General features: G+C 70.9%; 385 protein-coding genes and 10 pseudogenes (2 of these 395 cut by a window edge). 199 read left to right on the top strand and 196 right to left on the bottom strand.

Annotated elements, in window-relative coordinates; all coding sequences use genetic code 11:
* From OG828_RS44380 to OG828_RS44330, 11 genes and pseudogenes are all read left to right on the top strand, one after another.
* Positions 1 to 1692 carry the 3' portion of a GH116 family glycosyl-hydrolase gene (locus OG828_RS44380; RefSeq protein WP_328370254.1) on the top strand. 1131 nt of this gene lie to the left of the window's left edge, so only the last 1692 of its 2823 coding nucleotides appear in the window; its start codon lies beyond the left edge, outside the window; it ends in the stop codon at positions 1690 to 1692.
* The gene (locus tag OG828_RS44375) at positions 1689 to 2768 is read left to right on the top strand and encodes a family 43 glycosylhydrolase (RefSeq protein ID WP_328370251.1); all 1080 of its coding nucleotides are present in this window, start codon (positions 1689 to 1691) and stop codon (positions 2766 to 2768) included. Before OG828_RS44380 ends, OG828_RS44375 begins: the two co-directional genes overlap by 4 nt.
* 361 nt (positions 2769 to 3129) lie before the next feature.
* Positions 3130 to 4035, top strand: a complete 906-nt coding sequence (locus OG828_RS44370; RefSeq protein ID WP_033531056.1) for a helix-turn-helix transcriptional regulator — start codon at positions 3130 to 3132, stop codon at positions 4033 to 4035.
* An 80-nt stretch (positions 4036 to 4115) separates the two neighbouring features.
* Positions 4116 to 5074, top strand: a pseudogene (locus OG828_RS44365) (aldo/keto reductase).
* Between the two features lie 87 nt (positions 5075 to 5161).
* Positions 5162 to 6148 carry an aldo/keto reductase gene (locus OG828_RS44360; protein WP_328370246.1) on the top strand — a complete coding sequence of 329 codons (987 nt, stop codon included), beginning with the start codon at positions 5162 to 5164 and terminating at the stop codon, positions 6146 to 6148.
* A 208-nt stretch (positions 6149 to 6356) separates the two neighbouring features.
* Positions 6357 to 6548, top strand: a complete 192-nt coding sequence (locus tag OG828_RS44355; protein WP_328504338.1) for a hypothetical protein — start codon at positions 6357 to 6359, stop codon at positions 6546 to 6548.
* A gap of 2 nt (positions 6549 to 6550) precedes the next feature.
* Complete coding sequence (locus OG828_RS44350) at positions 6551 to 7825, top strand: FAD-binding oxidoreductase (protein WP_328370243.1); 1275 nt, start codon at positions 6551 to 6553, stop codon at positions 7823 to 7825.
* Between the two features lie 67 nt (positions 7826 to 7892).
* Positions 7893 to 8591: a flavodoxin gene (locus tag OG828_RS44345; RefSeq protein WP_328370241.1), complete on the top strand. Its 699-nt coding sequence runs from the start codon at positions 7893 to 7895 to the stop codon at positions 8589 to 8591.
* A gap of 341 nt (positions 8592 to 8932) precedes the next feature.
* Positions 8933 to 10150: an aldo/keto reductase gene (locus OG828_RS44340; protein ID WP_328370239.1), complete on the top strand. Its 1218-nt coding sequence runs from the start codon at positions 8933 to 8935 to the stop codon at positions 10148 to 10150.
* Positions 10151 to 10431: 281 nt separating this feature from the next.
* Positions 10432 to 10686, top strand: a pseudogene (locus OG828_RS44335) (aldo/keto reductase); the annotation flags it as partial.
* 257 nt (positions 10687 to 10943) lie between these two features.
* A complete protein-coding gene (locus OG828_RS44330; RefSeq protein ID WP_328370236.1) occupies positions 10944 to 11327 on the top strand; it encodes a nuclear transport factor 2 family protein in 384 nt (127 codons plus the stop codon).
* A gap of 116 nt (positions 11328 to 11443) precedes the next feature.
* Here the strand turns inward: OG828_RS44330 and OG828_RS44325 are convergent, their stop codons facing one another.
* The 4 genes from OG828_RS44325 to OG828_RS44310 all read right to left on the bottom strand — a co-directional run bounded on the left by OG828_RS44325 (position 11444) and on the right by OG828_RS44310 (position 16587).
* Positions 11444 to 13528 (bottom strand): xanthine dehydrogenase family protein molybdopterin-binding subunit, encoded by a 2085-nt coding sequence (locus OG828_RS44325; protein ID WP_443060311.1) that lies wholly within the window; start codon positions 13526 to 13528, stop codon positions 11444 to 11446.
* 116 nt (positions 13529 to 13644) lie between these two features.
* Positions 13645 to 14625 (bottom strand): FAD binding domain-containing protein, encoded by a 981-nt coding sequence (locus tag OG828_RS44320; RefSeq protein WP_328370231.1) that lies wholly within the window; start codon positions 14623 to 14625, stop codon positions 13645 to 13647.
* Positions 14626 to 14638: 13 nt separating this feature from the next.
* Positions 14639 to 15283 carry a (2Fe-2S)-binding protein gene (locus OG828_RS44315; RefSeq protein ID WP_033531049.1) on the bottom strand — a complete coding sequence of 215 codons (645 nt, stop codon included), beginning with the start codon at positions 15281 to 15283 and terminating at the stop codon, positions 14639 to 14641.
* A 146-nt stretch (positions 15284 to 15429) separates the two neighbouring features.
* Positions 15430 to 16587 (bottom strand): low temperature requirement protein A, encoded by a 1158-nt coding sequence (locus tag OG828_RS44310; RefSeq protein ID WP_328370227.1) that lies wholly within the window; start codon positions 16585 to 16587, stop codon positions 15430 to 15432.
* Positions 16588 to 16851: 264 nt separating this feature from the next.
* Here OG828_RS44310 and OG828_RS44305 point away from each other — a divergent pair, with 264 nt between their 5' ends.
* Positions 16852 to 17769, top strand: coding sequence for an FAD:protein FMN transferase (locus OG828_RS44305; protein WP_328370225.1), 918 nt, complete (start codon positions 16852 to 16854; stop codon positions 17767 to 17769).
* Positions 17770 to 17798: 29 nt separating this feature from the next.
* Positions 17799 to 18248 (top strand): hypothetical protein, encoded by a 450-nt coding sequence (locus tag OG828_RS44300; protein ID WP_328370222.1) that lies wholly within the window; start codon positions 17799 to 17801, stop codon positions 18246 to 18248.
* 9 nt (positions 18249 to 18257) lie between these two features.
* On the opposite strand, the gene OG828_RS44295 is transcribed toward OG828_RS44300, so the two are convergent.
* The 5 genes from OG828_RS44295 to OG828_RS44275 all read right to left on the bottom strand — a co-directional run bounded on the left by OG828_RS44295 (position 18258) and on the right by OG828_RS44275 (position 23590).
* A complete protein-coding gene (locus tag OG828_RS44295) occupies positions 18258 to 19844 on the bottom strand; it encodes a Na+/H+ antiporter (RefSeq protein ID WP_328370219.1) in 1587 nt (528 codons plus the stop codon).
* Positions 19845 to 19872: 28 nt separating this feature from the next.
* On the bottom strand, positions 19873 to 20538 hold the full coding sequence (locus OG828_RS44290; RefSeq protein ID WP_328370217.1) for an SDR family NAD(P)-dependent oxidoreductase: 666 nt from the start codon (positions 20536 to 20538) through the stop codon (positions 19873 to 19875).
* Positions 20539 to 20626: 88 nt separating this feature from the next.
* Positions 20627 to 21673, bottom strand: coding sequence for an NAD(P)-dependent alcohol dehydrogenase (locus tag OG828_RS44285; RefSeq protein WP_443060244.1), 1047 nt, complete (start codon positions 21671 to 21673; stop codon positions 20627 to 20629).
* An 83-nt stretch (positions 21674 to 21756) separates the two neighbouring features.
* Positions 21757 to 22155, bottom strand: a complete 399-nt coding sequence (locus OG828_RS44280) for a DUF2255 family protein (RefSeq protein ID WP_328370214.1) — start codon at positions 22153 to 22155, stop codon at positions 21757 to 21759.
* Between the two features lie 34 nt (positions 22156 to 22189).
* Entirely contained in the window at positions 22190 to 23590 is a 1401-nt protein-coding gene (locus tag OG828_RS44275; protein ID WP_328370211.1) for an MFS transporter, read from the bottom strand.
* Positions 23591 to 23776: 186 nt separating this feature from the next.
* Between OG828_RS44275 and OG828_RS44270 the strand changes: the two genes are divergently transcribed.
* Complete coding sequence (locus OG828_RS44270) at positions 23777 to 24661, top strand: helix-turn-helix transcriptional regulator (protein ID WP_328370209.1); 885 nt, start codon at positions 23777 to 23779, stop codon at positions 24659 to 24661.
* A gap of 11 nt (positions 24662 to 24672) precedes the next feature.
* Here OG828_RS44270 and OG828_RS44265 read toward each other — a convergent pair whose 3' ends face one another.
* From OG828_RS44265 to OG828_RS44240, 6 genes are read right to left on the bottom strand one after another with little or no spacing between them, the layout of a single operon-like run.
* Positions 24673 to 25566: an aldo/keto reductase gene (locus OG828_RS44265; RefSeq protein WP_328370207.1), complete on the bottom strand. Its 894-nt coding sequence runs from the start codon at positions 25564 to 25566 to the stop codon at positions 24673 to 24675.
* Positions 25567 to 25591: 25 nt separating this feature from the next.
* Positions 25592 to 26626 (bottom strand): zinc-binding dehydrogenase, encoded by a 1035-nt coding sequence (locus tag OG828_RS44260; protein WP_328370204.1) that lies wholly within the window; start codon positions 26624 to 26626, stop codon positions 25592 to 25594.
* Between the two features lie 49 nt (positions 26627 to 26675).
* Positions 26676 to 27644 (bottom strand): aldo/keto reductase, encoded by a 969-nt coding sequence (locus OG828_RS44255; RefSeq protein WP_328370202.1) that lies wholly within the window; start codon positions 27642 to 27644, stop codon positions 26676 to 26678.
* 34 nt (positions 27645 to 27678) lie between these two features.
* Positions 27679 to 28092, bottom strand: coding sequence for a (R)-mandelonitrile lyase (locus OG828_RS44250; RefSeq protein WP_033531038.1), 414 nt, complete (start codon positions 28090 to 28092; stop codon positions 27679 to 27681).
* A 40-nt stretch (positions 28093 to 28132) separates the two neighbouring features.
* Positions 28133 to 28468, bottom strand: a complete 336-nt coding sequence (locus OG828_RS44245; RefSeq protein WP_328370197.1) for a carboxymuconolactone decarboxylase family protein — start codon at positions 28466 to 28468, stop codon at positions 28133 to 28135.
* A 42-nt stretch (positions 28469 to 28510) separates the two neighbouring features.
* A complete protein-coding gene (locus OG828_RS44240) occupies positions 28511 to 29494 on the bottom strand; it encodes an aldo/keto reductase (protein WP_033531136.1) in 984 nt (327 codons plus the stop codon).
* A gap of 203 nt (positions 29495 to 29697) precedes the next feature.
* On the opposite strand from OG828_RS44240, the gene OG828_RS44235 reads away from it, so the two are divergent.
* The 3 genes from OG828_RS44235 (at position 29698) to OG828_RS44225 (ending at position 32629) form a co-directional block, all read left to right on the top strand.
* Positions 29698 to 30630: a helix-turn-helix transcriptional regulator gene (locus tag OG828_RS44235; protein ID WP_328370194.1), complete on the top strand. Its 933-nt coding sequence runs from the start codon at positions 29698 to 29700 to the stop codon at positions 30628 to 30630.
* Between the two features lie 258 nt (positions 30631 to 30888).
* The gene (locus tag OG828_RS44230; RefSeq protein WP_328370191.1) at positions 30889 to 31728 is read left to right on the top strand and encodes an SDR family oxidoreductase; all 840 of its coding nucleotides are present in this window, start codon (positions 30889 to 30891) and stop codon (positions 31726 to 31728) included.
* A gap of 109 nt (positions 31729 to 31837) precedes the next feature.
* Positions 31838 to 32629, top strand: coding sequence for an SDR family oxidoreductase (locus OG828_RS44225; protein WP_328370188.1), 792 nt, complete (start codon positions 31838 to 31840; stop codon positions 32627 to 32629).
* 123 nt (positions 32630 to 32752) lie between these two features.
* Here the strand turns inward: OG828_RS44225 and OG828_RS44220 are convergent, their stop codons facing one another.
* The 8 genes from OG828_RS44220 to OG828_RS44185 all read right to left on the bottom strand — a co-directional run bounded on the left by OG828_RS44220 (position 32753) and on the right by OG828_RS44185 (position 43972).
* A complete protein-coding gene (locus OG828_RS44220; RefSeq protein ID WP_328372666.1) occupies positions 32753 to 33832 on the bottom strand; it encodes a PQQ-dependent sugar dehydrogenase in 1080 nt (359 codons plus the stop codon).
* A 236-nt stretch (positions 33833 to 34068) separates the two neighbouring features.
* Complete coding sequence (locus tag OG828_RS44215) at positions 34069 to 34914, bottom strand: SDR family oxidoreductase (RefSeq protein WP_328370185.1); 846 nt, start codon at positions 34912 to 34914, stop codon at positions 34069 to 34071.
* A gap of 129 nt (positions 34915 to 35043) precedes the next feature.
* A complete protein-coding gene (locus OG828_RS44210) occupies positions 35044 to 36183 on the bottom strand; it encodes an XdhC/CoxI family protein (protein WP_328370182.1) in 1140 nt (379 codons plus the stop codon).
* Between the two features lie 204 nt (positions 36184 to 36387).
* The gene (locus tag OG828_RS44205) at positions 36388 to 38568 is read right to left on the bottom strand and encodes a xanthine dehydrogenase family protein molybdopterin-binding subunit (protein ID WP_328370179.1); all 2181 of its coding nucleotides are present in this window, start codon (positions 38566 to 38568) and stop codon (positions 36388 to 36390) included.
* Between the two features lie 279 nt (positions 38569 to 38847).
* A complete protein-coding gene (locus tag OG828_RS44200; RefSeq protein WP_328370177.1) occupies positions 38848 to 41046 on the bottom strand; it encodes a xanthine dehydrogenase family protein molybdopterin-binding subunit in 2199 nt (732 codons plus the stop codon).
* Positions 41043 to 42026: an FAD binding domain-containing protein gene (locus OG828_RS44195; RefSeq protein ID WP_328370174.1), complete on the bottom strand. Its 984-nt coding sequence runs from the start codon at positions 42024 to 42026 to the stop codon at positions 41043 to 41045. The genes OG828_RS44200 and OG828_RS44195 overlap by 4 nt, the downstream gene beginning before the upstream one ends.
* Before the next feature lie 12 nt (positions 42027 to 42038).
* The gene (locus OG828_RS44190) at positions 42039 to 42677 is read right to left on the bottom strand and encodes a (2Fe-2S)-binding protein (protein WP_328370171.1); all 639 of its coding nucleotides are present in this window, start codon (positions 42675 to 42677) and stop codon (positions 42039 to 42041) included.
* A 395-nt stretch (positions 42678 to 43072) separates the two neighbouring features.
* Positions 43073 to 43972 carry a helix-turn-helix transcriptional regulator gene (locus OG828_RS44185; RefSeq protein WP_328370168.1) on the bottom strand — a complete coding sequence of 300 codons (900 nt, stop codon included), beginning with the start codon at positions 43970 to 43972 and terminating at the stop codon, positions 43073 to 43075.
* Positions 43973 to 44279: 307 nt separating this feature from the next.
* Here OG828_RS44185 and OG828_RS44180 point away from each other — a divergent pair, with 307 nt between their 5' ends.
* From OG828_RS44180 to OG828_RS44170, 3 genes are all read left to right on the top strand, one after another.
* Positions 44280 to 44657, top strand: coding sequence for a DUF2255 family protein (locus OG828_RS44180; RefSeq protein WP_328370165.1), 378 nt, complete (start codon positions 44280 to 44282; stop codon positions 44655 to 44657).
* A gap of 118 nt (positions 44658 to 44775) precedes the next feature.
* On the top strand, positions 44776 to 46359 hold the full coding sequence (locus OG828_RS44175; RefSeq protein WP_328370162.1) for a Na+/H+ antiporter: 1584 nt from the start codon (positions 44776 to 44778) through the stop codon (positions 46357 to 46359).
* Between the two features lie 76 nt (positions 46360 to 46435).
* Positions 46436 to 47461 (top strand): SMP-30/gluconolactonase/LRE family protein, encoded by a 1026-nt coding sequence (locus OG828_RS44170; protein WP_328370159.1) that lies wholly within the window; start codon positions 46436 to 46438, stop codon positions 47459 to 47461.
* 88 nt (positions 47462 to 47549) lie between these two features.
* Here the strand turns inward: OG828_RS44170 and OG828_RS49705 are convergent, their stop codons facing one another.
* Entirely contained in the window at positions 47550 to 47765 is a 216-nt protein-coding gene (locus OG828_RS49705) for an SDR family oxidoreductase (RefSeq protein ID WP_443060243.1), read from the bottom strand.
* Positions 47766 to 47908: 143 nt separating this feature from the next.
* Positions 47909 to 48502 (bottom strand): TetR family transcriptional regulator, encoded by a 594-nt coding sequence (locus OG828_RS44160; RefSeq protein ID WP_328370154.1) that lies wholly within the window; start codon positions 48500 to 48502, stop codon positions 47909 to 47911.
* A gap of 127 nt (positions 48503 to 48629) precedes the next feature.
* On the opposite strand from OG828_RS44160, the gene OG828_RS44155 reads away from it, so the two are divergent.
* The 4 genes from OG828_RS44155 (at position 48630) to OG828_RS44140 (ending at position 52384) form a co-directional block, all read left to right on the top strand.
* The gene (locus tag OG828_RS44155; RefSeq protein ID WP_328370152.1) at positions 48630 to 49400 is read left to right on the top strand and encodes an SDR family NAD(P)-dependent oxidoreductase; all 771 of its coding nucleotides are present in this window, start codon (positions 48630 to 48632) and stop codon (positions 49398 to 49400) included.
* Between the two features lie 85 nt (positions 49401 to 49485).
* On the top strand, positions 49486 to 50238 hold the full coding sequence (locus tag OG828_RS44150; RefSeq protein ID WP_328370149.1) for an NADPH-dependent F420 reductase: 753 nt from the start codon (positions 49486 to 49488) through the stop codon (positions 50236 to 50238).
* A 40-nt stretch (positions 50239 to 50278) separates the two neighbouring features.
* Complete coding sequence (locus tag OG828_RS44145; protein ID WP_328370147.1) at positions 50279 to 51172, top strand: LLM class F420-dependent oxidoreductase; 894 nt, start codon at positions 50279 to 50281, stop codon at positions 51170 to 51172.
* Between the two features lie 147 nt (positions 51173 to 51319).
* On the top strand, positions 51320 to 52384 hold the full coding sequence (locus tag OG828_RS44140) for an NAD(P)H-dependent amine dehydrogenase family protein (RefSeq protein ID WP_328370145.1): 1065 nt from the start codon (positions 51320 to 51322) through the stop codon (positions 52382 to 52384).
* A 111-nt stretch (positions 52385 to 52495) separates the two neighbouring features.
* Here the strand turns inward: OG828_RS44140 and OG828_RS44135 are convergent, their stop codons facing one another.
* From OG828_RS44135 to OG828_RS44115, 5 genes are all read right to left on the bottom strand, one after another.
* On the bottom strand, positions 52496 to 53872 hold the full coding sequence (locus OG828_RS44135) for a metallophosphoesterase (protein ID WP_328370143.1): 1377 nt from the start codon (positions 53870 to 53872) through the stop codon (positions 52496 to 52498).
* Positions 53873 to 53965: 93 nt separating this feature from the next.
* The gene (locus tag OG828_RS44130) at positions 53966 to 54421 is read right to left on the bottom strand and encodes a hypothetical protein (RefSeq protein WP_328370141.1); all 456 of its coding nucleotides are present in this window, start codon (positions 54419 to 54421) and stop codon (positions 53966 to 53968) included.
* A 58-nt stretch (positions 54422 to 54479) separates the two neighbouring features.
* Positions 54480 to 55457: an FAD:protein FMN transferase gene (locus OG828_RS44125; protein ID WP_328370139.1), complete on the bottom strand. Its 978-nt coding sequence runs from the start codon at positions 55455 to 55457 to the stop codon at positions 54480 to 54482.
* Positions 55458 to 55602: 145 nt separating this feature from the next.
* Positions 55603 to 56646 (bottom strand): aldo/keto reductase, encoded by a 1044-nt coding sequence (locus OG828_RS44120; RefSeq protein ID WP_328370137.1) that lies wholly within the window; start codon positions 56644 to 56646, stop codon positions 55603 to 55605.
* 127 nt (positions 56647 to 56773) lie between these two features.
* Entirely contained in the window at positions 56774 to 58264 is a 1491-nt protein-coding gene (locus OG828_RS44115; RefSeq protein ID WP_328370135.1) for an MFS transporter, read from the bottom strand.
* A 258-nt stretch (positions 58265 to 58522) separates the two neighbouring features.
* Between OG828_RS44115 and OG828_RS44110 the strand changes: the two genes are divergently transcribed.
* The 5 genes and pseudogenes from OG828_RS44110 to OG828_RS44090 all read left to right on the top strand — a co-directional run bounded on the left by OG828_RS44110 (position 58523) and on the right by OG828_RS44090 (position 61025).
* Complete coding sequence (locus tag OG828_RS44110; protein ID WP_328370133.1) at positions 58523 to 59440, top strand: helix-turn-helix transcriptional regulator; 918 nt, start codon at positions 58523 to 58525, stop codon at positions 59438 to 59440.
* Positions 59437 to 59601: a hypothetical protein gene (locus OG828_RS44105; RefSeq protein WP_328370131.1), complete on the top strand. Its 165-nt coding sequence runs from the start codon at positions 59437 to 59439 to the stop codon at positions 59599 to 59601. Before OG828_RS44110 ends, OG828_RS44105 begins: the two co-directional genes overlap by 4 nt.
* 32 nt (positions 59602 to 59633) lie before the next feature.
* Positions 59634 to 59903 (top strand): annotated as a pseudogene (locus OG828_RS44100) (hypothetical protein); the annotation flags it as partial.
* A 102-nt stretch (positions 59904 to 60005) separates the two neighbouring features.
* Entirely contained in the window at positions 60006 to 60563 is a 558-nt protein-coding gene (locus OG828_RS44095; RefSeq protein WP_328372663.1) for an MmyB family transcriptional regulator, read from the top strand.
* 78 nt (positions 60564 to 60641) lie between these two features.
* The gene (locus OG828_RS44090; RefSeq protein ID WP_328370130.1) at positions 60642 to 61025 is read left to right on the top strand and encodes a nuclear transport factor 2 family protein; all 384 of its coding nucleotides are present in this window, start codon (positions 60642 to 60644) and stop codon (positions 61023 to 61025) included.
* Here the strand turns inward: OG828_RS44090 and OG828_RS44085 are convergent.
* A complete protein-coding gene (locus tag OG828_RS44085) occupies positions 61005 to 61361 on the bottom strand; it encodes a hypothetical protein (RefSeq protein ID WP_328370128.1) in 357 nt (118 codons plus the stop codon). The genes OG828_RS44090 and OG828_RS44085 overlap by 21 nt on opposite strands.
* A 122-nt stretch (positions 61362 to 61483) precedes the next feature.
* Positions 61484 to 61966, bottom strand: a complete 483-nt coding sequence (rraA, locus tag OG828_RS44080) for a ribonuclease E activity regulator RraA (RefSeq protein ID WP_328370127.1) — start codon at positions 61964 to 61966, stop codon at positions 61484 to 61486.
* Positions 61967 to 62168: 202 nt separating this feature from the next.
* Here rraA and OG828_RS44075 point away from each other — a divergent pair, with 202 nt between their 5' ends.
* The 8 genes from OG828_RS44075 (at position 62169) to OG828_RS44040 (ending at position 71219) form a co-directional block, all read left to right on the top strand.
* The gene (locus OG828_RS44075) at positions 62169 to 63050 is read left to right on the top strand and encodes a GntR family transcriptional regulator (RefSeq protein ID WP_328370124.1); all 882 of its coding nucleotides are present in this window, start codon (positions 62169 to 62171) and stop codon (positions 63048 to 63050) included.
* 270 nt (positions 63051 to 63320) lie between these two features.
* Positions 63321 to 65963, top strand: coding sequence for an aconitate hydratase AcnA (gene acnA / locus OG828_RS44070; RefSeq protein WP_328370122.1), 2643 nt, complete (start codon positions 63321 to 63323; stop codon positions 65961 to 65963).
* Between the two features lie 182 nt (positions 65964 to 66145).
* Positions 66146 to 66706, top strand: coding sequence for a hypothetical protein (locus OG828_RS44065; protein WP_328504337.1), 561 nt, complete (start codon positions 66146 to 66148; stop codon positions 66704 to 66706).
* A complete protein-coding gene (locus OG828_RS44060; protein ID WP_328504336.1) occupies positions 66658 to 67317 on the top strand; it encodes an ABC transporter substrate-binding protein in 660 nt (219 codons plus the stop codon). The genes OG828_RS44065 and OG828_RS44060 overlap by 49 nt, the downstream gene beginning before the upstream one ends.
* Before the next feature lie 77 nt (positions 67318 to 67394).
* Entirely contained in the window at positions 67395 to 68078 is a 684-nt protein-coding gene (locus OG828_RS44055) for an ABC transporter permease (RefSeq protein WP_328370117.1), read from the top strand.
* 1098 nt (positions 68079 to 69176) lie between these two features.
* The gene (gene dhaK, locus OG828_RS44050; protein ID WP_328370114.1) at positions 69177 to 70169 is read left to right on the top strand and encodes a dihydroxyacetone kinase subunit DhaK; all 993 of its coding nucleotides are present in this window, start codon (positions 69177 to 69179) and stop codon (positions 70167 to 70169) included.
* Positions 70170 to 70216: 47 nt separating this feature from the next.
* Positions 70217 to 70816 carry a dihydroxyacetone kinase subunit DhaL gene (dhaL, locus tag OG828_RS44045; RefSeq protein ID WP_328370112.1) on the top strand — a complete coding sequence of 200 codons (600 nt, stop codon included), beginning with the start codon at positions 70217 to 70219 and terminating at the stop codon, positions 70814 to 70816.
* Positions 70809 to 71219: a PTS-dependent dihydroxyacetone kinase phosphotransferase subunit DhaM gene (locus OG828_RS44040; protein WP_328370109.1), complete on the top strand. Its 411-nt coding sequence runs from the start codon at positions 70809 to 70811 to the stop codon at positions 71217 to 71219. Before dhaL ends, OG828_RS44040 begins: the two co-directional genes overlap by 8 nt.
* A 33-nt stretch (positions 71220 to 71252) precedes the next feature.
* Here OG828_RS44040 and OG828_RS44035 read toward each other — a convergent pair whose 3' ends face one another.
* Positions 71253 to 71891 (bottom strand): TetR/AcrR family transcriptional regulator, encoded by a 639-nt coding sequence (locus OG828_RS44035; protein WP_328370106.1) that lies wholly within the window; start codon positions 71889 to 71891, stop codon positions 71253 to 71255.
* 165 nt (positions 71892 to 72056) lie between these two features.
* Between OG828_RS44035 and OG828_RS44030 the strand changes: the two genes are divergently transcribed.
* Complete coding sequence (locus tag OG828_RS44030; RefSeq protein WP_328370103.1) at positions 72057 to 72818, top strand: SDR family NAD(P)-dependent oxidoreductase; 762 nt, start codon at positions 72057 to 72059, stop codon at positions 72816 to 72818.
* Positions 72819 to 72919: 101 nt separating this feature from the next.
* Here OG828_RS44030 and OG828_RS44025 read toward each other — a convergent pair whose 3' ends face one another.
* The gene (locus tag OG828_RS44025) at positions 72920 to 73624 is read right to left on the bottom strand and encodes a glycoside hydrolase family 75 protein (RefSeq protein WP_328370100.1); all 705 of its coding nucleotides are present in this window, start codon (positions 73622 to 73624) and stop codon (positions 72920 to 72922) included.
* Between the two features lie 365 nt (positions 73625 to 73989).
* Between OG828_RS44025 and OG828_RS44020 the strand changes: the two genes are divergently transcribed.
* Positions 73990 to 74979, top strand: coding sequence for a fibronectin type III domain-containing protein (locus OG828_RS44020; RefSeq protein ID WP_328370097.1), 990 nt, complete (start codon positions 73990 to 73992; stop codon positions 74977 to 74979).
* Positions 74980 to 75210: 231 nt separating this feature from the next.
* On the top strand, positions 75211 to 75744 hold the full coding sequence (locus OG828_RS44015; RefSeq protein WP_328370094.1) for a hypothetical protein: 534 nt from the start codon (positions 75211 to 75213) through the stop codon (positions 75742 to 75744).
* 324 nt (positions 75745 to 76068) lie between these two features.
* Here OG828_RS44015 and OG828_RS44010 read toward each other — a convergent pair whose 3' ends face one another.
* The 3 genes from OG828_RS44010 to OG828_RS44000 form a co-directional block, all read right to left on the bottom strand.
* Positions 76069 to 77241 (bottom strand): IS4 family transposase, encoded by a 1173-nt coding sequence (locus OG828_RS44010; protein ID WP_328357115.1) that lies wholly within the window; start codon positions 77239 to 77241, stop codon positions 76069 to 76071.
* A 65-nt stretch (positions 77242 to 77306) separates the two neighbouring features.
* On the bottom strand, positions 77307 to 77675 hold the full coding sequence (locus OG828_RS44005) for a hypothetical protein (RefSeq protein WP_328372660.1): 369 nt from the start codon (positions 77673 to 77675) through the stop codon (positions 77307 to 77309).
* Positions 77676 to 77780: 105 nt separating this feature from the next.
* The gene (locus OG828_RS44000; protein WP_328370090.1) at positions 77781 to 78656 is read right to left on the bottom strand and encodes a hypothetical protein; all 876 of its coding nucleotides are present in this window, start codon (positions 78654 to 78656) and stop codon (positions 77781 to 77783) included.
* A 309-nt stretch (positions 78657 to 78965) separates the two neighbouring features.
* Here OG828_RS44000 and OG828_RS43995 point away from each other — a divergent pair, with 309 nt between their 5' ends.
* Together OG828_RS43995 and OG828_RS43990 are read left to right on the top strand one after the other, a co-directional pair.
* A complete protein-coding gene (locus OG828_RS43995; protein ID WP_328370088.1) occupies positions 78966 to 81032 on the top strand; it encodes a SpoIIE family protein phosphatase in 2067 nt (688 codons plus the stop codon).
* A 153-nt stretch (positions 81033 to 81185) separates the two neighbouring features.
* Positions 81186 to 81926, top strand: coding sequence for a hypothetical protein (locus OG828_RS43990; protein ID WP_328504335.1), 741 nt, complete (start codon positions 81186 to 81188; stop codon positions 81924 to 81926).
* 7 nt (positions 81927 to 81933) lie between these two features.
* Here OG828_RS43990 and OG828_RS43985 read toward each other — a convergent pair whose 3' ends face one another.
* Positions 81934 to 82719, bottom strand: coding sequence for a putative protein N(5)-glutamine methyltransferase (locus OG828_RS43985; RefSeq protein WP_328504334.1), 786 nt, complete (start codon positions 82717 to 82719; stop codon positions 81934 to 81936).
* 335 nt (positions 82720 to 83054) lie between these two features.
* Between OG828_RS43985 and OG828_RS43980 the strand changes: the two genes are divergently transcribed.
* From OG828_RS43980 to OG828_RS43950, 7 genes are all read left to right on the top strand, one after another.
* Positions 83055 to 83456 (top strand): MarR family winged helix-turn-helix transcriptional regulator, encoded by a 402-nt coding sequence (locus OG828_RS43980; protein ID WP_328505044.1) that lies wholly within the window; start codon positions 83055 to 83057, stop codon positions 83454 to 83456.
* Positions 83457 to 83561: 105 nt separating this feature from the next.
* On the top strand, positions 83562 to 84167 hold the full coding sequence (locus OG828_RS43975) for a sulfite oxidase-like oxidoreductase (protein WP_328370079.1): 606 nt from the start codon (positions 83562 to 83564) through the stop codon (positions 84165 to 84167).
* Positions 84160 to 84915 carry a ferredoxin reductase gene (locus OG828_RS43970; RefSeq protein ID WP_328504333.1) on the top strand — a complete coding sequence of 252 codons (756 nt, stop codon included), beginning with the start codon at positions 84160 to 84162 and terminating at the stop codon, positions 84913 to 84915. Before OG828_RS43975 ends, OG828_RS43970 begins: the two co-directional genes overlap by 8 nt.
* 90 nt (positions 84916 to 85005) lie before the next feature.
* Positions 85006 to 85590, top strand: coding sequence for an Rv1733c family protein (locus OG828_RS43965; RefSeq protein ID WP_328504332.1), 585 nt, complete (start codon positions 85006 to 85008; stop codon positions 85588 to 85590).
* A gap of 103 nt (positions 85591 to 85693) precedes the next feature.
* Positions 85694 to 86662 (top strand): acetylxylan esterase, encoded by a 969-nt coding sequence (locus tag OG828_RS43960; protein WP_328504331.1) that lies wholly within the window; start codon positions 85694 to 85696, stop codon positions 86660 to 86662.
* A gap of 92 nt (positions 86663 to 86754) precedes the next feature.
* Entirely contained in the window at positions 86755 to 87921 is a 1167-nt protein-coding gene (locus tag OG828_RS43955) for a serine hydrolase domain-containing protein (protein WP_328504330.1), read from the top strand.
* Between the two features lie 131 nt (positions 87922 to 88052).
* Positions 88053 to 88796: a GntR family transcriptional regulator gene (locus OG828_RS43950; RefSeq protein ID WP_328370066.1), complete on the top strand. Its 744-nt coding sequence runs from the start codon at positions 88053 to 88055 to the stop codon at positions 88794 to 88796.
* Here OG828_RS43950 and OG828_RS43945 read toward each other — a convergent pair.
* Both OG828_RS43945 and OG828_RS43940 read right to left on the bottom strand, forming a co-directional pair.
* On the bottom strand, positions 88766 to 89749 hold the full coding sequence (locus OG828_RS43945; RefSeq protein WP_328504329.1) for a sensor histidine kinase: 984 nt from the start codon (positions 89747 to 89749) through the stop codon (positions 88766 to 88768). The two genes, OG828_RS43950 and OG828_RS43945, sit on opposite strands and share 31 nt — an antisense overlap.
* A complete protein-coding gene (locus tag OG828_RS43940) occupies positions 89746 to 90639 on the bottom strand; it encodes an MEDS domain-containing protein (protein WP_328504328.1) in 894 nt (297 codons plus the stop codon). Before OG828_RS43940 ends, OG828_RS43945 begins: the two co-directional genes overlap by 4 nt.
* Before the next feature lie 105 nt (positions 90640 to 90744).
* Here OG828_RS43940 and OG828_RS43935 point away from each other — a divergent pair, with 105 nt between their 5' ends.
* Positions 90745 to 92820, top strand: a complete 2076-nt coding sequence (locus OG828_RS43935) for an ATP-binding protein (RefSeq protein ID WP_328504327.1) — start codon at positions 90745 to 90747, stop codon at positions 92818 to 92820.
* 49 nt (positions 92821 to 92869) lie between these two features.
* On the opposite strand, the gene OG828_RS43930 is transcribed toward OG828_RS43935, so the two are convergent.
* The 5 genes from OG828_RS43930 to OG828_RS43910 all read right to left on the bottom strand — a co-directional run bounded on the left by OG828_RS43930 (position 92870) and on the right by OG828_RS43910 (position 96897).
* Entirely contained in the window at positions 92870 to 93613 is a 744-nt protein-coding gene (locus tag OG828_RS43930) for a class I SAM-dependent methyltransferase (protein ID WP_328370055.1), read from the bottom strand.
* 90 nt (positions 93614 to 93703) lie between these two features.
* On the bottom strand, positions 93704 to 94285 hold the full coding sequence (locus OG828_RS43925; RefSeq protein WP_328504326.1) for an Rv1733c family protein: 582 nt from the start codon (positions 94283 to 94285) through the stop codon (positions 93704 to 93706).
* A gap of 289 nt (positions 94286 to 94574) precedes the next feature.
* Complete coding sequence (locus OG828_RS43920; RefSeq protein ID WP_328504325.1) at positions 94575 to 95819, bottom strand: RNA polymerase sigma factor; 1245 nt, start codon at positions 95817 to 95819, stop codon at positions 94575 to 94577.
* Positions 95816 to 96157 carry a YciI family protein gene (locus OG828_RS43915; RefSeq protein WP_328370045.1) on the bottom strand — a complete coding sequence of 114 codons (342 nt, stop codon included), beginning with the start codon at positions 96155 to 96157 and terminating at the stop codon, positions 95816 to 95818. Before OG828_RS43915 ends, OG828_RS43920 begins: the two co-directional genes overlap by 4 nt.
* Positions 96154 to 96897, bottom strand: a complete 744-nt coding sequence (locus OG828_RS43910) for a nuclear transport factor 2 family protein (RefSeq protein ID WP_328504324.1) — start codon at positions 96895 to 96897, stop codon at positions 96154 to 96156. The genes OG828_RS43915 and OG828_RS43910 overlap by 4 nt, the downstream gene beginning before the upstream one ends.
* Before the next feature lie 118 nt (positions 96898 to 97015).
* Here OG828_RS43910 and OG828_RS43905 point away from each other — a divergent pair, with 118 nt between their 5' ends.
* The 3 genes and pseudogenes from OG828_RS43905 to OG828_RS43895 all read left to right on the top strand — a co-directional run.
* A complete protein-coding gene (locus OG828_RS43905) occupies positions 97016 to 97843 on the top strand; it encodes a class I SAM-dependent methyltransferase (RefSeq protein WP_328504323.1) in 828 nt (275 codons plus the stop codon).
* A 296-nt stretch (positions 97844 to 98139) separates the two neighbouring features.
* Positions 98140 to 99282, top strand: coding sequence for a transcription termination factor Rho (gene rho / locus OG828_RS43900; protein WP_328504322.1), 1143 nt, complete (start codon positions 98140 to 98142; stop codon positions 99280 to 99282).
* Positions 99283 to 99370: 88 nt separating this feature from the next.
* A pseudogene (locus OG828_RS43895) lies at positions 99371 to 100207 on the top strand (D-alanyl-D-alanine carboxypeptidase family protein); the annotation flags it as partial.
* Positions 100208 to 100290: 83 nt separating this feature from the next.
* Here OG828_RS43895 and OG828_RS43890 read toward each other — a convergent pair.
* The 14 genes from OG828_RS43890 to OG828_RS43825 all read right to left on the bottom strand — a co-directional run bounded on the left by OG828_RS43890 (position 100291) and on the right by OG828_RS43825 (position 116069).
* On the bottom strand, positions 100291 to 101649 hold the full coding sequence (locus OG828_RS43890; protein WP_328504321.1) for a glycosyltransferase 87 family protein: 1359 nt from the start codon (positions 101647 to 101649) through the stop codon (positions 100291 to 100293).
* Positions 101646 to 103046 (bottom strand): polyprenol phosphomannose-dependent alpha 1,6 mannosyltransferase MptB, encoded by a 1401-nt coding sequence (gene mptB / locus OG828_RS43885; protein ID WP_328504320.1) that lies wholly within the window; start codon positions 103044 to 103046, stop codon positions 101646 to 101648. The genes OG828_RS43890 and mptB overlap by 4 nt, the downstream gene beginning before the upstream one ends.
* A 134-nt stretch (positions 103047 to 103180) precedes the next feature.
* Positions 103181 to 104101, bottom strand: a complete 921-nt coding sequence (locus OG828_RS43880; protein WP_328504319.1) for a glutaminase — start codon at positions 104099 to 104101, stop codon at positions 103181 to 103183.
* 45 nt (positions 104102 to 104146) lie between these two features.
* On the bottom strand, positions 104147 to 105556 hold the full coding sequence (gene aspA / locus OG828_RS43875) for an aspartate ammonia-lyase (protein ID WP_328504318.1): 1410 nt from the start codon (positions 105554 to 105556) through the stop codon (positions 104147 to 104149).
* Positions 105557 to 105671: 115 nt separating this feature from the next.
* On the bottom strand, positions 105672 to 106688 hold the full coding sequence (locus OG828_RS43870) for an asparaginase (protein WP_328505043.1): 1017 nt from the start codon (positions 106686 to 106688) through the stop codon (positions 105672 to 105674).
* A gap of 32 nt (positions 106689 to 106720) precedes the next feature.
* Positions 106721 to 108163, bottom strand: coding sequence for an amino acid permease (locus OG828_RS43865; protein WP_328370024.1), 1443 nt, complete (start codon positions 108161 to 108163; stop codon positions 106721 to 106723).
* The gene (locus OG828_RS43860) at positions 108160 to 108837 is read right to left on the bottom strand and encodes a FadR/GntR family transcriptional regulator (protein ID WP_328504317.1); all 678 of its coding nucleotides are present in this window, start codon (positions 108835 to 108837) and stop codon (positions 108160 to 108162) included. The genes OG828_RS43865 and OG828_RS43860 overlap by 4 nt, the downstream gene beginning before the upstream one ends.
* 151 nt (positions 108838 to 108988) lie before the next feature.
* On the bottom strand, positions 108989 to 109825 hold the full coding sequence (locus tag OG828_RS43855) for an undecaprenyl-diphosphate phosphatase (RefSeq protein ID WP_328370018.1): 837 nt from the start codon (positions 109823 to 109825) through the stop codon (positions 108989 to 108991).
* A gap of 72 nt (positions 109826 to 109897) precedes the next feature.
* Positions 109898 to 110257 (bottom strand): fluoride efflux transporter CrcB, encoded by a 360-nt coding sequence (gene crcB / locus OG828_RS43850; protein ID WP_328504316.1) that lies wholly within the window; start codon positions 110255 to 110257, stop codon positions 109898 to 109900.
* Complete coding sequence (gene crcB / locus OG828_RS43845; protein ID WP_328504315.1) at positions 110254 to 110745, bottom strand: fluoride efflux transporter CrcB; 492 nt, start codon at positions 110743 to 110745, stop codon at positions 110254 to 110256. The genes crcB (OG828_RS43850) and crcB (OG828_RS43845) overlap by 4 nt, the downstream gene beginning before the upstream one ends.
* A gap of 161 nt (positions 110746 to 110906) precedes the next feature.
* Positions 110907 to 111869: an SMP-30/gluconolactonase/LRE family protein gene (locus OG828_RS43840; RefSeq protein WP_328504314.1), complete on the bottom strand. Its 963-nt coding sequence runs from the start codon at positions 111867 to 111869 to the stop codon at positions 110907 to 110909.
* 36 nt (positions 111870 to 111905) lie between these two features.
* Positions 111906 to 112193, bottom strand: coding sequence for an ArsR/SmtB family transcription factor (locus OG828_RS43835; protein WP_210578516.1), 288 nt, complete (start codon positions 112191 to 112193; stop codon positions 111906 to 111908).
* A gap of 183 nt (positions 112194 to 112376) precedes the next feature.
* The gene (locus OG828_RS43830; RefSeq protein ID WP_328504313.1) at positions 112377 to 113936 is read right to left on the bottom strand and encodes a glycoside hydrolase family 53 protein; all 1560 of its coding nucleotides are present in this window, start codon (positions 113934 to 113936) and stop codon (positions 112377 to 112379) included.
* A gap of 111 nt (positions 113937 to 114047) precedes the next feature.
* The gene (locus tag OG828_RS43825) at positions 114048 to 116069 is read right to left on the bottom strand and encodes a beta-galactosidase (RefSeq protein WP_328504312.1); all 2022 of its coding nucleotides are present in this window, start codon (positions 116067 to 116069) and stop codon (positions 114048 to 114050) included.
* Positions 116070 to 116252: 183 nt separating this feature from the next.
* Here OG828_RS43825 and OG828_RS43820 point away from each other — a divergent pair, with 183 nt between their 5' ends.
* The 6 genes from OG828_RS43820 (at position 116253) to OG828_RS43795 (ending at position 121380) form a co-directional block, all read left to right on the top strand.
* Positions 116253 to 117584 carry an ABC transporter substrate-binding protein gene (locus OG828_RS43820; protein WP_328369998.1) on the top strand — a complete coding sequence of 444 codons (1332 nt, stop codon included), beginning with the start codon at positions 116253 to 116255 and terminating at the stop codon, positions 117582 to 117584.
* Entirely contained in the window at positions 117581 to 118504 is a 924-nt protein-coding gene (locus OG828_RS43815; protein ID WP_328369995.1) for a carbohydrate ABC transporter permease, read from the top strand. Before OG828_RS43820 ends, OG828_RS43815 begins: the two co-directional genes overlap by 4 nt.
* Positions 118501 to 119406, top strand: coding sequence for a carbohydrate ABC transporter permease (locus OG828_RS43810; RefSeq protein ID WP_328369992.1), 906 nt, complete (start codon positions 118501 to 118503; stop codon positions 119404 to 119406). The genes OG828_RS43815 and OG828_RS43810 overlap by 4 nt, the downstream gene beginning before the upstream one ends.
* Entirely contained in the window at positions 119403 to 120431 is a 1029-nt protein-coding gene (locus OG828_RS43805; protein ID WP_328504311.1) for a LacI family DNA-binding transcriptional regulator, read from the top strand. The genes OG828_RS43810 and OG828_RS43805 overlap by 4 nt, the downstream gene beginning before the upstream one ends.
* Before the next feature lie 158 nt (positions 120432 to 120589).
* Complete coding sequence (locus tag OG828_RS43800) at positions 120590 to 120937, top strand: VOC family protein (protein ID WP_328504310.1); 348 nt, start codon at positions 120590 to 120592, stop codon at positions 120935 to 120937.
* Between the two features lie 53 nt (positions 120938 to 120990).
* On the top strand, positions 120991 to 121380 hold the full coding sequence (locus tag OG828_RS43795; RefSeq protein WP_328504309.1) for a MarR family winged helix-turn-helix transcriptional regulator: 390 nt from the start codon (positions 120991 to 120993) through the stop codon (positions 121378 to 121380).
* A 151-nt stretch (positions 121381 to 121531) separates the two neighbouring features.
* On the opposite strand, the gene OG828_RS43790 is transcribed toward OG828_RS43795, so the two are convergent.
* The 3 genes from OG828_RS43790 to OG828_RS43780 form a co-directional block, all read right to left on the bottom strand.
* A complete protein-coding gene (locus tag OG828_RS43790) occupies positions 121532 to 121927 on the bottom strand; it encodes an SseB family protein (protein WP_328369981.1) in 396 nt (131 codons plus the stop codon).
* Between the two features lie 96 nt (positions 121928 to 122023).
* Positions 122024 to 123265 (bottom strand): acyl-CoA dehydrogenase family protein, encoded by a 1242-nt coding sequence (locus OG828_RS43785; protein WP_328369978.1) that lies wholly within the window; start codon positions 123263 to 123265, stop codon positions 122024 to 122026.
* Positions 123266 to 123384: 119 nt separating this feature from the next.
* Positions 123385 to 124119 (bottom strand): hypothetical protein, encoded by a 735-nt coding sequence (locus OG828_RS43780; RefSeq protein WP_328504308.1) that lies wholly within the window; start codon positions 124117 to 124119, stop codon positions 123385 to 123387.
* 299 nt (positions 124120 to 124418) lie between these two features.
* On the opposite strand from OG828_RS43780, the gene OG828_RS43775 reads away from it, so the two are divergent.
* The 4 genes from OG828_RS43775 to OG828_RS43760 all read left to right on the top strand — a co-directional run bounded on the left by OG828_RS43775 (position 124419) and on the right by OG828_RS43760 (position 129914).
* A complete protein-coding gene (locus OG828_RS43775; protein ID WP_328504307.1) occupies positions 124419 to 125021 on the top strand; it encodes a TetR/AcrR family transcriptional regulator in 603 nt (200 codons plus the stop codon).
* A 72-nt stretch (positions 125022 to 125093) separates the two neighbouring features.
* Entirely contained in the window at positions 125094 to 125780 is a 687-nt protein-coding gene (locus OG828_RS43770) for an SDR family NAD(P)-dependent oxidoreductase (RefSeq protein WP_328504306.1), read from the top strand.
* A 246-nt stretch (positions 125781 to 126026) separates the two neighbouring features.
* Positions 126027 to 128990, top strand: coding sequence for a family 16 glycoside hydrolase (locus tag OG828_RS43765; RefSeq protein ID WP_328505042.1), 2964 nt, complete (start codon positions 126027 to 126029; stop codon positions 128988 to 128990).
* 162 nt (positions 128991 to 129152) lie between these two features.
* Entirely contained in the window at positions 129153 to 129914 is a 762-nt protein-coding gene (locus OG828_RS43760; RefSeq protein WP_328504305.1) for a PIG-L deacetylase family protein, read from the top strand.
* Positions 129915 to 130004: 90 nt separating this feature from the next.
* Here OG828_RS43760 and OG828_RS43755 read toward each other — a convergent pair whose 3' ends face one another.
* The 3 genes from OG828_RS43755 to OG828_RS43745 form a co-directional block, all read right to left on the bottom strand.
* Positions 130005 to 130538: a GNAT family N-acetyltransferase gene (locus OG828_RS43755; protein ID WP_328504304.1), complete on the bottom strand. Its 534-nt coding sequence runs from the start codon at positions 130536 to 130538 to the stop codon at positions 130005 to 130007.
* Positions 130539 to 130631: 93 nt separating this feature from the next.
* Positions 130632 to 131291, bottom strand: a complete 660-nt coding sequence (locus tag OG828_RS43750) for a hypothetical protein (RefSeq protein ID WP_328504303.1) — start codon at positions 131289 to 131291, stop codon at positions 130632 to 130634.
* 202 nt (positions 131292 to 131493) lie between these two features.
* A complete protein-coding gene (locus OG828_RS43745) occupies positions 131494 to 132090 on the bottom strand; it encodes a TetR/AcrR family transcriptional regulator (protein ID WP_328369963.1) in 597 nt (198 codons plus the stop codon).
* Positions 132091 to 132151: 61 nt separating this feature from the next.
* On the opposite strand from OG828_RS43745, the gene OG828_RS43740 reads away from it, so the two are divergent.
* Positions 132152 to 132604 (top strand): DUF3995 domain-containing protein, encoded by a 453-nt coding sequence (locus tag OG828_RS43740; RefSeq protein WP_328441960.1) that lies wholly within the window; start codon positions 132152 to 132154, stop codon positions 132602 to 132604.
* 2 nt (positions 132605 to 132606) lie between these two features.
* Positions 132607 to 133005: a DUF6463 family protein gene (locus OG828_RS43735; protein WP_328504302.1), complete on the top strand. Its 399-nt coding sequence runs from the start codon at positions 132607 to 132609 to the stop codon at positions 133003 to 133005.
* A gap of 86 nt (positions 133006 to 133091) precedes the next feature.
* On the opposite strand, the gene OG828_RS43730 is transcribed toward OG828_RS43735, so the two are convergent.
* From OG828_RS43730 to OG828_RS43710, 5 genes are all read right to left on the bottom strand, one after another.
* On the bottom strand, positions 133092 to 133577 hold the full coding sequence (locus OG828_RS43730) for a hypothetical protein (RefSeq protein WP_328504301.1): 486 nt from the start codon (positions 133575 to 133577) through the stop codon (positions 133092 to 133094).
* Positions 133577 to 134350, bottom strand: coding sequence for a hypothetical protein (locus tag OG828_RS43725; protein WP_328504300.1), 774 nt, complete (start codon positions 134348 to 134350; stop codon positions 133577 to 133579). Before OG828_RS43725 ends, OG828_RS43730 begins: the two co-directional genes overlap by 1 nt.
* Positions 134351 to 134596: 246 nt before the next feature.
* A complete protein-coding gene (locus tag OG828_RS43720) occupies positions 134597 to 135145 on the bottom strand; it encodes a TetR/AcrR family transcriptional regulator (RefSeq protein WP_328369950.1) in 549 nt (182 codons plus the stop codon).
* 25 nt (positions 135146 to 135170) lie between these two features.
* Positions 135171 to 135644 (bottom strand): nuclear transport factor 2 family protein, encoded by a 474-nt coding sequence (locus OG828_RS43715; protein WP_328504299.1) that lies wholly within the window; start codon positions 135642 to 135644, stop codon positions 135171 to 135173.
* Positions 135645 to 135865: 221 nt separating this feature from the next.
* On the bottom strand, positions 135866 to 137104 hold the full coding sequence (locus OG828_RS43710) for an IS256 family transposase (RefSeq protein ID WP_328500641.1): 1239 nt from the start codon (positions 137102 to 137104) through the stop codon (positions 135866 to 135868).
* A 987-nt stretch (positions 137105 to 138091) separates the two neighbouring features.
* On the opposite strand from OG828_RS43710, the gene OG828_RS43705 reads away from it, so the two are divergent.
* From OG828_RS43705 to OG828_RS43650, 12 genes and pseudogenes are all read left to right on the top strand, one after another.
* A complete protein-coding gene (locus OG828_RS43705) occupies positions 138092 to 138409 on the top strand; it encodes a helix-turn-helix domain-containing protein (RefSeq protein ID WP_328504298.1) in 318 nt (105 codons plus the stop codon).
* A 524-nt stretch (positions 138410 to 138933) separates the two neighbouring features.
* Positions 138934 to 140115, top strand: coding sequence for an ROK family transcriptional regulator (locus tag OG828_RS43700; RefSeq protein WP_328369944.1), 1182 nt, complete (start codon positions 138934 to 138936; stop codon positions 140113 to 140115).
* Positions 140116 to 140513: 398 nt separating this feature from the next.
* Positions 140514 to 142037, top strand: a complete 1524-nt coding sequence (locus OG828_RS43695; RefSeq protein ID WP_328369941.1) for a sugar ABC transporter ATP-binding protein — start codon at positions 140514 to 140516, stop codon at positions 142035 to 142037.
* Entirely contained in the window at positions 142034 to 143065 is a 1032-nt protein-coding gene (locus OG828_RS43690) for an ABC transporter permease (protein ID WP_328369938.1), read from the top strand. Before OG828_RS43695 ends, OG828_RS43690 begins: the two co-directional genes overlap by 4 nt.
* Before the next feature lie 103 nt (positions 143066 to 143168).
* Positions 143169 to 144218, top strand: a complete 1050-nt coding sequence (locus tag OG828_RS43685; RefSeq protein WP_328369936.1) for a substrate-binding domain-containing protein — start codon at positions 143169 to 143171, stop codon at positions 144216 to 144218.
* Between the two features lie 89 nt (positions 144219 to 144307).
* A complete protein-coding gene (locus OG828_RS43680) occupies positions 144308 to 145522 on the top strand; it encodes a Gfo/Idh/MocA family protein (protein WP_328369933.1) in 1215 nt (404 codons plus the stop codon).
* A 31-nt stretch (positions 145523 to 145553) separates the two neighbouring features.
* On the top strand, positions 145554 to 146561 hold the full coding sequence (locus OG828_RS43675; RefSeq protein ID WP_328504297.1) for a sugar phosphate isomerase/epimerase family protein: 1008 nt from the start codon (positions 145554 to 145556) through the stop codon (positions 146559 to 146561).
* Between the two features lie 523 nt (positions 146562 to 147084).
* Positions 147085 to 147642: pseudogene (locus tag OG828_RS43670) on the top strand (metabolite traffic protein EboE); the annotation flags it as partial.
* A gap of 15 nt (positions 147643 to 147657) precedes the next feature.
* Positions 147658 to 148070, top strand: a pseudogene (locus tag OG828_RS43665) (alkaline phosphatase family protein); the annotation flags it as partial.
* 53 nt (positions 148071 to 148123) lie between these two features.
* Positions 148124 to 149284: a sugar phosphate isomerase/epimerase family protein gene (locus tag OG828_RS43660; RefSeq protein WP_328369927.1), complete on the top strand. Its 1161-nt coding sequence runs from the start codon at positions 148124 to 148126 to the stop codon at positions 149282 to 149284.
* A gap of 211 nt (positions 149285 to 149495) precedes the next feature.
* The gene (locus tag OG828_RS43655; protein ID WP_328369925.1) at positions 149496 to 151616 is read left to right on the top strand and encodes a PQQ-dependent sugar dehydrogenase; all 2121 of its coding nucleotides are present in this window, start codon (positions 149496 to 149498) and stop codon (positions 151614 to 151616) included.
* Positions 151617 to 152436: 820 nt separating this feature from the next.
* Complete coding sequence (locus OG828_RS43650; RefSeq protein ID WP_328369923.1) at positions 152437 to 153822, top strand: MFS transporter; 1386 nt, start codon at positions 152437 to 152439, stop codon at positions 153820 to 153822.
* 55 nt (positions 153823 to 153877) lie between these two features.
* On the opposite strand, the gene OG828_RS43645 is transcribed toward OG828_RS43650, so the two are convergent.
* From OG828_RS43645 to OG828_RS43625, 5 genes are all read right to left on the bottom strand, one after another.
* Positions 153878 to 155824, bottom strand: coding sequence for a helix-turn-helix domain-containing protein (locus OG828_RS43645; protein ID WP_328504296.1), 1947 nt, complete (start codon positions 155822 to 155824; stop codon positions 153878 to 153880).
* Positions 155825 to 155900: 76 nt separating this feature from the next.
* On the bottom strand, positions 155901 to 156701 hold the full coding sequence (locus tag OG828_RS43640; RefSeq protein ID WP_328504295.1) for a 3-hydroxybutyrate dehydrogenase: 801 nt from the start codon (positions 156699 to 156701) through the stop codon (positions 155901 to 155903).
* Positions 156702 to 156755: 54 nt separating this feature from the next.
* Positions 156756 to 157235 carry an NUDIX hydrolase gene (locus tag OG828_RS43635; protein WP_328504294.1) on the bottom strand — a complete coding sequence of 160 codons (480 nt, stop codon included), beginning with the start codon at positions 157233 to 157235 and terminating at the stop codon, positions 156756 to 156758.
* A 57-nt stretch (positions 157236 to 157292) separates the two neighbouring features.
* Positions 157293 to 158903 carry an apolipoprotein N-acyltransferase gene (gene lnt / locus OG828_RS43630; protein WP_328504293.1) on the bottom strand — a complete coding sequence of 537 codons (1611 nt, stop codon included), beginning with the start codon at positions 158901 to 158903 and terminating at the stop codon, positions 157293 to 157295.
* A gap of 147 nt (positions 158904 to 159050) precedes the next feature.
* Entirely contained in the window at positions 159051 to 159260 is a 210-nt protein-coding gene (locus tag OG828_RS43625) for an Arc family DNA-binding protein (protein WP_328369903.1), read from the bottom strand.
* A gap of 28 nt (positions 159261 to 159288) precedes the next feature.
* Here OG828_RS43625 and OG828_RS43620 point away from each other — a divergent pair, with 28 nt between their 5' ends.
* Both OG828_RS43620 and OG828_RS43615 read left to right on the top strand, forming a co-directional pair.
* The gene (locus OG828_RS43620; RefSeq protein WP_328504292.1) at positions 159289 to 160734 is read left to right on the top strand and encodes an RNA-guided endonuclease InsQ/TnpB family protein; all 1446 of its coding nucleotides are present in this window, start codon (positions 159289 to 159291) and stop codon (positions 160732 to 160734) included.
* The gene (locus OG828_RS43615; protein WP_328504291.1) at positions 160731 to 161798 is read left to right on the top strand and encodes an O-antigen ligase family protein; all 1068 of its coding nucleotides are present in this window, start codon (positions 160731 to 160733) and stop codon (positions 161796 to 161798) included. Before OG828_RS43620 ends, OG828_RS43615 begins: the two co-directional genes overlap by 4 nt.
* Before the next feature lie 29 nt (positions 161799 to 161827).
* Here OG828_RS43615 and OG828_RS43610 read toward each other — a convergent pair whose 3' ends face one another.
* Positions 161828 to 162376, bottom strand: coding sequence for a hypothetical protein (locus OG828_RS43610; RefSeq protein WP_328369897.1), 549 nt, complete (start codon positions 162374 to 162376; stop codon positions 161828 to 161830).
* A gap of 106 nt (positions 162377 to 162482) precedes the next feature.
* Positions 162483 to 163268, bottom strand: coding sequence for a glutamate racemase (locus tag OG828_RS43605; RefSeq protein WP_210578647.1), 786 nt, complete (start codon positions 163266 to 163268; stop codon positions 162483 to 162485).
* A 57-nt stretch (positions 163269 to 163325) separates the two neighbouring features.
* Here OG828_RS43605 and OG828_RS43600 point away from each other — a divergent pair, with 57 nt between their 5' ends.
* The gene (locus OG828_RS43600) at positions 163326 to 164501 is read left to right on the top strand and encodes a glycosyltransferase (RefSeq protein ID WP_328504290.1); all 1176 of its coding nucleotides are present in this window, start codon (positions 163326 to 163328) and stop codon (positions 164499 to 164501) included.
* 7 nt (positions 164502 to 164508) lie between these two features.
* Here OG828_RS43600 and OG828_RS43595 read toward each other — a convergent pair whose 3' ends face one another.
* Positions 164509 to 165753, bottom strand: a complete 1245-nt coding sequence (locus OG828_RS43595) for a TerD family protein (protein WP_328369890.1) — start codon at positions 165751 to 165753, stop codon at positions 164509 to 164511.
* 304 nt (positions 165754 to 166057) lie between these two features.
* On the opposite strand from OG828_RS43595, the gene OG828_RS43590 reads away from it, so the two are divergent.
* The 4 genes from OG828_RS43590 (at position 166058) to OG828_RS43575 (ending at position 170755) form a co-directional block, all read left to right on the top strand.
* The gene (locus tag OG828_RS43590; protein ID WP_210578656.1) at positions 166058 to 166495 is read left to right on the top strand and encodes a DUF6643 family protein; all 438 of its coding nucleotides are present in this window, start codon (positions 166058 to 166060) and stop codon (positions 166493 to 166495) included.
* Between the two features lie 42 nt (positions 166496 to 166537).
* Entirely contained in the window at positions 166538 to 167371 is an 834-nt protein-coding gene (locus OG828_RS43585; protein ID WP_328369885.1) for an MOSC domain-containing protein, read from the top strand.
* A gap of 178 nt (positions 167372 to 167549) precedes the next feature.
* Positions 167550 to 168155: an Rv1733c family protein gene (locus OG828_RS43580; protein ID WP_328369883.1), complete on the top strand. Its 606-nt coding sequence runs from the start codon at positions 167550 to 167552 to the stop codon at positions 168153 to 168155.
* 164 nt (positions 168156 to 168319) lie between these two features.
* The gene (locus OG828_RS43575) at positions 168320 to 170755 is read left to right on the top strand and encodes a right-handed parallel beta-helix repeat-containing protein (protein WP_328504289.1); all 2436 of its coding nucleotides are present in this window, start codon (positions 168320 to 168322) and stop codon (positions 170753 to 170755) included.
* Here OG828_RS43575 and OG828_RS43570 read toward each other — a convergent pair.
* Positions 170725 to 173070, bottom strand: a complete 2346-nt coding sequence (locus OG828_RS43570; protein WP_328504288.1) for a hypothetical protein — start codon at positions 173068 to 173070, stop codon at positions 170725 to 170727. The two genes, OG828_RS43575 and OG828_RS43570, sit on opposite strands and share 31 nt — an antisense overlap.
* Positions 173071 to 173362: 292 nt before the next feature.
* Here OG828_RS43570 and OG828_RS43565 point away from each other — a divergent pair, with 292 nt between their 5' ends.
* Positions 173363 to 174202, top strand: coding sequence for a DeoR/GlpR family DNA-binding transcription regulator (locus tag OG828_RS43565; RefSeq protein ID WP_328504287.1), 840 nt, complete (start codon positions 173363 to 173365; stop codon positions 174200 to 174202).
* A gap of 87 nt (positions 174203 to 174289) precedes the next feature.
* Complete coding sequence (locus tag OG828_RS43560) at positions 174290 to 174763, top strand: SRPBCC family protein (protein ID WP_328504286.1); 474 nt, start codon at positions 174290 to 174292, stop codon at positions 174761 to 174763.
* Positions 174764 to 175039: 276 nt separating this feature from the next.
* Here OG828_RS43560 and OG828_RS43555 read toward each other — a convergent pair whose 3' ends face one another.
* The gene (locus tag OG828_RS43555; protein ID WP_328504285.1) at positions 175040 to 176164 is read right to left on the bottom strand and encodes a PLP-dependent cysteine synthase family protein; all 1125 of its coding nucleotides are present in this window, start codon (positions 176162 to 176164) and stop codon (positions 175040 to 175042) included.
* A 398-nt stretch (positions 176165 to 176562) separates the two neighbouring features.
* On the opposite strand from OG828_RS43555, the gene OG828_RS43550 reads away from it, so the two are divergent.
* Together OG828_RS43550 and OG828_RS43545 are read left to right on the top strand one after the other, a co-directional pair.
* Complete coding sequence (locus OG828_RS43550; protein ID WP_210578675.1) at positions 176563 to 176886, top strand: hypothetical protein; 324 nt, start codon at positions 176563 to 176565, stop codon at positions 176884 to 176886.
* 182 nt (positions 176887 to 177068) lie between these two features.
* Positions 177069 to 177578: an ATP-binding protein gene (locus tag OG828_RS43545; RefSeq protein ID WP_328504284.1), complete on the top strand. Its 510-nt coding sequence runs from the start codon at positions 177069 to 177071 to the stop codon at positions 177576 to 177578.
* Between the two features lie 319 nt (positions 177579 to 177897).
* Here OG828_RS43545 and OG828_RS43540 read toward each other — a convergent pair whose 3' ends face one another.
* The 4 genes from OG828_RS43540 to OG828_RS43525 form a co-directional block, all read right to left on the bottom strand.
* Positions 177898 to 180459 carry an ABC transporter permease gene (locus OG828_RS43540; protein ID WP_328504283.1) on the bottom strand — a complete coding sequence of 854 codons (2562 nt, stop codon included), beginning with the start codon at positions 180457 to 180459 and terminating at the stop codon, positions 177898 to 177900.
* Complete coding sequence (locus OG828_RS43535) at positions 180456 to 181205, bottom strand: ABC transporter ATP-binding protein (RefSeq protein WP_328369856.1); 750 nt, start codon at positions 181203 to 181205, stop codon at positions 180456 to 180458. The genes OG828_RS43540 and OG828_RS43535 overlap by 4 nt, the downstream gene beginning before the upstream one ends.
* Complete coding sequence (locus OG828_RS43530) at positions 181202 to 181495, bottom strand: SHOCT domain-containing protein (protein ID WP_210578683.1); 294 nt, start codon at positions 181493 to 181495, stop codon at positions 181202 to 181204. Before OG828_RS43530 ends, OG828_RS43535 begins: the two co-directional genes overlap by 4 nt.
* A gap of 147 nt (positions 181496 to 181642) precedes the next feature.
* Entirely contained in the window at positions 181643 to 183112 is a 1470-nt protein-coding gene (locus OG828_RS43525; RefSeq protein WP_328504282.1) for a ketol-acid reductoisomerase, read from the bottom strand.
* A gap of 88 nt (positions 183113 to 183200) precedes the next feature.
* Here OG828_RS43525 and ilvY point away from each other — a divergent pair, with 88 nt between their 5' ends.
* The gene (gene ilvY / locus OG828_RS43520) at positions 183201 to 184049 is read left to right on the top strand and encodes an HTH-type transcriptional activator IlvY (RefSeq protein WP_328369839.1); all 849 of its coding nucleotides are present in this window, start codon (positions 183201 to 183203) and stop codon (positions 184047 to 184049) included.
* Positions 184050 to 184098: 49 nt separating this feature from the next.
* Here the strand turns inward: ilvY and OG828_RS43515 are convergent, their stop codons facing one another.
* Positions 184099 to 184806, bottom strand: a complete 708-nt coding sequence (locus OG828_RS43515; RefSeq protein ID WP_210578692.1) for an SDR family oxidoreductase — start codon at positions 184804 to 184806, stop codon at positions 184099 to 184101.
* A 101-nt stretch (positions 184807 to 184907) separates the two neighbouring features.
* On the opposite strand from OG828_RS43515, the gene OG828_RS43510 reads away from it, so the two are divergent.
* Positions 184908 to 185747, top strand: a complete 840-nt coding sequence (locus tag OG828_RS43510) for a helix-turn-helix transcriptional regulator (RefSeq protein WP_328504281.1) — start codon at positions 184908 to 184910, stop codon at positions 185745 to 185747.
* A gap of 98 nt (positions 185748 to 185845) precedes the next feature.
* On the opposite strand, the gene OG828_RS43505 is transcribed toward OG828_RS43510, so the two are convergent.
* Together OG828_RS43505 and OG828_RS43500 are read right to left on the bottom strand one after the other, a co-directional pair.
* Positions 185846 to 187093 carry an ROK family protein gene (locus OG828_RS43505; RefSeq protein ID WP_328504280.1) on the bottom strand — a complete coding sequence of 416 codons (1248 nt, stop codon included), beginning with the start codon at positions 187091 to 187093 and terminating at the stop codon, positions 185846 to 185848.
* A gap of 145 nt (positions 187094 to 187238) precedes the next feature.
* Positions 187239 to 187880, bottom strand: a complete 642-nt coding sequence (locus OG828_RS43500; protein ID WP_328504279.1) for an alpha-ketoglutarate-dependent dioxygenase AlkB family protein — start codon at positions 187878 to 187880, stop codon at positions 187239 to 187241.
* A 165-nt stretch (positions 187881 to 188045) separates the two neighbouring features.
* Here OG828_RS43500 and OG828_RS43495 point away from each other — a divergent pair, with 165 nt between their 5' ends.
* Both OG828_RS43495 and OG828_RS43490 read left to right on the top strand, forming a co-directional pair.
* The gene (locus OG828_RS43495) at positions 188046 to 189179 is read left to right on the top strand and encodes a methyltransferase (protein WP_328504278.1); all 1134 of its coding nucleotides are present in this window, start codon (positions 188046 to 188048) and stop codon (positions 189177 to 189179) included.
* Positions 189180 to 189190: 11 nt separating this feature from the next.
* On the top strand, positions 189191 to 189955 hold the full coding sequence (locus OG828_RS43490) for a class I SAM-dependent methyltransferase (protein WP_328372645.1): 765 nt from the start codon (positions 189191 to 189193) through the stop codon (positions 189953 to 189955).
* Here OG828_RS43490 and OG828_RS43485 read toward each other — a convergent pair.
* Together OG828_RS43485 and OG828_RS43480 are read right to left on the bottom strand one after the other, a co-directional pair.
* Positions 189930 to 190784: a class II fructose-bisphosphate aldolase gene (locus OG828_RS43485; protein WP_328504277.1), complete on the bottom strand. Its 855-nt coding sequence runs from the start codon at positions 190782 to 190784 to the stop codon at positions 189930 to 189932. The two genes, OG828_RS43490 and OG828_RS43485, sit on opposite strands and share 26 nt — an antisense overlap.
* A gap of 11 nt (positions 190785 to 190795) precedes the next feature.
* On the bottom strand, positions 190796 to 191677 hold the full coding sequence (locus OG828_RS43480) for an SIS domain-containing protein (RefSeq protein ID WP_328504276.1): 882 nt from the start codon (positions 191675 to 191677) through the stop codon (positions 190796 to 190798).
* 124 nt (positions 191678 to 191801) lie between these two features.
* Between OG828_RS43480 and OG828_RS43475 the strand changes: the two genes are divergently transcribed.
* The gene (locus OG828_RS43475; protein ID WP_328369816.1) at positions 191802 to 192581 is read left to right on the top strand and encodes a DeoR/GlpR family DNA-binding transcription regulator; all 780 of its coding nucleotides are present in this window, start codon (positions 191802 to 191804) and stop codon (positions 192579 to 192581) included.
* Positions 192582 to 192857: 276 nt separating this feature from the next.
* Entirely contained in the window at positions 192858 to 194693 is a 1836-nt protein-coding gene (locus OG828_RS43470; RefSeq protein ID WP_328369813.1) for a glycoside hydrolase family 15 protein, read from the top strand.
* A gap of 2 nt (positions 194694 to 194695) precedes the next feature.
* Here OG828_RS43470 and OG828_RS43465 read toward each other — a convergent pair whose 3' ends face one another.
* Together OG828_RS43465 and OG828_RS43460 are read right to left on the bottom strand one after the other, a co-directional pair.
* Positions 194696 to 194905, bottom strand: a complete 210-nt coding sequence (locus OG828_RS43465; RefSeq protein WP_210571459.1) for an MbtH family protein — start codon at positions 194903 to 194905, stop codon at positions 194696 to 194698.
* A complete protein-coding gene (locus tag OG828_RS43460) occupies positions 194902 to 216924 on the bottom strand; it encodes a non-ribosomal peptide synthase/polyketide synthase (protein WP_328504275.1) in 22023 nt (7340 codons plus the stop codon). Before OG828_RS43460 ends, OG828_RS43465 begins: the two co-directional genes overlap by 4 nt.
* A 186-nt stretch (positions 216925 to 217110) precedes the next feature.
* On the opposite strand from OG828_RS43460, the gene OG828_RS43455 reads away from it, so the two are divergent.
* Genes OG828_RS43455 through OG828_RS43445 form a run of 3 tightly spaced genes read left to right on the top strand, consistent with a single transcriptional unit; the run spans position 217111 to position 220107 of the window.
* A complete protein-coding gene (locus OG828_RS43455; protein WP_328505041.1) occupies positions 217111 to 218136 on the top strand; it encodes a FecCD family ABC transporter permease in 1026 nt (341 codons plus the stop codon).
* A gap of 2 nt (positions 218137 to 218138) precedes the next feature.
* Positions 218139 to 219221, top strand: coding sequence for a FecCD family ABC transporter permease (locus OG828_RS43450; protein ID WP_328504274.1), 1083 nt, complete (start codon positions 218139 to 218141; stop codon positions 219219 to 219221).
* 4 nt (positions 219222 to 219225) lie between these two features.
* Complete coding sequence (locus OG828_RS43445) at positions 219226 to 220107, top strand: ABC transporter ATP-binding protein (protein WP_328441955.1); 882 nt, start codon at positions 219226 to 219228, stop codon at positions 220105 to 220107.
* Between the two features lie 15 nt (positions 220108 to 220122).
* Here OG828_RS43445 and OG828_RS43440 read toward each other — a convergent pair whose 3' ends face one another.
* Positions 220123 to 221070, bottom strand: coding sequence for a methionyl-tRNA formyltransferase (locus OG828_RS43440; protein ID WP_328441954.1), 948 nt, complete (start codon positions 221068 to 221070; stop codon positions 220123 to 220125).
* A gap of 85 nt (positions 221071 to 221155) precedes the next feature.
* Here OG828_RS43440 and OG828_RS43435 point away from each other — a divergent pair, with 85 nt between their 5' ends.
* The 4 genes from OG828_RS43435 to OG828_RS43420 are packed head-to-tail and all read left to right on the top strand — an operon-like array spanning position 221156 to position 227139.
* Positions 221156 to 222523 (top strand): lysine N(6)-hydroxylase/L-ornithine N(5)-oxygenase family protein, encoded by a 1368-nt coding sequence (locus OG828_RS43435; protein WP_328504273.1) that lies wholly within the window; start codon positions 221156 to 221158, stop codon positions 222521 to 222523.
* A gap of 52 nt (positions 222524 to 222575) precedes the next feature.
* Positions 222576 to 224270 carry an ABC transporter ATP-binding protein gene (locus OG828_RS43430; RefSeq protein ID WP_328504272.1) on the top strand — a complete coding sequence of 565 codons (1695 nt, stop codon included), beginning with the start codon at positions 222576 to 222578 and terminating at the stop codon, positions 224268 to 224270.
* A complete protein-coding gene (locus tag OG828_RS43425) occupies positions 224267 to 226078 on the top strand; it encodes an ABC transporter ATP-binding protein (RefSeq protein ID WP_328504271.1) in 1812 nt (603 codons plus the stop codon). The genes OG828_RS43430 and OG828_RS43425 overlap by 4 nt, the downstream gene beginning before the upstream one ends.
* A complete protein-coding gene (locus OG828_RS43420; RefSeq protein ID WP_328504270.1) occupies positions 226078 to 227139 on the top strand; it encodes an iron-siderophore ABC transporter substrate-binding protein in 1062 nt (353 codons plus the stop codon). The genes OG828_RS43425 and OG828_RS43420 overlap by 1 nt, the downstream gene beginning before the upstream one ends.
* Positions 227140 to 227193: 54 nt before the next feature.
* Here the strand turns inward: OG828_RS43420 and OG828_RS43415 are convergent, their stop codons facing one another.
* Positions 227194 to 228126, bottom strand: coding sequence for a hypothetical protein (locus OG828_RS43415; RefSeq protein WP_328369786.1), 933 nt, complete (start codon positions 228124 to 228126; stop codon positions 227194 to 227196).
* A 152-nt stretch (positions 228127 to 228278) separates the two neighbouring features.
* On the opposite strand from OG828_RS43415, the gene OG828_RS43410 reads away from it, so the two are divergent.
* From OG828_RS43410 to OG828_RS43395, 4 genes are all read left to right on the top strand, one after another.
* Positions 228279 to 230510 carry a heavy metal translocating P-type ATPase gene (locus OG828_RS43410; protein ID WP_328504269.1) on the top strand — a complete coding sequence of 744 codons (2232 nt, stop codon included), beginning with the start codon at positions 228279 to 228281 and terminating at the stop codon, positions 230508 to 230510.
* Positions 230511 to 230614: 104 nt separating this feature from the next.
* Positions 230615 to 231682, top strand: coding sequence for a glycerophosphodiester phosphodiesterase family protein (locus OG828_RS43405; protein ID WP_328504268.1), 1068 nt, complete (start codon positions 230615 to 230617; stop codon positions 231680 to 231682).
* A 140-nt stretch (positions 231683 to 231822) separates the two neighbouring features.
* Entirely contained in the window at positions 231823 to 233277 is a 1455-nt protein-coding gene (locus OG828_RS43400; protein ID WP_328505040.1) for a glyceraldehyde-3-phosphate dehydrogenase, read from the top strand.
* Positions 233278 to 233373: 96 nt separating this feature from the next.
* Complete coding sequence (locus tag OG828_RS43395; RefSeq protein WP_328504267.1) at positions 233374 to 234042, top strand: DUF4328 domain-containing protein; 669 nt, start codon at positions 233374 to 233376, stop codon at positions 234040 to 234042.
* Between the two features lie 87 nt (positions 234043 to 234129).
* On the opposite strand, the gene OG828_RS43390 is transcribed toward OG828_RS43395, so the two are convergent.
* The 9 genes from OG828_RS43390 to OG828_RS43350 all read right to left on the bottom strand — a co-directional run bounded on the left by OG828_RS43390 (position 234130) and on the right by OG828_RS43350 (position 242833).
* On the bottom strand, positions 234130 to 234543 hold the full coding sequence (locus tag OG828_RS43390) for a VOC family protein (RefSeq protein ID WP_328504266.1): 414 nt from the start codon (positions 234541 to 234543) through the stop codon (positions 234130 to 234132).
* A gap of 113 nt (positions 234544 to 234656) precedes the next feature.
* Positions 234657 to 235346, bottom strand: a complete 690-nt coding sequence (locus tag OG828_RS43385) for a class F sortase (protein WP_328504265.1) — start codon at positions 235344 to 235346, stop codon at positions 234657 to 234659.
* A gap of 128 nt (positions 235347 to 235474) precedes the next feature.
* On the bottom strand, positions 235475 to 236131 hold the full coding sequence (locus OG828_RS43380) for a hypothetical protein (protein ID WP_328504264.1): 657 nt from the start codon (positions 236129 to 236131) through the stop codon (positions 235475 to 235477).
* Between the two features lie 181 nt (positions 236132 to 236312).
* Complete coding sequence (locus OG828_RS43375) at positions 236313 to 237113, bottom strand: ABC transporter ATP-binding protein (RefSeq protein ID WP_328505039.1); 801 nt, start codon at positions 237111 to 237113, stop codon at positions 236313 to 236315.
* A 5-nt stretch (positions 237114 to 237118) separates the two neighbouring features.
* Positions 237119 to 238141, bottom strand: a complete 1023-nt coding sequence (locus OG828_RS43370) for an ABC transporter ATP-binding protein (RefSeq protein WP_328504263.1) — start codon at positions 238139 to 238141, stop codon at positions 237119 to 237121.
* 6 nt (positions 238142 to 238147) lie between these two features.
* Positions 238148 to 238999, bottom strand: a complete 852-nt coding sequence (locus OG828_RS43365; RefSeq protein WP_328504262.1) for an ABC transporter permease — start codon at positions 238997 to 238999, stop codon at positions 238148 to 238150.
* Positions 238996 to 239949, bottom strand: a complete 954-nt coding sequence (locus OG828_RS43360; RefSeq protein WP_328504261.1) for an ABC transporter permease — start codon at positions 239947 to 239949, stop codon at positions 238996 to 238998. The genes OG828_RS43365 and OG828_RS43360 overlap by 4 nt, the downstream gene beginning before the upstream one ends.
* A gap of 6 nt (positions 239950 to 239955) precedes the next feature.
* The gene (locus tag OG828_RS43355; protein ID WP_328504260.1) at positions 239956 to 241599 is read right to left on the bottom strand and encodes an ABC transporter substrate-binding protein; all 1644 of its coding nucleotides are present in this window, start codon (positions 241597 to 241599) and stop codon (positions 239956 to 239958) included.
* A 76-nt stretch (positions 241600 to 241675) separates the two neighbouring features.
* Positions 241676 to 242833 (bottom strand): C45 family peptidase, encoded by a 1158-nt coding sequence (locus OG828_RS43350; RefSeq protein ID WP_328504259.1) that lies wholly within the window; start codon positions 242831 to 242833, stop codon positions 241676 to 241678.
* A gap of 111 nt (positions 242834 to 242944) precedes the next feature.
* On the opposite strand from OG828_RS43350, the gene OG828_RS43345 reads away from it, so the two are divergent.
* Together OG828_RS43345 and OG828_RS43340 are read left to right on the top strand one after the other, a co-directional pair.
* A complete protein-coding gene (locus tag OG828_RS43345) occupies positions 242945 to 243850 on the top strand; it encodes a MurR/RpiR family transcriptional regulator (RefSeq protein WP_210571438.1) in 906 nt (301 codons plus the stop codon).
* A 123-nt stretch (positions 243851 to 243973) separates the two neighbouring features.
* Entirely contained in the window at positions 243974 to 244693 is a 720-nt protein-coding gene (locus OG828_RS43340; RefSeq protein WP_328504258.1) for an FAD binding domain-containing protein, read from the top strand.
* Here OG828_RS43340 and OG828_RS43335 read toward each other — a convergent pair whose 3' ends face one another.
* The 3 genes from OG828_RS43335 to OG828_RS43325 all read right to left on the bottom strand — a co-directional run bounded on the left by OG828_RS43335 (position 244694) and on the right by OG828_RS43325 (position 250224).
* Positions 244694 to 247876: an amidohydrolase family protein gene (locus tag OG828_RS43335; RefSeq protein WP_328504257.1), complete on the bottom strand. Its 3183-nt coding sequence runs from the start codon at positions 247874 to 247876 to the stop codon at positions 244694 to 244696.
* A gap of 117 nt (positions 247877 to 247993) precedes the next feature.
* Positions 247994 to 248635, bottom strand: a complete 642-nt coding sequence (locus OG828_RS43330) for a Rid family hydrolase (protein WP_328441946.1) — start codon at positions 248633 to 248635, stop codon at positions 247994 to 247996.
* On the bottom strand, positions 248632 to 250224 hold the full coding sequence (locus OG828_RS43325; protein ID WP_328504256.1) for a flavin monoamine oxidase family protein: 1593 nt from the start codon (positions 250222 to 250224) through the stop codon (positions 248632 to 248634). Before OG828_RS43325 ends, OG828_RS43330 begins: the two co-directional genes overlap by 4 nt.
* A gap of 227 nt (positions 250225 to 250451) precedes the next feature.
* Here OG828_RS43325 and OG828_RS43320 point away from each other — a divergent pair, with 227 nt between their 5' ends.
* The 3 genes from OG828_RS43320 to OG828_RS43310 all read left to right on the top strand — a co-directional run bounded on the left by OG828_RS43320 (position 250452) and on the right by OG828_RS43310 (position 254684).
* Positions 250452 to 251969, top strand: coding sequence for a serine/threonine-protein kinase (locus OG828_RS43320; RefSeq protein WP_328504255.1), 1518 nt, complete (start codon positions 250452 to 250454; stop codon positions 251967 to 251969).
* A 182-nt stretch (positions 251970 to 252151) separates the two neighbouring features.
* Complete coding sequence (locus tag OG828_RS43315; protein WP_328505038.1) at positions 252152 to 254218, top strand: xanthine dehydrogenase family protein molybdopterin-binding subunit; 2067 nt, start codon at positions 252152 to 252154, stop codon at positions 254216 to 254218.
* A gap of 10 nt (positions 254219 to 254228) precedes the next feature.
* Entirely contained in the window at positions 254229 to 254684 is a 456-nt protein-coding gene (locus tag OG828_RS43310) for a (2Fe-2S)-binding protein (RefSeq protein WP_328504254.1), read from the top strand.
* 18 nt (positions 254685 to 254702) lie between these two features.
* Here the strand turns inward: OG828_RS43310 and OG828_RS43305 are convergent, their stop codons facing one another.
* The 3 genes from OG828_RS43305 to OG828_RS43295 all read right to left on the bottom strand — a co-directional run bounded on the left by OG828_RS43305 (position 254703) and on the right by OG828_RS43295 (position 256483).
* Positions 254703 to 255203 carry an AMIN-like domain-containing (lipo)protein gene (locus OG828_RS43305; RefSeq protein WP_328441942.1) on the bottom strand — a complete coding sequence of 167 codons (501 nt, stop codon included), beginning with the start codon at positions 255201 to 255203 and terminating at the stop codon, positions 254703 to 254705.
* Positions 255204 to 255286: 83 nt separating this feature from the next.
* Positions 255287 to 255994, bottom strand: a complete 708-nt coding sequence (locus OG828_RS43300) for a class E sortase (protein WP_328504253.1) — start codon at positions 255992 to 255994, stop codon at positions 255287 to 255289.
* A 48-nt stretch (positions 255995 to 256042) separates the two neighbouring features.
* Complete coding sequence (locus OG828_RS43295) at positions 256043 to 256483, bottom strand: ATP-binding protein (protein WP_210571430.1); 441 nt, start codon at positions 256481 to 256483, stop codon at positions 256043 to 256045.
* A 269-nt stretch (positions 256484 to 256752) separates the two neighbouring features.
* Between OG828_RS43295 and OG828_RS43290 the strand changes: the two genes are divergently transcribed.
* The 4 genes from OG828_RS43290 (at position 256753) to OG828_RS43275 (ending at position 259509) form a co-directional block, all read left to right on the top strand.
* Positions 256753 to 257628 (top strand): helix-turn-helix domain-containing protein, encoded by an 876-nt coding sequence (locus OG828_RS43290; protein ID WP_328504252.1) that lies wholly within the window; start codon positions 256753 to 256755, stop codon positions 257626 to 257628.
* On the top strand, positions 257625 to 257876 hold the full coding sequence (locus OG828_RS43285; RefSeq protein WP_328369728.1) for a DUF397 domain-containing protein: 252 nt from the start codon (positions 257625 to 257627) through the stop codon (positions 257874 to 257876). The genes OG828_RS43290 and OG828_RS43285 overlap by 4 nt, the downstream gene beginning before the upstream one ends.
* A gap of 83 nt (positions 257877 to 257959) precedes the next feature.
* Positions 257960 to 258766 (top strand): SAM-dependent methyltransferase, encoded by an 807-nt coding sequence (locus OG828_RS43280; protein WP_328504251.1) that lies wholly within the window; start codon positions 257960 to 257962, stop codon positions 258764 to 258766.
* Between the two features lie 41 nt (positions 258767 to 258807).
* On the top strand, positions 258808 to 259509 hold the full coding sequence (locus tag OG828_RS43275; RefSeq protein ID WP_328369722.1) for a CPBP family intramembrane glutamic endopeptidase: 702 nt from the start codon (positions 258808 to 258810) through the stop codon (positions 259507 to 259509).
* A gap of 63 nt (positions 259510 to 259572) precedes the next feature.
* On the opposite strand, the gene OG828_RS43270 is transcribed toward OG828_RS43275, so the two are convergent.
* The 10 genes and pseudogenes from OG828_RS43270 to OG828_RS43225 form a co-directional block, all read right to left on the bottom strand.
* The gene (locus tag OG828_RS43270) at positions 259573 to 260040 is read right to left on the bottom strand and encodes a DUF6069 family protein (RefSeq protein ID WP_328504250.1); all 468 of its coding nucleotides are present in this window, start codon (positions 260038 to 260040) and stop codon (positions 259573 to 259575) included.
* 72 nt (positions 260041 to 260112) lie between these two features.
* Positions 260113 to 262422 carry a family 43 glycosylhydrolase gene (locus tag OG828_RS43265; RefSeq protein WP_328504249.1) on the bottom strand — a complete coding sequence of 770 codons (2310 nt, stop codon included), beginning with the start codon at positions 262420 to 262422 and terminating at the stop codon, positions 260113 to 260115.
* Positions 262406 to 263899, bottom strand: a complete 1494-nt coding sequence (locus tag OG828_RS43260; protein WP_328504248.1) for a sulfatase-like hydrolase/transferase — start codon at positions 263897 to 263899, stop codon at positions 262406 to 262408. Before OG828_RS43260 ends, OG828_RS43265 begins: the two co-directional genes overlap by 17 nt.
* Positions 263896 to 264879, bottom strand: coding sequence for an aliphatic sulfonate ABC transporter substrate-binding protein (locus OG828_RS43255; RefSeq protein ID WP_328504247.1), 984 nt, complete (start codon positions 264877 to 264879; stop codon positions 263896 to 263898). Before OG828_RS43255 ends, OG828_RS43260 begins: the two co-directional genes overlap by 4 nt.
* Positions 264880 to 264920: 41 nt before the next feature.
* Positions 264921 to 265733, bottom strand: coding sequence for an ABC transporter ATP-binding protein (locus OG828_RS43250; protein ID WP_328504246.1), 813 nt, complete (start codon positions 265731 to 265733; stop codon positions 264921 to 264923).
* Positions 265730 to 266533: an ABC transporter permease gene (locus OG828_RS43245; RefSeq protein ID WP_328504245.1), complete on the bottom strand. Its 804-nt coding sequence runs from the start codon at positions 266531 to 266533 to the stop codon at positions 265730 to 265732. Before OG828_RS43245 ends, OG828_RS43250 begins: the two co-directional genes overlap by 4 nt.
* Positions 266534 to 266558: 25 nt before the next feature.
* Positions 266559 to 267245: pseudogene (locus tag OG828_RS43240) on the bottom strand (ROK family protein); the annotation flags it as partial.
* Positions 267246 to 267839: 594 nt separating this feature from the next.
* A pseudogene (locus OG828_RS43235) lies at positions 267840 to 268340 on the bottom strand (winged helix-turn-helix transcriptional regulator); the annotation flags it as partial.
* Between the two features lie 42 nt (positions 268341 to 268382).
* Positions 268383 to 268559 (bottom strand): hypothetical protein, encoded by a 177-nt coding sequence (locus OG828_RS43230; protein WP_210571423.1) that lies wholly within the window; start codon positions 268557 to 268559, stop codon positions 268383 to 268385.
* Between the two features lie 22 nt (positions 268560 to 268581).
* Positions 268582 to 269025 carry a helix-turn-helix domain-containing protein gene (locus OG828_RS43225; protein ID WP_328369701.1) on the bottom strand — a complete coding sequence of 148 codons (444 nt, stop codon included), beginning with the start codon at positions 269023 to 269025 and terminating at the stop codon, positions 268582 to 268584.
* A gap of 73 nt (positions 269026 to 269098) precedes the next feature.
* On the opposite strand from OG828_RS43225, the gene OG828_RS43220 reads away from it, so the two are divergent.
* The 3 genes from OG828_RS43220 to OG828_RS43210 all read left to right on the top strand — a co-directional run bounded on the left by OG828_RS43220 (position 269099) and on the right by OG828_RS43210 (position 271842).
* Entirely contained in the window at positions 269099 to 269938 is an 840-nt protein-coding gene (locus tag OG828_RS43220; RefSeq protein WP_328504244.1) for a class I SAM-dependent methyltransferase, read from the top strand.
* Between the two features lie 111 nt (positions 269939 to 270049).
* Positions 270050 to 270760, top strand: a complete 711-nt coding sequence (locus OG828_RS43215) for a ThuA domain-containing protein (protein ID WP_328504243.1) — start codon at positions 270050 to 270052, stop codon at positions 270758 to 270760.
* Positions 270730 to 271842, top strand: a complete 1113-nt coding sequence (locus OG828_RS43210; protein WP_328504242.1) for a Gfo/Idh/MocA family protein — start codon at positions 270730 to 270732, stop codon at positions 271840 to 271842. The genes OG828_RS43215 and OG828_RS43210 overlap by 31 nt, the downstream gene beginning before the upstream one ends.
* 5 nt (positions 271843 to 271847) lie before the next feature.
* On the opposite strand, the gene OG828_RS43205 is transcribed toward OG828_RS43210, so the two are convergent.
* Positions 271848 to 273326: a glutamate-cysteine ligase family protein gene (locus OG828_RS43205; RefSeq protein ID WP_328504241.1), complete on the bottom strand. Its 1479-nt coding sequence runs from the start codon at positions 273324 to 273326 to the stop codon at positions 271848 to 271850.
* Between the two features lie 202 nt (positions 273327 to 273528).
* Positions 273529 to 274314 (bottom strand): polysaccharide lyase family 7 protein, encoded by a 786-nt coding sequence (locus OG828_RS43200; RefSeq protein WP_328504240.1) that lies wholly within the window; start codon positions 274312 to 274314, stop codon positions 273529 to 273531.
* Between the two features lie 276 nt (positions 274315 to 274590).
* On the opposite strand from OG828_RS43200, the gene OG828_RS43195 reads away from it, so the two are divergent.
* Entirely contained in the window at positions 274591 to 276498 is a 1908-nt protein-coding gene (locus OG828_RS43195; RefSeq protein ID WP_328504239.1) for a serine/threonine-protein kinase, read from the top strand.
* A 15-nt stretch (positions 276499 to 276513) separates the two neighbouring features.
* On the opposite strand, the gene OG828_RS43190 is transcribed toward OG828_RS43195, so the two are convergent.
* The 4 genes from OG828_RS43190 to OG828_RS43175 form a co-directional block, all read right to left on the bottom strand.
* Positions 276514 to 277302 carry an FHA domain-containing protein gene (locus OG828_RS43190; RefSeq protein ID WP_328369680.1) on the bottom strand — a complete coding sequence of 263 codons (789 nt, stop codon included), beginning with the start codon at positions 277300 to 277302 and terminating at the stop codon, positions 276514 to 276516.
* A gap of 183 nt (positions 277303 to 277485) precedes the next feature.
* Positions 277486 to 279294, bottom strand: coding sequence for a serine/threonine-protein kinase (locus tag OG828_RS43185; protein WP_328504238.1), 1809 nt, complete (start codon positions 279292 to 279294; stop codon positions 277486 to 277488).
* A gap of 135 nt (positions 279295 to 279429) precedes the next feature.
* A complete protein-coding gene (locus tag OG828_RS43180) occupies positions 279430 to 280863 on the bottom strand; it encodes a tetratricopeptide repeat protein (RefSeq protein WP_328504237.1) in 1434 nt (477 codons plus the stop codon).
* Between the two features lie 59 nt (positions 280864 to 280922).
* Positions 280923 to 281399 carry a hypothetical protein gene (locus OG828_RS43175; protein ID WP_328504236.1) on the bottom strand — a complete coding sequence of 159 codons (477 nt, stop codon included), beginning with the start codon at positions 281397 to 281399 and terminating at the stop codon, positions 280923 to 280925.
* Positions 281400 to 281528: 129 nt separating this feature from the next.
* On the opposite strand from OG828_RS43175, the gene OG828_RS43170 reads away from it, so the two are divergent.
* Together OG828_RS43170 and OG828_RS43165 are read left to right on the top strand one after the other, a co-directional pair.
* Complete coding sequence (locus OG828_RS43170) at positions 281529 to 281957, top strand: hypothetical protein (protein ID WP_328369668.1); 429 nt, start codon at positions 281529 to 281531, stop codon at positions 281955 to 281957.
* A gap of 147 nt (positions 281958 to 282104) precedes the next feature.
* Entirely contained in the window at positions 282105 to 282920 is an 816-nt protein-coding gene (locus OG828_RS43165) for an SAM-dependent methyltransferase (protein ID WP_328369665.1), read from the top strand.
* Positions 282921 to 282945: 25 nt separating this feature from the next.
* On the opposite strand, the gene OG828_RS43160 is transcribed toward OG828_RS43165, so the two are convergent.
* Positions 282946 to 283851 carry a helix-turn-helix domain-containing protein gene (locus tag OG828_RS43160; protein ID WP_328369662.1) on the bottom strand — a complete coding sequence of 302 codons (906 nt, stop codon included), beginning with the start codon at positions 283849 to 283851 and terminating at the stop codon, positions 282946 to 282948.
* 264 nt (positions 283852 to 284115) lie between these two features.
* Here OG828_RS43160 and OG828_RS43155 point away from each other — a divergent pair, with 264 nt between their 5' ends.
* Both OG828_RS43155 and OG828_RS43150 read left to right on the top strand, forming a co-directional pair.
* Complete coding sequence (locus OG828_RS43155) at positions 284116 to 284319, top strand: cold-shock protein (protein ID WP_023544341.1); 204 nt, start codon at positions 284116 to 284118, stop codon at positions 284317 to 284319.
* 100 nt (positions 284320 to 284419) lie between these two features.
* Positions 284420 to 286036 carry a DEAD/DEAH box helicase gene (locus OG828_RS43150; RefSeq protein ID WP_328504235.1) on the top strand — a complete coding sequence of 539 codons (1617 nt, stop codon included), beginning with the start codon at positions 284420 to 284422 and terminating at the stop codon, positions 286034 to 286036.
* A gap of 213 nt (positions 286037 to 286249) precedes the next feature.
* Here the strand turns inward: OG828_RS43150 and OG828_RS43145 are convergent, their stop codons facing one another.
* Positions 286250 to 286504: a hypothetical protein gene (locus OG828_RS43145; protein WP_210571408.1), complete on the bottom strand. Its 255-nt coding sequence runs from the start codon at positions 286502 to 286504 to the stop codon at positions 286250 to 286252.
* A gap of 355 nt (positions 286505 to 286859) precedes the next feature.
* Between OG828_RS43145 and OG828_RS43140 the strand changes: the two genes are divergently transcribed.
* Positions 286860 to 287150, top strand: a complete 291-nt coding sequence (locus OG828_RS43140; protein ID WP_210571407.1) for a hypothetical protein — start codon at positions 286860 to 286862, stop codon at positions 287148 to 287150.
* Between the two features lie 78 nt (positions 287151 to 287228).
* Here OG828_RS43140 and OG828_RS43135 read toward each other — a convergent pair whose 3' ends face one another.
* The 4 genes from OG828_RS43135 to OG828_RS43120 form a co-directional block, all read right to left on the bottom strand.
* On the bottom strand, positions 287229 to 288431 hold the full coding sequence (locus tag OG828_RS43135; protein WP_328504234.1) for a cysteine desulfurase-like protein: 1203 nt from the start codon (positions 288429 to 288431) through the stop codon (positions 287229 to 287231).
* Between the two features lie 126 nt (positions 288432 to 288557).
* Positions 288558 to 289289: a ferritin-like domain-containing protein gene (locus OG828_RS43130; protein WP_328369642.1), complete on the bottom strand. Its 732-nt coding sequence runs from the start codon at positions 289287 to 289289 to the stop codon at positions 288558 to 288560.
* 144 nt (positions 289290 to 289433) lie between these two features.
* The gene (locus tag OG828_RS43125) at positions 289434 to 290918 is read right to left on the bottom strand and encodes an L-fucose/L-arabinose isomerase family protein (RefSeq protein ID WP_328504233.1); all 1485 of its coding nucleotides are present in this window, start codon (positions 290916 to 290918) and stop codon (positions 289434 to 289436) included.
* 49 nt (positions 290919 to 290967) lie between these two features.
* The gene (locus OG828_RS43120) at positions 290968 to 292248 is read right to left on the bottom strand and encodes an MFS transporter (RefSeq protein WP_328369636.1); all 1281 of its coding nucleotides are present in this window, start codon (positions 292246 to 292248) and stop codon (positions 290968 to 290970) included.
* Positions 292249 to 292455: 207 nt separating this feature from the next.
* On the opposite strand from OG828_RS43120, the gene OG828_RS43115 reads away from it, so the two are divergent.
* Entirely contained in the window at positions 292456 to 296376 is a 3921-nt protein-coding gene (locus tag OG828_RS43115) for a glycosyl hydrolase (protein WP_328504232.1), read from the top strand.
* Positions 296377 to 296604: 228 nt separating this feature from the next.
* Here the strand turns inward: OG828_RS43115 and OG828_RS43110 are convergent, their stop codons facing one another.
* Together OG828_RS43110 and OG828_RS43105 are read right to left on the bottom strand one after the other, a co-directional pair.
* Entirely contained in the window at positions 296605 to 297624 is a 1020-nt protein-coding gene (locus OG828_RS43110; RefSeq protein WP_328369630.1) for a LacI family DNA-binding transcriptional regulator, read from the bottom strand.
* Positions 297625 to 297767: 143 nt separating this feature from the next.
* On the bottom strand, positions 297768 to 300923 hold the full coding sequence (locus OG828_RS43105) for an RICIN domain-containing protein (RefSeq protein ID WP_328504231.1): 3156 nt from the start codon (positions 300921 to 300923) through the stop codon (positions 297768 to 297770).
* 176 nt (positions 300924 to 301099) lie between these two features.
* Here OG828_RS43105 and OG828_RS43100 point away from each other — a divergent pair, with 176 nt between their 5' ends.
* From OG828_RS43100 to OG828_RS43080, 5 genes are all read left to right on the top strand, one after another.
* Positions 301100 to 302641 (top strand): ABC transporter substrate-binding protein, encoded by a 1542-nt coding sequence (locus tag OG828_RS43100; RefSeq protein ID WP_328504230.1) that lies wholly within the window; start codon positions 301100 to 301102, stop codon positions 302639 to 302641.
* A gap of 10 nt (positions 302642 to 302651) precedes the next feature.
* Positions 302652 to 303578, top strand: coding sequence for an ABC transporter permease (locus OG828_RS43095; protein WP_328504229.1), 927 nt, complete (start codon positions 302652 to 302654; stop codon positions 303576 to 303578).
* A gap of 14 nt (positions 303579 to 303592) precedes the next feature.
* Complete coding sequence (locus OG828_RS43090) at positions 303593 to 305608, top strand: dipeptide/oligopeptide/nickel ABC transporter permease/ATP-binding protein (protein ID WP_328504228.1); 2016 nt, start codon at positions 303593 to 303595, stop codon at positions 305606 to 305608.
* On the top strand, positions 305601 to 306590 hold the full coding sequence (locus OG828_RS43085; RefSeq protein WP_328504227.1) for an ABC transporter ATP-binding protein: 990 nt from the start codon (positions 305601 to 305603) through the stop codon (positions 306588 to 306590). The genes OG828_RS43090 and OG828_RS43085 overlap by 8 nt, the downstream gene beginning before the upstream one ends.
* 84 nt (positions 306591 to 306674) lie before the next feature.
* A complete protein-coding gene (locus OG828_RS43080; RefSeq protein WP_328504226.1) occupies positions 306675 to 308891 on the top strand; it encodes a WD40/YVTN/BNR-like repeat-containing protein in 2217 nt (738 codons plus the stop codon).
* 81 nt (positions 308892 to 308972) lie between these two features.
* Here OG828_RS43080 and OG828_RS43075 read toward each other — a convergent pair.
* Positions 308973 to 309131: pseudogene (locus tag OG828_RS43075) on the bottom strand (cellulose-binding protein); the annotation flags it as partial.
* A 142-nt stretch (positions 309132 to 309273) separates the two neighbouring features.
* Here OG828_RS43075 and OG828_RS43070 point away from each other — a divergent pair.
* On the top strand, positions 309274 to 310464 hold the full coding sequence (locus OG828_RS43070; protein WP_328504225.1) for an MFS transporter: 1191 nt from the start codon (positions 309274 to 309276) through the stop codon (positions 310462 to 310464).
* 82 nt (positions 310465 to 310546) lie between these two features.
* Positions 310547 to 311707 (top strand): acyltransferase family protein, encoded by a 1161-nt coding sequence (locus tag OG828_RS43065; RefSeq protein WP_328504224.1) that lies wholly within the window; start codon positions 310547 to 310549, stop codon positions 311705 to 311707.
* Here the strand turns inward: OG828_RS43065 and OG828_RS43060 are convergent.
* A complete protein-coding gene (locus OG828_RS43060) occupies positions 311613 to 312089 on the bottom strand; it encodes a GNAT family N-acetyltransferase (protein ID WP_328372632.1) in 477 nt (158 codons plus the stop codon). The genes OG828_RS43065 and OG828_RS43060 overlap by 95 nt on opposite strands.
* An 83-nt stretch (positions 312090 to 312172) precedes the next feature.
* The gene (locus OG828_RS43055) at positions 312173 to 312838 is read right to left on the bottom strand and encodes a class I SAM-dependent methyltransferase (RefSeq protein ID WP_328369606.1); all 666 of its coding nucleotides are present in this window, start codon (positions 312836 to 312838) and stop codon (positions 312173 to 312175) included.
* 143 nt (positions 312839 to 312981) lie between these two features.
* Between OG828_RS43055 and OG828_RS43050 the strand changes: the two genes are divergently transcribed.
* Positions 312982 to 313731, top strand: a complete 750-nt coding sequence (locus OG828_RS43050) for a maleylpyruvate isomerase family mycothiol-dependent enzyme (protein WP_328369604.1) — start codon at positions 312982 to 312984, stop codon at positions 313729 to 313731.
* Positions 313732 to 313738: 7 nt separating this feature from the next.
* Here OG828_RS43050 and OG828_RS43045 read toward each other — a convergent pair whose 3' ends face one another.
* Complete coding sequence (locus tag OG828_RS43045) at positions 313739 to 314146, bottom strand: MarR family winged helix-turn-helix transcriptional regulator (protein ID WP_328504223.1); 408 nt, start codon at positions 314144 to 314146, stop codon at positions 313739 to 313741.
* 87 nt (positions 314147 to 314233) lie between these two features.
* Between OG828_RS43045 and OG828_RS43040 the strand changes: the two genes are divergently transcribed.
* Together OG828_RS43040 and OG828_RS43035 are read left to right on the top strand one after the other, a co-directional pair.
* Positions 314234 to 315712, top strand: coding sequence for an MFS transporter (locus tag OG828_RS43040; RefSeq protein ID WP_328504222.1), 1479 nt, complete (start codon positions 314234 to 314236; stop codon positions 315710 to 315712).
* A 238-nt stretch (positions 315713 to 315950) separates the two neighbouring features.
* Positions 315951 to 316055: a DUF6332 family protein gene (locus OG828_RS43035; protein ID WP_328505037.1), complete on the top strand. Its 105-nt coding sequence runs from the start codon at positions 315951 to 315953 to the stop codon at positions 316053 to 316055.
* Here the strand turns inward: OG828_RS43035 and OG828_RS43030 are convergent.
* Genes OG828_RS43030 through OG828_RS43020 form a run of 3 tightly spaced genes read right to left on the bottom strand, consistent with a single transcriptional unit; the run spans position 316016 to position 320114 of the window.
* Positions 316016 to 316681, bottom strand: a complete 666-nt coding sequence (locus OG828_RS43030) for a response regulator transcription factor (RefSeq protein WP_328504221.1) — start codon at positions 316679 to 316681, stop codon at positions 316016 to 316018. The two genes, OG828_RS43035 and OG828_RS43030, sit on opposite strands and share 40 nt — an antisense overlap.
* On the bottom strand, positions 316678 to 317907 hold the full coding sequence (locus OG828_RS43025; protein ID WP_328504220.1) for a sensor histidine kinase: 1230 nt from the start codon (positions 317905 to 317907) through the stop codon (positions 316678 to 316680). The genes OG828_RS43030 and OG828_RS43025 overlap by 4 nt, the downstream gene beginning before the upstream one ends.
* Before the next feature lie 53 nt (positions 317908 to 317960).
* On the bottom strand, positions 317961 to 320114 hold the full coding sequence (locus OG828_RS43020) for an MMPL family transporter (protein ID WP_328504219.1): 2154 nt from the start codon (positions 320112 to 320114) through the stop codon (positions 317961 to 317963).
* Positions 320115 to 320234: 120 nt separating this feature from the next.
* On the opposite strand from OG828_RS43020, the gene OG828_RS43015 reads away from it, so the two are divergent.
* Positions 320235 to 321056 carry an AfsR/SARP family transcriptional regulator gene (locus OG828_RS43015; protein WP_328369587.1) on the top strand — a complete coding sequence of 274 codons (822 nt, stop codon included), beginning with the start codon at positions 320235 to 320237 and terminating at the stop codon, positions 321054 to 321056.
* Positions 321057 to 321143: 87 nt separating this feature from the next.
* Here the strand turns inward: OG828_RS43015 and OG828_RS43010 are convergent, their stop codons facing one another.
* Positions 321144 to 321839, bottom strand: a complete 696-nt coding sequence (locus OG828_RS43010; protein WP_328504218.1) for a TetR/AcrR family transcriptional regulator — start codon at positions 321837 to 321839, stop codon at positions 321144 to 321146.
* A gap of 171 nt (positions 321840 to 322010) precedes the next feature.
* Between OG828_RS43010 and OG828_RS43005 the strand changes: the two genes are divergently transcribed.
* Positions 322011 to 322466: a nitroreductase family deazaflavin-dependent oxidoreductase gene (locus tag OG828_RS43005; RefSeq protein ID WP_328504217.1), complete on the top strand. Its 456-nt coding sequence runs from the start codon at positions 322011 to 322013 to the stop codon at positions 322464 to 322466.
* On the opposite strand, the gene OG828_RS43000 is transcribed toward OG828_RS43005, so the two are convergent.
* Positions 322456 to 323697, bottom strand: coding sequence for a geranylgeranyl reductase family protein (locus tag OG828_RS43000; RefSeq protein WP_328369579.1), 1242 nt, complete (start codon positions 323695 to 323697; stop codon positions 322456 to 322458). The two genes, OG828_RS43005 and OG828_RS43000, sit on opposite strands and share 11 nt — an antisense overlap.
* Positions 323698 to 323830: 133 nt before the next feature.
* Here OG828_RS43000 and OG828_RS42995 point away from each other — a divergent pair, with 133 nt between their 5' ends.
* Complete coding sequence (locus tag OG828_RS42995) at positions 323831 to 325186, top strand: dipeptidase (RefSeq protein ID WP_328504216.1); 1356 nt, start codon at positions 323831 to 323833, stop codon at positions 325184 to 325186.
* 74 nt (positions 325187 to 325260) lie between these two features.
* Here the strand turns inward: OG828_RS42995 and OG828_RS42990 are convergent, their stop codons facing one another.
* Complete coding sequence (locus OG828_RS42990; protein WP_328504215.1) at positions 325261 to 326301, bottom strand: NUDIX hydrolase; 1041 nt, start codon at positions 326299 to 326301, stop codon at positions 325261 to 325263.
* A gap of 144 nt (positions 326302 to 326445) precedes the next feature.
* A complete protein-coding gene (locus OG828_RS42985; RefSeq protein WP_443060323.1) occupies positions 326446 to 326784 on the bottom strand; it encodes a hypothetical protein in 339 nt (112 codons plus the stop codon).
* Positions 326785 to 326919: 135 nt separating this feature from the next.
* Between OG828_RS42985 and OG828_RS42980 the strand changes: the two genes are divergently transcribed.
* Together OG828_RS42980 and OG828_RS42975 are read left to right on the top strand one after the other, a co-directional pair.
* Complete coding sequence (locus OG828_RS42980; RefSeq protein ID WP_328504214.1) at positions 326920 to 327258, top strand: hypothetical protein; 339 nt, start codon at positions 326920 to 326922, stop codon at positions 327256 to 327258.
* A gap of 121 nt (positions 327259 to 327379) precedes the next feature.
* Positions 327380 to 329401 (top strand): NPCBM/NEW2 domain-containing protein, encoded by a 2022-nt coding sequence (locus OG828_RS42975; RefSeq protein WP_328504213.1) that lies wholly within the window; start codon positions 327380 to 327382, stop codon positions 329399 to 329401.
* A 213-nt stretch (positions 329402 to 329614) separates the two neighbouring features.
* Here OG828_RS42975 and OG828_RS42970 read toward each other — a convergent pair whose 3' ends face one another.
* Entirely contained in the window at positions 329615 to 330568 is a 954-nt protein-coding gene (locus tag OG828_RS42970; RefSeq protein ID WP_328504212.1) for an ROK family protein, read from the bottom strand.
* A 168-nt stretch (positions 330569 to 330736) separates the two neighbouring features.
* On the opposite strand from OG828_RS42970, the gene OG828_RS42965 reads away from it, so the two are divergent.
* Together OG828_RS42965 and OG828_RS42960 are read left to right on the top strand one after the other, a co-directional pair.
* Positions 330737 to 331843 (top strand): LacI family DNA-binding transcriptional regulator, encoded by a 1107-nt coding sequence (locus OG828_RS42965; protein ID WP_328441935.1) that lies wholly within the window; start codon positions 330737 to 330739, stop codon positions 331841 to 331843.
* 7 nt (positions 331844 to 331850) lie between these two features.
* Positions 331851 to 332645 carry a hypothetical protein gene (locus OG828_RS42960; protein WP_328504211.1) on the top strand — a complete coding sequence of 265 codons (795 nt, stop codon included), beginning with the start codon at positions 331851 to 331853 and terminating at the stop codon, positions 332643 to 332645.
* On the opposite strand, the gene OG828_RS42955 is transcribed toward OG828_RS42960, so the two are convergent.
* Together OG828_RS42955 and OG828_RS42950 are read right to left on the bottom strand one after the other, a co-directional pair.
* A complete protein-coding gene (locus tag OG828_RS42955) occupies positions 332591 to 334504 on the bottom strand; it encodes a serine/threonine-protein kinase (protein WP_328504210.1) in 1914 nt (637 codons plus the stop codon). The two genes, OG828_RS42960 and OG828_RS42955, sit on opposite strands and share 55 nt — an antisense overlap.
* Before the next feature lie 104 nt (positions 334505 to 334608).
* Complete coding sequence (locus OG828_RS42950) at positions 334609 to 335913, bottom strand: DUF6986 family protein (RefSeq protein WP_328504209.1); 1305 nt, start codon at positions 335911 to 335913, stop codon at positions 334609 to 334611.
* A gap of 194 nt (positions 335914 to 336107) precedes the next feature.
* Between OG828_RS42950 and OG828_RS42945 the strand changes: the two genes are divergently transcribed.
* Complete coding sequence (locus OG828_RS42945; RefSeq protein WP_328369549.1) at positions 336108 to 337019, top strand: endonuclease/exonuclease/phosphatase family protein; 912 nt, start codon at positions 336108 to 336110, stop codon at positions 337017 to 337019.
* Positions 337020 to 337086: 67 nt separating this feature from the next.
* Here OG828_RS42945 and OG828_RS42940 read toward each other — a convergent pair whose 3' ends face one another.
* From OG828_RS42940 to OG828_RS42925, 4 genes are all read right to left on the bottom strand, one after another.
* Complete coding sequence (locus OG828_RS42940; RefSeq protein ID WP_328504208.1) at positions 337087 to 338049, bottom strand: electron transfer flavoprotein subunit alpha/FixB family protein; 963 nt, start codon at positions 338047 to 338049, stop codon at positions 337087 to 337089.
* A gap of 54 nt (positions 338050 to 338103) precedes the next feature.
* A complete protein-coding gene (locus OG828_RS42935) occupies positions 338104 to 338889 on the bottom strand; it encodes an electron transfer flavoprotein subunit beta/FixA family protein (RefSeq protein WP_210571365.1) in 786 nt (261 codons plus the stop codon).
* Between the two features lie 219 nt (positions 338890 to 339108).
* Positions 339109 to 339618, bottom strand: coding sequence for a flavin reductase family protein (locus tag OG828_RS42930; RefSeq protein ID WP_328504207.1), 510 nt, complete (start codon positions 339616 to 339618; stop codon positions 339109 to 339111).
* Between the two features lie 204 nt (positions 339619 to 339822).
* On the bottom strand, positions 339823 to 340146 hold the full coding sequence (locus OG828_RS42925) for a TlpA family protein disulfide reductase (protein WP_328504206.1): 324 nt from the start codon (positions 340144 to 340146) through the stop codon (positions 339823 to 339825).
* 325 nt (positions 340147 to 340471) lie between these two features.
* On the opposite strand from OG828_RS42925, the gene OG828_RS42920 reads away from it, so the two are divergent.
* The gene (locus OG828_RS42920; RefSeq protein WP_328369530.1) at positions 340472 to 341200 is read left to right on the top strand and encodes a lysophospholipid acyltransferase family protein; all 729 of its coding nucleotides are present in this window, start codon (positions 340472 to 340474) and stop codon (positions 341198 to 341200) included.
* A gap of 35 nt (positions 341201 to 341235) precedes the next feature.
* On the opposite strand, the gene OG828_RS42915 is transcribed toward OG828_RS42920, so the two are convergent.
* Together OG828_RS42915 and OG828_RS42910 are read right to left on the bottom strand one after the other, a co-directional pair.
* Entirely contained in the window at positions 341236 to 341940 is a 705-nt protein-coding gene (locus OG828_RS42915) for a B3/B4 domain-containing protein (RefSeq protein ID WP_328504205.1), read from the bottom strand.
* Between the two features lie 13 nt (positions 341941 to 341953).
* On the bottom strand, positions 341954 to 342544 hold the full coding sequence (locus tag OG828_RS42910) for a transglutaminase family protein (RefSeq protein WP_328369525.1): 591 nt from the start codon (positions 342542 to 342544) through the stop codon (positions 341954 to 341956).
* Between the two features lie 267 nt (positions 342545 to 342811).
* Between OG828_RS42910 and OG828_RS42905 the strand changes: the two genes are divergently transcribed.
* Positions 342812 to 344116, top strand: a complete 1305-nt coding sequence (locus OG828_RS42905) for a hypothetical protein (protein WP_328504204.1) — start codon at positions 342812 to 342814, stop codon at positions 344114 to 344116.
* A gap of 15 nt (positions 344117 to 344131) precedes the next feature.
* On the opposite strand, the gene OG828_RS42900 is transcribed toward OG828_RS42905, so the two are convergent.
* From OG828_RS42900 to OG828_RS42890, 3 genes are read right to left on the bottom strand one after another with little or no spacing between them, the layout of a single operon-like run.
* Positions 344132 to 345202: a threonine aldolase family protein gene (locus OG828_RS42900; RefSeq protein WP_328504203.1), complete on the bottom strand. Its 1071-nt coding sequence runs from the start codon at positions 345200 to 345202 to the stop codon at positions 344132 to 344134.
* A complete protein-coding gene (locus OG828_RS42895) occupies positions 345199 to 345945 on the bottom strand; it encodes an SDR family oxidoreductase (protein WP_328441927.1) in 747 nt (248 codons plus the stop codon). The genes OG828_RS42900 and OG828_RS42895 overlap by 4 nt, the downstream gene beginning before the upstream one ends.
* 35 nt (positions 345946 to 345980) lie before the next feature.
* Entirely contained in the window at positions 345981 to 347378 is a 1398-nt protein-coding gene (locus tag OG828_RS42890) for a DUF6421 family protein (protein WP_328504202.1), read from the bottom strand.
* Between the two features lie 394 nt (positions 347379 to 347772).
* Between OG828_RS42890 and OG828_RS42885 the strand changes: the two genes are divergently transcribed.
* On the top strand, positions 347773 to 348456 hold the full coding sequence (locus OG828_RS42885) for a glycerophosphodiester phosphodiesterase (RefSeq protein ID WP_328369514.1): 684 nt from the start codon (positions 347773 to 347775) through the stop codon (positions 348454 to 348456).
* 3 nt (positions 348457 to 348459) lie between these two features.
* Here OG828_RS42885 and OG828_RS42880 read toward each other — a convergent pair whose 3' ends face one another.
* Entirely contained in the window at positions 348460 to 348999 is a 540-nt protein-coding gene (locus tag OG828_RS42880; protein WP_328369511.1) for a GNAT family N-acetyltransferase, read from the bottom strand.
* 71 nt (positions 349000 to 349070) lie between these two features.
* Here OG828_RS42880 and OG828_RS42875 point away from each other — a divergent pair, with 71 nt between their 5' ends.
* Positions 349071 to 349463 (top strand): VOC family protein, encoded by a 393-nt coding sequence (locus OG828_RS42875; protein ID WP_328504201.1) that lies wholly within the window; start codon positions 349071 to 349073, stop codon positions 349461 to 349463.
* 65 nt (positions 349464 to 349528) lie between these two features.
* Here the strand turns inward: OG828_RS42875 and OG828_RS42870 are convergent, their stop codons facing one another.
* Entirely contained in the window at positions 349529 to 350449 is a 921-nt protein-coding gene (locus tag OG828_RS42870; protein WP_328504200.1) for an N-acetyltransferase, read from the bottom strand.
* 176 nt (positions 350450 to 350625) lie between these two features.
* On the opposite strand from OG828_RS42870, the gene OG828_RS42865 reads away from it, so the two are divergent.
* The 6 genes from OG828_RS42865 (at position 350626) to OG828_RS42840 (ending at position 355559) form a co-directional block, all read left to right on the top strand.
* On the top strand, positions 350626 to 351390 hold the full coding sequence (locus tag OG828_RS42865) for a VOC family protein (RefSeq protein ID WP_328504199.1): 765 nt from the start codon (positions 350626 to 350628) through the stop codon (positions 351388 to 351390).
* Between the two features lie 153 nt (positions 351391 to 351543).
* On the top strand, positions 351544 to 352074 hold the full coding sequence (locus tag OG828_RS42860; protein WP_328369499.1) for a DUF5134 domain-containing protein: 531 nt from the start codon (positions 351544 to 351546) through the stop codon (positions 352072 to 352074).
* Positions 352075 to 352161: 87 nt separating this feature from the next.
* On the top strand, positions 352162 to 353097 hold the full coding sequence (locus OG828_RS42855; protein ID WP_328504198.1) for a M56 family metallopeptidase: 936 nt from the start codon (positions 352162 to 352164) through the stop codon (positions 353095 to 353097).
* 104 nt (positions 353098 to 353201) lie between these two features.
* Positions 353202 to 353873: a phosphatase PAP2 family protein gene (locus OG828_RS42850; RefSeq protein ID WP_328369493.1), complete on the top strand. Its 672-nt coding sequence runs from the start codon at positions 353202 to 353204 to the stop codon at positions 353871 to 353873.
* Positions 353874 to 354028: 155 nt separating this feature from the next.
* Positions 354029 to 354718 carry an HAD family hydrolase gene (locus tag OG828_RS42845; protein WP_328369490.1) on the top strand — a complete coding sequence of 230 codons (690 nt, stop codon included), beginning with the start codon at positions 354029 to 354031 and terminating at the stop codon, positions 354716 to 354718.
* A 145-nt stretch (positions 354719 to 354863) separates the two neighbouring features.
* On the top strand, positions 354864 to 355559 hold the full coding sequence (locus tag OG828_RS42840; protein ID WP_328504197.1) for a TetR/AcrR family transcriptional regulator: 696 nt from the start codon (positions 354864 to 354866) through the stop codon (positions 355557 to 355559).
* Here OG828_RS42840 and OG828_RS42835 read toward each other — a convergent pair.
* Positions 355547 to 357049 (bottom strand): LVIVD repeat-containing protein, encoded by a 1503-nt coding sequence (locus tag OG828_RS42835; RefSeq protein ID WP_328369484.1) that lies wholly within the window; start codon positions 357047 to 357049, stop codon positions 355547 to 355549. The two genes, OG828_RS42840 and OG828_RS42835, sit on opposite strands and share 13 nt — an antisense overlap.
* A gap of 96 nt (positions 357050 to 357145) precedes the next feature.
* Here OG828_RS42835 and OG828_RS42830 point away from each other — a divergent pair, with 96 nt between their 5' ends.
* Positions 357146 to 357787: a DUF305 domain-containing protein gene (locus tag OG828_RS42830; RefSeq protein ID WP_328369481.1), complete on the top strand. Its 642-nt coding sequence runs from the start codon at positions 357146 to 357148 to the stop codon at positions 357785 to 357787.
* Between the two features lie 18 nt (positions 357788 to 357805).
* Here the strand turns inward: OG828_RS42830 and OG828_RS42825 are convergent, their stop codons facing one another.
* Entirely contained in the window at positions 357806 to 358273 is a 468-nt protein-coding gene (locus OG828_RS42825) for a DUF6214 family protein (RefSeq protein ID WP_328372627.1), read from the bottom strand.
* Between the two features lie 201 nt (positions 358274 to 358474).
* On the opposite strand from OG828_RS42825, the gene OG828_RS42820 reads away from it, so the two are divergent.
* Positions 358475 to 359824 (top strand): FAD-dependent oxidoreductase, encoded by a 1350-nt coding sequence (locus OG828_RS42820; RefSeq protein WP_328504196.1) that lies wholly within the window; start codon positions 358475 to 358477, stop codon positions 359822 to 359824.
* Between the two features lie 168 nt (positions 359825 to 359992).
* On the opposite strand, the gene OG828_RS42815 is transcribed toward OG828_RS42820, so the two are convergent.
* Positions 359993 to 360343 carry an ArsR/SmtB family transcription factor gene (locus tag OG828_RS42815; RefSeq protein ID WP_328504195.1) on the bottom strand — a complete coding sequence of 117 codons (351 nt, stop codon included), beginning with the start codon at positions 360341 to 360343 and terminating at the stop codon, positions 359993 to 359995.
* A 124-nt stretch (positions 360344 to 360467) separates the two neighbouring features.
* Here OG828_RS42815 and OG828_RS42810 point away from each other — a divergent pair, with 124 nt between their 5' ends.
* On the top strand, positions 360468 to 361547 hold the full coding sequence (locus OG828_RS42810; protein ID WP_328504194.1) for an NADH:flavin oxidoreductase/NADH oxidase: 1080 nt from the start codon (positions 360468 to 360470) through the stop codon (positions 361545 to 361547).
* Positions 361548 to 361612: 65 nt separating this feature from the next.
* On the opposite strand, the pseudogene OG828_RS42805 reads toward OG828_RS42810, so the two are convergent.
* The 3 genes and pseudogenes from OG828_RS42805 to OG828_RS42795 form a co-directional block, all read right to left on the bottom strand.
* Positions 361613 to 362530 (bottom strand): annotated as a pseudogene (locus tag OG828_RS42805) (extracellular catalytic domain type 1 short-chain-length polyhydroxyalkanoate depolymerase); the annotation flags it as partial.
* Between the two features lie 341 nt (positions 362531 to 362871).
* Complete coding sequence (locus OG828_RS42800) at positions 362872 to 367140, bottom strand: cation-translocating P-type ATPase (RefSeq protein WP_328504193.1); 4269 nt, start codon at positions 367138 to 367140, stop codon at positions 362872 to 362874.
* 8 nt (positions 367141 to 367148) lie between these two features.
* Entirely contained in the window at positions 367149 to 367670 is a 522-nt protein-coding gene (locus OG828_RS42795; protein WP_328369467.1) for a hypothetical protein, read from the bottom strand.
* 341 nt (positions 367671 to 368011) lie between these two features.
* Between OG828_RS42795 and OG828_RS42790 the strand changes: the two genes are divergently transcribed.
* Both OG828_RS42790 and OG828_RS42785 read left to right on the top strand, forming a co-directional pair.
* Positions 368012 to 368992, top strand: a complete 981-nt coding sequence (locus OG828_RS42790; RefSeq protein WP_328504192.1) for a pectate lyase family protein — start codon at positions 368012 to 368014, stop codon at positions 368990 to 368992.
* A gap of 31 nt (positions 368993 to 369023) precedes the next feature.
* Positions 369024 to 369806 (top strand): pectate lyase, encoded by a 783-nt coding sequence (locus tag OG828_RS42785; protein ID WP_328441908.1) that lies wholly within the window; start codon positions 369024 to 369026, stop codon positions 369804 to 369806.
* A gap of 66 nt (positions 369807 to 369872) precedes the next feature.
* On the opposite strand, the gene OG828_RS42780 is transcribed toward OG828_RS42785, so the two are convergent.
* Positions 369873 to 370616 carry a PaaX family transcriptional regulator C-terminal domain-containing protein gene (locus OG828_RS42780; protein ID WP_328504191.1) on the bottom strand — a complete coding sequence of 248 codons (744 nt, stop codon included), beginning with the start codon at positions 370614 to 370616 and terminating at the stop codon, positions 369873 to 369875.
* 75 nt (positions 370617 to 370691) lie between these two features.
* On the opposite strand from OG828_RS42780, the gene OG828_RS42775 reads away from it, so the two are divergent.
* Together OG828_RS42775 and OG828_RS42770 are read left to right on the top strand one after the other, a co-directional pair.
* Positions 370692 to 372374, top strand: a complete 1683-nt coding sequence (locus tag OG828_RS42775) for a DNA alkylation response protein (protein ID WP_328504190.1) — start codon at positions 370692 to 370694, stop codon at positions 372372 to 372374.
* Positions 372375 to 372465: 91 nt separating this feature from the next.
* Complete coding sequence (locus tag OG828_RS42770) at positions 372466 to 374475, top strand: HEAT repeat domain-containing protein (RefSeq protein WP_328505036.1); 2010 nt, start codon at positions 372466 to 372468, stop codon at positions 374473 to 374475.
* Between the two features lie 33 nt (positions 374476 to 374508).
* Here OG828_RS42770 and OG828_RS42765 read toward each other — a convergent pair whose 3' ends face one another.
* On the bottom strand, positions 374509 to 375093 hold the full coding sequence (locus OG828_RS42765) for an Rv1733c family protein (RefSeq protein WP_328369454.1): 585 nt from the start codon (positions 375091 to 375093) through the stop codon (positions 374509 to 374511).
* Between the two features lie 305 nt (positions 375094 to 375398).
* Here OG828_RS42765 and OG828_RS42760 point away from each other — a divergent pair, with 305 nt between their 5' ends.
* The 4 genes from OG828_RS42760 (at position 375399) to OG828_RS42745 (ending at position 379522) form a co-directional block, all read left to right on the top strand.
* Positions 375399 to 376484 carry a WD40/YVTN/BNR-like repeat-containing protein gene (locus OG828_RS42760; RefSeq protein WP_328504189.1) on the top strand — a complete coding sequence of 362 codons (1086 nt, stop codon included), beginning with the start codon at positions 375399 to 375401 and terminating at the stop codon, positions 376482 to 376484.
* A gap of 250 nt (positions 376485 to 376734) precedes the next feature.
* Positions 376735 to 377412: a uracil-DNA glycosylase gene (locus OG828_RS42755; RefSeq protein WP_328369450.1), complete on the top strand. Its 678-nt coding sequence runs from the start codon at positions 376735 to 376737 to the stop codon at positions 377410 to 377412.
* Positions 377413 to 377459: 47 nt separating this feature from the next.
* Positions 377460 to 378467, top strand: coding sequence for an N-acetylglucosamine kinase (locus OG828_RS42750; protein WP_328504188.1), 1008 nt, complete (start codon positions 377460 to 377462; stop codon positions 378465 to 378467).
* A 131-nt stretch (positions 378468 to 378598) separates the two neighbouring features.
* On the top strand, positions 378599 to 379522 hold the full coding sequence (locus tag OG828_RS42745) for a sirohydrochlorin chelatase (RefSeq protein WP_328369444.1): 924 nt from the start codon (positions 378599 to 378601) through the stop codon (positions 379520 to 379522).
* A 100-nt stretch (positions 379523 to 379622) separates the two neighbouring features.
* Here OG828_RS42745 and OG828_RS42740 read toward each other — a convergent pair whose 3' ends face one another.
* Both OG828_RS42740 and OG828_RS42735 read right to left on the bottom strand, forming a co-directional pair.
* Positions 379623 to 380657, bottom strand: coding sequence for a lactonase family protein (locus OG828_RS42740; protein WP_328504187.1), 1035 nt, complete (start codon positions 380655 to 380657; stop codon positions 379623 to 379625).
* A 91-nt stretch (positions 380658 to 380748) separates the two neighbouring features.
* Positions 380749 to 382239, bottom strand: coding sequence for an FUSC family protein (locus tag OG828_RS42735; RefSeq protein ID WP_328504186.1), 1491 nt, complete (start codon positions 382237 to 382239; stop codon positions 380749 to 380751).
* Between the two features lie 194 nt (positions 382240 to 382433).
* Between OG828_RS42735 and OG828_RS42730 the strand changes: the two genes are divergently transcribed.
* On the top strand, positions 382434 to 382910 hold the full coding sequence (locus OG828_RS42730; protein WP_328441900.1) for an Lrp/AsnC family transcriptional regulator: 477 nt from the start codon (positions 382434 to 382436) through the stop codon (positions 382908 to 382910).
* Positions 382911 to 382929: 19 nt separating this feature from the next.
* Complete coding sequence (locus OG828_RS42725) at positions 382930 to 383610, top strand: HAD family hydrolase (RefSeq protein WP_328504185.1); 681 nt, start codon at positions 382930 to 382932, stop codon at positions 383608 to 383610.
* A gap of 96 nt (positions 383611 to 383706) precedes the next feature.
* On the opposite strand, the gene OG828_RS42720 is transcribed toward OG828_RS42725, so the two are convergent.
* Both OG828_RS42720 and OG828_RS42715 read right to left on the bottom strand, forming a co-directional pair.
* Positions 383707 to 385122 carry an FAD-binding oxidoreductase gene (locus tag OG828_RS42720; RefSeq protein WP_328504184.1) on the bottom strand — a complete coding sequence of 472 codons (1416 nt, stop codon included), beginning with the start codon at positions 385120 to 385122 and terminating at the stop codon, positions 383707 to 383709.
* A gap of 107 nt (positions 385123 to 385229) precedes the next feature.
* The gene (locus OG828_RS42715; protein WP_328504183.1) at positions 385230 to 387920 is read right to left on the bottom strand and encodes an ATP-binding protein; all 2691 of its coding nucleotides are present in this window, start codon (positions 387918 to 387920) and stop codon (positions 385230 to 385232) included.
* A 177-nt stretch (positions 387921 to 388097) separates the two neighbouring features.
* Between OG828_RS42715 and OG828_RS42710 the strand changes: the two genes are divergently transcribed.
* On the top strand, positions 388098 to 388427 hold the full coding sequence (locus OG828_RS42710; RefSeq protein WP_328369426.1) for a TfoX/Sxy family protein: 330 nt from the start codon (positions 388098 to 388100) through the stop codon (positions 388425 to 388427).
* A gap of 7 nt (positions 388428 to 388434) precedes the next feature.
* On the opposite strand, the gene OG828_RS42705 is transcribed toward OG828_RS42710, so the two are convergent.
* Positions 388435 to 389190: a LysR family substrate-binding domain-containing protein gene (locus OG828_RS42705; RefSeq protein WP_328504182.1), complete on the bottom strand. Its 756-nt coding sequence runs from the start codon at positions 389188 to 389190 to the stop codon at positions 388435 to 388437.
* Between the two features lie 58 nt (positions 389191 to 389248).
* Between OG828_RS42705 and OG828_RS42700 the strand changes: the two genes are divergently transcribed.
* Positions 389249 to 389641 carry a DUF5997 family protein gene (locus OG828_RS42700; protein ID WP_328369420.1) on the top strand — a complete coding sequence of 131 codons (393 nt, stop codon included), beginning with the start codon at positions 389249 to 389251 and terminating at the stop codon, positions 389639 to 389641.
* On the opposite strand, the gene OG828_RS42695 is transcribed toward OG828_RS42700, so the two are convergent.
* The 4 genes from OG828_RS42695 to OG828_RS42680 are packed head-to-tail and all read right to left on the bottom strand — an operon-like array spanning position 389601 to position 394351.
* The gene (locus OG828_RS42695; protein WP_328504181.1) at positions 389601 to 390680 is read right to left on the bottom strand and encodes an XdhC family protein; all 1080 of its coding nucleotides are present in this window, start codon (positions 390678 to 390680) and stop codon (positions 389601 to 389603) included. The two genes, OG828_RS42700 and OG828_RS42695, sit on opposite strands and share 41 nt — an antisense overlap.
* Positions 390673 to 392802 carry a xanthine dehydrogenase family protein molybdopterin-binding subunit gene (locus OG828_RS42690; RefSeq protein ID WP_328504180.1) on the bottom strand — a complete coding sequence of 710 codons (2130 nt, stop codon included), beginning with the start codon at positions 392800 to 392802 and terminating at the stop codon, positions 390673 to 390675. The genes OG828_RS42695 and OG828_RS42690 overlap by 8 nt, the downstream gene beginning before the upstream one ends.
* Complete coding sequence (locus OG828_RS42685; RefSeq protein WP_328441892.1) at positions 392799 to 393791, bottom strand: FAD binding domain-containing protein; 993 nt, start codon at positions 393789 to 393791, stop codon at positions 392799 to 392801. The genes OG828_RS42690 and OG828_RS42685 overlap by 4 nt, the downstream gene beginning before the upstream one ends.
* Positions 393788 to 394351, bottom strand: coding sequence for a (2Fe-2S)-binding protein (locus OG828_RS42680; RefSeq protein ID WP_328369409.1), 564 nt, complete (start codon positions 394349 to 394351; stop codon positions 393788 to 393790). Before OG828_RS42680 ends, OG828_RS42685 begins: the two co-directional genes overlap by 4 nt.
* A 237-nt stretch (positions 394352 to 394588) precedes the next feature.
* Here OG828_RS42680 and OG828_RS42675 point away from each other — a divergent pair, with 237 nt between their 5' ends.
* Entirely contained in the window at positions 394589 to 395176 is a 588-nt protein-coding gene (locus tag OG828_RS42675; RefSeq protein WP_328441890.1) for a TetR/AcrR family transcriptional regulator, read from the top strand.
* A 122-nt stretch (positions 395177 to 395298) separates the two neighbouring features.
* On the top strand, positions 395299 to 398145 hold the full coding sequence (locus OG828_RS42670; RefSeq protein ID WP_328504179.1) for a SpoIIE family protein phosphatase: 2847 nt from the start codon (positions 395299 to 395301) through the stop codon (positions 398143 to 398145).
* A 25-nt stretch (positions 398146 to 398170) separates the two neighbouring features.
* Here OG828_RS42670 and OG828_RS42665 read toward each other — a convergent pair whose 3' ends face one another.
* The 4 genes from OG828_RS42665 to OG828_RS42650 all read right to left on the bottom strand — a co-directional run bounded on the left by OG828_RS42665 (position 398171) and on the right by OG828_RS42650 (position 402723).
* Positions 398171 to 398395 carry a heavy-metal-associated domain-containing protein gene (locus OG828_RS42665; RefSeq protein WP_328369402.1) on the bottom strand — a complete coding sequence of 75 codons (225 nt, stop codon included), beginning with the start codon at positions 398393 to 398395 and terminating at the stop codon, positions 398171 to 398173.
* 107 nt (positions 398396 to 398502) lie between these two features.
* Positions 398503 to 399120: a 2'-5' RNA ligase family protein gene (locus OG828_RS42660; RefSeq protein ID WP_328504178.1), complete on the bottom strand. Its 618-nt coding sequence runs from the start codon at positions 399118 to 399120 to the stop codon at positions 398503 to 398505.
* Between the two features lie 469 nt (positions 399121 to 399589).
* Positions 399590 to 401968, bottom strand: a complete 2379-nt coding sequence (locus tag OG828_RS42655) for a glycoside hydrolase family 65 protein (RefSeq protein ID WP_328504177.1) — start codon at positions 401966 to 401968, stop codon at positions 399590 to 399592.
* Positions 401965 to 402723: an HAD family hydrolase gene (locus tag OG828_RS42650; protein ID WP_328504176.1), complete on the bottom strand. Its 759-nt coding sequence runs from the start codon at positions 402721 to 402723 to the stop codon at positions 401965 to 401967. Before OG828_RS42650 ends, OG828_RS42655 begins: the two co-directional genes overlap by 4 nt.
* A gap of 89 nt (positions 402724 to 402812) precedes the next feature.
* Between OG828_RS42650 and OG828_RS42645 the strand changes: the two genes are divergently transcribed.
* The gene (locus OG828_RS42645) at positions 402813 to 403268 is read left to right on the top strand and encodes an archease (protein WP_443060239.1); all 456 of its coding nucleotides are present in this window, start codon (positions 402813 to 402815) and stop codon (positions 403266 to 403268) included.
* A gap of 11 nt (positions 403269 to 403279) precedes the next feature.
* Here the strand turns inward: OG828_RS42645 and OG828_RS42640 are convergent, their stop codons facing one another.
* From OG828_RS42640 to OG828_RS42625, 4 genes are all read right to left on the bottom strand, one after another.
* Complete coding sequence (locus tag OG828_RS42640) at positions 403280 to 404692, bottom strand: RtcB family protein (protein ID WP_328504175.1); 1413 nt, start codon at positions 404690 to 404692, stop codon at positions 403280 to 403282.
* A gap of 460 nt (positions 404693 to 405152) precedes the next feature.
* Positions 405153 to 405533, bottom strand: coding sequence for a universal stress protein (locus tag OG828_RS42635; protein ID WP_328504174.1), 381 nt, complete (start codon positions 405531 to 405533; stop codon positions 405153 to 405155).
* Between the two features lie 14 nt (positions 405534 to 405547).
* Entirely contained in the window at positions 405548 to 406204 is a 657-nt protein-coding gene (locus OG828_RS42630) for a phosphoribosyltransferase (protein WP_328504173.1), read from the bottom strand.
* Positions 406205 to 406274: 70 nt separating this feature from the next.
* Positions 406275 to 406931 carry a dienelactone hydrolase family protein gene (locus tag OG828_RS42625; protein WP_328504172.1) on the bottom strand — a complete coding sequence of 219 codons (657 nt, stop codon included), beginning with the start codon at positions 406929 to 406931 and terminating at the stop codon, positions 406275 to 406277.
* A gap of 125 nt (positions 406932 to 407056) precedes the next feature.
* Here OG828_RS42625 and OG828_RS42620 point away from each other — a divergent pair, with 125 nt between their 5' ends.
* Positions 407057 to 407509 (top strand): YbhB/YbcL family Raf kinase inhibitor-like protein, encoded by a 453-nt coding sequence (locus OG828_RS42620; protein WP_328369377.1) that lies wholly within the window; start codon positions 407057 to 407059, stop codon positions 407507 to 407509.
* On the opposite strand, the gene OG828_RS42615 is transcribed toward OG828_RS42620, so the two are convergent.
* Positions 407487 to 409013: an alpha/beta hydrolase gene (locus OG828_RS42615; RefSeq protein WP_328504171.1), complete on the bottom strand. Its 1527-nt coding sequence runs from the start codon at positions 409011 to 409013 to the stop codon at positions 407487 to 407489. The genes OG828_RS42620 and OG828_RS42615 overlap by 23 nt on opposite strands.
* Positions 409014 to 409228: 215 nt before the next feature.
* Here OG828_RS42615 and OG828_RS42610 point away from each other — a divergent pair, with 215 nt between their 5' ends.
* Both OG828_RS42610 and OG828_RS42605 read left to right on the top strand, forming a co-directional pair.
* Positions 409229 to 410410, top strand: a complete 1182-nt coding sequence (locus OG828_RS42610) for a sensor histidine kinase (protein ID WP_328504170.1) — start codon at positions 409229 to 409231, stop codon at positions 410408 to 410410.
* On the top strand, positions 410411 to 411088 hold the full coding sequence (locus OG828_RS42605) for a response regulator transcription factor (RefSeq protein ID WP_328504169.1): 678 nt from the start codon (positions 410411 to 410413) through the stop codon (positions 411086 to 411088).
* A gap of 24 nt (positions 411089 to 411112) precedes the next feature.
* Here the strand turns inward: OG828_RS42605 and OG828_RS42600 are convergent, their stop codons facing one another.
* Positions 411113 to 411532, bottom strand: a complete 420-nt coding sequence (locus OG828_RS42600; protein ID WP_328369367.1) for a CBS domain-containing protein — start codon at positions 411530 to 411532, stop codon at positions 411113 to 411115.
* Between the two features lie 19 nt (positions 411533 to 411551).
* Complete coding sequence (locus tag OG828_RS42595) at positions 411552 to 411977, bottom strand: CBS domain-containing protein (protein ID WP_328504168.1); 426 nt, start codon at positions 411975 to 411977, stop codon at positions 411552 to 411554.
* A 306-nt stretch (positions 411978 to 412283) separates the two neighbouring features.
* On the opposite strand from OG828_RS42595, the gene OG828_RS42590 reads away from it, so the two are divergent.
* Together OG828_RS42590 and OG828_RS42585 are read left to right on the top strand one after the other, a co-directional pair.
* A complete protein-coding gene (locus OG828_RS42590; RefSeq protein WP_328504167.1) occupies positions 412284 to 413489 on the top strand; it encodes a hypothetical protein in 1206 nt (401 codons plus the stop codon).
* A 223-nt stretch (positions 413490 to 413712) separates the two neighbouring features.
* Positions 413713 to 415659, top strand: coding sequence for a protein-arginine deiminase domain-containing protein (locus OG828_RS42585; RefSeq protein ID WP_328504166.1), 1947 nt, complete (start codon positions 413713 to 413715; stop codon positions 415657 to 415659).
* A gap of 60 nt (positions 415660 to 415719) precedes the next feature.
* Here the strand turns inward: OG828_RS42585 and OG828_RS42580 are convergent, their stop codons facing one another.
* A complete protein-coding gene (locus OG828_RS42580; protein WP_328504165.1) occupies positions 415720 to 416721 on the bottom strand; it encodes a LacI family DNA-binding transcriptional regulator in 1002 nt (333 codons plus the stop codon).
* A gap of 192 nt (positions 416722 to 416913) precedes the next feature.
* Between OG828_RS42580 and OG828_RS42575 the strand changes: the two genes are divergently transcribed.
* Genes OG828_RS42575 through OG828_RS42560 form a run of 4 tightly spaced genes read left to right on the top strand, consistent with a single transcriptional unit; the run spans position 416914 to position 421193 of the window.
* Positions 416914 to 417864, top strand: a complete 951-nt coding sequence (locus OG828_RS42575; protein ID WP_328504164.1) for a TIM barrel protein — start codon at positions 416914 to 416916, stop codon at positions 417862 to 417864.
* An 11-nt stretch (positions 417865 to 417875) separates the two neighbouring features.
* Positions 417876 to 419300, top strand: a complete 1425-nt coding sequence (locus OG828_RS42570; RefSeq protein ID WP_328369352.1) for a sugar porter family MFS transporter — start codon at positions 417876 to 417878, stop codon at positions 419298 to 419300.
* Between the two features lie 13 nt (positions 419301 to 419313).
* Positions 419314 to 420330 carry a Gfo/Idh/MocA family oxidoreductase gene (locus OG828_RS42565; RefSeq protein WP_328504163.1) on the top strand — a complete coding sequence of 339 codons (1017 nt, stop codon included), beginning with the start codon at positions 419314 to 419316 and terminating at the stop codon, positions 420328 to 420330.
* Positions 420327 to 421193: a sugar phosphate isomerase/epimerase family protein gene (locus tag OG828_RS42560; RefSeq protein WP_328504162.1), complete on the top strand. Its 867-nt coding sequence runs from the start codon at positions 420327 to 420329 to the stop codon at positions 421191 to 421193. Before OG828_RS42565 ends, OG828_RS42560 begins: the two co-directional genes overlap by 4 nt.
* On the opposite strand, the gene OG828_RS42555 is transcribed toward OG828_RS42560, so the two are convergent.
* Positions 421183 to 421896: a response regulator gene (locus OG828_RS42555; RefSeq protein WP_328504161.1), complete on the bottom strand. Its 714-nt coding sequence runs from the start codon at positions 421894 to 421896 to the stop codon at positions 421183 to 421185. The two genes, OG828_RS42560 and OG828_RS42555, sit on opposite strands and share 11 nt — an antisense overlap.
* On the bottom strand, positions 421893 to 423518 hold the full coding sequence (locus OG828_RS42550) for a sensor histidine kinase (protein ID WP_328504160.1): 1626 nt from the start codon (positions 423516 to 423518) through the stop codon (positions 421893 to 421895). Before OG828_RS42550 ends, OG828_RS42555 begins: the two co-directional genes overlap by 4 nt.
* A gap of 217 nt (positions 423519 to 423735) precedes the next feature.
* Between OG828_RS42550 and OG828_RS42545 the strand changes: the two genes are divergently transcribed.
* The 4 genes from OG828_RS42545 to OG828_RS42530 all read left to right on the top strand — a co-directional run bounded on the left by OG828_RS42545 (position 423736) and on the right by OG828_RS42530 (position 427915).
* Positions 423736 to 424722 (top strand): Bug family tripartite tricarboxylate transporter substrate binding protein, encoded by a 987-nt coding sequence (locus tag OG828_RS42545; protein ID WP_328505035.1) that lies wholly within the window; start codon positions 423736 to 423738, stop codon positions 424720 to 424722.
* Positions 424719 to 425255: a tripartite tricarboxylate transporter TctB family protein gene (locus OG828_RS42540; RefSeq protein WP_328369338.1), complete on the top strand. Its 537-nt coding sequence runs from the start codon at positions 424719 to 424721 to the stop codon at positions 425253 to 425255. The genes OG828_RS42545 and OG828_RS42540 overlap by 4 nt, the downstream gene beginning before the upstream one ends.
* Before the next feature lies 1 nt (position 425256).
* Positions 425257 to 426750, top strand: a complete 1494-nt coding sequence (locus OG828_RS42535) for a tripartite tricarboxylate transporter permease (RefSeq protein WP_328369336.1) — start codon at positions 425257 to 425259, stop codon at positions 426748 to 426750.
* Positions 426751 to 426919: 169 nt separating this feature from the next.
* Positions 426920 to 427915, top strand: a complete 996-nt coding sequence (locus tag OG828_RS42530) for a trypsin-like serine peptidase (RefSeq protein ID WP_443062531.1) — start codon at positions 426920 to 426922, stop codon at positions 427913 to 427915.
* A 48-nt stretch (positions 427916 to 427963) separates the two neighbouring features.
* On the opposite strand, the gene OG828_RS42525 is transcribed toward OG828_RS42530, so the two are convergent.
* Both OG828_RS42525 and OG828_RS42520 read right to left on the bottom strand, forming a co-directional pair.
* Positions 427964 to 429604, bottom strand: a complete 1641-nt coding sequence (locus OG828_RS42525) for a thiamine pyrophosphate-binding protein (RefSeq protein ID WP_328369331.1) — start codon at positions 429602 to 429604, stop codon at positions 427964 to 427966.
* Entirely contained in the window at positions 429601 to 430386 is a 786-nt protein-coding gene (locus tag OG828_RS42520) for a cyclase family protein (RefSeq protein WP_328369329.1), read from the bottom strand. Before OG828_RS42520 ends, OG828_RS42525 begins: the two co-directional genes overlap by 4 nt.
* A gap of 66 nt (positions 430387 to 430452) precedes the next feature.
* On the opposite strand from OG828_RS42520, the gene OG828_RS42515 reads away from it, so the two are divergent.
* The gene (locus tag OG828_RS42515; protein WP_328369326.1) at positions 430453 to 431631 is read left to right on the top strand and encodes a cytochrome P450; all 1179 of its coding nucleotides are present in this window, start codon (positions 430453 to 430455) and stop codon (positions 431629 to 431631) included.
* A 6-nt stretch (positions 431632 to 431637) separates the two neighbouring features.
* Here OG828_RS42515 and OG828_RS42510 read toward each other — a convergent pair whose 3' ends face one another.
* Both OG828_RS42510 and OG828_RS42505 read right to left on the bottom strand, forming a co-directional pair.
* Positions 431638 to 433590 (bottom strand): serine protease, encoded by a 1953-nt coding sequence (locus tag OG828_RS42510; RefSeq protein ID WP_328504159.1) that lies wholly within the window; start codon positions 433588 to 433590, stop codon positions 431638 to 431640.
* A 162-nt stretch (positions 433591 to 433752) separates the two neighbouring features.
* Complete coding sequence (locus tag OG828_RS42505; RefSeq protein WP_328369320.1) at positions 433753 to 435444, bottom strand: peroxidase family protein; 1692 nt, start codon at positions 435442 to 435444, stop codon at positions 433753 to 433755.
* 318 nt (positions 435445 to 435762) lie between these two features.
* Between OG828_RS42505 and OG828_RS42500 the strand changes: the two genes are divergently transcribed.
* Complete coding sequence (locus OG828_RS42500) at positions 435763 to 438657, top strand: helix-turn-helix transcriptional regulator (protein ID WP_328504158.1); 2895 nt, start codon at positions 435763 to 435765, stop codon at positions 438655 to 438657.
* Positions 438658 to 438681: 24 nt separating this feature from the next.
* Here OG828_RS42500 and OG828_RS42495 read toward each other — a convergent pair whose 3' ends face one another.
* A complete protein-coding gene (locus OG828_RS42495; RefSeq protein WP_328441863.1) occupies positions 438682 to 439704 on the bottom strand; it encodes a LacI family DNA-binding transcriptional regulator in 1023 nt (340 codons plus the stop codon).
* Positions 439705 to 439833: 129 nt separating this feature from the next.
* Between OG828_RS42495 and OG828_RS42490 the strand changes: the two genes are divergently transcribed.
* From OG828_RS42490 to OG828_RS42480, 3 genes are all read left to right on the top strand, one after another.
* Positions 439834 to 441690 (top strand): glycoside hydrolase family 2 protein, encoded by a 1857-nt coding sequence (locus tag OG828_RS42490; RefSeq protein WP_328441862.1) that lies wholly within the window; start codon positions 439834 to 439836, stop codon positions 441688 to 441690.
* A 62-nt stretch (positions 441691 to 441752) separates the two neighbouring features.
* Positions 441753 to 443204 carry a glycoside hydrolase family 43 protein gene (locus OG828_RS42485; protein WP_328441861.1) on the top strand — a complete coding sequence of 484 codons (1452 nt, stop codon included), beginning with the start codon at positions 441753 to 441755 and terminating at the stop codon, positions 443202 to 443204.
* Between the two features lie 36 nt (positions 443205 to 443240).
* Entirely contained in the window at positions 443241 to 444599 is a 1359-nt protein-coding gene (locus tag OG828_RS42480; protein ID WP_328504157.1) for a family 43 glycosylhydrolase, read from the top strand.
* A 9-nt stretch (positions 444600 to 444608) separates the two neighbouring features.
* On the opposite strand, the gene OG828_RS42475 is transcribed toward OG828_RS42480, so the two are convergent.
* Complete coding sequence (locus OG828_RS42475) at positions 444609 to 445715, bottom strand: NAD(P)/FAD-dependent oxidoreductase (RefSeq protein WP_328369306.1); 1107 nt, start codon at positions 445713 to 445715, stop codon at positions 444609 to 444611.
* A 116-nt stretch (positions 445716 to 445831) separates the two neighbouring features.
* Here OG828_RS42475 and OG828_RS42470 point away from each other — a divergent pair, with 116 nt between their 5' ends.
* Both OG828_RS42470 and gap read left to right on the top strand, forming a co-directional pair.
* The gene (locus OG828_RS42470; RefSeq protein WP_328504156.1) at positions 445832 to 446788 is read left to right on the top strand and encodes a GlxA family transcriptional regulator; all 957 of its coding nucleotides are present in this window, start codon (positions 445832 to 445834) and stop codon (positions 446786 to 446788) included.
* A gap of 115 nt (positions 446789 to 446903) precedes the next feature.
* On the top strand, positions 446904 to 447902 hold the full coding sequence (gap, locus tag OG828_RS42465) for a type I glyceraldehyde-3-phosphate dehydrogenase (RefSeq protein ID WP_328504155.1): 999 nt from the start codon (positions 446904 to 446906) through the stop codon (positions 447900 to 447902).
* Positions 447903 to 447915: 13 nt separating this feature from the next.
* Here the strand turns inward: gap and OG828_RS42460 are convergent, their stop codons facing one another.
* Positions 447916 to 448629: an NAD(P)-dependent oxidoreductase gene (locus tag OG828_RS42460; RefSeq protein ID WP_328441857.1), complete on the bottom strand. Its 714-nt coding sequence runs from the start codon at positions 448627 to 448629 to the stop codon at positions 447916 to 447918.
* A 92-nt stretch (positions 448630 to 448721) separates the two neighbouring features.
* On the opposite strand from OG828_RS42460, the gene OG828_RS42455 reads away from it, so the two are divergent.
* The gene (locus tag OG828_RS42455) at positions 448722 to 449492 is read left to right on the top strand and encodes a TetR/AcrR family transcriptional regulator (protein ID WP_443060238.1); all 771 of its coding nucleotides are present in this window, start codon (positions 448722 to 448724) and stop codon (positions 449490 to 449492) included.
* Here OG828_RS42455 and OG828_RS42450 read toward each other — a convergent pair.
* Positions 449388 to 449945, bottom strand: a complete 558-nt coding sequence (locus OG828_RS42450; RefSeq protein ID WP_328504154.1) for a DUF1062 domain-containing protein — start codon at positions 449943 to 449945, stop codon at positions 449388 to 449390. The two genes, OG828_RS42455 and OG828_RS42450, sit on opposite strands and share 105 nt — an antisense overlap.
* Before the next feature lie 254 nt (positions 449946 to 450199).
* Here OG828_RS42450 and OG828_RS42445 point away from each other — a divergent pair, with 254 nt between their 5' ends.
* The 8 genes in view from OG828_RS42445 to OG828_RS42410 are tightly spaced (at most 5 nt apart) and all read left to right on the top strand, a layout consistent with a single transcriptional unit that may run on beyond the window.
* On the top strand, positions 450200 to 450403 hold the full coding sequence (locus OG828_RS42445) for a DUF2997 domain-containing protein (protein WP_301977900.1): 204 nt from the start codon (positions 450200 to 450202) through the stop codon (positions 450401 to 450403).
* Positions 450391 to 450990 carry a 4Fe-4S single cluster domain-containing protein gene (locus OG828_RS42440; protein ID WP_328504153.1) on the top strand — a complete coding sequence of 200 codons (600 nt, stop codon included), beginning with the start codon at positions 450391 to 450393 and terminating at the stop codon, positions 450988 to 450990. The genes OG828_RS42445 and OG828_RS42440 overlap by 13 nt, the downstream gene beginning before the upstream one ends.
* Positions 450991 to 452538, top strand: coding sequence for an AAA family ATPase (locus OG828_RS42435; protein ID WP_328369288.1), 1548 nt, complete (start codon positions 450991 to 450993; stop codon positions 452536 to 452538).
* 5 nt (positions 452539 to 452543) lie between these two features.
* Positions 452544 to 454406, top strand: a complete 1863-nt coding sequence (locus OG828_RS42430; protein WP_328504152.1) for a hypothetical protein — start codon at positions 452544 to 452546, stop codon at positions 454404 to 454406.
* Entirely contained in the window at positions 454403 to 456667 is a 2265-nt protein-coding gene (locus OG828_RS42425) for a hypothetical protein (protein WP_328504151.1), read from the top strand. Before OG828_RS42430 ends, OG828_RS42425 begins: the two co-directional genes overlap by 4 nt.
* A gap of 5 nt (positions 456668 to 456672) precedes the next feature.
* Positions 456673 to 459000 carry a hypothetical protein gene (locus OG828_RS42420; RefSeq protein ID WP_328504150.1) on the top strand — a complete coding sequence of 776 codons (2328 nt, stop codon included), beginning with the start codon at positions 456673 to 456675 and terminating at the stop codon, positions 458998 to 459000.
* 5 nt (positions 459001 to 459005) lie between these two features.
* The gene (locus tag OG828_RS42415) at positions 459006 to 459161 is read left to right on the top strand and encodes a hypothetical protein (protein ID WP_328369276.1); all 156 of its coding nucleotides are present in this window, start codon (positions 459006 to 459008) and stop codon (positions 459159 to 459161) included.
* A gap of 5 nt (positions 459162 to 459166) precedes the next feature.
* A protein-coding gene (locus OG828_RS42410) for a hypothetical protein (RefSeq protein ID WP_328504149.1) crosses the window boundary here: on the top strand, positions 459167 to 461373 show its 5' portion. It continues 67 nt past the right edge of the window; 2207 of the gene's 2274 nt are visible here — the first part of the coding sequence; its start codon is at positions 459167 to 459169; the stop codon falls past the right edge of the window.

Here is a 461373-nt window from a genome sequence, read left to right as displayed (position 1 = left end):
GCCCTGTCCTGGGACTTCCCCCAGGTGTACTACGACGCCGCACCCAGCGGCCGGGCCGTCTGGATGCGCCGCTACACCGAGTTCCTCGGCGCCACCTCGACGGCCACCAACGACTACGTCCCGAACTCGTATCCCTTCAAGCAGGCCTTCACCATCGCCAAGCGCGAGCTGTCACGGCACGACGACTCCCTCGCCGCTGTCGAGGCGTGGTGGAAGCCGATCGCCGAGAACCCGAAGTACCCGGTGTGGCTGCGGAAAGCAGCCCTGAACGAGCTGTTCGGCATGGTCTTCAACGCCTCGTTCTGGGAGGCGGGCCTGGTCAGCAACACCATCACTCCCGCCCCCGGCGGACCGCGCCTGGGCGCGGAGATCCCCGGCACTCACCTCTTCTACACGATCGACGGCGGAAGCGGCGGCGCACCGGCCAATGAGATGGACGTCGACAGCTTCGGGTACCTGCTGTACACGAAGCTGTTCCCCAACATCGAACTCGGGCGCCTGCGCGCCTGGTTGCAGCTGACCAAGCAGGACCGGTGGGGGCGGGTGCCCCAGCAGATCATGTTCGACACGGGTCCGTTCATCAACGCGACCGGAGCCAACCAAGGCGCCCCCTCGGCAACGTCCGAACCCGTCTTCGGCGCACCGCCTCCGGGCACCGACGATCTCGGCAAGCTCTTCGATCCCGCGGGCGGCGACGCGTTCCGGGACTGCTTCCACAAGCTCATCTACCGGGTGTACGCGCTGTACCAGGAGACCGGCGACAAGAGCCTGTTGACCTACGGGTATCCCCAGATGCTGCGGACGCTGAAGCACTCACAGTTCTTCCGCCCGCCCGGCTCCCACCTCCCGGCTGACCCGCCGTCGAACAATCCGCCGAGCACCTACGACCAGCTCCTGGTCAACGGGCACGGCATCTACAACTGCCAGCTGTACCTGCTCTCGCTCCAGATCCTGTCGACGCTCACCCCCGAGGCCAGAGCCCTGGGAGTCCCCGAGGCCACGCCCGCCATACAGAAAGAGCTCGACACCGAACTCGCGGCGGCGAAGGAGGAGTTCGAGGAGATCTTCTGGAACCCCAAGACCGGGCGCTACCGCTACTGCGACGGCACCGGCGGCATAGACGGGCGGACCGGCGACATCTTCGGCGCCAAGAAGCCGGTACTGCCGAAGGACGCGGCCTTCCTGGACGCGTTCTACGCCCAGTGCGTCGCCTCCCAGCTCGGCCTGCCGGATCTGATCGACCTGCGACGTGCCCGCCAGCACTGGCACAACACCCTGGACGCCTTCCTAGCGCCTAAGGACGCCAACGGCGTTCCCGTAGGCCCGCCGATCATTCTCGACGAGAACCTGAAGCCGTACCCGATGGACTACGCCCAGCCTGGCACCGGCCGTTTCGTCCCGGAGATCGCCGACGTGTGGCCCGGCACGACCTGGATGGCGACAGCGGCCGCCGTGCACATCGGCCGCAAGACCGGCGACGGGAAACTCATCGCCAAGGCCCTGCAGATGAGCGAAGCCGTGGCGAACCGGATCTACGACGGCGGCGCCACGACCAAGGGCCATGCCTTCGCCACACCGGAGTCCTGGTTCGTGGCCAACCCGAACATCTCCCGTTACGCGGCCTACGCCCGAGCCCGGTCCGTCTGGCAGCTCGTCGACGCACTCGACACCGTGCAGGGGAGTTCGAAGTGACGACCACACCGCCACCGCCCCAGTCGTCCATACGCCCGGGCCAGGTCTGGTACGACACGGCCGGCCACCGCATCCAGGCGCACGGCGGGTCGATCACGTACCTCGACGGAACGTTCTACTGGTACGGCGAGAACAAGGAACGGACGAAGCCCGGCAGCGGAATCTGGCACTGGGGGATCCGCTGCTACTCCTCCACCGACTTCTACAACTGGGAGGACCGCGGGCTGATCATCCCGCCCGAGCCGGGCGACCCGAACTCTCCTCTCCACCCGGCCCAGCAGGTCGACCGCCCGCACATCGTCTTCAACGCCGCCACCAAGCAGTACGTGTGCTGGATCAAGATCATGGGCGAGGGGAATACCCAGACCAGCACCGTCCTCGTCGCCGACGACTTCCTCGGCCCTTACCGCGTCGTCCGCACGGGGCTGCGCCCGCTCGGCATGAACGCCGGCGACTTCGACCTCGCCGTACATCCCGACGACGGCAAGGCGTACTACTACTTCGAGCGCGTGCACAGCGAGCTGATCTGCGCCGACCTGACCGACGACTACACGAACGTCAACGGCTACTACTCGACCCAGTTCCCCCACCCCCACCCGCCGTACGTCCGTGAGGCACCGGCCCACTTCACGCGGGGCGGACTGCACTACTTGATCACTTCGGGCACCACCGGCTACGCCCCCAACCCGTCGGAGGTGGCCGTCGCACGGACCTTCCACGGCCCGTGGACCGTGCTGGGGGACCCGCATCCCCAGGACACCTCCGGGACGTCGTACCGCTCCCAGATCAGCTCGGTGTTCAAGCATCCGCACAAGAAGGACCTCTACATCGCCCTGGCCGACAGGTGGCTGCCCCACCTGGCACCCGAGCTGGCCGAGCCGATCCAGGAAGAAATGCGCAGGCGCTTCTCCGGAGACGCGACGGAGGACGCCTCCGACACCCCTGCCGTCCTCCCCCCTGAACTGCTCGACCCCGACACTTCCATCGCGGACTACGTCTGGCTGCCCCTGCGCTTCGAAGGAGAGATGGCCTTCCTGGACTGGCACGACGAATGGCGGATCGAGGACTACGACTGACAGACGCGCCGAACAGGCGCCGCGTTGGCGGGAGATGAGGCCGGGCGGAGCACGCGAACCGCCTGCGAGCGGACGGCGCGCCACCTCGAAGTCGTGGGGCGCGCCGTCACTCGGTGGTCAGCGGTGTAGACGAGCACCTCCGGCGCGCCGAGGTCGTCCACTGCCCGGCCGAGCGCGGCCACGAGCTGGATTCGTCGTGATGCGCGGCTGCCGGGAACGGAGATGTTCTACGAACGTCAAGCCTGCACCTCCGGCTCGCCATGTGGCAGACCGCGTTGCAGCCCGGAGTGCTGTTCAGTGCCGTGACAGGGCACCCCATCCGCCTTCCACCCAAGTCGTGTCGTCCCCACACTCGGAAGACATGGATCGTGAGCAACACAGCGGCGGCACCGAGCTGGGGCGCTACCTACGCGCCCGACGGGCCCAGGTGACCCCCGAGGAGGTCGGCCTACCACCCGGTGCCGGCGCGCGTCGCACACCTGGACTGCGCCGTGAGGAACTGGCCACCCTGGCCGGGATCAGCATCGACTACTTCACCCGGCTGGAGCGCGGCAAGGAGACCCACCCCAGCCCGTCCGTCGTCGACTCCCTCGCCCGCGCCCTCCGGCTGGAGGAGCCGGAACACGACCACCTGCGCAGCCTGGCCGCGCATGCCGCGCGTACATCTCCAAAACCGCCCACCGCGCCCACCCGCTCCGTACGGCCCGGAGTAAAGCTCCTGCTGGAGGCCATGCGGCCCCAGCCCGCGCACGTGGTCAGCCGCACGGGCGACGTACTGGCCTGGAACCCGGGCGGACTGCGACTCCTCGCCGGGATGGAGGACTGGCCCGCGAGACAGCGCAACATCGCTCGCTACGTCTTCCTCCACCCCACCGCCCGCGACCTCTTCGACGACTGGGGCAACCAGGTCCGCGGCTGCGTAGCCCGCCTGCGGGCCCTGGCCGGTACCGACCCGGATGCCCCCGACCTCACCCAGCTCGCCGGTGAACTCCTGCTCAAAAGCCCGGAGTTCGCCCGCCTGTGGGAACGCTACGACGTACGCGGCCACTCCTATGGCCGCAAGACGTTCCACCACCCGGACGTCGGCGACCTCACCCTCGGCTACCAGTCCATGCAGCTGGAAGGCACCCCCGGCCACCGGCTGGTCGTGTACCACGCCGAGCCCGGCAGCACCGAGTACGACGCGATGGTCCTGCTCGATCTGGCGGCGTCCGACTCGGCGCACGCGTCACGGATCGGAGCATCGCGTACCGGGTTCGCGGACTGACACAGCACTCACCCCGGCCGGTGCGTCGCCCGCGCACCGAACCCCGGTCCGAACCACCGAAGACCGAAAGGACCAACAGCATGCGCACCACCACCCTCGGCCCCGACGGCCCCGAGGTCGGCGTCGTCGGCCTGGGCTGCATGGGCATGAGCTTCAGCTACGACCAGGCGACCCCGCGTGACGAGGCCGAGATGGTTTCGGTGATCCATCAGTCCCTCGACCTGGGGATGACCCTGCTGGACACCTCCGACGTGTACGGCCCCTACACGAACGAGCAGTTGGTCGGGCCGCCCTGGCGGACGGCCACCGCGAGCGCGCTGTACTGGCCACCAAGGTCGGTGTGCTGGGCAAGGACGGTGCGGTCACCGGCGTCGACGGCCGCCCGGAGCACATTCGTCGTTCGATCGACGACAGCCTCCGGCGTCTGGGCACGGACCACGTGGACCTGTACTACCTGCACCGCGTCGACCCGGATGTGCCCATCGAGGAGAGCGTGGGCGCCCTGGCGGAGGCCGTGTCGGCAGGCAAGGCACGCGCGATCGGCCTGTCCGAGGTGAGTGTCGAGCAGATCAGGCGGGCACAGTCCGTCCACCCGGTCACGGCGGTGCAGTCCGAGCTGTCGCTGTGGACGCGGGACTGGATGGCCGAGGTGCTGCCGTACTGCAAGGAACAGGACATCGCCTTCGTGCCGTACTCACCCCTCGGCAAAGGCTTCCTCACCGGCCGGTTCACCTCGTACGACGACCTGCCCAAGGACGACTTCCGGCGCGGCCTTGCCCGCTTCCAGGACGACGCCCTGGCGATCAACCGCGCCATCGCCGACAAGGTCCGCGAGATCGCCGAGCGCATCGGTGTCACACCGGCGCAGGTGGCGTTGGCGTGGGTGCTGGCCCAGGGCGAGTACGTCGTCCCGATCCCCGGCACCAAGACCCCCAAGTACCTGCTGGACAACGCCGGCGCGGCCGACGTGCGGCTCAGCGCCGACGATCTCGCCGAACTCGATGCCCTGCCCACCCCACAGGGCGGCCGCTACTACTGAGCCGGCGTCGGCCCAAGCACCACAACAGATCAGCGCAACAGATCTGCCCCACAAACAGCCCTACAGATCAGTCAGAGGAAGTTGGTCATGGAGCACACGCGTCTCGGAACCTCGGGCCTGAAAGTCAGCCGTATCGCGCTCGGTTGCATGAGCTTCGGCGACCCCGCGAAACGGATGCCATGGGTGCTCGACGACACGGCGGCCGAGCCGATCTTCCGGCAGACCGTCGAACTCGGCATCACGTTCTGGGACACCGCCAACATCTACGGTCTGGGCACCTCCGAGGAGATCGTCGGACGCGCGCTGCGGAAGTACACCCAGCGCGACGACATCGTCCTCGCCACGAAACTGTTCCAGCCCATGCACCAGGGGCCGGGCGGCGCGGGGCTCTCGCGCAAGGCAGTCATGGAGCAGATCGACGCCTCGCTGCGGCGCCTGGACACCGACTACGTCGACCTGTACCAGATCCACCGCTTCGACCCCGAGACACCGGTCGAAGAGACGATGGAAGCGCTGCACGACGTGGTCAAGGCAGGCAAGGCCCGCTACATCGGCGCCTCCTCGATGTGGGCGTGGCAGTTCGCGAAACTGCAGCACGCCGCGGAAGCGAACGGCTGGACGCGATTCGTGTCCATGCAGGACCACTACAGCGTGATCCACCGCGAGGAGGAACGTGAGATGTTCGGCCTGCTCGCAGACCAGGGCGTGGGCAGCATCCCGTGGAGCCCGCTCGCCGGGGGAAGGGTGACCCGCCCCTGGGGCGAGCAGGGCACGACGCGCAGGTCGGAGGAGGACCGCCAGGTCGACATGAACGGCCGGCCGCTCTTCCTCGACAGCGACAAGCCCATCGTCGACGCCGTGCAGAAGATCGCCGAGGAGCGCGGGGTCTCCATGGCGCAGATCGCGCTGGCCTGGGTGCTCAAGAACCCGGTGGTCTCGGCCCCGATCGTGGGCGCCACCAAGCCGCACCACTTGGCCGACGCCGTCGCGGCGCTCGACATCGAGCTGACCGACGACGAGGTCGACGCTCTTGAAGCACCCTATGTTCCGCGCCTGCCCATCTTTTTCTCCTGATCGGCCGGCAAGGGCCGACGTACCGACACGGGTCTGGGGTCGTCGCGCCCTGCCCGCGTGCGCGTTGCGCTCGCACTGAGACCGCCGGCACCGCACTCCCCCGCACTCGTCGCAACGGGTCTGCGGTCAGGCAATCCACACAAGGAAAACAGGAAGAGTACTCGATGAGTAAGACCTCCAAGTCGCCCTCGCCGAAAAGGGCTTGCACGTGAATCCGAAATACAAAGCGATTGCCCTGATCGCTGTTGCTGCCCTGACTATGGCAACACTCATTTACGTCAACCTGCAAAATGTGCGAGACACGGGCAGGCAAGGTTTTTCCCTTGTGGGTGATGTCGGAACGCCTGAGGTCGGACAACGGTCGAGCGAGCCGAACCGGACAGCTCAGGTGGAGTCCTGACGATGCTACGTAAGCTGCTGTTCTGGAGCTTCGCGGTGGTGTTTCCGCTCCCGCTGATTCTCACCTACGAGTTCGTGGCCACTGAACCCGACCTCCTGAAGTTCTATGTATTCCTCGGCCTGATTGCCTATACATGGTGGCTGTTGTCCATCGTGCTCAGCGTGAGACCGGCCTGGCTGCACCGTTTCGTGGGACTTCCGGCCATCTACGGCCTGCATGGAGCACTCGGCGTACTGGCAATCGCCGCAGTATATGTGCACAGTGACAACTCCTACTCCCCGAGCCACCTGGCTCGAATTCTGGGGGATTGGGGGTTCTATGGAGCGCTCGCAGTGCTGTGCTACTCGATGTTCTTTATGAGTGGGTGGTTCGTCGACAGGTCGAGACTGCTGCTTAAGGTCAAGGGACTTCTGGAGACCGTCCTCCGCCGCCAGCTCTCCGTGTGGATTCATCGACTCAACCTGGTGATCGTGGCGATGATCTGGCTGCACGCCCACCTGCTCGTGAGAGTGAATCAGTACTTCGCGTTCATGGTGCTTTTCGATCTGTACACAGTGACGGCGCTCGGCATCTATGTCTGGAAGAAATGGATCGCGCCCGACACGTATCTGATGGGGACCCTCACCAGCAACGAAACGCGCGGTGGGGCGACCCGCAGGGTGTCGGTGGGCCTCGACAGCAAAGCGGCGACCCTGCGGCCGGGCGACTTCTTCTTCCTCAGCTTCGAGGGGTTTTCTTCTGCGAGTAGGGAATGGCACCCCTTCTCGGTGACCGACGACAACCAGAAGACCCTGGCCTTCACGATTCGGCAGCACGGAGACTTCACCCGGCGTCTCGACAATGTCGAAGTGGGAACCCGCGTCCGCCTGGAGGGGCCGTTCGGCCGCTTCGAATCGATCATCCAGGGACGGGACCGCGAAGCTCCGCTCGTGCTCGTCGGGATGGGCGCGGGCGTGGCGCCGCTGCTCAGCCTGGCAGCAGCTCACCACACCACGCGGAGGATTCATCTGCTGTGGGCCGTACGTAGCGCAGAAGATGCCTATTACCGCGACGTGCTCGAGGAGTACCAGGCCGCGTCCGGTAGCCGTATGCAGGTCACCATCAGTGTCGGCCGGTTCCGCCGTGAAGATCTCGCCAGCACGCTGTCTGCAGAGGCAGTCGCGAAGGGCGCGTTCTTCATTGTGGGTCCGAACCCCGCCGTGTTGGCGAACCAACGCCTACTGCGGCGCATCGGCGTCTCAGGACGGCGAATACACCAGGAACGCCTCACCATGTAGTCGATGCGACCCCAGTTCCACGTGGCCCCAGGAAATCGCCCATGCCGACGAAACGGAGTTCACTGAGATGACAAGCACCACGCGCCGAAAATTTCTTGCACTGACCACCGTCGCACTGGCGGGAGCCGGAACCGCGGGCTGTTCAATAATAAGAGGGGCAGGCGAGGCACTCGGCGGTTCCGAAGCCTCGAAAACCGTCCCGCCATTGGATAATTCACGCACTTTGGTCGCCTACTTTTCGATGCCGGAAACCGATGACCCGAACAATATGACGGAGAACGAGCAGAACAGCACTCATGTCGTTGATAGAAAGGTTCTCGGGAACACCCAACACGTCGCTCAAATCATCGTGGAGAGCACGGGCGCCGAGGTATTCCGTATCGAGACAGCGGAAGAGTTGCCCCTCGATCACAAAACACTGTCAGATCTCGCACTAAAACAGCAAGAAGACGACGAAAGGCCGAAACTCAAAGCCCTGATACCGAACCTTGAAGAATATGGCACCGTATTCATCGGCTATCCGATCTGGTGGTACAGCCTGCCGATGCCGGTGCACACGTTCCTTGAACAGCACGATTTCAGCAAAAAGAACATCATTCTATTCACCACTCATGGCGGAAGCCGCCTGTCGGGAACTGTTGAAATCGTCACCGAAAAGCTTGCTGATTCCACTGTGATCAGTAATGCGTTCACGATCTCACGAGACGATATGGACAATGCCGAGGCGGAGGTGGGCGATTGGCTCGACAGTCTCGGGATTTCATGACGCCCGCCAGTTGCGGTCCCGCGGTCCGGGCCGAGCCCGGCCAAAAGGGATCTTTGCCCGGTTTTTGGGGGGCACTGGCACGGCGTGGAACAGCACGGCCTCCCACCCCGGCGGGCGCTCTGCTTGAGTTTTACTGACCGCCCGGCAACATCGGCACCACAGGACGCGCCCCTCACCGGACGAGCCGGGGCGTCGTCCGAATTCACGGACGTGGTGGGCCGATGCCGCCGGACGAAGTGCCCAGGTGCTCGTCTCCGGCGCGGTCCGCTTCTTCGCCGCCGACTGTGATGCGGTGACGCACCGAGGGTGCTCTCAACCGACGAACATGAGGGATGTAACGCATGCACGAACAGGACAGCACGCCGAACGGCAACTCGACCGACCGCGGCCGTCGCGGCTTCCTGATGGGTGCGGCCGGGCTGGCAGCCACCTCGGTGGTGGCCGCGCCGGCCACACTGGCACAGGCGCAAACCGCATCGTCCGAGACCGGCACCAAGGGCCCCGTCGGCCGTCGCAACCCGGTGACCGCGGCCATCACGCAGACTGGTCACCGTCGGCTCGGGTCCGGGCCTGGGTCCCTGAAGGTTTCCAGCATCGGCCTCGGCACCCAGACCATGCCGGGCAACCTCTACGGCCCCGTCACCAGCCGCAAGGACATGGTCGCCCTCGTCCGGACAGCCTTCGACCAGGGGGTGACGTTCTTCGACACGGCCGAGGCGTACGGGCCGTTCGAGTCGGAACGGATCCTCGGCGAAGCCCTCCGGACCGTCCGCGACGACGTGGTGATCGCGTCCAAGTTCGGCTGGAACATCGACCCGGACACCGGGGCGAACACCGGCCTGAACAGCCGTCCCGACCGCATCCGGCAGGTCGTCGACGGCATACTGAGGCGCCTGCGGACGGACCACATCGACCTGCTCTACCAGCACCGGGTGGATCCCACCGTCCCGATCGAGGACGTCGCGGACACGGTGAAGGAACTCGTCGCTCAGGGCAAGGTGCGGCACTGGGGCCTGTCCGAGCCGGGCCTCGGGACCATCCGCCGGGCCCACGCGGTCCTGCCGCTCACCGCGATCCAGAACGAGTACTCCATGCTGTGGCGCGGACCGGAGGAGCAGGTCCTGCCGCTCTGCGAGGAACTCGGCATCGGCTTCGTGTGCTGGGCGCCCCTGGGCATGGGCTTCACGACCGGCGCGATGAGTCCGTACTTCCCGTTCACAGAGGGAGACCGTCGGACCGCGATGCCCCGCAACAGCCGGGACAACCTGGCCGCCAACATGCCACTCGTCCAGCTCCTCCAGGAGTGGGCCGTACGCAAGGGCGCCACGCCCGCCCAGATCGACCTCGCCTGGCTGCAGGCCCAGAAGCCGTGGATCGTGCCGATACCCAGCATCACCAGGCTGTCCCACCTCTTGGAGAACATCGGCGCGGAAGAAGTCAGGTTCAGCCCCGACGAACTCCAGGAGCTCAACGCCGCCGTCGCGCAGATCACCATCCATGGTGACCGGCTTCCGGCAGCGTCCCTCGCGCTGACGGGCGTGGAAGCACCGCCCCGCTGACCGGCTGACCGGCCACACAAGCCGAACAACGCAGCACAACGTCCTCCCGTCCCCGGCCGGACTCCCGTACAACTACGGGATGTTCCGGCCGGAAGCGTATGGGTTCGGTCTGGGGGTGGCCCTGGGGGCCCTGTCACACCCCGGAACACCACTCCCCGGAACGGTGCGGTCTCCCACACGGCGAGCGACCGCAGCAGGCTGCCTTGTAGCTCGAAGATCAGGCGCTCCAGCACAGGGCATCCGCGGGTGTGCCCAGGAATCCGAGACACAGGGAGCGGACGATGAAGTACATCAAGCTGGGCGATCTGGAGGTCACCCGCATCGGTCTGAGCGCGATGTCGATGTCCCACGCCTATACCGGGGCGAGCACAGATGACGCGGAATCGATCCGTACGATCCACAGGGCGCTCGACCTGGGCGTCACCTTCATCGACACCGCCGAGGTCTACGGGCCCTTCACCAAAGAGGAGCTCGTCGGCCGGGCGCTGAAGGGGCGTCGCGACGGGGTCGGCGTCGTCCTAGCGCATCGTCAGGGAGCTGCTCGGCCCCGACGGGAAGCCGGTCGCCTACGAGCCCGGAAGCTGGGGTCGTGCCGAGGCCGACGGCCTGGTCACCGATGGCCGCTGGAGAACGCGGAGCCGGGCCGATGAAGCGATCCTGGGGATGGACAGGTCTGGCGGCGGGGGCGGCCCTGGCTGTGTCGGCGGTCTCCTGCACGCCGTCGTCGACACCCACATCAGCCCCCGCACTGTCCGCGTCCGCCGACAGGACCGCACCCACGTCAGGAGCCACCGTGCAGCCGTCAGCCGACCAGAGAGCCCGCGAGGATATCTTCGACGCTCACCGCGCCTATCTGGACGCCATGGACGAGGGAGACACCGCGGCGCTCGACGACCTGCTCGACGACGACTTCACCCTCACCCACATGACCGGCTATGTGCAGCCGAAAGCCGAATGGCTGGCCGAGATGCGGCAGGGCCGGTTCGTCTACCACACGATCGACGAGAAGAAGACGACACTCGACATCGAGGGCGACACGGCTCGCCTCGTCGCCCGGACCGTCACGGACGCGACCGTGTACGGCACCCGCGCCGACTGGCGGCTGCAACTCACCACCGACTACGCCCACAAGGGCGACACCTGGGCCACGGTCCGCACCGTGGCCACGACCTGGTGACCGGGACCTTCCGGAGGCGGATGTGACAGTGGACCGGCTCGGCATGGTCGTGCACGGCTGGCGCACGGAGGCCGTGGAGGCGGCCGGCGGTGCGTGGAGCCGCCGCCTGACGGTGGTCAGAGGAGGGACTCGGCGGTGATGGGCAGTTCGCGCACCCGTCGGCCCGTGGCGTGGAAGACGGCGTTGGCGATGGCGGGCGCCACGCCGACCAGGACGACCTCGCCGAGGCCCTTGACGCCGATGGGGTCGGCCTCGTCGTCGCGCCCGTCGACGTAGATCGCCTTCATGTCGGGGACGTCGGCGTTGACCGGGACCAGGTAGTCGGCGAGATTGGCGTTGACGATCCGGCCGTCGCGGTGGTCGGTGACCGTGTGCTCCAGCAGGGCCGTGCCGATGCCGCCGACCATGGCGCCCAGGGCCTGGCTGTCGGCGAGCTTGGGGCTGATGATGCGGCCCGCGTCGAAGACGCCGAGCATGCGCCGTACCCGCACCAGGCCCAGTCGGGCGTCCACGCCGACCTCGGCGAACACCGCCCCGTAGGCGTACATGGAGGACCGGGACTGCCCCGGGGTCCAGGACCCCATCGCCTCCAGGTGAGCACGGTCGTTGCGGGTGAGCAGCTGCCGGTACGTCTCCCCGCGGGCGGGGTTGTCCCGCACATGCATCCGACCGCCGCGCACCACCACGTCCTCCGCGTCGACGCCGTACAACGGTGATCGCGAGTCCTGGACGACGAGTTCGACCGCCTGCCGGCGCAGCTTGTCACAACCGTCCTGGACGATGGTTCCGACGCTGGCCATGGTCTGCGAGCCGCCGTGGATCGGGGCCTCGGGCATGGCGGTGTCGCCGAGCCGGAAGGTCACGTTGCGGACCGCGAGGCCGAGGGCGTCGGCGGCGACCTGGGTCATGGAGGTGTAGGTGCCGGGGCCCATGTCGCTGGTCGCGGACTCGATCAGGGCGGTGCCGTCGGCGTCCAGCCGCACCCGGGCCTGGCCCGAGCCCCGTAGGGTGTCGTAGAGGGCGGTCGCCATGCCGGTGCCGATCAGCCAGTCGCCGTCGCGGGTCGAGCGGGGCCTGGGGTCGCGACGGCTCCAGCCGAACTCGCGGGCGCCGATGGTGTAGCACTCGCGCAGCCGCCGGGTGGAGAACGGCCGCCCGTTGGACTGGTCGTTGTCGGGCTCGTTGCGCAGCCGCAGTTCGATGGGGTCGATGCCCAGCTCGTGGGCGAGCTCGTCCATGGCGCTCTCGACGGCGAAGGCGGCGGTGGTGTAGCCGGGGCCGCGCATCGGGGTCGGGGTGTTCACGTCCAGCGGCACCGTACGGTGTGTCTGGCTGACGTTGGGCGTGGTGTACAGCATCTGGCCCGGAGCGATGACGCCGCGCTCGGCGAACGTCTCGTACCTCGACGTCTCGGCGCGCAGGTCGTGGGTCATGGCGGTGAGCCGGCCTCGGCGGTCGCTGCCGAGGCGCACCGTGTACTCGTACGACGGCCGGTAGCCCACCCCGAAGTAGAGCTGCTTGCGGGTCAGCACGAGCTTGACCGGGTGTCCCGTCTCGCGGGCGGCGAGGGCCGCGATGGTGATGTGCGGCCAGGCCCGCGCGGCGTTGCCGAACGCGCCGCCGACGAAGGGGGAGATGACACGGATGTTCTCCGCCGGGATGCCGAAGTTCGCGGCGAGTTCGTCACGGGGGCTCCGCACCCACTGGGTCTTGTCCCACAGCGTGAGCCGGTCGCCGTCCCAGCGGGCGACGGTGGCGTGGAGCTCCATCGCGTTGTGGTGGTTGCGGGCCGGCCGGTACGTCATCTCCAGCCGTACGGGGGCGGATCGCAGGGCCGCCTCCGCGTCGCCGCGCGCGTAGGTCCTGGGCTCGCCTGCCGCCGGTGCTTCGGAGAGGTCGGTGGCGGGCCGCTCGCTGTCGTAGTCGATGCTCACCAGGCTCGCCGCGTGCTGGGCGGCTTCCAGGGTGGCGGCCACGACGACGGCGACCGGCTGGCCGTGGAAGCGGACCTGGTCGTCCTGAAAGACGCGCAGCCGCTCACCCGGAAGGTTCAGCGAGCCCGGGTTGGGCCTGTAGGGCAGCTTGGGGGCGTTACGGTGGTGGATCACTTTCAGTACGCCCGGCTGGGCCTCGGCGGCGCGGGTGTCGATGCCGGTGATCCGGCCCCGGCCCACGCTGCTGTCGACGACGACGGCGTGCACGACTCCCTCGGGCCCCTCGGGTTCCTGATCGGCGGCGTACTTCGCCTGGCCGGTCACCTTCAGCCGCCCATCCACGCGGGAGAGCGGCGCGCCGACTGCTGCCTGCGGCTGGGGGCTCATGCGATGTCTCCTACGATGCGCAGCTGGCGTTCGACGGTGCGTTTGAGCAGCTCGACCTTGAAGCGGTTGTGCTGGAGCGGGCGGGCGCCGTCCGCCGCGTGGCCGGCGGCCTCGGCCCAGAGCCGGCCCGAGGGCCGCTCACCGATGAGGGCTTGCTCGACGGCAGGCAGCTTCCAGGGCACGGTGCCCACGCCTCCGGCGGCGACCTTCGCCTCACGGATCACCCCGCGGCGGATGTGCAGTGCGACGGCCGCCGAGGTCAGCGCGAACTCGTAGGACTGCCGGTCCCGGACCTTCAGGTAGCCGGACGCGAGCGGCCGCGCGTGGGCCGGGATCTCCACCGCGGTGATCAACTCGCCCTGCCGCAGCGCTTGTTCGCGGTTCGGGGTGCTTCCCGGCTTGAGCAGGAAGTCGGCGAAAAGGACGGTGCGCTCGCCGTCCGGGCCGAGGAGGTGCACCCGCGCCTCCAGTGCCGCGAAGGCCACGGCGACGTCGGAGGGGTGGGTGGCCACGCAGGAGTCGGAGGTGCCGAGGATCGCGTGGGTGCGATTGAAGCCTTCGAGCGCCGCACACCCCGAGCCCGGCTCGCGCTTGTTGCAGTCGGCCGTCACGTCGCGGAAGTACGTGCACCGGGTGCGCTGCATGATGTTGCCGCCGATCGTCGCCATGTTCCGCAGCTGGGCGGAGGCGCTCAGCTCCAGCGCCTGGGAGACGACGGGGTAGGCGATGCGGACCTTGGGGTGCGTGGCGGCTTCGGCCATCGTCACCAGCGCGCCGATGCGCAGGCCGCCGCCCTCGGTGACTCTCACCTCGTGCAACGGCAGTCCGCCGATGTCGACCAGCGAGCCGGGACGCTCGACGGTCTCCCGCATGAGGTCGACCAGGGTGGTGCCGCCGGCGATGTAGCGTCCGCCGCGTTGCCCGGCGTCGAGTGCCTCGCGGGTGTCGGTGGCCTTCGTGTACGTAAAGGGATACATGGCGGGTGGCCCCTTACTTCCCGTCGGCGGCGGCCTGCTCGACCGCGCGCACGATTTTCACGTAACAGCCGCAGCGGCAGATGTTGCCGCTCATCCACTCCCGGATCTCGTCCTCAGATCCGGTGTGGCCCTCCTGGATGCAGCCGACGCCGGACATGATCTGGCCCGGGGTGCAGTAGCCGCACTGGAAAGCGTCCTGGTCGATGAACGCCTGCTGGAGCGGGTGCAGTTCGTCGCCGTCGGCCAGGCCCTCGATCGTGGTGACCACAGCGCCGTTCAGGCGAATCGCCAGCGTCAGACAGGAGTTGACCCGGCGTCCGTCGACCAGGACCGTGCAGGCCCCGCAGGCACCGGCGTTGCAGCCCTTCTTGGAGCCGGTCAGTCCCAGGTGCTCGCGTAACAGGTCGAGCAGCGACGTCCGGTTGTCCACCGTGACGGTGTGCCGACGGCCGTTGACGGTCAAGGTGACACGGCTGCCGGGTGGTGCCGAGGCGGCCGCGGCCGCCTCGGCACCGAGCAGCGACGTACCTGCGGCCAGACCGCCCGCCGCGAGGACACCGCCGGCCACGGAGGTCGTCGCGATGAAGGTCCGGCGAGTCGGTGCGGACGGGGGCTGGGTGGGGGGAAACACATCTGATGCGGAGGGCTCGGCAGTCATGCCCACTCTCTCGATGGGGGGAGATTGCGGTCTTGCTGCAGCATGCTGGGCCCGGTGGACATGTGACAGGCCGTGCCATGCCGGGGAGCGGTGAGCCGGGGTGTGACAGAGCCCCTCTCCCATCTGTCCCACGGGGCACGGCACTGTCAGACTGGGTCATTTGACCCCTGTTCCGGGCGCACGCTCCGGCGCAGTTCCGCGTACCACCAGGTCTCGCAGGCGGCCACTGCGGCCAGCAGCACCACGACGCCGGACAGCCCGGCCAGCGGCGGCAGCACGACCGCCGCCGGGAGCCAGGCGAGCAGCAGGCACACAGCGGCCAGGCGGAACGGGCCCCACACCCCGGCGGAGATACGGCCGAAGAGCAGCAGACCGGCGAGATACGTGGCGGCTCCGCCGCACAGTACGCCGGCGTAGAAGCCGCCCAGTCCCTTGCCGCTGTCGGCGTAGGCCACGACGCCCTCGACGCCGAGCGCGGTCAGCACGATGCCCGCCGCGATGGGGAAGTGGGCGTAGCCGTAGGCGTTGACCGCCAGGCTGAGGCGGGCCCGCCCCCGTGTCTCGGCCAGCCGGTGCTCCACCAGCAGGCTCACCACGTCGAAGTACAGCCACCACAGGCCCGCTGCCGCCGCCACGCCCAGAACGCCGGCTGCCAGCAGAGGCACGCCGATCGGACGGTCCGTGGCGCCGGCGGCCATGGCGATGAGTGACTCGCCGATCGCGATGATGACGAACAGCTGATGCCGCTCGGTGAAGTACGGCGCGCTGTGGATGCGCCAACTGCCCCGCCGCGACGTGAGGTAGACGCCGCCCCAGTCCACCGCGATCGCCGCCGCATACAGCGTCGTCTGCCATCGGCCGCCGATCGCTGCGCCGACGATGAGAAGGGCGGAGCCGGTCAGCACCGGCGGCCACGACACGGCGATCTGCCGCAGCAGCCCCCGGTCGCCGCGCGCCAGGTGCGCGTAGATGACGAGGTGCACGCTGCGCACGAGCAGGTAGGCACAGGGCAGCACCAGCGGCCCGTACAGCCCACCTGGGGAGTCGTCCCACGCCTCCGGGACGGTCAACGCGATCACGAAGACCCCGGCCATGGCGAGTGTCATCCCCAGCCGTACGACGCCCAGGTCGGCCCGGGCCTGGTTGCCCAGCCAGGCGTACGCCGACCACGAGAACCAGACCAGAGCCAGAAGCAGCACGCCGTGGAGCACACCGAGACCGCTGTGCTCCTGGGCCATGTACTGGGTGACGCGGGTGAGGGTGATGACGTACACAAGGTCGAAGAAGAGCTCGAACGTGGTCACCCGACTGCCGACCAGTACGGGGCGTGCCCCGGCCTGTGGAGCGTGCTCCGCACTGCCTGTGTTCCTCACTGGCCGTGCCCTTTCTCCCATGCCCGTCGCGAGCACAGTCTGATGGATAGCGCAGATGAGCGGCGTGAGGCAGGCCCTGTCACACCCTGGAACGGCGCTCCCCGGCACCACACGGTCTCCCTCGCATCGGTCGCGCACGGCACCGTGGACGCCAAAGGCCCGAGCCCGGCCTTCGACGGGTGAGAGGTACGGACAGTGGCTGTGCAACGCGTCGCCTTCGACGCCATCGGCACCCGGTGGAGCATCGAGACGGACGAGCCCCTCGCCGAGGGCGTGCGCGCGGACGTCCTGGAGCGGATACGCCGGTTCGACGCCACGTACTCCCGATTCCGGCCGGACTCACTGGTCTCCCGGATCGCCGCCGCACCGCACGGCGGCCGGTTCGAGTTCCCGGACGATGCCCTGGCCCTGTTCGACCTGTACGACCGTCTTGCCGCGGCCACTTCGGGCGCCGTCGATCCCCTCGTGGGCCGCGATCTGGAGCTGCTCGGATACGACCCCGCTTACTCGCTCACGCCCGCTCCGGCGGCGATCCGGGCCCAGGAGAGCGCCCGGGGCCGGGTGACCTGGGCTGCCGATGTCGTCCGGGACGGCGCGCTCGTCGTCACCCGGCGTCCGCTCGTGATCGACGTCGGCGCGGCCGGGAAGGGCTACCTCGTCGATCTGGTCGCGGACGTCCTGCGAGGCGCCGGCATTGAGCGGTTCGTCGTGGACGGCGGCGGCGATCTACGGCACGAGGGCGGGCCGACCATCCGGGTCGGTCTTGAGCACCCATTCGATCCGCGGCTCGTCATCGGAGTGGCGGATCTGAAGGGCCGGGCGCTGTGCGCGTCGGCGGTCAACCGGCGCGCCTGGGGCGAAGGGCTGCATCACGTGGTCGATGCCCGCACGGGTCGGCCGGTCAGGGGCGTCGTCGCCACGTGGGCCGTCGCCGACGAGGCCGCGGTCGCCGACGGACTGGCGACCGCGCTGTTCTTCACCGAAGGACCCACGCTCGCCCACGACTTCCCCTTCGCGTATGTGCGGATGCACGCCGACGGGCATGTCGAGGTGTCGCGGGACTTCCCCGGTGAAGTGTTCACGGGCCGTCGGGCGCAGCAGCAGACAGCATGACCAGCGCAATCAAAGGAGCACGACGACCCATGTCAGCCCTGCACAGGAAGATCGCGACCGCGACGCTGCTCGGAGCCTCCGTCTCCGCGGCCGTCGCCGGCTGCTCCGCCGCGGACGACGAGCAGGACGGGGCGGGCACGCGGCGGGCCACGGCCTCCTCGTCCCCGTCGGTGTCCGCCCGGAACTCCGGCTACGCCGACGGCACGTACCGTGCGACGGGGTGGTATGGGGGCCTGCCCTCCAGCATCGACGTGACGGTCACCCTCGACGACGGTGTCATCACCGATGCCGAGGTGACCCCGAACGCCACGATCCCCACCTCGCTCGACTACCAGGAACGTTTCGCCGAGGCCGTCCCGGACGTCGTCGTCGGCCGGAACATCGACGAGGTGCGCGTCTCCCGGCTGGCGGGCTCCAGCGGCACGCCGGACGGGTTCAACGACGCCCTCGACCAGATCAGGGCCCAGGCGGCACGGTGACCGGGAGGGTCACTCGGCCGACTGCTGCCGGGACAGGCGTACCTCCTCGATGTCGAGGCGCCGCTGGACCTGGCGCAGCACGGTGTCGTCGATCTCGTGCTCGTCGCGCAGCCGCAGGACGGTGGCGCGTTTGTGGGCGAGGAGTTCGAGGCGCAGCGCGGTGTAGTGCCGGTCGTGGCGCAGCGCCTCCTCGTCGTCGGCCTCTCCGCCGCTCGCTCGCAGAACCTGCAGGTGGGTCTCGTACTCGTGGCGCATGCGCTCCGTGACGGCCGCGTCGGTGCCGAGTTCCTCGGCCACCTGGGGAAGCGACTTGAGGGCCTCCTCCGTAGCGGAGGTCTCCGCGAGGTACAGCTCCTCGTCGACCGAGGTGTCGCGGGGCAGGCGGGCCCAGCGGACCACCACGGGAAGCAGCAGGCCCTGCACCACCAGCGTGGTAACGATGACGCCCGAGGTGACGAAGACGATCGTGTCGCGGTCCGGGAACGGCGCGCCCGAGTCCAGCGCGGTCGGCACAGACAGTGCCACCGCCAGGGACACGGCACCGCGGAAACCGGACAGGGAACTGACCACACGGGCGCGATAGTTCATCCGGCGCAGCCGCTGCTGCGGGCGGCGGTCGACCAGGCGGATCAGATGGACCGCCGTGAACAGGAAGGCGAACCGTGCTCCCACGAGCACGGCCGAGACGGCTCCGACCGCGATCAGCGCATGGGTTAGGTCGTTCCCGTGCAGACCGCGCACGGCTGACTGCGCCTCAAGACCGACCAGGACGAACAGGGCGCCGTTGAGGACGAAGGTCGACAGAGTCCAGAACTCCTCGCCCTGGCGACGCGTCGCAGCCCCGACCAGCCGGGGGGACGCCTGACTCATGATCAGCCCGGCCACGACGACGGCGAGGACCCCCGAGGCATGGATCAGCTCGGCCAGGAGGAACGCCGTGAACGGTGTGATGACGACCGCCACGTTGCCCATCAGCGGATCGTGGAAACGGCGGCGCACCTGGATGCCCAGCCAGGCCGTGAGCGCGCCGGCGGCGGCACCGCCGATGTAGGAGACCAGGAACAGCCACGTGACGTGGGGGAACGTCAGATGTTCCTCGCCGACCGTGATGCCCACCGCGAGGCCGTAGACCACGAGCGCGGTGCCGTCGTTGATCAGGCTCTCGGCACGCAGCAGGGTGACGTTGCGGCGAGGCAGGGACTTGGCGAGAACACCGACGGCGGTGGCGTCAGTAGGGGCGACCGCGGCGCCCAGCACCCAGGCCGGGCCCCAGTCCAACCCCAGCGCATTGGCTACGACAGCGACGGCACCCGCAGTGACGATCACCAGGGTGGTGCCCATCAGGACGATGCCGCGCAGGTCGCTGCGGATCTGGCGGAGCGAGGTCGTCAGGCTCTCCCAGTACAGCAGCGCCGGCAGGAACAGCAGCAGCACGGCCTCAGGCGGCATGTGGACCTCACGCAGCGCCGGGACGAAGCCCAGCAGCGCGCCGATGACGAGCAGCAGCACGGGCGGTGCGATGCGCAGTCGGTGGCCGATGCCTTCGCCGAGCAGGAGGGCAAGGCCCAGGACCACGATGAGTTCGAGGCCAAGCACGGTGTCTCTCCCGTCGGTTCAGGGATGTTCAGGAATCGAGGTCGTCGGCGTAGCGACGGAAGCCGTGGCGGTCGACGTGCAGGGACCACAACGTGTCGGCCAGCACGGCCGGGTCCTTCCGGTGGTGCCCGGGGATGATCGCACCGGGAATGATCAGCTGGCCGACGTGGATGCCCTCGGCGGCGAGCGTGTCGTGCAACAGATGGCCGTAGGCGCTCTCGGCGGCGAACGCGATGGACGTGCCCGCCCGGTCGGGGTGCGGGATCGCCGCTGTGCCGCCGTTGACGAGCAGGATCGTGCCGCGGCCGAGGGCGCGCATGTCGGGCAGCACCTGCTGTACGGCGGCGACCGGCCCGTAGACGGAGAACTCGACGGGCCCGGTGAGGTCCGCCGCTGTCGTCCGAAGCACCGGGCGCATGAAGTCGGCCCGGGGAACGGGGCTGTACTGCAGGATCTCGATCGGTCCGAGCGCGGTGTGCGCCGCGTCCAGCGCGGCCTGGAGGGACTTGGTGTCGTGCACGTCGGCGGAGAAACCGCGCGCCGTGACGCCTTCGTCGGCCATGTCGGCGGCGAGGGCGTCGAGCCGGGCCTGGTCGCGGGCGACGAGCGCGACCTCGTGGCCCTCGCGGCCGAAGCGGCGGGCGACGGCGGCGCCGAGGCCAGGTCCGGCTCCGACGATGGCGATGGTGGTCATGGAGTGTCCGTGTCCGGGAGTGGCCCCGTACGGGGGCGTCGGGGGGGAACAGCCCCCGTACGGGGCGTTTTCAGGCGCGGGCCGTGGTTCAGGCCAGCGTCGTGGTGTCGATGACGAAGCGGTAGCGGACGTCGGAGGCGAGGACGCGGTCGTACGCCTCGTTGATCTGCTCGGCGGGTATGACCTCGACCTCGGCGCCGATGCCGTGCTCGTCGGCGAAGTCGAGCATCTCCTGGGTCTCCGGCAGCCCGCCGATGAGGGAGCCAGCGAAGGTGCGGCCCTTCATCAGCAGGGAGAAGACGTTGACCGACAGCGGCTCGGCCGGTGCGCCGACGTTGACCAGAGCACCGTCGACGGCCAGCAGACCGAGGAAGGCGTCCAGGTCCAGTTTGGCGCTGACCGTGTTGATGATGAGGTCGAACGTGCCGGCCAGCTTCTCGAAGGTCTCCGGGTCGCTCGTGGCGTAGTAGTGGTCGGCGCCGAGCTTCTTGCCGTCATCCTGCTTCTTGAGCGACTGCGAGAGCACGGTGACCTCCGCGCCCAGGGCGTTGGCGAACTTGACGGCCATATGGCCGAGCCCGCCGAAGCCGATGACGGCGACCTTCTTGCCGGGACCGGCGCCGAAGCGCTTGAGCGGCGAGTAGGTGGTGATGCCGGCGCACAGCAGCGGGGCCGCGTTGGCCAGGTCCACGCTGTCGGGCAGCCTCAGGACGAAGTCCTGGTCCACCGTCATGCGCGTGGAGTAGCCGCCCTGCGTGAACTGACCGTACTTGTCGGTGTCGCCGAAGGTGAGGGTGCCGCCATCCTTGACGCAGAACTGCTCGCGCCCAGCCTGGCAGTAGTCACACTCGCGGCAGGAGTCGACCAGGCAGCCGACGCCGACCTTGTCTCCGACGGCGTACTTGGTGACTTCGGAGCCGATCTCGGCGACCACACCGGCGATCTCGTGGCCGGGCACGACCGGGTAGACCTGCTCGCCCCACTCACTGCGGGCGTGGTGGATGTCGGAGTGGCAGATGCCGCAGTACTTGATGTCGATAAGGACGTCATGCGGGCCGACCTCGCGCCGCTCGATCATCATCGGGGAGAGCGATTCGGTCGCGGACGTGGCGGCGTACGCGTTTGCGGTAAGCACAGTTCTCCTGTGGGGGTTGGGTTTTCTTGATGACCGGCGGCGCGGCCGGAGCCGGTCGCCGGAGTCTGCGGGAGGCCGTTGATTCAGCGGGGGTCGAGCCGCATGGTCGTGGAGCTCGCCGTGTCGCTGGTGATGGCCTGGATGATGGACGGGGCGTAGTGCCCGTACTTGCGGCGGTAGGCGGCGTCGACGGCTTCGTTGATCTCGTCTGCGTCGGTCTCGTCGGCGAGGTCGAGGAAGGCGACGTCCTTGGTGACACCCCCGGCCTCGATGCAACCCTCGTGGCGGCCGCGCGTGCCGCGGTACCAGTCGGAGCCGGGCCCGTAGACGGACCGGACGTAGATCTCGTCGCCGACGCGGACCACCCAGATGGTGCGCCAACTGCTCAGCGTGCCGCTGGAGCGCAGGGACGCGATGTCCAGTTCCTCGGCGTGCTCGATGCGGTCGAGTTCGTCGTCCGTCCAGGTCGTGGTGGTGGTCATGGGTGATGCTCCTTGCGTGATGTTCAGCGGGTGGTCACCGCTGCGGGGCGGGCCTGAGCAGCAGGCTGGCCGCGGTGGTGAGGAGGACCAGGCCGGCGGCGGTCAGCAGGCTGGTGCGCAGGCCGTGGGAGAAGGTCGCGTGCTGGGCCACCAGGGCGCCGAACACGGCCACGGCCAGGGCGCCGCCGATCTGGCGGGCGGTGTTCAGGACGCCGCTGGCGGTGCCGGCGCGCTCGGCCGGGACGCGGTCGAGGAGAAGTGAGGTCACGGCCGGTACGGCGAGGCCGCCGCCCGTGCCGACCGGGATCATCAGCAGCACCATCAGCCAGGTGGGCGCCGACGCCTGCGGGACACAGAGCAGTACGAGGCCCGCCGTCATGGCGAGCTGCCCGGTGATGATGGGCATGCGCGGGCCGAACTTCCGGGCGCACCAGGCGGCCGTGGGGCTGACGAAGGCGGTCAGCAGGGTCATCGGCAGGAAGGCCAGCCCAGTGGCCAGCGGCGACAGGCCGTGCTCCTGCTGGAGGTACAGGCTGAGCAGGAAGATCATGCCGTAGAAGCCGACGTTGAGGGCGAAGCCGATCGACGCTGAGATCGCCATCGTGCGCTCGCGGAGCAGTGGCAGCGGCACCATCGGGTTCCGGCCACGGGCCTGCGCCATGAGGAAGGCCGCACCCGCGACCACGGCGACCAGCGATGCCACCAGGACCCGGGGAGCGGTCAGCCCGACCGCGCCGGCCTCGATCGCGGCGTACGTCAGACCGCCCATGGCCGCCACCGCGGTGAGCTGGCCGGTCCAGTCGAACGGGGTGTCCGCGCGGCGCGGAGAGCGGAGAGTGTGGGCCAGCAGAAACAGGGCCAGCACGCCCACCGGCAGGTTGACGAAGAAGATCATCCGCCAGCTGATCTCACTGAGCACGCCGCCCAGTACCGGGCCCGCCGCGGCACCCACCGAGCCGCCCATCGCCCACACCGAGATCGCCCGCGCCCGCTGCGCGGAGTCGGGGAACGCCTCGCGGATCAGCGCCAGCGAGGCCGGCACGATCACCGCGGCGCCCGCACCCTGCACCAGCCGGGCCACGACCAGCACACCCAGGTTCGGTGCGAAGCCGCAGGCCGCCGAGGCGGCGGTGAACACCAGGAGCCCCGCCCCGAACGCCTGTCGCGCGCCGATCCGGTCGGTCACGGACCCCGCCGACAGGAGCAGTGCGGCGAACAACAGCGTGTAGCCGTCGACCACCCACTGCAGTCCGGTGATGCCGCTGTCGAAGTCGCGGCCGATCTCGGGCAGCGCGACGTTGACGATCAGGGCGTCGAGCGTCATCACGAAGAAGCCGAGCAGCGCGGCCGTCAGCGCCCAGCGGGCACCGGTACCGTCTGCGCGGCTGTTCTCGGTGCCGGCCGATGACCGGGTGGACGCGACGGAACTGGACACGGATGTCTCTCCTGTGAGCGAGGTGGACAGATGGTTTTCCCCGGCGGGGTCCAGCCTGCTCGGCCCGCGCGAGCGGCGGCAGGCCGTGTTGTGCCGGGGAGCGGTGTTCCGGGGTGTGACAGGGCCCCCCACGTTCTGCTCGTCCTGGGCACAGACTTGCAACAGGTGGCCTGCCACACTGGGCGCATGGCACGTGAGCAGCAGGGCGGCAGCGACGGCAGTGAACTGGGACGCTTCCTGCGCGCCCACCGCACCCGGGTGACCCCGGAGGAAGCGGGGGTGCCGATCGGGCCCGGCCTGCGCCGCACCCCCGGCCTGCGCCGCGAGGAGCTGGCCACCCTGGCGGGAGTCAGCATCGACTACTACTCGCGCCTGGAACGCGGCAAGGAGACCAACCCCAGCCCTTCCGTCGTCGACGCCCTCGCCCGTGCCCTGCGACTGGACAAGGCCGAGCACGAGCACCTGCGCGACCTCGTCGCCTGCGCCGCGCGCAGCACCGTGGCGGAGCCCCCGGGCGAGGCGGGCCGGTCCGTACGCTCCGGTGTGCACTTGCTCCTGGACAACCTGCGGCCCTGCCCGGCGTACGTGGTCAGCCGGACGATGGACATCATCGCCTGCAACCCGAGCGGGCTGCGGCTGTTCGCGGGCATGGGCGACTGGCCCGAGAGCCGGCGGAATGTGGTGCGCTACGTCTTCCTCCATCCGCAGGCGCAGACACTCTTCAGTGACTGGGACGAGCAGATCCGCGCCTGTGTGGGCCGCCTGCGCGCCCTGGCCGGCGTCGAGCCGGACGCGCCGGACCTGGCCGAGCTGGTCGGTGAACTGCACTCCAAGAGCGAGGAGTTCACCGATCTGTGGGAGCGCTACGACGTGCGCTGGCACACCCACGGCAGCAAGACCTTCCACCACCCCGAAGTCGGTGACATCACGCCCGGCTACCAGTCGATGCAGCTCGAGGGGACGCCCGGCCAGCGGTTCATCGCCTACTTCGCCGAACCGGGCACCCCTGACCACGACAGGCTGGTCCTGCTCGACATGGCCGTGGCCGAGAAGTCGCCGACGTCCTCGTAGCGGGCCCGTGTTCAGCGAGTGCGGCGGCCGAAGGTGTCGAGCCGGATGTTCTCCGGGTCGGGGCCGCTGCGCAGTCCGGTGTCGAGGGCGTCGATCGCGGTGACCTCTTCCGGGGTGAGGGAGAAGTCGAAGACGTCGAAGTTCTCCGCGATGCGGTGGGCCTTGACCGACTTCGGGATCGCGCACAGGCCGTGCTCGATGTGCCAGCGCAGCACCACCTGGGCCGCCGTCTTGCCGTACTTGGCGGCGAGATCGGTGACGACCGGCTCCTCCAGGGCGCTTCGGCCGCCGTTCGGGGCGTGTTGCCAGTAGCGGGTGATGCCGCCGATCGGCGACCACGCCTGGGTGGTGATGCCCAACTTCTCGTGCACCTCGCGCAGTTCGCGCTGGATGAAGTAGGGGTGCAGCTCGACCTGGTTGACGGCGGGCACCACCTCGGTGCTGTCCATGAGCGTGCGCAGCAGCCCGGGTGTGTGGTTGGAGACGCCGATCGCCCGCACCCGTCCGTCGGCCAGCAGCTTCTCAGCGGCCTTGTACGCGGCCACCCACGGCTCCGGCTCCAGCGGGACCGGCTGGTGCAGAAGGTACAGGTCCAGGTACTCCAGGCCGAGGTTGGCGAGGCTGGTGTCGAAGGCGCGCAGGGCGGAGTCGTAGCCGTAGTCGTCCAGCCACAGCTTGGTGGTGACGAAGACGTCGTCGCGGTCGACGCCGGAGCGGCGCATGCCCTCGCCGACCTCCTTCTCGTTGCCGTAGGCGGCGGCGGTGTCGATCAGACGGTAGCCGTCCTTTAGAGCGGCTTCGACGGCCGGGACGGTCTGCTCCGGCGGGCTCTGGTAGACGCCGAGGCCGAGGGCGGGCATCTCGACGCCGTTGTTGAGCTTCAGCAGGGGTGCGGGTGTGGTCATGATGTTCCTTCGGTGCGGGGGTGGTTCACGGCTGGACGAGGACCTTCAGCGCTGTGCGGTCGGCCATCGCGCGGTAGCCGTCGGGGATGCCGTCGATGCTGACGGTGTGGTTGAAGACCCGGCCCGGCTCGATCGAGCCGTCGAGGATGTCGGGCAGCAGTTCCTCGATGTAGGCGCGGGCGGGGGCGGCGCCGCCGGTGACGGTGATGTTGCCCATCATGGCGTCGAAGCCCAGCGGGATGGAGGTGTACTGGGCGACGCCGAGGCGGCTGACGACGCCGCCGTGGCGGACGATGCCGAGCGCGTTGGCCATGGTTTGTTCCGTGCCGACAGCCTCGACGACCGCGTGGGTGCCGTCGCCGCCGGTCAGCTCCCTCACGCGCTCGACGCCCTCTTCGCCGCGCTCGGGGACGACATCGGTGGCGCCGAAGTCCCGGCCGAGGTCGGTGCGGTCCTTGTGGCGGCCCATGAGGATGATCTGCTCGGCGCCGAGCCGCTTGGCGGCCAGCACCGCGCACAGCCCGACCGCGCCGTCACCGATCACGGTGACGGACTTGCCGGGGCCGACCCGGGAGGTGACCACGCCGTGGTGGCCGGTGCAGTACACGTCGGACAGGGTGAGCAGGGAGGGCAGGAGCGCGGAGTCCTCGCCGACGGGCAGCTTGACCAGCGTGCCGTCGGCCTGCGGGACGCGCATGGCTTCGCCCTGACCGCCGTCCACGCCATTCATGGCGTAGAAGCCGCCGTTGCGGCAGGAGGTCGGCAGGCCCTCGCGGCAGAAGTCGCAGGTGTTGTCCGACCAGACGAAGGGGGCGACCACCAGATCACCGCGCTTGAGGCCGGACACCTCCGAGCCGATGTCCTCGACCACGCCGAGGAACTCGTGACCCATCCGCGTGCCCTCCTCGGAGGGTTCCATCTGGGCGTACGGCCACAGGTCGCTGCCGCAGACGCAAGAGCGGACGACGCGGACCACGGCGTCGGTCGGGTTCTGGATCTTGGGGTCGGGGACGTTCTCCACGCGGACGTCACCGGCGCCGTACATCACTGCTGCTCGCATGATCTTTCCTCTTCAAATGGCGAGTTGACGGCGTATCAGGTGGATGGGGTCAGAAGTAGCGGCCGCCCGTCGGCACGGGCAGGGCGTCCAGCTCGGCGAGGTCGGCCGCGGTCAGCTCGACGTCCGCCGCGCCGGCGTTGTCGAGCAGGTACTTCGGGGTCTTGGTGCCGGGGATGGGGATGACGTACTCGCCCTGGGCGATCACCCAGGCCAGCGCGACCTGCGCCGGAGTCGCACCGAGGCGCCCGGCGATCTGCTTGACCGTGTCGGCGATGGCGAGGTTCTGATCGAGGGCGTCCTGCTGGAAGCGGGCCAGGTCACGGCGGAAGTCGTCCTTGGGCAGGTCGTCGTACGAGGTGAACCGGCCGGTGAGGAAGCCTTTGCCGAGGGGTGAGTACGGCACGAAGGCGATGTCCTGTTCCTTGCAGTACGGCAGCACCTCCTCCATCCAGTCCCGCGTCCACAGCGACAGCTCGGACTGCACCGCCGTGACCGGGTGGACGGACTGGGCCCGCCTGATCTGCTCGACACTCACCTCGGACAGGCCGATCGCGCGGGCCTTGCCCGCCTCCACCGCCTGCGCCAGCGCGCCGACGCTCTCCTCGATCGGCACCTCGGGGTCGACGCGGTGCAGGTAGTACAGGTCGACGTGGTCGGTGCCCAGGCGGCGCAGGCTGTCGTCGATGGAACGGCGGATGTGGTCGGGGTCGCCGTTCGGCGTCGAACGCGGGGAACCCGCCGTGCCCTGGTGGACCATGCCGACCTTGGTGGCCAGCACCGCCCGCTCACGACGGCCGCCGGCCAGGGCGCGGCCGACCAGCTCCTCGTTGGTGTACGGCCCGTACACGTCGGCCGTGTCGAGGAACGTCACCCCGAGATCGAGGGCCTGGTGGATCACCGCGACGGACGCGTCCTCGTCCCGTCCGCTGCTCATGTCGTAGCCGTACGACATGCCCATGCAGCCCAGGCCGACGACACCGACCTCGGGTCCCTTGCTGCCGAGCGTGGTGGTGCGCATGTGTCCTTTCCTCCTGGGGAGATCAGTGGGGAGTTCAGCGGGTGCTGCTGCGCGGCTGGGTGTATTCGGCGTCGCTGACCTTCTCCAGCCAGGTCGTCTCCGGTGTGCCGTCGCCGCGGCCCTCCCACAGCGCGAGGTGTTCCATGAAGGTGTCCGGTGCGGCGCCGTGCCAGTGCTCCTCGCCGGGCGGGGTGTAGACGGTGTCGCCGGGGCGGGCCTCGATGACGGTGCCGTCGCGGGCACCGATCAGGGCGATGCCGGAGACAATGTGCAGGGTCTGGCCGAGGGTGTGGGAGTGCCAGTCGGTACGGGCGCAGGGCGCGAACCGGACCAGGTTGAGCCGGGCCCGGGAGGGCTCCTGGCCGGCGTAGACGACGTCCCACCACACGTCGCCGGTGAACCAGTCGGCCGGGGCCTTGCTGGTGGGCTGTCGCTTGAGGATCTCCACGGTGCTGTTCCTTGCTGCCGTCCGTCAGTCGGTCATTCCGTCAGTCGGTGCCGGGGGTCCGCGTCTCGACGATCTCCTTGAGCTGGGTGATCGCGCTCATGGCGGTGGGCCAGCCGGCGTAGAAGGCGAGGTGGGTGATGGCCTCGACCAGTTCGTCCTTGGTCAGCCCGTTGTCGAGTGCGCGAAGCAGATGGGCGTCGAGCTGTTCCGTGCGGTAGAGCGCCGCGAGCGCGGCGACGGTGACCAGGCTGCGGTCGCGAGGGGAGAGGCCGGGGCGCTCCCAGACGTCCGCGAACAGGACGTCGTCGGTCAGTTCGACGAGCTTCGGCGCGAAGTCGCCGATCAGTTTCTGGGCGGGAGTCGGTTCCTCCGCCATGGGTGGTGCCCCTTTGATGACCGTGCTCTCGGCGGGCCCGGGTCAGTTGTGGTCGATCATGTCCATGTGGTCCTTGCCGAGGCGGTCACCGACGGCCGGGGTGAGCCGGTCGAGCCTGCTCAGCACGGCAGCGGGCAGCTCGATACCGTGGGCCGCGGTGTTCTCCTCGACGTGGGCCACACGCCGGGTGCCGGGGATCGGGACGATGTCGTCGCCCTGGGCGATCAGCCACGCCAGGCACAGCTGCCCCGGCGTGACGCCGACCTCGTCAGCGATCGCCTTGACCTCATCGGCGACGCGCAGGTTCTGCCGGAAGAGCTCGGGGTCGTTGAAGCGGGGCATCGTCGCGCGCAGGTCGATCTCGGGGTCGAACCAGTCGGTCGTACGGAAGCCGCCTGCGAGGAAGCCGTGGCCGAGCGGGGCCCACGGCACGAAGCCGATGCCCAGCTCGCGCGTGACGGGGAAGATCTCCTGCTCCGGCTCGCGGAACCACAGGGAGTACTCGGTCTGCACGGCGGCGAGGGGGTGGGTGGCGTGGGCGCGGCGGATGGTGCCGGGGCCGGCCTCGGACAGGCCGAGCGCACGGACCTTGCCCTCGGTGACCAGTTCGGCCATGGCACCGACGGTCTCCTCGATCGGCACGGTGGGGTCGACGCGGTGCTGGTAGAGCAGGTCGACGTAGTCGGTGCCCAGTCGCTTGAGGGAGCCCTCCACCGCGAGCTTCACGTTCTCCGGGCTGCTGTCGAGACCGGCGTCACGCCCCGTGTGCGAGACGAAACCGAACTTCGTCGCCAGAACGACCTGGTCACGGCGGTCCTTCAGAGCCTTGCCCACCAGCTCCTCGTTGAGGAACGGGCCGTACGCCTCGGCCGTGTCGATGAGGGTGACGCCCAGGTCGAGGGCTCGGTGGATGGCGCGGATGCCTTCCTCGTTGTCCGCGTTGGCGCCCGTGTAGAGGGCGTTGATCGGCATGGCTCCCATGCCGATCCGGGAGACGTCCAGGCTGCCCAGCTTGGTGTGCTTCATGGTGTGCTCCGTGTGGCGGGTGCCCGCCGGGTCGGTCTCGCCGGTACGGGAGATCACAGGAAATGGATCTTCAACTTCCTCCAGAGTGACGGTCACGGGCGCCCGGTGGCAGGCCGCGCTGTGCCGGGGAGTGGCGTTCCGGGGTGTGACAGGGCCCCCCACGCATATGCCATAGCGGCCATGGGGCCAGCAGACTGAACGGTATGAAGAGTGAGCAGCACAACGGCACCGAGCTGGGACGCTTCCTGCGTGCCCACCGGGCCCGGGTGACGCCCGAGGACGTCGGCCTGGCAGCGGGCTCCGGGGTGCGTCGTACGCCTGGGCTGCGCCGTGAGGAGCTGGCCACCCTGGCCGGTATCAGCATCGATTACTACAGCCGTCTGGAGCGCGGCAAGGAAACCCGGCCGAGCCCGTCCGTCGTGGACGCGCTGGCCCGTGCCCTGCAGCTGGGAGAGGAGGAGCACGAGCACCTGCGCAGTCTCGCGACCGTAGCCGCACTCCCCCACTCTCGGCTTCGCTCGAGCGAGGGGGCACCCCCAGCCGCGCCCAGCCGTACAGTGCGGCCCGGCTTGAAGCTCCTGCTGGAGAACCTGCGCCCCGGCCCGGCCTACGTGGTCAGCCGCAGCAACGACATCCTGGCAACCAACCCCGCGGGGCTTCGGCTGCTGGCGGGGATCGAGGAGTGGCCGGCGAAGCAACGCAACATCGCGCGCTACGTCTTCCTGCACCCCGCCGCGCGCGACCTGTTCGAGGACTGGCACCACCAGGTCCGCGGCTGCGTGGCGCGCCTGCGGGCACTGGCCGGCACCGACCCCGACGCCCCCGACCTGGCCCAGCTCGTGGGCGAACTCCTGCTCAAGAGCCCGGACTTCGCGCGCCTGTGGGAGCGCTACGACGTCAAGAGCCGCGCCCAGGGCCGCAAGACCTTCCACCACCCCGAGGTCGGCGACCTCACCCTCGGCTATCAGTCCCTCCTCCTGGAAGGCACACCCGGCCACCGTCTGATCGCCTATTACGCCGAACCCGCCACCCCGGAGCACGACGCCATGGCCCTGTTGGACCTGCTCGGCCAGGAGCCGGCCACCCGCACGGCACCACGCGACACCTCCTCGGACGCCGCCTCCCATGCGTCCTGAGAGAAACGCTGTGAGGGAGGGCGCCGGCGATCACTGTGGGGGGCCCTGTCGCTCCCCCGAACGGCGCTCCACGGCACAGCGCGGCCTGCCATCTTGGTCCGCCCTTCCGCAGGCTGGACTCAGGTGCCGCAGGAGCGGTTGGCACGGCTCAGAGGTCCTGTCACCACCTGCGTGGCCTGCGGCTTCACCCGGAACGGCGCCAGGCAAGGGTTCCGGCGCCGGTCAGCCGCCATGAAGGCTCAAGGGAAACGTGGAGTCATGAGCAGGAATACGCAAGAAGTAGTCGTCGTCATCGGCTCCGGCAGCATCGGCCTCGCGATCGCACGCCGTGTCGGTGCCGGACGGACCGTTCTGCTCGCCGACCACAGTGAGCAGGCGGCCACCGCCGCCGCCGAACGACTGAGCGGCGAGGGGTACAACGTGACGACCCGCGTCACCGATGTCTTCGAGCAGGGTGCGGTCGAGGCGCTCGCCGACGCGGCCGCCGCTCTCGGGCCGGTGACCCAGGTGGTGCACACCGCCGGTGTCTCACCCACCCAGGCCACCATCGAGCGGATCCTGCACGTCGACCTGCTGGGCACCGCGTTCGTCCTGGACGCGTTCGCCCGGGTCATCGCTCCCGGCGGCGCCGGCCTCATGATCGCCAGCATGGCCGGGCACCGGGAGAGCCCCTATGCGCCGGAGATCGAGCACGCACTGGCCACCACCGAGACCTCACAGCTGCTCGCGCTGCCTTTCCTCCAGCCCGACCAGGTGGGTACCACCGTCCACGCCTACGCGCTCTCCAAGCGGGCCAACTCGCTGCGGGTGCAGACCGCCGCCGTGGCCTGGGGCAAGCGCGGAGCTCGCGTCAACGCCGTCAGCCCCGGCGTCATCATCACGCCACTGGCGCTGGACGAACTGTCCGGACCCCGCGGCGAGTGGTTCGAACAGGTCCGCAAGGTGTCGGCGGCCGGACGCTTCGGCACCCCCGACGAGGTCGCCGACGCAGCCGCCTTCCTCCTCGGCCGCCAGGCTGGCTTCATCACCGGCGCGGACCTCCTCATGGACGGCGGCGTGACCGCCGCACTGCGCGCCGGGGAACTGACGATCCCCTGACCGGAGGACCAGGAGCCCGGAAAGGGCTCCTTCCTCTCACCCATCTCTCCGCGCAGGACGCGGAGGACCCCACACCACACACATCATCAGCTCAGCAGGCGGAGGAATCATGACGACCGCACCCATGACCGTACTGGTGGTCGGCGCGACGGGCAGCATCGGGCGGCTCGTCGTGGCCGAGTCGATCGCCCGCGGGTACACCACCCGCGCACTGGTACGTGACGCCGCCAAAGCCGGCCGGCAGCTCCCCGGCGAGGCACAGATCGCCGTCGCCGACGTCACCCGGCCCGAGACTCTGTCCAAGGCCGTCGCCGGGGTCGACGCCATCGTGCTGACCCTCGGATCCGACGGCACGGCCCACTCCTCGCCCGAGAGCGTCGACTACGCCGGAGTCCGCAACATCCTCGCGGCTCTGGACGGGCAGCGGCCCCGTATCGCGCTGATGACCTCCATCGGTCTCACCTCACGCAATCCCATCTACGGCCACCTGCTCGACTGGAAGCGCCGCTCCGAGCGCCTGGTCCGCGCCAGCGGCCTCCCGTACACGATCGTGCGGCCGGGCTGGTTCGACATGAACGGCCCCGACCAGCTCCGCCCCGTATTCCTCCAGGGGGATGCGCGGCGCTCCAGCAGTCCCGCCGACGGCGTCATCTCCCGCGCGCAGATCGCCCAGGTCCTGGTGGCGGCCCTCACCGCCCCCGAGGCGGAGCGCCGCACCTTCGAACTGGTCGCCGCACAGGGCCCGGCCCCCAGCGACATGGGCCCGCTGTTCGCCGCACTGGACCAGGACGCGCCCGGCGCTCTGGACGCCGCCCGGGACGAGGCCAACATGCCGCTGGAGAAGGAGCCGCAGCGAGTCCGCGATGACCTCGAAGCCATCAGGGCACTCGCCGGCGCCTGAGAGCCCGCTGCCGGGCACAGCGAGAACTTCAGCCCCTGGCACCGCTGGGATTCCTCGGTGAGAGAGGCTGTTCGGCGTGCCGGAACGGGGGGCTGACACCGATGTGCCCGCCCTGGTGGGCCGTCAGGACACCCGGAGCAGCAGGATCCGGTCGTCACTGTCCTCCGGCGAGCCCTTGCCGTCCGTGTTGCTGGTGACCAGCCACAGTCTGTCGCCGCCCGCCGCAACCACCGTGCGCAGCCTGCCGTACGAGCCCTCAAGTGCGGCTGACGGCTCGCCCGCGGCCTTGGAGCCGTCCAGCGGGATGCGCCACAGGCGTTCACCCCGCAGGCTTGCCATCCAGATCGCGTCCTCGGCGTAGGCGATCCCGCTGGGTGAGGCCTCGGCGGGAGTCCACTGCGCCACTGGATTGGTGAAGCCCGCCCGGTCGCTTCTGCCCTCGACCTCCGGCCAGCCGTAGTTGCGGCCGGGCCGGATCAGGTTCAGCTCGTCCCAGGTGTCCTGGCCGAACTCCGACGCCCACAGCTGCCCGTCGTCGTCGAAGGCCAGGCCCTGCGGGTTGCGGTGGCCGGAGGAGTACACGAGCGAGTCGGGCTCGGGGTTGCCGCGAGCGGGCCGGCCCTCGGGGGTCATGCACAGGATCTTGCCCCCGAGCGAGTCCCGGTCCTGGGCGATCGGCTGGTCCCACGTCTCGCCGGTGCTGGCGTAGAGCATGCCGTCCGGGCCGAAGGCGATCCGGCCGCCGTTGTGGTACGTCCCGGTGGGGATTCCCTCCAACACGGTCTCCGGACGGCCCAGTTGCTCGCCTTGTGGGCGCGAGGTGTCGTAGCGCATGCGGACGATGCGGTTGTCCGAGGCGGTCGTGAGGTAGGCGTACACCAGGCGGTCGGAGGCGAAGTCCGGGGAGACGGCGAGCCCGAGGAGGCCGCCCTCGCCCGGCAGGTCCTGCGCTCCCTGCACGGTGCCGGCCTCGGTCTTCCGGCCGTTGTCCGCGTCGACACGGGTGATCGTGCCGTCGTCTCGGGAGGAGACCAGCAGGTCGCCGTCCGGCAAGGGGGCCAGGCCCCATGGGGTGTTCAGTTGCTGCGTCACGGTCCGCAGGACTCGCACGCGCGAGGAGCCCGAGCCCGCGTTGTCCGTGCCGGCGGACGAAGCGGGCTCCTCCTCGCCGCCCGAACTCCCCGATGTGCAGCCCGCGAGCATCAATACGGCGGCGGCGCAGGCCGCGGCCCAGGGCGTTTTCGGAGTGGGACGGGGCACGGCGGGGTTCCTCTCGATGGCGCGGATGGGGGGCGGGGTTCAGGGGTGGTGGGACAGCGGGCTGCCTCCCGACTACGGTTCGGTAGCGCCCAAAGGGGCGCGGGGAACTGCGCGACCGGCCACGACGGCGCCGCAGACGATCGACAGGCCCTCACGCGTTTCCGGCGGAGCCCTTGGCGTCAGCTCTGCGCCCGGCCAACCGGCCACGCCTGCGCGGCCCGCAGCGCCGCGATCACACCGCCGTCGGCCAGGAGGTCGGACCCGGTGATGAAACCGGCCTGCTGCCCGAGCAGGAAGGCCGCCGCCTCGGCGACGTCGTCGGGGGTGCCGATGCGTCCGGCGGCCGACGTCTCGATCATCTGGCGGTATCCCTCGGCGCCGGGGCCGGACATCTCGTCCTGGGCCAGGGGGGTGGAGATGATGCCGGGGCTGATGCAGTTGATGCGGGCGCCGTGCTTGCCCCACTCGACGGCGGCGGCCTGCACACGCAATGCGTTGCCGCGCTTGGAGAGGGCATAGGCGGCGCCGGAGTCGCCCACCTCCTCGGGGGCCAGGAAGGGCAGGGCGAGCAGCTCGGAGACGGGGGTGCTCGCCAGCGCGTGCTCGGTGTCGTACGGGTAGGCGCCCGCCATGTGACCGGCCATGCTGGAGATGACGACACCGGCGCCGCCGGGCGCGATGACGCGGGCGAACTCGTCGAGGACCAGCGCGGTGCCGAGCAGGTCGACGTGCAGGACCTGCTCTGTGGTGCCCTGTACGGGCGAGACTCCGGCGCTGTGCACGACCTGAGTGACGGGGCCCAGCTCCGCGGCCGTGTCGGCGAGGGCAGCCACCGCGTCGGGCTGGGACACGTCGACGACGTGCGTGGACACGTCGTAGCCCGCGCCGCGCAGCTGCTCAGCGGCGACGCCCAGTGCCTTCTCGCTGTAGTCGGCGAGCAGCACCATGCGGCCGATGCCCACACGACGGGCGATCGCCAGACCGATGCCGCCCGCGCCGATGATGACCGCTACGTCCTTGTCCATCGTCTGTCTCCTGTGATCAAAAAAAGGGGGCAATAAGGGGGCTTTGTCGAGGAAGGGATCTCCTACGAGCATTCAGCCTGCTTCGCGGCGCCGCGATGTGGCAGACCGGGCTGTGCCCTGTAGCGGTGTTCAGTGACCTGCCAGGGCACCCTTCGCGGCAAGGGGCTGGTGGATGGGACCGGTGCCGTGGGAGAGGGGCAGACCGGTGCCGGTGTGGGCATGGGCGATGATCTCCGCGGTGATGGAGACGGCCGTCTCCTCGGGGGTGCGGGCACCGAGGTCCAGGCCGATCGGCGAGCGGAGACGGGCCAGGTGCGTCTCCGGTACGCCCGCCTCGCGCAGCAAGCCCAGGCGGTGGTCGTGGGTACGCCGTGAGCCCATCGCACCCACGTACCCCACGGGCAGGCTCAGGGCCAGGCGCAGGAGCGGGACGTCGAACTTGGCGTCATGGGTGAGCACGCTTACGGCGGTACGGGCGTCCACCTCGGTGCCGGCCAGGTAACGGTGCGGCCAGTCGACGACCACCTCGTCGGCGTACGGGAAGCGACCGGGGGTCGCGAAGACGGGGCGGGCGTCGCAGACAGTGACCCGGTAGCCGAGGAAGGCTCCGGCCTGGCTGAGGGCAGCGGCGAAATCGACGGCGCCGAAGATCAGCATGCGGGGGCGGGGCGCGCGGGTGTGGACGAGGACGGACAGCCGTTCGGGGCAGGTGTCGGCGTCCCCTCCCACCTCGACCAGTCCGGTGCGTCCCGCCCGGAGCAGGGCGCGGGCCTGCGCCACGACCGCCCTGTCCTCTCGCGCGCCGCCCAGGGTTCCGTCGTACGCGCTGCCGTCGCCGAGAACGCACAGGCTGCGGCCGAGGAGTTCGGCCGGCCCGTCCACCACCTGCGCCACGGCCGCGGGCCGACCCCGCCGTACCTCGTCGAGGGCGACGGCGAGGTGGTGCTGAGCGACCGGGTCCACCCGCTGCACCAGCACGTCGATCTCGCCACCGCAGGTCAGGCCGATGGCGAAGGCGTCGTCGTCGGAGTAGCCGAAACGGGCCCGTGCAGGGGCGCCGGAGTCGGCCAGGATCTCGCGGCACAGTTCGTAGACGGCTCCCTCCACGCAGCCTCCGGAGACGCTGCCGACCGCATTGCCGTCCGCGTCCACGGCGAGCGCGGTGCCGGGCGGCAGGGGTGCGCTGCCGCTGACCTGGACGACGGTGGCGAGGGCGAAGGGACGCGCCTCGCGGCACCAGTCGTACAGCGTGTCCGCGATGTTCAGCATGGGGGTCTCCGTGAGGGACGACGGATCGGGAGGGCCGCCGCCACGCGCCGTGGGGGGGGAACGATGGTCGTGGCGGCGGCCCTGGTGTCCGGCGGCTGTGCGTGGCAGCCACCGGACGGATCGGGGAGATCGGGGAGCACGACGGGGGCCCGGCTCAGCACTTGACAATTCCGGCCGCCCGGGGCTCGTGTCTGAGGTCGCGGCTCAGAGCAACGCCTCCGCTGTGATGGGCAGTTCGCGGATCCGTCGCCCGGTGGCGTGGAACACGGCGTTGGCCACGGCAGGCGCCACCCCGACCTGCACGATCTCACCGAGGCCCTTGACGCCGATGGGGTCGGCTTCGGGGTCCTCGCCGTCGAGGTAGATCGCGCGCAGGTCGGGGATGTCGGCGTTGACCGGGAGGAGGTAGTCGGCAAGGTTGGCGTTCACGATCCGGCCGTCGCGGTGGTCGGTCACCGTGTGCTCAAGCAGGGCAGCGCCAATGCCGCCGACCATCGCGCCGAGTGCCTGGCTGTCGGCGAGCTTCGGACTGATGATCCGGCCCGCGTCGTACACGCCGAGCATCCGCCGCACTCGCACGAGCCCCAGACGGGCGTCGACAGCGACCTCGGCGAACATCGCGCCGTAGGCGTACATGGAGAACCGTGCCGGTCCCGATGGCGGGGTGAAGGTCCCGAGCGTCTCCAGGTGGCCGCGGTCATTGCGGGTGAGGAGTTGCTGGTAGGTCTCCCCCTGCGCCGGGTTGTCCTTCATGTGCAGCCGGCCGCCTCGTACGACGACATCGGCGGCGTCGGCACCGTACAGCGGAGAGTCCTCGTCCTCGACGGCGATGCGGATCGCCTGCTGCCGCAGTCTGTCGCAGCCGTCCTGGACGGCGGAGCCGACGCTGGCCATGGTCCGCGAGCCGCCCTGTGCCGGGGCAGGCGGCATGACGGAGTCGCCGAGCCGGAAGGTCACGTTGCGCATCGTCAGGCCGAGGGCGTCCGCGGCGACCTGGGTCATGGAGGTGTACGTGCCGGGGCCCATGTCGCTGGCCGAGCTCTCGATCAGTGCAGTGCCGTTCGCGTCGAGCCGGACCGAAGCCTGGGCGGCGCTGCGTACGACGTCGTAGACGCCGGTGGCCACACCGGTGCCGATCAGCCAGTCGCCGTCGCGGGTGGAGCGGGGCTCGGGGTTGCGGCGGTTCCAGCCGAACTCGCGGACGCCGACGCGGTAGCAGTCGCGCAGGCGTCGGGTGGAGAACGGCAGCCCGCTGGACGGGTCCTCCTCCGGTTCGTTGCGCAGCCTCAACTCAATGGGATCGACGCCCAGTTCGTAGGCGAGTTCGTCCAGCGCCGACTCCATGGGGAAGGCGGCGGTGGCGTAGCCGGGGCCGCGCATCCAGGTGGCCGCGTTCACGTCGAGCGGCACAGAGCGGTGCGTCTGACGGACGTTGGGCGTCGTGTAGAGCATCTGCCCGACGCCCAGGACGGGCTCCATGTGCGTTTCGTAGCGGGAGGTCTCCGACCGCAGTTCGTGGATCACGGCGGTCAGGTGTCCGCGGCGATCACTGCCCAGACGTACCGAGTACTCGTACGCGGGCCGGTAACCCGTGCCGAAGTACTGCTGCCTGCGGGTCAGGACGAGTTTGACCGGGCGGTCCGTCATACGGGCGGCGAGAGCCGCGATGGTGACGTGCGGCCAGGTCCGCAACGCACTGCCGAACGCGCCGCCGACGAACGGCGAGATGACCCGCACCGACTCCCGCGAGATGCCGAAGGCGCCCGCGAGTTGGTTCTGGGTGCCGACCACGTATTGGGTCTTGTCCCACACCGTGAGCTTGTCGCCGTCCCAGCGGGCGACGGTGGCATGGGGCTCCATGGCGTTGTGGTGATTGCGGGCCAGCCGGTAGGTCATCTCCAGCCGTACGGCGGCGGACCGCAACGCCTCGTCCGCGTCGCCGCGCGCGTAGGTCTCGGGGTCGTCGGCCGGAGGAGCCTCGGTCAGGTCGGTGGAGGGCTGCTCGGCGTCGTAGGTGACCTCGACCAGGCTCGCGGCATGCTGCGCGGACTCCAGCGTGGTGGCCACCACGACGGCGACCGGCTGACCGTGGAAGAGGATCTGCTCGTCCTGGAAGGCGAGCAGCTGCTCGAACGGGGTGTCGAGGTTCGGCAACTCGGGTGCGTTGAGGTGGCTGATCACCGTCAGTACGCCGGGCTGGGCGAGGGCGGCACGGGTGTCGATGCCGGTGATCCGTCCGAGGGCAACAGTGCTGTCGACGACGACCGCGTGCGCGGTCCCGTCGGGGTCGTGGTCAGCGGCGTACTTCGCCTGCCCGGTCACCTTCAGTCGTCCGTCCACGCGGGAGAGCGGTGCGCCGACGGCTGCCTGCGGCTGAGGGCTCACTTGGTACCTCCTAGATGCGCAGCTGGGGTTCGACGGTCCGCTGGAGCAACTCGACCTTGGACCGGTTGTGTTGGAGGGGACGGGCCCCGTACTCGGCGGCAGGGGACGACAGATGGGACGGGCCGCCGCCGCGCGCCGTGGGGGAACGGTTGGTCGCGGCAGCGGCCCTGGTGTCCGCCAGCGGTGCGTGGCCGCCGCCCGGACGGTTGCGGAGAGCACCCCAGGCGGCCGTCTCGCCACGAAACCGGCTGCCCGGGGTGCTCGTATCGCGGCCTCGGCTCAGAGCATCGCCTCGGCCGTGATGGGCAGTTCGCGGATCCGGCACCCGGTGGCGTGGAACACCGCGTTGGCGACGGCCGGTGCCACGCCGACCTGCACGACCTCCCCGAGGCCCTTGACGCCCAGGGGGTCGGCCTCGGTGTCCTCCCCTTCGAGGTAGATCGCCCGCAGGTCGGGGACGTCGGCGTTGACGGGCACGAGGTAGTCGGCGAGGTTGGCGTTCACGATCCGGCCGTCGCGGTGGTCGGTGACCGTGTGCTCGAGGAGAGCCGTGCCGATACCGCCCACCATGGCCCCGAGCGCCTGACTGTCGGCCAGCTTGGGGCTGATGATGCGGCCCGCGTCGTACACGCCGAGCATCCGCCGCACTCGCACGAGCCCCAGCCGGGCGTCGACGGCGACCTCGGCGAACGTCGCCGCGTAGGCGTGGGTGGAGAACCGTTCCACTTCCTCGCCGGGCGTGTAGGACCCGTTCGCTTCGAGGCGCGTGCGGTTGTTGCGGGCCAGGAGCTGCCGGTACGTCTCGCCGCGCGCCGGGTTGTCCCTCACGTGCAGCCGACCACCCCGTACGACGACATCGGCGGCGTCGACGCCGTACAGCGGCGATCCCTCGTCCGCGACGGCCAGCCTGATCGCCTGCCGCCGCAGCTTGTCGCAACCGTCCTGAACGGCGGACCCGACACTGGCCATGGTCTTCGAACCGCCCTGCAGCGGCGCCGGCGGCATGAGGGAATCGCCGAGACGGAAGGTCACCTGGCGCATGGTCAGGCCGAGGGCGTCGGCGGCGACCTGGGTCATCGAGGTGTAGGTACCCGGCCCCATGTCACTGGCCGCGGACTGCACCAGCGCGGTGCCGTCGGCGTCCAGCCGGACCGAGGCCTCGGCCGGGTCCCGCCGGGTGTGGTAAGCGCCGGCAGCCATGCCGGTGCCGATCAGCCAGTCGCCGTCGCGGGTGGAGCGCGGCCGGGGGTTGCGGCGGTTCCAGCCGAACTCGCGGGCGCCGGTGGCGAGGCACTCGCGCAGCCGCCGGGTGGAGAACGGCAGCCCGTCGGACGGGTCGTCCTCCGGTTCGTTGCGCAGCCGCAGCTCGATCGGGTCGACGCCCAGCTCGTAGGCGAGTTCGTCCATCGCCGACTCGACGGCGTAGGAGGCGGTGGCGTAGCCGGGGCCGCGCATCCACGTCGGTGTGTTCACGTCCAACGGCACCGACCGGTGCGTCATGCGGACGTTGGGCGTGTCGTAGAGCATCTGCCCGAGCGACAGGATGGGCTCGCCGTGCGTCTCGTAGCGGGACGTCTCCGACCTCAGGTCGTGGATCACCCCGGTCACCCGTCCGCGCCGGTCACTGCCCACCCGTACCCGGTACTCGTACGTGGGCCGGTAGCCCACATGGAAGTAGAGCTGCTCGCGGGTCAGCGCGAGCTTCACCGGACGCTTCGTCTCGCGAGCGGCGACGGCCGCGATGGTGGTCTGCGGCCAGACCCGTGACGCGTTGCCGAACGCGCCGCCGACGAACGGCGAGATCACGCGCACCGAGTCCTGCGGGATGCCGAACACGGCGGCGAGTTCGTTCCGCGCGCCTTGCACCCACTGCGTCTTGTCCCAGACGGTGAGCCGGTCGCCGTCCCAGCGGGCGACGGTGGCGTGCGGCTCCATCGCGTTGTGGTGATTGCGAGCGAGCCCGTAGGTCATGTCCATGCGTACGGCCGCGGAGTCCAGCGCCGCCTCCGCGTCGCCCCGAGCGTAGCTCTGGGGCTGGCCGCCGGCCGGACTGCCGCTCATGCCAGTCGTGGGCTTCCGCGACTCGTACTCGACCTCCACCAGGCTCGCGGCGTGCTGCGCGACCTCCAGTGTCGTCGCTACGACCACGGCGACAGGCTGACCGTAAAAGAGGATCTGGTCGTCCTGGAAGGCGCGCAGCCGCCTGCCGGGCGGGTTGTACCCCCCGGGGTTGTCGCGGTACTCAAGCGTGGGTGCGTTGAGGTGGCTGATCACCGTCAGTACGCCGGGCTGGGCGAGGGCGGCGCGGGTGTCGATGCCGGTGATCCGTCCCAGGGCGACGGTGCTGTCGACGACGACTGCGTGCACGACGCCGTCGGGGTCGAAGTCGGCGGCGTACTGTGCCTTGCCGGTGACCTTGAGCCGCCCGTCCACCCGGGACAGCGGTGCGCCGACGGCTGCCTGCGGCTGCGGGCTCATTCACTCTCTCCTACGATGCGCAGCTGGCGCTCGACTGTTCGCCGGAGCAACTCGACCTTGAAGCGGTTGTGTTGAAGGGGCCGGGCCCCGTCTGACGCCTCCCCGGCTGCCTCGGCCCACAGCGTGTTGGAGGGGCGCTCGCCGATGAGGCGGCGCTCGACGGCGGGCAGCTTCCAGGGCACGGTGCCGACGCCACCGGCAGCCACCTTCGCCTCGCGGATCACGCCACCGCGGATGTGCAGGGCGACGGCGGCCGAGGTGAGGGCGAACTCGTACGACTGCCGGTCCCGGACCTTCAGGTAGCCGGACCTGAGCGGACGCGGAAGAGCTGGGATCTCGACGGCGGTGATCAACTCGCCCTGCCGGAGGGCCTGTTCGCGGTTCGGGGTACTGCCGGGCCGCAGGAGGAAGTCGGCGAAGGAGACGGTGCGCTCGCTTCCGTCCGGGCCCAGGAGGTGCACGCGCGCCTCCAGCGCGGCGAAGGCCACGGCAACGTCGGAGGGATGCGTGGCCACGCAGTCGTCGGAGGTGCCGAGGATTGCGTGGGTGCGGTTGAAGCCTTCGCGCGCGGCGCAACCAGAGCCAGGGTCGCGCTTGTTGCAGTCGGCGCTCACGTCCCGGAAGTACGTGCACCGGGTGCGCTGCATGATGTTGCCGCCGATGGTGGCCATGTTGCGCAGCTGTGCGGAGGCGCTCAGCTCCAGCGACTGCGAGATGACCGGGTAGGTGGTGCGCACCTTGGGGTGGGCGGCGGCGTCCGTCATCCGTACGAGAGCGCCGATGCGCAGGCCGCCGCGCTCGGTGACGGTAATGTCCCGCAGCGGCAGGTCACTGATGTCGACCAAGGTGTCGGGGCGCTCGACGGTCTCACGCATCAGGTCGACCAGGGTGGTGCCGCCTGCTATGTAACGCCCGCCGCGACGCCCGGCGTTGAGTGCCTCACGGGTGTCGGAGGCCTTGGTGAAGGAGAAGGGGTACATGGGGGCCGGGCCTCATTTCCCGTGGGCGGCCTGGTCGACCGCCTTGACGATCTTGACGTAACAGCCGCATCGGCAGATGTTGCCGCTCATCCACTCCCGGATCTCCTCAGCGGAGTCCGTGTGGCCTTCCTCGATACAGCCGACGCCGGACATGATCTGACCGGGTGTGCAGAACCCGCACTGGAAAGCGTCCTGTTCGACGAACGCCGCCTGCAGCGGGTGCAGCCGGTCACCGTTGGCGAGTCCCTCGATCGTGGTGACCTCGGCGCCCTCCAGACGCACCGCCAGCGTCAGACAGGAGTTGACCCGCTGTCCGTCGACCAGGACCGTGCAAGCCCCGCAGGCACCCGCGTTGCAGCCCTTCTTGGAACCGGTCAGCCCGAGGTGCTCACGCAGCAGGTCCAGCAGTGAGGTCCGGTTGTCGATCGTGACCGTGCGCCGCTCGCCGTTGACGGTCAACGAGAGTCGACCGCTGGGCGGGGCCTCGGCGGCCGGCGAGTCCTGGTCGGTCAGCGCCGATCCCGCGACCAGGCCACCCGCCGCGACCACACCACCGACGGCGGCTGTCGTCGCGATGAAGGTGCGCCGGGTGGGCACCGGCGCGGGTCCTTCGGTCAGTTCGATGGGTGAGTCCGGGAGTTCGGTGGTCATACGCACTCTCTCGCTTTGGGGGGATGCGGCGGATGCGGCGGAAGATCGGCCGTCTCGGGCTGGTACGCCACGACCGTCCGGCAACGCTGTGCGGTAGGCGCGCAGGCGCCCGTCCGTCGGTACCCGGCGGACGTGGGTCATCGCCGGAAGCCCTCCGCGAAAGCATGTTGTGGGGTGGCCCTCTACGTTCCGGCAGTGAGCCGAGATGCGGGACAGGGCCGCGGTTACGGCTGTGATCTCGGCGCAGGGTCCAGCCTGTGCCGAATGGCGGAGAGCCGCCAGGGAGTACTTTGCGTACGACTCCCGTGCCTACGTCCGGCAGTAGCAGTCAGTTCAAGCCAACGCCTGAGGCGATGGCTTGCTTGATGTTCTGGGTTCGGCGGTTCGCCGGTTCGCTATTGCGCGGGCGACGTCGACGGCTTTGAGGCCTTCTCCTGCGCGGCCTTGTCGAGGAGGACCATCGCGTCGTACTCGGGCGTGTCGGGTTCGGCGTAGAAGACGACCAGGTGCTGGCTGTTGGTGCCGTTCAGCGTCAAGCCCTGGTAGCCGAGGGCGAGTTCACCGACATCCGGATGGTGGTACGTATGGCGGCCGCTGGTGTTTCCCTTGACGTCGTAGCGGTCCCACATACGCGCGAACTCCGGGCTCTTGCTCAGGAGTTCGTCGACGATGAGCGCGAGGTCGGGGGCGTCCGGCTCAATGCCGGCCAGCCCGCGCAGCCATGCGACACAGCTGCGGACCGCGCCGTCCCAGTCGGCGAACAGGGTGCGGGCGGCGGGGTGAAGGAAGACGTAGCGCGCGAGGTTGCGCTGCTCCCCCTGCCAGTCCTCGATCCCGGCGAACAGGCGCAGTCCGCCAGGGTTGGCGGCGAGCAGTTCGAAGGTGCGGCCGACGACGTACGCGGGATTGGGCCGCAGGCTCTCCAGAATCAACTCGGTGCCCGGAGGTACGGACCGGCTCGGCACCGTCGTCGGCGCGGCCGCGTTCCCGTCGGCGCTCGCCGCGAGTTCTCGCAGGTGCTTGTGCTCGGCCTCCCCCAGGCGCAGCGCGCGGGCAAGGGCGTCGATCACGGACGGGCTGGGACGGGTCTCGGTCCCGCGCTCCAGGCGTGCGTAGTAGTCGATGCTGATGCCGGCGAGCGTGGCCAGTTCCTCACGGCGTAGCCCCGGGGTGCGGCGCAATCCGGAGGAGGCCGGCAGGCCGACGTCACCGGGCGTCACCCGGCTGCGGCGGGCTCGCAGGAAGCGTCCCAGTTCGGTGCCGCCGCTACCGCCACTGTGCTGCTCACGTGCCATGTCTTCCAGTGTGGCAGCCCCGTGACCCGTGTGCCGATGCACACGACGGCGAAGGGTGCCCTGTCACAGCACTGAACACGGCTGCCTGGCACAACCCGGCCTGCCATCCGGCGCGTGCGGGCGGCAAGCTGAGGGCACGCGGATGTTCCCAGGTCCGCGGCGTGCGGGCGTGGCCAGTGGCCAACGGGGTGACGATTCCCGAGGACCTGCGCGCCCGCTTGCCGATCGTGACGGCGCTGCTCATCGTGACCTCGGCAGCCGCCCACCTGCGGCGAGGACCACATCCGTACGTACGAAGGAGACCCCGATGGCGACGGCATGGACGAACGACGAACTCGACAGGGTCGGGTCGGCGGAGGAACTGGTGATCGCGTCCGTGCGCCGAAACGGTGTGCTGAGCAAGCCGCGGACCATCTGGGTCGTCCGCGTGGATGACGGGATCTACGTCCGTTCGGTGTACGGCCCCACCTCCGACTGGTTCCGCACCACGCGTTCGCGTCAGGAGGGTCACATCCGGGCAGGCGGCGTGGACAAGGACGTCTCGTTCCTCGACGCCGACCACGACATCAATGATCAGGTGGACGCCGCCTACCGCAGCAAGTACGGGCACTACGCCGCGGAGATCATCGAGGCCATCACGAGCCCCAAGGCGTCCACCACGACGATGCAGCTCGTGCCGCGCTAAGCCCGGCTTCCGAAAAGAGCCGCACCCGACACCCCGACCCGAGAACCGTCCCGCGCACCGCGCCGGGGCCTCCTGCGGCCTCCCGCCGCACTCGCACCACCTGTCCAGGAGATGAAACGTGCTCGGTCTCGAACTCGTCGTGGTCCTGTGCGCGACCGTGCTCGTGTGCCAGGTCGCAGGAGACCGGCTCCGTATCGCGCCGCCCGTCCTGCTGCTGGCCGCGGGGGCGCTGCTGGGATTCGTCCCGGCACTGCGCGAAGTGCACCTGCCGCCGGAGGCGATGCTGCTGCTGTTCCTCCCGGCCCTCCTGTACTGGGAGAGCCTGACCACCTCGCTGCGCGGAATCCGGCAGGACCTGCGCGGGATCATGCTGATGAGCACCGCGCTGGTCATCCTCACCGCCTGGGCCGTAGCGGCGGTCGCGCACGCCCTGGGGCTTCCCTGGGGGCCGGCCTGGGTACTCGGTGCGGCCGTCGCACCCACCGACGCGACGACGGTCGGCGTCTTCGCCCGCCTGCTGCCCCGCCGCAGCATCACCCTGCTGCGCGCCGAAAGCCTGATCAACGACGGCACGGCCCTGGTCGTCTACGGACTCGCCGTCGGCATCACCGTCGGCGAGGAGCACTTCAGCGTGCCGCACGTCGGATGGCTCTTCCTTCTCGCCTACGTCGGCGGAGCCGCAGCCGGAGCCGTGACCGCCTGGCTCGGCATCCAGCTGCGCCGCCGCCTGGACGATCCCCTGCTGGGGAACGTGGTCACGATTGGTACGCCCTTCACCGCGTTCCTCCTCGCGGAGGAGATCGAGGCCTCCGGCGTCCTGGCCGTCGTGGTGGCCGGGCTGATCATGAGCCAGGTCGGCCCGCGTCTGATCGGGGCGGCGGCGCGGCGGCAGGGGCAGGCGTTCTGGTCGCTGTCCACGTTCCTGCTCAACGCCTCCCTGTTCGTCCTCGTCGGCCTGGAGGCACAGTCCGCCGTCCGTGAACTGACCAGCGACGACCTCACCCACGCCCTGATCACCGTCGGGGTCGTGTCCGTGGTGCTCGTCACCGTGCGTTTCGCCTTCCAGTTCGCCGCCGTGTACCTGATCCGCCTGCTGGACCGCCGTCCGCAGCAGCGGCTGCGCCGGATGAGCCACCGGGCCCGGGTGGTCGGCGGAGTCACCGGGTTCCGGGGCGCGGTGTCACTGGCCGTGGCGCTGTCGGTACCGGAGACCCTCGACTCGGGCGCCCCCTTCCCCGATCGCGATGTGATCGTCTTCGTCACCTCCGGGGTCATCATGCTGACCCTGGTGGTGCAGGGCCTGCTCCTGCCGCGCGTCGTCCGCTGGGCCCGACTTCCCCGCGACACCTCGGCCGAGGAGGAGCGTTCCCTCGCCGATACGACCGCCGCCGAGGAAGCCCTCAAGGCGCTGCCGGAGGTGGCCGCCGGTCTCGGCACCGCCCCTGAGGTCGCCGACTGGACGCGCCACGAGTACGAGACCCACCTACGCGTCGTACGCGCCGACGACGATGCCGACGACGCCGTGGTCCTGCGCCACAAAGAGGACTACACCGCGCTGAGCCTCGCCCTCCTCGCCCACAAACGCGCCACCGTCGTCAGACTCCGCGACGAGAACCACATCGACGACACCGTGCTGCGCCAGGTACAGGCCTACCTCGACATCGAGGAAGTACGCCTGTCCGGGGCCGAGTTGAGCGACTGACGCGCCCCCAACCTTTCCTGCCACACCGCCACGCGCAACCACAGTTGCGTCCTTCGAGAAAAGTGCGATGCACCCCATGGAAACCTCCACAGCAGTCCCCACCGCCACCCGCCTGAACAAGCGGTTCAGACTCGCGGCGGCGATCGCCGCGACGGCGGCCGTTCTCGTCTCGACGCCGTCCGCGTCCGCATCCACGGCAACGGAGACATCCCCGAAGCCGGTCGTCACCGACGTGAAGACCCTCGCCACCTTCGACTTCGCGGCCGGCGACTCCCCGGAGAACGTCACCGTCAACCCGGACAACTCACTGACCGTCTCCATGCTGGGCAGCGTGGCGGGCAAGCGTCCGGCACTCGTGCGGATCGCCCCGTCCGGGCGCAGCCAGGTGATCGTCGCCGGGCAGCCGGGCGACACATTCACCGGCAACACGCGCGACCGCAACGGCACCATCTACTACAACGTGGCCTCCTCCAACTCCGCCCGGGCCGGCGTGTGGAAGCTGCCCCCCGGCGGCACCCCTCGCCGCATCGCCGCCCTGCCCACCGACGGACTCCCCAACGGCCTGGCCCTCGACCCGGCGGGGCGCACCCTGTACGCGGCCGACAGCAACAAGGCCACCGTATGGAGCGTCCCAGTCTCCGGTGGAACGGCGACCGCCTGGCTGACCGACCCCGCCCTCGCGGGAGACCCGTCCGTACCCCTCGGCGCGAACGGGCTCCGCTTGCACAAGGGCGCCGTCTGGGTCTCCAACCTCGCGAAGGGCACCCTGTTGCGGATCCCGGTCACCGCCACCGGCGCCCCCGGCCGGATCCGCACCGTGACCAGCAGCCTCACCGGCGTTGACGACTTCAACTTCCTCAACGACCGCTCCGACGTGGTGTTCGCCGCGCAGAACGGCCTCAACCAGGTCGCGCTCGTCCACCCCGACGGGACCACCGAGACCGTCCTGACGTCCAAGGACGGCCTCGCTTCCCCCACCTCCACCGCTGTGCGCGGAAACCGGCTCTACGTCACCAACGCCGGTCTCGCCGAGCCTCACGACGCGAAGGTGCAGCGCGGAACGATCGACCCCGCCGCGCTGAACTGCGACCGGACCTCCTGAACTGGCGAAGCCGGCACCCGCAGCATTATCTGCTGCGGGTGCCGGCAGCCAGATGCGAGCGGGGCAACGCAGGTCGCCCGGCGCCGATTCAGACGAGGCTTGCGCCTCCGTCGACACTCAGGAACGCGCCATGAACGAAGGCAGCGTCCTCGGAGGCGAGGTATGCGACGGCTTCGGCGATCTCGCACGGCAGGCCGAAACGGCGAGCGGGAAGATGGGCAGCGGCAGCAGCGGTCCGGGGATTACCGGCGGCCGCGACCTGAATCTCTCCGGACAGGACAGGGCCGGGGGCGACCGAGTTCACGCGATGGCGGCCCGGGCGATGTCACGGGTCTTCGCGTGCCCCGTTGCCACTTCCACCCGCGCCCCCATCCCGTACTCCGACCTTGGTCTCAGCATTGTCTTCGAGATGCCGACATGACGCCCGGTTTCACGAAGCGGGCGCTCCTACCGAAATGCGAATGCGGCGAAGGCCTCGTCGAGCAGGGCATCGAGGTCGAGGCGGCCGTCAGAGGCGGTCCAGTGTTCGACGGCGACGTTCAAGCAGTCCACCGCGGCGGCGGCGCGTACCGACGGAACCAGGAGCGAGGGCCAAGAGGGGTCGGCACGCTCGGCGAGGGCCTGGGCGATGGCGGGGCGCCAGCCGTTCTGCTTCTCCAGCGTGCGGGCGCCCAGCGCGGGCGTCCGCATGATCAGCTGGGACATCGCGAGTGCGCCGTCCGGGTCCCGGCGATGGACTTCGGTGACGGTGTCCATCGCGCGCCGCAGTGCCGTCCAGTCGCCCTCGTCGGCAGGCCGGGCGCGTAGCGCATCGGCGACCTGTTCGCCCTGGGCGTCGACGGCGCCGAGGACGGCGTCCTCCTTGCTGCCGAAATAGCGCAGGAAGGTACTGCGGGACACTCCCGCAGCCGCGGCCAGGTCATTGACGGTGACGTTGTCGAAGCCCTCACGGCGGAACAGGTCGAAGGCCACCTGGGCCAACTCGAACCGGATGGCGGCCCGCGCGATGTCTCTCGTGTTCGTACGTACTGCTCCACTCACTTCTCGATCCTACCTCTCCCTTGACCTCGGCTCGCAACGATGAGCTACAGTTCCCACTCTGACACCGAGTGTCAGAGTGTAGCGATTGACGCAAGTGTGGCGCTTCAGCTCAGCAAGGGAGAGAGTCATGAGGGGTCTGCAGGGCAAGAGGATCGTCATTGCCGGGGGCGCGACCGGCATCGGCGCGGCCACGGCCGAACGGCTCGCCGAGGACGGGGCCTCGGTCGTCGTCGGCGACATCAATCTCGCTGGAGCCGAAGCCACTGCCAAGGGCATCACCGAGGCGGGTGGCACCGCGATCGCCGTTGAGTTCGACCTCGGTGACGAGGCCACGATTCAAGCGCTGGTCTACCGGACCGTCGCCGAGTTCGGCGGGGTTGACGGGCTCTTCAACGTCGGCGCCGACCTCTCGCCGGCCACTCTGGGCCGTGACGTCGACCTGTTGGAGATGGACCCGGCCGTGTGGCGCCGCACCCACGACGTGAACCTGCTCGGCTACGCCCTGACCTGCCGGGCGGTCCTCCCGCACCTGCTGGGCCAGGGCGGCGGCGTCATCGTCAACACCTCCTCCGGCGCGGCCTGGGGCGGCGAGCCCACGCGGCCCGCGTACGCCGCCTCCAAGGCCGGGGTCAATGCGCTGACCCGCCACATCGCCTCCCGCTGGGGCAAGGAGGGCATCCGCTGCAATGTCGTCGCCCCTGGCCTGGTCATGGGCGAGACCCAGCAGGCGCAGGACGACCAGCAGTTGCAGGCCATGGCGTTGGAGTACGCCCGCAGCCCGCGCCTCGGTGAGCCCGCCGACCTGGCCGGCGCCGTCGCCTTCCTCTTCTCCGACGACGCGGCCTGGATCAGCGGCCAGGCCTGGTCGATCGACGGCGGCATGAGCCTGCGCGGCTGAGGACGGGCGCAACTCACAGCACCCGCTCCTCGATTCGAGACCCCTGCACCACCCCTATCTGTCCACTGAACTGGAGACGTGACCCATGACCAAGACCCTCGCACTCATCGGCAGCGGCAACATCGGCAGCGCACTGGCCCGTCTCGCCGTCGCCGCCGGCCTGAACGTCGTGCTGAGCAACTCCCGCGGCCCCGAGACCCTCGCCGACCTCGTCGCCGAACTCGGCGAGCAGGCGCGCGCGGCCACACCCGCCGAGGCAGCGCAGGCCGGTGACCTGGTAGTGGCGACGGTCCCCCTGAGCAAGTACGAGCAGCTTCCGGCCGCCGCCCTGGCGGGCAAGACCGTCATCGACACCATGAACTACTACCCCGAGCGCGACGACCGGATCGCCGAGCTGGACGCGGGCGAGCAGACCTCCAGCGCCCTGGTGCAGCGGCACCTGGCCGACTCCCGGGTGGTCAAGGCGTTCAACAGCATCGACTTCGTGCGCCTGTTCACCGCAGCCCGGCCCGCCGGCGCCGACGACCGCAGTGCCCTGCCCATCGCCGGCGACGACACGGCCGCCAAAGCGCAGGTCGCCGAACTGTTGGACGCGCTGGGCTACGACGCCGTGGACATCGGCCCCCTCGCCGACAGCTGGCGCAGCGAGCCGGGCACCCCGGTCTACGTCCAGCCCTATCTGCCGGCACAGCCCGAAGGACTGACCCAGGAGGAGATGGGGCGCTGGTTCTTCGAAGCCCCGAGCGTCCCGGTGCCTGCCGACAAGGTGAAGGAACTGACCGACACCGCCGTCCGGCGCTCCGCGGCCGACGCCCGCCAGACCCTCAGCCGGGACTGAACCAGGAAGCGCGGAGCAGGGACTGCGGCGGGAGGCCGACATGCGACTGGGCATCAACATCGTGGGATTCGACGACCCCGCAGGTGACTTGAAGAGGCACGGTGGGCTGGGGCCTGAGCTGGCTGCGGTCGGAGCCGCCGCCGAGGCGGCGGGGGTGGGCCGGCTGTCGGTGATGGACCACTACTTCCAGATGGACGTACTGGGCGGCGCCGAGAGCGCCATGCTGGAGTGCTACACCACGCTCGGCCACCTCGCGGCGCACACCTCCACCATGCAACTCGGGGCGCTGGTGACCGGGGTGACGTACCGTCATCCCGGCCTGCTGGCCAAGATCGTCACCACGCTCGACCACCTCTCCGGCGGCCGCGCCACCCTCGGCGTCGGGGCGGCCTGGTACGAGCGCGAACATCTCGGCCTGGGCGTGCCCTTCCCGCCGACGGCCGAGCGGTTCGAACGACTGGAGGAGACCCTGCGGATCTGCCTGCAGATGTGGGACCCGCGGGACAACGGGCCGTTCGAGGGCAGGCACTACCAGCTGGCCGAGACCATGTGCGTGCCACCGCCGGTGAGTGCTCCGCACCCGGAGATCATGATCGGCGGAGGCGGCGAGAAGAAGACCCTGAGGCTGGTGGCCCAGTACGCGGACGCCTGCAACCTCACCGCCTTCACCCACGCCGAGGTCGCGCACAAGCTGGAGGTGCTGCGCCGCCACTGCGACGATCTGGGCCGGGACTACGGGCGGATCCGCAAAACGGCCATGTACTCCGGGGACGCGCTCCGTGACGGCGACCTCGACGGCTTCACCAAGGCGATGACCGGCTACGCCGAGCTCGGCATCGAGACCGTGATCGCGTCCGTTCCGCTCGCCGGAGCCGCCCGCTGGATCGAGGAACGCGCCGCCCCGGCGGCACGACGGCTGGCCGAACTCGGCTGACGAGAGCCGTGTCCGACCGGTCGAGGCCCACCCATGGTCATGGCGAACCAAGCAGCCCGTGCCTCGGCCTCGGCCCCGGTGGACAGCGCGCCTGGAAGCCTGCCGGCTCGGTGCCTGCCCGCCGCACGACTCACAAGAGGGAGAGAAGTGTCTGATCACCAGCCCGGCAGGACACCGCCCGGACGCTACCGAGTCGCTCAATGGGCGACCGGTCACACCGGGGCACACGCCCTGCGATGCGTCATCGAGCACCCGCGGTACGACCTGGTCGGCGTGTACGTGTACGCCGACGCGAAGGTCGGCCGCGACGCCGGTGAACTGTGCGGCATGGAGCCGACCGGCGTCCGTGCCACCGGCAGCATCGACGACATTCTCGCCGCCAGTCCCGACTGTGTGTTGTACATGCCGGTGCTCGAGGCGGTCAGGACCGACGAGATCTGCCAACTCCTCGAGTCAGGCGCCAACGTCGTCACGAGCGTCACCGACTTCCACTACCCGGAGGGCCTCGACCCCGATGTACGGCAGCGGATCCAGGCCGCGTGCCAGCGCGGCTGTACATCGCTGCACGCCACGGGCTCGAGCCCGGGCTGGATCACCGAGGTCTTCCCGCTCGCGGTGACCGCCCTCCAGCGCCGGCTCGATCGCCTGACGATCGAGGAGTTCGCCGACATGACGACGCGCAACTCACCGGAGCTGCTCTCCCAGATGTTCGGCGGAGACCCCGCGGCGATGGACCTCACGCGGGTGGCCGCCAGCCTGGGCGAAGATTTCGGCACCTCGCTGCGCCAACTCGCCGACGGCCTTTCGGTACCTCTCGACGAGGTCACCGCGACAGGAACGGTGGGCACGGCGGCGAAACCGGTGAAGGTTGCCACCACGACCGTCGAGGCCGGCACGGTCGCCGCATGGCGGTTCGAGGTCACCGGCTGGCGAGACGGCAAGCCGTTCATGGTGGTCCGGCCCACCTGGTACCTCACCCAAGATCTCGAACAGGACTGGAAAGGGCAGGTGCGCGACACCGGCTGGCACGTCGTCGTCGAGGGTGACGCGCCCCTCGACATCGACATCCGTGTCACGTCCGAGAACTACGCTGCCGTCTCGCCCGGCTACAGCGCCCACATCGTCGTCAACGCCGTGCCTTTGGTCTGCGAGGCACCGCCCGGCATCAGGACCACCCTCGACCTGCCGCGGATGGTCGCGGACCTGGCCTGAACATCTTCGTGCCATCGGTCGGCAGAATCAGCCGCATGGGCAAGTGCGAGGAGTCCGCCGACGACACCGCATCGCCCCAGGCGAGGTCGGCGATGCGTCGACGCAACACAACTACGCCTGCATCGAGGCGAGTTCGACGACGGTGATGTCGGACGGAGCGCCCACACGCACCGGCGGGCCCCAGGCGCCGGCACCGCGGCTCACGTACAGCTGGGTGTCGCCGTAGCGCTCCAGTCCGGCGACCGTGGGGTTGGCCAGTTTGGCGAGGAGATTGCCCGGCCAGAGTTGACCGCCGTGGGTGTGGCCGGAGAGCTGGAGGTCGACACCGTGACGTACGGCCTCGTCGATGACGACGGGTTGGTGGGCGAGGAGGACGGCCGTGCGGGAACGGTCGCGGTCGCCAAGTGCTCTGCCGAAGTCGGGGCCTTGGCCCTCCTCTTCACCGCGGACGTCGTTGACGCCCGCCAGGTCGAAGCCGGGCAGCTCGGTGCGGGCGTTCTCCAGCGGGCGCAGTCCCAGCTCCCGTACCTTCTCGATCCACGGCTCGGCACCGGAGATGTACTCATGGTTGCCCGTGACGAAGTACGCGCCGTGCTGTGCCCGGAGCCCGGCGAGTGGTTCGACGGCCGGAGTGAGGTTCTCGACGCTGCCGTCCACCAGGTCGCCGACGACCGCGATCAGGTCTGGCTGGGTCGCGTTGATGGTGTCGACGACCCGCTGGGCGAAGCCACGGCCCAGGATGGGACCGACGTGGATGTCGCTGACGACGGCGATCCGGAACCCGTGCGCACTGCGCGGCAGTTTGGCCAGCGGAACCGTGAGGCGCTTCACCTTGGGCCCGCGGAGGACACCGTACGTGCCGTAGCCGACGGTGCCGACGGCGACGGCCGCGGCGGCCCCGCCCACGACGCGGGAGACGAAGAGACGGCGCGACGGGCCGGTGGGGGCGGTGCCGGCCGACAACGTCGGCTCCGATACGTGCGGAGGGTCCAGCACGGTGACGGGCGCGGTGCCTCGTGAGGCAGAGGCATCGGAATCGCCGCGATGCGCCGTCGCGGTCAGCGGCTCGTCGGCCGAAACGAGTTCCTCCGCGTCGGAGTCGGTCGCTTGCACTTCCGCCACTTCCGCGGACTGCGCCGTCGGGAGAATCCGCTGTCGCGCGTCTGCCCCGGCGCCACGATGCGCGAGCCACCGCCGCAGCACAGGCCGCATGGCCTCACCAACCAGCAACGCGAGCAGCAGGTACAGGAACAGCGCCAGCCACAGATACCCGGGCCAGGCCAGGATCCGCTGCAGAAGGAAAGGGACACCGTCGCCCTCCGCTGTCATGGCCGCCATCGACAGCAGGGGCCCGGCCACGAAGACGATGCTTCCGGCTCGTCGGAGGAACGCCCCCTTGGGTGTGGTGTCCCGTATGAGGCGGCGCCACACGTACCAGTGGAGTGCGCCGAACAACGCCAGGACGAAGACGGATACGACGATGACCACGACTCTGCGCAGCCCTTCCCTTGTGGTGTCCGGGGGGCGGATGCGTCCCCGGCTGTCTGTGACCGGACCTGTCACATGACCAACGGCCGCCGGTCAGCTGGATGCTTCGGCCTTGATCTGGGCCAGAGCGTCGTTGAAGCCCTTTGGGGTACCGCTGTTTCCGGCCACGCGGTCCAGGCGCACGCTGTCGATGTCCTTGCCAACGACGAGCCGTGGGACCGCGGCGGCAAAGCGCTTCTGCAGAGCGAGCGAGGTCTCGTCCGTTGCCCGGGGTGTGACCTTGACGGCGGTGATCCTGTCGTCTGCGAGGATTACGGTCACTCCGATACTCGAAGGCAGGTTCCCGTACCGGCCCTCGGCTTCGAACTCGCCGTCCTCGTAGGTCGAGGAACTCGGTTCAGCCGCGTCGTCCGAAGCGGACGGTGACCTCGCGTTGTTCGAAGCGGCCGGTGGGCTCGCGTTGTCCCCGTCCGTCGAGGCGCATCCCGTGATGGCCGCGGAGAGGGAGATCCCGATCGCGGCCGCCGTCTTCTTGCTCAGGGCTGTCATGTTCCTCCTTGTCGTGCTCTTCTCGTCGCGCTCTTCCGTACGAGGTCCGGTGCGCCGCTCAGGTGAACAGCCCGCCGTCGAAGTTCCGCGAGATCTCCGCGTGGCCGCTGGCGTACATGCGAACGTGGGCGAAGTCGAAGGTCTGCGCGAGCCGGCGCGCCTCGGTGAAGAACAGCGCCGTCGCCAGTCCGTCGGCGAGAGCGGCACTGTCGGCCACGACCCAGGCGGCGGCCACCTTCCTGGCCGGACGACCGGTGCGCGCGTCGAGCAGGTGGTGCAGCCCGTCGCCCCAGGCGCGTGTGCGGACCCCGGACGCGCACAGCGCCCGTCCCCGCAGGTGCGCCACACCGACGACGAGCTGCGGGTCGAACGGATGCTCCAGGCCGACTCGGATGGCGCGGTCCCCCGCATGGCGCAGATCACCGCTGGCGTCGATGACGAACCGTGTGATTCCGGCATCCCGGAGGATCGCCGAGACGATGTCCACCAGGTAGCCCTTTCCCACCGCTCCCACGTCGATCACAACCGGGCGCTGGGTGACGAGCGTCCTGCCGTCCCGCACGATGTCCGCCGCCCAGGTTGCCCGGCCGCGGGCGCGTTCCTGGGCCCGAACCGTCTGCGGAGCGGGTGTGAGGGAGTACGAGGCGTCGTATCCGAGGAGTTCGAGCTCACGGCCGACGAGTGGGTCGACGGCACCGCCGGTCGCGGTGGCGAGGCGGTCGTAGAGGTCGAACAGGGCCAGTGAGTCCTCCGGGAACTCGAACCGGCCCCCGGCCGGGGCGGCCGCGATCCGGGACACGAGCGAGTCGGGGCGGAAGCGCGAGTAGGTGGCGTCGAATCGCCGGATGCGGTCCAGGACCCGGCGGCGCAGACTGCCGCTCAGCGGCTCGTCGGTGTCGATCTGCCAGCCGGTGCCGATGGCGTCGAAGGCGAAACGGCTGCCTCTGGCGTCCGGTCTGCCGGCTTCGACTTCCGGTCCGACGGCGGTTGTCGGCCTGGAGCCCTCGCCCGGGTGTCGCGTGATGTGGTGGTGCACGGTTGCCGCTCCGTACGGTTCGGTGGGCGACTGCTGCCAGTGAGCAGGGCCTCGGCGGGCTGTCCGGGCGAAGTGAGCACCCGGACATTCCGCCGAGGCAGCAAGCTGCTGTGGGGGGGCCGCTTCGGCCTGCCCCGGGTGGGTGTCAACCCAGCTGGGCGCCGCCGTTGACGGTTCGGCTGCTCTGGGCGAGGCCGAACGGGCCGTAGGGGTACGGCGTCGGGCTCGGGTCAGTGGCCTTGTCGAGGAAGGCCGTGGCGTCCGCGTCGAGGTGCAGGTCGGCGGCGCCGAGGTTGTCGGTCAGCTGCTTCATGTCACGGGCGCCGATGATGACCGAGGTGACCCCTGTTCGGTCGGCGACCCAGCTGAGCGCCACCTGGGCGGGCGAGGCACCGGTCTCCTTGGCCACCTGGACGACCGCATCGACCGAGTCCCAGATCCGGTCGGCGTTGGCGTAGTTGGCCGAGGTGTACTGGTACAGCGGGTTGCTTCCGCCGGCCCGGGTGTCGGGCCCGGGCTGGACCCCGCGCGTGTACTTCCCTGTCAGGAAGCCGCTCGCCAGAGGTGACCAGGGCAGTACGCCGAGTCCGTTGTGCACCGCCGCCGGCAACACTTCCCACTCCACCTCGCGGACGGCGAGGTTGTACTGCTCCTGCAAGGTCACCGGGACCGGCCAGCCGCCCGCGCGGGCGGTGGAGACCGCGAGCTGGAGCTGCCAGCCGGTGAAGTTCGACAGGCCCGCGTAGCGGATCTTGCCTGCCCGGACGGCGGAGTCGAAGAACGCCAGAGTTTCCTCGATCGGGGTCAGCGGGTCCCAGGCATGCACCTGGTACAGGTCGACGCTGTCCACGCCCAGTCGGCGAAGCGAACCGTCCAGCGCCCGGGAGAGATGGCGCCGGGACAGGCCGATGTCGTTGACGTCGTCGGTGAACGGGAACCGGCCCTTGGTGGCGAGCACCACCCGGTCGGTGACGTCGCTCGGACGGCTCGCCAGCCACCGGCCGATGATCTCCTCGGTCACGCCGTGGTTGTAGAGGTCGGCGGTGTCCATGAGGTTTCCGCCCGCTTCCAGGAAGGCGTCCATCTGGACGAACGCCTCCTCCTGCGAGGTCTCGTCGCCGAAGGTCATCGTGCCGAGTGCAAGGTTCGACACGACCGTGCCGGTGTTGCCGAGTCGGCGGTATTCCATCGTGCGTTCTCCCTTGGGGGTCGGAGTGCGATTGAGCAAAGAGGAAAGTGACTCACTGGAGGGCTGGTTCAGGCCCCGGGCACGGGGCCGTCCCGGTGGGGCGGGACGACCCGTCGCGCCCGGGCCGTCAGTGCGCGACGACCGGGATCGCGACCTGCTGCGCGGACTCGCTGGCGGAGCCGGCCCCGCTGCGGCCACCGCCGTTGACGAGGACGAAGGCGATCAGCGCGGCCAGCGCCATGATGGCGGTGCCCCAGCCGAAGGCCACGGCGTAGCCGTGGACGGCGGCCTGCTGGGCGGCCGCCTCGGGGACGGAACCGGGAAACGCGCGTGCGGCGATCCAGCTGCTGGTGGCGCTGGCGGCGACCGTGTTCAGCAGCGCGGTACCGATGGAGCCGCCGACCTGCTGCGAGACGTTGACCATCGCGGAGGCGACACCCGCGTCCTGCGGCCGGACGCGGGAGGTGGCCAGACTCATGCCGGGCATCGAGGCCGTACCCATGCCCAGGCCGAGCAGGATCTCGGAGGGCAGGACGTGGGTGGCGAAGGAGCTGTCCACCTCGAGCTGTGTCAGGAGCGCCATGCCGATGGCGGCCAGCAGGAAGCCGGGCCCCATCAGGAAGCGGGCCGGGACACGGTTGACCAGACGGGTGCCGATCTGGGTGGACCCGATGACCAAGCAGACGACCAGCGGCAGGAAGGCGATCCCGCACAGGACCGGCGAGTAGCCCTTGTTCAGCTGCAGGAAGTAGGTCAGGAACAGGAACTGGCCGAACATGCCGATCATGGCCAGACCGATGGAGAGGTAGGCGCCGCCACGGTTGCGATCCGTGATCACGCGAAGCGGCAGGAGGGGTGCCTTGACCCGGGTCTCGACCAGGGCGAACGCGGCGAGCAGCACGACCGCGGCGACGAACATGCCGATGGTGAGGCCGGAGCCCCAACCGTCCTGCTCCGCCCGGGCGAAGCTGTAGACCAGGGCGACGAGTCCGACTGTGGCCAGCAGTGTGCCCACGACGTCGAGCCGGTCGCGGTTGCGCTGGTCCCCGCGATCGCTGATGTAGACGGTGGCACCGGCCGCGGCCACGACGGCGAAGACGATGTTGACGTACATGCACCAGCGCCAGTTGATGTACTCGGTGAGCACACCGCCCAGGAGCAGGCCGACCGCACCGCCTGCCGCGGCGATGGCGCCGAAGATGCCGAACGCCTTGGCGCGCTCCTTGGCCTCGGTGAACGCCACGGTGAGCAGGGACAGCGCGGCGGGGGCGAGCAGGGCACCGAAGACGCCCTGGAGGGCGCGGGAGGCGAGGAGCATGCCGAGGTTGACGGCGGCGCCGCCGAGAGCGGAGGCCAGGGCGAAGCCGACCAGGCCCACCACGAAGGCGCGCTTGCGGCCCCACAGGTCGCCGATCCGTCCGCCCAACAGGAGCAGACCGCCGAAGGCGAGGCTGTAGGCGGTGATCACCCACTGCCGGTTGCCGTCGGAGATGTCCAGGTCCGCCTGGGCGTGCGGCAGCGCGATGTTCACGACCGTCGCGTCCAGCACGACCATCAGCTGGGCGATCGCGATGACCGTCAGCGCCTTCCAGCGCCGGGGAGCGACTGCCCGGCGCACCGGCGGAAGTGTGACTTGCAGGCATGATGAATGGCTCGGTTTCTGTGACGGATGGAGCGAAGGGAAGCGCCGGACACCTCAGAGCGGGGACCACACTGTCGGCCGCGCGGGGCAAGGCCCACTTCCACACGCGTCCAGCGTGCGGGCCGGCGGCGAGATGTGGCAGGGCGGGCCGTGCCCTGGAGCCGCGTTCGGTGCTGTGGCAGGGCACCCCACGCGCCTTCCGCCCAGGTCGTGGTATCCCCACACTTTGAACACATGGATCGTGAGCAGCACAGCGGCGACACCCGAGGTACGGAGCTGGGGCGCTTCCTGCGTGCCTGCCGTGCCCGGCTGACGCCCGAAGAGGTCGGCCTGCCGGCCGGCGGCGGGCGTCGCCGTACTCCCGGACTGCGCCGGGAGGAGCTGGCCACGCTCGCCGGCATCAGCATCGACTACTACGCACGCCTTGAGCGCGGGACCGAGACCCGGCCCAGCCCGTCCGTGATCGACTCCCTCGCACGCGCGCTCAAGCTGGAAGAGGGCGAACGCGATCACCTGCGCGCTCTCGCGGCCCTCGCCGCCCGGTCGGCACCCGAGCCGCCATCGGCGCCCAACCGCACCGTGCGGCCCGGCGTCAAGCTTCTGCTGGAGAGCCTGCGCCCCTACCCCGCGCACGTGTTCAGCCGCACCGGCGACGTACTGGCGTACAACCCGGGCGGGCTGCGGTTGCTCCCCGGCATGGACGACTGGCCGGCCAAGCAGCGCAACATCGCCCGCTACGTCTTCCTGCACCCCGACGCCCGAGGCCTGTTCGACGACTGGCACAACCAGGTCCGCACCTGCGTCAACGGACTGCGCGCCCTGGCCGGCATGGAGCCGGACGCACCCGACCTCACGCAATTGGTCGGCGAACTCCTGCTCAAGAGTCCCGAGTTCGCCCGCATGTGGGAGCGCTACGACGTCAAGGGCCACACCTACGGGCGCAAGACCTTCCACCATCCCGAGGTCGGCGACCTGACCCTGGGCTACCAAACCATGCAACTGCAGGGCACTCCGGACCAGTGCATGGTCGTGTACTACGCCGAGGCCGGCACACCCGAACACGACGCGCTGACCCTGCTCGACCTGGCCGCCACCGAGTCCGAGCACGCCCCGAGACTCTCGCCGGACAGCCAAACCATCGAGAACGCGTGACGGAGGGAGCCGCCCACATGCACCCCTGGGGCCGGCCGCTGTTCTCCGACAGCGACGAAGCCGTCGTCGACGCTGCCACAGCCGTCGACATCGTCCTCATCGATGACGCGATCGGCTCCCTGGAAAAGCCGTACGTCACGCGCATGCCCACGAACTTCTGACAGCCCGGAACCCGGCCCCCACACGGACCCTCATGCCTTCTCACGTCACGCCCAGAAGCACGCAACCGCCGTCGCGTCCACCGGTAGGCAGCAGTTCGGAGCCCGGACTGGACCGGCGCGCCGAACTGCGGGAATTCCTCCGATCCCGGCGAGCCCGGCTCAGACCCGAGGACGTGGGGTTGCCGTCATCCGGGCGACGCCGGGTGCCGGGCCTGCGCCGCGAGGAGCTCGCGCAGCTGGCAGGGGTGTCCTTCGCGTACTACACCCGCCTGGAACAGGGCCACGGGGCCACCATGTCAGCCGAGGTCCTGGACGCCGTCGCTCGCGCCCTGCGCCTGAGTGGAGACGAGCACGCCCATCTGTTCCGCCTTGCCCGGCCGGAACTTCATGGGAATCACCACACCATGCCCCAGAGGCAGAGGCTGCGGCCAGGCATCCAGCTACTGCTGGACGCGTTCGACGGGGCCCCCGCGTACGTCTGCGGTCGGCGCCTGGACGTCCTGGGCTGGAACAGGCTCGCCGCCACCGTGTTCGGTGACTGGTCCCGGCTCCCGCCCCGGGACCGCAACCTGGCCCGGCTGGTCTTCCTCTCCCCTGCAGCACGCGACCGTTTCGCCGACCTGGAAGCCAAGATGCTGGACATCGTCAGCATCCTGCGCGTGGACGCGGGCACACACCCGGAGGACACGGAACTCGCCGCTCTGATCGGCGAGTTGACGGAGAAGAGCCACGACTTCCGACGACTGTGGGCCCGGCACGACGTGCGTCGCCGGGGCCACGGCGTCCAGCGGCTACGGCACCCGGTGGTAGGTGAACTCACCCTCGCCTTCGAAGCCATGGGGTTGCACGGCGAGGCAGATCAGACCCTCGTCGTCTATCACGCCGAACCCGGCTCGATGTCCCGGAAAGCCTTGTGGCTACTGACGGGTCTGTCGGCCCTACCCACCGAGTCGGCCTCCTGACAAGGGGAGACACGAAGCAACAAGATCCGGCCGACGTGCCGTGGATCCCGACCGACCAGCCGTACAACAGGAGTCACAGTGCAACCGTCCCCCGCCCAGAGCGCCCACGACGAAGTCACCACGGCCTTCCGCGCCTACCTGCAAGCAATGCTCGACGGCGACACCGACGCCCTGGACCGTCTGCTCGCCGAGGGCTGCACCCTCACCCACATCACCGGCTACGTGCAGCCCAAGGACGAATGGCTGTCGCAGATGCGTGCCGGCCAGTTCCTCTACCACCGGATCGAGGAGAAGAGCGTGACTGTCGAGGTCGAGGGCACAACAGCCCGCGTCTCCGGCCGCTTCGTCACCGATGCAACGGTATACGGCACCCGCGCGAACTGGCGGCTGCACATGACCATGGACTACGCCCACGAAAACGACACGTGGTCCGTGGTCCGCTCAGCCGCCACGACCTGGTGAGCCACGGAGGTCGAGGTACGTCTTGCCGACGGCCACGATGCCGATACGGTCCCCGGACGAGCGGGGGACGAAACGGTCGAGCTGGTTGAGCCGGGCGTACTCGAACGCCCTCGACAGGCGCTCGGAGAACATGCTCCGCTCCAGCCTCAGCAGGTTCCCGCCGACCAGCTTGGCGTCGGGGTGAAAGGTTCTCTCGGGCAGGTGACTGTACGTGGGCAGGACGCGCTCGGGGTGAACGGTCAGCCCTGGTTCCCCCGCCCGTAGTCCGCTCTGGAAGCGCGAGGTCGAATCGAGGCCGGCGAGCAGCTCGGCGACCGGACGGCGTCTTCTTCGCACCAGACCCCGAGGTCACTCGCACCCTTTTCCAGCCCTCGGCCACACCAAGTGATCCACGACCTGCCGAGAAAGCGACACGCGGTCCAGCACGGGACCTGATCCATGACGAACGTCACGGCAGCTCAGTCAGCCGGCAGCAGAACCACCCCGTCACCGTCGGCGTGCAGGATGTCACCGGGGGAGAAGGTCACGCCGCCGAACGACACGGGTACATCCACGGTCCCCTCACCCGCCTTCGCGCTCTTGCGCGGATTGGTGCCGAGCGCCTGAATCCCGAGTTCCATCCCGGCCAGGGCGGCCGTGTCACGGACAGCCCCGTACACCACAGCACCCGCCCAGCCGTTGTCCAGAGCGCGGATGGCCATGAGGTCACCGAACAGGGTGGTGTGCAGCGAGGCCCCGCCGTCGACGACCACCACGCAGCCCTCACCGGGGGTGCGCAGCAGTTGGTGCAGCAGGGCGTTGTCGTCGCGACAGGACACGGTCAGTACGGCACCCGCGAAGGAGCGTACGGCTCCGTACGAGGTGAACTGCACGTCGCACACGCGGAGTCGGTCGCCGTACCGGTCGGCGAGATCGGCGGTGGGGACAGGCGTCGTATACATCAGTACCTCTCACTGGCAATGCGTCACTCCAGGGCGGGCCGGACCGACCCGCACCGGACTGGGTCGGGCGGACATCGCGAGAGTCTGTATTAGATCGCAACGGGATACAATCCCGGTCGGCGGTCCATCGCAGGCCCAGTCAGGCCCGCCACCGCCTCATAGGATGAGGCGTCCCCCACTCCCGCCCGAAGAGCGCAGGTTGATGTCGCGGCCCAATCTGACCACCTCCATCGCCACCCGACTCGTAGACCTGCTGCGCCACAGCGGCCTCGCAGAGGGGGCGCACGTCACCGAGCAGTGGGCAGCTGACGAACTGGACGTCTCCCGCACTCCGGCCCGCAAAGCCATGCTCTTCCTCGTCGAGGTCGGCATCCTCCGGCGCGAGCCCAACCGGGGCTTCTTCCTCGCCCGCGGTGCGGCCACGCTGACGCGCACCGACCTTGGCGAAGGGGCGGACATCGAGGAGGATTCGTATTTCCGCATCGCCGACGACTACATCGGCGGCCGCTTCACGGGCCCGTTCACCACGGCGGACGTCAGCCGCACCTACGGACTGGCCCCCCGGCAGGCCGACCGAGTGCTGTCCCGCATGGAGTCCGAGGACCTGGTGCGGCGCCGGCCCGGCGGGCGCGGCTGGGAGTTCCAGCAGGTGCTCTCGACCGTGGAGGCGCACGACCAGAGCTACCGCTTCCGCATGATCATCGAGCCGAACGCCCTGCTGGAACCCGGTTTCACCATCGATCCCGAAGTGGCGGCCCAACACCGCAAACAGCAGGAGGCACTCCTGCACGGCGACATTCTGCTGCTTCCGCGCGCCGAGTTGTTCCACGTCAACGCCTCGTTCCACGAGATGCTCGTGAGCTTCTCGGGCAACCAGTTCCTCCTCGACGCCGCGCGCCGCCAGCACCGACTGCGCCGCCTCATCGAGTACCGGCACCAGGTCGACCGCTCCCGTCTGGCCGGCCAGGCGCGGGAGCATCTGCAGATGCTGGACATGATCGAGAGCGGCCGGCGCGAGGAGGCGGCGGCATTCCTGCGCCGCCACCTGGACAAGGTCAGGGAGATCAAGACCGGACTCCACTGACGGCTCGGCCATCAACACGCCCTCCCCTGAAGACCGTTCACCGGCGAGGGCGAAAGAGACTCCCACGAGGCCAGGCCCGGGGCGTCGGACGCTGTGTCCGACGCCCCGGGCCTGGCCTCGTTCGCATCCCGATCCCCCGCTCGAAAATTCCCGCGCTCCGACGGTTGTATCAATACGCGGCTTGAGACAATATTGGCGCCCGGCGACCACAGACCCCGTCCGGGTCACCCCGCCGCGGGCTCCGCCCCGCCCGGAACGACAGCAGGGATCATGAGCACAGACCGCACCGCCGTCCTCACCGTCGACGGCCACTCGTACCGCTACCGGCCCCTGGCCCGCCTCCTGCCGGGGGCGCGGCTCGACGAACTGCCGTACGCGGTACGGGTCCTCCTGGAGAACGTCGCCCGTCGCTCTCCCGCCGCGCTCGACGACGTCCTCGCCCGCGCCCTGAGCGGGAGCGGGGACTGCGAGGTGCCGGTGCACCCGAACCGGATCATGCTGCACGACACCACGTGCCTGCCGGCGCTCGCCGACTTCGCCGCACTGCGCGACAGCGTCGCCGAGCTGGGCGGGGGCCCTGAGCGGCTGCAGCCTGCCGTCCCGGTGGACCTGACCGTCGACCACTCGGTGATCGTCGAGGAGTACGGCCGCCCAGGCGCGGTCGAGCGCAACCTGCTGATCGACTTCCGCCGCAACAGCGAGCGTTACGCGTTCGTGAAGTGGGCTGAGCGCAGCCTGCGGAACTTTCGTGTCGTGCCGCCCGGCACCGGGATCATCCATCAGATCAACATGGAGACCCTCGCCCGCGTCGTCTGGCAGGACGACCCGCGAGACGGCGGCTTGCCGTGGCTGCACCCGGACCTGCTCGTCGCCACTGACAGCCACACCCCGATGATCAACGCCCTCGGCGTCGTCGGCTGGGGTGTGGGGGGTCTGGAGGGGCAGGCCGCGATGCTGGGCGAGCCGGTCACCATCCCGTACCCGCGGGTCATGGGCGTGCGCCTGACCGGGCGGCTCCGTCCCGGCGTCGGCGCCACCGACCTCGCCCTGACGCTGACCGAGCTGCTGCGTGCCAAAGGCGTGGTGGACCGGTTCGTGGAGTTCTGCGGTCCCGGCCTCGATGCGCTCGGCTGGGCGGAGCGGGCGGCGGTCTCCAACATGGCGCCCGAGTACGGCGCCACCTGCGTCTATTTCCCGTACGACGACGAGACCGCCGCCTATCTGCGGCTGACCGGGCGGGACGAGGAGCACGTGCGGCTCGTCGAGGCGTATCTCACCGCGCAGGGGCTCAAGCGCACCGACGACAGCCCCGAGCCACGCTACGACGACGTCATCGATCTCGACCTGGCCACGGTGGAGCCCAGCCTCGCCGGCCCCGACCTGCCGCACCAGCGCCTTCCGCTGTCCCGTGTTCCGGCATCCTTCCGCCCCACGGCAAAATCAACATCCCAACCAGCAGCCGCATTCGGCGAACCCCTGCCCGAGGGGCCGGTGGCCATCGCCGCCATCACCAGTTGCACCAACACCGCCAACCCGGCGCTGATCGTGCAGGCCGCACTGCTCGCCGAGCGGGCCCTGGCGGCCGGGCTGAACACGAAGCCGTGGGTGAAAACCTCCCTGTCCCCCGGGTCTCGGGTAGTCGAGGACTACCTGCGCGAGGGTGGGCTGCTGACCGCCCTGGAGCTGACCGGATTCCACATCGTCGGCTTCGGCTGCATGACCTGCATCGGCAACTCCGGCCCACTGCAGGAGGAGTTGGAGCGCATCGCGCAGGACGGCGGCATCGACCCGGTGGCCGTCCTTTCCGGCAACCGCAACTTCGCCGGGCGCGTCAACCCGCGGATCAGCCAGTCCTACCTCGCGTCCCCGCCCTGGGTCGTCGCCTACGCCCTGGCCGGGTCGATCCTGCACGACTTCGAACGTGACCCACTCGGCACCGATGCCGACGGCGCCCCCGTCTTCCTCAAGGACCTGTGGCCCACCGACGAAGAGGTCGCCGCGCGCGTCGCCGCGTCCGTACGTCCCGAGATGTTCCGTGAGAACGCCGCCCGCCTGCGCGAGGGCACCCCGGCGTGGCGTGACATCGAGGCCCCCGGCGGCGTCCGCTTCCCATGGGACCCGGACTCGACGTACATCCGCCGCCCCCCGCACCTCACGGATCTGCCCCCGCTCGCCCCGGAGCGGCTGCACATCGAGCGCGCCAAGGTGCTCCTGCTGCTCGGTGACGATGTCACCACCGACCACATCTCCCCGGCCGGTGCGATCCCGCTCCACAGCGCCGCCGGGCGCTGGCTCACCGAGCGCGGCGTCGCCCGGCGCGATCTCAACCAATACTCCACGCGCCGCAGCAACCACGAGGTCATGCTGCGCGGCGCCTTCACCAACGCCGCCGTCACGAACCGTCTGCCGGGCGGGTCCCACGGCGAACTCCGGGGCGGCCATGCCCATACCGCCGACCGCACCGCCGTCCTTCCCGTGCACGAGGCCGCGCCCACCTATCGCGCGGCGGGTTACGACCTGGTGGTCGTCGCGGGCCGCAACTACGGGGCGGGCTCCAGCCGCGACTGGGCCGCCAAGGCGCAGGCGCTGCTCGGTGTCCGGGCGGTCGTCGCCGAGTCGTACGAGCGCATCCACCGCAGCAATCTGATCGGAATGGGCGTGCTGCCGCTGGAGTTCACCGAGGGCGCCGACGCGTCGGCGTACGGCTTCACCGGAGAGGAGGAGCTGACCTTCAGCGGCCTGCACGACCTGCACGTCGGCGACAACAAGGTCGGGCTGCACCTGACCCGTCCCGACGGCTCCCACACTCGGGCCGCCCTGCGCCTGCGTCTCAACTCCCGTCAGGAACTCGCCTATCTCCGCCACGGCGGGCTCCTGCCGTATGTGGTGCGCCATGCGGTCGCGGCGTCCTGATGCCGGCCCCGGAGGGCCGGGCGCCTCCGCGGCCCTGATCCCCCGAGCCCCACCCCACCCCACGCGCACACGCACGCACCACCCTCACCCCCACGCCCCCCGGCGTCCGCACGTCCTCTTGCCCCCGCCGGTCTCTCGCATCAGCTGACAGCGCCGTCGCGCCCCATCCGAGAAGAGCCCCTATGCCTCCCACCCGACCCGGGACCGCCTCCCCACCCGACCCCGCATCCCGGCCGGCCCGCCGCACTGTGCTGCGCGGCGCCGCCGCCCTCGGGGCACTCGCTGCCGCCGGCAGCACGCTCACGGCGTGCAGCGACGCGGACGCCGACGCGGACGCGAAACCGGTCCCCGACTACTACCCGGCCGACTACGACAAGATCATCAACGGTTCGCGCAGCGAGCGGAAGCTCCTGATCTACTCGCAGACCTCGCAGACCAACTGGCAGCCGGTCTTCGACGCCTTCACCGCCCACTACCCGTGGCTCGCCGACATCCGCGCCACCAATCTCGGCAGCTCCGCGGTCTACGAGCGCTACTACAGCGAGAAGGCCACCGGCGGCTCCCCCGCGGACCTGCTGGTCTCCAACGGCGGCCCGCTGTGGGCGGATTACGCCACCCGCGACCTCGCCGCCGCATACCGCTCGCCGGAAAGGACCACCTGCCCGACTGGGCCGAGATCCTGCCCGGCGTCTGGGTGTTCACCACCGACGCCTCCGTCATCCTGTACAACCGCAAGACCCTGAAGGAGTCCCAGTACCCCGACGGGCTCGCCGGCCTGGCCGAGGTCGTCGAGGCCAAGCCGTCCCGGTTCCGCGGGAAGATCGGTGTGTACGACGCGACCAACGCCTTCGGCTACTCCGCCAACGAGGGCTACACCAGCGCCGTCGAGACCGGCTGGGACACCTTCGGCCGGCTGCTGCCCTTCGCCAAGGCCGACCACTCCACCGGCACCCTGGTGGAGAAGGTCGTCTCCGGCGAGTACGACGCCTCCTTCAACATGAGCGGCGGCGTCGCCATCCCGGCCGCCGAGGGCAGCAGCGGCCTGCTCGGCTGGTCGTACTACGCGGAGGGCACCCTGGTCATGCCCCGCTCCGCCTCCATCCTGAAGACCGCCCCGCACCCCAACGCCGCGCGCCTCTTCGTCGACTTCCTCCTCTCAGCCGAAGGCCAGGCCGCCGTGGCCAAGGGCGGAATGTCGCCGTACCGGGAGGGCGTGAAGCAGAACGACCACGACAGCCTCCAGGACATGCAGCGCAAGCTCGGCGCCGACCGCGTCCACGTCTATCGGTACACCGAGGTGACGGAGCAGACGCAGGAGAAGTACGTCGAGCGATGGGACAAGGCAGCGGGCTGACCGCACCCGCCCCCTCTCCGCCGTCCACCGCCCGCGTCACCCGCCTCCCTCCCGCACCCCGCACTTACGGAGCCGCCATGGCCGCCCAGAGCCAAGCTGAGATCCCGGCCGACCCTTCCCCAAGCTCTTCGAGCCGGGGAGGCCCCCCGCGCACCCCGCGCGCCGGCGAGCTGGGAGCACCCCAGTACCGTCGCCTGTTCGGCGCCGGACGCGAGGTCTCCATCCACTGGCTGACCTTCCTGCTGACCGCCGCGCTCGTTCTCGCGCCGGTCATCCCGATCCTCTTCCAGTCGCTCCGCAACCAGCCGCTGTACGCGGCGGGCGGCGCCTTCACCCTGTCGAACTACAGCAACCTCTTCACCGAGGCCGAGTTCGGCACGATCATCCTCAACACCCTCTACTTCGCCGCCCTGACCACCGTGTTCGCGCTCGCCATCGCCGTCCCCATGGCGATCCTCCTGGAGCGCACCCGGTTCCCGGCCGCCCGAGTCATCGGACAGGTCCTGCGCTGGCCCATCTACATCTCGCCGCTCGTGCTCGGCTTCGGCTGGATCGTGATCTACGGACCGGCCGGGTTCATGACCACGGTGGTGCGCGAGAGCTTCGGCTGGGTCCCGTGGAACCTGTACTCCATGCCCGGCATGGCCTTCGTGGAAGCCGTCGCCCAGGTGCCGATCGCCTATCTCTTCTGCGCCAATGCACGCGCCCCAGTGCACAAAGCGTGCACACTTGCGCGGGAACTCCCGGGAACTCGCAGGTAGAGGCGGGATGTGCCCAGACACGGGAAAGGGCCCCGCCCAGACCATAAGTCCAGGTCAGAGCCCTAATGGCAGACGAGTCGGGCTGTACGCCGGGTTATGAGCCCCGCTATCCCGCGACGAGCGTCCTGCGTGAGACCATCACGCTCTCGGAATCGGCCCCGGGCCCCTTCCAATTCACGTGCAGACACCTGTGCAGACCATCCCTCCTCTGCGCGATCGCAGCGTTCCTCAGCCACAGCCCCGGGACCGAGGGGGGCGTGTTCTGGGGCAGATCGGGAACCGCTCAGCGCTCAATCAGGGCAACGGTTTCCGCACCGCCCCTTCAAGCCGGATTACCGCCGCAGCGACGTCACAGCACTGTGACTGCACCGCTTGCCACGCGACGTGCCCCTTCCCGGCAGAGGTCACCGTCTGAGCACGGCCGGGTTCGATCAGACCGCCTATCCAGTACAGGCCGAACCTGGCGACAGGTCAGCACGGCAGACATACCCGTAGAGGACTGCGACCCTACCGGTCACTGCGCCGACCGGAACTCGCTCGCGCCGTCCAGCACGGCGCCCCTTGCCGTGCCGCAACGGATCTATGGGCTGCGCTTTGAAACTCACGTGCAGGACCGTGTTGGGGATGTCGTCATTCGTGAGCCAGCTGCAGGAAGATGGGGTGGGCCTCGCCGGTGAGGTCATTGAGGCCCCAGATGGTGGCAGCCGTGTCGGCGCGACCCTCCGGACCGACGTCCAACTCGGCTCGGATGGCGCGATGGAAACCTGCGGCAGCCGGCCTGCGGGGACAACCTGATCGCTTCGATGAATCACCGCATGGCCCAGCGGTGTGACCCGCACGCGCCCGTTGGCGTCCGCACACGTGACCCCGCGCCCGGTCAGCGTCGATACTTCCGAGAGCAGGCGTCTGGAACCGTCAACCCGTACGTCAACAGCATCTGACACCCCGTCATCAAAGTCAGCATTGAGTCAGCATCAGCCCCGCCAGAGCCCGCTTCCGACCGCCATGGACCGCCAAGATCGACAACTGACTTAACCCACTCTGACCTGCAAAGACACAGGCCAGAGACTCATCTGCTAATCTCCCCAGGAGGTACCCATGAAGATGTTGATCAACGTCCCGGAGACCGTGGTCACGGACGCCCTGCGGGGAATGGCAGCGGCCCATCCCGAACTGACCGTCGACGTGGAGAACCGGGTGATCGTACGGCGGGACGCGCCCGTCGCCGGGAAGGTCGCCCTGATCTCCGGCGGCGGCTCGGGGCACGAGCCGCTGCACGGCGGATTCGTGGGCCCGGGGATGCTCTCGGCGGCCTGTCCGGGCGAGGTGTTCACATCGCCCGTGCCGGACCAGATGGTGCGCGCGGCGGCGGCCGTGGACAGCGGGGCGGGCGTGCTGTTCATCGTGAAGAACTACACGGGTGACGTGCTCAACTTCGACATGGCGGCCGAACTCGCCGAGGACGAGGGCATCCAGGTCGCGAAGGTGCTCGTCAACGACGACGTGGCGGTCACCGACAGCCTCTACACGGCCGGGCGACGTGGCACCGGTGCCACGCTGTTCGTGGAGAAGATCGCGGGGGCGGCGGCCGAGGCGGGGATGCCGCTGGAGCGCGTCGAGGCACTCGCCCGGCAGGTCAATGAGAACTCCCGCAGCTTCGGTGTGGCGCTGAGCGCCTGCACCACCCCGGCCAAGGGCAGCCCCACCTTCGATCTGCCGCCCGGCGAGCTGGAGTTGGGCATCGGCATCCACGGCGAGCCCGGCCGGGAGCGGCGGGCGATGATGACGTCCGGTGAGATCGCGGACTTCGCCGTGAACGCGATCCTCGAGGACCTCAACCCCCGTGACCCCGTGCTGGTCCTGGTCAACGGCATGGGCGCGACGCCACTGCTCGAGCTCTACGGCTTCAACGCTGAGGTGCAGCGGGTGCTCACCGCGCGGGGTGTGGCCGTCGCCCGCACGCTCGTCGGCAACTACGTCACCTCGCTCGACATGGCCGGCGCCTCGGTCACCCTGTGCCAGATCGACGAGGAAACGCTCGCGCTGTGGGACGCGCCGGTGAAGACTCCGGGTCTGCGCTGGGGCATGTGAGTCCGGCGGGGGACACAGCCAACGCACCTACCACGCAAGGAGATCCAGTGCTCGACGCCGACTTCTTCCGCCGCTGGATGACGGCGACGGCCGCGTCCGTCGACCGCGAGGCGGAACGGCTCACCGCTCTCGACTCGCCCATCGGGGACGCCGACCACGGCAGCAATCTGCAGCGCGGGTTCACCGCGGTGACCGTCACGCTGGAGAAGGAGGCCCCGGACACGCCCGGCGGCGTCCTCACCCTGGCCGGACGGCAGTTGATCTCGACGGTGGGCGGCGCTTCGGGGCCGCTGTACGGGACGCTGCTGCGCCGCACCGGCAAGGCGCTCGGGGACGCGGCCGAGGTGAGCGAGGAGGAGTTCGCGGCCGCGCTGCGCACCGGCGTGGACGCGGTGATGACGCTGGGCGGAGCCGCGCCCGGCGACAAGACCATGATCGACGCGCTGGTGCCGGCCGTGGACGCCCTCGACGACTCCTTCGCCGCGGCACGGGCCGCCGCCGAGCAAGGGGCGCTCGCGACCACGCCGTTGCAGGCCCGCAAGGGCAGGGCGAGCTATCTCGGTGAGCGCAGCATCGGGCACCAGGATCCCGGCGCCACCTCGTCGGCGCTGCTGATCGCGGCCCTTGCGGAGGCGAACGGTGAGTGACGGCAAGCTCGTCGGGATCGTGCTGGTGTCGCACAGCGCGCAGGTCGCCGCGTCGGTGGCCGAGCTGGCGCAGGCGCTCGCGGGCGGCGGCACGGCGGTGCCCGTCGCTCCCGCGGGCGGCACCGAGAGTGGCGAACTCGGCACCAGCGCCGAACTGATCGCCGCCGCTGCCGCGTCCGTGGACCGGGGCGCCGGGGTGGCCGTCCTCACCGACCTCGGCAGCGCGGTGCTGACGGTGAAGGCCCTGCTGGCGGAGGGCGACGAACTCCCCGACGGCACACGGCTCGTGGACGCTCCCTTCGTCGAGGGCGCGGTCGCCGCGGTCGTGACGGCGTCGACGGGGGCCGACCTCGCGGCGGTGGAGGCGGCGGCCGGGGAGGCGTACACGTATCGGAAGGTGTGAGGACCCCGGGGTCCTGACTGGGCCTGACTGGGCCTACGTGAGCCCCTCTTCGACGACGGCGAGCGCCGAGCGCACGATCTCCAGCAGCTCGGCCTCCGCCGTCTCCGGGTCGATCCGCACTTCGGCGCTGCGCCAGGCGTAGCGCTCGACGGCCGCGCGCAGGGCCGCGTTGAACATCGCCGCCTGGATCGTCGGCCGCAGCTCGTCGACGGCCAGCCCGGCCCGCTCGGCGAGGGCACGGGCGAACACCGGCTCGGCCTCGTCGTAGGTCTGGAGCCAGACCGCGCGCAGTCCCGGTTCGGTGCGGGTCAGCCGGACGAGCGCGCCGAGAGTGGCCCGGTCAGGCCCGGCGACGAGGCGGTGGTCGGTCGCCAGTTCCGGTGAGAAGACCTGGGCGAGAGAGCGCCCGGGCCGCCACTCCCGCAGCCGGTCGGCGATCATGTCGATGCCCGCCGAGAACAGCGGCGACACACAGCTCTCCTTGCTCGGGAAGTAGCGCCACACCGTGCGCGCCGACACGCCGACCGCCTGACCGATCTGCTCGCCGGTGGTCGCGGCCACCCCCTGCTCCACGAACAGGTCCACCGCCGCCCGGGCGATCTCCAGCCGGATCTCGGCCTTGCGCTCCTCGGTGAGAGGTGGGCGTCCCGTGCGTGCGCTGGGGGCGGTCATGTGGTCCTCCGGCTCCGGTTGCTGCTGCGCCGAATTCTCCCTCACCACTTTATGTCACTCGAAGACATTAAGTCGTAGAGTGAGGCCGCTCGGGCGCGACGCCCCGGCACACAGCGCCCCCGCGCAAGGGGCGGCAGCCTTCTTACGCACAGACAGGAGCACCTCATGGCCGGCGGACTGGACGGGCGCAGCGTCATCGTCACCGGAGCGGGCTCGGGCATCGGGCGCGCGACCGCTCTGGCCTTCGCCGCCGAGGGTGCGCGAGTGGTGGTGGCGGACCTCAACGCCGAGGGCGCCGAAGCCGTCGTCAAGGAGATCGAGGAGGCGGGCGGCGCAGCGGTCGCCGTGGTGGGCGACCTGAGCGAGCAGGCCGTCGTCGACCGGGTGGCCGAGACCGCCGTGGAGCGCTTCGGCGGGGTGGACGTCCTGGTGAACAACGCCGGGATCATGGACCGGATGTCGGCGCTCGGCGAGGTGAGCGACGCGGAGTGGGAGCGGGTCATACGGGTCAACCTGACCGCTCCGTTCCTGCTGACGCGGGCGGTGCTGCCGCACATGCTGGCGGCGGGCAGGGGCGCCATCGTGAACACGGCCTCGGAGGCCGGACTGCGGGGCAGCGCGGCGGGCGCCGCGTACACCGCGTCGAAGCACGGCATCGTGGGGCTGACGAAGTCCCTCGCCGTGATGTACCGCAAGCAGGGCATCCGCGCGAACGCCATCGCCCCGGGCGGCACCCGGACCGCCATCGTGGTGGACGCCGATCAGAGCGCCCACGGCCCCGCCACGCTCGGCCCGCACTTCGTCAACCTCGGCAGGCTGGCCCAGCCGGAGGAGCAGGCCGCCGCCATCGTCTTCCTCGCCTCGGACGCGGCGAGCAACATCAACGGCGTGATCCTCCCGGTCGACGACGGATGGGCGGCGGTCTGACCCTGCGCTCGCCGTCCGGACACGAGCCGCGGCTTCCGGCTCACTGCCCCGCATGAAACGGGCCTGAGGGCAACGGGCCCGAAGGAAACGGGTCTTACACCTCACCGCCCCCGCACGAACTGCCGCGCCAGTCGCTCCCCGATGAGCACGGCTCCGGCATGGTCCTCGATGGGCTTCACCCGGCTGCCCTTGAAGACGATGTAGGTGACATCGGAGTCCGTGCCACCCCCGTGCGGGTCGGGGTCGATGCCCAGACCGCGGGCGGCGGCGTAGGACGCCTCGCCGATGAGGTCGCGCGGGCCGGTGTCGCCGACGACGGCGTACTGGACCCGGTCCCCGTGGATCACGGCGGCCACCGCGCCGCCGTCGACACCGTGGGCACTGTGGTCCCAGAGGGAACTGGGCACGGGCACGACGATGTACGGGAGGCTCTCGGCGTCCAATGGGCCGCCGTCGGACTGCGGGTAGGCGGTGGCGTCGGAGAAGTGCGGGTCGGTCCGGGCGTTGCAGTGCGGGCCGGGCCGGCCGTCGCAGTCGATGTCGAGGTCGGCCTTCCAGAAGACGGCTTCTTCGGTGCCGCACACCGGAATGGTCGCGGGTGCGCCGGCATCGCGGCGATAGCGACCCTCGGACACGGGGACGCAGTCCCGCACCCTGGCCAGCAGCTCGGCGGCGCCGACGTCACCCTCACGCCTCACCTCCGGCAGTCGTTCCGTGACGGCGGGTTCGGCGCGGGGAGCGGAGTACGCAGTCGGAGCGAGCACGGCACAACTGGCCGCGACCAGGGCTAGGGACGAGACACGCACGATGAGAGGGCCTCTCCTCGGGGACACTGACCGTCGCCCGGCCCAATCTGGTGCCGTTTCGATCTTGCGTCCAGCATTGAAGGGCCGGACGGCGCATGTCTCCGCGGATCCGACCGGGGCCGGGCGGCCGGGCCCGTATCGGCTCCGGCCACCCGGCCGCCCGCGCCGGCGCGGGATCAGCGACGACAGCGTTCCGCGCCACCGGCATGAACTCCCGACGCCGGACGGGAAGTTCAGCCGTGAGGAGCATCAGCATACGTAACCCCGCCGGGCGGCCACCAACGACCGACCTCTTGATGTGATCGCGTCATTGGCGTCATATTGGTCCGGACCATTGCGTCATGCCGCCCCTTGGAGGCAGAGCCGTGCGACACGTTCCCACTCCCCTCCTCCGGCTCGCGATCCTGGCGCTCTGCGCGCTGCCGCTGGTCACGTCCTGCGGATGGGGCGGGACGGGTGACGGTGAAGGGGAACGGCCGCCGGGGGCTCCGGTGGGCGTCACCGCCGAGGCGGGGAGCGCCACCAGTGTGCACGTCATGTGGAACGCGGTGCCGTCGGACCAGGGCATCAGCCGGTACGAGGTGTATCGCGGCACCACGAAGGTCAAGGAAGTGCCTGGTTCGGAGCACATGGTGGATGTCACCAGGCTCCGGCCGTCCACCGTGTACGTCTTCACCGTGCGGGCCCGGGACACCGAGGGGCGCCTCGGGCCGGGGAGCCGCGAGGTCCGGGCAACGACACCGCGGGCGGTGGCGGCGGACCGGATGGCCCCGACCGGCCCCGGGAGTCCGAGCGGCCGGGTCGTCGGCAGCCGGGCCGTCCAGTTGTCCTGGTCCGCGTCGACGGACGACCGGGACGTGGTGTCGTACGACATCTACCAGGGCACCACGAAGATCCACAGTGTGGGCGGGAACCAGACGGCGACCGTGGTGACGGGCCTGCGGCCGGACACGCCCTACGTGTTCACGGTCCGCGCCCGCGACGCGGCCGACAACCTCTCACCGGCCACCGCCACCATCCGCCTCACGACAACACCCGGCACCGACAACGGCCGCGGCACGGCCCCCACCGACTTCCACGCGACAACCCACCGCACCGACGGGGCGTACTACATCGACCTCTCCTGGACCCCACCCCTCACAGACGGCCTGGTCACGGAGTACCAGATCCAACTCGACGGACAACCGGCCACCTCCCTCGTATGGGGCGGAACCCCACCACGGGAAAAGGCGACGTACAGCTTCTACGCGGGACGCGAGGCCGGAGTAACCCACCGCGTCCGAATCCGGGCAAAGCTCCCGGACGGCACGTGGGGAGGCTTCTCGCCGGAGCACACGGTGAAAACCGACGGCTGAGCAGCGCCCCGAAGGGGCGCGGGGAACTGCGCGACCAGCCACAACGCACCCGCAGACAAGAGACGACCAATCGCGGCACTACCCGCGGAGCGCCCGTCACCTGACCGGGCGCGGTCCGGATGCGGGACGCCCCAGGGACACGTTGGCTGTCCCTGTGGCAGCACGGGCGTTTCCCCGACCTCGGCGGCGCAAGGGATGTACCGCCAACCGTGCCGCCGGAGGGCAGTCCACATGCGCAACAGATCGCTACTCCTCCGCTCCGGCCTGACCGTGGCAGCCGCCACCGCGCTTCCGCTTCCGCTGGCCGCGGGATCGGCCGCCGTCTCCGGGATCTCCGTGAGCACCAGCGGTTCCACGGTCTCCGTCACCACCAGCGCCTGCACCCAGATCAACGGCAGCTGGGGCACCGCCTCGCTCCTCAACAGCAGCCAGGCGAACTTCGCCCAGGGACGGCAGGCGGCGCTGTCCGGGACGAACACCCAGCAGAGCACCGCCTGGTCCAGCGTGAGTCCCGGCACCTACACCGTCATCGTCATGTGCTCGAACAACAACACCGCGGGCACCCAGTCCGTCATCGTCTCGGCTGCCACGACGCCCACGATCTCCGCCACGGCCTCGCCGTCCCGCGGCGTCATGGGCGGCATGGGCGGCGGCACCACGGACTACGGCACCCTCACCCTGGTGGCGGGCGGCGCACTGGTGAGCACCGGAATCGCCGCCACCGTCTGGTATCTGCGCCGCCGCTCGCGCCCCTCCCGGCTCTGACGGCGGACGCCGCGGGCCGCCTCACCGGCCGGTGCCGGGGAGGCGGCCCGTCGGCATGCGGGCGTACAACCGCCCGGAGCCGGGTCCGGACAGGCCCTAGCGGCAATGCCGTTGCGTTACGGGTTTGCGGGTTGGGGTCTTTGAATGCGGACTGCTCGGGTACCGGCCTGGGTGGGTTGGGGCCAGGTGCGGTGTCCGGCCCGTTTGAGCCGGTAGTTGGACATCTTGCGTTTGACGACGCGGGGCTGACTGCGCAGGCGTCTGGTCGGCAGGAGTCGTTCGAGTAGGTCGTGCTGGAGCATGACAAGGGCTCTGACCAGCAGTTCAGGGGGAAAAACTGCCCGGCGTGACGGTCACACTGCGCCGGGCGGAGCGCAGGGTTTCGGTGAACGAGATCCGGTCGGCATCCAGGCCCCGGGTGGCCGCGGTTCTCACCATCAGCTCACGCAGCGCGTGGTGGACGAGCAGGTGGGCCCAGATCTGCTGCAGGATTCCGTCGGGTGTCTTGCTGGTGAGCACGACGTGGGCGCCGCGTTGATGAGTCTTGAGCTCTGCGAAGACAGCCTCCGCTTCCCAGCGTTCCTGATAGAGCGCAGCCAGCTGGCGGGCGGGGTAGCGACGGGCATCGAGCAGTGTGGTCACCAGCCGGTAGTTCTCGCCTTCGCGGCTGGTGCCGTGCAGCTGATAGGCCACCACCCGCACTGTGACCGGATCACGGTGCGCGGGGTCGGTGTGGGCGTGGATGCGGGAGATCCAGGATCCGTCCCGTAACTGCCGCTCGACGGGCAGGATGCGGTTGGCGGGCACCCGCCACAACAGATCGGCACCGCTGTCGGTGAAGGCCCGCCAAAGCGGCACGCCGAGGAACTCCCGGTCTGCCAGGACCAGTTCGCCGGGCTGGCAGGAGCGTGGAAGGCGGCCCACCAGGGTGACTTCACCGGTGCGGCAGCCGGCCAGTTCCGCGTCCAGGACGAGGTGGGTGCCCACCTCGATCAGACAGGCCATCCGCACCTGAGGAAAGGAGGATTTGTCGTGGCCGCGGCTGTTTCCGGGACGGCCGAAGGCGGCCTCATTGGCCGGACTGTCGGCCACGTCCCAGCAGGTGCCGTCCACTGCCAGCAGCCGCAGCCCTCGCCAGAAGCAACCCGGCGTGGTCTCGGTGCCCATCGGCTTCGCGGTCGTGGCAAACAGCACCCGCAGCGGCTCCGATCCCAGCCGCTGGCGAGCCCGAAACAGCGACGACTTCGCAGGGATGCGCCACTCGCCCAGCAGGCCCTGGCTCCGCAGGCCCTCGACCAGATGCCGCATCACCTCCAGATACGGGGCCGGCGAGAACAGGGCAAGGGCGAGCACGAAATACACCACCAATCGAGCTGGCAGCAGGCGTCTGCGCTGCTCGCCACGACCGCAAGCGGCCACCACACGATCCACCAACCCAGGCCGATACACCCAGGTCAGCAACCCCAGCCCCGATAACTCGCCGACATCCGCAGACACCCGCACCACCCCCGGGAAGCACTACGCAGCAGCGTACGCCCGCGACTAAAACAACGGCATTGGCCCTAGCGGTTCTCCAGCCGCAGATGCAGTTCCCTCTCCTGGTCGCCGGACGCACCGGCGGCCTCATGCACGGAGAACAGGGAGCCGAGGGTGTCGCGGAACCGGTCGACCGCCCAGTAGCCGCCCTGCACATCGGCCTCGACGGACGACCGCAGCCGGGCCGGGCGGGCGCCCTCGCGGGCGTCGGCGACGTCGAAGGTGCCGAGCCATACCGTCGGGCGGGTGTCCGAGGCCTCCTCCGGTACGTCATCGGCGCACCGGTCGGACGAGAAGCACGCGCACAGTGTGTCGAACACGATGCGGGCGTCGTCCTTGGAGCATCCGCTGATCTCCACCGAGACGTGTTCCGGGTGCGATCGCTCGCCGATCATCATGACCGCTCCTCTCGTGGCCGCGCTGCGGTGGCGCGGGCCCCGAGTGTCCGCGCCCACCTTCAGCAAACCACCATCTCGCCGCAACGCACCACGGCCGGGGCGTCAGCTCCGCGTGAACCGGTACGTCTTGCTGTCCGTCAGCACGCAGAAGCCAGGCGAGATGACGATCACGCGCAGGGTGCCCGTACGGCGGTCGTAGTCGATGCCCTCCGTCTCGAACGTGCCCGAGCAGGAGCTGCGCAGGGGCAGCTGGCGCAGTGCCGTGACATGACCGGAGACGTCCGCCGACCCGCCCGGTGCGGCGGAGAGGTCGATCTGGAGCAGCGGCTTGGTGATGCCGAAGAGCGTGCCCGCCGGGTCGTCCGAGGAGCACAGCAGGGTCGTCGGGCCGGAGAAGTCGCAGCCCTGCACGTCGCGTACCGCGTGGTCGAGGTTGACGGTGGAGGCCTGCGGGAGGTTCGCCGACGGGGAGGTGCTGGAGTTGACGCCCGGGGTCGGGAAGACCAGCAGCCGGGTCATCGTGCCCCACTCGCCCGCCAGCATCCACTGGCCGTCGGGGGAGATCGCGACCCAGGAGTTGTTGAGCGCCTCTCCGGGGCTGAGGGCGTGGACGTACTCCGCCCGGCTCCCGTCCGGCTTCTGCACCCGGAACATCTTCGAACTGCCCGAGTCCCGCTGGTACGGCTCGATGTAGTGCCCGTCGTACGAGGCGTCCGGGTCGCCGACGTGGTTCCAGCCGCGGCCGGACACATCGGCGGGGATGGTGCCGATGCCGGTGTAGCGGTTGGGGCTGTTCGCCGGCACCTCGACCGAGGTCAGGCCCTGGCTCTCGGTGAGCGGATCGGCGCGGTCGGAGCCCACCTCGGTCCAGGTGTCCGCGGCGGCGGCGGGCGGGGCGGCGGACAGGACGACGGCGGTGGCGAGGGCGACGACACCGGTCAGGGCGGCGTGACAACGTTGCCGGGCGGGCAGGCGCATGGGAACGGCTCCTCGGTGGGGGGTGGGGGGCGGCGCTCGGCGGACAGTGTGGCGTGCGGTTGGTCGTCATGTACAGACCAATAGACGGAACAGGAGTTGTCCGTTCGACGACGGATCACCCGGTGCGGGCGGATCACTTCCCGACGACTCCGATCACTTCCTGTCGACTTCACCGGACGGCCACCGCTGTGTTGAGGGATGGTGGAGGAGGGCGACCGTGGCATCACAGAAGCGGTTGAACGCGGTAGAACAAGGGGAGTCGGCACGGGGGACGGCGTGCCGTGACACAGAACGAAGGCGGTGCGTGCGATGGGTGCAGCCGGGCCTCCGGTGGCCGAGGGCGGCGGGCCGGTGCGGCCGAGCGGGCTGCTCGACGTGCTGGGCGTGGCCTCCGTGCTGCTCGACGCCCAGGGGCGCATCGTGCTGTGGAGCCCGCAGGCCGAGGGGTTGTTCGGGTACTCCGCGCAGGAGGCCCTCGGGGAGTACGCGTCCCGCCTGATGGTGCACGAGCAGTACGCCGAGCTGGCCATCAAGCTGTTCGCCGACGTCATGGAGACCGGTGAGGGCTGGGCGGGCGCCTTTCCGGTACGGCACAAGGACGGCGGCACTCGGCTCGTGGAGTTCCGCAATCAGCGGCTCCTCGACGACCGGGGCGACTTCTTCGCGCTGGGGCTCGCGGCCGACCAGGAGACCGTGCGCGGGCTGGAGCGGGACGTGGCGCTGTCGACGCGGATCGTCGCGCAGTCACCCATCGGACTGGCCGTCCTGGACACGGACTTGAAGTACGTCTCGGTCAACCCGGCGCTGGAGCGGATCAACGGCATCCGCGCCGAGGAGCACCTCGGCCGTACGGTCCAGGAGATGCTGCCGCGGGTGGACGCCGCCGCCGTGGAGCGGGCCGCCCGCCAGGTCCTGGAGACCGGGATGCCGCTCGTCGACCAGCCCACCTTCGGCCGGACCCCGGCGGACCCCGAGGAGGACCACGCCTGGTCGGTCTCGATGTACCGGCTGGAGGACCCCCTGGGGAACGTGCTGGGAGTGGCCGCCTCGGTCGTGGACATCACCGAGCAGTACCGGGCGGGTGTCGAGGCCGAGACCGCGCGCCGGCGACTGGCGCTCATCGCCGACGCCTCCGCGCGGATCGGGACCACGCTGGACCTGGACCGCACCGCCCGCGAACTGGCCGACGTCGCCGTGCCGGAACTCGCCGACGTCGCCGCCGTAGATCTGCTCGAAGCCGTGATGGAAGGCAGACGCAGCAGCCTGGGCCCCGGCGAGGCGGCGGTGATCCGCGCCCTGGCCGTCCGGGCGGAGCACGACACCGAGGCGCTCGGCGCGGCCGACCCGCCCGGGCAGGTCGCGCGGTACGGACCGGACCGCCTGGTCACCGAGTGCGTACGCACCGGCCGGCCGGTCATGGTGGCGCAGGTCAAGGACGAGGACCTGCCGCGCATCGCCCGCTCACCCGAGGCCGCGGAGCTGCTGGCGCGGGCAGGAGTGCACTCCTATCTGGCCGTTCCGCTGATCGCACGCGGCGAAGTGCTCGGCGCCCTCGACCTCAAACGCAGCCGAAATCCGCAGCCGTTCAGCGAGGACGACCTGCTGCTCGCCCGTGAACTGGCGGCCCGCGCGGCCGTGCAGATCGACAACGCGCGCTGGTACCAGAGCGCCCGCGACACCGCCCTGACCCTGCAGCGCAGCCTGCTGCCCAGCCATCCGCGGGTCACCGGCGGCCTCGAGGTCGCCTCCCGCTATCAGCCCGCCGGGGCCACCAGCGAGGTCGGCGGCGACTGGTTCGACGTGATCCCGCTGGACGGCGGCAAGACGGCGCTCGTCGTCGGCGATGTGATGGGCAGCGGCATCACGGCCGCCGCGACGATGGGCCGGCTGCGCACCGCGACGAACACGCTGGCCGCCCTCGGCCTCGACCCGTCGGTGCTCCTCGATCACCTCGACCGGATCACCCAGGGCCTGGACCACTCCATCGCGACCTGCCAGTACGCCATCCACGACCCGCATCTGCGGCAGTGCCGGATCGCCAACGCCGGGCATCTGCCGCCGGTCCGCCTGTGCCCCGGCCGCGCACCGGAGCTGCTCGAACTCCCCACCGGGGCACCGCTCGGCGTGGGCGGTGTCGCCTTCTCCACCACGACCGTCGACCTCGAACCCGGAGACCGGCTGGTGTTCTACACCGACGGTCTGGTCGAGACCCGCCAACACCCGCTCGACGAACGCCTGGACGCGCTGCTCGATCTGCTCGACGGCCCCGACCGCCCGCTGGAGGAGCTGTGCGACCTGCTCCTGCGCACACTGCACCAGCCGGACAACTCCGACGACGTGGCCCTGCTCATCGCTCGTGCGCAGAAGCCGGTGTAGCCGCACGGACGGATGGGACTGACGGGTCGGATGGTCCGTATTCACAGGAACTGATTACCCGCGTCTTACCGGCCGCGTCCCACAATCACAGCAAGGCATGGCAGACGGACAGGGCATACGGATGCCGGGTGCTTTCTGTGAGGGGAGCGAGCCGTGACGCAGAATCCGGACCAGGAACCCACCGCCGGCGGTCCCGAGCAGCGCGGACCGGACTGGGAAGTGCTCATGGGGCCGGGCGGCCCCGAGCCGGAGCGGACACCACCGGGAGCGGCGCTGCGCGCGCGGTGGCAGCGCCGGTCCGGACGCGCCCGCGCCGTGACCGCGGCGGCGACGGTCGTCGTCCTGGCCCTCGGCGGCACGGTCGCCTACGCCGCCACCGCGTCGGGTTCCGGCGAAGGCGCCACGCCCGCCGCCGGCGGAACCGCCTCAGAGTCCTCCTCGCCCGACGACCGCCGCCCATGGCGCGGACCGGGCATGGGGTTCGGCCTCGGCGGCGAGGCCGCGCACGGCGAGGCGACCGTCAAGGACCGCGACACGGGCGACTGGGTCGTCCGCATCTGGCAGTGGGGCACCATCGAGAACGTGGACGGCGACCAGGTCACGGTCAAGAGCGAGGACGGGGCCGAGTGGACCTGGACGGTTGACGAGGACACCACGGTCTGGCACGACGGCTCGTCCGACTCGGGCGCCGATGAGCTGAAGGAAGGCGAGTCGGCGCACCTGGCCGGTACCCGTTCCGACGACGACACCCGCACCGCCGCCCGTGTCATCTCCGGCAGTCGGGACGACAAGGACGACGGCGAGGGCTGGGGGCCTGGCGACCGGCACTTCAAGTTCCCCGGTCACCGTGAGGGGAAGGACCCGGAGCCCTCGAAGAGCGGCGCCACGACCTGACCCCGCGTCAGAGAGTGCCGATCACGACATTCGCGTACCACTCCTCCGACACTGCCAGACGGGCCGTCAGACCGCCCTCGGCGAAGGCGTCGACGGCCGCAGGTGCCTGGGCCTCGCTCGTCTCGACCAGCAGACAGCCGCCCGGCGCGAGCCATCGGGGCGCATCGGCGGCGACACGACGCAGGACGTCCAGTCCGTCCGCGCCGCCGTCGAGCGCGACCAGCGGCTCGTGGTCGCGGGCCTCCGCGGGCAGCAGGGCGACCTCGCCGGTGGGGACGTACGGCACATTGGCCGCGAGGATGTCGACGCGGCCCCGCAGTTCCCCTGGGAGCGCCTCGAACAGGTCGCCCGCGTGCACGTGTCCGCCGAGGGGGGCGATGTTGCGGCGGGCGCAGCGCACGGCCGCCGGGTCGATGTCGGCGGCGTGCAGGTCGACTTGCCCGAGCGTGGCGGCGAGGGCTGCGCCGACCGCGCCGGAGCCGCAGCACAGGTCGACGACGACGGAGGCGTCCGGCGCCTGGGCCAGGGCCTGTTCGACGAGGAATTCGGTACGGCGGCGGGGCACGAAGACGCCGGGTTCGACCGTGATCCGCAGTCCGCGGAACTCCGCCCAGCCGAGGACGAGTTCAAGGGGCAGGCCGTCCGCGCGACGGCGCACCATGGCGGCCAGTTCGTCGGTGTCGCGGGCCGCGCCCAGGATCAACCGGGCCTCGTCCTCGGCGAAGACGCAGCCCGCGGCGCGCAGGGCGGGGACGACGGCGTCGTACGAGGACAGGGAAGAAAGAGGTGGCATGAAAGCCGAGAGCCTTTCGGGAGCCGAAGGGCGCTCTCGCGGTCACCTAGCGTCGGCGATCCGCGCCGGTTCGAGGGGCGAGCACCCGAGCTGACACAGTGGTAATGGGTCTCACCTCCTCAGGCGGTCAGGGCCGGGACACTCCGCGGCCGGACGGCAACATTACCCGGATCGGGCGAGCGGTTGTCACCCTGCTGCCGAAATGCAGCTAAGTTGTACTATGCAACCAGCAGGGCGAGGGAGGTTCCGTGAACGCAGCCGACGTGACCGATGAGCCGGTCGGCCGCGCCGGCGGGCCCGGTGCGGACACGGCCGTGGAGACCATCCAGCGCGAGATGACCGCTTTCGCCCGCCGCGCACGGGCCTCGGCGGGCCGAATGCACCCCGAGTTGTCGCTGGTGTCGTACACCCTGCTGGGGCACCTGGAGGAGAGCGGCGGCTGCCGCGCCACCGACCTGGCCGCGCACTACGCCCTCGACAAGTCCACCGTCAGCCGCCAGGTCGCCGCGCTCGAGCGGACCGAACTCATCGAGCGCCGCCTCGCCCCGGAGGACCACCGCGTGCAGGTACTGCACCTGACGGACGCCGGCCGGAACATCCTCACCCAGGTCACCGAGAGCCGCCGGACGGCATTGCGGGAACGGCTCGCGGACTGGCCGACGGATGATCTGGAGCGGTTCGCCGCGTATCTCGTGCGCTACAACGGGTGGACCGGGGTGGGTGCCGAGGACCGCTGACCGGGCAGGTCCGCAGGCCACGTACGGTGGACTGCGTAAGCACCCATCACGTCCGATCACGGGCCGCCGCGCACGTCCGCACGGCGGCCTGGAGGCAGCACCCGCATGAATGTCACCCGAGGCTTCACCGGACGCCCGCGCGTCGACGACCCGGGGCTCCCGCCCGGCCAGTACGACGCGGGCGACGACTGGCCCGTCCTGTCCGCGGAGGTCACTCCCGAACTGGCGCCCGCCGACTGGACCTTCCGTGTCGACGGCCTGGTGGAGGAGCCCCGCACCTGGAACTGGGAGCAGGCGCACGAGCTGCCGGCCTCGGCGTACGAGGGTGACATCCACTGTGTGACGAGCTGGTCGAAGTTCGGCGTGCGCTTCGGCGGCGTCTCGCTGGACGCCTTCCTCAATATGGTGCGCCCGCATGTGGCCGCCACACATGCCGTCGCCTACTCGCACACCGGATACACCACGAACCTGCCGCTCGCGGACCTGACCGGCGGACGGGCCTGGATCGCCTGGGAGTACGACGGTCAGCCCCTCGCGCCCGAGCACGGTGGTCCCGCACGCCTGCTGGTGCCGCATCTGTACTTCTGGAAGAGCGCCAAGTGGATCGCGGGCATCCGGCTCCTCGACCACGACGAGCCGGGCTTCTGGGAACAGAACGGCTACCACGCCCGCGGCAACCCCTGGGAGGAGCAGCGGTACTCCGGTGACTGAGACCTTCACTCCCCCGACGCGCTTCGCCGTGCCCGGGCGGATCGCCGTGAGCGACCAGGCCGCCACCGTGTGGCAGACCGCCACGATCACCGAGATCCGCCGCGAGACCCCGCACGCCGCCACCTTCCGGCTCGCCGTGCCCGACTGGCAGGGGCACCTGCCCGGCCAGCACCTGATGCTGCGGCTCACCGCCGGGGACGGCTACGCGGCCCAGCGCCACTACTCCCTCGCGTCCGCGCCCGACGACTCCGGGCATATCGAGCTGACCCTCGATCACGTCGAGGGCGGCGAGGTCTCGGGCTGGTTCCACACCGTGGCCCGGCCCGGTGACCGGCTCGAGGTGCGCGGGCCGCTCAGCGGCTTCTTCGCCTGGCCCGGCGACCGGCCCGCCCTGCTGATCGGCGCGGGGTCCGGCGTCGTACCGCTGATGTCGATGGTGCGGCACCACCGGGCGCGGGGCCTGTCCGTGCCGCTGCGACTGCTGGTGTCCGTGCGCAGTCCCGAGGAGCTGATCTACGGGCGGGAGTACGGCGCCGAGACGACGCCCGTGTTCACGCGGAGTGCGCCACACGGCGTGCCCGTGGGTCGTATGGCGGCCGCACATGTGGCCCCGCTCCTGGCCGACCAGCCTCCCGGTGGGTGGGAGGCCTATGTGTGCGGCTCCAACGCGTTCGCCGAGCACGCCTCACGGCTGCTCGTCTCAGCAGGCCAGCCGGTCGACCGCATCCGGATCGAGCGCTTCGGCTGACCGGCTTCGATCTCCCCGGCCGGCGGCCGGGTCGGCCCGCTTAGGTCACTCGATGTGGGCACTCGTAGGCGTGACGGCGAGGAGGTCGACATGCGAACGCGGGTGCGCGGCTGGCGCTGGCGGCCCAGCCCGCTGCGGCGCCGGTCGGACATCGTGGAGGCGTGGACGGTGGTGGTCGTCGCCGTCCTGCTGTTCGTGGGCGCACCGCTGGCCGGGGCCACCGCGGCATGGTGGGCTCACGGCGAGGCTCGGGACACGGCGGCGGCCCAGCGCGCCGAGCGCCGCCAGGTGCGGGCCGAGGTGGTCGGCGCCGTTTCCGGCTCATTGCCGACGGCGCAGGGCGGCCGGACGCACACGCGCCAGGTGACCGTGCGCTGGACGGAGCCGGGCCAGGGCGAGCGCACGGCCAGGGCGCTCGTGCCGCCGGGCAGCCGGCCGGGTCAGACGGTCCACGTGTGGTTCGACTCCCGGGGCCGCAGCGTCGCGCCGCCACCGGACGGCTTCGCGGTGTGGCAGCACACGCTCGCCATGGGCCTCTGCGCCACAGGCTGCGCGGCAGGCGTGGTGCTCCTCGCACATGGGGTCGTACGCCATGTGGCCATGCACCACCGGCTGGCCGAGTGGGAACGGGAGTGGGCCCGTACGGAACCGGAGTGGACACGTCGCTGGGCCTGATCGCTACGCCCGCCGCTCCGGCACATACGCGATCTGGTCAGTCGTCCGACCGCCCCCGTACGGTGTGATCACTCGCACGTCCTCTTCGCAAAGGTGGTTGTCCATGGCCCTGTTCGACCTCTCCCTGGAGGAGCTCCGTGCCTACCGCAGCTCCTCCGTGGAGCCCGAGGACTTCGACGCGTTCTGGTCGAAGACCCTGCAGGAGACGCGCGAGCACGATCTGGACGCCCGCTTCGAGCCGGTCGACACGGGGCTGACGACGGTGCGGGTGTACGACGTGACGTTCGCCGGATTCGGCGGTCACCCGGTGAAGGGCTGGCTGACGGTACCCGCGGGAGCCGACGCGCCGGTGCCGGTGGTCGTGGAGTTCGTGGGCTACGGCGGCGGACGCGGTCTGCCGCACGAGCATCTGCTGTGGGCGTCCACGGGCCGGGCGCACTTCGTGATGGACACCCGCGGGCAGGGCAGCGCGTGGGGCGCCGGCGGGGGCACCGCGGACCCGGTGGCGGGCGCGCCCGCCTACCCGGGGTTCATGACACGCGGCATCGACGCGCCCGAGAACTACTACTACCGCCGTGTGTTCACGGACGGCGTGCGTGCCGTGGAGGCGGCCCGTGCGCACCCGCTGACCGACCCGGCGCGCACGGTCGCGGTGGGCGCCAGCCAGGGCGGCGGCATCACGCTCGCCGTCGGCGGGCTGGTCCCGGACCTCGTCGCGGTGGCGCCGGACGTGCCGTTCCTGTGCGACTTCCCGCGCGCGACGACCCTCACGGACCGCAACCCGTACCGCGAGATCGGCAACTACCTCAAGACGCACCGTGGCCGCGGCGCCGACGTCCTGCGCACGCTCTCCTACTTCGACGCCGTGCACTTCGCGCCCCGCGGCAGCGCTCCCGCCCTCTTCTCGGCGGCCCTCGAGGACCAGACGTGCCCGCCGTCCACCGTCTTCGCGGCCTTCAACGCCTGGGCGCACGAGGACAAGGCGATCGAGGTGTACGACTTCAACGACCACGAGGGCGGCGGGCCCTACCAGCAGGCGGCGCAGCTGACCTGGCTGCGGTCCTACGCCTGACCTCTTCTCTCCGGTCCGACCAGTCGGTACGTTCGTCGGGCCCGGGTCGCAGCGTCGCGGCCCGGGCTCGACGTCCGAACCACGGAGGAGCCATGCCCGAGCACGAGCCACAGGTCCACGGTCACTGCGACGCCCGCTTCACGGCGGTGCGTACGGCATTCGAGGAGAACTTCCGGGACCGAGGCGAGCTGGGTGCCGCGGTCGCCGTCACGGTGCACGGAACGACGGTGGTGGACCTGTGGGGCGGCTGGGCCGACGCGGCCCGCACGCGCGCGTGGGAGCGCGACACGCTGGTCAACGTGTGGTCGACGACCAAGGGCCCGGTGGCGTTGTGCGCGCACATACTCGCCGACCGGGGGCTGCTCGACCTGGACGCACCGGTGGCCGCGTACTGGCCCGAGTTCGCGGCGGCCGGCAAGGACAAGGTCCTCGTACGGCATCTGCTGTCGCACCGCGCCGGTCTGTCCGGTCTGCGTGAGCCGCACTCGCTGGAGCAGTTGTACGACTGGGAGTTCACCGTCGGGCGGCTGGCGGCGACGGAGCCCTGGTGGGAGCCGGGGACCCGGTCCGGGTATCACGCGATGACGTACGGCTTCCTGGTGGGCGAGGTGGTGCGGCGCGTCTCGGGGCTGCTGCCCGGCGCGTTCCTGGAGCGGGAGGTGACCGGGCCGCTCGGCATCGACTTCACCGTCGGGCTGCCGGAGAAGGAGGCGGGCCGGGTGGCCGAGCTGGTGCATCCGCCGGCCGCGTCGAGCAGTGAACAGGCCGCGATCTTCAGCCAGTTGAGGCCGGAGGCGCTCGCCTCGCTGGCCAATCCCCTGGTCGGCGCGACCGAGGCCAACACGCCCGCGTGGCGGGCCGCGGAACTCCCCGCCGTGAACGGCCATGGCACCGCCCGCGCGGTCGCCGCCCTGTACGGGATCTTCGCGGGCCGGGGCGCGCACGACGGCCACCGCGTCCTGTCCCCCGAGGCGGCCGAGCGGGCGCGGGAGGGGCAGGGCAGGTGCCGGGATCTGGTGCTCGGCGCCGGGTTCGAGCAGGAGACCGAGATCGGGCTCGGTCTGTGGCTCAGTGGGCCGAACGGCTCGTACGGGCCGAACCCGCGGGCTTTCGGACATGACGGCTTCGGCGGCTCCTGCGGTCTCGCCGACCCGGAGGCGGGGGTGGCGCTGGGGTATGTGATGAACCGGATGGGGCCCCATATAGCCGACGACCCACGGAAGATGGCCCTGATCGACGCCCTGTACAGCGTGTTGTGAGACCGCGTCGCAGCGAGCGGGTTTCGGCCGAACCGGCGGGCACCCCTTCCCTGCTGGTTTAGACCAATGCTAGATGTGGTGGCGCAACGAGCCCGCACGGCTACGGTACGTCACCACACAGGAGGCGCGGCATGGCCCGCACCACCCACCATGACCATCCACTCACCGAAGGACAGCCCCTCTACTGGCGCATCGCGACGGAGTTGCTCGGCGAGCTGCGCGACGGCACCATCCCGCCCGGCGAACGGCTCCCCGGGGAGCGGCAGTTGGCCGGTCACTTCGGCGTCAGCAGGGAGACCGTACGGCAGGCGCTGGAGGTGCTCCGCCGGGGCGGCCTGGTCGCCACCGACCGCCGGGGCAGCCATGCGGCGCTGCCCGGCCCGCCGGTCGGGACCCCGCCCTCGCTCGCCTTCCCGGTCGGCGCCCGGACCACCGATCCGGCCGCCGTCGGCCGGGCCACCGTCACCTGGGAGGCTCCCCCGCCGGAACACGCCACGGCCCTGGGGCTCGCCCCGCACCGGCCGACGCTCGTCCACCGCTACGAGTCCGCCACCGCCGACGGCCACGGACGGCGTACGGCCGTGACGTCGTTCTCCGCCGTGGCCCTCACCGAGGTGGAGGAACTGGGCCGCTACCGCGACCGGGCCGACGGCGCCGCCGCGGCCCAGCTGAGGCGGGTCTACGACTGGATGCGCCAGGCGGGACTGACCCTGCACCACCGGGACTCCATCACCCGCCTCCCCGACACACCCTCGGTCCGGGTCACGCGGCAGGTGTGCGACCAGTACGCCCGGCCACTGGAGATCACCGACCTCGTCGTGGACGCCCACCAGGACGCCCTCGTCTACGAGTTCACGCTGCCCGCGGCGGGCTGAACAGCACCGGAACGCCGGAAGTAGAGCCGGAGCACGGAGCCCGCCGGGTCCAGGTCCTCGGCGACCAGGTCGCTCAACTGCCGTACCAGCCACAGACCGTGGCCCCCTGCGGCGCGCGCGTCGGGCGGCAGGTGGCCGGGGAACCCGGGGCGGGGCACCGACGCGTGGGCGCCGGCGTCGCGGATCTCACAGACGAGGTGCTCGGGGTCGCTGCGCAGCCGGACCACGCCCTGCCCACCGCCGTAGCGCACCGCGTTGACCACGGCCTCGTGCACCGCCGCCACCATGTCGTACGTCCGTTGCGCGGACATGCCGTGGCGGCGGGCGTACCCGGCGAGGGCACGGCGGACGGCCGCCGAACGGCCGCGGCAGAAGCGGATGTCGTCCGGTCCGGCGGGCAACGGGTCCGGGCGGCGCTCTGCGGTGACCTGCGCGGAGAAGTCCGCCGGGTCCGCGTAGTCGCCGCTGGGCTCGGACGAGCGGGCGCCCAGGGCGAGTTCGGGATGGGTCCGTCGTGCCGTGGCCAGGACGTTCGCCGTGAGGGTGCGGGTGTCGTACGGGCACAGGAGCCAGTGGTCGGAGGCGGCGAAGGCGACGTTCACGAGGGACTCGTAGCGCATCCATTCCTGCGTCTCGAACTCGGTGCGGCCCGTCCAGACGGGTTCGCCGACGACACGGACGCGGCGGCCCTTGTCCTGCCGGCGGCAGTAGGCGTGGTAGCGGCCCAGGGTGCGGGAGGGGTAGTCGTACCAGTCGCGGGAGTCGGCGAACTCGACGTCCCTGGCCTTGCTGCCGAGTTCCTCGGTCAGCAGGGCGATGTGATGCCCGCTCAGTACAGCCAGGACGACGTCTCCGGCGTCGAGGCCGTCGCGGAGGAAGTCGGCCGTACCCGTGAGGAATTCCTGGTCGGAGCCGTAGCACAGCGCCTGGTGCACGAAGCCCGTGCGGGTCATGGCGGCTCTCCTTGGGGTTCGATGCGCAGGCCGGGGACGCGGTCCCAGCCGGCCACCCGCATCACCCGGCGGATGTGCGGGGCGACGCCGGACAGTTCGAGGGTGCCGCCGGCCGCGGACAGGTCGAGGGCGCAGAACACCAGCAGGCGCAGGGCACCCACGTCGATGAAGTGCACGCCGCCGAGGTCGAGCCGGGCGCGGACGCCGTGCGCGGTGCGGGCCAGGGCGCGGGCCCGTTCGGCCTGCAGGGCTCGGGCGACGGCGGTGACGTTCGAGTCGTCGATCTCACCGGCGAGAGCGAGGCCAGGGGGGACGAAGGTGCGGGTGATGGACAGGAGGTCGTCGCGCCATACCTCGTCGGCGCCGACCCGGCCGTGGTGCAGTCCGGCGATCGGGGCGAGTTCGGCCTCGTCGAAGACCCGGCGGTCGTACTGGCAGATGCCGAGCACGGGCAGCGAGGCGAACACGGGGTCCAGCAGCAACTCGCTGTCGTGCAGCGTCTTGAGCCCCTGGCCGGCCTGGGCGCGCAGGATCTCGGTGCCCACACGCAGGGCGAGGAAGCCGTCGCCGACGGCGCGGCGTGCCTCGCGGCGGATCACCTCGTCGAGGTCCCACAGGCCCTCCGGCCCGGCGAGATGCCCGTCGACACAGAGCCGGCCGGCCGCGACCTCCTCGTCGACCCGGCAGCCGTGCATCTCCAGGAAGGACAGGGCGACGCCGGCCGGGATGTCCGCGGGCGGCAGCAGGAGCCCGCGGTGGCCGCTGGCCAGGCCGTCGAGCAGGAACGCGGCGAGAACGGTCTCTCGTTCCTCGTCCGTGTCGTAGCCGAGAAGCAGATGGTCGCCGTGGCGCATCTGTCCCACGGTTGTCAGAGCGGGCACGACGGTCATCCCGCACCTCCCCTGGGTGGGCCGGGACAGCTTCCACGCTACGCCGGAAGCGGCCGTCCCGTGAGGGGTTAAGGTGACCGCCATCGGTTCCGGTGAGGGAGGACGATGGCGGCCTCTGTGCAGGGCGGCAGGACCGGCAACCTGCCCGCCGAGCCGAACGCGTTCGTCGGCCGCGAGGCCGAACTCGCCGACATCGCGGGGCTGTTGGGGACCGAGCGGCTGGTGACGCTCACTGGGCCCGGAGGGGTCGGCAAGTCCCGGCTCGCCCTGCGTGCCGCGCATGCCGCGCGCGCCGGATTTGCGGGCGGGGCGTGGCTGGTGGAGCTGTCGGAACTCCGGGATCCGGATCTGCTGGTGAACGCCGTGGCGCAGGCGACCCGGTCGACCGAACAGACACTGCGGCCACTGCTGGAAACGGTCTGCGAGCATCTCGCGGGGGCACCGCTGCTGCTCGTTCTGGACACCTGCGAGCACGTACTGGACGAGTGCGCGCGTGTCGTACAGGAACTCCTCGCACGCGTAGCGCGATTGCGGGTGCTGGCCACCAGCCGGCAGCCGCTGGGCGTGCCGGGAGAGCGACTGCTCACGGTGGCTCCGCTGCCGCTGGGCGAACACGACGACGCGGTGGCGCTGTTCACGGCTCGCGCGGCGGCCGCCGTGTCCTCATTCGTGCTCACCGAGGCCAACCGGCCGCACGTGGCCGCGATCTGTGCCCGCCTGGACGGGATTCCGCTGGCCCTGGAGATCGCCGCCGTACGCCTGCGCGGATTCCCGCTCGACCGGCTCCTGGAGGGTCTCGACTCCCGCTTCGACCTGCTCGTCTCCCCCGCGCGGCCGCGCCTGGCCCGGCACCAGACACTGCGCACGGCCATCGGCTGGAGCCACGAGCTGTGCACGCCGCTGGAACGGCTGCTGTGGGCACGGCTGTCGGTGTTCGCGGGCGGCTGGGACGTCGAGGCCGCCGAATTCGTGTGCCACGGCGGCCCGCTGGACGCCGAGGAGATCCTCGCACTGCTGGCCTCGCTCACCGAGAAGTCCATCCTGACCCGGGAGGGCGACGGGGCGGCGGTGCGCTACCGCATGCTGGACACGGTCCGTTCGTTCGGCGCCGAGTGGCTCGCGGAACTCGGTGAGGAGGAGGCGCTTCGGCGGCGCCACCGGGACTACTACCGCTGGATCGCCCGCCAGGGCGAGGCGGAGTGGCTCGGCCCCGGTCAGCGGATGTGGGCGGAGCGGCTGAGCACCGAGCACGGGAACGTGCGGCTGGCGATGGAGGAGTGTCTGGCCGCACCCGAACCCGAGACGGCGCTCGAACTGGCAGGCACCCTCTGGTACTTCTGGTTCGCCTGCGGTTTCACCGAGGAGGGACGCGCCTACCTGGAGCGGGCGCTGAGCCGCACCCCCGGCGACGGCGGACCCGAGCACACCCTCGCGATCTGGGCGCACCGGCTGGTCACCGTCGTCCCGGACGATCTGGAGGCCGCAGAGTCGGTGAGCGCCGCCTATGTGTGGCTCGCGGAGGAACGCCGACTGCCCGTGCCCGCCCTGCCGTTGACCGGCGCGAGCCTGGCCGTGCGGGGCGAGTCGGCACGCTCCGCGGTGCTGTACGGGAGCGCCGGGCGGGCGCCCGCGGGTGACGGCGGCGCCGAGTTCTTCCAGCTGCTGACGCTGGCCCTGCAGGCGTATCTACTTGCCGGACAGGCCGCGTTCGAGCGGTGCGCGACAGTCGGCGAGCGGCTGCGCCAGGACTGCGCCAAGCGGGGCGAACTGTGGATGCGGGCCTGGGGCGACTTCTTCGTCTCGCTGGCCGGAATCGGTCTCGGCCATGCGGACGAGGCGGTGGGCTCCGCCCGCGAGGCACTGGCCGCCAAGTGGCGCGTGCACGACCGGCTCGGCGCGGCCGCGGTGGCCGACCTCCTGGTCGCCGCTCAGGCCGCCCGCGGCGAGGACGAACTCGCCGCCCGCCTTCTCGGCATCAGCAGACGCCTCTGGCACACCGCCGGTCTGCCGCAGCTGGGCAGCCCCGACACCACCGTCTTCCACCGCGAGTACGAGCGCCGCCTGCGCGCGACCCTCGGCGACGCCCGCTTCACCGACGCGGTGCGCGCGGGCCAGGAGCTGGAGCCGGGCGCCGCGCTGAGGCTGGCGCTGGGGGGCGCGAGCGAGGGGCCGGAGCGGTGACGCGCGGCGGGGGCGGGAGATCGTGGACGAGTTGGAAAACCCAACCGACTCAGATCGCCCGGCGGTGGGCCACGACCATCCGCACGCGCGGGCTGCCGTCCGACCGCTGCCCGAACTCGGGCAGCGCGTGCAGATCGACGTCGAATCCGGCATCCTCCAGCTCCCGCCGTACGTCCCCGAGCCGGAAGGCGCGGTAGTACATGACGAACGGCGGCCGCCATACGGCGTTGCGCACCCGCATAGCCGCGTCGAAACCCAGCAGCATCCAGTAGGCGGGGGACGTGGGACGCGGCGGCGCGACCACCGGGAAGACGAAGCGGCCGCCCGGCCGCAGCACGGAGTGGACCTGAGCGAACAGTCCGGGCACCTCACTGGGGAGGAAGTGCCCGAACGCCCCGAAGCTCACGACAAGATCGAAGGCGGGGGCGAAGGGCAGGGCGCGAGCGTCCGCCCGGACCCAGTCGACCCGCGGCCCCTCCGCCCGCGGCCCCTCCGCCCCCGTCCGCTCCCGCGCCACGGCGAGCATCCCGGCGCTGAAGTCGACCCCGGTGACGCTCTCCCGGCACACCCGCGCCAGCACGCCGACGCCCGCTCCGGTACCGCAGCACAGGTCGAGCCCGGCGTCGAACGGACCGATCCGGTCCAGCGCAACCGCGACCGCGTCAAGCACCGAATCCGGGGTCCGGAAGGGGGTGTGATCGAATTTCGGGGCGAGCAGGTCGTATCCGCGCTCGACGGACGACAGCGCCTGGACGGCGAGTTCGCGGAGACTGGGGCCTTCGGGGCTGAACATTCGCGTCAGCCTAGGGGAACGGGACGGCGGCCACCGGGCACACGAGTGCGCGACGCCCCCGACCACACGGTCGTGCCCAGCCGACCCGCCTCAGCCCGTCCTGCCGCCCCGCCGGGTGTCGACGCGCTCCCACTCTGCATCCCATTGCGCCATCCTCCGCCGGTCGAGCATCGCCCGAACTCCATAGGAACCGCCGATCACGACCGCGCCCGCGACCGCTCCGGCCAGGACGCCCGCCAGGACCGACTGGAGCCTGGCCTCACCGGGCGACACGGGTTCGGCCGCCAGGGCTCCGGCCTGGTCGGTCCAGACGGTGACCCGGGACCCGGCGGGGGTGTCGGGCCGTACCTTGGTCAGGCCCGTGCGGCTCTGACCGTCCGGCGCGGTCCAGCGGGCGTCGGCCCACACCAGATCACCGTCGGTCTCGGTCACGGTCGGCCTCTCCCCCGCGTCCGCGACGAGGACGGCCGTGACCTGCTGCCGCTCCACCCGCTGCCGGTCCAGGTCCTCCCGCACGGCGGACTGGGTCATCAGCCCCGCCGGCACCGCGCAGACGACCGCCAGGATCCACGCGCCGAGCACGAGCCAGGCCTCGACCACATCGATGCGCCGCCGGAGCGGATTGCGCCGCCACCGCCACATCCGCACCGTCGGACGCCGTGTCCTCACCATCGGTCGACACCCCCTTGCCAGCGCCGACATCCACTCACAGTGTCCCCCTGGACGGCCCTCCCGTCGCTGCGGGGATTCAGAGATGCTGAGCGCGGGGTCTCTCGGCCGGCAGACGACCGGCGTCAGCCTCCCAGGCGAAGTCCGGCGAGCCAGACGTCCGGGGTGCCCGGGGGCATGTCGTCGCGTGGGGTGACCGGCTGCCGCAGCTGTGTCAGAAGCTTGCGTACGAGGGCTTTCATCGGAACCTCCGGTGTCGGTGGGGGTCTGTCACCCCACCGACGAACCGCCCCTACGCGGATCGACACTCCGCGAGCCGCTTTTCGAGGAACCGCCGCTCGGCGTCGTTCACGACCAGTTCCAGCGCCTGTTCGTACGCCGCTGCCGCCTCGGCCGTACGACCGCTGCGGCGCAGCAGATCCGCACGGGTGGCCGGCAGCAGGTGGTACCCGGACAGCTCGCCCTCGGTCTCCAGCTCGGCCACCAGCGCCAGGCCGGCATCCGGGGCCTGCGCCATACCGACGGCGACCGCGCGGTTGAGCCGGACGACGGCGGAGGGCACGAACCGGGTCAGCTCGCCGTACAGCGCGGCGATGTCGGCCCAGTCGGTCTCCTCGGCCGTGGCCGCGGTGGTGTGACAGGCGGCGATGGCGGCCTGGATCTGGTAGGGCCCGGGGCTGCCCCGGCGCAGGGCGGTCTCCAGCAGGCCAGTGCCCTCGTCGATCTCGGCGCGGTCCCACTCTGTGCGGTCCTGGTCCTCCAGCGTCACCAGTTCGCCCACCGTGTTCACGCGGGTCGCCCGGCGGGCGTCATGCAGGAGCAGCAGCGCCAGCAGGCCGAGCACCTCGGGCTCGTCGGGCATGAGCCGGGCGAGCAGACGGGTGAGGCGGAGGGCCTCGGCGGTGAGGTTCGTGCGCATCAGGTCTGCGCCGGACGAGGCGGCGTACCCCTCGTTGAAGAGCAGGTAGAGCACGCCGAGCACGCCCGTGGTGCGTTCTGGGAGGAGGTGCTCGGGCGGTACGCGGTAGGGGATGCCGGCGTTGCGGATCTTCCGTTTGGCGCGCACCAGGCGCTGCGCCATCGTCACCTCGGGGACGAGGAAGGCGCGGGCGATCTCGGGCGTGGTCAGCCCGGCGAGGGTGCGCAGGGTCAGGGCGACCCGGGCCTCGATGGGGAGGGCGGGGTGGCAGCAGGTGAAGATCAGCCGGAGCCGGTCGTCCTCGACGCCGCTCTCGTCGTACTCGTCGTGTCCGTCGCGTGTCAGCACGGCCGCCTCCCGCAGCTTCGCCGCCCCCACCGCCTCCCGGCGCAGGACGTCCAGGGCCCGGTTGCGCGCGGTCGTCGTCAGCCAGGCGCCGGGGCGGCGCGGCACTCCGTCGCGCCGCCACCGGTCCAGGGCCTGGGCGAAGGCGTCCTGCGCGCACTCCTCGGCGAGGTCCCAGTCGCCGGTCACCCGGATGAGGGTGGCGACGACCTGACCCCATTCCTCGCGGAAGGCGGCGGCGACCGCCTCCTCGACGCCGTCCGTGGAGTTCACTCCCAGACCGGCCGTACCTCGACCGAGCCGCCGCCCAGTGCCGCGGGATGCCGGGAGGCGAGCGCGATGGCCTCGTCGAGATCGGCGACCTCGATGATGTCGAAGCCGGCGACGTACTCCTTGGACTCCACGAACGGCCCGTCGGTGAGCAGGACTTCGTCGCCCTGCACGCGGACGGTCGTCGCGTCGGAAGAGGGGCGCAGACGGGCGCCGCCCTTCACGACGTCGCGGCTGCGCACCAGGTCGATGTACTCGGTGAAGCGGGAGTCGTCGGCGATCTCCTCGGGGCTGAGTTCCTCGCCGCCGACAGGGGTGCAGATGAAGAGCACGTACTTCATGACCGGGCCTCCTCGATTCCGGCGTCGAACGGGGCCGACGTGTGCTGGTGGACGATGAGCCACCGGTCGGCCGGGAGCCGGTAGCCGGTGGTCACCCGCACGGTGCTGTCCAGCGGCTCCCCCGTGGTCAGGGTGGCCCGCATCCGCACGAGCGCGTGACTGAACGCGACGCTCTCGTCCACGCGGACCCGGAACTCCAGCACCTCGCGCTCCACGGGCCCGGTCACCGTCGACAGCCACCACTCCTGGGCCTTGCGGAAGGCGTCGATCCCCCGCTGCTCCAGACCGGCCATGGGGTGGAACGCCTCGACGTCCGGGGCGTAGCAGGCGAGCATCCGCGCGATGTCCCGTGCGCGGACCGCTTCGGTCAGTTCCGCGTCGAGCCGGCGGATCGACGTCTCCGCGTCCTCCGCATCCGACATCGGCCAGAAGGGACGAACCTCCATGGCGCCGATGGTGGCCACGGGGTGCCTGGACGCCGCCTCGATCGCCTCCTCCAGGCTGTCGCACTCGAGGATGTCGTATCCGGCGACGTACTCCTTCGTCTCCGCGAACGGCCCGTCGGTGCGCAGCACTTCGCCGCCACGCACCCGCACGGTGACGGCCTCGGCGGGCAGGGCGAGGCGGTGGCCGTGGAGGCGGGTGCCGCGGTCACCGAGGTCCTCCACCCAGGGTTCTACGGGGGCCATGCCGGAGGCGTCGGCGGTGTCGTCGCCGCAGACGAGCAACATGTATTTCATGGGTTCCTCCCGGTGCTCATGAGCTTCCTACACCCCACCGACGAACGGGCCACGGCCGAATCGACACACGTCTGTCGTTTTTCACGCGAAGAAGCCGGGGCACCGGTTGGATGGCCCCATGACCACCGACGAGTACACACGGCTGATGCGGGCCAACCAGGCCAACTGGGACGCCCGTACCCCCGTCCACCTCGCCAGCCGGTTCTACGGCCTCGACCAGGACCTCGATCCCGACCGCTGGTTCGCCGACTTCGAGTGGGAGGACCTCGGCGAGCTGTCGGGCCGCGACGTGCTCCACCTCCAGTGCCACCTCGGCACCGAGACACTCGCCTTCGCGCGGCGCGGCGCACGAGCCGTCGGCCTCGACTTCTCGGAGGCATCGGTGGCGGCGGCGACCGGCATCGCGGAGAAGGCGGGCGTCGACGTCACCTACGTCCAGGCGAACGTGTACGACGCCGTATCCTCCCTGGAGGGGCGGCAGTTCGACGTCGTCTACACCGGCAAGGGCGCCCTGTGCTACCTGCCGGATCTGGCTCGCTGGGCGGATGTCGTCGCCCAACTCCTGCGGCCCGGCGGCCTGTTGTACGTGGTCGAGTTCCACCCGCTGCTCAACTCCCTGGGGCCCAAGCCCGCTCCGGGCGAGGGTCCCGAGCTGCTGCTGCGCCATGACTATCTGGGCGGGGGCGGCCCCGTGCACCGGGACGCGACGCACACCTACACGGACGGTCCGGCCGTCGAAGGCGCCACGGACAGCTATGAGTGGATGCACGGAATGGACGAGGTCCTCAACGCGTTGACCGGTGCGGGACTGGCCGTCCGGAGGCTACGGGAGAGCGACGAGCTGCCCTGGCAGCGCTGGCCGCGGATGGTGCGTACGCCGTCCGGCTGGTGGCGGCTGCCCGAGCCGCGTATCCCGCTGCTGTACGGCCTGCTGGCCGCCCGCTGAGTCTCATCTCACAGACGCGGCAGCGCACCGGGTGGTAGGCTGCCGTCAGCACTCGTGTTCGCCGTGTGATCGGCGCCGGTGCCAGTTCTTCTCTCCAGTTCGCCGAACAGCCCACCCCTTCCCGGGTCGGAGCAACGGCTTCCTGACACCACCTCACAGCAGCGTTCGTCTGCCGTACCCGAGGTGATGTGTTCCCCGCCGCCCCGAGGCGCGTCGTACGCCCTCCGGCTCGCGGCATCTCTCCCCCTCCCTTCCGCATGTCTCATGCACCTTCCGTCCTTGAAAGGACCACCTCAATGACCACCACACTCGAACACCCTCCCCTTCAGCAGGAGTTCCCGGCCCGGGCCGCCACCGGCGTCCTCGACATCGACGCGGGCGGAAAGGGCCATCTGCGCGCCGCGAGCTGCCTGCCCTCCCCGTCCGACCTTCAGGTCCCCGCCGCGCTGATCCGCCGGCACGGCCTGCGCAAGGGCGACCTCGTGGACGGCGTACGCGGCACACAGCGTGCGCTGACCGAGGTCGTACGGATCAATGGCCGCCCCGCCGAGGAGCTGCGCGGCCGCCGTCACTTCCGTGACCTCACGCCGCTGCACCCGCGCGAGCGGCTCCGTCTCGAACACCGGGCGGCCGGACTCACCGGTCGCGTCGCCGACCTGATCGCACCCGTCGGCAAGGGCCAGCGCGGGCTCATCGTGGCCCCGCCCAAGACCGGCAAGACCGTCCTCCTCCAGCAGATCGCGGCCGCCGTCGCCGGCAACCACCCCGAGTGCCGGCTGATGGTCGTGCTGATCGACGAGCGGCCGGAGGAGGTCACCGACATGCGGCGCTCCGTGCACGGCGAGGTGTACGCCTCCACGTTCGACCAGGGGCCCAAGCAGCACATCGCGCTCGCCGAGCTGGTGATCGAGCGGGCCAAGCGGCTCGTCGAGGCCGGCGAGGACGTCGTCATCCTCTTCGACTCCCTCACCCGGCTGTGCCGGGCGCACAACAACGCGGCCGCCGCCGGTGGCCGCACCCTCAGCGGCGGCGTCGACGCGAGCGCGCTGACCGGGCCGAAGCGGTTCTTCGGGGCCGCCCGGATGGCCGAGGAGGGCGGTTCGCTCACGATCCTCGCCACGGCGCTGGTGGAAACCGGCTCGCGTGCCGACGACTTCTTCTTCGAGGAGCTGAAGAGCACCGGCAACATGGAGCTCCGGCTCAGCCGCGAGCTCGCCGCGCGCCGGATGTTCCCGGCCGTCGAGATCAACCCCTCCGGCACCCGCCGCGAGGAACTCCTGCTGCCCCCGGCCGAGTTGACGGCCGTCCGCGGGCTGCGGCGGGTCCTGCAGAACCGCGACGGACAGGCCGGCCTGGAGACGCTGCTAGAGCGGATGCGCGACACGCCGGACAACGCGACCTTCCTGCGCCGGATCCAGCCGACCCTGCCCGCCTCCTGATCCCCGCGTGTGCGGCATCCGGGTGCACACACGCGGCGCTCGGCCCGGGCAGCGCAGCTCAGAGCGGGGACGTTCCTAGGTTTCCGGTATGACTATCGGATTTAGGTCCCGTGCCGTCGTGTCGACCTGCGTGCTCTGTACGGCGGGCCTGCTGGCCCTCGCCCCCGCCGGCACCGCCGCCCACCCCGCCGGCATGGACCCGGACGCGCCCGGACCACGGCCGGCCACACCGCAGCCCGCCCTGCTGTACCGCTCCGGCACACAGGTCCGGCCGCACCCCCGCACCCCCGAACTCCCGGAGGTCTCCGCGCTGTCCTGGGTGGTCGCCGACGCACGCACCGGCGAGGTGCTCGCCGCGCACGACGCGCACCGGAAACTGCCGCCCGCCAGCACGCTCAAGACCCTGTTCGCGCTCACCGTGCTGCCCGTGCTGCCCGGCCGCGTCCGCCACCGGGTCGACGCGGAGGACCTGTCGTACCTCGGCCCCGGAAGCAGCCTGGTCGGGGTCGCCGAGGGCCGCACCTACCGGGTCGCCGACCTGTGGAACGGCGTCTTCCTGAACTCGGGCAACGACGCCGTGCACGTCCTGGCCCGGCTCAGCGGCGGCTGGCACGCCACCGCCCACCGGATGCAGGCCAAGGCCCGCGCCCTGGGCGCCCGGGACACACGCGTCCTGTCGCCGGACGGCTACGACGCCCCGGGCCAGGTGTCGTCGGCGTACGACCTGGCGGTGTTCGGCCGTGCGGGCCTGGGCCACCGGGACTTCGCCCGGTACTGCGCCACGGCCGTGGCCGCGTTCCCGGGCTCAGGCGGCTGGTCGTACGACATCCACAACACCAACCGGCTGCTGACCGGCGCCGACGGCGTGGACCCCTACCCCGGTCTGATCGGCATCAAGAACGGCTACACCAGCAACGCCGGCTACACGCTCGTCGCCGCCGCCCGCCGCGGCGACCGCACCCTCGTCGTCACGGTGATGAACCCTCAGGAGGGCGGCCGACACGCCGTCTACGAGGAAGCACGGTCGTTGCTGGACTGGGGGTTCGACGCCGCCGGGCGGGTCGATCCGGTCGGGTCGCTGGACGCGTTGCGGGCCAGACCGAGGCCGGCTCCGGAACCGGAAGCCGCGCCCGTGGTCGCCACCGCCGCCCCGGACACCGAGCCCGACTGGGCGGCGACGGGCGTGATCGCGGGTGCGGCCGTGCTGGGCGCCGCTGTGGTGGTGCTGGTGCTGCGGCGGATGGGCATCCGGCTCACGCGGGACTGACCGACCGGCAGCCACAGCAGCAGACCGAGCGTGATCCAGGCGTACGTGTTGCTGCCGAGGAATCCGTCGATGCCGGAGGCGTCGTCGAACCACAGCCACACCACGCTGGTGCACAGCACCGCGTACAGACCGGCCGCGAGCCGCAGCTGCCGGGCACGGACCAGTACGGCGAACGCGGGCAGCAGCCACACGAGATGGTGCACCCACGTGATCGGGCTGATCAGGCACGCGGTCAGCCCGGTGAGGGCGAACGCCGCCGCCCAGTCCCCGACGGCGACCGCGCGACGCGCCCGAACCGCCCATACGCTCAGGAGCACCACGACCACGGCGGCCCACACCGCGCGGTCCGTCTCACCGAGCCGGGCCAGGATCCCCTGCACCGACTGGTTCGACACATAGTCGAGGCGGCCGATCCGGGTCGTGTCCCACATCGCGTCGGTCCAGTAGAACCGTGAGGCCTCCGGCGCCACCAGCCCGGCGACCCCGGTCGCCGCGACGGCGACGACCGACGCGACGGCGGCAGCACGCCAGCGGCGGGCCAGCAGCAGAAGAAGGATGAACAGCGCCGGAGTCAGCTTGATCGCCGCCGCGAAGCCGATCCCCACCCCCGCCCACCGTCCCCGCCCCGTGGCCAGCAGCCAGGAGTCGAACAGGACCAGGGCCAGCAGCAGTATGTTCACCTGGCCGAAGCTGAAGGTGTCGCGCAGCGGCTCGAACAGCGCGAGGGCACAGGCACCGAGCGCGCAGCCGTACCAGCCGTACTTCCGCCACGACCGTCCGGCCAGGATGCGCACGACGACCGCGAGCGCCCCCAGGTTGAGCAACAGCGCCACGGCGATCGCGGCATGCAGCCCGAGCAGCGCCATCGGCAGCATGGCGACGGCCGCGAACGGCGGATACGTGAAGCCGTACGTCGTCCCGGGCACCCGGTAGTCGTAGATACGGCCACCGTGGTGGATCCACGTGTCGACGGCCCCGTAGTAGACGCGCAGGTCGAACCAGTCGCGCAGCAGCGGAACCGTCGCGGTGAAGACGATGACGACGACGGCGATGGCGGCCACGAGCAGCGCGCGCCCGCGGTCCGTGCGGGGCAGTCTCATACGGTGCTCTCCCGCAAGGGTGCCTGGGCCGCCTGATGGGCCTGCCAGAGGACGACGACGGCGAGCACGCCGCCGGAGACGGCCAGAATCAGCTCCTCGGCACCTGCCGGGAGTCCGTTCGGCATGGCGAGCAGCGCGACCACCCCGGTCACGGCCGCCAGCCGGTGCCGCACCGAGGCGCTGGGCGCCGCCGCGGCGAGGAGGAACAGCCCCCACAGGGCGTACCAGGGCCGGATCGCCGGGCCGAGGACCACGACCACGGCGAAGCTGAGGCCGAGTGCGTAGACCGGGCTGAAGCGTGGGCGGCGCAGCCATATGGCGGCGATGGCCACGGCGGTGGCCGCCAGGCCGAGCACGTGCCAGGCCGGCACGGCGAGGGGGGCCAGGTCGCCGAGGCCCAGCTCGGTGAGCACGGTGCCGGTGGCACGGCCGAGCAGGCTGGTGAGCGCCCAGTTCTGCGGGGACACCGGGGTTTTCAGGGCTCCTATCCAGCCGTATCCCGTTCCGGCCAGGGTGGTGGCCACGACCGTGGTCACGGCCGCCGCGGCGCCCGTGGTGAGCACCGACCGCACCGGACTGCGGCCCGCGCGGATCTGCAGGGCCACGACCGCGGCGAGCCCGAGCACGGCGGGCGCCTTGACCAGCGCGGCGAGCGTGACCAGGATCGCGCCCAGCACCGGCCACCGGCCGAGGGCCGCGACCAGTCCCACGCCGAGCAGGCCGAGCATGATGGCGTCGTTGTGCGCGCCTGCCACCAGGTGCAGCAGCACCAGCGGGTTGAGGGCGCCCAGCCAGAGCGCGGCCGCCGGGTCGGCGCCGCTGTGCCGGGCCAGCCGGGGCAGCGCCGCCGCCATCAACGCGACGCCGAGCAGCGCGACCAGCCGCATCCCGAACAGCCCCGCCGGAATCTCGCCCCGGGTGATGCCGGAGAGCGCGGAGGCGACAGCGAGGAACACCGGGCCGTACGGAGCGCCGGTCTGCTGCCACAGCGGCGACACCTCGTCCGCGAGCGGACCGCCGAGCCGGGCCGGGCCGTGCGCGTAGACGTCCATGTGGGCGTCGACCATCGCCCCCTGTGCGAGATAGCTGTAGACGTCCCGGCTGAACAGCGGCGGCGCGAGCAGCAGAGGCGCCGCCCAGACGGCCAGGACGAGCAACATGGCCCGCGGGGACGGCGGTTCGGCGCTGCGGATCAGCCGTCCGAGCAGGGCCCAGGCGGCTATCAGCAGAATGATGCCGAAGTACACGCCGACCAGGCCCAGGGCCGCATGCGCGGACGAGGGCGCGATCAGCTCACGGACCGGCAGGGCTCCCGCCGTCTCACCTCCCAGTGCGAGAAAAGCGGTACCCGCCAGACCGAGAGCCTGGCAGCGACGGAGATCGACGGGGAAAGCCATGGCCAACACTCGGAAAGCGTGTCAACGTCGGGTGGCCGGAAAGCGACGAGCCCCCCACCAAGTGGGGGCCGACGTGTTACCGGTGTGTGATTGTTGCAGGTCCCGGCGCTGCACAAACCCCACTTAGACCCCCCTTAGAACACTGACAGCCCCGTCAGTGTCGTGAAACGCTCCAACGCCGCTACGCCTGCCACCGAGTTGCCTCGCTCATCCAGTCCCGGGCTCCACACGCACAACACGCAACGGCCCGGCACTACGGCGATGATGCCGCCGCCCACACCGCTCTTCCCGGGAAGGCCCACTCGGTAGGCGAACTCGCCAGCCGCGTCGTAAGTGCCGCAGGTCAGCATCACCGCGTTGACCTGTTTGGCCTGGCTGCGGGTGAGGAGGCGGGTGCCGTCGGCGCGGATGCCGTGGCGGGCGAGGAAGGTGGTGGCCAGGGCGAGGTCGGCGCAGGAGGCGCTGATGGAGCACTGGCGGAAGTACTGGTCGACAAGGGCCGGTACGGGGGTGGTGATGTTGCCGTAGGACGCCATGAAATGGGCGAGGGCGGCGTTGCGGTCGCCGTGGGCGGCTTCGGAGGCGGCGACGTCCTTGTCGAAGGTCAGGTCCGGGTTGCCGCTCTCGGCGCGCAGGAACGTGAGCAGTTCGCCGGCCGCGTCGCCGGTACGGGTGTGGAGGCGGTCGGTGACGACCAGCGCGCCCGCGTTGATGAACGGGTTGCGCGGGATGCCGTTCTCGTACTCCAGCTGCACAAGGGAGTTGAAGGGGTTGCCGGAAGGCTCCCGGCCCACGTGCTCCCAGAGCGCGTCGCCCACGCGGGCGAGGACGAGGGCGAGGGTGAAGACCTTGGTGATGGACTGCGTGGAGAACGGCTGCCGCCACTCCCCCACGCCGTACACGGCGCCGTCGGGCTCCGCGACCGCCATGCCGAAGCTGCGCGGGTCGCAGGCCGCGAGCGCGGGGATGTAGTCGGCGGGCCGGCCGTGGCCGGGCAGCCGCCGGATCTCGTCGGCGATGCGTTCCAGGACCGGTGCGAAGGTCGGGGACGTCATGATCACTATTGTGCCTCCGGACCGGTCCTGGTGTGCGTGCGCAGGTCAGACGAGAGGTGAGCCGCTGCCCGCGACGACCTCCGGCCGCAGCAGGTCGGCCAGCCGCTCGGCGGGCAACAGGCCTTTCTCCAGGACGAGTTCGGCGACTCCGCGTCCGGTGGCGAGGGCTTCCTTGGCGATGTCGGTGGCGGCCGTGTACCCGATGTGCGGGTTGAGGGCGGTGACGAGGCCGATGGAGTTCTCGACGCTCGCGCGCAGCGCCTCGGTGTTGGCGGTGATACCGGACACGCACCGTTCGGCCAGGGTCAGGCAGGCGGCCCGCAGGTGCGTGATGCTCTCGGACAGCGAGTGCAGGATGATCGGCTCGAAGGCGTTGAGCTGGAGCTGTCCTGCTTCGGCGGCCATGGTGATCGTGACGTCGTTGCCGATCACCTCGAAGGCGACCTGGTTGACGACCTCGGGGATCACCGGGTTGACCTTGCCGGGCATGATGCTCGAACCGGCCTGCACGGGAGGCAGGTTGATCTCGCCCAGTCCCGCGCGCGGGCCCGACGACAGCAGCCTGAGGTCGTTGCAGCTCTTGGAGAGCTTCACGGCGACCCGCTTCAGCACACCGGACATCTGGACGAACGCGCCGCAGTCCTGGGTGGCTTCGACCAGGTTGGCCGCGGTGACGAGCGGCAGCCCGGTGATGTCCGCGAGGTGGCGCCGCGCCGACTCGGCGTATCCGGCGGGCGCGTTGAGGCCGGTGCCGATGGCCGTGGCACCCAGGTTGATCTCATGGATCAACTCGACAGCCTCGTCAAGACGGCTGCGGTCCTCGTCAATCATGACGGCATACGCGGAGAACTCCTGGCCCAGCGTCATGGGCACCGCGTCCTGCAACTGTGTACGGCCCATCTTGAGCACATCGCGGAACTCGACAGCCTTGCGGGCGAAGGCGTCCTGCAATACAGACATCGCCTGGAGCAATCCATGCACCGCGAACACCGTCGCGACCTTGACCGCGGTCGGGTAGACGTCATTGGTCGACTGCCCGAGGTTGACGTCCTCGTTGGGATGCAGGTACTCGTACTGCCCCTTCGCATACCCGAGCAGCTCCAACGCCCTGTTCGCCACGACCTCGTTGGCATTCATATTGGTCGACGTACCGGCACCGCCCTGCACCACATCGACCACGAACTGATCGTGCAACTTGCCGTCCCGGATCTCCCGACACGCCTCCACAATCGCAGCGGCCTTCTTCGGCTCCAGCAGCCCCAGCTCCTCATTCGCGAGAGCAGCGGCCTCCTTCACGGCAGCGAGCGCGTCAATCAGATGCGGATAGGCGGAAATCGCCGTACCGGTAATGGGAAAGTTCTCCGTGGCACGCAGGGTGTGGATACCCCAGTACGCATCGACGGGGACATCACGATCTCCGAGCAGATCATGCTCAAGGCGGGTGACGGCGGTCATGAGGGAAGGGTCTCCTTCTGAGGTACGGAGGTGACAGCGCCCTGAAGGGGCGCGGGGAACTGCGCGACCAGCCACAAACGGCCCGCAGTCGCCAACCAACAAGCCGCGCACATCCCTAGGCGCAAGCCGAAACAACAACAGGCTCCAGCGAGCGAACAGGCCGCACACACCCGACCGCCTGCCCACCCCCCAGCAGCGCCTCACCCTGAAACTCAGTAAGCAGCCCCGGATCAACCCCGGCCCACGCAAGCGCCGCCGCAGCAACCGGCACCCGCGCCCGGCTGGCCCCATCCGCGATCTTCACAGCAACGGCCCGCCCATCAGGAAGAGCCGCAACCTGCACCCCCTCGAACCCGTCCTTGGCCAGCAGCCCCGGCACGGCCCGCATCAACGCGGCCACATCCCGCCCTGATCCGGAAGCCATCTCCGCATGCTCACGCATCGCGTCGGCGACCCGCGCCTCGGGCGTACCCGGCGCCGCAGTCGTGATCCGCGCGGCGGCCCGAGCCAGCCCATGGAGCGACACGGAGAACAGCGGCGCTCCACACCCGTCGACGGTCACCTGAGCGATCCGCTGCCCGGTGAGATCCTCGACGATCTCCGCGATGGCCTGCTGAAGGGGGTGCGCAGGATCGAGGTAGCCGTCCAGGGGCCACCCATTGAGCCGGCAGGCATACAGCATCGCCGCGTGCTTGCCGGAGCAGTTCTGGGCGAACCGGGACGGCATGCGGCCTTCCCTGACCCAGGAGTCCCGGACGACCGGGTCGAACGGCAGGTCCGGGACATTGCGGAGGTCGTCCTCGGAGACGCCGGCCAGCTCCAGGATCCGCCGGGTCCCGGCGAGATGGCGTTCCTCTCCGGAGTGGCTGGCCGCGGTGAGCGACAGCAGCTCTCCGTCGAGCGGCAGCCCGACGCGCACCATGGCGGCGGCCTGGACGGGCTTGAGCGCCGAGCGCGGATAGAAGGCGGCCTCGATGTCACCGAGCTGGAACTGGACCTGGCCGCCGGTGCCGAGGACGACGACGGAGCCGTAGTGGATGCCCTCGATCACCCCGCCGCGTATGAGGTGGGCGACGGGGGCGTGGAGGGGTGCGCGGATCAGGGGTGCGTCCACGAGCGAACTGCTGTACATCACTGCCTGGTTCGGTTCGGCCGCTACGCGGTTCACGCGTCGGCTCCGGTCGGGGACTTGCGCGCCGTACGGCCGCGGATGGCGTACCAGCCCGCGACCAGCGCTGCGGCGATCAGCGGCAGGCACAGCACGGTGGTGCGTCCGGCGCCGCCGTCGGCGTACATGAGGACCAGGACGGAGGCGAGGAAGGCCAGCGTCACGAGTTCGGTCCAGGGGGAGCCCGGCAGTCGGTAGCCGGGGCGGGTGAGCTCGCCCTTCTGGGTCTTCTGCCAGAAGAGCAGGTGACAGATCATGATCATGCCCCAGGTCGCGAGGATCCCGATCGCCGCGAAGTTGAGGACGATCTCGAACGCGTCGGCGGGGACGACGAAGTTGAGGCCCACGCCAAGGACACAGATACCGCTGGTGAGCAGGATTCCGCCGTACGGGACCTGGCTGCGGCTCATCACGGAGGTGAACTTGGGCGCGGAGCCGTTCATGGCCATGGAACGCAGGATGCGGCCGGTGGAGTACAGGCCGGAGTTGAGCGAGGACATGGCCGCGGTGACGACGACGAGGTTCATCACGCCGCCCGCCGCCGGGACACCGATGTTGGACAGGACGGTCACGAAGGGGCTCTCGCCGCCGCTGTACTTGTTCCACGGCAGCAGCATCGACAGCAGGACGACCGAGCCGACGTAGAACAGGCCCACACGCCACATGATCGAGTTGATCGCCTTCGGCATGATCTTCTCGGGGTTCTCGGTCTCCCCCGCGGTGACGCCGACCAGTTCGACGGAGGCGTAGGCGAAGACGACACCCTGGATGATCAGCAGCATGGGCAGCATGCCGTTGGGGAAGACGCCGCCATGGTCGGTGATCAGGGACGGGCCGGGGGTGGCACCGTCGACGGGATGCTGGGTGACCAGCAGGAAGATCCCGATGCACATGAAGATCACCAGTGCGCTGACCTTGACGATCGCGAACCAGAACTCCAGCTCGCCGAAGATCTTGACCGAGATCAGATTGACGGTCAGCACGACCGCGAGGGCGATCAATGCGATCAACCATTGAGGGATGTCGGAGAACATGCCCCAGTAGTGCGCGTACGTGGCCACCGCGGTGATGTCGGCGATGCCGGTCGTGGCCCAGTTGAGGAAGTACATCCAGCCCGCCGTGTACGCCCCCTTCTCGCCCATGAATTCCCGGGCGTACGACACGAAGGCGCCGGACGACGGCCGGTACAGGACGAGTTCGCCGAGGGCCCTGACGACGAGGAACGCGAAGATTCCGCAGACCGCGTAGGCGATGAAGAGCGAGGGGCCGGCTTCGGCGAGGCGGCCGCCGGCGCCGAGAAAGAGGCCGGTGCCGATGGCGCCACCGATGGCGATCATGTTGACGTGCCGGGACTTCAGGGACTTGCTGTAGCCCTCGTCTCCGGCATCGACATGGACGGAACGTTTCTGCACGCCGTCGTGCAGGGACTGCTCGCTCACGCCTCGGGTCCGCCTTCCGTGGGGGTGTCCGTGCGCGCGGAGCGCACGATGTCGGTGAGGGTCGTCTCGACCCGGTCGAGGTGGTGGGTCATGGCGTCGACCGCGTCCTGTTCACTGCCGTCGACCAGCGCCTCGACGATCGCCCGGTGCTCGCGGTTGGACTGCTCGCGCCGGCCGCCCAGTTCGTTGAGGAACGCCGACTGACGGGCCAGTGCGTCGCGGATCTCCTCGATCACCCGGCGGAACACCGGGTTCTGGGCGGCCTCGGCGACGGCCAGGTGGAAGAGCGTGTCCATCGCGACCCACGCGGTGGTGTCCGTCTCCCGCTCCATGCGGTCGAGAAGGTGGGCCAGATGATCCAGGTTCTCCGGGGTGCGGCGAGACGCCGCGTACCCGGCGACCGGGATCTCGACATGGCGGCGCACCTCGAGGAGGTCACTGGCCGCGTAGTCGCCGAAGGTGGGGTCCTCGACCGTGTTGGCGACGACGAAGGTGCCCTTGCCGGTCTTGGAGACGGTCAGGCCCATCGTCTGCAACGCCCGCAGGGCCTCGCGCAGCACCGGTCGGCTGATCTCCAGGGTGCGGCAGAGCTCCGCCTCGGAGGGCAGCTTGTCCCCGATGGCGTACTCGCCGCGCTCGATGGCGCCGCGGAGGTGTGCCAGCACCGCTTCCATGGCACTGACACGCCGTGGAGGCTGACTGGCTGTCCGGCTGTCTGACAGGTTCACGGGAGTGATACTCCGGGCGGCGGAGGGGCGCTGTCAAGCCCGGGTGAAAGAAGAATTTCAGGGGTGTGAGAGCTGAAAGACCTCACACCCCGAAGTGTCAGCTGTTCAGCACGCCTGTCCCGAGCAGACCGAACAGCAGCAGGCCCACGACGATGCGGTAGATGACGAAGGCGTTGAACGAGTGCTTGGCGACGAACTTCAGCAGCCAGGCGATCGAGGCGTAGGCCACGACGAAGGAGACCAGGGTGCCCACGACCAGCGGGGCCGCACCGGCGCCCGTGCCGAGGGCGTCCTTCAGCTCGTAGATCCCGGCGCCGGTCAGGGCGGGGATGCCGAGGAAGAACGACAGGCGGGTGGCGGCCACCCGGTCGAGGTCGAGCAGCAGCGCGGTGGACATGGTGGCGCCGGAGCGCGAGAAACCGGGGAAGAGCAGGGCGAGGATCTGCGAGCTCCCGACGAGCATCGCGTCCTTGAAGGACGTGTCGTCCTCCCCTCGCTTGTGCCGCCCCATCTGATCCGCCGCCCACATCACGCCACTGCCGACGATCAGCGAGCCCGCGACCACCCAGAGGGAGGCCAGCGGTCCCTGGATGAGGGGCTTCGCGGCCAGGCCCACCACCACGATCGGGATCGTCGCGAGGATCACCCACCAGGCGAACTTGTAGTCGTGGTGGTAGCGCTCCTCGCGGTCGGCGAGGCCCCGGAACCAGGCGGTCATGATCCGCACGATGTCCTTGAAGAAGTACACGAGCACGGCCGCGATCGCGCCGACCTGGATGACGGCGGAGAAACCGACGACGGCGTCATCGTCCACGGGGATGCCCATCAGCCCCTCGGCGATCTTCAGATGGCCGGTCGAGGAGACGGGCAGAAACTCGGTCACCCCCTCGATGGCTCCGAGGACGACGGCCTGACCGACGTTGATGGCGCTCATGGGATCCACTTCTGGCGAGGTGACCGACAGTGCGGTGACCAGTCTTACCGCGCGCGAGTGTGGTCCCGCGTGTCACACCCATACCGTCTGGGCGATCCACACCCCGGCGAAAGCCGCACCCAGCCCGGCCACCACACTCCCGGCGACATTGGCGGCGGCGGAGAGCCCCGTCCCGGTCTCCGTCAACCGCAGCGTCTCGTACGAGAAGGTCGAGTACGTGGTGAGCGCCCCGCACAGACCGGTGCCGAGCAGCAGCTGAACGTGGGAACTCGCGGCTCCGGTCACCAGGCCGAGGATCAGACACCCGGCGATGTTCACCACGAAGGTGCCCCAGGGGAACACCGAGTCGTGCCGTGCCTGCACGGCGCGGTCCGTGAGGTAGCGGAGTGGGGCACCGACCATGGCACCCGCGACGACCAGCAGCCAGTTCACAACGCCTTCTTACCGTTCACGTCCGATTCGCCCCGTTTCTCGTTCCGCATCCCTCGCAGTACGCGCCGGGTCGCCGTCGCCGTGAGCCATACCGCCATGAGCGCCGCGAGCAGGGTCCCGGCGAGGTAGGCCAGCGCCGTGTTCAGGTGGCCGGCGTCGATCAGTTTCCGGATGTCGACGGCGTACGTCGAGAAGGTGGTGAAGCCGCCGAGCACTCCGGTGCCGAAGAAGGGCCGCACCAGGCGGTGGGCGGCCCACACGTCGGTGATCACCACCATGAACACGCCGATCACGGCGCAGCCGATCACATTGGTCCAGAAGGTCGCCCAGGGGAATCCGCCCGGCTGCGTCGGCCACCACAGGGAGGCGGCATACCGGGCGACCGCGCCGATGGCCCCGCCCAGTGCGACCACGGCGACAACGGATGCCTGACCGTGCCGGCCGGCCCGCCGTGACGTACGGAGAGGTGTGGTCTCGGGGGCTGCCACGTCGTACGTCTCCTACTCGCCGGAACCCGGGCATGCGGTCGTCGCAAGTAGGGACCGTTGGCGGCACCTGTGCCGCGGTTCGGGTACGGCGGGCCCCACCGCCGGTGCCGCGAAAAGTCAGCGCGGCCGGTGACCAGGGTAACCCCGGCCGTTCGCGCGGGTCACTTGGTGACCGGTGCCTCACACACGGCCACGCCCCGCTCCCACAGGCTGCCGAGGATCAGGTGGCCGTCGGTCTCGCAGACACTGGTGACCATGCGGAAGCGGGAGCGGCGGCGGGTGAGGTGGTGCAGGACGGTGCCCTCGTCGTCGAACGCCAGGACACCCGCCCACGCGGTCGGACGGTAGGGGGCGCGCACGGCGAGGCGTGCGGCGGCGCGGCGCACGGCGGGGGTGGCGCGGTGGAACAGGTCGAGCGGGGGGACACGCGGTCCGGCCAGGGACACCCACATCGGTCCGTCCGGTCCGGCGCGCCAGAGGTTGTCGGGCATGCCGGGGAGGTTCTCGGCGAAGGGTTCGGAGTCTCCCGCCTTCGGCCCGGTGAGCCAGTAGCGCGTGAGGCGGCAGGCGCCTGTTTCCGCGACGACCAGGAAGGACTCGTCGCCGCTCGCGGCCAGCCCGTTGGCGAACTGGAGGCCTTCCAGCAGTACCTCGGGCGTGTCCGAGCCCGGTGCCAGCCGCAGGAGACGGCCTGTTCCGGTGTGCTCGACGAGATCGCCGATCCAGTGCTCCAAGGGGTAGCGGCGGCTGGAGACGGTGAAGCAGACGCTGCCGTCGGAGAGCGCGATCACATTGCTGCAGAACCGCAGCCGCTCCCCCGCCACCGAGTCGACGAGGATACGGACGATCCCGTCGGCGAGACCGACGCGGAGCAGCCCGTGCACGGCGTCGCACACCAACAGGGCGTCGTCCGGGAGGAGTTCGAGGCCGAGTGGCCTGCCTCCGGTCTCGGCAATGACCTCGACGCGTGCGGCGAACGGCTCGGTCAGACGATCGATGCGCAGGATCCGGCCGTCCTCGACGCCGGTCAGTACCCGGCCGCGGGCATCGGCCACCACGTCCTCGGGGCCACGGCCGCCGATCGCGACATAGTGCCGGGGGACGAGAGCGGTGGGACGGTCCATGCGTTCGTGCCCTTCGCGGTCGGGGGGTGTACGCCGCTACCAGCCCTTCTCGAACATGCGCGCCACCTCGGCGATCCGCACCTCGTCGCGCCGGTAGTAGGTGCGCAGCCGGATCCTCTTGGTGCGGAGCAGGCCGATGGCGGTGAGCAGGCCGAGGTGGGTCTCCGCGACCGAGCGGGACACGCCGAGTTTCGCGGCGACGGCGGTCGCGGTGACGCCGTCCTCGACGGGGTCGCCGTGCCGCTGCGGCGGGAAGTGCGCGGCCGGGTCCTTGAGCCACTCCAGGATGTCCAGCCGCCGTTCACTGACGGGAGTCCTCAGCATCGCGCCCCCTCCGTCCTGGCCTCCTCGGACCGCGTGTGCCCACTCTTCCGCAGACCAGACCACCCCGTCCGGAACTTCGCCACGTTTGTCCGACATCGAACGCCCGTGCGCTCCCCACGGTGTCGCGCTGACACGGGCAAGGGCCCGGCCGCACACGGCGGCCGGGCCCCTTACGTCACTGGCTCAACGGTGGTTGAACCACGCCATCGCCGGGAGCGCCCTGTCGTCGTAGCCGAACAGGGCCTGGTTCTCCCAGCCGTTGCCGGAGGCCGCGTCGGTGGGGTCCCAGCCGTTGCCGTTCACCGCGGTCCAGGTCGCCTCCCAGTAGAAGACGCCGAGGCCACGGCCGTTCGGGACGGCTTCCACGATGCTGGTGATGTCCTTCATCCACCGGGTCTGCCCGGCGGTCGAGGCCGGGTAGCCGGAGACCAGCTCGCCGGCCAGGTCGATGATGTTCTCGTGCGAGTCCTCGCTGTCGAGGCGGAACGGGTAGGCCGTCTCCGCGACGAAGACCGGCTTGCCGTAGCGGGAGGCCGCGTCGTCCAGGGTCGTCTGGAAGTCGTAGAGCGAGCCGTGCCAGTAGCCGTAGTACGACAGGCCGATCACGTCGAACTTCACGCCGTTCGAGACCGCGCTGTCGAACCACCAGCGGGTGCCGGACAGGTCGCCACCCTTGGCGAGGTGCAGGGCCACCGGGGTGGACGAGTTGACCTTCTTGACGGCGTCGTAGCCGGAGTTGAGCAGACCGGCCAGCTGCGTCCAGTTGTCCGTGGAACCCTCGGACCACAGCATGCCGCCGTTGATCTCATTGCCCACCTGGACCATGTCGGCGGTGGTGCCCTGCGCCTTCAACGCGTTCAACACGTCGTACGTGTGGTTGTACACGTCGGTCCTGAGCTGGCTGTACGAGTGGCCCGCCCACGCGCTCGGCTTGGACTGGGCGCCCGGGTCGGCCCAGGTGTCCGAGTAGTGGAAGTCGACCAGCAGCTTCATGCCCTGGGCCTTGATGCGCTTGGCCGTCGCCAGCACGCGCGTCTTGTTGTTGTAGCCGTCGGCCGGGTTGACCCAGACCTTCAAGCGCGCGTAGTTCATGCCGGACGACTTGAGGATGGCGAGGGCGTCGCCGGTCGTGCCGGAGCTGTTCTTGTAGACACCGCCCTTGGCCTCGCTCTTGGCGAGCGAGGAGATGTCGGCACCATGGATCGACGTACTGGACGTACCCGATGTGAAGCTCAGGTCGTCAACATTGATCCAATTGCCCGCGTTCGCGTCACTGTTGATGCTGATCGTGCACTGGTTGTTCGTCACATTGATCGGCACGACGATCCGGATCCACCCACTGGCGGACACCGGGAGGTCGGTGCGCTGCTCCGAACTCCCGCAGTTCTTCAGGGCTATGTACGCGGAGTTCTGCCCGCCGCCCGAACGGACCCAGGCGGTCAGCTTGTGGTTGCCGTTGGTCAGCCCGGACAGGTACTGGTACGTCTCCACCTTGTAGGCGGCGGAGGAGTAGTGGCTCAGCCGGTAACTCCCGCTGTGGCCCCCGGACTCGACGTACGAGGCGCCGGTGGAGCCGTACTCCGACCAGCCGGCGGGCGTGGCGGCTCCCCCGCCGTCCGATTCGAACCCGGTGTTGGTGAGGGTGCTCGCCGCCTGGGCGGTCTGCGCGGGCAGGGCGGTGAGGGCGAGGCCCGCTGCGAGCGGCAGCAGCAGGACTCTCAGGGTGCGTCTGGGATGGAACATCGTCGTCCGTCGTCCCTTCGACATGAATGGGGATGAGATGCCCCTCACCGGGGAGGTGAGGGGTCCCCTCCGCCCGCGGCTCGTGGCACGCGCGGGCGGAGGGGAGTCGGCTCAGCCGTCGAGTCGTACGACCCGAACGGCTCCCGCGGGGACCGCGAGGCGGCCCGCGGCGCGTTCGCCCGTCAGCAGTTCGGTGCCGTGTGCCTCCAGCGGCACCTTGGCGTCGGACGGGCTGTGGTTGATGACGAACAGGAAGGTGCCCGACTCACCGGTGCGGCGCACCACTTCGACGTCGTGCGGCAGGTCGGCGCGCGGTGCGATCCGGGCGTCCTCGGTGGCCCAGCCGAGCAGGGCGTCCAGGCCGTGCGCGTCGAGGCGGGTCGACACGTACCAGGCGGTGCCCTCGCCGAGGCGGTGCCGGGTGACGGCCGGGTGGCCGGCGGTGAGGCCGTCGGCGTACGTCCACACCGTCTCGGCGGCGCCCGGCACCACGAACTCGGTCCATACGTCGCCGGTGAGTTCGGAGCCGTCCGGGCCGGTGATGCGGACGGTGTCGCCCTGCAGAAGCGGTGAGAACTCCTCGACGGTCAGGCCGAGGACGTCCCTCAGCGGGCCCGGATAGGCACCCTCGTGCACGGCGTCGTGCTCGTCGACGATGCCGGAGAAGTACGACACGACGAGGGTGCCGCCGTTCTCGACGTACGCGCGCACATTGTTCCCGGCGGCCTCCGTCATCAGGTACAGGGCGGGGACGACGACAAGGGGATACCTCGACAAGTCGGCTTCTGGATGGGCGAAGTCGACCGTGAGGTGGCGGTCGTACAGGGCCTCGTAGAAGGAGTCGGCGCGTTCGCGCGCGTCGTGGTCCTCGGTGGGGCGCCACTGGAGGTTCTGCGCCCACCAGGAGTGCCAGTCCCACAGGACGGCGACGTCGGCCTGGGTGCGGGTGCCGCGCAGCGGGCTCAACGAGTCGATGGAGGCGCCGAGTTCGACGACCTCGCGCCAGACGCGGGTCTCGGTGCCGCCGTGCGGGAGCATCGCGGAGTGGAACTTCTCGGCGCCGCGCCGGGACTGCCGCCACTGGAAGAACAGGGCGCCGTCGGAGCCGCGGGCGACGTGCGCGAGGGAGTTGCGGGCCATCTGGCCGGGGGCCTTCGCGGGGTTGCGGGCCTGCCAGTTGACACCCGACGTCGAGTGCTCGAGCAGCAGCCAGGGGGCGCCGGCGGCGACGGAGCGGGTGAGGTCGGCGGCCATCGCCAGGTTGACGTGGGTGCGGCGCCCGTCGGTGATCAGATAGTGGTCGTTGGTGACGATGTCGACCTCGCGGCCCCAGGCCCAGTAGTCGACGGAGTCGCACTGGCTGAGCGCGGTCATGAAGTTCGTCGTGACCGGGACGCCGGGTGACAGCCGGTGCAGGAGATCCCGCTCCATCACGAAGTTCTCGCGCATGGTGGCGTCGGCGAACCGCTTGTAGTCCAGTGCCTGGGCCGGGTTGCCGACCGTGGGCGCGAGCCGCGGCGGGTTGATCTGCTCGAAGTCCGCGTAGCGCTGGCCCCAAAAGGCCGTCCCCCAGGCCTCGTTGACCCCGTCGACCGTCTGGTACGTCGTCGCCAGCCAGCGGCGGAAGTGGGCGGCGCAGGAGTCGCAGTAGCAGGCCGAGACCGGGACGCCGTACTCGTTGTGCACGTGCCACATCGCCAGCGCGGGGTGGTCGCCGTAGCGCTCGGCGAGCTGTGTGGTGATGTCGGCGGCGGCGGCGCGGTAGTCGGCGTTGCTGTGACAGATGGCCGCGCGGGAGCCGAACTCGTAACGCAGGCCCTCGGCGGTGACCGGCAGGGCGTCGGGGTGGGCCCGGTAGAACCAGGCGGGCGGGGCCACGGTGGGTGTGCCCAGGTCGGCGCGGATGCCGTTCTCGTGCAGCAGGTCGAGCAGGCGGTCGAGCCAGCCGAAGTCGTACTCCCCGGGTGAGGGCTCCAGCAGGGCCCAGGAGAAGATCCCGACGCTCACCATGGTGACGCCGGCCTCCCGCATCAGCCGGACGTCCTCGTGCCAGACGCTTTCCGGCCACTGCTCGGGGTTGTAGTCCCCACCGAAGGCGAGCCTGGTGAGGCCCCTGGGGGTGGTCTCCGGCATGGATCTCTCCCGTTTTGGTCGAACATCTGGGAACGTGCACACACAGCGTCGGCGGTGCGAGCCCAACATAACCGCACAGCAACAACCATTGACAAGTGTCCGGGATGTTTCTCTACTGTGAACGCTCACAGAAGCATGGCAGGTCTTCGCGACGGGCGAGGACCCTGGTCAGGGGAGAGATCCATGCCCAACACGAAGCGCCGGCGGCTCTTTGTCAGAAGTGCAGCCACCACCGTGGCCGTCGCCCTCGGCGCGACCGCCCTCGCCGCCTGCGGCTCGTCCGACGACGACAGCCAGACCGAATCGGGGCCGGTCTCACTGACGTACTGGACCTGGACGCCCGGCATGGACAAGGTCGTCGACCTGTGGAACAAGGGCCAGGGCAAGAAGGACCAGATCACCGTCACGGTGAAGAAGCAGGCGTCCGGCGACACCTTGGTCACCAAGATCCTCACCGCACACAAGGCGGGCAAGGCGCCCGACCTGGTGCAGGCCGAGTACCAGGCGCTGCCGACACTGGTCAGCAATGACGCGCTCGCGGACATATCCGGTGAAGTCGGCGACGCGAAGGGCAAGTTCGCCGAAGGAGTCTGGCAGCAGACCACGCTGGGCACGGACGCGGTCTACGCGGTCCCGCAGGACATCGGGCCGATGATGTTCTACTACCGCGAGGACCTCTTCAAGAAGTACGGCCTGAAGGTCCCCACCACCTGGGACGAGTTCGCCGAGACGGCGCGCGCGCTGAAGAAGAAGTCCCCGGACACCGACCTCACCACCTTCTCCGCCAACGACTCCGGCCTCTTCGCGGGCCTCGCCCAGCAGGCGGGCGCCAAGTGGTGGACCACCGAAGGCGAGAAGTGGAAGGTCGGTATCGATGACGCGGCGACCCAGAAGGTCGCCACGTTCTGGGGTGACCTCGTCAAGGAGGGCGCCATCGACAACCAGCCGATGTACACCCCCGCCTGGAACAAGGCGCTGAACACCGGCAAGCAGATCGCCTGGGTCTCCGCGGTGTGGGCGCCGGGCACGCTGACCACGGCCGCACCCGACACCAAGGGCAAGTGGGCCATGGCCCCCCTCCCCCAGTGGTCCGCGAGCGAGAACGTCACCGGCAGCTGGGGCGGCTCCTCCACCGGCGTCACCACGGACTCCCAGCACAAGGAGGCCGCCGCGAAGTTCGCCGCCTGGCTCAACACCGACGGCGAAGCCCTCAACGCCCTGGCCAAGGAGGGCGGCATCTACCCCGCCTCCACGTCCGCCCAGCTCAGCGGCGCCTTCCAGACCCCGCCGGACTACTTCTCCAACCAGGCGGACTTCTACACCCAGGCCGCCAAGATCGCGGAGACCACCGCGCCGTCCGCGTGGGGCCCGAACGTCAACGTCGCCTACACGTCCTTCAAGGACGCGTTCGGCGCCGCCGCCAAGAACAAGTCGGACTTCACCGACGCCCTGAAGACGATGCAGGACGACACGGTCGCCGACATGAAGAAGCAGGGCTTCGGAGTCTCCGAGTGACCAGCGCACGCCGGACGTCGTACGGGGTCAAGGGGGCCCCGTACGCCTTCCTTCTCCCCGCAGTCATCCTGTTCCTCCTGTTCTTCGCGCTGCCCATCGGCTACGCGCTCTGGCTCAGCTTCCGCAAGGTGAAGGTCTCGGGCCTCGGCCTGGGCTCCGGCGCCCGTACGGAGGTCTGGGCCGGCCTGGAGAACTACACCGACGCGCTCACCGACAGCGAACTCGTGGACGGCGCGCTGCGCGTGCTGGCCTACGGCTGCATCGTCGTCCCGGTGATGCTGGGCCTCGCCCTGCTGTTCGCGCTGATGCTGGACTCCGACAAGGTGCGGCTCGCCCCGTTCACCCGGCTCGCGATCTTCCTGCCGTACGCCATTCCCGGCGTGGTGGCGGCGCTGCTGTGGGGCTTCCTCTATCTGCCGGACGTCAGCCCGTTCTACTTCGTGCTCGACAGGCTGGGTCTGCCGCAGCCGGATCTGCTGGATGGCGGGCCGCTGTATCTCGCCCTGTCGAACATCGCGGTGTGGGGCGGCACCGGCTTCAACATGATCGTCATCTACACCTCGCTGCAGGCCATCCCGGTCGAGGTGTACGAGGCGGCGAAGCTGGACGGCGCCACGCCGCTGCAGACCGCGCTGAGGATCAAGATCCCGATGGTGGCGCCCTCGCTGGTGCTCACTTTCTTCTTCTCGATCATCGCGACGCTCCAGGTGTTCAACGAGCCGACCACTCTCAAGCCGCTCACCAACTCCGTGTCCACGACCTGGAGTCCGCTGATGAAGGTGTACCAGGACGCCTTCGGCAAGGGCGACATCTACGCGGCCGCCGCCCAGGCGACCCTGATCGCGCTGGCCACGCTCGTCCTGTCCTTCGGCTTCCTGCGGGCCGCGAACCGTCGTACCAAGCAGGAGGCAGCACGATGAGTTCTCTTGCCGTCCGCAAGGCCTCGCCGGCCGCGGGCACCACACCCGGCACCGCCCAGGGGCCGCCGCTGCGCCGCCGTATCTCGCTCGTGCCGACGATCACGCTGCTGATCGGCGCGATCTACTGTCTGCTGCCCGTAGCGTGGGTGGTGATCGCGGCCACCAAGTCCGGCAGCGAGCTGTTCTCCACGTTCACGTTCCTGCCGGGCAGCGGCTTCGCCGACAACATCAAGGACCTCAACGCCTATCGCGACGGCGTCTACTGGACGTGGCTGGGCAACTCCGCGCTGTACGCGGGCCTCGGCGCCCTGCTGTCGACGGTCGTGTCGGCGTTCAGCGGCTACGCGCTGGCGATCTACCGCTTCCGCGGCCGGGAGACGGTCTTCAACGTACTGCTCGCGGGCGTGCTGATGCCACCGGTGATCCTCGCCATCCCGCAGTACCTGCTGCTGGCGAAGGCCGACCTCACGGACTCGTACCTGTCCGTGCTGCTGCCGCTGATCCTGTCGCCGTACGGCGTCTATCTGGCCCGGATCTACGCCACCGCCGCCGTGCCGACCGATGTGGTCGAGGCCGGGCGGATGGACGGGGCGGGCGAGTGGCGGATCTTCACCCGGGTCGCGCTGCCGATGATGGTGCCGGGACTGGTGACGGTGTTCCTGTTCCAGTTCGTGGCCGTGTGGAACAACTTCCTGCTGCCGTTCATCATGCTCAGCGACGACGAGAAGTTCCCGATCACGCTCGGTCTGTACACGCTCCTGGAGCAGGGCGCGAACACCCCGGCGCTGTACACCTTGGTGATCACCGGCGCACTCCTCGCGGTCATCCCGCTGGTCGCTCTCTTCCTGGTCATCCAGCGGTTCTGGAGCCTCGATCTCCTCTCCGGAGCCGTAAAGTCATGACCATGAGCAACGGGGGCCGGCGCAAACCGCCGACGATCCATGACGTGGCGCGCGAGGCAGGGGTCTCCCGGGGCACCGTCTCGCGAGTGCTCAACGGCGGGCACTACGTCAGCCCCACCGCCCAGGAGGCGGTCAACGCCGCGATCCGCAAGACGGGTTACGTCGTCAACCGGCACGCCCGTTCGCTGATCACCGGGCGTTCGGACTCGATCGGCTTTCTGCTGACGGAGCCGCAGGAGAAGCTCTTCGAGGACCCCAACTTCAATGTCCTGCTGCGGTGTTGCACGCAGGCGCTGGCCTCGCACGACATCCCGCTGCTGCTGATGCTGGCCGGCACGGAGGACGAGCGGCGCCGGATCACGCGGTACATCACGGCCGGTCACGTGGACGGCGTGCTGGTGGTGTCCAGCCACTCCGCCGACCCGGTCGCCGAGGAACTACGCCAGGCGGGGGTCCCCCTCGTCCAGTGCGGCAAGCCCATGGGGCGCGGCTCCAAGGTGAGTTACGTGGCCGCCGACGACCGGGACGGCGCCCGGGACATGGTGCGCCATCTGCTGTCGCTGGGCCGCCGCCGTATCGGTGTCGTGACGGGTCCGCTGGACAGCCCGGGCGGTGTCGACCGCCTGGCGGGGTACAAGGAGGTGCTCACCGAGGCGGGCGTCGAGATCGACGAGCGCCTCATCGTCTCCGGCGACTACAGCCGGGCCAGCGGCGAGGCCGGCGCCGAACGGCTGCTGGCGCGGGCCCCGGACATGGACGCCGTGTTCGTGGCCTCCGACCTGATGGCGCAGGGCGCCCTGACGGCGCTGCGCCGGGCGGGCCGCCGCGTTCCCGAGGACGTGTCCGTGGGCGGCTTCGACGACTCCACGGCCGCGACGGAGTCCACCCCCGCCCTCACCACGATCCGCCAGCCCTACGACCGCATCAGCAACGAGATGGTGCGGGTGCTGCTCGCCCAGATCGGGGGCGAGGACCCGGCGGCGGTGATCCTGCCGACGGAGCTGGTGAAGCGGGAGTCCACGTAGCGGCGGAGCGGAGCGACCGGTCAGGGTCCGGTCAGGAACCGGTCAGGATCCGAGAAGCCACCCGCCGCTCCCCCGTCCTAGCGTGACATCAGCGCCGAAAAGCCGTCGGCGCGAACCCGGCGCGAGTCGTCGGGTCACGCTTCACGGAGGAGTCCGCCATGACCGCCGGTGTCAACACGATCATCTACCCCGTCAAGGACATCGCCCGGGCGAAAGCCCTGTTCAGCGCGCTGCTGGAGGTGGAGCCGTACGCCGACGAGCCCTACTACGTCGGCTTCAAGGCCGCCGGCCAGGACGTCGGTCTCGACCCGAACGGGCACGCCAAGGGCATGACCGGACCGGTGCCCTACTGGACCGTGACCGACATCCGCTCCCGCCTCGCGGCCCTGCTGGACGCCGGTGCGGAGCTCCTCCAGGACGTCAACGACGTCGGCGGCGGCCGACTCATCGCCTTCGTGAAGGACGCGGACGGGAACCTGGTCGGGCTCCTTCAGGATCCCGCCTGAGCCGGGTTCGAGTGCCGTTCAAGTGTTGATGCATGTGCATTAACATCGGGTGTATGGCAGTCGACACGGCCGAGGCCCGGCTCGAGGAACGCTGGCGGGACATCCTGTCGGTGCACGCGCGCACAATGTGCGAGATCGACCGAGTGCTGCACCCGCACGGGCTGGGGGCGAGCGATTTCGAGGTCATCGACATGCTCGCCTCCGCCTCGCCCGAGGAGGGCGACCAGTGCCGGGTGCAGAACCTCGTCGGCCGGGTCCATCTCAGCCAGAGCGCACTGTCCCGGCTCATCGGCCGACTGGAGAAGGACGGCCTGGTGGAGCGCTCGGTCTGCATGGAGGACCGACGCGGCGTCTGGGTCGCCCTGACCGCCAAGGGCCGCGACCTGCACGCGGAGGTGCTGCCACTGCAGCGGGCGGTGCTGGCCCGGATGCTGGGCGGCTGAGGCGCGGGCCGGTGGGAGCGGCCGACCGTTCCTACCGCGACGGGCTGGAGGCACCTCAGCCGCCGAGGAACCGCACATGGACACAGCCCCGCGCCCCCTCAGGGGTTGAGGCTGCTCCCCCTCCGATACGCGGTGGCCGGGTTTGCCCCGCTCACGGACGGGCCAGCAGCGTGCGTACTCCCTCCGAGGTGAGCGTCAGCGGGTGCTGGGAGGCCCCGTCGATGGTGAGGGCCAGGTCGTCGGTGGGCCACTGTGCGGCGAGGGCACCCAGCGGTACCAGCCGGTAGCGGGAGACGAACGGCAGCAGCCCGGCCAGCTCCGGTTCCGAGGTGAACACGGGCACGGTCGGTTCACCTCCCGGGTGCTCGATGACCGGCAGCGCCACGGCGCCGGGATCGGTCGCGTCCTCGTCGCTGACGTCGTCGGGCACGGGCACGAGCACCTCGCTGCTCGCGAGCGCGTCCAGCGCCGCCGTGTCCTCGGTGTTCTCGGCCAGCACGTCCAGCGCGCGCTGGGCCGCGGTGGCGGGGGTGCGGGGTGTCTCCATGGCAGCTTCCCTGGTAGCGGCGGTCGTACGGGCCTGTTCGGAAGAGATCCGGGCTCTGCTCGCGTACCCCATCCGGAGCAGCGCATTCATCCGGGATCAGGGGATCAGCGGGATGTGGTCCGAGGGCAGGCCCAGGCGGTCGCAGCCGACGCGCCGGTACAGCGGCTCGGCCATGCTCGGGCCGACATGGGTCCAGTACGTGGCCGCGTCCCGGAAGTAGCGCTGCATCCGCTCGCCGTCGCGGGCGTGCCGGGAGCCGGCCGTGCGGAAGAGGGTGCCCTGGAGCACGTCCCAGACCATGCGCCCGGCGTTCAGGAACATCAGCGCGAGCCGGTTGTCCTCGGCGACGGTGAAGGGAGCCTCGCCGGTGGCGTTGCGGTGGCAGGTCTCCATCCAGTCCTCGGCGGTGCGGCGCAGCGCGGCCTCGGCCGTGTGGACGACGCCGAGCGCCTCGCCCAAGTGCCGCTGGTAGTCGTGGAGTTCGGAGCGCGTGCGGTCGGGTTCCAGGGCGAGGGGGCGGGCGGCGAGGATCCGGGCGTACTCGTCGGCGGCGGCGTACGCGGTGCCGACCATGATGGCGGCCAGCTCACCGTGGAAGAAGCTCGGCGCACGCCCGGCGTACATGGGGTTGCCGTGCAGCCGTGATCCGGTGCTGCCGCCCTCCACCGGCAGGTCGAGCAGGCTTGCCTCGATCGTGCAGTACGCGGGGATGCGGGCCTGTTCCATGTGGATGCTGTTGGATCCGCTGCCGCGCAGGCCGAGCACGCCGTACCAGTCGTCCAGGACCGTCCACACCGAGCGCGGGGCGACGAACAGCACCGGCGGTCCCGGCGGGTCGCCGGGCTTCTCGGGGGCGCGCAGGGTCTGGCCGACGTAGTGCGTGGAGTAGGGCGCGCCGGAGGAGTACGGCCAGGTGCCGTCGAGGACGATCCGGCCGTCGCCGTCGGGCTGTGCGACGCCGATGGGCATGACCGTGGACGCCGCCCGGAAGTCGCCGTCGGCGCCGAAGATCTCGTCCTGCGCCTGCTCCTCGAAGACCGAGGCGACCTGGAGAACGTGCGCGGCGGTGAGGGACAGGGCCCAGCCGGTGGAGGGGCAGCCGCGGGCGATCTCGGTGACCACGCGGTAGAACACGGGCAGGGCGAACTCGTAGCCGCCGTACCGCCGCGGCTGGAGGATCCGGTAGAAGCCCGCCCGCAGGAAGTCGTCGTGGGTGTCCTTGGGGTAGTGCGTCAACCGTTCGGTCTCCGGCTGGCGTTCGAGCAGCGCGGGCCGGAGCGCTGCGGCCCTTTCGATGATGTCGCGTTCGGTCAGTCCGGGTTCGGGAGCGGCGATCACGGTGCCTCCTGAGGTGTGGGGCCCTGTCCGTTCGTGACGCGATATGAGCGATTGAACACGGCAAGTGCTTCCGGGGTACCGACCGGAAACCGCCAACCAGGTGCCTCGTGCCGAATACTTCAGGGCCGCGCCTGCGTCCAGAGGTACAGGTGCCAGTCCTGGTCGTTGGCGAGAGGGTCGGCGGTGTGTGCGGCTCTGCCGTCGACGGTGGAGGGCATGACGAAGGCGCAGGTGGCGGAGCCGTCCTCGCGGTAGTTGGCCATGTTGGCGCGGAGGATCGCCTCAGCGAGCCGGTCGGTGTGGTCGGTGCGCAGATCGGCCGGCAGGCGCAGGAGGGTGACCGCGGTCAGGGCGCTCCAGTAGTGCGGGAAGACGTCCCCCCAGAGGCGGTCGGCGCCGAACCAGAAGCCGTCCCAGTGGCGGATCGCCACCCCGTGCAGCCGGGCGTGGGGCTGCGGTCCGCCGAAGGCCAGCAGCCAGGGCAGCCGTTCGGCGACGGCGTCGTGGAAGACGGGGTCACCGGTGACGGTGTGGGCGTCGGTGAGGAGGTCGACGAGGGGCGCCACGATGGACTGCTCGTAGTTGACCTCGTGGGCGGGCAGTTGCCTGCCCAGGCGTACGAACTGCCGGGCGCTGTCGACCAGTTGGTCCCGCAGGCTGTCCGCGCGGTCGGTCTGTCCCGTGGCGTCCAGGCTGTCGCACACGTCAAGGACCGCCGGGGAAAGGCCGATGGACAGGTGCAGGGCGCCGCCGAGGGCGTAGCCGCGTTCGAGGATGCGCGCGGCGCGGTCGAGGTCGTCGGTCCCGCCGCGGGCGCGGTGCCGGTCGTGGAAGAAGCGGGCCAGCCACGGCATGTCGTACAACCGGACACCGGTGTGGTGTAGTCGTCGACGACAGGCCCCAGCGGCAAGCGGCGCCGCAGGTCGGCGGCGCGTTCACGGTGCCCCATCAGCTCGATCTCGGCCTGCCGCAGCTCCTCCCGGGCGCTGACGTATTCGGCCGACTCACCGGCGAGATTGGTCTGACGCATCGCTGCCTCCGCCCAGGTGCTGTCCGACGGCCTCGATCGGCTCCACCCCACCACCGTATGCCTGCGGTACCCACACCCATTCCATTCTGGATTATCAAGTTCAGAATCTGGTAGCGTCGCCTCATGGGCAGGCCACGATCCTTTGACGAGACCGCGGTGCTCGACGCTGCGGCGGCGGAGTTCCGGGTGCACGGCTTCGCCGACACCTCGACCGAGCAGCTCTGCGAGGCGGCGGGGGTGCGGCGCAGCAGCCTGTACAACGCCTTCACGTCGAAGGACGAACTGTTCGTGCGCGCACTGGAGCGGTACGTGAAGGTGTTCCGTGAGCGCCGGGCACAGGTGCTCGCCGATGACCAGCTCAACGGGGCCGAGCGGCTTCGCGTGTTGATGGAGGACGTCGTCGAGGAGGAACGCTCAGCACGCGAGCAGGGACATGCGGCCGGATGCATGGTCGTGCAGAGCATGATGGCCCCGGACCTGCGCGAGCGGGACGAGCGAGTGGCCCGCATCCTCGATCGGGACCTGCGCGAACTCATGGACGATTTTGAAGGAGTGATCCGGGCCGGGCGTCTCGACGGCAGCATCCGTGCGGATGCCGACCCGCACGAAGGGGCCTTGCTGGTGGCGACGGTCATCTCCGGGCTGCGTGTGACCGCGCAGGCAGGTATCGAGTCCGAACTGCTGCGGCAGATCGCACTCAATGGTCTGCGCTCACTCCTGAGTTGAGAACCTACGCCCAAGTCGCCCGGCATCCGCTTGCCCACATTTTGGATTCTACGATACAGAAAGCTGGCACGCATGACCGTCACACTGATCACCGGCGCCAACAAGGGCATCGGTTTCGAGACAGCCAAACAACTTCTGGAGTTGGGCCACGTCGTCTACATCGGCGCGCGTGACGTCGAGCGAGGCGAAAAGGCTGCGGCAGCGCTCGGCGCGCGCTTCGTTCAGCTCGATGTGACCGACGACGCCTCGGTGAACAGCGCGCTGGCAACGATCGGTTCAGCCGAGGGCCGGCTCGACGTTCTGGTTCACAACGCGGGCATCCTGGGGCACGGAGTCACCGACGGTCCCACGGCCCTGCGAGTTTTCGACACCAACGCGGTGGGGGTCGTGCGCGTCACGGAGGCGGCACTCCCCCTGCTGCGCAAGTCCTCGAATCCGACCGTGGTCACCGTTTCGAGCAGCGCCGGGTCGTTCTGGGCCGTGAACAACCCCGACCGGCCGGAGTTCCACCTGCCGCTCGCGCTCTACTCCGCGTCCAAGTCGGCAGCGACCATGCTCACGATCCAGTACGCCAAAGCTCAACCGGGCATCAAGTTCAACGCGGTTGAGCCCGGCACCACCGCCACCGACATGACCGCGGCCTTCGGAATCGGAAGATCACCGGAAGAGAGCGCCAGAACCGTCGTACGTCTGGCGACTCTCGACGCGGACGGTCCGACAGGAACATTGCAGGACGAAACCGGGACATTGCCCTGGTAGGCGCGTGCGGGGCATGAGCCCGTTCGCTCGACCCACCCGAGGGCCGGCAGCAGTTTTTCCTTTCTGTGGACAAAGCGTGGACGCACAGGGGCCAAGTCCCTACGCTGAGCGTCGCTTTGCCACAGAAGTCTGCGTGAGTCGCCACCGAACAACGCAGGAGGAAGAGTGAAGCCACCCCCCGAGCGCCACGAGCCCCCCGGACACACAACCCGCCCCGTCCGTCACAGAGTTCGAAGAGCCACCGGGCTGCTGCTCACCGCCCTCCTCGGCGGCGCCCTCGTCAGCCCCGCCGCGGCCGATGACGATCCCCGGCCCTTCGCCGACCTCCCGCCGCAGGAACCGGGCGTCACCCTGCGGGTGTTCGACATCCAGTCCCCGCTCAGCAAGCTGTGCGATCTCAAGCCCGCACAGACGCCCAATGTCGACAAGCTGATTCCGACGGCGGACTGGACGTCCACCGACGGCTTCGGGTTCAGCGACAACTTCGTGTCGCAGATCATCGGCAATCTCAACGTGCCCGAGGCCGGCGCGTACGCCTTCCGGCTGATCAGTGACGACGGATCCCGGCTCTTCCTCGGCGACCAGCAGGTCATCGACCACGACGGGCTGCACGGCGCCGAGCCCAAGGACGGCGAGATCACGCTCAACGCGGGCTACACCTCGCTGCGCATCGACCACTTCGACGCGGGCGGCGGACAGCAGGTCACGCTGCAGTGGAAGCCGCCGGGGGCAACCGAGTTCACGGTCGTGCCGAACTCCGTGCTGAGCACGGACGCCGGGGTCGTCAGAGTCACGGCACCCGGACGCAAGGAGTGCGAGGGGACGTACGACACCCCGGGTGACGGGCTGCCCCTGACCGAGGTCAACCCCGGCTACACGCTGACGAATCTGCGGCCCGAGGGCTTCGAGCCGCAGGTGTCCGCGATGGACTGGCTGCCCGACGGCCGGCTCGCGATCTCCACCTGGGGCGGCAGTGAGGAGACCAAGGGCGAGGTGTACCTCCTGGACCACGTCACCGGCGACACCGGACCCGACAAGGTCACGTACAAGAAGATCGCCGACGGGCTCAAGGAACCCATGGGCATCAAGTACGTCGGCGGGAAGCTGTATGTGTCGGAGAAGCATCAGCTGACCGAGCTGAACGACACCAACGGTGACGAGGTGACGGACGAGAAGAAGAAGATCGCCGAGTGGCCGTACGGCGGGAACTTCCATGAGTTCGCCTTCGGACTGCTCTACGACAAGGGCGACTTCTATCTGAACCTGTCCGTCTCCATCAACTACGGCGGCGCCACCACCGACCCGCAGCCCGCCCCGAACCGCGGCACCACCATCAAGGTCAACAAGGCCACGGGCAAGGTCAGTTACCTGGCCGGCGGTCTGCGCACCCCGAACGGCATCGGCCGCGGCCCCGGCAACGAGCTGTTCGTCACCGACAACCAGGGCGGCTGGCTGCCCGCCTCCAAGCTGGTGCACGTCAAGCAGGGCCGGTTCTTCAACCACTACATGAACCCGGACGGCCCGTACGACGACAAGCCCGTCACCAAGCCGGTGCTCTGGCTGCCGCAGAACGAGATCGCCAACTCGCCCAGCACACCGATGCGGTTGAAGAAGGGCCCGTTCGCCGGGCAGATGGTGTTCGGTGACGTCACCTACGGCGGACTGCAGCGCGCCGACCTCGAGAAGGTCGACGGCGAGTACCAGGGCGCGGTGTTCCGGCACACGCAGGGCCTCGAGTCCGGCATCACCCGGATCAGCGAGGGGCCCGACGGTGCGATCTACACCGGCGGTCTGGGCGCCGACGGCAACTGGGGGCAGGCGGGCAAGCTCCGCTTCGGCCTGCAGAAGCTGACCCCGAACGGCAAGACCGCCTTCGACATCAAGACGATGCGCGCGACCCCGGACGGCTTCGAACTCACCTACACCAAGCCCCTGTCGAAGGAGACCGCGGCCAAACTCACCGAGGGCGCGTACTCCGTCGAGCAGTGGCGTTACGCGCCGACCCCGGCGTACGGCGGCCCCAAGATCGACGAGGAGTCGCTGCCGGTCACGTCGGCGAAGCTCTCCAAGGACCGCAAGAAGGTCCAGCTCACCATCCCCGGGCTCAAGACCGACCGCGTCGTGCATGTCCGCTCGCCGCGCCCGTTCTCGTCCACCGAGGGCGAGCAGCTGTGGTCCACCGAGGCCTGGTACACGCTCAACGCCAGGCCCGGCCCCGAGGAGCCCGTCACCACGTACGACGCCGAGTCCGGCCGCCTGTCCGGCAGCGCGGGCACCGACACCGAGCACGCCGGGTACACCGGCGGCGGCTTCGTCGACGGCTTCGGCGAGCAGGGCGCCCAGGTGAGCGTGGACGTCGAGGTCGCCAAGAAGGGCGTGTACGACGTGGGGCTGCGCTACGCCAACGGCCCGCACCCCGCCCCGGGCACGAAGACGGTCAGCGTCTCCGTCAACGGCGGCGCGGCGAAGCAGACGAGTCTGCCCTCGACAGGCGAGTGGAACCGCTGGTCGACCAAGACCGAACGCTTCGAGCTCCGCAAGGGCCGCAACACGATCACGTACTCCGTCGGCGCGGGCGACACCGGCCACGTCAACCTCGACGCGGTCGACATCCGCCGCCCGGGCGCACGGATCGACCTGTTCTCCGGCGGCAGCGTCTCCACGGCCTGGCAGCACACCGACGGCCGCAGCGCCGAATGGCCGCACACCGCCGAGAAGTCCATGGAGGTCTGCTGCGGCGACCTGCGCACGAAGCAGCACTTCGGCGACTTCAAGCTGCATGTCGAGTTCCGCGTCCCCAAGCTCCCGGACGACGTCACCGGCCAGGACCGCGGCAACAGCGGTGTCTACCTCCAGGATCGGTACGAGGTGCAGATCCTCGACTCGTACGGCGACACGGATCTCGCCAACAACGAGGCGGCGTCCATCTATCTGAAGGAGGCCGCCGACCTCAACGCCGCGAAGGCCCCGGAGACATGGCAGACGTACGACATCACCTTCCGTGCCGCGCGCTTCGACGGGGACGGCAAGAAGACGTCGGACGCGCGGGTCACGGTGATCTGGAACGGCAAGAAGGTCCACGACGACGTGGCCATCGACGGGCCGACGGGTGGAGGTGAACCCGAGTCGGCCGCGCTCGGTGCGATCCGCTTCCAGGACCACGGCAACAAGGTCCGGTTCCGCAACGTGTGGGTGGAGCCGCTGTCCTGACCGAGAAGCAGAACACCCCTCGACCCTGCCGGCGGCTCATCGGGCCGCCGGCAGGGTCTTGAGTGGCGCTGAGACTTACTCTCCACGTGCCGCATCAGACACTCGCTCATAGGCTTGGCAGGCCTACAGACGGCAGGCCCTGAACGCTCAAGGATGGTCGACATGACACTGCCCGCCCTCCCCGAGGAGTCCTTTCAGCGCGTGCTCTGCATCGTCGCGCACCCCGACGACATGGAGTACGGCACATCCGCGGCCGTCGCCCGCTGGACCGCGCGCGGGATCGAGGTCGGTTATCTCCTGCTCACCCGCGGCGAGGCCGGCATGCCGAACCCTCCCGAGGAGACGGCACGCCTGCGCGTCGCCGAGCAGCAGGCCGCCTGCGCCGTCGTCGGCGTCAAGCATCTGACGGTGCTCGAACATCCGGACGGCGTGCTCGTCTACGGCCTCGACCTGCGCCGGGACATCTGCCGGGAGATCCGCCGGTTCAAGCCGGACGTCGTACTCGGCACCGGTTACGACATCGAGACGCCCTACGGCTTCGACCAGGCCGACCACCGCGCGGCCGGGCTCGCGACGCTCGACGCGGTGCGCGACGCGGGCAACCGGTGGGTCTTCCCGGAGCAGGTCGACGACGAGGGCCTCGAACCGCACTCCGTACGCTGGCTCATCGTCCCCGGACTCCCCGGCTCCGGCGCGACCCACGGCGTCGACGTCACGGGTGACCCGCTGCGGCGCGGAGTCGCCTCACTCAAGGCACACGCCGCGTATCTGGCCGCGCTCCCGGACCACCCCGCCCCCGAGGACTTCATCCCGCAGTTCACCGCGATGAGCGGCAAGGCCATGGGCGTCGAGCACGCCATCCTGTTCCGCGCCCACGACCTGCAGGCACCACCGGAGTTCCCCACCGAAGCCGGGGAGGACTGACCTCGGGGTCACCCGGTGCCGTACCGGTAGATGTCCTCGTACTGCGTCACCTCGCCGACGAGTTCGGCGCCGTGGGCGCGATGGCGGAGTTCACGCCTGGTACTCGGTGAGGTCGATCGCGTGGACGCGCAGCGGATAGCCATACACCGGATGCGCCGTCTCTCGCTCGGGCACCATGCCGAGCTTGCGGATGATGTCCTCGGAGGCGTCGTCCCCCACCCGGCTGATGCTGATGATGCGGTCGAGGCCGCGGTCCTGGAGTGCGAACTCCAGTGTGGCGTGGGCGGCTTCGGACGCGTATCCCTGGCCCCAGAACGGAGAGCCGAGCCGCCAGCAGATGGCCACGTCGGGCTGTACCTCCGGCAGGAACTCGGGCACGGTCAGACCGGTGAAGCCCGCCAGTTCCCCCGAAGCCAGCAACTCGACGGCGAAGAGTCCGAAGCCCTCCTCGTCCCATTCCTCCTCCCACCGCTCGATGGCCTCCGCCGTGTAGTCCAGGTCGCGCACCGAGCCGTCGTCGATCCAGTGCATGACCCGGGGGTCCGCGTGGATGTCCGCCATGGGCGCGAGGTCGTCGTCGTGCCAGCGACGCAGGAGGAGGCGGGGTGTACGGATCTCGGTCATGGCGCCCATCCTGCCGAAGGCAAGGGCCTCATCGTTAATCCGGCACACGCCCGTGCCGCCGCTCGGGGACCGCAAGGCATCAAGCCGCCTGCCTCAGGTGCAGGCCGACGGCGAATCCTTTGGCCGGCCCCGGATGAGACGCGAGATCCGGCCCGTTTTCGGCACATCCGCGCGAGCCATTCCGACAGACGTGAACGTCACTGCCGCCGCCGTGGTGACAGCAGTGAGCGCGACAACCAGCCAGACACCCCCGACCGGGGCGTTCGTCTGGGGCGGGGCGAATCCGGCGGGCACCGCGTACACCACGAGCCGGTCTCCTGTCTCCGCGCCGGCAGGGCACGCCTTCCCCAGCGGGACGAAGTCCGACTCCCTGAGGTTCCGTTCGAGTTCCGTCCCGTCTAGCCGCTTCAGCGAGCACTCCCACCAGACTCGGGTGACCTTCCCCGTCGGCGCGTTCCTCTCATGCTGAACGACCTCCGTGACGACCGTGTCCACCGGCTTGCCCCACACGTCGAGCACGGCCTGGTCGAGAAACGTCAGCAACCCCACGGCCAACAGACACTCCGCGATCGCGGCCACCTCGAAGTGCTTGGGTTCAAGGTGGATGAAAGACAAGGGCACCAGTGCGAACCCCGCGGCGACGAGCAACATCCCCGCGACGGCGGCCACCGTCGGGTGAGGCCACCAGGCGGGAACGAGCACCACCGTGACCACGGCCAACCCGCACATCAGCACGGAAACGATGAACCCCACCAGCGCACCGACCACCCAAAGCCGCGGTCGCCTGCTCACCGACACCTCCCCCGTTGCCCAATCGTCCCGTGCGCTTTCCTTCCCTTCGTGCGAGCGGTCCCACCCACGTGCGGGCGACAATCCCAGTCGGGGCCCCTGTCAGAGCTGACCGGTTTCCGGGCTTGTGAGGGTTCGGCGGTGTGATCGGCGACGGTGGCGAGCTCTACTCCGGGTCCGCCTGGTGCACGACGGGTCGGACCAGCCCGGAGATGAGGTGCTCCAGCGCGACGGTGGCGATGGTGCCGGTGGCGGCGACCTCGGGCACGACGTCGCAGGCGGAGCGGCGTAGTTCGAGCCATCCGAGGAAAGCCGCGTACGCGGCGACCGCCTGGCGCCGGGCCGTGGCGGTGTCGAGGCCCAGGTCGGTGTAGAGATCGGTGAGGTAGGCGATCCGCCGCTCGGTGACCCGGCGCAGGACCGGGGCGACGGCGGGGTGATCGGCGTGGGCGACGATCGCCGGCTCCAGGCCGTTGATGTCCTCCTGCCCCAGCGCGACGGTGAACAGGGCCGTCAGCCGCTGCCGTGGGTCGGTGATATCGCCCAACGCTTGGATCAGCGCAGTGGTGTCGTCCCGCTCCCACACCTCCAGCGCGGCCGTCAGCAGCGCATCGCGATCCTTGAAGTGCCAGTAAAAGCTGCCTCGTGTCGCCTCCAGCTCACCCGCGAGCGCGTTGACCGACACCGCCCCGACTCCGCCGCGTGCCATCGCCCGCAGCGCCGCGGTCGACCAGTCCTGGGGGGTGAGGTTCCTCCTAGCCATGCCCGTACAGTACTGTATGGTCATTCCATACAAGGGTGTACGGTGCGACGGGGGGAGCAGTATGACGCTGACGAAACTCGCTGGTGGGACGGCCGCAGTCGGCCTGGGAGCGGTCGGGGCCCTGCATGGGATCTGGACCTTCTCTCCCTGGCCACTGGCCGACCGTGCCGCGTTCGCCCGTACGGTCGTCGGAGTCGCCGAAGCGGACCTGCCCACCCCGGAGTTGACGGCCGCAGTCGCGGCAGCGCTCGGAGCGGCGGCCTATGCGGTCGCGGCCCGGGCCGACCTGGTCCCGCAGCTGCCGCCACGGCGTTTGGTGCGCCAGGGCGTGTGGGGTGTCGCAGGCGTACTGCTGCTGCGAGGTTCGGCCGGCCTGGTGTCTTCCGCCCTGACCGGCCGACCGACCGATTTCACCCGCTGGGATCTGGCGCTGTACTCCCCACTGTGTCTGGCGCTCGGCGGGTTGACGGCATACGTCGCTGCCTCCACGCGCGCCCCTCACCAAGGAAGCTGACGATGACCCGGTTGATTCCCCGACTGGTGATCGGACTGACCGCAGTGCACTTCGCGGTCGCCCTGATCGCCTCCAGCACCTTCGATGACGTGGCCCGCGACGGATTCTGGAACGCCGTCCCCGGAAACCCGCAGCGCGAGTACGAGATGTGGTTCTTCCTCGCCGGCTTCGGCCTCCTCGCCCTGGGCACACTCAGCCAACGCATCGTCCGTGACACCGGCAGGCTTCCGGCCCAGCTGGGCTGGTATCTGCTGGCCATCGGCATACCGCTGCAGATCCTCTATCCCATCTCCGGCGCACCCGGCCTGATCGTGCTCGGGGTGCTGGCCCTGATCACAGCCAGGCGGGACAGCGCAGGAGAGAGCCGTCGGACACCTCTTGTCGACAACTACCAACCGTGAGCAGTGCGGTGCCGCCGGACGCGTCGCGGAGGCGAATTCTGTGTCTGTACAGATCAGAAGGGCGTGGATGGAGGAGGAGCCGCGGCTCAGAGCGGAGCGGCGTCGCCACGGCTGAGGCCCATCTTGTGGGGGCGTCCCTCCAGAAGGATCAGGGCGAGCGTGACGACCGGGTCGAGTCCCGGGTCGCTGTGCGTGTCGAGGGCACGGGCGCCATCGTTGCGTCTGAGCCGCTCGTGGACCCGTAGGACAGTGCGCTCACCTGCGGTCACCGTGAAGCGCAGTTTCGGCCAGAGCCATTGACGATGGATCCGGTACTCCTGTGACCACAGTCGCACGGTGTTCCCGAGACGCTCACCCACCTGCTGTCGGTCCGCGAACAGCAGGGGCAGTCCGTGGTTGAAGTCGACCAGCAGGCGCCCTTCGTCGATCTCCCACCGATCGGTGCCCAGCCGTATGCCCTGACGGTGATGACCGGCCTGTATCGAGACCACCGTCGCCGATGCACCGTCGATGCCGAGTGTGGTGACCAGCATGCGCATCTCGGCCCGGCCCGGCCGCAGTTCATCCGTCATCAGTGCCCTGCTTCCGCCGGGTCGTGTGGATCGGCCGGCAGAATCCGGTCGGGTACGTCGGCGGCCCGGGCCTCGGGGGTCGCGTACACCCGCAGGGTGTCACCGGTCAGGACGCCTTGGGGGTCGGCCCATGTCTCGTGGGCGCGCGGGACCAGCGTCCGGGTGGAGCCATGCACCGCGTCATGAATCAGTACGGAGACGATCCTGGTGACCAGCAGGCCCGGCCCGTACGTCTGCCGGGGATGGTCCTGGGGCCCCTCGGCCTGCACCACCAGGAACCTGCCTCCGAGCCAGTGCCCGTACGTGTCCAAGCGGGCCCCGACGCCGACCGGGACACCGTCCGCCCACACCCGTACGGCCGACGCCGCCATGTCGTGCCAGAACACCGCGCGATGCCGGTCGCCGTCACCGCCGAACCGCACATGGACCTCGAAGTCACCCCAGAAACCGTGGAATCCGCCGCAGGCCCCCGGGACCGGCCCCTCACGCTCGCCGCGCGGCACCTCCTCGGCAGCCGACGGCTCGGCAGAATCCAGACGGCAGACGAACGGCTCGCGACAGACACGGTCAAGGCGCCGCGTACACCCGAACCCCGCCGCCGCGCAGTCCCGCGGGGACGCGACGGACAGCAAAGCGGCCAGGTGCTCCCCGTACGCGTTCCGTCCGACCTGGCGAACCCGGTCCGGCGCCTCCTGCCACCAGAGGCGCAACGCCCTGCCCGGCGGCGACCGCCGCAGCCACTCTTCCCACGCCTCGTCCAGCACCACCGACACCGTCCTCCACCGCGACGACCGCAGGCGGAAGCCAGGGTTTCAGACAGACGTCGTACCCGCGAACCCGTTTACGCCGACGCACCGCCCCGATCACGGACCGCGACCTGGCCGGCGCCGGCCTGCACGATCACAGTGTCGGTGTCGACGTGGTGCAGCCGACCGCGCCGTTTCAGGATCCGGCTCGGCGGCACTACCGACACCGCACCGGTCGGGCCCATCGGCGCGGGCGTGTCTCCCGGTGTCAGGTCATCGAGCGCTGAGGACGTGCGCCCACGGCTCATCGATGTCGGACAGACCCAGCACGGCGACCACGTTGTCCAGCATTCCGGCGCCGAACCAGCGCCGCACGGCCTCGTCGTCGCCCAGCAACTGCCGAACGGTGTCAACCTGCTTGGCGTAGCACCGGCGCACGGCCTGCTCCACCAGCGGCTCGCCGACGGCGCAGTTCGCGTGCATGAGGAAACGCAGGATGTTCCGGTCCGCGACGAGCGCGGCGTAGGCGCCGCGCGCCGCATCCAACGCCGCCTGGGGCGCCAACCCTGCCCCACCCGACGCCGACGAGTGAGCAACCAGCGTGTCGGTCATGACGACGGACACATGGTCGACCACCGCCGCGAACAGCGCTTCCTTGTTCGGGTACAGGCGATAGAGATACGGCTGAGAGACGCCGACCCACTCTGCGATCTCGTGCGTCGTCGTACCGTAAAAACCCTTCTGCGCGAAGCAGTCGACCGCGGCGGCCACGATGGCCCGACGTCGTTCGTCGCTCTTCGTGCTGGTACCGGCGGCAGGCATGGGCGTCAGTCAAACACGGCTCCCCTCAGCCTCCAAAAGTCACGCTGCGGTCAGAGTCGGACGGCACGTCGTGGGGCGTGAGCGCCTCGATCGCCACCAGCGGGTTCCAGTAGTCCAGGTAGTGGGCGATGAGCGCGTCGCCATCGGTCCGGACGACGGAGATGCACGTCTGCTCGTACGGCTTGCCGGTCGGCAGTGCCGTGCCCTTCGAGCGGAATTCGGCGATCACCAGACTCGGATCGACCGTGTCGTGGAACACCAGATCGCCGAACTCGACGTCAAAGGTCTCGGGGAAGCCCCTCATGTATGCGAGCAGGGCGTCTCGTCCCGTGACCTGCTTCGGCACGCCGTCCGGGGCGTACGGGAACTCGAGCACCGCGTCCGGGGCGAACAGCTTCACCCATTCGTCGGTGCTTCCTGCGGCGGTGAGGCGCAGGTGCTCGGCCACGGCGTGCTGGGCAGCGGCGCGACGGTTGGCGTCGTCTTCCTTGGCTGTCATCTTCACTCCTACGTTAGTGGTCGACCTATAACCTACCGCACCGCCAGCCGTTACGGGCAGCCGTGAGGGAGCTGACACCAGGGGATCTCGGGCCGGTTCACGTGGAAGATGGCGTTCAGAAGAATCCGTGGGTCATGGTCAGGTGGCCAGCCCACCGGCCCGCGGCGGTCACGTCCGCCGAAGTGGTGTATTGACGGCCACTCGGTGATCTCGTTTTGAGGCTAGGCGGTGAGTTCGGTCGGGACGACGGTGTCGTCGGTTTGTGACTCGATCGGGTGGAGGCGGGCCTTGGCGAGGAGTTCGCGCCCCATGTAGCGGCGGGCTTCGGTCCATTCGTCGTTCTGCTCGGCCAGGACCGCGCCGACCAGGCGGATCAGCGCAGTGCGGTCGGGGAAGATGCCGACCACGTCGGTGCGACGCCGGATTTCCTTGTTCAGGCGTTCTTGCGGGTTGTTCGACCAGATCTGCCGCCAGATCTCGCGCGGGAACGCGGTGAACGCCAGGAGTTCGTGCTGGGCGGTGTCCAAGTGGGCTGCGGCCTTGGGGAACTTGGCCTCCAGAGCGTCCAGGACGTGCCGCATCTGGGCCTGGACTGCGTCGCTGTCGGGCTGTTCGAAGACGGTCCGCAGCAGCGTGGCCACCCACGGCTGGGCCGACTTAGGGACCTGGCTCAGCAGCGCGCGGGCGTAGTGCGTACGACATCGCTGCCAGCTCGCGCCGGGCAGGGTGGCGCCGATCGCGTTGACCAGGCCGGCATGGGCGTCGGAGACGACCAGTTGGACGCCGGACAGACCGCGCGCGACCAGGGATCGCAGGAAGGCCAGCCAGCCGGCACCGTCCTCGCTGGAGGCGACGTCGATGCCGAGGATCTCGCGGTGGCCGTCGGAGTTGACGCCGACCGCGATCAGCGCGTGGACGTTGATGATCCGGCCGCCCTCGCGGACCTTCTGGGTCAGCGCGTCGACCCAGACGAACGCGTAAGGCCCTTGGTCCAGGGGCCGGTTGCGGAACGCGGCAACCTGGTCGTCCAGGTGCTTGGCCATCGCGCTGACCTGGGACTTCGACAGTTGAGTGACGCCGAGGGACTCGGCGAGCTTCTCGACCCGGCGCGTGGAGACGCCGAGCAGGTAGGCGGTGGCGACCACGCTGATCAGAGCCTGCTCGGCCCGTCGGCGGCGTTCGAGGAGCCAGTGCGGGAAGTAACTGCCCTGACGCAGTTTGGGAATGGCGAGTTCGACGGTCCCGGCCCTGGTGTCCCACTCGCGCGGGCGGTAGCCGTTGCGGTGGTTGACGCGTTCGTCGCTGACCTGCCCGTATTCGGCGTTGCAGAGGGCATCGGCTTCGGCGGACATGAGTGCGTCGGCGAATGTCTTGACCATCGCGCGCAGCAGATCGGGACTCGCCGCGGCGAGGTTGTCTTCGGCGAGGGCGTGCAGGGGCAGACTGTCTGGTGCGGTCATCGTGCTGATCTCCTTCGAGGCTTCGACACTTCGAAGATCAGCCGGTGGCCGTTCATCTATGCGGGCACAATCCCGATGCCGGAGCAAACCCCCGGATCAGGTCGAACCCGTACACCATCTCCCTGGACGCAACCCCCGCGGCACCCTCAACTCCGCTTCGCGGACAGCATTCATTTCGCCCCTCTCCAAACCTTTCAGGCGCCCCTCCTCGAGCGGACATGGCGGCCCGACGCATAGCCACGCCCCGAACTATGTCGCCCCACCACATGTGCCCTTGAACTGCCTGTTCCTACGGTGTGCCAACACGTACCCGTCCCCACCGCACACGAGGAAGTGGCGCACATGGCCTCCGCAGTGTCCGCTCCACCACCCGCGAACCTTCGTCGCATCGTCGCCGCCAGCCTCATCGGCACCACCATCGAGTGGTACGACAACTCATTCGATCGGAGCTAGGACCTGCGGCTTTCCATGATTCCGGCCCTCGAAGTCAGCACGGAACCAGCACGGGATTGGTGGCGTGTCGACTCGGCGCCGGCCGCCCCGCTGCGCGGTTGCGCTTCACCTGACCCGATGGCATTGAGGCGTGGTTACACAGTGTCGCGAAGAGCGCTTGCGCGCCCCGGAAGGCAGGGACGCCCCTTTGGGCCGGCTTCCCTGGTACGAGCCGGGTCCGGGGGTGTGCTGACCTCACGTCAGCTCTCCCCCGAACCGCGAACCCGCACGCGGTCGTTCAGGTCGGGCTCCAAGCCGTGGGCGGCGGGGTCGGCCAGGCACTTCAGCAGGATCGCTGTCGGGTCGGCACCCAGGCCGTAGGACCGGACGGTGGCCCGCTTGGGGCGGAAGGCGTCCGGTCACGGGGTTGGCCGCGGGCGGGGCGTACGCGGGCAAGCGGTGGCTCCAGAGTCGTGGTGCCGAAGGCGGAGACCTAGGTAGAAGACTGCCGGACGGTGTTGACACCTGGGTCTCCGATCGCCGCGGAGATCTGGCATGCCCCCTTCAGTCAGAGTGCAGCAGGAACGCCAAGACCAGCGACGCCTGGCGGTCCTGCGCCACGCCGAGGAATCGAGAGGAAACATCTCACCGACCTGCCGGTACTGCGGGATCAGCCGGAACTGCTTTTACATGTGGCAGCGGCGCTACCAGGAAGAAGGCCTTGACTGGCTCCGCGACCGCTCCAGCCGGCCTCACCGTTGTCGCGGGTGCGTCGGTAGCTCCCCGGGCCGCTGGAAGGCCATCACCGGTGCGGGCCGGATATGGGTGCGATTGGCGTACACCTCCACCCGGAGCCCGAGGTCGAGGGCGTAGTCGATGTATGGCGGCAGGTACGGGGTGAGGGTCGGCCCGCTGCCGATGAACCGCGCGGCGGGGATGTCGAGTTCGGCGATGTGCGTGATGACCTGCCCCCAGTCCTGGCGGGTCGTCGCGCCGACGGAAGCCTTCGGGCCGGAGCTGGTACAGCAGTGCTCACACGTCAGCCGACGGCGGCCGGCTCTCCAGCTCGACCGAGCGGGTGCCAGCCAGCGCCGAGTTCGCGACCTGCGGGGATACCGCCGTCGTCAACAGCGGCTCCCAGTGGTGGGAGGACGCTGACCCGCCCCAGTCGCTCGAACCGACCGGCACCGTCGAAGCCGGCCCGCGGCACCACGAGACGATTCCGCCCAGACTTTGTCCTGCATGTGGAAAAAGTTGCACGCTTTCCCGCGTAAGTACTTCCCACTCTGGAAAATCATTGTTACGTTCCTCTCTGAGAGCCTGACGACGCAGACGGTGCAAGACAGGTGCAAGGGTCCCCAGACGTGGGTGAGGGGAGAGGAGCGATCGTGCGACGGATGACTGCTCGACCTGAGAACGCGCATCAGGCACGACTGCTTCGTCTGCTGCGTGACAACGGGTCCAACTCTCGCGCCCAGATGGGTGATCAGGTCGAACTGTCACGGTCCAAACTGGCCGTGGAGGTGGACCGGCTGCTGGAGACCGGGCTGGTTGTCGCGGACGGGCTGGCCCCCTCCCGTGGTGGTCGGCGGTCTCACAACATCCGGCTCGCGCCGACGCTGCGTTTCCTCGGTGTCGACATCGGCGCCACATCGATCGATGTCGCCGTGACGAACGCGGAGTTGGAGGTCCTGGGCCATCTCAACCAGCCCATGGACGTGCGGGAGGGCCCGGTCGCGGTCTTCGAGCAAGTCCTCGCCATGGCAGCCAAGTTGAGGGCCACGGGGCTGGCGGAGGGCTTCGACGGCGCCGGCATCGGCGTCCCGGGACCGGTCCGCTACCCCGAGGGCGTGCCGGTCGCGCCACCGATCATGCCGGGCTGGGACGGCTTCCCCGTACGGGAGGCCCTCAGCCAGGAACTCGGCTGCCCGGTCATGGTCGACAACGACGTGAACCTGATGGCGATGGGGGAGCAGCACGCGGGCGTCGCCCGTTCCGTGGGCGACTTCCTCTGCGTCAAGATCGGCACCGGCATCGGCTGCGGCATCGTCGTCGGCGGCACCGTCTACCGCGGCACGACCGGCAGTGCCGGTGACATCGGACATATCCAGGTGGAACCGGGAGGGCGCGCGTGTGTGTGCGGCAACCGGGGCTGCCTGGAGGCCCACTTCAGCGGTGCCGCCTTGGCCGCTGACGCGGAGCAGGCCGGACGCGAGGGCCGGTCGGTGGAGCTTGCTTCCCGGCTCGAGACAGCGGGACGCCTGACAGCCGCGGACGTCTCGGCTGCCGCGGCAGCAGGGGACGCGGTGGCTCTGGAGCTCATCCGTGAGGGCGGGAAACGTCTGGGGCAGGTCATCGCCGGGCTTGTCAGCTTCTTCAATCCGGGACTGGTGGTGATCGGCGGCGGCGTGACCGGCCTCGGGCACACCTTGCTGGCCAGTGTTCGGACCCAGGTGTACCGGCAGTCGTTGCCGCTGGCCACGGGCAACCTACCGATTGTGCTGGGTGAGTTGGGACCGGCAGCCGGAGCCATTGGCGCGGCCCGCCTCATCAGCGACCACGTCTTCTCACCGGCCTGACCGCTGCCCGACCCCGTCGGCAACGGACCACGACTCGCGCCACGACAACCCTGTGGCGTCACTCCGCAACCCCAGTGAGGTCACGCCAAAACCCCGTGGCGTCACTCCAACCAAGCATCACCGCAACCCCACTGGCGATACCGCACACCCATCGCGCCGCAGCACCCCATGGCGCCCTCGCAACACCTCCAGCAACATCTCCAGCGCCGCCGTAGCCAGCGCATGTCGCCGTCGGCCGACTGCCACCGCTCATGGTTGCCAGGCCATCAGGCCTCCGCCCCTGCCCTGCCACGCCCCGGCGCACACGACGCCACTGGGCTCACCAGAGCTGCCCACACACCCGAACCACCCTGTCCAGCCTGCCCGCTCACGGACCACACCCGCCGAGGGGATCCTTCATGGCACCACAACCACCCCTGCTCACCATGTCCGGCATCACCAAGTCGTTCCCCGGCGTCCGCGCCCTGGACGGTGTGGACCTGGAGGTCCAGGCCGGTGAAGTCCATTGCCTCCTCGGCCAGAACGGCGCCGGCAAGTCCACTTTGATCAAAGTGATCGCCGGAGCCCACCAGCCCGACGGCGGTGAGATCACCTGGCAGGGCGAGCCCGTGACCTTCGGGTCACCGATCGCCGCCATGCGTCTGGGCATCGCCACCATCTACCAGGAACTCGATCTGATCGAGGGGCTGTCCGTCGCCGAGAACGTCTTCCTGGGGCACGAACCCACCTCAGCAGGATTCGTCGTGCGCGGCTCCGCCGCCCGAACAGCGACCGCGCAGTTGCTGCAACGTCTGGGGCACTCGGAGATCGATCCGACGCGACTCGTCGGCGAGCTGTCCGCGGCGCAGCAGCAGATCGTCTCCATGGCCCGCGCGCTGTCCCACGACGTCCGGTTGATCGTGATGGACGAGCCGTCGGCGGCGCTCGACCCCGAAGAGGTGGACAACCTCTTCAGGATCGTGGGCGACCTGACGGCCGAGGGGGTCGCCGTCATCTACATCTCCCACCGTCTTGAGGAGATCCGCCGCATCGGCGACCGGGTCACGGTCCTCAAGGAGGGCCGTTCGGTCGCGGGCGGGCTGCCTGCCAAGTCGACGCCAACCCATGAAGTCGTGGCCCTGATGACCGGGCGGAATGTGGAGTACGTCTTCCCCGAGCGGCCCGAGGCAGGGTTCGCCGCGGAGAGAGAGCCGGTGCTGAAGGTCGAAGGGCTGAGCCGGCGAGGGGAGTTCGCGCCGGTCGATCTGGAGCTGCGGCCCGGAGAGATCGTCGGCCTCGCCGGGCTCGTCGGGTCCGGGCGCAGCGAGATCCTGGAGACGATCTACGGGGCTCGCAAGCCCGACGGCGGTCGTGTCCTCGTCGAAGGCACCCCCTTGCGCCCCGGAAGTGTCCGTGCCGCCGTCCGTGCCGGCATCGGCCTCGCGCCCGAGGAACGCAAGGCACAGGGCCTGCTGATGCTGGAGTCCGTCAGCAGCAACGTGTCGGTCTCCACCCTGTCCCGGTTCGCCCGCGCGGGCTGGATCGACCGGCGTGCCGAGCGAGCCGCGGCGCACCAGGCGGTTCGGGAACTGTCCCTTCGGCCGGACAATCCCGATGCCGCGATCAGGACCCTGTCCGGCGGCAACCAGCAGAAGGCGGTGCTCGCACGCTGGCTCTTGCGAGGCTGCAAGGTGCTGCTGCTGGACGAGCCGACCAGGGGTGTCGACATCGGCGCTCGGGCGGAGCTTTACGCAGTGATTCGCAGGCTGGCCGACGAAGGCCTGGCCGTACTTCTCGTGTCCAGTGAGGTGCCCGAAGTCCTGGGTCTCGCCGACCGGGTGCTGGTGCTCCGTGAAGGCAGCGTCGTGCACACCGCGGACGCCCGGGAGCTCGACGAGCACCGTGTACTCGATCTTGTGATGGAAGGGAGCCTGACGCCATGACGCAGCCGGCCACCGCGGCGCAGAAGGATGCGCCGACGTCTGCCGCCAAGTCCGCGGGAGAGCAGGAAAGTTCGCGCCGACTCGGACTGCGGTGGGACGTGCGCACGCTGTCCTTGCTCGGAGTCCTGGCCGTCCTCGTCGCGGTCGGTGGGATCACCGCACCGGACGAATTCCTGGCGACCAGCAATCTGCAGCTCGTCCTCACCCAGGCGTCCGTGATCGGTGTCGTCACCGTCGGAATGACGTTCGTCATCACCAGCGGTGGGATCGATCTGTCGGTCGGCGCGATGGTGGCGCTCGCCTCGGTGTGGGCGACGACCGTGGCCACGCAGGAGTTCGGCTTCGCGGGCATCCTCTTCACCGCCGTGATCGTCGGTGTGGGCTGCGGGCTGGTGAACGGTCTGCTGATCGCCTACGGCAGGATGGTGCCGTTCATCGCAACGCTGGCCATGCTCGCCTCGGCCCGAGGCCTGGCGTTGCAGATCACGGACGGCAGCACCCAGGTCGTGGCCGTCCCATCGGTGCTCGACCTCGGCACCAAGGCCTCCTACGTCCTCGGCATCCCGCCCCTCGTCCTGATCTTCGCCGCCGTCACCGTCATCGGCTGGCTGCTGCTCAACCGGACCACCTTCGGCCGTCGCACCGTCGCGGTCGGCGGCAACGCGGAAGCGGCACGCCTCGCCGGCATCGACGTCCGCCGACAGCGCCTGTACCTGTACCTGCTGTCCGGACTGTGCTGCGGAATCGCCGCGTTCATGCTGATCGTGCTCGCCGGCTCGGGTCAGAACACCAACGGCAACCTCTACGAGCTGGACGCCATCGCTGCGGCGATCATCGGCGGCACCCTGCTCAGCGGCGGCCGCGGCACCATCGTCGGCTCCGTCCTCGGTGTCCTGGTATTCACCACGATCACCAACATCTTCGCCCTGAACAACCTCGAGACCGCTGTCCAGCAGATCGCGAAGGGCGCCATCATCGTCGCCGCCGTCCTGGTCCAGCGCCGCTCGCTGCACGGCGGCGACGCCTGACGCCAAGCAGCGCACCGCCGGACGGCTGCCCCTGACACCGCCCGTCCGGCACCCCCACTTCGTCCATCTGACGCACACCGCCCAGTCGAAGGGTCGATCCGCCATGGCAAGAACCCCCGCCACCAGCCGCAGAGCACTGCTGTTCGGCACCGCAGCCGTTTCCGCCGGCGCGCTGCTGACGGCCTGCACCAGCAATGAACCCAAGAACCAGGAACAGGCCGCGGACAACGCCGCCCCGGTCGCGGACGACAAGCCCGGCAAGGCCGTCACCATCGGCTTCGCCGGCCCCCAAGCCGACCACGGCTGGCTCAACGCCATCAACGACAACGCCAAGTCGCGTGCGAAGAAGTACTCCGACGTCACGCTGGAGATCACCGAGGGTTCCAACGACACCGCCCAGCAGATCGGCCAGATCCAGACGCTGATCAACAAGAAGGTCGACGTCCTGGTGATCCTGCCAGCCGACGGCAAGGCCCTCACCCAGGTCGGTCTGCAGGCCATGAGGGCGGGCATCCCCGTCATCAACCTGGACCGCGTCTTCGCCTCCCCGCAGGCGTACCGCTGCTGGATCGGCGGCGACAACTACGGCATGGGCCTCAACGCCGGCCACTACATCGGCGAACAGCTCAAGGGCAAGAAGAACGCCAAGGTCGTCGAACTCGCCGGCCTCGACAACCTGGAACTGACGCAGCAGCGCACCAAGGGCTTCGACGACGCCCTGAAGAACTACCCCAACATCCGCAAGGTCGCGCGCCAGGCGGCCGACTTCACGGTCGAGTCCGGTCAGGCCAAGATGGCCCAACTCCTCCAGGCCCAGTCCCAGTTCGACGCGCTGTGGAACCACGACGACGACCAGGGCGTCGGCGCGTTGCGCGCCATCGACCAGGCCGGCCGCGACGACTTCCTGATGGTCGGCGGCGCGGGTGCCAAGTCCGCGATGGACGCCATCAAGGCCGACAACAGCGTGCTCAAGGCGACTGTCCTGTACCCGCCCACGATGGCCGCCTCCGCCATCGATCTCGCCCGGGCCCTCGGCCAGGGCAAGGGCGTCGGCGGCCTCGCCGAGTTCGAGATCCCGTCCTCGCTGACCCTCTACTCGGCCGTGGTCACCAAGGACAACGTCGACCAGTACCTGCCTACCGGCTTCATCTGACCGGTCCGGGCACCCAGGGCCTGGCGCAGGCCCTGGTGTCCCACGAGCACACCGATGAGTCAGTGACACTCCGACGAGGAGGAATCCGTATGGAACAGAGTGACAGTCGGACGGCACCGCCGGCACTCGGCGTGGGCATGGTCGGCTACGCGTTCATGGGCGCCGCGCACTCACAAGGGTGGCGCACCGTAGGGCACGTGTTCGACCTGCCGCTGCGGCCGGTCCTGGCCGCGATCGCCGGCCGCGACGCGCACGCCGTGCGGGCGGCGGCCGACAAGCACGGCTGGGCCGCGGCGGAGACCGACTGGCGTGCCCTCATCGCCCGCGACGACGTGCAACTCGTCGACATCTGCACACCGGGCGACAGCCACGCGGAGATCGCGATCGCGGCGCTGGAGGCGGGCAAGCACGTGCTGTGCGAGAAGCCGCTGGCCAATTCGGTCGCCGAGGCGGAGGCCATGGTCGCGGCCGCCGAAGCGGCCCGTTCGCGTGGGCAGTTGGCCATGGTGGGCTTCAACTACCGGCGTGTGCCGGCCCTCACCTTCGCCCGTCGACTCATCGGCGACGGCAGGCTCGGCACGCTGCGCCATGTGCGGGTCAGCTACCTCCAGGACTGGCTGGTCGACCCCAACTTCCCGCTGACGTGGCGGTTGCAGCGAGAGCACGCGGGGTCGGGGGCGCTCGGCGACCTCGGCGCGCACATCGTGGACCTCGCCCAATACCTGACGGGTGAGGCGCTGGTCGGCGTCTCCGCCCAGACGGAGACCTTCGTCAAGGAGCGCCCCCGCCTCGACGGTGCCTCCTCGGGCCTGACCGCTTCCGGCGGCACCCGGCGCGGGCCGGTGACCGTCGACGACGCTGCCGTCTTCACCGGCCGATTCTCCTCCGGGGCGCTCGCCGTGTTCGAGGCGACCCGGATGGCGTCGGGGCGCAAGAACGGCCTGCGGCTGGAGGTGAACGGCGAGTTCGGTTCGCTCGCCTTCGACCTCGAGCGGCTCAACGAGCTGTCCTTCCACGACCAACGGGAGCCCGCCACCACGGCCGGCTTCCGCAGGATCGTCGTCACCGAGCCCGAGCACCCGTACCTGGAGGGCTGGTGGCCGCCGGGCCACGCGCTCGGCTACGAGCACACCTTCGCCCACCAGGCCCGCGACCTGGTCGAGGCCATCGCGTCCGGCGCCGATCCGATGCCGTCGTTCGCCGACGGTCTGCAGGTGCAGCGGGTGCTCGCCGCGGTGGAGGAGAGCGCGCAGAAGAACTCCGTCTACACCCCCGTCCAGGCCGTCGAGGCCGAAGTCCGGTAGAGAGCCCGCAGGAACCACGCTCGGAGGCACCATGCCACGCCCGTTCACCCTGTTCACCGGCCAGTGGGCCGATCTGCCGTTGGAGGAGGTCTGCCGTCTGGCCCGCGACTTCGGCTATGACGGCCTCGAACTCGCCTGCTGGGGAGACCACTTCGAGGTCGACAAGGCCCTGACGGACGCGTCGTACCTGGCCGATCGGCATGCCCTGCTGGAGAAGTACGGTCTGAAGTGCTGGGCGATCTCCAACCATCTCGTCGGTCAGGCCGTCTGTGACCACCCCATCGACGAACGACATCAGGGCATCCTGCCCGCCCGCATCTGGGGCGATGGGGAACCGGAGGGCGTACGCCGACGGGCCGCGGCCGAGATCAAGGACACGGCGCGTGCCGCGGCCGCCTTCGGCGTCGACACGGTCGTCGGCTTCACCGGATCGTCCATCTGGCACCTGGTGGCGATGTTCCCGCCAGTACCGGAGAGGATGATCGAGCGCGGCTACGAGGACTTCGCGGAACGCTGGAGCCCGATCCTGGACGTGTTCGACACTGAGGGCGTCCGCTTCGCCCACGAGGTCCATCCGAGCGAGATCGCCTACGACTACTGGACCACCAAGCGGGCACTGCAGGCGGTGGACAACCGGCCGGCCTTCGGGCTCAACTTCGACCCCAGCCACTTCGTCTGGCAGGACCTGGACCCGGTCGGCTTTCTCTACGACTTCCGGGACCGGATCTACCACGTCGACTGCAAGGAGGCCCGCAAGCGTCTGGACGGGCGCAACGGGCGGCTCGGCTCCCATCTGCCCTGGGGCGACCCGCGGCGCGGCTGGGACTTCGTCTCCGCCGGTCACGGCGACGTCCCCTGGGAGGACGTGTTCCGGATGCTGCGCTCCATCGGTTACGACGGGCCGATCTCCGTGGAGTGGGAGGACGCCGGCATGGACCGCCTCACCGGCGCACCACAAGCGCTCGCCCATCTGAAGCGATTCGACTTCGACCCGCCTTCAGCGTCCTTCGACGCCGCCTTCGGAGGCGGCGACAACTAGGGCTTCGAGAAGGAGCGTTCGCTCGTCGCGAGCGGCCCGGTCAAGCAGAACAGGTCAAGGCCCGGTGCCGGAAAGGCCGCCGGGCCGTTCCGGGCTGCCCGAGCACTCCTTTGTCCAGAGTCTGGAAAAAGTTCGACTTCCTTCTGCATAAGGGCTTTTCGTTGCGGACGAACCGGGCTACGGTCCCGTTCCGTGCACAGGCGCCACACGGTGTTCGACAGTGACGGCGCACACCCCACCGGCTGCACAGCTCACCGCTCGTTCGACCGGACGACGGAGGACATCCGTGCACAGCCCACGGCCAAGCGCCGCCAAGAATCCCGCACTTCTCGCCGGCGGCCTTCTCGCCGCCGACTCGCCCGCCGTAACCGCGCCCACCACGGAGCCGCACTCCTAGGCCGCGGCGAAAAGCCCGCCCCTATGCCGACGGTGGGCGGAGAGGCCAGCCCCGCCTCCCCCCACCGTCCTCCACCCACATCGGCACCTCGACATGGCAGGGAGGCAGCCCGTGAACAACGACGGGAACGACCGTATCGGCGTATGCGTCGACACCTGCCATCTCGCCACGTCCTTCGAGGACCCGGCCACGGCGCTGACCGCGCTCGGGGCGGTCGGCGTCAGCATCACCAAGGCGCAGTTGTCGGCGGCCCTGCACGCCGAGGAACCCCGTCGACCGGAGGTCCGCGACGCTCTGGCCGCCTTCGCCGAACCGCGCTTCCTGCACCAGACCCGTGCCCTCACGTCCGGCGGACTACGCGGCACCGACGACCTCGGCGAGGCGCTGGCGGGCGATGGCCTGCCCGACGACGCACCCTGGCGCGTCCACTTCCACGTCCCTCTGCACGCCCCGCCCGCCGCACCGCTCACCTCCACCCTGAACGTGCTCCAGGACGCTCTGACCCTGCTGGTAGGAGGTATGGAGCCGCGCACCCGTTATCTCGAGGTCGAGACCTACACCTGGCAGGCCCTCCCGCCCGAGCTACGCCCCCGCACCAGGACCCAGCTCGTCGACGGCGTCGCCGCCGAACTGACCCTGGCCCGAGAGCTGTTGACGGCCGTCCGCCTGAAGGAGCTGCCATGAGCAACCGCCCGATTCGCCGACCACCAACTGGCGCATGCGTACGTCCGCCGGCCCGAGGACCTGGCAGCCACCCGCGAGGCATTGACGGACCTGCAGGGCATCAAGGAAATCCTCGACGACGGCAAGAACGCCAACGGGCTCGATCACCCGCGCTCCGGGGAACTGGTCACGGTCGCCGAACTGGACGCCTGGTCCACGTTCTACTACTGGCTCGACGACGCCCGCGCCCCCGACTTCGCCCGGCTCGTCGAGATCCACCGCAAACCCGGCTACGACCCCGTCGACCCATACGCGGCAGCCACGGCCGCCTCCCCACGAGCGACGAAGAAGGTCCGCTCGCCCTGCTCTCCACCCCCCGCGCAGTGTCCGGCCGCGTCGCGGCCACCGAAGTGCAGTCCCTGCTCCTGCGGCTCGCCGACCTCTCCTGAGGCGGCAGCCGTCAGGCACCCGCAGCACCGCGACAACGAAAGAGAGAACCACTGTGACCGCGTTCAACGACGAAGGCGTCACCGACGACGCCCTGCGCCGCACACTCGGCGTCAGCCGCCGCCGTTTCCTCAGCACCTGCACGGCCGCCACCGCCGCGGCGATCGCCGCCCCGGTCTTCGGCGCCGCACCCGCCCTTGCGCAGGGCAGATCCGAAGCCGCCGTGGACGACCGGGGGCGTTCCGCTCTGGTCCCGCCGCACAAGCGCGGCATCATCCTCTACACCGTCCGTGATGCGATCGGTCGCGACCCGCTGGCCTCCGACCTGCCCTCCGGGTTCCGCGAGGTGTTCCGGCAGCTGTCGCGCTTCGGCTACCGCCAGGTGGAGTTCGCCGGCTACGGCCAGCACGCCAACGCGCCCGGCGGCGCCGATCTGGGCACTGTCCAGGGCGCGAAGCTCATGCGCTCCTGGCTCGACGAGTACGGGCTGCGGGCGCAAGGCAGCCACGGCTTCATCCCACCATCCTGGCCGCTGACCCCGTCCGACCTGGACACCTTCAAGCGGTTCCTGGAGATCGCCAACATCCTCGGCATGGAGCACATGGGAACCGGCGCCGACCCCACCAACACCCGCTACCGGGCCGACTGGGACGTGGCCGCTGAGAAGTGGAACACCCTGGGCGCCATCGTCCGCCGTGAGGGCATCAAGCTCTACACCCACAATCACGACAGCGCCTACGACTTCCTGCTCGACGGCGGCCCGCTCGACGCCCAGGGCCGGCCGACCCGCAGCTCCGGTATCCGGAAGCTGGAGTACTTCCTGAAGGTGACGGACCGCAAGAGCGTGTATCTGGAGCTGGACGTCTTCTGGGCGCACGTGGCCCAGTACAAGTTCCACACGTACACCGCCCACGACGGCTCGCAGCGTGAGGACGTCTTCGACCCTGCCGCACTCGTGGTCCGCAACACGCCCCGCTTCCCGCTCTTCCACGCGAAGGACGGCGTGGTCAACCTCCAGAGCGGACTGGGCTACGACATGGTGCCGTTCGGCACAGGCGACATCGACTACCGGAAGTTCTTCACCCGGGTGGGTGCGAAGAACTACCACAACCCGATGGTCGAGCAGGACAACGCACCGAGCGCGAGCGTTCCCGGCCAGTCCCTGGAGTTCGCCAAGGTCGGCTACCACCACCTCGCGGCCCTGCGCGCCTGCTAACTGACGAAGCGTCACCAATAGTGCCCGCCCGATGCCTTGGCGGCGTCGGGCGGGACTCCGGGCATACCCGAAAAAACAGGAAACACCCTGACAAACTTTCACCGAAGAGACTGGGACTTTGTCCTTGACGAGCTGAAAGTCGGCCCCCTAGCGTCCAACTCACGCATTTCGCCTGCCTTTTCACCCGCTGGCCGGACCAAAGGAGTTCTGAGTGCGCAACAGACGGATCGTCACCCTCGTGAGGGCGGCTGCGTTGACCGGAGCCATCGGGCTCCTGCCTCTCCCCGCAGCCCAGGCCGCCAAATCAGACCCCGTACCGCCGTCTCCGTCGGCTTTTCAGAAGGTCACCCTCAACGACCGCCCGGGCGAGCCCATGGCCCTGGCCGTCCTGCCCGACCGGCGCGTGCTGCACACCGCGCGCACCGGAGAGGTCCGCATCCACGACCCCAAGAGCGGCGTGAACTTCCTTGCCGCCGACATGAAGAAGAGCCCCGCAGGGCTCTACCAGCACGACGAAGAGGGCGTGCAGGGCATCGCCGTCGACCCCGGCTTCGCCAAGAACCACTGGGTCTACCTCTACTACTCGCCCCGCCTCGACACCCCCGTGGACGACCCGGCCACCCCAGGCGTCAACGAAGGGGACGCACCGCAGTTCGGCACGCCCGCGGACTTCGCCAAGTACAAGGGCGTCACACGGCTGTCGCGGTTCAAGCTCGTGGGCAACAAGCTCGACTACGGCACCGAGCAGAAGATCCTCGACGTGCCGGCCGACCGCGGCATCTGCTGCCACGTCGGCGGCAAGATCGACTTCGACCACAAGGGCAACCTGTTCCTGTCGACCGGCGACGATTCCAACCCGTTCTCCTCCGACGGCTACGCCCCGGTCGACGACCGCGCTGACCGCAACCCGGCCTACGACGCGCGGCGCACCGCGGGCAACACCAACGACCTGCGCGGCAAGGTCCTGCGCATCAAGGTCAAGCGCGGCGGCGGCTACGTGATACCGGACGGCAACCTCTTCGCGCCGGGCACGACGAAGACCCGCCCCGAGATCTACGCCATGGGTCTGCGCAACCCGTTCCGCTTCGGAGTGGACGACAGGACCGGCGAGGTCTACGTCGGCGACTACTCACCCGACGCCCGCAACGCCAACCCGGGCCGCGGCCCCGCCGGCCAGGGCCGTTGGATGGTCATCGACCGCCCCGCCAACTACGGCTGGCCGTTCTGCGTGACCCAGGACCAGCCGTACCAGGACTACGACTTCGCCACCCAGACCTCCAGCGGCGCGTTCAACTGCGCGAAGCCAGTGAACGACTCGCGCCACAACACCGGCCGCAGCGAGCTGCCCCCGGTCGAGGACGCGGAGATCGTCTACGGCTACGAGGCCTCCGGGGAATTCCCCGAGCTCGGCACGGGCGGCATCGGCCCCATGGGCGGCCCGGCATACAGCTACGACAAGCGGAACAAGGCCGCGAACCGCTGGCCCCAGTACTTCGACGGCAAGCCGCTCTTCTACGAGTGGACCCGCGACCAGATGAAGGCCATCACCCTCGGAAAGAACAACGAGGTCCAGAAGATCGAGGACGCGATCCCCTCGATCAAGACGGACGGCCCGATCGACGCCGAGTTCGGCCCGGACGGCGCGCTGTACGTCCTGGAGTACGGCACGGGGTACTTCGCGGAGCTGCCCGAGGCCCAGCTCTCCCGCATCGACTTCACCCGCGGCAACCGCACCCCGGAGCCCAAGGTCGCCGCGGACGTGACCAACGGCACCAGCCCGCTGTCGGTCCAGTTCTCCAGCGCCGGCACGAAGGACGCCGACGGTGACGCGCTGCGCTACGCCTGGGACTTCGATGCCGACGGGGCCGTGGACTCCAGGGAAGCCAACCCCAAGCACACGTTCGACAAGAACGGCGTCTACGACGCCACGCTGAAGGTCACCGACAGCACCGGGCGCTCGGCCTCCGCGTCCGTTCCCGTCGTGGTCGGCAACAAGGCGCCGGTCGTCTCACTCACCACCGACCCGGCTCCGCACGGCGGCACGCCGTTCCACTGGGGTGACACGGTCACCTGGCAGGTCATCGTCACCGACGACCAGCCGGTGGACTGCTCGAAGGTCACCGTCTCGTTCATCCTCGGCCACGACACGCACGGCCACCCGCTGTCCTCGAGCAACGGCTGCTCCGGCTCGTTCAAGACATTCGTGGACGGCGGTCACACCGGTTCGGACAACCTCAAGGCGGTCTTCAACGCCACCTACAAGGACACGCCCCCGGACGGCCTGCCGTCCCTCTCGGGCAGCGCCGAGGTCGCCCTGACACCGGCCGACTGACCGGCGGCGCCCACAGTGGCGGGGCGCCGCCCCTGTGGGCGTGCCCCACCACGACCGCGCGTTGGGGGCCGGGCCGCTCGCTCGATCTCGAAGCGGCCCAGTACCAGATCGGTGCAGGGCGCGCGAGCGATGTCAAGGCACACCAGGCGATCTCCACTGAGCGCCACCGGTGCTGCCCCTGCACCAGAGTTCCGCGCCAGGGCATGCAGGTGCGCCGCCGAGGCTGGCGGAGTTCCCGCTCCCGGAGCGTGGCAGCGTCGAGGCGCCAGATGTGCTCCTGATGCAGCCGTTCGCCAGGAGGCCCAGGCCCGACAGCCGCGTCGAGGTCCACACAACAAGCTCCTGGACAGACGCCGACCGGGGAGACCAAACGGAGTCCTACCAGAGCTCAGGTGGGGTGAGCCGAGTCGTCGGCTCACCCCACCTGAGATCAACGTTCGGTGGCAGGAGCCCGAACGGTAGCCGAGTCCCCATCAGCGGCGTGTCGTCGAAGACCACGGCGACGAGTTCAACGGAGTGTAGTCGGCACAACGTCAGCACGGGATAGGTGTAGAAGGGTGATGACGTGCGCTTTTAGTCAGCATCGAACCAGCACGGGAGTCAGCACGCCAGCATCAAATTGCTCCAAATAACGCAAACAGGCACCGTCTGAGTCGGCCACCGATCAAGCCCTCGGAACGGAGGCGAAGCACTGACATAGGCGCAACACGCACACCCCGCCCCCGAACTATGTAGTCCCACCACATGTGCCCCTGACCTGCAGATTCCTACCGTGTGCGAACACGTACCCGTCCCCACCGCACACGAGGAAGTGGCGCACATGGCCTCCGGAACCACCGCTCCCCCACCCCCCGGCAACCTCAAGCGCATCGTCGCCGCCAGCCTCATCGGCACCACCATCGAGTGGTACGACTTCTTCCTCTACGGCTCCGCCGCCGCTCTGGTCTTCAACAAGCTGTTCTTCCCGGATTCCGACCCGCTCGTGGGCACGCTGCTGTCGTTCCTCACGTATGCGGTCGGATTCGCCGCGCGTCCGCTGGGTGCGCTCGTCTTCGGGCACTACGGCGACCGGCTGGGGCGCAAGAAGCTGCTGGTGCTGAGCTTGTTGTTGATGGGTGGGGCGACCTTCGCGATCGGGCTGCTGCCCACGCACGCGACCATCGGCACCGCCGCTCCGGTGCTGTTGACCGTGCTGCGTCTGGTCCAGGGCTTCGCGCTGGGCGGCGAGTGGGGCGGCGCCGTGCTGCTGGTGTCCGAGCACGGTGACGCACGGCGTCGCGGTTTCTGGGCCTCGTGGCCGCAGACGGGGGCGCCCGCGGGGCAGCTCCTGGCCACCGGCGTGCTGTCCTTCCTGACGGCGGTGCTGTCGGACAGCGCGTTCGGCAGCTGGGGGTGGCGGATCCCGTTCCTGCTCTCCGGTGTGCTGGTGATCGTCGGTTTGTGGATTCGTCTGTCTGTCGATGAATCGCCGGTCTTCAAGCAGGCGCTGGCGCAGGCGGAGGCCCGCAAGGCGACCCCGGACGCGGCGGCCGAGAAGCTGCCGCTCGTCTCCGTACTGCGGCACCACTGGCGCGATGTGCTGGTGGCGATGGGCGCACGCATGGCGGAGAACATCAGCTACTACGTCATCACCGCGTTCATCCTCGTCTACGCCACCACCTCGGCCGGCGTCTCCAAGCAGACCGCGCTGAACGCTGTGCTCATCGCCTCCGCCGTGCACTTCGCCGTGATTCCGCTGTGGGGCGCGCTCTCGGACCGGATCGGCCGGCGGCCCGTGTACCTGCTGGGCGCGGCCGGAGTCGGGCTGTGGATGTTCCCGTTCTTCTCGCTCATCGACACCGGCGGCTTCGGCAACCTGATCCTCGCCGTGACGGTCGGCCTGGTGCTTCACGGGGCGATGTACGCGCCCCAGGCCGCCTTCTTCTCCGAGATGTTCGCGACCCGGATGCGCTACTCGGGCGCCTCCATCGGCGCCCAGTTCGCCTCGGTCGCGGCGGGCGCGCCGGCACCGCTGATCGCCACCGCGCTGCTGTCCGACTACGGCAACTCCACACCGATCTCCCTGTACGTCATCGGCGCGGCCGTCGTGACGATCGTCGCCGTCGGCGTGGCCAAGGAGACCCGCCATCGGGACCTGTCGGATGTGGAGCCGTCCGATGACGCGGAGCCCGCGGCGGCATCTCCGGCTGACGCCCGTACCGCCTGATCGGCTGCCGGTGCGGTGAGACGGACGACCCCGTGCGCCCGTGCGTGCGGGGCCGTCACTTCGGTGCCGGTGCCGACAACCGGTGCAGCCGCAGGGCGAGTTGGATCTCCAGGGCACGGGCCGGGCTCTGCCAGTCGTCGCCGAGGAGGCGCCCGACGCGCTCCAGGCGCTGGGCCACCGTGTTCACATGGACGTGGAGATGGTCCTTGGTGCGGGCCGGGCTCATGCCGCAGGCGAAGTAGGCGTCGAGGGTGCGCACAAGGTCGGTGCCGCGGCGTTCGTCGTAGGCGACGACCTGGCCGATGGTGCGGTCGACGAAGCCGGCGACGTCCCGGTCCCCGGCGAGGAGGAGTCCGAGGAATCCGAAGTCCTCCGCGGCGGAGCCGTCGCCGTGGCGGCCGAGCAGCCGCAGCGTGTCGAGGCAGCGGCGGCCTTCCTCGTAGCCGGCGGCCACCGCGTCCGGCCGGGCGGCGAGATTCGCCACGGGGGCGGAGGCGCCAACGGTGACCGCCTCGTGGACGGCCGTGCCGAGGTGTACGGCAGTGCGGCGGGCGAGTTCGGTGGCGGTGTCCCCCTGGTCGAGGGGCAGCAGCAGGACCGTGCCGCCGTCGCGGGCTGCGGCCAGTCCGTGCCGGGTGGCGGCCAGGTGGGAGGCGGCGGCCCACAGGCGTCGGCGGGCGGCTGCTTCCTGGTCGGCGTCGGCGGAGACGCCGTCGAGGCGGGCGGCGAGGATCACATGGGTGGCGTCGAGGTCGGCATGCAGTCTCGCCGCGCGCTCGCGCAGCAGGCGGGGGTCGCGGTCGCGGGCGTCCAGGAGGTCGTCGAGGAGTTCGCCGCGGACGCGCTGCTCGGCCTCGGCGGCGGAGCGCCGGGCGAGCAGCAGCAGGGAGGTCACCGTCGCGGCGCGCTCCAGAGTGCGCTGGTCGACGGGGTCGAGCCCGGGATGGCCGCGCAGCACGAGCGCCCCGAGCAGTTCGCCCCCGGCGGCCACGGCGGCGATCCAGTCGTCGGCGTGCCGCACGGCGTGTCCTTCGGACCGGGATGCCTCCAGGGCCTCGGCGGGTGCGGCGGACGCCTCGGTGAACTGGACGGTGCCGTCGAGGACTTCGGAGACGGCGGCGGCCACGTCGTGGACCCCACCGCCGCGCAGTACGACTTCGGCGAGCCGGTCGTGGACGTCGGAGGCGCGCTCGATGACGCCGCTGCGGTCCTGGATGATCTCGTTGGCCTTCTCCAGGCCTGCCAGGGCCGAGCGGGTCTCGGCGAGCAGGTTGGCGGCGTCGATGGCGGCCGCGGCGAGCGCGGCGAAGGAGCCGAGCAGCGCGATCTGCTCCCGCTCGAAGACCCTTGCACGCCGGTCGGCCGCGAACAGGACACCGATCACATGGTGCCCCAGCATGAGCGGCACGCCGAGGATGGCGACCAGGCCCTCGTCCCGCACACCCGCGTCGATGGTGACGGTGTGCTGGAAGCGGTCGTCCTTGAAGTAGTCCTCGGTGACATACGGCCGGGCCGTCTGGGCGACGAGGCCGCCGAGCCCCTCCCCCATCCCGAGCCGCAGCTGCTGGAAGCGGGCGGCGACCGAGCCCTCGGTCACCCGCATGTAGGTGTCGCCCTTCTCCGGGTCGTTCAGGCTCAGGTAGGCGACGTCCGTGCCGAGCAGGGAGCGGGCGCGCTGCACGATCGCCTGGAGGACGGCGTCCAGGTCGCGCAGGCCCGCCAGGTCGTGGGCCGTCTCGAACAGCGCGGACAGCTCCGCCTCGCGCCGGCGCCGTCCCTCCAGCTCCGCGCGTACCCGCAGCGCGGTCAGCTTGGCCCGCTCGAGCGCGGCGACCCACTCGGCGGGGCGGCCCTCGGCGCGGGCGAGGAGCACCGGCTGCTCGTAGGCCTCGGCCGAGGCACCGCGGGCCAGCAGCTCGAGGAAGGGTGCCTCGGCGCTGCCGACGGTCGCTCCGGCACCGGTGGCGGAGCGTTCGGCGGACTGCACGTGATCGCGGGACATGGTCACAGGATTCCCCATCGCACCGTCGCCCCGTCAGCCCTGTGGACAACCCGGCAGGCCCGCGGCACCGGCTCGCTCAGTGGGCGGTCCATCCGCCGTCGAGGACGAGGGAGGTACCCGTGACGAAGGAGGCCTGCGGGCCGCACAGATACGCCACGGCCTCGGCGACCTCCTCCGGTTCGATCAGCCGTTTCACCGCGCTGTCCTGCAGCAGCACCTCGGACAGCACGCGCTCCTCGGGAATGCCGTGCGCCCGGGACTGATCGGCGAGTTGCTGCTCGACCAGTGGGGTGCGCACATATGCGGGGCACACACAGTTCGAGGTGACGCCATGTGCCGCACCTTCGAGGGCCGCGGTCTTGGACAGGCCTTCCAGTCCATGTTTGGCGGACACATAGGCCGACTTGAAAGCCGAGGCGCGCAGCCCATGGACGGAGGACACATTCACGATGCGGCCCCAGCCCTGTCCGTACATATGGGGCAGGGCACCGCGGATGAGCCGGAACGGTGCCTCCAGCATCACGGTGAGTACCGTGTGGAAGACGTCCGGCGGGAACTCCTCGATGGGGCGGACCAGTTGCAGCCCGGCGTTGTTCACCAGGACGTCCGTGCCCGCCGCGGCGAGTTCAGCGGCGTCCAGGTCGGTGAGGTCGAGGACATGCGGCTCGACCGTGCCCGCCAGGCCCCGGGCCCCTTCGGCGAGCGCCTCAAGCCCCTCGGCGTCCCGGTCGACCGCTCTCACCTTGGCCCCGGCCTGCGCCAGCCGCAGCGCGCAGGCGCGGCCGATGCCGCCGGCGGCGCCGGTGACGAGGGCGGTGCGGCCGCCGAGGTCGAGCGAGGGAGCGTGGGGTCCCGTTAGGGCGCTGCTAGCCGTCATGCCACGACCCTAGGCAGCACCGACACCTCGCCACATGTGCTCAGCACCCATACTTCAGCTGGAGCTCATAGGGTCGAACCATGTGGGTGCGTCCGACAGCGCCTGCTTGATCCGCAGCAGTCCGAACTCGTTCAGCTCGGGCAGGGCGTCCACGTCGAACCAGCCCACTTCCAGCGACTCGTCATCGTTGACCCGCGCGTCACCGCCGACGGCCCGGCAGCGGAAGGTGATGTCCATGTACTGGCAGATGTCGCCGTTGCCATAGGTGACGGGATCCAGCGCCTGAACGAGAACGACCCGCTCGGCGACGCACCGAACAGCGGTCTCCTCGTGGACCTCCCGCACCGCGCAGGCCGCGGGCTGCTCACCCGGATCCGGAATCCCGCCGATCACCGACCACCTGCCGGTGTCGGTACGCCGGCCCAGCAGCACCCTGCCCTCGTCGTCGAAGACGATGGCGGTGACTCCGGGGAGCCACAGCAGTTGTTGGCCGGCCGAGGCCCGGATCGCGCTGATGAAGTCAGGAGTAGCCATGCGAACGACCCTAACGGGCCCGGTCGCTCACCCCGGGGGCGTTACGACGGCGTACGACTACACGTCACGAGCGCGTCGCCCGCGCACACCGGCCCCGATGGCCCAGCCGAGCCCGCCCGCGGCGAGCACGATCAGGGCGATCTCCGGGAGGATGCCCAGCTTCGTGGCGGGCGTCTCGGAGGAGCGCAGCGGCACCTTCTGGACCAGCGAGTCGGCGACGAACATGCCCGTCTTCTGAGTGATCTCCCCGTCCGGCATGATGATCGCGCTCACCCCGCTGGTCACCGGCACGGTGACGGTCCGGCTGTGCTCGACGGCCCGGACGCGGGACATCGCGAGTTGCTGGTAGGTCATCTCGCTGCGGTCGAAGGTCGCGTTGTTGCTCGGTACGGAGATCATCTGCGCGCCGTCGATGACCTCGGAGCGCACGGCCCAGTCGAAGGCGGCCTCGTAGCAGGTGACCAGGCCGACCTTGGCGCCGTCCATGGTGAACACACCGGGCTCGCTGCCCCGGCTGAAGTCCTGGCGGACCATGCTCGTCCAGTCGCTGTTGATGGCCCCAATGAGTGAGCGCAGCGGCAGGTACTCGCCGAACGGCTGGATCTGCCGCTTGTCGTAGGTGTCGATGGGTCCCTTGACCGGGTCCCACAGGATCTGCTCATTGAGGAGCTTGCCGTCCCGTTCGACGACGCCGCCCACCGAGATGGGCACGCCGATCGCCTTGGCCGCCCGGTCGATGACGGCTCGGGCATCGGCATTCGCGAACGGGTCGATGTCCGAGGAGTTCTCGGGCCACAGCACGAAGTCGGGCTGAGCGATCTTGCCCGCCTTGACCTCGGCGGCCAGCCGCTCCGTCTCGCGCGCGTGGTAGTCGAGCACCGCCCGCCGCTGGGCGTTGAACTCCAGCCCGGCCCGTGGCACGTTGCCCTGGATGACGGCGACGGTCGCGGTGCCGACCTCGGCCTTGTCGGTGACCAGCGGCCGGGCGGCCACGGCCCCGAGCACCGGGGCGGCGACGCTCAGCACCGCGAGGGCCGCGGCGCCACGCCGGACAGCGCGGGTGCGTCGAGTCTCCAGAGACAGGCGTACGACCTCGTACAGACCGAAGCCGCTCAGCACGACCGCGAAGCCGAGCACCGGGGTGCCGCCGACCGCGGCGAGCGGCAGGAAGACGCCGTCGGCCTGGCCGAACGCGATCTTGCCCCAGGGGAAGCCCTCGAACGGCGCACGCGCGCGTGCCGCCTCCGAGGCGATCCACACGGCGGCCGCCCACACCGGCCAGGCGGGCAGCCTGGACACCGCGGCGATACCCGCGCCGGCCAGAGCCACGAACAGTGCTTCGATCACGACCAGCGCGAGCCAGGGCCCGGGGCCGACCTCCACGCCGGTCCACACCAGCAGCGGCAGCAGGAAGCCGAGGCCGAACAGATAGCCGAGGCCCAGGCCCGCCTTCCAGCCGCGGCCGCGCAGCACCCAGCCGAAGACCGCGAAGGCCGGCAGGGCGAGCCACCACAGGGTGCGCGGCGGAAAACTGACGTACAGCAGCACTCCTGAGAGCGCCGCGACGGCGGCCGGAACGAGGCGCGCGAGGCGGGCTCGGCGTGAGGCGGGCGCGTTCTGCGGCTGCAGTCGGTCCGACTCGTCCACGGAGGTTGCGGTGACGGTCACTCCGGGAGTGTACGGCGGGTGACCTTGCCGCCGACAGCGCGGTCCACGGGACGGTACGGGCGTTCTCCCAGCTCGGGCCCAGCATCGTTCCCGCACAAGTCGACGCAACTCATCCACCTCGCTTTCCGGGCAGGGTGCGCGGTCCCTTCAGGGCCGGGGTGAATGCCCGCTCCCGCGTAGCGGGGCAGAGATGGAGGTGGTCGAATCGCCGCCAGGGTGATTCGGCGTCCCACCCGACTCGACAGCTCGTCGCACGAGGTGCAGCAACTCCGAGTTCACGGAGCGCTCTTCGGATGCGGCGAGTTCCTTGAGCTTGTCGTACAGGTCATCGGGGATACGGAAGTTGAAGACTGCCATGGGGTCACCGTAGCCCTAGGATGGGGTCATGGCGAGATTCCGGATGTACCCAACGAGCGAGCAGGAAAAGCAGATGCACATGCACTGCGCGCACGCCCGGTACGTGTGGAACCTCGCCGTTGAGCAGCACTCGCACTGGCGCAGGTGGCGCACGTCGGCACCTGGCTTCGCGCAGCAGTGCCGTCAGCTCACCGAGGCCCGGCGGGAGAACGAGTGGCTGGGTGCCGGGAACGCGGACGTGCAGCAGCAGGCGCTCAAGGACTTCGCCAAGGCCAAGAACGCCAAGTTCACGTCTGGGTTCGGTGAGCCGACCTGGCGCAAGAGGTTCCGTCACGAAGGCTTTCGTGTCATCGGCACCGACCGTGTACCCGAGTACAACGAAGACGGCTCGCCCAAGCTCAATACGAAGACGGGTAAGCAGGTCATGGGCCGGTCCGTGGTGGTGCAGAAGCTGAACCGCCGCTGGGCGCAAGTCAGGGTGCCCGGCTGTGGCTGGGTCAGGTTCCGCCTCAGCGTCAAGGGAAACGGCGCGAAGCTGCCCGACGCGAAGACGTTCCGGGTCACCTTCCGCAACGGGCAGTGGCACATCGCCTTCGCAGTCATCCCTGAGCCGGTCCCGGCGCCGGGCACGGGTGAGGTCATCGGCATCGACCGGGGCGTGAAGATCACCGCCGCGCTGTCGGACGGCCGGAAGCTGAACTGCCCGCAGCTCACCCTCAAGGAGCGGGCGCAGATCCGCAAGCACGAGCGACGCGCAGCACGGGCGAAGAAGAACAGCCCGCAGAAGGCAGCCGAGTACGCGAAGGTCGCCAAGCTCAAGGCGCGGGAGGCGAACCGACGTAAGGACTGGTGCGAGAAGACCAGCACCACGCTCGCCCGCTCGTACGACCTGATCCGGTTCGAGAAGCTGAACATCAAGAACATGACCCGCTCCGCGAAGGGAACCATCGAGCAGCCCGGCAAGAACGTGGCGCAGAAGTCCGGCCTGAACCGTTCAATCCTCGCCGAAGGCTGGGGCCTGCTCCGGCAGCGCACCGAAGACAAAGCCCCCGGCCGGGTCGAAGACGTACCAGCCCCCTACACCAGTCTGCGGTGCAGCGCCTGCGGATGGATCGACAAGAACTCGCGCAAGAGCCAAGCCGAGTTCGTCTGTTCCTCCTGCGGCTTCACCTGCAACGCGGACACCAACGCAGCAACCAACGTCGCGGCAGGACAGGGCGGGATCCCCCGCCCCCGGCGAGCAGCCGGTGCCGGAGGGGTGACAGCGGCCACCAGCCGATCGAGCGCCCGTGAACCTCAACCCGCATGGGTTGGAATCCCCCTCTTTTACGAGGAGGAGGATGTCAAAAATCGTTCATCAGCCGTTACGGTGTGCCGGAGCCCCTGTCGTGCGACCGCTCAGGTCGGGACGGCTGGGGTACGTCACAGGTCGGGGGACCGGGTTCGGGGGGCGGGGTGGGTTCCACGGGCATGACGTCTGCGGCCGGTCCGGAGGAGGGCGGCGACAGACGAAACGTTTCGGACGCGGCGGGTGTCGCGGCGCTCGGGGCCTGCGCGGTCTGGTCGTTGATCACAGCGACGGTGCATGGCGGCCGTCCCGAGGGTGTGCTGCTTGCCATCCTGGCGGTGGCGGCCGGCTATGCCGCGGGGCGGATCTGCGGGGCGCTCCTGCCGGTCGCCGCGCCGAGTGCCGCGGCACTGGCCGGACTGGCCTTGACGGTGGCCGTTCCACATCTGGCGCCGGGGCCCGAGATCGTCGCGCCGCTCGGCCACGCCGGCGCCACCGCCGCGGTGCTGATCCTGTCCGCCGGCTCCGCGTGCTGCGCGGCGTGGGCCGCGTCGGCTCCGCCGCTGCGGCTCGCCCTGCGCGGGCTGGCCGCCGGGATCGCGGTGACCGCGGCCGTCCTCGGCTCGACCACCGGTTTCGTCCTCTGTGTGGCGGTGCTGCTGTGTTCGCTCGCCGCGGGCCGCATGCAGCGCCGCGGCTTGGGCATCGCAGGGCTGGGCCTGGTGACGGTCCTGGTGACGGGGCTTCCCTGGGCGGTGGCCGGAAACGCGGTCCCGAACGGGTTCGCCGTATACCTGGAGGGTCAGCTGACCCGGCACCGGATCGAGCTGTGGCACGACGCCCTGCACATGGTCCGCGAGGACGCGGCCGTGGGCGTCGGCCCGGGGCGTTTCGGTGAGCTCAGCACGACGGCCACCCAGACGCTGCTGTCCGACGGCAAACCCCACTCCGCCCCGCTGCAGCAGGCCGCCGAACAGGGCGTCGTCGGCGTGGTCCTGCTGGCGGTGGTCTTCGGCTGGGTGCTGTACGCCCTGTGGCGCACTCCCCGCTCCAGTCCGGTCGCGCTCACCGCGGGCGCCGCACTGACCGCGCTGGCGGCGATCGCCGCGGTCGGCAACGCGTTGAGCTTCACCACCGTGTCCGTGGGCGCCGGCCTGCTGGCGGGCCTGGCCACGGCACGCCCGCTCACCGACGAGCCACCTCAGCGGACCTGGGACACCCGCCCGCGCGGCGACCGCCTGACGCCATGACGCCGAGGAACAGTCCGCGCGCGTGAGGTTCAGTGCACCGGTCCGGGCGCGTTCGGCCGCAGCCGGGCGCGAATGGCTCGTACGGCGGCCTCCGCGTCGTCGACTGTGATGGTGAACGTGTGGCCGTCCCACAGCCGCAGCACCACGCCCTCGCCGCGCCGTACGACGACCGCGGTGCCCTTCTCGGGCCGCCAGCGGTATCCCCAGCCGCCCCAGTGCCGCGGGGTGATCTGCGGGTCGAAGTCGGCGCCGGCGACATGGGCGAGTGGAATGCGGCGACGGGGCACGCCCATGTGCCCGCAGCGGACCTCGACGCACTCTTTGTCGAGCTTCAGATCGACGTGGACGAAGGCCAGGGTGCCGAAGAGAACCAGCAGTCCCGCGGCGATACAGCCGACGACGGCCATGACGAGCGGAGCGATACCCGATGTCCATGCCGAGTCGACGGCGAGCTCGATACCGAGCGCCATGCAGCCCGCCCCGACGAGCGCCAGCAGCCACTGGAACCGGTTCGTGGCACGTCCGGTCCAGACGTCGGGGTGGTGCGGGGCGTGCGCATCACGGGGGTGGTCCCTCATGGCTATGAGGTTACCTAGGTTTCGCTCCGCGGGTACCGCGTTGCACAGGGTGACTGCGCCAGGCGGACGTCCGCTGGAGTATTGGCGTCTGTTTTGTGCCGGTCGGTCACCGGGCGGGGCTGATCGCCTGGAGCTGCCGGCCCTCCTCGTAGGCCAGGGCGGGCGTGGGCAGCGCGCCCTCGCGTCCGCTCAGCAGCACCGTCAGGGTGCCGTTCGCGGCGGCATCCGGGGCGGGCAGCTCGCCGATCCGGCGCAGCGCCTGGGCGGCGACCGCTCCGGCGGAACCGTGCAGGACGAGCGGCGGGCGGCCGGGGCGTTGCACGGCGGTGCGGATGCGTTCGGCGACCAGTTCGTAATGGGTGCAGCCCAGGACGACGGTCGTTACATCGTCGGGGGTCAGCGCGGCGGCCGCGGCGACGGCGGCGGTGATGGCGGCCTCGTCCGCGTGTTCCACGGCCTCGGCCAGGCCGGGGCAGGGCACCTCGGTGACCGTCACACCGTCGGCGAAGTCCCGGATCAGACCGCGCTGGTAGGGGCTGCCGGTGGTGGCCGGCGTCGCCCAGATCGCGAAGGGGCCGCCACCGGCCGCGGCCGGTTTGATCGCCGGGACGGTGCCGATGACCGGAATGCCGGGTTCGAGGAGGGCGCGCAGGGTGGTCAGCGCGTGGACGGTCGCGGTGTTGCAGCCGACGATCAGGGCGTCGGGCCGGTGGGCGGCGGCCGCCTCGGCGACGGCGACGGCGCGCTCCGTGAGGTCCTCGGTGGTCCTGGGGCCCCAGGGCATGCCGTCCGGGTCGAGGGAGAGGACGAGATCTGCGTCGGGTCGCAGACGCCGTACCGCGGCGGTGGCCGCCAGCAGACCGATTCCGGAGTCCATGAGCGCGATCTTCACCCGGCCACGATAGACGATGAGCCGTATGGCACCGGAGCGGTGGGGCAGACTGCGCGGGTGAGTGCCATCGCGTGGACCGCCGCCCTATCACTGGTTGCCTGGCTGTGGCTGCTGCTGGGCCAGGGCTTCTTCTGGCGTACGGACGTACGTCTGCCGTCGCGTCGCGAACCGGGCGCCTGGCCCGCTGTCTGTGTCGTCGTCCCGGCCCGGGACGAGGCGGCCGTACTGCCCGAGAGTCTGCCGTCGCTGCTCGCCCAGGACTATCCGGGGCGGGCGGAGGTGTTCCTGATCGACGACGGCAGCACGGACGGCACCGGGGAGTTGGCCCGGGCGCTGTCCCGACGGCACGGCGGGCTGCCGCTGACCGTCTCCTCGCCGGGTGAGCCGCCCGCGGGCTGGACCGGCAAGCTGTGGGCGGTGCGCCACGGCATCGGCCTGGCACGCGCGCGTGACCCCGAGTATCTGCTGCTCACGGACGCCGACATCGCCCATGCCCCGGACAGCCTGCGGGAGTTGGTCGCGGCAGCGCACGCCGGAGGTTTCGACGTGGTCTCCCAGATGGCCCGGCTGCGGGTGGCGAGTGCGTGGGAGCGGCTCGTCGTGCCCGCCTTCGTGTACTTCTTCGCCCAGTTGTATCCCTTCCGCCGGATCGGCAAGAAGGGGTCGCGGACGGCGGCCGCGGCGGGCGGCTGTGTGCTGCTGCGGGCCGAGGTGGCCGAGCGGGCCCGGATCCCGGACGCCATCCGGCACGCCGTCATCGACGATGTGGCACTCGCGCGTGCCGTCAAGGACGGCGGAGGTCATATCTGGCTGGGGCTGGCGGAGCGGGTGGACAGCGTGCGCCCGTATCCGCGGCTGCACGATCTGTGGCGGATGGTCTCGCGCAGTGCGTATGCGCAGTTGAGGCACAATCCGCTGCTGCTCGCCGGTACGGTCGCGGGGCTCGCGCTGGTCTATCTGGTGCCGCCTGCGGCCCTGGTCTGGGGCCTGGCCGCAGGCGATGCGGGCGCCGCGGGTGCCGGTGCCCTCGCGTGGCTGCTGATGACGGGGACGTACATCCCGATACTCCGTTACTACCGGCAGCCCCTGTGGCTCGCGCCGCTGCTGCCGCTCACCGCGTTCCTGTATCTGCTCATGACGGTCGATTCCGCGGTCCAGCATTACCGGGGGCGCGGCGCGGCCTGGAAGGGGCGCACCTACGCACGTCCGGGCGCCGTCCCCGACGAGGGCTGAAGCCCGGTCACTTCCTTCCGGGCGTCCAGTTCATGCCCCATCCGTAGGCGTAGTCGACCGTCCGCTGCGGGCTGACCCCGCGCTCCGGCACCAGGTAGCGAGCCTCGCGCTGGACGACCAGGTCGCTGCCGGTGTTCGTGATGAGGACGAGGGCGCACACCGTCGAGGGGACGGTGCACTCGTCGAGCGAGAAGTCGATCGGGGCGCCGTGCTGCGGAGTGAGGGTGACCGTGGCGTGCAGGTCGGCGAAGGAGCGCGCGCCCTCGTAGACGGTCACGAAGATGAGGATGCGCCGAAAGGCCTCTTTGTGGTCGAGGTTGACGGTGAGGTTCTCGCCACTGGCCATGGCGCCGGTGCGGTCGTCGGCGTCGAGGTGGATGAAGGGGGGCTGGTGCAGCGCGCCGAAGGCGTTTCCCAGGGCCTGGACGACTCCCTTGCTGCCATCGGTGAGTTCGTACAGCGCGCACAGGTCGAGGTCGAGGTCGGAGTGCATGGCGACGGCACGGCCCAGCTTGCTGGCCCAGCCGGAGAACTGCTTGCGCACCTCCCAGTTGAGGTTCACACGCATCGCGCCCGAGGTGCCGCCCTGCTTGGTCAGCGACACCGAGGGCGACGCCTTGGTCAGCGTCACTTTGCTGAGGCTGACCGGTGCCGCGGGGGGCGCCGCAGGAGGGGGTGGCGGCGTGGTCACCGGAGCCGCGACGGGCGCCGGCGGAGTGGAGGCGGCCTGCTGCGGCTCGTCGACCGTGATGCCGAAGTCCGTGGCGAGGCCCTCGAGCCCGCTGCCGTACCCCTGGCCGACGGCGCGGAACTTCCAGGCGCCCTGGCGGCGGTAGAACTCACCGAGCACGTAAGCGGTTTCTACCGTCGCGCCCGTGCTGTCGAAGCGGGCGACCACGGTGTTCTGGGCGGCATCGCGGACCTCGATGTAGAGGTCCGGCACCTGTCCGAACGTACCGCCGTCGACGGATGCGGCCAGGACCACCGTCTCGATCGCGGGCTCCACGCGCGCGAGGTCGACCAGGAGACTGTCGATCACCAGGCCGTCGGCGTCCCGCTTGCCTTCGTGGCGCACCGCGCCCGAGGAGTGCGCCGGCTGGTTGTAGAAGACGAAATCGGCGTCGGACCGGACCTTTCCGCCGACCAGCAGCAGTGCCGACGCGTCCGCGTCGGGCACTCCCGGGCCGGAACGCCGGCCCAATTCGACCCGCAGTGCTGTCGTCGGCACCGGAGCATTCGATCCTTTAGGCATTGACATGTCCGCCCCCATCACGAGTGACCGTGCCAGGTCGTCATGCCCCGGCAGCCCATTGGGTTCTGTCCTACTCGACCAACCTATTCTCCAGCACGGCGAACACCCATGAGGAGCCCAGGAAGATCGCTGTCCAACCGCCGGTAACCTGCGCGGAACTCGGCCTTTACGGGATCCGAGCCCTCACCACCGCCCCTTTTTGCCAAGTTCGCTCGCATTGGGGATCCCGCGTCACGGCCGACACGGAAAACAACCCTCTTATCGGTCTCCCCAACCAGCACATCGTGGGCTTAACTTATGTGCCATGACCTCCCCCCGCTCCACTTATGGCGGCGGCTACTACTCCGCCTCCTTCCCGGACACTCCGATCTACGACAAGCTCGTCGCCGAGCGGGGTACCCCGCAGATCGCACCGATCCGGGTCCCCGCGGCGTACGACATGCCGGGCAACCACCTGCCCGCGCTGCCGTCGGCGCTGCCGGCTCTCCCGGCCGCCCCGTCCCAGCCCTCCTACGGCTACCCGCAGGCGCAGCAGCCGGCTCCGCTGCAACAGGCACCCGCGGCCTACATCCCGCAGCAGGCCGGTGCGCCCCGCGGCTATCCCGGTCCGCAACAGCAGCAGCCGCGCCCGATGGCGCCCGGCACGGGCTACGAGGCGATGCGCCCTGCGGCTCCCCGGCCCAACCCTGCTCCGTACCAGGACCCGTACAACAACCAGCAGTACCGCGGCGGCGGCTACTGATCCTCCACCGGAGCTGTGGGGTCCGGCTGGCACGATGGCTCCATGGGGAACGCGCAGCTGCAGTCGATTCATGTTCATCCGGTCAAGTCGGTCCGGGGCCAGGCGCCCCGGGAGGCCGTCGTGGAGCCCTGGGGCCTGGCCGGAGACCGACGCTGGGCGCTGATCGACGACGGGGGAAAGGTCGTCACGCAACGCCGGCAGCCGCGCCTGTCGATGGCCGCCGCCGAGCTGGTGCCCGGCGGCGGCGTTCGGCTGTCCGCACCCGGTATGGATCCGTTGACGGTTCCCGTCCCGGAGCCCATCGGCGCGGTGACGATGGAGATCTTCCGCGACAAGGTCGACGCGTTCCCGGCCGCCGACGCGTCGGCGCACGCCTGGTGCAGTGACTATCTCGGCGCCGAAGTGCGCCTCGTGCACATGGACGCCCCGGCCACGCGCCGGCCCGTCGACCCCGAGTACGCGCTGCCGGGCGAGACCGTCACCTTCGCCGACGGCTATCCGCTGCTGCTCACCTCGGCCGCCTCGCTCGACGCCCTCAACTCCCTGATCGCCCAGGGCGATCACCAGGAGGAGGGCCCTCTGCCCATGAACCGCTTCCGGCCGAACGTGGTGGTGTCGGGCACCGCCGCCTGGGCCGAGGACGACTGGTCGCGCCTGGCCATCGGCGAGGTCGTCTTCCGGGTCGCCAAGAAGTGCGGGCGCTGCGTCGTGACCACCACCGACCAGGCCACCGCCGGACGCGGCAGCGAGCCCCTCCACACCCTCGGCCGGCACCGCCGCCTCGGCGGCAAGCTGGTTTTCGGTCAGAACCTGGTGCCCCAGTCCCGGGGCACGATCCGGGTCGGCGACCCGGTCAGGATCCTGGACCGACAGTGATCCGCTGTCGCCCGGCGGGCGGGAACTCGGCTCGGGGGGCGGCACGTTGGGATGGTGGGATTTCGTGAGAAGTTCATGAGAGGCCCGATCGGGGGTGATTTCGCTCTCTCTTTGACCGGGCCCCCGCGTGAACGGCTCAGCCGGGGGTTATCACGGAGCGGGAAGGGGGTGCGGGACCGTGCGAACCATCAGCGGACTCTGGCGCTGGCGGCACAACCCGCTGCGCCGCACGACCGATCTGGCCGAGGCCTGGGCCGCCCTGGTGGCCCTGCTGCTCATCCTGGTCGCCGCACCCGTGGCGGGTTGCGTGATCGGCGGTGTCGCTCAGGACGCGCTCCAGCAGTCGGTCCGGGACCAGCGCGAGTCGCGTCATCCGGTGACGGCGACCGTGGTGCGCGAGCTGAACGGCTCCGCGCTGGATACCGACCCCGAGACCTCGCCCGCGCGGGACACACGTAGTCGCGTCCTCGCCGACTGGACCGCCCCGGACGGCACCGCGCAGCACGGGCCGGTCACGGCCCAGCTCGAAGACCCGCAAGCGGGCGACCGTTTCATGCTCTGGACGGACGCCCACGGCCGCGTCATGGCCCGCCCCCTGGACTCCGCCACGGCGACGACGCACGCGGTCCTCGCCGGATTCGGCGCCACCCTGCTCACCGCGGGCCTGGTCGACGGCTCCAGGCGGCTGATCGTCTGGCGCATGGTCCGCCGCCGGTACGCCCGTTGGGACCAGGCCTGGGACCGGGCGGGCCCCGACTGGGGCCGGACCGGCACCGGCAGTTGACGGCCTTCCGGCTCTGGTCAACCCACTGCCTGCGCGCACGCTACGGTGGACCGGCCGAACTCTCTTCGGCGTCAACCCGCGCGCGAGCGAGCCGCAGGGGCGGCTGAAGCGCCCCGAAGGCGAACGAGCCATCAGTACGACCGAGGTGGGGGCACAGCAACGCCATGGCACAGGGCACGGTCCAGGTGACGCACACCGGCACATCGCGGTGGCGCCGCCGCACGGGTGAGTACGCATCGCTCGCCGCCGCCCTGGAGGCCGCGACCGACGGCGATGTCCTCACTGTCGCTCCAGGCACCTACCGGGAGAACCTCGTGGTGCAGCGGGCGGTGACCCTGCGTGGCCCTGAGGGCTCCCCCGGCTCCGTCCGCATCGCGCCCCTGGACGGTGTGCCGTTGACCGTGCGTGCCTCCGCGGTCGTCCAGGACCTGCATGTGGAGGGCCAGGACGCGGCCGCGCCCGCGCTGCTCGTCGAGGAAGGCGCACCCGAGCTGTCGGACGTGCGGATCGTCACACGGTCCGCGGCCGGCATCGAAGTACGCGGCGGCGCCCGGCCGACGGTGCGGCGCTGCACCGTCGACAACCCGGCCGGCATCGGCATCGCCGTACTCGACGGCGGGGGCGGGGTGTTCGAGGAGTGCGAGGTCGTCTCGGCCGGCCAGTCCGGGGTCGCGGTGCGCGGGGGCGCCCATCCGCGTCTGGAGCGCTGCCGCGTCCACCACACGTCGGGCGCGGGCCTGACGGCGACCGGGGAGAACTCGGCGCTGGAGGCCGTGGGCTGCGAGGTGTACGAGGTCCGCGGCAGCGGCGTGCAGATCACCGGCCGGGCCACGGCACATCTCACCGACTGCGATGTGCACCGCACCACCGCCGACGGGGTCACCCTCGACACGGACGCCGTGCTCACCCTGGCCGACTGCCGCATCCATGACATCCCGGAGAACGCGGTCGACCTGCGCTCGCGCTCCGTACTGACGCTGACCCGCACGACGGTGCGTCAGTTCGGCCGCAACGGCCTGTCGGTGTGGGACCCGGGCACCCGCGTGGACGCCAACCAGTGCGAGATCTTCGACAGCACCGGCGACTATCCCGCGGTGTGGGTCAGCGACGGCGCCACCGCGGTCCTCGACTCCTGCCGGGTGCACGACGTACCGGACGCGCTGTTCGTCCTGGACCGCGGCTCCCGCGCGGACGTCGTCGACAGCGACATCTCCCAGGTGCGCAACACGGCCGTGTCGGTGAGTGACGGCGCGACCGCGCAACTCGACGACTGCCGTATCCGGGACGCGGCGACGGGCGCCTGGTTCCGTGACCACGGCAGCGGCGGCACCCTCAACGGCTGCACGCTGGACGGCATGCAGACCGGCGTGATCGTCACCAAGGGCGCCGACCCCACCATCGAGCGGTGCACGGTCGACTCCCCCGCGGAAGCCGGTTTCTATGTGTCGGCGGGCGGTCGTGGCAGCTTCCTGAACTGCCGGGTGACGGGCAGCGGCGGCTACGGCTTCCATGTGATCGACGGCTGCCGTACGACGCTGAAGAAGTGCCGTACGGAGCGGTGTGCGCGCGGCGGGTACGAGTTCGCCGACGGCGGCCCGGACGCGGCCGCTACCGGTCCGGTCGTGGAGGACTGCAGCAGCGACGAGAGCGGGGGCTTCAAGCCGCCTGCGGCGCGCGAGACGGTGGTGCAGACGGTCAGTCAGTCGCCGGGTCTGCTGGGCGCGATCCCGGGGCAGCGCACCACCGAGCAGGAGCCGCTGGTCGCCGCCACCCAGCCCGAGAAGCCGACGCGGACCTCGAAGGCCGTCCTCGGTGAACTCGACGCGCTGGTCGGCCTGGACAGCGTCAAGCGCGAAGTGCGGGCGCTGACCGACATGATCGAGGTGGGCCGGCGCCGCCAGCAGGCGGGCCTCAAGGCCGCGTCCGTCAAGCGCCACTTGGTCTTCACCGGCTCCCCCGGCACCGGCAAGACGACGGTGGCCCGTCTGTACGGCGAGATCCTGGCCTCGCTCGGCGTGCTGGAGAAGGGTCATCTCGTCGAGGTGTCCCGCGTCGATCTGGTCGGCGAGCACATCGGCTCCACGGCGATCCGCACCCAGGAGGCCTTCGACAAGGCGCGCGGCGGCGTGTTGTTCATCGACGAGGCGTACGCGCTGTCGCCTCAGGACTCGGGCCGGGACTTCGGCAAGGAGGCCATCGACACGCTGGTGAAGCTGATGGAGGACCACCGGGACGCGGTCGTGGTGATCGTCGCGGGCTATACGGCCGAGATGGAACGCTTCCTGTCCGTCAACCCGGGCGTGGCCTCCCGCTTCTCGCGGACCATCACCTTCAGCGACTACAACCCCGAAGAACTCCTGCGCATCGTGGAGCAGCAGGCCGAGGAGCACGAGTACCGGCTGGCAGCGGGCGCCTCGGAAGCCCTGCTGAAGTACTTCACCGCGATCCCCAAGGGGCCCGCGTTCGGCAACGGCCGTACCGCCCGCCAGACCTTCGAGGCGATGGTGGAGCGGCACGCGAGCCGGGTCGCGCAGTTCGAGGAGCCGAGCACGGACGATCTGACGCTGCTCTACGCCGAGGATCTGCCCGACTCACCCTGACCCTCCTCGCCCTCCCGGCGCGGTCCGGGCAGCTCCGGCCGCAGCCGGGCCAGCAGCCGCTCGCGTTCCTCCGCGAACGCCGGGTCGGCCTGGTAGTCGGAGTGGCCGAGGATGGGGGCGGGCAGCGGATGTGTGTCCGTGCGGCCGTAGGCGAGGGGGTCCTCCAGGGCGTCGCGGTCCACCTCGGGGCCGCAGTCGCCGGCGAGGCCCACCGGGCCGCCGATCGGGTCGGTGAGGCGGTAGAGGTTGCGCCAGCAGTCGACGTCGTGGTGCAGGGAGCTGAGGGCGGCCGGGCCGAAGTGGGCCGGGAACCAGCGGCCGTAGAGGCGCTCGAGCGGGGAGCCGTACGTCAGCAGGGCGACTCGCTTGCGTGCGGACGGGGTGAGCTGCCAGGCCGCCGCGGCGGCGAGCACGCTGCCCTGGGAGTGGCCGGAGATGACCAGTCGTCCGCCGGTGGCACGGGTCCAGGTCGCGATGCGCCAGGTCAGGTCGGGCACGGCCCGCTCGGCGTAGCAGGGCGGGGCGAAGGGGTGGGCGGCGCGCGGCCAGAAGGTGCCGACGTCCCACAGGATGCCGATGGTGCGCCGGGCGGAGGCGTCCTTGTAGGCGCGTCGGCCCCAGGTGACGAACAGTATGAAGCCGAGGCTGATCAGCCAGGAGCCCAGTGCCTGGGCCGTTTCGGCGGCGCCGTGGAGGAAGGGGTGCGTCGAGCCGGTGGCCTTGCTCGGCACCTTGTCGGACACCATGGCGCCCACGAGTGCCCCGGCGCCCAGGAGCAGCGTCGTGGTGGAGATGACGGCCACGAGGAGCGGGGCGCGGTCGGTGAGTGTGGCCATGGCGCGGGTGTTCGCGATACGGCGGGTGCGGGTGGGGTCCTGCGGGTCGCCCGGCTGGTCGGTGCGCACGGCACCCAGTTCGGCGCGGCACAGCCGCCAGGTCCGCCATGCCAGCGCGCCGCAGAACACCAGCAGGACGACGAGCAGCGGCGGGATCACGGACGACTGCCAGGTCAGCAGGACCGGCGGACCGGGGATGGACGCGCGCGTGCCGTCCAGCCAGTCCGCCACCCGCTGCGCGAGGCCGCCGGACATCACCCCGCCCAGTGCGCAGGCCAGCATCGCGACGGCGGGTCCACCGAAGCCGTACATCGCGGCGCGGGGGTCGGGGTGGGTGCGGTACAGCAGGTGGGCGACCACGGCCAGGACGATGACGAGCAGGCCCTGGAGCAGGGCGATGCCGCCGAAGGTCGCGTCGCCCGGCAGCCGGCCGTCCGACTCCCAGCCCTGGCGTTCCCACCCGGCGTACACCATGGCGAGCACGAGCAGGACGAGCGAGGCGAGCGGCAGCCGTCGTACGAGGTGCTCGTCGAGCTCCTGATCGAGGCGGTTCTCGCTGCGGCCCCGGCGGCAGATCACCCACACGACGGCGAGTGCGCCCGCGACGAGCACCCCGACCAGGAGCCACCCCAGCGTGTCGAGCAGTGCGGGGCCGCCGGGCCCGCGATCGAAACGGGCCGCCGACGTGCCGACCGCCGCGGCGACCGTCAGCAGGCCAGCCGCGGTGTGCGCGGCCCGCAGCCGGGCCACCAGGCGCCGCCCGTACCAGAAGCCGGGCCGACCCAGGGCGGTGCGACTGGTGTCCTCGTCGGGCTCGACGGTGCGGACCATCGGCTGCTGGGACTCGTACGCGCTCCAGGTACGGCGCGAGAGGTACCACAGCAGGCCGGTCAGCGCGGCGGGCACCACGGCGGCGAGCGCGAGCCGACGGCCCGGCAGGCTCCACCAGCCGCCGGCCTCCGGTGACAGGAAGCCCAGCCAGGAGTGCCGTTCGGCGCACGCGGACCTGCCCGCGCACTGCCATGCCGTCAGGTCGAGGGCGACCTCGCACGCGGCCGCGACGAGCAGCACCGTCAGCGTCAGTCCGGTGAGCCGCACCAGCAGCCCGTACAGCCGTACCGTGCGGTCGCGGCCCCGGGCCCTGGGCCGCATCCAGTGGGCAAGGTTGACCACCATGAACGGCAGTAACAGCAGCCACAGGGCGCGGGCGCTGTTGCCGGAGGTGAGGTTGCACCAGACGTAGGCCTCGGGCACCGGTTCGTCGCGGTGGTCGCGGGGACCGGTCTCCGCGTCGGCGTCGTCGGCGCGGCGGAAGACGGCCGCCGTGTCGTCGCCGGTGATCCGCACCGTCCGCGGATCGTCCAGCATCTTCTCGGGCGTGGCGCCACCGACGCCGTGGACCAGCAGTTCCAGGGCGATGCCTGGTTCTCCGGGCTTCTGGGCGGGTCCGTCCGCCCCCTCGGACAAGACACGTTCCACTGTTCTCGCACTTCCCCCGTGACGCGCCGTCGGCTTCTGTCCGTGCGGGCGTAAGGATCTCCGCTCCGCGGGGACCGCACACCTGTTGTCACCGAATCTCCCCGATCCGGGTGACAGAAGGACAACGGATGGGACACGAGTGACATGCGCGCGACGGCACAGCCGGTGACACGCCGACGCCGAGCCGTGAAAGGATGGGTCGTCCACGCAGTGGGCCGGGGAGAATGTGCTTGTCGGAGTGGGTCTGCGGGGCGTGTCGGACGGCCCTTGGACGAAAGGAACCGAAGCGTACGTGAGTGAGAATCAGAACCTCCTCGCGGAGCAGCGGCGCGCCCTGATCCTGGACGAGGTGCGGCGTCGCGGCGGCGTCCGGGTGAACGAGCTGACCCGCAAGCTCGGCGTGTCGGACATGACCGTGCGCCGTGATCTGGACGCGCTCGCACGGCAGGGCGTGCTGGAGAAGGTGCACGGCGGCGCGGTCCCGGTGGTCGAGGCGAGCACGCACGAGCCGGGCTTCGAAGCCAAGTCGGGCCTGGAGCTGACGGCCAAGGAGGACATCGCGCGGACCGCGGCACAGCTGGTGGCCCCGGGCAGCGCGATCGCCCTGTCGGGCGGTACGACGACGTACGCGCTGGCGCACCATCTGCTCGACGTGCCGGACCTGACGGTGGTCACCAACTCGGTGCGGGTGGCCGATGTCTTCCACGCCGCGCACCGCACCTCGGGCCCGCGGCAGGGCGCGGCGACGGTCGTGCTGACCGGAGGGGTGCGCACGCCGTCGGATTCGCTCGTGGGCCCGGTGGCCGACCAGGCGATCGCCGCGCTCCACTTCGACGTGCTGTTCCTCGGGGTGCACGGGATATCGGTGGAGGCCGGCCTGTCGACGCCGAACCTGGCGGAGGCCGAGACCAACCGGCGGCTCGTGCAGTCGGCGCGGCGGGTCGTGGTGGTCGCGGACCACACCAAGTGGGGGACGGTGGGCCTGAGTTCGTTCGCCGCGCTGGAGCAGGTCGACACGCTGGTGACGGACGCCGGACTGCCCGCGGAGGCGCGCGACGAGGTGGCGGAGCACCTGCGCCGGCTGGTGGTGGCGGGTGAGCCCGAGGAGGGCGTGGAGGGCATGGAGGACTGACGGGCGGCGAGGCAGACACCTGACGGCACGTCAGCTATGGTGAGGCTGCCCGGTCAACGCCCGCCTCGCTGCTGGAGGTTGTCGTCCATGGCTCGCCGTCTGCGCCCGGTGGGACTCGACTTCGTCGGCTCCGCGCCGGTACGCCTGGTCTTCGTGCGGGAGATCTCCGCGCCGCCCGAGGCGGTCTTCGCCGCGCTCGCCGAGGATGTGCCGGGCTGGGTGGACTGGTTCTCGGCGGTGACGCTGGCCCGGCCCACGGGGGACGGCGCCGGGCGCGAGATCCGGCTCAGGGGCGGCACACGGTTCCAGGAGACGATCCTCGCCGCGAAGAGGCCGGAGGTGTACGCCTATCGCGTCGACGAGACCAACGCGCCGGGGGCACGTGCGCTGGTCGAGGAGTGGCAGTTGACGCCGGCCGGGACGGGTACGCGCGTGCAGTGGACCTTCGCCGCCGACGGGACCGCCCCGTTCCGCATGGTGCTGAAGCTCGCCCGCACAGGCCTGAGCCGTGCGTTCCGGGACGCGGTCACGGCGCTGGACCGGCGGCTGGCGGTGCGCTGACGCGAGGCGGCACTGGACCGGCGTCCGACAGCGCGCCTGTACACAGGCGGCACCGGACCGGCGTCCGGAAGCACGCCGACGCAAGGCGGCACTGGACCGGCGGCTGCGGGTGCGCTGACGCGAGGCGGCACTGGACCGGCGTCCGACAGCGCGCCTGTACACAGGCGGCACCGGACCGGCGTCCGGAGGCACGCCGACGCGAGGCGGCGCTGGGCCGGCGGCTGGGGGTGCGCTGACTCAGGCCGGCGCCGGATTATCCGGCTGGGTGGCGCCGGCTCAGGACGGCCAGATCCCCGTCTCCAGCAGTGACTCGATCGCCGCCGTGTACGGCGTGATGTCCAGGCCCTGCCCGGCCAGCCATACGTCCGAGTAGTACTTGTCGAGATAGCGGTCGCCCGGGTCGCACAGCAGCGTGACCACGCTCCCCCGCCGCCCGTCGGCCACCATCTCGGCGACGATCTTCAGCGCGCTCCACAGCCCGGTGCCGGTCGAGCCGCCCGCCTTGCGGCCGATGGTCTGCTCCAGGGCGCGGACGGCCGCCACGCTCGCCGCGTCGGGCACCTTCATCATCCGGTCGATGGCGCCGGGCACGAAGCTCGGTTCGACGCGCGGCCTGCCGATGCCCTCGATACGGGAGCCCCGGTCACAGGTGACGTCCGGATCGCCGGTGGTCCAGCCCTCGAAGAAACAGGAGTTCTCCGGGTCGGCGACACAGATACGGGTGTCGTACTGCATGTAGTGCACATAGCGCGCGAGAGTCGCGGAGGTGCCGCCGGTGCCGGCCGTGGCGACGATCCACGCGGGCTCCGGGAACCGCTCCAGCTGGAGCTGGCGGAAGATCGATTCGGCGATGTTGTTGTTGCCGCGCCAGTCCGTGGCCCGTTCGGCGTAGGTGAACTGGTCCATGTAGTGGCCGCCGGTCTCCACCGCGAGGCGCGCGGACTCCTCGTACATCTTGCGCGAGTCGTCCACGAAGTGGCACTGCCCGCCGTGGAACTCGATGAGGCGGCACTTCTCGGCGCTGGTCGTGCGCGGCATGACGGCGATGAAGGGCACGCCGATGAGTCCCGCGAAGTACGCCTCGGAGACGGCCGTGGAACCGCTGGACGCCTCGATCACCGGACGGCCCGGCCGGATCCAGCCGTTGCACAGGCCGTAGAGGAACAGCGAGCGGGCGAGCCGGTGCTTGAGACTGCCGGTCGGATGGGTGGACTCGTCCTTGAGATACAGGTCGATGCCCCACTTCTCCGGCAGCGGGAAGCGGAGCAGGTGCGTGTCGGCCGAGCGGTTGGCGTCGGCCTGGACCTTGCGGACGGCCTCTTTCAGCCAGCCGCGGTAGGTGGCGTCGCTGTGGTCGACGTCGAGGGTCACGCCGGTCGGGGTGTGTGCGGAGGTCTTCACGGCGCTGCTCCTCAGGGCTGTCGTCCACGGCGGTTCGCGCGGCCGTCGCACCGATCATAAGCAGGTTCCGCACGCTTCTCACCTGCATAAACGCGGCTTTGGGCACCTCAAAGGCCACGCTGGGGGTGGCATGGGGGGCGCATTCGCGCAAGTGCTGCGGGCGCCTGCTCCGACCGGGACGTGCGCACTGGTGCTCTGCGTCGGGTGGGGGCAGACTGCACCGGACGGGAGGCGGGCCCGGGCAGGACGCCGGTCCGGAACGGGACTCGGGCCCCGTCCGAGGACGCACACGGGATCGACGCACACTGGATAGACGCACACTGGATCACGAAAACGAGCCGGCCACGGCCCACGCGGGATCGCGGCCGGCACCGACGCGCACGAGGGGGCGGGACAGCATGGCGGAGCCGGAGTTCACGGCCACGGGCGTGCGGATCGGGAAGCGGCTGCGCTCGCTCACCCGGGCCGGACAGGTCCGGATCAGCGGCGGCAGGCTGGAGCTGCTCACCAGTTACGGCAGCGAGATCGACAGCGCGCCGGTCCAGGCGGTGCGCGCGTCCCGGCCCTGGTTCGCGCCGGAGGACCGGGCGCTGGCGGACCTCAACGGCAAGCGGTACCTGCTGACCCTTGGCGACCACGACCCCGCGCCGGGCGAGCCGGGGCCGCCCGCGGCACGCCGGTTCATCGAAGCGGTGCGCAGGGCTGCGGGGCGTAATCGCTGAACTACCAAGAGTTGCGGTACGGCGCTCCTTGCGTCACGCTGGTCTCACGTCACTCTGGGTTTACCGGCGATAACGCTGCGAACCAGCCCGCCGGCCATGACAGCAGGCGGCAGTCCCACGCACGCATCCTGCTGGATCCGTACGTTCGTGTTCTTCCCACCTCACGTCGGGGAGTCGCAGCCGTGATCAGTCACCCAAGCAGACACTGCACGGTGGAGCTCCAAGCCCTGCCGTCGCGGATCGGACAGGTCCGCAGAATCGTATCGGCACAGTTGCGCTACTGGCATCTGGACACCCTGATCGACCGGGCCGCGCTCGGTGTGACCGAGTTGCTGACCAACGTCCACCAGCATGCGCAGCCCGACAAGATGTGCACCGTGGAGATCGAGCTGCTGCTCGACCGGCTCATGGTCTCGGTGCACGACCACGACCCACGGCTTCCCGAGGTCGGCGACGCCGACACGCTCGCGACGTGCGGGCGCGGCCTGGCGATGGTGGCTGCCGTCAGCGAGAGCTGGGGGGTCAGGCCGGACGGGGAGTCGGGCAAGGTCGTGTGGTTCACGCTGCCGACGCCGGTGGGGGTGCGGGCGGAGGTGGGGGTGGGGGCGGCTTGTCCGCCTCGGCGGGTGGTGCGGGAGGCGAGTCGGGGTGTCCTTGCGGAGGTTGAGCGTACGGTTGATGCGGGCGTTTGAGGGGGCTGAGGGGCTTGCTTGGGACTTGTGGGGGGCTCTGTGCCAGCCGGCACACCTGAACGCCGGTGGGCCCTCGCCACCGACTGACGGCAAGGGCCCACCAACATGCACTGGTCCAACGCGCCGGCCGCGAGGGAGCCGCAGGGGGCGCGCCGGTGTCGAGAGACCGAGCGCGCGGAGGCGCGCAGCGCCGAGCACGGTCGGTCTCTCGACACCGGCATAAAGCGCCCCCGAAGGCGACCGAGCCATCCAGCACAGCGCGCGACGGTGACAGCCAGATCGCCGTTGCTGCAACGGCACAGAGCCAATGCCCTTGCCGTTACTCGGTGGCTATTGCCCTCAGTACGTCCAGGCGGGCTGCTCGGCGTGCCGGGCGTAGGCCCGCGAGGGCTCCCGCCGCGAGACCTACCAAGGCCACCACCGCAAGTTGGAAAGGCGGCAATGCGAAGGCGAAGGCGCTGTCGCTTGCGCCGTCGGAGGCCTTGACCAGGGTCCAGCCGAGGAAGGCGCCGAGGGTGAGGCCGCCGACTGTGCCGAAGGCGGCTACGAGGATGGACTCCCAGCGGACCATGGCGCGCAGTTGGGGACGGGTCTGGCCGACAGCACGGAGGAGGCCCAGTTCGCGGGTGCGTTCGTGGATCGCCAGGGTGAGGGTGTTGGCTATGCCGAGAAGCGCGATGAGGACGGCTAGAGCGAGCAGGGCATAGACGAGGGTGAGCATCATGTCGATGCCGCCTGCCGCGGACTGCGCGTACTCGTCGCGGGTCTGGACTTCCGGGTTGCCGTAGTGGTCGGCCACTTTCTGCACCGCGGCCTTGCCCGCGTCCATGCTCACGCCGTCCTTGAAGGAGACGGCGAGCAGGGTGTCGGCGTCCTGGGTGCGGTGCGGGGACCAGGCGGCGCGGGTGATGACGTAGTCGCCTGCGATCTCGGACTGGCCGTAGACCGCGCGGACGGTGAAGGTCTCCTTCTTGCCGTCGGTGAAGGTGAGTTGCGTCTTGTCGCCGGTCGTGAGGTTCTGCTTGTCGGCCTCGCTGCGGGTGAGGGCGATGCCGTCGGTGCCGAGGTCGCGCAGGGAGCCGTCGACCTTGCCGAGGTCGAAGGTGCGGTCGAGGGCGATCGGGTCGGTGACGGTCAAGGCCCGTCCCTTGCCGTCGACTTCGGCGACTCCGCGGCCGAGGCCTACGGCCGTGTCGACCTCGGGGATGTTCTGGACGGCGCCGGCGAGGCGGGGGCTCAGTCCGCTGCCGCCCGCGCCGAAGGACGGGGTGCTCACGGCGATGTCGCCGGCGAAGGACCGTGACACGGTCTGGTCCATGGTCGCCTTCAGGGAGGCGCCGAACACCGTGAACAGCGAGACCACGGCCACGCCGATCATCAGGGCACTAGCGGTCGCGGCCGTCCGCTTGGGGCTGCGCAGGGCGTTGCGCCGGGCGAGGCCACCAGTGACGCCGCGGAGGCGGTCGAGCGGTCCGCCGAGGATGCGGACGGCCGTGGAGGAGGCGACCGGGCCGAGGACCACGAAGGAGACCAGGGCCAGGACGGCGCCGGTGGCGGCCAGCCAGATGGACGGGGTCGCCAGGACGCCGGTGAGTGTCACGGCGACGGCCACGGCGGCCAGGCCCGAGCCGAGGACGGCGCGGAGGCGGGAGGCGCCCGAGTGGTCTACGGAGGTCTCGTGCAGCGCGGCCAGCGGTGCCGTGTGGCCGGCGCGTGCGGCAGGCAGCAGGGCGGAGCCGAGGCAGACCACGATGCCGACCGCGAGCGGTAGCAGCATGGACAGCGCGCTGATGACCAAGTCGCCCTCGGGGAAGGGGAATCCGATCGCCGGGAACAGTGCCTGCAGTGCGGCCGCGATGCAGATTCCGCCCGCCAGGCCTGCCAGCGAGGCCGTCACGGCCACCACGCTCGCCTCGACCAGGGTCGAGGCGGTCACCTGGCGGCGGGAGGCGCCGAGTGCGCGCAACAAGGCGTTTTCGCGGGTTCGTTGGGCGACGACGATCGCGAAGGTGTTGTGGATGGAGAAGGTCGCGACGAGCAGGGCGATGCCGGAGAACACCAGGAGGAGGGTGGTGAAGATGGACAGGAACTGGCTGGAGATCATCTCCGTGTTCTCCTCGGCCGACTCCTGGCCGGTGATGGCCTCGACTCCGCCCGGCAGTACGGGAGTCAGGCGGTCCACCAGTTCTCGCTCGCTCACGCCGGGGCCGGCCCGGACCAGGATGCTCGACGCCTCGCCGGGCCTGGCTGTCAGGTACTTCTCTGCGTCTGCGCGTGTCATGCCGGTGTAGGTCACCTGCGCCATGCCGTCCTCGCCGCCGAAGGTCGCGAGGCCGACGATCGTCACCTGTACGGGGTCGGGCGTGCGCAGGACCGTCGTGTCGCCGATCTTCAGGTCGCCGCGCTCGGCGGCGCCGCGGTTGACGACGACCTCGCCGGACTTCTCCGGGGCGCGGCCTTCGGCGAGTTCGTACGAGTTGAGGTCGGGGTCGGTGATCCAGTTCCCGGCGAGGGTGGGCGGGCCCGCGCCTCCGACGGGGTCGCCGTCCTTGCCGACGAGCTGGCCGGCGCCCTGGATGTCGGGCACGGCCGCCGCCACGCCCGGGACCTGCTCGACGCTGTCCACCAGGTCGGCGGCGACCGGCTCCCGCACGCCTTCGCTCTCGCCGGGTGTGGTGATCGCGTCGGCGCTGCGGACCACGGCATCGGTGCCACTCGTCGCGTTGCCGAACATCGTGTCGAAGCTGGCGCGCAGCGTGTCGCCCATGACGAGCGTCCCGGCCAGGAAGGCCACGCCGAGGAACACCGCGAGGAACGTACCCGCGAAGCGGCGCTTGTGGGCGCGCAAGGAGGACACGCTCAGGCGTACTGAGGCGTTCATGAGGGCACCTCGAAGGCTTTCAATCGGTCCAGGATCTTGTCGGCGGTCGGCGATTCCATGCGGTCGACCAGGCGTCCGTCGGCGAGGAAGACGACCTCGTCGGCGTGGGCGGCGGCGGCCGGATCGTGGGTGACCATGACGACCGTGCGAGCCGTCTGCCGTACGGCACGGCCGAGCAGGCCCAGGACCTCCTCGCCGGAACGGGAGTCGAGGTTGCCGGTCGGTTCGTCGGCGAAGACGACGTCGGGTCGTCCGGCGAACGCCCGGGCCACGGCGACACGTTGCTGCTGCCCGCCGGAGAGCTCGGAGGGCCGGTGGTGCAGCCGGTCGCGCAGGCCGACGACGTCGATCAGCGCGTCGGTCCACTCCGGGTCGCCCTTGGTGCCCGCCAGGTCCAGCGGCAGCGTGATGTTCTCGGCCACGGTGAGCGTCGGCACCAGGTTGAACGCCTGGAACACGAAGCCCACGCGGTCGCGGCGCAGAAGGGTGAGGCGGCGGTCGTCGAGGGAGCCCAGCTCGGTGTCGCCGATGAAGGCGGCTCCCGAGGTGAGGGTGTCGAGGCCGGCCGCGCAGTGCATCAAGGTCGACTTGCCGGAGCCCGAGGGGCCCATGATCGCGGTGAAGCGGCCGGCCGGGAAGCCGACGCTCACGCCGTCCAGGGCGCGCACGGCGGTGTCGCCACCGCCGTACACCTTCACCGCGTCGACGACGCGTGCGGCCGTACGCACTTCGGTCGTGACCGTCATGCCGCACCGCCCTTGCCCGCGTGGCGGCCGAACTGCTCGTCCAGGACGGAGAGCCGGCGCCAGTACTCGTCCTCGTCGATCTCGCCGGAGGCGAAGCGCCGGCCGAGCATGGCGATCGGCGAGTCGCCGGACGGGCGGTGGTCGTCCATCGGGCGCCACGGTCCGCGTCGGCCGCGCCAGACGGTGCGGCGCAGGAGCGTGACGGCGCCGACGACGACAGCCGCCCAGATCAGCGGGAAGAAGAGAATCCACGGGCCGGGTCCGCCGTCCCAGTTCGCCAGGGTCTGCATCTCGGTTCATCTCCCTAAAGGGGTCTTCCGGTGATGTCTCGAGACTGGCTCCGGGGAGGGGTCCGGGTCGTCGTACGGCCAGCGGCAGTGCATGTACCTCCACGGGAGTACGAGGGCTGTCTCGCGCTGCTCCCGCCACGTACCGGACTAGGCCACGGCGATGTCCACCGACGGCCGGAGCTTCGCCGCCGCGGTCAGGGCCTCGTGGGCGGGGTGGGTGTCGAAGGCCGTCAACAGGGCCGTGTCCGCAGGGCGTTGGGCGGTGGGGTAGGCGATCTGCTCGTAGGCGGCCTGGAAGCGTGGGCCCCAGCGGCGGGCGCCCAGGCGGGCCGTGCGGGAGCAGTTGTCGACCATGTGGGCGACGTCCCGGGCGTGCATGTACGGGAGCAGCGAGTCGACGGCCTCGATGACCGACTCGTTGACGATCTCCGACCAGGGATGGCCGCGCTCGGCGAACTCGTCGATCTGCGCGGTCATGGTCGCCACGAAGACACCGGCGGTGAACGGGTCCACGGGCAGGTCGCGCTCGGCTCGCCGGGACCGCACCCGCTCACCCGCCGCCCACATCGGCGAGCCGCCGATCTCGCTCATCGGGCGGGCGCCGAGGCGCCGCTCGGCCAGGATCACGCTGCGCAGCTCGGTGCCGTCGGCGACCTCGTCGTAGATCTCCGTGATGATCTCGCGGGCCGGTCGGTACGTCGCCGTGTACGCGCGGTCGAAGACGTCCCGTCCGGCCGTGTCCAGGCCCTCGCGCACCGCGCGCAATCCGGCGCGGGAAATCGCGCGGGCGATGGGGCCGGTGATGTTCTCGCAGGAGCGTTCGTACGCCGTCACCTCGTCGTCTCCGGCGAGGCGGCAGCGGGTGTACAGGCTCTCGACGATGCCGTGGACGCCGCCGAGGAGGATGGCGCGTTCGCCGACGATGTCGGAGAGGTACTCGCTGTCCAGGGTGGTGCGGAAGGTGTACGGCGAGCCGAGCGCCACGGACCAGCCGAGCGCGAGGTCCGTGGCCCGGCCGTCGGGGTCGGCGTGCACGGCGAAACTGCTGTTGATCCCGGCGCCGTTGATCTCCGCGCCCTGCTGGTACAGGCGGCGCACGGAGTCGCCCATGCCCTTGGGGCACACGGCGATCACCGGGTGTCCGGGCGGGAAGTCGCCGCCGGTCTCGCGGAGGTGGCCGAGCAGGAAGCCGTGCGAGAGGCCGATCGCGGCGCCCGGCTGCAACGCGCTGAAGATCTCCGGGTGATGGGCGGCGAGCGCGGCGTCCGCGATCAGCAGGATCACCAGATCGCTGTCGGCGGTCACCGCCAGCCAGTCGCCGAGCGTGCCGGTCTCCTCGGTGAAGCCGTGAGCGCGGGCGTCGGCGGCCGAGCGGGAGCCGGGGCGCAGTCCGACGGCGACCCGGATGTCCGTACCGGCCAGCGAGTCCCTCAGGTTGAGGGCCTGGGCGCGGCCCTGCGGGCCCCAGCCGATGACGCCGATGCGGCGCACTCCGGCGAAGGCCTGCGGCAGCAGCGGAAAGAGATGCCGGCCGCCGCGCAGGATGGTCTCCGTGCCGCCGGGGACGTCCATGGTTTCGAGCGGGAAGACGCGGGAGGTGTACGTGGTCGAGGTCATGGTGGAGTTGTAGGCTCACGGCGAACGTTGCAGCAAGCGCAACTTGTGCAGCGCGGTGTTGCGAGAAGCGAAAGGACCAGGTGGCGGGGTGCGGGACGACCATCGGGCGCTGCGGCTCTTCCTGCATCTGGCGCAGACGCTGAACTTCGGCCGGACGAGCCTCGACTGCCATGTCAGTCCGGCGACGCTGACGCGGACCGTGCAGCGGCTGGAGGCCGATCTCGGGCACCGGCTGTTCGACCGGGGGCCGCGCGGGGTGGCGCTGACGGCGGAGGGGCATCGGTTCCGTGAATACGCCGTCCAGGCGCTGGAGTTGTGGCGCTCCTACCGGGAGGAGCATCCCGATCCGGCCGAACTGACCGGCCGCCTGGCCCTGTTCGCCACGGTGACCGCCTGCCAGGCGCTGCTGCCCGACCTGTTGGCGCCGTTCCGTGCCGCCCACCCCCAGGTGCGGCTCGATCTGCGGACCGGCGACGCGGCTGCCGCGCTGGCCCGGCTCGACGAGGGCGAGGTGGACGTGGCCGTCGCGGGGATTCCGGCCAGGCTGCCGGAGCCGCTGGTGAGCCGGACGGTCGCGGTGACCGAGCTGGTCCTGGTCTCCGCGCGGGAGCGACCGGACGCGGGGCTCGACGGGCCGTTCGTCCTGCCCCACAGGGGGCTGGTCCGCGAGTCCGCCGACCGCTGGTTCCGCGCCCGCGGGACGACACCCGACGTGGCCTGTGAACCGGACGGGCATGAGGGGCTGCTGACGCTGGTCGCCCTGGGCTGCGGCACGGGCGTGGTCCCGCGTCTCGTACTGGAGCACAGTGCGGTGCGCGAGCGGCTGTCGGTGCTGCCCGCGGATCCGCCGCCGGAGCCGTTCCCGATCGGGTTGTGCGTGCGGCGGGCGGATCTGCGGCGGCCGTTGGTGGCGGCCTTGTGGAGCCTGACGGATTGAGCGGCCGGCCGATGTGGCGCACCCCGTTGTTCAACGCCGCCGGCTTGCCCTACCAGGGAATCGGACCGTCCACGTCGAAGTAGCCGCCGGTCGGACCGTCCGGGCCCACCTGTGCCATGCGGACGATGATCTCGGCGCCCTGCTCGGCGGTCTGGGTGCCGGTACGGCCGTTGAGGTCCGTCGAGGTGAAGCCGGGTTCGACGGCGTTGATCCGCATGGTCGGGAACGCCTTCGCGTACTGCACGGTGATCATGTTGACGGCCGTCTTCGAGGTCGGGTAGGCGATGGCCTGGTAGAAGTGGGCCGGTGCGTCCGGGTCGGAGAGCCGGGACAGTGAGGCCAGGCCGCTGCTGAGGTTCACCACGACGGGGGCCGCGGACCGCTGGAGCAGCGGCAGGAAGGCGTGGATGACACGGACGACGCCGAAGACGTTCGTCTCGAACACCGTTCGCATCTCGTCGGCGGTGGTGTCCGCGGCGGCGGGGATGCTGTTGTTCTCGCCCCGCACTTCGATGCCGGCGTTGTTGACCAGTACGTCGAGCCCGCCCTCTGCCTCGATGGTCTTCGCGGCGGCCTGGACGGAGGCGTCGTCGGTGACGTCGATCTGGACGAACCGGGCGCCGAGCTGTTCGGCGGCGCGGCGGCCCCGCTCGGCGTCCCGGGCGCCGACGTAGACGGTGTGACCTGCTTCGACGAGCCTGCGGGCAGTCTCGAAGCCCAGTCCCTTGTTCGCTCCGGTGATGAGTGTTGTGGTCATGGCTCCACCATCCCGCTGGACAGGGTGGACAGCCAGCGGATCCTTCTTCCTGGGACTCCCAGTACCAGGCACCGTCGCGTCCGACGCGGTTGACTGGGGGGATGACGACGACGGAACTGGGGCGGGCCCTGCGGCGCTGGCGGGACCGGGTCGCCCCGGAGACCGCCGGGCTGCCGGCCGGTGGTCAGCGGCGCGCGGCCGGGCTGCGTCGCGAGGAACTGGCCCTGCTGGCCGGGATCTCGGTCGATTACGTCACCCGCCTCGAACAGGGGCGGGCGGTCAACCCGTCCGGACAGATCGTCGAAGCCCTGGCCCGGGCGCTGCGGCTGACGGGGGACGAGCGGATGTATCTGTTCCGGCTGGCCGGGCTGGTGCCTCCGGGTCCCGACACCGTGCCCGCGTACATCACGCCGAGCGTCCAGCGGCTGCTGGACCGGCTGGTGGACACCCCTGTCGGCGTCTCCGACGCGGCCATGACGCTGCTGATGGCCAACCCGATGTACGCGGCGCTGATGGGCGATCCCTCCGGCCGGCGTGGCTTCGAACGCAACGGAGTGTGGCGCAATTTCCTCGGCGCTCCCACCCGGGTCCGGCACACTCCGGACGAGCGGCGCGCGTTCGAGATCGGCATGGTCGCCGAACTGCGGGCAACGGCCGGCCGGTATCCCGGCGACCGGCAACTGCGGCGCCTGATCGCGGAGTTGCGTGCGGGCAGCGAGCGGTTCGCCGAGCTGTGGGACGCGGGTGTCGTCGGCCGGCTCGAGGCCTCGCGCAAGACGATCGAGCATCCTCAGGTGGGCCCGCTGACTCTGGACTGCGATCTGCTCCGGGTCGAGGGCAACGATTTGCACATCCTTGTGTACTCGGCCGAACCGGGCACCGAGGCCGCGGAGAAGCTGGAGTTGCTCTCCGTTCTGGGCACTCAGTCACTCGCGGGCTGAGCGCTCCGTCGATCGTCTGCGGGCTCGTCGTGGCTGGTCGCGCCCCGCGGCGGAGCCGCATATGTCACAGCCCCGCGCCCCTTCGGGGCGCTGCCGGCTCAACCGGAGCCGCCCAGGGCCCCCAGCGGATCGTCCAGCACCGGCTGCCACGCCAGTTCCGCCGCGCCGACCAGGCTGTTGTGGTCGAGCGTGCATGCCAGGATCGGCACGCTGCCGCTCTGGCCCCACAGACTGCGGTCGGCGACGACGGCACGCAGCCGCTCCGGGTCGGCTTCGAGCAACGTGCGGTGCAGTCCGCCGAGGATGATGCGGTCCGGGTTGAGGATGTTCACCAGGCCCGCGAGGCCGAGGCCGAGCCGGTCGATCAGCTCCTCGGTGGCCGTACGGACGGACAGGTCGTCGTACCGGTTGCGGATCAGGTCGTCGGCCTGCCGCACCAGCGACATCTCGGGGCCGGGTTCGCGTCCCGCCGCGGTGAGGAAGGCCAGCGGGTCGGCCTCGACGTCGAGACAGCCGCGGCTGCCGCAGTGGCAGGGGCGGCCCTCCGGGTTCACGGTGAGGTGGCCGACCTCCAGGGCCAGGCCCGAACTGCCGGTGTGCAGGCGCCCGTCGAGGACGAGCGCGCCGCCGACGCCCCGGTGCCCGGTGGCCACGCACAGCAGGTGCCGGGCGCCGCGGCCCGCGCCGTGCCGGTGTTCGGCGAGCGCGACGAGGTTGACGTCGTTGCCCGCGAACGCCGGTCCGGTGATCCCGGCGGCGCGTACGCACTCCGCGAAGATCCGGCGGACGGGCGCGCCCACGGGCCAGGCCAGGTGCAGCGGGTTCAGGGCCAGGCCGTCCGGTTCGGCGACCGCTGACGGCACAGCGAGCCCGGCGCCCACGCAGCGCCGCCCCGTCGTGTGCAGCAGGTCGGCGCCCGCCTCCACCACGGATCCGAGGACCTTCGCAGGGTCGGCGTCGACTGTCTCGCAGCCCGGCGCGGTGGCGACGATCCGGCCGCCGAGCCCGACCAGTGCCGCCCGGAATCCGTCGGCGTGCACCTGTGCGGCGAGGACGACGGGCCCGTCCTCAGCGACGGACAGCCTGTGCGAGGGCCGCCCCTGCGAACCGGCCGCGGCGCCGGGCCGGGCGTCCACCCGGATCAGCCCCAGCGCCTCCAGCTCGGCGGCCACCGCGCCCGCCGTCGCCCGGGTCACCCCCAGCTCGGCGGTGAGCACGGCCCGGGTCGGCGCCCGCCCGGTGTGCACGAGCTCCAGCGCGGGCCCGAGCGCACCGCGCCCCCGGTCCAACCGCGTCCTCGAGGTGGTCCCTTCCCCCGCCGGCCGGGGGTCCGCCTTCCCGCTCATGACGGCGAGTCTCCCATGATCCGCAGGTCGAGGGGGCTGGGGCCGGTCCGGCGGATCAGGCCGGCTGCAAGGAACGGCACCTCGTCAGTGCGGGTGAGCGGGGGCGAGGGGCCTCGCGACGCCGGCATGATCCGCCGGACGGGCCCTACAGGCCGCTGACTCTGAGCGTGACGTTCAGCCGCCCGGTCAGGCCCAACTCGGGCGGTGCCGTGTCCGGGTACACCCGCGGCACCCCGTGGTAGGCGAGCCGGGACGGCCCCCCGAACACGAACAGGTCCCCGCTGCGCAGTTCGACGTCCGTGTACGGCCGGGTCCTCGTCTCGGTGTTGCCGAAGCGGAACACGCAGGTGTCCCCGAGGCTGAGTGAGACCACCGGCGCGTCGGATTTCTCGTCGCTGTCGCGGTGCATGCCCATGCGGGCGTCGGCGTCGTAGAAGTTGATCAGTGCGATGTCGTACGCCACAGCCGGTCCGCTCAGGGCGTCGCGCACCGCCCGGCGCCCCCATTCGCCCAGCCACTCGGGGAACGGCTTCACGGGCGCGCCGTCCCCGTCGACGACCGTGCGGGCATAGCCGTACGGATACCAGTGCCGGCCCAGGCAGACCTGTCGGGCGGTCATCGTGCCGCCGCCGGGTGTGCGGACCGTGCGGAGGCCTGCGGGCGGACGGGCCCACTCGCGGCAGGCCTCCAGCAGCTCGCGTTGGCGCTCCGCGTCCAGCCAGTCCGGTACGTGCACCGCGCCGGGCGCGATCTCCGTACGGGCTCTGGGGAACAGCTCGGGGTCCATTCCTCCATCCTGCGGCTCGCTCCGCGGGAAGCGCGGTGATGGGTCGTCTTTCGTCTGCGGGCTCGTTGTGGCTTGTCGCGCAGTTCCCCGCGCCCCTTCGGGGCGCCGACCAACCGCAGCTGACTTCACCAGGGCGCTTAGTCTTGTCGCACGATGGACGACCGTATGACTACCCCCTGGGGCGAGCTCGCGCTGGCCCGTTTCCCTGAGGACCCGCGCGAGAGGCTGCGCGCTTGGGATGCCTCCGACGACTATCTGCTGAGGTATCTCGCGGACCAGGAGGTTCCGCTGTCCGGGGCGGTCGTGGTTCTCGGCGACCGCTGGGGCGCTCTGGGCACGGCGCTCGCGGCGCATCGGCCGGTGCAGATCACGGACTCGTATCTGGGTCAGGAGGCGACCCGCGCGAACCTCGCGCGCAACGGCGTCGAGACCGGCGCCGTCACTCTCCTCACCACGCAGGATCCGCCGCCCGCCCGGGTCGATGTCCTCCTCGTCCGGGTGCCGAAGAGTCTGGCGCTGCTGGAGGACCAGTTGCTGCGGCTGGCGCCCGCGGTGCACGAGGGCACGGTCGTCGTCGGTACCGGCATGGTGAAGGAGATCCACACCTCCACGCTGCGGCTGTTCGAGCGGATCCTCGGCCCGACCCGCACCTCGCTCGCCGAGAAGAAGGCCCGGCTCATCTTCTGCACGCCCGAGGCCGCCCAGGCGCCGTCCGCCAACCCCTGGCCGCACACCTACACGCTCCCCGACGACATCGGCCCGGCCTCCGGTGCCACCGTCGTCAACCACGCCGGCGTGTTCTGCGCCGAACGGCTCGACATCGGCACGCGCTTCTTCCTGAAGCATCTGCCGTACGGCACCGGCGGCGCACGCGTCGTCGATCTGGGCTGCGGCAACGGTGTCGTCGGTACGGCGATCGCGCTGGCCGATCCCGAGGCCGAGGTGCTCTTCACGGACGAGTCGTTCCAGGCCGTGGCCTCGGCGGAGGCTACGTACAAGGCGAACGGGGTGTCGGGGCATGCTGAGTTCCGGGTCGGGGACGGGCTGGTGGGGGTGCCCGCGGGCAGCGTCGATCTCGTGCTCAACAATCCGCCGTTCCACTCCCACCAGGCGACGACCGATGCGACGGCATGGCGGATGTTCAGCGGGGCGCGGCGTGCGCTGCGGCCCGGGGGTGAGCTGTGTGTGATCGGCAATCGGCACCTGGGCTACCACCTGAAGCTGCGGCGGTTGTTCGGCAACAGTGAACTGGTGGCAAGCGACTCGAAATTCGTGGTGCTCCGAGCCGTCAAGGAGTAGGTGCCGTGGGTGTGTCCGACGATTCGGTGCGGGACTTCTACGACGAGCTGGCCCCCGACTACCACCTGATCTTCCCGGACTGGGACGCGAGCATGGCGCGACAGGCGGCGGTGCTGGACGAGCTGATCCGGCCGCGCCCGGGAGCCGGACCGCGCAGGGTCCTGGACTGCTCCTGCGGCATCGGTACCCAGGCGATCGGGCTGGCGCGGCTGGGGCATCAGGTCGTCGGCAGCGACCTGAGTCCCGTGGCGGCCGCACGCGCGGTCGCCGAAGCCGCCGCCCGTGGCGTACGCCTTCCGGTGGCCGTCGCGGACATGCGGCGGCTGCCGTTCACGCCGTCCGTGTTCGACGTCGTCGTCTGCGCCGACAACGCGTTGCCGCATCTGCTGTCGGCGCAGGACGTCGAGGCGGCGCTGACGGGAATCCGCCGGGTGCTGCGCGAGGACGGGTTGCTGGTGCTGACCGTCCGAGACTACGACGAGGCCCGACGAGCCAAGCCCACGGCGGCCCCTCCTCAGGTCTCGCGCACCGGGGACGGTGAGGTGATCACCTTTCAGCTGTGGCACTGGCACGAGGACGGCGAGCGCTACGACCTGGACCACTTCCAGCTCGTCCCGGCGGGCGACGGCTGGAGTGTGCGCGTGCGTCGCACCACCTACTGGGCGCTGACCCGCGGGCAGTTGACCGACCTGGTGAGCGCGTCCGGTTTCACGGACGTCACTTGGCACACTTCGTTCTACCAGCCGTTGCTCACCGCCCGCCCAGCACCCGGATGATCTCCGCGACCGTCCGCACCATCGCCTCCCGTCCGACACTCAGGTACTTCCGCGAGTCGACGGCCTCGGGGTGGGCGGCCAGGTACTCCCGTATCGCGCCGGTCATGGCGAGGTTGAGGGCGGTGCCGATGTTCACCTTGGCGATGCCGCCCGCGACGGCCGCGGTGAGTTCGGAGTCGGGTACGCCGCTGGAGCCGTGCAGGACCAGCGGGACGTCCAGGGCGGCGGCGAGGCGTTTGAGGAGGGCGTGGTCGAGGGTGGCCGTGCGGGTGGTCATGGCGTGGGAGCTGCCGATGGCCACCGCGAGGGCGTCGACCCCCGAGTCGGTGACGAAGGCACGGGCCTGAGCGGGGTCGGTGCGGGCGCCGGGGGCGTGGGCGTCGAGCGGCGGGGCTCCGTCCTTGCCGCCCACCTGTCCCAACTCGGCCTCGATCCACAGCCCTTGGGCGTGCGCCCAGTCGACGGCGGCCCTGGTCGCCGCGAGATTCTCCTCGTACGGCAGCCGCGACGCGTCGTACATCACGGAGCTGAACCCGGCGCCCGGCGCCTGCCGCAGCAGGTCGTCGCTCTGGACGTGATCGAGGTGCAACGCGACGGGTACGGCGGCCCGTTCGGCGGCGGCGACGGCGGCGCGGGCGAGCGGAAGCAGGCGTCCGTAGCGGAACTTGACCGCGTTCTCGCTGATCTGGAGGACGACGGGCGCGTCCACGGATTCCGCGCCGGCGATGACGGCCTCTACGTGTTCCAGCGTGATGATGTTGAAGGCGGCGACGGCGGAGTGGGCCGCTGCGGCCCGGGTGACGAGTTCGCCGGTGGTGGTGAGGGGCACGGTGAGTCCCTTCAGTCGGCGAGGATGACCGAGCGGGTGAGGTGTCGGGGCCGGTCCGGGTCGAGGCCGCGCGCCGCGGCGACGGCGACCGCGAGCCGCTGGACGCGGACCAGTTCGGCGAGCGGGTCGAGAGCGCCGGCCACCCACAACCCGCCGGTGGCCCGCACCTGTTCGGCCAGGCCCTCGGGCGGCTCCCCCAGCACCCAGGTGGCCGTACCCTGGGTGGTGATGCTGATGGGGCCGTGCCGGTACTCCATCGCCGGATAGGCCTCGGTCCACGACAGCGAGGCCTCGCGCATCTTCAGTCCCGCCTCGTTGGCCAGCCCCACGGTCCAGCCGCGGCCCAGGAAGGTGAACTGCGCGCAGTCGACGAGCCCTTCGGGCAGCGGGCCGGCGAGCGCGGTGCGGGCGTCGGCCACGACGGAGTCGGTGTGCAGGCCCAGGTGGGCGCGGAACAGGGTCAGTGCGGTGGTCGCGAACCGGGTCTGCACGACGGACCGTTCGTCCGCGAAGTCGAGGACCACGACGTCGTCGGCGACCGTCATGACGGGTGTGCCGGGGTCGGCGGTGACGGCGGTCGTGCGCGTGCGGCCCCTCAACTGCCCGAGCAGTTCCAGAACTTCGGTGGTGGTGCCGGAGCGGGTCAGGGCGAGGACACGGTCGTACGAGCGGCCGTACGGGAACTCAGAGGCGGCGAACGCGTCCGTCTCGCCCTGCCCGGCGCCCTCCCGCAGCGCCGCTGCCGCCTGCGCCATGAAGTACGACGTGCCGCACCCGACGATCGCGACCCGCTCCCCCGGCGCCGGAAGCGCTCCGCCGTGCCGGCCGGCCTCCACCGCGGCCCGCGTCCAGCACTCGGGCTGGCTGGTCAGCTCGTCCTCGACATGGGTCATGCCGTTCCCCTCCCGTGCTTTGATTGTTCTTGCAAGATATAGCTGACTTTCGAGCATAATCAAGCATGGGCGCAAGAAGGGCGTGCGCTAAGGTCACCGGAAGATCGAAGGACGGAGGGCGCGGATGTCGCGGGACGCCCGCTGGAAGGCGCTGCTGGAGCTGCTCGTCGAGCGCGGCCGGCTGGATGTCGAGGAGGCGGCGGCCGAGCTGGCGGTGTCGGCGGCGACGATCCGGCGCGACTTCGACCAGCTGGCCGAGCAGCAGATGCTCGTACGCACCCGGGGTGGCGCGGTCGTGCACGGGGTGTCGTACGAACTGCCGTTGCGCTACAAGACCGCCCGGCACGCCTCCGAGAAGCAGCGGATCGCCAAGGCGGTCGCCGATCTCGTCGCGCCCGGCGAGGCGGTGGGGCTGACCGGCGGAACGACCACGACCGAGGTGGCCCGCGCGCTGGCCGTGCGCAGTGATCTCACGTCCGGCTCCCCCGCGCTGACCGTTGTCACCAACGCCCTCAACATCGCCAACGAGCTGGCCGTACGCCCCCAGTTCAAGATCGTGGTGACCGGCGGGGTCGCCCGGGCGCAGTCGTACGAGCTCATCGGGCCGCTCGCGGACGGTGTCCTCGCCCAGATCACGATCGATGTGGCCGTGCTCGGCGTCGTCTCCTTCGACGTCGCCCACGGCGCCGCCGCGCACGACGAGGCGGAGGCCGCGATCAACCGGCTGCTGTGCGAGCGGGCCGAGCGCGTGGTCGTCGCCGCCGACTCCAGCAAGCTGGAGCGACGGGCGTTCGCCCGGATCTGCGCGGCCGACGCGGTGGACACGCTGGTCACGGACACGGCGGCCGGCCCGGAGACGGTGCGGCGGTTCGAGGAGGCCGGGATCCAGGTGATCGCCGTCTGACGCGTGGCCGATTGTCCGGACAGCGCGTACCGGACGGACCCGAGCGGCTTTGACCAAGTCCGGTGCGGCATCGCGCCCCGTAAGGGGCCCGCGGGGCTGCGTCGATATACGGCTCCGCCGCGTGGGCGCGACCGGCCCCCACCGGCCTGCGCCCGCGGCGGAGCCGCGTATCGATACAGCCCCACCGCGCCTCCAGCGGAGCGCCTAGGCTGACTGTGACGCCGTGCGAGCCGGGCCAGGGAGGCTGCGGTACGGGGCCGGGCCAGGGAGGCTGTGATGGACGGGACAGCGAGCGATCAGGGCGTACCGGGGGCTTCGCGGTATCTGCCGATCGCCGAGCACGGGCTGATCGGCGATCTGCGCAGCGTCGCCCTGGTGGGGACCGACGGGACCATCGACTGGTACTGCTGCCCGTCCTTCGACGCGCCCAGCATCTTCGCGGCGATCCTGGACACGGAGCGGGGCGGCGCCTTCGAGCTCGCCGCCTCGGTGCCGGCCCGGACCAAGCAGTTCTACTTCCCGGACACGAACGTCCTGATCACCAGGTTCTTCACCGAGGAAGGCGTCGGTGAGGTGCAGGACTTCATGCCGATCGGCCACGAGGCCGAGGAGGTCGCCCGGCACCGGCTGATCCGGCGGGTGCTGTGCGTCCGCGGCTCCATTCCGTTCCGCGCGCGGGTGGCGCCCCGCTTCGACTACGGCCGCGTCCCGCACACCGTGCGCATGGAGGGCGACGTGGCGGTGTTCGCCTCCGACGGCCTGTCGCTGGGGCTGACCGCGACCGTGCCGCTGGAAGCCGAAGGCCTGGACGCGCGCGCCGACTTCAAGCTCGCGGAGGGTGAGTCGGCGGTGTTCGCGCTGGACCAAGTGGGCGGCCCGGTGGAGCCGCGCGGCTGTGCGCGCACTGAGGCCGAGAGCCAGTTCGACGTCACGGTGGCGTACTGGCGGCGCTGGCTGTCCCAGTCCCAGTACCGGGGCCGCTGGCGGGAGATGGTGCACCGCTCCGCGCTCACCCTGAAGCTGCTCACCTACGCGCCGACCGGGGCGATCGTGGCCGCGCCGACGACGAGCCTGCCCGAGCAGATCGGCGGCGAACGCAACTGGGACTACCGGTATGTGTGGGTGCGCGACGCCGCCTTCTGCGTGTACGCCCTGCTGCGGCTGGGCTTCACCGGCGAGGCCGAGGCGTTCATGAAGTTCGTGACCCGGCACGTCAGTCCGGGCGACGGCAAACCCTCGGGCCCACTGCAGATCATGTACGGCGTCGACGGGCGCACCGACCTCGCCGAGCAGGAACTCGACCACCTCGAAGGGCACTTGGGGTCCGCGCCGGTGCGGATCGGCAACGGCGCGGCCGAGCAGCTCCAGCTCGACATCTACGGCGCGCTCATCGACTCGATCTACCTCTACGACAAGTGGGCGAAGCCCATCTCCAGCGACCAGTGGGACGACGTGTGCGCCCTGGTGGACTGGGTCTGCGAGAACTGGGACCAGCCCGACGAAGGCATCTGGGAGACCCGCGGCGGCCGTAAGAACTTCTTGTACTCACGCCTGATGTGCTGGGTCGCGATCGAGCGGGCCATCCGCATGGCCAACCGGCGCGGTCTGCCCGCCGACCTGGTCCGCTGGCGCGGGCACCGGGACACGATCTACCGGCGGATCATGAAGCGCGGCTGGTCCGAGACACGGCAGGCGTTCGTGCAGTACGAGGACAGCGACGTACTGGACGCGGCCGTCCTGATGATGCCGCTGACGAAGTTCATCGCCCCGACCGACCCGAAGTGGCTGTCCACGCTCGACGCCCTCACCCACGACCTGGTCTCGGACTCCCTCGTCTACCGCTACGATCCGCAGGCCAGCCCGGACGGACTGCGCGGCGACGAGGGCACGTTCTCGATCTGCTCGTTCTGGTACGTCGAGGCGATGGTCCACGCCGGCCGGATCGACGAGGCCCGCCTGGCCTTCGAGAAGATGCTCACGTACGCCAACCATCTCGGCCTGTACGCCGAGGAGATCAGCCACACCGGCGAGCAACAGGGCAACTTCCCGCAGGCGTTCACCCATCTCGCGTTGATCAGCGCGGCCTTCAATCTCGACCGCGCTCTCGGCTGACGTCAGCCGTCCATGCGCCGCACCAGGCTCTTGGGGCGCATGTCGGTCCAGTTGGCCTCGATGTGGTCCAGGCACTCCTGCCGAGGTGCCGGACCGTGGACGACGCTCCAGCCGGCCGGTACGTCGACGAAGTCGGGCCACAGGCTGTGCTGGCCCTCGTCGTTGACGAGCACGGAGTAGACGCCGTCGGGGTTCTCGAAGGGGTTGGTCATGCCGGTTCCTTTCGTTGGGGGTGCGTTGCCTTCGGCTCTTCGGCAGCCCGGTCCACCAGCGCGCCCAGGGCCCGGAACCAGCCCTCGGCCAGGTCCCGTACGGCCTCCTCGGGCAGTACTCCGGGTGCGTAGGTCCAGTGGGCGGTCAGTTCGGGGCCGTCCGGCAGGTCCTCGGTGAGGGCGTTGACGGTCAGGGCGTGGGACAGCGGCATGCCGGGGTCGGCCTCCAGGTCCGCCGCGTCGGCCTCGGGGGCGTACGACCAGTCCGTGGCCTCAGGGACGCCGAAGCGCCCCATGTAGTTGAACTCGATCTGCGGACGCGCGAGTTCGGCCAGCACCGGTCCGGTCTCGGGGTTGAGGTGCCGGAGCAGGCCGTGGCCGATGCCGCCCGTCGGCGCGGCGGCCAGGTGCTCGCGGACACGCGCCAGGGCCGTGTCGAGAGCGGGTCCCCCGGCGAGCGCGTCGGCGAGGTCCAGCGTGCCGGTGTCAAGGCGGACCGGCACGACGGTGGTGAACCAGCCCACGGTGCGCGAGAGATCGGCCTCGCCCGCCAGCTCCTCCTCCCGTCCGTGCCCTTCGAGGTCCACGAGGACCGCACCGCCGGACGCCGCCCCCCGCCAGTGGGCGACGGCGAGGGCGAGGGCGGTCAGCAGGACGTCGTTGACGCTCGCCCCGAAGGCGGCGGGCACGCGGCTGAGCAGGGGTGCCGTACGGTCCGCCGGCAGGGTGAGGGACAGGTGCCGGGAGGCGGCGGTGACATCGCGTTCCGGGTCGAGGGGCCGCAGCAGCGGGAGGGGTTCCTCGTCGGTCAACACCCTTGCCCACAGCGGTAGTTCGTCCTCGCGGGCGGGGTCGACGGCACGTGCGGCGAGCAGTTCGGACCAGCGCCGGAACGACAGGTCGACCGGTGCGAGCGCGGGCGTCCTGCCCTCGCTGACGTCGCGCCAGGCGGCGGCGAGGTCGGGCAGCAGCACGCGCCAGGACACGCCGTCCACGACCAGGTGGTGGATCAGCAGCAGTAGCCGTCCGGGCGTGTGAGGACCCGCGTCGAACCAGACGCCCTGGATCATCCGCCCGGCATCCGGGTCCAGGCGGCTCTGCGCGGCACGGGCGTGTTCGGCGACCGTTTCCCGGAGCATCGCCTCGTCCGCGCCCCGGACCTCGGCGCGGACCATCCAGGACGTTGCGGGCATGCTGCCCGGCGGCGGCACGTGCAGCGACCACCGTCCGGTCCGCTCCAGCCGGGCCCGCAGCAGGTCGTGCCGGTCGGTGACGGCCTGGAGCACGGCGTGCAGTCCGGCCTCGTCCAGGGCGGCGGGGGTCTGCACGAACGCGGCCTGGTGGTATCCGGCGATCGGACCGCCCAGCTCCCGCAGCGCGTGCATGATCGGCGTCAGCGGCACGGTGCCGGAGCCGTCGTCGTGGGCGGGCCGCGTGAGCTGCGCGGCGTCCAGTTCCACGGCCACGGCGGCCAGCGCGCCGACCGTGCGGTGCTGGAAGACCTGCCGTGGAGTGATCCGCAGGCCGGCCGCGCGGACCCGGCTGACCAGCTGCATGGCGACGATGCTGTCCCCGCCGAGGGCGAAGAAGTCGTCGTCAGCTCCAACCCCTGGCAGGCCCAGCACCTCGGCGAAGCGGGCGCAGAGGGCGCGCTCGACGTCGTTCGCGGGCTCCCGGCCGCCGGTCGCGAGCGTGAACTCGGGGGCCGGGAGCGCCCTGCGGTCGAGCTTGCCGTTGGACAGCAGCGGCAGTTCGTCGAGGACCACGACGGCGGCCGGGACCATGTAGTCGGGCAGCGTCGCAGCGGCGTGGTCCCGCAGTTCGGCGGGGTCGGGGCTCGGCACACCGCCGGCCGGGACGACGTACGCGACCAGCTGCTTCGTCCGCGGCCGGTCCTCGCGGGCGACGACCACGACCTGGCCGACCGCGTCGTGCCGGTCCAACACGGCCTCGATCTCCGCGAGTTCGATGCGGAAGCCGCGGATCTTGACTTGGTCGTCGGCGCGGCCCAGGTATTCGAGCGTGCCCTCGGCCGTCCAGCGGGCCAGGTCGCCCGTGCGGTACATACGGGAGCCGGGTGCGCCGAACGGGTCCGCCGTGAACCGCTCGGCGGTCAGCCCGGGACGCCCGAGATAGCCGCGCGCCAGGCCCGCCCCCGCGAGGTACAGCTCGCCGGTGACGCCCGGCGGCACGGGCCGCAGCCGGCCGTCGAGCACATACGCCCGCGTGTTGCCGACCGGGCGCCCCACCACCGGCCGCTCGCTCTCCCCGATCCGGGCGGCGAGCGCGTCTACGGTCGCCTCCGTCGGCCCGTAGAGGTTGAAGGCCTCCGTGCCGGGCAGCGCGGCCAGTTCGCTCCACAGCGCGTCCGGCACGGCCTCCCCGCCCACGCCCACCACCGCGAGCGGGCACTCACCGTCCTTGATCAGCCCGTACTCCGCCATCTGGGCCAGGAACGACGGCGTCACCTCGATGAAGTCGATGCCCTGGGCGCGGATGGCCGCGGCGGTCAGTTCGGGGTCGCGCCGCGTCTCGTCGTCGAGGATGTGCAGCGCGTGCCCGTCCAGCAGCCACAGCTGCGGCTGCCAGGAGGCGTCGAAGGAGAACGACCAGAAGTGCCCGACGCGCAGATGCCGCCGCCCGGTGCCCGCCTTGGCGAGGTCGTGCAGGGTGCGGCGGTGGCTGTGGAAGAGGTTGACCACGCTGCGGTGGCAGACCACGACGCCCTTGGGGCGGCCGGTGGAGCCCGAGGTGTAGATGACGTAGGCCGGGTGGCCCGGGTCGGGGCCGACCGGGTTGCTGCAGCCGGAGTGCGCGGCCAGTCGTACGACGGTCTCCTCCGCGTCGAGCGCCAGCCGGGCCACCCCGTCGCTGTCCGGCAGCCCCGCGGCGAGTGCCTTGGTGGTGAGGACGAGCCGGGCCCCGGCGTCGTCCAGCATGGCGAGGACGCGCTCGGCGGGCAGGTCCGCGTCGATCGGCAGATAGGCCGCACCCGACTTGAGCACGGCGAGCATCGCGACGATGAAGTCCGCGGTGCGGGGAAGCGCCAGGGCGACGATCTGCTCGGGTCCGGCGCCGTACTCGGCCAGCAGCCGGGCCAACCGGTTCGCGTGGTCGTTGAGTTCGGCGAAGGTCAGCGTCACGGGGCCCGCGACCACGGCGACGGCGTCCGGGGTGGCCGCGGCCTGGGCCTCGAAGAGCCCGGGCACGGTGGTCGGGGCGACGACCGGGAGGGCGGTGTCGTTCCAGGTCTCCAGGAGGGTGTGCCGCTCCTCGGGGGTGAGGATGTCGACGCGGCCCACCGCCTGATCGGCATCGGCGGTCATCGCGTCGAGCAGCCGGACCATCGCCGCGGAGAGCCGTTCGGCGGTCGCGGTGTCGAACAGGTCGGTGCGGTACTCGGCGGTCAGTCGCAGCCGCTGTGCGGGCTCGACGGCCCAGGCGAAGGGATAGTGCGTCGAGTCCCGGTGGTCGCGGACCTCGGTCCGCAGCCCCTCCTCGGCTCCGAGTCGGGCTCCGCCCCCGTCGGGGTACGACTCGAAGACCACGAGCGTGTCGAACAACTCCCCCAGCCCGGCGCCCCGTTGGATGTCGGCGAGCCCGAGGTGCTGATGGGCGATGAGCCTCGACTGCTCGTCCTGGAGCCGGTCCAGGAACGCCGCCAGCGTCTCGCGCTCGTCGATCCGGACCCGTACGGGAACGGTGTTGATGAACAGCCCGATCATCGACTCCACACCGCTCAGCTCCGGTGGCCGCCCGGAGACGGTCGCTCCGAAGACCACGTCGTCGCGCCCGGTGAGCCGGGACAGGACGATGCTCCAGGCGCCCTGGACCAGCGTGTTGACGGTCAGGCCGCGCGAACGGGCGAACGCGGTCAGCGCGTCGGTCGCCTCCGGCGTCAGCAGCGTGGTGAGCGTCTCGGGCACGGCCGGGACCCGACCCGGGTCGGCGGGCACCAGATGCGTCGGCTCCGCCAGCCCGTCGAGCGCCTCCGCCCAGGCCGCCGAGGAGGTACCGGCATCCTGGCGGCCGAGCCAGGCCAGATAGTCCTTGTACGGCACCGGGGCCGGGAGTTCGACTCCCGCGTACAGCTGGGACAGCTCGCCCGACAGCCGTGGCACCGACCACCCGTCGAGCAGCAGGTGCTGGTGCGACAGCACGAGCCGGTACCGCTCGGGTCCGACCTCGACCAGCATCAGCCGCAACAGCGGCGGCTCCGCGGGCTCGAACCGGCGCCGCTCCTGCGCCAGCAAGGAGGTCCACCGCTCCTCACGGGCCGCGGCGTCCAGCTCGCTCAGATCCACGCACCGCCACGGCAGTACGGCCGTATGCGGTACGACCGAGACCGGGCGCCCCGAGGACAGGTACCGGAAGCCGGCCCGGAGGTTGCCGTGCCGGTCCAGCAGCGCCTGCCCGGCCCTCCGCAGCCGTACGGCGTCCAGCGGACCGTCGATGTCGTACGCCACCTGCACGGTGTAGACGTCCGGCCCCGCGTCCCCGGAGTCGAACGCGGCGTGGAACAGCAGCCCCGCCTGGAGCGGCGACAGGGGCAGCACCTCCGCCGCATCGAACCCGGCGACCTCGGCCCGCTCCTCGTCGCTGAGCTCGAGCAGCGAGGCGTCCGACGACGCTGCCTCGCCGTCACCGTCGAGCTCACGGGCCGCGGCGGCCAGCCCGGCGGCGGTCTTGTGGCGGAAGACGTCCCGCGGGCTGACCACCAGCCCGGCCGCCCGCGCGCGTGCGACCAGCTGCATGGCGACGATGCTGTCTCCGCCCAGCGTGAAGAAGTCGTCGTCCACTCCGACGCGGCGGAGATTCAGCACGTCAGCGAAGAGACCGCACAGGAGTTCCTCGCGCGGCGTGCGAGGAAGGGTGTCGGTGGTCTCGGCCTCGAAGTCGGGGGCGGGCAGGGCCCTGCGGTCGAGCTTGCCGTTCGGGGTGAGCGGCAGCGCGTCCAGGGTGACGAAGGCCGCGGGGACCATGTGATCGGGCAGCGCGGCGGCGACGTGCGCCCGCAGCGCGGCCGAATCCGGCGTACGGCCCGGGGCCGGGACGACGTACGCGACCAGTTGTTGCTCGCGGGCGACCACACTGACGTGGGCGACGGTGTCGTGGCGGGCGAGGGCGGACTCGATCTCGCCGAGTTCGATGCGGAAGCCGCGGATCTTGACCTGGTCGTCAGTGCGGCCGAGGTATTCGAGCGTGCCGTCGGGGGTCCAGCGGGCCAGGTCGCCCGTGCGGTACATGCGCGAGCCGGGTTCGCCGTACGGGTCGGCGACAAAACGGTCCGCGGTCAGGCCAGGCCGGTCCAGATACCCGCGCGCCAACTGGACGCCCGCCAGATACAGTTCGCCCGCCACGCCGGGCGGAACGGGACGCAGGGCCGCATCGAGGACGTACACGCGAGTGTTCCACACCGGGCGGCCGATGGAGACGCGATCGGTCACTTCGATGGCGGTGACGTCGACGGACGCCTCCGTCGGGCCGTACAGGTTGTGGAGCTCGGTGGGCGGCAGGGTGGTGTGGAAGCGGGCGGCGAGGTCGGGGGCGAGCGCCTCGCCGCTGCACAGGACGCGGTGGAGGGTGGTGCAGTCGGCGGTGGTGGGCTCGTCCAGGAAGGCGCGGAGCATCGAGGGCACGAAGTGGGCGGTGGTGATGCCCTGTTCCTGAATCACCTCGGCCAGGTAGGCCGGGTCCTTGTGCCCGTCGGGCTTGGCGACCACCAGCGTGGCACCGGTGATCAGAGGCCAGAAGAACTCCCACACCGAGACGTCGAAGCTGGACGGGGTCTTCTGCAACACCCGGTCGTCACCGGTCAGCCCGTACTCGCCCTGCATCCACAACAGACGATTCACGATCCCCGCATGCGGGACGACGACACCCTTGGGACGGCCGGTCGAACCCGAGGTGTAGATGACGTACGCGGGACTCAACGGATCGTAGGCAGAGGGCAGTTCACCGCCAGGACCCTCCGGCAACCCGTCCCGGACCACACACACCGGACGGGCATCCGCCAGCATGAACTCCAGCCGCTCCTGCGGATATTCGACGTCCAGCGGAAGATAGGCCGCTCCGGCGCGATGCGTCGCCAGCAGGGCGACGACCAGCTCGACCGAACGGGGCAGGGCCACGGCAACGGTCCGTTCGGGACCGGCGCCCATCCCGGCCAGCACACGAGCGGTGCGCTCGACCCGCGCGTCCAACTCCGCATACGTCAGCCGCTGGTCGCCGAAGACAAGAGCCACCGCATCCGGCGTGCGGGCCACCTGAGCCCGGAACAGCTCGGGCAGGCTGGTCGCGTGGATCTCCTGCTCGGTGTCGTTCCACACCTCCACGACCGACCGCCGCTCCGACTCCCCCAACACCTCCAGATCCCGCACCGGCACATCCGGATCGGCCGCCACCTGCTCCAGCAACCGCACCAGACGCCCCGCCAGCAGCTCGACGGTTCCGTGGTCAAAGAGGTCGGAGCTGTACTCGATCCAGCCCTGGATACCGGACCCGTCCGGCTGCTCGATGAAGTCGAAGCTCAGGTCGAACTTGGCGCTCTCCTGCCGGAGCGGTTCGCGGTGTGCGGACAGGCCCGGGAAGTCGGGAGTGCTGCCGGGGTCGCCGAGGTAGACGACCATGACTTGGAAGAGCGGGTGCCTGGCGAGTGAGCGGGCCGGGTTGATGGCCTCCACGAGCCGCTCGAACGGCAGGTCCTGGTGTTCATAGGCGGCCAGGTCGGTGTCGCGTACCCGGTCGAGCAGGTCGGCGAAGGTGGGGGTGCCGGAGAGGTCGGTGCGCAGGACCAGCGAGTTGACGAAGAAGCCGACCAGGTCTTCCAGGCGTTCGTCGGCGCGGCCCGAGATGGGTGCGCCGAGGGGGATGTCGTCGCCCGCGCCGAGACGGTGCAGCAGAGCGGCGGTGGCCGCCTGGAAGAGCATGAACATGCTGACGCCACGCCGGTGCGCGAGGCCGCGCAGGGCCCGCGCCAGCTCACCGTCGAGGCTCAGTCCGACGGCTCCGCCCTCGTGGCTGCCCTCTTGTGGGCGCGGCCGGTCGGTCGGGAGCGCCAGCTCGTCGGGAAGCCCGGCCAACGCGTCCTTCCAGTAGGCGATTTGGCCTGCCTGGAGGCTGCCGGGGTCGGTGTCGTCGCCGAGCAGCCGGTGGTGCCACAGGGTGTAGTCGGCGTACTGCACCGGCAGCGGCGCCCACTCCGGCTCGCGGCCCTCGCTGCGGGCTCGGTAGGCGGTGGCGAGGTCCCGCCACAGCGGGCCGTCCGACCACTCGTCGCCGGCGATGTGGTGCAGGACCAGGAGCAGGACGTACTCCTGCCGCATCAGCTCGAAAACGTGGACGCGCAACGGGAGTTCGCGGTCGATCTCGAAGCCGCGCCCGGCCGCCTCGGCCAGTCGGTCGGGAAGGTCTGCCTCGGACACCTGCTCGTGGTGCACCGGCACCGCGACCTCGGGACCGTCCAGGACGAGTTGGTGGGCGACTCCCTCGTGTTCCGGGAAGACCGTGCGCAGGCTCTCGTGGCGGACGGCGAGATCCTGGACGGCGGCGGCGAGGGCATCGCGGTCCAGATCGCCGGTCAGCCGCCAGGCCGCCGGGATGTTGTACGTGGCGCCGGGGCCCTCGATCCGGTGCAGCAGCCAGAGCCGTTGCTGGGCGAAGGACAGGGGCAGCGGCTCCGGCCGGTCGAGCTGAGCGAGTGCCGGTCGTGCCATGCCTCGCCCCGCGGAACCCGCCACGCGCTCGCCGAGCAGGGCCGGTGTGGGTGCCTCGAAGACCGTGCGGACCGTCAGTTCGACGCCCAGCGCCGTGCGGACCCGGCTGACCAGCCTCATGGCGAGGAGTGAGTGGCCACCGAGCATGAAGAAGTCGTCGTCGATACCGACCCGTTCGAGGCCCAGCACGTCCGCGAACAGCCCGCAGAGGATCTCCTCGTGCGGGGTGCGCGGCCGGGCGTCGCTCGTTCCGGTCGTGAAGTCGGGGGCGGGCAGGGCCCTGCGGTCGAGCTTGCCGTTCGGGGTGAGCGGCAGCGCGTCCAGGGTGACGAAGGCCGCGGGGACCATGTGATCGGGCAGCGCGGCGGCCGTGTGCCGACGCAGTTCACCGCTGTCGGGGGTGTGTCCGGCGGCGGGTACGACGTACGCCACGAGCCGTTGGTCGTGCGCGACGACGGCGGCGTGGGCGAGGCTGTCGTGCCGCATCAACACGTCGGCGATCTCACCGAGTTCGATACGGAAGCCGCGGATCTTGACCTGGTCGTCGGTGCGGCCGAGGTATTCGAGCGTGCCGTCGGAAGTCCAGCGGGCCAGGTCCCCTGTGCGGTACATGCGGGAGCCCGGTACACCGAACGGATCCGCCGTGAACCGCTCGGCGGTCAGCCCCGGCCGGTCCAGATAGCCGCGCGCCAACTGGACGCCTGCCAGGTACAGTTCACCCGCCACACCGGGCGGAACGGGACGCAGGGCCGAGTCGAGGACGTAGACCCGGGTGTTCCACACCGGACGGCCGATCGACACACGGTCCGTCACCTCGGCGGCGGTGACATCGACGGACGCCTCCGTCGGCCCGTACAGATTGTGCAGCTCAGCCGGCAGCAGAGCACGGAAACGCTCCACGACCGCCGCCGGCAGCGCCTCCCCGCTGCACAGCACCCGGCGCAGCCCGGTGCACGCCACGGCAGTGGGTTCCTCCAGGAACATCTGGAGCATCGAGGGCACGAAGTGCACGGTCGTGATGCCCTGTTCCTGAATCACCTCGGCCAGGTAGGCCGGGTCCTTGTGCCCGTCGGGCTTGGCGACCACCAGCGTGGCACCGGTGATCAGAGGCCAGAAGAACTCCCACACCGACACGTCGAAGCTGGACGGGGTCTTCTGCAACACCCGGTCGTCGCCGGTCAGCCCGTACTCGCCCTGCATCCACAGCAGACGGTTCACGATGCCCGCATGCGGGACCACAACGCCCTTGGGACGACCGGTCGAACCCGACGTGTAGATCACATACGCCGGACTCAACGGATCGTAGGCAGAGGGCAGTTCACCCCCCGGCCCTTCCTCCGGCAACTCCTCCCGCACCACACACACCGGACGGGCATCCGCCAGCATGAACTCCAGCCGCTCCTCCGGATAATCCGCATCCAGCGGCAGATAGGCGGCCCCCGCACGCTGCACAGCCAGCAACGCGACGACCAGCTCGACCGAGCGCGGCAACGCGACCGCCACCGTGCGCTCCGGCCCCGCCCCCATCCCCGCCAGCACACGAGCAGTGCGCTCGACCCGCGCATCCAACTCCGCATACGTCAGCCGCTGCTCACCGAAGACGAGCGCCACCGCATCCGGCGTACGAGCCACCTGAGCCCGGAACAACTCCGGAAGGCTGCTCACCTCCACCTCGTGCGCCGTGTCGTTCCACACCTCGACGACCGACCGCCGCTCCGACTCCCCCAGCACCTCCACATCCCGCACCGGCACATCCGGATCGGCCGCCACCTGCTCCAGCAACCGCACCAGACGCCCCGCCAGCAGCTCGGCTGTCCCCTCGTCGCACAGGTCGGCCGCGTACTCCAGCAGCAGCGTCAGGCGGTCCGACTCGTCGACGAAGGTGAAGTGGAGGTCGAACTTGGCCATGCCGGTGTCCATGTCGAACCAGTCGGTCGGCATGCCGAGCACGTCGGGGTCGCCGTCGGGGCGGTAGTGGTAGCCGAGCATGACCTGGAAGAGCGGGTTGCGCCCGGCCGTCCGGGGCGGGTTCACGGCCTCCACGACCTGGTCGAAGGGGAGATCCTGGTACTCGAACGCCTCCAGTGCCGACTCCCGTACGCGACTGATGAGTTGACGGAAGGTCGGCTCGCCGGACAGGTCCGTGCGCAGCACGAGCGTGTTGACGAAGAACCCGACGAGGTCGTTCAGCGCATCGTCCGTGCGGCCCGCGATCGGCGCTCCGAGGGGGATGTCGTCGCCCGCGCCGAGACGGTGCAGTAGGGCGGCGGTGACGGCCTGGAAGAGCATGAACATGCTGGTGCCGGTCGTGGCGCACAGTTCGCGCAGCGCCAGGTCCATGTCGGCGGGCAGCTCCAGCCGGACCTTGCCGCCGCGCCCGGTGGGCTCGTCCGGGCGGGGGCGGTCGAGCGGCAGATGCAGTTCTTCGGGCAGGCCACGCAGGGTGTCGGTCCAGTGGGCGAGTTGGGTCTCACCGATCCGGCCCAGCAGGTCCCGCTGCCACAGGGTGTAGTCGGCGTACTGGACCGGCAGCGGCTCCCATGACGGTGCCTGGCCCCGCCTCCGTGCCTGGTACGCGGTGGTGAGGTCGGCGAGGAACGGGCGGTCGGACCACTCGTCGGTGGTGATGTGGTGGAGGACGACGGCCACCACGTGGTCGGCTGGGCCGAGCCTCAACACCTCGCAGCGCAGGGGCAGTTCCCGGCCGAGGTCGAAGGGGCGGCGCTGGGCCGTCTCGATCAGGGCGGGCAGTTCCGCCTCGGTGCAGTCGGCCACGGAGAACGCCGGTTCGGCGTCGGCCGCCGGGACGATCAGCTGGTACGGCTCGCCCGCGTGCTCGGGGAGCACTGTGCGCAGGGCCTCGTGGCGGCCCGCCACGTCCCGTACGGCGGCTCGGAGAGCGTCGAGGTCGAGGTCGCCGTGGAGCCGGAAGACCAAGGGGAAGTTGTAGGCGACGCCGCTGCCGGTGATCCGCTCGACGAGCCACAGCCTGCGCTGGGCGGCGGACAGCGGGATGCGCTCGGGGCGGGCCGCCGGGGCGACGGCCGGGCGGGCGGGGCGTCCGCCGTCCGCGCGGAGCGCGAGCAGTTCGGCGGTGGGTGCCTCAAAGAGGTCGCGGATGGCCAGTTCGGCGCCCAGCTCGGTGCGGGCCCGGCTGATCAGCCGGGTGGCCAGCAGGGAGTGGCCGCCCAGGTCGAAGAAGCCGTCCTCGGCGCCGACTTCGGGCAGGCCGAGCACCTCGGCGAAGAGCCGGCAGAGCACCTCCTCCTGCGGGGTGCGCGGTCCGCGGCCGGTGCCGAGCGCCACGGCCGGTTCGGCGTCCGGCAGGGCACGTACGTCCAGCTTGCCGTTGTCGTTCATGGGCAGCCGGTCGAGGGTGACGAACGCGGCCGGGACCATGTAGTCGGGCAGTTGCTGCTTGAGGTCGTCGCGCAGCCGACGGATCAGGCTGTTGGCGCCGCGCGCGGCGGTCGGCTCGTTGGCGTACGGGGCGGTCCCGCCGCCCGGCCGGTACAGCCCGGCGGTGATGCCAGGTGCCCCTTCGGCGTGGGGCAGGAACACGGCGTCGTAGGTGCCGGGTTCGCGGGACCAGGTGGTCAGGACGCATGCGCCGAGGTCGTGCAGCGTCTCCGGGTCCACTCCCCCCGCTGCTCCCACGCGGGCGTCGGGGATGCCGGTGAGGCGCAGGGGTTCGGTCGTGCGGGCCAGGTCGGCCAGGTCGAGGACGGCGCTGTACTCGACCGACGGGATGTCGTGCAGCCGCAGGTCCGGGTCACCGGCGTACAGGACGGCGTCGTAGCGGTGGCGGGTGAGTTCGTTGTGGTGGTGGGCGCGCTTGGTGCGCAGGTCGACGCCGTGGCCGAGAGTGCTGAAGTAGTCGGGGTCGACGAGGAGTTCCTTCTCCAGGCGCAGGCCGCGCTCGACGGCCCGTTCCAGGCCGTCCTCGGGGACCCCCTTGGCCCGCTGGATCTCCGTCTGGAAGGTGCGGGCGAGCCGCAGGTTGCGGACGTCACCGACGAACAGGGCGCCGCCGGGGGCCAGGAGGCGCATGGCGCCCTGGATCACCGAGGTCAGGTAGTCGACGCTCGGGAAGTACTGGATGACGGAGTTGATGACGATGGTGTCGAAGTAGCCGTCGTCGGGCAGGCCGCTGAAGTCGTCGGCGGGCTGGGCGCGGAGGGTGACCTTGGCGGCCAGTTCCGGGTCCTGGCGCAGCTCTTCGCCGATCTTGCGGATGACGGGGGCGGCGAAGTCGGTGGCCCAGTAGGCCGCCGCCTCGGGGGCCAGCCTGGACAGGAGCAGGCCGGAGCCGACGCCGATCTCCAGGATCCGGCGGGGCCGCAGGGAGCGGATCCGCGCGACGGTGGCCTCACGCCACTCGTGCATCTCCTCGAAGGGGATGGGCCGGCCGTCGTACGAGGAGTCCCAGCCTGCGTAGTCCTCGGTGAAGACGGCGGTGCTGATCTCCTCGTACTCGTCGGAGTAGATCTCCTGCCACTCACCGACCTGGTCGCGCTCGGCGGCGTCCCGGTCGTCGCCGGTGAGCCGGGCGGGGACGACATAACCGACGAGCCGGTCGTCGCGGACGAGCACGGCGGCGTGGGCGACATGCGGGTGCCGGGCCAGCGCGGTCTCGATCTCGCCGAGCTCGACGCGGTAGCCGCGGATCTTGACCTGGTCGTCGGTGCGGCCGAGGAAGTCGAGGTTGCCGTCAGGGCGGCGACGAACCAGGTCTCCGGTGCGGTACATGCGCTCGCCGGGTGCGCCGAACGGGTCGGCGACGAACCGCTCCGCGGTCAGCGCGGGCCGGTCGAGATAGCCGCGGGCCAGGCCGATACCGGCGATGTACAGCTCGCCGGGCACTCCTTCGGGCACCGGGCGCAGCCAGGCGTCCAGGATGTGGGCGCGGGTGCCGCGGATCGGTCGGCCGACGGTGGGGGTGGCGCTGTCGAGGGTGCCGCCGCCGAGCGTGTTGATGGTGTACTCGGTGGGCCCGTAGAGGTTGTAGCCGTACGTTCCCTCCGTGTCGCGGAGCCGGTTCCACACGGTCTCCGAGACGGCCTCGCCGCCGAGCAGCACGAGCGGCGGGCGGTGTCCCTCCAACAGGCCCTGCTCGATGAGGAGATGGGCGTAGGTCGGGGTGACGTTCACGACGTCGACCCGATGCGTCTCGCAGTACGCGACCAGGGCCTCGGCGTCGCGCCGCAGCTCCTCGTCGCAGATGTGCACCTCATGTCCCTCGACCAGCCAGAGCAGTTCCTCCCACGACATGTCGAAGGCGAACGACACGGTGTGGGCGATACGCAGCCGCCGTCCGCCCGCCGAGGCGATGGCCGGTTCGAAGATCTCCCGCTGGTGGTTGAGCTGCATGTTGGTCAGCCCGCGGTAGGGCGTGACGACGCCCTTGGGGCGGCCGGTCGAGCCGGAGGTGTAGATGACGTACGCCGGGTGTTCCAGGCTGAAGGTCCGGCGGGCCAAGTCGCCCGGGCAGGCGGCCAGTTCGGCGGCGATCGCCGGGTCGTCCAGCAGGACCCGCGGAGTGTCGGAGGGGGTCAGGCGGGCGGACACCTCGGCGTTCGACAGCAGCATGGCCGGGCGGGCGTCGTCGAGCATCGCGGTGAGCCGGTCGTCCGGGTAGTCCAGCTCCAGCGGCAGGTACGCGGCGCCCGTGCGCAGGACCGCGAACAGCGCGACGACCATCTCCAGAGAGCGGGGCAGGCCGAGGGCGACGACCCGCTCGGGTCCGGCGCCGCGGGCGAGCAGCAGATGGGCCATGCGGTTGATGCGGGCGTCGAGTTCGGCATACGTCAGCATCTGGTCGCCGAAGACGACGGCCGTGGCGTCGGGGGTGGCCGCGGCCTGGTCCGCCAGCAGGTCGGCGATGGTGTCCTCGGGGTCGGGCACCCGGCCTTCGGCTCGCTCGCGCTCCAACTCCCGGTGTTCCGCGGGCAGTAGGGGGTCGAGCCCGCCGACCGGGGCATCGAGGTCCTGGGTGAGCCGGTCCAGGAGCAGGGTGAAGCGGTCGAGCAGGGTCTGGGCCTGGGGGCGGGCCACGACATCGGCCCGGTGGGTCAGGGTGACCTGGATGGAGCAGCCCGGGGTGACCACGAGGTTGACGGGATAGTGGGTGGCGTCGACATTGGCGACGGCCGTGGCGCCGTGCCGGTCGCTCAGCTCGGCGAGCCGCTCCTCGGTGTCGCTGTTGCGCAGTACGAAGAGCGTGTCGAACAGCCGCCGGTGCCCGGTCTCGGCCTGCAGCACGCCCAGGCCGAGGTACTCGTACGGCATCACGTCCAGCCGCTCGTCCTGGATGCGGCGCAGCAGCCCGAGCACCGGTTCGGAAGGGTCGTAGGCGATCCGGGCGGGGACGGTGTTGAGGAACATGCCGATGACGTTCTCGATCTCCGGCACCTCGCTGGGCCGGCCCGCGACGGTGGTGCCGAAGACCACGTCGGTACGTCCGGTGGCGCTCGCGAGGGTCAGGCCCCAGGCGGCGTTGAGGACGGTGTTGAGGGTCAGCCCGTGCCGCCGGCCGATCTCGCGCAGCCGCTCGCCCACCGCATCGGGGAGCGAGGCGTCCAGGCTCTCCGGGATGTCGGGTGCGAGGCCCTGGTCGGTGGCGGCGAGCAGGGTGGGTTCGTCGAGTCCGGCGAGGGCGGTCCGCCAGGCGTCGGTGGCGACGGCGGTGTCCTGGGCCTCCAGCCAGGTCAGGTAGTCGCGGTAGGAACCGGGGGCCGGCAGGGCACTCGCGTCGCCTGCGGACTCGTACACGGCGAAGAGCTGGTCGAGGAAGAGCCACGCGGACCAGCCGTCCCACAGCAGGAGGTGCCGGCCGACGATCAGCCGGTCGCCGCGCTCGGTGCCGAGCCGGACGAGCAGCATCCGGAACAGCAGGGGCCGGGTCAGGTCGAAGCGGCGGGTGCGCTCCGCGTCCGTCAACTCCCGTAGCCGTACGTCCTGTTCGGCGGCGGTCAGCTCGGACAGGTCGATCTCTTCGAGCGGGATCTCGGGATCGCGCACGATGAACTGCACCGGCTGGCGCAGCCCTTCGCTGGTGAATCCGGCGCGCAGGCTGGGGTTGCGCTCCAGAAGCACGCGTACGGCGGTGCGCAGCCGGTCGGTGTCCAGGGGCGTGGCCAGGTCGAAGGACTCGTGCACGGTGTAGACGTCGAGGACGCTGTCGTCGTACGTGGAGTGGAAGAACAGGCCTTCCTGGAGCGGGGCCAGCGGCCAGATGTCCTCGACGGGGTAGGGGCTGAGCCGGTGGACGCGCTCGGTCTCCTCGGTGGTGAGGGCGAAGGACGAACGCAGCTCCCGCGCGGCGGTGACCGGTGTGGCCGCCGCGGCGAGGGCGGCGGGCGTGCGGTGTTCGAAGACGTCCCGCGGTCCCAGGTCCAGGCCCGCCCGGCGGGCGCGGCTGGAGACGCCGATGGAGGTGATGCTGTCGCCGCCGAGCATGAAGAAGTCGTCGTCGATGCCGACCTCGTCGAGCTTCAGCACGGCGGCGAAGATCTCGGTGAGCACACGTTCGTTCGCGTTGCGCGGGCCGCGTGCCTCCGCCCGTACGGCCTGTGGTGCGGGCAGCGCGGCTCGGTCGAGTTTGCCGTTGGGGGTGAGCGGGAGGGCGTCGAGGAGGACGTAGGCGCCGGGCATCATGGGGGCGGGCAGTTCGGCGGAGAGGGCGGCCTGGAGGTCGCCGGGCAGCGGCTGGGCATCCCGGGGCGGGACGACGTAGGCGACGAGCGCGCCGGCGGTGACGGTGACCGCGGACTGGGCGACGGCGGGGTGGCGGGCCAACGCGGCCTCGATCTCGCCGAGTTCGATGCGGTTGCCGCGGATCTTGACCTGCCGGTCGGTGCGGCCCAGGTACTCGATCACGCCGTCGGCGCGGCGGCGCACGAGGTCGCCGGTGCGGTACATGCGGGTACCTGGCTCGCCGTACGGATCGGCCACGAACCGCTCGGCGGTCAGGCCGGGCCTGGCGTGGTAGCCGCGGGCGAGTTGGACGCCCGTCAGGTACAGCTCGCCCGGTACTCCGTCGGTGACCGGGTGCAGGCAGGAGTCGAGGACCCGCAGGCCCGTGTTCCACACCGGGTGGCCGATGGGCACGGTGGTGTCCGCGGCGCCGTCGTACGCGTGGTACGTCACGTCGACCGCGGCCTCGGTGGGGCCGTACAGGTTGTGCAGCGGCACGCCGGTCAGTTCCCGCCAGCGGGCGGCGGCGGCGCCGGGCAGGGCCTCGCCGCTGCTGAAGACGCGCCGCAGGGACGCGGCCCAGACCGGGTCCGCGGTGATCTCCTCGGACTGGAGGAAGGCCTCCAGCATCGACGGCACGAAGTGCAGCGTGGTGATGCCCTGTTCCCGGATCAGCCCGGCGAGATAGGCCGGGTCGCGGTGTCCGTCCGGGCGAGCGAGGACCACGGTGGCGCCCTCGCACAGCGCCCAGAAGAACTCCCAGACGCTGACGTCGAAGCTGGCCGGGGTCTTCTGGAGCACCCGGTCGTCGGCGGTCAGCTCGTACTCTCCCTGCATCCACGCGAGCCGGTTGACGATGGCCCGGTGAGTGACGACGACACCCTTGGGGCGGCCGGTGGAGCCGGAGGTGTAGATCAGGTAGGCCGGGTCGTCGGGGTGCGCCGGGGTCGGGCGGACGTCGGGAACGTCCCCGGATGGGGCGTCGAGCAGCAGGGTTTCGACGCCCGGGGATTCTGGTTGCGCCGGGGCCGGACGAGCGGCGGGTACATCCGCCGCCGGGCCGTCCAGCAGCCCCTCGAAGCCGGGAACTTCCGATCGCGCCGGAGCCGGGCCGGCACCGGGCACATCCCCCGCCGGGCCGTCGAGCGGCAGCGCTTCGAGGCCGGGGACGTCCGGGAGCCGGGTGCCGGTTACGGTGACGACCGTCGTGGCGCCGGAGTCGGTCAGCATGTGGGCCACGCGGTCGGCGGGGTAGTCCACGTCGACCGGCAGATAGGCGGCGCCGGACTTCAGGACGCCGAGCAGCGCGACCATCAGCTCGGCCGATCGTGGAATGGCGACGGCGACGACCGTGCCCGGACCGGCGCCCCGCGCGGCGAGCCGACACGCCAACTCTCCTGCGCGAGCGTCCAGTTCGCGGTAGCTGAGGGTCTCGTCCTCGTAGGCGACCGCGAAAGCCTGCGGGGTGCGGGCCGCCTGCGCTTCGAAAGCCGCCGCGAGTGTCGTGTCGGGGACCTGACGCCGCTCGCCCGTCAGGTCGGCGTCGGAGAGCTCCTCGGCCGACAGGAGTTCCAGGTCGGCGGCGGTCTGTCGCGGGTCCGTGGCCACGGCGTGCAGGATGCGGGAGAGCCGGTCCGCGATCCGGCGTACGGCCTCGGAGTCGAGTCGGCCCGCGTGGTATTTGAGGCGCAGGTCGAGTCGGCGGCCGGGCTTGACGATCAGGGCGAGCGGATAGTGGACGGCGTCGTGGAACTCGTGGCCGGTGAGCCGCAGGGTGCCGCTCGGGTCGGCGAGGCCGTTCGCATGCGGGTAGTTCTCGAAGACGACGAGGGTGTCGAAGAGGTCGCCCGCGCCCGAGAGGCCGGCGAGGCGCTGGAGTTCGGCGAGTCCGAGATGCTGGTGGTCCAGCAGCCGGGCCTGCTCGTCCTGCAAGCGGGCGAGCAGGTCGGCCAGGGTGTCGGCGGGGTCCCAACGGAAGCGGGTCGGCAGGGTGTTGATGAACAGGCCGACCATGGACTCGATGCCCTCGACCTCGGCGTCGCGGCCGGAGACCGTGGTACCGAACACCACGTCCTCCCGGGCGGTCAGCCGCCCTACGAGCAGGCCCCAGGCACCCTGGACGACGGTGCCGAGCGTCAACCCGTGCTCCCGGGCTCGAGCCGCCAGTCGCGCGGTCACCTGCTCGGAGAGCTCGACGCGGATCTGCGCGGGCTCGACGGGCGCCCCGTCGGCGGGCGTCTCGACCAGCCGGGTGGGCTCCTCGACTCCGGCGAGCGCGGTACGCCAGGCCGCACGCGCGGCATCCCGGTCGGCGGCGGCCAGGCGGCGCAGATAGGCCTGGTACGGCGCCGGTTGCGGCAGCTCGGCTGGAGTGTCCCCGTAGCAGGCCATCAGCTCGCGGTGCAGCACCGGCAACGACCAGCCGTCGGCCACGATGTGATGGAACGTCAGCAGGAGCCGGCTGCGGTCCCCGTCGAGCCGGACGAGTGCGCAGCGCATCAGGGGCGGGCGGGCGAGGTCGAAGCGGCGGGCGCGCTCGTCGGCGGCCACCGCCTCGGCGAGCTGTTCGCGGACGTCGGCGGCCTGAGCGGAGAGGTCCACGTCGCGCCAGGGCAGCTCCAGCCCTCCGGCGACGATCTGCACGGGCTGCCCGTCGCCGCGCCGACGGAAGCAGGCGCGCAGCGGGGCATGCCGGTCCAGGACGCGCTGGGCGGCCCGGCGCAACTGCTCGCCGTCCACCGGTCCCGTCAGTTCGAGGGCCTGCTGGACGACGTACGCGTCCCGGTCGGCGCCGTCGAGGACCGAGTGGAAGTAGAAGCCCTGCTGGAGCGGGCCCAGCGGCAGCAGTTCCTCGACGGTGACCGGGAACTCTCCCTGGAATTCGGCGAGTTCGTCGGCGGACAGGTGGACGAGCGGGGCGTGGTCGTCGGTGTTCTGCTGTACGACCTCTCCCGCCGCCTCGGCGAGTGCGGCGGCCGTGCGGTGCCGGAAGACGTCGCGGGAGCTGAGCCGCAGCCCGGCCCGGCGGGCGTGGACGAGGAGCTGGATGGCGGTGATGCTGTCGCCGCCGAGGGCGAAGAAGTCGTCGTCGATGGTGGCCGAGCGCAGGCCGAGCACGTCGGCGTAGGCCGCGCACAGGAGTTCCTCGCGGGCGTCCCGTGGCGGACGGCCCGCGCTGGCGGCGCCGTAGTCGGGGATCGGGAGCGCGGAGGCGTCGAGCTTGCCGCTGGGGGTGACGGGGAGCCGGTCGAGGGGGACGACGGCCGCGGGGACCATGTACTCGGGCAGTTTCTCCGCGACGTACGACCGCAGTGCCCGCATCAGGGAGTTGACCTCGCGGAAGGGCGCGGGGCGGTTGGCGTGCGGGGCGGTGCCGGACGGCCGGTACAGGGTGCCGCCCGGTAGGTCGCCGGGGGCGAACACGATGTCCAGGCTGCCGTCGTCGGCCGCGCCGTTCCAGGTGATGGCGGTCCGGTAGCCGTACCGGGCGCCGAGCGCGTGGAAGACCTCGGGGTCCGGGGCATCGGCGGTACGGCTGCTGTCGTCGAGGGCGGACAGCGCGGCCAGGTCCTCGGCGAGGCGGGCGTTGGGGACGGCGGTGACCCTGAGCGGGGTGGCGCCGCCTTCGGCCAGCCGGGCTTCGAGTGCCACCTGCCCGCTCCACGGGATCTCGTCGAGGTCGGCCCGCACCGGGGCCTGGGCCCGTCGGCGCAGCACCACGTCGTACCGGTACCGCGTCAGCTCGTTGTGGTGGGCGCCCCGCTTGACCTGGATCTCGGCGTCGAAGCCGTCGAGGGCGGCGAAGTAGTCGGGGTCCAGGAGGAGTTCGCCCTCCCAGCTGATCGACCGCTCCACGGCCGCCCGCAGGGCCTGCTTGTCCTCGGGGTCGTCCGCGCGCCGGGTCTCGACGGCCGTGCGCAGGCAGCGCAGCAGGCGGGCGTTGCGCACGTCGCCGACGAACAGGGTGCCGCCGGGTGCGAGCAGCGTGTCGACGGCGCGGATGACATCCGTGAGGTAGTCGGCGCTCGGGAAGTACTGGGCGACGGAGTTGAGGACGACGGTGTCGAAATGGCCCTCGGGCAGTCCGCTGACGTCATGGGCGGGCCGCGCGCTCAGGCGGACCCGGTCGGCGAGCTCCGGTACGGCCTCGACCTGGGTCCGCAGGGCACGTACGGCCTCTTCGGAGAGGTCGGTGCCCCAGTACTCCGCACAGCCCGGCGCGATACGGCTGAGGATCAGGCCACTGCCGACGCCGATCTCGAGGACCCGGCGGGGCGCCGAGCGCGCCGCTGGATCTGCCGTGATGGGCCGTCGTCCGACCGCGGCGCCATTGTGGCTGGTCGCGCAGTTCCCCGCGCCCCTTTGGGGCGCTGTCGAACCGTAGCCGACTTCGCCACCTAGCTCCTCGATGCGGGCGACGGTCGCCGCGCGCCACTCGCGCATCTCCTCGACGGGGATGGGCAGTCCGTCGTACATGCTGTTCCAGCCCGCGAAGTTCTCGCGGATTCCATGCTCGCGGTCGCCCTCGGATCCGGCCGCCGCGTACAGGAGTTCGTGGAGGTCCTTCCACTCCCGTACCTGCTCGGTCGTGTCGGGGGCCGTGGCGCCGTCCAGTGCTGGGACGACGTACGCGGCGAGCCGCCGGTCGCCGGGGCGGTCCTCGCGGACCACGACTGCGGCCTGGTCCACAGTCGGATGGGCGCGCAGGACGGACTCGATCTCGCCGGGTTCGATGCGGAAGCCGCGGATCTTCACCTGGGAGTCGGCGCGGCCGAGGAACTCCAGGCGTCCGTCGGCCTTCCAGCGCACCAGGTCGCCGGTGCGGTAGAGGCGTTCGCCGGGCGCCCCGAACGGGTCGGCGACGAAGCGTTCCGCCGTCAGGTCGGGCCGGCCGAGGTAGCCGCGGGCGAGCCCGGCGCCGCCCAGGTACAGCTCGCCGGGGACGCCGGGCGGGGCGGGCTTCAGGCGGGCGTCGAGGACGTAGGCCCGGGTGCCCGGGTCGGGGATGCCGATGGGCACGATGGAGCCGGCCGGGATGTCGGGGTCGCACAGGCCGAGGGTGGAGTTGGTGGTCGCCTCGGTGGGGCCGTACGCGTTGAACATCATCCGGCCGCGGGCATAGCGGCCCACCAGCTCCGGCGAGACCCGTTCGGTACCCGCGAGCAGGGTGGCGGGCGGCAGTTCGACGTCCTCGGGCATGGCGGCGAGCAGCGCCGGCGGGAGGATCATGAAGGTGATGCCGTGTGCGTGGGCGTAGTCGGCGAGCGGCGTGCCTGGCACCCGCAGCTCGCTCGGTACGACGACGAGCCGGCCGCCGGACAGCAGGCCGAGGCACAGGTCCCAGAACGCCACGTCGAAGCTGGGCGAGGCGAACTGCAGCACCCGGCTGTGCGGACCGATCCCGAACCGCTCGGTCTGCGTCGCGACCAGCTTGGCGACGCCCGCATGGGTGAGCACCACGCCCTTGGGGCGGCCGGTGGAGCCGGAGGTGTAGATCACGTAGGCGGAGTTGGTGACGGACAGTGTGCTGAGGTCCGGTCCCTGCGCCGAGTGCTCGGCCAACTCCCGAACGGTTTCCGGGGCGTCGAGGACCACGACGTCCATGCCGTCGCAGGGCGGGATGTCCGCCGCGACCTCGGCCGTGGTGACCAGGCAGACCGGGGTGGCGTCGGTCAGCATGTAGGCGATGCGGTCGGCCGGGTAGTCGGTGTCCACGGGCAGATAGGCGGCACCGGACTTCAGGACGGCGACTTCGGCGACGACGAGTTCGGCGGAACGCGGCACAGCGAGGGCCACCACGCGCTCGGGTCCGGCGCCGCGAGCGATCAGGGCGTGGGCCAACCGGGCCGCGCGCTCGTCGAGTTCGGCGTAGGTGAGGGCGGTGTCCTCGAAGACCAGCGCGATGTCGTCCGGGCGGACGCGGACCTGCTCGGCGAACATCTGAGGCCAGGTGCGCAGCGGGACGTCGTGGTCGGTGTCGTTCCACTCCCGCAGGACGCGGTGGGTCTCCTCGGCGCCGAGCAGCGCCAGTTCGCCGACGGGGACGTGCGGCCGGGCGAGGCCGTCGGAGAGCAGGGTGGCGTAGTGATCCGCCATGCGCCGGGCGGTCGCTGCCTCGAAGAGATCCGGCCGGTACGTCACCAGGACGTCGCCCGCTCGGACGTCGAGCGCCACGTCGAGGCAGCCGTCGCGCATGCCGCCGTACGCCGTGTTGAAGAACAGTCCGCCGCCCCGGGTGGGCTCCGGTCGCAACCCGTCGATCAGCGTGGTGAGTTCGATCCGGTGGGTCCGGGCCTGCTCGGTCGCCTCGCTCACGCGGCGTACGAGCTCCGCGAAGGGCGTGCCACCGTCCAGGGCGATCCGGAGGGGCAGGCCCTCATGGCCGAGGGTGATGTCGTGCCCGCCTCCGTAGCGGTGCAGCAGGGCGACATAGGCGGCCAGGAGTGTCGGGGCGTCGGCCGTGACGTCCAGCGGGCGGCTCAGGGTTCGGCGTTCGGCGTCGGGCCGGGCGGGGTAAGGAAAATCGGCGGGGAGGGGGGTCTCCAGCGGGAGGGGATCGAGTTGCCGCTGCCAGAATGCGGCGGCTGTCTCGTCGTCGGTACCGGACACACGTTCTTCGAAACCGGACACTGGTGACCGCGCCTCCAGAGTGTGGAACCGGCTCAGCCGGAGGACCACGGTGATACTAAGGTAAGCATTACCTAACCAAAAGACCCCTGTCTGGGCCGACCTGTTATCGACCACTAGGATTAAGGTCTGCCTAACCTAAGGGAGTTGCCCGTTGGAGACCGCACGGTGACGCGGGGCAGAAGGGTTCGCCCTGTTCTCCTCGTCGCATCGCTGGGCGTGGTGCTGCTCGCGCTCTGTCTGCTGTCGCTCGCCCTCGGCGCCGCCAGCATTCCGCCGGACCAGGTCGTGCGCGCGCTGTTCGGTGACGCACCGAGCCGGTTCGTGGACAACGTCATCTGGTCGGCACGGGTGCCCCGCACCGCGCTCGGACTCACCGCGGGGGCGGCGCTCGGGCTGGCCGGGGCGCTGATGCAGGCCCTGACCCGCAATCCGCTGGCCGACCCCGGAATCCTGGGAGTCACCGCGGGTGCGTCCTTCGCCATCGTGCTGGCCGTCGGCGTGCTGGGCCTCGGCTCGTTCTACGGGTACGTCTGGTTCGCCTTCGCCGGTGCGCTCGTGGCGAGCGTCCTGGTCTTCCTGCTCGGCAGGCTCGGCCGCTCGGGTCTCACCCCGGTCAAGCTGGCACTCGCCGGCGTCGCGGTGACCGCGCTGCTCAACTCCCTCACCAGCGCCATCGCGTTGACCGACCCGGACGCGCTCGACCGCTACCGCTTCTTCACCGCCGGCTCGATGGCCGACCAGGACGGGGCGACCGTACTGCGGATCCTGCCCTTCCTGGCCGTCGGCGCCGTACTCGCCCTCGCCGCCGCGCCCGCCCTCAACAGCCTGGCCCTCGGCGAGGACGTGGCGGCATCTCTGGGACGGCGGGTCGGCCTCATCCGGCTCGGCGGCGTCACCGCGATCACCCTGCTGACCGGAGCGGCGGTGGCGGCCATCGGCCCGGTCGTCTTCATCGGCCTGGTGGTCCCCCATGTCGCCCGTGCGCTGGCCCAGTCGGCGGGTATCGGCCCGGACCACCGCTGGCTGCTGCCGCTGTCCGCGGTGCTCGCGCCGAGCCTGCTCCTCGCCGCGGACATCATCGGCCGGGTGATCGCCCGGCCCACCGAGGTGCAGGCCGGGATCGTCGTCGCCTTCATCGGCGGACCGTTCTTCATCGCCCTGGTCAGACGGCGCAAGCTCGCGGAGGCATGAGGATGACGACGACCTTCAAGTCCCTTGCGGCGAAGTCCCGTTCCGCGCCGGTGAGGACCTACCGCCTGACCGTGCCGCCGCTGTCCGGCATCATCCGCCCCCGTCTGGTGGCGCTGTGCGCGGTCCTCGGTGTCGGCACTTTCTTCCTCTTCTGCTGGAGCCTGACGATCGGCGACTACCCGATCGCCTTCACCGACGTCGTGCGGGCCCTGGTCGGCTCCGGGGACCCCGGCACCGTGCTCGTCGTCCAGGAACTGCGGCTGCCCCGCTCCCTGGTCGGACTGCTGGTCGGCATCGCGTTCGGTGTCTCCGGCGGGCTGTTCCAGACGATGACCCGCAATCCGCTGGCCAGCCCCGACATGATCGGCCTCACCCAGGGCGCGGGCACCTTCGTGGTAGCGGGCATCGTGCTGGGCTGGGACGGAGGCCTCGGCACGCAGGCGCTCGGCCTGCTCGGTGCGCTGACCACGGCCCTGCTGGTGTACGCCCTCGCCTGGCGCCGCGGCACCACCGGCTACCGGATCATCCTCATCGGCATCGGCGTGGCCTGGATCTGCACGAGCGCCACCGACTATCTGGTGGCCAAGGGCGGCCGGTTCCAGGCCCAGGCCGCGCTCGGCTGGCTGGTGGGCAACCTCAACGGCCGTACGTGGTCCCAGGTCGGCCCCCTCGCCTTCGCGCTGGCGGTCCTGCTGCCGACGGCGCTGCTGCTCGGCCGGCTGCTGCGCACCCTCCAGCTGGGCGACGACGTGGCCACCGGCCTGGGCACGCGGGTACAACCGGTGCGCCTGGCCATCCTCCTCAGCGGAGTCGGCCTGATCGCCTTCGCCACCGCCGCCGCGGGCCCGATCGCGTTCGTGGCGCTGGCCGCGCCGCAGATCGCCCAGCGACTGGCGGGCACCGCCTGGCCGCCCACCGTGGCCTCGGGACTGACCGGGGCACTGGTGGTCCTCGGCGGCGACCTGATCGCCCGTACGCTGTTCTCCGGCACGGAGTTGCCGGTCGGAATCGTCACGGGCGTGCTCGGCGCGCCCGTACTGCTCTGGTTGCTCGTCCGCGCCAACCGCGCGGGTTCAGGAGGCTGATCCCATGTCGACCGACCGTATGAAGACCGATGCCGGGCCGGCCGACTCGCTGCCCCCCGCCGACCCGGACCTGCGGGCGAGCGGTCTGCGTCTGGCGTACGACAACCGCCTGGTCGTGGACGGCATCGACCTGGCCGTGCCGCCCGGCCGGATCACCGCCGTCGTCGGCGCCAACGCCTGCGGCAAGTCGACGCTGCTGCGCGCCCTGGCCCGGCTGCTGGCGCCCCGTGAAGGCGCGGTCCATCTGGACGGCAGGGCGCTGCACTCCATACCGACAAGAGAGTTGGCGCAGCGTCTGGGCATCCTGCCGCAGAGCCCGGTGGCGCCGGAGGGGCTGACGGTCATCGACCTGGTGAACCGGGGCCGTTCACCGCACCAGACCTGGTGGCGGCAGTGGTCGAAGGCGGACGAGCAGGCCGTGCAGCAGGCGCTGACGGCGACCGGTATGACGGACCTGGCGGACCGTCCCGTCGACGAGTTGTCCGGCGGACAGCGCCAACGGGCCTGGATCGCGATGGCCGTGGCGCAGGGCACCCCCGTCCTCCTCCTCGACGAGCCCACGACCTATCTGGACCTGGCCCACCAGATCGATGTCCTGGACCTGATCACGGACCTCAACCGGCGTGAGAACCGCACCGTCGTGATGGTCCTGCACGACCTCAACCAGGCCTGCCGCTACGCCGATCACGTGGTCGCCATGAAGAACGGCCGGATCGCCGCCGAGGGCACTCCGGCCGAGGTCATCACGGCTCGGACGGTGGCGGACGTGTTCGACCTGGACTGCCGCATCACCCTGGACCCGGTCAGCGGCACGCCGATGGTGATCCCGATGGGACGTCATCACCAGGGCGCGCCGCTGCAGCCGATGGCACAGGCGGCGGACTGAGAACGCGGACGCCCGTCAGGGCCGAGCGGTCAGATACCCGCCCATCGTGCGGAAGTACTCCGACGCCGCGAACTCCGTCCCGTCCTCCGTCCGCACCCGCTTGACCAGGAGTCCGTGCAGCCGCCCGGTCCGCGCCTCCGCACCCGCCACCACGACGACGCCGTCTCCCTCGCGGATGAAGATGCGCCCGGGCGTGCCGCCGTAGCAGCCCTGGGAGACCTCCGCCTCGATGATGCGGATGCGTTCGCCGCGGTGGTGGGTGAAGGCGTTGGGGTACGGGTCGGACTGGGCGCGCACCAGCCGGTCCAGGGCCTCCGCGGGCCAGGTCCAGTCGATGCGGCTGTCTTCCATCGAGCGCTTGTGGAAGAAGGTGGCCCTGCCGCGGTCCTGTGGAATCCAGCGGGCCCGGCCGGAGGCGATCAGGTCCAGCGACTCGTGGACCACGGGGGTGATCAGGTCGACGGTGCGGTGGAAGAGGTCGGTGACCGTGTCGCGCGGGCCCACCGGGATCGCCCGCTGCAACAGGACGTCGCCCGCGTCGAGTTCGGCGTTCATGCGGTGTGCGGTGACGCCGACCTCGCGTTCGCCGTTGATGAGCGCCCAGATCAGCGGGGAGAAGCCCGCGTAGGCCGGCAGCAGCGAGTCGTGGACGTTGAGCGTGCCGTGCGTGGGGAGGTCGAAGATCTCCGGCGGGAGCACCGTGCGCCAGTTGTTGGCGACGATCAGATCGGGCTCCATGTCCCGCAGGGCGGCGCGGAGTTCGAGGTCGTCGGGGCGGTTGCGCAGCAGTACCGGGATGTCGTTCTTCTCGGCGAGTTCGGCCACCGAATCGTCCCAGATCTTCTCGTACACGTGGTCGCTCTTGGGGTGGGTGACGGCCATGACCACCTCGTGATCGGACTCCAGCAGAGCCTGGAGCGTGCGGTGCCCCCAGGTCTGATAGCCGAACATGACGACCCGCATAGTCGATCCTCTCGTAGGACACACCATTGCAAGGTAAGGCTAACCTTATTTAACATCGGTGGCGCCTAGGGGAAGGGAAGTTGCGGTGAACGCACTGCACGACGAACCTGCCGCCGTCCACGACGTGCTCGGAATAGGTTTCGGGCCGTCAAATCTCGCACTGGCCATAGCAATCGAGGAACACAACGTCCGAGCCGCTCCACAGGACCGGATCCGCGCCGGATTCCTGGAACGCCAGACGGGCTTCGGCTGGCACCGCGGAATGCTCATCGACGACGCGACCATGCAGGTGTCCTTCCTGAAGGACCTGGTCACCATGCGCAATCCCACGAGCGACTTCAGCTTCCTGTGCTTCCTGCGCGAGCGCGGCAGACTGGTCGACTTCCTCAACGCGAAGACTCTGTTCCCGCTGCGGATCGAGTTCCACGAGTACTTCGAGTGGGCGGCCGCCCGGGTCGCGGACCAGGTCACGTACGACGCCGAAGTCCTCTCCGTGGAACCGGTCACCGCCGAGGGCGGCGAGGTCCGCTTCTTCGACGTGGTCAGCCGCGTACCCGGCGATCCACAGCGCACAGTGGTCCGCCGCACCCGCAACATCTCGGTGGCCGTGGGCCTGGAACCCCATGTGCCGCCCGACATAGCCCTCTCGGACCGCATCTGGCACAACAGCGAACTGATCCCGCGCACCCGCGAGTTGACCGGCCGGAGCGAATCGGTGCACCGCATTCTGGTCCTCGGCGCGGGACAGAGCGGCGCCGAAGCGGTCGACTACCTGCACCGCTCCTTCCCCGACTCGGAGATCTGCGCGGTCTTCGCCAAGTACGGCTACACACCCGCCGACGACAGCCCGTTCGCGAACCGCATCTTCGACCCGGAGGCCGTGGACGTGTACTTCCAGGCGCGGCCCGAGGTGAAGCAGTCCCTGTACGACTACCACCGCAGCACCAACTACTCAGTGGTCGACATGGACTTGATCGAGTCCCTTTACGCCACCATGTACCGCGAGAAGGTCCAGGGCCGCGAGCGCCTCCAGCTGCGGAACGTGTCCCGCATCCGGGACGTGCGGCAGTTGCCCGACCGCCTGGAGGTCACCGTCGAGTACCTCCCCACCGGCGAACGGGAGGTCATCGCCTGCGACATCCTGGTCCATGCGACCGGGTACCGCCCGCGGGAGCTGGACCCCCTGCTGGGCCGGACCGCGAAGCTCTGCCTGCGGGACGACAACGACGCCGTACGTGTCGGACGCGACCACCGCGTGGAGGCCGCACCCGAGGTCACCGCCGGTATCTACCTCCAAGGTGCGACGGAGCACACCCACGGCCTCACCTCAACGCTGCTGTCCACGACCGCTGTTCGCTCCGGCGAGATCCTCGACTCCCTGCTCACTCACCGGCGCGGCGACGCCGACGACCCAGTTGGGCAAGATTCGTCAAGTCAGAGTAGCCTCACCTAAGTTTTCAGCCTGTCGAGCGATTCAACGGTCGTCCGATCCCGGAGGGGTGCGGGTGGGTCCTTCAAATCCGTCGGGACGTGACGTCCTGAGACGGTCGATCAAGGGGCAGCGGCGTGATGTCGCGCTCGGCTCGCTCCTCGGCTCGGGACACCAGGCGGGCGAGGTGCTGGTGCCGGTCCTCATCGGCGTCGTCATCGACCGCGCCGTCACGGATTCCGACACCGGCGCCCTGCTGCGGTGGCTCGCCGTCCTCGCCGTGGTCTACACGGGACTAGCGCTCAGCTACCGCTACGGCGCCTGGTCCGGCGACCGGGCCGCCGCGCAGGCCGAACACGACCTGCGCATCACCCTCGTACGACGCGTTCTTCATCCACGCGGCGGGGTGGAGGAGGGCCGGCTGCCCGGCGCGCTCGCCAATGTCGCCACCGAGGACGCCAAGCGGGTCGGCGCCGTCAACATGGCGCTGATGGCGGGGATTTCGGCCCTGGCCGGCATCCTCGCCTGCGCCGTCGTCCTGCTGCGGGCGTCGGTGACGCTCGGCCTGGTCGTCCTGCTCGGCACGCCGGTGCTGCTGTGGCTCGGCCACCTGCTCAGCAAGCCGCTGGAGTCCCGCAGCGAGGCCGAGCAGGAACGGGCCGCGCACGCCTCGGCCGTCGCCGCCGATCTGGTGGCCGGTCTGAGGATCCTCAAGGGCATCGGGGGCGAGTCGACCGCGATATCCCGCTACCGCACCACCAGCCGCGACTCCCTCCAGGCCACCTTGAAAGCGGCCCGCGCGCAGGCCTTCCAGAGCGGCATGGTGCTGACCCTGACGGGCTGTCTGATCGCCGCCGTCGCCCTGGTCGGCGGCCGGCTCGCGGCCAACGGATCCATCAGTCTGGGCCAGTTGGTGTCGGCGGTCGGGCTCGCGCTGTTCCTGCTCGGCCCGTTGGAGGTGCTCGCGTGGGTCAACGCCGAGCTCGCGCAGGGCCGCGCCTCCGCCTCCCGGATCGCCGAGGTGCTCGCCGCCCCGCACACCGTCGACGCCGGCGAGGGAACCCTCCCCCAGCCGGTGCGCGGTGCGCTCCGGCTCAGCGGCGTCAGCCTCGGCGGGCTGCGCGACGTCGACCTGGAGGTCGCGCCCGGCGAGTTGCTCGGCGTGGTCACGACCGACCCCGCCCAGGCCACGGACCTGATGCGCGCCCTGGCCCGGCAGACCGACCCGGACTCGGGCACGGTCGAGCTGGACGGCGTATCCCTGCGGGACCTGGACCCGGCTCAGTTGCGTACGGCGATGCTGGTCGCCGAGCACGACGCCGACCTCTTCGAGGGCACCGTCCACGACAACGTCACGGCGTCCGCCCCGGACGGCGCCGATCCGGAGCCGGCGATGGCGGCGGCCGGGGTCGCGCAGGTCGCCCAGTCCCTGCCGGACGGCGCGGATACCGCGGTCAGCGAACGCGGCCGGTCACTGTCCGGCGGGCAGCGCCAACGGGTCGCCCTGGCCCGCGCCTTGGCCGCCGACCGGCCCGTCCTGGTCCTCCACGATCCGACCACCGCGGTGGACGCGGTCACCGAGGCGGGCATCGCCACCGGAATCCGGGAGATCCGCAAGGGCCGTACGACGATCCTGGTGACCACCAGCCCCGGGCTCCTGTCCGTCACCGACCGGGTCGTGCTGCTGGAGAACGGCCGGGTCTCCGACACGGCTCCGCACGCCGACCTGATACGCCGTCATGAGTCGTACCGAGCGGCGGTGCTGGCATGAGCGACCCGTCCCTCACCCGCGAACTGCTGCCCACGGCAACGCCGGTCCGCACGCGCGCCGCGGTCCGTGAACTCGTCCGGCCGCACCGCCGCCTGACGCTCACCGCTTTCGCCGTGATGATCGCGGCGACCGGGGTCGGGCTGATCGTCCAGCCGCTGCTGGGCCGCATCGTGGACGTGGTCGCCGAGCACCGCCCGGCCGACGACCTCACCCTCCCCGTCGTCCTGCTGGTGCTGGTCGCCGTCGTGCAGGGCGGGGCCACCGCGCTCGGTCTGTCGCTGGTCTCCCGGCTCGGCGAGACGGTACTGGCGCAGTTGCGCGAGCGCTTCGTCGAGCGGGCCCTGCGACTGCCCCTGGAACAGGTGGAGAAGGCAGGCTCCGGGGACCTCAACGCCCGGGTCACCCGGGACGTCTCGGTGGTCGGCGAGGCGGTGCGCAACGCGCTGCCCGAACTGGCCCGCTCCCTGCTGGCCATCGTGCTGACCCTGGCCGCGATGGCGGCACTGGACTGGCGGTTCCTGCTGGCGGCCCTGCTCGCCGTGCCCATCCAGGCCGGGACCGCACGCTGGTACGTACGGCATGCCGTCCCCCTCTACGCCGAGCAGCGCATCGCCATGGGGTCCCAGCAACAGCAGCTCCTGGACACCATCGCGGGCGCCGGAACCGTACGGGCCTTCCGGATGGAGGAGCAGCACACCGCGCACGTGACCAAGCGCTCCTCGGCCGCGGTGGCGCTGACCATGCGCGGGGTGCGGCTGGTGCTCGACTTCTACAACCGGCTGCACATCGCCGAGTACACCGGCCTCGCCGCCGTCCTCGTCACCGGCTTCCTGCTGGTGCGCGCCGACTCCGTCTCCATCGGCACCGCCACGGCCGCCGCGCTCTACTTCCACAGCCTGTTCACCCCGATCAACTCGGCCCTCGTCCTGCTGGACGACGCCCAGTCGGCGACGGCGGCGCTCGCCCGGCTGGTCGGAGTCGCGGACGGGCCGGCGGCCGAGGCATCCGTCGGAACACCGAGTCCGTACGACCGTCCCGAGTCCGGCGCGGTGACGGTGACGGGTGTCCATCACGCGTACGAGCCCGGCCGTCCCGTCCTGCACGACATACACCTCACCCTCGCGGCCGGCGAACGCGTCGCCCTCGTCGGCGCGAGCGGCGCGGGCAAGACGACGCTGGCCAAGCTGATCGCGGGCGTGCACCAACCGACCGCCGGTTCCGTACAGCTGAACGCTCCAACCGACGGCCTGCCCGTGGCCCTGGTGACCCAGGAGACGCATGTCTTCGCCGGGCCGCTCGCCGACGATCTGCGTCTGGCGCGCGCCGACGCCACGGACCAGGACCTGCGCGCGGCACTCGCGGAGGTGGACGCGCTGGACTGGGCCGAGGCACTGCCGGAGGGTCTGGGCACAGTCGTCGGCGAGGGGGGACACCGCCTCACCGCCGCCCAGGTGCAGCAACTGGCCCTGGCCCGGCTGGTCCTGGCCGATCCGCCGGTGGCCGTGCTCGACGAGGCCACGGCCGAGGCGGGCAGCACCGGCGCCCGCCTGCTGGAGAAGGCGGCGGACCGGGCGATCGAGCACCGCACCGCGCTCGTCGTCGCCCACCGCCTCACCCAGGCCGCCGACGCGGACCGGATCGTCGTCATGGACGGCGGCCGGATCGTGCAGAGCGGAACCCACGACGAACTGTGCGCCACCGCCGGCCCGTACGCCTCCCTGTGGCAGGCGTGGTCCGGCACCCGCACACCCGTCGACGAGCCCCCCACGCCCCGTCCCAGCACCGACACAACCAAGAAGGACCACTGATGCTCGGCTCTCTCAGAGGCACCCGGCTCGCCGCGGCACTCGCCTCCGCGCTGCTCCTCTTCGCCACCGCCACGGCCTGCGGATCCGACGACGGCTCCGACACGGCGGGCTCGGAAGCCACCGAGTCCTCGAGCACCGCTTTCCCGGTGACCCTCCCGCACAAGTACGGCAGTACGACCATCAAGTCCGAGCCGAAGCGGATCGTCACGGTCGGCCTCACCGACCAGGACGCGGTGCTCGCGCTGGGCAAGGTGCCCGTGGGCACGACCGAATGGCTCGGCGGCTACAAGGGCGCGATCGGCCCCTGGGCCACGGACAAGCTGGGCAGCGCGGCGGCCCCGACGGTCCTCAAGGACACCGGCACCGGCCCGCAGACGGAGAAGATCGCCGCGCTCAGGCCGGACCTGATCCTCGCCGTCTACGGCGGGCTGACCAAGGAGCAGTACGACACCCTGTCGAAGTTCGCCCCGGTGGTCGCCCAGCCCAAGGAGTACAACGACTTCGGCGTGCCGTGGCAGAACCAGACGGAGATCATCGGCAAGGCGCTCGGCCAGGAGGCCAAGGCAAAGGAACTGGTCACGGGCGTCGAGGCCGACTTCAAGAAGGCGACCGACGACAACCCTCAGTTCACGAAGTCCAGCGCCGTGATGGCGACGCCGTACGAGGGCACCTTCGTCTTCGGCAGCCAGGACCCGCGCTCGCGTCTGCTCACGGACCTCGGCTTCACCCTGCCCAAGGACCTGGACAAGGTCATCGGTGACGAGTTCGGTGCCAACATCAGCAAGGAGCGCACCGACCTGCTGGACACCGACGCGGTCGTCTGGATCGTCTCCGACACCGCCAAGGACAAGGCCGCGCTGCGCAAGAACTCCCTGTACGCCGATCTGACGGTGGCGAAGGAGGACCGCGAGGTCTTCGTCAAGGAGAGCAGCGACTACGGCAACTCGGTCTCCTTCGTGTCGGTGCTGAGCCTGCCCTACACGCTCGAGCGTCTGGTGCCGCAGCTGGCCGCGGCGGTCGACGGCGAGACCTCGACGAAGGTGACCGAGCCGACGTCCTGACGCTCGGCCCGGATGTGCGCGGAGGCCGGTCGCAGCAGCCGACCGGCCTCCGTCTCAGTGCCCGTGCCCTTCTGCTTCTTCGTGCGCGGGCTCTTCCGCCGTCGCCTGTCCGGCGTGGACCGTGAAGGCCGCGGTGTGGACGGTGCCCGCGTGCTTGAAGTCGAGGAACAGCCGGTAGGTGCCGCTGCTCGGTGCCGTGGCCGCAAAGGAGATGTCGGGGCCCGGCTTCGTCGCGGTGGTGGGGTGCACATGGAGGTAGGCGAGGTCGCCGGAGCGCAGGGCGACCAGATGGCCGTAGGCACCCAGGTAGGGCTGGAGGTCGGTGACCGGCCTGCCGTTGCGGGACACCGTCAGCTTCAGCTCGCTCTCGGCGCCCGGGCGCAGGCCGCCGGACAACTTGACCTCGTAGCCGTGGATCCTCGCGACGTTGCTGGGCGCGGGCAGTTGCTTCGGCTCATAGGGGCCCGCTGCCGCCAGGTCCGCGCCGAGGGTGAGGTTCTTCGCGCCCTTCTTCGCCGGGGTGAAGTCGGCGAAGACGCGGTAGCCGCCCGCGCGGGGCAGTTCGACGGGGATGCTCCAGGTGCCGTCGGCGGCGCGGGTGGGGTGCAGATGGCGGTAGGTGATCAGGTCGCGTGAGGCGACGATGAGGTGCAGTTCCTTGTCGTGTTCGCGCCGGTAGGCGGTGACGGCGTCGCCGCCGACGTCCCGGATCGTGAAGCGCAGCTCGCTCCGCTCCCCCGCGGTGACGCGCGGAGTCCTCAGGTCGAGGGTGTAGCCGCCCTCGGAGATCTGCAGTCCGCCGGCCGGTGTCGCTTCATGCCCACCATGGTCGTCCCCTCCCTCCGTCGCCGCTTCGGTGTGCGTGTCGTGCCGGGCGGGCGGGCGGTCTTCCACGACCGGGGCAACGCCCTGGCCCACGCCGTAGGCGGTGCCGAAGGTGGCGGCCAGGGCGGCGGCGAACGCGGTGAGCTTCAGTGCGGTGCGCATGGTGTTCTCCGATCTCCGGATTTCTCTGCGACCGACCATACCCCCAGGGGGTATGAAGTCAAGCCTTCGACCCGCTTGCTCTCGATACCCCTGAGGGGTATACATGACGACGAAAGAAGGATACCCCGTCCCCGTATGAGTCCCAGGAGCGGATGATGGCCAGTAACCAGGTCGAACTCGTCATCGGCGGCATGACCTGCGCCTCGTGCGCGGCACGCGTCGAGAAGAAGCTCAACGGCATGGACGGGGTCACGGCCACTGTCAACTACGCCACCGAGAAGGCCAGGGTCAACTACACCGGTGAGGTCTCGGTCCCGGATCTGATAGCCACGGTCGAGGCGACGGGGTACTCCGCGCAGGAGCCCGCGCGGGCCGACCCCGAGCCCGAGCAGGTCGACCATGAGCTCCGATCCCTCCGGCAGAGGCTGCTCACCTCGGTCGCCCTCGCCCTGCCCGTGATCGCGATGGCCATGATCCCCGCCCTGCAGTTCGAGAACTGGCAGTGGCTTTCCCTGACGCTGGCGGCGCCCGTCGTGACGTACGCCGGATGGCCCTTCCATCAGGCGGCGCTGACCAATGCCCGCCATGGTGCGGCCACCATGGACACGCTGATCTCGGTCGGTACGTCGGCGGCGTTCCTGTGGTCGCTGTGGGCGCTGTTCTTCGGGACCGCGGGCACGCCGGGGATGACGCATCCCTTCGAGCTGACGATCGCCCGCGGCGACGGCGCCGGGAACATCTACCTGGAGGCCGCGGCCGGCGTCACCATGTTCATCCTGGCCGGGCGCTACTTCGAAGCCCGCTCCAAGCGCAAGGCGGGAGCCGCGCTCAAGGCGCTGCTGGAGCTGGGCGCCAAGGACGTCACCGTGCTGCGTCCGGACAGCCGCGAACAGACCGTCCCCGTCGCCGAGTTGAAGGTCGGTGACCGCTTCCTGGTGCGCCCCGGAGAGAAGATCGCCACTGACGGGACGGTCGTCGAGGGCTCCTCCGCCGTCGACACCTCCATGCTCACCGGCGAGTCCGTGCCGGTGGAGGTGTCCGCGGGTGATCCGGTCACCGGTGCCACGGTCAACGCGGGCGGTCGGCTTGTCGTCGAGGCCGTGCGGGTCGGCGCGGACACTCAACTCGCCCGGATGGCCAAGCTGGTGGAGGACGCGCAGAACGGGAAGGCCGCCGCGCAGCGGCTCGCGGACCGGATCTCCGCCGTGTTCGTGCCGATCGTGATCGCGCTCGCCCTCGGCACCCTCGGCTTCTGGCTCGGCAACGGCGCCGGACTGACGGCCGCGTTCACCGCCGCCGTCGCGGTCCTGATCATCGCCTGCCCGTGCGCCCTGGGCCTCGCCACCCCGACCGCGCTGCTGGTCGGTACGGGGCGGGGCGCCCAGCTCGGCATCCTGATCAAGGGTCCTGAGGTGCTCGAGTCCACGCGCAAGGTCGACACCGTCGTCCTCGACAAGACGGGCACGGTCACCACGGGCCGGATGACGCTGCTCGCCGTGCACACGGCCGAGGGAGCCGACGAGTCCGAAGTCCTCCGGCTGGCGGGGGCGTTGGAGCACGCCTCCGAGCACCCGATCGCCCGAGCCGTCGCCGACGGGGCGCTGGAGAAGCTGGGCACGCTGGCCACGCCCGAGGACTTCGCGAACGTACCCGGCCTGGGTGTGCAGGGTGTCGTCGACGGTCACGCCGTCCTCGTCGGACGTGAACGGCTGCTCGCTGACTGGGCGTTGGAGCTGCCCGAGGGGCTGAAGCGGGCCAAGTCCGAGGCCGAGGCGGCCGGGCGCACCGCGATCGCCGTCGCCTGGGACGGGGAGGCACGGGCGGTCCTCGAAGTCGCCGACGCGGTCAAGGAGACCAGCCCGGAGGCGATCGAGCGGCTGCGCGCCCTCGGCCTGACCCCGATCCTGCTGACCGGCGACAACCGGACCGTGGCCGAGTCGGTCGCACGCCAGGTCGGCATCGCTCCCGAGCACGTCTACGCCGAGGTACTGCCGCAGGACAAGGCCGCCGTCGTCAAGCGCCTTCAGGGCGAGGGCCGTTCGGTCGCCATGGTCGGTGACGGCGTCAACGACGCGGCCGCGCTCGCGCAGGCCAACCTGGGGCTGGCCATGGGCACCGGAACCGACGCGGCGATCGAGGCGAGCGACCTGACGCTCGTACGAGGCGATCTGCGAGCCGCGGCCGACGCCGTCCGGCTGGCCCGACGGACCCTCGGCACCATCCGGTCCAACCTGTTCTGGGCCTTCGCCTACAACCTGGCCGCCCTGCCGCTCGCCGCGGCCGGACTGCTCAACCCGATGATCGCCGGCGGGACGATGGCGTTGTCCTCGGTGTTCGTCGTCGCCAACTCCCTGCGCCTGCGGGCCTTCCGGTCCCTCGGATGACGCCCAGCGTTCACAGCCCCCTCACACTCAGGTCGTCGTAGGCTCCCCAGGGCCGCACTAGCGTCTTCGGGTCGCCCCCCGAACCGAACAAGAGTGAGGTTTCGATGTCCTCAAGGCATGTCCTCGCCGGCCTGGCGCTGGTGCCGGCGCTCGCTTTCCCGGCGGCCGCTCACGCGACGACGGCGCACACCTCCGGGGGGCCGCACCACAAGCCCTCCTTCGACCTCCAGGCCCACCGCGGCGGCATCGGTATGACGACCGAGTCGTCCCTGGAGGGCTTCGGCAAGGCCCTGCGCCTGGGGGTGTCCACGCTGGAGCTGGACACCCAGATCACCAAGGACAAGAAGGTCGTCGTCACCCACGACCGGCAGGTCAGCGCCCAGAAGTGCAAGGACACCGCGCCGCTCACGCCGGGCGACCCGATGTACCCGTACGTCGGCAAGTACATCAAGGACCTGACGCTGGCCCAGATCAAGACCATGGACTGCGGCTACCAGCAGCTGCCCGGCTTCCCCGAGCAGGAGCAGATCAAGGGCCTCAAGATGGTCGAGCTCCGGGACGTCCTGAACCTGGTCAAGCGCTACAAGGCCCGGCAGGTCACCCTGAACGTCGAGACGAAGGTCGAGGCGGGCGCCCCCGAACAGACCGCGCCGCGCGAGCTGTTCGTGCGCCGGGTCCACGAGGAGATCCACCGCTCCGGCATCGAGCGCCAGGTCACCATCCAGTCCTTCGACTGGGGCGCCCTGAAGGCGATGCACAAGCTCGCGCCGAGGTGGCCGCTGGTGGCCCTGACCAACTACGACTTCCTCCAGGTCGGCAAACCCGGAGCCTCCCCCTGGCTCGGCGGGATCGACGCCGACGACTACGACGGCGACTTCGTGAAGGCCGCCGACAGCATCGCCGGAGTCACCACCCTCTCCCCCAACTACGGCTTCCCGCAGAGCGGCAAGGTCGGCGACCCGGGCTTCCGCTTCTACGCCGACCAGGCCATGGTCGACGCGGCGCACGCCCGGGGCCTCAAGGTCGTCCCGTGGACCTGCGACGACCCGGCGACCGTGGAAGCGCTGATGGACTTCGGGATCGACGGCATCATCACCAACTACCCCGACAAGGTGCGGGAGATCATGGCCGAGCGCGGCATGCGGCTGCCCAAGGCGTACGGGGCCCGCTGACCGTCACGGTGCCGATCCCGGCCGCGAACTCCGACACCGAAGGAACTGCACATACCGGACACCCGTCGACCCACCTCCGTCGATCGAACGAGCGTGCCGTTACCATCTGAGCGCTACCTAGCTCGAAAGAGATGGATCCTGTGACTGTCACCGAGGACTCGTTCACCAACTGGAAGAACCGCGAGGAGATCGCGGAGTCGATGATCCCGATCATCGGGAAGCTGCACCGCGAGCGGGACGTGACCGTCCTGCTGCACAGCCGCTCTCTGGTGAACAAGTCGGTGGTGAGCATCCTCAAGACACACCGCTTCGCCCGGCAGATCGCCGGCGAGGAACTGTCGGTCACGGACACCCTGCCGTTCCTGCGGGCCATCACCGCGCTCGATCTCGGCCCCTCGCAGATCGACCTCGGCATGCTGGCGGAGACGTACCGGGCCGACGACCGGGGTCTGTCGGTGGCCGAGTTCACCGCCGAGGCCGTAGCCGGCGCCACGGGAGCCAACAAGATCGAGCGCCGTGAGCCGCGTGACGTCGTCCTCTACGGCTTCGGCCGCATCGGCCGCCTCGTCGCCCGGCTGCTGATCGAGAAGGCCGGCTCCGGCAACGGTCTGCGGCTGCGCGCCGTGGTCGTGCGCCAGGGCGGCGAGCGGGCCGTCGAGGATCTCGTCAAGCGCGCCTCGCTGCTGCGCCGCGACTCCATCCACGGCCAGTTCCAGGGCACCATCACCGTCGACGAGGCGAACAGCACGATCATCGCCAACGGCAACGAGATCAAGATGATCTACGCGAGCGACCCGTCCGAGGTCGACTACACGGCGTACGGCATCAAGGACGCCATCCTCATCGACAACACCGGCAAGTGGCGCGACCGCGAGGGCCTGTCCCAGCATCTGCGCCCCGGCATCGACAAGGTCGTGCTGACCGCGCCGGGCAAGGGCGACGTCCCCAACATCGTGCACGGCGTCAACCACGACACGATCAAACCGGACGAGCAGATCCTGTCCTGTGCCTCCTGCACCACCAACGCGATCGTCCCGCCGCTGAAGGCGATGGCCGACGAGTACGGCGTGCTGCGCGGCCACGTGGAGACCGTCCACTCGTTCACCAACGACCAGAACCTGCTGGACAATTACCACAAGGCCGACCGGCGTGGCCGCTCCGCGCCGCTCAACATGGTGATCACCGAGACGGGCGCCGCCTCCGCCGTCGCCAAGGCTCTGCCCGACCTCAAGGCCCCGATCACCGGCAGCTCGATCCGGGTCCCGGTCCCGGACGTCTCGATCGCCATCCTCAGCCTGCGGCTCGGCCGCGAGACCACCCGCGAAGAGGTTCTGGACCACCTCCGCGACGTCTCGCTCACCTCGCCCCTGCGACGCCAGATCGACTTCACCAGCGCCCCCGACGCCGTCTCCAGCGACTTCATCGGCTCCCGCCACGCCTCGATCGTCGACGCCGGCGCCACGAAGGTCGACGGCGACAACGCCATCCTCTACCTCTGGTACGACAACGAGTTCGGCTACTCCTGCCAGGTCATCCGTGTCGTCCAGCACGTCTCCGGGGTGGAGTACCCGACCTATCCGGCCATGGCGGTCTGACCACCCGTCTTCGTGACGGTGCCGTGTCCGGTTGCGCACGGCACTGTCACCCTGGGTATCTGGCGCGGGCGGTTGCCCGCACGGCAGGATGTCCGGGTGAAAGATCAAATAGCCCCGTCGGCCCTACGCCCGGTCCGCGGAACCGCCCTGTGCGCCGTCGCCGCCCTCGTCCTCGTCGGTGCGGCCTGGGCGGCCCGAGCCGTCTGGCAGATCCGGCTCGCGGCAGCGGGACAGCCGGCTTCCGGACCACCGGACCAGGGCGACGGCGTACACCGCCCGCTGACCGGCCTCGAGGACGCCTACCACATCGTCAGTTCCCTGGGAGACGCGGCCACGGTGGTCTGCGCCATCGCCTTCATCACCTGGCTGTGGCGCGTCCGGGACAACGCCTACGTCCTTTCGGGACAGCGGCCCCGATACGCCTGGCCGTGGATCTACCTCGGCTGGATCATCCCCATCGCGAACCTGTGGATCCCCCGCGGCCTCGTCGCCGACATTCACCGCACCGGCGTCCCCGATCGGCCGCTGCCGCGCGTCGTGAACTGGTGGTGGGCACTGTGGCTGGTCGGGTTGGTCAGCGGAGTGGGGCTGATGTACACCGACTCCAAGGACGAGGTCATCGCGCGTGCCTACTCCGATGTCGGGGTGCTGCTGGCGGCCGACGCGGCCATGGTGGGTGCGGCCGTGGCGGGCGCACTGATGGTCCGTGCCCTCACCTCGGCGCAGGAAGACCGCCGGGCTGCCCAAGGCGCCGCGCTCCAGTGAGCCGAGGCTCGAGTCGGCACGGGAGTCGCGCCACAGGTACGCCCGCCGACGGCCCCGAACAGAGGGGCCGTCGGCGGGCGGCTGCAGTCAGCTGCTCTGCTGGACGATGTCGACCATCCACGGGATGCCGAAGCGGTCCGTGCACATCCCGAAGATGTCGCCCCACATCTGCTTCTCGAACGGCACGGACACGGTGCCGCCGTCGGACAACTTCTCCCAGTACCCGCGCAGCTCGGCGTCGTCGTCGCCGCTCAGACTCACGGAGAAGTTGTTGCCCGGGTTGTTCGGCATTCCGGGCGGGGCGTCGGCGCCCATCAGGGTGTAGCCGCTCGGGGTCTCCAGCATGCCGTGCATGATCTTGTCGGCGTTGGGCGCGTCCGACTGCCCGAACTCGCCGTAGGTGTTGACCTTCAGCGTGCCGCCGAAGACCTCTTGGTAGAACTCCAACGCCTGCCTGGCGTCGCCGTCGAAGCTGAGGTATGGGTTGAGGCGCGAGGCCATGGATCCTCCCGGAAATGTGGCTGAAAGCCGATGCCAAGGACGCTAGCGCGCGGCACTGACAACGGCCCGTCCTGCAGGCCCACATGGAGCACACACGGGCACACGGGCCGACCTCAGACGAGGTGGGCGAAGACGACGAGGTTCTCCGTGTAGTCCTTGGCGCTGCGGTCGTAGTCCCCGGCGCAGGTGATGAGCCGGACCTGGGCCTGCGGGGTGTCGGCGTACACCCGCTCGTCGGGGAAGCTGTCCTTCTCGAAGGTCTCCACGCTGTCGACCACGAACGTCGCGATGCGCCGGTCGGCTCGCTTCACCCGGAACCGGTCGCCCTTCTCCAGCTCGCCGAGTTCCGCGAACACGGCCGGAGACGTCGCCGTGTCCACGTGCCCGGCGATGATCGACGTACCCGCCTCCCCCGGGGACACGCCCTTGGCGTACCAGCCCACGAGATTGACCTCGTCCGCCGGTGGGGCCTCAAGCTGTCCCGAGCGGCCGATGGCGAGAGGGGTGAAGGGCGCGTCGACCGAGATCTTCGGGATACGCAGACGGATCGGTGTGGACCGCGGCATGTGCTTTCCGGCTCGGGGCGTCGCGGAAGAGGACGAGGCCGGGGACGCCGACGACGTGGCGGCCGGTGCGGCATGGTGCGCGTGTCCGGTTCCGGACGGCTCGTCCTCACCGCCGAACACGCTCACTGCCACGACGACCAGGGCGACCCCACTCCAGAAGATCGTCGCGAGTCTGCGGGATCCCAGCGACGTGGGCGCCGTTTCGGCGTCGGTAGGGGAAGGAGGGCTGGCTGCCATCGGACACCACCTCACTCGGGCACGGCAGCGGACTCATCTCGCGATCTCGCCGGAAGGGCGAGCCGGGCCGCCACGACGCCAGGGGGACGTGCGGCGGCCTCGGCGGTCATGTCGTCGGCATCGGGCAGTCAGGCCGCGCCCTCGGGGGCCTGCTTGCGCCGCAGCGCGTACATGCCGGTCCCGGCCACGCCCAGCATGGCCAGCCCGGCGGCCGTCACGCCCGGTGAGGCGAGCGCGCCGCCGCCGGTGTGCACGCCGCCGCGCGGCTTGTGGTGGTCGGGCTTCCCGGACTGGTCGTGGTGCTCGCCGCGCCCCTCGTCGTGGTTGTGCTCGCCGCGCCCCGAGTCGTGGTCGTGCTCGCCCCGCCCCGGGTCGTGCTCGCCGCGTCCCGCGTCGCCGCCGTGCTCATGGTCGTGTTCACCGCGCCCCGAGTCCTTGCCGTGCTCACCGTCGTGCCGGTGGCCCCAGGAGTCCTCGTCGCTTCGGCCGTGGTCGTCCCGGTAGGTGTTCGGGTCGTGCTTGGGGTCCCTGGCCGAGCCCCAGTCGTCCTGGTTCACCAGGGCCAGCGCTCCGCCACCCGTGTGCATCCCGCCGCGCGGCATGTCGTGCCTGCTGTCCTTGTCGTGCTTCTTGCCGTAGGAAGAGTCTTCGTCGTGGTCCTTCTCCTTGCCGTAGGAGGAGTCGTCGCGGTCCCACTCACCTGTCGAGTCGGCGTAGGCGGGTGCGGCGATCGCGAGCGCGGCCGTGGCCGCGGCTGTCGCGGCCAGCATGCGTGCAGAGCGCATCTGTGAATCCTTCCGTCACACCCGGGCAGCTGGCGTTTCGCCAGCTGGGTGACCCGGCCTTGACGTGATCCACCGTCAGCCGAACCGGACGGTCCCACCATTCGGGGCGATCACACGGGTTACCCCGGCACCCCGGACGGCGGTATCCCGGACGCGCCCTCCCCCACCGGCCGCCGGGCCCCTACAGCCGGGCTTCGGCCGGGTCCCAGCCCTGGCGGGGCACCGAGGCGAGGAGCCGCCGGGTGTACGCGTGCTCGGGGGCGCTGAGCACGCTCGGGGTCGGGCCCTGCTCGACCACGACACCCCGGCGCATCACCACCGTCTCGTCGGTGATGTGGTGCACGACGGCCAGGTCATGGCTGACGAAGACGAGCGCCACGCCCGTGGCGCGTCGGATGTCGCCGAGGAGCTGGAGGATCTGGGCCTGGATCGACACGTCGAGCGCGGCGACCGCTTCGTCGAGGACCAGGATCCGTGGTTCGACGGCGAGTGCCCGGGCGATGGCGAGGCGCTGCCGCTGGCCGCCGGAGAGTTCGTGCGGCTTGGCGTCCGCCTCGCGGGTGCCCAGGCCGACCTGGTCGAGCAGGGCGGCGACATGGGTGTCCGTCGAGGGGTGGCCGTGCAGCCCGAGCGCGATGCGCAGGCACTGGCGGGCCGTGAGCCGCGGGTCGAGTGAGACGTAGGGGTCCTGGAAGACCATCTGGATCTCACGTGCCCGGGCCAGCCGGTCGCGGCGGGTGCGTCGTCCGCGGCCGGGTGTGCGGTCCTTTCCGTTCACCGTGATCGTGCCGGAGTCGGGCCGGGTCAGGCCGACGAGCATCCGGGCGACGGTGCTCTTGCCCGACCCGGACTCCCCCACGATGCCGACGGAGCCGCCGCGGGGAACGGTGAAGGAGACCTGGTCGGCGGCGGTGAGCCGGTCGCCGTCCGGCAGCCGGTAGGTCTTGCGCACGGCGTCGACGACGAGCAGGGGCGTGGCGATTTCCTTCACCGTGTACTCCCGGTGGCCTGCGCGGCCGGATCGAGCTGGTCGGACGGGGCAGGGACGTCGACGTCCGGCAGGTCGGGCAGACGGCGGCACGCTGCCACGCCGCCGCCCGGGACCGGGAGCGGCTCCGGCTGCCAGGTGTCGCAGGCCGGTTCGGCGTGTGCGCACCGGGGGGCGAAGGGGCAGCCGGGGAACGTGTCCGCGAGCGAGGGCGGGCGGCCGGGGATCGGGGCCAGGGGCCGGGTCGTCTCGCCCAGTTCGGGTGAGCACGCCAGCAGCCCGCGGGTGTAGGGGTGGCGGGCGTCGGAGAAGAGGCGGTGCGCGTCCTGCTCCTCGGCGACGCGGCCCGCGTACATGACGTACACCCTGTCGCAGTAGGCGGCGGCCAGGTGCAGGTCGTGGGTGATGAACAGCAGCCCCAGGTCGCGCTGCTCGCGCAGGGTGCGCAGCAGGGCGAGGATGTCGGCCTGCGTGGTGACGTCCAGCGCGCTGGTGGCCTCGTCGGCGAGCAGCAGCGCGGGCTCGGTGGCGAGGGCGCCGGCGATGACGACGCGCTGCAGCATGCCGCCGGACAGTTCGTGGGGATGCTGCCGGACGTGTCGTTCGGGGTCCGGCAGGCCTACGGCGTCGAGGAGTTCGACGGCGCGGCCGCGGGCGGCGCGCTTGTCCGTGGTGCCGGTGCGGGCCAGCCGTTCGGTCAGGAAGTCCCCGATCCGGCGTACCGGGTTCAGCGCGGAGCGCGGGTCCTGGTGGACCATGGCGACCGTGCGGGAGCGATGCTCGCGCAGCCGTGCGCCGGTCAGGGACAGGGCGTCGGTGCCGTCGACCAGGACGCGGCCCTCGGCCCGCGCGTCGTCGGGGAGGATGTTCAGCACGGCCTTGGCGGTGGTGGACTTGCCGGAGCCGGATTCGCCGACGAGGCCGACGACCTCTCCGCTGCGGACCCGCAGGGACACGTCCGCGAGCAGGGGCCGGGCGGCGCCGGGCAGCAGCACGGTCAGGTTCTCGATGTCGAGCAGCATGGCGGGCTACCTCCTGGCGCCGAGCCGGTCGGCGGCCCAGACGCCGACCACGTTGAAGGCCACCACGACGGCGGCGATGGCGGTACCCGGCACGAGTGCGGGGAGCAGGGCACCCTGGACGATCGCGGCCTGTCCCTCCTGCACCATGAGCCCCCAGTCGGAGCTGGGCGGCTGGGCGCCGAAGCCGAGGTAGCTGAGGGTGGCGAGGCTCATCAGGGACTCGCCGAACAGGACCACCAGATAGCCGGCGATCGAGCGGGCGAGGTTGGGCACGAGGTGGGCCACGCAGATCCGGGCGCCGCTCATGCCCTGGACGCGGTAGGCGTCGATGTAGGACTTGGACCGTTCGGCCAGGGCGACGCTGCGGGTGTACTTCGCGATCGTCGGGGCGAAGGCCAGCCCGAGCGCGATCACGGACGTGGTCATCCCGGTGCCGAACACGGCGATGATCAGCACGACGAACAGCAGGCCCGGGAACGCGTACATGACGTCGGTGATCCGGGAGACCAGCGTGTCCACCCAGCCGCCCCGCCACGCCGCGACCGTGCCGAGGGTGACGCCGAGGACGGCGGCCAGCAGGAGCAGCAGCAGCGGAGCGATCAGGCTCGTGCGGGCTCCGTAGAGGACGCGGGAGAGCAGGTCCTGGCCGGAGGCGTCGGTGCCGAGGGGGTGGGCGCCGGTGGTGCCGGCCAGGGACGACGACAGGTCTACGGCGTCCGGTGCGTACGGCGCGAGCAGTGGGGCGAGTACGGCGGCGAGCACCACCAGCCCGAGGAAGGCGCCGGAGACGAGCACGCCCAGGGGGCGGCGGGGGCGCATTCGCAGAGGGAGAAGGACGCCGGCGGGGACGGCGGTCATGCGGGGCTCCTCATGCTCTTGAGGCGCGGGTCGAGCAGGGGGTGCGCGAGGTCCACGACGGTGGTGACGACGATGTACGAGGTGACCATGAGCAGCAGGACCGCCTGGGCGACCGGGAAGTCATGGCTGTTGATGGCGCCGACCAGCAGGGAGCCGATGCCGCTGATCCCGAAGACGGTCTCGATGGCGACGGTGCCGGCGAGCATGCCCGCGGTGACCAGACCGCACATGGTGACGATCGGGCCCAGCGCGTTGCGCAGGACATGCCGGCGGATGATCTCCCGTTCGGGCAGTCCGGCGGCCCGGGCCACCGCCACATGCTCGGCGGTGCCCGCGTCCACCATGGCCTGGCGGGTGACCCGGCTGATGACGGCGAGCGCGCCGAGGGCCATGGCCACGGCGGGCAGGGTCAGGTGGTGGAGGGTTCCGGCGAAGCCCTCGCCGCCGCCCGTCACCGGGAACCAGCCGAGTTCGACGCCGAACAGGGCGACCAGGGCGATGCCGCCGACGAAGGACGGCACGGACGCGGTGAGGGTGGTGCCGCCGACCACGGCCGAGTCGACCCAGGTGCCGCGCCGGACGGCGGCGAGGATGCCGGCGCCGACGCCCAGGACGACGAACAGGACGGTGGCGTAGCCGACGAGGGCGAGCGTGGTGGGAAAGCGCGCCCCGAGCAGGTCGGTGACCTGGTCGCTGTACTGGAAGGAGCGGCCGAGGTCGAGGTGTACGCAGTCCCAGAGCCAGCGGCCGTACTGGACGACCAGGGGCTCGTCGAGGTGGTACTGCTCCCGGACCGTGGCGAGCCGCTCCGGGGTGAGCTTGTCGCGTCCGCCGGCCAGGAAGACGGCGGGGTCGCCGGGGGCCGCGTACACGGCGGCGAAGATCACGAAGGATGCCGCCAGCAAGGTGGCCACCAGTCCCGCGATCCGCCGTCCAAGGGCGCCGATCATGGTTGTTCAGCCCTTCTTCGCGCCGAGCCGCGCGGCCCACGGTGAGTAGAGGTACGCCATGGAGGCCGGCGGGCCCGTCAGCTCGTCGCTCAGGACGAGGACGGTCGGCATCTGGGCGACGGGGACCCACACGGCGGACTCACTGAAGAGCCGCTGGGCGTCGATGACGAGGGCTGCGCGCTTGCGGTCGTCGATCGTGCGCAACGCTTCTTCGATCTTGCTGTCGAAGGCGGCGCTGCTGAATCCGACCCAGTTGTTGGAGCTGTCGGAGACGCCGTTGTCGTAGAAGCCGGCCGGATCGCTCTTGGAGATGTACCAGTCGGCCACCAGGACGTCGATGTCCGCACGGGCCTCCTGGTCGCCGTAGAACTCTCCGTACGTGGCGGAGGGAACCGTCTTGATCTGTGCCTTGAGGCCGATCTGGGTCAGGGCGGCGCGTACGGCGTTGGCGATGACGAGGCGGCCCTGGGTGCTGTCGGTGCCGATCACGATGGGGGTGTCGGGCGCGGACTTGGCGTTCTTGACGAGGTCCTTCGCCGCGGCCAGATCCTCCGCGTCGGGCTTGGTGGGGGCGCCGGTGAGCTGCTTCTGGGCGGCTTCGAACGCGGCCTTCTCGTAGCCCCAGGCCCCGGAGCCGACGGCGGTGGCCCACGGCTGAACGAGTCCGCCGTAGCCGGACTTGGCGATGCCCTCGCGGTCGAGGGCCAGGGACAGGGCCTTGCGGACGTCGGGGTCGGCGAGTCCGCCGCGTTCGGTGGGGATGAGGGCGAGGGCGGCGGTGCTCGGTCCGTAGTGCTGGTCGAGGCCGGACTTCCCGCGCAGGGCGGCGGCCGAGGAGACGGTGTCGAGGTAGGCGCCGTCGGCGGCGCCGGTGCTCAGCGCGTTGACCATCGCGCTGTCCGCGGCCCAGCGGAAGACGACCCGCTTGGTCAGCGGCTGCTCGCCCCAGTAGTCGTCGGAGCGGGTGAGGGTGATCGAGTCGCCGGACTTCCAGCCGGTCAGCTCGTACGGTCCCGAGCAGGCGTCGCCCTGGCCGGGCGTGCCGAAGTCGTCGCCCGCCTTCTCGACCTGCTCGCGGTTGTAGACGAGCCCGGCGTCGCCCGCGAGCGCCTTGGTGAACAGGGCGTCGGGCTGCTTGAACGCGACGGTGATCTCGCGGTCGCCGGTCTTGGTCATCCGGCTCACGTTCGCGAACTCGTCGGACTGCTCCATCTCCGGCTCGGCGTGACGCCGCAGGCTGGAGAGGACGTCGTCGGCGGTCATCGCGGAGCCGTCGTGGAAGGTGACGTCGTCGCGCAGGGTCAGGACGAGGGTCCTGGCGTCCGGCCTGGTCTCCCTCGCCACGAGGGAGGGGCTCACGGACATGTCCGGCTGGAGCTGGTAGAGGCGTTCGCAGACGTTGCTCAGGACGGTGCGGCCGGCGCTGCCGCCCTGGGTGTCGAGGTCGAGGGACTCGGGTTCGTCCTCGAGCAGCCAGTTCACCGAGTCGACGGCGCCTTTGGCCGCGGCGGTGGTCGGGGTGAGCTTCAGCTTCGAGACGTCGACGTTCGCGGTGCCCTCGGCGGAACCGGTGTCGGCGCCGCTGCACGCGGCGGTCAGGGTCATCGCGCCGGCGAGGCCGACGGCGGCGAGACAGGTCGAGAGTTTCATGGCGGGGCTCCTGGGCGGAGTGGGGCTGGGAGGAGGGCGGGGAGCTTCGGCATGTGCGGGGTGCCGGGAGACCGGATCAGTTCGGGGCGTGGGGGCCGTCGTAGAGGTTCCAGGGCAGGTGCTGGTACTCGCGGTCGCAGGGGGTGCCGGCCGTGACGTGGTAGTCGCCCGCGGTGAGGTCCACACAGGAGGACACGAGCGTGGTCCAGTGCTTGATCTCGGGCGTGCGGGGATCGGCGTGGGTGCAGAGGGACTCGGGGAAGCCGAGGTGGTCCGACATCGCCTGCTTGATCAGCTTGCGGGACTCGTCCGGGCCGGTGGCCTCGCGCAGCAGACGCAGACCGTCCTCGGCGCGGGGGACGCGGACGAGCGAGTCGGGGGAGATCGGCCGGTAGTCCGCGGCGAGGGCGGCGGGGACGCCGGCCTGGTAGTGGTTGCCGTGCACGAGCAGTCCGTCGGCCGGGTACATCCAGCCGTGCCCTGCCGGGGTGGTCTCGATGTCGACGGCGAAGCCTTCACGGCAGGTCAGCAGGGCGTTGCTGGCGATGTGCGCACGGGTCCGGCAGAGCACCTCCAGTGCGTCCGTGATGCTCGACTGGTCCAGGACGCTGCGCCGGATCACGGTCTGCGGCAGGCCCACGGCGTCGTCGAAGCGTCCGCCGAGGCCGTTGGCGTTGAGGGCGATGCCCGCGGAGTTGGCGCCCTGGCGGCCGATCTGCCCGGCCTCCACCTGCATGATCACGGTGGGCTTCGGCGGCTGGACGATCCGGAGCATGACGACGGTGTCGCCGACTCCGGCCCGCCAGTCCCAGTTCTGGCCCGCCCACACATGGCCGTCGCCGCTCGCCGGGCCGTACGCGGCGAACGAGGTGCAGCCCTCGGCGGGCTCCTCCGCGGGTACGGTCGTACGCCCTTCCCGCATCCGCGCGAAGGAGTCGTCGTAGATGACCTCGCCGCGTGCGTTCAGCGCGAGCACGTCGAGCAGGTCGACGCCGGCGCCGTCGGCGATGCCCTGCATCTCCTCCAGCAGGTGGGGCGCGTAGTCACGGACGGGCTCCAGCCAGCGGGCGGCACGCGCGGTGACCTGCGGCCAGGTCAGGCCCGAGGACACCCCGAAGGCCTCCGCGTAGTAACCGAGGGCGGCGCCCAGCTGGGGGGCCACGGCCTCTCCGTACTGCCGACCCCTCTGGGACGGGGTCCCGGAGATGTCAACGACCGGAAGGCTGCGTTTCATTGAGAGGCTCCTAGAAGGACCGACGTGCCGTAACATTCGTTCCAGGTGTTCATGTTCCTGGAACGAGTTGTTCAGAGCGTAACGACGATGCCACGGGAGTCAAGAGTCGTAATGGAAATTTCACAGGCAGGCAGTGCGGCCCCGGGAGGCCTGACCCGGCTGCGGGCCACCGTCCGGGAGCTGTGGGACGAGCTGTCCGCCTCCGAGCGGACGGTCGCGCAGTATCTGGTGAGCGCCCCGGTGGAACAGGTGATGTTCGCCAGCACCCAGGAGCTGGGCACCGCGAGCGGCACCAGCAACGCCACCGTCGTACGCGCCCTCCAACGCCTGGGATACGCCGGACTGCCCGCGCTCAAGCGGGAGTTGGCCGCCGACTTCACCGCCGCCCAGGCCCCCGACGTCCGGCTCGCCCAGCGCATCGCCCATGTCGGCAAGGACCTCGACAAGATCTGGAACGACGTCTTCGACGAGACGCAGGAACGCGTCGACCAGTGCCGCCGACTCGCCGACACCAAGGCCCTGGAGCGAGCGGTCACGGTCCTGGCCGAGGCCCGCGAGGTGCTCTGCTACGGAGTGGCCGCCTGCGAACTGGCGGCACGCCACCTGTCCCGCTCCCTCGGCCGCATCGGCCGCCGGGCCCGCTTCGTCGGAGACACCGGCTTCGCCCTCGCCGACGCGCTGCTCGCTCTCGGCCAGGGCGACGCCGTCGTGATCTTCCAGCCGGGACGGCCGCTGTCGGAACTCACCGTGCTCGTCGAACGGGCCCGCGCCGTCGGCGCCCGGGTCGTCTTCGTCACCGACGAACTGAGCGAGGCTTTCGGGGACCGCGTCGACTCGGTCCTCCTCGCCCCCTACACCCCGACCGGAAGCACCAATGAAGCGCTGACCGGCCTCGTCGTCGCGGACGTCCTCCTGCTCGCCCTCACCACGCTCGACGAGACGTCAGCCGTCGAGCACGCCCACCAGCTCGACGCCCTGCGTGGCCAGTTGCTCAACCCTGGGGGGCGCACGCGCTGACGCCTTGAGCCCTGTATGCGCCCCGCGTATGTGGGTAAGAATGCGCCATAGAAGTGATCATGTGGCTGAGGTGTCCTGGCGCCTCCACCGCCGCCAACTTTCCGGGAAAGCAGGTCGGTTGCCGTGCAGTTGCGTCTGCCCACGTCCATACCCGAAGTGCAGGAGTGCCTGGCCGACGGGGCGGTGCCGATCGGCGGGGCGACTCTGGTGTGGGCCGCCTGGCAGCGGGACGGCTTCCCCGAACTGGCCGTGTCGCTGCGCGACCTGCCGGAGGCCAACACGATCGGGGCCGAGGAGCTGGGTGCGGCCGTCGTGCTGCATCAGATCGACGACCGGGTGCCGGAGGTGCTGCACCGGGCGGCGGCCGGTGTCGGAACGGGAGCGGTGCGCCGGGCGGCCACGGTCGGCGGCAACCTGGTCGGCAGCACGCTGCGCTGTCTGCTGCCCGCGGCCGTCGTGCTGGACGCCCGCGCGGTGGTGCTGGAACCGGAGGGGCTCTTCGAGACCGACCTCTCGGACGTGCTGGCCAAACACCAACTGCTGGTCGGCCTGCGCTGGAGTGCACCGGTCATCAGCGGCTACCGCAAACTGGAGGCCGAAGCGGGCGGACCGCCGCCCTTCGTCGTCGCCTCCGCCCTGCACGCCGACGACGACGGCACCCGACTGCGCGTCGCCGTCCGCGACGGCTACGAGGTCCTCAGCGGCAGCGTCCCGTGTGCCGAAGACAGCGCGGACGTGCTCGACGCCCTGCACCGCACCGACCTCGGCACACTCGACCCCACCGCGTGGGAGACGGTCCGCCGGCACGTCACCGAACTGCTGACCCGCTCCGTCAGCGGGTGATCAGGCCCCGCTCTCAGGGTCGCAGCACCCTTCGCGCCGCATCTGACGGCTGACCTCCAGCCAGTCCTGGGCAGTGGACGCCCGGTAGGGCTGCGCGGAGCCGAAGGCGTCGACCAGGTCCGCCTGTTCGAAGAGGATGCCGCCGCGCAGGACCGCGACCGTGCGGATCAGGGTGGCGAAGTCGGTGAACGGGTCGCCGTCGACGAGCGTGAGGTCGGCGAGCTTGCCCTCCTCCACCGTGCCCAGATCGTCGTCGGCGCCGAAGACCCGTGCGGGCAGCAGGGTTGCGGTACGCAGCGCGTCGGCCGGTGACAGGCCGGAGCGGTGCAGTGCGCGCAGGGCCAGGTGCAGATGCAGCCCCACCGGGACGAGCGGCTGGTCCGTACCCAGCGCGATCAGTCCACCACCCGCCAGGATGCGCCGGTAGACGTCCATCTCCCTGGACAGCGTTGCCAGTTGGGCGTCGGTGGGCGGGAGCCCCGCCTGCTGCCGTACCAGCGCGGTGTCCCACGGCGGCATCATCGCGGTGACGCGCGGGTCGTCCGCGAGCGCGGGGTCGGCGCCGAGCAGGGGCGCGGCCGTGAACGGCGTGGCCACGAGGTGGAAGCCTGCGCGGGTGTAGATCTCCACGACGTCCTGGTACGCACGCCCCGAGGCGGATGTCGCATGCCCGAACTCCAGCCGCTGCGTGGCCTGCAGATGGGTCGTCAGGTCCTGGCCCAACTGCACACCGGGGGTGCACAGATGGCTGCCGCTGCGCACCCCGAGCCGGTCGTGCCCGAAGTCGGCGGCCTCCTTCATCACCCACCCCGGGGCTCGTACGTACGTCTTCACGAAGTCCCAGTCCAGCGCGGCCCCGCGTGCCAGTGAACGGCGCAGGCCCTCGGGAGTGCGGTGGGCCCGGCCCATGCTGTAGGCGACGCGCGGCCCGTCCAGGAGTTCACCGGTGGCCAGCAGCCGGGGTCCGGCGAGGGCACCGGCGGCGACCGCCTCCCGGACGCGGGCCTGCTCGTAGGCGAAACCGCCCAGCGAGACGGCCGTCGTGACGCCGTAGGCGACTTGGAGGGCGGTCTGGCGGCCCCCGTACGTCGACTGCCAGGGGTGGGTGTGCGCGTCCCACAGACCTGGGATCACCGTGCGGTCGCTCGCGTCGATGCGGCGTACGGCGGGGCGGCCGCCGCGGTGGGGTGAGACCTCCGCGATACGGCCGTCGCGGATCACGACGTCGATGTCCTCGCGCACGTCGGACCCGGTCCCGTCCCAGAGGCGGCCCGCGTGCACGACCGTGTCGGCAGGGCGCGGTCTGCGGTAGTCCAGCGGGACGCGCACGGTACGGGACTTGCCGGTGCCGATGTCGATCAGGCGCAGGGTGCCCGCGGACAGGTACAGGAGGGTGCGCGCGTCGGCGGACCAGGAAGGGTGGTCGGCGGGCTCGGTGGTGAGTTGGCGCGGCTCGCCGTCCGGGGTGCCGTCGGGCCGGACCGGCAGCAGCCACAGCGCCGACTCGGCGACCACGGCCATCCAGCGGCCGTCCGGGGACCAAACGGGCCCGGAGTCGTAGCGGTCCGCGAGCGAGGTGTGCGGCGCGAGGGCGTGCAGGACGGCGGTCCCGGTGGTCGTGTCGACGACCCGGATGAGGTTGTAGCCCTCACGGAAGCGCTGGTTCAGCCGGTTGCGGTCGCACAGCGCCACGTATCGGCCGTCGGGCGACCAGCTGGGGCGGCCGGGCAGTCCCCCAGCTCCGAGGGGCGCGGCGAGGACCCGTTCGGCGCCGTCGGGCAGGTCGCGCACCACCAGGTTGCCGGACATGTCCAGGCAGGCGAGCCGCGTCCCGTCCGGCGAGAGCGCCGGGAAGACCCGGCCGCCCTCGGCGAGCACGGTCTCCTCGCCGGAGCCGAGGTCGTGGCGCCGTACGGCGAGCAGGCCGTCCCGGTCGTCGGAGTACACCAGCGCCCTGCCGTCGGGCGTCCAGGTCGGCGCCAGCACATAGCGGGTGGCGGGGACTTGGAGGACCTTGCGCGGTGCGCGGCCGCCCTTGGTTTCGACGGTCCACAGCGCGTTCAGCGCGGCGAAGGCGACGGAGCGGCCGTCCGGGGACAGGGCGGGCAGGTGCAGGGCGCGGACAGGACGGGTGCCGGCGCCCTCGAAGTCGTACGACTTTCCGCGGTAGCGGGGCCGGTCCACGGGCAGCGTGGCCGTGAACGGGATCTCCTCGCCGTCGCCCGGGGTTTCAGGGTCGACCAGGCGGAAGTGGCCGTCGATGTTCAGCAGCAGGCGCTCGCCGTCCGTCCAGCGGGGCGGCGCCGGAAGGACGTCGCCCGCGAGGGCGACCGGTTCGCCGTCGACGACCAGGGTGCAGGAGGCCGCGGGTGCTGCCGTGGTGCGCAGGTGGACCAAGCGCCCGGTGGGCGAGACGGCGGGGGTCATCAGCTGGGCGCCGGAGTCGTCGGTGTGCTCGGTGGTGACCGGGCCCGAGCCGTCGGCGGCCACCGACACGACGGTGTCCGCGCGGAGGGTGCCCGTCTCGGTGACGGCCGCGCGGACGAACAGCACCCGCTCGCCGTCCGGCGACCAGGTCGGGTCGAAGTCCTCCCAGCGGGCGCCCTGTCCGGGGCCCTCCTGGCCGGGGCGGCCGGTGAGCCGGGTCAGCGCGCCCGTGCGCACGTCCACGACCCAGATGCGGTACGGGGCACCGCTCACGGTGTCGCCGCCGCGCTCGGAGGCGAACGCGATCCGGGTGCCGTCCGGCGACCAGGCCGGGCCCCGGTCGTCCCACGGCCCGTCGGTGAGCTGCCGCAGCCCGGTGCCGTCGGGGCGCAGCGTCCAGAGGTGGAAGCCGCCGCCTCGGTAGGCGCACACGACGAGACGGCTGCCGTCGGGCGAGTACTGCGGGCGCGTGGGTTCGAGGCCGGGCGGGGTGAGGGCGACGGCGGGGCCTCCGGCGCGGGGGACGGACCAGAGAACGTTCTGGACCTCGGCGATCAGCCGGTCCCCGGAGGGGGCGAGGGTCGCGGAACCGCCTGTCGCCGCGGTGAAGGAGAGGGCCGTCGTACCGCCGGATGTCGCGGTCGCGGCGGGCGCGGTGACGGTGGCGAGCGCGGTGGCCGTGGCGGTGGCTTGAAGGAATCTACGGCGGGACAGCGGGCCGGAACGGGGGGCGTCCGAGGTGTCTTCGGTGTCCAAGAGAGCTCCCAGTGCACGGAGTTGGTGTGCCGGACAGGAGAGACCACTGAGGGCAACGTACGGGGCGGTGCCCGCTGACGGACCCCGCCCCGACGTATCTCAGCCGATCTTCACTCCTCAGCGCTTCTTGTACGCCGCGGTGACCTCGACCTCCACCAGCCAGCCCTTGACGGCGAGGGAGGCCACCTCCATCGTGGCGCGCGCCGGGCGGGCCTTGTTGGCGAGGAGCGGCGGCTTCGGGGCGGAGGTGCCCATGGGCACCGGCACCACCTGATGTGTTGTCAGGTCGATGTTGGCGAAATACTGCCGGTAAGCGCGGTTCCAGCCCGCGTAATCGGCGGTCTCGGTGCCGGGCGGCTTCATCAGATAGGCCTTCATCGTGATGACGTCGGCCGGGGTGAGCCCCGCGGTCGCCAAGTTGGTCTTGATGTTGCGCAGCACGACGAGCGCCTGCGCCTCGGTGACCGTGACCCCTTCGGCGCCCTCGGTGAGGGACGGGTCGGTGTAGTACTCCGGGGTGCCTGGCGGCGCCGAGGGGTTGAGCGCGGAGGGCCCGAGACCGCTGCTCTGGTACACGGCCACCTCCCCGCCCATCGCCACGCCGTTCGCGATGGCCGGGTTGGACTGGCCCTCGGGCAGCATGACGCGCACCTCCTTCGCGCCGGGCCACCAGCCCCGGGCCTCGGCGAGCGCGGTGCCGCCCGTGAGGAGCGACGCGGTCAGAGCCGTACCGATGACTGCCTTCGTACGCCGCTTCATACGGCCATCACCCTCTCGTGGATGTCGGTCACGACCTTGCGGGCCGAGGTGAACGCGCCGTGCTGCCAGGCGATGACGTGGCTGAGCCAGTCGCCGGCGAAGTACACGTGTCCTGCGGGCTGGTTGAGCAGCCGGTACTCGGGTCCGTTCTGCGAGGGCCAGCCCACCCAGCCGGCCTCGATGTGCGGGGTGCGGTGCCAGGCCACGCTGAACGAACGGTCGAGTTCGGTGCGGTACTTCTCGCCGTGGATCTTCACACCCCGGCTCACCGCCCGCGCGACGCGCTCCTTGTGCGGCAGGGCGCTGTACGCAAGGGCGTTCGCGCCGAAGTTGTAGTAGCCGATGAGGGTGCCGCGGCGGCCGAAGTGGCCGTGGGACGGGTACCAGATGGTGGCCAGGTCCGTGTCGGTGGGCGTGATCCCGCCGTAGATGTGCTCGTCGGTCTCCCACCAGCGGCTGCGGTACTCCAGGCCCACCTTGCCGACCGGTGTCGGGACCGGGTACTTCAGCGCGGCCGTGACATCCGCGCCGAGGTTGTGCTTGATGCGGGCCATGACCATGGGCGGTACGGCGGCCACCACGAAGTCGGCGTGGCGGGTGCGGGTACGGCCCTGCGCGTCCTTGTAGGTGACGTCCGCGCCGTCCGCCAGGTTCTTCACCTCCTGCACCTCGGCGCCGTACGTGATCCGGTCCCGTCCGATCGCCTCGGCGAGGGCGTGCGGGATGGCGTCCATGCCGCCCACGGGCTGGAACATGAGCATGGCCTGGTCATAGCCGAACTCGAAGGAGAAGCGCTGCCCGACACCGCTCGCGATGACGTCGGACAGTGAGGGCACCGCCCCCAGGACGGTGCCCTCCTCGAACGCGGCCCCCGGCTCGACGGAGTAGCCGCGCCGGTCGCTGCCGGTGTAGGCGTAGCCGTCCGCCTTCCCCTTGATGGCGCCGAAGTTCTGCAGGAAGGCGATCAGCCGCTCCTTGTCGGCGGCGGTGAGCTGCGCGTCCAGGGCGCCCTGGTCGGTGGCCTTGGCGAGGAGTTCGGAGACGTAGCCGAAGACGTCGGCCTTCGCGGTGCGCCAGCGCATCGGCTGTCCGGCGAGGGCGGCGCTGTTCTCGTGGTAGATGTACGCGTTGGCGTTCTGGTTGGTGAACACCTCGACGGGGACGCCGAGTTCACGGCAGTAGTCCAGCGTGACGTGCGACTGGGGCAGCCGGGCGGGCCCCGCGTTCATGTACTGGCCCTTGGAGAACGACGCGGTCTGCTTGCGCCCGTCCAGATCGGTCAGCGAAGTACCCCCGCGGACTGTCCAGTTGCGGCCGCCCGGCCGGTCCTTGGCCTCCAGGATCCGGCAGTCGTAGCCGGCCTTGCCGAGTTCGTAGGCGGTGGCCAGGCCGGCGATGCCGCCGCCGAGTATCAGGACCTTCTTCGCGCTCCGCCCGCTGAGCGCGAAGTCGCTCCTGCCCGGCGCCCGGTAGTCCGCGGCCCGTACGTCCGGCACCGGCGCGAGGCCCAGTGCTCCCATCGCCGAGTAGAGCACTCCGGCGCCGCCCGCCATCCCGACGGAACGCAGCAAGTCCCGCCGCGATGCCATGGATCTCTCCGCAGCAGCCATCCACTCCTCCTCACCCGCGCCCGTGTGCCCGGGCGCGACATCCGATCAACCCGGCCCGTGGGGGGTGAGCTACTGATGAGACCGGAGGTGCGAGATGAGCGTCCGTCAGGAGTGTTACGGGGCAATACCAATGACGTATCCGTGGCATGAGCATGCGAGTGGGGCGGGCGCGATCCGGAGCCGACCGCTGCCTTAACCTTTGGCGGGTGAACGCACCAGGGGACATGGTCGACGGACGTTTCGAACTGCTCGGGCGGCTCGGCAGCGGCGGGATGGGCACGGTATGGCGGGCCCGGGACACCGTGCTGCATCGCGAGGTCGCCCTCAAGGCCGTACGCCCGGACGCCGAGGACTCCCCCGTCGTGCGCGAGCGGGTCATGCGCGAGGCAAGGGCACTGGCGCGGCTCAACAGCCCGCATGTGGTGACGGTCCATCAGATCATCGAGGCGGACCCACACCCGTGGATCGTGATGGAGTTGATTCCGGGAATCTCGCTCCAACAGCGGCTGGCCGAGGGTCCGTTGGGCCCTGTGGAGGCGGCGCGTATCGGCCGTCAGGTGCTCTCCGGACTGCGCACCGCACACGCGGCCGGCATCCGGCACCGGGACGTCAAACCCGCGAACATCCTGCTCTCCCCCGACGGCACCGCCGTGCTCACCGACTTCGGCATCGCCGCCCTCCAGGGGGCGACCGCGCTGACGGTCACGGGCGAATTCGTCGGCTCACCCGAGTACATCGCTCCCGAATGCCTCCGCGGGCGCGACAACGACCCGGCGTCCGATCTGTGGTCCCTCGGGCTGGTCCTGTATGTGTGCGTGGAGGGCGTGAGTCCACTGCGCCGCACGAGCACGCTCGGCACGCTGGCCGCGGTGCTCGAGGACCCGGTGCCTCCGCCCGTGCGCTCCGGGCCGCTCGCGCCCGTGCTCCAGTCCCTCCTGGTACGCGACCCGGCGGCACGGCCCCGCGCCGAGCACCTGGACGCGATGCTGGCGCAGGTCGAGTCCGGCACCGCACCGCACTGGGCGCCGCCGACGCTCATCGCCCCACCGACTCCGACGCCTGCCTCGACTCCGCCTCCGTCGCCCGCTCCTGTGGTGACACCCGCACAGCAGAACACCACGCGCCCCGTGCCGTCGGGCCGCCGTCGCACACCGGTCCTCGTCGCGGTGGCCGCCGTCGTGGCCGTCGGTGCGGCGGTGGCTGTCGCCCTCTTCCTGCCCGGCTCCGGCTCCGGCGACGAGGAGAAGAAGGCGGGCGCGGAGCGCGGCCCCACCGCGAGCACGCCCTCCGCTCCGGAAGCCCGCACCACTCCGAGCCCTTCTCCGACGCCCGAAGGGACACCCTCAGCCGCGCCGCCCGGGTCCGCGTCGCCCGACACACCGGCCGGCAGCGGCAGCTGGGTCGCCCAGCTCCACTCCGAACCGCTCTCCTCGGGCACCGGGGCCCGCGATCAACGCCTCGCCGTGATCCGCGAGTCGGTGCCCGAGGCCGTCTACGTGCGCAGTGACGACTTCGCCTCGCTGCGACCGGGCTACTGGGTGTTCTACGCCCCGGGCCCGTTCGCCGACGGCCAGGCGGCATTGTCCTTCTGCGCCGAGCGCGGGCGGACGACGCCGAGCACCTGCATGGGCCGCTACCTGAGCACCAGCCCGGCCGACTTCGCCCTCCAGTGCCGCCCACCTGCGACAAGCCCTACGGGCCGCTGCGCACGCACCTCCGGCTGACGGACGGGCCGCGATATCGACTCCCCCGGCATGCAACCTCCCAGCGATCCGGACCCTCATACCAGGGCAGAGGGCGAGCGCATGGAGAGGAGTGTCCGTTGGACGGTATCGAGACGTCCGCCATGGGCGCCGACGTGTCCGAGGACGGGCCGGATCGGCAGGGGGTGTCGCGCCGGGGGTTCATGGTCTATTCGCTCGCCGCGTCCACACTGACCATCGCGGCTCCCCTCGGCTGCGACGCGCCGCGGGCCGAAGGCGCGGAGCAAAAGGCCCAGGGCGCGCGCGGGGCTTCCGACGTCGTCGTGCGGGGCACCGACGAGGAGATGCTCGTCCTGGAGGTCACCGAGGCGAACAAGGTGGTCGTACGGCTGCCGCGGGTAGAGGTCGGCCAGGGCATCACGACCGCGGTCGCCATGATGATCGCCGAGGAACTGGACGCCCGGCTGATCGATGTGCGCATCCCGCTCGCCGACGCCCGCAGCCGGGGCAATCAGTACACGGGCGGTTCGAACTCGGTCAGTTCGCTGTACGGCCCCGCGCGCAACCTGGCCGCCACCGCACGGGCCCGGCTGGTGACCGCGGCCGCCCGCCGCTGGGGCCTTCCGGCCCGCACCCTGCGTACGTGGAACACCATGGTCATCGCACCGGACGGACGTACGGCCACGTACGGCTCCCTGACCGCGAGCGCGGCCGGAATCCGTCGGCCGGCGGTCTCCAGCAAGCCGAAACCGGCGTCCCGACACCGGGTGATCGGGCGTCCGGCGACCCGGATCGACGCGCGGGACATCGTCACGGGCAAGGCGAAGTACACCGGGGATCTGTCGGTCGCCGGAGCGAAGCCGACCGTGGTGGCCCGCCCGCCGACGCTCGGCGGCAAGGTCGTCTCGGTGGACTCGCGGGCGGCGCGGGCGATGCCGGGGGTCCTGAAAGTCGTCAAGGTCGACACCGGCGTCGCCGTCGTGGCGGACTCCTTCCATCACGCCTTCAAGGCCAGAGACGCCCTGCGCATCACCTGGGCTCCCGGTCCGCTGGCCCGGCTGTCCGACGCCGCGATCCGCGCCCGGCTGCGGGCCGCCGTCCCCGCGCTCGGGGCGCCGCCGCAGGGATCGACGCAGGTGACGGGCGAGTTCGAGTTCGCCTTCGTCGGCCATGCGCCGATGGAGGTACTGACCACGGTGGCCGATGTGCGGGCCGATCGCGCCGAGCTCTGGTTCTCCTCCCAGACCCCCATGGACGCACGGGACAGCATCGCCTCCGCTGTCGGCCTGCCGGCGTCGAAGGTCAAGGTCCATGTCGTGCGGGGCGGCGGCTCGTTCGGGCGGCGGCTGAACTACGACTTCGCGATCGAGGCGGCCCTGATCTCGAAGGCCGCCCGCCGGCCGGTGAAGCTGATGTGGAGCCGCGCCGACGACCTCCGGCACGGCAGGATGCGCCCGGCCTCCCACCACCGGATCCGCGCCAGCCACGCGCGCGGCCGGGTGGTGGCCTTCACCCATGCGACGGCCTCGGTGAGCGAGTCGTACGACGGACTGTCCGCGCAGGGCGCCGCGGCCCCGCTCCCCAGCGACAGCGGCCTCTACAACTTCGGGCGCATTTCAGGGGATTCGGGCTCGGTGGAGCTGGCGATGCCGCTGGGCGCCTGGCGCTCGGTGGACTCCGGGACGACTCGGACCGCGGAGGAGATCGTCGTCGACGAGATCGCCCGGAGCCTGGGCAAGGATCCGGTCGCCTTCCGTCGTACGACACTCAGGAGCAAGTCCGTCAAAGCCGTACTGGACAAGGTCGCCGCCGCCGGGAACTGGGGCCGGTCCCTGCCGGACGGCCGGGCGCAGGGGGTGGCCGTGCACGAGGAGTACGGCTCCTGCGCGGCCTGTCTGGTCGAGATCGACGCCACCGATCCGAAGCGGCCCCGGGTGACCAAGGTCGTCATGGCGGCCGACGTCGGCACGGCCGTCAACCCGCGCGGACTCGAGGCCCAGCTCATGGGCACCGCGATCGACGGCATCTCCACCGTGCTGCGGGCCGGACTGCACATCGACCGGGGCGCCGTCCGCGAGGGCAGCTTCGCCGACTTCCGTTACGCACGCCAGCGGGACGCCCCGCTCCACTTCGAGGCGCACATCCTGCCCTCCCGCCGGGAGCCCGGCGGAGCCGGCGAGCTCGGTGTCCCGGCCGCGGCCGGCGCCGTCGCCAACGCCTACGCCCGCGCGACCGGGACCCGGCCCCGCCGCTTCCCGATCAACTTCTGAGAAGGTGCCGATGCCGTCCTACTCCTTCGTCCTCAACGGCAAGCCGGTCACCGTCGAGGCACCGGCCGACATGCCGCTGCTGTGGGTGCTGCGCGATCTGCTGGACGTGACCGGCCCCAAGTACGGCTGCGGGGTGGGTGTCTGCCGTGCCTGCACCAGCCATCTCGACGGCGCGGAGATCCAGCCCTGCGTCGTCCCCGTGGCCGACTGCGCGCAGCGCGAGGTCACCACCATCGAGGGCCTGGCGGACGGCGACCGGCTGCACCCCGTCCAGCAGGCCTGGCTCGACATGGACGTGGCGCAGTGCGGGTTCTGCCAGCCGGGCCAGATCATGACCGCGGCCGCCCTGCTGAAGCGGACGACCGATCCGAGCGACGCGGACATCGACCGGATCGAGAACGTCTGCCGCTGCGGCACCTACTCCCGGATCCGTGATGCGATCAAGAAGGCTGCCACCGAGGGCTGACCGCGGCCGGTGCCGTGCTCAGGCGCACCGGTTGGCGTGCTTGATGTCGAGCACGAAGCGCTCCGGGGAGTGCAGCTTGGACGTCTTGTAGACGGGCTTGGAGTTGAAGGCGGCTCCGAAGCTGACCACCGCTTCGAAGTCACCGGTCAGGGCGAGCCCCTTGAGCTTGGGCAGATAGATCTTCAGCAGCTTGGGTCCGCGGTAGACCGACTGACCCGCCTCGTTGTGGGCTGCTGCGGGAGAGAGCTTGATCTCGAGGAAGTACTTCCCGGCGAGCGGGACCTTCTTCCCGGAGCCGTCGTAGCGGAGTTCCTTGACCGGCTTGACGGTGACCGGCGGCATGGTGCCCCGGACGTCGATGACCACCCGGTCGTAGGTGCAGTGCCCGCCCCATCGTGCGTTGACGACGAGTGCGATGGGTGGTGCCTGGGCCGCCGAGGCCGAGGCGGGAATCGTGGTGCCGGCGGCGGTGAGCAGGACGCCCACGGCTATGGCGGTACCTCTTGGACGGTTGAACATGACGCCCCCCGATCTTTCTCTTAAGGGGACAAAAGAGGATTCTCATCAGTGGTGACACCCGAGTGGGGCCGAGGGTTGTGCCGTCACTGCACTGGCTGTGCGGACGTCAGTACGCCGATCTTGTCGACGCGGTGTTCGGGGTTGCCCCTGTCGTCGCGCCAGTAGTTCCCGGCAGCGTTGTCCTCGGGCGTCAGGCAGGTCGAGACGGTGATCATGGCCTGGGTCGGGCGCTCTCCGGGACGGCCCGGCACGGCTGCCCGCTGCTCTGCGAGGGAGCGCGCGGAACGGAAGGAGGTCTCCCGCGTGTCGGTTATCTCGTACTCGTAACGCGTTCCGGCCGATACGACGGAGACCCGCTCCCCTTCGTCGAGGGTCGGGAGCAGGCGCAGTGGGCCGCCCGCGGAGAGGCGGTGGGCCGTGACGAGGTAGTTGCCGATCTCGCCGGGGCCGACCCCGCCCCGCTTGCCGTACGGGCTGGCGGCGAAGCCACGGTTCTGGATCCGTGTGCCCGGCCAGTCGTCCGTCGTGCCCTCGTACGGGACGACACGCAGGTTCTTGACGCCGATCGCCTCGATGGTCAGCCACGCGTGCTGACGCCGGTCACCGGTCGTGGGGGCGGCGGACCTGTCCGAAGGGGACGGCGACGAGGGCTGCGCCGACTTCGTCGCAGGCGTCGTCGTCTCCCTGACTCGCGTGGACTCGCCGGTCGTGCCCCCGCCGCCGGAACAGCCGAGGATCACGGCGATGCCGACGCCGGCCAGGAAGGCGGGACGAACTCGGGAACGGGCCATGGCACCCGGGAAACGAACGAGGGCCGGCCAGTCGTTCCCGCCGCGCGCTCAGACCCGCAACGTCGCCCACACCGCGTTGCCGCCGGTGAGTGCGGACCGATCGACTCCCCAGGTCTCGGCCAGCTGATCCACCAGGAACAGTCCGCGGCCTCCCTCGTCGTCGGGGCCGGGCGTGCACGGGGGCAGACCCTGGCGGGCGTGGTTGCGGTCGTGCACCTCGACACGGAGGCACCCGTCCTCAATGAGCCCGACGCCGCACAGGAAGCGGGTGCTGAGGGTGTGCCGTACGGCATTGGTGGCCAGCTCGGACAGGAGCAGGACGGCGTCCGCGCACAGCTCGCCCGGCAACTGCCACGCGGTCAGCCGCTCACTCATCGAGCGTCGGGCCACTGAGACGCTGGAACGGTGCGCCGGGAGTTCGAGCCAGTGGGTCCGGTCCGGGCCGACGGCGTCCAGGGACTGGGGGGAGGAGGTCGTGTGGGGGGACACGGGTTCGCCTTCCGTGGGGGGCGGGCGCCGCGGGGAGCGGAGGAAGGTCGCCGTGGGTACCGGCGTGTACCAACTCCCGTGGGGAACATGGGAGATCGGTGATGAAGCGCCTCACGGGTGGCGAGACGATTCACACAAGTAACTATGCTCGCACCCTAGTTCAAGCTGCAACCGGCTCCCTGATAATTTCAGTCAGCCGGTATCGGTCTGGCCGCATCATCAAGCCACTGTCAGACTCGGACTGGTGACAGTCCCTCAGGAGGTAGGGCGTGAGCGAAGGTCGTTCGGGCGCGAGCACCACGGGTGCCCCCACCGTTCTCCGCATGATCCTCGGCCGACGGCTGCAAGAGCGCCGGCTGGGGGCCGGCGCGTCGCTGGAGGACGCCGCGAAGGCCCTGCGCGTGACGCCGCTGACCATCAGAAGGCTGGAAAAGGCCGAGGTCGCTCTCAAGCCGCTCTACGTGGAGAAGCTGCTCGAGACCTACGGGGCCGACCGGCAGGAGATCGACGAGTTCGTCGTCCTCGCCGAGCGCGCCAACGAGCCCGGCTGGTGGCATGCGTACCGCGATGTGCTGCCCAACTGGTTCAGCGCCTACGTGAGTCTGGAGACCGGCGCCAAGACCCTGCGCACCTATGAGCCGCACTACGTCACAGGGCTGCTGCAGACCAGCCGCTACGCGCGCGAAGTGCTGAGCGGGGGTTTCCCGGGCGCCGGCGACGAGGACCTGCAGCGCAGAGTGGACCTGCGGTTACGTCGCCAGGGCCTGCTGGAGAGACCCGACGCACCCACGCTGTGGGTGGTCATGGAGGAAGCCGTACTGCACCGGGTGGTCGGCGGCCCCGAGGTCATGCGGGAGCAGATCGAACGGCTCCTGGAGGTCTCGGAACTGGAGCACGTCAGCGTCGATGTCGTGCCCTTCACCGCCGGTGCCCATGTCGGGGTGTGCGCCCCGTACACGTATTTCAGGTTCGAGGAGCCGGAACTGCCCGACATCGTCTACACGGAGATCCTGTCCGGTGCCATGTACCTGGACCAACGCTCCGATGTCGCGGCGCATCTCGAGGCGCACAACCGCATGTCCCTGCTCACGTCCGACACGGACAGCAGGGCACTCCTGAACCGCATGCGCAAGGAGTATTCATGACGACCGTCGATGGTCGCGTCTACAACGGAATGCCCGCGTCGGACCTCGGCGAGCAGGGCTGGGAGTCTCCGTGGAGCGGCCCCAACGGGGGCCAGTGCGTGCAGACGAAGCAGCTCGCCGACGGCCGCGTGGCCCTGCGGCAGTCGACCGATCCCGCCGGTCCCGCCCTGATCTACACCCCGGCCGAGATCGCCGCGTTCGTCGCGGGAGTCAAGCGCGGCCTCGCCGACCATCTGGCCACCGGCTGAACCCTCTCACCAGCGGGAAGGACCCGAGCCGCCCCGGCCACGACCTGCCCGGCACCCCCACGCACCACACCGAAAGGGACAGGATGACCAACCCCCACGCCGCCCGGGACATCGACACCAGCAGGCCCCACTCTGCCCGGATGTACGACTACTACCTCGGCGGCAAGGACCACTTCGAGGTGGACAAGAAGGCGGCCGAGACCGTCGCGGCGGCCTACCCCGGCATCTTCGTCTGCGCCCGCGAGAACCGCGCCTTCATGCACCGCGCCACCCGCGTCCTCGCCCAGGAGCACGGCATCCGCCAATGGCTGGACATCGGCACCGGCATCCCCACCGAGCCGAACCTGCACCAGGTGGCCCAGGCCGCGGTCCCCGAGGCCCGGGTGGTGTACGCCGACAACGATCCCCTCGTCCTCAAGTACGCCGAGCGCCTGATGCGCAGCACGCCCCAGGGCCGCACCACGTACATCGAGGCCGACGTCAACAACCCGGACGCGCTGCTGAGCGCCCCCGAGCTGGCCGAAGTCCTCGATCTGGACCGGCCCGTGGCCCTGTCGCTCAACGCCCTGATGCACTTCGTCACGGACGCCCAGGACCCGTACGGCATCGTGAACCGTCTGCTGGCCGCTCTCCCCTCGGGCAGCGCGCTGGCCCTGAGTCACTGCACCCCCGACTTCGATCCGGACACCTGGCAGAAGGTCACCGACATCTACACGAACGCCGGCACGCCGGTGCGGTTCCGTACCCAGAAGGACGTCGCCCGCTTCTTCGACGGCCTCGACCTGCTGGAACCCGGCATCACGGTCGGCCACCGCTGGCGCCCGGACGACGAGCCGAGCGCCTCGGACGCCGAGGTCAGCCTGTGGACCGGGGTGGGCATCAAGCCGTGACCGTGCGGCGAGCGGCACCTCTGTGGTGGATTCTGTAGCCGATGCCGATCGTGTGTGCCGTCGCCGTCCTGGCCGTCGCGAACCTGCTCAACAACTGGCTCGCGCGGAACCCCGTCATGTACGTGATCACCTGCGTGACCGCTACGGCCGTCCTGCTGATGATCGCCCGCTGGGACGGTCTCACCCCGGCCGAGCTGGGACTGGACAAGGCGGGGATCCGCCGGGGACTGCGATGGGCCCCTGTCGTCGCCTCAGTCGTGCTCCTCGTCCTGCTGGTCGTCCTGGCCGTTCCGGCGGGCCGGGAGGCGTTCCGGGACGCCCGGGCGGCCGACCTGTCCGTGGGACGGCTGCTGTGGGGCGTGCTGGTACGGGTGCCGTTCGGCACCGTGCTGCTGGAGGAGGCCGCGTTCCGTGGCGTGCTGTGGGCCATGATCCGGCGCCGCCACGGCACCGTGTGGGCCACGACCGTGTCATCGCTGCTGTTCGGGCTCTGGCACGTGATGCCCTCCCGCGGCCTCAACCGTTCCAATGCCGCTGTCGGCGCGGCCTTCGGAGAGGGCTCGGCAGCCGTGGCGGCGACCGTCGCCGCGGCCGTCGTCGTCACCGCCGTCGCGGGGGTCGTCCTGTGCGAGCTGCGCCGCCGCTCGGGCAGCCTGCTGGTGCCCGTGGCCCTGCACTGGTCGGTCAACGGCTTCGGCTACGCGCTCGCCTGGGCGGCGGCACGGTGGTGGCTCGACAGCTGACAGCCCTGCCCTCGGTGGATTCCTGAGGGCAGGGCTGGTCGGGCGGCGTCGGCCTCGGACGGGTCACCGGGTCCGGCGGGCAAGGCGCCGCGCGAGCAGGGGAATGATCACGGCCGCGGCCACGACGTGCGACACGGCCAGGACGATCTGGGTGGAGGTGGACGTGTGCGGGGCGGCTGCGGGGCCGACCAGGGACAGCGCGGTGAGCACCACCGTGATCACGACGAACGTACGGGCGGGCCGCTCGGCCCAGCGGGCGAGGGCCACGGCCAGGACGATCCCGGCGATCGCCCAGAACAGCACGCCCCCGGCGAAACCGCCCACCGGGATCGCCGCGGCCTCCTTCTCGCCGGGACTGGCCGCCTCCATCGGGACGCCCGCCGCCCGGCAGACGAGGCCGAACACCTCGGTCACGACGGCGCCCGCGAGGGTCGCCAGGACACCCACCAGCCACACGGGGCGTGTGCCGGCGGAGCGGGTCGTGGACGGGGACTGGGCGAGGGTCTGGGTCTGGTGCGCGGTCACGCTCATGGGAATGTCTCCTGTTCGGGCTCGGTGTGCCTTTCATGGAGTTAGACCGCGCCACGCCACAGAACTAAGCGGTCACCGGGGCACGTTCTGCGAAGTGCGTACGTACTCGAAGCGCGCGGTGGCTCCGGCCGTGTTCAGGGAGACCAGGCCGATCTTGAGCGGCTGCTCGTCGGGCAGCGTCCACACGCCGGTCCAGGTCCAGTTCCGCCCGTCCGTGCTCGTGGCGGCCCGCACCTCGTGCTCTTCGCGGGCGGAGTCGGCGTGGTACGACAGGCGCATCCACAAGGTGTCCGCGGCAGGACCGCCGAACATCGGGCCGTACGCCACCGGGGTCGGCGGCATGGTGGTGGGGCGGGCGCCCTCCTTGCCGAACTCGGTGACGTGGGTGACCCTGCCGCCGGTGTGGCTCAACGGCAGCACGGAGTGCACGAGTTTGATGTACCGGTCGTCGCTTCCGTACAGCACGAGACCTGCCTGCTGGTTGGCCGGTCCGGAGGTGAGCCGGAGCTTGGTCTCCACGGTGAAGTCGCCGGGCGGTGCGGGGCGGGTGAGCACGGAAGCGGTGTTGGTGCCGAGGTGGAGCTCGGCGTTCTGAGTCGGCCAGGACAGCACCCCGTCGCCCGTCGCGGCGCCGGCGGCCGGGCCGCGGACCCAGGTCCAGGCGGGTGAGAGGGAGGAACCGTCGAACTCGTCGCTGTAGGCGGGCAGTTGGCGTCCCGGGCGCGGGTCGGGTACGCGCGCGGTGACGGGTGTGTGGAGGCGGGCGGCGCCCACGTTGTCGGCCTGCGCACCCGTGCCGCGGGTGGCGATGCCGACCTTGCCGGCACGTGCCGCCGCCGCGGGCAGCGTGCGCGTCTGTGTGGCCACGGCGTCGCGCAGCCGGTCCGCGCTGACCTCGACGGTGAGCCGGGTGCCGCGGATCTCGGCGGCGACGTTGCGCCAGGCGTTCCACTGGTAACCGGACGGGAGGGCCGTCACCTGCTCGCCGGCGCTGACGCCCTTGATCCGTACGTCGGTGACCAGCGCGTTCCGGTCCTTGTCCAGCCAGGCGACGACGTGGTTGTCCGGGTCCACGTAGTGGATGAGGAGCCCGGCGGCACCGGACGCGGACGTCACACGCAGGTCGGCCTCCGCGCGCAGGGCCGCGGGGGCGGTGCGGTCCGACACCAGGCGGGCGGGGCTGCCGTCGGTGGGGGTGCCTGCGGTGGGGGTGACGAATCCGCCCGCGTCCGGTTCGGTCCTGGTCACCCAGCCGCCCTCGCCGTGCCAGCCCGACAGGGAGCCGTCGTTGAAGGTGCTGCCGACGTCCCAGGTGGTGACTGGCGCCCGCTCGGCGCCCTCCGACGGACCGGCGCCGGCCCGCACCACCGGCCAGCCGTCGATCCAGTCGAGCCGGTCGATGAGCAGGGGCCGCTTGCTGAGCGTGCGGTCGATGCCGGGCACGGGCTTCAGGTCCGGATCGTCCGCCGGGATGGCGTGGTAGACGAGCCAGTCCTGGCCCGACAGGTCGGTCTGCAGGGCGTTGTGCCCGGGCCCGATCCACCGGTTGCCGCTCGCGCCGAGCACCACTCCCCCCTTGCTGGTGGGTGCCATCAGGTCGACGCCCCGGTCGTCGGTGAAGGGGCCGGTGGGGCTGGTGGCGCGGCCGACCTTGACCTGGTAGCCGCTGTAGGCACCGTCGCAGCACCCGGCGTCCGAGTAGAAGAGGTAGTAGTAGCCGCCCCGCCGGACGACGAACCCGCCCTCCATACGGCGCCCTTGGGCGACCTGGGTGACCGGGCCCTCGATCCGCGTGCGGTCGCCGTTCATGCGGGCCACGCAGATCGTGTCGTAGCTGCCCCAGTAGAGATACGGCTGTCCGCCCACGTCCGTGAACTGGGCCTGGTCGATGTCGCCGGTGGCGCAGCCGCTCGCGGCGGGCAGGACGGCGCCCCGGTCGGTCCACGGTCCGGTGGGCGTGGGTGCGGTGGCCACGCCGACGGTGTCCTGGCCCGGCACCGAGTAGTAGAGGGTGTAGCGGCCGTCGGTGTAGCGGATGTCGGGTGCCCACAGCCGGGAGCCCTCGTGCCAGGCGGGCTGCGTCTCGGGCGTGAACACCTCACCGGCGTACTCCCAGTGCGTCATGTCCGCCGACCGCAGGATCGGCAGCATGCGTTCACCGGTCTCGCCCTTGCTCTGGAAGACCGGGTTCTGGGTGCCGTAGGCGTACCAGTAGCCGTCCTTGCCGCGGATCATCACGGGGTCGGGGAAGGTGTCGACGACGCCGGCGGACACGGGGTTCTGGAAGGTGGGCGGCTGGGGTGTCGCGTTGCCGGTGGGCGACAGGAGCGCGGCGAGGAGCACGCCGGACAGCGTGGCGAGGGATTTACGTCTGCGGCTCATGCGGGAGTGACCTCTCTGCTCGGAGCTGTTCGAAGGAGCTCAGGGTCGGGTCGTGGTCGAAGGCGCCGATGTCGAACATCGATGTCATCCAGTGGTGGAAGTTGTCGCCGCGTTCGCGGAGCAGGTCGTAGAGGCGGCGCATCAAGCGGTGGCGTACGTCGGTCAGTTCGGGACGGTCGTACCGGTTGACGAGTTCGTGCGGGTCGGCGTGCAGGTCGTACAGCTCGTTGACCGACTCCGGGTTGACGACGAGCTTGTAGCGGTCGTCGCGGAGCATGCGCTGCGGGTAGGGGAAGTGGTGGCCGTGGAATTCGGCGAGCAACTCGGCGGGCCACCGCGGGTGTTCGCCGCGCACCAGGGGCAGCAGGCTGCGGCTGTCGGTGGCGGGTGAGGGGTCGCAGCCCGCGAGGTCGAGGATGGTCGCGGTGCAGTCGGTGAGGGTGACGAACTCCTGCCGCACCTGGGGTGGTTGGCCGGGGACCCGGATGATCCCTGGGATGCGGTAGATGTCCTCGTACATCGCCGGGCCCTTGTCGTGCAGCCGGTGGGCGCCGGTGAACTCGCCGTGGTCCGCGGTGAAGAAGACGGATGTGTCGTCGGTGAGGCCGAGTTCGTCGAGGCGGGTGAGGATGCGGCCGATCTGTTCGTCGATGAGGGTGACGTAGCCCCAGTAGACGGCGATGAGTTTGCGGGTGGCCTCCAGCGGCATGGTGTCGAAGGCCCAGTGGGCGCTGTAGTTGCGCTGCACCGGCGGTTTGCCCTCGAAGGTCTCGGCGATCGAGGGCGGGAGTTCGACGAGTTCGGGGTCGTAGAGGTCGTAGTAGGCGTCGGGCAGCAGATAGGGCAGGTGCGGGCCGAAGAAGTGGGTGGCCAGGAAGAACGGGCGCCCGTCCGCCGCGTACTTCTCCAGCTGTTCGATGGCGCGGGTGGCGAGGTAGTGCTCGAAGGTGGCTTCGACGGGCTGTTGGAGGGGGGCCGCCAGCAGGTTGCCGGGATTGCCGTTGGGGGTGGTGCCGCGTACCGGCTCGGTGATGCGGTACGGCGGCAGGGACCGCTCCTCCAGGTAGGCGAGGTAGTCGGGGTGGTCGACGGGGTTGTGCCAGCCGGGCAGGTCGGGGCCCTCGAAGCCGTACGAGGCGGCGTTGCGGTGGGTGCCGACGTGCCACTTGCCGATGAGGCCCAGTTGGTGGCCGCGTTCGGCGAGGGCGGCGGGGAAGGTGAAGGCGTCCTCGCTCAGGTCCTCCATGTAGCCCACGTTGCGCTCGTGGTTGGCGAGCAGCCGGTGCCGGTACGGGGCCTGGCCGGTGAGCAGGCTGGCGCGGGCCGGGGCGCAGATGGCGGTGGGCGTGTAGAAGCGGTCGAAACGGGTGCCGGTGGCCGCGAGCCGGTCGAGGTGGGGGGTGTCGATGTGCGGGTTGCCGTAACAGCCCAGCGTGTCGACGCGGTGCTGGTCGGTCATCAGGAACAGGACGTTCACCGGGCGGCCGCCTTCGTGTAGACGTCGGCCGAGTAGAAGGTGTCGGCGGCGGGCGCCTGCTCGAGCTGGCCGGTGCGGGCGAAGAAGTCGCTCATGCCGTCGAGCCACGTGCCGACGGTGCCGTCCTTCGTCTTGGCGACGAGGTCGGCGGTCGTCATCGTCTCCACGTTGGCGGCATCGGCCTTGACCTTGTCCTCGGGGACCTTCAGCAGTTTCGCGGCGAGGGCGACCGACTCCTCGTGGTGCGCGGCCCGCCAGTCGTTGGCCTCCTGCAACACCTTGACGACCTTCTCGTTGGTCGCGGGCTGGACCTCGTTCCCGGCGACGAAGGCGGTGGGGAAGCTGCCGCCGATCTCACGCGTGCTCGCCACCTCGACCAGGCCGGGCACCTTCTCCTTGATGGTCGCGATCAGCGGATACCAGATCCCGGCGCCGTCGATCTGCCCGGACGCGAACGCGGAGACGACGGTCGGCGCGTCCATCACCACCTTGTCGATGTCGTCCATCGTCATCCCGGCCCGCCGCAGCGCCAGGTTGAGCACCATCTCGCCGGACGTCCCCTCGGGCACGCCGACCTTCTTGCCCTTCAGGCCGGTGAGGGAGGTGATGCCGGGCTTGACGATGACCCGGTCCGCGTACGTCAGCGTGTTGATCGCGACGATCTTCGACTTGCCGGACGCGGGCAGCCACATGGCACCCGGGCCGATATAGCCGTAGTCGAGGTTGCCGGTGCCGAGCGCCTGGATCTGGATCGGCCCGTTGACGAAGGTCTTGTACGAGGCCGAGATGCCGTGCTTCTTCCACAGCCCCTGCTCGTCGGCGACGGCCAGCAGGCTCGCGCCGTTGTAGTCGGCGATATAGCCGAACCGGATGTCCGTACCGCCGCCGGAACCGGAGCCGGAGGAGCCGCACGAGGACACGGAAAGCGACAGCGATGCGACGGAGAGTGCGGACATGAAGCCACGTCGAGTCATGCTCATGACATGAGATTCCTTTGAACGTCCTTGAGGAGTACGGGAGTTCAGGCAGCCGGTGCCTGGTGGTAGACGGAGTGCCAGACCTCGTTGCGGATCCGCGCGAACTCCGGAGACAGCCGCAGGTCCTCGGTCCGCGGATACGGCAGATCCACGTCGACGATGCGGTGGATCCGGCCCGGCCGGGCGGCCATGACGACGACGCGGCGCGCCAGATAGACGGCTTCGTCGACGTCGTGCGTGACGAACATGACCGTGCGTTTCTGCCGGGTCCAGGTCTCGAGGAGCTGGTCCTGAAGCTGCACCCGGGTCAGTGCGTCCAGCGCTCCGAACGGCTCGTCCATGAGCAGCACTTCGGGGTCGACGGCGTACGCGCGGGCGATCGCGCATCGCTGCTTCATCCCGCCGGAGAGCGTCTTGGGCAGTGCGTCGGCGAAGTCGGAGAGCCCGACCAGGTCGATCGCCTGCTCGGTACGCCGCCTGCGCTCGGCGGCCGTGAGGGAGGTGAGTCTCAGTCCGAACTCGACATTGCCGCGGACCGTGAGCCAGGGAAAGAGCGCGTACTGCTGGAAGATCACGCCGCGTTCGGGGCCGGGACCGGTGACGGGGGCGCCGTCCACGAGGACCTGACCCGCCGTCGGTTCGTCCAGTCCCCCGGCCAGGTTGAGCAGCGTCGACTTGCCGCAGCCGGACGGCCCGACGACCGTGACGAACTCCCGGTCCCCCACGTCCAGCGAGACCCGGTCGAGCGCGGTGAAGTCGCCGCCTTTCATGGGGAACGTCCGCACGACGTCCCGGAAGGAGATCTTGGCCTGTGCGATGGCGTCCTGTGGGGTGGCCTTGTGCAGGTCCGTGCTCATCGGCGCTCCTGCCATCCGGTCAGACGCCGTTCGGCGAGCAGCAGCCGGTCCATGAGGAGCCCGATCACGCCGATGGTGATCAGGCCGACGAAGATCGTGGGGATGTCGTAGTAGGTCTGGGCGTGCATCATCTCGTAGCCCAATCCCTTGTCGGCGGCGATGAGTTCGGCGGCCACGACGGTGGCCCAGGCGGCACCGAGCCCGATCCGCATGCCGACGAGCAGGAACGGGGTGGCCGCCGGGATCACCACCTTGAGGAAGATGACACGGTCCCGGGCGCCGAGCACACGGGCGGCGTTGATCAAGGTGCGGTCCACGCCGATCACGCCCTGGAAAGCGGCGACCACGCTGGAGAGGAACGCCGCCAGGAAGATGACGAAGATCTTCGATGTCTCGCCGATGCCCATCAGCACGATGGCCAGCGGGATGATCGCGAGCGGTGGGACGGTACGGAAGAACTGGACGTACGGTTCGAGCAGGCCGCGGGCCACCGGGTACCAGCCCATCAGGAACCCGACCGGGACGGCGAGCAGGGTGCCGAGCGCGAATCCGAGGAACACCCGGCGCAGACTGGCCAGCGCGTCCTCGACGAGGGTGCCGTCCTTCAGCAGGTCGACGGCCCTGGAGCCCACGGACAGCGGGCCGGGGACGTCCACGAGGCCGGTCGAGGCAGCCACGGCCCAGACGGCGACGCCGACGACGAGGGCGATCAGGTTGAGCAGGAGTGCGGGGACGGTGCGCCTGCCGCGGCGGGGCGTGGACGTCGTGGGGGTCTTGTCGGGCGCGGTGATCACGGCCATGGCGGCCTCGCCCGGTCGAGGGGTGTCATGTGTCCTCCAGGGGATCCGGGGGTGCGGGGTAGCGGGCGAGCAGGGGCGACTCGTGCAGGACCAGGGCGATGGCGCCGAGCGCGCCGCCGGACTCGCCGAGCGTGGCGGGGCGCAGGTCGACGCGGTGCCGTGAGATCGGCATGAGGTCGGCGGTCAGCGCCCGCTCGACGGACTCGAACAGGACGTCGCCGGCCGCGGCCAGCTCACCGCCGAGCACGATGACGCCGGGTCCGATCGCGTTGCACACGGCGGCCAGTACGGTGCCGATGTGGGAGCCGGCCGCGTCCAGCACGCGGTGCGCGGCGGGGTCGGCGGGGAGGGCCGCGAGCAGCGCGGGCAGGTCGTCCGCCCCGCCGTGCGCGTCGAGTACGGCGCCGACGGAGGCCACCGTCTCCAGACACCCTCGCCCGCCGCACGAACATCGGCGCCCATCCGGCTCGACGGTGATGTGCCCGAACTCCCCGGACAGCCCATGCGCACCCCGATGCAGCGAGCCACCCACAACGAGCCCACCCCCGACGCCGTGCGACAGCCGCAGATACAGCACGTCCTGATCGCCGGCCGCCGCACCCCAGGTCGCCTCGGCCAGCGCGGCGAGGCGGGTGTTGTTGTCGACGAGGACGGGGACGCCGAAGCGTTTACGGAGGAGGAGGGCGAGGTCGGTGCGGGGGGCTTGGGGGCCGGGGGCGAGGTCGGCGCGCGGGGCTTGGGCGCCAGGGGCGAGGTCGGCGCGCAGGGCTTGAGGGCCGGAGGCAAGGTCGGCGCGCAGGGCTTGAGGGCCGGAGGCAAGGTCGGCGCGCGGAGCTTGAGCGCCAGGGACGAAGTCGGCGCGCAGGGCTTGAGTGCCGGAGGCAAGGTCGGCGCGCGGAGCTTGAGCGCCAGGGACGAAGTCGGCGCGCGGAGCTTGAGTGCCGGAGGCAAGGTCGGCGCGCGGAGCTTGAGCGCCGGGGACAAGGTCGGCGCGCGGGGCTTGAGGGCCGGGGGCGGGCGTGGTGTCGGAATGGCGGGCCTCGGGCTCACCCGGCGCGACGGCGGTCGGCGGTCGTCGGACCGAAGCCTCCGCGGCCTCCACCGCCGCACCCGCGGGCTCCGCCGCCGCACCCGACGCCACGGCCACCGCACCCGCGGGCTCCGCCGCCGCACCCGACGCCACGGCCACCGCACCCGCGGGCTCCGCCGCCGCACCCGACGCCACGGCCACCGCACCCGCGGGCTCCGCCCCCGCGCCCGACGCCTCGGCCACCGAACCCGCTGCCTTGGCCACCGCACCCGCCGCCCCGGCCGCCCCGTCCTCGACAGGCCCGACCACGCCCACGCCGATCGCGCTCAGCGCGCCGAGTCGCAGTGTGCCGCCGGCCAGCGAACGCACCAGCCGCTCGGCGAGGTCCACCCGCTCCTCCCAGGGAAGGCCGGGCGCGTGCGGCTCGCTCGCCGAACCGATCACCTCGTGGGCGACGTTGACCGCGGCGACGTGCACCGCACGCCGGGCGAAGTCGATGCCGATCGCCTGCCCCGCCTCGGGGCGGAGCGTCAGGGTCTCGACCGGCCGTCCCCGCCTGCGCTCGGCGGGAGCGGGAGCCGACGCCACGACGGCTCCGCTGTCGACGAGCGCGGCGATGATGTCGTACAGCGTCGTCCGGGACAGCCCGCTGTGCCTGCCCAGCTCGGCCCGGCTGAGCGGACCGTGCCTGCGCAGCAGATCGAGTACGAGTTCCTCATGCCCCCGGCGCAGCCGTGCCAGCGGGCCGTCGTGATGCTGTGGCATGGACCACAGCATGCGGACGGCCCGCGTTTTTCGTCAACAGCCCGGAAAAAAGAATCAGAGGGCGTAACGGACGAGCCACTCGTCCTCGTTGTACGCGTCCCGCGCCGGATCCGGCGCCGTGGCCGGGTGCTCCTCGACCGTGTCCTCCAACCGAACCCGCTCCGGCAGCGCGCCGAACCGTGCACGGCGCGCCGTCTCGGCAGCGTCCACGTTCGTCTCTTCCTGGATCATCCGGTCCTCCCCGTTTCGAGCCTCACCCGTCCAACTCCTGGCGATACGGCGATGTTCCCCAGGAGCGAGCCCGCTTCCTCGACACGGCGGCCTTGAGGAGGCGACGGAAGGTGGGGCATTCCATGTGGCTCGGCGCGGGGCAGGCGGCGGCGTGCCGCAGGGAGTCACGCAGGACGGCCAGTTCACGGATCTTCCGGTCCAGCTCGTCCGCCTTGGCGGCGAGCATCTCGCGGTCGATGCGCGGCCGCCCGTCCGGGGCGAGCATGTTCGCGATCTCGTCGAGCGAGAACCCCGCGGTGCGCCCCATCGCGATCAGCGCCAGGCGCTCCAGTACGCCGGGATCGTACTGGCGGCGCAGACCCCGTCTGCCGACCGAGGCGATCAACCCCTTCTCCTCGTAGAAGCGCAGCGTCGAGGCGGGGACCCCGGCGCGCTGCGCCACCTCGGCGATGTCCAGGTCTGTCACCCCTTGACTTCAAGTGGACTTGAAGTAGAACGCTGTCATCCCGGCCCGACGAAGGCAAGCAGAGGAGACGATCATGGACGTCACGCGCAGGACCGACGAACAGGCGGCCCGTTGGAGCGGTTCCTCCGGCCACGCCTGGGTCGAGGCACAGGCGGTGCTGGACGAGTTGCTCAGGCCCTATGAGGACCTGCTCGTCGACGCGGTGTCCGCCGAGCGCGGCGGCCGTGTGCTCGATGTCGGCTGCGGCACCGGCAGCACCACGCTGGCCGTCGCACGACGCCTCGGGCCGGAAGGCCACTGCGTCGGCATCGACATCTCGGAACCGATGATCACCGCCGCTCGGGCACGCGTCGAGCGCGAGGGCACACGGGCCTCCTTCATCCTCGCCGACGCACAGGAGCACCCGTTCGAACCGGCCATCTTCGACACCGTTGTCTCGCGCTTCGGCGTCATGTTCTTCAGCGACTCCGTCCGCGCCTTCGCGAATCTCCGGCGTGCCGTCCGAGACGGGGGCGAGCTCCGGTGTATCGCATGGCGAGGCCCCGCGGCGAACCCGTTCATGACGACCGCCGAACGCGCCGCGGCACCGTTCCTGCCGAACCTCCCCGCCCGTCTGCCGGACCAGCCGGGGCAGTTCGCCTTCGCGGACCGTGACCGGGTCCACCGCATCCTGGAGGAGAGCGGGTGGACCGGCATCGACATCCGGCCGATCGACGTGGAATGCGTCCTGCCGGAGAGCGAACTGGTCCCCTACTTCACCCGCTTCGGTCCCGTCGGCCAGGTTCTGCCCGAGGTGGACGAGCAGACCCGCGCCCAGGTCGTCGAAACGGCACGCGCCGCCTTCGACCCCTTTGTGCACGGCACGGAAGTCCACTTCACCGGGGCCTGTTGGTTCGTCGGCGCCCAAGCCTGAGGTCGGGGCCGGTCACCGCGAAAAGTTTCGTGTATCCACCAACCCTTTTCGGGACCCGGGCGGTTGACGCATAGTGATGGCGCTGTTCTACGGGCCCGACGAAGGAACCAGATGACGCGGAAGAACGCCCTGATCGTCCGAGGCGGATGGGAGGGGCACCAGCCGGTCAAGGCCACAGAGCTGTTCCTGCCCTTCCTGGAAGGCAGTGGATACGACGTCCGGATCGAGGAATCGACCGACGTGTACGCCGACACCGCCGCGATGGCCGGCACCGATCTCGTCGTGCAGTGCATCACGATGTCGGAGATCACCGCCGAGCAGCTGGCGGGACTGCGCGCGGCGGTCGAGGCCGGCACCGGATTCACCGGCTGGCACGGCGGCATCGCCGACTCGTTCCGTGCCTCCTCCGACTATCTCCACCTGGTGGGAGGGCAGTTCGCGACGCACCCGGGCAAAGAGCCCTGCGAACGCAAGGGAGTTCAGGAGGACAACTACCTTCCCCACACCATCACCCTCACGGAACTCGGCCGCGAACACCCCGTCACGGCCGGCATCGAGGACTTCGACCTCTGCACCGAGCAGTACTGGGTGCTCCACGACGACCTCATCGACGTACTGGCCACCACCACCCATCCCACCCGGCCGTGGGAGCCCTGGGACCGCCCGGTCACCTCGCCTGCGGTCTGGACCCGCCGCTGGGGCGCCGGGCGGATCGTGGTGACGACACCGGGGCACAGCCTCGACGTGCTGGAGAACCCGAACGTCCGCATCGTCATCGAGAGGGGCATGCTGTGGGCGACGCGCACCGCATCGGCGTCATAGGACTCGGCGTCATCTCCCGCGCGTACCTGGACACACTCGCCGGGCATCCCGCCGTGCGCCTCACCGCGGTCGCCGACCTCGACGCCTCCCGGTCGGCCGCGGTCGCCGCCGAACGGCCCGGCGTCGAGGCGCTGACCGTCGAGGAGTTGCTGAGCAGCCCGGATGTGGACACGGTGCTGAACCTCACCGTTCCCGCCGCGCACGCCGAGATAGCCCTCGGCGCCATCGGACGCGGGAAGAACGTCTACGGGGAGAAGCCCCTGGCCGCCGAGTTCGCCGACGCGCACGCCGTGCTGGAGGCCGCCGCGAAGGCCGGTGTCGGAGTGGGGTGCGCCCCGGACACCGTCCTGGGCACCGGCATCCAGACGGCGCGGGCGGCTGTCGAGGCGGGGCGCATCGGACGCCCCCTGTCCGCCTCGGCGGTCATGGTCACCCCGGGGCACGAACGCTGGCATCCGCACCCCGACTTCTACTACACCGCCGGAGGTGGCCCGCTGCTGGACATGGGCCCGTACTACCTGGCGTCCCTGGTCCACCTGCTGGGCCCCGTGCGTGCCGTGATCGGTGCGGCAGGCCGGCTGCGCGCCGAGCGCGTCATCGGTTCCGGTCCGCGCGCGGGCGAGCGGATCCCGGTCGAGGTGGACACCCATGTCTCTGGTGTCCTGGAGCACGCGAGCGGGGCCCTGACGACGCTCACGACGAGCTTCGACGGCGTGGCCACCACCGCCGCGCCGATCGAGGTCCACGGCGAGAGCGGGACCCTCACGGTCCCGGATCCGAACCACTTCGACGGCGAGGTGCGGCTCCACGAACTCGGCGGCACCCAGTGGCACCCGCTCCCGCCGTCCGCGGGCTACGCCGCCGGCGCACGCGGCATCGGTCTGCTCGACTTCATCGCCGCCGACGGGCAGCGGGCGCCCCGCGCGAACGGCGATCTCGCCCTGCACGTGCTGGAGACGATGAGTGCGCTGCTCCGCTCGTCCGCCGAGGGGCGGCGCATCGCGCTGACGACATCCGTGGAGCCACCCGTCCTGGTTCCGCTGACGGCCGCCGACGAGTGGAGGAGAGCCCCGGCCGGGTAAGACCGTCAGTCCACAGGCCACGTGTGCGCGGGCGCGTTCAGGTGCATGTAGTCCATGTACGTCGTCGTCATCTGCCGCAGCGCCTCCCCCCGGTCCGAGGCGAGGCCCTTCTGCAGGTGGTGCACCGTCTCCGCCTGCCACAGGGCGCCGTTGCGGGCGGTGACGCAGCGCTGCTCGATGATGCCCAGCATGGGTTCGCGCCAGGTCGCGTCCATGCCGGCCAGCTCCAGGCCGCGATGGGCGAGAGGCAGCAAGCGCCGCAACACCAGTTCGGTGACCGGCACTTCGCCCATGCCGGGCCAGTACAGACGGGCGTCGATGCCGTCACGGGCCGCGGTGTGGAGGTTCTCCTCGGCGACCGTGAACGACATCCGCGTCCAGACCGGCCGGTCCTCGTCGACCAGGGCGCGCGTCATGCCGTAGTAGAAGGCGCCGTTGGCGATGACGTCGGCCACGGTCGGGCCGGCGGGCAGGACCCGGTTCTCGATGCGCAGATGCGGGCCGCTGTCGGTGACGGCGTAGACGGGGCGGTTCCAGCGGTAGATCGTGCCGTTGTGCAGCGTCAGTTCGCCCAGTTGCGGCACGTCGCCCGCGTCGAGCGCCTCCTGCGGGTCCTCCTCGTCGCACAGCGGCAGCAGCGCCGGGTAGTAGCGCACGTTCTCCTCGAAGAGGTCGAAGACGCTGGTGATCCATCGTTCTCCGAACCACACCCGCGGTCGTACTCCCTGGGCCTTGATCTCCTGTGGGCGGGTGTCGGTGGCCTGCTCGAACAGGGGGATACGGGACTCGCGCCACAGTTCCCGGCCGAAGAGGAAGGGCGAGTTCGCCGCCAGGGCGATCTGCACGCCCGCGATGGCCTGGGCCGCGTTCCAGTAGTCCGCGAACTCCTTCGGGTCGACCTGGAGGTGGAACTGGGTGCTGGTGCAGGCCGCTTCGGGGGTGATGACGTCGGCGTACATCGACAGGCGCTCCACGCCGTCCACCCTGATCCGCAGATCCTCGCCCCGCGCCGCGAAGATCTGCTCGTTGAGCAGCCGGTACCGGGGATCTCCGGAGAGGGCGGCCTCGCCCACGTCCGCCTCCCCCAGCGTCGGCAGAATGCCGATCATGATCAGGTGCGCACCCACGGCCGAGGCGCGTTCCTCGGCGTGGTTGAGCGCGTCGCGGATCGCCTGTTCCCAGGCGCCGGGGCCGCCGGCCGTGAGTCGCCGGGGCGGGATGTTGATCTCCAGATTGAAGCGGCCCAGCTCGCTCGCCCAGGCGGGGTCGGCGATCGCTTGGAGGACATCCGTGTTGCGCATCGCCGGCCGCCCGTCGCCGTCCACCAGGTTGAGCTCTATCTCCAGCCCGACCTGGGGGCGCTCGCTCTCGAAGGCCGACTCGCGCAGCATCTGTGCCAGCACATCGAGGCAGGTGTGCATCTTCTCCCGGTACCGACGCCGGTCCTCCCGCGTGAACACAAGGGCCGGCACATCACGTCCCATCGTGTCCTCCCGAGTCCCCTCGGCGGATACCTGTGCTCCCAGCGTCGCACCTCCGGCGGAACCGGGACAGTCGGCGCACAGCCACAGGCTGTACTTCGCCTCATCGGTCACAGAGCGTGCTAACCCGCTTTGCACACGGTGAGCTTGCCCGAACCCCGGCGCCGTCGACCGGCGCCGGGGTTCGTTTCCGCACCACGTGAGGTCAGGAGTGGGTGACCTTGATGTCGGAGATGCGGACCTCGCCGTAGTTCTTGCTGGAGCACGGAGCGGAGTTGCCGCAGTTGGCCTGCGTGTAGGCGCCGGCCTTGAAGTAGTTGGTGTCGCCGTCGTGGGAGATCGTGGTCTCCAGCTCGCCGTTGTAGTACACGTCGATCTCCCCGTTCTGCGCCACGAACTTGGCCTCGAACTCGGTGCCCAGTTCGTAGTCGTCGGTGACGAGGTGGTGGCGGCTGTCGTCGCCGTCGGTGATGTAGAGCCTGCTGCCGTCGAGACGGAAGACCGTGACGTCGTCGTCCCCGCCGTGCACCTGCGCGCCGACCACCTGGGGCTTCTCCTTGGGCAGCGCCATGAACGCCTCGTCGACCACGAGCGTGTGGGTGCCCTCCGTCGTGGACCACTCGGCCTCGTCCTCGCCGCCGTCGGTCATCTCCCGCAGCTCGGCGCGCGGATAGCTGGAGCCCCCGGTCGTCACGCCGTTGACAGCGGCCCGGAACCGCACAGCCTCGCAGTTGCCGCTGACCCTGAACCACGGGGACGCGGAGAAGCCCTTCAGCTGGGGCTGGGTGATCTCGGTGGGGTCCTCGTCCTCGCCGGTGGGCAGGGTCAACTTCCAGTCGCTCAGGTCGAGGACGTCGGACGGGGCCGCGCACTTGGCGGGCGCCCGCTCCTGCGCGGCCGCCGGAGCGGCGGGCTGCGCGGACAGCGTGAGCGCGGCGGTCGACACGGCCGTGATGACGCCCGCCAGCACGCTGGTCGGAGTGCTTGGCATGGAGGGTTTCCTCCCTCTCTCGGATGCTCGGTTCTGGCCGTCCCGTACCGTATGTGTCGTCGTCGGGACGGGTCCCGAAGCGCTTCCGTTTCACTGTCGACCATGGCTGAAAGCCCCAGCCATCCCATCCCCCTCGCCCTCATCGCCTCTACGCTTGCGTGCGACCGATGAAGGCTCTGGGTAGACACTGCGTACGGCCCGCCCGACGCAGTAGGTTCGATCTATGCGCACGGCCGCGGTCGTATGCGTTCTGGACTCGAACGAGGGGGAAGATCCGTGCGTTCCGGGGACGAGTTTGCCGGTCGCTATGTGCTGAGGGAGGTCATCGGCGCGGGGCGGAGCGGCGACGTGTGGCTGGCCCATGACTCGGTGGTGGGTCAGGACGTCGCGCTGAAACCGGAGCGGGCCGACGAGGACCGTGAGACCGCGGTCCGACACCTGCTGGGCGAGCCGCGCGCCATGGCCAAGTTCCGCGACCATCCGCACGTCGTGACCCTGTTCGACGTCGTGACCGTGCCGCCGGACGGCGAGGGGACGGTCACCTACTGGTTCGTCATGGAGTACGTTCCCGGCGGCGGCCTGGACCGACTGCCCCCGGTCTCTCCGGTGCGGGCGGCCCGCATGGGTGCCCAACTCGCCGACGCGCTCGCCGCGTTACACGAAGAAGGCATCGTCCACTGCGATGTCAAGCCGGCCAACATCGGCCTCAGCCGCCGCGGTGCGGCGAAACTGCTGGACTTCGGTGCCGCGTACCGGGTCGGCGGCACCGACACCATCACGGCCAACGGGCCCTTCAGCTTCACTCCGGACTTCGCCGCGCCCGAGCTGGCGCGGGGGAATGTGCCTCGGCCCGCCTCGGATGTGTTCTGCCTGGCCACCACCCTCCACGCACTGGTCACCGGTTCGCCTCCGCGCGGCGGCGAGACCGAACAGGACGGTGAGCGCTGGGCTGGCGCGGACTCGGAGGACACCGACCGCCTGCGGTACTGGAAGGCCGAGCAGGGCGTCGTCGAGATGGACGCCGACGCCGTGGGACCGCTGTACCCCGTGCTCACCGCCATGCTGCAGCGCGACCCCCGGCAGCGGCCCGACGCCCTCGAGGTCAAGCGGCTCCTGGAGGCCGTCGCCGGACCGGAGTCGGACAGCACGCAGGACACCGCCCGCCGCCCGCACCGGCGGCGCCGGCTGCTCGCCGCGGCTCTCGGCCTCACTGCCGCGCTGGTCGTGGGGCTCGTCGCCCTTCCCGACGACGGCGGCGACCGGGCCGCCGCCGACGGGGCGGACCCGAGCCAGGAGGCGCAGGGCGCCGCGCACGCCGAAGCGGCGGCCCTGATCGGCGATCCGCACACCGCCGACGTGTGCGCCCTGGCCGACCCCGCCGCTCTCGATCAGTTCGGCACCGCCCAGATCGACGTAGACTACGGGAACTTCGACCGCTGCGACATGCTCGTGACGGTCGATCCCAAGACCCGGATCGATGTGTCGATCCAACTGCGCCGGGGTTCGCCGCCCGAGACATCGAAGCCTTCCAGCACCATCGGGAAGATCGGCATCCGGGAGGAGGAGGCGGAGAGCGACGAGTGCAAGCTGCTGCTGACGTCCGACGGCGACACCGAGGACACCCTCGTCGGGATCCGCGTCAACATGGGCGACGGGTCCGTGACCGGTGGCAACGCGACGCTGTGCACGGTCGCCGACAAGACCGCTCAGAGCGCCGCGGACATCCTCGACAAGGGCCCGGTCCCCCGTCGTGACCCCGGCTACAAGCGCACGTCGCTGGCGTGGATGAACGCCTGCGAACTGCTCGACGCCAAGGCGCTGTCCGTCGTTCCCGGCCTCAAGGTCGACGTACCGGTCGTCGGGGTCGCGGACTGGAGCTGCGAGTGGTCGAGCGATGTCGACGACCTCGACGCGGAGATCGCCTTCTTCCGTGACCAGCCGAGGTCCGCGGCGGACGGCGGCGACGAGGTCACGCTCAGCGGATACCGCACGGTCATTGAGCCTGGCGACGACGGCGACAGCTGTTCCGCCTTCGTCGAGTACCGCCAGTACAGCGGCCAGAACGCCGAGACGGCGGCCGAGATGGTGCGCCTGGACGTCGGCGGCGAGCGCTCCACGGACCAGCTCTGCCAGATGGCCACCCGGCTCGCCGGCTCCGCCGCCGGCGCTCTCCCCGCGCGATGACACGGAGGGCGGGGCTCAGTGCGCGGAGTCCGGCCAGGTCGCCTCGTCCTCCATCAGGTCCAGGTCCGGCGGGACGAGGGTGGTGGACTCGACCAGCCCCTTGAGCAGGTTGTGCAGCAGCCCGTTGTCCGCGGGGCGGCCCTGCGCCTTGTCGTGCATCAGCGGGTACTTGAAGCCGGTGCGGTCCAGCCGGCGGCGTACGGCCTCGACGCGGTACTCGATCTTGCGGTCGTTCCAGCGCGCGTCCGGGCGGAGATACGCGAGCTGTTTGGCCGCCATCGCGTAGGTCAGGGGGCGCGGATCCTCCTCGTAGAGCAGATACCGCTGGCCTAGCACGACCAGAAGCAGCCGTTCGTCGTCGTCGAGCGCCCAGGTCTCCGGCCGCGCGGTCTCGGCGCGGCGCCGCGACACCGGCCCCTGGTCGTCGTGGCTCGCCACATACAGCTCGACCAGGTGCTCGCGGTAGCCGGAGCCCTTCACGAACAGGGGGGTGTAGCCGGTGGCGAGCGGGATCGGCTCGGTGGTGAGGTGCATCATCCGGCCGCGGGGCAGCCGGACGAGCTGCTGTCCGATGTTGCGCAGCCACCAGTAACCCTGACGGTACGTCAGCTCGCCGTGCCGGCGGCTCACCCGCAGGTCGTCCACGCCGACGCCCAGGTCCACGTCCGGCTTCTCGCCGCGGCCGAAGGAGATCGTCAGGCCCGGCCGGGGCGGGGCGCTGAGGTCGCCGGTGACCGAGCGCACATGCAGCGTGCCGGGCTGGGTGGGCGCGACTCCGCGCGCGAGGCTGGCGGAGAGGGTCATCGCGGTGCTCCTTGGATCGGGGGTGTTCTCGACACGCGTACGGGCGCTGTTACAGGATCCGGCATCACCTCCGGGACCCCTCCCCAAACTGCCCCCGTATAAAGGGAGCGTGCAAGGACGACGGTTCCGGGGAGGGAGCGGAACCGTCGTCCACCAGCGCGCAGACGGGGGCGACGGCACGGGTCAGTACGCCGGTTTCACCGCTCCGCCGGGGAGTTTCTTGCCGTCCTCCCGCGCGACAGTGCACAGCACATGGCGGAACCCGGCCTCCCACTCCTCGTCCGTCGAGTACCAGCCCCACATCTCGTGTCCCTCCCCGCGGGCCCAGTTGACGCCGTACTTCTCCTGGCACAGGTCTCCCTTGTCGACGCTGTCCGCCGAGCCGTCGCCCGAGGCCCACGTCCAGCCGACGATCTGCTCATGGTGCGGCTCGTCGCAGTTCACCAGGGTGTCGGTGACCGAACCGTCGTCGTCCTCCTTGGAGTTGATGCAGTCCCCCGGGCCCAGCTGGGTGACGTACACCTGGTCGCCGAACTTGCGGAAGTGGCCGAGCGGGCCGCCGATCGTGGCGTTCTTCAGGAAGAGCAGACAAGCCGCGGCAGGCGGCTCGCTCTGCCCGCTCTCGGGCGTGAGGACGTACAGCACCGGATCGGCCATGGTGCCGCGCAGCTCCGCGGTGCGCCGGGTGCACTCGGCCCGCACATCCTCGGTGCCCTCCGCCGCGACCGTGGTGATGACCTGTCCCTCGGGGTCGCCGTCGTAGCAGTCGACGAGCTTGAGGCCCGGCCGTCCCCGGTAGTCCTCGCCCTTCTTCCAGTCGGCGTCCACGCACCGGCCCGGCGTGAGCTCCTCCCGCAGCCGCACCTGCTTGCCGTACGGGTATGCGCCGCGGGTGACCGACGGGGAGGGAGTCGCGGCGACCTTCGCGTCGACGTCGGGCTTCTTCACGGGGTCGCCGGTGTCGTGGAACGCGGTGGCGCCCAGCGCGAACCCTCCGCCGCCGACCAGCACGGCCGCGAGCGCCAGCACCACGGTGGTACGCCCGGCCGGCTTGCGGGAGGCGGGGGTACGGGGCTCCTGAGTCTCGCTCGCGGACGGCTCCGACAACGGCACGCTCCCCGTCCCCGTCCCCGTCGCTGCCGCTTCCGCTTCCGCTTCTGCTTCGGCGAGCAGTTCGGCCGCCTCCGCGACCGGCATACGGTCCGCCGGGTCCTTCGCCAGCAGGCCCATGATCACGCGGCTGAGCGGATCGCTCGCGCGCTGCGGCACGGAGGGTTCCGAGTTCAGCGCGGCGAGAAGGGTGGCGTCGAGCGTGTCCCGCTCGAACGGGGCGGTGCCCTCGACGGCGGCGTAGAGCGTGACGCCGAGCGAGAACAGGTCGGACGCGGCGGTCGCCTCACCGCCGGACAGCCGCTCCGGAGCCACATAGCCCGGCGTGCCCACGACCATGCCGCTCTGGGTGATCCGGGTCTCGCGCAGCCGCAGCGAGATGCCGTAGTCCGTGAGCAGGACCCGTCGGTCGGCGACGCCCGAATGGTCCGGCGCCAACAGGATGTTGGAGGGCTTCACATCACGGTGGATGATGCCGAGCCGATGTCCGGCGCAGAGCGCGTCGAGCGCGGCGGCTCCGATCCGGGCCACCTCGTCGCTCGGCAGCGGGGCGCGCTCCTTCAGTACGGCGCTCAGGTCGCGCGTCCCCGGCAGGTACTCCATCACGATCCACGGCCGGTCGTCGGCCTCCACGACGTCGTACACCGTGATCACGTTCGGATGCTCGCGCAACTGCGCCGCCTTCAGGGCCTCCTTGCGGCCCCGGTCGGCGGGGTCGCCGAGGGCGGCCTCCGAGGTCTGCGGTACGTCGATCTCCTTGACCGCGACCTGCACCCGCAGTTCCTGGTCCTCGGCCAGCCACACGCTTCCGCCACCGCCGGAACCCAGCCGCTGCCCCAGCCGGTACCGCCCGGCGATGACCTGCTCCCGCTCCCCTGCCACCAGCGTCTCTCCCCTCGGCCGTGCGCGCGCCACCTCACAGAGCGCCCCGCCATGCTCACCCCGTCCGCCCGGGAGCCCTCCCGAAATACGGCACGAACCACGGTCGATGACGGAGCGTCAGATTCTGTGCGCCCCTCACCTGTTGATCAAGGAGCGGAACGCGGCCCGCACATCGGACGTCGACTCGCTGACATACCTGGCCGACGACGGGCCCGGGTCGATATCGCCGCTGGTGTAGTACGTGATGACCGCGGGGCAACTGCTGCCGCTGATCTGGATCTTGCGGTTGGCGACGAGCTTGCCGGTGCGCAGCTCGTAGACCTTCACCGGAAGCGCGATCTTGTAGAAGGTCACATAGGTGGTTTTCCCGGAGGACCGGGCCTGGTACGGGCAGGTCTCGACGGAGCCGCCGAAGGTCTCCTCGCCCATGCAGACCACCAGAACGGCGTCGGTGGGGTCCTTGGCTTTCCAGGAGCCGGGAAGTTTCGCCGCGTAGTCCTCGCTGTACTCGTCGTGGCCGTAGTAGAGGGCGCGGTTGGCGCCCTTGCTCAGGGGCTTGGCGCCGCTGTACTTCGCCGGGTGGGAGCAGTACTCGGGCTGTGAGTCGTCGCCTCCCGCGAGGAGACTGCGGACGTTGTCCAGCTCGATGCTCAGCGTGGCCTTCCTGGCTCCCTTCCGGGCCCTGCTCGCGAGCCCGTCGTCCGGGTACTCGTCCAGCAGCCGCTCGTACTGCGCGCGGGCCTGCCTCCAGTCGTCGGTACCCATCAGATCGTCGCCGCATTCGACGAGCGCGGCGGGCGCGGTCCGCCGGGCCGTCTCGGCGGACCGGTCGAGTACGTCGTTGCTGCTCTCGCGGTCGCGGAGCCAGTAGGTGAGGGTGACGGTGTCGCAGGGGTCCTCTGCGGGCAGGGCGCGCAGGAAGCCGTTGAGGGTCGCTTCGACCGTCTTCTCGTTGCCGGGTTCGGCGAGGACGGAGGCGAGCGTCTTGAAGCCCCGCTCCAGTGCGCCGGTGTCACCGGTCAGCGAGGAGGCCAGCTGCGCCCTGGCCGTGTCCAGCCGACGGCAGTCCTGGACGACCTCGTCACCGCGGGCGGACAGCGGGGCGTCGGCAATCCGGTGCCCGAACCACACCCTGTCCTGGGCGGCCGACACCTCTGCGCAGTCACCGCTCTCGCGAGCCTCGGTGACACTGTCGCCGATCCTCGACGCGTCGTACCGCAGCAGTCCCGCCGCCAGCAGCACCGGCAGTGTCACCGCGAGCGCGACCAGCCGCTGACCGCGCACCGAACCGCCCTGGCCGGCACTTCGGCGGGCCAGAAACCAGCCGTGGACGGTGACGGCCACCCACCACACCAGCGCCACGATCTCGTACGACGTCCGGGCGGTCGACGCGACCAACGAGACGACCACGACGGTGCCGGCGACGGAGAACGCGGCGAAGCGCCACCGCCGCAGCATCAGATAGCCGACGCCGAGCAACGAGGCGTTGCCGATCGCGACGGCCAGCGGATCGCGCGCCCTGGCCCCGTACGGCTCGGGTTCCCGCACGAGGTAGGTCGGTTCATCCATGCTGATCTCCTCCCGTTCCGTGAGGTGGCCTGGAGCGGCCCCATCCCTGCGCCGACGCGTCAGGAAGCGATGTACTCCCACTTCTTGGTGGCCGCGCAGTCCTCGAACCCGAAGCGCTTCGCAGGCGACGCGATCTCCTTCGCCGCCGCCTTGTTGATGGACATCTGCATCGCGATCAGCAAGTCCTGTCCGGGCCGGTAGTTCTCCAACTGGCCACTCAGGTCCTCGAGGTCGCCGATGTAGAGACCGAGCTTGCCCAGCCAGGCGTCCAGGTCCTTCTGGCCGGTCTCCGGCTTCGGCATCTTGCGGACCTGTGCGCGCAGGTCCTTCAGCAGGGCGACCCGTTCACGCAACTTCGGTACGTCGCCCACACCGACGCCCTCGCCGTACGCCAGGTCGCCGGTGAACCGCTCGGTGATCTCACGGCAGGTCTCGTCGGCGCTCCGGATCAACTCCTGTTTCGGTGAGCCCGGTCCGGAGGAGCACCCGGCGACGACCGGCACGACCAGCCCCATGACGGCGGCTGCGACACGCATGACCTTAGGCATGCCATCACGATGCGGTGCCTCGTCCGGGAGGGGTCCCGGACCCCTGGCCGGACGATCCCGGGCACGGACCGGCGCCGCCGGCTCCGGCCGCAGGACCAGAGATGCGAGGAGGGCACGATGACTGGCTCAGCGGACGAGAACCACCCGCCGGAGCGGCTTCCGGCCGAGCGGCCCGGACACGTCAACGGGGCCGCCGCTCTACTGATCCTTTCCGCACTGTTCAGTGCCTCCATCGCCCTCAACGACCCGGCGATGACGCAGTTCGTGTATCTCCTGCTCTTCATCACGATCGGTGCGGCCATCCGCTTCTGCCGCGGCGGGCGCTCGGCCCGTGTCGTCGCGACGGTGACGGCGGTGCTCTTCCTGTTCTTTCTTGGCCCGCATGTGATGTGGGGGCTGTCGGACCCGAGCGACCCGTTCAGTGAGGAGTACGCGATCCGGGCCATCATCGCCATCGTCTTGGAGGGCGTCGGCGTAGGCCTCCTCTACTCACCGCCGAGCCGCGCGTACTTCCGGTCGGCCCGGCCCCGTACCGTCCGCCGGTGAGGGGACGAAAACCAGCCAACAGGCGGTAGAACACGGGCAGGTTGGGGGCGCCGGTGCGCAGGAGGTGAGGCCTGAGGAATAGCGTGGGCAGCCACGACTGATGTTCGACGGTTTCGTGGTTGTCCCTACGTGCGCACAGGAGCGTCCATGACTGATGAGGCAGCGAACTCCGAGCAGGAGGCGCTCTCCAAGATCGACACTTCCGTGCCGCAGTCGGCCCGGATCTGGAACTACTGGCTGGGCGGGAAGGACAACTACGAAGTCGACCGGGTGGCCGGTGACGCCTTCCGCGAGATCTTCCCCGGCATCGAGACCGGCGCCCGCGCCGCCCGGTACTTCCTCGCCCGCGCCGTGCGCCACCTCGCCGCCGAGGAGGGCATCCGGCAGTTCCTGGACATAGGCACCGGGCTGCCCAACGTGGACAACACCCACGAGATCGCCCAGCGGGTGGCCCCCGAGTGCAAGATCGTCTACGTCGACAACGACCCGTTGGTGCTGGCACACGCCCGCGCCCTGCTCACCAGCACCCCGGAAGGGGTCACCAACTATGTCGACGCCGACCTGCGCGAGCCGAGCACCATCGTGCGGGAAGCCGGGAAGACGCTGGACTTCGACCAGCCCATCGCTCTGATGCTGATGGGCATCCTGGGCCACATCGAGGACTTCGACGAGGCACGCTCGATCGTGCGGCAGCTGGTGGACGCGCTGCCCGCCGGCAGCTACCTCGTGCACTACGACAGCACCAGCACCAGTGAGTCGTATGTCCAGGCCATCCAGCAGTACAACGAGGGTGGCTCGATCCCCTACATCCTCCGCAGCCCCGAGCAGATCGAGCGTTACTTCGACGGTCTGGAACTGCTCGAACCGGGCGTCGCGTCATGCTCGCGCTGGCGCCCCGACGCCGCGGCCTTGGGCCTGCCCGCGGAGGTGCACCAGTACGGCGGAGTCGCCCTCAAGCGCTGACACCTGCCGGCTGCCGGACCGTGGATCAGGTTTCCTGGAGGATGCGATGGAGGGTCGTCGGAGTCTCCTCCGGTGATTCGGCCTCGACCACCAGGCGGTTCATGACATCCCAGTAGCACTCGATCTCGGCGGGCCTGTCGGGGTAGAGCGCGGTGGTGAGCTGCTCGAGGCAGACCACGTCGGGCAGCCGGCCGCCGGGCAGCCGCAGGATGGTGACCGGACCGCCTTCCGCGGCGTAGCCGCCGGCGTGGAACGGCATGATCTGGACCGTGACCTGCGGGAGTCCGCAGATCTCGATGAGATGCCTGAGCTGGGCGCGCATGGTGCCGATGCCGCCCACCGGGCGACGCAGCGCCGCCTCGTCGATCACGGCCCAGAACTGAGCCCCGGGACGGCGGTGCAGGATCCGCTGGCGGGTCATCCGCAGTCCGACTCGCCGGTCGATCTCCTCCGCACCGGCGCCCGGGTGGGCGAGCCGGACGGCGGCACGCGCATAGTCGGGGGTCTGCAGCAGGGCGGGAACGCGCTGGACCTCGAAGCAGCGGATGAGGCTCGCCGACTGTTCGGCCCCGAGGTAGGTCTGCATCCAGGAGGGCACCACGTCGTTGTAGTACTGCCACCAGGCGGGGGTGTTGGACTCTTCGGCCAGCGCCAGCAAGGTGGCGCGTTCGGCCTCGTCGGTGACGCCGTAGAGGGTGAGCAGATCGGCCACGTCCCGCAGCTTGAACCCGTGGCGGCCGCCCTCCAGCCGGCTGATCTTGGACCGGGAGGCGCGGATGACATGTCCCGCGGCCTCACGCGAGATGTGCCGCCCCTCCCGCAGCCCGCGCAGCCGTGCGCCCAGCACCAGCCGCGGCACCAGGGGGCCCGCCGACCCGCCGTCCCCCACCGCACTGTCGGACGAGGTACGTGCGGCGTCTTTCCTACCCATCGGCATTCTCCCTGCGGTGAACGCAACTGTGCACGCGTACGAGCGCGGCAGCCAGCCATCCTAGGGGCTGTCGGGTACATGATCTCCAGATCGCGCCAACTGGCTTGCCCTGAGGGGCGCCGCCGGGTTGTGCTACGGTTTCCGCGTTGCAGTTGTGGTACCCATGAACCTATGTGCGCCTGACGGGAATGTTTCTCCTTCAGGCGCATTAGTTGTTTTCCCGGCGTCTCCGGATGGGGCCTCTGCCTACAGAAGGAGAAAGTCATGGCACAGGGAACTGTGAAGTGGTTCAACGCCGAAAAGGGTTTCGGCTTCATTCAGCAGGACGGTGGCGGCCCGGACGTGTTCGCCCACTACTCGAACATCGCGACCCAGGGCTTCCGTGAGCTGCAGGAGGGCCAGCGGGTCTCCTTCGACGTCACGCAGGGCCAGAAGGGCCCGCAGGCGGAGAACATCGTCCCCGCCTGATCGCCGCACGCGTATCCGCTCACCGGGGTCCGCACCGTCACGGTGCGGACCCCGGTGAGTGCTGTTTCCAGTGTGTTTTCCAGGAAGGCAGGCAACCGCAATGTCCCGCAGGCCCAATAAGCCGAACCGGCGCTCGTCGACACCCCCACAGCCCGCGGCGTCGCCCAGGGAATTCCGGCTGCCGGAAAACACCACCCCCGCACTTCCCGCCGTCGAGGACTTCGCCGGTCTGGACATGCCCGCGGGGCTGCTGAAGACCCTTACCGCGCAAGGGGTGACGACCCCCTTCCCCATTCAGGCCGCCACCCTGCCCAACTCGCTCGCCGGCCGTGATCTGCTGGGCCGTGGACGCACCGGCTCCGGCAAGACCCTGGCGTTCGGGCTCGCGCTCCTGGCCCGCACGGCCGGGCAGCGCGCGGAGCCCAAGGCACCTCTCGCCCTCGTGCTGGTGCCGACCCGCGAACTCGCCCAGCAGGTGACGGAGGCGCTGACTCCGTACGCGACCGCGGTGAATCTCCGGCTGGCCACCGTGGTCGGCGGACTGTCGATCACCAAGCAGGCCGGTACGCTCCGGCGCGGCGCCGAGGTCCTCGTGGCGACCCCCGGCCGACTCAACGACCTGGTGGAGCGCGGGGACTGCGTGCTCGGCAGCGTCGGCATCACAGTGCTCGACGAAGCCGACCAGATGACCGACATGGGCTTCCTGCCGCAGATCACCAAGCTGATCCAGCAGGTACGGCCCGACGGGCAGCGCCTGCTCTTCTCGGCCACCCTGGATCGCAACATCGACCGCCTGGTGCAGCGGTTCCTGACCGATCCCGTGGTGCACTCCGTGGACCCGTCCGCGGGAGCTGTGACCACGATGGAGCACCATGTGCTCCACCTCCTGGACGAGACCGACAAGAAGGCGGTCACCACGCGCATCGCCGCCCGTGACGGCCGGGTCCTCCTCTTCCTCGACACCAAGCGGTCCGCCGACCGGCTCGCCAAGCGGCTCCTGGCCGTCGGTGTCCGCGCGGCGGCCCTGCACGGCGGCCGGTCCCAGCCGCAACGCAACCGCACCCTGGATCAGTTCAAGAACGGCCAGGTCACCGCACTGGTCGCGACGAACGTCGCGGCCCGAGGCATCCACATCGACGACCTCGACCTCGTCGTGAACGTCGATCCCCCCACCGACCACAAGGACTACCTCCACCGCGGCGGCCGCACGGCCCGCGCCGGCGGCTCCGGCAGCGTGGTCACCCTGGTCCTGCCCGACCAGAAGCGCGACGTCACCCGCCTCTTGTCGGACGCGGGCATCCGCGCCCGTACCGCCCGCATAACGTCTAGTGACCCCCACCTGTCCACCATCACCGGCGCCCGTGAGCCGTCCGGCATCGCGGTCACCCTCCCGGTCCCCGAGCCGGAGACGCCGACGGCCTCCCGCCCGAACCGCAAGCCCGGCACCGAGCCCGGCAAGCGCTCCAACCGCCGCCGCGGAAACGGCAACGGCGCGGCCGGAGCGGCGACGGGCGCCGCCTCCGGGACGGCCGGCCGGACCCCGGATCGCCGAGCCACGGACACCGCCTCGACCGGTGCCGCCTCCGCCAAGACCCCCCGCCGATCGGGCCGCCGGTCGACGCCGACCGGTACCACCACCGGCACCACCGCGACCGGAGCCGCCGGCGCCCGCCGCGTCCCCGCACCCCGCAGCAGCCGGCAACGCTCACCCCGCTGACCACCTGGCGCCGGCGTTCGCCGGCGTTGTGCGACCGTCGCCGAGCACCATCGAGCGAGCGGGCCCCGAGCACAGCTGCAGCCCGGGCGCGCGCCCTGGTGGGGCTGCTGTTGCGCGTCCGGGCTGCGATGGCCGTCGAGGCCGAGCTGACGGGGGTGTTGCGACTTACGGGGCCGCTATGCGGCGGAGTACGAAGCCACCCGCCCCGCCTGTCTAGCGGGCGATGTAGGGAAGGGCGAACTGGTCGATGGCCTGCTCCGGCGTGTCGTGCCCACCCTTGTCGCCGTGCTTGCCACCGTTCGGCGCGTCCCACGAAGCGACGGCGTTGGACTGCGAGACGGCCACCGCGGTGATGTCCGTGGCGTCCTTCTCCTTCTCGTGGCCGCCCGCGAAGCTGACGCCGGCACCGAGGGTGGACAGCCCCGCGATCGCTACCGCCACGACCGCAACTCGCTGAATCTTGCGCATAGTTTGACCCTTTCTTACGTGGGCAGTTGCCCTCGCTTGGTTACGTAATGTGATCATAAGCACACAAAACGGACCGATTTTGGATCTCCGACGTATCCGCGTGCCGTGTCGGATCAGACGCGAGCCCCAAGTGCCGCTCGTGGGCCGGACATCGACGCCGGGCGCGAACTGACAACCCGTCAGGAGAGCGCAGCCGGGGGGCGCTCATGCGTTACGGCGTCAGAGTGCTTTCGCCGCGAGATCGCGAAGCCCGGCGTGCCACACCGGCTCGCCAATCACTTTTCCTTCTAATCTTCGGTCACAGTACGAAGTCGATCTTCCACGGATCGTACTCACCTCACTCACCGGAGATGACATGCACAAGCTTCACAAGGCTGCCGTCCTGGTCGCCGCTCTCAGCAGCGTCGGGCTCCTGGGCGCCGGCACCGCCAGCGCCAACGGCGGCGACGGTCACGGCAAGGGCGGCGGGAACTACAGCGTCCTGCAGAGCACCGAATGCAAGTCGCACGACCTGAACCTCGACATCCTCGGCCAGGTCGGGATCCTCAACGGCCTGCTGGGCCAGGGTCTCAACGGCGAGGGCACCTCGGGCAGCCAGGGCACCCACCTGGGCTCGGAGATGGGCTGCAGCAACAGCGCCTTCTAAACACCGTACGGTCGCGCAGGCGGCCGAGAGCAGAGAACGGATCCCGGCACCGGGCCTCAGGCCCGGTGCCGGGATCTTTCATGTCAGGAAGTCCGACAGGCCCTCCAGGAGCCGGTCGACGTCCTCGGTGTTGTTGTACGGCGCCAGGCCGACGCGGAGGCCGCCGGTGTCTGAGAGGCCGAGTCGGCGGGACGCTTCGAGGGCATAGAAGGAACCGGCGGGCGCCTGGACACCGCGTTGCGCCAGGAAGTCGTACGCGTCGGCGGTGCTGTGGCCCTCGAAGGTGAGCAGCAGGGTGGGGGTGCGGTCGGCGGCGCGGGAGTGCACCGTGACCTGCTCCAGGGCGGACAGTCCCTTGTCGATCCGCGCGCGCAGGACCCTCTCGTGCTCTTCCAGCGCCGCGAACGCGGAGGCCAGCCGCTCGCGGCGCGTACCGGTGGCGCCGGTGTCGAGGCCGGCGAGGAAGTCGACCGCGGCGCGGGTGCCCGCGAGGAACTCGTAGGGCAGTGTGCCGAGTTCGAAACGTTCCGGGACGGCGTCCGTCGAGGGCAGCAGCTTGTCCGGGTGCAGGCTCTCCAGCAGCTCGGGCCGGGCGGCGAGGACGCCGTGGTGCGGGCCGAGGAACTTGTACGGGGAGCAGACGTAGAAGTCGGCGCCGAGCTGCTCGACGTCGACCAGGGCGTGGGCGGTGTGGTGCACGCCGTCGACGTAGAGGAGCGCCCCGGTCTCGTGCACCGCGCGGGATATCGCGGCGATCGCGGGCCGTGTGCCGATCAGGTTGGAGGCGGCGGTGACCGCGACGAGCCGGGTCCGCTCGGAGAGCACGGCACGGATGTCCTCGACGCCCAGCTCGCCGGTGGCGGGATTGAAGTCGGCCCACCGGACGGTGGCGCCGGCCTGCTCGGCGGCCTGGATCCAGGGGCGGATGTTGGAGTCGTGGTCGAGCCGGGTGACGATCACCTCGTCGCCGGGCGACCAGGTCTTGGCGAGGGTGCGGGAGACGTCGTAGGTGAGCTGGGTGGCGCTGCGGCCGAAGACGATCCCGGCCGGTTCCGCGCCCAGCAGGTCCGCCAGGGCCCGGCGGCTCTCGGTGACGATGGTCTCGGCATTGCGCTCCCCGGGGGTGATCCGGCCCCGGTTCGACAGCGGCTGCGCCAGCGCGTCGGCGATGGCCTCGATGACCGGCCGGGGTGTCTGTGTGCCGCCGGGACCGTCGAAGTGCGCGATCCCGGCGCTGAGGGCGGGGAACTGCGCACGGAGAGCGGCTACGTCGTACGTCACGGAAGCTCCTGTCGCTGCTCGGGCACGGCGGGGGTTCGGCCGACCGGGACCTCGTCGAGGCGATGACGACGGTAGTTCACGACACCGCCGACGCGAACCGCCGCTCCCCGAGGAGCAGCCTGGGTGTCAGCGCGCGCTCGACCACGCGTCCGGGCGGGGTGCCAGCACCGCGGAGACCACGGCGTCGGCCGATGCCATGACGTCGGCCACGAAACGAAGGCGGCCGATGCCGAGTCGGCGCAGTGCCGGGCCGTGGTCGACGGCGACGACGAGGCAGACCGCGAGGAGGAGCACGCGCCAGAGGGCCATCACCGGGCGGCGTATCGGGCGGGGCAGTTCGGCCAGGGAGGTGTGCAGTCGCTCGCAGTGGAACGGGACATGGCGCTCCTCGTCGGCGAGGATCCGTCCCGCCACCTCCGACGTGAGCGGGTCGTCGGTGCCATCGCGCAGGGCACGGTAATAGCGCAGCGCCACCACTTCCGCGATCATCAGCACCAGCAGTTCCAGGCGCAGGCCCATGAGTCGCCGCAAGCGTACGAAGACGGTGTCGCTCCAGTGGCCGGTCAGCGTCGGTACGCCACCCGCGGCCAGCAGCCGGGCGAGCAGACGGGCGTGGTTCTGTTCCTCGGCGACGAAGAGCCGGACCGCCCGCGCGTAGTCGGCGTCACCGGCCTGGTCCGCTTTGGCGACGAGGTTGGCGCCGTCACCGTCCTCGCCGACCTGGAAGCGCTGAACGCTCGCCGAAAGCGCCGGATGCAACGTCGCCCCTTGCCCCCAGTCCGGGTCCCCTTCAGCGTTCCGGCGCTCCCGCTCGTCCTCGAACCGCTGCGTCCACTTGGCGAATCCATCCGTATGCACCCGGTCACTCCTCTTCCGGACACGGCCACCGTGCCCTGAAGAGGGACGACGCCTGACGGGCACCGAACCGTTCCCTGGAAGGCCGCACGGCGGTGGACACGTACGATCCGGGCCGGTCCCGCGGACGTACGCACCCGCCCCCGATCACACCCCCCGGTGATCGATCCCCAGCAGACTCGCCGCGGCCCTGAAGTCCGCCGCGTGGTGTCCGACCGACAGGGACCAGTGATGGCCGACGCCCGTGGCGCTCCATGCGTCGACCCACTCGCCGGGGTCCCGGCCGAAGTCGACCCGGCTGGTGGTGTTGCCGATCTCCAGGAGCGGTCCGGGGACGACGGTGCCCTCGGAGGTGACGAAGGACAGGCCGCCGTCGGCGTCCTGGCCGAGGCCGAGGAGGGTGACAGGGCCGGGCTGGACGTCGAACTCCACGCTCACACCCCAGCCGCGCTTGCCGTGGTAGACGCCCAGCCCGCGCAGCAGCGGGTCGCGGGCGCTGACGGCGAGGTGGCCGGGGCCGTCGTGGCCCATCTCCACCACGCCGTCCTCGAAGTTCAGGGCCTGGATCTCGGTGAACGAGCCGCCGGAGCCCACGCTCTGGGAGGCGAACTGGGCGACGCTGGTGCGCAGTTCGTACTCGCCGGCCGCGGGCACGCCCCGCGCGGTCAGCAAGGAGGCGCCGAGGATCATGCCGGCGCCGAGCCGCTCGTGGAGTTCCCCGCCGAGGCCGCGATGGTAGTAGGCGAGGGTGTCGAGGCCGAAGTCGTCCACGAGCCGGTCGAGGGCGACCGACACGGTCGCTCCCCAGGCGAAGTCCTCGTCCACCACACTGTCGTCGAGGGTGAAGACCTGCCGCGCGAGCGCCATGCGTTCGCGGGTCTCCGCCTCCGTCACCTGCTCCACCCGGTGCCGCAGGTCGTCGAACTCCAGCACCTCCGTGTGCGAGCCGAACGTCGTGGACAGCAGCGTGGGGTCGGTCGACACATCGAGCATCCCCGGATACAGGTGCCCCATGAGGCCATGCCGGGCGTGCCGCAGGGCCGAGCGGACGTGCGCGGCCCGGATCCACTGCTCGATGCGCCGCCAGGCGCTCTCCTGGCGCAGCCAGCCCGAGACCGACCGGAACGGGATGCCGGCCCGGCGGAAGACGTTGCCGACCTCGGGCACCGGGCACTGGCCGCAGTAGGCCAGCCAGGCGCCGGTGTCGAAGGACGCGTGGTCCATACGCTCGGTCGGCTGGAGGTCGATGACCAGGACGGGGGCGTGCGAGCGCTGGGCGATCGGCAGCACCATCGACGAGGTCAGATACGTCGTCAGGAACAGCACGATCAGGTCGCAGTCCGCTTGGCGGAGCTTCTCGGCCGCCGCCGCGCCTTCCCCGGCGTCGGAGATGAACCCGACGTCGGTCACCTCCGCGTCCATCTGCCGGAAGCGGTCGGCGACGTAACTCGCCGACTCCTTCAGTTGCGGGAGGAGTCCGGGGAACTGCGGCCAGTAGGTGCCGAGTCCGCCGGCCACGAGTCCGATCCGGGTGCGGCGCCGGGCCACCGGGGGAAGCAACTCACGCAGCCGGGCGGCCCGTTCGGCGGTGCGGCCCGTGGTCGTTGCCGTCGTGGGGGCGGTCGTAGCCATTGGCTGGTGCTCCTTTGCTCCTTTGTACGCCGACGGGGTGGGCCCCGGCTCAGGCGCTGGCGATCCGCAGGTCCTTCCGGGTGCGGTCGGCGCTGGGTGAACGCGGGACGAGGACACGGACGATGTAGGCGCCGGCGAAAGCGGCCAGCACCATGCAGGCAGTGATGGACCAGAGCAGGACGGCCGGGCTGTAGTCGACCAGGGCAGGGGTGAAGAACGCCGCGACCGCGAACACCCCGCGCGACAGGGCGTAGGTGAGGCCCTGGGTGGTGCCGCGGGTGTCGGCGGGCAGGGTGAGCTGCGACCAGACCTTGTAATTCGCCTCGCCGGCGAAGGGGTTGGAGAGCTGGTAGAGGACGAAGAAGACGAGCATGCCGACCAGGGCACCGGCGGTCAGGGACGCGATCACGAAGGCGAGGATCTGCACGGTGGCGGCCACGTAGAACAGCCGGTCGCGCCAGGGGCTGTCGGCGACGCGGACGAAGGCGATGGTCAGCAGTACCCCGATCGGGATGAAGGCCAGGTTGATCCCGGTGGCCAGGCTCTGTGAGGCGTCGCTGACGGTGACCAGCAGATAGGTGCCGAACTGGCCGAAGGTGTTGGCCCCGAGCCCCCAGGTGACGTAGAAGACGAAGGTCGCGGCCATCGGCAGCAGGGCGGCCCGCGTCCACACGTTCTTCAACGCGATGCCGTGCGGGCCGGGCGCGTCCTCCGTCTGCTGTGCGGCGGCCCGGTCCTCCTCCGCGACCTGCTCCGGCGACAGCTTCAGCCGGGAGCGGAGCAGCCAGGTGACCAGTGCGGCGAGGGCCAGTTGGCCGGTGATGATGCGGGCTCCGGTCATGCCCGTGGTGGACAGGACGAAGCCGAGGAAGATGGCCACGGTGATGCCCAGCATCCACATGACCTGGGTGAAGGCCACGAGACGTCCGCGGGCCCGGGCGGGGGCGGCGTCCGAGACCACGGCCAGGGACGTCGGCAGGTCGGCGCCCGCCGCGAGTCCCGCGATGAGCACGCCGATCAGGAGGACGATGTCGTCGGGCGCCAGCGTGATGACGAGCGCCCCCACCGCGAAGCAGAAGATGTCCCAGTTGTAGACACGGCGACGCCCGAACAGATCGGCGAGCCATCCGCCGACCAGGGATCCGACGGCGATGCAGATGGTGACGATCGCGCTGATCGCGCCGGCCATCCACACACCCATGTCGTAACTGTCGCGGTAGATGGCCAGGTTCACGGAGATGCTGACGATCAGTCCGGCGTCGAGGTAGGAGGCCATGCCCGACAGGGCCGCGGCCTTCCACAGGTGCTTGGGGACGGGTTCTTCGGCCATGATGCGACTCCGTCGTCTCGTGACATCGCGGTTCCGGGCCGGATCGCAGAGAATATAGGGCGCGAAAAACGTTCCAACAAGATGCCGCGCAGATATCCGTGGCATGTCCGCCAGGTGGGTCCGGCGCATCCACGGCCATGGCGCGAACCCTCCATGTCCCCTACCGTATTGGCCATCTAAAAACGTTTTAGGGGAAGGACCGCACCCGTGCTCTCCCCAGAACTTCAGCAGCTGTTCGAGCATCCGCCCCGCGACTTCGGCCCCACCCCCTTGTGGTGGTGGTCGGGCGCCGAGGTCACCCGTGACCGCCTGGAATGGCAGATGCGGGCGTTCGCGGACGGCGGCGTCCACAACCTCGTGGTGATCAACCTGGCGCCGACGGGACCGAGTTTCGGAGCCCGCGCCGACGAACCGGCGTGGTTCGGCGAGGAGTGGTGGGCCCGCTTCACCGACGCCTGCGAGATCGCCGCCCGACTCGGCACGCGCCTGTGGTTCTACGACCAGATCGGGTTCTCCGGCGCCAACGTCCAAGGCGGCGTCACCCGACGGCACCCCGAGGCCGCGGGCCTGGCCCTGCGCACCCGCACGGCGACCGTGCACGGGGGGACGGTCGCTCTCCGGGACGGCGAGACCCTGGTGGGCGCCTACGACGCCGGCGGCCGACGCCTGCCTGATCCGGTCGGGGTCGCGGACGGCACCCAGGTGCAGCTGGTCACCGCGGTGCCCACGGCGTTCGACTACCTGGACCCGCACGCGGTGGGCGCGTTGATGGACGCCGTCCATCACGAGTACGACCGCCGTGTGCCGGAATACCTGGGCACCGTCATCGCGGGCAGCTTCCAGGACGAACTGCCGGGCACCAACTCCTGGAGCCGCCGCTTCTCAGAGGAGTTCCGCGCCCGGCGCGGCTACGACCTGCTCGACCACCTGCCGGCCCTGTTCGGCACCCGCACCACGGACGACGCGGCGAAGATCCGCGCCGACTACTACGCGGTCCGCGCGGAACTCACCGAAGAGGCCCTGTTCCGCCCGCTCGCCGACTGGCACCGCGAGCGTGGCCTGCTCCTGGGCTGCGACCAGAGCAACCCGGCCCGCGCGGGCTACCCGGCCCAGTCGACCCAGCTCTACACGGACTACTTCCGTACCCACCGCTGGTACAGCGCCGCGGGCAGCGACCACCACGGCGACGCCAAGGTCCACTCCTCGATGGCGCACCTCTACGGCCACGAGCGCGTCTGGATCGAGGCGTTCCACTCCTCCGGCTGGGGCGGCACCCTGGAGGACACCTACGACTGGCTGCTGCCGTTCCTGCGCAGCGGCGCCAACCTCTACAACCCGCACGCCAGTTACTTCGGCACCGCGGGCGGCTGGTTCGAGTGGGCACCGCCCGCCACCGACTGGCGACAGCCGTACTGGAAGCAGTACCCGGCCTTCTCCCGGGCCGTGGCCCGGATCTGCTCGATCATGTCCTGGGGAAGCTACGAGGCCGACGTGGCGGTCCTGCACCCCACCGCCACCATGCAGTCCCTCCTCCCCCTGGACGCACCCGTCCACCACTTCGGCGACGGCCGGCTCGGCGCCCCGCACACCGACGCCGACGAGACACAGCGGCACTACCTGGACCTGTGCGGCACCAACGACTGGCGGCGCCCCCGCGCAGGCGCGCTGGATCTGCGCCGCGTCTCGTTCGACGTCATCGACGACGACTCCCTCCAGCGCGCCAAGGCCGCCGACGGCGCCCTGCGGATCAGGGACCTCGCGTACAGCGCGGTGCTGCTGCCTTCGGCGAGCGTCCTGGAGGAGAAGACGGCACGCCGGCTGACCGAACTGCTCGATGCCGGCGGACGGGTCGTGGTCGTGGGGCGGCCTCCGGTGACGGCCGCCGGTGTGGTCGGTGACGACTCGGTCGTAGCGGCGCTGGTGTCCCATCCACGGCTGGAGCGGGCGCGCGACGCCGCAGCCGGCGCGGCGGCGGTGGCCGACTCGGCCGGACATGCCACCGGCGATGTGCCGCTGCTGGTCAGGAGGAAGGGGAACGCGGCGGTCGCCCTGGTGACGGGGGCTTTCCCCGACGCCTGCGTACGTGAACGGGGCGCCCGGAACCACACCACCGACCCCTCGCGCTACGCCCGCACCTCGTCCGTCAGTGTGCGCGCCCCGGTCGCCGAGGCCGAGGTCTGGAACCCGGCGACGGGTACCCGGAGCCCGGCACGCGTCACCGTCTCCGAGGGCGGCGTGTCGACCATCGAGGTGTGCCTGGACGGCGCCCCCGCCGTGCTCGTCGTATGGCGCGAAGGCGCACCGACGAGCCGCGCGGCCGTGCCTCCGGGGTCGGACGAGGCGGTCATCGATGTCTCGACCGGCTGGCAGGGCCGCCTGATCCCCACCCTGGACAACCGGTGGGGCGATCTGGCTCTGCCCCCGGGGTCGTCCGTGGCCGAGCCGCAGATCTGGGACATGGAGTGGACCGAGTCCGAGGCGCCGGACGCGGTGTGGCGGCGGACGCGGGCCACCTACGGCAACCGGGTCCGTCTCCTGTCGCCGGTTCCCGCCGCCGACGCCCCCGAGCCGCTCGACGCCGAATCCGTCGAGCGGGTTCTGGACGGCGAGTTGCCCCTCGCGCCCGGGTGGGACGTGGCGGTGTACTCGTCGAGCCGTGGGATCCCGGAGCCGGGCGGGCTGCTCGGCACCAAGGGCCTGGTGAACGAGGAGTTCGTACGCGTCCCCGTGCCCGGCGGCGGAACAGTCGCCCGGGTCCGGGCGATCGTGGAGACCGGTCACCGGGGACCTGCCGACCTGCACGTCGCCACGGAGGCGGTCAAGCGCGTGTGGTGGGACGGCGAGTTGCTGGACACGGGCCGCGGGTATCTGGCCTCCGCGCCGGTGACGGTGGCCCGCGCTCGCCATGTGCTCGAGTACGAACTGTCCGGCGCCCAGAGCCGACCGTCGACGATCTCGGCCGCCGCCGATGCACCGCTGGGCAGTTACTTCTGCCTGTCCGAGCCGGACGGATTCGCGCCGAGGCCGCGGTTCATGCGTCTGCCCGACGGAGTGGAGCCGGACGGCCCGGTGACGTACCGCGCGCGGTTGCGCCTGCCCCGCGAGGGAGTGCGGGCGGTGCTCGTCGTGGGTGCCGCGGCGGCGGTCACCGTGCTGCTCGACGGCGCTGTCGTGGCGCGGCAGGAGAAGGTGGAGTACTACGAGGCGGACTGGGGCGCGGTGCCGATGTTCTTCCGCCACGAGGTGGCTCTCGGGGCGGGCGAGCACGTGCTCGACGTGGTGACCGACGGCGACCGGGAGGCGGTCTTCGTCGATCTGGTGGCGCAGTCGACGGCACTGGTCAGTGGCGCCGGTTGGGAGGCGGAGTCGGGCGCCTGGCACGGACGTACCGTCGAAGACACCGTCAGACGCGGCGAGTTGCAGCACTGCCACGCTGCCGTGCGGTCGCACCCCTTGCCGGACACCGAGTGGCTCGGCGGCCCGCCGGTGCTCGGCAGCCGCGTGCTCCCCCTACGGACCACCGACGACGTGCACGCCTCAGCGCAACGCTTCCGGTTCACCGTGCCCGCGGGCACGGTCTCGATCGATCTGCCGCTGGAGATTCCCGCGCGGGTGCGGGTCGGCAACGGCGCGGAACGCCCTCTCGACGGCCAAGTGCTCACGCTGGAGCGGCCGTTGGGGGAACCCACGGAGCTGGAGGTCGTCACCGCGCCCACGGCCCTCCTGCGCGCGGGCTCCGCGTGGCGCGGGCCCGCGCGGGTGCGTACGGTGCCGGCGCCGCTGGCTCTCGGGGACTGGAGCGCGCGGGGACTGGGCAGTTGGAGCGGGGGCGTGTCCTATGCGCGGGTGCTCGATGTGCCGCCTGGGCCGGACCCGGTGCTGGATCTGGGGCGGGTGCGGGGCAGCGTCGAGGTCGCGCTGGACGGGGAGGTGGTCGGCGAGGCGTTCTGCGCGCCGTACCGCTTCGCGCTGCCCGGCGCCGCCGGCCGCACCGTGCGGATCGAGGTGACCGTCTACAACACCCTGGCGCCGTATCTCGCCGAGGCGACGCCGACCGCCTGGGCCTTCCCGTCCCAGCTTCCGTCGGGAGTGCTCGGGCCGGTGACGCTGCGGACCGCGGGCCCGTGATCAGCAGCCGGCCGGTCGGCCAGGCGTTCTGCGCGCCGTACCGCTTGCCTCTGGCCGGCGCCGCCGGGCGCGCCTCGTGCGGGACCGGTGACGCTGCGGACCGCGGGCCCGTGATCAGCAGCCGGCCGGTCGGCCAGGCGTTCTGCGCGCCGTACCCCGTGCCTCTGCCCGGCGCCGCCGGGCTCGCCCCGTGCGGGACCGGTGACGCTGCCGACCGCGCACTCGTGATCAGAGGTCGGCAGGCGGCAGCGTCGAGTCCCGTACGACGAGGCCGGGCGCGAACACCCGGGTTTCGTGGACGTGTTCGGCGCGGGCCTCGATCTCGTCGAGCAGCATCTCGACGGCCGCCCGGCCGAGCTCCTCGACCGGCTGCCGGACCGTCGTGAGAGTCGTCGCCCCGAAGCTCGCGATGTCGAGGTCGCCGTAGCCGACCACCTGGACGTCCTCGGGAATGCGCACACCACGGTCGCTCAGTCCGCGGCACAGTCCCGCGGCGAGGAAGTCGTTGGTGCAGAAGACCCCGTCGGGCAGCTCGGCGAGCTGGTCCGCGATCTTCATGCCGTACGCCACCGTCATCTCCTGGGCGACGACCTGGTCACAGCGCGCCTCCCGTCGGCTGCGCACCGCCTGCCGGGCGCCCTGGTAGCGGTCGGCGCACTGGCGGATCCCGCGCTCTCCGTTGACGACGAGGATGTCCCGCGCCCCGCGGTCCAGCAGGTGCTGCACGGCGATGCGCCCGCCGGCGATGTCGTCGACGGAGGCGGAGCAGCCTTCCCGCTCCGGCATCGCGCGGTCGGCCAGGACCAGCGGGATGCCGCGATCGCGCAGCCGGGTCAGCCGTCCCGGGTCGGCGCTGAGCGGAACGACCACGACGCCGACGGCTCGCTGTTCGACGAGCATGGTGAAGTAGCCCTGTTCGCGCTCCGGCGCGTCCCCGCTGTGGCAGAGCACGAGCGCATAGCCGTGGTCGTACGCCGCGTCGGCGGCACCCCGTGCGATGCGCGCGTAGAAGGAGTTGGCCACGTCGGGCAGGACCAGCCCGATCGAGGACGAGTGCCCGGTGCGCAGGCCGGAGGCGCCGGGGTGGGGGACGTAGTCGAGCGCCGCGATCGCGCTGCGGACGCGTTCGGCGGTCTGGGCGTTGACCCGCTCGGGCCGGTTGAGCACGTTCGACACGGTGGACACGGAGACGCCTGCCGCGGCGGCGACTTCCTGAATGCGGGCGGGGCGTGCCGAAATGGCGTCCACCCCCTCGCTATGAGAGCCGTGCGACCAGGCACGACAGCGGTCCTCATGGGCGACGCAAGTATAGCGCGGCTGCGCATAAAACGATTTTCCGCACGGGTTCGTTCCCGGTGGAGGGGGCCGGTGTGCCCGGCCCCCTGCCTGGGTCAGCCGCGGGTCAGCGTGACCTTGTACTCCCGAGTCTGTGAGCCGTCTTCGCTGGTCAGGGTGGCGACGTACGCCGTCCTCGCCTCCTTGCGGACCGTCACCGTCGCATACGGGTCGCGTGCGGTGGCCGTGAGCTGGGCCCGGTCCGGGCGGTCCGTCGTCACTCGGTAGTCGGTTCTGTCGGGGTCGAAGCCGGTGACGGGAACTCCGGCCACCTCGATCGACGCTGCCCCGGCGTCCGAGGAGGCACCGGGCGCCTTGGCGTACACCTCGATCTCGCCGAGGGTGATGTAACCGCCCGGGGGTGCCGTCATGACCACGCGCACCGCGTTCACCGGTCCGCCGGCCTTCACCGGGACGTCGACGACGGGTGTGCCCTCGGTGCCGACCTCGACGGAGTCGCTCGCGTCGGCCCAGGTGCCGTCGGCCTGCCGCGCCTGCACCTTCAGGGATTGCGCGAAGCTGACGTTGCCGCCGTCCCGGTGGAAGTGGGTGACGACGCGGGTCACGTCGCGGGCCTGAGGCAACGTGAAGGTGACGGTGTCGGACGGGTTCTTCACGCCCGGCTTCCAGTTCGACCAGGCCTTCTCGGTGAGGTCCCCGTTGCGCAGCCGGTCGGCGGAGTAGCCGCTCTCGGTGAACGTGGCGCCGACGGTCACGTTCTCGTCGCGCGCGGCGTTCGTCTGGCGGGGTTCCGTGACCTGGACACGTGCGGTCGCCGGGACGGTGGTGCCGTCGGGGATGCGGGCGGTGCCGCGCAGGGTCGTCACTCCGGCGCCGTCGAAGGCGCCCTCGGGTGCCGGGTCCCAGGTGACGGGGAGGTCGGGGGCGCCGCCGTGCCTGCCGACGCCGACGACCGTGGCGGGCAGGTCGGGCCGTCCGCCGGTGTAGGTCTTGGCGCGGGCGGGAAGGGTGGCGGCGATCGTGTCGACGGTGACGACCGCTTCGGCAGGGATGGTGCGCCCGCGTACGTCGGTCGCCTTGCCCTTCACGCGGACCGTGCCGGGCGTGCGCCACCGCGAGTCGGACGGGACCTGCCACTGGACGGGGAGGGCACCACGGGCGCCGTCCCGGTAGACGGGCGTGACGGTTTCGGGGAGTTCGGGTGCGCGGCCGGGGACGGTGAACGCTTTCGCGGGCTCGGTGCGGAGCGCGGTCTCGTCGATCACGGTCCACCGCTGGTTGGCGTTGGACGTGGGCAGGTACGCCGACACGCGGGCGCCGTCCGCGGTGGACTGCCCGGCGACGTCGATCAGGCGGCCGGTGGCGGCGTTGACGAAGGTCCAGGTGCCGTCGCCGGTCGTCGACATGATCCACTGCGCTGGTGGCGCTGAGCCGCCGGCGTCCTCCAGGACGGCCTCGTTGTCGCGCACAGCGAGGCGCTTGCCTGTCGCCGCGTTGACCAGGGCGTAGCGCTCACGGTTGCCGTCACCGCGGGTCAGTTTGCGCACCGACCACAGCTGGGACTCGGCGTTCGAGTCGCTCGTGCGGATGACGACGCCGTTTCCGTCGTCGGACGGGGCCAGGGATTTGCCGCTCTGCGCGCCCTGGAGCCGGTAGGTGTGGCCGGGCTGAACGAGCGCGGCGTCCTTGTCGGTGCCGGAGACACCGTCGACGAGGAACGACGTCACCGACTTCGCCGGCACGGTGAGCGTGGCCGAGTCGTCGGTCACCTTCACCGCGGTACCCCGGACGAGCGCCCCGTCGGCGCTGGTGACCACGGGCGTCACCTTGGCGCCGGGCGCGATGTGCCGGAAGCGGGAGAGGTCCAGGGTCACGGCGCGCTCGGTCGTGCCGTTGTTGACGTGCACCACTGTGGCGCCGCGTCCGGACCCGCGGACCGCGGCGACGCTCGACCGGTCGTCGACCTTGACGAAGTGGTCGCCGGGCCGGATGTGGTGGGTGAAGTTGCGGATCGTGTGGAACTTGGTGTTGGTGCGGATCGGGCAGGTCTGTGGCGTGTCCGTGGACTTGCAGTTGAACGGGATGTGGATGCTGCCCCAGTTCTTTCCCGCCTGCGCCTGCGGGATCGAGTCCTCGACGGGCTGCCACAACACCCAGGCGGAAGGCTCCAGTTCCCGCATGTCGTCGACGATCCGGGTGGCGATGCCGAGGCCCGGCTCCATGCCGGTGAAGTCGGTGCCGGTACCCCAGGTGCCCTCGACCTCGCTCATCCAGAACTTCTTGTCCGCGGCCTTGGCACTGTCCCGGGCGCTGGTGCGCATGCCGGTGCCGTAGGTGTGCACGTTGAGCTGGTCGACGGCGGCGCGCGAGGCGCTGTCGTAGGCGTTCCAGTTCTGGACGAAGATGCCCGGGTTCGTCTCGTCCATCGCGGAGACGGTCGCGCGGGTCTTGGCGTCGGCCAGGGCCCGGCTCAGGGCCTGGACGACCTTCTGCTGGAGCTCGGGCCCGGCGTGCGCGCCTTCCTGACGGCCGCCGACGGGCCGGCCGTCGGGACCCAACTGGGTGCCCCAGTAGTTGGTGTTGGGCTCGTTGAGCGGGGCGATGGTGTCGAACCTGATGCGGTGCTTCTTCTCCAGTTGGTCCGTCACCCGGGTCAGGTAGGTGGCGAACTCGTCGACGCGGTCCGCGCGGATCTGGTCCGTGCTCGCGTCGAAGCCGCCCGAGACGTATCCGCTGACCGTCTGGAACCACGGCGGCGAGTTGCTGAACGCCTCCCAGCGGGTCACCTTGTCCTTGATCTGGTCCACCCACCAGCGCTGGTTCGTGTCGGCCGCCCAGTTCCAGTGGTCGGGGTCGCCGGGGTTCCACCAGTCCATGTCTTCCCTGGTGGTGCCCGCGGGAGCCTTCCAGAAGCCCTCCATCGTCGCGCCGGCCTTCATGTAGTCCGTGCGGACGTCGGGGGCGTTGCCGCCGCCGATGTTGTAGCGCGCGATGTTGAGGCGGAGACCGTCCTCGCCGAACAGCATGTCGACGAGCTGCTCGCGGATGGGGTCCGGGTAGCCGCCGGTGGCGTTGGCGAACCACACCAGGCTCGTGCCCCACCCTTCGAACTCCTGCTGCTGGTACGAAGGGTCGATGCGTACCGTGACCGCGTCGGCGGCGGCAGCCGGGGGCCCGGCCATGAGTCCCGCGCCGAGGGCCAGGGGAACGGTGACCGCGAGTGCCCGGACGAGGCGATGTCTGCTGGACATGGATTCCCTTCGGGAGCGAACAGAACCGCACAGAACCAATCGAGCTTCCCGAATGTTTTAGGACGGCATCCAACACGTCAACAGATACGGCAGCTTCACACCTCTTGACGCGTGCAACATCAATGAGCGTCCATATATCTAAACTACGTTTGCTGTTATGGACAGACGGAGGCTCAGTGGCCCGTCCAGGCTCAGCCCGCACCCGTCCGATCGTCACGTCCCTGGCCGTTCTGCTCACCGTCTCCGGATGCTCGGTGGCCGGCGCCGACCCCATCGGAGGCGGTCCCGGCACCCTGCGCATCGTCCTTCCCGAGGAACCCCCGACCCTCGAACCCTGCGACGCCTCACTCACCGCGACGGGCCGGGTGACGCGGTCCAACATCACGGAGGCGCTCACCGAGCGCGAGGCGGCCACCGGTCGGCTTCAGCCGGCGCTGGCCACCAAGTGGAGCCGCACGTCGGCCACTTCGTGGACCTTCACGCTCCGGCCGGGGGTCAGATTCCACGACGGTTCGCCGCTCACCGCCGACGCGGCCGCCTTCTCGGTCAAGCGCGCCACGGACTCCCGCATCGACTGCAACGTCGACGGCTACATCTTCGCGGACAGCGAGCTGACCGCCGTACCGGTCGACGACACCACGCTCAAGGTCACCACAGCGGAGCCGGACCCGATCCTGCCGCTGCGCCTGTCCTTCGTGGAGATCGTGCCGACGAGCACGGCGCCGAACTCCCGGGTGCGCGAGCCGGTCGGCACGGGGCCGTACCGGATCGACGAGTGGAGCGAGGGGCGCTTCCTGCGCCTGAAGCGCTTCTCCGAGTACTGGGGCAGGGCACCGGAGTTCAACGCGGCCACCTATGTGTGGCGGGCGGAGGGCAGCGTGCGCGCCGCCATGGTGGCCAATGACGAGGCGGATGTCGCGATCGGTCTCGCGCCCGAGGACGGGGCGGGCGACCGGGCGGTGGAGTTCGCCACCAACGAGGTGTCGTACCTGCGGATGGACGCCACCAAGCCACCCCTGGACGACATCCGGGTCCGACGAGCCATCAACTACGCCGTGGACCGCGTGGGGTTGACCACGGCGGTCTTCGCCGGCCGGCCGACCGGCCAGCTCGTCGCCAAGGGCGTCACCGGGCACAACCCCCGCGTCCGGCCGTGGCCTTACGACCCGGACCGCGCGAAGCAACTCGTGGCCGAGGCCCGCGCCGATGGCGTCCCGACCGGCAGGACCATCACCATCATCGGCCGCACCGGCATCTACCCCAAGGCCGCCGAGGCGATGGAGGTGGTGCAGGACGGCCTGCTGAAGGCGGGGTTGAAGGCAGAGATCAAGATGCTCGACGTCAACGCCTGGCTGGAGTACCTGCTGCGCCCCTTCCCGGCGGGCGACACCGGCCCCACCCTGCTCCAGGCGCAACACGGCAACCAGGCCGGGGACGCCGCGTTCACGATGGAGCAGATCTACGGCAGCAAGGGCGCCCAGAGCAGCTACGGCACCGCCGCGTTCGACGTAATGATCGAGCGGGCGGAGCTCGCCTCGGGCTCGGCGCGGCAGACGGCGTTCGCGGATGCGTTCACGTACCAGAATGACGAGGTCGTACGGGATGCCGTCATGGCCAACATGACCGGGATCCTGGCGCTCTCCCCGAAGGTCCGCTACCGGCCGGACCCGTCCACCAATGACGAGATGCGGCTCGCCGACATGCGCCGCGCGGACTGAGGGGGCGGATGTGCTGATCCTGCTGCGCCGCCGTGCGGTTTCCAGCGTCATACCGCTGCTGGTCGTCGTCCTCGGCGTGTTCTTCCTCGCCCGCCTCACCGGAGACCCCGCCAACCTGTACCTGCCGCTCAGCGCGACACCCGAGATGCGGGCGGAGTTCGCCGCCCGCAACGGCTTCGACGAGCCGCTGATCACCCAGTTCGGCGACTACCTCGCCCAGGTCGCGCGGCTCGACTTCGGCGAGTCGCTGCGCACCGCCCAGCCGGCGAGCGAGGCGGCGCTGCGGGCCTTCCCCGCGACGCTCCAGCTGGCGGGCTGGACGATGTCGCTCTCCATCGTGGGCGCCGTGGCGATCGGCAGCCTGGCGGCCTACCGGCCCAACTCGGCCATGGACCGGGTGGCGAGCCTTCTCTCCTCGACCGCCGCGAGCGTGCCCGACTTCTGGTTCGCCATCATGGGGGTACTGGTCTTCGCGGTGTCGCTCGGCTGGCTGCCCACGTCCGGTACGAGCGGTGCGGCGGCCTGGGTGCTGCCCGTGGCCACGCTGTTCATCCGCCCGTTCGGGGTGCTGGTCCAGGTGGTGCGGGGCGCCATGATCACCGCGCTCTCCGCGCCGTACGTGAAGGTGGCGCGCAGCAAGGGCGCCTCCGAGGCCCGGGTGGTGTTCGGGCACGCCCTGCGCAACGCGGCGGCTCCCGCGCTCACCGTCGCGGGCGACCTCGCTGTGGGGCTGGTCAACGGGGCCGTCGTCGTCGAGACCGTCTTCGGCTGGCCCGGCATCGGCAAACTCATGATCGACTCGGTGCTGCAGCGGGACTTCGCGGTGCTGCAGGCCGCGGTGCTGCTCACGGCACTGGTGATCTTCGCGCTCAACATCCTGGTGGACCTCTGCCACGCGCTGCTCGATCCACGGGTACGGCAGCCGGCGGCGGCATGAGTCGAGGACGGGACATGCTTCGAAAAGCAGATGGGACAGCGGCACGGCGGAACTGGCTCGCACCGCTGCTGCGGGACCGGTTCGCGTTCGCGGCGGCGCTGGTGCTGGTGATGGTCGCGCTGTGCGCCGTACTGGGTCCGCTCCTCGCCGACGACCTGGCGACCCGGCAGAACCTGCGCGCGCCCGGGCGGGCGCCGTTCAGCCTCGACCACGGCTGGGCGTTCGTCCTCGGCAGCGACTCCCTGGGCCGGCCCGTCGCCGCCCGGCTGCTCGCGGCGGCCGGGACGACACTGTCCGTGGCCGTGCCCGCCGTGCTGTGCTCCCTGATCATCGGGTCGGTGTGGGGCATGTGGGCGGGCTATCACGGAGGATGGCGCGAGAACGTGTCGCTGCGGATCGCCGACGTGATCCTCAGCTTCCCGTCACTGCTGCTGGCCGTGGTCGTGCTGTACGTGTTCTCGCCGAGCGCCGCGAACATCGTGCTGGTCCTGGCCGTCGCCCGGATCCCGGTCTATCTGCGCACCGCGCGCGCCGAGTCCGCCGAGCTGCGCAGCCGGCTCTTCATCGACGCGGCCCGCACCTTCGGCACCAGCGGCTGGGCGACCATCCGGCGCCATGTAGCCCCCTCGGTGCTGCCCACGCTGCTCACCGTGGCCGCGCTCGACTTCTGCTTCGTCATGCTGGCCGAGTCCTCGCTGAGCTTCCTGGGCATCGGCATCCAGCCACCCGATGTGAGCTGGGGGCTGATGGTGGCGCAGGGGCGGCAGGAGTTGCAGAGCGCGTGGTGGATCGCGCTCTTCCCGGGGCTCGCCATCGTCCTCACGACCGTGTCGGCGACGGTGCTCGCCTCGTGGGCCCGGCTGACGACGGATCCGGGGCAGCGGTGGCGGCAGGGGCTGCGGCGCGGTCGCCGTACGGCGGAGAAGGGTGCGGGCGCCCGCACCACCGCGGGCACCGACGGAACCCGGGGCCACGGCCCGGCCGTTGAGCAGTCGGCGCCGGACGCTCACGTCGAACAACCGGCGCCGGACGCTCACGTTGAACAGCCGGCGTCGGCCGCCACCCTCTCCGTCACAGACCTGTCGGTCGACATCCACACCCCCACCGGCCCCGTCCCCGTCGTCCGCGGCGTCGGTTTCTCTGTCCGCTCCGGCGAGACACTGGCGCTGCTGGGCGAGTCGGGGTGCGGCAAGAGCATGACCGCGCATGCCGTCGCGGGGCTGCTCGATCCGGTCGCCGAGGTGGTGGGCGGGCAGGTGCGGCTGAGCGGCGAGGATCTGCTGACGCTGGACGCGCGGGCCAGGCGGCGGCTGGCCGGGCCCGGTCTGGCCATGGTGTTCCAGGACGCGCTCAGTTCACTCAACCCCGTCATGACGGTCGGCACGCAGCTCGCGGAGCCGTTCCGGATCCACCAGGACATGTCCCGGCGGGCGGCGCGGGCCAGGGCGGTGGAGCTGATGGAGCGCGTCGGCATCCCGGAGGCACGCGCACGCGCCGACGCGTATCCGCACCAGTTCTCCGGCGGCATGCGCCAGCGCCTGCTGATCGCGACAGCGGTCGCGCTGCGCCCGCGGGTCCTGCTCGCCGACGAGCCGACGACGGCCCTGGATGTCACCGTGCAGGCCCAGATCATGGACCTGCTACGGGAGTTGCGCAGCGAGCAGCACATGGCGCTCGTCCTCATCACGCACGACCTCGGACTCGCCGCCGAGCACGCGGACCGCGTCGCCGTGATGTATGCGGGCACGGTCGTGGAGACCGGGCCGGTGGCCGAGGTGTTCGCTCAGCCCCACCACCCCTACACGCGCGGCCTGTTGGAGTCGGTACCGGCCGAACAGCACCGGGGCTCCCGGCTCAGCTCCATTCCCGGCAGCCCGCCGGACCCGCGGTCCGTGCCCACCGGCTGCGCCTTCCGCACCCGCTGTCCCATGGCCCGCGACCGCTGCGCCACCCACCGGCCACAGCTGACCGCCACGGCGACGGGCCGGAGTGCCGCCTGCCACTTCGGGAAGGAGCTCGCTGATGCGTGAGCACGGCACCCTGCTGGAGGCCACCGGCCTGGTGAAGAGCTTCCCGGTGAGGCGCGGCACCAGGCTGCGCGCACTCGACGGCGTGGACCTGACCCTCGGTCGCGGGCAGACCCTTGGCCTGGTCGGCGAGTCCGGCTGCGGCAAGACCACGCTGGCCAGGATCCTGCTGCTCCTGGAGCGTCCCGACGTGGGCACCGTACGGTACGACGGCGTCGACCCGTTCGCGCTGTCGGGTGCGGAGCTGCTTGCCTGGCGCCGCAAGGTGCAGATGGTCTTCCAGGACCCGTTCGGCTCGCTCAACCCCCGGATGTCCGCGGCGGATCTGATCAGCGAGCCCTGGCGCACCCACCACGGCCTCGTGCCCGCCGGGCAGCGTTCGGCCCGCGTGGGCGAGCTGCTGGAGCTGGTGGGGCTGCGTGCGTCCGACGCGCACCGCTATCCGCAGGAGTTCTCCGGCGGGCAGCGGCAGCGGATCGGGATCGCCCGCGCCCTGGCCCTGGAACCCGACGTCATCGTGTGCGACGAACCGGTCTCCGCGCTGGACCTGTCGGTGCAGGCGCAGGTGCTCAACCTGCTGTGTGATCTGCGGGACGAGCTGGGACTGTCGTATGTGTTCATCTCGCACGACCTGTCCGTGGTGCGCCATCTCGCCGACCGGGTCGCCGTGATGTATCTCGGCCGGATCGTCGAGTCGGGTCCGGTCGAGGAGGTCTTCGACGGGCCGCGCCATCCCTACACGGCGGCGCTCCTGTCGGCGGCGCCCTCGCCGGTGGCCGGCGGTGGGCGCGGGCGGCAGCGCATCCTGCTCACCGGTGAGATCCCCTCACCGGCGAACCCGCCGTCCGGGTGCCGGTTCCGGACCCGGTGCTGGCGCGCGCAGGACGTCTGCGCCGAGGCCGCGCCCGCCGCACTGCCGGGAGCCCCACTGCACAGCGCGGCCTGCCACTTCCCGCTGGAGGAGGCGCCCGCGGCGGTGGGCTGAGTGGCCGACGCGCTCTTCTGCTCAACTCGCCCTTCTCGTAACGTCGTTCGCGTTTGACGTGGCCGATGTGACGGAAGGGTTTTCATGGGCAGAGGTCTGCCTGCGCTGGTACTCACCGCGGTCACCGGCGCCTCGCTACTCACCGCACCCGCGAGCGCGGCCCCGCCCGGCCCCTCCGACGTGTACCGGCCGGTGCGCGGGCCGTCCGCCCCCGCCGAGTACCGCTACGCCCAGAAGACCGTGTACGGCGAGTCGATCCCCCGCCACGCACACGACCTGGCCGCGGCGCAGGCCCGGAAGCTGCCGGTCGTCGGCGGCCGCTGGAAGAACGCCGGCCCCACGAACATCGGCGGCCGGGTCGTGTCCCTCGCACTGGACCCCAAGCGCGCCGACACCCTCTACGCGGCGGCCGCGAGCGGCGGTCTGTGGCGCAGCACGGACGCCGGGGCCACGTTCCACTCGGTGTGGCCCGACAGCTGGACGCAGGCCATGGGCGCGGTCACGGCCGCCCCGGACGGCACCCTGTACGTGGGCACCGGCGAGCCCAACCCGGGCGGCGGCAGCATCACGTACGAGGGGACGGGCCTGTACCGGAGCCGGGACGGCGGCCGGAGCTGGACGCCGCTCGGCCTGCGCGACTCCGGGGCGATCAGCGCCATCACCGTCGACCCGGCCAACCCGCGCCGCATCTACGTGGCCGCGGCCGGCTCGCTCTACAACGGCGGCGGCGACCGGGGCGTGTACCGCTCTGAGGACGGCGGCGCGACCTGGGAGCGGATCCTCACCGGTGCCAACGAGTTCACCGGCGCCACCGAGATCGTGGCGGACGGCGACCGCCTGTACGCCGTGCTGTGGGACAAGCGCCGCCGCCCCGATCTGCGCACGTACGGCGGTGTCGGCTCCGGCGTCTTCCGCAGCACGGACGGCGGCGAGACGTGGGAGCGGCTGGGCGGCGGACTGCCCGCCGTGGGCCCCGACGTCGGACGCATCGGCCTGGGCGTCGCGGGCGACCGGCTCTACGCGATCGTCAACAAGGCGGGCGGCTCCTTCGAGGGCTTCTACGCCTCCGCCGACGGCGGTGACAACTGGACCCGCACACCCGCCGACGACGACCTCACCAACTCGCAGTCCAGCTTCGGCTGGTGGTTCGGGAAGGTGTGGATCGACCCCCGGGACGCCGAGCACGTGCACGTGGCCGGGGTCGCCCTGCTGACCACCAAGGACGGCGGCGCCACCTGGAGCGCCGACGACACCAGCATGCACGTCGACCACCACGCCATGGTGTGGGACCCGCGCCGCCCCGGCCGGGTCTACCTCGGCAATGACGGCGGTGTCTATCGCTCCGACGCGCGCGGCGACGGCGGCTGGGTCAAGTCCCGCCACCAGCCGTACACCCAGCTCTACAGCGCGGCGATCACCCCGCAGGACGTCACCCGGATCTCGGGCGGAACCCAGGACAACGGCTCGCTGCGCTCCTGGGGCGGGGAGAAGTTCAACGAGTACCTCGGCGGGGACGGCGAGGAGAACCTGATCAACCCGGCCGACGTGAACAACGTCTTCGCCTGCTACCAGTACGGCAACTGCTTCCGCTCCACCGACGGCGGCGACACCCTTACGTACTTCGCCGACCGGACGACGTTCCAGCGCCGCAACTGGTTCACGCCGATGGCTTTCGATCCGCGTGATCCGAAGGTCCTCTACTACGGCTCCGAAGTCCTCAACCGCTCCACGGACGGCGGCGAGACCTGGCAGACCGTCAGCCCCGACCTGAGCGGCGGCCCGGGCTCCGACCCGCTCTACCCCAACTACGGCACCATCACCTCCATCGCCCCCGCGTCCGACGGCCGCACGGTCTACGTGGGCACGGACGACGGCCGCGTCTGGGTGACCAGGGACCTGGGCGCCACCTGGACGAAGCTGGCCGAGGGGCGCCCCTGGGTCACCCGGGTGGTCGTCGATCCGAAGAACCCCGACCGGGTGTGGACCACCCACTCCGGCTACCGCTCCGGCGACCCGCTCCCCCACGTGTACGGCAGCGCCGACGGCGGCCGGCACTGGCGCGACCTGTCGGGCAACCTCCCGGCGGCCCCCGTCAACGACTTGGTCGTGGCCCGTGGCGGTGTCCTCCATATCGCCACCGATCAGGGCGTGTTCACGTCCGTGACGGGCGGCGGGCGCTGGCTGCGCCTGGGCCGCGGCATGCCGCAGGTGCCGGTGGACGACATCGAGTACGACGCGGGGCACCACCGGCTGGTGGCGGCGACGTTCGGGAGGGGGTTCTACGAACTGACCACGCTCTGAGGGCCCGCCCGCCTCACGTAGCCGTCACGGGTCCCGGACCGGAGGATGGTCCGGGACCCGTGAGGCACGATTCAGGTGACGTCCGTAGTTCCGGGACGCCGGGTCGACGACCGAGCCGTGGGCAACGGCGGTTCCGCTCCAGGGGATCAGACAGAGCAGCACCGCGGCGAGCACGCTCAGGGCGAGTGCGGGACGGGGCCGGACTCTGCGGGTGGGAGCGCTGCCATTCCATCCAACCAGCTCCTCGCAAAGCGAGCGCAACGTCCGTTTGCGCCACCCTTCCCACCCCGGCCGACCGGCGATCGACACCCTTGCCTCACCCCTACGCACGCCCTAGCCTGACTTTGTGCCGCTAATAAACAAAGCCCGAACGCACAACGCCGTGCCGGGCAACCGCAGCGACCTCACCCGACTCCGTATCGCCCTCACGGTCTTCTTCGCCCTCGACGGCTTCGTCTTCGCCGGCTGGGTCGTGCGCATCCCGGCCATCAAGGAGCAGACCAACGCCTCCAGCAGCGCACTCGGCCTCGCCCTCCTCGGCGTCTCCGCCGGCGCGGTCGTGACGATGATGGTCACCGGCCGCCTGTGCCGTCGCTTCGGCAGCCATCCGATGACCGTGATCTGCGGCATCCTGCTCTCCCTCAGCGTCGCCCTGCCCCCGCTCACCCACTCCGTGCCGGCACTCGGGGCCGTCCTGCTGGTCTTCGGGGCCGCGTACGGCGGGATCAACGTGGCCTTCAACAGCGCCGCGGTCGACTTGGTGCGAGCCCTGCGACGCCCCGTGATGCCCAGCTTCCACGCGGCGTTCAGCCTCGGCGGCATGATCGGCGCCGGGCTCGGTGCGCTCGTCGCCGGTGCGCTGACTCCGACGCGGCACCTGCTCGGGCTCACGCTGATCGGGCTGCTCGTCACCGCGCTCGCGGGCCGCACGCTGTTGCGCATCCAGCCTCCGAAACCGCCTGTCCAGCCCCCGAAACCGCCCGAGAGGGCACCGCGAGGGGAGTCCGCGCCGCGCCGGCCGGGGTCCCGTACCCGCCCCCTCGTGATCACCTTCGGCCTCATCGCGCTGTGCACGGCCTATGGTGAGGGCGCCCTGGCCGACTGGAGCGCGCTGCACCTGGAGCAGGATCTGGATGCCACGGCGGGTGTCGCGGCGGTCGGCTATTCCTGCTTCGCGCTCGCCATGACCATCGGGCGGCTCACCGGCACGCAGCTGCTCGAACGCCTCGGCCAGACGCGCACGTTGGTGTACGGCGGCACGACCGCCGCCGTCGGCATGCTGCTCGGCGCCCTCGCTCCCGCCCTCTGGGCGGCCCTCCTCGGTTTCGTGATCGCCGGACTCGGTCTGGCCAATCTCTTCCCCGTCGCCATCGAACGCGCGGGCGCCCTGGCCGGCCCCGACGGAGTCGCCATCGCGTCCACGCTCGGCTACGGCGGCATGCTCCTGGGCCCGCCCGCCATCGGGTTCATGGCGGACTGGTTCTCCCTTCCCACCGCCCTCACCAGCGTGGCGGCACTGGCGGCGGCCGCCGCGCTCATCGCCGTCGTGACACGGCGTGCGGCGGCCGGCTGAGTCGCGGGTGCTCGGCGAGGGAGTCGGCACTGCTCCTCGTATCGAGAGGTTTGCGTCGCGACGAATCGGTGAGGCGCACGAGATGTCGCGCCGCTTCGTCACAGCAGTCACTCCCGTAAGACCAAGAGCCACGGACACCACACGCCACAGCGGCGAGGCTCCGGCGCGCGAAGGGACGAAACAACGCGACGCGTTCTTCGACAACGCCAAGTATCTGGCCATCGTGCTGGTCGCGATGGGACACGCCTGGGAGCCGCTGCGTGACGGAAGCCGGACCGTCATGGCGCTCTACACGCTCGTGTACGCCTTCCACATGCCGGCGTTCATCGTCATCTCCGGCTATTTCTCGCGTGGTTTCGACGCGCGCCCGGAGCAGCTCAAACGGCTGGTGACCGGTCTGATCGTCCCGTACGTCGTGTTCGAGACGGCGTACACCCTCTTCACCAGGTGGACCGACCAGGTGCCGGACCGTCCGGTGACCTTGCTGGATCCCCTGTATCTGACGTGGTTCCTGGTGGCGTTGGTCATCTGGCGGCTGACCACGCCGCTGTGGCGATCGGTACGCCGGCCCCTGCCGGTCGCGCTCGCCGTCGCGATGCTGGCGACCCTGGCGCCGAGCATCGGCAACGACCTCGATCTGCAGCGCACCCTGCAGTTCCTGCCGTACTTCGTGCTGGGCCTGGCTCTGAAGCCCGAGCACTTCCGGCTGGTCCGGCGGCGCGAGGTGCGGATCGCGGCCGTGCCGGTGTTCCTGTGCGCGTTCGTCGCTGCGTACTGGGCGGTGCCCCGGATGACCAGTGCCTGGTTCTACCACCGTGACAGCGCCCCGGAACTCGGCGCACCGGCCTGGTACGGGCCCGTGATGACGCTGGTCACCTTCGGCTGCTCGATGCTCCTGGCCGCCTGTTTCCTCGCCTGGGTGCCGGGGCGGCGCATGTGGTTCACCATGCTGGGCGCGGGCACGCTGTACGGCTATCTGCTGCACGGGTTCGTGGCTCAGGGCTCCAAGTTCTGGGGCTGGTACGACCCCGCCTGGGTCCATGGGCCGCTGGGCGCCATCGCCGTCACCGTGGTGGCGGCCGGTGTCGTCACCGTGCTGTGCACCCCGCCCGTACGGCAGGTCTTCCGCTTCGCCGTGGAACCGAGGATCAGCTGGGCGTTCCGGGAGAACACGTTCCGAGGGAGCCCGCAGGCGGCTGCCGCACCATCCAGACATCGATCGGGTCCTGAGCCTCTACGGTGAACCCGTGGCGCTCGTACAGCCGTCGGGCGGCGCTGCCCCGCAGGACGTTCAGGCGGACGGGCATGTGATCGGCGTCGATCCGCCGCAGCAGTGTGCGCAGGACGGCCGACCCGAGCCCCCTGCCCTGGAGACGCGGAGCGAGATAGAAGTGCTCCAGCCACCGCCCGTCCTCGGCCGGGCGCACGGTGACGCAGCCCGCGAAGGCGCCCTCGGCCACGATGACCGACGTGTGCTGCGGGGAGAAGGAGTCCCGCAGCCGCTGCCGGACCCGATGCTCGTCGAACCGTCCCAGCCGCTCCAGATCCGGGCGCATCACCGTCGCCCGCAGCTCCGCGATCGCCTCGACGTCCGCCGGCTCAGCGGAACGCAGGGCCCATTCCATGGGACGGCCCGCCGTCCCACCTTGCGGTACCGCGTCCACCTGCGCACTTGTGTCCATGGCCGGAGTATCTCAAGCACAAACCCTCACCCCGCCAGTCGCTGCGTCACCCGCCACAGCCGGCGCGGCAGTTCGCCCTCCTCGAAGGCGTACACGTCGACGCCTTCCCAGCCCTCCGCCAGTTCCTCCACCAGCGTGCGGTCGAAGAAGTGCACCGCGAAGCCGCCGTGCTCGAAGATGTCGTCGCCGTGGGAGACGCCGGCGCCGTAGTGGGCGTCGCCGATGTGGCGGACGGAGTAGACGAAGGCGCCGCCGGGGCGCAGCACGCGGCGTACCTCGGTGACGAGTGCGTGGATCTCCTCGGTGGACAGGGCCATGCACAGCAGCATGTGGGCGAACACCCCGTCCTCGGAGGCGTCGGGCAGCGGCAGCGTCTCGCGTACGTCGTGGACCGTCGTCGTCACGGACAGGCCGGATCCGGCCGCCCGGGCGCTCAGTTGCTCCAGGCCCTCGGCGCTGAAATCCGTGGCGTGCACGGCGAAGCCCTCGCGGGCGAAGTACAGGGCGTCCCGTCCGTGCCCCGCGCCGAGCTCCAGCACCTCGTGTGCGCCGGTCCGCCGGAAGAGCTCGGCGGCGTACACCGCGGGGGCGGACGGCTCGTCGCCGTACAGGTCCGGATGGCCTGCGTACGTGCGCTGCCAGTGCCGCCGCTGCTCCCGAGCCAGTGCCTCGTCCTGCTCGCGCTCGCCCATCGGTACTCCTCCGTTTCGCGAAGCCCCGACGGGGCCGAGGGCAGCCTAAGGTCCACGCGCCGGGTCACCGGGGAACCCGGCGGCCCGATCTCCAGCCTCCGCGCTCTTCCCTTCGACCGCACTCCATACGGCACACTCGGCGCATGGAGACAGCCGAGTTCGTACGGATCCTGGACCGGGAGGGCCAGCTGCTGGCCTCGGCCGCCGCGGAGGCCGGCACCGACGTGAAGGTGACGACGTGCCCGGACTGGCAGGTACGGGACCTGCTGCGGCACACGGGGATGGTGCACCGCTGGGCGGCGGGGTTCGTCAACGAGGGGTACCCCTCCTATCACCCCGACGGCGGCCTGCCCGACCTCGACGGCGCCGAGCTCGTGACCTGGTTCCGGGACGGGCACCGGCATCTCGTCAGCACCCTCTCCCACGCGGCTCCCGACGTGAAGTGCTGGCATTTCCTGCCCGCGCCGTCGCCGCTCGCGTTCTGGGCGCGCAGGCAGGCGCACGAGACCACGGTGCACCGTTTCGACGCCGAGGCGGCCCGCGGTGGTACGCCGTCGGAAATCGCGCCCGGCTTCGCGGTCGACGGCATCGACGAGCTGTTGCTCGCCTTCCACGCCCGCCCCAAGAGCAGGGTGCGCACCGATGAGCCCCGGGTGCTGCGGGTGCGGGCGACGGACACGGACGACGCGGTGTGGACCGTACGACTGTCTCCGGAGCCGCCTGCGGCCACCCGCGGCGATGCCGTGGAGGCGAGCGCCGCCGACTGTGAGATCAGTGGTCCGGCGGCCCGGATCTATCTGTCGCTCTGGAACCGGCTGCCGTTCCCCGCCGTCACCGGCGACGCCTCGCTCGCCGCGCTGTGGCGGGAGAAGTCCGCCGTCACGTGGAGCTGAGCCACCGTCAGGTGGCGCTGTTCCCGGCGAGCATGCGCGTCAGCACCTCGCGCTGCACCGGCAGCACCTCGCCGTGCAGTGAGCGCCCCTTCGGGGTGAGGGCCACCTTGACGCCCCGCCGGTCCTCCGGGCACATGCCGCGCTCGACGAGGCCGTCCTTCTCGAGCCGGGCGACCAGCCGGGAGAGTGCGCTCTGGGTGAGATGGACCCGCTCGGAGATCTCCTGGACGCGGTAGGAACAGGTGCCGCCGTCCACCGCGCGTGCCTCGGCCAGGACGTCGAGTACCTCGAAGTCGCTTGCGCACAGGCCGTGTTGGTGCAGAGCGCGGTCGAGTTCGCACTGTGTGCGCGCATGGAGTGCGAGCATGTCGCGCCACTGTTCCACGAGCGCCTGTTCGGGCTTCTTCGCCGCCATAGCGCGGCACCGTAGCAGAGAAGCGGCTTTGTTGCATCGGAATTAAATGCGCTTGCATTCGATGCATGCGCATGTAGTGTCTTCCGCATGACCTCTCCGCTCACCACACCCACGTCCGACGGACGCTGGACGCCCCGGCTTTGGGGCACCCTGCTGGTGCTCTGCGCCGCGATGTTCCTGGACGCGCTGGACGTGTCGATGGTCGGCGTCGCCCTGCCGTCCATAGGCGCCGATCTCGGTCTGTCCACCTCGACGCTGCAGTGGATCGTCAGCGGCTACATCCTGGGATACGGCGGCCTGCTGCTGCTCGGCGGACGCACCGCCGACCTGCTGGGCCGGCGCCAGGTCTTCCTGATCGCCCTGGGTGTCTTCGCGCTCGCCTCGCTGCTCGGCGGGCTCGTCGACTCGGGCCCGCTGCTGATCGCCAGCCGCTTCATCAAGGGCCTGAGCGCGGCGTTCACCGCGCCCGCCGGCCTGTCGATCATCACCACGACCTTCCCCGAGGGCCCGCTGCGCAACCGGGCCCTGTCCATCTACACCACGTGCGCGGCCACCGGCTTCTCCATGGGCCTCGTGCTGTCCGGTCTGCTCACCGAGGCCAGCTGGCGCCTGACCATGCTGCTGCCCGCGCCCATCGCTCTGATCGCCCTGATCGCGGGCCTGAAGCTGCTGCCGCGCAGCGCCCGCGAGAAGGACCACAACGGCTACGACATCCCCGGCGCCATCCTCGGCACCGCGTCCATGCTGCTGCTCGTCTTCACCGTCGTCCAGGCACCGGAGGTCGGCTGGACGTCGGCCCGTACGCTGCTGTCCTTCCTCGCCGTCGCCGTGCTCCTCACCGTGTTCGTCCTCGTCGAGCGGCGCTCGCCGGGCCCGCTCGTCCGGCTCGGCGTGCTGCGCTCCGGCATCCAGATCCGCGCCCAGCTCGGCGCGATGCTCTTCTTCGGGTCGTACGTCAGCTTCCAGTTCCTGGTCACCCTGTACATGCAGTCGCTGCTCGGCTGGTCGGCGCTGCACACCGCGCTCGCCTTCCTGCCCGCGGGCGCGCTGGTGGCGCTGTCCGCGACGAAGATGGGCTCGATCGTCGACCGGTTCGGCACCCAGCGGCTCCTCCCGGTGGGCTTCGGGCTGATGGTCGTCGGGTACGCCCTGTTCCTCCAGGTCGACCTCGACCCCGTGTACGCCGCCGTGATCCTGCCGTCGATGCTGCTCATCGGCGCGGCCTGCGCGCTGGTCTTCCCGTCGCTCAACATCCAGGCCACGAACGGTGTCGACGACCACGAGCAGGGCATGGTCTCCGGTCTGCTCAACACCTCGGTCCAGGTGGGCGGCGCGATCTTCCTGGCCGTCGTCACGGCGGTGGTCACCGCGGGCGCCCCCGAGAACGCCACCCCGCAGGCCGTCCTCGACAGCTACCGGCCCGGCCTGGTCGTCGTGACGGGCATCGCGGTTGCCGGGTTGCTGATCACGCTCACCGGGGTGCGGCCCGCGCGTCGTGCGCGGCAGTCCGTGGTGGTTGCCAAGTCCACCGCGCGGGAGGTGGAGCGCGTGTCCGTACGCGACTAGGCGCTGCGCTGGCTGTGCCGCGATGGGCCGTGGGTCGTCTGCGGCTCCGTTGTGGCTGGTCGCGCAGTTCCCCGCGCCCCTTCGGGGCGCTGCCGAACCGCTGCCGACTTGGCCCGACCGCTTAGGGGAACGCCTGCCCTGCGTGCGCTCGGCGGAGCTGCTTGCTCCGTCGGGCGCACGGCTGTGACTCTTCGAACTGCCCGGCGCCTTGGGGACGTTGCTGCTGCGCACCGGGCTCGTGGTCACGCCCGTACTCTTCGCCGCCCGCGTCGTCAGTGTGCTGCTCCGCTTGCGGCAGCCGCCTCAGCCCAGCCAGCCCGGCCGTACCAGCCCCGACTCGTAGGCGAGCACGACGAGTTGGGCGCGGTCCCGGGCGCCCAGCTTCACCATCGTGCGGCTGACGTGGGTCTTCGCGGTGAGCGGACTGACGACCAGGCGGCGGGCGATCTCGTCGTTGGACAGGCCGATGCCGACCAGCGCCATCACCTCCCGTTCCCGCTCGGTGAGTTCGCCGAGGGCGTCGGCGGCCGCGGGCTCCTTGGAGCGGGCGGCGAACTCGGCGATCAGGCGGCGTGTCACGCCCGGCGAGAGCAGCGCGTCGCCCCCGACCACCGCCCGTACGGCGCGCAGCAGTTCCTCCGGCTCGGTGTCCTTGACCAGAAAGCCGGAGGCGCCGGAACGGATCGCCTCGAAGACGTACTCGTCGAGCTCGAAGGTGGTGAGCATGACGACCTTGACGTCCGTCAGCTCGGCTTCGTCGGTGATCCGGCGGGTCGCGGCCAGTCCGTCGAGCTTGGGCATGCGGATGTCCATGAGGACGACGTCGGGGCGCAGTTCGCGCACCATGCGCAGCGCCTGCTCACCGTCGGCGGCCTCGCCGGCGACCTCGATGTCCGGCTGGGCGTCGAGCAGCGCCTTGAAGCCTGCGCGGACCAGGGACTGGTCGTCGGCGAGCAGTACGCGGATCACCGGTCGTCCTCCTTGGCATTGAGCGGCAGTACCGCCAGCACACGGAATCCGCCGTCGTCGCGCGGTCCCGCCTCGATCGTGCCACCGAGGGCCGCGGCCCTCTCCCGCATTCCGGCCAGTCCGTTGCCGCTGCCGCCCGCGTCGGCGCCGGTCGCGGGCCCGTCGTCGTCGATCCGCAGCCGTAGCGCCCCGGTCTCGTGATCGAGGTGCACGCGCGCGTGCCGCGAGCCCGAGTGCCGTACGACATTGGTGAGGGCCTCCTGAACGATACGGAACGCGGCGAGGTCCGCGCCGGGCGGCAGCGGCGGGGACTCGCCCTCGACCTCGACGGAGAGGCCCGCGCTCGCCGCCTGCTCCACCAGTTCGGGCAGCCGGTCGAGGCCGGGTGCCGGGGCGCGCGGCGCGTCACCCGGCGTGCGGAGCGTGTCGAGGACCTGGCGGACCTCGCCGAGCGCCTCCTTGCTGGCGGCCTTGATGGTGCTGAGCGCCGTGCGCGCCTGCTCGGGGTCGGAGTCGAGGAGCGCGAGGCCGACGCCCGCCTGAACGTTGATGACCGAGATGCTGTGCGCGAGGACGTCGTGCAGCTCACGCGCGATCCGCAGCCGCTCCTCGTCGGCACGCCGTTTCGCCGCCTGGGCGCGCTCGGCCCGCTCCCGGGCCCACTGCTCCCGCCGGACCTTGACCAGCTCGGCCAGCGCCACGATGGCGACCACCCAGGCGGCGACGACGCCTTCCGTACCCCACGGCTGGGGCCCGTCCCCGGACGGCGGCAGCCAGCGGTACAGCCAGTGCGCGATCAGCACATGCCCGATCCAGAGCATCCCCACGGCCGCCCAGGCCGCCCGCCGATGCCCCGTGACGATGGCGCTGAAGCAGGCCAGGGCCACGGCCAGGAAGATCGGCCCGTACGGGTACCCGGCGCCGAAGTAGACCATCGCGGCCGTCGCCGTCCCGAAGACCACGGCGACCGGGTACCGCTTCCGCCACAGCAGCACGGCACAGGCCACGATCAGCAGCACCCGCGCGAAGGGGTCAAGCGCCGCGCGTTCGTCCACCTGCGCCTCAGCCGCGAAGCCCGAGCCGACCAGCACGAAAACGGTGAGCGCCACGGTGGATCGCCAGGGCCACCGGGCGCCCCGCTCCTCGTCGTCCCAGCGGTGCGCCCACGGCGGCCCGTACCGCCACCACGGCAGCGTGCCCCCACCGCGTACCCGAAGCCTGTCCATGTCCGCAACGCTAGACGCCACGCACCACCTGCGACGTCAGCCGGACGGGGTGATCACACGTACTCCCCCCGAAGTACGTCCTCCTCCGCCTTTTCCTCCCGCACCCGCAGCCGGCGCAGCCGCCTCGGCGCCCACCAGTTCGCCCGCCCCGCCAGCCGCATCGTCACCGGCAGCAGCACGACCCGGATCAGGGTGGCGTCGACGAGGATCGTCAGGGCCGTCCCGATGCCGAGTTCCTTGAGGAAGACGACGCCTCCGGTGGCGTACGACAGGAACGACAGCGCCAGGATCCCGGCCGCGGCGGTGATCAGCGGCGCGCTGCGCCGGATGCCCTCGCCGACGGCCTGCTCGGTGTCGCCGGTGCGCTCGTGTTCCTCCTTGATCCGTGCGAGCAGGAACACCTCGTAGTCCATGGACAGCCCGTACGCCACGCAGAACATCAGCACTGGGATGCTCGGCTCGATCGAGCCCGTCGGGGTGAAGCCGAGAAGCCCGGACAGATGCCCGTCCTGGAAGACCCACACCAGACAGCCGAACATCACCGACAGACTGAGCAGATTCAGCACGGTCGCCTTCGCGGGCAGCAGCACGCTCCCGGTCATCAGGAAGAGGATCACGTACGTCGCCACCAGCACGATCCCGATCGCGAGCGGGAGCCGGTCGAGCAACGTGGAGCGGAAGTCGGTCATCTCGCCCGGGTAGCCGCCGACCAGGGCAGGAGCGGGGGCCGGGGTGTCCCTGACGCGTTCGACGAAGGCGGGGACGTCGCCGTACATGGCCTGCTGGGTGGGTACGACGGCCAGGCGCACGCTTCCGTCGGGTGCCCTGAGCCGGTCCTGGCCGGGGGGTGCGGTGCGCGCCCCTTCGCGGTAGGTCCCCTCGGGTGCGTCTACCTGGAACACGCCCGGGAGACGGGAGAGTTCGGCGGCGTACGCGCGCGTGTCGGCCGGTTCGCCGAGGACGACCTGGACGGTGTCCGTGGGTTCGGCGGCGAACTCGCGGTGCACGATCTCGGAGGTGGTGCGCGAGGACGTGCCCTCCGGGAGCGTGTGCTCGTCGGGGAGACCGAAGCGCAGGCCGAGCAGGGGTGAGGCGGCGACGAGCAGGATCGTGAGCACGCCGGCGCCGGCGAGGAGCGGGCGGCGCATGGCGGCGAGGGCCGTGCGGTGCCAGAACCCGGAGGCGGGTGCGGCGGGACGCTCCACACGGTGGCCCCAGCGGCCGAGCGCGGCAGGGAGGAGGAGCACGGCTCCGGCCACCGCGATGAGCACGACGAGGACACCGGCGTACGCGAACGACCGCAGGAAGAAGAACGGGAACACCAGCAGCGCACACAGCGACACCGCGACCGTGACACCGCTGAACACGACGGTCCGCCCGGCCACGACGGTCGCCCTGACCACCGCCGCCTGCTGATCCCGGCCCGCCGCGCGTTCCTCACGGTAGCGGTTGATCACGAACAGGCTGTAGTCGACGCCGAGTCCGAGGCCGAGTACGAGTGCCAGGTTCGCGCCGAACGTCGACACCTCGGTGAAGCGCGCGAGCAGGCGCAGTCCGGCGAGGGTGCCGAGGACGGCGAACAGGCCGACTCCGACGGTCAGCAGGGCGGCCGTGGTGCGCCGGTAGACGAGGATCAGCAAAAGGAGTACGGCGGGCAGCGCGAAGGCCTCCGCGCGCAGGAAGTCGGTGCGGGCCTGCTCACCGACCTGCCGGGAGATCTCCTCCTGGCCGCCTGCGCGGACGTCCAGTTCGGGTGTGGTGCGGGTCAACCGGGGTGACGGTGTGCCGAGTTCCTCTCGGATCTCGGTGGGGGCGCCTTCGAGGTGGGCCAGGATCAGGGCGCGGCGTCCGTCCTCGCCGCGCAGGGCGGGGCTCCCGGAGTCCCAGTACGCGGTGACGTCCGTGACGAGCGGCAACTGTTCTACCTCGGCAGTGAGTTCACGGGCCGCCCGTTCGGTGCGCGGGCTGTCCACGTCGCCGTCGCGGGCCGTGACGAGCAGGGCGAGGTTGGGGTTGCCGGTGCCGAAGTCGTCGCGCAGCCGGTCACCCGCGTGCACGGACTCGGTGCCGGGGGCGCTCCAGTCCGAGAGGTCGAGGTCGTCCTGGGCGCCCGCGCCGTACGCGCCCAGGCCGAGGAGGACGAGAACCGCGCCGATCAGCACGGCGCGGCTGTACCGCACGGCGAGTCGGCCGAGCCGAGTGAGCATGAAGGCGCCTTTCTGCGGAGGCTGGTGTGCTCCCACACCGTCGGCCGGGTCGCTGGAAGGCCCGCTGGAAGATCCGCTGGAAGATCCGCTGGAAGACGGGGTGCGCGTTAGGCTCGACGCATGGGGACAACGGGGACTGCGCGCGGCCCGCACACGGCGACGACGGCGGCTTCACCCGCCCTGCGCTGCGAACTGCTCGGCCCACTGCGCGCGTTGCGCGACGGAGTGGAGATCCCCCTCGGCCCACCGAAACAACGCGCGGTGCTCGCTGTCCTGTTGCTCCAGGAGGGGCGCCCCCTGTCGTACGACGGCCTGGTCGAGGCCGTGTGGGGCGGAACGCCGCCGGTGCATGTGCGCAACCTCGTGCAGAAGTACGTCTCCGGGCTGCGCCGCGCGCTCGGGGAGGGGCCGGAGCTGTCGTGGACCGGCACCGGATACCTGCTCACCGGGGCCGAGGCCGACGACCTGCGCGAACGGCGCCGCCTGGTCGACCAGGCCCTGGCGGCACGGGACGCGGGCGAGCTGCGGCAGGCCGGTGAGCTGGCCCGGTGTGCCGAGGAGTTGTGGCGCGGCGACTTCGCCGAGGGCCTGCAGGCGCCCTACCTCGCGGCGGAGCGACTGCGCTGGGCCGAGAAACGGCTCACCGTCCTCGAAGCCCGGCTCGCCGGAGCGATCGAACTCGGCCAGTCCTTCGAGTACGTCCACGAACTCGTCCGGCTCGTGGCCGCGCACCCGTTGCGCGAGCGCCTCGTCGAGCTGCTGATGCTCGCGCTGTGCCGCACCGGCCGGCCGACCGACGCGCTCACCGCATACGAGGCCGCACGGCAACGCCTCGCCGAGGCGATGGGCGCGGATCCGGGACCCGCACTGCGATCACTGCACGAGCGGATCCTGCGGCAGGACCCGGCCCTACTGCCGCTACCGGCGGTTGCGCTGCAGTAGGGCTTGCAGCCGACGGTTCGGCAGCGCCCCGAAGGGGCGCGGGGAACTGCGCGACCAGCCCCCACCAGCCCGCAGTGAACGAACCGCCTATCGAGCGGAGCGCAAGCCCACCCCATGGGCGAGTTGAGCCACCGCATGCCGGAAGAACGTCTCGCGGTTCTCCACGACCCGGTTGAACTGGCCGAACAGCTCGAACCCGACCAGCCCGTACAGCTGGGCCCAGGCCGCGACGAGTGCGTTGACCGTCTCGGGGGGCAGGTCGGGCGCGAGGTCGGCCGTCATCCGTTCGGCCTCGGGGCGCAGCTCGGCGGGCAGCGGCGGCTTGGCGAGGCCGAGGCCCTGGTAGGCGTCGCGGAGGATGCCGATGAAGAGGTGACCGACCCGGGAGGCGGCGGGGACGGTGTCGTCGGGCGCGGTGTAGCCGGGGACCGGCGAACCGTAGATCAGCGCGTACTCGTGCGGATGCCCCAGCGCCCACGCGCGTACCGCCTCGCACACCGTGACCCAGCGCTGTGCGGGCCCGGCGTCCGCGACCTTCTCGTGGGCCGCCTCCGCGCTCTGGCCCATGGAGTTGTAGGCGTCGATGATGAGGGCAGTGAGCAGGTCGTCGCGGCTCGGGAAGTAGCGGTAGAGCGCGGAGGAGGCCATGCCGAGTTCGCGGGCCACGGCGCGCAGCGAGAGCTTGGCGGCGCCTTCGGCCGCGAGCTGTCTGCGCGCCTCGTCCTTGATGGCGGCGGTGACCTCGATCCTGGCTCGGGCGCGGGCTCCTTGTGCGGTGCTCATGCGAAGGAGTGTTCCATGTTTTCGGAGCAGTGCACACAAAAGAGAGCACTGCTCTTGCTTTGGATCACCGATCTCGGGCAGACTTCGAGAGAAGCGAGAGCAGTGCTCACAAACACGAGCGGCGCTCACCCAAGCGAGCGCCGCTCTCCCACCAAGTCCCTGGGGGCCCAGATGTCCACGTCCACCCACGTTCAGAAGCCCGGCTGGTTCACCATCAACGTCTTCAACCGCTCCGTGGCCTGGATGACGCGCCGCGGGCTCAGCGTCTGGGGCTCCCGGGTCCTCGCCGTCCGCGGCCGCAAGAGCGGCGAGTGGCGCACGACACCGGTCAACCTGCTCACGGTGGACGGCACGCAGTACCTCGTCGCACCCCGCGGCCACGTCCAGTGGACGCACAACATGCGGGCCGCGGGCGGCGGTGAGCTGCGGCTCGGGAAGAACGTGGAGACGTTCACCGCGACCGAGGTCGCCGACGACGACAAGCCCCCGCTGCTGCGCGCCTACCTCAAGCGCTGGAAGGCCGAGGTCGGTGTGTTCTTCAAGGGCGTCGGCCCGGACTCGTCCGACGAGGAGCTGCGGCGCATCGCCCCCGACCACCCCGTGTTCCGGATCACGGTCAAGAGCTGACCTCGCCGGCCTCGCCGCCGACGGGCCGGCGGTCCAGCGCGGTCAAGGCGCGCTGGGCCATCGGATGCGAGCGGACCATCTCGCCCAGCGACGTCGCCCCGCGCGTGATGTCCGTGAACGCCTTCCAGGCAGGCCGGAAGCCGGTCAGCGCCGCGTGGAAGAGACCGGGGCGCCGCTCGAACACGGTCAGCAGCCGCTTGCCGACCGCCATCTCGACACCCAGCCCCGCCTTGATGGCGAAGGCGTAGTTCAGGGCCTGGCGCCGGGTGTCCACCGCGTCGTTCGCCTCGGCGATCCGCACCGCCCACTCCCCCGCGAGCCGCCCCGACCGCAGCGCGAACGAGATGCCCTCGCGTGTCCACGGCTCCAGCAGCCCCGCCGCGTCCCCGCACACCAGCACCCGCCCGCGTGACAGCGGCGAGTCGTCGGCGCGGCAGCGCGTCAAGTGGCCGGAGGAGATGCTGGGTTCGAACCCGGCGAGCCCGAGCCGCCCGACGAAGTCCTCCAGGTACCGCTTCGTCGCCGCGCCTTCACCCCGCGCGGAGATGACCCCGACGGTCAGCGTGTCCCCCTTGGGGAACACCCACCCGTAACTGCCGGGCAGGGGCCCCCAGTCGATGAGCACCCGCCCCTTCCAGTCCTCGGCGACGGTCTCCGGCACCGGGATCTCCGCCTCCAGGCCCAGATCCACCTGGCCGAGCTTCACGCCGACGTGCGCCCCTATGCGGCTGGCGCTGCCGTCGGCCCCCACGACCGAACGCGCGAGCAGCGTCTCGCCGCCCTGCAGGACGACGGCGACCGTGCGCCGGTCCGGCACCGCCGACCCGTGCTGCTCGACCCGCGCCACGGTGACGCCCGTACGCAGCTCGGCCCCCGCCTTTTGCGCGTGCTCGACGAGCTGCTGGTCGAACTCGGAGCGGTTGATCAGGCCGAACAACATCTGCTTGGAGCGGCGTGTACGCGTGAAGCGTCCGTTGCTGGAGAACGTGACCGCGTGCACCCGGTCCCGCAGCGGCAGCTCGAAGCCGGGCGGCAGGGAGTCGCGCGAGGGGCCGATGATGCCACCGCCGCATGTCTTGTAGCGCGGCAGTTCGGCCTTCTCCAGCAGCAGGACGCGGCGCCCCGCGACCGCCGCCGCATACGCGGCCGAGGCCCCCGCGGGTCCCGCGCCCACCACGACGACGTCCCACACCTGCCGTACGTCGTCCGCCGAAGAGTTCTCGCTGCTCACGATGGTCTACTGCTCCCGATCAAGCCGCTGCCGCACCTGTCTCCCGCATCCTACGGCGGCCGTCGCCCGAGGCCGCTGTGGGAGGATCACAGCACTTACCTGTCACAACGTCGCACCCACAAGGAGCGTGCCCATGTCGTCGAATCCGGTCGCCGAGACCGTCGCCTCGCTGATGCCCAGGGCGCGGGCGGAGCTCACCGAACTGGTGGCGTTCAAGTCGGTGGCGGACTTCGACCAGTTCCCGAAGAGCGAGAGCGAGGGCGCCGCGAACTGGGTCGCCGACGCGCTGCGCGCCGAGGGCTTCCAGGACGTGGCCCTGCTCGACACCCCCGACGGCACGCAGTCCGTGTACGGTTACCTGCCCGGCCCCGAGGGCGCGAAGACGGTTCTCCTCTACGCCCACTACGACGTGCAGCCGCCGCTCGACGAGGCCGCGTGGGCCACGCCGCCCTTCGAACTGACCGAACGTGACGGGCGCTGGTACGGGCGCGGTGCCGCCGACTGCAAGGGCGGCGTGATCATGCACCTGCTCGCGCTGCGCGCGCTCAAGGCGAACGGCGGCATACCGGTCCACGTCAAGGTGATCGCCGAGGGTTCGGAGGAGATGGGTACGGGCGGCCTGGAGCGGTACGCCGAGGAGCACCCGGAGCTCCTGGCGGCCGACACCGTCGTCATCGGCGACGCGGGCAACTTCCGCGTCGGCCTGCCGACGGTCACCTCCACCCTGCGCGGCATGACCCTGGTCCGCGTCCGCATCGACACGCTCGAAGGCAACCTGCACTCCGGCCAGTTCGGCGGCGCCGCGCCCGACGCGCTGGGCGCGCTGATCCGCGTACTGGACTCGCTGCGCGCGGAGGACGGTTCGACGACGGTCGACGGGCTCACCGACGAGTCGTCGTGGGACGGGCTGAGTTACGACGAGGAGCAGTTCCGCACGGACGCCAAGGTGCTGGACGGCGTAGAGCTGATCGGCTCCGGCACGGTCGCCGACCGCCTCTGGGCACGCCCGGCCGTCACCGTCCTCGGCATCGACTGCCCGCCGGTCGTCGGCGCCACCCCGTCCGTGCAGGCGAGCGCCCGCGCGCTGGTCAGCCTGCGGGTGCCGCCGGGCGTGGACGCGGCCGAGGCCACCAAGCTGCTCCAGGCTCATCTCGAGACCCACACGCCGTGGGGCGCCCGGGTGCACTCCGAGCAGGTCGGCCAGGGCCAGGCTTTCCGCGCCGACACGAACAGCCCGGCGTACCAGGCGATGGCGGACGCGATGGCGGTGGCCTACCCGGGCCAGGACATGCAGTACGCCGGCCAGGGCGGCTCCATCCCCCTCTGCAACACCCTCGCCGCCCTCTACCCGAACGCCGAGATCCTCCTCATCGGCCTCAGCGAACCGGAGGCCCAGATCCACGCGGTGAACGAGAGCGTATCCCCGCAGGAACTGGAGCGGCTGTCGGTGGCGGAGGCACTGTTCCTCCGCAATTACGCGGGCAGCTGAGCCACTCCACGATGTCTCCCACCTCACGCCTGGCCGCCAACGGCGAGGCACGACCTCCCTCGTGACGACGCGAGTCACGGCGTCGGAATTCCGGCCTCCAGGTAGAGCGCCGCTCCGCGTTCCCGCGCGCGCAGCGCCCATCGGAGGCGCTCGTAGCGGACGGGTGGGAGCAGGTCGGCGGCCTCCGCTTCGGTGACGAAGCGCCAGTCGCGCAGTTCGGGGCCGGGCAGGAGGAGGCGGTGGGCCTCGGTGGAGTCGAGGCGGCCGCCGTCGTAGAGGAGGCGGAGGCCGCCGTAGCCGGGCGGGGCGGGGGGTTCCCAGTCCACGACGAGGAGGCGGGGTACGTCGTCGAGCCGGATGCCGGTCTCCTCGGTGACCTCGCGCATGCCCGCGCGCGCGGGCGCCTCACCGGGTTCGACGACACCGCCGGGGAACTCCCAGCCTGCCTTGTAGGTGGGGTCGACGAGCAGGACCCGGTCGTGTTCGTCGAAGAGGAGGACACCGGCGGCGATCGTCTCGGCGGTGGGTTCCGGGGTTTGGACGATGTCACAGACCGGGACGCTCCCCCTGCTGACCGCGTCTGCGATACGGACCGCGGTCTCGTACGGAGTGAGGGCGCCGGTGTCGACGAGGTGGGCGTCCGCGGTGAGCCAGGACGCGAGGGCGGCTCGGTACGGCTCTATGTGGTCGTACGACCACTGCCGTATGCGCATCTCGCCGTCGGGCAGGTCGGGCGGGACCTCCCGCCCGGCTATTCGTTCGCGCAGGATCGTTTCCGCCGGGGCGAGGAGCACATGCCGGACGCTGATCCGGCGTGCGGCGAGTCCGCCGAAGATCTCGTCGCGGTAGTCCTGGCGCAGCAGGGTCATCGGGACCACCAGCGTGCCGCCGAGTTCGGCGAGCATCGCGGCCGCCGTGTCGATCACCAGCCGCCGCCAGATCGGCAGATCCTGGTAGTCACCGACCTCGGCGAGGTGTTTGGGCGGGAGCAGATGAGTGAGTGCTCCGCCGATGACCTCGGGGTCGAAGAGCGTGCTGTTCGGGATCAGGTCGATCAGTTCCCGTGCGGTGGTGGTCTTCCCCGCACCGAACGCACCGTTGATCCAGACGATCACGGTTCCCCCTCTTCTGTTGGCCCCCTGTGGCTTGCCCGCTCCACCCTGCCACCAAAACCAGCTCCCGTTGAGGGCGCACCGACGCAGGACGCCGGTGGCCCCGACTGCGGGGACACCGGCGTCGCGCTCCGGCCGTCGGCCTCGTCAGCCGATCTTGCCCTTGCCCTTCTGCCCGTGCGGGGTGTCGTCCAGCGCCATACGGAACTCCCGGGCGAGGAACGGGTCGACGGTGCCCATGGTCTCGTCGACGTCGACAACGGCCGGACTGTGGACCACGGCCGGGGTGCCGCCGAGAACAGCCGGACCGTGCAGTACGGCCGGACCGTGGAGAACGGCCGAGTCGCCGGGGGCAGCCGGACGGTCGGGAGCAGCCGGACCGCTGGGCGCGGCGGGATCGTCGCCGTGGGCATGGGACGGCGACACAGCCGCGACGACGAAACCGGTGGCAAGGGAGGCGATGGCGAGCATGCTGCGCTTCTTCATGCCCCGCTCAACTGCGCGGACCGGGCCGGGGTCACGCACCCCTTCCCGAGGGAACCGGAACGGAGGGCATCCATGCCCGACTGGCATGCTCTGCCGTGACGGCCACGCCAAGAGCGGCCACGACAAGGAGGGCGGATGGACGAGCAGGACCGGCACATCCACGTCGAGGCGAAGGTACTGCGCAACAGCGCCGCCACGCGCAACATCCTGGCGTCCACGTTCGCCCTCGCCGGCGATCTCCCGAGCACCGTCACCGCCGGATGCGGCCTGCGTGTGCCGTACGCGATGACCTCCGCCCGCCCGGAGAGCGTCACCTGCCTGCCCTGCCGTGAACACGCCGCCCGTGAACACCTGCGCCTCGCCGAGGACATGGAGCGGCTGGGCGGCATGGCGGGCTCCACGATGCCGCGGGATCAGGTGGCCGACGCGGCGGCCTCGCTGCGCGACCTCGCACGCCGCTTCTCGAGTGGCTGAACACAGACCCACACCGCCGAACGCGCATCTTCCAACAGAGTCCGACACGTTCTACCGTGAACGCACTGATGACGCGTGCATGCCGTCATCCCACCTTTCGCTGGTTCGGAGGAACGTAACGATGCGTCACCTTCACACCCGCACAACCCGCAGAAGAGTGGTCGGAGCACTCACGGCAGGACTCCTGTGCACGGCGGGTCTCGCCGTACCCGTCCACGCCGCCGAGGACACCCACAGCGCGGCCCCCGCCCTGGCCGACGGCCTCGCCCTCACTCCGCCGATGGGCTTCAACAACTGGAACTCCACGCACTGCCGCGCCGAGTTCAACGAAGCCATGGTCAAAGGGATCGCGGACATCTTCGTCGAGAAGGGACTCAAGGACGCCGGGTACCAGTACGTCAACCTCGACGACTGCTGGGCCCTGCCGGAGCGCGACGCGAACGGCAAGCTCGTCCCCGACCCGGTCCGCTTCCCGAACGGCATCAAGGCCGTCGCGGACTATGTGCACTCCAAGGGGCTCAAGTTCGGCATCTACACGAGCGCGGGCACCAAGACCTGCAGCAACATCGGCTTCCCCGGCGCGCTGGGCCACGAGTACAGCGACGCCCAGCAGTTCGCGGACTGGGGCGTCGACTACCTGAAGTACGACAACTGCAACAACCAGGGCGTGGACGCGAAACTGCGCTACACGACCATGCGCGACGCCCTCAAGGCCACCGGGCGGCCCATCGTCTACAGCATCTGCGAATGGGGCCAGAACAAGCCTTGGGAGTGGGCGTCGGACGTCGGACATCTGTGGCGTACGACCGGCGACATCAGCGACACCTGGGGGTCGATGCTGTCGATCCTGAAGCAGAACCTGCCGCTCGCGCAGTACGCCGGTCCAGGGAACTGGAACGACCCCGACATGCTGGAGGTCGGCAACGGCGGCATGACGGACACCGAGTACCGCTCGCACTTCTCGCTCTGGTCGATCATGGCCGCGCCCCTGCTGATCGGCTCCGACCTGCGCGAGGCCTCCGACGCGACCTTCGAGATCCTCGGCAACAAGGAGGTCATCGCGGTCGACCAGGACACGCTGGGCAAGCAGGGCGCGGTCGTGTCGTCGGAGGGCGGACGCTGGGTCGTCGCCAAGGAGATGCGGGACGGCAGCCGCGCCGTGGCGCTCTTCAACGAGACCGGCCGCGCCCAGCGCATCTCGACGACCGCGGCGGCCGTCGGCCTTCCCGGCGCGGACGCCTACACCCTGCGCGACCTGTGGCAGCACAAGAGCTACAACACCGCGGGCACCATCTCGGCCACCGTCCCGGCGCACGGCACGGTCCTCGTCCGGGTCGCGCCCGACCCGCGCTGGGCCAAGTACCCGCCCGCCGTCGAACTCGGCCTGGACGGCAGCTCGTTGGTCGAGGCGGGCGAGCCGGCCGCACTGACGTCCACCGTCACCGACCTGGGACGCACGTCGGCCAAGCGCGTCTCCGTCGCGCTGACGGGTCCCGAGGGCTGGACCGTCAGGGCCACGTCACCGACGACCACCGCCTCCCTGCCGCCCGGCCGTGCGCTGCGCACCAAGTGGTCCGTCACCGCCCCCTCAGGGACGCCCTCCGGGTCGTACGACCTGACGCTCAAGGCGAGTTACCGCTCCGCGGCCGGTGTCCGCGTCGACAGCGCGGTGCCGATCGCCGTGTCCGTGGTGGTGCCGCCGCCCTCGGGGACATCCGGACTGGGTGACCTTCCGTGGTTGTCGGCCGCCAACGGATGGGGGCCGGTCGAGCGCGACACCAGCAACGGGGAGAGCGACGCGGGCGACGGCAACCCGATCACCATCGGCGGGGTCGCGTACGCGAAAGGGCTCGGTGTGCACGCCGAGAGCGCCGTCGAGTACTACGCCGGCGGTGCGTGCGAGACGGTGACCGCGGACGTCGGTGTCGACGACGAGAAGGGGGCGAACGGGACGGTCGCCTTCGAGATCTGGGCGGACGGTACCAAGGCCGCCTCGACCGGCGTCCTCACCAACGCGATGCCCGCCCAGCCGCTCACCGCCGATGTGACGGGCGCCCAGCTGATCCGCCTCGTCGTCACCGACGGCGGCGACGGCATCGACTCCGACCACGCGGACTGGGCGGACGCACAGCTGAGCTGCTGAGCCCGGCGGCGGGTCGCACCCATGCCGCCCGCCTGCGAGACACCTCGGCGGCCGAGCCCTCCCCCCGGGCCGGCCGCCGAGTGGACGTTCCTGCGAGGCCCCGCCTCACTCAGCTGAGCTGCTGACCCTGCCACCCGCCCGTACGACGACTCGGCGGCCGTGCCCCTCCTGGGCGCCCGGCCGCCGAGTGAACGTTCCTGCCGAGGTGCCGCCTCACACCCCCGCAGCGGCCGCGTCCGGCCGCTTGGCGAGCGCGGCGGCGGCAGCGCCCACCAGTCCGGCGTCGGTCCCCATCTGCGCCGGCACCACGGTCAGGCGCTGTACGAAGGAGAGCGTCGCGTAGTCGCTCAACGCCTTGCGCAGCGGCGTGAAGAGCACATCGCCCGCCTTGCCGACGCCCCCGCCGACGACGGCGATGTCGATCTCGACGAGGGTCGCGGTGGCCGCGATGCCGGCGGCCAGTGCCTGGGCGGCGCGTTCGAAGGAGGCTACGGCCACGGGGTCGCCCTCGCGGGCGGCGGCCGCCACCGCGGCGGCGGAGGTGTCACCGTCGGGGCCCGGACTCCAGCCGCCTTCGAGGGCGCGCCGCGCGATGTTGGGGCCGCTCGCGATGCGCTCCACGCAGCCGCGCGAACCGCACGGGCAGCCGTCGCCGTCGAGATCCACGCTGATGTGCCCGATGTGGCCCGCGTTGCCGGTCGGCCCGGGATGCAGCTGGCCGCCGAGGACCAGGCCGCCGCCGACCCCCGTGGAGACGACCATGCACAGCGCGTTGTCGTGCCCGCGGGCGGCGCCCTGCCAGTGCTCGGCCGCGGTGATCGCCACTCCGTCACCGATCAGCTCGACGGGCAGCCCTCCGGCGGCGGCGCGCACCCGCCGGACGAGCGGGTAGTCGCGCCAGCCGGGCACGTTCACCGGGCTCACCGTGCCCGCGGAGGCGTCCACCGGACCCGCGCTGCCGATACCGAGCGCGGTGGCCCGCCCCCACAGCTCGGACGCGGTCAGTTCGCCGAGCACCTCCTCGACGGCCGCCATCACGGTGTCGCCGTCCTCCTGTGCCGGAGTCGCGCGCTGGGCACGCACCAGGATGCTGCCGTGGCCGTCCACCAGCGCTCCGGCGATCTTGGTGCCGCCGATGTCGAGCGCAGCCACGAAGTCGGTGTGCATCTGTGTCTGATCTCCCGGTCAAGGATCGGTTCTCCCCGTCAACCACGGGAAAAGGGCGGGCCGGTCTCACGGTGGGGACGTAGGCCGGAGATTGCGGTGGACAGTCTCTCCCGCATCTGACAACGTTGTCCAGGCTCTATGCTCGACGCCACATCCTCATACATACCCATGGCCCGACGCATCCCCGTGGACGACAGGACAGGACACCGCACCGTGCCCGAGACCAGCCGCCGTGCAGATCGCCTCGCAGACCGCATCCCCGGGAACCGCTACGGCAATCGTCCGACCATGAAGGACGTCGCGGCGCGTGCGGGAGTCGGACTCAAGACCGTCTCGCGCGTGGTCAACGCGGAGCCGGGGGTCACCCCGGAGACGGAGCGCCGCGTCCAGGAGGCCATCGACGCGCTGGGCTTCCGCCGCAACGACAGCGCGCGGGTGCTGCGCAAGGGCCGCACGGCGAGCATCGGCCTGGTCCTGGAGGACCTCGCTGACCCGTTCTACGGCCCGCTCAGCCGCGCGGTCGAGGAGGTGGCCCGCGCGCACGGTGCCCTGCTCATCAACGGCTCCAGCGCGGAGGACCCCGACCGTGAGCAGGAGCTGGTGCTGGCGCTGTGCGCACGGCGGGTGGACGGGCTGCTGGTCATCCCGGCCGGTGACGACCACCGCTACCTGGAGCCCGAGCTGCGGGCGGGCGTGGCCACCGTGTTCGTGGACCGTCCGGCCGGGAAGATCGACGCCGATGTGGTGCTGTCGGACAGCTACGGCGGCGCCCGCGACGGTGTGGCCCACCTCATCGGCCACGGGCACCGCCGGATCGGCTTCATCGGCGACATGCCCCGCATCCACACGGCCGCCGAGCGGCTGCGCGGCTACCGGGCGGCCATGGAGGACGCGGGGATATCGGTCGAGGAGTCGTGGATGTCGCTGGGGGTGACCGACCCCGAGCGGGTGCGCCGCGCGGCCGAGCAGATGCTCTCCGGCCCCTCTCCCGTCACGGCGATCTTCGCGGGCAACAACCGGGTGACGGTCACCGTGGTCCGGGTGCTCGCCGAGCAGTCCCGCCGCGTCGCCCTGGTCGGGTTCGACGACATCGAGCTCGCCGATCTGCTGCAGCCGGGCGTCACGGTCGTCGCGCAGGACGCCGCCACCCTCGGCCGTACCGCGGCCGAGCGTCTCTTCCGCCAGCTGGACGGCTCGCTGGTCGTCCCGGAGCGCATCGAGCTCCCGACCCGGCTGATCACCCGCGGCTCTGGCGAACTGCCGCCGACGGACTGAGGCGCCCGTGGACGACCGCACCCTGGAATCGCTGGGCCTGGCCGAGGCTCCGCGCGATCATCCGCTGGACTACCCCGGTGTGTGGCCGGGCGAGTCCGGCCTCCTGGACGGTGACCGGCTGCTGCCGCTCGACCGTCTGGTGTACCAGGACCGCGTCCCCGTCCTCGCGGTCGGCTCCAACGCGTGCCCTGCCCAGCTGCGGTACAAGATGGCCGAGTCCGGGATCGGCGCCCCCGTGCCGATGGTGAAGGCCCGCGTCACGGGCGTCGAGATCGGCGTCTCCGCGCATGTGAGCCGCATGGGGTACGTGTCCGCGTCGCCGTTCGAAGCGCCGGGGCGGGTGCGGGAGTTGTTCGTCACCTGGCTGGACGTCGAGCAGCTCGCCGTGGTCGACGCGAGCGAGGGCGTGCCGCTGCCGGACGGCAACTACGGCCGCGCCTGGCTGCCCGCGCCGCAGGTGCTGGTGGAGTTGGCCGACGGCACCGCGCTGCCCGGCGCCTACATCTACGTCAATCGCCGCGGCGTCCTGCACAACGGCACCGGCGCGCCGCGCACCCACCCTGGGCAGCGGGCCCTGCTCACCGAACTCCTCACGGGTTCACCGCGGTTGAGGGAGCTGTTCGGCGTCACCCCCGAGGACTTCTGCATGCGCGCGCGTGCCGACGGACGGGTGTGCGCGGCGGGGACGCGGCTGCTGGGCGAGGAGAAGCTGGTGACTTCCTCGGGGCTGGAGCGGTATCTGCCGGTTCAGCAGACCGGGAGTCCGGGGACCGGCTCGTCGTTGTTGCCGCCCCTGATGTAGACGTCACTGACGTAGACGTTCGTGTTGCCGCTGTCGTCGTCCGTCTTGGCCCACCAGACGTTGGTCCACTCGCCGTAGGTCTCCCGTCGCCCCAGGTTGGACTGGCAGTAGAAGTAGTTGGTGCCCTTGTTGAGGACTCCCACCTCGGTGCCGTCGACGTATGAGGTGGCGGTGCGCCAGACCTCGCAGTTGTACTTGCCGCCGCCTATGGACACACAGGCGGCCGTCGGCGCCGGGGTGGTCGCGCCGTTCCCGCCGTTCGCACCGCCGCCGCCGGCGCCGCCCTCCGTGGTGCCGCCGCCGGCGGACTTGCTCGGCGTGGGCGTGGAAGCCTGGCCGCCGGACGCGCCCTCGCCCTTCTCGGGCGGCGTCGTCGGGGTGCGCTTCTTCTCGTCGCCCTGCTCCGTGGGGTGGGCGGAGGCTGAGCGGTCGGCGCCGGGACTGCCGGACGCCGAGGACGTGGCACCGGCGGATGTGGTGGCGGAGGACGTGGGCCCGGCACCGGCTTCCGCGTCGTCGGTGTTGTTCAGCAGGGTGACCGTGACCGCGGTGGCCGCGAGGACGACGGTCACGGCCGCGGCGGCCAGCAGGACGCGGCCCTTGCGACGGGAAGGGGGCGACGCGGGGATGGGGCCGGTGGCGGCCGAGGCCCGGGCGGCGGACGCGGCGGAGCCGGAGCCGGGCACGCGTGAGCCGGAGCCGGGCACCCCTGAGCTGTCCCCCACCGGCGATCCGAAGCCGGGCGTCGGCGAATCCGCGTGCTCCGGCGATCCGAAGCCGGGGGGTCTGCCCTGACCCGCCTGCACCGGCGACCCGAAGACGGGCGTCTCCGAACCGGCCTGTCCCTCCTGCCCGGACCGTCCCGGCCCGTCCGCCCCCTGTGCCGCCGACCCACCGGACTCCGGCGGCCCGAACCCCGGCGGTACCGCCGGAACGCTGCGCTGTGTCTCCTCCCGGGGCGCCTCGCTCCCCCGCAGCATCGTCGTCGGTACGTCCGCCCCGGAGCCGTCCGCCACTCGCTGCAGCAGCTCCCGCGCCGCGTCGGCCTCCGGACGGCCCTCGGGGCGCTTGTCCAGCAGGAGTTGGAGGACGGGACCCAGGGGCCCGGCCCGGCGTGGCTCCGGCAGCGGTTCGGAGACGATCGCGGTGAGGGTGGAGTAGGTCGACGTACGGCGGAAGGGCGAGACGCCCTCGACGGCCGCGTAGAGCGTGGCGCCCAGGGCCCAGACGTCGGAGGCCGGGCCGGGGTCGGCGCCCTGGGCCCGCTCGGGCGCCAAGTAGTCGAGGGAGCCGACGAGTTCGCCGCTGCGAGTGAGGTGGGTCGCGGAGCCGTCGCCCGGGTCCTCCATGGTGGCGATGCCGAAGTCGGTGAGGACGACCCGGCCGGTGCGCTCCAGCAGGATGTTGCCGGGCTTCACGTCGCGGTGCAGGACACCGGCGCGATGGGCGGCGGCCAGCGCGTCCATCACCTTGGCGCCGATCCTGGCCGCCTCGCGCGGGTCGATGGTGCCGTGTTCCCGCAGCACGTCGTCCAGGGACGGGCCGTCCACCAGCTCCATGACGATCAGCGGGCGGCCGTCGACCTCGGCGACGTCGTGCACGGCCACGACTCCGGGATGGCGCATCCGGGCCGCGGCGCGGGCCTCGCGCTGCATCCGCACCCGGAGATCGGCGAGTTCGGGTCCATCGGCGTCGGTGTACGTGCGCAGTTCCTTGACGGCGACCTCGCGGCCGAGCACCTCGTCGACGGCTCTCCAGACCACGCCCATGCCGCCGCGCCCGAGTTGCGCCACGGCACGATAGCGCCCGGCCAGCAGCCGACCGGTCCCGTCCGCCTGTCCGTACTCCCCCGAAGACACCGCCGCCCCGTTCCTGTGACACGTCTGATGAGTGGTGACCAGACTAAGGGGCGCCAGTGACAACGCGGCCGGGCGGCCTCGGCTGTGACAGCTCCGCTACTTCGTCACTTGGCCAAGACCGTGAGATCGGCCCGCCTGGGCGCCGCGAAGCCCTCCAGGTCGGCACGGGTCAGCCCGGTCGCGCGGGCTACCTCGGCGATGTCCAGCGCGCCGCAGTCCAGGCCGCGCAGCAGATAGCCGCTGAGGGCCTTGGCGGTGGCGGGCTCGTCCATGACGTCGCCACCCGCCCGGTTGGCGTACCGGGTCAGCCGGGCCGCGGCCTGCTCGAAGCCCTCGCGGTAGAAGGCGAAGACGGCCGCATACCGGGTCGGGATGTGCCCGGGGTGCATGTCCCAGCCCTGGTAGTAGGCGCGGGCCAGGGCGCGCCGGGTGAGGCCGTAGTGCAGTCGCCAGGCGTCGTGGACCTTCTCGGTCGTGCCGACCGGGAGGACGTTGGTGGAGCCGTCCGACACGCGTACGCCCGTGCCAGCTGCCGCGACCTGCATGATCGCCTTGGCGTGGTCGGCGGCGGGGTGGTCGCTGGCCTGGTGGGCGGCGGAGACGCCGAGGCAGGCGCTGTAGTCGAAGGTGCCGTAGTGCAGTCCGGTGGCGCGGCCCTCGGCGGCCTGGATCATGCGGGCGACGGTCGCGGTGCCGTCGGCGGCGAGGATGGACTGGCTGGTCTCGATCTGGATCTCGAAGCCGATCCGGCCGGGCTCGATGCCGCGCGCCTTCTCGAAGGCCTCCAGGAGCCGCACCATGGCGGTGACCTGCTCGGCGTAGGTCACCTTGGGCAGCGTCAGGACCAGCCCGCCGGGCAGCCCGCCCGCCTCCATGAGGCCGGTGAGGAAGATGTCCAGGGTGCGGATGCCCCGGTCGCGGACCGGCGCCTCCATGCACTTCATGCGGATGCCCATGTACGGCGCCGCCGTGCCGTTCTCGTAGGCCTGAGCGATCAGCCGTGCCGCGCGGGCCGCCGCCTCGTCCTCCTCGGCTTCCGGGCGCGGGCCGTAGCCGTCCTCGAAGTCGACGCGCAGGTCTTCGATGGGCTCGTGCTCCAGCTTGGCGCGCACGCGCGCGTACACGGGCTCGGCGAGGTCGTCCGCGAGGCCGAGGACGGCGGCGAAGGAGGCGGCGTCCGGGGCGTGTTCGTCGAGGGCGGTGAGGGCCTGGTCGCCCCAGGAGCGGACGGTGCCGGCGGCGAAGACGTCTCCGGGGACGTAGACGGTGTGGACGGGCTGGCGGGTGCCGGGGTCGCCGGGATAGCGGCGCTCCAGTTCGGCGTCGACCGGCGCGAGAGAGGCGCTGATCTCCTCGCTGACGGCGCCCGCGAGGCTCGTCGCCACCTGCTCCTGCTGGCCCTGACCCATCCCACAGCCTCCTGTTTTCCGCTCTACGGAATCAACAATCCGTAGAACGAAGTTATCCGGGGATCTTCCCGCCGGTCAACACCACTTCCGTATCGGTCCACTCCGGGCTATCGGCATGTTCACGCCCATCTCACGTGACGGTAGAACACTTCCGTATGCACGACTCGTCCGGCAGCCCTACCGAAGGAGCCCCCGTGCCGCAGCACAGCCGAGTCACGCGCCGTCTGGGTATGAAGGCCGCGTTAGCGGCGGCGGTCGCCGTTCCGATCTCCAGTACAGCACTGTCCGGACCGTCCGCCTCGGCGGGCGAACCCCGATCCACGGGCCGTCGTCTGAAGGTCATGTCCTTCAACCTGCGCTTCGCCAGCACCACCGAGCCCAACAGCTGGGCCGTCCGCAGACCGGTGATGCGCGAACTGCTGCACCGCGAGGCCCCGCACGTCATCGGCACCCAGGAGGGCATCTTCCACCAGCTGCTCGACATCGGGAACGATCTCGGCAGCCACTACGACTGGATCGGCACCGGCCGCCTGCACGGCAGCCGGGACGAGTCCATGGCGGTCTTCTACGACAGGCGACGCCTCACGCCCACCGAGTACGACCACTTCTGGCTTTCCGACACCCCGGACGTGATCGGCTCGAACACCTGGGGCGCGGGCTTCGCCCGGATGGTCACCTGGGTCCGCTTCCGCGACCGGCACGACGGCGGACGGGAGTTCTACGTCCTCAACACGCACTTCGACCACGCCAGCCAGTACGCGCGCGAGCGCTCCGCCCAACTCATCACCCAGCGGCTCACCGCCCTCGACCGCTCCCTGCCCTTGATAGCGACCGGCGACTTCAACGTGGCCGCCCACAAGAACATCGTCTACGACACCCTGCTGGACGCCGGTCTCGTCGACACCTGGGACACGGCCGCCGAGCGCGGCCCGCTGTACGCGACCTTCCACGGATACCGGCCGCTGACGCCGAACGGCGACCGGATCGACTGGATCCTGACCACGCCGGGGGTCACGGCGCACAAGGCGTCGATCAACACCTTCGCCGTGGACGGGCAGTTCCCGAGCGACCATCTGCCGGTGCAGGCGTCGCTGACCCTGGGATGAGCCGAGGCCCCCGCGACCGTGGGCACGGTCGCGGGGGCCTCGTTCAGCGCGGCCAGTTATCGGGGGCTCAGCCCTTGCGGGTCTTGATCTCCTCGGTGAGCTGCGGGACGACGTCGAAGAGGTCGCCGACGACGCCGTAGTCGACGAGGTCGAAGATCGGGGCCTCGGCGTCCTTGTTGATCGCCACGATCGTCTTCGAGGTCTGCATACCGGCGCGGTGCTGGATGGCGCCGGAGATGCCGGAGGCGATGTACAGCTGCGGCGAGACGGACTTGCCGGTCTGGCCGACCTGGTTGGTGTGCGGGTACCAGCCGGCGTCGACGGCGGCACGCGAGGCACCGACGGCCGCGCCGAGGGAGTCGGCGAGTCCCTCGATGATCGCGAAGTTCTCCGCGCCGTTCACGCCACGGCCGCCGGAGACCACGATCGCGGCCTCGGTCAGCTCCGGGCGGCCGGTCGACTCACGCGGCGTACGGGCGGTGACCTTGGCGCCGGTGGCCTTCTCGGAGAAGGTCACGGCGAGCGCCTCGACGCTGCCCGCGGCCGGAGCGGCCTCCACGGCGGCGCTGTTGGGCTTGACCGTGATGACCGGGGTGCCCTTGGCGACACGGGACTTGGTGGTGAAGGAGGCGGCGAACACCGACTGCGTGGCCACCGGGCCCTCGTCGCCGGCCTCCAGGTCGATGGCGTCGGTGATGATGCCGGAGCCGATGCGCAGCGCGAGGCGGGCGGCGATCTCCTTGCCCTCGGCGGAGGACGGCACCAGCACGGCGGCCGGGGAGACGGCCTCGACCGCTGCCTGCAGGGCGTCCACCTTCGGGACGACCAAGTAGTCGGCGTACTCGGCGGCCTCGTGGGTGAGGACCTTCACGGCGCCGTGCTCGGCGAGCGTGGCGGCGGTGTCGGCGGCACCGTTGCCCAGGGCGACGGCGACGGGCTCACCGACGCGGCGGGCCAGCGTCAGCAGCTCCAGGGTGGGCTTGCGGACGGCACCGTCCACGTGGTCGACGTAGACGAGAACTTCAGCCATGGGACTTCTTCTCTCCTGCTTGCGAAGTGTGAGGGGGCGGTAGCGAATCGGGGCTCAGATGAACTTCTGGCCCGCGAGGAACTCAGCGAGCTGCTTGCCGCCCTCGCCCTCGTCCTTGACGATCGTGCCCGCCGTACGGGCCGGGCGCTCGGCCGCGGAGTCGACGACCGTGTAGGAACCCTCCAGGCCGACCTCCTCCGCCTCCAGGTCCAGGTCGGACAGGTCCCAGGACTCCACCGGCTTCTTCTTGGCCGCCATGATGCCCTTGAAGGACGGGTAACGCGCCTCGCCCGACTGGTCGGTGACCGACACGACGGCCGGGAGGGAAGCCTCCAGCGTCTCGGACGCGGCGTCGCCGTCCCGGCGCCCCTTCACGGTGCCGTCCTCGACGGAGACCTCGGAGAGCAGCGTGACCTGCGGGACGCCCAGACGCTCGGCGAGCAGTGCCGGTACGACGCCCATGGTGCCGTCGGTGGAGGCCATGCCGGAGATGACCAGGTCGTAGCCGGCCTTCTCGATCGCCTTGGCCAGCACCAGCGAGGTGCCGATGGCGTCGGTGCCGTGCAGGTCGTCGTCCTCGACGTGGATCGCCTTGTCGGCGCCCATCGAAAGGGCCTTGCGGAGCGCGTCCTTGGCGTCCTCGGGGCCCACGGTCAGGACGGTGATCTCGGCGTCGTCCGCGTCCTCGGCGATCTGCAGCGCCTGCTCGACCGCGTACTCGTCGAGCTCGGAGAGCAGACCGTCCACGTCGTCCCGGTCGACGGTCAGGTCATCGGCGAAGTGCCGGTCGCCAGTGGCGTCGGGCACGTACTTCACAGTGACAACGATCCTCAAGCTCACGCCGGCTCTCCTACTGCATCGACATTTCTCTGCTGCCTACTTGCAGGCAGCATAGGCGCCCCAAGCGGCCGATCCCGGTCGGGGCGGCCTGCGCTCCGACCGGAATATTACTCGTCAGTACACCCAGTTCCTGCCCGCTAAGCAAGCGCTTTGAACTGTGACCTTTGCAACGCAGCGTAACCGGAACTGGACGCTCCCGCAGAACAGTCCGGAGCCCGGTCAGTCACGCAGTGCGGTGAACCGCCCCTGGTGGTACACGAGCGGACGCCCGGGTCCCGAGGGGTCCCCGTGCACGACCTCGGCGAGCACCACGCGGTGATCCCCGGCGGGCACGCGCGCGTGCACCCGGCACACGAGCCAGGCGACGACGTCGTCGAGGACGGGAACGCCTTCCGGCCCCTCCCGCCAGGCGGTGGACGGGCCGAACCGGTCGGCACCGCTGCGCGCGAAGGTCGCGGCCAGCTCGCGCTGGTGCTCACCGAGTATGTGCACCCCGACATGGTCGGCCCCGGCTATCGCGGGCCAGCTGGAGGCGCCGGTGCCGATGCCGAAGGAGACGAGCGGGGGTTCGGCGGAGACCGAGGTGAGGGAGGTGGCGGTGAAGCCGGCCGGGCCCCGGTCACCGTAGGCGGTGATCACGGCGACGCCCGCCGCGTGCCGCCGGAAGACGGAGCGGAACAGGTCGGTCGTGGCGAGTTGAGGGGTGACCAGATCGGGCGTGGCCGTCATGGAGTGGTCCTTCTGGGGAGAGTCGGCAGCGGTCCTGTCGGTGTGCTGGGTGTTCAACGACCCGGACAGCGCGCGCTCGCGGTACGGACGAGGTCGATGTGCGCCCGTCCGAAGAGAAGGAGTTCCGAAGGCATAGAGTCAGGCTGACGATAGGTGGTGCACACAGTCAAGTACGTCTCGCCACCTGGGAGCTGGCTCACGCACTCAGACCGCCTCGCCCAGCGCCGCGATCACATCCGCCTTGCGCGGTTGACCGGTTGCCCGCCGCACCTCGTGACCGTCGGCGTCGAGGACCAGCACGGTCGGGGTCTTGAGGATGCCGAGTCGGCGTACGAGCTCCAGCCGGGCCTCGGCGTCGATCTCGACATGGGCCACACCCGGCACCATGTCCGCCACCTCACCGAGGACCCGTCGGGTCGCGCGGCAGGGTGCGCAGAAGGCGCTGGAGAACTGCACGAGGGTAGCGCGCTCGCCGAGATCCCGCCCCAACTCGGTGGCACCGAGCCGCTGTCCGTCATCTCTCATCATCTCGTCAGCATGCACACGACTCCAAAGATTCCTTCGCCCTGCCGCGCACGTCGCCGCGTTACTCAATGCTGCATTCGGGTACTAGTCGGCGGCGAGATGTACCTGGTCGTACGGAGAATTGCCGTACATGCGAAGTAAAGGCGACGTAAAAGCCCGAGGTGGATCATGGTGTCGACGTGACGAGGATCTCGCAGTTCCCAGGAACCAACACTGGCTGTCCGTGCGTTCTTGGGGCACGATCTGCGAGATGCCGTAAACCTACGGCTGCGTAACTTTCCCGCCGGGAGCCCTTTCCCTGGCAGAGAAGGAAGGGTTCACCCCGTCCATGGCAGAGCTTGTCTACCGTCCCGTTGTCGGTCTCGCCCTCACTTTGTTCAAGGCGTGGGACCTGAAGATCGACTGCAAGGGATCGGAGAACATTCCGCGCTCGGGCGGCGCCGTGCTGGTGAGCAACCACATCAGCTACCTGGACTTCATCTTCGACGGCCTGGCGGCGCTCCCGCAGAAGCGGCTCGTCCGCTTCATGGCCAAGGAGTCCGTGTTCCGGCACAAGATCTCCGGGCCGCTGATGCGCGGGATGAAGCACATCCCCGTGGACCGCAAGCAGGGTGAGGCGGCGTACCAGCACGCGCTCGACTCGCTGCGCTCCGGCGAAATCGTCGGGGTCTTCCCGGAGGCCACGATCTCGGAGTCGTTCACGCTGAAGTCCTTCAAGTCGGGCGCCGCGCGAATGGCCCAGGAGGCGGGCGTACCGCTGATCCCGATGGCCGTGTGGGGCACGCAGCGGCTGTGGACCAAGGGCCACCCGAAGAACTTCAAGCGGAGCCACACCCCGATCACCATCCGGGTCGGCGAGGCGATCGAGGCGTCCCGCGACAAGTACGCCGGCGCCATCACGCGCCAGCTGCGCGAGGCCGTACAGGAGCTCCTCGAAGCGGCGCAGCGCGCCTACCCCGTGCGACCCAAGGACGCCCAGGACACCTGGTGGATGCCGGCGCACCTCGGTGGCACGGCGCCGACACCGGAAGAGGTCCGCGCGGCCGAGGCTCGCTGACACCGCGTCACACCGACCGTCGGAGTCTCGGCGGGTCAGTCCCGCGCCGGTTCGGCGGGACGGATCCCGATGTGCGCGCCGGGGCTGAACTTGGCCAGCAGTTCGGCGAGTTCGGCAGCCGCCGTCTCGACGTCGGGGACCGGCATCGGCGCCATGCTCTCCAACAGGAAGATCGCCGAGACGGTCTCCTCGGTGAGCCGGGTGCGCGGTCCCTGGCGCCAGTTCCAGCGGCGGCAGGTCACCCCGGCCTCGTCGCACCACACGACCTCGCCGGCATCGGGGTGCTCGACGACCTCCTCGCCCGCGGCGACAGTCACGAAGTCCTCGTCGCCGGTGGCCCGGACGAGACGCATGCCGCCCTGGATGTGGTCGAGGTCCTCGCCGCCCACGGGGATCAGGTGGGCGACGCTGATGGCGTTGTAGAGGTCGACGAGCACATTGATCCGGGGCAGCCCGGCCTCCGACAATGCCCGCTTGGCCAGCGCCTCCGCCGAGTTACGGGTGCGTGAGGGCTTCGACCCGAAGGCCGTGTAGGCCTCCCGCCAGGCCGCCATGTGCGGGTCCTCGTGCGGCGGGCGCCCGTCCAGGCGTACGGCGAGCCGCCGGGCCGCGTCGTCGAGGAGCGCCGAACTGGCGTCGGTACTGGGCCCGTTGACGAGGCCGTGCGCCTCGATGGCGACGTGCGTGAACCCGGGCACGAGGGCGCGCACCTCGTCGGACACGGTCAGCGTGAGAGTCATGGTCGGCCTTGCCTCAGAGTGCGGTGGGGAGCGTCTGCCACAGGTGCGGCCGGTCGCGCGCCGCCTTGAGCGCGTTCAGCACGACCGGGTGAGGTTCAGCGTACAACACCGGATAGTCCACCTCATTGGACTTGGGCTCGGCCACGAACGCCAGCCGCTCACCGTCCAGCGAGAACTGGGCGTCCACGCCGGGTTTGTTGCCCCTGGGGTCCTGCCGATGCCAGGCGCCGTTGAACCGGACGGCGACCAGACCGTGCACGACATGCCCGTCGCCGTCGTCCGCCAGCCGCTGATAGCAGAACGCCGTCGGAATGTCCTCGGCCCGCAGCAGCGCCGCAAGGGCGTGCGCCTTGGCGTAGCAGATGCCGGTGCCCTGTTCCAGGACATCGGAAGCGCGCCAGGTGACCCGCGGATCGCCGGAGTCCTGCGAGTGCGGGATGGTGTCGCGCACGAACTCGAACGCCAGCCGCGCATAGGCATACGAGTCCTGCGCCTTCCCGGCCAGGCGGGCAGCCGCCGTCCGTACGCGCGGATGGTCGTGGTCGATGACGTCGTCGGCAGCCAAATAGGCGGACAGGTCAGGGGTTTCCTGAGTGAGCTCCATGTCCGCAGAGCATAGGAATGCGACCACCTGGCCGTCAATGAACTTTCCCTTGACTGCATATTTATGCGGCAGCAGGGTCTGCCGGTGAAAAACGGCCGAAGACCGCCGCAACCCGCCGCTCAAGCACAACCCATCTCCCGCGCCGCCGGTCTCGGTCACCGGCAGACCGTCGACGAGGGGGAACAGATGAAGCGGACGCAGACCAGACCGACACGACGTGTGAGGCTCCGCCTTCTCGCGGGGGCGCTCGCCGGCTGCGCTCTGGCAGTGGCCGAGACCGGGGCCGCGCAGGCCGTTTCCGACCAGCTGTGGATCAGCGTGCCGTCCGAGACGGTGTTGCCGGGGCCGGACGCGGACGGCGGCGCACCTGAGCGCCGGCTCACTGTGGACATCACCCACGACAACCTCGACAACGGCGTTCCGGCCGGGCAGCTGACCGTGGACGCGAGCGAGATCGCCTCCTTCGCGCAGGTGTCGTGGCCGGACAACTGCGTGCCCGAGTCGGCCGTCCAGGCGAGCTGCGCCTTCCCGGAGATGCCGACCGGGACGGCGAGCGTGACCGCCGCGCGGCTCGGGCTGCGCGCGCTGCCGGACGCGGACCTCAGCACATCGGGGTCCGTGCGCTACACGGCCACCGCCGGGGAGCTGACGTCGCACACCTCGGAGACCCTGGTCACCCTCGGCGACGGACCGGATCTCGGGCTCAGCCAGGCCGAGTACCAGCGGGGACTCAGGCCGGGCACGGACACCAGCGTGCGGGCGACGGTCGCCAACAGTGGCAACCGCGCCGTGGACCGGACGCTGCTGTGGCTCAACGCCTCCTACGGCCTGCGGTTCGAGGAGCGGCACTCCAACTGCGAGTACCGGCAGCACGAGACCGGCACATCGGCGGTGTGCGTGCTGGACGAACCGGTGGCGCCGGGGCAGGAGTACGCGCTGGTGACCGAGCTGGGCGTCGGGCGGAAGGCGCTGTACGAGCGGTTCGACCACTCCGTCGAGCCGTATGCGGACGAGAGGCTGGAAGACCTCCGCGGCGACTGGACGTGGACCCGGGGCACCGGCACCGAGCTGGACCTTCTTCCGGTGACCGCGGCCGGGGACGACGACCTCGACCTGTCGGACAACGCACGCAGCGTGATCCTCGAGGCCCGGAACACCGCGGACCTGAAACTCATCGGCAGCCGGGTGACCGGGGCCGTCGGTGACACCGTGACCGCGGGGGTGACCGTGCACAACCGCGGCCCGGCGTGGGTGGCGTCGCTGGGTGCGGGCGCGCCCGTGAGCACGGTGCGGTTCCAGGCGCCGGAGGGGACGACGGTCGTCGGACTGCCGGAGGACTGCTATGCGCTGCCGCCGTCCGAGGAGGGTCCGGCCGCCACGACGTACTTCTGCTGGACGCCGATCTACCTGCACGACAAGGCGTCCTACACCATCGGGGTCCAGTTGCGGATCGACCGGGTGGTGCGCGGGGCACGCACCACCGTCGCCACCGTCATCGACGACGCGGAGCTCGACATCCGCCGGTTCGATCCGAATCTGCGCAACAACACGACGGCCATCGTCGTCAACTGACGCACGGCGCGGCCCTCAGCGGGCCATCTCCTCCTTGAGCGCCGCCACGAACGCGTCCACGTCCTCCTCGGTCGTGTCGAAGGCGCACATCCAGCGGACGTCGCCCGCGGCCTCGTCCCAGAAGTAGAAGCGGAACCGCTTCTGCAGGCGCTCGCTCACGTCGTGCGGGAGGTGCGCGAACACGGCGTTGGACTGCACCGGGTAGAGCAGTTCGACGCCGTGCACCGCGCGCACGCCCTCCGCGAGCCGCTGGGCCATCTCGTTGGAGTGGCGGGCGTTGCGCAGCCACAGGTCCTTGGCGAACAGCGCCTCCAACTGGACCGACACGAAGCGCATCTTGGAGGCGAGCTGCATGGACAGCTTGCGCAGGTGCTTCATATGGCTGACGGCGTCCTGGTTGATGACGACGACCGCCTCGCCGAACAGCGCGCCGTTCTTGGTCCCGCCCAGCGAGAGGAGGTCGACGCCGACCGCGTCGGCGAAGGTCCGCATGGGCATGTTGAGCGAGGCCGCCGCGTTGGCGAGGCGGGAGCCGTCGAGGTGGACCTTCATGCCGTGCGCGTGGGCGTGCTCGCAGATGGCGCGGATCTCGTCCGGCGTGTAGACGGTGCCGAGTTCGGTGCTCTGGGCGATCGAGACGACCTGCGGCATGGCCCGGTGCTCGTCGTCCCAGCCATACGCCTGCCGGTCGATCAGCTCGGGGGTGAGCTTGCCGTCGGGTGTGGGCACGGTGAGCAGCTTCAGGCCGCCCATGCGCTCGGGGGCGCCGCCCTCGTCGACGTTGATGTGTGCGCTCTCGGCACAGATCACCGCGCCCCAGCGGTCGGTGACCGCCTGGAGCGCGACGACGTTGGCGCCGGTGCCGTTGAAGACGGGGAAGGCCTCCGCGGTGGCGCCGAAGTGGCTGCGGATGATCCGCTGGAGGTTCTCGGTGTAGACGTCCTCGCCGTACGCGACCTGGTGCCCGCCGTTGGCCAGGGCCAGGGCGGCGAGCACCTCGGGGTGGGCCCCGGCGTAGTTGTCGCTGGCGAAACCGCGGAGCTCCGGGTCGTGATGGCGGCGGGCGTCGGTCTTCGGAGGGTTCACGGCTTCTCGGTCAGCCACAGACGGTGTCCGTTCACTTCGGCGGCGGGCTTCTCCCAGACTCCGACGACGGCGTCGGCCAGGTCCTTGACGTCCGTGAAGCCCGCGAACTTCGCGTTGGGTCGCTCGGCGCGCATCGCGTCGTGCACCAGCGCCTTCACCACCAGGATCGCAGCCGCCGCGTTCGGGCCCTGCTCGCCCCCGGCCTTGCGGAAGTAGTCGGCCGTGGCCAGCGTCCACGCCTCGGCGGCGGCCTTGGCGGCGGCGTAGGCGGCGTTGCCCGCGGTGGGCTTGCTGGCGCCGGCCGCGCTGATCAGGACGTACCGGCCGCGGTCACTGCGCTGCAGCGCCTCGTGGAAGGCGAGGGAGGTGTGCTGCACGGTGCGGATCAGCAGCAGCTCGAGGAAGTCCCAGTCGTCGAGGCTGGTCCGGGTGAAGGTCTCGCTGCCGCGCCAGCCGCCGACGAGGTGGACCAGGCCGTCGACCCGGCCGAAGTCCTTCTCGATACGCGTGGCCCAGTCCTGGGTGGACTGGAGGTCGAGCAGATCGACGGTGTCACCGACGACGGTGGCTCCGCCGTGGGCGAAGCTGGCCGCGTCCACCGCCTCGGCCAGCCGCTCCGGGTCGTTGTCCGAGCCGACGACGGTCGCACCCGCCTCGGCCAGCCTGAGCAGCGCCGCCCGCCCGGCGGGTCCGCCCGCACCGGCCACCGCGATCACCGCACCGCTGAGAGCCCCGTTCCCCATGATCTTCGCCTCCTGAGCGTTATTGGTGCGGTCGCTCACGCGGCGACCCGCTCGGCGGTGTCCGCCGTGATGCCCCGAGTCGAGGCAATCACGTTCTTCAGCTTCTTGGACAGCGCCTCATAGAACATGCTCAGGGGAAACTCGTCCGGAAGCACGTCATCGACGAGTTTGCGCGGCGGCAGGGTCAGGTCCAGGGCGTCGGGACCCTTGGCCCACTTGGAGCCGGGGTGCGGAGCGAGGTAGGTGGAGACCAGCTCGTACCCCTTGAACCAGTGGACGAGCTTGGGGCGGTCGATGCCGTCCCGGTACAGCTGCTCGATGTCGGCGCACAGCTGGTTGGTGACCTGGGGTGCGCGCTCCCAGTCGATGGAGAGCTTGTTGTCGGTCCAGCGGACGACATCGTGCTTGTGCAGGTAGGCGAAGAGGAGCTGGCCGCCGAGGCCGTCGTAGTTGCGGACGCGCTCGCCGGTGACCGGGAAGCGGAACATGCGGTCGAAGAGCACCGCGTACTGCACGTCACGGGCCTGCGGCACCCCGTCCGCGGCCAGCTTCACGGCCTCCTTGAAGGCGGTGAGGTCGCAGCGCAGCTCTTCCAGGCCGTACATCCAGAACGGCTGGCGCTGCTTGATCATGAACGGGTCGAAGGGCAGGTCGCCATGGCTGTGGGTGCGGTCGTGGACCATGTCCCACAGGACGAAGGCCTCCTCGCAGCGCTTCTGGTCGTGGACCATGGCGGCGATGTCCTCGGGCAGCTCGAGGCCGAGGACGTCCACGGCGGCCGCGGTCACGCGGCGGAAGCGGGCGGCCTCACGGTCACAGAAGATGCCGCCCCAGGAGAAGCGTTCGGGCGCCTCGCGCACGGCGATCGTCTCGGGGAAGAGGACGGCGGAGTTGGTGTCGTAACCGGCCGTGAAGTCCTCGAACTTGATGCCGCAGAACAGCGGGTTGTCATAGCGGGTGCGCTCCAGCTCGGCCAGCCAGTCCGGCCAGACCATGCGCAGGACGACCGCTTCGAGGTTGCGGTCGGGGTTGCCGTTCTGCGTGTACATCGGGAAGACGACCAGATGCTGGAGGCCGTCCGCGCGGTGCGCGGCGGGCTGGAACGCCAGCAGCGAGTCGAGGAAGTCCGGCACGCCGAACCCGCCGCCGGCCCAGCGGCGCAGGTCCTCGACGAGGGCCTCGTGGTAGGCGCGGTCGTGCGGGAGCAGCGGGGAGAGCTCCGCGACGGCGTCGATGATCCGGCGCACGACGCGTTCGGCGTTCGCGCGCTCGGGGGCGCCCTCGGCCTCGAAGTCGATCGATCCGTCCTTGGACTGCCACGGCCGGATCCGCTCCACGGCATCCTTGAGCACGGGCCATGCCGGATGCTCCACCACCCTGACCACCGGCGGAACCCGGTCCGCCGAACCCACCTGCACAAGAATTTCCGTCATGCCCCATCCTCCACGGGAGAACCTCGCGTAAGGACACCGTATGCATACGGGGTTTCTTCCAGCAAGGGCAGCCTCGGGAAATTATCCTGCGCACACCCCACTGTCACCGAACTTTTTCCCGCCTGATGCCGTGACGGCGATTACTTCGGCCGCACGCGGGCACACATGGCACGAGCGTCGGCGCCACCCGCGGTCAATCCGCACAGGACTCGCCCACGCCCGGGTGACCGCGCCCGGCGACGACGGGCAGATCCGCCTTACGCGCCACGCCAATCCCCGGTGAACGCGCGGGTACATCACAGGGAAGGGCCATTAGGCTGCGGCCCTGCCGCGCGAAACGTCCGTGTCGTTTCCCGTGTGCCCGAGCCGCCGTCGACGGAAGCGAGTTGGAACCTTGAACTTCCTTACCATCGGTCACCGCGGAGTCATGGGTATCGAACCCGAGAACACCCTCCGTTCCTTCGTCGCCGCCGAGCACGCCGGCCTCGACGTCATCGAACTCGATCTGCACCTGAGCAAGGACGGCGCCCTCGTCGTCATGCACGACGCGGACGTGGACCGCACGACCGACGGAACCGGCCCGATCGCCGAGAAGACCCTTTCCGAGCTGCGCGCCCTGGACGCGGGCCGCGGGGAGCGCGTACCGGTCTTCGAGGAGGTCCTGGACGCGGTGAAGTGCCCGCTCCAGGCCGAGATCAAGGACGAGGCGGCGGCGCGGGCACTGTCCGAGGTCATGCACAGGCGGGATCTGCTCGCCCGGGTCGAGGTGTCCTCGTTCCACGACGAGGCGATCGCCGAGATCGCCCGCCTGGTGCCCGGCGTCCGCACCGCGCTCATCGCCAGCCGCTACGGCACCGACATCGTGGACCGCGCCGTCGAGGCCGGTGCGCGGACGGTCTGCCTCAACATCCGCCGGCTCACCCTGGAGATCGTGGAGCACGCCCGGAAGGCGGACCTCAGGATCATCGGCTGGGTGGTGAACACCCAGGACCACCTGCGGCTCGTACGGGCTCTGGAGCTGGACGGCGCCACCACCGACTACCCGGAGATCAAACGCACCGGCCGCTTCACCGCGTGACGCTCAGCCCAGCTCCTTGACCAGCAGCTCGAACTGCAGGTCGTCGCGGAGCGGAATGCCGAACCGCTCGTCGCCGTACGGGAACGGAGTCATCCGTCCCGTACGGCGGTAGCCGCGCCGCTCGTACCAGGCGATCAGGTCATCGCGTACGGAGATCACGGTCATGTGCATCTCCGTGGCCCCCCACTCCTCACGGACCGTGCGCTCCGCCTCGGCCATGATCACCTTGCCGAGGCCCTCACCCTGGAGATCAGGGCTGACCGCGAACATCCCGAAGTAGGCGTGGTCACCGCGGTGTTCGAGCTGGCAGCACGCGACGACCCGCCCGTCCCGCTCGACCGTCAGCAGCCGGCTGTCCGGCGACTTGATCACGGCCCACACACCCTCCGGATCGGTCCGCTGCCCCTGGAGGATGTCCGCCTCCGTGGTCCATCCGGTCCTGCTGGAGTCACCGCGGTACGCCGACTCGATCAGTGCGACCAGCGCGTCCACATCGCTGTCGACAGCGTCTCGGAACGTCAGTCCGTTGGCTGCGGTCTCCATGGAGTACGACTCCGATCTGCGGCGCGGCTCAGGCACCGACGAGAGTAACGCAGCCACTAGGCTCCGGGTGCATGGTGCACGTACTGAGCAGCCGGACCCTCCTGCGCCCCACCGATCCCGAGCGGTCCCGGCGTTTCTACGGCGAGCAACTGGGCCTGGCCGTCTACCGCGAGTTCGGCACGGGCCCGGAACGCGGCACGGTCTACTTCCTCGGCGGCGGCTTCCTGGAACTCTCCGGCCGCTCGGACACTCCACCGTCCCCGGCCGTGCGCCTATGGCTCCAGGTCGAGAACGCGACCGCAGCGCACGAGGAGCTACGAACGAAGGGCGTCCACATCGCCCGGGAGCCGCTGAAGGAACCGTGGGGCCTGATCGAGATGTGGGTGACGGATCCGGACGGAACGCGAATCGTGCTGGTGGAGGTACCGCCGGACCACCCGATCCGCTATAGGCCGGGTACTTGAGCGCCCCGAAAGGGGCGCGGGGAACTGCGCGACCAGCCACAACCAACCCGCAGACGCTCAACGACCTAGCGCGGCACCCCGGAAAGCGCCCACCCCCGATCGGTCCGGGCCAGCTCCCGAAACCCCGCCGAGGTCAGATGCCCGATCATCGTTCCGTCCGTAGCCCCCTCGTAGGCAAGCAGCCGATCCGCCCCACACAACCGCAGCCAATCCGCGGCCCGGGCAAGCAGCCGCCGCTCAACGCCCCGTCCGTACTGAACCGGCTCAACGTGCAGGTTGCCGATGTCGGCGAAGCCACCCGCGCGGGCGTGGCGTTCAGGGCGGGCCAACGCCGTGTCGACCTCGATGAAGCCCAGAGGAGCGCCATCGGCGTACGCCGTGAGCCGCGTACCGCACTCCCCCAGCGTGCGCTCGACCGTGACGCCCGCCCACGGCTCAGATACCGGCAGGTCTGCCACCCGCGCGATCAGGATGACCTCCGTGTCCCCCGTGTGCCGAAAGCCGGCCCGCTCGTAGACGGCACGGATGTGCGGCCAGTTCCGCGGCAGGCCGTACACGACCGGGGCAGGCAGCTCGCCGCTCGCGTAGCAGGCGCGGACACCCCAGCGGGCCAGTTGCGCGAGGCACGCGCTCATCAGCAGGTCGGCCGCCTCGTCGGGGTCCGGCCAGAACGAGGCCGGCGGGTGGCAGACGAGCCAGTCGATCTCACCGATGTCCCGGTAGCACTCCCCCACTTCGGCGTCGGCGCGGTACCGCAGTAGATGCGCGGCGGCCACGACGTAGTCGCGCTGCTCGGCGACGAGCGTCACCCGCTCGGCCACCCAAGGGTCGGTGATGAACTCGTCCGGCTGTCGCTCCAGGCTGCTGAGGACGGTGTTCACCGAGACGGAGACACCGGGGACGACGGCGGCGACATGCGCGTTGATCAGGTCGGTGAGCAGGTCGCGGTCGGCGCGGTGGAAGGGGCGCACGGTGGGCGCGGGCATGCGGGACCTCCGGGAGAACGGGTCGGGCTGGAGGCCGCCATGCGATGCGGTACGGGGCCGAGCGTACGTCGGCGGCGGCGCCGGGCACCAGTGGATTCGCGTCGGATGGCCGGGCGCCCGAGCGGGGCATAGCGTGCTGGAGGGGATCGCCGTGTCCGCCCTACGGAAGGATCGCCATGAAGCTCGACAAGCCGGTGCCCGGCGGACCCTGCTGGACCGAGCTGGGAACCGATGACCTGACGTCGGCCAAGCGGTTCTACGAGGAGCTGTTCGGCTGGCGCACCGTGACGGATCCGCGCGAGGACGCGGGCGGCTACACGATGGCCCACCTCGGCGACGCCCCGGTCGCCGCGCTGACCCCGCTGTACCAGGAAGGGCAGCCCGTCGCGTGGAACGTGTCGTTCGCGGTGGCCGACGCCGACGAGGCGGCGCAGCGGGTGGCGGAGGCCGGCGGGACGGTGCTGGTCGGTCCGACGGACGTGTTCGACGTGGGCCGCTTCGCGGTGGCTCTCGATCCGACCGGTGCCGCCTTCCAGCTGTGGCAGGCGCGGGCGTTCCCGGGCGCCGGGCTGTTCAACGCGCCCGGCGCGCTGGGCTGGGTGGAGTTGCTGACCCGGGCGCCGGAGCGCGCCGAGCCCTTCTACACGACGGTCTTCGGCTGGAGCGTCAACTCCTCCGCGCACTACACGCAGTGGGGCATCGACGGCGCCGACTTCGGCGGCATGACGACGATGGACGACAAGTTCCCGCCTGACGTGCCGACCCACTGGCTGCCCTACTTCGCGGTGGCCGACGTGGACATCAGCGCGGCCACCGCGGCGGGAGCGGGCGGCACGGTCCTCATGGAGCCGACGTCCGTACCGCACGGGCCGCGGATCGCGGTGCTGCGGGATCCGCAGGGGGCGGTGTTCGGGGTCTACCTCGCGGGGGACGAGGGCTGAGGCGCGCTCAAGTTCGTCGGTTCGCTGTCACCCACCCTCGCCTTCACGTGCTCCACCAAAGCCCCCCGCGTACACCCTTGCGCTCGTATGCGCGCCGTCTGCCCCGGGCATCCCCTGACCGAGTGGACGTGACCGCCGACCGCGGAGGTGCGTGTGCACGGACCGGGTTCGTCCGGCTGGCTGCTGGTCGTGCTGTGCGCGGCGACCGGGGCCTACTGTCTGCTGCGGATGCGCAGCAGCGTCGAGGAGCAGCGCCGTGCCGCGGGCGGTGAGGCGCTGATGGGTTTCGGCATGGCCGCGATGGCCGTACCGGCCGCGGTGTTCACGCCGCCTTCCTGGACCTGGCCCGTGTACGCGGCCGTGTTCGGCGTGGCCGCGCTGCACGCGTTGTGGGCGGCTCGGACGCACGCCCACCATCTGCACCACCTGATCGGTGCCGCGGCCATGGTCTACATGGCCCTGGCGATGGCCGCCTCGCCGGGACGGCACGGCGATTCCGGCGTCCCGCTCGTCACGGCGGCGCTGCTGGCGTACTTCATGGCGTACGTGCTGCTGTCCGGCGCGCGGCTGGTGCCCGTCGGTGCCGGTGGCGGGAGCGTGGGGTGGGGCGACCGGCCGGAGCTAGCGCGGGCCTGCCGGCTGTCGATGGGGATCGGGATGGTCGCGATGCTGCTGGCGCTGTAAGTACGGGCCCGCATACGGCCGTGGTCTGCGTCACTTCGGCGTAACAAGCCGTACCCCTGAGTGTTCCGCCGCTCATAGGGTGCACCCATGATGGTCCCCGCGGCACTGTTGCTGCTCGGCGCCCTGACCGCCGTGGTCGCCCCTCGGCTGATCGCCCGGGCCGACTGGCCGGACCGTGAACCCGTGGTCGCCCTGTGGGTGTGGCAGTGCGTGGTGGCGGCCGTGCTCCTGTGCTGTGCGCTGGCGATGACGCTCAGCGCGGCGGCGGCCTGGCAGGCGGTCCGGGGCCATGTGTTCGCGCCCGCGCCGCACGCCGTCGTGGAGGCCTACGCCTTCGGCCCCACCGGCCCCTGGGCCGCCACGACCGCGGTGGCGCTCGCGCTGGGCGGGGCGTGGAGCGCGGCGATGCTGGTCCGCGAGATCGCACGGGCACACACCCGGCGACGTCGGCGGGAGGCCGAACTCCTCGTCCGCGCCCCGCGGTTGCCCGGCGAGGAGCCCGAACGTCACCGGCTGGTCGTCCTCGAGGGCGAGAAGCCCGACGCCTGGTGGCTGCCGGGCGCGCGGCCCCAACTGGTCGTCAGCACCGCCGCGTTGCGCCGGCTGAAGGGCCGGCAGCTGGACGCCGTACTGGCCCATGAGGAGGGGCACGCGCAGGCGCGGCACGACTGGCTGCTGCACTGCTCGGCCGCGCTGGCGGGCGGGTTTCCGCAGGTGCCGGTGTTCGCCGCGTTCCGTGACGAGATGCACCGGCTGGTCGAACTCGCCGCCGACGACACGGCCTCCCGGCGCTTCGGCCGCCTGACCACCGCCCTGGCGCTGGTGGAACTCAACGAGGACCGGGGCGTGTTCGGCCACGGGGCCACCCCGCACACCCATGTGCCGCAGCGGGTGAACCGGCTGCTCACTCCCCCGGACCGGCTCTCGCCGGCCCGGCGGCTGCGGCTCACCGCGGCGGCCTCGCTGGCGCCCGTGGTGCCGGTGCTGGTGGCGTTCGTACCGGCGCTGCGGACGCTGGGCTAAGGCCGCCGGTACGAAGGATCAGGCGGCCGGAATCAACCGCGACACCGGCCCCCTCGGAGCCCCTGAATTCGACTCGCGCCCCGTCGTTCGGCGAGGATCACAGCATGCACACCCCGTCCGTCGAGTCTCCGCCCCGACCCCCCGCCCATCGCGGCGCCCTGCGCTCCGCCGCCGCCCTGGCGGCGTCCTCCCTGCTGCTCCTCATCCTGGTCGCGGCGGAGTGGGGCCCCCTGATCGCACTCGACGGCGACATCTCCCGGACCACCCACCGCTGGGCGGTCGACGACCCCGACGTCACCCAGGCGTGCCGGATCCTCACGGACTGGGTGTGGGACCCGTGGACGATGCGCATCCTGAGCACGGCCGTCGTGGTGTGGCTGATGTGGAGACACCGGGCCTGGCGGACGGCTCTCTGGCTGGCGGCCACCGTGGCCCTGGGCACCCTGGTGCAGCAGTCCCTCAAAGCGGCGGTCGGCCGGGCCCGCCCGGTCTGGCCCGACCCCGTCGACTCGGCCCACTACGCGGCATTCCCGTCCGGCCACGCCATGACCGCCGCCGTCGTCTGCGGCGTCCTGCTGTGGCTCCTCCACCACCACGGCGCCGGCCGCGTCCTATGGCGTACGGCGGTGGCGGTGGCGGCGATCTCCGTGGCCGGCGTCGGCCTGACCCGCGTATGGCTCGGCGTGCACTGGACGACGGACGTCGTCGGCGGTTGGCTCCTGGGCGCGACACTGGTGGCGCTGGCGGCGCTGGCGCACCGGCGGTGGATCGTCTGAGCGGGCTCGGCGAAGTCAGGTGCGGTGCGGCAGCGCCCCGAAGGGGCGCGGGGCTGTGTCGATATGCGGCTCCGCCGCGCGGGCGCGACCAGCCACGACGGACCCGCAGACGCTCAACGGCCAATCGCGCCCCCACATCCTCATAGGATCACCTCATGACTGCCGTGCTGTTCGATTTCTCCGGGACCCTCTTCCGTGTCGAGTCCACCGAGTCCTGGCTGCGGGGTGCGCTCACCGAGGCCGGGATCGAGCTGCCGGAGCCGGAGTTGACCGAGACGGCGCAGGCACTGCAGATGGCGGGGGCGCTGCCCGGCGGAGGCGATCCGGAGCGGCTGCCTTCGGAGGTCGCCGAGGTGTGGGACGTCCGGGACCAGAGTGCGGAGCTGCACCGGGCGGCGTACACCGGGCTCTCCCGGCAGGTGCCGCTGCCCGACCCGGGATTGCACGACGCGCTGTACGAGCGCCACATGCTGCCTGCCGCCTGGTCGCCGTACCCCGATGCCGCGGAGGTCCTGCACACCCTGAGTGAGCGCGGAATCCCGGTCGGCGTGGTGAGCAACATCGGCTGGGATCTGCGCCCGGTGTTCCGCGAGCACGGCCTCGACCCGTACATCGACGTATACGTTCTGTCGTACGAGCACGGCATCAGGAAGCCGGACCCGCGGCTGTTCGCGAAGGCTTGCGCCAAGCTCGGTGTCGAGCCGCGGGACGCGCTCATGGTCGGTGACGACCGCCGTGCGGACGGCGGTGCGGCCACGCTGGGCTGCGGGGTGCACTTCGTGGACCATCTGCCGGTGGCACTGCGGCCCGACGGCCTGCGGCCGGTGCTGGACCTGGTGGGCTGAGCCGGCCCGGACCTGGGCCGCCTCCTCGGACGATCCCCCGCGTCGCCCGAGGAGGACGGCAGCACCGGACCAGCCCGCGGAAAGGGGCAGGTCCGGACGCGCTGAGTATAGTTGGCTGCCAGCCAGTCAACGCAGGAGTTACAGCATGTCCCCGCGCAGCGCCTCGGTCAATGAAGAGTTGCGGCGGCGTTCCCGGGAGCGGCTTCTGCAGGCGGCGGTCGAACTGGTCGGTGAGCACGGGTTCGAGGCGACGACGCTGGGCGACATCGCGGACAGAGCGGGCTCGGCGCGCGGCCTGGTGTCGTACTACTTCCCCGGCAAACGCCAGCTCGTGCAGTCCGCGGTGCACCGGCTGATGAACCGCACGCTGGAGGAGGCGCTGGAGCGCGAGCCGCGTACCGAGGACGGTCGGGAGCGGATGGCGCGGGCGATCGACGCGATCCTGAGTCTGGCCCGGGACCGGCCCGTGCTCATGCGCCAGCACATGGCCGGGCTGCTGCAGGGCGAGGGATTCATGCCGTGTCCGGAGCAGCGGCGGCTGGCCGAGCTGCTGCGGGACACCGTCGCCCGCAACGGCTCACAGGACGTCGACGCCGACTACCCGATGCTGCGTGCCCTGCTGATGGGTGCGGTCTACGCGGCGCTGGTGCCGGGGGCTCCGATGTCCCTGCCGGTGCTGCGGGCCGAGTTGTTCAAGCGCTATCGGCTGGACTGGGCGCTGGGCGTCCCGCCGGACACCGAGGTGGCGTCCGGCGGGACGGGTGACACGGATCTGTCACGGTTCTTCGCGACCGGCGAGCGGCCGGCGGATCAGTCGGAGCCGACCGGTCAGTCGAAGTAGTCCGGCTGTGTCTGCACGTTGAGCTCGCTCATCCGCACCCACTTCGCCGGGTCGGTGCGCCGGTCGTTGATCTTGAGGACATCGAGTCCCTTGGCGATGTCGTTCGAGTAGATGTAGCCGTTGTAGTAGTACGCCGACCAGGAACCGGCCGTCGTGACCCGATCCGTGGTCAGCGGGCCGCGCTCGAAGTAGGCGATCTCCTTCGGCTTGGCGGAGTTGGTGAAGTCCCAGACGGAGACGCCGCCCTGGTACCAGGCCTGGACCATGATGTCCCTGCCCTTGACCGGGATCAGCGAGCCGTTGTGGGCCACGCAGACCTCGGTGTCCGCCTGGTGGCGGTCGATCTTGAAGTAGCTGCGGAAGACCAGCTTGCGCTTGTCGCCCTTGCCCACGAGGTCGTAGATGCCGTCGGCACCGCGGTTCGGGCCGATCTCCTCGTTGCAGGTGGCCGCTCCGCCGCCGCCCAGCTCGTCGGTGAAGATGACCTTGTTGGCCCGCTGGTTGAAGGTCGCCGAGTGCCAGAACGCGAAGTTGACGTTGTCCTGGACCCGGTCGATGACCTTCGGGTGCTCCGGGTCCGCGATGGAGAACAGGATGCCGTCGCCCATGCAGGCGCCCGCGGCCAGGTCCTTCGAGGGCAGCACGGTGATGTCGTGGCAGCCGGTGGTCTTCGAGACGCCGGGGTTGGTGGGCGCGCCCGGGTTGCCGCCGCCGTCGGGTCCCTCACCGGGGAAGAGGACCGGGAAGCCCACCATGGCGGCCTTCTCGGGGGCCTTGCGCGGGACCTTGATGACCGAGATGCCGTCGTGCGGTGGCTGGCAGTCGGGGTAGGTGGCGCTCGGTGAGTAGGAGGAGACGTAGACGTAGATGTTCCGGCGGTCGGGCACCAGCGTGTGGGTGTGCGAGCCGCAGGCGGTCTCCACGGCGGCGACGTACCTCGGGTTGGCCTTGTCGCTGATGTCGAAGACCTTCATGCCCTCCCACGAGGACTTCTCGGTCGCGGGCTGCGTGGTGCTGCTGCAACTGCTGTCGCTGCGCGAGGAGTCGGTGGACAGGAAGAGCAGGTCGCCGGAGACCGAGATGTCGTTCTGCGAGCCGGGACACAGCACCTGGGAGACCGTCTTCGGGGCCTTCGGGTTGCTGATGTCGAAGATCCGGAAGCCGTCGTAGTTGCCGGCGAAGGCGTACCTGCCCTGGAAGGCGAGGTCCGAATTGGTGCCGGGCAGCACGTCCTTGGGGATGTTCGTCACGTGCTGGATGTTGGCGGAGTGGACGATCTCGTCCTGGCCGGGTATCTCGCCGCTCTCGAGGGACCGTCTCACCTCGGCCTGGGTGCTCTCGGAGACCTCCTTCTGCTTCGCCGGGCCGTCCCCCGGGTCGGGGGTCGCGGCCGCCGGACCGCCCGTGAGCAGCGCGGCCAGCAGCCCGACGGCGACAGCGCCGACTCCCAGGCGTCTGTGCCGCGTTCGGGGATCGTTCAACAGGATCACTGTTTCCTCCCTTGTTCCGTTCGCGTGAGAACGGTTCATGCACGTCGAAGTATTGTCTTGTGCATGCTCATACCAACAGAGGGACACAGACATGTAATGAAGCTTTTCACTCGATCGTTTACGGCTGTCCTGGCCGCCATCGCCGTTCTGGCGCTGGGAAGTTGCGACTCCGGATCCGACGCCGACTCCGCCCCTGAGAGCGGTCCCTCGGTGATCGTGCCGGGCAAGCCCGGCGAGGCGAACCAGACGATGTCCGCCGAGGACGCCGCAGAGCAGCGCGCCGACGACGACTCCCCCAACGCCGCGGACGTGTCGTTCGCCCGCATGATGATCGAGCACCACACCCAGGCCCTGGAGATGACCGAACTCGCCCCGGACCGCGCCGAGTCGACGAAGATCAAGAAGCTGGCCGAGCGGATCGCGGCCGCGCAGAAGCCCGAGATCGAGGGCATGAAGGGCTGGCTGAAGACGCACGGCCAGAAGGAGACGGGCGGCGGACACGACCACGCCACGATGCCAGGGATGGCGACCGAGGGTCAGCTCAGCAACTTGCGCAAGGCCAAAGGGAAGGCGTTCGACCAGCTCTTCATCACCCTCATGATCACCCATCACGAAGGGGCGGTCACCATGGCCACGGAGGTGAAGGCGCAGGGCAACAACATCCAGATCGAGGAGATGGCGGACGACACGGTCGCCCAGCAGACGAGCGAGATCAACCGGATGCGGGACCTGCCATGAGCCGGAGCCGGACGCGCCTCAGCGGCGTGCGTGACGCGCCGTCAGGAATCCGGCGTCGCGGGCCTGGGCGATCAGGCTGAGCGACCTGCGCCGACTGTGGCCGGTCGCGCCCATCACCGCGAGGACGGGGTCGACGCCCTTCTCCTGTGCCGCGCGGTACTCCCGGGCCACCAGCCACTGCCCCGCGATGCCGCGCGGCCAGGCGGGCCGGGCATGCCGCGAGGCCCCCGGCCGACCGGCGGGCTCCCCGCACATCTCGGAGAGCGGGCCCTCGACCCACTCGGCGAGCACCGCCAGGTCGTCGAGGGACAGCGCCGGCTGGGCCCGCACGTCCTCGATACAGACCCCGGCGTCGGACACCACGGCGAGCAGGTCGACCTGCGCACCGTCCGGGAACGCCAGCCGAACGCCCCACCAGGACGTCACGCCGGCGTCGTCCCCAGCGGCTCCGTCTTCCCGCACTTCCCACGCGGGCCAGACGGACACCGCACCGTCCATCGGACAACGATCAGAAAGATCAAGAAAGGATGCTTCGAGCACACACGCAACGAAACCGCATGATCACATTCCATACGAAAGGACACGCACGCCCGTCCTCCGGTCAGCACCCTGTCAGCGGAGCATCCGCGGTGCGATGCTGGAAGCGTCAGCGATCTCCGACGGTCCTTCGGGGTAAGGAGTTCCGCCGTGCTTCGTGTCGCCGTCGTCGGCTCCGGGCCGAGCGGGGTCTACACCGCCCAGAGCCTCGTCCAGCTCCACTCCGACGTGTTCGTGGACGTCCTGGACCGGCTGCCGTGCCCGTACGGCCTGGTCCGCTACGGGGTGGCACCGGACCACGAGAAGATCAAGTCGCTGCAGAACAACCTCCGGGCGGTCCTGGAACACGAGCGGGTGCGCTTCCTCGGCGGCGTCGAGGTGGGCCCCGGCGGGGTGCCGGCCGCGAGGCTGCGCGAGCTGTACCACGCGGTCGTGTACTGCGTGGGCGCCGCGACCGACCGGCATCTGGGGATCCCCGGTGAGGATCTGCCCGGCAGCTGGTCGGCGACCGAGTTCGTGTCCTGGTACAGCGCCCACCCGGACGCCACCGCCGACGGCTTCGTGCTCGGCGCACGCTCCGCGGTGGTCATCGGCGTCGGCAACGTGGCCGTGGACGTCACCCGCATGCTGGCCCGCGGCCAGGCCGAGCTGAGCCCCACCGACATGCCGCAGGCGGCGCTCACCGCACTGGCGGCGAGCCGGGTGACCGAGGTCAGCATGGTCGGCCGCCGCGGCCCTTCCCAGGCCCGCTTCACCACCAAGGAACTCCGCGAACTCGGCGCCCTCCCGGACACCGAAGTACGGGTCGAGCCCGCCGAGTTGGCACTGGACCCGGCCTACGCCGACCCCTCCGGCCTGCCCGCGGCGAACCGCCGCAACGTGGAGGTGCTGCGCGGCTGGGCCGAGACCCCGGTGAAGGACGCCGACCACCACATCCGGCTGCGCTTCTTCCTGCGCCCCGTCGAACTCCTCGCCGAGCCCGACTCCGGCCGCGTGGGCGCGGTGCGCTTCGAGCGGACGCAGCCCGACACCCACGGCGGCGTGACCGGCACCGGCCACTACGAGGACATCGAGGCCCAGCTGGTCCTCCGCTCGGTCGGCTACCGCGGCGTCCCTCTGGAAGGCCTCCCCTTCGACACGACGACCGGCACGGTCCCCCATCTCGCCGGCCGCGTACTCCGCGAGAACCTCGTCGCGCCGGGCGAGTACGTGGCGGGCTGGATCAAGCGGGGCCCCACAGGCGTCATCGGCACGAACCGTCCGGACGCCAAGGAAACGGTGACATCACTGATCGAGGACGCCGACGTACTCGTACAGAAGGATCTTCCTGATGACCCGCTGACGGCACTGCGAGCCCAGGGGACCGAGCCGGTGGAATGGACGGGCTGGCAGGCGATCGAGCGGGCAGAGGCGGAGCTGGGTGCATCACTTGGCAGGGGCGTGGTAAAGCTCCCCGACTGGCAGTCACTCATGAACGCCGCACACGGCAACGCCGGTTAAGGGGCGCGGGGAACTGCGCGACCAGCCACAACGAACCCGCACCAATCCACGACGCAGCAACACACCCGAAATCAACAAACGGCACGTCCTCGCGATGTACGCCGCGCGGGATGCCTCACCGCGATCGTGCTGAACCTGCTCTTCAACCACCTTCCCGCACAGGCCGGTTCAGTCGCCGAGGCGGACGGCCTGCCGGGCGGCGGCGTCGAGGAGGGTGTCGAGAAGACCCGGGAAGAGGCCGTCCAGGTCGTCCCGGCGCAGGCCGTTCATCTTGGCGGTGCCCCGGTAGATCTGCCGGATCACGCCGCTCTCCCGCAGCACCCGGAAGTGGTGCGTGGTCGTGGACTTGGTGACCGGCAGGTCGAAGCGTGAACAGGAGAGCTCGCCGCCGTCGGTGGCGAGCTCTCGCACGATCTGCAACCGCATCGGGTCGGCGAGTGCGTGCAGGATGCCCTCCAGCCGGATCTCGTCGCGCGCCGGGTGCGGAAGATCGCGGCTGGTGGTGGCGGCGGTGGTCACGGCGGCTCCAGTTCGTCAGGCGGAACTCCATTGTACGAAGGGTCTCGTAGTTTGACACTTCCCGTACTACGATGCCTATCGTACGAGTCGTCCATCGACCCCGTGACGATTGGAGCAGCTCGCCATGAGCGCCCTCTTCCAGCCTTTCCGCCTGCGCGATGTGACCGTCCCGAACCGGGTCTGGATGGCGCCGATGTGCCAGTACTCGGCCGCACCGGAGGGCCCGGACACCGGGGCCCCCAACGACTGGCACTTCGCCCACTACGCGGCGCGCGCGGCGGGCGGTACGGGCCTGATCCTGGTCGAGGCGACTGCCGTCAGCGCGGAGGGCCGGATCTCCCCGTACGACCTGGGCATCTGGAACGACACGCAGGTCGAGGCGTTCCGCCGGATCACTCGTTTCCTGGTCTCGCAGGGCACGGTGCCCGGGATCCAGCTCGCGCACGGCGGCCGCAAGGCGTCGACCGACCAGCCCTGGAAGGGCGGGGCGCCGGTGGGGCCGGAGACGTACGGCTGGCAGCCGGTGGCGCCGAGCCCGGTCGCGTTCGACGAGCGGCACCCGGTGCCGGACGAGTTGACGGTGGCTCAGATCGGCGAGGTCGTCGGCCAGTTCGCGGACGCCGCCCGCCGTGCTCTCGCCGCCGGTTTCGAGGTCGCCGAGATCCATGGCGCCCACGGCTACCTGATCAACGAGTTCCTCTCGCCGCACTCCAACCACCGCACGGACGCGTACGGCGGCTCGTACGAGAACCGCACCCGTTTCGCCCTCGAGGTCGTCGACGCCGTACGCGAGGTGTGGCCGGACGACAAGCCGCTGTTCTTCCGTATCTCGGCGACCGACTGGCTGGAGGACGGCGGCTGGACCGCTGACGACACCGTCCGTTTCGCCGCCGACATCCAGGCCCACGGCATCGACCTGCTCGACGTCTCCACCGGGGGCAACGCCTCCGGCGTCCGCATCCCGACCGGCCCCGGCTACCAGGTGCCGTTCGCCGCCCGCGTCAAGGCGGCCACCAGCCTGTCCGTCGCCGCCGTCGGCCTGATCACCGACGCCGAACAGGCCGAGAAGATCCTCGCCAACGACGAGGCGGACGCGGTGCTGCTCGGCCGTGAGCTGCTGCGGAACCCGTCCTGGGCGCGGCATGCGGCGCGCGAGCTGGGCGGGGACGTCCATGTGCCGGACCAGTACCACCGCTCGGTCTGACCGGCTGCCGTAAAAGCCGTACGACCGCACTGGTGAGCGCGGTCGTACGGGCTGGGGTGCGGTCAGCTGCTTGCGAGGCCGAAGAAGGTCAGCACGCGAGCGGCCATACCGGGGGCGTACAGATCGGGGTGGCCGACGCCCTGGAGGCTGATGCCTTCGACGGCAGCCTGGTCACCGGTGCCGCCGTAGCGGGTGCGGGTCCAGGTGGACTGGGGCGAGTCCGTGGCAGCCGGCTCCTGACCGACACCGTGCACGTTCGTCCACTGCTCGATCTGCTCCTTGAAGTTGGGGTAGCACAGCACGTCGTCCTCGGTGCCGTGCCACACCTGCATCCGCGGCCGGGGCCCGCTGTACCCGGGATACGCGGCGCGCACCAGGTCACCCCACTCCTGCGGGGTGCGGTCGATGTCGCCGTTCGCGCACGCATGGTTCCACCCGGTGCCGTTGGCGTCGGCGAAGCAGCCGAACGGCACACCGGCGAAGGAGGCGCCCGCCTTGAACACATCGGGGTAGACGGCCAGCAGGACGTTCGTCATCATCCCGCCCGAGGAGATGCCGGTGGCGAAGATCCGGCTCGTATCGGCGTCATACGTCTCGGTCACATAGTCGACCATGGACTTGATGCCGACCGGGTCGCTGCCGCCGCCGCGGCGCAGGGCCTCGGGTGAGGCGACGTCGAAGCACTTGGTGTCACGGGTGACCGACGGGTACACGACGATGTACCCGTACTGGTCGGCGAGCGAGGCGTACTCGGTGGTGGAGTGCATCGCCGGGCCGGAGCCCCCGCACCAGTGCGGGGCCACGACGACGGCCGGGTTGTCGGCCACGTCGTCCGGTACGTAGAGGTACATCTGCAGGTTGCTGGGGTTCTCGCCGAAGCCGGTGACCTCGGTGAGCGCCGCGGTGGGTTCGTCGACGCGGGCGTCGGCCGGGGGTGCGGCGATGAGCGCTGCCGCGAGCATTCCGCTGAGCGCGGTGAGCATGGTGCGAAGTGGTCTGCGCTTGATAGTGGCAGGCAAAGTCGTTCATCCCTTCGTGATGGCGGCTCGTGGGGCTGTCGGCAGCGGGATCGGCAGAGAAGCGAGCGCTCCCGTGCGGCGACTGCGACAGTTCCCCGCTGGGCAGGGATGTCCGAATGAGTTGTGCGCAAAGCGTGGAGCAAAAGCGCCGATCTCCTGGGTGCTGTTCAGCGAGCTGACCGTCAGGCCCCTGAGCCGGGCGGAAGTCAGCAGCATGCCCAGCTCGGCGTTCCGCATCCCGCACTTAATTCACATACATGACCAGCCGCAGCCACCCGAAGGGACGCGTCCGTACGCGTACGGGCTTACCGGCTCAGCCGTACCACCGCCCGCTCCAGCTCCGGCATCACCCGCTGTCCGGTCACCGCCAGTGCGATGGCCGCCACGACGCCGGTCCAGGCGACCGGGCCCAGCGGTGTGCAGCCGAGGGCATGGCTCACGCCCGGGGTCTGCACCAGCAGGACGAGGGCGGCGGCGGAGCCGAAGGAGGTGACGCGGACCAGCGGGGAGCCGCTGCGGTCGGCCAGGGTCTGGGCGAGCTGGGTGCCGACGACCGCGCACAGGGCCATCGTCGTGGTCCTGCGGGCCGTCCCCGGCGTGAACCGGCCGATGAGCCAGGCCGCGACCGCGCCCAGACAGGTCGTCAGCGCCCGGTGGCGGATCTGCCGCATCAGCGGTGTGCCGAGCAGGGTCTTGCCCAGCGGCGCGCTGACGTCGGTCTCCCCCTCCTTCTGCGGTGTCACCGCCACCGCCATCGCCGGGAACAGGTCCGTGAACAGGTTCACCAGCAGCATCTGACGGGTGGACAGCGGCGCGGCGCCGGCGAGCAGCGTGCCGAGGATCCCGAAGCCCACCTCACCCGCGTTGCCGCCGATCAGGATGGCGATCGCGTCGGCGACGCTGTGCCACAGGGCGCGGCCCTCGACGACGGCCTCGACGAGCACCGTGAGGTCGTCGTGGGTGAGCACCAGGTCGGCGGCGTTGCGGGCGGCGGCCGAGCCGCGGGCGCTGATGCCGACGCCGATGTCGGCGGCGCGGATGGCGGCCGCGTCGTTGGCGCCGTCGCCGACCATGCCGACCACCCGGCCCGCGTCCATCAGGGCCTCGACGACCTGGAGCTTCTGCTCGGGCGCGACGCGCGCCACGACGTCCACGTCCTGCAGCATCCGGGCGCGCTCGGAGCGGTCCGCGGCGGCCAGTTCGTCGCCGGTGACGACGGCCGTGTCATCGGGCCAGCCCAGCTCGATGGCGATCGCCCGCGCCGTCTGCGGATGGTCGCCGGTCAGCATGACGGGTCGTACGCCCGCCTCACGCAGCCCGTGGACCAGGGCGGTCGATGTCTCGCGCGCCGCGTCGGCGAGCGCGAGCAGACCGGTGAACTCCAGGTCGGACAGGGGCTCTTCGCAGACGTCCGCGTCCTTCTCGTCGTCGCCCAGGCGCCGTCGCGCGACCGCGAGGACCCGCAGTCCGTCGCGGGCCAGCGACTGCGCCGTACGCGAGGCGTCTTCCGGCAGGTCGCGGCAGGCGGGCAGGACGATCTCCGGGGCGCCCTTGACCACGAACTCCCGTATCCCGTCGGCCGCGTGGCCCACGGCTCCGGCGTATCCGCGCCCGGCCTCGAACGGCCTGCCCTCGGTCTGCTGCCACTCCGGGTCGCGCCCGGCCGCGTCCAGGACCGCCTCGTCGGTGGAGTGGACCGGCTGGTCGGGGCCCTCCTCGGGCTCGGGGCAGGCGCGCACCGCCACGCGCAGGGTGGCCGAGTCGACGGCCTCGTCCGGCTTGCGGGCGGTGCCGTCCGGGTCGGTGACGCGGACGAGGCGCAGCTTGTTCTGGGTGAGGGTGCCCGTCTTGTCGAAGCAGATGGTGTCCATCCGGCCGAGGGCTTCCAGGGTGCGCGGGGCGCGGACCAGCACGCCCTGCTTGCTGAGCCGGCGGGCGGCGGCCAGTTGCGCGACCGTGGCCACCAGCGGCAGCCCTTCGGGGACGGCGGCCACCGCGACCGCGACCCCGCCGCTCACCGCCCGGCGGATCGGTGTGCCGCGCAGCAGCGCGAGGCCGGTCACGGCGGCGCCGCCCGCCATGGTCAACGGCATTGCCTTGCGGGTGAGTTCCTGCAGGCGGGCCTGCACCCCGGCGGCCGGCGGCTTGCGTGCGGCGAGGTGGACCGCGCGGGCGGCCTCGGTGTGGTCGCCGGTCTCCACCACGACGGCACGGGCCTGTCCGGCCACCACGGTCGTGCCCTCGTACACCATGCAGCTGCGGTCGGCGACGGGCGCGCGCGGGGTCGGGGCGGTCTGTTTGTCCGCGGGCAGGGATTCGCCGGTCAGCGCGGACTCGTCGACCTCCAGGCCGTCCTCCCACAGCAGGCGGGCGTCAGCCGGTACGACGTCGTCGGCCTGCAGCTCGATCACGTCGCCGGGCCTGAGGCGTGCGGCGTCGACGGTGTGCCGATCGTCCGAGTTCCCGTTGGGTGCGACGCGTGCCTTCTGCTTCTGTTCCGCGAGCAGCCCGGACAGAGCCCGTTCGGCCCGCAGCCTTTGTATGCCGCCGACCAGGGCGTTCAGGTCGAGGGCGCCGACGACGAGCAGGGCGTCCACGACCGAGCCGAGGATCGCCGACGCGGCCGAGCCGACGGCCAGCACCGGGGTGAGCGGGTCGTCCAGCTCGCCCCGTACGGCCCGGCCCAGCTGCAGCGCCCCCTTGGCCGGCGCGAACACCGGGTTGCGGCCGACGCTTTTGACTGCCTGCCGCACCTTGGCGGTCGCCTCGGCCGCCGGAGTCGGCGGCTCTTCCAGCCGGTGCTCCAGCCGCTGTCGTACGTCCTTCGCCTTCAGCTCGTGCCAGGCCACCCGCGCCCGGGGGCGTGGCGCGCGGGTGGCCGCGACGCCTACGGCATCTCGCGCCCCGGACACCAGGGCCAGCGCCGCGCTCAAGTCGACGGGCGCGTGCCGCAGGCCGGGCAGCGGCGAGCCGGTGCCGCGCCCGGACTCGCCCACGGCCACCATCAGTCCGGACAGCGCGGCGCCGGACCGGGCCAGCGTCTGCGAACACCGCCCGACCTTCCGCGCCACCGGTACGGCCGCGAGCAGCCGCCATACGTCGGCCAGACCGCCCGGCGCCACCACGTCCGCGCCCCAGGCCACGGCCGCGTCACCGTCGGCGAGCGCGACGGCCACATCGCCGGCGAGCAGCCCGGACAGGGTGTCCGTGTCATCGGCCGAGCCCGGCCGGGCCACGGTCAGGACACCGCCGCGACCGCGCAGTTCGTTCACCGTCCGGCTGAAGGACCGTTCGGCGGACACCACGTGGTCGGCGAGGGCGGTGAAGTCGCCGAGCGAGGGATCGTCCGTCACGACGACCCGGAGTCCGGCCCGCCGTGCCGCGTCCAGGACGGCCTCGGCCCAGGGGTCCGCGGCGCCGTCGGGGGTGTGCAGCGCGCTCGGGTGCAGGAACACGCTGGTGACCGTCCCCAGCTGCCGCATGCGTTCCATGTGGCGGACCAGCACGCCGGTGCGGGCCAACGCGCAGCCCAGTGCGGCGTGGAAGGCGGCGGGTCCGTAGCGTGCCGCTTTCGGGGAGCCCGCGAGGACCGCTTCGGCCGCCTCGGTGCCGTCGCGCTTCACCAGCAGTGTCACGGCCGCGCCGACCACGCTGCCCGTCTCGGCGTGGACCGCGTACTCGTGCGCCGGGGTGGTGCGTAGCGGTGGGCGCGGGAACCGCTCCGGGGACACGTCCTCCCGCTCGGGTCCGCAGACCCGGTCGTGGACCGCGTCGAACGCGGCCGCGCGTGCGAGCGCCTCCGCGAGCTGTACCGAGCGCAGGCCCGCGTCGAGCACGAGGGACGTCGGGGTGCGGCCCGCGCCATGGACCGCGGCGTTCGACACCGCCAGGATCAGGTCCATGCGGGAGAACCCGAACCGTTCGCGCAGCCAGGCCCGGAAGCGGGGGTTCTCGCGCAGCAGGGTCACCACCGCCGTGACGGCCCGGGGCGAGGGCGGCAGTCGCAGGGCGGAGCCGGCCACCGCGACCACGACGCCCGCCGCGTCGGCCGCGAGTGCCGCCGCGCTGGTCCGTACGAGGACCGGGTCGCCGGGATGCGTGAATTCCTCCGTCGGTTCGTCCACCGGCTCAAGACCGAGTTCGGCGGCAAGCGCATGCGCTTTCTGCTCCACCCGTTCGGACACGGCCGCCTCACTCACGGCCACGACCAGCCGGGTGAGGCCGCCGTCCCAGTAGGCGTAGGCCACGTCCGGCCGTTCCGCCAGCGCCGTGGCCACCTTGCGCGCCGCCTTCGCCATCCCGCCCGCCCGCCGCACCCGCTCCGGCTCGGCCGGCCGGAGCGGCAGATGGGTCCGGTGACCGGACCGCCAGGTGTGGTCACCGCCCGGCAGCGCCCTGCGGGCCACCCGCGTCATCCTGACGACCTGGTCCGCCCCTCGCACACCGGCCCGCGCCGTCCCGGCCACCGCTCCGGCGGCCACACCCACACCGGGCGCGGCCCCGTGAACCAGCAACCGCGGCCCCGCCAGCACCGCACCGGACAGGGCCGTGGCAGCCCCCGTCAGCACTCCCATGACTCACCTCAGCTCTTCGTGCTCGCGCGCTTCGACGCTGTGCTCCGGCTCTTCGGCGCGCTCTTGCCGCCGCCGGCGGACGTCGACCGGGTGCTCGACGCCTTACGGGTGCCGCCGGACGTCTTGCGGGTGCCCGTGGACGACTTTCCGCCGCGGCTGGATGTCGTACGACGGCCCGTGGCCGACGTAGTGCTGCTGCCGGCCGACCTACGACTGCTGCTGCCTGCCGTCGCCTTCCGGTCGTCTGTCTCCTCGCTCCCGCCGGGCTTCGGCTGGGTCAGCCAGACCACCGCCGCCCCCGTGAGGGCGATGGGCCATTCGACGATGCCCGCGACCCCGAGGAGCCCGGCCCCGGTGTACGCGACCATGCGCCGGCCGCGCGGGGACACGGCGCCGACCGCGTCCAGCGCGCCGTCGGCCGCCTTGGTCACCACACCGGCGCCGGGGACCCTGCGCAGCGCCGATGCGGTGTTCTGCAACGGTTCACGCAGGGGTTCCGGAAGATCGAGCGACGGCTTCTGCCGTGTCATGACTCTCGATGCCTCCCTCACAGATCGGCTCTCTCTGCACAGCCGGGTTCCCGAGAAACGGAACGTCACCCGTGCGGACGGCGGCGGGCGCCGAAGCCGCCGACCTTGGAAGCGCTCCCACGCCCTCGCGCCGTCCGGTGTGGCGCTGACCTGGGGTGTCCGAATGTGTTCCGCGCAAAGCGTTGACTAGAAAGCGCTTGCCCTCTACGTTCCGTTCAGCAGGCTGACCGGCTGACGCCCCCTCAGGCCGGAATCAGCGGCATGCCCCAGCGCAGCGTTCAACATGGCGTACGTCATTCACAGATACGACCAGTCAAGGCAACGCGAAGGGACGCACCCGCATGCGTACAGGCCCCCTCCGTACACACGCGCAAAGAACCACGCTGGTGACGGCCGCCGCTGTCGCTCTCGCGACGGCGGCCGCCCTCACCCTCCCCCAGGCGGCGGGCGCCGCCGAGACCTCGCCGGTCGGATTCGGCGCCGGCGCGACCGGCGGCGGCAACGCCTCCGCGGTCACCGTCTCGACGCTGAGCGCCTTCAAGACGGCCGTCACCGGCAGCGCGGCCAAGGTCGTCCGGGTGAACGGCCTGATCTCGCTGAGCGGTCAGGTCGACATCGGCTCCAACACCACGGTCCTGGGCATCGGTTCGTCCTCCGGGTTCACCGGCGGCGGGCTGCGGCTGAAGGAGGTGACGAACGTCGTCATCCGCAATCTCAACATCAGCAAGCCGGTCGCGCCCGCCGACGGCATCACCGTCCAGGAGTCGACGAAGGTCTGGATCGACCACAACTCCTTCTCGGCGGACCGCACGCACGACAAGGACCACTACGACGGTCTGCTCGACATCAATCACGGCGCCGACCACGTGACCGTCTCCTGGAACACCTTCAAGGACCACTTCAAGGGCTCGCTCGTCGGACACAGCGACAACAACGCGAGCGAGGACACCGGTCACCTGAAGGTGACGTACCACCACAACCACTTCGGCAACGTCTACTCGCGCATCCCCAGCCTGCGCTTCGGCACCGGCCACTTCTACAACAACTACGTGGACGGCGCCGACACCGCCTGCCACTCCCGGATGGGCGCCCAGATGCTCGTCGAGAACAACGTCTTCCGTGCGACGAAGATCGCGGTGACCACCAACCGCAGCAGCGACGTCGACGGATACGCCAACCTGCGGGGCAACGACCTCGGTGGAGCCGCCACCGAGATCTCGCGGGTCGGCAGCTTCACCGCCCCGCCGTACGGCTACACCGCGGAGTCCGCCTCGACGGTCGTCTCCTCGGTCACGTCCGGCGCGGGCACCGGAAAGATCTGATCACCCCCCAACTGGAAGAAGGCATCGGGACATGACTTCACCAGCACTTCCACGCGCCCGTCGGCGCGCACTGACCGGCACGGTGGCCGCAGTCGGCTTCTCGTCTGTCATGATCATGACACTCGGGGCGCCGCCGGCCAGTGCCGCCAGCTGGCCGACGCCCAACGGCAGCCAGGGGACCTCCTCCACCATCTCCGTGTCCGGCACCAAGGACTACGGGATGAGGCAGTTCTACGGCACCGGTGACCTGGCCGGTGACGGCCAGGAGGAGGGCCAGGACCCGATCTTCGAGCTCGAGCCCGGCGCGACGCTGAAGAACGTCATCATCGGCGCACCCGGCGCCGACGGCATCCACTGCAAGGGCAACTGCACGCTGCAGAACGTGTGGTGGGCGGATGTCGGCGAGGACGCCGCGACCTTCCGCGGCGGCTCCACGTACAACGTCATCGGCGGTGGCGCCAAGAAGGCCGCTGACAAGGTCTTCCAGCACAACGGGCCCGGCACGCTGAACATCTCCAACTTCGCCGTGCAGGAGTTCAAGACCCTGTACCGCTCCTGCGGAGACTGCTCCACGCAGTACACCCGCAAGGTCAACCTCAGCAACATCGAGGTGACCGGCACGGGCTCCACCGCACGCCTCGTCGGCATCAACGTCAACCGGGGCGACGTGGCGACACTGCGCGGCATCACGATCCTCAACGACGCGAGCCGCAAGGTCGTCCCCTGCCAGAAGTACAACAACAACACCGCGGTCGGTACGGGCCCGGACAGCACCAACTGCCTGTACTCCACCTCGGACATCACTTACCGCTGACCCCATCCCCGCGGTGAAGGCGGCCGTACGGAGCGTCCCTGCACGGCGCTTCGTACGGCCGCCCTGTCATGCCCGCCGCTCCCGCACGACCTGCGTGAACTCCCGCTGGTAGTCGGCGTACGCGGCGCGCAGGGCCGGTCCGGGCCAGTCGGCGGGGAGGAGTTCCGCGGGCAGGACGGGGTCGAGGAGCAGATGACGTACGACGGCCGCGAAGGCGGTGAGCCGGTCGGCGGGGCGCTCCACGCGCGCGATGTGGCCGAGCAGGGCGTGGGCTGTGCGGGCCCAGGTGTCCAGCGGCCAGAGGGTTGACGCCAGGTCGCGTGCGGGTTGTTCGGGGCGGGCCGTGAAGGGCCGGAGCACCGTTTCGAGTTCCCGCGGGAGCGAGCGGCGGAGATTGGCGGGGCGCAGCCAGACGCCTTCGCGCAGTTCGGCGAGGCGGAGGGTGGTCAACCGGGTCCGCAGTTCGGCGCGTTCGGCGGGGCCCCGGCCCGTCGCGGTGATCACGGCCATCTCCCAATCGCCGTCCCACGCGCGCGTGCTGGGCTCCACGGCGTCGTCCTGACGACGCTGGCGCTCCAGCAGCCGCTCCCCGATGCGGTACCCGGCGTCCGTGCGCCGCAGGTCGCCGGCGGCCGTCATCCGGCTGAGCGCGGCCCGCAGGGTGGAGCCGCCGACGCCGAAGGGCTCCACCACGCGCGCGAGGTCCTTCACCGGCAGCTCGGGCGGATGGATGCCGAGGAGCAGGCTCAGGACGACCGAGCGCGCCGAGAGCGGGCGCAGGTGCAGCTCGTCTGCCTGGACCGTTCGCATGGGGACGTACTGTACGGGCCGGATCGGATCGTTGCATGATTGATACGACCGCAGAAATAGTGCAACACTCACGGTATGGCCTCGACACTCGCGCACGAAGAAGGCCCTCAGGGCCGCGCCACACACGACGTGACCAACCAGCCCCCCGCGCTGGCCCCGTACGACGCGTCCGACGACATGGCTCTGCTCGAAGGGCTGCGCCGTGAGGGTGCCGGGTGGGCCGAGGAGGGGCTCCGGCGGCTCGGGCTGCGGGCCGGGAGCGCCGAGGCGCAGGAGTGGGGCGAGCTGGCCAACCGGTGCGAGCCCGAGCTGCGCACGCACGACCGGTACGGCAACCGGATCGACGAGGTCGACTTCCATCCGAGCTGGCACCACCTGATGCGCGTCGCGGTCACCGAGGGACTCGCCGCGACACCCTGGGCCGAGGACCGTCCCGGTGCCCATGTCGCCCGGACCGCGGGCGGGTTGGTGTGGGGGCACACGGAGGCCGGGCACGGCTGTCCGACGTCCATGACGTACGCGGCCGTTCCCGCGCTGCGCCGGCAGCCGGAGCTGGCGAAGGTCTACGAACCCCTGCTGACCAGCCGGGAGTACGACCCCGGGCTGCGGGTGCCGACGGAGAAGCGGGGCCTGCTGGCGGGCATGGGGATGACCGAGAAGCAGGGCGGCTCCGACGTCCGCACGAACACGACGACGGCGACGCCCAGCGCCGAGCCCGGCGTGTACACGCTGCGCGGGCACAAGTGGTTCACCTCGGCGCCGATGTGCGACGTGTTCCTGGTCCTCGCGCAGGCATCCCCTCTCAGGGACAAAGGGGGCCTGTCGTGTTTCCTGGTGCCGCGCGTCCTGCCCGACGGCACCCGCAACACCTTCCGCATCCAGCGGCTCAAGGACAAGCTGGGCAACCGCTCCAACGCCTCCTCCGAGCCGGAGTTCGACGGCACCGTGGCCTGGCTGGTCGGGCCCGAGGGCCAGGGTGTGAAGACGATCATCGAGATGGTCAACTGCACCCGGCTGGACTGCGTGATGATGTCGGCCACGCTGATGCGCCAGACACTCGTCCAGGCCGGCCATCACGCGCGGCACCGCAGCGCGTTCGGCGCCCGGCTGGTCGACCAGCCGCTGATGCGCAACGTCCTGGCCGATCTGGCGCTGGAGTCGGAAGCCGCCACGACCCTCACGCTACGGCTGGCGGGCGCGGCCGACCGGGCCGTGCGCGGGGACGCCGGGGAGGCGGCTTTCCGCCGGATCGCCACCGCCGTGGGCAAGTACTGGGTCACCAAGCGGGGCCCTGCCTTCACCGCGGAGGCCCTGGAGTGCCTCGGCGGCAACGGCTATGTGGAGGAGTCGGGCATGCCCCGTCACTACCGGGAGGCTCCCCTGCTGTCGATCTGGGAGGGCTCGGGGAACGTCAACGCCCTCGATGTCCTGCGGGCGTTGCGCCGCGAGCCCGGCACCGTGGACGCGCTCTTCGCCGAACTCGCCCTGGCGCAGGGGGCGGACGCCCGACTGGACGCGGCCGTGAACCGGCTTCAGGACGCGCTGTCCGAGGGGTCCGAGGCGGGCGCCCGCCGTCTGGTGGAGCGGATGGCCCTGACCCTCCAGGCCTCCCTGCTGGTCCGGCACGCCCCCTCGGCGGTCGCCGACGCCTTCTGCGCCAGCCGGCTCGGCGGCGACTGGGGACACGCCTTCGGCACCCTCCCCGACGCCGCTGACCTGGACGCGATCCTGCGGCGGGCCCTCGAGTCGGCGAACTGACCGGATCGCACACAGTCACGACCCGATTCCGCTTCGTTGTCAGTGCCGTGGTGCACACTCACGACCAGTGGCACTCGCTGGGGAGGACAACGTGTTCACGGGGATCGACGAGGTCGACTGGGCCGCGCTGCGGCACGCGTACGGAAGTGCCGAGGACGTGCCCGGCATGCTGCGGGGGCTCGCCTCCGCGGACCCGGCCGAGCGGGAGATCGCACTCGACGGCATGTACGGCGCGGTGCACCACCAGGGCGACGTGTACGACTCGACACTCGCCTGCGTCCCGTTCCTGTTCGCCCTCGCGGGGCGGGAGGAGGTGCCCGACCGGGGCGGGATCGTGGAGCTGCTGGTCAGCATCGGCGGGGACGACGGCGCGGAACTCCTCGGCGACGGCTACGCGATGGCCCATACCGCGGTCCGTGCGAGCGCCGGGGTGTTCGCCCGTCTGGCCGGGGACCCGGACGCGGGGGTGCGGCGAGCGGCAGCGGGAGCGGTCGTGCGGTTCCTGGACGAACCGGCAAGGGTGCTGGGGCTGTTGCGGGAGCGGATCACGGTCGAGCGCGACGACGGCGTGCTGCTCGCCCTGACCGAGAGCCTCGGGCACTTCGCCCGACGGCACCCCGGTCAGGCCGCGGGCGCGCTGGACCTCCTGACGACGCAGAGCGCGCCGCCGTACGGTCCCGCGCTGCGGATCGCCGCGCTGGGCCAGCTGGCGGCCTGCGCCCCCGACCGGCTCCCGGCCGACCTGGTGGACACCGTCGTACGCCTGCTCAGGGACCGGTCCGAACAGCGGCCTGTCACTCCGGACGCGCCGGATCGGCCGGACACGAACACGCTCGTCGGCCGGCTGCGGCGGCTCCGCCCCTCGGACGAGGAGGGCTCCCAGCTGCTGCGCACCCTGCACACCGCACTCGGCAGCCGGGTGGAGGACCGGATCGGCCTGTTGTGCGGTCAGTTGACCAGCCCCGATCCGGTCGACCGGTGCAACGCCGTGTGGATGTCGACGAAACTGTTCAGCGAGTGGCGTGCCGACTACAGCGAACCCGTGGCGTTGATCGGTGCCCAACTGGGCACGGACGACGACCGGTTGCGCGAGGCCGCGGTGTCCACCCTCACCGGCCTCCTCGACATCGCCAGGCCTGCCGCCGACGACCTCCACGCGCTCGTTGCCTCCCGTCCCGACCTGTGGGTGCAGCAGTGGGCTCACGGCCTGCCGTCTCTGGGCGGCCCGCTCAAAGTCCTGGCCCAGACCGGCGATCCCAGAGCGGTACCGGTGCTGGCGGAGGTCCTGGCGGGGCCGGTCGTGCCGCACGACGTGGGCCAGGTGATCTCCTGTCTGGACCGGGCCGCGGCGCCGTTGGCTCCCGCGTTCCGGCGCGGGCTCGAGGAGGTCCCGCTCGAATCCCCCGAGTCGCATTCATTCGCGTTGACGCTGCTGCTGGCGCTGCGGGAGCTGCGTGACAGGAAGTGTGTGCCCGGGGTGCTGCGGCTGCTGCTCGGCCTGCCGGAGGAGGCGCGGCTGCGGGACGTGCTCGTGAAGCACGCGGCAGGGGTCCTGGGGGTGCTCGGAGGAGCGGCGCGGGAGGCGATACCGGCGCTGCGCGGGCTGCTGGACGGCGAATCCGCCGTACCGGCCGCGGACGCGCTGTGGTCCGTGGAGGCCGACGTGAAGGTCGTACTGCCCGTCCTGCTGCGGGAGTTGACGATCGGTGACGCGTATCGGCGCAGGGCGGCGGCCGACGTACTGGCGCGGCTCGGCCCTGCCGCACGCCCCGCCCTGGCGGGAGTGCGGCCGATGACCGAGTCCGACAGCGTCTGGGAACGGACGTCGGCCGCGTGTGCGATCTGGCGGATCACCGGAGTGCCGGACCCCGTGCTCGCGGTGCTGCGCTCCGTCTGGGCGGAGCATCCGTACACACGCCTCACCGTCGCCGAGTGCGTCGCCGCCATGGGACCGACGGGTGCACCCCTGCACGACCTGCTCCGGGCGGAACTCGCGTCGGTCCGGCGGCACCAGGTCCATTCCGACACATACGGCGGCCAGGATTTGGTCGACGACGAACGGCTGCTGCGGGTGTGCCGTGGGGTGTTGGGAGGCGGGTAAGGGCCACCGGCCGTAGCCTCCGGGCCCCGCCGCTCAGCCCGTGGTCCGCCCCCACAGCGGGCCGAGCAGCGCCCACTCCGCGTCCCACATCTCCATGCGCCTGCGCTCCAGCCGACCGCGCAGGACCCGGCCCCCGACGAAGGGAAGCGCCGCCGCTGCCACCCCCATCAGCGCGCCGGTCATCGCGGCCTGCATGCGGGCCTGGGACACGGTGGCGGGCCTGGTCACCAGGCGGCCCTGCGGGTCCGTCCACACGGTGACCGGGGAGCCGACGGCACTGCCTGTCCGGACCCGGGCCTGGCCGGTGTGCACGGAGCCGTCCGGCGCGGTCCAGCGCACCTTGCCCCACACCCGCTCCCCGCTGACCGTGCGCGCGTTCGTGTCGGCGGGGCCGGGCGCCCGCTCGGTGAGCCGGGCCACCGCGGGACGCCACTCGACGCGCTCCCGGGCCAGCCTGTGCTCCACGGACCGGTCCACCGCCAGACCCGCGGACACCGCCACCAGGACGGTGAACACCCAGGCACCGAGCACCACCCAGGCCTCCACCACGTCGGCCTGGCGCTTGAGCGGGTTGCGCCGCCAGCGCCACAGCCACACCTTCGGACCACGGAACGCCATCGAAGGCTTCCTCTCATGAGCGCGCGAACATCCCCGACCGTCCTTCCATACGTCGGACGGCTCGCGGATGCTCAGGGATGGTCCCCCGGGCCGACGGTCCCACGGGGCCGACGCGCTCACCGGCGTCTGACCGAACATGACCGGATCGGTCCGGGATCGGCACCGTGCACAGGGCCGTGCGCAACACCCAGCACGGGCCGCCGCACCGCCCTGACCTGCGAGACAGTCCTTTCCAGAGGTGACTGTCAGTGGTGGGGTGCAGACTGGCCGGAGTCCTGGACAAAGATGTCGCGGAGGTGTTGGGCATGACCGAGGTACTGCTCGCCGTGGGCACGCGCAAAGGCCTGTTCATCGGGCGCCGGCGCGGTGGCGCATGGGAGTTCGACGAGAGTCCCTACTTCAACGCACAGGCCGTCTACTCGGTCGCCCTCGACACCCGCGGCGACCGCCCGCGGCTGCTGGCAGGCGGCGACAGCGCGCACTGGGGTCCGTCCGTGTTCCACTCCGACGACCTGGGCCGGACCTGGACCGAACCGTCCCAGCCGGCCGTCAAGTTCCCCAAGGACACCGGCGCTTCACTGGAGCGGGTGTGGCAGCTGCACCCGGCCGCCGCCGAACCGGATGTGGTGTACGCGGGCACGGAACCGGCCGCGCTGTACCGCTCCGAGGACCGCGGCGAGAGCTTCGAGCTGGTCCGTCCGCTGTGGGAGCACCCCACCCGCTCGCAGTGGGTGCCGGGCGGCGGCGGTGAGGGCCTGCACACCGTGGTGACCGACAAGCGGGACCCGCAGGCCGTGACGGTCGCCGTATCGACCGCGGGCGTGTTCCGTACCACCGACGGCGGCGCCAGCTGGTCACCGTCCAACTCCGGTGTCTCCGCGGTGTTCCTGCCGGATCCCGACCCGGAGTTCGGACAGTGCGTGCACAAGATCGCGCAGGACTCGGCGACCCCGGACCGGCTGTATCTGCAGAACCACTGGGGCGTCTACCGCAGCGACGACGCGGGCGCGCACTGGACGGACATCGGCGAGGGTCTGCCCTCCACGTTCGGTTTCGCGGCAGCCGCACACCCCCACCGCGGCGACACGGCCTATGTGTTCCCGATCACCGCGGACGCGGACCGGGTGCCCGCCGACCGCCGGTGCCGGGTCTTCCGCACGACGGACGCGGGCAAGACCTGGGAGCCGCTGTCGGCAGGGCTGCCGCAGGAGGACCACTACGGCACGGTGCTGCGCGACGCGCTGTGCACCGACGACGGGGATCCGGCGGGCGTCTATTTCGGCAACCGCAACGGCGAGGTCTTCGCCTCGGCCGACGACGGCGACAGCTGGCAGCAACTCGCCTCGCATCTGCCGGATGTGCTGTGCGTCCGTGCGGCGGTGGTCGGTTGAGCACTCTTAAGGAGGTCGGGCGAAGTCCACTGCGGTACGGCAGCGCCCTGAAGTGGCGCGGGACTGTATCCATATGCGGCTCCGCCGCGATGGGGGACCCCCCGCTCGAGCGAAGTCGAGAGTGGGGGAGCGACCAGCCACGACGGCGCCGCAGACGGCCGACCGCCCGTCACGGTACTTCCAGCGGAGCGCTCAGCGGCCTTGGCCATCGGTTGATCGCCGTTGCCCGTACGGCAGTAGGGTGACGCCCGTGGCATCACGACCCTTGCATGAAATCGTCGAACCGGGCTGGGCGAAGGCCCTGGAACCCGTCGCCGGACGGATCGCCTCGATGGGCGACTTCCTGCGCGCGGAGATCGCGGCGGGGCGCACGTATCTTCCGGCCGGACCGAATGTTCTGCGGGCCTTCCAGCAGCCCTTCGATGACGTCCGTGTCCTCATCGTGGGGCAGGACCCCTATCCGACGCCGGGGCACGCGGTGGGGCTGTCGTTCTCGGTCGCGCCCGATGTGCGTCCGCTGCCCGGCAGCCTCATCAACATCTTCCGGGAATTGAACACGGATCTGGGGCTGTCCCAGCCGTCGAACGGTGATCTGACGCCGTGGACCCAGCAGGGCGTGCTGCTGCTGAACAGAGCGCTCACCACCGCGCCGCGCAGTCCGGGCGCTCACCGTGGCAAGGGCTGGGAGGAGGTCACCGAGCAGGCCATCAGGGCGCTGGCGGGGCGCGGCAAGCCGCTGGTGTCCATCCTGTGGGGCCGCGACGCCCGCAACCTCCGCCCCCTGCTCGGCACCCTCCCCTCGGTGGAGTCCGCCCACCCCTCCCCCATGTCGGCCGACCGCGGCTTCTTCGGCTCCCGCCCCTTCAGCCGCGCCAACGACCTGCTGATCCAGCAGGGGGGTCAGCCGGTGGACTGGCGCCTGCCGTGACCGGTGTGGGGGCCGGGGCGGATGCGGCTCCACCTGATCCCGCGCGGATGACGCCCCCGTCCGGCCGCGCCCGACTCGCGGATACGCCCGCCGGTTTCCTCGCCGTCGACTCCGGCGGCTCCGGCCTGCGCGTGGTCGTGGCGACCGCGCAGGGGGACGTGAAGGCCCAGCGGGAGTCACGAGTGCCGGTGCGGACCGGTGCGCGTGGTATCGATCCGGGGCATCTGATGGAGCAACTGGTGCCCATGGTGCGGGTGTTGGTGACCGAGACCGGCGTGCACCGGCTGGACACCGCCGTCGTCGGGGCCGCCGGGCTCTCCACGCTCGGCGCCGCCCTGCGCGCCGAACTCCCGGGTGCGCTGCGCCGGGAGTTCGGTGTCCGGACGCTCGCGCTTGTCGCCGACGGCGTCGCCGCGTATGTCGGTGCCGTCGGGCCGCGGCCCGGTGCCGTGGTCGCCGCCGGTACCGGACTGATCGCCATCGGTACGGACCTGACGAACTGGCGTCGCGCCGACGGCTGGGGGCATCTGCTGGGCGACTGCGGCGGCGGTGCCTGGATCGGCCGGGCCGGACTGGAGGCGGCACTGCGGGCCTACGACGGGCGGCCCGGCGGGTCCGCCGCCCTGCTGACGCGCGCCGAGGAGGAGTTCGGTCCGATGCCGGGGCTGCCCGGCAAGCTGTACCCCCGGCCGGACCGGCCCGCCGTCCTCGCGTCCTTCGTGCCGCATGTGGCCGCGTGCGCGGACGGCGACCCCGTCGCCGCGGGCATCCTGCGCACGGCCGCCCGGCACATGGCCGAGTCCGCGGCAGCCGTCTGCCCGCCGGACGCGGACGCACGGGTCGCCGTCACCGGCGGGCTGCTCAAGATCGGCGCCCCTCTCGTCGTACCGCTGGAGGAGGAGCTGTCCCGACAACTGCCGCGCGCTCGCCGGGTCCCGTCCGCCGGTGATCCGCTGGACGGCTCCGTGCGCATCGCGACGGACCTAGCGGCGGGCGCGTTCACCCTGCCGAGTGACGAGGCGATGCTGACCGTGGTCACCGTCAAGGGGGACTGACCCACAGACCGGCCGGAAGCCGCTGAGCACTTCTGATCCGACCGTAACTCATCAGACAAAACCGGACGGATACCGCTCACCTGCACCCTCCCCGAACAAGGGAGCCCAGGAAGCCAGTAACATGCGTCGCCATGAGCTCCCCCACTGGGCCCGCGTCCGGCCTGCCAGTACGAATGCCGCGACCTCGCCAGCCCGGGCGGCACCGCCGACCCGAGCCCCTGGCGGCTCCCGACGGCGCGCCCGCGTTCGTCCTCGCGGTGCCGGGCACGCCCAGCGCCGCCACGCGCAGCCTCTCCGAGGAGGTCGTGAGCATCGCCCGCTCCGAGCTCCCCGGCCTGGACGCGCGGATCGGCTACCTGGACGGGGACGACGCGGAGTTCCCCACGCTCACGTCCGTGCTCGCGCACGCCGCCCAGGAGCGCACGGCCCGTTACGAGCAGGCGCGCGCCGCGGGTGTGGACGCCAAGCAGCCGGACGGCCCCGTCGCCGTCGTCGTGCCGCTGCTCGCCGGGCCGGACGGCGCACTGCTGCGCCGGGTCCGCCAGGCGGTCATGGACAGCCGTGTCGCGGCCGATCTGACCGATGTGCTCGGCCCGCACCCGCTGCTCGCCGAGGCGCTGCACGTGCGCCTGTCGGAGGCCGGTCTGGCCCGCGCCGACCGCGCCCGGCTGTTCACCGTGGCGACCGCCGCGGACGGCATCGTCCTGGCCTCGGTCGGTGGTGAGGAGGCCGTGCAGGCGGCCGGGATCACCGGCATGCTGCTCGCCGCGCGCCTCGCGGTGCCGGTGATGGCGGCGGCGCTCGACCAGGACGGCTCGATCTCGTCCGTCGCCGAGCAGCTGCGTTCCTCGGGCTCGCAGCAGCTGGCGTTGGCGCCCTATCTGATCGGCCCCGAGATCGACCCGGGCCTGGTCGACGCGGCGGCCAAGGAGGCGGGCTGCTCCGCCGCCGAGCCGCTCGGCCCCTACCCCGCGATCGGCAAGCTCGCGCTGGCCAAGTACACGACGGCGCTGGGTATTGCTCCGCAGCAGGCGCAGGGCTCGCCCGTGCGGTGACGCTCCGCTGGGTAGTGCCGGGATCCGTCTGTCGTCGTTCGTCTGCGGCGGCGTCGTGGCTGGTCGCGCAGTTCCCCGCGCCCCTTCGGGGCGCCTGGGTTCAGCCGATGACCACACAGGACGCGGCGGTGACCTCGATCAGGCCGGTGGGTCGTGGCAGGCCGGTGGCCGGGTCGATGGTGAACCAGGTGATGTCGCCGGAGCGCTCGTTCGCGGCGTAGAGGAAGCCGTTCGCCGCGGTGAGGGCCCGGGGCCAGTGGCCGCCGCAGGTGACCGTGCCCACCAGATGCAGTTCCTCGCCCTCGACGGCGAACGTGGACACCACGTCCTCGCCGCGGGTGGCGGTCCACACGAAGCGGCCGTCGGGCGACGCGACGATGCCCGACGGGTAGCCGTCACCGGCCGGCTGCCCGGCCAGCACCGGGGTCTCGGCCAGCGGTTTCAGCGAGCCGTCCGCTGCGTCCCAGCGGCAGACGGTGACGGTCGGGGTCAGTTCGTTCAGCACGTACGCGTATGAGCCGCGCGGGTGGAACGCCAGGTGACGGGGGCCGGACCCGGGGCGGAGGGCGATCTCCCGGTGCACGTCGAGGCTCCCGTCGGTCAGCGTGCACACGCGTACGGAGTCCGTGCCGAGATCCACGCTGACGGCCCACCGGCCGCTCGGGTCGGGCTGCACCTGGTGGGCGTGCGGGCCCTGCTGGCGCGGTGTGTGCGGGCCGGAGCCGGTGTGCCGGAGCACGCCGGACGCGGCCGGGGCGAGGGTGCCGTCGGCGCGCAGGGGCACGGTGGTGACGCTGCCGGAGCCGTAGTTGGCGGTCAGGACGTGGCCGGCGAACAGGCTCAGGTGCGTGGGGCCGCTGCCGTCGACCGGCACCGCGGAGCCGGCCGGCTCGGGCTTGTCGCCGGTCACGCGGTACGCGGCCACAGCGCCGTCGGCGGTCTCGCTGACCGCGTAGAGCGTGTCCCCGTCGGGCGACAGGGCGAGATACGAGGGGTCGGGCACGGTCTCCACGCTGCCCAGGACGGTGAGCGCGCCGGTGTCCGGGTCCACGGCCGCCGTCACGATCCCGGCGCCTCCGGCCGCCGTGAACGACCCGATGAAGGCCCGCCGCTGTCGCCTGCCGCCGTCTGCCACCGCTGTCCCCTCTCGGTGCCCTGTGTTGTCGGGGGTGACGCTAGCAGTCGATCACAATCGGTCTAGACCAAATCGGGCGTCGTCAGGGGATTCACGTTCCGACGAGGGGCGAGCGCGACGGAGCCCGCAGCGGCTTCGCGAGGTCCGCGAGGGCCCGCTCCACGCCGTGCAGGTGGGCCAGTGCCGGCTCCGTCGCGGTGGCCTCGATGGCGGACGCGGGGACGTCGCCACCGCCGGTGAGCGCCTCGACGGCGGCCTCGACGCGCCAGCAGGCAGCGGCGAGGCGTGCGTCGTGCGAGGCCTCGGGGTCGGCGGCGACGGCGGCCAGGCCGCGGATCTCGCGGGCGCAGTCGTCGAGGAGGGCGAGCACGCGGCGGGCGCGGCGCTTGCGGCCGAGCATCGGGTTGAGCGGGTGGACCAGCGGGGCGACCGAGAGTCGTACACGGCCGAGCAGCTGCTCCAGTTCGGCCACCCGGGCGGTCGGGTCGGCGCCTTCGTCTCCGGCGAGTCGCGCGGCGGCCTCGGCGGTGCAGGCGTGGACGCAGCGCAGGGCCCGCCGGATCCAGGCGTCCGTGACGGTGTGGGTGGTGACGGGCAGCACGAAGAGCACGGCCAGGACGGCGCCGAGCGCTCCTACGCCGGTCTCGGCGAACCGCAGCGCGAGCAGCGCGGGGTCGAGGACGCCCAGCAGGCCGTAGAGCAGCTCGGCGAGCACCGTCACGCAGAGCATCATCCAGGTGTAGGACACGGCGGCCGTGTAGAAGATGCCGAAGACGCAGGCGGCGAGGAGGACGGCCGTGGGGACGGCGGCCCCGTGCAGGGGGACGGCGACGAGCAGGCCGAGGCCGATGCCGATCACGGTGCCGAGGACGCGACGGAAGCCCCGTACCAGGGTCTCGCCGCGCGAGGTGGTGTTGACGAAGACCCACCAGGTGGCGCCGACGGCCCAGTACCAGCGCTCTCCGGACAGCAACTGGCCCACGACGAGGGCGAAGCCCGCGCCGGTGGTCGCCTGGATCGCCTGGCGGGTGGTCACGCGGGCCAGGCCAGTGCCGGCCGGCGGGGTGGGCGCGGGGCCCGGGGGCAGCCGGTGCTCGTAGCACCACAGCCCGAAGCGGACCGCCGAGGCGGTGAGGACGGAGAGGAGGACGGCGGCGTACAGCTCGGGCAGCTGTCCGGGGGTCGCGTGCAGGAACTGCGCCACGAAGTAGGTCATGAACGCGAATACGCCGAGGCTGTGTCCGCGCGGGCCCCAGCGGCGTACGTACACGCCCGCGCCGACCACGGCGAGGAAGGTGAGGTCCCGGGCCACGGGCTGGTCGTGCAGCTCGGCCGCGGCGGCGAGGACGGGCAGGCCGACGGCGGGCAGCAGCACGGTGGTGACCGCCTGCCCGCGGACGGTGGCGTCGGTGACGGTGAACAGGGCGAGCAGCGCGGCGAGTCCGCCGGTGACGGCACCGGCGAGGGAGTGGCCGGCGAGGCCGCAGACGACGACCGCGAGGCCGACGCCGAGGACGGCCCGGGCGGCGAAGCGCAGCCGCAGCCGCCCCGGGTCCGGAGCCATGAACACCCTCTTCAGCACTGCTTCCCGCCCCCTTGGACAACGGCATGAAAAAGGCGCCGCGGGATCCGCAGCGCCATCGACGGGTTCATTGCAGCATCAAGGCGCACCCTGGCTCAAGTGGTGCTTGGAATGATGGACCATTGGCACAGGCATATCGGATCCGGCTCGTCCATCGACGAGCCAACGGACCAGGGACGAGGAGGCCGAGCGCCATGGCCGTGGACGAGCTCGACACCCGCATCCTGCGGCTGCTGCTGGAGCAGCCCCGGACGAGCGTGCGGGAGTACGCCCGCATCCTCGGCGTCGCCCGCGGGACCTTGCAGGCCCGTCTTGACCGGCTGGAGCGGGACGGCGTGATCACCGGGACGGGCCCGACGCTCTCCGCCGCCGCGCTCGGCCATCCGGTGCTGGCGTTCGTGCACATCGAGGTCACGCAGGGCCATCTCGACGATGTGGGCGACGCGCTGGCCGCCGTACCGGAGATCGTGGAGGCCTTCTCGATCACGGGCGGCGGGGATCTGCTGACCCGGGTGGTGGCGCGGGACAACGCGCACCTGGAGGACGTGATCCAGAAGCTGATCAGCCTGCCGGGCGTCGTCCGCACCCGGAGCGAGGTGGCCCTGCGCGAACGCGTTCCGCACCGGCTGCTGCCGCTGGTCGAGTCGATCGGCCGCGCGGCTCGGAAATGACGGTTGGCATCCTGGACCCATGAACAATCTCGGCCCGACCGCGGTCATCTTCGATCTCGACGGAACGCTCGTGGACAGCGAGCCCAACTACTTCGAAGCGGGCCGTCAGGTCCTCGCCGAGCACGGCGTCCCGGACTTCACCTGGGCGGACCACGAGCGGTACGTCGGGATCAGCACGCAGGAGACGGTGGCACTGTGGAGGGAGCGATACGGCTTGCGCGCCTCGGTCGCCGAGCTGCTCGCCGCGAAGAACCGTGCCTATCTGGGGCTGGCCCGCACCGCCACGCGCGTGTACCCCGAGATGCGCACGTTCGTGGAGTTGCTGGCCGGTGAGAGCGTGCCCATGGCCGTGGCCTCGGGTTCGTCGCCCGAGGCCATCAAGGCGATCCTGACCGGCACCGGCCTGGACGCCCACTTGCGCACCGTCGTGTCGGCCGACGAGGTCGAGCGCGGCAAGCCCGCCCCCGACGTCTTCCTGGAGGCGGCCCGCCGGCTCGGCGCGGCCCCGGCCGACTGCGTGGTCCTGGAGGACGCGGCGCCCGGTGCCGCCGCCGCGCACGCGGCCGGGATGCGCTGCATCGCCATCCCCTATGTCGCCGCGCAGGCCGACGCGCCGGAGTTCGCGACGGTTGGGCTGCTCCTGCGCGGCGGTCAGACGGAGTTCACGGCACGGGCCGCGTACGAGTGGCTCGTACGCTGAGCGCTCCGCTGGAGGTCCGGTGCGGTAGCGCCCCGTAAGGGGCGCGGGGAACTGCGCGACCAGCCCCCACCGGCCCGCAGGTTCACTTCCAACCGCTCAGGGCCGCGCCTCGTACCGCGGCTTCGGGGCAGGCTGGATGTTCTGGTTGAGGCGGAAGACGTTGTCCGGGTCACGGTCGGCCTTGATGCGGGCCAGGCGGTCGTAGTTGTCGCGGTAGCTCGCGCGGACCCGCTCCTGGCCCTCGTCCATCATCATGTTGACGTAGGCACCGCCCGCCGAGTGCGGGTGCAGGGCCTCGAAGTAGTCGACGGTCCACCGCTTGACGAGGTCGGCGTTGGCCGGGTCGGGGTCGACGCCCGCATAGACGGAGGCCCAGCGTGCCTCGCGGTAGGCCCAGGGGGTGTCCGTGGGTCCGACGTCGTGGGCGGCGCCGTCGATCGGGTAGAGGTGCATCGTCGACTGCATGGTGGGCACCTCGGCGCCGAACTTGGCGTGGAGTTCGACGGCTTCGTCGGGGATCTCGTTGACGAAGTCGGCACGCCAGTACCACTGGTGGCCCGGCGGGTACAGGCCGTCGAACATGGACTGCAGGTCGGGGTGGGGCATCGGGCCGGTCGCGTGCAGCAGGGGTGTCGGCAGGGCGTCGAGCAGCGGGGCCATCTCGCGGGCGGCGGCCTCGGTGTCGTCGCCCGTGTAGCACCACACGACGCCGGCGATCTTGCGCAGGTGGAGTTCCTCGGGGAACGGCGGGGCCGGCGGGACCGTGCCGTGCAGGAAGAAGCCGTTGAGTTCGCGGGGTGCGTTCGGCAGGAAGTCCCGGTAGGCGGTGAGGACTTCGGCGCTGTTCTCGACGGGCCAGAAGGTCGGTCCTGCGACGACCGTGCTCACCTCGTGCAGCCGGAAGAGGAACGACGTCACGACGCCGAAGTTGCCGCCGCCTCCGCGGATCGCCCAGAACAGGTCGCTGTTCTCGTCGGCGGCGGCCCGCACCTGCCGGCCGTCGGCCAGCACCAGGTCGGCCTCCAGCAGGTTGTCGATGGTCAGCCCGCATTTGCGGGTCAGGTGGCCGAGCCCGCCGCCGGTGGTGAGGCCGCCGACGCCGGTCGTGGAGATGATGCCGCTGGGCGTGGCGAGTCCGTGCGCGTTGGTGGCGCGGTCGACCTCACCCCACACGCAGCCGCCGCCGACCCGGACCGTCCGGGCCCCGGGGTCCACGTGGACGTCCTTGAGCGGCGACAGGTCGGCGACGACACCGCCGTCGACGGTGCCGAGCCCGGCTCCGTGGTGGCCGCCGCCGCGGACCGCGAGGGGCAGGTCGTGGGAGCGGGCGAAGCCGATCACTCGGGCCACGGCGTCGGCGTCGGCGCAGCGCGCGACGAGTGCGGGACGTTTGTCGATCATGCCGTTGTAGACGGCGCGGGCGTCCTGGTAGCCGGAGTCGTCGGGTCCGGTCAGATCACCGGTGAAGCCTGTCAGTTCGCGGCGTGCTGCCTGGGCGGGTGTGCTGGACATGCGGTTCCCCGTTCCTGTGTCCGAATAGAGCCGGATTCGCATGTTTCTAGTGCCATACGGCCTTCCGGGCATCCGTGCGGGTCACCCAGCTCGGCGCGAAGACATACCTACGTTTCGGGTCCCGCCAGCAGTCCCAGCTCGGCGGCACGCGCGGTGGCCTGGCGCCGGGTGTGCGCGTCGAGCTTCTCCAGGACGGCGCGTACGTGGTTGTCGACCGTGCGCACCGAGACGACCAGCCGGTCGGCGATCTCCGGGTTGGTCAGGCCCTCCGCCAGCAGCCGCATGACCTGGAACTGGCGTTCGGTCAGGCCGGCCGGGTTGCCCCGGGTGACCGCGAGCGGGCCGCGGGGGATATGGCGGACGCCGAGCCGGCGCAGTTCGGCGCGGATCAGCCGGGCCAGCGGCTCGGCGCCCAGCGTGTCGAGGGCGGCGAGCGCGGTGAGTTTGTCGGCCGGGTCGGGGCTTTCCGCGAGGGCCGCGGCATGCTCGTACGGGCAGCCCGCCGCCCGCCACAGCGCCGCCGCCCGGTGCCAGTCTCCGGCGGCCTGCACGGCGTACGGATGGTCCGAGCCGTCGGCCGGGACGCGGTGTCCGGCCTTGGCGAGCCAGTAGCCGAGTTCGGCCTGGTAGGGGCCGACCGCGAGGCGGCGGGCCTCGGCGTGGACCGGCCCTGCGACCTCGGCCACGCCCGCCCGGTCGCCGCGCAGCCACGCCGCCTCCGCCAGGGCCGCCGCCACCGGAACCGCGCGCTGCAGTTCGCCCGTGGTCACGGCGATCTTCCAGGCCTCTTCGAGGAGTTCGCCGGCGCCGGGCCTGCCGCGCCGGGTGCGGACGCGGGCGAGCACGGTGAGCGCCGGGCAGCGGGCCGGGACGAAGTCGTGCATACCGAACTCGGCCTGTTTCTCGGCGTCGTCCCAGTCCCCGGCCGCGAGCCGGCGGATGGCCAGCTCGACGTGGAGATAGTTGAGGAAGCCGACGTGTTCGGCGCGTTCGGCCAGTTCCATCGCCGGGGGCAGGAACGTCTCGGCCTCGGCGTACTGGGCGTTCTCCAGCAGGGTCCAGATGATGTTGGCGTAGGACCGGCAGGCGTGCTCGACCTCGCCCGCGGCGAGCGCGACGTCGAGGCTCTCCTCCACCTGCGCGCGCCCGCCCGGGTCACCGCCCTTCCAGCGGGCGCTGCCCACGTTGTTGAGGGCGTGCGCGAGGATCGCCTGGTCACCTGCCTTGCGGGCCAGCTCGATCGCCTGCTCGCCGTACACGATCGCCTCGGCGTAACGGTCGGACAGCATCCGCAGCTGGGAGGTGTTGCTCAGCGCGAGCGCCAGCAACCGGTCGTCACCGGCGTGTTCGAGGACGGCGATGGCCTCCCGCGCGGCCGTCTGCGCTTCCTCGGCGTCGCCGGCCCACCAGTGGATCCGGGACAGCCAGCGCAGATCGGCGCCGAGGGCGAGGGTGTCGCCGAGGGAGCGGCGCAAGGCTACGGCGTCACGCTGGGCGGTGACGGCGGAGGCGGAGTCGGCGATGGTGTAGCTTTCCACGGCGTAGCGTTCGAGCAGGTCGGCGAGGTCGGCCGGGGCATAGCGGTGCCGTTCGCGCAGGACGAGCCGGAGGTGGGCGGCGGCCTCGCGGTGGGCGCCGGCGCCGGCGGCGTCCCGGGCCGCGTCGGGTCCGTAGCGGGCGACGGCGTCACGGTCACCGGCCTGGGCGGCGTGGTGGACGATGCGGGCGGGGTCGGTGCCGGGGCGGGCGACGAGCGCGGCCAGGACGTTGCGGTCCAGCTCGATCCGGCGTGCGGCGGGCAGGGAGTCGGCGACGGCCCGGCGGATCAGCTCGTGCCGGAAGGCGACGCGCTCCGGGGTCACGGTCAGCAGGCCGCGCTGCTCGGCCGCGGCGAAGCGCTCCGCTGGATATGCGGGCCGTTCACTGCGGGCCGGCGGGGGCTGGTCGCGCCCACGCGGCGGCAGCCGCATGTCAGACACAGCCGGCGCTGCGGCGCCGTCCGCGAAGAGCGCTTCCACGAGGGTGCGTTCGACGGCCGAGGGGACGACCGCGAGCTGCTCCAGGGCGTCCATGGTGAGGGCGTCCAGTCCGCGCAGCCGGGCCAGTACCGCGTCCACGACCGTGGGCGGCACTCCCCCGACCCCGCCCGCCGCGACGACCTCGGCGACGAAGAAGGGGTTGCCCGACGTCACGTCGTACACCTGCGCCGGATCGAGGTGGCTGGCGGCGCTGAGCGTGCGGACCGCGTCCCGGGACAGCCGGGCCAGCGGCAGACGGTGCACCCGGTCGGCGCGGGACACCTGGCCCAGCAGGTGCCGCAGGGGGTGCTCGCGGCTCAACTCGTCGTCGCGGTAGGTGAGTACGAGGAGTGCGGGCAACCGCTCCATTCGGCGTACCAGAAACCGCAGGGCGTCCAGTGACGCCTCGTCGGCCCAGTGGACGTCCTCGACGACGAGCACGGCCGGATGCGGTACCCCGGCCAACTCCCCCTGCAGTGCCTCGTACACCCGATGCCGGTCGACGCCCTCCATCACGGCCTGCGCCAGTTCGGCGCCGATGCTGCCGATGAGGTCGCGGAACGGGCCGAGGGGCCGTCGGGTGGCGAGGTCGTCGCACTGGCCCACCAGGACGCGTGCGCCGCCGGGCAGCCGGTCCGGCATCGCCTTGACCAGGCTCGACTTGCCGATCCCGGCCTCCCCGAAGACGAGCGCCACGGATCCGGCCCCGTCCGCCGCCTCTTGTGCGGCCGTGGCCAGTCGCGCCAGTTCGGGCTCGCGCTCGAGGATCCCCCAGTCCACGGGGCAGATTCTGCCACTCGGGGGCGCCATCGGCGCGGCCAAATGTTCCCCCGGTGCTGGGCGTGGGCCGGAACAGAACGCTCCCGCCCCGCCGGCGCTCACCCGCCCTGCGCGCGTCGGCCGCCCCGCGCGGGGATCCTGGAGTCGGCACCGCGGACTCCAGGAACGAGGACCGTCATGGCGTACGACGAAGGACTGGCCGAGCGGATCAGGGCGCACCTGGGCCCGGACCCGGAGGTCACCGAGAAGAAGATGTTCGGCGGCCTCGCGTTTCTGCACCGCGGCAACATGGCCGTCGGGGTGAGCGGCGACGACCTCATGGTCCGGGTCGGCCCGGACGCCACCGAGGCGGCGCTGGCCCGGCCCGGCACCCGGGTCTTCGACATGACGGGACGGCCGATGCGCGGCTGGATCCTCGTCGACGGCTCCGCGCTGGCGGAGGACGCCGACCTCGGGGCATGGGTCGATCAGGGACACGCGTTCGCAGCGAGCCTGCCGCCGAAGTGAGACTTGGCTAGGAGCGGCGGCGGGGCTTGCCGCGTTTCGCGCCCTTGGCGCCACCGCCGCGGGTGGGCTTTCCCGCCGCGGGCTTGCGCCGGGCGCCGGACGTCTCGGCCCCCTTGGCCTTCGGCTGTGACTGAGGCTGAGCAGCGGGCTGCGTGCGTCCCCTCGTGCTGTTGACCGTCCGCCCGCGGACGATCCCGATGAAGTCCTCGACCAGCTCGGTGGTCGCCTCCTCGGGCCACGACAGGACGACGCTCGACTGAGGGGCGTCCGCGACGGGCCGGTAGGTCACGTCCCGGCGGTGGTGCAGACGGGCCAGCGACTGGGGTACGACGAGCAGGCCCACGCCCGCCGCCACCAGCTCGACGGCGTCCTCCGTGGTGGCGGGGCGCTCGAAGGCGGGCTGCCCGGGCGGGCGCTCCCAGTCGAAGACGTCGTCCAGGGGGTGGAACACCACCTCGTCGGCGAGATCCTCGACGGACACCTCGTCGGCGGCGGTCAGCAGGTGGTCCTTGGGGACCAAGACGACCGTCGTCTCGGTGTAGAGGGGGATCGCGCTGAAGAACGTACGGTCCACGGGGAGCCGTACGAAACCCGCGTCCGCGCCGCCTTCGCGCAAGACGTCGGATGCTTCCGCGGCCGGTACGGCGACCAGATCGAGCGGGACGTCGGGCAGGCGCTCGTTCCAGATCCGCACCCACTTGGCGGGCGTCACCCCGGGGACGTACGCGAGCCGGAACGAGGGGGTACTTTCCGAGCCTGTCACCCCGCCAGGTTACCCGGCGTGGTCGGAGGTCTCCCGCCCGGTCGTTAGTCTTGACAGCATGAAGTCGCACCAGACCACCCAGACCATGAAGCCCGCGACCGCGGCGAAGAAGCTGGGTGTGTACCTCGAGGCCACCCCCGCCGAGTTCCAGGAGGGTGTCGTCTCGCGTGCCGAGCTGAACGCGCTCCAGGCCGATCCGCCGCAGTGGCTGCGGGACCTGCGCGCCGACGGCCCGCACCCGCGTCCGGTCGTCGCGGCGAAGCTCGGCGTGTCCATCGCGGGGCTGGGGCGCGGCGGGATCACCGAGCCCCTCACCACCGAGCAGATCGAAGCCCTGAAGAAGGACATGCCCGAGTGGCTGGAGAAGGAGCGTGCCACCCAGGCCGAGGTCCGCAAGGAAGCGGCCCGCATCAAGAAGAAGAACTCCGAGCGCGCCGCCGGGACCGACTAGTCGCTACGGCGCGGTGAATCGGCGTCCCTGAATCAGTGAGCGGTACGCCCGTCCCGCCGTGCCGGGCCGCGACGATCTCCGCGGCGATGGACAGCGCGGTCTCCTCCGGTGAGCGGGCGCCGAGGTCGAGGCCGATGGGTGAGCGCAGCCCGGCCAACTCGCTTTCCGTGAGCCCGACTTCACGTAGTCGCCGGTTCCTGTCCTCATGCGTACGGCGTGAGCCCATCGCGCCGACGTACGCGGCCGGCAGCCGCAGTGCGGTCTCCAGCAGGGGTACGTCGAACTTGGCGTCGTGGGTCAGGACGCACAGCACCGTGCGCTCGTCGGTCTCCGTGCGCCGGAGGTAGCTGTCCGGCCACTCGACCACGATCTCGTCCGCCTCGGGGAAGCGGGCGCGGGTGGCGAAGACGGGGCGGGCGTCGCACACGGTGACGTGGTAGCCGAGGAATTTGCCGGTGCGGGTGAGGGCGGCGGCGAAGTCGATCGCGCCGAAGATGATCATGCGGGGTGGTGGGGTGTGGGTTTCTATGAAGAGGGTGCGGTCGTCTAGTTCGACCGTGCGGGTCCGTTGTGGCTGGTCGCGCAGTTCCCCGCGCCCCTGAGGGGGTACCAGCACAGGCTTGCCTACTAGTTCCGTCGGGCCGCTTATCACGCGGGCCAGTTCCGTTGGTTTCTCTTGCGCAGCGCGCGACAGCGCCGCCTCGTACACCTCCCGGTCAGGGGTGTCCCCTGTGATCGGCGTGACCAAGACCTCGATCACGCCGCCGCACGTCAGTCCCACCGCGAACGCGTCCTCGTCGCTGTAGCCGAAGCGTTCGACCACCGTCTTGCCGTTCTCGAGGGCCTCGACGCACAGGTCGTACACCGCGCCCTCCACGCAGCCGCCGGACACCGAGCCGATGACCGTGCCGGTGGTGTCGACGGCTAGGGCGGCGCCGGGTGGGCGGGGGGCGCTGCCGCTGACGGAGATGACGGTGGCGACGGCGAAGTCGCGGCCCTCCTTGGTCCACTTCGTCAACTCGGTTGCGAGGTCAAGCATGTCGGCCTGCCTGGAGGACGCGGTCGGGGCGGATCGGGAGGCTGCGGTGGCGTACGCCGGTCGCGTGCCAGACCGCGTTGGCGACGGCAGCGGCGGCGCCCACGATGCCGATCTCGCCGATGCCCTTGATGCCGATGGGGTCGTCGGCGTTCGGTTCCTCCTGCAGCCAGTCGGCTTCGATGAGCGGGACGTCGGCGTTTGCGGCGAAGTGGTAGCCCGCGAGGTCGGCGCCGACGTGGGCGCCCGAGGCCGGGTCCCGGATCGCCTCTTCGTGCAGGGCCATGGAGATGCCCCAGGTCATGCCGCCGACGAACTGGTTGCGGGCGGTGAGCGGGTTGACGATGCGGCCCGCCGCGAAGATGCCGAGCATACGGCGGACGCGTACCTCGCCGGTGGTGACGTCGACGGCGGCCTCGGCGAAGTGGGCGCCGTAGGAGTGCCGTTCCTTCTGTGACCGGGCGGCGATGGCCGCCGAGGTGTCCGAGCGGACGGTGATGCCGTCGGGAGGGATGGTGGCGCCCGGGACGAGTCGCTCGCGCAGTTCGTCCGCCGCCGCGGTGATCGCCCAGGCCCACGAGCTGGTGCCCATCGAGCCGCCCGCGATCATCGCCGGTCCGAAGTCGCTGTCGCCGATCAGGACGCGGACGCGGTCCGGAGTCACGTGGAGCGCGTCCGCCGCGATCAGGGTGAGGGCGGTCCGTGCGCCGGTGCCGATGTCGGCCGCGGAGATCCGGACGGTGAAGGTGCCGTCCGCCTCCGCCGTCATCGCCGCCGTGGAGGGGAAGGCGCCCGCGTGGAAGGTGGCCGCGGCCGTGCCGGTGCCGAGCAGCCACCGGCCGTCGCGGCGCAGGCCGGGCCGGGGGTCGCGGTCCGCCCAGCCGAACCTGCGGGCACCTTCCCGGAAGCAGTCGAGCAGGAGCCTGCGGCCGGCGAAGGGCAGCCCGGACACGGGACCCGTCTCGGGTTCGTTGCGGGCGCGCAGGTCGATCGGGTCGACGCCGCACTTCTCGGCCAGTTCGTCGAGCGCCGACTCCAGCGCGAACGACCCCGGTGCCTCGCCCGGCGCGCGCATCCAGGTCGGGGTCGGTACGTCGAGCCGTACGATCCGGTGGGCCGTGTGGTGGGCGTCGGCGTCGTACAGCACCCGGCCCGGCAGGGCGCAGGGTTCCAGGAACTCGTGCACCGTCGAGGAGAGGTTGAGAGCTTGGTGCTCCAGGGCGCGCAGGCGTCCGTCGGGGTCGGCGCCGAGCCTGACGCGCTGAGCGGTCGGGCTGCGGTAGCCGACCAGCGAGAACATCTGACGGCGGGTCAGGACGACGCGGACCGGGCGATGGAGGACGGTCGCGGCCATGACGGCGGCCACCTGGTGGGCGCGGACGCCCTTGGATCCGAAGCCGCCGCCGATGTGTTCGGAGCGCACGCGCACGGAGGCCGGGTCGAGGGAGAACAGGTTCGCGAGTTCGCCCTGGACCCAGATGCTGCCCTGGTTGGAGTCGACGACTTCGAGACGGCCGCCGTCCCAGCGGGCGGTGGCGGCGTGCGGCTCCATGGGGCTGTGGTGTTCCTCGGGCGTGGTGTATTCCGCGTCCACGACGACGGCGGACCGGGCGAGTTCGGCCTCCAGGTCGCCCTTCGCGGCCACGGCGGGGGCGACGGGCGTGTCCGCCGCCGGGTACGCGTCCGGACGCCCGTCGGCGAAGGCGACGTCGTGCGGCTCCTGGTCGTAGTGCACCACGAGCGCCTCGGCGGCCTCCCGCGCCTGCTCGGAGGTCCGGGCGACGACCAGCGCCACGGGCCAGCCCGCGTGCGGCACCCGGTCGTGCTGGAAGAGCGCGACGGACGGGTCGGGTTTCATCCCCATGAGCCCCGCGTAGTCGGTCTCGACGTGCAGGGCGTTCCCGTGGTGCAGGACGGTGAGGACGCCGGGCATCGCCAGGACGGCCTCGGTGTCCATCGCGCGGATCCGGCCGCGGGCGACCGTGGACAACACCAGCCAGCCGTGGGCGAGTTCGGCGAAGGGGATCTCGCCCGCGTAGCGGGCGGCGCCGGTGACCTTGTCGCGTCCCTCCACGCGCGTGTGCGCGGTGCCGACGAAGCCCTTCAGGGGGGTGACGGTGGTCATCGGGCGGCCTCCTGGGCGAGTTCGGTCAGCACGGCCACCATGAGGTTGCGCATGAGGGTCACCTTGTATCCGTTGTGGGGCAGGGGCCGGGCCGCGGCCAGTTCGGCGTCCGCGGCGGCTTCGAAGGCGCGGACATCGGCCGGTGCGCCCGTCAGCACCCGCTCGGCCTCCAGGGCCCGCCACGGCCGCGACGCGACCGCTCCGAGGGCCAGGCGCGCCTCCCGTACGACTCCTGCCTCGACGTCGAGCGCGGCGGCGACCGAGCCGATCGCGAACGCGTACGAGGCGCGCTCGCGCACCTTGCGGTAGCGGGAGTGGGCCGCGACCGGCGCGGGTGGCAGGGTGACGCCGGTGATCAGGGCGCCCTGCGGCAGGGCGGTCTCCAGGTGCGGGGTGTCACCGACCGGAAGATAGAAGTCGGCGAGCGGCAACTCACCCGGCCCGTCGGCGGTTTCGTACGACACGACCGCGTCGAAGGCGGCGAGCGCCACGCCCATGTCCGACGGGTGTACGGCCACGCAGTGGTCGGAGGCGCCGAGGATGGCCGCGTTGTGGTGCTCGCCCTCGATCGCGGGGCAACCGCTGCCGGGGACGCGCTTGTTGCAGGGCCGGCTCACGTCGGCGAAGTAGCCGCAGCGGGTGCGCTGGAGCAGGTTTCCGCCGACGGTGGCCATGTTGCGCAGCTGCCCGGACGCTCCGGCGAGCACCGCCTGCGTCAACGCCGGGTAGCGGCGCCGGACTTCGGGGTGGGCGGCCAGGTCGCTGTTGGTGACGGTCGCGCCGATCCGCAGTGCGCCGTCGGACGTCGACTCGATGCGGTCCAGGGGCAGTTCACGGACGTCGACGAGCCGGGCGGGCCGCTCGACGCCGGTCTTCATCAGGTCGACGAGGTTGGTGCCGCCGCCGAGGAAACGCGCCTCCGGATCGGCGTCGAGCAGCGCGACGGCGCCGGAGACATCGAGGACCCGCTGGTAGCCGAACTCCCTCATGCCGCCGCCTCCGTGGTCTCGGTGCGCGCCTCGGCCGCCTGGGCGACCGCCCGCACGATCGACACATACGCTCCGCAGCGGCACAGGTTGCCGCTCATCCGCTCGCGGATCTCGTCGGCGGTCAGGGGCGGCGGTCCCGCCTCGGGCCGTACGTCGTCGGTGGCGGCGCTCGGCCACCCCGCCGCGTGTTCCTCGATCACCGCGACGGCCGAACAGATCTGGCCCGGCGTGCAGTAGCCGCACTGGTAGCCGTCGAGGTCGAGGAAGGCCTGCTGCACCGGGTGCAGCCGTTCGCCGTCGGCCAGGCCTTCGACGGTGGTGATCTCACGCCCCTCGACGGCCACCGCCAGTTGCAGACAGGCCACGGCTCGGCGGCCGTCGATCAGGACCGTGCAGGCACCGCATTGGCCCTGATCACAGCCCTTCTTGGTGCCGGTGAGATCGAGGCGTTCGCGCAGCGCGTCGAGCAGGGTGGTGCGGTGGTCGACGGAGAGCGTGTGTTTCTCGCCGTTGATGTTCAGGGTGATGGCGCTATACGTCGATGCGGGGGCTGGGGCCATGATCAGCCGTCCTTTCACAGCTCCGGAGTGCGCCGAGAGGGCGGTCCGGCAGGCAGGCGTATAGGAAGATCGGGGGTGTCGGGAGGCAAAAGAGGCAGCGCGGTACGTGGCTGGATCGGCTCTGTCACGGCTATGGTGGGAACCAACCGGACGGCTGTCCGCTTTCAGGAAAACGTACCGGACAGCTGTCCGCTTAGCAAGACCGGGCTCCTCGGCGAGCTCGCGAGGAGGCCACGGGTGAAGGAGAAGAAGGGCGCACCGCTGCGCTCGGACGCGCAGCGCAATCGCGAGCGCATCCTGGAAGTGGCGCTCGTCGAGCTGACCCGCTCCCCCGACGCCCCGCTGAGCGCGATCGCCAAGAAGGCGGGCGTCGGACAGGGCACGTTCTACCGGAACTTCCCCAACCGCGAGGCCCTCGTCCTGGAGATCTACCGCCACGAGATGCAGCAGGTCGCCGACAGCGCACGCCAGTTGCTTCAGACCCGGGAACCCGACCGGGCGCTGCGGGACTGGATGGACCGGCTCGCTCAGTTCGCCATGGCCAAGGCCGGTCTGGCGGACGCGATCCACCAGGTCACGAGTGCACCGGGCGCCGCGGCGAAGCCTGAGCCCACCCCCGTGACCTCCGCGGCCGAACTCCTGCTCCGCGCCGCCGAGAAGTCCGGCACCATCCGCCCCGGCGTCACCGCGGACGACCTCGTCCTCGCCATCTCCGGCCTGTTCACGATGGACCCCCACGGCGACTGGGAAGCACGCGCCGCCCGCCTCTTCGACCTGGTCATGGACGGACTGCGGGTGGGAGCGCCGGGGCCGAAGGACGGTTGAACAGGCCACGACCGAGGTGATGTTGGCGTCTCCCGCTGGTCGAGCGGTCCGCCGGAATCGGGACACACCGGCGCATGACGATAATTTTGTACTCTGCGTATATTGAGGGTATGCACGGGCGGATGGCCATACTCCGCGCCATCGACGACGACGTGGCCGTGACAGAGGCGCTGCGTCTCGCCCTGGAGCACGCTGTCGCCGAGCTCGGCGGGGTCGGCGGCCTGATCCACGTGGGCGGGCCCGAGGGCCTGCGCGGACTGCATCTGCTGGTGAGCAGCGGGCTGCCCCCGACGCTGACCGAACCCTGGGAGCGCGTCCCGGACACCGGAGACCTGCCCCCGGCGCGGGTCGTGCGCGAGGGAACTCGCTGCTGGCTGCCCGCCGAATCCGGCCCCGACCTCGGCGGACGTCCCGGCGCGGACCGCGGTGTGGCCACCGTTCCGCTGCCCGGACTTGACGGACCCCTCGGCACGCTGACCGTCCTGACCGCCGTACACCATGCCCCCCGTCCCACCCAGTGGACGTTCCTGCATGCCATCGCCGCCTGGGTCGCCGGACGGCTGGACCGTCCCCTGCTGCCCAAGGAGCCCGCCCCGCGTGAGCGGCAGCCCGGAGCCCTGCTGCGGCAGGCGCTCGAGGCCGTGCGTGTCGGCTCCTGGGAGTGGACCATGGCCACCGAGGAGGTCGATCTGGACCAGGCCGGACTGACCGTGCTCGGCTTCGGACCGGGCGAGTTCGACGGACGGGCCGATACCTGGATGAACCTCGTCCACCCCGACGACCGGCCGCTGGTGACCGCCGAGGTCGCCAAGGCGCTGCGCGAGCGGAGCTCCTATGGCACCGAGTACCGGGTGCGGCGCCCGGACGGCACGATCGGCTGGGTCCAGGTCCGAGGCCGGGTGAAGCTGGCGGACACCGGACAGCCGGTCGGCATGGTCGGCACCGTATGGGACACCACCGAGTCCCGCAGCGCCCGCGACGCGATCAGCCGCGCCCTGCGGCACATGAGCGACGGCTTCCTCACCCTCGACCACCAGTGGCGGATCACCTTTCTCAACGAGGAGGCCGAGCGGGTCCTCGGTGCCGGGCAGGAGTTGATCGGCCGGCTGGTGTGGGACCTGACCGCACTGCAGGTTCCCGGGCTGCGGGCGCTGTGCGAGGAGGCCGTCGCACGGTCCACGCCCTCGGGTCTCGACCTGCTGGCGCCCGGCACCGGGCGCTGGTGCCATCTGCGGCTGGTCCCGCTCCCCGACGGCCTGGCCTTCTTCCTCACCGACATCCACGAAAAGCGCGTACGGGAGGCCGAACGTGAGGCAGCCGCCCGCCTCCAGGCCGACCGGGCCGCCCGCGTCGGCGAACTGACGGCGGCGCTCGCCAAGGCGATCAGCTCGCAGGACGTCGTGGACGCGGTCGCCCGCCATGTGCTGCCGCCGTTCGGCGCGGCCGGGCTGATGATGCAGGTCATCGAGGACGGGCGGACCCGGGTCGTCGGCAGCGTCGGCTACTCCGAGGAGTTCCTCGACCTGGTCGACCACCTTCCCGTGACGGGACGCACCGCGGTCACGGACGCGCTCTTCAGCCGCACCCCGCAGTTCTTCTCCTCCCCCGAGGAGTACGCGGCCCGCTACCCGGCACTGGCCGGGCAGCCCGCTGCGGGCTCCAAAGCGGCCTGGGCCTTCCTGCCACTGATCGCCTCGGACCACCCGGTCGGGGTGTGCGTGATCTCCTTCGAGCAGCCACGCCGCTTCACCGGCGAGGAACGCACGCTGCTGGTCGCGATCAGCGGCCTGGTCGCCCACGCCCTGGAGCGGGCCCGCCTCTTCGACGCCGAGCACCTCCGCGCCCAGGAACTGCAGCGCGGCCTGCTCCCCCGGACGCTGCCGCCACTGCCGGCCTGCACCTCCGCGGCACGCTATCTGCCGGCCCGGCAGGGCATGGACGTGGGCGGCGACTGGTACGACATCATCCCGCTCTCCGGCGACCGGGTCGCCCTCGTCATCGGCGACGTGATGGGCCACGGACTGCCCCAGGCGGCCACCATGGGACGGCTGCGCACCGCCGTCCACACCCTGGCGGACCTGGAACTGCCGCCCGACGAGATCCTGGCCCACCTCAACGACGTCGTCTCCGAACTCGGCGACGACTCCTACGCCACCTGTCTGTACGGCGTGTACGACCCGACGACCGGCGCCTGCGCCTTCGGCTGCGCCGGGCATCCACCGCCCGCCGTCGTGCGGCCTGACGGCACGGTCGAGTTCCCGGCGGTGGCCCAGGATCCCCCGCTGGGCGCCGCCGACCCGCCCTTCGAGAGCGTCGAGGTCGCCCTGCCCGAGGACTCCCTGCTCGTGCTGTACACCGACGGCCTGATCGAGTCCGCCAGCCGGGACATCGACGTGGGCATGGCCCATCTCGCACGGCTGCTCGACGGGTCCGACACGGAGGACGACCTCGACCGGCTCTGCGACCGGCTCACCTCGGGCCTGGTCCCGGCACAGCAGCAGTCCGCCGACGACGCGGCCCTGCTGGTGGTGCGGGTGCACCGGCTGCCGCCCGAAGCGGTCGCCGTGTGGCCGCTGAGCACGGAGCCGCAGGCGGCCGGCGAGGCACGCAAGCTGGTCCGGGCGCAGCTGTCCGAGTGGGGCCTGGACGATCTGGCGATGACGACGGAACTGCTGGTCAGCGAGCTGGTGGGCAACGTCGTACGGCATGCCAAGGGCCCGGTCATGCTCCGTCTGCTGCGCAGCCGCACGCTGATCTGCGAGGTCACCGACGGGAGCCTCACCACGCCCCGGATCCGCCGGGCGTCCGAGACGGACGAGGGCGGCCGGGGCCTGCAACTGGTCGCGGCCCTCTCCCAGCGGTGGGGCGCCCGCTACACCGGGACCGGCAAGTGCATCTGGACGGAACAGGCCCTGACCGGCCCCGACTCCCCCGCCGCCCTGCTGACCTTCTTCGACCAGGTGGCCTGAGAGGCGGCACGCTCCACCACGGCGCTCAGGCCGCGGCGGCCCGTGCGCCCCGCACCACGTCGAAGCCCGCCTCGACGATCGCGCCGCGCACCGCGTCCTCGCCGAACTGCTCCCCTCGTACGATCACCCGGCCCGCCCGCACATCGACGTCGACCTCGGTGACGCCGGGTACCGCCACCACCTCTTCGGTGACGCTCGCCGCGCAGTGGCCGCAGCTCATGCCGATGACGGTGTACTGCTTCTCGGCCATGGCAGGTACTCCTGTCGTCCGGGATCGATGTGCCCTGAGGTACGCGACCGGGACGGGTGATGTTCAACGCCCTTACGGAGAAGGCCGGTTGAGGACCGGTGCGGCCCTCACCCCGCACCGCCCAGCGGCACGAACGCCAGCTCCTGCCAGCGGATCTCGTGCTGCTTGCGGTCCTGGACGGCCTCCACGAGCCGTGCGCCGTCCACGGTCAGCGTGGCCCGCCGGCCCGAGGCGCTGCGCAGCCTGCCCTGCAGGAGCCGCGAGTCGCCGAGTGCGGTGCCGTAGGCCAGCGAGATCCTCGGGCGTTCGTCCTCGTAGTCGTCGGCGTCCTCGCCGAACACCTCCACGACGGCGTCCCTGGCCTGGTGCCGCAGCTCCTGGAACTCGTCCTCGGGAGCGATGTCGAGCAGGACACCGCACCGGCCCGCCACCGCCGTGCCCACCGTCACCGTGAAGGGGCGCACCGCGCCGAGCCGTTCCCGCAACCGGCCTTCGAACAGGGCGAGTTCCGGTCCGGTCACCTCGCTCGCGGGCCGGTCGTCGACGACGGCCAGCGTCTCGTGCAGCCACTCGTCCTTGACCGGCGAGACGAAGCCGAACCGGGCGAGGACCGGGCGATAGATGTCGGTCACCGGTTTGATCTCGGGGAGCCGCGGGACGAAGTCCACCCTGAGCTTGGTCCACCCGTCGGGCCAGAGCCTCGCCCCCCTGAGATACCGGTCCATGAAACTCCCTCTCATCCAGCCGAATCGACGCCTTTCGTACCGCCCACCCGGTGCCGCAATCACCCACGCCCGGGGACCGGTCACGGCAGTCTGCCGCACCCAGTGCTTCGGTGGGTAACCATCGCAGTACCGGGAGTCGTCATCGAACGCCCTCCGGTTGACCGGAAGTTGACGCTCCAGCACGCCGAGCCCCAGCGCGCTCGCGCAGGTCAGCGGGGTTTCGACAGCGGCGGCGGCTCGGGCGGAGAGGTCAGCCGTCCGCGATACGACGCGAGTTGACGTCGCGGGAGTCGGGGATCAGACGTGTACACTCGCCGACCACGTCCGGTACCTTGACCTCTTGAATTGGGCCTGTCGACGCGCCCCGAAGGGGCGCGGGGCTGTGTCGATCTGCGGCTACCGCCGCGTGGGCGCGACCAGCCACGACGGACCGGCAGGCGACGCACCGGACTTCCAGCGGAGCGCTACGTCACCCCGGCAGCATCAGCCGTCGCATCTCGCCCGGCTGGACGGACACCGTGCGGTCCGGCAGGCGGACGTCGATCGGGTCGAGGTCGGACGGGGGGACCGTGATCTCCAGCCTCCCGTGTTCCAGCCGGAGCTGGATGCCCCAGTGGCCCAGGTAGTGGATGGCGAAGCCGTACGAGGACAGCTCCGGCAGCGGCACCGGGTCGAGGCACAGCGCCCCGCCACTGGTCGCCAGTCCGGTCAGTCCGCGCTGGACGAGGTCGAGGGTGCCGGCCATGGCGCCGAGGTGGATGCCCTCGCCGGTGGTGCCGCCCTGCAGATCGGCGATGTCGCCGCGCAGCGCCTCCTGGCAGAACGTCCAGGCCTCCGCGCGCCGGGCACGGGCCAGCACCCAGCCGTGGACCAGGCCGCTGAGGGTCGACCCGTGGCTGGTGCGCCGCAGGTAGTAGTCGACCGTGCGCCGCCAGGTGTCCTGGTCGAGGCGGTGGCCCAACCGGCTGAAGATTTCCTGGAGTTCGGCGGGTGAGAAGAGGTAGCCGAGCATCAGCACGTCGGCCTGCTTGGACGCCTGGTAGCGGTTGACGGTGTCGCCCTCCGCCTCCAGGATCCGGTCCAGACGCCGGATGTCGCCGTAACGCTTGCGGTAGCCGTCCCAGTCGAGTTCGGCGAGATCGCCGTAGCCCTCGAACTGGCTGATGACACCCCCGTGGAAGGGCACATGGAGGGTGCGCGACACCTCGTCCCAGTGTTCCCGCTCGCCGCCGTCCAGGCCGGTGCGCTCGAGGAGTTCGCGGCGGCGGGGTTCGGGCAGGGCGCGCAGCACCTCCAGGGTGCGGGTGAGCACCCATGCGGCGGTGACGTTGGTGTACGCGTTGTCGTCGAGGCCGGGCAGCTTCGCGTCGGGGTAGGCGTCGTGGTACTCGTCGGGGCCGACCACGCCCCGGATGCGATACCGGCCCAGGCCCTCGTCGTACACGGCCGAGTCCGCCCAGTAGCGGGCGATCTGCAGCAGCATCTCGGCGCCCTTGGTGTGCAGGAACTCGGCGTCGCCGGTGGCCTCGCAGTACCGCCACACGTTGTACGCGATCGCCGAGCCGACGTGGTGCTGGAGCCGGGAGTGGTCCGGCAGCCAGCGCCCCGAGCGCGGGTTGAGATGCAGTTCCTGGGTCTCCTCCCGGCCGTCGCTGCCGCTCTGCCACGGGTAGAGCGCGCCGCGCCGCCCGGTCGCGCGGGCCGCGGCACGGGCCTGGTCCAGGCGCCGGTGGCGGTAGCCGAGCAGGGCCCGGGACACCTCCGGGAAGTGCAGATTCAGATACGGCAGCACGAACAGCTCGTCCCAGAAGACGTGCCCCCGGTACGCCTCTCCGTGCAGTCCCCGGGCCGGCACGCCCACGTCCAGGTCGGCGGTGTGCGGCGAGAGGGTCTGCAGGACGTGGAAAAGATGCAGCCGGAGAATGCGGCCCGCGGCTCCGGGCACGTCGATCTCGGCCCGCCGCCACAGCTGGTCCCAGGCTGTGCGGTGGGCCTTCAGCAGGTCGTCAAAGCCGGAGGCCGCGTCCACCCGGTCCACAGCTGCGTCCAGCGGATCGCTGATCGCGGGGTCGTGGGAGGTGTGCAGGGCGACGGTCTTGTCCACGGTGGCGGTGCGGCCGGGGGTCAGATCGAGGTGGATCCGCTGGACGGCTCGGCTGACCTCGAGCCGCTCGGTCACCGGGACGTCGGCGGTCAGGCGGGCCGCCATGCCGATCCGGATGTCCGAGGTGCGGGTCCGGCAGCGCAGCCACACCGTGTCGGGTGCGGAACTCCCGGTGTGCACGTGGGTCAGATGGTGGCCGTCCAGATCGCGGTAGCGCGCGACCCCGGAGTTGGTCACGCCCCCGTCGAGCGCCGCCTCGACGTCGAGGGCGCCCGCGAAGCCCTCCGCGGTGAACTCTGTGCGCAGGACCGCCAGATGGGGGTCGGCCATGCCCACGAACCGCTGCTGCCGTACGAACAGGGCCTTGCCCTCCGCCAGCGCGTACCGCGTGACGCGCTCCATCATCCCCGAGTCGAGGTGCAGCACCTGCCGGTGGTCGAGGACCGTCGCCGTGTCGGGGGTGAGCCACCGGCCGCCGGGGCGGCGGAAGCGCAGCGCCAGCCAGTTCGGCAGGTTGACCATGTCCTCGTTCTCGACGCTGTGTCCCGCCACGTCCGAGGTGAGCCGGTTGTAGCAGCCGGCCGCATACGTGCCGGGGTAGTGCACCTCGTCGGCGACGCACTCCGGGAACGCGCCACGGGTGGCGAAGTATCCGTTGCCGAGCGTGCACAGCGACTCCCTGAGCCGTTCGTCCGCCGGTTCGTAGCCGTCGTACTCCCAGGTCCACGACGTCGCTGCGGTCACCGCGGTACTCCTTCCACGAGCAGTTCTGCCAGATCTCGTACGACGATGTCGGCGCCGTGCCGCAGCAGCCTCGCGCCGGTGTCCGCACCGGCGGCCCGGTCCACGCCGACGACGAGCGCGAACGCACCCCGACGCCCCGCTTCCACGCCGGCCAGCGCGTCCTCCACGACGGCGGCGTGCCCGGCGGGGACGCCGAGTCGGCGGGCCGCCTCCAGGAAGAGGTCGGGCTCGGGTTTGCCGGCGAGCCCCAGCCGGGCCGCCTCACCGCCGTCCACCAGGGCGTCGAAGAGGTCCCGGACCCCGGCCCGGGTGAGCAGCTCACCCGCGTGCCGGGACGCCGAGGCCGCCGCCACGGGTACCCCGGCCGCGCGCAGGGCACGCACCAGCCGGACCGTCCCGGGATAGGCGTCGACGCCGTGGGTGCGCAGCCGCTCGGTGAAGCGGCGCTCCTTGTCCGCGGCGACGGCCCGTACGGTCTCCTCCGATGTGTCGAGGCCGCGGGAGGCGAGGAAGGCGGCGGCACCGTCGAGGCGGGACTTGCCGTCCACGTGCCGCAGGTAGTCGTCCCGGGGATCGAAGGGGCGCCGCTGGTCCGGGTCCTCGGGCGGGTGCTGACGCAGGTAGGTGTCGAAGGCAGTCCGCCAGGCGGCGGCGTGCACCCGGGCCGAGTCGGTGATCACTCCGTCGGTGTCGAAGACGACGGCCCGTACGTCCCGCAGTGCGGGGGCGAGCGCGGGGTGGGTCGGGTCGGTCATGGCGGCTCCTGAGGCGGTGGCTCCCCTGCCGGTCCGGACATGCCCCCCGAAACCAGTGTGCGGTTCTGCTCAGTGGGCACACGGTGAACATGGTCGGCGACATGGGCGACGACATCACGGCGCGCAGGCGCGGGACGAGCGGGCACCGGCTGGTGCCGCACACGGCCGACGTGCGCGTCGAGGCCTGGGCGGAGAGCCGCGAGCGGTGTCTGGTGGAGGCCGTCACGGGCATGGTGGAGGGCTTCGCGGACGTCTCCGGGACCCGGGCGACCGGCGTGGCCCGGCTGCGGCTGGCCGAAGGCGCTCCCGAGGACCTGCTGACCACGCTGCTCGACGAGGTCGTCTTCCGCCTTGAGGTGCACGGGCAGGTTCCGGTCGACGTGGAGGCGGAGGCGTACGACGAGGGGCTCGACGTGCGGATGGCGGTCGCCGATCTCGGCGTGGTGGAGGTCATCGGCGCCGCGCCGAAGGGCATCGCGTGGGAGAACCTGCGCATCGAGCCCGGTCCGTACGGCTGGTCCTGCGCGGTGACCATCGACGTGTGAGCGCATCCGGCTCATCCCTTCACCACGCCCAGCGGCACGAGCCTGGCCACCGTCCGGCACAGCCCCGCCGTCTCGCTCGCGGCGACCACCGCGCCGACGTCCTTGTATGCCTCCGGGGTCTCCTCGGCGAGACCGCGCATCGACTTCGGCCGGACGGCGATACCGGCCGACTCCAGCCGGGTGCGCAGTTCCCTGCCCGTCACGGTGCGGGCGGCCCGGTGCCGGCTGAGGGTGCGGCCCGCGCCGTGGCAGGTGGAGTGGAAGGCGTCGCCGCCGGGCACTCCGGCCAGCACGTAGGAGGCCGTGCCCATGGTGCCGGGGATGAGCACCGGCTGGCCGAACTCCCGTAGCTCCTCGGGCAGTTCGGGGTGGCCGGGCGGGAAGGCGCGGGTGGCGCCCTTGCGGTGCACGCACAGCAGGCGCCGGGCGCCGTCCACCTCGTGCGTCTCCATCTTGGCGAGGTTGTGGGACACGTCGTACACCAGCGAGAGCTGTACGCCGGTGACGCGGCGGAAGACCCCGCGGGCCGCGTCGGACAGCAACTGGCGGTTGGCGCGGCCGTAGTTGGCGGCGGCGGCCATCGCGCCCAGGTAGGCCTGCCCCTCGGGCGAGTCGACCGGGGTGCAGGCCAGCTGGCGGTCGGGGACGGTGATGCCGTAGCGAGTCATGGCCCGGTCCATCGCCCGGACGTGGTCGGTGCAGATCTGGTGGCCGAGGCCGCGTGAACCGCAGTGGATCATCACGCACACCTGGCCGGGGGCGAGGCCGAAGGCGGCGGCGACCGGTTCGTCGTACACCTCGGCGATCTCCTGGACCTCCAGGAAGTGGTTGGCGGAGCCGAGGCTGCCGACCTGGCCGAGGCCCCGTTCCCGGGCCCGCTCGCTGACCTGCGTCGCGTCGGCGTCGGCGACCGCCCCGCCGTCCTCGCAGCGGGTGAGGTCGCGCTGTTCGCCGTGGCCCTGCTCGACGGCGTACCGGGAGCCGCCCCGCAGGATCCGCTCCAGCTCCGCCTGCCCGCTGAGCCGCCACACCCCACCGGGTCCGGCGCCGCGCGGTATCCGCCGGTCCAGGCCGTCCATGACCGCGGGCAGCGCCCTGCGCAGTTCCCGCCCGTCGCAGTCGGCCGCCAGCAGCCGCACCCCGCAGGAGATGTCGAAGCCGACCCCGCCGGGCGAGACCACGCCGCCCTCGTCCACGGCGGTCGCCGCGACGCCGCCGATGGGGAAGCCGTAGCCCCAGTGGATGTCCGGCATGGCGTACGAGGCGCCGACGATGCCGGGCAGCGTGGCCACGTTGGCGACCTGCTCCAGCGACTGCTCGGCGTCGCGCAGCAGGTCGCGGGAGGCGATCACGACGCCGGGCACGCGCATCCCGCCGTGCGGGTCGATGCGGAATCGGCAGGGGCGTTCTTCTACCAGGTCCATCGCTCCGCCTCCGTGACGCGAGGGTCCTTCGCAGTGCCTGAAATGGCACGGGGATTCTGAGTGCCGGTAAATAGCGTGTCGGAGCACACAATTGAGCGGATTAGCCTCTTGTGGCACTTTCGAGTGGACGTACCCGCTGGGGTTGTAGTGCGGGACGTCGGCTGCCGTAACGTGGGCGGCGTCGAGAGACCGGAGTGGTCCGGTCTCACCGAGAATCCGCCCCGTGCCCAGGAAAGCGACGCGGGGTCCCCGCCCCGCCCGGGTCCACACCGGGCGGACAGCGTCCGGCGGGGCGGATACCCCAGCTTCCGAATCGCCGCAGCCAGCGGCGCCACAGGCGGCAGGTACCGCACACGATGAGCACCGTGCTCAACCAGCGCACGGCCCGCGACCCAGTGACAGGCGTCCACACCCTGCCACGCACCACAGCCGCTCCCCCGGAAGCCGGGCCAGTCCCGGATCACCGAGGAAACCTCAGCTCATCTGCGACGCTCACGGAGCCCAGGAGCAGCCCGGCGAAGCCGCCCCGCCCGCGGGTGCCGAGCACGATCAGGCCGGCGTCGGTGTCCTCGCCCGCGGTCAGGACCGCCTCGGCGGGCTCCCCCTGCCCGAGGACGGTGTCGATGCGCAGCCCGGGGTGGGCCGTCGTGATCCGGGTCCGGGCGTCCTCCAGCAGATCGGCAGCGACGCCGCGGACCCGCTCGTCGGCGTCTGTCACCGCGTGCACGACCTGGAGCGCCGCTCCGCGCAGCGTCGCCTCCCGGGCCGCCCAGTCAGCGGCGAGCCAGGCCTGCGGTGTGTCGTCGACGCCGACCAGGACAGTGCCGGTCGCTTCCGTCACTCGCTTCTCCTCCTTCAGCCGGGCAGGGTGTGGGAGCCGTGCAGCGCGTCGAGGACCTCGTCGTCGGTGAGCTGGTCGAAGTTCTCGTACCAGAGGCCGACGGCCATGAACTGCTCCGGCTTGTGCAGGCAGATCACCTCGTCGGCCTCGTCGCGCAGCAGCTCGGCGGCCTCCGGTGAGCAGACCGGCACGGCCAGGACGACCTGCTCGGGCGCCTCACGGCGGACCCGGCGCAGTGCGGCGCGTGCGGTCGAGCCGGTGGCCAGGCCGTCGTCGACGACGATCACGGTGCGGCCCCGCAGGTCCACCGGGGGACGGCCGCGCCGGTAGCGCCGTTCGCGGCGCCGTACCTCCTCCCGCTCCCGGTCGACGGTCTCGGCGAGGGCGGCCTCGCTCAGGCCCAGCCGGTCCAGGGCCCGTTCGTCGAAGAGCGGCGGGTCGTCGCCGGCGATCGCGCCGACGCCCAGCTCCTCCTGGAACGGCGCCCCGATCTTGCGGACCACGAGGACGTCCAGCGGGGCGTCCAGCGCGTGCGCGACCTCGCGGGCGACCGTGGCACCGCCGCGGGGCAGCGCGAGGACGACAGCGTGCGGGAGAGCCCCTTTGTCCTGCAGGGTGCGCAGCCGCGCGGCCAGTTCCCGCCCGGCCTGCTTGCGGTCACGGAACTGCATGGCTGCTCCTTCCGGTTGCCTCCGTGCGCGGCTGCCGGGTACCCGGCCCTCCGGTCGCCCACACGGCGTGTCACCGCCGCTGTGCGCCCAGCCGTTCCACGCACCACTCCCGGGCCAGGCCGGCGACCTGCTCCAGCGCGCCCGGCTCCTCGAACAGGTGGGTGGCGCCCGGCACGACACGCAGCGTGCAGGGGGCCTGCAGTCGCCGGGCGGCGTCCTCGTTGAGCCGCAGCACCTGCGTGTCGTGCCCGCCGACGATGAGCAGCACGGGGGCGCGTACGAGGTCCAGCGCGTCGCCCGCCAGGTCGGGCCGTCCGCCGCGCGAGACCACGGTCAGGACCCGGTCCGGCCGGTCCGCCGCGGCCATCAGGGCGGCGGCCGCACCGGTGCTTGCCCCGAACAGGACGACGGGCAGTCCCCGGACCTCGGGCTCCGCGTCGAGCCAGTCGATCGCGGCGACCAGACGGCGCCCGAGCAGCGGAATGTCGAAGCGGTGCTCGGCGGTCAGCTCGTCCTGCCGGTCCTCCGCCTCGGTCAGCAGGTCCATCAGCAGCGTGCCCAGGGCGGCGGTGCGGAGTTCGGCGGCGACCTGCCGGTTGCGCGGGCTGTGCCGGGAGCTGCCGCTGCCGTGCGCGAACAGGACGACGCCGTGGGCGGGCGCCGGGACGTCGAAGTCGCCGGCGAGCTCGACGCCGTCGGCGGGCACCAGAACGGTCTGCGAGATCATCGGGGCCGGCCTTCCTCGGTCCGTAGCAAGTCCGTAGCACTCCTGACCTGGCCCGGGTATCCGTCACGCGGAGATCCACACGTCGCCCTGATACGTCCCGCCGCCTGCGGGGTACTCCGGGGCGCATGACCGGCATCGAACTCAAGAGCAGCGCATTCACCGACCACGCCCCGGTCCCCCGCCGGTACGCGCTGGAGGGGGAGAACGTCTCCCCGCCTCTGACCTGGTCCGGCGTACCGGACGACGCGGCCGAGCTGGTCCTGATGTGCGAGGACCCCGACGCCCCGTCCGGGAACTTCGTGCACTGGATCGTCGTAGGCATCGACCCGCACAGCGACGGCATGAGCGAGGGGCAGAGCCCGCCCGGCGGCACCGAACTCGTCAACGGCTACGGCCGTCCCGGCTGGGGCGGACCCCACCCGCCGCCCGGGGACGAGCCGCACCACTACGTCTTCCACCTCTACGCCCTCGCCGAGCCCTGCGTCCTCCCGGACGCCCCACGCGCCGACGACGTACGGCAGGCCGTCGAGAAGCGGGAACTCGCCGACGCCTCTCTCATCGGGCTGTACCGCCGCTGAGCGCTCCGCGGCCTGTGCCGGCATGCGGCTCCGCCGCGCAGGCGAGGTCGTGCGGCGGGCGTTGCCCGGTGGTCAGGAACGCCGTCACCGCGTCGTTCGCGCACGTGTTGGGGCCGTACGGGTAGACGCCGTGCCCGCCCTGGTCGGCCGTCACCATCGTGGCCCGCTTCCCGAACGCCTGCCGCAGCTTCTCGGCGCCGGCCAGTGGTGTCCCCGGGTCGCGCTCGTTCTGCACCATGAGCACGTTCGACGGGCCCCGGTCACCGATGCGCACCGGCGGCTCGACCCGCTTGTCCGGCCAGAAGGCGCACGGTCCGATGCCGGCCGAGGACCCGCCCAGCATCGGGTATTTCAGCCGGTCGACCGCGACATTGCGCTGATACTCCCGGACCGTCTCCGGCCAGCGATTGTCACCGCATATCACGTAAAAACGGCCGGCCATGAAGTTCTCAAAGTCCGCAATGGGCGGGCTGGGCGGCACCGGCCGGTCGGTGTCGAGCGCCTGCCAGAACTCGGCCAGCTCGGGCATGTTCGCATCGACGTAGAGGCGGTCGAACGTGAGCCCGCGGAACGATGTCCCGTCGATGCCCTGGACCGGTTTCGTCTCCAGCCGCTCGGCGAGGTCGAAGTACTTCTCGGTCACCTGCTCCGGTGTGGTGCCCAGACCGTACTCGGGGTGCGCGGCGGCGAACTCCGCGAAGTCCGGGAACCGGTCCTCCAGTCCAGGGGCGAACAACCGCATGGCCGTGACGTCGTAACCGCCGGGGCCCAGGTTGCTGTCGAGCACGATCCGGTCGCTGCGCTTCGGGAACATCGTCGTGTACACCGCACCGAGGTAGGTGCCGTAGGAGGCACCGAGGTAGGAGAGCTTCGGCTCGCCCAGCGCCGCCCGGATCCGGTCCATGTCGCGCGCGGTGTTCGCGGTGGTGGTGTGCGGCAGCATCCACGCCGTCCGTGAGGTGGCGCACTGCTCGGCCACAGTGCGCGCGTTCGCCGCCTCCCGTGCGACATCGGCCGCGGTGTGCGCGTACGGCGGGAGGTTGCCGCGGTTCTGCTGCTCCTGCGTCAGATCGCAGGTCACCCGCGTGCTGCGGCCGACGCCGCGCGGGTCGAAGCCGATCAGGTCGTAGGAGTCCAGCACCTTCTGCGGCAGCCCTGAGCCGGCGAGAACGGCCGGGTAGCCGAGTCCCGTGATGCCGGGTCCACCCGGATTGGTCAGCAGCACGCCGCGGCGCTTCGAGGGTTCCTTGCTCGCCAGCCGGGAGATCGCGATCTCTATCTGTCGGCCGTCCGGATCCCGGTAGTCCAGCGGGACTTCGAGCGTCGAGCACTCCAGAGGGGGCAAGGCGGCTTTCTCCGAGGCAGCCCTCTCCGAGGCGGCCTTCTCCGAACACGGTTCCCACCGCACGGTGTCCGGCGTCGCCGCCACCACCGAACTTCCCGGCACCGCGGTCGCCGCCGCCACCGCGGTGGCGGCGAGGGCAAGGGACAGGGTTCTGCGCATCTGATGTCCTCCTGAGGGGTGTGGGGGGCGCACGGGGCGAGGATGATCACCGTTCCGACCGCCGCGACGAGTCTCTTCGTGCGGCACCGCCGGCACATCGGCCCGGCGGCTCGATTCGCCTTCGCCCAAAGTCGAGGCGGGGATTCGACTCTGGTCGAAGGCACTTCAGCCTCCGGTCTGACTCACCGGCCGTGCGGTGTCGCGACAATGGCCAGGTGAATACAGACGTCGCGCCACGGCTCGGGTGGTGGCAGCAGACCTGGCGGCTGGCGGCAGCCGTGGGAGTGGGTGTACTGGCCTGGCTCTCCACCGGTGCGGTGCTGCACTGGCAGTCGGACGGAACGGGCTCCTGGTTCCTCACCGGTGATCCGCTGGTGGCTCTCGGCTGCCTGACTGCGCTGGTGTGGCGACGGCGGTTCCCGCTCGCCGTCGCCATGACGGTCGCGATCGCCTCGACCGCCTCGACGCTCGCCACCGGCGCGGCGCTTCTGGCGCTGGGCTCGATCTCCGCCCGTCGCCGTCCGGTGGAGATCGGGGTCGTCGGGCTGGCCTATGTGACCGCGTCACAGTTCGCCATCGGGCTCTATCCGGTCGAGAGACCGCCCGGCTCGTTGTGGTACCAGCTCGCGTTCCCGGCGCTGACCGCGGGCATCGCGGTGGCCGTCGGCATGGCGGTCGGCGCGCGGCGTGTCGAAGTGCGGTCCCTGCGAGAGCGGGCGGAGAGCGCGGAACGGGAACAGGCCGCACGAGCGGCGCAGGCACGGGCTCTGGAACGGAACCGGATCGCCCGCGAGATGCACGACGTGCTCGCGCACCGGATCTCCCTGGTCGCCATGCAGGCAGGAGTACTGGGCCACCGCGGCGACCTCGCGGCAGAGGAGAACCGTGTGCTGGTCCGCTCCATCGCCGAGGGCTCCCACCAAGCCCTGGAAGAACTACGGGATGTCCTCGGTGTGCTCCGGGCCGACCCCGACCGCCCGGAACCACCCCAGCCCTCCCTCGACCTCATCCCCGACCTGGTGGCCGACGCCCGCACCTCCGGACTGGACGTCACGCTCACCACCACCGTGACGGGGACACCGTCCGACCTCGTCGGGCGAACCTGCTACCGCATCGTCCAGGAAGGACTGACCAACGCCGCCAAACACGCCCCCGGCGCACGCATACACATCACCCTCGACGTGACAGCGGGCGACCAACTCGACGTCAGCGTTCGTAATTCCGCGGCCACCACCAAACCCGCACGATCACCGGCATCGGGCTTCGGCCTGCTCGGTCTCACCGAACGAGTCGACCTCGCCGGCGGAAAACTCGACCATCACCCCACGCCCGACGACGGATACCTCCTCACCGCACAACTACCCTGGCCGGACCCCACCCACGAAAAGAGAACCTGAGTGGACAGCGAGCGGGAGCCGGTGCGGGTCGTCATCGTCGACGACGAACAACTGGTACGCATGGCGCTGCGGCTCGTCATCGACGGCGAACCGGACCTGACCGTCGTCGCGGAGGCGGCCGACGGGGACGCCGCGATCACCGTGGTGGACGAGCAGCGGCCGGACGTCGTCCTGATGGACGTACGCATGCCCGGCCGCGACGGTCTCAGCACGACCCGGGAACTCCTCACCCGACCGGCGCCGCCCCGGGTGCTCATGCTGACCACCTTCGACTCCGACGATCTGGTGCTCGGCGCACTGCGCGCCGGAGCACTCGGGTTCGTCCTCAAGGACACCCCACCGTCGCAGATTCTCGACGCGGTGCGGACCGTCGCGGACGGCAACCCCGTGCTGTCTCCGGCCGCCACTGCACGGGTGATCGCCGCGGCCACCGGCCCGCAGTCCCCTCACGCTCGCAGCTCAACCCGCGAAGCCGCACGGAAACGGCTGTCCACACTGACCGAGCGAGAACGCGAAACCGCTCGGGCCATCGCGGACGGACTGGGCAACCCGGAGATCGCCCAGCGGCTGCACATCAGCATCGCGACCGTCAAGGCACACACGAGCAGCCTGTTCGCCAAGCTGGCCGTCGAGAACCGGGTGCAGATCGCACTCCTGGTCCGCGACGCGGAGGAATGACGTCACGCGTCTGCGGGCGCCCCGCTACCGGTTGGGCCTCGACGCGCTGATGTTCCCGAGCGGCGTTTCCGGGGCCCGTTCCACGGCCAGGTCGCCGAGGGTGACGATGCCCACCGGCTGCTCGTCCGCCACGACCGGGATCCGGCGTACGGCGTGCTCGCGCATCAGCTCGGCCACCCGGTCGATGTCGTCGTCGGGGCCGACGCTGAACACATCGCCGCTGCACACCTGGGCCACGGTCGTGTGCTCCGGGTCCTCGCCCTCGGCGAGGGCACGCACCACGAGGTCCCGGTCGCTGACGATGCCGCGCAGCCGTCCTTCCTCGGTGACCAGGACGTCGCCGATGTCCTGGTCCCGCATGAGCCGGGCCACCGCGGTCACGGACGTGAGCGGTTCGACCGTCACGGGGGTGCTGGTCATGATGTCGCGTACGTGCTGAGTCATGGCACGCTCCCTGCTTGCGTCAGCGGGTGGGATGCGCCCGGCTGATGTCGGCCAGCGCGGAACGCGGGTCGTCGGCCGTGGCGAGGTCGCCGAGACTGACGACGCCGACCGGGCAGCCACCCCGTTCGACGACCGGCAGCCTCCGGACGGCGTGCCGGCGCATCAGCTCGGCCGCCTGGTCGGTGGTGTCGTCGGGGGTCAGGGTCACCACGGGCGGGCGCGTGCACACCGACCCGACGGTGGTGGTGTCGGGGTCGCGGCCCTCGGCGAGGGTCCGGACCACGATGTCGCGGTCGGTGAGTACACCGAACAGATCGCAGTCGTACGCCACCAGCACATCGCCGATGTTCTGCTCGCGCATCAGCCGGGCCGCCCGCGCGACGGTCGTCATCGGCTCGACGGCTGCCGCGCCGGGCGACATCACGTCACGTATCTGCCAGGTCATCGGACCTCCCGGATCCACGGAGCAGGGCACGCCGCCCGCGTAGCCCGTACGCGCGGCGGCAAACCCGTCCTCGCCCCTTGACGACCGTAACCGGCGGGGGCACACTCACCGACCGCTCGCAGAAAACGCTTGCTACAACCTCGCCGCTCGCTGCGGGACCCCTGGGAGCCACGACGGAGCCACGACTCTCCAGGTCACGCACACCCCGATCGTGAATCGATTCAGTCGAACCGGATTCGACGACGGCACCGGCGAGGGATCCAACCCCCCGCACACCCCACAACCGGATCACTTGGAGAAGACGAGATGGGACGCAGAGCCGCACAACACCTCGCCGACACTCCCGCAACCGCCCCCAGAGGACGCGCCGTTGCCGCCGCCGCATGCGCCACCGCCCTGCTCACCGGAGCGGCCCTGCTCACCGAACCCGCGCACGCGGCCGCCCCGCCGCAGGTGGCGGCGGCGTGCGGTGAGGGCTCGTACCAGGCGGAGGCGGTACTCAGCGGCAGCACCTGGACCGCCCGGCGCGGCAGCAGTGTCGTGTACACCGGCGGCGACATGCGCGCCGCGATGCAGGCGGCCGTGAGCAGCCTGACGGCCGGCCGCACTTCGAAGGAACGGGTCGTCGTCCGCGGCTCGGGCTCCATCAGCGCCGGATCCCGGGTCTCCCTGCCGAGCTACACCGTGCTCGACGTCTGCGGCACGATCAACGTCACCGGATCGGGCTCCGGCGACCAGGCCCCGGTGTACGCCCGCGGCGCCCGCGACATCGAGGTCCAGCACCTCACCCTCACGGGCAGCCCGCTGTACGGCGTCTTCATGCGCAACGTCCAGAACGTCGTGCTCGGCCAGCTCGACATGCGCCTGTCGCGCGGCCTCGGCGTCCGCATCGACAACCGAGGCGACACCAGCCAGTGGACGCGGAACGTCCGGATCGACAACGTGTACGTCTCCGGCGCGAGCAGCCACGCCGTGGAGACGTACGGCGTGGACGGCTTCACCGTCGGCACGGTCACCGCGCGCAACGTGGGCGAGTCCGGACTGCTGCTCAACCAGACCATCAACGCCACCGTCACCAAGGTCGACGCGGACGGAGCGGGCACCGGCACCGGCTACGCGGCGTTCCGCATGGCCAACCGCAATGGCCGGGTGGGCAGTTCGTACCCCACCAACATCCGCGTGGGTGAGGTGATCGCGCGCGGGGGTGGGCGCGGCGTGTTCTGCGTCTCCGAGAGCGGCGGCGCGGTCATCGACCGGGTGAACATCTCCAACACCGGCAACAACTCGATCCTGGTCGAGAACTGCACCAACGTGAACATCGCCGCGCAGAGCGGCAGCGTCGCCGGCGGCGGCGAGATCCGGCTCGCGGCCCGCTCGGAGTTCCCCAACAACTCCGACATCACGATCCAGAATCTCCGGGTGACCAACTCGGCGATCAGGGAAAGCCCTTGCGGCACGAACACCACGTTCCGCAACAACACATTGGTCAACAGCAGCCAGAACATCTGCTAGGCGCAACGCTGGAAGTCCGGTGTGTCAGCTGCGGGTGCGTCGCGGCTGGTCGCTGCCGAAACACATCGGACTTCGCCGGACCCGCTCAGGCAGCTCCTCACTGGTCCCGCCGGTGCGGTCCCGTGAGCGGACCCCGGTAAGAACTCCTCACCTCACAGTCAACGCACAGCCCCCATTTCCCCTCTTGCACGGCGAAACACCCCCCACCGAGAAGGGATTCGCCGTGCGCGCACGTACGCGTCTACGCACCCACCCCGCGGGATCCGTGTTCCTCGCCCTCGCCGCCACGGGGTCCGTGCTGGCCACGCAGCTCTCCCCCGCCGTCGCCGCGGAGCCGGCCGCGACAGCCGATCTCCGCGCGGACGTCGACCGTGACGGCCGGGTCGATCTCACCGGCGACACCGACACGGCCGGCGAGGACAGTTGGACCGTCGGCCGGGGTGCCGTCACCCTGCCCAACCTCGACGACGACACCAAGCGCTGCCCGGTCACCGGCCCCGGCGGCAGCCGGTTGCCCGACGCCAAGCTGGCCGCCTGCAAGGACGCCTCCGACACCAAGGTCAACGGCGCGGCGGACGCCGCCGATCTGGCCCGGGTCCGCTCAACGCCCTTGCCGGGGCTGGCGGGTGACGCCACGGGCGGCGTCAAGGTCACCACGGGTGCCCAGCACACCCACGTCTTCCTCAAGCGGTCCGGGAACTGGGTCCTGGTCACGCCCGACACCCGGCTGACCGCCGCCGAGCTGCGCTCCGGGGTGGAGTTCGGCGTCGAGGCCACCGACATCATCCGCGACAGCGCGCAGTGGGACGGCCGTACGGTCATCCGTCTGACCGTGACCTCCGCGGGCGCCACCACCTCCGACGAGGTCACCCTGCGCGTGGCTCCGCTGCTCACCCACCACCATCTGCAGCAGACCCAGCAAGTGATGGTCACCAAGCTGGAGGGGGAACCGCTGTTCACGCGGTTCGTCGTGGGTCTGGCGAAGCAGGCCCGGCGCGCCGGCGTCACCAAGCCTCTGGTCACCTTCGACAAGTACGGCGACATCTGGGCGCAGGACTTCGTGGAGCCCGCGTACGTCGCGATGACCGGACCCGACGGGCAGCGCCAGGTCATGCGCGTGATGCTGCGCTCGGCCCAGCCGGACCGTGAGTCGGGCCGGGAACTGTTCGAGAAGATCCGCGGCCGGGACATCGGCGTCGTCCAGGTCACCGAGCGGTCCCCGCAGCGCGACTGGTCGCTCAACTCGATGGGGAACCTGGAGACCATCCCGCCGTACGCACACAATGGGCGCTCGTTCCCGGCCGGGCGGATCATCATGGGCGAGCGCAAGGACAGCGGGACCCGACCGTCCCAGGCGATGCGCACCATGCTGAAGTCCCAGGGTCTCCAGGACCCGCTGCTGCTCGACACCTCCTGGCTGGGCGTCGGCCATGTCGACGAGTTCGTGCAGTTCCTGCCCGCCGACACCCCGCGCGGCTGGCGGATCGGCGTCGCCGACCCCGACGCCGGGCTCAAGCTGCTGCGCGACGCCCGGCAGGCCGGTCATGGCCGGACGAAGATGTTCTCGGTCCCGCCTTCCGAGTACGGGCCCGCGCCGAGGGAGACCATCGAGCAGGCCCTGGCCTCCCGCCACTTGGTGGCCGACAACACGATGGCGGCACAGCGCATCGCGGCCAACCTGGAGATCCTCAAGCGCGAGACCGGAGTCACCGACGCCGAGATAGTCCGCGTTCCCGCGCTGTACACGCGCGACGTGGCGGTGTCGGCGAACGGAGGCGACACTCCCATGCCCCGCCTGACCCGTGTGGGCGGCGACAGCGCTCTCGCCAACGCGGCCAGGAAGCACGGTCAGCAGAAGTGGCTCGCCGAGGAGCCGAACGCAGCGGCGGCTCCGGAGACCGTCATGACGAGCGCCTATGTCCCCGGCGCGGTCAATGGTGTGCTGCTCGCCCGTGACCGCTATCTGGCGCCCAAGCAGTGGGGGCCGGTGATCGGCGGCAAGGACATCTTCGCGGAGGCGGTCACCGCGGCCTATCGGCGCGTGGGCATGAAGGTGTCGTACCTCGACGACTGGTACACGTACCACCTCGGCATGGGTGAGGTGCACTGCGGCACCAACACCCTGCGGGATGCCTCGGCCGCCTGGTGGGGGCAGGGCGGCTCGCACTGAAGCAACTGAAGCAGGTGATCGGCCGGCATCGCGGTGGCGATGCCGGCCGGGTGCGGTGGCTCAGCCCTGCTCCTCCGGTACCGGCCCGCTGGTTCCCCGTACCACCAGCTTGCAGTCCAGCACCGCTTCCCGCGGCTCGAGTCCGGGCTTCTCCAGCCGCTCCACCGCGAACCGCACCGCGTGCTCCGCCATGAGCATCGCGTCCTGGCGGACGGTGGTCAGGCCGACCGGCATCAGGTGGGAGAGGTGGCTGTCGTCGTAGCCGACGACGGACAGATCGCGCGGGACCTCGACGCCGGCCCGGGTCAGCGGCATCAACAGGCCCAGCGCGCAACGGTCGTTGCCGGCGAGGACCGCCGTCGGCAGCGGATGGCCGCGGTCCCGTTCCGCCAGCAGCAGCCGGCCCGCCTCGATGCCCGACTGTTCCGTGTGATGCCCGGGGATCACCCTCGTCTCGGACTCCAGCCCGTGGCGCCGCATCGCCGCCCGGTAGGCCCGCCGCCGCTCGGCCGAGCCGGGACCGCGGCCACCGTCGATGTGCACGATGCGCCGGTGCCCCAGTTCGAAGAGGTGCTCCATGGCCTGCTGTACGCCCTTGCCCTCGGCCGAGTGCACGAAGTCCACGCGGGCATGGGGGACGCGCCGGCTGACCGAGACGGTCACCGCACGCTGTCCGAGTTCGTCGAGATAGGCGGCCTCGGCGTCGGAGCCGAGCACGATCAGTGCCTCGCAGCGGTGGGCGAGCAGCGCCTCGATCGCCTTCGCCTCGCTGCGGCCCTCGGAAGCCGCGGAGAGCAGCACGTCGTAGCCGAGCCGTTCGGCCTCCGGGTAGATGCCCTCGATGAGGTCCGTGTGGAAGGTCTGGTGCACGGTGAACATCACGCCGAGCGTGCGGCTGCGCCCGCGCGCCAGCAACCGGGCCGCGGAGTCGGGCCGGTAGCCGATCTCGTCGGCGACCCGCAGCACCCGCTGCCGCGTCTCCTCGCTCGCCCCCGGCTGGTTGCGGAACACGATGGAGACCAGCGCCCGGGAGACACCCGCCTTCTTGGCGACGTCCGCCATCGTAGGCCGCTGCTTGCCCGCTGCATCCACCTGCGCACCCACCCTTCGACGCGGCCACCTTACGGTCTGCCGCGAAATCCCCCGGCAACAAACTATTGACATGACATTTGGACAGGGGTCATCGTACTCGCACTAGAGCGCGCTAGTAGCGCGCGACAGCACATCTCGATGCCCCCATCGAAAGGCACCGCCATGGCAACGGCGCCATCGCCGCTCCGCACCACCGCAGGCAACCTCTGCCTGGGCTCCGCCCCCGACTCCTGGGGCGTCTGGTTCCCCGAGGACGAGCACCAGGTGTCGTACACCCGCTTCCTCGACGAGCTGGCCGCGGCCGGCTACCAGTGGCTCGAACTCGGCCCGTACGGCTACCTCCCCACCGATCCCCTGCGGCTGAAGGACGAACTCGACGCCCGTGGTCTGCGGGTCTCCGGCGGCACCGCGTTCGGCGCGCTGCACCGGGCCGAGGTCTGGGACGAGATGCTCGCCCATGTCCGCCAGGTCGCGGCGCTGACCGCCGCCGCGGGCGCCCACCACCTGGTCCTCATCCCGCCGATGTACCGGGACGAGAAGACCGGCGCGTTCACGGAGCCGCCCGAGCTGACCGCCCAGCAGTGGGCCGGGTTCGGCAAGGCCGCCGACCGGCTCGGGAAGCTGCTGCTCGACGAGTACGACATACGGCTCGTCGTCCATCCGCATGCCGACAGCCACGTCCAGACGCAGCCGGAGATCGAGCGGCTGCTGAACGAGTCGGACTCCCGGTACACCAATCTGTGCCTGGACACCGGGCACGTCGCCTACGGCGGCGGCGACAACCTCGACCTGATCCGCCGGTTCGGCGAGCGCGTCGGCTATGTGCACATCAAGCAGATGGACCCGGAGATCCTCGCCCAGGTCGCCGCCGAGAACCTCTCCTTCGGGGAGGCCGTCAAACGCGGGGTGTGCGTGTCGCCGCCCGCCGGGGTGCCCAAGCCCGCCGATGTCGTGGCCGAACTCGCAAGGCTCGACGCGGAGTTGTTCGTGATCGTCGAGCAGGATCTGTACCCGTGCGCTCCCGAGGTGCCGCTGCCCATCGCGGTGAGCACGCGTGAGCATCTGTCCGGGTGCGGTCTGTCCGGCACGCGACGTCCGACCGTCGACCGGTAAGGGGGGCTGCCATGGACGTCAGGAACGACGCGCTCAAGACAGCCGTCACGCCGGCGGACGACGCTCCGCCGGCCGTCTCCCGCAGGCTGCGGCTCATCACGATCATCGCCACCTTCGGCGGACTGCTCTTCGGTTACGACACCGGCGTCATCAACGGCGCGCTGCCCTACATGACGGACGACCTGGGTCTGACCGCGGTCACCGAGGGCATGGTCACCAGTTCGCTGCTGCTGGGCGCGGCCCTGGGCGCGGTGACCGGCGGGCGGCTGTCGGACGCGCGAGGACGGCGCCGTACGATCCTCGTTCTCGCGGTGCTGTTCTTCGTCGGTGCGCTCGGCTGCACGCTCGCGCCGACCACCGCGGTCATGGTCGTGGCGCGGTTCGTGCTGGGTCTCGCGGTCGGCGGCGCCTCGGTGACCGTGCCCGTGTATCTCGCGGAGATCTCCCCCGCCGAGCGGCGCGGCGCGCTGGTGACGCGGAACGAACTCATGATCGTCAGCGGCCAGTTGCTGGCATTCACCTCGAACGCGATCATCGCCCGGGTGGGCGGCGAGTCCGGCGGTGTCTGGCGCTGGATGCTGGTGATCGCCACGATCCCGGCCGTCGTGCTGTGGTTCGGCATGCTGGTGATGCCGGAGAGCCCGCGGTGGCTCGCCTCCAAGACGCGCTTCGGCGAGGCCCTTGAAGTGCTCAAGCAGGTGCGGTCGCAGCAGCGAGCGGAGGCCGAACTGGCCGAGGTGTCCGCGCTCGCGGTCAAGGAGGAGCAGGAGAAGCTCGGCGGCTGGCAGGACATGAAGGCCACCCCGTGGCTCCGCAAGCTGATGTTCGTCGGCTTCGGCATCGCGATCGTGCAGCAGATCACCGGCGTCAACACGATCATGTACTACGGCACTCAGATCCTCACCGACGCCGGTTTCGCCGCCGACAGCGCGCTGACCGCGAACATCGCCAACGGCGTGATCTCGGTGCTGGCCACCTTCGTCGGCATCTGGCTGCTGAGCCGCGTGAACCGCCGCCCGATGCTGATGACCGGTCAGATCGGTACGACCGCAGCCCTGTTGCTGATCGGCGTGTTCTCCCTTGTGCTGCCCTCCGGTGACGGACGGGCGTATGCCGTGCTCGCCATGACGGTCACCTTCCTCGCCTTCCAGCAGGGCGCGATCTCGCCGGTGACCTGGCTGATGCTGTCGGAGATCTTCCCGATGCGGATGCGTGGCTTCGGGATGGGCATCGCGGCCGTGGTGCTGTGGCTGACCAACTTCGCGATCGGCCTGGTCTTCCCGTCCCTGGTCTCCGGGATCGGGATCTCCAACACCTTCTTCCTCTTCGTGGTGGCGGGAATCTTCTCGCTCATCTTCGTGAAGCTCTACGTCCCCGAGACCAAGGGCCGCTCACTGGAAACCCTCGAAGCCGAACTCCGGGCGCGTTACGCCTAGTTAGGAAACGTTCATGACTGTACGTGTAGGAGTCATCGGCACCGGCTGGATCGGCAAGGAGCACATCCGGCGGCTCACCGACACCGTCGCCGGCGCCCGTGTCACCGCCGTCACGGACATCGACGCCGCCCGCGCCGCTCAGGCGGCGGCGCCGGTCGGCGCCCGGGTGGTGGCCGACGGCGCGGCGGTGATCGCGGCCGACGACGTGGACGCCGTCCTCGTGACGTCCTGGGGGCCGACCCACGCCGAGCATGTGCTGAACGCGATAGCCGCGGGGAAGCCGGTGTTCTGCGAGAAGCCCCTCGCCACGACCGCCGAGGACTGTCTGAAGATCATCGAGGCGGAGACGGCACACGGCCGCCGCCTGGTCCAGGTCGGGTTCATGCGCCGCTACGACGCCGGATACCGGCAGATGAAGCAGGTCATCGACGCCGGCCGCATCGGTGAGCCGCTGATCGTGCACTGCGCCCACCGCAACCCGACCGTCCCGGAGTCGTACATCTCCTCCATGGCCGCCCTGGACACCGCGGTGCACGAGGTGGATGTGCTGCGCTGGCTGCTCGACGACGAGATCGTCTCCACGCAGGTGGTCACCCCGCGCGCCACGAGCAAGCGGTTCGCGCACCTGAAGGACCCGCAGATCATGCTCTTCGAGACCGCCAAGGGCGTCCGCATCGACCTGGAGGTCTTCGTCAACTGCCAGTACGGATACGACATCCAGTGCGAGGCGGTCGGCGAGGAGGGGCTCGTCCGGCTGCCCGACCCGGCCGCGGTCGGTGTGCGCGGCGCGGGACAGCACAGCACGGAGGTCCTCACGGACTGGGTGGGCCGGTTCGCCGACGCCTTCGACGCCGAGTTCCGTGAGTGGATCGCCGCGGTCGCGTCCGGTACCGAGCCCACCGGCCCGTCCGCGTGGGACGGCTACGCCGCCACCGTCATCACCAGCGCGACCGTCGAGGCCCTGGAGTCGGGCCGCGTCGTCGCCACGGACCTCAAGCCCCGCCCGACCCTCTACGGAGGCGTCGCATGAAGATCGCCCTCGACCCGTACATGCTCCGTGCGCTCCCCATCGACGAAATGGTGCGCACCGTCGCCGAACTCGGCTACGAGTACATCGAGTTGTCGCCGCGAGACGACTTCATGCCGTTCTTCGTGCATCCGCGGGCGGACGACGAGCGGATCGCGGAGCTGAAGAACTCCCTGCGCGCCCACGGTGTCCAGCTGTCCTCCGTGCTGCCGCTGTACAAGTGGTCCTCGCCCGACGAGACCGAGCGGCAGGCCGCCGTCCGCTACTGGAAGCGGATGATCGAGATCACCGCCGACCTCGAATGCCCGCTGATGAACAGCGAGTTCAACGGCCGTCCGGAGCGCGCCGCCGAGAGCGAGGCCGCGTTCTGGCGCTCGCTGGAGGAACTGCTGCCGGTGTTCGAGCGCGAAGGCATCGCTCTGAACCTGGAGGCCCACCCGGACGACTTCTGTGAGGAGAACACCCCCGCGGTCGACCTGGTCCGCGCGATCAACAAGCCCTGGGTGAACTACCTCTACTGCGCCCCGCACACCTTCCACCTCTCGGGAGCCGACCCCACGGCCGACATCGCGGCGATGATGCGCTACGCGGGCGACAAGCTCCAGCACGTGCACATCGCTGACTCCTTCAACCACAAGGGTTCCTCGGGCCTGCGCTACATCCTCAATCCGCCCGGCACCCCGGCCCGTATCCACCAGCACCTCGACATCGGCCAGGGCGAGGTCGACTGGGACGCCTTCTTCGGCACCCTGCGGGAGCTGGACTTCGACGGCGTCGCCACGTCCTGCGTCTTCGCCTGGGAGGAACGGGCCCGCGACTCCGCGGCGTTCATGCTGGACCGCATCCGCAAGGAGCTCACCGCATGACGGCGGGCTGCCCGCGGAACCGGTAGCGGCGTTCGGGGCGCCCTGCCGCGCCGTAGCGCAGGGAGACCTCCGCGTGGCCGGTGGTGTGGAAGTACTCCAGGTAGCGTCGGGCGCTCACCCGGGAGACACCGGTCAGGGTCGCGCACTCGGAGGCGGACAGGGTGCCGGCGCAGTCGCGGAGGGTGCGCTCGATGAGGTCGGCGGTCTCCACGCTCATCCCCTTGGGCAGCGGGCTGACCGCCGGCACCGGTGCCGTGCCTCCGGCCATGACCCGGTCCACGTCGGCCTGGCTGCGGACGACCGTGGTGAGCAGCCGGCCGCGCTGGGCGGCGTACCGCTCCAGTCGGGAGCGCAGGTCCTGGAACTCGAACGGTTTCAGCAGGTAGTCGACGACGCCGCGGCGCACGGCCCGGCGTACCGTATCGCCCTCCCGCGCGGCACTGATCACGATGATGTCGCAGTCGTGGCCGGCGGTGCGCAGCCGGGGGATGACGTCGAGACCGAAGACGTCGGGCAGGTAGAGGTCGAGCAGGACGACGTCCGGGCGGAGTGCGTCGACGGCGGCGATGGCCTCCTCGCCGGTGGTGGCGACGCCGACGACGGTGAAGGGCGGGACGCGTTCGACGAAAGTGCGGTGAACTCTGGCCACCATGAAGTCGTCGTCGACGATGAGGACGCCTATCCGGTTCGGGTCGTCGGTCATGTCGCTCCTTCCGCCACCGCGTCGGTGAGGTGGCTGACGGTCATGCGCGCGGTGAACATGGCCCCGTCGGGGGTGTTGGTCACCGAGATCTCACCGCCGTGACGTTCGCAGACCAGCCGGGTCAGCGCCAGGCCTATGCCGCGCTCGCCCTCCTGGGCGGCCTTGGTGGTGAAGCCGTGCTGGAACACTTCCTGGGCGAGTTCCGGTGCCACGCCGGGACCTGAATCCCGTACGACGATCTCCACACTGGAGGCGTCCTGCCGCAACCCGACCTCGACCCAGCGTCCGCCGTCGTGCGCCGCGGCGTCCACGGCGTTGTCGACGAGGTTGCCGACCACGGTCGCCACGTCGGCGGCGTCCTCCGGGGTGAGCCGGTCGAGCGCGGTGTCGTCCGAGATCCGCAGCGTGACCTTCCGTTCGGCGGCGAGGGAGGCCTTCGCGGTCAGCAGGGCGGCGACGGCGGTGTCGCGGACCCGGCGGCTGAGGGTGATGTCCAGCGACTGCCGGTGCCGGCTCAGGGCGCGGATGTAGCGGACCACCTCGTCCTGTTCGCCGATCTGGATGAGCCCGGAGATGGTGTGCAGCTGGTTGGCGAACTCGTGGGCCTGCGCGCGCAGCAGCTCCGACGAACTGCGGAAGGAGCCGATCTCCCGCTCCAGGCGGGCTAGTTCGGTGCGGTCGCGCAGGGTGGTGACGGAGCCGAGCAGACGGCCGTCCTTGGCCACGGTCATCCGGTTCATCACCAGGACGCGGCCGTGGCGTACGACGACCTGGTCCCCCTGGTCGGGCGTGGCCCCGGCGAGGACGTCCCGCAGCCGTCCCTCGATGCCGAGCTGGTCAAGGCTCCGGCCCACGCACTCCTCGGGCAGGTCGAGCAGGGTCCGGCCCATCTCGTTGACGAGGGTCAGCCGGGCCGCCGGGTCCAGGGCGATCACGCCCTCGGCGATGCCGTACAGCATGGCCTCGCGGTGTTCGGCCAGCCCGGTGATCTCGCGGGGCTCCAGGCCGAGTGTCTGCCGTTTCACGCGCCGGGCGAGCAGCCAGGAGCCGGCCACGCCGAGGCCGCTGGCGATGCCCAGGTACGCGAGGAGGTAGGAGGACGCGCCGCTGAGGCGCTGCCACACCGTCGGGTCGGCCTCGCCGATCATCACCGTGCCGAGGTGCCGGCCGAGGTTCTGCCGCGTCGCCCCGAGGACGGGCACCTGGGCCACCAGCTCGTGGCTGCCGTCCAGCGTCAGCGGCCCCGACCAGCCGCGCCCCGCCGCGGCGCCCTCGCCGAGGGGCAGCCGGTCGCCGATCACCGTGGCGTTGGTGGAACTGACGATCCGGCCCGCGGCGTCGGCCACGGTCACCGAGGTGACTCCGGACTGGGTCTGCATGGAGTTCACCAGTGGAGCGAGGGCTTCCTGCGGCAGGGGCTGGGTGAGCTGGCTGCGCACCAGGGGCGTGGCGGCCAGTTGCTCGGCCAGCGCGGCGACGCGGCGGCCCTCCACGCGGTTGAAGGTTGCCTCGGACTGGGCAAGGGAGACGGCGGCGACTGCCACCAACACGACCACGACGATGGCGAGTTGGAGCACCAGCATCTCGCCCGCGAGGGTCTGGCGACGGAAGGTGGTGACCACGACCTGCTCATCTCTGACCTGGTGGTTCGGGTGCCGGGACGGCCCCATGATGGCCTTGGCCAGGGAGCGGGGGAAGACATCCGTCGCCGCCCTGCCGCTGACACAAAGACCAAAACCTCCGTTGGTTCCGGAAGCGAGACAGGCCGTCGCCGCCCGTGCACCATGTGGCCCACATCACGCTCCACAAACCCGCATCGACCGACAGGTGGTGGCACTCGTGCGTCTGCGCACCCCGCTCGCCCTGCTCGGGGCCGCCGTGCTGGTCCTGGTGGCACCGCCGCTGCTGACCACCGGCAGCGGCTCCGACACCGGCACGCAGATCCCGGGCCTGCGCTTCATGGTCCCCAACACCCCCGGCGGCGGCTACGACATCACCGCCAGGACCGCCGCGAAGAACGCCGAGGACGCCGACCTCACACACTCCATCGAGGTGTTCAACCTGCCCGGCGCCGGCGGCACCGTCGGCCTGACCCGGCTGGTGGGCGAGCACGGCAACGGCAAGCTCGCGATGTCCATGGGGCTCGGGGTGGTGGGCGCGGCCCGCTCCAACCACGCGCCCAAGACCCTCGCCGACACCACCCCGATCGCCCGGCTCACCGAGGAGCAGGACGTGGTCGTGGTCGCCAAGGACTCCCCGTACAAGACGATCGACGATCTCATCAAGGCGTGGAAGGCCGACCCGGGCAAGATTCCGGTCGGCGGTGGCTCCTCGCCCGGCGGGCCCGACCATCTGGCGCCGATGCTGATGGCGCGGGCCGCGGGCATCGCGCCGAAGGAGGTCAACTACATCCCCTTCGACGGCGGCGGTGAGCTGCTCGCCTCGATCCTCGGCAACAAGGTCGGCTTCGGAGTGTCCGGCGTCGGCGAGTACCTCGACCAGATCAAGGCGGGCGAGCTGCGGGTGCTCGCGGTCACCGGCCCGGAGCGCGTCGGCGAGCTCAAGGACGCGCCCACGCTCAAGGAGTCGGGCTACGACGTGAACTTCACCAACTGGCGCGGCATCGTCGCCCCGCCCGGCCTGTCCGCCGCCGAACGCGAGAAGCTCACCCGGCTCCTCGAGGAGCTCCACGACTCCCCCGAGTGGCAGAAGTCCCTGGAGCAGAACGGTTGGGAGGACGCCTTTCTGACCGGCGAGGAGTTCGGCGACTTCCTGGACGCCCAGGACAAGCGCGTGGTGTCGGTGCTGAAGGAGCTGGGACTGTGACGACGCAGACGGATACTCCCCCCGCCGAGCCGGCCGAGCGGCGCTCGTGGCTGCGCGAACACTCCGAACTCGGCGTCTGCGTCCTGCTGTTGGCGCTCGGCGTGCTGGTGCTGACCGATGCGCTCACCATGGACGTGGACATCGCCCAGCGTGGTCCCGTCGGCCCGAAGACGGTGCCGATCGTCGTCGGCATCGGGCTTCTCGTCATCGCCGCGCTCCTCGCCGTGGACGTGCTGCGCGGCGGCCGTGGCCAGGCGGAGACCGGTGAGGACATCGACCTGTCCGAACCCGCCGACGGGCGCACGGTGTTGCTGCTCGCCGGGGTGTTCCTCGGTGCCGCCGTCCTCATCGAGCCGCTGGGCTTCCCCGCCGCGGGCGCCCTCCTGTTCTGGGGCGCCGCCTTCGCTCTCGGTAGCCGCCGTATCGACCGAGACCCGCTCATCGCGGCCGTGCTCTCCCTCGTCACCTACGCCGTCTTCAACAACCTGCTCGGAGTGCCGCTGCCCGGTGGCCCCCTGATGGGAGCGCTGTGACATGAACGCCCTCAACTCCCTTCTGGACGGCTTCGGTACGGCTCTCACCCCGGTCAACCTGCTCTGGGCGGCCCTCGGTGTCCTGCTCGGCACCGCGATCGGGGTCCTGCCCGGCATCGGGCCTGCGATGGCGGTCGCTCTGCTGCTGCCGGTGACGTACGGACTCGACCCGATCGCCGCGTTCATCATGTTCGCGGGGATCTACTACGGCGCGATGTTCGGCGGCTCCACCACCTCGATCCTGCTCAACACGCCCGGCGAGAGCGCCGCCGTGGTCGCGGCCATGGAGGGCAACCCCATGGCCAAGTCGGGGCGTGGCTCGCAGGCTCTGGCAGCTGCCGCCATCGGTCACTTCGCGGGCGGCCTGATCGGCACGATCCTGCTGGTGGCGCTGGCGCCGACGGTCGCCGATCTGGCGGTGGACATCGGCGCTCCGGACTACTTCGCCATCATGGTGCTGGCGTTCATCGCCGTGACGTCGGTGCTGGGCTCGTCCCGGATCCGGGGGCTCGCCTCCCTGCTGATCGGCCTGACGCTCGGCCTGGTGGGCCTGGACCAGATGACGGGGCAGCAGCGTCTCACCTTCGGTTCGCTCCAACTCGCCGACGGCATCGACGTGGTGATCGTGGCGGTGGGCCTCTTCGCGATCGGCGAGGCGCTGTGGGTGGCGGCGCATCTGCGGCGCAATCCGGGTGAGCCGATCCCGGTGGGCCGCCCGTGGCTGGGCCGCGGGGATGTGCGGCGGACCTGGAAGTCGTGGCTGCGCGGCCCGTTCATCGGCTTCCCGTTCGGCGCGATTCCGGCGGGCGGCGCGGAGATCCCCACCTTCCTGTCGTACGTCACCGAGAAACGGCTGTCCAAGCACAAGGACGAGTGGGGCAAGGGCGCCATCGAGGGCGTCGCGGGACCGGAGTCGGCGGCGTCGGCCTCGGCGGCGGGCACGCTGGTGTCGATGCTGACGCTGGGCCTGCCGACGACGGCGGTCGCCGCGGTGATGCTGGCCGCGTTCCAGCAGTACGGCATCCAGCCCGGGCCGCTGCTGTTCGAGCGCGAGCCGGAGCTGGTGTGGGGCCTGATCGCCTCGCTCTTCGTCGGCATGGTGCTGCTGCTCGCGCTCAACCTGCCGCTGGCGCCGCTGTGGGCGAAGCTGCTGCGCATTCCGCGGCCGTATCTGTACGCGGGGATCCTGTTCTTCGCGATGGTCGGCGCGTACGCGGTCGGCGGCGAGGTCATCGACCTGGTCACCCTGCTGGTCATCGGGCTGATCGGGTTCGGCATGCGGCGCTATGGCCTGCCGATCCTGCCGGCCGTCATCGGTGTCATCCTCGGCCCGAACGCCGAGCAACAACTGCGGCGTGCCCTGCAGATCAGCGACGGCAGCGTGTCGGGGCTGGTCAACACGCCGTTCGCGGTGACGGTTTACGCGGTGGTCGTGGTGCTGCTGGTGTGGCCGCTGCTCAGAAAGCTCGTGGTCCGGCGGGGTGCCAAGGCCTGACCCATGCGGACTTTGTGGATTTTCGGCCATGGTTATGGCGTGCACCTGCCCAGACGCCGCTGCTTGGTGGCACGCTGCTTTGAACCGCGCACGCAGTAACACCCCTGCCCACCCGGGCGGATGGTCCCCGCCGCCCGGTCGTCCCCCCACCGCAGAAGGAGACCGCGTGATAGGCAGATTCCGCACATCCGGCGGCGCCCGCGTCCGCCGCAGCGTCCTCGGCGCGCTGGCCGGCGTCGCCGCCCTCCTGGCCACGGGTGTCACCGCCGCCCCGGCCGGTGCCGCCACTCCGGAACCGGGAGCGGTGCCCCTCGCGGCGCAGGAACGCGCCCGTGACTTCTGGACCCCCCAGCGGATGCGGCAGGCCGTCCCGCTCGACGTCCTGTCCGTCGACCGCTCCGACGTGACAGCCTCGACCCCGCGCCAGGGCAAGAAGTCCGTCGTCGCACCGAGCGCCCCGGCCTCCCCCGTCGGAACCCTGGCCATCCCCAACGGCGGTGGCCCCTGGACCGGCGGCGGGGCCGTGGTGAAGACCGCGGGCCGGGTCTTCTTCACCTACCAGGGCCGCACCGCGTCCTGCTCCGGCAACGCGGTCACCAGCGCCAACAAGAGCACGGTGATGACCGCCGGCCACTGTGTGAAGCTGGAGGGCTCCTGGCACACCAACTGGGTGTTCGTGCCCGCGTACCACGACGGACAGGCGCCGTACGGCAGGTGGTCGGCGTCCAAGACGCTGTCCACGCCTCAGTGGACGGCCAGTGAGGACATCAACTACGACGTCGGCGCGGCCGTGGTCGCCCCGCTCGACGGCAAGAGCCTGACCGACGTCGTCGGCGGCCAGGGCCTGGCCTTCAACACCGGCTACAACAAGGCGATGTACGCCTTCGGCTTCCCCGCCGCCGCCCCCTACGACGGCGAGAAGTTCATCTACTGCAGCGGCACCACCTACCGCGACTTCCTGCTGTCCAGCGACCACGGCATGACCTGCGACATGACCGGCGGCTCCAGCGGAGGCCCCTGGTTCACCCAGTTCGACGAAACGACCGGCACCGGTCTGCAGTCCTCGGTGAACAGCTTCAAGTACAACTTCCTGCCCAACGCGATGTACGGGCCGGTCTTCGGCGCGGACGCGCAGAACCTGTACCAGACCGCCCAGTCGTCCTGACTGGACGTTGCCGCGCGGGAGCCTACGGGCTGCCGCGCGGCCTTCGCTTCAGTGCCCCCGGAACGCCTCCTCCAGCCACCAAGAGCCGTGATCTCGCACGACCTTGGCGTCGATGAGCAGCGGGGCGGAACGTGGCCCGGCCACCCAGTCCGCTACGGCCTTCAGGTCCGCCCGCGAGCGCACGGTGACCGCCTCGAAGCCGTAGCCGCGTGCCACGGCGGCGATGTCCGTCGGCGGGAACTCGACCAGGTCGAGCGGGTGTCCGCCGGGCCCGAAGTGGTGCACCTCCGCTCCATAGGCGTCGTCGTTGTAGACGACGACCACCATCGGCAGCCCGAGCCGGCGGACCGTGTCGAGGTCGGCGGCGCCCATCAGCGCGCCGCCGTCCCCGAGCGCGGCCACGGGAAGCCGGTCCGGCCGGGCCAGCGCCGCGCCGATCGTGGTCGCCAGCCCCAGCCCGATCGCCTGGAAGGCCTGGGTGAAGCAGAAGCCGTGCTGGTCGGGCACCGACAGGTACATGCTGGGGTAGCCCATGAAGTTGCCGGAGTCCACGCCGACGACCCGCTCGCCGGGGAGGATGTCGTCGAGGGCGATGCTCAGCGTCCGCGGGTCGATCCGGTCACGGCCGCTCGTGTCCTCGTACGGCACGTCCCGCCAGCGCACGCGTGCGGCGATGTCCGCGCCGACCTCGGGGGTGCGGTAGCCCTGCCGTGGTCCGCCGCCCGCGTCGAGCACGAGCCGTGCCGTGCGTGTCACGTCGCCGGTGACGCCGAGGTCGAGCGCCCGGTGTGCGCCGAGCGCGGACGCGTCGTCGTCGACCTGGACGACCGTCGCCTCCGGGCCGATCAGCCGGCCGTGCCGCATGGTCCACATGTTCAGCGCGCAGCCCCAGCCGACGATCAGGTCCGCGCCCTGGATCAGTTCGGCGGCCACGGGGGACGCGAAGCCGCCGGACACGTCGAGCGACCAGGGGTTGCCGTGGAACAGACCGCGGGCGACGGCCGACGTCGCGAGCAGCGCGCCGTGGTGCTCGGCGAGCGCTTCGAGGGCGTCCCGGCCGCCGGGCCCGCGTGCTCCCCGCCCGGCCACGAACACCGGGTGCCGGGCCTGCCCCAACAGCCGTGCCAGCGCGGTCACTTCGGCCGCCGACGGTTCGACCGGCGCTCGTTCCGGTGGCGCGGCGGCCTGGGCCAGGACGCCGTCCGGCACGTCCAGAGACTGCACCGGCAGGGGGAGGTTGAGCAGGACGGTGCGGCGCTCGTGCAGGGCGCGACGTACGGCGGCGCAGGTCTGCTCGACCGCGTCCTCGGCGGACGTGATCCGCTCCGTGACCGCGCCGACCGCGTGTGCCAGTGCCTCCTGGTCGACGTAGAAGTTCGACTTCGGCTCGGTCACCTCCGCCGCGAGCACGACGAGGGGCGTACGGCTCTTGGCCGCCTCGGCGATCCCCGTGATGGCGTTCGTCAGGCCGGGGCCCTGGTGCACGCTCAGCGCCGGGACCGTGCCGCTGATCCGCGCGTACGCGTCGGCCATGGTCGCCGCGCCGCCCTCGTGGCGGGCGGCGACGAACCGCGCGCCCGCCGCGACCATGGCGTTGGTCGGGTGGAAGTTGCCCGACCCCACCACGCCGAAGACCTGCTCGACCCCGGCCGCCACCAGCGCCCGGCCGACCGCCTCCGCGACGTTCATGAGCGCTCCACCAGCGCGAGCACCCGTGCGGGAGCTCCGGAGCCGGTGACGATGGGCAGGGGTCCGGCGATGACGACGGCACCGGTGGGCGGCAGCGCGGCCAGGTTCCGCAGCTGGGTGAGCCCGTACTTGTCGCTGCCCATGAGATAGGAGTGGCACGGGAACATCGGGTCGAAGGAGTGGGCGCCTCCGGCGTCGGTGCCCACCGTCTCGACGCCGAGGCCGATCACCGGGGACTCCTCGGCCACCCAGCGGGCGCATTCCGGCGACAGGCCCGGGGTGTGCGGACCGTTCTCGTCCGCGTTGAGGAACGCCTCCTGGGTGTCCGAGCGGGCGTCCCAGCCGGTGCGCAGCAGCAGCCAACCGCCGTCGGGCAGCGATCCGTTCTTCGCTTCCCAGGCCTTCACATGGTCCACTTCGACGAGGAAGTCCGGGTCGGCGTCCGCTTCGGCGGTGAAGTCCAGCACGGCCGCCGGTGCGATCAGCCGCCGCGCCGGCACCGAGGCCACGTCGGCGAGGTCCTTGCCGGTGACCCAGTGGTTCGGTGCGTCGAAGTGGGTGCCGGTGTGCTCGCCGCTGCGGAAGTTGTTCCAGTACCAGGCCGGTCCCCGGTCGTCGTACCGGCTGATCTCCTCCAGTGCGAACACCGCGGTCTGGCCGAACTCGGGCGGCAGCTGGATCACCGGCGTGGACGACGACAGCGGCGATGTCAGGTCGACGACCTCGATCGAGTCGCTCCGCAGCCCGGACACCAGCGAAGCGAGGACGGACGGCTCGGGCATGGCGGCCTCCTGAGACGATGCTGGAGCCGGAACTCCACGTACGGGAACAGGAACAGGGCAGCTCCCATGGTGACAGCAGATCGCTTTCCGCTCGGCTCCGCGACCACGCTCGCCGAGCTGGAGGCGGACCCCCACCCCAGGCTGGCCCTGCTGCGCGCCCACGAGCCGGTCTCCTGGCTCCCCGCGCTGGGCGGCTGGCTGGTGACCCGGCGGGATCTCGCGCTGCGGGTGATGCGCGACGCGGACACCTTCACCGTGGACGACCCCCGCTTCTCCACCGCCCAGGTGGTCGGTCCCAGCATGCTCTCCCTGGAAGGCGCCGAGCACGCGCGGCACCGCGCCCCCTTCACCGATCCGTTCCGCCCGCGTGATGTGCGGGAGCGGTTCGCCGGGTTCGTGGCGGACGAAGCGGCCCGGCTCGTGGAGACGGTCCGGCCGCGGGGCCGCGCCGAGCTGCGGCGGGAGGTGGCCGGGCCCCTGGCCGTCGCCGTCGTCGCCGAGTCCCTGGGGCTGGTCGACGCCGATGCCAACGCGGTGCTGTCCTGGTACGACGCCATCGTGGGCGCGGTCTCCGACATCACCGCGGGACGGCCCTCGGATCCTTCCGGAGCGGCGGCGTTCGAAGAGTTGAGAGACAGCGTCGAGGCGACGGTCACCGCGGGTGTCGATACGTCGCTGCTGGTCGCGGCCGCCGAACGGCTGAAGCTGCCGGAGGTGGTCGCCAACGCCGCCGTGCTGATGTTCGGCGGCATCGAGACCACCGAGGGCATGATCGCCAACGCAGTACTCCACCTGCTGTCCGAGCCCGCTCAACTCGCGCTTGTGCGGGCCGATCCGGGCCTGGTGGACGCGGCGATCGAGGAGTCGCTGCGCCTGGAACCCGCCGCGGCGGTGGTCGACCGCTACGCCACCGCCGATGTGACGATCGGTGGGGCCGAGGTGCGCCGCGGGGATCTCGTGGTCGTCTCGCTCGCCGGCGCCAACCGTGACCCCGAGGTCTTCGAGGACCCCGACCGTTTCGACCTACGACGCACCAACTCCCGTCTCCAACTGGCCTTCGCCCACGGCCCGCACTTCTGCCTGGGCGCCCATCTCGCCCGGCTGGAGACCCGCGTCTGCCTCCTCACCCTCCTCGACCGTCTGCCCGGACTGCACCTCGACACCGCCGCGTCCACCACACCCACCGGCCTGCTCTTCCGCAAGCCCTCGGCCCTGCACGTCCGTTGGGACGCCTCGGTGGCGTGACGCCGCCTACGGGCGGGCGGCGCGGCCGATCTCGGCTGCGAGCCGGGCGTCGGCGAGATACTGCGTGATGTCGTGCGCCCGGTCCTTCCGGTTGGCGCAGAGCATGTCGCGGACGCCCTTCCAGGTGTCGCCGATCGGACAGCCGATGGCTACGGCGTCCCCCGCCGCCCACGCGTTGATCCACACGCCGACCTGACCGGGCCAGACGGGCGGGCCCGCGAGCAGCCGCCGGTGCACGGCGTCGAGTCCGAGGGGGCTGCCCGCGGTCACCAGCACCGGCACCGAGACCCGCCGGTGCAGCCGTGTGCACAGGTCGAGCGCGACGATCGTGCCGAGGCTGTGGGCGACCAGCACGATCTCTCCGTCGTCGGGCATGTCGGCCACGACGGCGTCGAGCACCGCGTCGCGTACCGGCTTGTCGTCGAGGTAGGCCGCGACGTCGCGGAACACCGTCGCGATCACCACGTCGTCGAGCCCGCTGCGCGCCGCGATCCAGGACAGCGGCTTCTGCAGTGCGGCGGCCACTCCGCCGAACAGCCTCGACTCCTCGGCGGCCACGGGCTCCCGCTCCGACGTGGGCATCCCGGCGGCCTTGGCGGCGTCGGCGAGCAGTGCGGCGTACACCGCGCGAGCGCCGGGTTCGGCGGGCGCGTACGCCTCGGCCGTGTTCGTCGCCGTGCCGAGGGCGACCGATTCGCGGTCGACACTCGTCAACGCGTGGCCGTAGTAGGGGAACCAGACATCGGTGGCCTCGATCGGAGCGAGGCCCGCCGCGGCCAGCCCGACGGCCAGGCTTCCGCACCATGCGGTGCGCAGCGCGGCGGGATCGCGGCCTTCCTGTCCACGGCCGTGCAGGAACACGACGCGCCGGCCGGCGCCGGGCCGCCCGGTGACGCCGCGCCGCTGCAGAGCAGCCGCGCCGGCCTCGGCTTGGGCAGGCAGGGGTGCCGGAGCCGCGAGGACACCTGCGGTCGGTGCCGCCTCGCTCAGCGCCGCCTCACTCGGCACCGACTGCGGGCCCAACCCGGCGAGCATCAGCTTCTGTTGGGGTGGCAGCTGGACCAGGGCGAGATGGCGCAGGATGGCGCTGACGCGTGCGCCCTCGTTGGCGACCCAGCCTTCGCCGTCCGGGTCGGGCACGCCGGCGTGGTGCAACGCGACGACCTCCCACTGGTCGTTGAAGACGGGCGAGCCTGAGTTCCCGGGCTCGGTGTCCGTGCGGTAGTGCAGGAACTGCGGCAACTGGTTGAGCAGGGCGTTGTCGCGGACGGCGATCTCTTTCGGCCGCGCGTCCGGATGGCCGACGACGTTCACCGGCTCACCGATGACGATCTTTCCCTGCTGGGCGATCAGCTTCAGCCGGCCGTGCACCGCGCCGGGCAGCGTCCCGTCGGCACCGGCCGCGACCGCGACGAGGGTGTAGTCGAGCCGGGCGTCGGTGACGAACAGGGCGTCAGGGGCCAGGTCGTAGACGGCGACCGGCTTGGGCACGCCGTCGACGTCGGATTCGAGGTCGAACTCCGCGAAGGACCCGGTCGCCGTCCTCACGTCGGGCAGCACATGGTTGTTGGTGAGCAGCAGCCGCTCGCCCACGAGGAACCCGGTGCCGAAACCGGCCCGCCGTCCGTTGTCGATGATGGAGATGCGGGCGACCGCGCGTGCCGCACGCGCCCCGCGGGCAAGGAAGTTGACGCTCTGCAGCTCGCTCGCGGCACCGAGGATCCGTTCGGGTACGCCGGCCGGCAGCACCGGGCCCCCGTCGGTCGGCACCGGCGCCAGCAACTCCGGGTCCACCTCGCCCTTGCTCAACAGCCGCTCCGCACGGGCGCGCAGCTGCTCCTCGCTGTCGACGACGAAGGGCACGCCGGTCTCCGCCTGCCGACGCCGGATGTCCTCGCGCTGCTTGGCCGTGTCCCGGTACCGCTGCGCCATGCTCTGCTGCTGTTCTGGTAGGTCCATGCGCGGATGCTCCTCGGAGGGTGACGGGTGGAACCGGGTGCCGTGACCGGCGCTTCGGGGAATCCCCAGCGCCGGACCTGTGCGGCCCCCGACGACACGGGTCGGCGGGGGCGTGGGGGCACAGGCGGGCGCCGTGGGGGGGGGAGGGGTGGGCGCCGTGGGTCAGAGGACGCCGGCGAAGCGGAGGAAGTCGGCGATCGTGCGGACGGGGCGGCCGTTCGGGAGCAATACGCCCTGCGCGGGGCTCCAGCTGGTGCGGTTGACGTACGAACCGGGGTCGTTGCGGATCTGGCCGATGACGGTCTCGGCGACGATGCGGCTGCCGACCTCGCCGAGCCGCCGGCCGAGCTCCTTCACCTCGGCCTCCTTCAGCACGTAGAACCACAGCGGGGTCCGGTCGAACAGGCCGCCCGCCTCCAGGGCCTTCTTGACCGCGTCGCTGCTGTCCTGCTCGAGTTCCGTGCGGCTGAGGGGGGTGACGCCGAGCGCTGCGGCCACTGCCTGGCCGGTGGGGGCGGCGAGGCGGTAGCCGCGCAGGAGGTTGCGTTGGGCGAGGTGCTTGAGCAGCTTCTTGAGCCGGTCGGCCAGGCCGGGATCGTTGCCCTCGCCGCGCAGATCGGCGAGCGGTGGCGCGAGCCTGGTGTCGATGAGCCGCGCGAAGCGGTTGGCGAACTGGCTGTTCTTGTCGACCATCCGGTCCCACTCCACGGGCCAGTTCGACGGGAGCGTCGTCAGCTGGCCGGCGAAACCGCCCTTGCCGGTGAACTGGAAGAGTTCGTTCAGGGTCGCCACGGGAGACCTGTCGCCGGGGCGGCCGAAGTTGCGGTTCCAGTCGTAGGCGCCGCGCACCATGCTGTGGCCGAAGCGGAAGGCCGCGACGGCGAACTCGACCGGCATATAGGTGCCACGACGGTCCAGTTCGAGCAGGTTGCCCTCCGCGGTGTCCACCCGGTCGACGACATCGGGGCGTGCCACAGTGCGCAGATAATCGTGCACGCACAACCACTGGTAGGTCCACCGCGTGAGGTCCCTGGCCCGTCGGAAGACCTCGGCGTCCGACTCGAACTCGGGCTCGTTGTCCCGCACCCAGTCGACCGCCGCGTTGTGGAACCGCAGGAACGCCACATGCAGTTGGGCCACCACGAGGTTCTCGTCGTTGCGTGTGTCGCCGACGAGCGGGGCGCGCTGGTCATCACGCGGCAGATCACGCTGGGTGTCGGCGACCGGAGGAATGGCCGCGCCCACAGCGGCGGGAACCGGCGCGAGCAGGCCCAGCCGGAACTTGATCCCGTCGTAGGGCACGGCGACCTTGCCCACGGCCGGGGGCGCGAACGGCCCGTCGCCGTAGACCGAGTCGAGGTTCAGCGTCGGGATGCGCAGGTTCTGCAGCTTCTCGATCACCTTGTCCGGCGCTATGGGCGGCAGCTTCTCGTCGGTGATGTTGATGACCAGGTCGCGGTCGGTCGCGGCCGTCAGATCGTGGTCGAGGAACTGACCCCAGTACGTGTAGATCGCCGGAATCGGCGAGTTGAGCTCCGGGTCGCGCACCTCGTCCGGGGTCTCCACCATGGCCGTGCCCAGATCGAGGAGCGCACGGACGACGGTGGCGACCTGCTTGCCCTGCGGCAGGTGCTCGGCCGGGAACTTCTTGGCGAGGTCCGGGAACAAGAAGTCGAAGGAAGTGGTGCCCACATGTGCCGCGATGTCGGTGGACTCCTGCACCACCGTGCTGCGCGTGCTCAGGCCCTCCTGGGTCTGGGCGGTCTTCTCCGCCTCCTCCGCACTGTCGAGAATCGCGTGCCCGCCGTGCGTGAGATTGGTGATCACCCGCCGGAACTGTCCCTGCTCAGCCATCCCGTGCCCCTTCCGGTCTCAGGACAGGCGAGTATTGACGGACCCTCGCACCACGGCTTCGGGGAACTCCCTACTTCCGCTCGGAAGTTGCCCCATGGCGCGCTCCGGCAGCACGGATGTCCGGAACCTCTACGCCAACCGCCGCGCCACCGGGCCCGACGCACATGGCACGTCCTACGCGCCAGGGGCTCTCCGCCCGGCCGCACCGTACGGAGGCCGCCGTAGGGCCGTCGGGACCGCCCACGCCGATCACCCTCGCGGGGGCACTCTGGTGACATGACGGACCGCCGCAGGGGAGCGGCGGGATACGGGGGCGTCATGAACGAGACAGCGATCACCGGAGTGCCGGTCAACCGGGACGTGGACGCGTGTGCGGCCGGCGGGTCGCACGGACCGTACTGCGTCGTGCCTCCCGCTGCCCACGACCGGCCCGGCCGCGTCGCCCTCGACCTGCCGGGCCCCGTCGCCCTCGTCGGCCGGACCGCCGAACGCGACCTGGTGGCCGGTCTGATGGACGCCCTGCCGCAGCGGGGCGGTGCGCTGCTGCTGAGCGGAGAACCGGGGATCGGCAAGAGCATGGTGCTGCGCCACGCCGCCGCCCGCCGCCGGGACGCCCGGGTGCTGTGGGCCCGCGGAGTGGAGTCGGAGGCGGTGCTGCCGTACGCGGTGCTCGCCGACGTACTGCTGCCGCTCCGCCACCACTTCGGCGAGCTTCCGCCGGCTCAACGGCGGGCCGTGGAGGGGTGTCTGGCGCTCACGGACGTCGCCGAACCGAACCCGTACGCGGTGTGTGCGGGCGCGCTCGGCGTGCTGGCCGCCGCCGGGGAGGCATGGCCGCTGCTGGTCCTCGTCGACGACCTGCACTGGGCCGATCCGTCGTCCCGGCAGGTCCTGCAGTTCGTGGCCCGGCGGCTGGCCACGGAGCGAGTGGCCCTGATCATGGCCGCGCGCAGCGGGCCGGAGGAGGACGGGATCCGGGAGAGCCTGCCGCACGCCGTGCTGGGTCCGCTGACGGGCGACGAGTGCTGGACCCTGCTGCGGCGCCACGCGCTCGACCGTTCGGATCCGGCGGCGGACCGGATCGTACGGCTGGCGCACGGCAATCCCTTGGTCCTGGTCGAGTACGCCGCGGCGCTGGCCCGGAGCCGCGCGGGCGGTGCGGAGCCGTGGGACGACTCGTGGGAGGCGCCCGGGCCGCTGGTGGAGCGTGCGTGGCGCGGGCAACTGCGGATGCTGCCGACGCGCAGCCGGGAGGCGCTGGTGTACGTCGCCGCCGGACGGACCCCGCAATGGCCCCTGCTGCAACGGGCGTTGGCGTCCGACGGACTCACCACCGCCGATCTGGACGCCGCCGAGGCAGCCGGGCTCGTGCGGATGCGGGACGGCGCGTGCGAGCTGCGGCATCCCGTGCTGCGGCCGGTGGTGCTGGGGCAGTGCGCCACGGTCCGGCGGCTGGAGGTGTACCGGAGGCTGGCCGCGGTGAGCTCGGGCGAACTGCAGACCTGGTACCTGGCAGCCGCCGCTCCCGGGCCGGACGAGTCGGTCGCCGCCCGTCTGGTGGCCGACGCCCGGCAGGCCCGCCGGCGTGGCGCGCCGGCCGCCGCCGCACCGGCCTGGCACCGGGCCGCCGAACTGTCGCCGGACCCCGCGGACGCGGCCCGCCGTCTGTTCGAAGCCGCGCGTGACGCCTTCCACGGCGGTACGACCCGCGATGCAGCCCAGTGGTGCGAACAGGCTCTCGCGCACAGCCGGGACCCCCTGATGACCGCGGACATCGAGCTGCTGCGGGGCCAGGCCTGCACCTGGCTCGGAGATCCCGGCCGCGCGCATCAGCTCCTGGTCGGCGCCGCCCGCACGGTCGAGCCGGTCGACCGCTCACGCGCCTGCCGGCTGTACGGGGCCGCGGTGGTGCCCGCCACGATGGACGGGCGGATGCGCGACGCATGCGACATCGCCGCCCGCTGCGCTGAACTGACGGACGGCGCAGACGACACGCAGCGCCGCCACGCCGCCGTGATGCGCGCCCGCGCACAGGCGCTGGGCGGGGACGTACGCGAAGGGCGTACGGCGCTGCTCGCGCTGCTGGAGGAGACGCGCGGCAGGACCGGCCCCGAGGAACGCCAGGCGAGCATGGAGATCGCGCAGGGCCTGTCCTGGACCGGCGACGGCGCCCTCGCCCGCCAGGTACTCGACACGGTGATCGAGGAGATGCGCCGCGACCACTCCCCCGCCCTGCTGCCGTACACGCTGCTCGCGCGGTGCGAGGTGGAGATGTGGTCGCGGTGGCCGATGGCGCGCGCGGACGCCACCGAAGCGCTGCACTGGGCGGAGGAGTTCGGGCATCTGGCGATGACGGGGTACGCGCTGGTCCAGCTCGCCCGGCTGGACGCCCTGCGCGGCGACTTCGACGACTGCCGCAAGCGCGTGGCGCAGTACGAGCGCTGGTGCGGCGGTCGGCTGCGCGGCCTGTCCCTGTTCGCCGGCGGGGCGCTCGGTACGTCCGCACTCGCCGCCGGCGATCCGGAGGCGGCGCGTACGCACTTGGCGGCGGCGTTCGCGATGGCGGAGGAGATGGGGCTGGTCAACCCCTGCCTCATGCCGTGGGTCGCCGATCTCGCCGAGGCCTGTCTGCACACAGGGGAGCGTGAGAAGGCCGTCGCCGTCGCCGACTGGCTGCGGGAGCGTGAGTCCGCGACCGGTCTGGCCTGGCCGGCCGCCGCGCACGCCCGCTGCCGGGTGATGCTCGCACGGTCCGCCGAGGAGGCCGCCGACTGGCTGGCCGTCGCGGAACGCGTCCACGCCGGCCGGGAGTTGGGCTTCGAGCTGGCTCGCACACGGCTCGTGGCGGGAGAGGTCCTACGGCGGTTCCGGCGGCCCTCGGCCGCACGGGAACCGCTGCTGCTCGCCAGGCGCGCCTTCACCGCGCTCGACGCCGTTCCGTGGGCGGTCCGGGCCGAGGCGGAGGTCGCCGCGACAGGACACCGCACCGCCGTCCACGGCGACGAACCACCGCCGGTCGCCCTGCTCACCCCACAGGAACTCCAGGTCGCGCGCGCCATCGGCGAGGGACTCAGCAACGTGGAGGCCGCCGCGTCCCTGTTCCTGTCCCGCAAGACGATCGAGTCCCATCTCACCCGCGTCTACCGCAAACTGGGCGTCCGTTCACGCTCGGACCTGGCCCGGTGCCTGGCCCACGCCGGGGTCACGGGGTGACGAGGGAACGGCCGGAGCCGCGGCTCAGCCGCCGGTGCTCTCGCGCACGATGATCCGGTGGCCCGCGACATGGTCCCGCAGCGGACCCGGATCCGGCTCGTCGATGCGCTCCAGCAGCAGGGCCACCGCGGCGCGCGCGATCTCCTGCTTGTCCGGGGCGACGGTCGTCAGACTGGGCACGCTGAACCGGGATGCCTCGATGTCGTCGAAGCCGACCACGTCGAGGTCTCCGGGCACGGTACGGCCGAGCTCGTGCAGGGCACGCAGCGCGCCCAGGGCCATGTGGTCGTTCAGACACAGCAGCGCGTCCGGGGGTGACGGCCGCCGCATGAGCGCGGTCGCGGCGCGCGCGCCGTCCTGCCAGTGGTACGCCTCCACCGGCAGCACCAGGTCGGCGTCGAAGGGCGACCCGGCCGCCTCAAGAGCCTCTCGGTACCCGTCCGTGCGCAGCCGGTCCGTGCCCTGGCGGCCCCGCACGGCGCCGCCGACGACGGCGATGCGGCGGCGACCGCGCGACAGCAGATACGCGGTGGCCTCGCGGGCGGCCCGTACGTTGTCGATGCCCACGTGGTCGGTGCCGCCCTCGGCGGGCCGTTCGCCGAGCAGGACGACGGGCAGGCGCCGGTCGCGGGTGGCGAGGTCGCGGGGCAGGAGGGAGAGCGGGCTGAGGATGACACCGTCGGAGAACTGGGCGTCGAATCCGTGCAGCGCCGCCAGTTCGCTCTCGCGCACGGCCCCGGTCTGATGCAGCAGCACCGTACGGCCCCTGCGGTCGGCCTCGGCCATGACGTACTTCGCCAGCTCGGAGAAGTACGCGACGTCGAGTTCGGGGACGGCCAGGGTGATCATGCCGGTGCGGCCCTGGCGCAGCTGGCGTCCGGCGATGTTCACCCGGTAGCCGAGCGCCTCGATCGCCTCCTGGACGGCGGCACGGGTCCGCTCCGAGACATGCTCGAAGTTGTTGATCACGTTGGAGACGGTCTTGGGTGAGACGCCCGCGTACTCCGCCACGTCCTTGATCCTCGGTCTGGCCGCCACGCTGTTCATCCTTCCGCAGGCCGCGATCGTACCGACCATCACGAATCGATTTCGGGCCGGACCAAGGTCCGCTCACGCATTTACATCGATGTAAAGGGCATGGTGCCATGTGCCTCGACACTCGAGGCAAGGAGCACCATGCGCGTCCCCCAGTTCTCGGGCCTGCCCCGCCCCGACTACCCGAGGCCGCAGTTCGTGCGCGAGGCCTGGCTCAATCTGAACGGCGTGTGGCAGTTCGAGATCGACCGGTCGGACACCGGTCTCGAACGCGGCCTGCCGGCCCGCGAACTCGCCGACCGCATCCTCGTCCCGTTCTGCCCCGAGTCGGAGCTGTCCGGGATCGGGGAGACCGACTTCATGGAGGCGGTCTGGTACCGGCGCACGGTGACCGTCCCGTCCTCCTGGGCGGACTCACGGGTGCTGCTGCACTTCGGAGCGGTGGACCACGACGCCACCGTCTGGGTCGACGGCACCGAAGTCGCCCGGCACCGCGGCGGTTTCACCCCGTTCACCGCCGACCTCGGCGAAGTCGCCGTGCCGGGCGAGGAGTTGACGATAGTGGTGCGGGCCCGGGACAGCCGGCACGGTGTCCAGGCCCGGGGCAAGCAGTCCACCTGGTACGCCAACTCGCACTGCCACTACACCCGCACGACGGGCATCTGGCAGACCGTGTGGCTGGAGCCGGTCCCCCGCGACGCCGCCTTCGAACGGCCCCGCATCACCCCCGATCTGGCCTCCGGTTCCTTCTTCCTGGAGCTGCCGCTGACCGCCAACGCCCCCGGCCACCGGGTGCGCGTCACGCTCGGGGACCACCGGGGCGTCGTCACCACGGCCGAGACCCGCGCCGACCTCGGCCTCGCACCCCGCCTGGTCCTCCCCGTACCCGCCGACCGGCGGCGCGTGTGGTCGCCGCGGGATCCGCATCTGTACGACCTGCGCCTCGAACTCCTCGACGCCGACGGGCAGATCGTGGACGCGGCAGGCTCCTACGCCGGCCTGCGCTCGGTCGCCGTCCACGGAAAACGACTGCTGCTCAACGGCGAACCCGTCTTCCAGCGCCTGGTCCTCGACCAGGGGTACTACCCCGACGGGCTGATGACCGCGCCGAGCGACGGCGACCTGGTCCGCGACATCGAACTGGGCCTCGCGGCCGGGTTCAACGGTGCCCGTCTGCATCAGAAGGTCTTCGAGGAGCGCTATCTCTTCCACGCCGACCGGCTGGGCTACCTGGTCTGGGGCGAGTTCGGCGACTGGGGCTGCGAGACCGGCGTACGCGACGACAACCAGCGACCCGACGCGAGCTATGTCAGCCAGTGGCTGGAGGCCCTGGAGCGGGACTACTCGCACCCCTCGATCGTCGGCTGGTGCCCCCTGAACGAGACCTACCAGCCGCTGCACGACCGCATCACCCGACTCGACGACGTGACCCGCGCGATGTTCCTGGCCACCAAGCAGGCCGACCCCACCCGCCCCGTCATCGACGCGTCCGGCTACGCGCACCGGGTGCCGGAGACCGACGTCTACGACTCCCACTGCTACGAGCAGGACCCGGCCACGTTCGCCAAGATGATGGCGGGCCTGTCGGAGGGCCGGCCGTACGTCAACGCGGCGCCGGACGGCAGGCCGTGGTCGGTGCCGTATCGCGGGCAGCCGTACTTCTGCAGCGAGTTCGGCGGCATCTGGTGGGACCCCGAGGCCGCGGCCGAGGCGGCCGGGAACGAGCACGAGACGTCCTGGGGCTACGGCGAACGGCCGCGCACCGCCCGCGAGTTCGTCGAGCGCTTCACCGGCCTGACAGGCGTCCTGCTCGACGACCCGGACATGTTCGGCTACTGCTACACCCAGCTCACGGACGTCTTCCAGGAGCACAACGGCGTCTACCGCTTCGACCGCTCCGAGAAGGTCGACACCACGCTGCTCCGGGACGCCCAGTCCCGACCGGCGGCCTACGAGCACCGGGGCGACGGCAACTCCCGCCGCCTTCCGGCCCGTTGACACCCCGCCTTCCCGCCTCTACCGTCCGGCACGGGACTTACAACGTTGTAAGGAGCCGTTCCATGCGCGCAGGACCCCGCACAGCCCGCCGCGCAGCACTCGCCGCCGCAGTCCTGGCGCTCCTGCTCGGCTTCGTCTCCGCCCCGCCCGCCACCGCCGCCGCTCCGGAGCCCGCCGTCGCGGGAACCACGTTCCGCAATCCGCTCAACACCGGCCCGGATCCGTTCGTCACATACGCGGCGGGGGCGTACTACCTGACCGCCACGCAGGGCGACAGCATCCGCATGTGGCGCTCGCCCTCGCTGAGCACGCTGCTCGCGAGTGAACCCGTGACGGTGTGGACGGACACGGACCCCTCACGCAACCGCAATATCTGGGCACCCGAGTTCTACCGCTTCGGCGACCGCTGGTACCTCTACTACACGGCCGACGACGGCATCGACGACCACCACCGGCTGTACGTACTGGAGTCCGACGGTGCCGACCCGGCGGGCCCGTACCACTTCAAGTCCCGTCTGACGCCGCCGAACCACGCCTCGGACTTCGCGATCGACCCCGGCATCCTCCAGCACGACGGACGCCTCTATCTCGCCTACTCCGGGATCAACCAGTACCAGCACAACGGCATCAACATCGCCCCGATGTCGAACCCGTACACCGTCTCCGGCGACGCTGTCGCCATCGACGCCGCCGGTGGCTGCCCCGAGGTCCGGGAGGGCCCGGAGTTCCTGTATCGCAACGGCCGTACCTGGATGACGTATTCGACCTGCGACACGGGCAAGCCGGACTACCAGGTCTGGATGATGTCGCTGCCCGACGGGGCCGATCCGCTCGTGCCCGCCAACTGGACCCAGCATTCCGGACCGGTCTTCTCCCGCGCCGACGACCGCGGGGTGTACGGGCCCGGCCATCATGCCTTCTTCCGCTCCCCCGACGGCACCGAGGACTGGATCGTCTACCACGCCAAGACGACCTCGGCGCTGACCTACACCGACCGCACCACCCGCGCCCAGAAGATCTCCTGGAACGCCGACGGCGGCCCGAATCTCGGCCGGCCGCTCGCCCTGGGCGCGACCCAGGACCTGCCCGCCGGGGACCCGGGGTCCGGCAACCACTGGATCAACGACGACGGTCGCTCGAGCGGTGACGGAGCCGTGGCCTACACCGGCACGTGGAACTCCGGAACCGGCTGCGCCGCCCAGTGTTTCTGGAGCGACGACCACTGGAGCGACCGGGCCGGCAACACCGCCACGTTCTCCTTCACCGGCACCCGGATCGCCCTGCTGTCCGTCCGTGACACCGGCAACGGCATCGCGGCGATCAGCGTCGACGGCGGACCGGAGCAGCGCGTCGACTTCCATGGCGGGATCCGCACCGGCGAGACGCTTCAGTACCTCAGTCCCCGGCTCCCCCATGGCCGCCACACGCTGCGGGTCCGGGTGACCGGTGAGCACAACGCCCAGTCCCGGGCGTCGTTCGTGAGCGTGGACCGGGCCGAGGTGTACACGGACTGAGCGGCCCGTCCGGGATACCCCTACGAAAGGAACGCCATGCCGCGCACCCGGTTCCGTATCCTGTCGCGCCGGCTGCTCTCGGTCGTCGCGACGCTCACCCTGGCCTTCCTGTACCTGGGCACAGCCCCGTCCTCGGCCGCCGTCGGCGGTCCTGCCCTCGACCGGGACTTCCCCGATCCGGACGTGGTACGGGTGGGCGGCACGTATCACGCCTTCGCCACCAACGGGGACGGGAAGAACATCCGGCACGCCACCTCCACCGACCTGGTGAACTGGACCGTGGCCGGCGCCGACGCGCTGCCCGCCGTCGGCACCTGGGCCAAGCCGGACAGGTCGCTGGTCTGGGCGCCCGAAGTCTTCGACAACGGCACCGACTTCACCATGCACTACACCGCCCGGGACCGGGCGAGCGACAAGCAGTGCATCGGCGTCGCCCGGGCCGCGTCACCGGACGGCGCGTTCCAGCCCGTGGGCAACGCGCCGCTGGTGTGTCCGGCCGACCTGGGCGGCGCGATCGACGCGGCGTCGTACACCGAGAACGGCCGCCGCTATCTGCTGTGGAAGAACGACGGCAACTGCTGCGGGCGGGACACCTGGCTGTACCTCCAGGAAGTGAGCTGGGACGGCACACGCACCATCGGCTCACCCGTCGGCCTGATCCGCCAGGACCGCCCGTGGGAGGGGTCCGTCATCGAAGCCCCGACTCTCGTCAAGCGCGCCGGGCACTATGTGCTGTTCTACTCGGCGGACTTCTACGGCGACGACCGCTACAAGACGAGCTATGCCGTGGCCGACAGCCTCACCGGCCCCTACACCAAGGCCGCGGCGCCCCTGATGACGACCGACTCGTTCTCCGGCGCCGTGCGCGGCCCCGGCGGACAGGACGTCGTGACGGGCCCCGACGGCCGCGACCGTATGGTCTTCCACGGCTGGAGCGCCGACCGCTCCCACCGTGCGCTGTACGTCGCCGACCTGGGCTGGGCGAACGGCTATCCCGTGGTCGACGGCAGCAAGGTGATCTATCAGGCGGAGACCGCGGCGGTGCACAACGCCGTGGTCCGGGACGCGGCCGGTGCGCTGGACGGCAGAGCGGTCGGGCACATCGACCACGCCGACAGCTATGTGGAGTTCTCCGTCTTCACCCCGACGACGGGATCCCACACCCTCACGGTCCGCTACGGCAACGGCTCGCTGGACGGCGGCGGTTCCCCGGCCCAGTCCACCCACACGCTCACCGTCAACGGGAGCGCGGCCGGTGAGGTCCGCTATCCCCACACCGGTTGGGACAACTGGCAGACCGCGAGCATGAACGTCGAGTTGAAGGAGGGGTGGAACACCGTACGCCTCGGCAAGGGACTCCTCTATGCGGAACTGGACAGCGTCGAGGTGGCGTGAGGCGGTCTCTCAGGTCGCGGTGTACCCGAGCTGGCGCCTCATGTACGGCGTCATCAGCGTCTTCGCCTTGGCCAGGACGGACGTACGGCTGCCGAGGACCGCGGTGTCGCCGCCCGGCACGGGCAGCACGGTCAGTCCGTCGGCCGGGCCGAACGGCACGATGATCGGGGTGCGGTGGGCCGGCCGGTACAGACGGGGCTCCTTGCGGTGCCGGCCCGAACTGTTGAGGTAGGTGCGGATGTTGTGGGCGGCGAGGTCCGCCTGGGCGAGCGCGGCGGGGGTGATCTTGAGCTCGGTGGCGTCGTTGACGTCGCCGACCGCGAACACGTCCGGCTTCCCCTCGACGCGGAGCATGCGGTCGACCTTGACGTGCCCGGCCGGGTTCAGCCAGTCGCCGTGCCCGGCCAGGCGCAGCCAGAGCGTGTTGGGGGTGGTGCCCGTCGCCCAGAAGGAGAGGTCGGCCTCGACGATGTGGCCGTGGGCGTCGCGGTAGGTGCCGAAGTCGTTGCCGGGCGCCATGAAGGAGTCGAGCCGCACCTCGACGTCATGGGACTCCAGCCAGGCTCGGGCCTTGCGCCCGGCCCGCGCGCTGCCGGTGGCGTCGAGCAGCGCGGGCCCGGCATGGGCGAGCGTGACCCGGGCGTCCGGCCGGGCCAGCCGGATCTCGGCGCCGAGCTCGACGCCGGACGGCCCGCCGCCGACGACGAGGATGTGCCGGGCGGCGGCGATGTTCCGCTGGTGCTCGGCGAACGACTTGACCGCCTCCTCGGCCGTGGTGCCGAGGAAGCGGGCCGGTTCCGGGTAGTCGGCGCCGGTCGCGATCACCAGCACGTCGTACGGCAGCCGTTCGCCCGTGGCCAGCACCACGTGCCGCTCACCGGTCTCGACGCGGACCGCCTTGCCGACGACGACACGTCCGTGGCGCAGCAGTCGGTCGTACGGAATGAAGGGCGTCACCGACCACTCCGGGCGCACGCCGGCGCGCAGGGAGGCGATGCGGTGGAAGAAGATCTCCTTGCGGTCCACCAGCGTGACCCGTGCCGTCGTGTCCAGCCGTTTCGCCAGCCGGACGCCGGCATAACCGCCGCCGATCACCACTACGTCGCCGTCATGCACAACGAGTCTCCTGTGCCTGGTGGGGGGAGCGGGTCCGAGCGTAACGCTTGAAACCTAAAGGTTCGGCAAGGGTGTGTGGGCGTTCTGTGAAGCGTGCGACTTCGTACTCTGTGACCGTGCCGTCCTCCCGTCTGCATCGTGTCGCCGTTCTCGTGCTCGAGGGTGCGAAGCCGCTCGATGTCGGCATTCCCGCGCAGGTGTTCACGACCCGGGCGAGCATGCCGTACGAGGTGCGGGTGTGCGGCGCGGCGCCCGGTCTCGTGACGGGCGGCGACGGACTGTCGTACCACGTCGCCCATGGCCTCGACACGCTGGCGTGGGCCGACATCGCCTTCGTCCCCGGCTACCGGTTCCCGGACCGTGACGACCCGCCGCGGGCCGTCGTCGACGCGCTGCTCGCCGCCCATGACGGAGGCACCCGGCTGGCAGCCATCTCGACGGGCGCCTTCGCGCTCGCCGCGACGGGCCTGCTCGACGGCAAGCGGGCCACGACGCACTGGCACTACACGCGGGCGCTCAAGGAGAGGCATCCGCTCGTCCAGGTCGACGAGAACGTCCTGTTCGTCGACGAGGGCAGCGTGCTGACGTCGGCCGGCGCGGCCTCGGGCATCGATCTGTGCCTGCACATCCTGCGCGGCGACCTCGGGGTGGCCGCGTCGAACCACGCGGCCCGGCGCCTGGTCGCGGCCCCCTATCGCAGCGGCGGCCAGGCGCAGTATGTGCCGCGCAGCGTCCCCGAGCCGCTCGGCGAGCGGTTCGCCGCCACCCGTGAGTGGGCGCTGCACCGGCTCGACGAACCCCTCAGCCTCGAAGCCCTCGCGCAGCATGCGGCGGTCTCGCCGCGCACGTTCTCGCGGCGCTTCGTGGAGGACACCGGGTACACGCCGATGCAGTGGGTCATGCGCGCCCGGATCGACCTGGCCCGTGAGCTGCTGGAGCGTTCGGAGCGGAGCGTCGAGCAGATCGCGGGTGATGTGGGACTGGGCACGGGGGCGAATCTGCGGATGCACTTCCAGCGCATTCTCGGGACCACTCCCAGCGAGTACCGGCGCACGTTCACGCAGGGCGAGTAGCCCGTCGTACGACACTCAGGGGCTTGGCGCGATCCTTGCGAACCTTGGCAGTCACGCCACGGCCACGGACGGGTCCCGCACGCGACGCTGGTGACGAACGGAAGGGACACGATTCATGACGCGCATCGCCATCAACGGATTCGGCCGCATCGGACGCAATGTGCTGCGGGCCCTGCTGGAACGCGACAACGACCTCGACATCGTCGGCGTCAACGACCTCACTGAACCGGCCGCCCTGGCCCGGCTGCTCGCCTACGACTCGACGGCCGGACGGCTCGGCCGCCCGGTGACCGTGGACGGAGACGCCCTCGTCGTCGACGGCCGCCGCATCACGGTGCTCGCCGAGCGGGACCCGGCGCAGCTGCCCTGGGCCGAACTCGGCATCGACCTCGTGCTGGAGGCCACAGGCCGCTTCACCTCGGCGAAGGCCGCGGGCGCCCACCTCGCCGCAGGCGCGAAGAAGGTCCTGGTCAGCGCGCCGTCGGACGGCGCCGACGTCACGCTGGCGTACGGGGTCAACACCGACGCCTACGACCCGGCCCTGCACACGATCGTCTCGAACGCCTCGTGCACGACCAACGCGCTCGCGCCGCTGGCCGCGGTCCTCGACCGACTCGCCGGTATCGAGCACGGTTTCATGACCACGGTGCACGCCTACACGCAGGAGCAGAACCTCCAGGACGGTCCGCACCGCGACGCCCGCCGCGCCCGCGCCGCCGCCGTCAACATCGTGCCGACCACGACGGGCGCCGCCAAGGCGATCGGCCTGGTGCTGCCGAACCTGGACGGAAAGCTGTCGGGAGACTCGATCCGCGTGCCGGTCCCCGTGGGCTCGCTCGTCGAACTCAACACGACCGTGGCGCGGGACGTGACACGCGACGACGTGCTGGCGGCGTACCGCGCGGCGGCGGAGGGGCCGCTCGCGGGCGTCCTCGAGTACTCCGACGACCCGCTCGTCTCGTCCGACATCACGGGCAACCCCGCCTCGGCCATCTTCGACTCGGCCCTCACCCGCGTCGACGGCCGCCACATCAAGGTGGTCGCCTGGTACGACAACGAGTGGGGCTTCTCGAACCGGGTCATCGACACCCTCGAACTGCTCGCCGCACGCTGACCAACTCGCCTGGCTAGGCGTGGCGTTGGCCGCCCCCGGCGTGCGCGAGGGCGCTGGGGGTGCGGCAGCCGACGATGGCCGGGGCTTCCTGGACGAGCGTGTCGTCGGTGAGCGCTTCCACCATGAACAGCGCGAAGTCGATCCGGCGGGTCAGGTCGCTGGCCAGGACCGGGTCGCCCACATGCCGGCTCCACACGGGCAGGCCCTGGCTCTCGCCCTCCTCCAGGCTGCTGCCCCGCACCACGGTCCACCGGGTGTCGCTGGCGAACACCCGTCGGCACGCCTCCACTTGGTCGTCGAGCTCGACGGCGCGGACCAGCTTGGCCAGCGCGGCGACGACCCGGAGGCCCAGGACGAACAGCCGCGAGTACTGGTCCTTGCCGTCGCGGGTGATGTGCCAGCCGCAGGAGAAGACCAGGCGCGCGCCGGGCCGGGCGTGGTCGAGCACCGCCTGCGCCGTCCCCGACGAGTACTGCCGTACGCCCCAGGGCACCAGCACCGTCAACACCCCGTCGCATCCGGCGACCGCCCGCCGGATCACCTCGGGGTCGTTCGTGTCCCCGGGCACGACGGTCATCCGGCCCTCGAACCCGGCCAGTTTCGGCACACTGCGCTCCCGGCACACGCCGACGACTTCGTAGCCGCGCTCCAGTGCGTGCCGGACCATGTACTGCCCGAGCTTCCCGGAAGCTCCGACGATGCAGACCTTCTTCATGCGATCCCCCATGGCGCAGCCCCTTCACCGGCATGCTGACCTTATGTTGTAAGGCACGCTAGCCTTATACCGTAAGGCGGTCAAGGAGAGGGAAAGGAGGCCGCATGGACGAGAGCGGCACGGGGTCTCGGCGCAGGGCGTCGGCGCGCACCCCGCTCAGTCGCGAGCGAGTGATCCGTACGGCGATGGCGGTGGCGGACGAGAAGGGCTCGGTCACCGCACTCACCATGCGGGCCATCGCCGCATCCCTGGGCGTCGAGGCGATGTCGCTCTATCACCATGTGGCCGGCCGGGAGGACATCCTCGACGGCATGGTGGACGCGGTGTTCGGCGAGATCGACCTGCCGCCGCGCGACACGGACTGGAAGACCGCCATGCGCCACCGGGCGGACTCCGCCCGCGCCGCCCTCAAGCGCCACCCCTGGGCCGTCGGCCTGATGGACTCCCGCACCCAGCCCGGCGCCGCGACCCTGCGCCACCATGACGCCGTCCTCGGGGCGTTGCGCGCGGGCGGCTTCTCCGTGCCGATGACCGCGCACGCCTTCTCACTGATCGACAGCTATCTGTACGGCTTCGTGCTCCAGGAACTGAGCCTGCCGTTCAAGGGCGAGGCGGGGCTGGACGAGGCCGCGGGCGCCATGCTGGACGCCCTGCCGGCCGACACCCACCCCCATCTCACCGAGCTGGCCACCGAGCACGTCCTCAAACCCGGCTACGACTACGCCGACGAGTTCGCCTTCGGCCTCACCCTCATCCTCGACGCCCTCCACTCAGCGCTTGAGCGTGAAGGTGAAATCGTCGGAGAGCCTGCCGCTCAGCCGGACCGCCGAAACGAGCTTCCCCTCCGTGATCAGTCTCCCGACCTCGGCCCGTGAAAGACCGCACCCTTCAGCGATCAGTCGCACCGGCCGGACAGGAATCCGCGCCGCGAAGCGGACCGACACATCGATCACCTCGCTCACCTCACCGTCCAGGTGATCCGGTCCCCCGGTGTCGAGGCGCCAGGCGCCCGCCCAGTCGAGGGCGATGCGATTGCGGCGCCGCACGACCGGATCCTGGAGCAACTCGGCTGCCAGGACAGGGTCATTGTCATGCATCCGGTCCAGCAGTCCAGGTCGTACGGAGCGCACATGGACCCGCTCCAGGACCGTGAGCTTGGCCGTGTCCCCGCAAGCGGTACAGAGCACGAGGAGCCAGGCGTCGAGGAGCTTGTGGTGTGCGTTGACCCGGAATTTTCCGTCTGCCCGGAAGCGCTCGGACGCGCATGCGTGGCAACGGCGGAGAACGGTCGGCAGGCAGGTGGGCCTGACCACCCAGCTCTTGAGCACAGAAGTACACCGGTTTCAGTGAGAAGTCCGCAGCAAAAAGGAGCGCGGCGCATATGCGCGACGCGCGACAGATCAGCTCTCGGGAGGTCTCACAGGGTGTACAACGGCACGTCCTTGCCTGGGCGACTTGGTTCGGCAGCACGGTAAGGGCGCACGGCGGCGCTGATCCACAGGTTTTTCGACCGCCCGGGACCCGTCCCGAACTCCTCCCGGCACAGTGGAGGCGTCTTTTCCCCCGGGCGAAGGGTGAGTTGATGGCGGAGGAGAGTGTCGAGGTCGTCATCGCGGCGGACGGGACCGTGGAGGTGCACGTCCAAGGGGTCTCCGGCACGCGGTGTCTGCAGGACACCGACGAGTTGGTCCAGTTGCTCGGCGGCGCGGTGGAGCACCAGGTGCTCACCGAGGAGGCCTACCAGCAGGACGCGGCCGAGGAGCAGGACCGCCTGTGGCAGGGGTGAGCGGCCTCGGCACACCGTGGCGGCTGCATGCCGTGGTGCCCCGAAGTGCCGCCAACGGACCGGGAGTTCGGTACGTCGTCTGGAGCCAGGGGTGCGCCCTGGGCTGTGCGGGCTGCTTCAACCCCGAGACGCACAGCGGGACAAGCGCCGGCCTCGTGCGGACGGCCGGCGAGGTCGCCGAGGACGCGATCGCCGGCGCACCGCACATCGAGGGTGTCACCCTCACCGGTGGTGAGCCGCTGGAGCAGCCCGCCGCGGTGGCCGCGTTCTGCGCCGAACTGCGCGCCCGCAGCGGCCTGTCGGTGATCGTGCTGACCGGGTTCACCCGCGCCGAGATCGAGGCGGACCCGGCCCGCTCGGCGGCCGTCGCCGACGCCGATCTGGTGATCGCCGGACGGTACAACGCGCGCCTGCGGCTGGCCCGGGGGCTGCGCGGCTCGTCGAACAAGGAGTACTGGATGCGCACCGGGCGCTACACGGCGGACGACCTGGCCGCCGTACCGGAGTTGGAGATCACCGTCGGGGACGACGGGACGGTGACGTTCACCGGCATGGTCGCGCCGGTCGCCGCGGGAGGGGAGTTCTGAGTGGGCACCGTGGGCATCCAAGACGAGATCCGGCTGTATCTGCGCGCCCGGGTGGCGCTGATCGTGCTCGTCACGGTCGAGGAACAGCGGGCGCTGGACGTGCTGGACCAGGTACGGCGGGACCGCGATCCGTCCTCCGACCTCGTCACCTGGGACATCGCCGACGGACTGGAGTCCGCGTCGGGCCGCCAGCTGCCGAAGGCGGCCACCCCGCCGGACGCACTCACCAAGATCAAGGAGCTGGCGCAGAAGGAGCCGCGCCGCCGCGATCTCTACGTCCTCAAGGACTTCCACGCCTTCTGGGAACGCGACCCCGCGGTACGCCGGCGCCTGCGCAACCTCGCCCACAAGCTCGTCTTCACCGGCTCCTCGCTGATCGTGACCACGCCGGTGCGCGACATCCCCGTGGAACTCGGCGACGACGCCGTGGTGGTGGAGATGCCGCTGCCCGAGGCCGACGCGCTGCGCCGCGAGCTCGACCAGCTCATCGACAGCACCAAGGGGGTGAAGTCCACGCTCACCCCGGCGGGCCGCAGCCGCCTGGCGCAGGCCGCGCTGGGCCTGACCGCCGCCCAGGCGCGGCGGGCCTTCGCCAAGGCCATCGTGCGCGACGAGGTGCTGGACGACCGCGACATCGAGGCGGTGCTGGCCGAGAAGAAGGCCGTCATCCGGGAGAACGAGGCCCTGGAGTTCTACAGCGCCGAGGAGAGCCCTGACGACCTCGGCGGCCTGGATGTGCTCAAGGAGTGGCTGCGGCTGCGCGAGCGCGCCTTCGGCGACGCCGCCCGCGAGTTCCGCCTTCCGGCGCCCAAAGGCATCGCGCTCATCGGCATCCCCGGCACCGGCAAGAGCCTCACCGCGAAGATGATCGGCGGGCTGTGGCGGCTGCCGCTGCTGCGCCTCGACGTGGGCGCGCTGTTCGGTTCGCTGGTGGGTGAGTCGGAGGAGCGGGTCCGCAGGGCGCTGCGGCTGGCGGAGACCGTGTCGCCGTGCGTGCTGTGGATCGACGAGGTGGAGAAGGCGCTGTCGTCCGGGGGCCATGACGGCGGCACCTCGCAGCGGGTCTTCGGCACGGTCCTGACCTGGATGCAGGAGAAGACAGCGCCGGTGTTCGTGGTCGCCACCGCCAACGACGTCAGCGCCCTGCCGCCGGAGACCCTGCGGCGCGGCCGGTTCGACGAGGTGTTCTTCCTCGACCTGCCCACCGAGGAGGAACGCCGCGAGATCATCACGGTCCACCTGCGCAAACGCGGCCGTAAGCCGGAGATGTTCGACGTGTACCAACTGGCCCTGGCGTGCGACGGGTTCGTCGGCGCCGAGCTGGAACAGGTCGTCGTGGACGCGATGTACGCGGCGTTCGCCGAGGAACGCGACATCACCACCGACGACATCGCCCGCGCCGCCGACCGCACCGTCCCGCTGAGCAGGTCCCAGCGCGAGGTCATCGAGGACCTGCGCGCCTGGCTGCGCGAAGGCCGCGCCCAGTCGGCCTCCTTCGCCGAGGCGGACCGGGCGGCGGAACACCAGGTGCCGGTACTGGAGGTGTAGGCGGCGTGGGACGGCTCACCGATGAGGCCGCGCGGCAGCTCGTACGGCGGGCCGACGGCCGGCGCGCGAACGGATCCCGGGGGCTGCGGGCGCGGCGGGCGTGGCGGCGGCTGGTGCTCCGGTGCGCCTCGGGCGACCCGGCCGCGCAGGACGCCGTACGTGCCGTAGCCGGGGAGCTGCCCGGCCCGGATGTCCTGGACCTGCTCGCGGCGGCCCCGGCGGAGCCCGCCGACCGTGCCGCGTATCTGACGCTGATCGGGCAGGGCGCCCAGCGCCAGGCCCTCGATCCCGACGGGTCGTTCCTGGCGCTTGCCTATCGCGCGGCGGCTCCCGAGATCCGTGAGCGGCTGCGTACGGTCATGGCCGCCGAGGGCGACGCCGATGTGATCCGGGTGGTGGTCAGCGGGGATCAGCGCGACCGGATCGCCGAGATGTCGGAGGGCGAACTGGACTATCTGGGGCATCAGTTGGCCGAGCACCGGCGGTGGGACGAACTGCGTCGCCTCATCCGCGACCTGCCCGTGCCCAAGGCGGTGGCCGCGGCTCAGCTGCTGCCCGTGGAGGAGTATCCGGAAAACGACGCCGCACTGTTGTCGATGCTCGCCGAGCGGTCCGCCCGGCAACTCCTAGCCACCGTCGAGCGGTTGCCGGCCACCCGCCTCATCACGCACGCCACCGGTGGAAGCTATCTGGGGGCTTCGCTCTCTCCCGACCTGTCCGAAGTGGCCCTGAGATACGGGATCTGGAAGCGGGGGCAGCACAACGAGATTCATGTGGAGACACTGCGGATCGGCACGGGTGAGACGACCCATCGTTTCCGCGGAGACCCGCTGACGGATGTGGACTCCGGAAACTCGATTCTCCACCTCGGCGACGAGATCCTCATCAGGCTGGAGGACGAGGACCACCGCTTCCAGATCGTCCGGGTCGCCCCCGATCTCAGGGCCCTCGGCTCGCCCTCCGCACTGTCCGACATGCGGAGGTCGAGCGGTGGAGCAGTGCTCGTGTGTCCCACGGGACTTGCCTTCGTGGACCCGGGCGCACACACCTTGAGGCGTCTGGAGATTCCCCGGTTCAAGAACAGAGTCGACTCATTGATCGGGGCCTCCGTCAGTGACGCCTCCTGCACTCTCACGACACTTCCCGAAGACCGGCTTGTCGCGGTTTACCGCACGGAGCGGATCACTGTGGTGAACGAGGACGGAACCGTGCTCCATGAGACAAGGAGAAACGGGCCCGGGAGCGGGTTCAGCCCCGCGCTGTCCTTTCTCTCACCGGATTCGCTCGTGCTGCACATCAACAAGCACTTCCCACCCAAAGGGCTCACCGAAATATGGAAGTTCACGTCGACAGGCGCCTCGCGCCGTGCCGACTGGCACACGGGAGCAATTCCGGACCGCTGGCCCTATGAGGAATGGCAGGGAAAGCGGCTCGACGATTTTTTCGTCACACGCATCTACAACAACGCCGACGCACATCGGGTCGACCCACTAGCGCCGTGGATCCAGCACAGCCCCGAGGTCTCGTCGCCGGTCGTGAGACTCCTGGGCAGGTCACCCGGGGGAGACATGTACTTCACCGAGGCGCTGGCCTCCGGCCCCCAGCGCCTGGAGGTGCACAGCCCTTACCTGCCCGACGCGCGCGCCCTGTTGGAACGGCCGCTGCTGCACAGCACTCCGGCGGACCTGCGGCGCGTACTGGAACTCCGCCCGAAGATCGGCGACCTCGCGGTACGGGAAGCGCTCGATCTGCTCGCGGCCGCTTTGAGCGAGCGCTTCGGTGGCGACATCGCACTGGGAAGCACCACTGCCGTCCCCCGGGGCGGCCCCACCGACATCGCCCTCGGCGAACACGGAACGGCCGGGTGAGACCCGTGCGCCTGTCGACCGCCTCTTTCCTGCTGCTCTTCTCCCCGGCAGACGTCCCCCGTGGCCGTCGTGCGCTGCGGACCGTCCTCGACGCGGCGGACACCGGCGATCCCGCGGGCTTGCGGATCCTCGCGCGTGCCGTCGCCCGTCTGGGACACGAGGCGGTGTGGCAGGTCTGGCTGGAGCCCAGGGTGTCCGGCAGGCCGGCCCGGCGCTGGGACTCCCCCGCGCCGGCCGAACTGGCGGCCGACGCGTCGACGGTCCCCGACCGGGTCGTCGACGTCGCCTGGGACGACTGGCTGGAGGAGCACGACAGCGAGCTGTGGTCCCTGCTGAAGCGGTGGAACCGCCCCACCACGGTCGACGCCGCTTTCCCCGCGCACGGGCTCAGCCGACTGGCACTCGGCGACACGACCGTGTCCCTGGACCCGGCTGTGCTCGCCGCCACCGCGGCCCGCTTCGATCACCCGCTCGGCGAGCAGGCCCGTGACCGACTGCTGGCACTGGGCGTCGGCGAGGCCGTCGACTTGTACTGCGCGGCGTCCGTCGACTCGCCGGACATGCGGGAGTTCTGCGTCACGCACGGACTCGCTCCGTCCGATGAGGTCATGCGTGCCGTGTTCTTCGTACGTACCGCGCAGCAGGACCAGTACGAGGCACTGGACCCGGACGGGGCACTGCTCGCCCTCGGCTACCGCAGTGTGCCGAAGAAGGACCGGGCGGCGCTGCGGGCAGCGATGGCCGACCTCAACGGCATCGACACACTGCGGGTCCTGGCCGGTCAGGGGTCCGACGAGCACCACTTCGTCTCTCTCACCAAGAAGGAACGGACCTACCTGGTCGGACAGTTGACGGACCGGGGCGACTGGGCACGGCTGTGGCGGCTCGTCCCGCTGATGCCGCTGGCGGAGGCCGTCGGCACGGTACGCCGGTTCGGGGCGTGGCGGCCGGCCGCCGCGGACGCCCGCGAGTTGTTCGAGAAGCTGCGCGCGGCGGACCCGCTGGTGGTCGACGACGGCCTGAGTGCGGTCGCCGTCATGCCGTCGCGCATCGAGCCGGTCTCCCTCACCCTCCCCGACGGCTTCGGCGCGTTCGCCGTACATGACCTGGACTTCTCGCCGGACGGGCAGCAGCTCGCCTACGCCGGGAGCCGGCAGAGCGACCGCGGCTTCGCCGGCGTGATGGACCTGCGCCGTCGCAGCTCGCTGTTCCACCGCTCCCTCGAGTTCCGCCTGTCCCACGTGGCACATCTGGGACAGGAAACGATCGTCGGGGCCGGCGCCCACACGCATTCCGTCAGCAATGCGTTCGCGAAGAAGATCTTCCTGATCGACCACCTCGGTGCGCGGCCGCTCCCCTTCGAGATCGGCCAGGTCTCGGCACTGGAGCGCCTCGCGGGCAAGCGTGCGTTCCTTCTGGTGGCACAGCAGGGGAAGGCGGCCTCGGATCCCCGGCTCGAGGTCTTCCTCGGTGCGGCCGACGACTCACCGGCCCAGTTGCTCACGCTGCGCGGGCGAAACCTCTTCCCTCCGCGCACGGCCGTGTCCCCCGACGGACGGCTGGCGGTGCTGACCGGCAAGCGGGACGTCCTGGCGACAGACCTCGGTGACGGTACCGTCCACCGGATTCACCGCGATCCCGTGGACGAAGGGCTCAACCAGTCGCACACGGCGCTGTCGTCCTCCACTCTGGTCCGCATCGCGCGCTCCGGCGCTCTGCAGGTGTGGCACGCCCCTTTCACGTCCACGCGCAAACCGCTCACCACGCCTGTCTGGCCGGAGGGGGACCTTCCGACCGCCATCGCCTGGTCGCCGGCCCTGCACCGGTTCGTGACGGTCAGGGACACGTACCTGGAGATCCTCGACGTGCCACCGACCCGCCGCCTCCCGCTGTCCGGCGAGGTCATCCATCAGCTCATCGAACTCGTTCACGCCCGGCGCGAGCGGCCCCTCGTACGGCTGTCGCCCCAGGGCGACGTCCTCGCTGTCGCGGGCGACAGCCCGGTCGTCCACCTCTACGACCTCTCCCCGCAGAATTCGGCCCTCACCCGGCCCATGGGGTCCATGAACGCGGAGGACCTGGCGGAGGTGCGCAGGTTGCGGCGGCAGCAGGATCTCGGACCCACGGCCCGGCGCGCACTGGCGCTGCTGTCGGCCTGTCTGAAACACCGGTTCCGGCACGACATCGGGATCGGTGACGCGGCGCGAACGGCGCTCGTGGCCGACCACGAGATCGCCCTCGGCCGGGACGGAACGGAGTGAGGCCCATGCGGATACGGATCGCGGTCGTGATGCTGTGGCTGCCTCTCGGGAAGAACTCCCGTTGGCGCCACAGGGCGCTGGAGACCGTGCTCCGCGCTGCCGACTCCGGTGAGCCCGTGGCTCTGCGGGCCGCCGTGGGCGCGATCAAGTCCCTCGGCCCCGACACCGTTTGGGAGATCTGGCTGGGGACCGCGGTGTTCGGAGTCTCCCAGCGATGGTGGACGTCCCCGCTCGTGGCGGAACTGGCGAGCAGTTCAACGGCCGTGCACGACGTGCTCGTGGACGCGGGTTGGCGCGAGTGGCTCGACGAAGACAAGCCCGAGTTGTGGTCCTTGCTGAGAAGGTGGAATCGCGCGGCGACGATGTCGACCGCGACGTCCGACCCGGGGCTGCGTTTCCTCAGCCGTCTGGCGCTCGGCGACGACGGAGAGACCAGCGGCGATGAGACCGTCGACGCCCCGTCCCTCGCCCATGCCGCCGCCCGCTTCGACCACCCCATCGGTGAACGGGCCCGCGCGAAACTGCTGACCTGCGACGATTCGAGGGCGGTCGATCTGTTCTGCGCGACAGCCGTGCAGGCGGATACGCCGGACGCGGTCGAGTTCTGCTTGACCCATCACCTCGCCCCCGCCGACGCCGCGGAACGCGCCGCGTTCTTCCTGCGCACCGGGCAGCACGAGCAGTACCGGGCACTGGACCCCGACGGAGCGCTTCTGGCCGCCCATTACCGCAACGCGCCGACCGAGGAGCGCTCGGCGCTGCGGGAGGCCATGACGCGGCTCGGCGGCATCGACGTACTCCGCGTGCTGGCCGGACAACGCCATCGGGACGGGGACGTCGCTTCCCTCAACCACAAGGAGCGCGCCTATCTGACAGGGCAGCTCACCCGGCGGCGCGACTGGGACCGACTGTGGCCGCTCACTGTGCTGCTCCCGCTCGCCGACGCCGTCCGAGTGGTCCACGCGTTCGGCGACTGGCGGCCGTCCGGCGAGGACAACCGCCGCATGTTCGAGACGCTGCTCGCCGCGGGACCGGTGGCCAAGCAGGTGAAGGCCCTTTCCACCGGGTCGCCGGTCTGGGGCACCCCGCACACCCGGATCGCGCTCCGCGACCTGGACGAGCGGGCCACCGACGTCGTCGATCTCGACTTCGCGCCGGACGGCCGCGGGCTCGCTTTCGCCAGTCAAGGCAAGTGCGCCGGGATCGTCGATCTCGACAGCACCACCCTGTTCCGGCTGTATCACTTCACGGGTTCCCCCACGCGGATCGCGCAGTTGGGGCCCGACGCCGTCGTCGTCGCGGACTCCGGACGCTACCGGGGCAGGCAGCGGCCCGCCCGCACCCGGCTCCATTACTACGACAGCCAGGGCCGACAGACGCTCCGCTTCGGGACCACCCGTATCACCCACGTCCGTGAGCTGCGGCGTACCGCCGGTGACCCGTGCTTCATCGTGCTGGCCGCACAGGACAGTACCGAGGACGGCGAATGGACGCTGTTCACCGGGGAAGCCGGCGGCCCACTCGTCGACACCGGCATGCTCAGCGGCCGGAACCACCACCCGGGCCTCACGGCCACCCTGGATCCCGAGGGCCGGACCGTCGCCGTGCTCGACCAGCGGACCGCCCTGGTCGCCGATCTCGCCGACCCCACGGCGGCGGCGACCCTCCGCGGCAGCACAGCCGCGGCCGGGGACAGCATGCCGCACGCCGCCATGTCGCCGTCCCTTCTTGTCCGAGGGAACGACCAGGGCCGCGTGCAGGTGTGGCGCGACCCGCTCACCTCCGGGAAGGCTCCGGTGTCGAAGCGCCTGTGGCAGCAACAGGAGGACAGAAGGCTGATCGGCCTGTCCTGGTCACCCGCGCTGCAGCGGCTTCTGGCGCTCAGCCGGCGAGGGCTCGACATCGCGGTGCACCTGCCGCGCCTCAAAGCACTCGGCACTCCGGCATACGACGAGTGGCCGGTCCCCGGCACACGTGTCCCGAAACCCATCCCGCTCGGCAGCACCGTGCCGGGAGCCCGGCCGTTCATGCGACTGTCGCCGGGAGGCGATGTCCTCGCCATGGGTGGCGTCCTGCCGGGTCACATCGATCTCTACGCACTGTCCCTCCTCACCGTCCGCCCGTTCATCGGAAAGCCGATGGGACTGATGCGGCCCAGGGATCTGACGGCGGTGGTCACGGTGTTGGAGAACCCGGTGCTGGACGAGGAGTCCCGGACGACGCTCACACTGCTGCGGACCTGCCTGGAGCACCGGTTCCGCCACGACGTGTGGCTCGGGGACACGCACGGGGCGGCGGTCGCCGGCGCCTACGACATCGAGTTGGGCGGGTGAGCCGGGTGACGAAGACGCTCGCCGCTCCCCACGCCGCCCGGCTGACCGAACTCGCCGCGCGCCGACGGGACGACGGCTCCGCGCGCTGCGGGCCCGGCGTGTGCGCTCTCGAGGATCGCTTCGGCGCGGACATCGCGCTCGGCGCTGACAGGACGGAGTGAGGCCGATGCGGGTACGGATCGCCGTGCTGGTGCTGCGACTGCGGACAGCCCGGGACTCCCGGCTGCGCCGTTGGGCTCTGGGGGCCGTGTTGCGCGCCGCGGATTCCGGTGCGCCCCAGGCCCTGCGCGCCGTCGCCCGCGCATTGGAGGCCCACGGCCAGGAGGCGGTGTTCCGGTCGTGGCTGATGCCGTCGGTGTCCGGTGCGTCCCCGGGGCGATGGGCCTCCCCTCTCGTGGCAGGACTCCCCGAGGGCCCAACGCCCGTACCCGCCATGCTCGTTGACGCCGCGTGGCAGGACTGGCTCGATCAGGACGATGCCGGGCTGTGGTCACTGCTGAAGCGCTGGGGCCCCGCCCCGACGACCTCCGAGCTCCCATTGCGCTTCCTCAGCCGCCTGGCGCTCGGCGACGACGACGTGCCCTTGGAAGAGCGCACCCTCATCGATGCCGCCCTCCGCTTCGACCACCCCATCGGCGAACAAGCCCGGGCCTGGCTGCTCGCGCAGAGCGCCCCCGAGACCATCGACCTGTTCTGCGAGGCGGCGCTGGACTCCCCCAGCGCGGCGGCCTTCTGCGCCGAGCACCATCTCGCGCCCGCCGATCCAGTCCAGCGCGCCATCTTCTTCGTACGCACCAGACAGCTGGAGCAGTATCAGGCGCTGGATCCCGACGGCTCTCTCCTGACGCTCGGCTACCGGGGCGCCTCCGACGAGGAGCGCTCGGTTCTGCGGGTCGAGATGAGCGGACTCGGCATCCTGGACGTGGTGCGCGTGCTGGCGGGACAGAGTTCCCGGGAGGAGGACTTCGCCACCCTCTCCGAACACGAACGTGCGTATGTGGCGGAGCAGTTGGCGGACCGGCGTGACTGGGACCGCCTGTGGTCCCTCACGCTGCTGATGTCGCTGCACGAAGCGGTGCAGACGGCCGACGAGTTCGGTGACTGGCGTCCGAAGCGTGAGGACGATCGCCGCGTCTTCGAAGCACTGCGTGCCGCGGACCCGATTGACGTGGCCCGGTTCGTGGAAGGGCTGGCCGGCGTAGGTCCGCTCCGCTCCCTCCCCCGCACCCGGATCTGGCCGACCGACACCGGCGAGCATCCGATCGCGGTCCACGCTCTCGACTTCGCCCCGGACGGCATGCAACTCGCCTTCGCGGGGCGAGGGTCGAGGCACTGTGCCGGGATCGTGGATCTCGCCAGTCTGACGCTGGTGTGGCTGGACGACCACCTCCCGCATCCGGCGCAGCGGATCGCACATCTGGGCTCCGACGCCATGATCGTCGTAGCGGGCAAGCAGATCCACTACGCCGACGAGAACGGCACGCTGGCGCTCTACAACCAGCCCGGCGATGTGCGCGACGTGGAGCGCATCGCCGGCGACCGTGCCTTCATCGTGACCGCGAGAAGCCTCGAAGCGCCGGCCGCGTGGACGGTGTTCACCGGCCGCTCCGGCGGGAACCTCACCGACAGCGGCATGCTGCGCTGGCAGGGACGTATCACTCCGAGGACGGCCGTAGTGGATGCGGAGGGGCGGCTGATCGCCGTGGTCGACGAGCCCAGCAACATCGTGGTCGCCGATCTCGCCGACTCCGCTGTGAACGACTCTGCTGTGAACACGCTCATTGGCCCCGAAATCCTCAGATTCAACGCGAACTCGGCCGCCCTCTCGCCTTCCGCTCTCATCTGCGGCACCAACTCCGGCGGGCTGCATGTGTGGCACGAACCTCTCACGACCTCACAGGCGCCGGTCACGGCCCGCTCCTGGACGTACGGGACATCCCCGATCCACCTCGCCTGGTCACCCGCACTGGACCGGTTCCTCGCCGTCACGGAAACCTATCTCCAACTCCTCGACGTGCCGCCCACGCCTGACGCGCCCCCGCCCGAAGACTCCGTGTCCGAGCAGATCCCCCTGCTCTCCGACTACCAGCCCCGTCCCAGGGCGCGTTGCGCACGGGTGTCACCGCGGGGAGACCTGCTGGCGGTCGGTGGCCTGGAAGAGGGCGCCGTCGACATCTACGTCCTGACCGCCCTCGCCCTTCGTCCATGGATCGCCCACCCCATGGGCGTGATGGGCCCCGGGGAGCTGACGGAAGTGGTCGCGGTGATGGAGCACCCGGTCCTGGACGAATCGTCCCGGCAAACCCTGGGGCTGCTGCGGATGTGCCTGGAACACCGCTTCCGGCACGACGTCGGGCTCGGCGGATCGGCGGG

This window comes from Streptomyces sp. NBC_00457, from assembly GCF_036014015.1.
In the GTDB taxonomy this organism is placed as follows: Bacteria; Actinomycetota; Actinomycetes; order Streptomycetales; family Streptomycetaceae; genus Streptomyces.
Note: the sequence above shows the minus strand (reverse complement) of the source record. Positions and strands in the feature narration are given on the sequence as shown.

Bases quoted from the DNA above. Each gene is read 5' to 3' on its own strand.
- OG828_RS44370 (WP_033531056.1), top strand. From the start codon at position 3,130: ATGGATCGTGAGCAACACAGCGGCGGCACCGAGCTGGGGCGCTACCTA.
- OG828_RS44360 (WP_328370246.1), top strand. From the start codon at position 5,162: ATGGAGCACACGCGTCTCGGAACCTCGGGCCTGAAAGTCAGCCGTATC.
- OG828_RS44350 (WP_328370243.1), top strand. From the start codon at position 6,551: ATGCTACGTAAGCTGCTGTTCTGGAGCTTCGCGGTGGTGTTTCCGCTC.
- OG828_RS44345 (WP_328370241.1), top strand. From the start codon at position 7,893: ATGACAAGCACCACGCGCCGAAAATTTCTTGCACTGACCACCGTCGCA.
- OG828_RS44340 (WP_328370239.1), top strand. From the start codon at position 8,933: ATGCACGAACAGGACAGCACGCCGAACGGCAACTCGACCGACCGCGGC.
- OG828_RS44320 (WP_328370231.1), bottom strand. From the start codon at position 14,625: ATGTATCCCTTTACGTACACGAAGGCCACCGACACCCGCGAGGCACTC.
- OG828_RS44315 (WP_033531049.1), bottom strand. From the start codon at position 15,283: ATGACTGCCGAGCCCTCCGCATCAGATGTGTTTCCCCCCACCCAGCCC.
- OG828_RS44300 (WP_328370222.1), top strand. From the start codon at position 17,799: ATGTCAGCCCTGCACAGGAAGATCGCGACCGCGACGCTGCTCGGAGCC.
- OG828_RS44290 (WP_328370217.1), bottom strand. From the start codon at position 20,538: ATGACCACCATCGCCATCGTCGGAGCCGGACCTGGCCTCGGCGCCGCC.
- OG828_RS44280 (WP_328370214.1), bottom strand. From the start codon at position 22,155: ATGACCACCACCACGACCTGGACGGACGACGAACTCGACCGCATCGAG.
- OG828_RS44270 (WP_328370209.1), top strand. From the start codon at position 23,777: ATGGCACGTGAGCAGCAGGGCGGCAGCGACGGCAGTGAACTGGGACGC.
- OG828_RS44265 (WP_328370207.1), bottom strand. From the start codon at position 25,566: ATGACCACACCCGCACCCCTGCTGAAGCTCAACAACGGCGTCGAGATG.
- OG828_RS44260 (WP_328370204.1), bottom strand. From the start codon at position 26,626: ATGCGAGCAGCAGTGATGTACGGCGCCGGTGACGTCCGCGTGGAGAAC.
- OG828_RS44255 (WP_328370202.1), bottom strand. From the start codon at position 27,644: ATGCGCACCACCACGCTCGGCAGCAAGGGACCCGAGGTCGGTGTCGTC.
- OG828_RS44245 (WP_328370197.1), bottom strand. From the start codon at position 28,468: ATGGCGGAGGAACCGACTCCCGCCCAGAAACTGATCGGCGACTTCGCG.
- OG828_RS44240 (WP_033531136.1), bottom strand. From the start codon at position 29,494: ATGAAGCACACCAAGCTGGGCAGCCTGGACGTCTCCCGGATCGGCATG.
- OG828_RS44235 (WP_328370194.1), top strand. From the start codon at position 29,698: ATGAAGAGTGAGCAGCACAACGGCACCGAGCTGGGACGCTTCCTGCGT.
- OG828_RS44230 (WP_328370191.1), top strand. From the start codon at position 30,889: ATGAGCAGGAATACGCAAGAAGTAGTCGTCGTCATCGGCTCCGGCAGC.
- OG828_RS44225 (WP_328370188.1), top strand. From the start codon at position 31,838: ATGACGACCGCACCCATGACCGTACTGGTGGTCGGCGCGACGGGCAGC.
- OG828_RS44220 (WP_328372666.1), bottom strand. From the start codon at position 33,832: ATGCTCGCGGGCTGCACATCGGGGAGTTCGGGCGGCGAGGAGGAGCCC.
- OG828_RS44215 (WP_328370185.1), bottom strand. From the start codon at position 34,914: ATGGACAAGGACGTAGCGGTCATCATCGGCGCGGGCGGCATCGGTCTG.
- OG828_RS44210 (WP_328370182.1), bottom strand. From the start codon at position 36,183: ATGCTGAACATCGCGGACACGCTGTACGACTGGTGCCGCGAGGCGCGT.
- OG828_RS44200 (WP_328370177.1), bottom strand. From the start codon at position 41,046: ATGAGCCCGCAGCCGCAGGCAGCCGTCGGCGCACCGCTGTCCCGGGTG.
- OG828_RS44195 (WP_328370174.1), bottom strand. From the start codon at position 42,026: ATGTACCCCTTCTCCTTCACCAAGGCCTCCGACACCCGTGAGGCACTC.
- OG828_RS44190 (WP_328370171.1), bottom strand. From the start codon at position 42,677: ATGACCACCGAACTCCCGGACTCACCCATCGAACTGACCGAAGGACCC.
- OG828_RS44185 (WP_328370168.1), bottom strand. From the start codon at position 43,972: ATGGCACGTGAGCAGCACAGTGGCGGTAGCGGCGGCACCGAACTGGGA.
- OG828_RS44180 (WP_328370165.1), top strand. From the start codon at position 44,280: ATGGCGACGGCATGGACGAACGACGAACTCGACAGGGTCGGGTCGGCG.
- OG828_RS44170 (WP_328370159.1), top strand. From the start codon at position 46,436: ATGGAAACCTCCACAGCAGTCCCCACCGCCACCCGCCTGAACAAGCGG.
- OG828_RS44155 (WP_328370152.1), top strand. From the start codon at position 48,630: ATGAGGGGTCTGCAGGGCAAGAGGATCGTCATTGCCGGGGGCGCGACC.
- OG828_RS44150 (WP_328370149.1), top strand. From the start codon at position 49,486: ATGACCAAGACCCTCGCACTCATCGGCAGCGGCAACATCGGCAGCGCA.
- OG828_RS44145 (WP_328370147.1), top strand. From the start codon at position 50,279: ATGCGACTGGGCATCAACATCGTGGGATTCGACGACCCCGCAGGTGAC.
- OG828_RS44130 (WP_328370141.1), bottom strand. From the start codon at position 54,421: ATGACAGCCCTGAGCAAGAAGACGGCGGCCGCGATCGGGATCTCCCTC.
- OG828_RS44120 (WP_328370137.1), bottom strand. From the start codon at position 56,646: ATGGAATACCGCCGACTCGGCAACACCGGCACGGTCGTGTCGAACCTT.
- OG828_RS44110 (WP_328370133.1), top strand. From the start codon at position 58,523: ATGGATCGTGAGCAGCACAGCGGCGACACCCGAGGTACGGAGCTGGGG.
- OG828_RS44095 (WP_328372663.1), top strand. From the start codon at position 60,006: ATGCCCCAGAGGCAGAGGCTGCGGCCAGGCATCCAGCTACTGCTGGAC.
- rraA (WP_328370127.1), bottom strand. From the start codon at position 61,966: ATGTATACGACGCCTGTCCCCACCGCCGATCTCGCCGACCGGTACGGC.
- OG828_RS44075 (WP_328370124.1), top strand. From the start codon at position 62,169: ATGTCGCGGCCCAATCTGACCACCTCCATCGCCACCCGACTCGTAGAC.
- acnA (WP_328370122.1), top strand. From the start codon at position 63,321: ATGAGCACAGACCGCACCGCCGTCCTCACCGTCGACGGCCACTCGTAC.
- OG828_RS44065 (WP_328504337.1), top strand. From the start codon at position 66,146: ATGCCTCCCACCCGACCCGGGACCGCCTCCCCACCCGACCCCGCATCC.
- OG828_RS44055 (WP_328370117.1), top strand. From the start codon at position 67,395: ATGGCCGCCCAGAGCCAAGCTGAGATCCCGGCCGACCCTTCCCCAAGC.
- dhaK (WP_328370114.1), top strand. From the start codon at position 69,177: ATGAAGATGTTGATCAACGTCCCGGAGACCGTGGTCACGGACGCCCTG.
- OG828_RS44035 (WP_328370106.1), bottom strand. From the start codon at position 71,891: ATGACCGCCCCCAGCGCACGCACGGGACGCCCACCTCTCACCGAGGAG.
- OG828_RS44030 (WP_328370103.1), top strand. From the start codon at position 72,057: ATGGCCGGCGGACTGGACGGGCGCAGCGTCATCGTCACCGGAGCGGGC.
- OG828_RS44015 (WP_328370094.1), top strand. From the start codon at position 75,211: ATGCGCAACAGATCGCTACTCCTCCGCTCCGGCCTGACCGTGGCAGCC.
- OG828_RS44005 (WP_328372660.1), bottom strand. From the start codon at position 77,675: ATGATCGGCGAGCGATCGCACCCGGAACACGTCTCGGTGGAGATCAGC.
- OG828_RS44000 (WP_328370090.1), bottom strand. From the start codon at position 78,656: ATGCGCCTGCCCGCCCGGCAACGTTGTCACGCCGCCCTGACCGGTGTC.
- OG828_RS43995 (WP_328370088.1), top strand. From the start codon at position 78,966: ATGGGTGCAGCCGGGCCTCCGGTGGCCGAGGGCGGCGGGCCGGTGCGG.
- OG828_RS43985 (WP_328504334.1), bottom strand. From the start codon at position 82,719: ATGCCACCTCTTTCTTCCCTGTCCTCGTACGACGCCGTCGTCCCCGCC.
- OG828_RS43980 (WP_328505044.1), top strand. From the start codon at position 83,055: ATGACCGCTTTCGCCCGCCGCGCACGGGCCTCGGCGGGCCGAATGCAC.
- OG828_RS43975 (WP_328370079.1), top strand. From the start codon at position 83,562: ATGAATGTCACCCGAGGCTTCACCGGACGCCCGCGCGTCGACGACCCG.
- OG828_RS43965 (WP_328504332.1), top strand. From the start codon at position 85,006: ATGCGAACGCGGGTGCGCGGCTGGCGCTGGCGGCCCAGCCCGCTGCGG.
- OG828_RS43960 (WP_328504331.1), top strand. From the start codon at position 85,694: ATGGCCCTGTTCGACCTCTCCCTGGAGGAGCTCCGTGCCTACCGCAGC.
- OG828_RS43955 (WP_328504330.1), top strand. From the start codon at position 86,755: ATGCCCGAGCACGAGCCACAGGTCCACGGTCACTGCGACGCCCGCTTC.
- OG828_RS43950 (WP_328370066.1), top strand. From the start codon at position 88,053: ATGGCCCGCACCACCCACCATGACCATCCACTCACCGAAGGACAGCCC.
- OG828_RS43945 (WP_328504329.1), bottom strand. From the start codon at position 89,749: ATGACCCGCACGGGCTTCGTGCACCAGGCGCTGTGCTACGGCTCCGAC.
- OG828_RS43940 (WP_328504328.1), bottom strand. From the start codon at position 90,639: ATGACCGTCGTGCCCGCTCTGACAACCGTGGGACAGATGCGCCACGGC.
- OG828_RS43935 (WP_328504327.1), top strand. From the start codon at position 90,745: ATGGCGGCCTCTGTGCAGGGCGGCAGGACCGGCAACCTGCCCGCCGAG.
- OG828_RS43930 (WP_328370055.1), bottom strand. From the start codon at position 93,613: ATGTTCAGCCCCGAAGGCCCCAGTCTCCGCGAACTCGCCGTCCAGGCG.
- OG828_RS43925 (WP_328504326.1), bottom strand. From the start codon at position 94,285: ATGGTGAGGACACGGCGTCCGACGGTGCGGATGTGGCGGTGGCGGCGC.
- OG828_RS43915 (WP_328370045.1), bottom strand. From the start codon at position 96,157: ATGAAGTACGTGCTCTTCATCTGCACCCCTGTCGGCGGCGAGGAACTC.
- OG828_RS43910 (WP_328504324.1), bottom strand. From the start codon at position 96,897: ATGAAATACATGTTGCTCGTCTGCGGCGACGACACCGCCGACGCCTCC.
- OG828_RS43905 (WP_328504323.1), top strand. From the start codon at position 97,016: ATGACCACCGACGAGTACACACGGCTGATGCGGGCCAACCAGGCCAAC.
- rho (WP_328504322.1), top strand. From the start codon at position 98,140: ATGACCACCACACTCGAACACCCTCCCCTTCAGCAGGAGTTCCCGGCC.
- OG828_RS43890 (WP_328504321.1), bottom strand. From the start codon at position 101,649: ATGAGACTGCCCCGCACGGACCGCGGGCGCGCGCTGCTCGTGGCCGCC.
- mptB (WP_328504320.1), bottom strand. From the start codon at position 103,046: ATGGCTTTCCCCGTCGATCTCCGTCGCTGCCAGGCTCTCGGTCTGGCG.
- OG828_RS43880 (WP_328504319.1), bottom strand. From the start codon at position 104,101: ATGACGTCCCCGACCTTCGCACCGGTCCTGGAACGCATCGCCGACGAG.
- aspA (WP_328504318.1), bottom strand. From the start codon at position 105,556: ATGACCGCCGTCACCCGCCTTGAGCATGATCTGCTCGGAGATCGTGAT.
- OG828_RS43870 (WP_328505043.1), bottom strand. From the start codon at position 106,688: ATGTACAGCAGTTCGCTCGTGGACGCACCCCTGATCCGCGCACCCCTC.
- OG828_RS43860 (WP_328504317.1), bottom strand. From the start codon at position 108,837: ATGGAAGCGGTGCTGGCACACCTCCGCGGCGCCATCGAGCGCGGCGAG.
- OG828_RS43855 (WP_328370018.1), bottom strand. From the start codon at position 109,825: ATGAGCGCCATCAACGTCGGTCAGGCCGTCGTCCTCGGAGCCATCGAG.
- OG828_RS43840 (WP_328504314.1), bottom strand. From the start codon at position 111,869: ATGGACCGTCCCACCGCTCTCGTCCCCCGGCACTATGTCGCGATCGGC.
- OG828_RS43835 (WP_210578516.1), bottom strand. From the start codon at position 112,193: ATGCTGAGGACTCCCGTCAGTGAACGGCGGCTGGACATCCTGGAGTGG.
- OG828_RS43830 (WP_328504313.1), bottom strand. From the start codon at position 113,936: ATGTTCCATCCCAGACGCACCCTGAGAGTCCTGCTGCTGCCGCTCGCA.
- OG828_RS43825 (WP_328504312.1), bottom strand. From the start codon at position 116,069: ATGCCGGAGACCACCCCCAGGGGCCTCACCAGGCTCGCCTTCGGTGGG.
- OG828_RS43820 (WP_328369998.1), top strand. From the start codon at position 116,253: ATGCCCAACACGAAGCGCCGGCGGCTCTTTGTCAGAAGTGCAGCCACC.
- OG828_RS43810 (WP_328369992.1), top strand. From the start codon at position 118,501: ATGAGTTCTCTTGCCGTCCGCAAGGCCTCGCCGGCCGCGGGCACCACA.
- OG828_RS43805 (WP_328504311.1), top strand. From the start codon at position 119,403: ATGACCATGAGCAACGGGGGCCGGCGCAAACCGCCGACGATCCATGAC.
- OG828_RS43800 (WP_328504310.1), top strand. From the start codon at position 120,590: ATGACCGCCGGTGTCAACACGATCATCTACCCCGTCAAGGACATCGCC.
- OG828_RS43795 (WP_328504309.1), top strand. From the start codon at position 120,991: ATGGCAGTCGACACGGCCGAGGCCCGGCTCGAGGAACGCTGGCGGGAC.
- OG828_RS43790 (WP_328369981.1), bottom strand. From the start codon at position 121,927: ATGGAGACACCCCGCACCCCCGCCACCGCGGCCCAGCGCGCGCTGGAC.
- OG828_RS43780 (WP_328504308.1), bottom strand. From the start codon at position 124,119: ATGCCGTGGCTGGCCCGCTTCTTCCACGACCGGCACCGCGCCCGCGGC.
- OG828_RS43775 (WP_328504307.1), top strand. From the start codon at position 124,419: ATGGGCAGGCCACGATCCTTTGACGAGACCGCGGTGCTCGACGCTGCG.
- OG828_RS43770 (WP_328504306.1), top strand. From the start codon at position 125,094: ATGACCGTCACACTGATCACCGGCGCCAACAAGGGCATCGGTTTCGAG.
- OG828_RS43760 (WP_328504305.1), top strand. From the start codon at position 129,153: ATGACACTGCCCGCCCTCCCCGAGGAGTCCTTTCAGCGCGTGCTCTGC.
- OG828_RS43755 (WP_328504304.1), bottom strand. From the start codon at position 130,538: ATGACCGAGATCCGTACACCCCGCCTCCTCCTGCGTCGCTGGCACGAC.
- OG828_RS43745 (WP_328369963.1), bottom strand. From the start codon at position 132,090: ATGGCTAGGAGGAACCTCACCCCCCAGGACTGGTCGACCGCGGCGCTG.
- OG828_RS43740 (WP_328441960.1), top strand. From the start codon at position 132,152: ATGACGCTGACGAAACTCGCTGGTGGGACGGCCGCAGTCGGCCTGGGA.
- OG828_RS43735 (WP_328504302.1), top strand. From the start codon at position 132,607: ATGACCCGGTTGATTCCCCGACTGGTGATCGGACTGACCGCAGTGCAC.
- OG828_RS43730 (WP_328504301.1), bottom strand. From the start codon at position 133,577: ATGACGGATGAACTGCGGCCGGGCCGGGCCGAGATGCGCATGCTGGTC.
- OG828_RS43720 (WP_328369950.1), bottom strand. From the start codon at position 135,145: ATGCCTGCCGCCGGTACCAGCACGAAGAGCGACGAACGACGTCGGGCC.
- OG828_RS43715 (WP_328504299.1), bottom strand. From the start codon at position 135,644: ATGACAGCCAAGGAAGACGACGCCAACCGTCGCGCCGCTGCCCAGCAC.
- OG828_RS43710 (WP_328500641.1), bottom strand. From the start codon at position 137,104: ATGACCGCACCAGACAGTCTGCCCCTGCACGCCCTCGCCGAAGACAAC.
- OG828_RS43705 (WP_328504298.1), top strand. From the start codon at position 138,092: ATGCCCCCTTCAGTCAGAGTGCAGCAGGAACGCCAAGACCAGCGACGC.
- OG828_RS43700 (WP_328369944.1), top strand. From the start codon at position 138,934: ATGACTGCTCGACCTGAGAACGCGCATCAGGCACGACTGCTTCGTCTG.
- OG828_RS43695 (WP_328369941.1), top strand. From the start codon at position 140,514: ATGGCACCACAACCACCCCTGCTCACCATGTCCGGCATCACCAAGTCG.
- OG828_RS43690 (WP_328369938.1), top strand. From the start codon at position 142,034: ATGACGCAGCCGGCCACCGCGGCGCAGAAGGATGCGCCGACGTCTGCC.
- OG828_RS43685 (WP_328369936.1), top strand. From the start codon at position 143,169: ATGGCAAGAACCCCCGCCACCAGCCGCAGAGCACTGCTGTTCGGCACC.
- OG828_RS43680 (WP_328369933.1), top strand. From the start codon at position 144,308: ATGGAACAGAGTGACAGTCGGACGGCACCGCCGGCACTCGGCGTGGGC.
- OG828_RS43675 (WP_328504297.1), top strand. From the start codon at position 145,554: ATGCCACGCCCGTTCACCCTGTTCACCGGCCAGTGGGCCGATCTGCCG.
- OG828_RS43650 (WP_328369923.1), top strand. From the start codon at position 152,437: ATGGCCTCCGGAACCACCGCTCCCCCACCCCCCGGCAACCTCAAGCGC.
- OG828_RS43645 (WP_328504296.1), bottom strand. From the start codon at position 155,824: ATGTCCCGCGATCACGTGCAGTCCGCCGAACGCTCCGCCACCGGTGCC.
- OG828_RS43640 (WP_328504295.1), bottom strand. From the start codon at position 156,701: ATGACGGCTAGCAGCGCCCTAACGGGACCCCACGCTCCCTCGCTCGAC.
- OG828_RS43635 (WP_328504294.1), bottom strand. From the start codon at position 157,235: ATGGCTACTCCTGACTTCATCAGCGCGATCCGGGCCTCGGCCGGCCAA.
- OG828_RS43625 (WP_328369903.1), bottom strand. From the start codon at position 159,260: ATGGCAGTCTTCAACTTCCGTATCCCCGATGACCTGTACGACAAGCTC.
- OG828_RS43620 (WP_328504292.1), top strand. From the start codon at position 159,289: ATGGCGAGATTCCGGATGTACCCAACGAGCGAGCAGGAAAAGCAGATG.
- OG828_RS43615 (WP_328504291.1), top strand. From the start codon at position 160,731: ATGACGTCTGCGGCCGGTCCGGAGGAGGGCGGCGACAGACGAAACGTT.
- OG828_RS43610 (WP_328369897.1), bottom strand. From the start codon at position 162,376: ATGAGGGACCACCCCCGTGATGCGCACGCCCCGCACCACCCCGACGTC.
- OG828_RS43595 (WP_328369890.1), bottom strand. From the start codon at position 165,753: ATGCCTAAAGGATCGAATGCTCCGGTGCCGACGACAGCACTGCGGGTC.
- OG828_RS43590 (WP_210578656.1), top strand. From the start codon at position 166,058: ATGACCTCCCCCCGCTCCACTTATGGCGGCGGCTACTACTCCGCCTCC.
- OG828_RS43585 (WP_328369885.1), top strand. From the start codon at position 166,538: ATGGGGAACGCGCAGCTGCAGTCGATTCATGTTCATCCGGTCAAGTCG.
- OG828_RS43575 (WP_328504289.1), top strand. From the start codon at position 168,320: ATGGCACAGGGCACGGTCCAGGTGACGCACACCGGCACATCGCGGTGG.
- OG828_RS43560 (WP_328504286.1), top strand. From the start codon at position 174,290: ATGGCTCGCCGTCTGCGCCCGGTGGGACTCGACTTCGTCGGCTCCGCG.
- OG828_RS43550 (WP_210578675.1), top strand. From the start codon at position 176,563: ATGGCGGAGCCGGAGTTCACGGCCACGGGCGTGCGGATCGGGAAGCGG.
- OG828_RS43540 (WP_328504283.1), bottom strand. From the start codon at position 180,459: ATGAACGCCTCAGTACGCCTGAGCGTGTCCTCCTTGCGCGCCCACAAG.
- OG828_RS43535 (WP_328369856.1), bottom strand. From the start codon at position 181,205: ATGACGGTCACGACCGAAGTGCGTACGGCCGCACGCGTCGTCGACGCG.
- OG828_RS43530 (WP_210578683.1), bottom strand. From the start codon at position 181,495: ATGCAGACCCTGGCGAACTGGGACGGCGGACCCGGCCCGTGGATTCTC.
- OG828_RS43525 (WP_328504282.1), bottom strand. From the start codon at position 183,112: ATGACCTCGACCACGTACACCTCCCGCGTCTTCCCGCTCGAAACCATG.
- OG828_RS43515 (WP_210578692.1), bottom strand. From the start codon at position 184,806: ATGACCACAACACTCATCACCGGAGCGAACAAGGGACTGGGCTTCGAG.
- OG828_RS43510 (WP_328504281.1), top strand. From the start codon at position 184,908: ATGACGACGACGGAACTGGGGCGGGCCCTGCGGCGCTGGCGGGACCGG.
- OG828_RS43505 (WP_328504280.1), bottom strand. From the start codon at position 187,093: ATGAGCGGGAAGGCGGACCCCCGGCCGGCGGGGGAAGGGACCACCTCG.
- OG828_RS43500 (WP_328504279.1), bottom strand. From the start codon at position 187,880: ATGGACCCCGAGCTGTTCCCCAGAGCCCGTACGGAGATCGCGCCCGGC.
- OG828_RS43495 (WP_328504278.1), top strand. From the start codon at position 188,046: ATGACTACCCCCTGGGGCGAGCTCGCGCTGGCCCGTTTCCCTGAGGAC.
- OG828_RS43480 (WP_328504276.1), bottom strand. From the start codon at position 191,677: ATGACCCATGTCGAGGACGAGCTGACCAGCCAGCCCGAGTGCTGGACG.
- OG828_RS43475 (WP_328369816.1), top strand. From the start codon at position 191,802: ATGTCGCGGGACGCCCGCTGGAAGGCGCTGCTGGAGCTGCTCGTCGAG.
- OG828_RS43470 (WP_328369813.1), top strand. From the start codon at position 192,858: ATGGACGGGACAGCGAGCGATCAGGGCGTACCGGGGGCTTCGCGGTAT.
- OG828_RS43465 (WP_210571459.1), bottom strand. From the start codon at position 194,905: ATGACCAACCCCTTCGAGAACCCCGACGGCGTCTACTCCGTGCTCGTC.
- OG828_RS43450 (WP_328504274.1), top strand. From the start codon at position 218,139: ATGACGACGACCTTCAAGTCCCTTGCGGCGAAGTCCCGTTCCGCGCCG.
- OG828_RS43445 (WP_328441955.1), top strand. From the start codon at position 219,226: ATGTCGACCGACCGTATGAAGACCGATGCCGGGCCGGCCGACTCGCTG.
- OG828_RS43440 (WP_328441954.1), bottom strand. From the start codon at position 221,070: ATGCGGGTCGTCATGTTCGGCTATCAGACCTGGGGGCACCGCACGCTC.
- OG828_RS43425 (WP_328504271.1), top strand. From the start codon at position 224,267: ATGAGCGACCCGTCCCTCACCCGCGAACTGCTGCCCACGGCAACGCCG.
- OG828_RS43420 (WP_328504270.1), top strand. From the start codon at position 226,078: ATGCTCGGCTCTCTCAGAGGCACCCGGCTCGCCGCGGCACTCGCCTCC.
- OG828_RS43415 (WP_328369786.1), bottom strand. From the start codon at position 228,126: ATGCGCACCGCACTGAAGCTCACCGCGTTCGCCGCCGCCCTGGCCGCC.
- OG828_RS43410 (WP_328504269.1), top strand. From the start codon at position 228,279: ATGATGGCCAGTAACCAGGTCGAACTCGTCATCGGCGGCATGACCTGC.
- OG828_RS43405 (WP_328504268.1), top strand. From the start codon at position 230,615: ATGTCCTCAAGGCATGTCCTCGCCGGCCTGGCGCTGGTGCCGGCGCTC.
- OG828_RS43390 (WP_328504266.1), bottom strand. From the start codon at position 234,543: ATGGCCTCGCGCCTCAACCCATACCTCAGCTTCGACGGCGACGCCAGG.
- OG828_RS43385 (WP_328504265.1), bottom strand. From the start codon at position 235,346: ATGGCAGCCAGCCCTCCTTCCCCTACCGACGCCGAAACGGCGCCCACG.
- OG828_RS43380 (WP_328504264.1), bottom strand. From the start codon at position 236,131: ATGCGCTCTGCACGCATGCTGGCCGCGACAGCCGCGGCCACGGCCGCG.
- OG828_RS43370 (WP_328504263.1), bottom strand. From the start codon at position 238,141: ATGCTGCTCGACATCGAGAACCTGACCGTGCTGCTGCCCGGCGCCGCC.
- OG828_RS43365 (WP_328504262.1), bottom strand. From the start codon at position 238,999: ATGACCGCCGTCCCCGCCGGCGTCCTTCTCCCTCTGCGAATGCGCCCC.
- OG828_RS43360 (WP_328504261.1), bottom strand. From the start codon at position 239,949: ATGATCGGCGCCCTTGGACGGCGGATCGCGGGACTGGTGGCCACCTTG.
- OG828_RS43355 (WP_328504260.1), bottom strand. From the start codon at position 241,599: ATGAAACTCTCGACCTGTCTCGCCGCCGTCGGCCTCGCCGGCGCGATG.
- OG828_RS43350 (WP_328504259.1), bottom strand. From the start codon at position 242,833: ATGAAACGCAGCCTTCCGGTCGTTGACATCTCCGGGACCCCGTCCCAG.
- OG828_RS43345 (WP_210571438.1), top strand. From the start codon at position 242,945: ATGGAAATTTCACAGGCAGGCAGTGCGGCCCCGGGAGGCCTGACCCGG.
- OG828_RS43330 (WP_328441946.1), bottom strand. From the start codon at position 248,635: ATGAAGCGGCGTACGAAGGCAGTCATCGGTACGGCTCTGACCGCGTCG.
- OG828_RS43325 (WP_328504256.1), bottom strand. From the start codon at position 250,224: ATGGCATCGCGGCGGGACTTGCTGCGTTCCGTCGGGATGGCGGGCGGC.
- OG828_RS43315 (WP_328505038.1), top strand. From the start codon at position 252,152: ATGGTCTATTCGCTCGCCGCGTCCACACTGACCATCGCGGCTCCCCTC.
- OG828_RS43310 (WP_328504254.1), top strand. From the start codon at position 254,229: ATGCCGTCCTACTCCTTCGTCCTCAACGGCAAGCCGGTCACCGTCGAG.
- OG828_RS43305 (WP_328441942.1), bottom strand. From the start codon at position 255,203: ATGTTCAACCGTCCAAGAGGTACCGCCATAGCCGTGGGCGTCCTGCTC.
- OG828_RS43300 (WP_328504253.1), bottom strand. From the start codon at position 255,994: ATGGCCCGTTCCCGAGTTCGTCCCGCCTTCCTGGCCGGCGTCGGCATC.
- OG828_RS43285 (WP_328369728.1), top strand. From the start codon at position 257,625: ATGACGACCGTCGATGGTCGCGTCTACAACGGAATGCCCGCGTCGGAC.
- OG828_RS43280 (WP_328504251.1), top strand. From the start codon at position 257,960: ATGACCAACCCCCACGCCGCCCGGGACATCGACACCAGCAGGCCCCAC.
- OG828_RS43275 (WP_328369722.1), top strand. From the start codon at position 258,808: ATGCCGATCGTGTGTGCCGTCGCCGTCCTGGCCGTCGCGAACCTGCTC.
- OG828_RS43270 (WP_328504250.1), bottom strand. From the start codon at position 260,040: ATGAGCGTGACCGCGCACCAGACCCAGACCCTCGCCCAGTCCCCGTCC.
- OG828_RS43265 (WP_328504249.1), bottom strand. From the start codon at position 262,422: ATGAGCCGCAGACGTAAATCCCTCGCCACGCTGTCCGGCGTGCTCCTC.
- OG828_RS43255 (WP_328504247.1), bottom strand. From the start codon at position 264,879: ATGAGCATGACTCGACGTGGCTTCATGTCCGCACTCTCCGTCGCATCG.
- OG828_RS43250 (WP_328504246.1), bottom strand. From the start codon at position 265,733: ATGAGCACGGACCTGCACAAGGCCACCCCACAGGACGCCATCGCACAG.
- OG828_RS43245 (WP_328504245.1), bottom strand. From the start codon at position 266,533: ATGGCCGTGATCACCGCGCCCGACAAGACCCCCACGACGTCCACGCCC.
- OG828_RS43230 (WP_210571423.1), bottom strand. From the start codon at position 268,559: ATGATCCAGGAAGAGACGAACGTGGACGCTGCCGAGACGGCGCGCCGT.
- OG828_RS43220 (WP_328504244.1), top strand. From the start codon at position 269,099: ATGGACGTCACGCGCAGGACCGACGAACAGGCGGCCCGTTGGAGCGGT.
- OG828_RS43215 (WP_328504243.1), top strand. From the start codon at position 270,050: ATGACGCGGAAGAACGCCCTGATCGTCCGAGGCGGATGGGAGGGGCAC.
- OG828_RS43205 (WP_328504241.1), bottom strand. From the start codon at position 273,326: ATGGGACGTGATGTGCCGGCCCTTGTGTTCACGCGGGAGGACCGGCGT.
- OG828_RS43200 (WP_328504240.1), bottom strand. From the start codon at position 274,314: ATGCCAAGCACTCCGACCAGCGTGCTGGCGGGCGTCATCACGGCCGTG.
- OG828_RS43190 (WP_328369680.1), bottom strand. From the start codon at position 277,302: ATGACCCTCTCCGCCAGCCTCGCGCGCGGAGTCGCGCCCACCCAGCCC.
- OG828_RS43180 (WP_328504237.1), bottom strand. From the start codon at position 280,863: ATGGATGAACCGACCTACCTCGTGCGGGAACCCGAGCCGTACGGGGCC.
- OG828_RS43175 (WP_328504236.1), bottom strand. From the start codon at position 281,399: ATGCGTGTCGCAGCCGCCGTCATGGGGCTGGTCGTGCCGGTCGTCGCC.
- OG828_RS43170 (WP_328369668.1), top strand. From the start codon at position 281,529: ATGACTGGCTCAGCGGACGAGAACCACCCGCCGGAGCGGCTTCCGGCC.
- OG828_RS43165 (WP_328369665.1), top strand. From the start codon at position 282,105: ATGACTGATGAGGCAGCGAACTCCGAGCAGGAGGCGCTCTCCAAGATC.
- OG828_RS43160 (WP_328369662.1), bottom strand. From the start codon at position 283,851: ATGGGTAGGAAAGACGCCGCACGTACCTCGTCCGACAGTGCGGTGGGG.
- OG828_RS43155 (WP_023544341.1), top strand. From the start codon at position 284,116: ATGGCACAGGGAACTGTGAAGTGGTTCAACGCCGAAAAGGGTTTCGGC.
- OG828_RS43150 (WP_328504235.1), top strand. From the start codon at position 284,420: ATGTCCCGCAGGCCCAATAAGCCGAACCGGCGCTCGTCGACACCCCCA.
- OG828_RS43145 (WP_210571408.1), bottom strand. From the start codon at position 286,504: ATGCGCAAGATTCAGCGAGTTGCGGTCGTGGCGGTAGCGATCGCGGGG.
- OG828_RS43140 (WP_210571407.1), top strand. From the start codon at position 286,860: ATGCACAAGCTTCACAAGGCTGCCGTCCTGGTCGCCGCTCTCAGCAGC.
- OG828_RS43125 (WP_328504233.1), bottom strand. From the start codon at position 290,918: ATGGCTACGACCGCCCCCACGACGGCAACGACCACGGGCCGCACCGCC.
- OG828_RS43120 (WP_328369636.1), bottom strand. From the start codon at position 292,248: ATGGCCGAAGAACCCGTCCCCAAGCACCTGTGGAAGGCCGCGGCCCTG.
- OG828_RS43105 (WP_328504231.1), bottom strand. From the start codon at position 300,923: ATGTCCAGCAGACATCGCCTCGTCCGGGCACTCGCGGTCACCGTTCCC.
- OG828_RS43090 (WP_328504228.1), top strand. From the start codon at position 303,593: ATGCTTCGAAAAGCAGATGGGACAGCGGCACGGCGGAACTGGCTCGCA.
- OG828_RS43085 (WP_328504227.1), top strand. From the start codon at position 305,601: ATGCGTGAGCACGGCACCCTGCTGGAGGCCACCGGCCTGGTGAAGAGC.
- OG828_RS43080 (WP_328504226.1), top strand. From the start codon at position 306,675: ATGGGCAGAGGTCTGCCTGCGCTGGTACTCACCGCGGTCACCGGCGCC.
- OG828_RS43065 (WP_328504224.1), top strand. From the start codon at position 310,547: ATGTCGCGCCGCTTCGTCACAGCAGTCACTCCCGTAAGACCAAGAGCC.
- OG828_RS43060 (WP_328372632.1), bottom strand. From the start codon at position 312,089: ATGGAATGGGCCCTGCGTTCCGCTGAGCCGGCGGACGTCGAGGCGATC.
- OG828_RS43055 (WP_328369606.1), bottom strand. From the start codon at position 312,838: ATGGGCGAGCGCGAGCAGGACGAGGCACTGGCTCGGGAGCAGCGGCGG.
- OG828_RS43050 (WP_328369604.1), top strand. From the start codon at position 312,982: ATGGAGACAGCCGAGTTCGTACGGATCCTGGACCGGGAGGGCCAGCTG.
- OG828_RS43045 (WP_328504223.1), bottom strand. From the start codon at position 314,146: ATGGCGGCGAAGAAGCCCGAACAGGCGCTCGTGGAACAGTGGCGCGAC.
- OG828_RS43040 (WP_328504222.1), top strand. From the start codon at position 314,234: ATGACCTCTCCGCTCACCACACCCACGTCCGACGGACGCTGGACGCCC.
- OG828_RS43025 (WP_328504220.1), bottom strand. From the start codon at position 317,907: ATGGACAGGCTTCGGGTACGCGGTGGGGGCACGCTGCCGTGGTGGCGG.
- OG828_RS43020 (WP_328504219.1), bottom strand. From the start codon at position 320,114: ATGCTCACTCGGCTCGGCCGACTCGCCGTGCGGTACAGCCGCGCCGTG.
- OG828_RS43015 (WP_328369587.1), top strand. From the start codon at position 320,235: ATGGGGACAACGGGGACTGCGCGCGGCCCGCACACGGCGACGACGGCG.
- OG828_RS43010 (WP_328504218.1), bottom strand. From the start codon at position 321,839: ATGAGCACCGCACAAGGAGCCCGCGCCCGAGCCAGGATCGAGGTCACC.
- OG828_RS43005 (WP_328504217.1), top strand. From the start codon at position 322,011: ATGTCCACGTCCACCCACGTTCAGAAGCCCGGCTGGTTCACCATCAAC.
- OG828_RS42995 (WP_328504216.1), top strand. From the start codon at position 323,831: ATGTCGTCGAATCCGGTCGCCGAGACCGTCGCCTCGCTGATGCCCAGG.
- OG828_RS42985 (WP_443060323.1), bottom strand. From the start codon at position 326,784: ATGAAGAAGCGCAGCATGCTCGCCATCGCCTCCCTTGCCACCGGTTTC.
- OG828_RS42980 (WP_328504214.1), top strand. From the start codon at position 326,920: ATGGACGAGCAGGACCGGCACATCCACGTCGAGGCGAAGGTACTGCGC.
- OG828_RS42975 (WP_328504213.1), top strand. From the start codon at position 327,380: ATGCGTCACCTTCACACCCGCACAACCCGCAGAAGAGTGGTCGGAGCA.
- OG828_RS42970 (WP_328504212.1), bottom strand. From the start codon at position 330,568: ATGCACACCGACTTCGTGGCTGCGCTCGACATCGGCGGCACCAAGATC.
- OG828_RS42965 (WP_328441935.1), top strand. From the start codon at position 330,737: ATGGCCCGACGCATCCCCGTGGACGACAGGACAGGACACCGCACCGTG.
- OG828_RS42950 (WP_328504209.1), bottom strand. From the start codon at position 335,913: ATGGGTCAGGGCCAGCAGGAGCAGGTGGCGACGAGCCTCGCGGGCGCC.
- OG828_RS42940 (WP_328504208.1), bottom strand. From the start codon at position 338,049: ATGGCTGAAGTTCTCGTCTACGTCGACCACGTGGACGGTGCCGTCCGC.
- OG828_RS42930 (WP_328504207.1), bottom strand. From the start codon at position 339,618: ATGACGGCCACGCCCGATCTGGTCACCCCTCAACTCGCCACGACCGAC.
- OG828_RS42925 (WP_328504206.1), bottom strand. From the start codon at position 340,146: ATGATGAGAGATGACGGACAGCGGCTCGGTGCCACCGAGTTGGGGCGG.
- OG828_RS42920 (WP_328369530.1), top strand. From the start codon at position 340,472: ATGGCAGAGCTTGTCTACCGTCCCGTTGTCGGTCTCGCCCTCACTTTG.
- OG828_RS42915 (WP_328504205.1), bottom strand. From the start codon at position 341,940: ATGACTCTCACGCTGACCGTGTCCGACGAGGTGCGCGCCCTCGTGCCC.
- OG828_RS42910 (WP_328369525.1), bottom strand. From the start codon at position 342,544: ATGGAGCTCACTCAGGAAACCCCTGACCTGTCCGCCTATTTGGCTGCC.
- OG828_RS42895 (WP_328441927.1), bottom strand. From the start codon at position 345,945: ATGGGGAACGGGGCTCTCAGCGGTGCGGTGATCGCGGTGGCCGGTGCG.
- OG828_RS42890 (WP_328504202.1), bottom strand. From the start codon at position 347,378: ATGACGGAAATTCTTGTGCAGGTGGGTTCGGCGGACCGGGTTCCGCCG.
- OG828_RS42880 (WP_328369511.1), bottom strand. From the start codon at position 348,999: ATGGAGACCGCAGCCAACGGACTGACGTTCCGAGACGCTGTCGACAGC.
- OG828_RS42875 (WP_328504201.1), top strand. From the start codon at position 349,071: ATGGTGCACGTACTGAGCAGCCGGACCCTCCTGCGCCCCACCGATCCC.
- OG828_RS42870 (WP_328504200.1), bottom strand. From the start codon at position 350,449: ATGCCCGCGCCCACCGTGCGCCCCTTCCACCGCGCCGACCGCGACCTG.
- OG828_RS42865 (WP_328504199.1), top strand. From the start codon at position 350,626: ATGAAGCTCGACAAGCCGGTGCCCGGCGGACCCTGCTGGACCGAGCTG.
- OG828_RS42855 (WP_328504198.1), top strand. From the start codon at position 352,162: ATGATGGTCCCCGCGGCACTGTTGCTGCTCGGCGCCCTGACCGCCGTG.
- OG828_RS42850 (WP_328369493.1), top strand. From the start codon at position 353,202: ATGCACACCCCGTCCGTCGAGTCTCCGCCCCGACCCCCCGCCCATCGC.
- OG828_RS42845 (WP_328369490.1), top strand. From the start codon at position 354,029: ATGACTGCCGTGCTGTTCGATTTCTCCGGGACCCTCTTCCGTGTCGAG.
- OG828_RS42840 (WP_328504197.1), top strand. From the start codon at position 354,864: ATGTCCCCGCGCAGCGCCTCGGTCAATGAAGAGTTGCGGCGGCGTTCC.
- OG828_RS42830 (WP_328369481.1), top strand. From the start codon at position 357,146: ATGAAGCTTTTCACTCGATCGTTTACGGCTGTCCTGGCCGCCATCGCC.
- OG828_RS42810 (WP_328504194.1), top strand. From the start codon at position 360,468: ATGAGCGCCCTCTTCCAGCCTTTCCGCCTGCGCGATGTGACCGTCCCG.
- OG828_RS42800 (WP_328504193.1), bottom strand. From the start codon at position 367,140: ATGGGAGTGCTGACGGGGGCTGCCACGGCCCTGTCCGGTGCGGTGCTG.
- OG828_RS42795 (WP_328369467.1), bottom strand. From the start codon at position 367,670: ATGACACGGCAGAAGCCGTCGCTCGATCTTCCGGAACCCCTGCGTGAA.
- OG828_RS42790 (WP_328504192.1), top strand. From the start codon at position 368,012: ATGCGTACAGGCCCCCTCCGTACACACGCGCAAAGAACCACGCTGGTG.
- OG828_RS42785 (WP_328441908.1), top strand. From the start codon at position 369,024: ATGACTTCACCAGCACTTCCACGCGCCCGTCGGCGCGCACTGACCGGC.
- OG828_RS42780 (WP_328504191.1), bottom strand. From the start codon at position 370,616: ATGCGAACGGTCCAGGCAGACGAGCTGCACCTGCGCCCGCTCTCGGCG.
- OG828_RS42775 (WP_328504190.1), top strand. From the start codon at position 370,692: ATGGCCTCGACACTCGCGCACGAAGAAGGCCCTCAGGGCCGCGCCACA.
- OG828_RS42765 (WP_328369454.1), bottom strand. From the start codon at position 375,093: ATGGCGTTCCGTGGTCCGAAGGTGTGGCTGTGGCGCTGGCGGCGCAAC.
- OG828_RS42760 (WP_328504189.1), top strand. From the start codon at position 375,399: ATGACCGAGGTACTGCTCGCCGTGGGCACGCGCAAAGGCCTGTTCATC.
- OG828_RS42750 (WP_328504188.1), top strand. From the start codon at position 377,460: ATGACGCCCCCGTCCGGCCGCGCCCGACTCGCGGATACGCCCGCCGGT.
- OG828_RS42745 (WP_328369444.1), top strand. From the start codon at position 378,599: ATGAGCTCCCCCACTGGGCCCGCGTCCGGCCTGCCAGTACGAATGCCG.
- OG828_RS42730 (WP_328441900.1), top strand. From the start codon at position 382,434: ATGGCCGTGGACGAGCTCGACACCCGCATCCTGCGGCTGCTGCTGGAG.
- OG828_RS42725 (WP_328504185.1), top strand. From the start codon at position 382,930: ATGAACAATCTCGGCCCGACCGCGGTCATCTTCGATCTCGACGGAACG.
- OG828_RS42720 (WP_328504184.1), bottom strand. From the start codon at position 385,122: ATGTCCAGCACACCCGCCCAGGCAGCACGCCGCGAACTGACAGGCTTC.
- OG828_RS42710 (WP_328369426.1), top strand. From the start codon at position 388,098: ATGGCGTACGACGAAGGACTGGCCGAGCGGATCAGGGCGCACCTGGGC.
- OG828_RS42700 (WP_328369420.1), top strand. From the start codon at position 389,249: ATGAAGTCGCACCAGACCACCCAGACCATGAAGCCCGCGACCGCGGCG.
- OG828_RS42695 (WP_328504181.1), bottom strand. From the start codon at position 390,680: ATGCTTGACCTCGCAACCGAGTTGACGAAGTGGACCAAGGAGGGCCGC.
- OG828_RS42690 (WP_328504180.1), bottom strand. From the start codon at position 392,802: ATGACCACCGTCACCCCCCTGAAGGGCTTCGTCGGCACCGCGCACACG.
- OG828_RS42685 (WP_328441892.1), bottom strand. From the start codon at position 393,791: ATGAGGGAGTTCGGCTACCAGCGGGTCCTCGATGTCTCCGGCGCCGTC.
- OG828_RS42680 (WP_328369409.1), bottom strand. From the start codon at position 394,351: ATGGCCCCAGCCCCCGCATCGACGTATAGCGCCATCACCCTGAACATC.
- OG828_RS42670 (WP_328504179.1), top strand. From the start codon at position 395,299: ATGGCCATACTCCGCGCCATCGACGACGACGTGGCCGTGACAGAGGCG.
- OG828_RS42665 (WP_328369402.1), bottom strand. From the start codon at position 398,395: ATGGCCGAGAAGCAGTACACCGTCATCGGCATGAGCTGCGGCCACTGC.
- OG828_RS42660 (WP_328504178.1), bottom strand. From the start codon at position 399,120: ATGGACCGGTATCTCAGGGGGGCGAGGCTCTGGCCCGACGGGTGGACC.
- OG828_RS42650 (WP_328504176.1), bottom strand. From the start codon at position 402,723: ATGACCGACCCGACCCACCCCGCGCTCGCCCCCGCACTGCGGGACGTA.
- OG828_RS42645 (WP_443060239.1), top strand. From the start codon at position 402,813: ATGGTCGGCGACATGGGCGACGACATCACGGCGCGCAGGCGCGGGACG.
- OG828_RS42640 (WP_328504175.1), bottom strand. From the start codon at position 404,692: ATGGACCTGGTAGAAGAACGCCCCTGCCGATTCCGCATCGACCCGCAC.
- OG828_RS42630 (WP_328504173.1), bottom strand. From the start codon at position 406,204: ATGCAGTTCCGTGACCGCAAGCAGGCCGGGCGGGAACTGGCCGCGCGG.
- OG828_RS42625 (WP_328504172.1), bottom strand. From the start codon at position 406,931: ATGATCTCGCAGACCGTTCTGGTGCCCGCCGACGGCGTCGAGCTCGCC.
- OG828_RS42620 (WP_328369377.1), top strand. From the start codon at position 407,057: ATGACCGGCATCGAACTCAAGAGCAGCGCATTCACCGACCACGCCCCG.
- OG828_RS42615 (WP_328504171.1), bottom strand. From the start codon at position 409,013: ATGCGCAGAACCCTGTCCCTTGCCCTCGCCGCCACCGCGGTGGCGGCG.
- OG828_RS42600 (WP_328369367.1), bottom strand. From the start codon at position 411,532: ATGACTCAGCACGTACGCGACATCATGACCAGCACCCCCGTGACGGTC.
- OG828_RS42595 (WP_328504168.1), bottom strand. From the start codon at position 411,977: ATGACCTGGCAGATACGTGACGTGATGTCGCCCGGCGCGGCAGCCGTC.
- OG828_RS42590 (WP_328504167.1), top strand. From the start codon at position 412,284: ATGGGACGCAGAGCCGCACAACACCTCGCCGACACTCCCGCAACCGCC.
- OG828_RS42580 (WP_328504165.1), bottom strand. From the start codon at position 416,721: ATGGCGGACGTCGCCAAGAAGGCGGGTGTCTCCCGGGCGCTGGTCTCC.
- OG828_RS42575 (WP_328504164.1), top strand. From the start codon at position 416,914: ATGGCAACGGCGCCATCGCCGCTCCGCACCACCGCAGGCAACCTCTGC.
- OG828_RS42570 (WP_328369352.1), top strand. From the start codon at position 417,876: ATGGACGTCAGGAACGACGCGCTCAAGACAGCCGTCACGCCGGCGGAC.
- OG828_RS42565 (WP_328504163.1), top strand. From the start codon at position 419,314: ATGACTGTACGTGTAGGAGTCATCGGCACCGGCTGGATCGGCAAGGAG.
- OG828_RS42560 (WP_328504162.1), top strand. From the start codon at position 420,327: ATGAAGATCGCCCTCGACCCGTACATGCTCCGTGCGCTCCCCATCGAC.
- OG828_RS42555 (WP_328504161.1), bottom strand. From the start codon at position 421,896: ATGACCGACGACCCGAACCGGATAGGCGTCCTCATCGTCGACGACGAC.
- OG828_RS42535 (WP_328369336.1), top strand. From the start codon at position 425,257: ATGAACGCCCTCAACTCCCTTCTGGACGGCTTCGGTACGGCTCTCACC.
- OG828_RS42525 (WP_328369331.1), bottom strand. From the start codon at position 429,604: ATGAACGTCGCGGAGGCGGTCGGCCGGGCGCTGGTGGCGGCCGGGGTC.
- OG828_RS42520 (WP_328369329.1), bottom strand. From the start codon at position 430,386: ATGCCCGAGCCGTCCGTCCTCGCTTCGCTGGTGTCCGGGCTGCGGAGC.
- OG828_RS42515 (WP_328369326.1), top strand. From the start codon at position 430,453: ATGGTGACAGCAGATCGCTTTCCGCTCGGCTCCGCGACCACGCTCGCC.
- OG828_RS42510 (WP_328504159.1), bottom strand. From the start codon at position 433,590: ATGGACCTACCAGAACAGCAGCAGAGCATGGCGCAGCGGTACCGGGAC.
- OG828_RS42505 (WP_328369320.1), bottom strand. From the start codon at position 435,444: ATGGCTGAGCAGGGACAGTTCCGGCGGGTGATCACCAATCTCACGCAC.
- OG828_RS42500 (WP_328504158.1), top strand. From the start codon at position 435,763: ATGAACGAGACAGCGATCACCGGAGTGCCGGTCAACCGGGACGTGGAC.
- OG828_RS42495 (WP_328441863.1), bottom strand. From the start codon at position 439,704: ATGAACAGCGTGGCGGCCAGACCGAGGATCAAGGACGTGGCGGAGTAC.
- OG828_RS42490 (WP_328441862.1), top strand. From the start codon at position 439,834: ATGCGCGTCCCCCAGTTCTCGGGCCTGCCCCGCCCCGACTACCCGAGG.
- OG828_RS42485 (WP_328441861.1), top strand. From the start codon at position 441,753: ATGCGCGCAGGACCCCGCACAGCCCGCCGCGCAGCACTCGCCGCCGCA.
- OG828_RS42480 (WP_328504157.1), top strand. From the start codon at position 443,241: ATGCCGCGCACCCGGTTCCGTATCCTGTCGCGCCGGCTGCTCTCGGTC.
- gap (WP_328504155.1), top strand. From the start codon at position 446,904: ATGACGCGCATCGCCATCAACGGATTCGGCCGCATCGGACGCAATGTG.
- OG828_RS42460 (WP_328441857.1), bottom strand. From the start codon at position 448,629: ATGGGGGATCGCATGAAGAAGGTCTGCATCGTCGGAGCTTCCGGGAAG.
- OG828_RS42455 (WP_443060238.1), top strand. From the start codon at position 448,722: ATGGACGAGAGCGGCACGGGGTCTCGGCGCAGGGCGTCGGCGCGCACC.
- OG828_RS42445 (WP_301977900.1), top strand. From the start codon at position 450,200: ATGGCGGAGGAGAGTGTCGAGGTCGTCATCGCGGCGGACGGGACCGTG.
- OG828_RS42420 (WP_328504150.1), top strand. From the start codon at position 456,673: ATGCGGATACGGATCGCGGTCGTGATGCTGTGGCTGCCTCTCGGGAAG.